The organism is Pseudoxanthomonas sp. LjRoot143, assembly GCF_964252945.1.
Classification (GTDB): Bacteria; Pseudomonadota; Gammaproteobacteria; order Xanthomonadales; family Xanthomonadaceae; genus Pseudoxanthomonas_A.
In genome coordinates, this window is sequence record NZ_CAXUPM020000001.1 from 115344 (window position 1) to 562412 (window position 447069).

At 67.3% G+C, this 447069-nt stretch carries 424 protein-coding genes, 3 tRNA genes, 3 pseudogenes and 3 riboswitches (2 of these 433 running past the window's edge); of the genes and pseudogenes, 237 read left to right on the plus strand and 193 right to left on the minus strand.

Going from position 1 to position 447069, the window contains the following annotated elements:
* Nucleotides 1-1180, plus strand: partial view of a bifunctional [glutamate--ammonia ligase]-adenylyl-L-tyrosine phosphorylase/[glutamate--ammonia-ligase] adenylyltransferase gene (gene glnE, locus ACSQ1W_RS00520; protein ID WP_436041245.1) — the 3' portion only. It extends 1637 nt beyond the left edge of the window; only the last 1180 of its 2817 coding nucleotides appear in the window; the start codon falls outside the window, past its left edge; its stop codon occupies nucleotides 1178-1180.
* Between the two features lie 48 nt (nucleotides 1181-1228).
* Here glnE and ACSQ1W_RS00525 read toward each other — a convergent pair whose 3' ends face one another.
* Together ACSQ1W_RS00525 and ACSQ1W_RS00530 are read right to left on the minus strand one after the other, a co-directional pair.
* Nucleotides 1229-1789, minus strand: coding sequence for a hypothetical protein (locus ACSQ1W_RS00525; protein WP_436041246.1), 561 nt, complete (start codon nucleotides 1787-1789; stop codon nucleotides 1229-1231).
* Nucleotides 1786-2760, minus strand: coding sequence for a mitochondrial fission ELM1 family protein (locus ACSQ1W_RS00530; RefSeq protein ID WP_436041247.1), 975 nt, complete (start codon nucleotides 2758-2760; stop codon nucleotides 1786-1788). The genes ACSQ1W_RS00525 and ACSQ1W_RS00530 overlap by 4 nt, the downstream gene beginning before the upstream one ends.
* Before the next feature lie 123 nt (nucleotides 2761-2883).
* Here ACSQ1W_RS00530 and ACSQ1W_RS00535 point away from each other — a divergent pair, with 123 nt between their 5' ends.
* The 6 genes from ACSQ1W_RS00535 (at nucleotide 2884) to ACSQ1W_RS00560 (ending at nucleotide 7801) form a co-directional block, all read left to right on the plus strand.
* Nucleotides 2884-3471 (plus strand): malonic semialdehyde reductase, encoded by a 588-nt coding sequence (locus ACSQ1W_RS00535; protein ID WP_192270843.1) that lies wholly within the window; start codon nucleotides 2884-2886, stop codon nucleotides 3469-3471.
* A gap of 25 nt (nucleotides 3472-3496) precedes the next feature.
* Nucleotides 3497-4075, plus strand: a complete 579-nt coding sequence (locus ACSQ1W_RS00540; RefSeq protein ID WP_436041248.1) for a YceI family protein — start codon at nucleotides 3497-3499, stop codon at nucleotides 4073-4075.
* 163 nt (nucleotides 4076-4238) lie between these two features.
* Nucleotides 4239-4436: a zinc-finger domain-containing protein gene (locus ACSQ1W_RS00545; protein ID WP_062357310.1), complete on the plus strand. Its 198-nt coding sequence runs from the start codon at nucleotides 4239-4241 to the stop codon at nucleotides 4434-4436.
* 36 nt (nucleotides 4437-4472) lie between these two features.
* On the plus strand, nucleotides 4473-5612 hold the full coding sequence (locus tag ACSQ1W_RS00550) for a glycosyltransferase (RefSeq protein WP_436041249.1): 1140 nt from the start codon (nucleotides 4473-4475) through the stop codon (nucleotides 5610-5612).
* Complete coding sequence (locus ACSQ1W_RS00555) at nucleotides 5584-6906, plus strand: O-antigen ligase family protein (protein WP_436041250.1); 1323 nt, start codon at nucleotides 5584-5586, stop codon at nucleotides 6904-6906. The genes ACSQ1W_RS00550 and ACSQ1W_RS00555 overlap by 29 nt, the downstream gene beginning before the upstream one ends.
* Nucleotides 6896-7801, plus strand: coding sequence for a lysophospholipid acyltransferase family protein (locus tag ACSQ1W_RS00560; RefSeq protein ID WP_436041251.1), 906 nt, complete (start codon nucleotides 6896-6898; stop codon nucleotides 7799-7801). The genes ACSQ1W_RS00555 and ACSQ1W_RS00560 overlap by 11 nt, the downstream gene beginning before the upstream one ends.
* On the opposite strand, the gene lpxL is transcribed toward ACSQ1W_RS00560, so the two are convergent.
* A complete protein-coding gene (gene lpxL / locus ACSQ1W_RS00565; RefSeq protein ID WP_436041252.1) occupies nucleotides 7792-8721 on the minus strand; it encodes an LpxL/LpxP family Kdo(2)-lipid IV(A) lauroyl/palmitoleoyl acyltransferase in 930 nt (309 codons plus the stop codon). The genes ACSQ1W_RS00560 and lpxL overlap by 10 nt on opposite strands.
* 39 nt (nucleotides 8722-8760) lie before the next feature.
* Between lpxL and waaA the strand changes: the two genes are divergently transcribed.
* Entirely contained in the window at nucleotides 8761-10062 is a 1302-nt protein-coding gene (gene waaA / locus ACSQ1W_RS00570; RefSeq protein ID WP_436041253.1) for a lipid IV(A) 3-deoxy-D-manno-octulosonic acid transferase, read from the plus strand.
* Complete coding sequence (locus tag ACSQ1W_RS00575) at nucleotides 10059-11279, plus strand: CaiB/BaiF CoA transferase family protein (RefSeq protein WP_436041254.1); 1221 nt, start codon at nucleotides 10059-10061, stop codon at nucleotides 11277-11279. The genes waaA and ACSQ1W_RS00575 overlap by 4 nt, the downstream gene beginning before the upstream one ends.
* Nucleotides 11280-11454: 175 nt before the next feature.
* On the opposite strand, the gene ACSQ1W_RS00580 is transcribed toward ACSQ1W_RS00575, so the two are convergent.
* The 3 genes from ACSQ1W_RS00580 to ACSQ1W_RS00590 form a co-directional block, all read right to left on the minus strand.
* Complete coding sequence (locus tag ACSQ1W_RS00580; RefSeq protein WP_192270827.1) at nucleotides 11455-12801, minus strand: TolC family outer membrane protein; 1347 nt, start codon at nucleotides 12799-12801, stop codon at nucleotides 11455-11457.
* Nucleotides 12802-12823: 22 nt separating this feature from the next.
* Nucleotides 12824-13480 (minus strand): protein-L-isoaspartate O-methyltransferase family protein, encoded by a 657-nt coding sequence (locus ACSQ1W_RS00585; protein ID WP_436041255.1) that lies wholly within the window; start codon nucleotides 13478-13480, stop codon nucleotides 12824-12826.
* A gap of 147 nt (nucleotides 13481-13627) precedes the next feature.
* The gene (locus tag ACSQ1W_RS00590) at nucleotides 13628-14299 is read right to left on the minus strand and encodes a TetR/AcrR family transcriptional regulator (protein ID WP_436041256.1); all 672 of its coding nucleotides are present in this window, start codon (nucleotides 14297-14299) and stop codon (nucleotides 13628-13630) included.
* A gap of 78 nt (nucleotides 14300-14377) precedes the next feature.
* Here ACSQ1W_RS00590 and ACSQ1W_RS00595 point away from each other — a divergent pair, with 78 nt between their 5' ends.
* From ACSQ1W_RS00595 to ACSQ1W_RS00605, 3 genes are all read left to right on the plus strand, one after another.
* Nucleotides 14378-15517 (plus strand): efflux RND transporter periplasmic adaptor subunit, encoded by a 1140-nt coding sequence (locus ACSQ1W_RS00595; protein ID WP_436041257.1) that lies wholly within the window; start codon nucleotides 14378-14380, stop codon nucleotides 15515-15517.
* A gap of 4 nt (nucleotides 15518-15521) precedes the next feature.
* Nucleotides 15522-18692, plus strand: coding sequence for an efflux RND transporter permease subunit (locus tag ACSQ1W_RS00600; protein ID WP_436041258.1), 3171 nt, complete (start codon nucleotides 15522-15524; stop codon nucleotides 18690-18692).
* An 84-nt stretch (nucleotides 18693-18776) separates the two neighbouring features.
* A complete protein-coding gene (locus tag ACSQ1W_RS00605) occupies nucleotides 18777-21743 on the plus strand; it encodes a two-component regulator propeller domain-containing protein (RefSeq protein WP_436041259.1) in 2967 nt (988 codons plus the stop codon).
* Between the two features lie 28 nt (nucleotides 21744-21771).
* Here ACSQ1W_RS00605 and ACSQ1W_RS00610 read toward each other — a convergent pair whose 3' ends face one another.
* The 9 genes from ACSQ1W_RS00610 to ilvC form a co-directional block, all read right to left on the minus strand.
* Nucleotides 21772-22104 carry a hypothetical protein gene (locus ACSQ1W_RS00610; protein ID WP_436041260.1) on the minus strand — a complete coding sequence of 111 codons (333 nt, stop codon included), beginning with the start codon at nucleotides 22102-22104 and terminating at the stop codon, nucleotides 21772-21774.
* Between the two features lie 73 nt (nucleotides 22105-22177).
* Nucleotides 22178-23266 carry a 3-isopropylmalate dehydrogenase gene (leuB, locus tag ACSQ1W_RS00615; protein ID WP_436041261.1) on the minus strand — a complete coding sequence of 363 codons (1089 nt, stop codon included), beginning with the start codon at nucleotides 23264-23266 and terminating at the stop codon, nucleotides 22178-22180.
* Nucleotides 23256-23837, minus strand: coding sequence for a 3-isopropylmalate dehydratase small subunit (gene leuD / locus ACSQ1W_RS00620; protein ID WP_192270806.1), 582 nt, complete (start codon nucleotides 23835-23837; stop codon nucleotides 23256-23258). The genes leuB and leuD overlap by 11 nt, the downstream gene beginning before the upstream one ends.
* Nucleotides 23837-25258: a 3-isopropylmalate dehydratase large subunit gene (gene leuC / locus ACSQ1W_RS00625; protein WP_436041262.1), complete on the minus strand. Its 1422-nt coding sequence runs from the start codon at nucleotides 25256-25258 to the stop codon at nucleotides 23837-23839. Before leuC ends, leuD begins: the two co-directional genes overlap by 1 nt.
* 42 nt (nucleotides 25259-25300) lie before the next feature.
* Nucleotides 25301-26851 carry a 2-isopropylmalate synthase gene (locus ACSQ1W_RS00630; RefSeq protein WP_436041263.1) on the minus strand — a complete coding sequence of 517 codons (1551 nt, stop codon included), beginning with the start codon at nucleotides 26849-26851 and terminating at the stop codon, nucleotides 25301-25303.
* The gene (locus ACSQ1W_RS00635) at nucleotides 26848-27984 is read right to left on the minus strand and encodes a threonine dehydratase (RefSeq protein WP_436046034.1); all 1137 of its coding nucleotides are present in this window, start codon (nucleotides 27982-27984) and stop codon (nucleotides 26848-26850) included. The genes ACSQ1W_RS00630 and ACSQ1W_RS00635 overlap by 4 nt, the downstream gene beginning before the upstream one ends.
* Before the next feature lie 72 nt (nucleotides 27985-28056).
* The gene (locus ACSQ1W_RS00640) at nucleotides 28057-28329 is read right to left on the minus strand and encodes an ACT domain-containing protein (protein WP_192270800.1); all 273 of its coding nucleotides are present in this window, start codon (nucleotides 28327-28329) and stop codon (nucleotides 28057-28059) included.
* Complete coding sequence (gene ilvG / locus ACSQ1W_RS00645; protein WP_436041264.1) at nucleotides 28313-30061, minus strand: acetolactate synthase 2 catalytic subunit; 1749 nt, start codon at nucleotides 30059-30061, stop codon at nucleotides 28313-28315. The genes ACSQ1W_RS00640 and ilvG overlap by 17 nt, the downstream gene beginning before the upstream one ends.
* Complete coding sequence (ilvC, locus tag ACSQ1W_RS00650; protein ID WP_192270796.1) at nucleotides 30058-31065, minus strand: ketol-acid reductoisomerase; 1008 nt, start codon at nucleotides 31063-31065, stop codon at nucleotides 30058-30060. Before ilvC ends, ilvG begins: the two co-directional genes overlap by 4 nt.
* A gap of 367 nt (nucleotides 31066-31432) precedes the next feature.
* Between ilvC and ilvD the strand changes: the two genes are divergently transcribed.
* The 11 genes from ilvD to ACSQ1W_RS00705 all read left to right on the plus strand — a co-directional run bounded on the left by ilvD (nucleotide 31433) and on the right by ACSQ1W_RS00705 (nucleotide 48288).
* Nucleotides 31433-33274: a dihydroxy-acid dehydratase gene (gene ilvD / locus ACSQ1W_RS00655; protein ID WP_436041265.1), complete on the plus strand. Its 1842-nt coding sequence runs from the start codon at nucleotides 31433-31435 to the stop codon at nucleotides 33272-33274.
* A gap of 7 nt (nucleotides 33275-33281) precedes the next feature.
* On the plus strand, nucleotides 33282-34127 hold the full coding sequence (locus tag ACSQ1W_RS00660; protein WP_436041266.1) for a phosphate/phosphite/phosphonate ABC transporter substrate-binding protein: 846 nt from the start codon (nucleotides 33282-33284) through the stop codon (nucleotides 34125-34127).
* 73 nt (nucleotides 34128-34200) lie between these two features.
* Nucleotides 34201-36039, plus strand: coding sequence for a methyl-accepting chemotaxis protein (locus ACSQ1W_RS00665; RefSeq protein ID WP_436041267.1), 1839 nt, complete (start codon nucleotides 34201-34203; stop codon nucleotides 36037-36039).
* A gap of 30 nt (nucleotides 36040-36069) precedes the next feature.
* Nucleotides 36070-36170: riboswitch (TPP riboswitch) on the plus strand.
* A gap of 121 nt (nucleotides 36171-36291) precedes the next feature.
* The gene (gene thiC / locus ACSQ1W_RS00670; RefSeq protein ID WP_436041268.1) at nucleotides 36292-38178 is read left to right on the plus strand and encodes a phosphomethylpyrimidine synthase ThiC; all 1887 of its coding nucleotides are present in this window, start codon (nucleotides 36292-36294) and stop codon (nucleotides 38176-38178) included.
* A gap of 94 nt (nucleotides 38179-38272) precedes the next feature.
* A complete protein-coding gene (locus ACSQ1W_RS00675; RefSeq protein WP_436041269.1) occupies nucleotides 38273-38872 on the plus strand; it encodes a DUF4136 domain-containing protein in 600 nt (199 codons plus the stop codon).
* Nucleotides 38869-39036, plus strand: coding sequence for a hypothetical protein (locus ACSQ1W_RS00680; protein WP_436041270.1), 168 nt, complete (start codon nucleotides 38869-38871; stop codon nucleotides 39034-39036). The genes ACSQ1W_RS00675 and ACSQ1W_RS00680 overlap by 4 nt, the downstream gene beginning before the upstream one ends.
* Nucleotides 39037-39046: 10 nt before the next feature.
* Nucleotides 39047-39739 carry an ion channel gene (locus ACSQ1W_RS00685; RefSeq protein ID WP_343227272.1) on the plus strand — a complete coding sequence of 231 codons (693 nt, stop codon included), beginning with the start codon at nucleotides 39047-39049 and terminating at the stop codon, nucleotides 39737-39739.
* A gap of 261 nt (nucleotides 39740-40000) precedes the next feature.
* On the plus strand, nucleotides 40001-42316 hold the full coding sequence (locus tag ACSQ1W_RS00690; protein ID WP_436041271.1) for a winged helix-turn-helix domain-containing protein: 2316 nt from the start codon (nucleotides 40001-40003) through the stop codon (nucleotides 42314-42316).
* A 148-nt stretch (nucleotides 42317-42464) separates the two neighbouring features.
* A complete protein-coding gene (locus ACSQ1W_RS00695; RefSeq protein WP_436041272.1) occupies nucleotides 42465-43373 on the plus strand; it encodes a helix-turn-helix domain-containing protein in 909 nt (302 codons plus the stop codon).
* A 58-nt stretch (nucleotides 43374-43431) separates the two neighbouring features.
* The gene (locus ACSQ1W_RS00700) at nucleotides 43432-46290 is read left to right on the plus strand and encodes a TonB-dependent receptor plug domain-containing protein (RefSeq protein ID WP_436041273.1); all 2859 of its coding nucleotides are present in this window, start codon (nucleotides 43432-43434) and stop codon (nucleotides 46288-46290) included.
* A gap of 147 nt (nucleotides 46291-46437) precedes the next feature.
* The gene (locus tag ACSQ1W_RS00705; RefSeq protein ID WP_436041274.1) at nucleotides 46438-48288 is read left to right on the plus strand and encodes a sulfotransferase; all 1851 of its coding nucleotides are present in this window, start codon (nucleotides 46438-46440) and stop codon (nucleotides 48286-48288) included.
* Between the two features lie 66 nt (nucleotides 48289-48354).
* On the opposite strand, the gene ppa is transcribed toward ACSQ1W_RS00705, so the two are convergent.
* Nucleotides 48355-48909: an inorganic diphosphatase gene (ppa, locus tag ACSQ1W_RS00710; protein ID WP_162337113.1), complete on the minus strand. Its 555-nt coding sequence runs from the start codon at nucleotides 48907-48909 to the stop codon at nucleotides 48355-48357.
* A 152-nt stretch (nucleotides 48910-49061) separates the two neighbouring features.
* On the opposite strand from ppa, the gene ACSQ1W_RS00715 reads away from it, so the two are divergent.
* From ACSQ1W_RS00715 to ACSQ1W_RS00725, 3 genes are all read left to right on the plus strand, one after another.
* Entirely contained in the window at nucleotides 49062-49847 is a 786-nt protein-coding gene (locus ACSQ1W_RS00715) for a lytic transglycosylase domain-containing protein (RefSeq protein ID WP_436041275.1), read from the plus strand.
* Between the two features lie 112 nt (nucleotides 49848-49959).
* On the plus strand, nucleotides 49960-50466 hold the full coding sequence (locus tag ACSQ1W_RS00720) for a hypothetical protein (RefSeq protein ID WP_436041276.1): 507 nt from the start codon (nucleotides 49960-49962) through the stop codon (nucleotides 50464-50466).
* Between the two features lie 82 nt (nucleotides 50467-50548).
* Nucleotides 50549-50965 carry a DUF4920 domain-containing protein gene (locus ACSQ1W_RS00725; protein ID WP_436041277.1) on the plus strand — a complete coding sequence of 139 codons (417 nt, stop codon included), beginning with the start codon at nucleotides 50549-50551 and terminating at the stop codon, nucleotides 50963-50965.
* 9 nt (nucleotides 50966-50974) lie between these two features.
* On the opposite strand, the gene ACSQ1W_RS00730 is transcribed toward ACSQ1W_RS00725, so the two are convergent.
* Nucleotides 50975-51610 (minus strand): NAD-dependent dehydratase, encoded by a 636-nt coding sequence (locus ACSQ1W_RS00730; RefSeq protein WP_436046036.1) that lies wholly within the window; start codon nucleotides 51608-51610, stop codon nucleotides 50975-50977.
* A 166-nt stretch (nucleotides 51611-51776) separates the two neighbouring features.
* Between ACSQ1W_RS00730 and ACSQ1W_RS00735 the strand changes: the two genes are divergently transcribed.
* From ACSQ1W_RS00735 to ACSQ1W_RS00760, 6 genes are all read left to right on the plus strand, one after another.
* Entirely contained in the window at nucleotides 51777-52172 is a 396-nt protein-coding gene (locus ACSQ1W_RS00735) for a hypothetical protein (protein WP_436041278.1), read from the plus strand.
* Between the two features lie 205 nt (nucleotides 52173-52377).
* Nucleotides 52378-52749: an EF-hand domain-containing protein gene (locus tag ACSQ1W_RS00740; RefSeq protein WP_436041279.1), complete on the plus strand. Its 372-nt coding sequence runs from the start codon at nucleotides 52378-52380 to the stop codon at nucleotides 52747-52749.
* Between the two features lie 118 nt (nucleotides 52750-52867).
* Nucleotides 52868-53194, plus strand: a complete 327-nt coding sequence (locus ACSQ1W_RS00745) for an EF-hand domain-containing protein (RefSeq protein ID WP_436041280.1) — start codon at nucleotides 52868-52870, stop codon at nucleotides 53192-53194.
* Between the two features lie 39 nt (nucleotides 53195-53233).
* Nucleotides 53234-53521, plus strand: a complete 288-nt coding sequence (locus ACSQ1W_RS00750) for a hypothetical protein (protein WP_192270768.1) — start codon at nucleotides 53234-53236, stop codon at nucleotides 53519-53521.
* 127 nt (nucleotides 53522-53648) lie between these two features.
* Nucleotides 53649-54371: an HAD family hydrolase gene (locus ACSQ1W_RS00755; RefSeq protein ID WP_192270766.1), complete on the plus strand. Its 723-nt coding sequence runs from the start codon at nucleotides 53649-53651 to the stop codon at nucleotides 54369-54371.
* Between the two features lie 17 nt (nucleotides 54372-54388).
* A complete protein-coding gene (locus tag ACSQ1W_RS00760) occupies nucleotides 54389-54847 on the plus strand; it encodes a hypothetical protein (protein ID WP_343227271.1) in 459 nt (152 codons plus the stop codon).
* A 21-nt stretch (nucleotides 54848-54868) separates the two neighbouring features.
* On the opposite strand, the gene ACSQ1W_RS00765 is transcribed toward ACSQ1W_RS00760, so the two are convergent.
* The 10 genes from ACSQ1W_RS00765 to ACSQ1W_RS00810 all read right to left on the minus strand — a co-directional run bounded on the left by ACSQ1W_RS00765 (nucleotide 54869) and on the right by ACSQ1W_RS00810 (nucleotide 65357).
* Nucleotides 54869-55993, minus strand: coding sequence for a cupin domain-containing protein (locus ACSQ1W_RS00765; protein ID WP_436041281.1), 1125 nt, complete (start codon nucleotides 55991-55993; stop codon nucleotides 54869-54871).
* Between the two features lie 85 nt (nucleotides 55994-56078).
* Nucleotides 56079-56837 (minus strand): 2-dehydro-3-deoxy-D-gluconate 5-dehydrogenase KduD, encoded by a 759-nt coding sequence (gene kduD, locus ACSQ1W_RS00770; RefSeq protein WP_192270762.1) that lies wholly within the window; start codon nucleotides 56835-56837, stop codon nucleotides 56079-56081.
* Nucleotides 56838-56871: 34 nt separating this feature from the next.
* A complete protein-coding gene (gene kduI, locus ACSQ1W_RS00775) occupies nucleotides 56872-57720 on the minus strand; it encodes a 5-dehydro-4-deoxy-D-glucuronate isomerase (RefSeq protein ID WP_192270760.1) in 849 nt (282 codons plus the stop codon).
* Between the two features lie 136 nt (nucleotides 57721-57856).
* Nucleotides 57857-58912, minus strand: coding sequence for a LacI family DNA-binding transcriptional regulator (locus tag ACSQ1W_RS00780; RefSeq protein WP_192270758.1), 1056 nt, complete (start codon nucleotides 58910-58912; stop codon nucleotides 57857-57859).
* Between the two features lie 50 nt (nucleotides 58913-58962).
* Nucleotides 58963-60549 (minus strand): family 43 glycosylhydrolase, encoded by a 1587-nt coding sequence (locus ACSQ1W_RS00785; protein ID WP_436041282.1) that lies wholly within the window; start codon nucleotides 60547-60549, stop codon nucleotides 58963-58965.
* 10 nt (nucleotides 60550-60559) lie between these two features.
* Nucleotides 60560-61696 carry a pectate lyase gene (gene pelA, locus ACSQ1W_RS00790; RefSeq protein WP_436041283.1) on the minus strand — a complete coding sequence of 379 codons (1137 nt, stop codon included), beginning with the start codon at nucleotides 61694-61696 and terminating at the stop codon, nucleotides 60560-60562.
* Nucleotides 61693-62976: a TRAP transporter large permease gene (locus tag ACSQ1W_RS00795; protein WP_436041284.1), complete on the minus strand. Its 1284-nt coding sequence runs from the start codon at nucleotides 62974-62976 to the stop codon at nucleotides 61693-61695. The genes pelA and ACSQ1W_RS00795 overlap by 4 nt, the downstream gene beginning before the upstream one ends.
* 3 nt (nucleotides 62977-62979) lie before the next feature.
* A complete protein-coding gene (locus tag ACSQ1W_RS00800; protein WP_436041285.1) occupies nucleotides 62980-63498 on the minus strand; it encodes a TRAP transporter small permease in 519 nt (172 codons plus the stop codon).
* Nucleotides 63499-63507: 9 nt separating this feature from the next.
* Nucleotides 63508-64503, minus strand: a complete 996-nt coding sequence (locus ACSQ1W_RS00805) for a TRAP transporter substrate-binding protein (RefSeq protein WP_436041286.1) — start codon at nucleotides 64501-64503, stop codon at nucleotides 63508-63510.
* Entirely contained in the window at nucleotides 64500-65357 is an 858-nt protein-coding gene (locus ACSQ1W_RS00810) for a 2-keto-4-pentenoate hydratase (protein WP_436041287.1), read from the minus strand. The genes ACSQ1W_RS00805 and ACSQ1W_RS00810 overlap by 4 nt, the downstream gene beginning before the upstream one ends.
* A 151-nt stretch (nucleotides 65358-65508) precedes the next feature.
* On the opposite strand from ACSQ1W_RS00810, the gene ACSQ1W_RS00815 reads away from it, so the two are divergent.
* Nucleotides 65509-66855: a pectate lyase family protein gene (locus ACSQ1W_RS00815; protein WP_436041288.1), complete on the plus strand. Its 1347-nt coding sequence runs from the start codon at nucleotides 65509-65511 to the stop codon at nucleotides 66853-66855.
* A gap of 228 nt (nucleotides 66856-67083) precedes the next feature.
* Here ACSQ1W_RS00815 and ACSQ1W_RS00820 read toward each other — a convergent pair whose 3' ends face one another.
* A complete protein-coding gene (locus ACSQ1W_RS00820; RefSeq protein WP_436041289.1) occupies nucleotides 67084-69999 on the minus strand; it encodes a TonB-dependent receptor in 2916 nt (971 codons plus the stop codon).
* A gap of 301 nt (nucleotides 70000-70300) precedes the next feature.
* On the minus strand, nucleotides 70301-73108 hold the full coding sequence (locus ACSQ1W_RS00825) for a TonB-dependent receptor (protein ID WP_436041290.1): 2808 nt from the start codon (nucleotides 73106-73108) through the stop codon (nucleotides 70301-70303).
* A 238-nt stretch (nucleotides 73109-73346) separates the two neighbouring features.
* Here ACSQ1W_RS00825 and ACSQ1W_RS00830 point away from each other — a divergent pair, with 238 nt between their 5' ends.
* From ACSQ1W_RS00830 to ACSQ1W_RS00935, 22 genes are all read left to right on the plus strand, one after another.
* On the plus strand, nucleotides 73347-74363 hold the full coding sequence (locus tag ACSQ1W_RS00830) for a sugar kinase (RefSeq protein WP_436041291.1): 1017 nt from the start codon (nucleotides 73347-73349) through the stop codon (nucleotides 74361-74363).
* A gap of 135 nt (nucleotides 74364-74498) precedes the next feature.
* Nucleotides 74499-75344, plus strand: a complete 846-nt coding sequence (locus ACSQ1W_RS00835) for an HpcH/HpaI aldolase/citrate lyase family protein (RefSeq protein WP_436041292.1) — start codon at nucleotides 74499-74501, stop codon at nucleotides 75342-75344.
* A complete protein-coding gene (locus tag ACSQ1W_RS00840; protein WP_436041293.1) occupies nucleotides 75341-77767 on the plus strand; it encodes a sodium:solute symporter family transporter in 2427 nt (808 codons plus the stop codon). The genes ACSQ1W_RS00835 and ACSQ1W_RS00840 overlap by 4 nt, the downstream gene beginning before the upstream one ends.
* 73 nt (nucleotides 77768-77840) lie before the next feature.
* On the plus strand, nucleotides 77841-78716 hold the full coding sequence (locus ACSQ1W_RS00845; protein ID WP_192270732.1) for a LysR substrate-binding domain-containing protein: 876 nt from the start codon (nucleotides 77841-77843) through the stop codon (nucleotides 78714-78716).
* A gap of 228 nt (nucleotides 78717-78944) precedes the next feature.
* Complete coding sequence (locus tag ACSQ1W_RS00850; protein WP_436041294.1) at nucleotides 78945-81233, plus strand: TonB-dependent receptor; 2289 nt, start codon at nucleotides 78945-78947, stop codon at nucleotides 81231-81233.
* An 89-nt stretch (nucleotides 81234-81322) separates the two neighbouring features.
* Complete coding sequence (locus ACSQ1W_RS00855) at nucleotides 81323-82525, plus strand: serine hydrolase domain-containing protein (RefSeq protein ID WP_436041295.1); 1203 nt, start codon at nucleotides 81323-81325, stop codon at nucleotides 82523-82525.
* Complete coding sequence (locus ACSQ1W_RS00860) at nucleotides 82522-83469, plus strand: ribokinase (RefSeq protein ID WP_436041296.1); 948 nt, start codon at nucleotides 82522-82524, stop codon at nucleotides 83467-83469. Before ACSQ1W_RS00855 ends, ACSQ1W_RS00860 begins: the two co-directional genes overlap by 4 nt.
* 13 nt (nucleotides 83470-83482) lie before the next feature.
* A complete protein-coding gene (locus ACSQ1W_RS00865; RefSeq protein WP_436041297.1) occupies nucleotides 83483-85675 on the plus strand; it encodes an SUMF1/EgtB/PvdO family nonheme iron enzyme in 2193 nt (730 codons plus the stop codon).
* Between the two features lie 5 nt (nucleotides 85676-85680).
* Nucleotides 85681-87498, plus strand: a complete 1818-nt coding sequence (locus ACSQ1W_RS00870; protein WP_436041298.1) for a glycoside hydrolase family 127 protein — start codon at nucleotides 85681-85683, stop codon at nucleotides 87496-87498.
* Between the two features lie 121 nt (nucleotides 87499-87619).
* Nucleotides 87620-88804 carry a CaiB/BaiF CoA transferase family protein gene (locus ACSQ1W_RS00875; RefSeq protein WP_436041299.1) on the plus strand — a complete coding sequence of 395 codons (1185 nt, stop codon included), beginning with the start codon at nucleotides 87620-87622 and terminating at the stop codon, nucleotides 88802-88804.
* A 119-nt stretch (nucleotides 88805-88923) separates the two neighbouring features.
* The gene (locus ACSQ1W_RS00880) at nucleotides 88924-89646 is read left to right on the plus strand and encodes a TorF family putative porin (RefSeq protein WP_436041300.1); all 723 of its coding nucleotides are present in this window, start codon (nucleotides 88924-88926) and stop codon (nucleotides 89644-89646) included.
* Between the two features lie 120 nt (nucleotides 89647-89766).
* A complete protein-coding gene (gene kdpA, locus ACSQ1W_RS00885) occupies nucleotides 89767-91470 on the plus strand; it encodes a potassium-transporting ATPase subunit KdpA (RefSeq protein ID WP_436041301.1) in 1704 nt (567 codons plus the stop codon).
* Nucleotides 91471-91480: 10 nt separating this feature from the next.
* On the plus strand, nucleotides 91481-93538 hold the full coding sequence (kdpB, locus tag ACSQ1W_RS00890; RefSeq protein WP_436041302.1) for a potassium-transporting ATPase subunit KdpB: 2058 nt from the start codon (nucleotides 91481-91483) through the stop codon (nucleotides 93536-93538).
* Between the two features lie 9 nt (nucleotides 93539-93547).
* Nucleotides 93548-94141 carry a potassium-transporting ATPase subunit KdpC gene (gene kdpC, locus ACSQ1W_RS00895; RefSeq protein ID WP_436041303.1) on the plus strand — a complete coding sequence of 198 codons (594 nt, stop codon included), beginning with the start codon at nucleotides 93548-93550 and terminating at the stop codon, nucleotides 94139-94141.
* A gap of 207 nt (nucleotides 94142-94348) precedes the next feature.
* On the plus strand, nucleotides 94349-94768 hold the full coding sequence (locus tag ACSQ1W_RS00900) for a hypothetical protein (protein WP_436041304.1): 420 nt from the start codon (nucleotides 94349-94351) through the stop codon (nucleotides 94766-94768).
* A gap of 24 nt (nucleotides 94769-94792) precedes the next feature.
* Nucleotides 94793-97426, plus strand: coding sequence for an ATP-binding protein (locus tag ACSQ1W_RS00905; protein WP_436041305.1), 2634 nt, complete (start codon nucleotides 94793-94795; stop codon nucleotides 97424-97426).
* Between the two features lie 8 nt (nucleotides 97427-97434).
* Nucleotides 97435-98157, plus strand: coding sequence for a response regulator (locus ACSQ1W_RS00910; RefSeq protein ID WP_436041306.1), 723 nt, complete (start codon nucleotides 97435-97437; stop codon nucleotides 98155-98157).
* Between the two features lie 441 nt (nucleotides 98158-98598).
* Nucleotides 98599-99597 (plus strand): tRNA dihydrouridine(20/20a) synthase DusA, encoded by a 999-nt coding sequence (dusA, locus tag ACSQ1W_RS00915; protein ID WP_436041307.1) that lies wholly within the window; start codon nucleotides 98599-98601, stop codon nucleotides 99595-99597.
* Nucleotides 99598-99599: 2 nt separating this feature from the next.
* Nucleotides 99600-100523 (plus strand): arginine deiminase-related protein, encoded by a 924-nt coding sequence (locus tag ACSQ1W_RS00920; protein WP_436041308.1) that lies wholly within the window; start codon nucleotides 99600-99602, stop codon nucleotides 100521-100523.
* A 147-nt stretch (nucleotides 100524-100670) separates the two neighbouring features.
* Nucleotides 100671-101075 (plus strand): hypothetical protein, encoded by a 405-nt coding sequence (locus ACSQ1W_RS00925; RefSeq protein ID WP_436041309.1) that lies wholly within the window; start codon nucleotides 100671-100673, stop codon nucleotides 101073-101075.
* 77 nt (nucleotides 101076-101152) lie between these two features.
* Nucleotides 101153-101839: a response regulator transcription factor gene (locus tag ACSQ1W_RS00930; protein WP_055937106.1), complete on the plus strand. Its 687-nt coding sequence runs from the start codon at nucleotides 101153-101155 to the stop codon at nucleotides 101837-101839.
* Nucleotides 101840-101867: 28 nt separating this feature from the next.
* The gene (locus ACSQ1W_RS00935; RefSeq protein ID WP_192270696.1) at nucleotides 101868-103322 is read left to right on the plus strand and encodes an ATP-binding protein; all 1455 of its coding nucleotides are present in this window, start codon (nucleotides 101868-101870) and stop codon (nucleotides 103320-103322) included.
* 1 nt (nucleotide 103323) lies between these two features.
* On the opposite strand, the gene ACSQ1W_RS00940 is transcribed toward ACSQ1W_RS00935, so the two are convergent.
* Both ACSQ1W_RS00940 and ACSQ1W_RS00945 read right to left on the minus strand, forming a co-directional pair.
* Entirely contained in the window at nucleotides 103324-104019 is a 696-nt protein-coding gene (locus ACSQ1W_RS00940; RefSeq protein ID WP_436041310.1) for a zinc-dependent peptidase, read from the minus strand.
* Nucleotides 104020-104103: 84 nt separating this feature from the next.
* Nucleotides 104104-104424, minus strand: a complete 321-nt coding sequence (locus ACSQ1W_RS00945; RefSeq protein WP_192270694.1) for a hypothetical protein — start codon at nucleotides 104422-104424, stop codon at nucleotides 104104-104106.
* 192 nt (nucleotides 104425-104616) lie between these two features.
* Between ACSQ1W_RS00945 and ACSQ1W_RS00950 the strand changes: the two genes are divergently transcribed.
* From ACSQ1W_RS00950 to ACSQ1W_RS00995, 10 genes are all read left to right on the plus strand, one after another.
* On the plus strand, nucleotides 104617-106431 hold the full coding sequence (locus tag ACSQ1W_RS00950) for a DegV family protein (protein ID WP_436041311.1): 1815 nt from the start codon (nucleotides 104617-104619) through the stop codon (nucleotides 106429-106431).
* Between the two features lie 30 nt (nucleotides 106432-106461).
* Nucleotides 106462-107085: a glycerol-3-phosphate 1-O-acyltransferase PlsY gene (gene plsY / locus ACSQ1W_RS00955; protein ID WP_436041312.1), complete on the plus strand. Its 624-nt coding sequence runs from the start codon at nucleotides 106462-106464 to the stop codon at nucleotides 107083-107085.
* A complete protein-coding gene (gene birA, locus ACSQ1W_RS00960; RefSeq protein ID WP_436041313.1) occupies nucleotides 107082-108050 on the plus strand; it encodes a bifunctional biotin--[acetyl-CoA-carboxylase] ligase/biotin operon repressor BirA in 969 nt (322 codons plus the stop codon). Before plsY ends, birA begins: the two co-directional genes overlap by 4 nt.
* The gene (locus tag ACSQ1W_RS00965) at nucleotides 108047-108796 is read left to right on the plus strand and encodes a type III pantothenate kinase (protein WP_436041314.1); all 750 of its coding nucleotides are present in this window, start codon (nucleotides 108047-108049) and stop codon (nucleotides 108794-108796) included. The genes birA and ACSQ1W_RS00965 overlap by 4 nt, the downstream gene beginning before the upstream one ends.
* Before the next feature lie 19 nt (nucleotides 108797-108815).
* A complete protein-coding gene (locus ACSQ1W_RS00970; RefSeq protein WP_436041315.1) occupies nucleotides 108816-109484 on the plus strand; it encodes an SPOR domain-containing protein in 669 nt (222 codons plus the stop codon).
* Between the two features lie 13 nt (nucleotides 109485-109497).
* Nucleotides 109498-109573: transfer RNA gene (locus tag ACSQ1W_RS00975), tRNA-Thr, on the plus strand.
* Between the two features lie 96 nt (nucleotides 109574-109669).
* The gene (gene rocF / locus ACSQ1W_RS00980; RefSeq protein WP_436041316.1) at nucleotides 109670-110593 is read left to right on the plus strand and encodes an arginase; all 924 of its coding nucleotides are present in this window, start codon (nucleotides 109670-109672) and stop codon (nucleotides 110591-110593) included.
* 149 nt (nucleotides 110594-110742) lie between these two features.
* A complete protein-coding gene (locus ACSQ1W_RS00985; RefSeq protein ID WP_436041317.1) occupies nucleotides 110743-110895 on the plus strand; it encodes an entericidin A/B family lipoprotein in 153 nt (50 codons plus the stop codon).
* 191 nt (nucleotides 110896-111086) lie between these two features.
* A complete protein-coding gene (locus ACSQ1W_RS00990) occupies nucleotides 111087-111221 on the plus strand; it encodes an entericidin A/B family lipoprotein (protein ID WP_192270678.1) in 135 nt (44 codons plus the stop codon).
* 225 nt (nucleotides 111222-111446) lie between these two features.
* Nucleotides 111447-111668, plus strand: coding sequence for a CsbD family protein (locus tag ACSQ1W_RS00995; protein WP_062358006.1), 222 nt, complete (start codon nucleotides 111447-111449; stop codon nucleotides 111666-111668).
* A gap of 73 nt (nucleotides 111669-111741) precedes the next feature.
* On the opposite strand, the gene ACSQ1W_RS01000 is transcribed toward ACSQ1W_RS00995, so the two are convergent.
* Nucleotides 111742-112542: a hypothetical protein gene (locus ACSQ1W_RS01000; RefSeq protein WP_436041318.1), complete on the minus strand. Its 801-nt coding sequence runs from the start codon at nucleotides 112540-112542 to the stop codon at nucleotides 111742-111744.
* Between the two features lie 192 nt (nucleotides 112543-112734).
* Here ACSQ1W_RS01000 and ACSQ1W_RS01005 point away from each other — a divergent pair, with 192 nt between their 5' ends.
* The 5 genes from ACSQ1W_RS01005 to ACSQ1W_RS01025 all read left to right on the plus strand — a co-directional run bounded on the left by ACSQ1W_RS01005 (nucleotide 112735) and on the right by ACSQ1W_RS01025 (nucleotide 117652).
* Nucleotides 112735-114030 (plus strand): tryptophan--tRNA ligase, encoded by a 1296-nt coding sequence (locus ACSQ1W_RS01005; protein WP_436041319.1) that lies wholly within the window; start codon nucleotides 112735-112737, stop codon nucleotides 114028-114030.
* Between the two features lie 2 nt (nucleotides 114031-114032).
* Nucleotides 114033-114332, plus strand: coding sequence for a hypothetical protein (locus ACSQ1W_RS01010; protein WP_334179276.1), 300 nt, complete (start codon nucleotides 114033-114035; stop codon nucleotides 114330-114332).
* 95 nt (nucleotides 114333-114427) lie between these two features.
* Nucleotides 114428-115357 (plus strand): MBL fold metallo-hydrolase, encoded by a 930-nt coding sequence (locus ACSQ1W_RS01015; protein WP_436041320.1) that lies wholly within the window; start codon nucleotides 114428-114430, stop codon nucleotides 115355-115357.
* Between the two features lie 140 nt (nucleotides 115358-115497).
* Complete coding sequence (locus ACSQ1W_RS01020; protein ID WP_436041321.1) at nucleotides 115498-117144, plus strand: M28 family metallopeptidase; 1647 nt, start codon at nucleotides 115498-115500, stop codon at nucleotides 117142-117144.
* Nucleotides 117145-117217: 73 nt separating this feature from the next.
* A complete protein-coding gene (locus tag ACSQ1W_RS01025; RefSeq protein ID WP_436041322.1) occupies nucleotides 117218-117652 on the plus strand; it encodes a BLUF domain-containing protein in 435 nt (144 codons plus the stop codon).
* A 4-nt stretch (nucleotides 117653-117656) separates the two neighbouring features.
* Here the strand turns inward: ACSQ1W_RS01025 and ACSQ1W_RS01030 are convergent, their stop codons facing one another.
* The 7 genes from ACSQ1W_RS01030 to ACSQ1W_RS01060 form a co-directional block, all read right to left on the minus strand.
* The gene (locus tag ACSQ1W_RS01030; RefSeq protein WP_436041323.1) at nucleotides 117657-118043 is read right to left on the minus strand and encodes a VOC family protein; all 387 of its coding nucleotides are present in this window, start codon (nucleotides 118041-118043) and stop codon (nucleotides 117657-117659) included.
* Between the two features lie 47 nt (nucleotides 118044-118090).
* A complete protein-coding gene (locus tag ACSQ1W_RS01035) occupies nucleotides 118091-118462 on the minus strand; it encodes a bleomycin resistance protein (RefSeq protein ID WP_436041324.1) in 372 nt (123 codons plus the stop codon).
* Complete coding sequence (locus ACSQ1W_RS01040; protein ID WP_436041325.1) at nucleotides 118459-119811, minus strand: dihydrolipoamide acetyltransferase family protein; 1353 nt, start codon at nucleotides 119809-119811, stop codon at nucleotides 118459-118461. The genes ACSQ1W_RS01035 and ACSQ1W_RS01040 overlap by 4 nt, the downstream gene beginning before the upstream one ends.
* On the minus strand, nucleotides 119808-120176 hold the full coding sequence (locus ACSQ1W_RS01045; RefSeq protein ID WP_436041326.1) for an SH3 domain-containing protein: 369 nt from the start codon (nucleotides 120174-120176) through the stop codon (nucleotides 119808-119810). The genes ACSQ1W_RS01040 and ACSQ1W_RS01045 overlap by 4 nt, the downstream gene beginning before the upstream one ends.
* Entirely contained in the window at nucleotides 120176-121207 is a 1032-nt protein-coding gene (locus tag ACSQ1W_RS01050) for an alpha-ketoacid dehydrogenase subunit beta (RefSeq protein ID WP_436046038.1), read from the minus strand. Before ACSQ1W_RS01050 ends, ACSQ1W_RS01045 begins: the two co-directional genes overlap by 1 nt.
* An 8-nt stretch (nucleotides 121208-121215) precedes the next feature.
* Nucleotides 121216-122301 carry a pyruvate dehydrogenase (acetyl-transferring) E1 component subunit alpha gene (gene pdhA, locus ACSQ1W_RS01055; protein WP_192311067.1) on the minus strand — a complete coding sequence of 362 codons (1086 nt, stop codon included), beginning with the start codon at nucleotides 122299-122301 and terminating at the stop codon, nucleotides 121216-121218.
* 286 nt (nucleotides 122302-122587) lie between these two features.
* A complete protein-coding gene (locus tag ACSQ1W_RS01060; RefSeq protein ID WP_436041327.1) occupies nucleotides 122588-125833 on the minus strand; it encodes a lamin tail domain-containing protein in 3246 nt (1081 codons plus the stop codon).
* Between the two features lie 209 nt (nucleotides 125834-126042).
* Here ACSQ1W_RS01060 and ACSQ1W_RS01065 point away from each other — a divergent pair, with 209 nt between their 5' ends.
* From ACSQ1W_RS01065 to ACSQ1W_RS01075, 3 genes are all read left to right on the plus strand, one after another.
* Nucleotides 126043-126903, plus strand: a complete 861-nt coding sequence (locus ACSQ1W_RS01065) for a tryptophan 2,3-dioxygenase (protein WP_192270656.1) — start codon at nucleotides 126043-126045, stop codon at nucleotides 126901-126903.
* Nucleotides 126904-127025: 122 nt separating this feature from the next.
* Nucleotides 127026-128609: an AbgT family transporter gene (locus ACSQ1W_RS01070; RefSeq protein ID WP_436041328.1), complete on the plus strand. Its 1584-nt coding sequence runs from the start codon at nucleotides 127026-127028 to the stop codon at nucleotides 128607-128609.
* A gap of 183 nt (nucleotides 128610-128792) precedes the next feature.
* Entirely contained in the window at nucleotides 128793-130295 is a 1503-nt protein-coding gene (locus ACSQ1W_RS01075; protein ID WP_192270653.1) for a peptide MFS transporter, read from the plus strand.
* A 181-nt stretch (nucleotides 130296-130476) separates the two neighbouring features.
* Here ACSQ1W_RS01075 and ACSQ1W_RS01080 read toward each other — a convergent pair whose 3' ends face one another.
* Entirely contained in the window at nucleotides 130477-130950 is a 474-nt protein-coding gene (locus ACSQ1W_RS01080; protein ID WP_192270651.1) for a MarR family winged helix-turn-helix transcriptional regulator, read from the minus strand.
* 78 nt (nucleotides 130951-131028) lie between these two features.
* Between ACSQ1W_RS01080 and hppD the strand changes: the two genes are divergently transcribed.
* From hppD to hmgA, 3 genes are all read left to right on the plus strand, one after another.
* Nucleotides 131029-132126 carry a 4-hydroxyphenylpyruvate dioxygenase gene (gene hppD, locus ACSQ1W_RS01085; protein WP_436041329.1) on the plus strand — a complete coding sequence of 366 codons (1098 nt, stop codon included), beginning with the start codon at nucleotides 131029-131031 and terminating at the stop codon, nucleotides 132124-132126.
* A 104-nt stretch (nucleotides 132127-132230) separates the two neighbouring features.
* Nucleotides 132231-132638, plus strand: a complete 408-nt coding sequence (locus tag ACSQ1W_RS01090) for an endonuclease domain-containing protein (RefSeq protein WP_436041330.1) — start codon at nucleotides 132231-132233, stop codon at nucleotides 132636-132638.
* A complete protein-coding gene (gene hmgA, locus ACSQ1W_RS01095; protein ID WP_436041331.1) occupies nucleotides 132635-133936 on the plus strand; it encodes a homogentisate 1,2-dioxygenase in 1302 nt (433 codons plus the stop codon). Before ACSQ1W_RS01090 ends, hmgA begins: the two co-directional genes overlap by 4 nt.
* A 9-nt stretch (nucleotides 133937-133945) precedes the next feature.
* Here the strand turns inward: hmgA and ACSQ1W_RS01100 are convergent, their stop codons facing one another.
* On the minus strand, nucleotides 133946-134488 hold the full coding sequence (locus ACSQ1W_RS01100) for a hypothetical protein (RefSeq protein ID WP_436041332.1): 543 nt from the start codon (nucleotides 134486-134488) through the stop codon (nucleotides 133946-133948).
* A 127-nt stretch (nucleotides 134489-134615) separates the two neighbouring features.
* Between ACSQ1W_RS01100 and ACSQ1W_RS01105 the strand changes: the two genes are divergently transcribed.
* The 9 genes from ACSQ1W_RS01105 to ACSQ1W_RS01145 all read left to right on the plus strand — a co-directional run bounded on the left by ACSQ1W_RS01105 (nucleotide 134616) and on the right by ACSQ1W_RS01145 (nucleotide 143219).
* On the plus strand, nucleotides 134616-135236 hold the full coding sequence (locus ACSQ1W_RS01105; RefSeq protein ID WP_225589251.1) for a lectin: 621 nt from the start codon (nucleotides 134616-134618) through the stop codon (nucleotides 135234-135236).
* A 72-nt stretch (nucleotides 135237-135308) separates the two neighbouring features.
* Nucleotides 135309-136259, plus strand: a complete 951-nt coding sequence (locus tag ACSQ1W_RS01110; RefSeq protein ID WP_436041333.1) for a calcium/sodium antiporter — start codon at nucleotides 135309-135311, stop codon at nucleotides 136257-136259.
* 87 nt (nucleotides 136260-136346) lie between these two features.
* Complete coding sequence (locus ACSQ1W_RS01115) at nucleotides 136347-139178, plus strand: monovalent cation/H+ antiporter subunit A (protein WP_436041334.1); 2832 nt, start codon at nucleotides 136347-136349, stop codon at nucleotides 139176-139178.
* A 16-nt stretch (nucleotides 139179-139194) separates the two neighbouring features.
* A complete protein-coding gene (locus ACSQ1W_RS01120) occupies nucleotides 139195-139617 on the plus strand; it encodes a Na+/H+ antiporter subunit C (RefSeq protein WP_192270630.1) in 423 nt (140 codons plus the stop codon).
* Nucleotides 139614-141179: a monovalent cation/H+ antiporter subunit D gene (locus tag ACSQ1W_RS01125; protein WP_436041335.1), complete on the plus strand. Its 1566-nt coding sequence runs from the start codon at nucleotides 139614-139616 to the stop codon at nucleotides 141177-141179. The genes ACSQ1W_RS01120 and ACSQ1W_RS01125 overlap by 4 nt, the downstream gene beginning before the upstream one ends.
* Before the next feature lie 2 nt (nucleotides 141180-141181).
* Nucleotides 141182-141682, plus strand: coding sequence for a Na+/H+ antiporter subunit E (locus tag ACSQ1W_RS01130; protein WP_436041336.1), 501 nt, complete (start codon nucleotides 141182-141184; stop codon nucleotides 141680-141682).
* A 38-nt stretch (nucleotides 141683-141720) separates the two neighbouring features.
* The gene (locus tag ACSQ1W_RS01135; protein ID WP_255430486.1) at nucleotides 141721-141963 is read left to right on the plus strand and encodes a K+/H+ antiporter subunit F; all 243 of its coding nucleotides are present in this window, start codon (nucleotides 141721-141723) and stop codon (nucleotides 141961-141963) included.
* Nucleotides 141960-142331, plus strand: a complete 372-nt coding sequence (locus tag ACSQ1W_RS01140; protein ID WP_192270622.1) for a Na+/H+ antiporter subunit G — start codon at nucleotides 141960-141962, stop codon at nucleotides 142329-142331. The genes ACSQ1W_RS01135 and ACSQ1W_RS01140 overlap by 4 nt, the downstream gene beginning before the upstream one ends.
* 6 nt (nucleotides 142332-142337) lie before the next feature.
* The gene (locus ACSQ1W_RS01145; protein WP_436041337.1) at nucleotides 142338-143219 is read left to right on the plus strand and encodes an NAD-dependent epimerase/dehydratase family protein; all 882 of its coding nucleotides are present in this window, start codon (nucleotides 142338-142340) and stop codon (nucleotides 143217-143219) included.
* An 8-nt stretch (nucleotides 143220-143227) separates the two neighbouring features.
* Here the strand turns inward: ACSQ1W_RS01145 and ACSQ1W_RS01150 are convergent, their stop codons facing one another.
* The 4 genes from ACSQ1W_RS01150 to ACSQ1W_RS01165 form a co-directional block, all read right to left on the minus strand.
* Entirely contained in the window at nucleotides 143228-143623 is a 396-nt protein-coding gene (locus tag ACSQ1W_RS01150) for a hypothetical protein (protein ID WP_436041338.1), read from the minus strand.
* An 11-nt stretch (nucleotides 143624-143634) separates the two neighbouring features.
* The gene (locus ACSQ1W_RS01155; RefSeq protein WP_436041339.1) at nucleotides 143635-144114 is read right to left on the minus strand and encodes a DUF962 domain-containing protein; all 480 of its coding nucleotides are present in this window, start codon (nucleotides 144112-144114) and stop codon (nucleotides 143635-143637) included.
* 89 nt (nucleotides 144115-144203) lie between these two features.
* Entirely contained in the window at nucleotides 144204-144536 is a 333-nt protein-coding gene (locus ACSQ1W_RS01160) for a DMT family transporter (protein ID WP_436041340.1), read from the minus strand.
* Between the two features lie 94 nt (nucleotides 144537-144630).
* Nucleotides 144631-145557, minus strand: coding sequence for a phosphoribosylaminoimidazolesuccinocarboxamide synthase (locus tag ACSQ1W_RS01165; RefSeq protein WP_436041341.1), 927 nt, complete (start codon nucleotides 145555-145557; stop codon nucleotides 144631-144633).
* A gap of 198 nt (nucleotides 145558-145755) precedes the next feature.
* Between ACSQ1W_RS01165 and ACSQ1W_RS01170 the strand changes: the two genes are divergently transcribed.
* The 11 genes from ACSQ1W_RS01170 (at nucleotide 145756) to ACSQ1W_RS01220 (ending at nucleotide 155076) form a co-directional block, all read left to right on the plus strand.
* Entirely contained in the window at nucleotides 145756-146085 is a 330-nt protein-coding gene (locus ACSQ1W_RS01170; protein WP_436041342.1) for a J domain-containing protein, read from the plus strand.
* Nucleotides 146086-146093: 8 nt separating this feature from the next.
* Nucleotides 146094-146768, plus strand: a complete 675-nt coding sequence (gene rpe, locus ACSQ1W_RS01175; RefSeq protein WP_436041343.1) for a ribulose-phosphate 3-epimerase — start codon at nucleotides 146094-146096, stop codon at nucleotides 146766-146768.
* 280 nt (nucleotides 146769-147048) lie between these two features.
* On the plus strand, nucleotides 147049-147987 hold the full coding sequence (yegS, locus tag ACSQ1W_RS01180) for a lipid kinase YegS (protein WP_436041344.1): 939 nt from the start codon (nucleotides 147049-147051) through the stop codon (nucleotides 147985-147987).
* A gap of 145 nt (nucleotides 147988-148132) precedes the next feature.
* Nucleotides 148133-149605 carry an anthranilate synthase component I gene (gene trpE / locus ACSQ1W_RS01185; RefSeq protein WP_436041345.1) on the plus strand — a complete coding sequence of 491 codons (1473 nt, stop codon included), beginning with the start codon at nucleotides 148133-148135 and terminating at the stop codon, nucleotides 149603-149605.
* Nucleotides 149605-150678 carry a threonine aldolase family protein gene (locus ACSQ1W_RS01190; RefSeq protein WP_436041346.1) on the plus strand — a complete coding sequence of 358 codons (1074 nt, stop codon included), beginning with the start codon at nucleotides 149605-149607 and terminating at the stop codon, nucleotides 150676-150678. The genes trpE and ACSQ1W_RS01190 overlap by 1 nt, the downstream gene beginning before the upstream one ends.
* Nucleotides 150665-151513, plus strand: coding sequence for an SIMPL domain-containing protein (locus tag ACSQ1W_RS01195; RefSeq protein WP_436041347.1), 849 nt, complete (start codon nucleotides 150665-150667; stop codon nucleotides 151511-151513). Before ACSQ1W_RS01190 ends, ACSQ1W_RS01195 begins: the two co-directional genes overlap by 14 nt.
* 3 nt (nucleotides 151514-151516) lie before the next feature.
* Nucleotides 151517-152095, plus strand: coding sequence for an anthranilate synthase component II (locus ACSQ1W_RS01200; RefSeq protein WP_436041348.1), 579 nt, complete (start codon nucleotides 151517-151519; stop codon nucleotides 152093-152095).
* Nucleotides 152096-152098: 3 nt separating this feature from the next.
* On the plus strand, nucleotides 152099-153142 hold the full coding sequence (trpD, locus tag ACSQ1W_RS01205; protein ID WP_436041349.1) for an anthranilate phosphoribosyltransferase: 1044 nt from the start codon (nucleotides 152099-152101) through the stop codon (nucleotides 153140-153142).
* A gap of 1 nt (nucleotide 153143) precedes the next feature.
* Nucleotides 153144-153515: an antibiotic biosynthesis monooxygenase family protein gene (locus tag ACSQ1W_RS01210; RefSeq protein WP_436041350.1), complete on the plus strand. Its 372-nt coding sequence runs from the start codon at nucleotides 153144-153146 to the stop codon at nucleotides 153513-153515.
* A 47-nt stretch (nucleotides 153516-153562) separates the two neighbouring features.
* Nucleotides 153563-154357, plus strand: a complete 795-nt coding sequence (gene trpC / locus ACSQ1W_RS01215; RefSeq protein ID WP_436041351.1) for an indole-3-glycerol phosphate synthase TrpC — start codon at nucleotides 153563-153565, stop codon at nucleotides 154355-154357.
* Nucleotides 154354-155076 carry a haloacid dehalogenase-like hydrolase gene (locus tag ACSQ1W_RS01220; RefSeq protein ID WP_436041352.1) on the plus strand — a complete coding sequence of 241 codons (723 nt, stop codon included), beginning with the start codon at nucleotides 154354-154356 and terminating at the stop codon, nucleotides 155074-155076. Before trpC ends, ACSQ1W_RS01220 begins: the two co-directional genes overlap by 4 nt.
* Nucleotides 155077-155091: 15 nt before the next feature.
* On the opposite strand, the gene ACSQ1W_RS01225 is transcribed toward ACSQ1W_RS01220, so the two are convergent.
* The 3 genes from ACSQ1W_RS01225 to ACSQ1W_RS01235 form a co-directional block, all read right to left on the minus strand.
* The gene (locus ACSQ1W_RS01225; protein WP_436041353.1) at nucleotides 155092-155466 is read right to left on the minus strand and encodes a zf-TFIIB domain-containing protein; all 375 of its coding nucleotides are present in this window, start codon (nucleotides 155464-155466) and stop codon (nucleotides 155092-155094) included.
* A gap of 68 nt (nucleotides 155467-155534) precedes the next feature.
* Entirely contained in the window at nucleotides 155535-157184 is a 1650-nt protein-coding gene (locus ACSQ1W_RS01230; protein ID WP_436046040.1) for a type IV secretory system conjugative DNA transfer family protein, read from the minus strand.
* A gap of 63 nt (nucleotides 157185-157247) precedes the next feature.
* Complete coding sequence (locus tag ACSQ1W_RS01235; RefSeq protein WP_436041354.1) at nucleotides 157248-157838, minus strand: hypothetical protein; 591 nt, start codon at nucleotides 157836-157838, stop codon at nucleotides 157248-157250.
* A 44-nt stretch (nucleotides 157839-157882) separates the two neighbouring features.
* On the opposite strand from ACSQ1W_RS01235, the gene ACSQ1W_RS01240 reads away from it, so the two are divergent.
* The 22 genes from ACSQ1W_RS01240 to ACSQ1W_RS01345 all read left to right on the plus strand — a co-directional run bounded on the left by ACSQ1W_RS01240 (nucleotide 157883) and on the right by ACSQ1W_RS01345 (nucleotide 177936).
* Nucleotides 157883-158074 (plus strand): hypothetical protein, encoded by a 192-nt coding sequence (locus ACSQ1W_RS01240; protein WP_436041355.1) that lies wholly within the window; start codon nucleotides 157883-157885, stop codon nucleotides 158072-158074.
* Nucleotides 158075-158516: 442 nt separating this feature from the next.
* Nucleotides 158517-158939, plus strand: a complete 423-nt coding sequence (locus ACSQ1W_RS01245; protein WP_192271381.1) for a TcpQ domain-containing protein — start codon at nucleotides 158517-158519, stop codon at nucleotides 158937-158939.
* Between the two features lie 15 nt (nucleotides 158940-158954).
* Complete coding sequence (locus tag ACSQ1W_RS01250; protein ID WP_436041356.1) at nucleotides 158955-159863, plus strand: virB8 family protein; 909 nt, start codon at nucleotides 158955-158957, stop codon at nucleotides 159861-159863.
* Entirely contained in the window at nucleotides 159860-160621 is a 762-nt protein-coding gene (locus ACSQ1W_RS01255; protein ID WP_192270577.1) for a TrbG/VirB9 family P-type conjugative transfer protein, read from the plus strand. Before ACSQ1W_RS01250 ends, ACSQ1W_RS01255 begins: the two co-directional genes overlap by 4 nt.
* A complete protein-coding gene (locus ACSQ1W_RS01260) occupies nucleotides 160618-161826 on the plus strand; it encodes a TrbI/VirB10 family protein (protein WP_436041357.1) in 1209 nt (402 codons plus the stop codon). Before ACSQ1W_RS01255 ends, ACSQ1W_RS01260 begins: the two co-directional genes overlap by 4 nt.
* A gap of 9 nt (nucleotides 161827-161835) precedes the next feature.
* Complete coding sequence (gene virB11, locus ACSQ1W_RS01265) at nucleotides 161836-162876, plus strand: P-type DNA transfer ATPase VirB11 (protein WP_436041358.1); 1041 nt, start codon at nucleotides 161836-161838, stop codon at nucleotides 162874-162876.
* Nucleotides 162877-162952: 76 nt separating this feature from the next.
* The gene (locus tag ACSQ1W_RS01270; protein ID WP_436041359.1) at nucleotides 162953-163747 is read left to right on the plus strand and encodes a lytic transglycosylase domain-containing protein; all 795 of its coding nucleotides are present in this window, start codon (nucleotides 162953-162955) and stop codon (nucleotides 163745-163747) included.
* A 73-nt stretch (nucleotides 163748-163820) separates the two neighbouring features.
* Entirely contained in the window at nucleotides 163821-164198 is a 378-nt protein-coding gene (locus ACSQ1W_RS01275; RefSeq protein ID WP_192270569.1) for a TrbC/VirB2 family protein, read from the plus strand.
* The gene (locus ACSQ1W_RS01280; protein ID WP_192270567.1) at nucleotides 164191-164505 is read left to right on the plus strand and encodes a type IV secretion system protein VirB3; all 315 of its coding nucleotides are present in this window, start codon (nucleotides 164191-164193) and stop codon (nucleotides 164503-164505) included. Before ACSQ1W_RS01275 ends, ACSQ1W_RS01280 begins: the two co-directional genes overlap by 8 nt.
* 4 nt (nucleotides 164506-164509) lie before the next feature.
* The gene (locus tag ACSQ1W_RS01285) at nucleotides 164510-167017 is read left to right on the plus strand and encodes a VirB4 family type IV secretion/conjugal transfer ATPase (protein WP_436041360.1); all 2508 of its coding nucleotides are present in this window, start codon (nucleotides 164510-164512) and stop codon (nucleotides 167015-167017) included.
* 21 nt (nucleotides 167018-167038) lie between these two features.
* Nucleotides 167039-167812: a hypothetical protein gene (locus ACSQ1W_RS01290; RefSeq protein ID WP_436041361.1), complete on the plus strand. Its 774-nt coding sequence runs from the start codon at nucleotides 167039-167041 to the stop codon at nucleotides 167810-167812.
* Nucleotides 167813-167871: 59 nt separating this feature from the next.
* A complete protein-coding gene (locus ACSQ1W_RS01295) occupies nucleotides 167872-168942 on the plus strand; it encodes a type IV secretion system protein (RefSeq protein ID WP_436041362.1) in 1071 nt (356 codons plus the stop codon).
* A gap of 50 nt (nucleotides 168943-168992) precedes the next feature.
* Complete coding sequence (locus ACSQ1W_RS01300) at nucleotides 168993-169454, plus strand: DUF4189 domain-containing protein (protein ID WP_436041363.1); 462 nt, start codon at nucleotides 168993-168995, stop codon at nucleotides 169452-169454.
* Between the two features lie 331 nt (nucleotides 169455-169785).
* Nucleotides 169786-170247 carry a DUF4189 domain-containing protein gene (locus ACSQ1W_RS01305; RefSeq protein WP_436046042.1) on the plus strand — a complete coding sequence of 154 codons (462 nt, stop codon included), beginning with the start codon at nucleotides 169786-169788 and terminating at the stop codon, nucleotides 170245-170247.
* 188 nt (nucleotides 170248-170435) lie between these two features.
* Nucleotides 170436-170750 (plus strand): DUF4189 domain-containing protein, encoded by a 315-nt coding sequence (locus ACSQ1W_RS01310; RefSeq protein ID WP_436041364.1) that lies wholly within the window; start codon nucleotides 170436-170438, stop codon nucleotides 170748-170750.
* A gap of 183 nt (nucleotides 170751-170933) precedes the next feature.
* A complete protein-coding gene (locus ACSQ1W_RS01315) occupies nucleotides 170934-171494 on the plus strand; it encodes a hypothetical protein (RefSeq protein ID WP_436041365.1) in 561 nt (186 codons plus the stop codon).
* Nucleotides 171491-172756 (plus strand): XVIPCD domain-containing protein, encoded by a 1266-nt coding sequence (locus tag ACSQ1W_RS01320; RefSeq protein WP_436041366.1) that lies wholly within the window; start codon nucleotides 171491-171493, stop codon nucleotides 172754-172756. The genes ACSQ1W_RS01315 and ACSQ1W_RS01320 overlap by 4 nt, the downstream gene beginning before the upstream one ends.
* 94 nt (nucleotides 172757-172850) lie before the next feature.
* Entirely contained in the window at nucleotides 172851-173405 is a 555-nt protein-coding gene (locus ACSQ1W_RS01325) for a hypothetical protein (RefSeq protein WP_436041367.1), read from the plus strand.
* 2 nt (nucleotides 173406-173407) lie between these two features.
* Nucleotides 173408-174640 (plus strand): XVIPCD domain-containing protein, encoded by a 1233-nt coding sequence (locus tag ACSQ1W_RS01330; protein ID WP_436041368.1) that lies wholly within the window; start codon nucleotides 173408-173410, stop codon nucleotides 174638-174640.
* 54 nt (nucleotides 174641-174694) lie between these two features.
* Nucleotides 174695-175063: a hypothetical protein gene (locus tag ACSQ1W_RS01335; RefSeq protein WP_436041369.1), complete on the plus strand. Its 369-nt coding sequence runs from the start codon at nucleotides 174695-174697 to the stop codon at nucleotides 175061-175063.
* A 67-nt stretch (nucleotides 175064-175130) separates the two neighbouring features.
* Complete coding sequence (locus ACSQ1W_RS01340; protein WP_436041370.1) at nucleotides 175131-175997, plus strand: hypothetical protein; 867 nt, start codon at nucleotides 175131-175133, stop codon at nucleotides 175995-175997.
* Between the two features lie 97 nt (nucleotides 175998-176094).
* Complete coding sequence (locus ACSQ1W_RS01345) at nucleotides 176095-177936, plus strand: peptidoglycan-binding protein (RefSeq protein WP_436041371.1); 1842 nt, start codon at nucleotides 176095-176097, stop codon at nucleotides 177934-177936.
* A gap of 72 nt (nucleotides 177937-178008) precedes the next feature.
* Here ACSQ1W_RS01345 and ACSQ1W_RS01350 read toward each other — a convergent pair whose 3' ends face one another.
* Both ACSQ1W_RS01350 and crp read right to left on the minus strand, forming a co-directional pair.
* On the minus strand, nucleotides 178009-178758 hold the full coding sequence (locus tag ACSQ1W_RS01350) for a sulfite exporter TauE/SafE family protein (RefSeq protein WP_436041372.1): 750 nt from the start codon (nucleotides 178756-178758) through the stop codon (nucleotides 178009-178011).
* 488 nt (nucleotides 178759-179246) lie between these two features.
* Nucleotides 179247-179933 carry a cAMP-activated global transcriptional regulator CRP gene (gene crp, locus ACSQ1W_RS01355; RefSeq protein ID WP_225583680.1) on the minus strand — a complete coding sequence of 229 codons (687 nt, stop codon included), beginning with the start codon at nucleotides 179931-179933 and terminating at the stop codon, nucleotides 179247-179249.
* Between the two features lie 186 nt (nucleotides 179934-180119).
* On the opposite strand from crp, the gene speD reads away from it, so the two are divergent.
* Both speD and sugE read left to right on the plus strand, forming a co-directional pair.
* Nucleotides 180120-180914: an adenosylmethionine decarboxylase gene (speD, locus tag ACSQ1W_RS01360; protein WP_055936923.1), complete on the plus strand. Its 795-nt coding sequence runs from the start codon at nucleotides 180120-180122 to the stop codon at nucleotides 180912-180914.
* A 180-nt stretch (nucleotides 180915-181094) separates the two neighbouring features.
* Nucleotides 181095-181415 carry a quaternary ammonium compound efflux SMR transporter SugE gene (sugE, locus tag ACSQ1W_RS01365; protein WP_436041373.1) on the plus strand — a complete coding sequence of 107 codons (321 nt, stop codon included), beginning with the start codon at nucleotides 181095-181097 and terminating at the stop codon, nucleotides 181413-181415.
* Between the two features lie 23 nt (nucleotides 181416-181438).
* Here sugE and coq7 read toward each other — a convergent pair whose 3' ends face one another.
* Nucleotides 181439-182080 carry a 2-polyprenyl-3-methyl-6-methoxy-1,4-benzoquinone monooxygenase gene (coq7, locus tag ACSQ1W_RS01370; protein ID WP_436041374.1) on the minus strand — a complete coding sequence of 214 codons (642 nt, stop codon included), beginning with the start codon at nucleotides 182078-182080 and terminating at the stop codon, nucleotides 181439-181441.
* Nucleotides 182081-182271: 191 nt separating this feature from the next.
* Between coq7 and rplM the strand changes: the two genes are divergently transcribed.
* The 6 genes from rplM (at nucleotide 182272) to maiA (ending at nucleotide 185830) form a co-directional block, all read left to right on the plus strand.
* Nucleotides 182272-182700 (plus strand): 50S ribosomal protein L13, encoded by a 429-nt coding sequence (gene rplM, locus ACSQ1W_RS01375; protein WP_055936916.1) that lies wholly within the window; start codon nucleotides 182272-182274, stop codon nucleotides 182698-182700.
* 2 nt (nucleotides 182701-182702) lie between these two features.
* Nucleotides 182703-183095 carry a 30S ribosomal protein S9 gene (gene rpsI, locus ACSQ1W_RS01380; RefSeq protein WP_192270534.1) on the plus strand — a complete coding sequence of 131 codons (393 nt, stop codon included), beginning with the start codon at nucleotides 182703-182705 and terminating at the stop codon, nucleotides 183093-183095.
* A gap of 33 nt (nucleotides 183096-183128) precedes the next feature.
* Nucleotides 183129-183203 (plus strand) — tRNA-Gln (locus tag ACSQ1W_RS01385).
* 78 nt (nucleotides 183204-183281) lie between these two features.
* Nucleotides 183282-184019 (plus strand): 2OG-Fe dioxygenase family protein, encoded by a 738-nt coding sequence (locus tag ACSQ1W_RS01390; RefSeq protein WP_436041375.1) that lies wholly within the window; start codon nucleotides 183282-183284, stop codon nucleotides 184017-184019.
* 63 nt (nucleotides 184020-184082) lie between these two features.
* Complete coding sequence (locus tag ACSQ1W_RS01395; RefSeq protein WP_192270532.1) at nucleotides 184083-185072, plus strand: fumarylacetoacetate hydrolase family protein; 990 nt, start codon at nucleotides 184083-184085, stop codon at nucleotides 185070-185072.
* A gap of 98 nt (nucleotides 185073-185170) precedes the next feature.
* On the plus strand, nucleotides 185171-185830 hold the full coding sequence (gene maiA, locus ACSQ1W_RS01400; RefSeq protein ID WP_436041376.1) for a maleylacetoacetate isomerase: 660 nt from the start codon (nucleotides 185171-185173) through the stop codon (nucleotides 185828-185830).
* Nucleotides 185831-185897: 67 nt separating this feature from the next.
* Here the strand turns inward: maiA and ACSQ1W_RS01405 are convergent, their stop codons facing one another.
* The gene (locus ACSQ1W_RS01405) at nucleotides 185898-187034 is read right to left on the minus strand and encodes a PilT/PilU family type 4a pilus ATPase (RefSeq protein ID WP_192270528.1); all 1137 of its coding nucleotides are present in this window, start codon (nucleotides 187032-187034) and stop codon (nucleotides 185898-185900) included.
* Between the two features lie 93 nt (nucleotides 187035-187127).
* On the opposite strand from ACSQ1W_RS01405, the gene ACSQ1W_RS01410 reads away from it, so the two are divergent.
* The 14 genes from ACSQ1W_RS01410 (at nucleotide 187128) to ACSQ1W_RS01475 (ending at nucleotide 202240) form a co-directional block, all read left to right on the plus strand.
* Nucleotides 187128-187523 (plus strand): DUF4398 domain-containing protein, encoded by a 396-nt coding sequence (locus ACSQ1W_RS01410; RefSeq protein WP_192271373.1) that lies wholly within the window; start codon nucleotides 187128-187130, stop codon nucleotides 187521-187523.
* A gap of 11 nt (nucleotides 187524-187534) precedes the next feature.
* Complete coding sequence (locus tag ACSQ1W_RS01415; protein ID WP_436041377.1) at nucleotides 187535-188416, plus strand: hypothetical protein; 882 nt, start codon at nucleotides 187535-187537, stop codon at nucleotides 188414-188416.
* Nucleotides 188417-188772: 356 nt separating this feature from the next.
* Nucleotides 188773-188991, plus strand: coding sequence for a YdcH family protein (locus ACSQ1W_RS01420; protein ID WP_192270526.1), 219 nt, complete (start codon nucleotides 188773-188775; stop codon nucleotides 188989-188991).
* Nucleotides 188992-189101: 110 nt separating this feature from the next.
* Complete coding sequence (locus tag ACSQ1W_RS01425) at nucleotides 189102-190472, plus strand: pyridoxal-phosphate dependent enzyme (protein WP_436041378.1); 1371 nt, start codon at nucleotides 189102-189104, stop codon at nucleotides 190470-190472.
* A 93-nt stretch (nucleotides 190473-190565) separates the two neighbouring features.
* Nucleotides 190566-191783: a cystathionine gamma-synthase gene (locus ACSQ1W_RS01430; RefSeq protein WP_436041379.1), complete on the plus strand. Its 1218-nt coding sequence runs from the start codon at nucleotides 190566-190568 to the stop codon at nucleotides 191781-191783.
* 11 nt (nucleotides 191784-191794) lie between these two features.
* Nucleotides 191795-192577, plus strand: a complete 783-nt coding sequence (locus ACSQ1W_RS01435) for an ABC transporter permease (protein ID WP_436041380.1) — start codon at nucleotides 191795-191797, stop codon at nucleotides 192575-192577.
* On the plus strand, nucleotides 192574-193866 hold the full coding sequence (locus ACSQ1W_RS01440) for an ABC transporter ATP-binding protein (protein ID WP_436041381.1): 1293 nt from the start codon (nucleotides 192574-192576) through the stop codon (nucleotides 193864-193866). The genes ACSQ1W_RS01435 and ACSQ1W_RS01440 overlap by 4 nt, the downstream gene beginning before the upstream one ends.
* Nucleotides 193863-195758 (plus strand): methyltransferase domain-containing protein, encoded by a 1896-nt coding sequence (locus ACSQ1W_RS01445; protein WP_436041382.1) that lies wholly within the window; start codon nucleotides 193863-193865, stop codon nucleotides 195756-195758. The genes ACSQ1W_RS01440 and ACSQ1W_RS01445 overlap by 4 nt, the downstream gene beginning before the upstream one ends.
* Nucleotides 195759-195807: 49 nt before the next feature.
* Nucleotides 195808-196884 carry an NAD-dependent epimerase/dehydratase family protein gene (locus ACSQ1W_RS01450; protein ID WP_436041383.1) on the plus strand — a complete coding sequence of 359 codons (1077 nt, stop codon included), beginning with the start codon at nucleotides 195808-195810 and terminating at the stop codon, nucleotides 196882-196884.
* Nucleotides 196884-198842 carry a glycosyltransferase gene (locus ACSQ1W_RS01455; protein ID WP_436041384.1) on the plus strand — a complete coding sequence of 653 codons (1959 nt, stop codon included), beginning with the start codon at nucleotides 196884-196886 and terminating at the stop codon, nucleotides 198840-198842. Before ACSQ1W_RS01450 ends, ACSQ1W_RS01455 begins: the two co-directional genes overlap by 1 nt.
* Complete coding sequence (locus ACSQ1W_RS01460) at nucleotides 198842-199108, plus strand: hypothetical protein (protein WP_436041385.1); 267 nt, start codon at nucleotides 198842-198844, stop codon at nucleotides 199106-199108. Before ACSQ1W_RS01455 ends, ACSQ1W_RS01460 begins: the two co-directional genes overlap by 1 nt.
* Nucleotides 199105-200262, plus strand: a complete 1158-nt coding sequence (locus ACSQ1W_RS01465; protein ID WP_436041386.1) for a glycosyltransferase family 2 protein — start codon at nucleotides 199105-199107, stop codon at nucleotides 200260-200262. The genes ACSQ1W_RS01460 and ACSQ1W_RS01465 overlap by 4 nt, the downstream gene beginning before the upstream one ends.
* A 40-nt stretch (nucleotides 200263-200302) precedes the next feature.
* Nucleotides 200303-200785 (plus strand): copper resistance protein NlpE N-terminal domain-containing protein, encoded by a 483-nt coding sequence (locus ACSQ1W_RS01470; RefSeq protein WP_436041387.1) that lies wholly within the window; start codon nucleotides 200303-200305, stop codon nucleotides 200783-200785.
* A 177-nt stretch (nucleotides 200786-200962) separates the two neighbouring features.
* A complete protein-coding gene (locus ACSQ1W_RS01475; RefSeq protein WP_436041388.1) occupies nucleotides 200963-202240 on the plus strand; it encodes an acyltransferase family protein in 1278 nt (425 codons plus the stop codon).
* A gap of 109 nt (nucleotides 202241-202349) precedes the next feature.
* Here the strand turns inward: ACSQ1W_RS01475 and ACSQ1W_RS01480 are convergent.
* From ACSQ1W_RS01480 to ACSQ1W_RS01495, 4 genes and pseudogenes are all read right to left on the minus strand, one after another.
* Nucleotides 202350-203480 (minus strand): annotated as a pseudogene (locus tag ACSQ1W_RS01480) (IS3 family transposase).
* Nucleotides 203481-203660: 180 nt separating this feature from the next.
* Complete coding sequence (locus ACSQ1W_RS01485; protein ID WP_436041389.1) at nucleotides 203661-206021, minus strand: reprolysin-like metallopeptidase; 2361 nt, start codon at nucleotides 206019-206021, stop codon at nucleotides 203661-203663.
* Between the two features lie 178 nt (nucleotides 206022-206199).
* Nucleotides 206200-206832, minus strand: a complete 633-nt coding sequence (locus tag ACSQ1W_RS01490; RefSeq protein ID WP_436041390.1) for a CoA transferase subunit B — start codon at nucleotides 206830-206832, stop codon at nucleotides 206200-206202.
* Entirely contained in the window at nucleotides 206832-207563 is a 732-nt protein-coding gene (locus tag ACSQ1W_RS01495; RefSeq protein WP_436041391.1) for a CoA transferase subunit A, read from the minus strand. Before ACSQ1W_RS01495 ends, ACSQ1W_RS01490 begins: the two co-directional genes overlap by 1 nt.
* A gap of 120 nt (nucleotides 207564-207683) precedes the next feature.
* Between ACSQ1W_RS01495 and ACSQ1W_RS01500 the strand changes: the two genes are divergently transcribed.
* From ACSQ1W_RS01500 to ACSQ1W_RS01515, 4 genes are all read left to right on the plus strand, one after another.
* Nucleotides 207684-208616, plus strand: a complete 933-nt coding sequence (locus ACSQ1W_RS01500; RefSeq protein ID WP_436041392.1) for an ATP-grasp domain-containing protein — start codon at nucleotides 207684-207686, stop codon at nucleotides 208614-208616.
* A gap of 75 nt (nucleotides 208617-208691) precedes the next feature.
* Complete coding sequence (locus ACSQ1W_RS01505; RefSeq protein WP_436041393.1) at nucleotides 208692-209438, plus strand: electron transfer flavoprotein subunit beta/FixA family protein; 747 nt, start codon at nucleotides 208692-208694, stop codon at nucleotides 209436-209438.
* A complete protein-coding gene (locus ACSQ1W_RS01510) occupies nucleotides 209438-210379 on the plus strand; it encodes an electron transfer flavoprotein subunit alpha/FixB family protein (RefSeq protein ID WP_436041394.1) in 942 nt (313 codons plus the stop codon). The genes ACSQ1W_RS01505 and ACSQ1W_RS01510 overlap by 1 nt, the downstream gene beginning before the upstream one ends.
* Before the next feature lie 22 nt (nucleotides 210380-210401).
* On the plus strand, nucleotides 210402-211763 hold the full coding sequence (locus tag ACSQ1W_RS01515) for a phosphomannomutase (protein ID WP_436041395.1): 1362 nt from the start codon (nucleotides 210402-210404) through the stop codon (nucleotides 211761-211763).
* Nucleotides 211764-211863: 100 nt separating this feature from the next.
* Here the strand turns inward: ACSQ1W_RS01515 and ACSQ1W_RS01520 are convergent, their stop codons facing one another.
* Both ACSQ1W_RS01520 and ACSQ1W_RS01525 read right to left on the minus strand, forming a co-directional pair.
* The gene (locus tag ACSQ1W_RS01520) at nucleotides 211864-213927 is read right to left on the minus strand and encodes a glycoside hydrolase family 99-like domain-containing protein (RefSeq protein WP_436041396.1); all 2064 of its coding nucleotides are present in this window, start codon (nucleotides 213925-213927) and stop codon (nucleotides 211864-211866) included.
* Nucleotides 213928-213934: 7 nt separating this feature from the next.
* Nucleotides 213935-215563, minus strand: coding sequence for an electron transfer flavoprotein-ubiquinone oxidoreductase (locus tag ACSQ1W_RS01525; RefSeq protein ID WP_436041397.1), 1629 nt, complete (start codon nucleotides 215561-215563; stop codon nucleotides 213935-213937).
* Nucleotides 215564-215628: 65 nt separating this feature from the next.
* On the opposite strand from ACSQ1W_RS01525, the gene ACSQ1W_RS01530 reads away from it, so the two are divergent.
* The gene (locus ACSQ1W_RS01530) at nucleotides 215629-216252 is read left to right on the plus strand and encodes an alpha-ketoglutarate-dependent dioxygenase AlkB family protein (protein WP_436041398.1); all 624 of its coding nucleotides are present in this window, start codon (nucleotides 215629-215631) and stop codon (nucleotides 216250-216252) included.
* A 6-nt stretch (nucleotides 216253-216258) separates the two neighbouring features.
* Here the strand turns inward: ACSQ1W_RS01530 and ACSQ1W_RS01535 are convergent, their stop codons facing one another.
* Genes ACSQ1W_RS01535 through ACSQ1W_RS01555 form a run of 5 tightly spaced genes read right to left on the minus strand, consistent with a single transcriptional unit; the run spans nucleotide 216259 to nucleotide 220611 of the window.
* On the minus strand, nucleotides 216259-216888 hold the full coding sequence (locus ACSQ1W_RS01535; protein WP_436041399.1) for an ABC-type transport auxiliary lipoprotein family protein: 630 nt from the start codon (nucleotides 216886-216888) through the stop codon (nucleotides 216259-216261).
* Complete coding sequence (locus ACSQ1W_RS01540; protein ID WP_436041400.1) at nucleotides 216885-217811, minus strand: MlaD family protein; 927 nt, start codon at nucleotides 217809-217811, stop codon at nucleotides 216885-216887. Before ACSQ1W_RS01540 ends, ACSQ1W_RS01535 begins: the two co-directional genes overlap by 4 nt.
* 3 nt (nucleotides 217812-217814) lie before the next feature.
* Nucleotides 217815-218624 carry an ABC transporter ATP-binding protein gene (locus ACSQ1W_RS01545; RefSeq protein ID WP_192270466.1) on the minus strand — a complete coding sequence of 270 codons (810 nt, stop codon included), beginning with the start codon at nucleotides 218622-218624 and terminating at the stop codon, nucleotides 217815-217817.
* Nucleotides 218625-218626: 2 nt separating this feature from the next.
* The gene (locus ACSQ1W_RS01550) at nucleotides 218627-219742 is read right to left on the minus strand and encodes an ABC transporter permease (RefSeq protein ID WP_436041401.1); all 1116 of its coding nucleotides are present in this window, start codon (nucleotides 219740-219742) and stop codon (nucleotides 218627-218629) included.
* The gene (locus ACSQ1W_RS01555) at nucleotides 219739-220611 is read right to left on the minus strand and encodes a DMT family transporter (RefSeq protein ID WP_192270461.1); all 873 of its coding nucleotides are present in this window, start codon (nucleotides 220609-220611) and stop codon (nucleotides 219739-219741) included. Before ACSQ1W_RS01555 ends, ACSQ1W_RS01550 begins: the two co-directional genes overlap by 4 nt.
* A gap of 103 nt (nucleotides 220612-220714) precedes the next feature.
* On the opposite strand from ACSQ1W_RS01555, the gene ACSQ1W_RS01560 reads away from it, so the two are divergent.
* Nucleotides 220715-221962 (plus strand): threonine/serine ThrE exporter family protein, encoded by a 1248-nt coding sequence (locus ACSQ1W_RS01560; protein WP_192271365.1) that lies wholly within the window; start codon nucleotides 220715-220717, stop codon nucleotides 221960-221962.
* Between the two features lie 66 nt (nucleotides 221963-222028).
* Here the strand turns inward: ACSQ1W_RS01560 and ACSQ1W_RS01565 are convergent.
* The 4 genes and pseudogenes from ACSQ1W_RS01565 to ACSQ1W_RS01580 form a co-directional block, all read right to left on the minus strand.
* Nucleotides 222029-222394, minus strand: a pseudogene (locus tag ACSQ1W_RS01565) (H-NS histone family protein); the annotation flags it as partial.
* A gap of 139 nt (nucleotides 222395-222533) precedes the next feature.
* Complete coding sequence (locus ACSQ1W_RS01570) at nucleotides 222534-224228, minus strand: proline--tRNA ligase (protein WP_436046044.1); 1695 nt, start codon at nucleotides 224226-224228, stop codon at nucleotides 222534-222536.
* Nucleotides 224229-224298: 70 nt separating this feature from the next.
* On the minus strand, nucleotides 224299-224589 hold the full coding sequence (locus ACSQ1W_RS01575; protein ID WP_436041402.1) for a DUF4124 domain-containing protein: 291 nt from the start codon (nucleotides 224587-224589) through the stop codon (nucleotides 224299-224301).
* A gap of 9 nt (nucleotides 224590-224598) precedes the next feature.
* The gene (locus ACSQ1W_RS01580; protein ID WP_436041403.1) at nucleotides 224599-224994 is read right to left on the minus strand and encodes a DUF4124 domain-containing protein; all 396 of its coding nucleotides are present in this window, start codon (nucleotides 224992-224994) and stop codon (nucleotides 224599-224601) included.
* A gap of 91 nt (nucleotides 224995-225085) precedes the next feature.
* Here ACSQ1W_RS01580 and pssA point away from each other — a divergent pair, with 91 nt between their 5' ends.
* Genes pssA through rimI form a run of 3 tightly spaced genes read left to right on the plus strand, consistent with a single transcriptional unit; the run spans nucleotide 225086 to nucleotide 226814 of the window.
* Complete coding sequence (pssA, locus tag ACSQ1W_RS01585; protein ID WP_436041404.1) at nucleotides 225086-225865, plus strand: CDP-diacylglycerol--serine O-phosphatidyltransferase; 780 nt, start codon at nucleotides 225086-225088, stop codon at nucleotides 225863-225865.
* 2 nt (nucleotides 225866-225867) lie between these two features.
* Nucleotides 225868-226308, plus strand: a complete 441-nt coding sequence (locus ACSQ1W_RS01590; RefSeq protein ID WP_192271361.1) for an alanine acetyltransferase — start codon at nucleotides 225868-225870, stop codon at nucleotides 226306-226308.
* Nucleotides 226305-226814 carry a ribosomal protein S18-alanine N-acetyltransferase gene (rimI, locus tag ACSQ1W_RS01595; protein WP_192270451.1) on the plus strand — a complete coding sequence of 170 codons (510 nt, stop codon included), beginning with the start codon at nucleotides 226305-226307 and terminating at the stop codon, nucleotides 226812-226814. The genes ACSQ1W_RS01590 and rimI overlap by 4 nt, the downstream gene beginning before the upstream one ends.
* Before the next feature lie 73 nt (nucleotides 226815-226887).
* Here rimI and ACSQ1W_RS01600 read toward each other — a convergent pair whose 3' ends face one another.
* The 3 genes from ACSQ1W_RS01600 to ACSQ1W_RS01610 all read right to left on the minus strand — a co-directional run bounded on the left by ACSQ1W_RS01600 (nucleotide 226888) and on the right by ACSQ1W_RS01610 (nucleotide 231692).
* A complete protein-coding gene (locus tag ACSQ1W_RS01600) occupies nucleotides 226888-229659 on the minus strand; it encodes a valine--tRNA ligase (protein WP_436041405.1) in 2772 nt (923 codons plus the stop codon).
* Nucleotides 229660-229771: 112 nt separating this feature from the next.
* Nucleotides 229772-230194 carry a DNA polymerase III subunit chi gene (locus tag ACSQ1W_RS01605; protein WP_192270442.1) on the minus strand — a complete coding sequence of 141 codons (423 nt, stop codon included), beginning with the start codon at nucleotides 230192-230194 and terminating at the stop codon, nucleotides 229772-229774.
* 22 nt (nucleotides 230195-230216) lie between these two features.
* Nucleotides 230217-231692, minus strand: a complete 1476-nt coding sequence (locus ACSQ1W_RS01610; RefSeq protein WP_436041406.1) for a leucyl aminopeptidase — start codon at nucleotides 231690-231692, stop codon at nucleotides 230217-230219.
* Between the two features lie 130 nt (nucleotides 231693-231822).
* Between ACSQ1W_RS01610 and lptF the strand changes: the two genes are divergently transcribed.
* Both lptF and lptG read left to right on the plus strand, forming a co-directional pair.
* Nucleotides 231823-232902, plus strand: a complete 1080-nt coding sequence (gene lptF, locus ACSQ1W_RS01615; RefSeq protein WP_436041407.1) for an LPS export ABC transporter permease LptF — start codon at nucleotides 231823-231825, stop codon at nucleotides 232900-232902.
* Complete coding sequence (gene lptG / locus ACSQ1W_RS01620; RefSeq protein ID WP_192270436.1) at nucleotides 232899-234002, plus strand: LPS export ABC transporter permease LptG; 1104 nt, start codon at nucleotides 232899-232901, stop codon at nucleotides 234000-234002. The genes lptF and lptG overlap by 4 nt, the downstream gene beginning before the upstream one ends.
* Before the next feature lie 7 nt (nucleotides 234003-234009).
* On the opposite strand, the gene ACSQ1W_RS01625 is transcribed toward lptG, so the two are convergent.
* Nucleotides 234010-234480 (minus strand): RDD family protein, encoded by a 471-nt coding sequence (locus ACSQ1W_RS01625; protein WP_436041408.1) that lies wholly within the window; start codon nucleotides 234478-234480, stop codon nucleotides 234010-234012.
* A gap of 161 nt (nucleotides 234481-234641) precedes the next feature.
* On the opposite strand from ACSQ1W_RS01625, the gene xerD reads away from it, so the two are divergent.
* The 5 genes from xerD to ACSQ1W_RS01650 all read left to right on the plus strand — a co-directional run bounded on the left by xerD (nucleotide 234642) and on the right by ACSQ1W_RS01650 (nucleotide 242759).
* Nucleotides 234642-235595, plus strand: a complete 954-nt coding sequence (xerD, locus tag ACSQ1W_RS01630; RefSeq protein ID WP_436041409.1) for a site-specific tyrosine recombinase XerD — start codon at nucleotides 234642-234644, stop codon at nucleotides 235593-235595.
* Nucleotides 235596-235703: 108 nt separating this feature from the next.
* Nucleotides 235704-236534, plus strand: a complete 831-nt coding sequence (locus tag ACSQ1W_RS01635; RefSeq protein ID WP_436041410.1) for a DsbC family protein — start codon at nucleotides 235704-235706, stop codon at nucleotides 236532-236534.
* A gap of 79 nt (nucleotides 236535-236613) precedes the next feature.
* Nucleotides 236614-240510 (plus strand): phosphoribosylformylglycinamidine synthase, encoded by a 3897-nt coding sequence (purL, locus tag ACSQ1W_RS01640; RefSeq protein ID WP_436041411.1) that lies wholly within the window; start codon nucleotides 236614-236616, stop codon nucleotides 240508-240510.
* An 82-nt stretch (nucleotides 240511-240592) separates the two neighbouring features.
* Entirely contained in the window at nucleotides 240593-242305 is a 1713-nt protein-coding gene (gspE, locus tag ACSQ1W_RS01645; RefSeq protein WP_436041412.1) for a type II secretion system ATPase GspE, read from the plus strand.
* Between the two features lie 4 nt (nucleotides 242306-242309).
* On the plus strand, nucleotides 242310-242759 hold the full coding sequence (locus ACSQ1W_RS01650) for a hypothetical protein (RefSeq protein ID WP_436041413.1): 450 nt from the start codon (nucleotides 242310-242312) through the stop codon (nucleotides 242757-242759).
* Nucleotides 242760-242825: 66 nt separating this feature from the next.
* Here the strand turns inward: ACSQ1W_RS01650 and ACSQ1W_RS01655 are convergent.
* A pseudogene (locus ACSQ1W_RS01655) lies at nucleotides 242826-249602 on the minus strand (ESPR-type extended signal peptide-containing protein); the annotation flags it as partial.
* Between the two features lie 614 nt (nucleotides 249603-250216).
* Here ACSQ1W_RS01655 and ACSQ1W_RS01660 point away from each other — a divergent pair.
* The 13 genes from ACSQ1W_RS01660 (at nucleotide 250217) to ACSQ1W_RS01720 (ending at nucleotide 262745) form a co-directional block, all read left to right on the plus strand.
* Complete coding sequence (locus tag ACSQ1W_RS01660; protein ID WP_436041414.1) at nucleotides 250217-252016, plus strand: S8 family peptidase; 1800 nt, start codon at nucleotides 250217-250219, stop codon at nucleotides 252014-252016.
* Nucleotides 252017-252141: 125 nt separating this feature from the next.
* Complete coding sequence (xpsF, locus tag ACSQ1W_RS01665) at nucleotides 252142-253356, plus strand: type II secretion system protein XpsF (RefSeq protein WP_192270417.1); 1215 nt, start codon at nucleotides 252142-252144, stop codon at nucleotides 253354-253356.
* 32 nt (nucleotides 253357-253388) lie between these two features.
* Complete coding sequence (gene gspG, locus ACSQ1W_RS01670) at nucleotides 253389-253814, plus strand: type II secretion system major pseudopilin GspG (protein ID WP_436046047.1); 426 nt, start codon at nucleotides 253389-253391, stop codon at nucleotides 253812-253814.
* Nucleotides 253815-253831: 17 nt separating this feature from the next.
* Nucleotides 253832-254338 (plus strand): type II secretion system protein XpsH, encoded by a 507-nt coding sequence (gene xpsH / locus ACSQ1W_RS01675; protein ID WP_436041415.1) that lies wholly within the window; start codon nucleotides 253832-253834, stop codon nucleotides 254336-254338.
* The gene (gene xpsI / locus ACSQ1W_RS01680) at nucleotides 254335-254763 is read left to right on the plus strand and encodes a type II secretion system protein XpsI (protein WP_436041416.1); all 429 of its coding nucleotides are present in this window, start codon (nucleotides 254335-254337) and stop codon (nucleotides 254761-254763) included. The genes xpsH and xpsI overlap by 4 nt, the downstream gene beginning before the upstream one ends.
* The gene (locus ACSQ1W_RS01685; RefSeq protein WP_436041417.1) at nucleotides 254760-255431 is read left to right on the plus strand and encodes a prepilin-type N-terminal cleavage/methylation domain-containing protein; all 672 of its coding nucleotides are present in this window, start codon (nucleotides 254760-254762) and stop codon (nucleotides 255429-255431) included. Before xpsI ends, ACSQ1W_RS01685 begins: the two co-directional genes overlap by 4 nt.
* Nucleotides 255428-256279, plus strand: coding sequence for a general secretion pathway protein GspK (locus tag ACSQ1W_RS01690; protein WP_436041418.1), 852 nt, complete (start codon nucleotides 255428-255430; stop codon nucleotides 256277-256279). Before ACSQ1W_RS01685 ends, ACSQ1W_RS01690 begins: the two co-directional genes overlap by 4 nt.
* Entirely contained in the window at nucleotides 256276-257415 is a 1140-nt protein-coding gene (locus tag ACSQ1W_RS01695) for a PilN domain-containing protein (protein ID WP_436041419.1), read from the plus strand. Before ACSQ1W_RS01690 ends, ACSQ1W_RS01695 begins: the two co-directional genes overlap by 4 nt.
* On the plus strand, nucleotides 257396-258016 hold the full coding sequence (gspM, locus tag ACSQ1W_RS01700; RefSeq protein ID WP_192270403.1) for a type II secretion system protein GspM: 621 nt from the start codon (nucleotides 257396-257398) through the stop codon (nucleotides 258014-258016). Before ACSQ1W_RS01695 ends, gspM begins: the two co-directional genes overlap by 20 nt.
* Nucleotides 258006-258836: a type II secretion system protein XpsN gene (locus ACSQ1W_RS01705; RefSeq protein WP_436041420.1), complete on the plus strand. Its 831-nt coding sequence runs from the start codon at nucleotides 258006-258008 to the stop codon at nucleotides 258834-258836. Before gspM ends, ACSQ1W_RS01705 begins: the two co-directional genes overlap by 11 nt.
* A gap of 9 nt (nucleotides 258837-258845) precedes the next feature.
* Nucleotides 258846-261059: a type II secretion system secretin GspD gene (gene gspD / locus ACSQ1W_RS01710; RefSeq protein WP_436041421.1), complete on the plus strand. Its 2214-nt coding sequence runs from the start codon at nucleotides 258846-258848 to the stop codon at nucleotides 261057-261059.
* The gene (locus tag ACSQ1W_RS01715; protein WP_436041422.1) at nucleotides 261056-261904 is read left to right on the plus strand and encodes a glycosyltransferase family 2 protein; all 849 of its coding nucleotides are present in this window, start codon (nucleotides 261056-261058) and stop codon (nucleotides 261902-261904) included. The genes gspD and ACSQ1W_RS01715 overlap by 4 nt, the downstream gene beginning before the upstream one ends.
* Nucleotide 261905: 1 nt before the next feature.
* Entirely contained in the window at nucleotides 261906-262745 is an 840-nt protein-coding gene (locus ACSQ1W_RS01720) for a glycosyltransferase family 2 protein (protein WP_436046049.1), read from the plus strand.
* Between the two features lie 6 nt (nucleotides 262746-262751).
* Here the strand turns inward: ACSQ1W_RS01720 and ACSQ1W_RS01725 are convergent, their stop codons facing one another.
* Genes ACSQ1W_RS01725 through thiS form a run of 5 tightly spaced genes read right to left on the minus strand, consistent with a single transcriptional unit; the run spans nucleotide 262752 to nucleotide 266828 of the window.
* On the minus strand, nucleotides 262752-263144 hold the full coding sequence (locus ACSQ1W_RS01725; protein WP_436041423.1) for an ACT domain-containing protein: 393 nt from the start codon (nucleotides 263142-263144) through the stop codon (nucleotides 262752-262754).
* Complete coding sequence (locus ACSQ1W_RS01730; RefSeq protein WP_436041424.1) at nucleotides 263141-265009, minus strand: SLC13 family permease; 1869 nt, start codon at nucleotides 265007-265009, stop codon at nucleotides 263141-263143. The genes ACSQ1W_RS01725 and ACSQ1W_RS01730 overlap by 4 nt, the downstream gene beginning before the upstream one ends.
* Before the next feature lie 33 nt (nucleotides 265010-265042).
* Complete coding sequence (gene trmB / locus ACSQ1W_RS01735; RefSeq protein WP_436041425.1) at nucleotides 265043-265777, minus strand: tRNA (guanosine(46)-N7)-methyltransferase TrmB; 735 nt, start codon at nucleotides 265775-265777, stop codon at nucleotides 265043-265045.
* Entirely contained in the window at nucleotides 265777-266571 is a 795-nt protein-coding gene (locus ACSQ1W_RS01740) for a thiazole synthase (RefSeq protein ID WP_436041426.1), read from the minus strand. Before ACSQ1W_RS01740 ends, trmB begins: the two co-directional genes overlap by 1 nt.
* Before the next feature lie 56 nt (nucleotides 266572-266627).
* Nucleotides 266628-266828, minus strand: coding sequence for a sulfur carrier protein ThiS (gene thiS / locus ACSQ1W_RS01745; protein WP_436041427.1), 201 nt, complete (start codon nucleotides 266826-266828; stop codon nucleotides 266628-266630).
* 173 nt (nucleotides 266829-267001) lie between these two features.
* Here thiS and ACSQ1W_RS01750 point away from each other — a divergent pair, with 173 nt between their 5' ends.
* From ACSQ1W_RS01750 to ACSQ1W_RS01775, 6 genes are all read left to right on the plus strand, one after another.
* Nucleotides 267002-268801 (plus strand): autotransporter domain-containing protein, encoded by a 1800-nt coding sequence (locus ACSQ1W_RS01750; protein ID WP_436046051.1) that lies wholly within the window; start codon nucleotides 267002-267004, stop codon nucleotides 268799-268801.
* 79 nt (nucleotides 268802-268880) lie between these two features.
* Nucleotides 268881-268954, plus strand: a tRNA-Gly gene (locus ACSQ1W_RS01755).
* A 76-nt stretch (nucleotides 268955-269030) separates the two neighbouring features.
* Nucleotides 269031-269906, plus strand: a complete 876-nt coding sequence (gene rimK, locus ACSQ1W_RS01760; RefSeq protein ID WP_436041428.1) for a 30S ribosomal protein S6--L-glutamate ligase — start codon at nucleotides 269031-269033, stop codon at nucleotides 269904-269906.
* Between the two features lie 291 nt (nucleotides 269907-270197).
* Nucleotides 270198-270677, plus strand: a complete 480-nt coding sequence (locus ACSQ1W_RS01765) for a hypothetical protein (protein WP_436041429.1) — start codon at nucleotides 270198-270200, stop codon at nucleotides 270675-270677.
* A gap of 5 nt (nucleotides 270678-270682) precedes the next feature.
* Entirely contained in the window at nucleotides 270683-271366 is a 684-nt protein-coding gene (locus ACSQ1W_RS01770; protein WP_192270384.1) for a response regulator, read from the plus strand.
* Complete coding sequence (locus tag ACSQ1W_RS01775; protein WP_436041430.1) at nucleotides 271353-272717, plus strand: sensor histidine kinase; 1365 nt, start codon at nucleotides 271353-271355, stop codon at nucleotides 272715-272717. The genes ACSQ1W_RS01770 and ACSQ1W_RS01775 overlap by 14 nt, the downstream gene beginning before the upstream one ends.
* Before the next feature lie 12 nt (nucleotides 272718-272729).
* Here ACSQ1W_RS01775 and ACSQ1W_RS01780 read toward each other — a convergent pair whose 3' ends face one another.
* From ACSQ1W_RS01780 to ahcY, 3 genes are all read right to left on the minus strand, one after another.
* Nucleotides 272730-273323 (minus strand): hypothetical protein, encoded by a 594-nt coding sequence (locus ACSQ1W_RS01780; protein WP_192270380.1) that lies wholly within the window; start codon nucleotides 273321-273323, stop codon nucleotides 272730-272732.
* 93 nt (nucleotides 273324-273416) lie between these two features.
* Nucleotides 273417-274253, minus strand: a complete 837-nt coding sequence (gene metF / locus ACSQ1W_RS01785) for a methylenetetrahydrofolate reductase [NAD(P)H] (RefSeq protein ID WP_192270378.1) — start codon at nucleotides 274251-274253, stop codon at nucleotides 273417-273419.
* An 85-nt stretch (nucleotides 274254-274338) separates the two neighbouring features.
* Nucleotides 274339-275781: an adenosylhomocysteinase gene (ahcY, locus tag ACSQ1W_RS01790; RefSeq protein WP_436041431.1), complete on the minus strand. Its 1443-nt coding sequence runs from the start codon at nucleotides 275779-275781 to the stop codon at nucleotides 274339-274341.
* Between the two features lie 34 nt (nucleotides 275782-275815).
* Nucleotides 275816-275941, minus strand: a riboswitch (S-adenosyl-L-homocysteine riboswitch).
* Between the two features lie 153 nt (nucleotides 275942-276094).
* Here ahcY and ppc point away from each other — a divergent pair.
* Nucleotides 276095-278818: a phosphoenolpyruvate carboxylase gene (gene ppc / locus ACSQ1W_RS01795; RefSeq protein ID WP_436041432.1), complete on the plus strand. Its 2724-nt coding sequence runs from the start codon at nucleotides 276095-276097 to the stop codon at nucleotides 278816-278818.
* 111 nt (nucleotides 278819-278929) lie between these two features.
* Here ppc and ACSQ1W_RS01800 read toward each other — a convergent pair whose 3' ends face one another.
* The 7 genes from ACSQ1W_RS01800 to metK form a co-directional block, all read right to left on the minus strand.
* On the minus strand, nucleotides 278930-280795 hold the full coding sequence (locus tag ACSQ1W_RS01800) for an ATP-binding cassette domain-containing protein (protein ID WP_436041433.1): 1866 nt from the start codon (nucleotides 280793-280795) through the stop codon (nucleotides 278930-278932).
* 48 nt (nucleotides 280796-280843) lie between these two features.
* Nucleotides 280844-281815: a phosphatidate cytidylyltransferase gene (locus tag ACSQ1W_RS01805; RefSeq protein ID WP_436041434.1), complete on the minus strand. Its 972-nt coding sequence runs from the start codon at nucleotides 281813-281815 to the stop codon at nucleotides 280844-280846.
* Nucleotides 281816-281836: 21 nt separating this feature from the next.
* Nucleotides 281837-282436 carry a lysophospholipid acyltransferase family protein gene (locus ACSQ1W_RS01810; protein ID WP_436041435.1) on the minus strand — a complete coding sequence of 200 codons (600 nt, stop codon included), beginning with the start codon at nucleotides 282434-282436 and terminating at the stop codon, nucleotides 281837-281839.
* Nucleotides 282433-283062 (minus strand): CDP-alcohol phosphatidyltransferase family protein, encoded by a 630-nt coding sequence (locus tag ACSQ1W_RS01815; RefSeq protein WP_436041436.1) that lies wholly within the window; start codon nucleotides 283060-283062, stop codon nucleotides 282433-282435. The genes ACSQ1W_RS01810 and ACSQ1W_RS01815 overlap by 4 nt, the downstream gene beginning before the upstream one ends.
* A gap of 68 nt (nucleotides 283063-283130) precedes the next feature.
* Nucleotides 283131-283601 carry an acyl-CoA thioesterase gene (locus ACSQ1W_RS01820; RefSeq protein WP_436041437.1) on the minus strand — a complete coding sequence of 157 codons (471 nt, stop codon included), beginning with the start codon at nucleotides 283599-283601 and terminating at the stop codon, nucleotides 283131-283133.
* Between the two features lie 131 nt (nucleotides 283602-283732).
* The gene (locus ACSQ1W_RS01825) at nucleotides 283733-285277 is read right to left on the minus strand and encodes an SDR family NAD(P)-dependent oxidoreductase (protein WP_436046053.1); all 1545 of its coding nucleotides are present in this window, start codon (nucleotides 285275-285277) and stop codon (nucleotides 283733-283735) included.
* 134 nt (nucleotides 285278-285411) lie between these two features.
* The gene (gene metK / locus ACSQ1W_RS01830) at nucleotides 285412-286623 is read right to left on the minus strand and encodes a methionine adenosyltransferase (protein ID WP_192270356.1); all 1212 of its coding nucleotides are present in this window, start codon (nucleotides 286621-286623) and stop codon (nucleotides 285412-285414) included.
* A 204-nt stretch (nucleotides 286624-286827) separates the two neighbouring features.
* On the opposite strand from metK, the gene ACSQ1W_RS01835 reads away from it, so the two are divergent.
* The 3 genes from ACSQ1W_RS01835 to ACSQ1W_RS01845 are packed head-to-tail and all read left to right on the plus strand — an operon-like array spanning nucleotide 286828 to nucleotide 290476.
* Nucleotides 286828-288564, plus strand: a complete 1737-nt coding sequence (locus tag ACSQ1W_RS01835; RefSeq protein ID WP_436041438.1) for a lysophospholipid acyltransferase family protein — start codon at nucleotides 286828-286830, stop codon at nucleotides 288562-288564.
* Entirely contained in the window at nucleotides 288561-289379 is an 819-nt protein-coding gene (locus ACSQ1W_RS01840; protein WP_436041439.1) for a UDP-2,3-diacylglucosamine diphosphatase, read from the plus strand. The genes ACSQ1W_RS01835 and ACSQ1W_RS01840 overlap by 4 nt, the downstream gene beginning before the upstream one ends.
* Before the next feature lie 32 nt (nucleotides 289380-289411).
* Entirely contained in the window at nucleotides 289412-290476 is a 1065-nt protein-coding gene (locus tag ACSQ1W_RS01845; protein ID WP_436041440.1) for a metal-dependent hydrolase, read from the plus strand.
* Here the strand turns inward: ACSQ1W_RS01845 and ACSQ1W_RS01850 are convergent.
* From ACSQ1W_RS01850 to ACSQ1W_RS01870, 5 genes are all read right to left on the minus strand, one after another.
* Nucleotides 290470-291297: a class I SAM-dependent methyltransferase gene (locus ACSQ1W_RS01850; protein WP_192270350.1), complete on the minus strand. Its 828-nt coding sequence runs from the start codon at nucleotides 291295-291297 to the stop codon at nucleotides 290470-290472. The two genes, ACSQ1W_RS01845 and ACSQ1W_RS01850, sit on opposite strands and share 7 nt — an antisense overlap.
* A gap of 10 nt (nucleotides 291298-291307) precedes the next feature.
* Nucleotides 291308-292306: a tRNA dihydrouridine synthase DusB gene (gene dusB / locus ACSQ1W_RS01855; RefSeq protein WP_436041441.1), complete on the minus strand. Its 999-nt coding sequence runs from the start codon at nucleotides 292304-292306 to the stop codon at nucleotides 291308-291310.
* A 45-nt stretch (nucleotides 292307-292351) separates the two neighbouring features.
* Nucleotides 292352-293317: a ribokinase gene (locus tag ACSQ1W_RS01860; RefSeq protein ID WP_436046055.1), complete on the minus strand. Its 966-nt coding sequence runs from the start codon at nucleotides 293315-293317 to the stop codon at nucleotides 292352-292354.
* Nucleotides 293318-293434: 117 nt separating this feature from the next.
* Nucleotides 293435-294733 (minus strand): NupC/NupG family nucleoside CNT transporter, encoded by a 1299-nt coding sequence (locus ACSQ1W_RS01865; RefSeq protein WP_192270347.1) that lies wholly within the window; start codon nucleotides 294731-294733, stop codon nucleotides 293435-293437.
* 69 nt (nucleotides 294734-294802) lie between these two features.
* Nucleotides 294803-295372 carry a TMEM165/GDT1 family protein gene (locus ACSQ1W_RS01870; RefSeq protein ID WP_436041442.1) on the minus strand — a complete coding sequence of 190 codons (570 nt, stop codon included), beginning with the start codon at nucleotides 295370-295372 and terminating at the stop codon, nucleotides 294803-294805.
* 335 nt (nucleotides 295373-295707) lie between these two features.
* Here ACSQ1W_RS01870 and hemP point away from each other — a divergent pair, with 335 nt between their 5' ends.
* The 4 genes from hemP (at nucleotide 295708) to ACSQ1W_RS01890 (ending at nucleotide 299916) form a co-directional block, all read left to right on the plus strand.
* Nucleotides 295708-295914, plus strand: coding sequence for a hemin uptake protein HemP (gene hemP, locus ACSQ1W_RS01875; RefSeq protein ID WP_192270343.1), 207 nt, complete (start codon nucleotides 295708-295710; stop codon nucleotides 295912-295914).
* 142 nt (nucleotides 295915-296056) lie between these two features.
* Nucleotides 296057-298306, plus strand: coding sequence for a TonB-dependent hemoglobin/transferrin/lactoferrin family receptor (locus ACSQ1W_RS01880; protein WP_436041443.1), 2250 nt, complete (start codon nucleotides 296057-296059; stop codon nucleotides 298304-298306).
* Nucleotides 298307-298310: 4 nt separating this feature from the next.
* Entirely contained in the window at nucleotides 298311-298937 is a 627-nt protein-coding gene (locus ACSQ1W_RS01885) for a Hemin transport protein (protein ID WP_436041444.1), read from the plus strand.
* A gap of 13 nt (nucleotides 298938-298950) precedes the next feature.
* Nucleotides 298951-299916 (plus strand): DUF6607 family protein, encoded by a 966-nt coding sequence (locus ACSQ1W_RS01890; RefSeq protein WP_436041445.1) that lies wholly within the window; start codon nucleotides 298951-298953, stop codon nucleotides 299914-299916.
* Between the two features lie 99 nt (nucleotides 299917-300015).
* On the opposite strand, the gene ACSQ1W_RS01895 is transcribed toward ACSQ1W_RS01890, so the two are convergent.
* The 3 genes from ACSQ1W_RS01895 to ACSQ1W_RS01905 are packed head-to-tail and all read right to left on the minus strand — an operon-like array spanning nucleotide 300016 to nucleotide 302492.
* Nucleotides 300016-301197 carry a PDZ domain-containing protein gene (locus ACSQ1W_RS01895; RefSeq protein WP_436041446.1) on the minus strand — a complete coding sequence of 394 codons (1182 nt, stop codon included), beginning with the start codon at nucleotides 301195-301197 and terminating at the stop codon, nucleotides 300016-300018.
* A 28-nt stretch (nucleotides 301198-301225) separates the two neighbouring features.
* Nucleotides 301226-301936 carry a hypothetical protein gene (locus ACSQ1W_RS01900; RefSeq protein ID WP_436041447.1) on the minus strand — a complete coding sequence of 237 codons (711 nt, stop codon included), beginning with the start codon at nucleotides 301934-301936 and terminating at the stop codon, nucleotides 301226-301228.
* Entirely contained in the window at nucleotides 301929-302492 is a 564-nt protein-coding gene (locus ACSQ1W_RS01905) for an RNA polymerase sigma factor (protein ID WP_225589233.1), read from the minus strand. Before ACSQ1W_RS01905 ends, ACSQ1W_RS01900 begins: the two co-directional genes overlap by 8 nt.
* Before the next feature lie 133 nt (nucleotides 302493-302625).
* Here ACSQ1W_RS01905 and ACSQ1W_RS01910 point away from each other — a divergent pair, with 133 nt between their 5' ends.
* From ACSQ1W_RS01910 to ACSQ1W_RS01945, 8 genes are all read left to right on the plus strand, one after another.
* Nucleotides 302626-303591 (plus strand): SPFH domain-containing protein, encoded by a 966-nt coding sequence (locus tag ACSQ1W_RS01910; RefSeq protein ID WP_192270331.1) that lies wholly within the window; start codon nucleotides 302626-302628, stop codon nucleotides 303589-303591.
* 1 nt (nucleotide 303592) lies between these two features.
* The gene (locus ACSQ1W_RS01915) at nucleotides 303593-304024 is read left to right on the plus strand and encodes an NfeD family protein (protein WP_192270329.1); all 432 of its coding nucleotides are present in this window, start codon (nucleotides 303593-303595) and stop codon (nucleotides 304022-304024) included.
* Nucleotides 304025-304540 carry a hypothetical protein gene (locus ACSQ1W_RS01920; protein ID WP_192270327.1) on the plus strand — a complete coding sequence of 172 codons (516 nt, stop codon included), beginning with the start codon at nucleotides 304025-304027 and terminating at the stop codon, nucleotides 304538-304540.
* 64 nt (nucleotides 304541-304604) lie between these two features.
* Entirely contained in the window at nucleotides 304605-305726 is a 1122-nt protein-coding gene (gcvT, locus tag ACSQ1W_RS01925; RefSeq protein WP_192270325.1) for a glycine cleavage system aminomethyltransferase GcvT, read from the plus strand.
* 85 nt (nucleotides 305727-305811) lie between these two features.
* Complete coding sequence (gene gcvH / locus ACSQ1W_RS01930; protein ID WP_162339279.1) at nucleotides 305812-306207, plus strand: glycine cleavage system protein GcvH; 396 nt, start codon at nucleotides 305812-305814, stop codon at nucleotides 306205-306207.
* 203 nt (nucleotides 306208-306410) lie between these two features.
* A complete protein-coding gene (locus tag ACSQ1W_RS01935; protein WP_436041448.1) occupies nucleotides 306411-306821 on the plus strand; it encodes a hypothetical protein in 411 nt (136 codons plus the stop codon).
* Between the two features lie 381 nt (nucleotides 306822-307202).
* Nucleotides 307203-307649: a hypothetical protein gene (locus ACSQ1W_RS01940; RefSeq protein ID WP_192270321.1), complete on the plus strand. Its 447-nt coding sequence runs from the start codon at nucleotides 307203-307205 to the stop codon at nucleotides 307647-307649.
* Between the two features lie 115 nt (nucleotides 307650-307764).
* Complete coding sequence (locus tag ACSQ1W_RS01945; protein ID WP_436041449.1) at nucleotides 307765-308301, plus strand: SRPBCC family protein; 537 nt, start codon at nucleotides 307765-307767, stop codon at nucleotides 308299-308301.
* A 39-nt stretch (nucleotides 308302-308340) separates the two neighbouring features.
* Here ACSQ1W_RS01945 and ACSQ1W_RS01950 read toward each other — a convergent pair whose 3' ends face one another.
* A complete protein-coding gene (locus tag ACSQ1W_RS01950; RefSeq protein ID WP_436041450.1) occupies nucleotides 308341-309753 on the minus strand; it encodes a serine hydrolase domain-containing protein in 1413 nt (470 codons plus the stop codon).
* 367 nt (nucleotides 309754-310120) lie between these two features.
* Complete coding sequence (locus tag ACSQ1W_RS01955) at nucleotides 310121-311764, minus strand: GMC family oxidoreductase (RefSeq protein WP_436041451.1); 1644 nt, start codon at nucleotides 311762-311764, stop codon at nucleotides 310121-310123.
* A gap of 219 nt (nucleotides 311765-311983) precedes the next feature.
* Here ACSQ1W_RS01955 and ACSQ1W_RS01960 point away from each other — a divergent pair, with 219 nt between their 5' ends.
* Together ACSQ1W_RS01960 and ACSQ1W_RS01965 are read left to right on the plus strand one after the other, a co-directional pair.
* On the plus strand, nucleotides 311984-313333 hold the full coding sequence (locus ACSQ1W_RS01960) for an NTP/NDP exchange transporter (RefSeq protein WP_436046058.1): 1350 nt from the start codon (nucleotides 311984-311986) through the stop codon (nucleotides 313331-313333).
* Between the two features lie 66 nt (nucleotides 313334-313399).
* Nucleotides 313400-313774 (plus strand): DUF1304 domain-containing protein, encoded by a 375-nt coding sequence (locus ACSQ1W_RS01965; RefSeq protein ID WP_192270311.1) that lies wholly within the window; start codon nucleotides 313400-313402, stop codon nucleotides 313772-313774.
* A 24-nt stretch (nucleotides 313775-313798) separates the two neighbouring features.
* Here ACSQ1W_RS01965 and ACSQ1W_RS01970 read toward each other — a convergent pair whose 3' ends face one another.
* From ACSQ1W_RS01970 to ACSQ1W_RS01985, 4 genes are all read right to left on the minus strand, one after another.
* Nucleotides 313799-314167 carry a hypothetical protein gene (locus ACSQ1W_RS01970; RefSeq protein ID WP_436041452.1) on the minus strand — a complete coding sequence of 123 codons (369 nt, stop codon included), beginning with the start codon at nucleotides 314165-314167 and terminating at the stop codon, nucleotides 313799-313801.
* Nucleotide 314168: 1 nt separating this feature from the next.
* Nucleotides 314169-314648: a hotdog fold domain-containing protein gene (locus tag ACSQ1W_RS01975; RefSeq protein ID WP_436041453.1), complete on the minus strand. Its 480-nt coding sequence runs from the start codon at nucleotides 314646-314648 to the stop codon at nucleotides 314169-314171.
* A gap of 63 nt (nucleotides 314649-314711) precedes the next feature.
* Complete coding sequence (locus ACSQ1W_RS01980; protein WP_436041454.1) at nucleotides 314712-317189, minus strand: acyl-CoA dehydrogenase; 2478 nt, start codon at nucleotides 317187-317189, stop codon at nucleotides 314712-314714.
* Nucleotides 317186-318145, minus strand: coding sequence for an alpha/beta fold hydrolase (locus ACSQ1W_RS01985; protein ID WP_436041455.1), 960 nt, complete (start codon nucleotides 318143-318145; stop codon nucleotides 317186-317188). The genes ACSQ1W_RS01980 and ACSQ1W_RS01985 overlap by 4 nt, the downstream gene beginning before the upstream one ends.
* Before the next feature lie 146 nt (nucleotides 318146-318291).
* Here ACSQ1W_RS01985 and ACSQ1W_RS01990 point away from each other — a divergent pair, with 146 nt between their 5' ends.
* On the plus strand, nucleotides 318292-318891 hold the full coding sequence (locus tag ACSQ1W_RS01990) for a TetR/AcrR family transcriptional regulator (RefSeq protein WP_225589231.1): 600 nt from the start codon (nucleotides 318292-318294) through the stop codon (nucleotides 318889-318891).
* A gap of 90 nt (nucleotides 318892-318981) precedes the next feature.
* Here the strand turns inward: ACSQ1W_RS01990 and ACSQ1W_RS01995 are convergent, their stop codons facing one another.
* From ACSQ1W_RS01995 to ACSQ1W_RS02010, 4 genes are all read right to left on the minus strand, one after another.
* Nucleotides 318982-319434: a hypothetical protein gene (locus tag ACSQ1W_RS01995; protein ID WP_436041456.1), complete on the minus strand. Its 453-nt coding sequence runs from the start codon at nucleotides 319432-319434 to the stop codon at nucleotides 318982-318984.
* Nucleotides 319435-319524: 90 nt separating this feature from the next.
* Nucleotides 319525-319878, minus strand: coding sequence for a hypothetical protein (locus tag ACSQ1W_RS02000; protein WP_436041457.1), 354 nt, complete (start codon nucleotides 319876-319878; stop codon nucleotides 319525-319527).
* Between the two features lie 34 nt (nucleotides 319879-319912).
* A complete protein-coding gene (locus ACSQ1W_RS02005; RefSeq protein WP_436041458.1) occupies nucleotides 319913-320728 on the minus strand; it encodes a DUF2145 domain-containing protein in 816 nt (271 codons plus the stop codon).
* A 5-nt stretch (nucleotides 320729-320733) separates the two neighbouring features.
* Entirely contained in the window at nucleotides 320734-321180 is a 447-nt protein-coding gene (locus tag ACSQ1W_RS02010) for a hypothetical protein (protein WP_192270291.1), read from the minus strand.
* 110 nt (nucleotides 321181-321290) lie between these two features.
* Between ACSQ1W_RS02010 and ACSQ1W_RS02015 the strand changes: the two genes are divergently transcribed.
* The 6 genes from ACSQ1W_RS02015 (at nucleotide 321291) to ACSQ1W_RS02040 (ending at nucleotide 327990) form a co-directional block, all read left to right on the plus strand.
* Nucleotides 321291-322034 (plus strand): helix-turn-helix domain-containing protein, encoded by a 744-nt coding sequence (locus ACSQ1W_RS02015; RefSeq protein ID WP_436041459.1) that lies wholly within the window; start codon nucleotides 321291-321293, stop codon nucleotides 322032-322034.
* A 606-nt stretch (nucleotides 322035-322640) separates the two neighbouring features.
* Nucleotides 322641-324431, plus strand: coding sequence for a phosphoenolpyruvate carboxykinase (GTP) (locus ACSQ1W_RS02020; RefSeq protein ID WP_436041460.1), 1791 nt, complete (start codon nucleotides 322641-322643; stop codon nucleotides 324429-324431).
* A 208-nt stretch (nucleotides 324432-324639) separates the two neighbouring features.
* On the plus strand, nucleotides 324640-325230 hold the full coding sequence (locus tag ACSQ1W_RS02025) for an RNA polymerase sigma factor (RefSeq protein ID WP_436041461.1): 591 nt from the start codon (nucleotides 324640-324642) through the stop codon (nucleotides 325228-325230).
* Nucleotides 325227-325712, plus strand: a complete 486-nt coding sequence (locus ACSQ1W_RS02030; protein WP_192270287.1) for a hypothetical protein — start codon at nucleotides 325227-325229, stop codon at nucleotides 325710-325712. Before ACSQ1W_RS02025 ends, ACSQ1W_RS02030 begins: the two co-directional genes overlap by 4 nt.
* Before the next feature lie 11 nt (nucleotides 325713-325723).
* Nucleotides 325724-326620: a DUF4097 family beta strand repeat-containing protein gene (locus ACSQ1W_RS02035; protein WP_436041462.1), complete on the plus strand. Its 897-nt coding sequence runs from the start codon at nucleotides 325724-325726 to the stop codon at nucleotides 326618-326620.
* 71 nt (nucleotides 326621-326691) lie between these two features.
* Nucleotides 326692-327990 (plus strand): aspartyl/asparaginyl beta-hydroxylase domain-containing protein, encoded by a 1299-nt coding sequence (locus ACSQ1W_RS02040; protein WP_436041463.1) that lies wholly within the window; start codon nucleotides 326692-326694, stop codon nucleotides 327988-327990.
* A gap of 8 nt (nucleotides 327991-327998) precedes the next feature.
* On the opposite strand, the gene ACSQ1W_RS02045 is transcribed toward ACSQ1W_RS02040, so the two are convergent.
* The 6 genes from ACSQ1W_RS02045 to ACSQ1W_RS02070 all read right to left on the minus strand — a co-directional run bounded on the left by ACSQ1W_RS02045 (nucleotide 327999) and on the right by ACSQ1W_RS02070 (nucleotide 338937).
* Nucleotides 327999-328583 carry a 2OG-Fe(II) oxygenase gene (locus ACSQ1W_RS02045; protein ID WP_436041464.1) on the minus strand — a complete coding sequence of 195 codons (585 nt, stop codon included), beginning with the start codon at nucleotides 328581-328583 and terminating at the stop codon, nucleotides 327999-328001.
* A 4-nt stretch (nucleotides 328584-328587) separates the two neighbouring features.
* Nucleotides 328588-330417: a sulfotransferase gene (locus ACSQ1W_RS02050; protein WP_436041465.1), complete on the minus strand. Its 1830-nt coding sequence runs from the start codon at nucleotides 330415-330417 to the stop codon at nucleotides 328588-328590.
* Between the two features lie 81 nt (nucleotides 330418-330498).
* Nucleotides 330499-333393 (minus strand): TonB-dependent receptor domain-containing protein, encoded by a 2895-nt coding sequence (locus tag ACSQ1W_RS02055; protein WP_436041466.1) that lies wholly within the window; start codon nucleotides 333391-333393, stop codon nucleotides 330499-330501.
* Between the two features lie 411 nt (nucleotides 333394-333804).
* Nucleotides 333805-336759: a TonB-dependent receptor domain-containing protein gene (locus ACSQ1W_RS02060; protein WP_436041467.1), complete on the minus strand. Its 2955-nt coding sequence runs from the start codon at nucleotides 336757-336759 to the stop codon at nucleotides 333805-333807.
* 299 nt (nucleotides 336760-337058) lie between these two features.
* Nucleotides 337059-337892: a hypothetical protein gene (locus ACSQ1W_RS02065; RefSeq protein WP_436046060.1), complete on the minus strand. Its 834-nt coding sequence runs from the start codon at nucleotides 337890-337892 to the stop codon at nucleotides 337059-337061.
* A gap of 148 nt (nucleotides 337893-338040) precedes the next feature.
* The gene (locus ACSQ1W_RS02070) at nucleotides 338041-338937 is read right to left on the minus strand and encodes an Hsp33 family molecular chaperone HslO (protein ID WP_436041468.1); all 897 of its coding nucleotides are present in this window, start codon (nucleotides 338935-338937) and stop codon (nucleotides 338041-338043) included.
* A 123-nt stretch (nucleotides 338938-339060) separates the two neighbouring features.
* On the opposite strand from ACSQ1W_RS02070, the gene mtgA reads away from it, so the two are divergent.
* Genes mtgA through ACSQ1W_RS02085 form a run of 3 tightly spaced genes read left to right on the plus strand, consistent with a single transcriptional unit; the run spans nucleotide 339061 to nucleotide 341259 of the window.
* Nucleotides 339061-339834: a monofunctional biosynthetic peptidoglycan transglycosylase gene (gene mtgA / locus ACSQ1W_RS02075; protein ID WP_436041469.1), complete on the plus strand. Its 774-nt coding sequence runs from the start codon at nucleotides 339061-339063 to the stop codon at nucleotides 339832-339834.
* The gene (locus tag ACSQ1W_RS02080) at nucleotides 339831-340871 is read left to right on the plus strand and encodes a glycosyltransferase family 2 protein (RefSeq protein ID WP_436041470.1); all 1041 of its coding nucleotides are present in this window, start codon (nucleotides 339831-339833) and stop codon (nucleotides 340869-340871) included. The genes mtgA and ACSQ1W_RS02080 overlap by 4 nt, the downstream gene beginning before the upstream one ends.
* On the plus strand, nucleotides 340831-341259 hold the full coding sequence (locus ACSQ1W_RS02085) for a CBS domain-containing protein (protein WP_192270268.1): 429 nt from the start codon (nucleotides 340831-340833) through the stop codon (nucleotides 341257-341259). The genes ACSQ1W_RS02080 and ACSQ1W_RS02085 overlap by 41 nt, the downstream gene beginning before the upstream one ends.
* A gap of 6 nt (nucleotides 341260-341265) precedes the next feature.
* On the opposite strand, the gene ACSQ1W_RS02090 is transcribed toward ACSQ1W_RS02085, so the two are convergent.
* The 5 genes from ACSQ1W_RS02090 to ACSQ1W_RS02110 all read right to left on the minus strand — a co-directional run bounded on the left by ACSQ1W_RS02090 (nucleotide 341266) and on the right by ACSQ1W_RS02110 (nucleotide 347788).
* Nucleotides 341266-343215, minus strand: coding sequence for an AsmA family protein (locus tag ACSQ1W_RS02090; protein ID WP_436041471.1), 1950 nt, complete (start codon nucleotides 343213-343215; stop codon nucleotides 341266-341268).
* An 86-nt stretch (nucleotides 343216-343301) separates the two neighbouring features.
* Nucleotides 343302-343994, minus strand: coding sequence for a PAQR family membrane homeostasis protein TrhA (gene trhA / locus ACSQ1W_RS02095; RefSeq protein WP_192270264.1), 693 nt, complete (start codon nucleotides 343992-343994; stop codon nucleotides 343302-343304).
* A 79-nt stretch (nucleotides 343995-344073) separates the two neighbouring features.
* A complete protein-coding gene (locus ACSQ1W_RS02100; RefSeq protein WP_436041472.1) occupies nucleotides 344074-345690 on the minus strand; it encodes a peptide chain release factor 3 in 1617 nt (538 codons plus the stop codon).
* Nucleotides 345691-345770: 80 nt separating this feature from the next.
* Entirely contained in the window at nucleotides 345771-346697 is a 927-nt protein-coding gene (locus ACSQ1W_RS02105; protein WP_436041473.1) for a peptidoglycan DD-metalloendopeptidase family protein, read from the minus strand.
* A complete protein-coding gene (locus tag ACSQ1W_RS02110; RefSeq protein ID WP_436041474.1) occupies nucleotides 346694-347788 on the minus strand; it encodes a phytase in 1095 nt (364 codons plus the stop codon). The genes ACSQ1W_RS02105 and ACSQ1W_RS02110 overlap by 4 nt, the downstream gene beginning before the upstream one ends.
* Before the next feature lie 114 nt (nucleotides 347789-347902).
* Nucleotides 347903-348019: riboswitch (SAM riboswitch) on the plus strand.
* Between the two features lie 91 nt (nucleotides 348020-348110).
* On the opposite strand from ACSQ1W_RS02110, the gene metX reads away from it, so the two are divergent.
* From metX to ACSQ1W_RS02130, 4 genes are all read left to right on the plus strand, one after another.
* Nucleotides 348111-349157, plus strand: a complete 1047-nt coding sequence (gene metX, locus ACSQ1W_RS02115) for a homoserine O-succinyltransferase MetX (protein WP_192270256.1) — start codon at nucleotides 348111-348113, stop codon at nucleotides 349155-349157.
* Entirely contained in the window at nucleotides 349154-350377 is a 1224-nt protein-coding gene (locus tag ACSQ1W_RS02120; RefSeq protein ID WP_192270254.1) for an O-succinylhomoserine (thiol)-lyase, read from the plus strand. The genes metX and ACSQ1W_RS02120 overlap by 4 nt, the downstream gene beginning before the upstream one ends.
* The gene (locus ACSQ1W_RS02125; RefSeq protein WP_436041475.1) at nucleotides 350374-351447 is read left to right on the plus strand and encodes a homoserine dehydrogenase; all 1074 of its coding nucleotides are present in this window, start codon (nucleotides 350374-350376) and stop codon (nucleotides 351445-351447) included. Before ACSQ1W_RS02120 ends, ACSQ1W_RS02125 begins: the two co-directional genes overlap by 4 nt.
* A 76-nt stretch (nucleotides 351448-351523) precedes the next feature.
* Nucleotides 351524-352861, plus strand: a complete 1338-nt coding sequence (locus ACSQ1W_RS02130; protein ID WP_436041476.1) for a c-type cytochrome — start codon at nucleotides 351524-351526, stop codon at nucleotides 352859-352861.
* A gap of 9 nt (nucleotides 352862-352870) precedes the next feature.
* Here ACSQ1W_RS02130 and ACSQ1W_RS02135 read toward each other — a convergent pair whose 3' ends face one another.
* Nucleotides 352871-353806 (minus strand): alpha/beta fold hydrolase, encoded by a 936-nt coding sequence (locus ACSQ1W_RS02135; RefSeq protein WP_436046062.1) that lies wholly within the window; start codon nucleotides 353804-353806, stop codon nucleotides 352871-352873.
* Between the two features lie 120 nt (nucleotides 353807-353926).
* A complete protein-coding gene (locus ACSQ1W_RS02140) occupies nucleotides 353927-357055 on the minus strand; it encodes a two-component regulator propeller domain-containing protein (RefSeq protein ID WP_436041477.1) in 3129 nt (1042 codons plus the stop codon).
* Between the two features lie 190 nt (nucleotides 357056-357245).
* Between ACSQ1W_RS02140 and ACSQ1W_RS02145 the strand changes: the two genes are divergently transcribed.
* Entirely contained in the window at nucleotides 357246-357656 is a 411-nt protein-coding gene (locus tag ACSQ1W_RS02145) for a helix-turn-helix domain-containing protein (protein WP_436041478.1), read from the plus strand.
* 102 nt (nucleotides 357657-357758) lie between these two features.
* Here ACSQ1W_RS02145 and ACSQ1W_RS02150 read toward each other — a convergent pair whose 3' ends face one another.
* Complete coding sequence (locus ACSQ1W_RS02150) at nucleotides 357759-358184, minus strand: hypothetical protein (protein WP_436041479.1); 426 nt, start codon at nucleotides 358182-358184, stop codon at nucleotides 357759-357761.
* 5 nt (nucleotides 358185-358189) lie between these two features.
* Nucleotides 358190-359572 carry an L-serine ammonia-lyase gene (locus tag ACSQ1W_RS02155; protein ID WP_436041480.1) on the minus strand — a complete coding sequence of 461 codons (1383 nt, stop codon included), beginning with the start codon at nucleotides 359570-359572 and terminating at the stop codon, nucleotides 358190-358192.
* Between the two features lie 77 nt (nucleotides 359573-359649).
* Between ACSQ1W_RS02155 and ACSQ1W_RS02160 the strand changes: the two genes are divergently transcribed.
* Nucleotides 359650-359877 carry a glutaredoxin family protein gene (locus ACSQ1W_RS02160; RefSeq protein ID WP_192270231.1) on the plus strand — a complete coding sequence of 76 codons (228 nt, stop codon included), beginning with the start codon at nucleotides 359650-359652 and terminating at the stop codon, nucleotides 359875-359877.
* A gap of 87 nt (nucleotides 359878-359964) precedes the next feature.
* Nucleotides 359965-360573 (plus strand): hypothetical protein, encoded by a 609-nt coding sequence (locus ACSQ1W_RS02165; protein ID WP_436041481.1) that lies wholly within the window; start codon nucleotides 359965-359967, stop codon nucleotides 360571-360573.
* Here the strand turns inward: ACSQ1W_RS02165 and ACSQ1W_RS02170 are convergent.
* Genes ACSQ1W_RS02170 through ACSQ1W_RS02185 form a run of 4 tightly spaced genes read right to left on the minus strand, consistent with a single transcriptional unit; the run spans nucleotide 360489 to nucleotide 363300 of the window.
* On the minus strand, nucleotides 360489-361463 hold the full coding sequence (locus ACSQ1W_RS02170) for an alpha/beta hydrolase (RefSeq protein WP_436041482.1): 975 nt from the start codon (nucleotides 361461-361463) through the stop codon (nucleotides 360489-360491). The two genes, ACSQ1W_RS02165 and ACSQ1W_RS02170, sit on opposite strands and share 85 nt — an antisense overlap.
* 7 nt (nucleotides 361464-361470) lie before the next feature.
* Nucleotides 361471-362031, minus strand: a complete 561-nt coding sequence (locus ACSQ1W_RS02175) for a YceI family protein (protein WP_436041483.1) — start codon at nucleotides 362029-362031, stop codon at nucleotides 361471-361473.
* The gene (locus ACSQ1W_RS02180) at nucleotides 362018-362644 is read right to left on the minus strand and encodes a cytochrome b (RefSeq protein ID WP_436041484.1); all 627 of its coding nucleotides are present in this window, start codon (nucleotides 362642-362644) and stop codon (nucleotides 362018-362020) included. Before ACSQ1W_RS02180 ends, ACSQ1W_RS02175 begins: the two co-directional genes overlap by 14 nt.
* Entirely contained in the window at nucleotides 362641-363300 is a 660-nt protein-coding gene (locus ACSQ1W_RS02185) for a YceI family protein (RefSeq protein ID WP_436041485.1), read from the minus strand. The genes ACSQ1W_RS02180 and ACSQ1W_RS02185 overlap by 4 nt, the downstream gene beginning before the upstream one ends.
* A 114-nt stretch (nucleotides 363301-363414) precedes the next feature.
* On the opposite strand from ACSQ1W_RS02185, the gene ACSQ1W_RS02190 reads away from it, so the two are divergent.
* Together ACSQ1W_RS02190 and ACSQ1W_RS02195 are read left to right on the plus strand one after the other, a co-directional pair.
* Nucleotides 363415-366981: an ATP-binding protein gene (locus ACSQ1W_RS02190; RefSeq protein ID WP_436041486.1), complete on the plus strand. Its 3567-nt coding sequence runs from the start codon at nucleotides 363415-363417 to the stop codon at nucleotides 366979-366981.
* A complete protein-coding gene (locus ACSQ1W_RS02195) occupies nucleotides 366978-367949 on the plus strand; it encodes a hypothetical protein (protein ID WP_436041487.1) in 972 nt (323 codons plus the stop codon). Before ACSQ1W_RS02190 ends, ACSQ1W_RS02195 begins: the two co-directional genes overlap by 4 nt.
* Nucleotides 367950-367954: 5 nt before the next feature.
* Here ACSQ1W_RS02195 and ACSQ1W_RS02200 read toward each other — a convergent pair whose 3' ends face one another.
* The 6 genes from ACSQ1W_RS02200 to ACSQ1W_RS02225 are packed head-to-tail and all read right to left on the minus strand — an operon-like array spanning nucleotide 367955 to nucleotide 372118.
* Nucleotides 367955-368437, minus strand: coding sequence for a hypothetical protein (locus ACSQ1W_RS02200; RefSeq protein WP_436041488.1), 483 nt, complete (start codon nucleotides 368435-368437; stop codon nucleotides 367955-367957).
* A gap of 4 nt (nucleotides 368438-368441) precedes the next feature.
* Entirely contained in the window at nucleotides 368442-369077 is a 636-nt protein-coding gene (locus ACSQ1W_RS02205; protein WP_436041489.1) for a hypothetical protein, read from the minus strand.
* Between the two features lie 28 nt (nucleotides 369078-369105).
* A complete protein-coding gene (gene hemE, locus ACSQ1W_RS02210) occupies nucleotides 369106-370176 on the minus strand; it encodes a uroporphyrinogen decarboxylase (protein WP_436041490.1) in 1071 nt (356 codons plus the stop codon).
* Between the two features lie 19 nt (nucleotides 370177-370195).
* Complete coding sequence (locus tag ACSQ1W_RS02215) at nucleotides 370196-370450, minus strand: WGR domain-containing protein (protein WP_192270211.1); 255 nt, start codon at nucleotides 370448-370450, stop codon at nucleotides 370196-370198.
* 25 nt (nucleotides 370451-370475) lie between these two features.
* A complete protein-coding gene (aroB, locus tag ACSQ1W_RS02220; protein ID WP_436041491.1) occupies nucleotides 370476-371579 on the minus strand; it encodes a 3-dehydroquinate synthase in 1104 nt (367 codons plus the stop codon).
* The gene (locus tag ACSQ1W_RS02225) at nucleotides 371576-372118 is read right to left on the minus strand and encodes a shikimate kinase (protein ID WP_192270207.1); all 543 of its coding nucleotides are present in this window, start codon (nucleotides 372116-372118) and stop codon (nucleotides 371576-371578) included. The genes aroB and ACSQ1W_RS02225 overlap by 4 nt, the downstream gene beginning before the upstream one ends.
* A gap of 109 nt (nucleotides 372119-372227) precedes the next feature.
* Here ACSQ1W_RS02225 and ACSQ1W_RS02230 point away from each other — a divergent pair, with 109 nt between their 5' ends.
* The gene (locus ACSQ1W_RS02230; RefSeq protein ID WP_062352254.1) at nucleotides 372228-372431 is read left to right on the plus strand and encodes a dodecin family protein; all 204 of its coding nucleotides are present in this window, start codon (nucleotides 372228-372230) and stop codon (nucleotides 372429-372431) included.
* A 129-nt stretch (nucleotides 372432-372560) separates the two neighbouring features.
* Here the strand turns inward: ACSQ1W_RS02230 and ACSQ1W_RS02235 are convergent, their stop codons facing one another.
* On the minus strand, nucleotides 372561-373394 hold the full coding sequence (locus ACSQ1W_RS02235) for a kinase (protein ID WP_436041492.1): 834 nt from the start codon (nucleotides 373392-373394) through the stop codon (nucleotides 372561-372563).
* A gap of 31 nt (nucleotides 373395-373425) precedes the next feature.
* On the opposite strand from ACSQ1W_RS02235, the gene pdxH reads away from it, so the two are divergent.
* The 3 genes from pdxH to ACSQ1W_RS02250 are packed head-to-tail and all read left to right on the plus strand — an operon-like array spanning nucleotide 373426 to nucleotide 375271.
* Nucleotides 373426-374028: a pyridoxamine 5'-phosphate oxidase gene (gene pdxH / locus ACSQ1W_RS02240; RefSeq protein ID WP_436041493.1), complete on the plus strand. Its 603-nt coding sequence runs from the start codon at nucleotides 373426-373428 to the stop codon at nucleotides 374026-374028.
* Nucleotides 374029-374078: 50 nt separating this feature from the next.
* Nucleotides 374079-374474 (plus strand): aminoglycoside 6'-N-acetyltransferase, encoded by a 396-nt coding sequence (gene aac(6'), locus ACSQ1W_RS02245; protein WP_436046064.1) that lies wholly within the window; start codon nucleotides 374079-374081, stop codon nucleotides 374472-374474.
* Nucleotides 374471-375271, plus strand: a complete 801-nt coding sequence (locus tag ACSQ1W_RS02250; protein WP_436041494.1) for a cobalamin-binding protein — start codon at nucleotides 374471-374473, stop codon at nucleotides 375269-375271. Before aac(6') ends, ACSQ1W_RS02250 begins: the two co-directional genes overlap by 4 nt.
* 150 nt (nucleotides 375272-375421) lie before the next feature.
* Here the strand turns inward: ACSQ1W_RS02250 and ACSQ1W_RS02255 are convergent, their stop codons facing one another.
* Genes ACSQ1W_RS02255 through ACSQ1W_RS02270 form a run of 4 tightly spaced genes read right to left on the minus strand, consistent with a single transcriptional unit; the run spans nucleotide 375422 to nucleotide 378027 of the window.
* Nucleotides 375422-375874 carry a DUF4426 domain-containing protein gene (locus tag ACSQ1W_RS02255; RefSeq protein ID WP_436041495.1) on the minus strand — a complete coding sequence of 151 codons (453 nt, stop codon included), beginning with the start codon at nucleotides 375872-375874 and terminating at the stop codon, nucleotides 375422-375424.
* 37 nt (nucleotides 375875-375911) lie between these two features.
* On the minus strand, nucleotides 375912-376754 hold the full coding sequence (gene proC, locus ACSQ1W_RS02260; protein ID WP_436041496.1) for a pyrroline-5-carboxylate reductase: 843 nt from the start codon (nucleotides 376752-376754) through the stop codon (nucleotides 375912-375914).
* Nucleotides 376755-376764: 10 nt separating this feature from the next.
* Nucleotides 376765-377346, minus strand: coding sequence for a hypothetical protein (locus tag ACSQ1W_RS02265; RefSeq protein ID WP_436041497.1), 582 nt, complete (start codon nucleotides 377344-377346; stop codon nucleotides 376765-376767).
* Between the two features lie 3 nt (nucleotides 377347-377349).
* On the minus strand, nucleotides 377350-378027 hold the full coding sequence (locus ACSQ1W_RS02270; RefSeq protein WP_436041498.1) for a YggS family pyridoxal phosphate-dependent enzyme: 678 nt from the start codon (nucleotides 378025-378027) through the stop codon (nucleotides 377350-377352).
* A 93-nt stretch (nucleotides 378028-378120) separates the two neighbouring features.
* On the opposite strand from ACSQ1W_RS02270, the gene ACSQ1W_RS02275 reads away from it, so the two are divergent.
* From ACSQ1W_RS02275 to ACSQ1W_RS02300, 6 genes are all read left to right on the plus strand, one after another.
* Complete coding sequence (locus ACSQ1W_RS02275; protein WP_062352229.1) at nucleotides 378121-379158, plus strand: type IV pilus twitching motility protein PilT; 1038 nt, start codon at nucleotides 378121-378123, stop codon at nucleotides 379156-379158.
* A 66-nt stretch (nucleotides 379159-379224) separates the two neighbouring features.
* Nucleotides 379225-380355, plus strand: coding sequence for a PilT/PilU family type 4a pilus ATPase (locus ACSQ1W_RS02280; RefSeq protein ID WP_192270189.1), 1131 nt, complete (start codon nucleotides 379225-379227; stop codon nucleotides 380353-380355).
* A 113-nt stretch (nucleotides 380356-380468) separates the two neighbouring features.
* On the plus strand, nucleotides 380469-380855 hold the full coding sequence (locus ACSQ1W_RS02285) for a glutaredoxin family protein (protein WP_192270187.1): 387 nt from the start codon (nucleotides 380469-380471) through the stop codon (nucleotides 380853-380855).
* Nucleotides 380856-380969: 114 nt separating this feature from the next.
* On the plus strand, nucleotides 380970-381437 hold the full coding sequence (locus ACSQ1W_RS02290; protein WP_436041499.1) for a DUF805 domain-containing protein: 468 nt from the start codon (nucleotides 380970-380972) through the stop codon (nucleotides 381435-381437).
* Nucleotides 381438-381569: 132 nt separating this feature from the next.
* Complete coding sequence (locus ACSQ1W_RS02295) at nucleotides 381570-382286, plus strand: YitT family protein (protein ID WP_436046066.1); 717 nt, start codon at nucleotides 381570-381572, stop codon at nucleotides 382284-382286.
* A gap of 109 nt (nucleotides 382287-382395) precedes the next feature.
* The gene (locus tag ACSQ1W_RS02300; RefSeq protein WP_436041500.1) at nucleotides 382396-382953 is read left to right on the plus strand and encodes a DUF6622 family protein; all 558 of its coding nucleotides are present in this window, start codon (nucleotides 382396-382398) and stop codon (nucleotides 382951-382953) included.
* Nucleotides 382954-382989: 36 nt separating this feature from the next.
* Here the strand turns inward: ACSQ1W_RS02300 and ACSQ1W_RS02305 are convergent, their stop codons facing one another.
* Both ACSQ1W_RS02305 and ACSQ1W_RS02310 read right to left on the minus strand, forming a co-directional pair.
* Complete coding sequence (locus ACSQ1W_RS02305; protein WP_436041501.1) at nucleotides 382990-384516, minus strand: acetyl-CoA hydrolase/transferase family protein; 1527 nt, start codon at nucleotides 384514-384516, stop codon at nucleotides 382990-382992.
* 93 nt (nucleotides 384517-384609) lie between these two features.
* Nucleotides 384610-385155 (minus strand): DNA-3-methyladenine glycosylase I, encoded by a 546-nt coding sequence (locus tag ACSQ1W_RS02310; protein WP_436041502.1) that lies wholly within the window; start codon nucleotides 385153-385155, stop codon nucleotides 384610-384612.
* A gap of 101 nt (nucleotides 385156-385256) precedes the next feature.
* On the opposite strand from ACSQ1W_RS02310, the gene ACSQ1W_RS02315 reads away from it, so the two are divergent.
* From ACSQ1W_RS02315 to ACSQ1W_RS02325, 3 genes are all read left to right on the plus strand, one after another.
* Complete coding sequence (locus ACSQ1W_RS02315) at nucleotides 385257-385823, plus strand: YqgE/AlgH family protein (RefSeq protein ID WP_192270177.1); 567 nt, start codon at nucleotides 385257-385259, stop codon at nucleotides 385821-385823.
* A gap of 76 nt (nucleotides 385824-385899) precedes the next feature.
* Complete coding sequence (gene ruvX / locus ACSQ1W_RS02320) at nucleotides 385900-386349, plus strand: Holliday junction resolvase RuvX (RefSeq protein ID WP_436041503.1); 450 nt, start codon at nucleotides 385900-385902, stop codon at nucleotides 386347-386349.
* A gap of 19 nt (nucleotides 386350-386368) precedes the next feature.
* Complete coding sequence (locus tag ACSQ1W_RS02325) at nucleotides 386369-387313, plus strand: aspartate carbamoyltransferase catalytic subunit (protein ID WP_436041504.1); 945 nt, start codon at nucleotides 386369-386371, stop codon at nucleotides 387311-387313.
* Between the two features lie 199 nt (nucleotides 387314-387512).
* On the opposite strand, the gene ACSQ1W_RS02330 is transcribed toward ACSQ1W_RS02325, so the two are convergent.
* The 18 genes from ACSQ1W_RS02330 to ACSQ1W_RS02415 all read right to left on the minus strand — a co-directional run bounded on the left by ACSQ1W_RS02330 (nucleotide 387513) and on the right by ACSQ1W_RS02415 (nucleotide 403561).
* Entirely contained in the window at nucleotides 387513-389072 is a 1560-nt protein-coding gene (locus tag ACSQ1W_RS02330; RefSeq protein ID WP_436046068.1) for a GGDEF domain-containing protein, read from the minus strand.
* Nucleotides 389073-389220: 148 nt separating this feature from the next.
* Nucleotides 389221-389445 carry a hypothetical protein gene (locus ACSQ1W_RS02335; RefSeq protein WP_436041505.1) on the minus strand — a complete coding sequence of 75 codons (225 nt, stop codon included), beginning with the start codon at nucleotides 389443-389445 and terminating at the stop codon, nucleotides 389221-389223.
* Between the two features lie 59 nt (nucleotides 389446-389504).
* Nucleotides 389505-390308, minus strand: coding sequence for a prolyl oligopeptidase family serine peptidase (locus ACSQ1W_RS02340; protein ID WP_436041506.1), 804 nt, complete (start codon nucleotides 390306-390308; stop codon nucleotides 389505-389507).
* Between the two features lie 64 nt (nucleotides 390309-390372).
* Nucleotides 390373-391224, minus strand: coding sequence for a DNA ligase (locus tag ACSQ1W_RS02345; RefSeq protein WP_436041507.1), 852 nt, complete (start codon nucleotides 391222-391224; stop codon nucleotides 390373-390375).
* 141 nt (nucleotides 391225-391365) lie between these two features.
* Nucleotides 391366-391977 carry a DUF1294 domain-containing protein gene (locus ACSQ1W_RS02350; RefSeq protein ID WP_192270165.1) on the minus strand — a complete coding sequence of 204 codons (612 nt, stop codon included), beginning with the start codon at nucleotides 391975-391977 and terminating at the stop codon, nucleotides 391366-391368.
* 9 nt (nucleotides 391978-391986) lie between these two features.
* Complete coding sequence (gene mgtE / locus ACSQ1W_RS02355; protein ID WP_436041508.1) at nucleotides 391987-393348, minus strand: magnesium transporter; 1362 nt, start codon at nucleotides 393346-393348, stop codon at nucleotides 391987-391989.
* A gap of 204 nt (nucleotides 393349-393552) precedes the next feature.
* Nucleotides 393553-395274 carry a phosphoenolpyruvate--protein phosphotransferase gene (gene ptsP, locus ACSQ1W_RS02360; RefSeq protein ID WP_436041509.1) on the minus strand — a complete coding sequence of 574 codons (1722 nt, stop codon included), beginning with the start codon at nucleotides 395272-395274 and terminating at the stop codon, nucleotides 393553-393555.
* 1 nt (nucleotide 395275) lies between these two features.
* The gene (locus ACSQ1W_RS02365; RefSeq protein WP_436041510.1) at nucleotides 395276-395545 is read right to left on the minus strand and encodes an HPr family phosphocarrier protein; all 270 of its coding nucleotides are present in this window, start codon (nucleotides 395543-395545) and stop codon (nucleotides 395276-395278) included.
* On the minus strand, nucleotides 395538-395930 hold the full coding sequence (locus tag ACSQ1W_RS02370; RefSeq protein WP_192270158.1) for a PTS sugar transporter subunit IIA: 393 nt from the start codon (nucleotides 395928-395930) through the stop codon (nucleotides 395538-395540). The genes ACSQ1W_RS02365 and ACSQ1W_RS02370 overlap by 8 nt, the downstream gene beginning before the upstream one ends.
* Nucleotides 395931-396052: 122 nt before the next feature.
* Nucleotides 396053-396940: an RNase adapter RapZ gene (gene rapZ / locus ACSQ1W_RS02375; protein WP_436046070.1), complete on the minus strand. Its 888-nt coding sequence runs from the start codon at nucleotides 396938-396940 to the stop codon at nucleotides 396053-396055.
* Nucleotides 396941-396966: 26 nt separating this feature from the next.
* Nucleotides 396967-397917, minus strand: coding sequence for an HPr(Ser) kinase/phosphatase (gene hprK / locus ACSQ1W_RS02380; RefSeq protein WP_192271330.1), 951 nt, complete (start codon nucleotides 397915-397917; stop codon nucleotides 396967-396969).
* A gap of 218 nt (nucleotides 397918-398135) precedes the next feature.
* Nucleotides 398136-398456 carry a ribosome hibernation-promoting factor, HPF/YfiA family gene (hpf, locus tag ACSQ1W_RS02385; RefSeq protein WP_162339176.1) on the minus strand — a complete coding sequence of 107 codons (321 nt, stop codon included), beginning with the start codon at nucleotides 398454-398456 and terminating at the stop codon, nucleotides 398136-398138.
* Nucleotides 398457-398713: 257 nt separating this feature from the next.
* Nucleotides 398714-400291, minus strand: coding sequence for an RNA polymerase factor sigma-54 (locus tag ACSQ1W_RS02390; protein ID WP_436041511.1), 1578 nt, complete (start codon nucleotides 400289-400291; stop codon nucleotides 398714-398716).
* Nucleotides 400197-400916, minus strand: coding sequence for an LPS export ABC transporter ATP-binding protein (lptB, locus tag ACSQ1W_RS02395; RefSeq protein WP_436041512.1), 720 nt, complete (start codon nucleotides 400914-400916; stop codon nucleotides 400197-400199). Before lptB ends, ACSQ1W_RS02390 begins: the two co-directional genes overlap by 95 nt.
* Nucleotides 400916-401425 carry a lipopolysaccharide transport periplasmic protein LptA gene (gene lptA / locus ACSQ1W_RS02400; RefSeq protein ID WP_436041513.1) on the minus strand — a complete coding sequence of 170 codons (510 nt, stop codon included), beginning with the start codon at nucleotides 401423-401425 and terminating at the stop codon, nucleotides 400916-400918. Before lptA ends, lptB begins: the two co-directional genes overlap by 1 nt.
* Nucleotides 401403-401966 carry an LPS export ABC transporter periplasmic protein LptC gene (lptC, locus tag ACSQ1W_RS02405; RefSeq protein ID WP_192270150.1) on the minus strand — a complete coding sequence of 188 codons (564 nt, stop codon included), beginning with the start codon at nucleotides 401964-401966 and terminating at the stop codon, nucleotides 401403-401405. Before lptC ends, lptA begins: the two co-directional genes overlap by 23 nt.
* A complete protein-coding gene (locus tag ACSQ1W_RS02410) occupies nucleotides 401963-402508 on the minus strand; it encodes a KdsC family phosphatase (protein WP_192270148.1) in 546 nt (181 codons plus the stop codon). The genes lptC and ACSQ1W_RS02410 overlap by 4 nt, the downstream gene beginning before the upstream one ends.
* A 48-nt stretch (nucleotides 402509-402556) precedes the next feature.
* Complete coding sequence (locus ACSQ1W_RS02415; RefSeq protein ID WP_436041514.1) at nucleotides 402557-403561, minus strand: KpsF/GutQ family sugar-phosphate isomerase; 1005 nt, start codon at nucleotides 403559-403561, stop codon at nucleotides 402557-402559.
* Between the two features lie 53 nt (nucleotides 403562-403614).
* Between ACSQ1W_RS02415 and ACSQ1W_RS02420 the strand changes: the two genes are divergently transcribed.
* Genes ACSQ1W_RS02420 through ACSQ1W_RS02430 form a run of 3 tightly spaced genes read left to right on the plus strand, consistent with a single transcriptional unit; the run spans nucleotide 403615 to nucleotide 405501 of the window.
* Nucleotides 403615-403854 (plus strand): BolA family protein, encoded by a 240-nt coding sequence (locus ACSQ1W_RS02420; protein WP_192270144.1) that lies wholly within the window; start codon nucleotides 403615-403617, stop codon nucleotides 403852-403854.
* A gap of 49 nt (nucleotides 403855-403903) precedes the next feature.
* On the plus strand, nucleotides 403904-405175 hold the full coding sequence (gene murA, locus ACSQ1W_RS02425) for a UDP-N-acetylglucosamine 1-carboxyvinyltransferase (RefSeq protein WP_436041515.1): 1272 nt from the start codon (nucleotides 403904-403906) through the stop codon (nucleotides 405173-405175).
* Nucleotides 405172-405501, plus strand: a complete 330-nt coding sequence (locus ACSQ1W_RS02430) for an EF-hand domain-containing protein (protein ID WP_436041516.1) — start codon at nucleotides 405172-405174, stop codon at nucleotides 405499-405501. The genes murA and ACSQ1W_RS02430 overlap by 4 nt, the downstream gene beginning before the upstream one ends.
* A gap of 42 nt (nucleotides 405502-405543) precedes the next feature.
* On the opposite strand, the gene ACSQ1W_RS02435 is transcribed toward ACSQ1W_RS02430, so the two are convergent.
* Genes ACSQ1W_RS02435 through purM form a run of 6 tightly spaced genes read right to left on the minus strand, consistent with a single transcriptional unit; the run spans nucleotide 405544 to nucleotide 409961 of the window.
* Nucleotides 405544-406212 (minus strand): DUF3108 domain-containing protein, encoded by a 669-nt coding sequence (locus tag ACSQ1W_RS02435; RefSeq protein ID WP_436041517.1) that lies wholly within the window; start codon nucleotides 406210-406212, stop codon nucleotides 405544-405546.
* 29 nt (nucleotides 406213-406241) lie between these two features.
* Nucleotides 406242-406928 carry a DUF3108 domain-containing protein gene (locus tag ACSQ1W_RS02440; protein ID WP_436046072.1) on the minus strand — a complete coding sequence of 229 codons (687 nt, stop codon included), beginning with the start codon at nucleotides 406926-406928 and terminating at the stop codon, nucleotides 406242-406244.
* A 5-nt stretch (nucleotides 406929-406933) separates the two neighbouring features.
* Nucleotides 406934-407614 (minus strand): DUF3108 domain-containing protein, encoded by a 681-nt coding sequence (locus ACSQ1W_RS02445; protein WP_436046074.1) that lies wholly within the window; start codon nucleotides 407612-407614, stop codon nucleotides 406934-406936.
* A 52-nt stretch (nucleotides 407615-407666) separates the two neighbouring features.
* Nucleotides 407667-408320 (minus strand): phosphoribosylglycinamide formyltransferase, encoded by a 654-nt coding sequence (purN, locus tag ACSQ1W_RS02450; protein WP_436041518.1) that lies wholly within the window; start codon nucleotides 408318-408320, stop codon nucleotides 407667-407669.
* Nucleotides 408317-408937, minus strand: a complete 621-nt coding sequence (locus ACSQ1W_RS02455) for a DUF2238 domain-containing protein (protein WP_436041519.1) — start codon at nucleotides 408935-408937, stop codon at nucleotides 408317-408319. The genes purN and ACSQ1W_RS02455 overlap by 4 nt, the downstream gene beginning before the upstream one ends.
* Nucleotides 408938-408944: 7 nt before the next feature.
* Nucleotides 408945-409961 (minus strand): phosphoribosylformylglycinamidine cyclo-ligase, encoded by a 1017-nt coding sequence (purM, locus tag ACSQ1W_RS02460; RefSeq protein WP_436041520.1) that lies wholly within the window; start codon nucleotides 409959-409961, stop codon nucleotides 408945-408947.
* A 170-nt stretch (nucleotides 409962-410131) separates the two neighbouring features.
* Between purM and ACSQ1W_RS02465 the strand changes: the two genes are divergently transcribed.
* The 3 genes from ACSQ1W_RS02465 to hda are packed head-to-tail and all read left to right on the plus strand — an operon-like array spanning nucleotide 410132 to nucleotide 413105.
* Nucleotides 410132-411217: a DUF2066 domain-containing protein gene (locus ACSQ1W_RS02465; protein ID WP_436041521.1), complete on the plus strand. Its 1086-nt coding sequence runs from the start codon at nucleotides 410132-410134 to the stop codon at nucleotides 411215-411217.
* A gap of 14 nt (nucleotides 411218-411231) precedes the next feature.
* On the plus strand, nucleotides 411232-412398 hold the full coding sequence (locus ACSQ1W_RS02470) for an AI-2E family transporter (protein ID WP_436041522.1): 1167 nt from the start codon (nucleotides 411232-411234) through the stop codon (nucleotides 412396-412398).
* Complete coding sequence (hda, locus tag ACSQ1W_RS02475; protein WP_436041523.1) at nucleotides 412395-413105, plus strand: DnaA regulatory inactivator Hda; 711 nt, start codon at nucleotides 412395-412397, stop codon at nucleotides 413103-413105. The genes ACSQ1W_RS02470 and hda overlap by 4 nt, the downstream gene beginning before the upstream one ends.
* 4 nt (nucleotides 413106-413109) lie before the next feature.
* Here hda and murU read toward each other — a convergent pair whose 3' ends face one another.
* A complete protein-coding gene (gene murU / locus ACSQ1W_RS02480; RefSeq protein ID WP_436041524.1) occupies nucleotides 413110-413817 on the minus strand; it encodes an N-acetylmuramate alpha-1-phosphate uridylyltransferase MurU in 708 nt (235 codons plus the stop codon).
* The gene (locus ACSQ1W_RS02485) at nucleotides 413814-414830 is read right to left on the minus strand and encodes an aminoglycoside phosphotransferase family protein (protein ID WP_436041525.1); all 1017 of its coding nucleotides are present in this window, start codon (nucleotides 414828-414830) and stop codon (nucleotides 413814-413816) included. Before ACSQ1W_RS02485 ends, murU begins: the two co-directional genes overlap by 4 nt.
* Before the next feature lie 71 nt (nucleotides 414831-414901).
* On the opposite strand from ACSQ1W_RS02485, the gene ACSQ1W_RS02490 reads away from it, so the two are divergent.
* Nucleotides 414902-416308 carry a mannose-1-phosphate guanylyltransferase/mannose-6-phosphate isomerase gene (locus ACSQ1W_RS02490; protein WP_436041526.1) on the plus strand — a complete coding sequence of 469 codons (1407 nt, stop codon included), beginning with the start codon at nucleotides 414902-414904 and terminating at the stop codon, nucleotides 416306-416308.
* A gap of 12 nt (nucleotides 416309-416320) precedes the next feature.
* Here the strand turns inward: ACSQ1W_RS02490 and ACSQ1W_RS02495 are convergent, their stop codons facing one another.
* From ACSQ1W_RS02495 to ACSQ1W_RS02505, 3 genes are all read right to left on the minus strand, one after another.
* Complete coding sequence (locus ACSQ1W_RS02495) at nucleotides 416321-416749, minus strand: hypothetical protein (protein WP_436041527.1); 429 nt, start codon at nucleotides 416747-416749, stop codon at nucleotides 416321-416323.
* Between the two features lie 71 nt (nucleotides 416750-416820).
* Complete coding sequence (locus ACSQ1W_RS02500; RefSeq protein ID WP_192270122.1) at nucleotides 416821-417087, minus strand: GlsB/YeaQ/YmgE family stress response membrane protein; 267 nt, start codon at nucleotides 417085-417087, stop codon at nucleotides 416821-416823.
* 130 nt (nucleotides 417088-417217) lie between these two features.
* Nucleotides 417218-418708 (minus strand): M20 family metallopeptidase, encoded by a 1491-nt coding sequence (locus tag ACSQ1W_RS02505; protein ID WP_436041528.1) that lies wholly within the window; start codon nucleotides 418706-418708, stop codon nucleotides 417218-417220.
* Between the two features lie 240 nt (nucleotides 418709-418948).
* On the opposite strand from ACSQ1W_RS02505, the gene ACSQ1W_RS02510 reads away from it, so the two are divergent.
* Nucleotides 418949-419290 carry a ComEA family DNA-binding protein gene (locus ACSQ1W_RS02510; protein ID WP_436041529.1) on the plus strand — a complete coding sequence of 114 codons (342 nt, stop codon included), beginning with the start codon at nucleotides 418949-418951 and terminating at the stop codon, nucleotides 419288-419290.
* Between the two features lie 287 nt (nucleotides 419291-419577).
* A complete protein-coding gene (locus tag ACSQ1W_RS02515) occupies nucleotides 419578-420168 on the plus strand; it encodes a HutD/Ves family protein (protein ID WP_436041530.1) in 591 nt (196 codons plus the stop codon).
* A gap of 12 nt (nucleotides 420169-420180) precedes the next feature.
* Here ACSQ1W_RS02515 and ACSQ1W_RS02520 read toward each other — a convergent pair whose 3' ends face one another.
* From ACSQ1W_RS02520 to ACSQ1W_RS02605, 18 genes are all read right to left on the minus strand, one after another.
* Nucleotides 420181-421821 (minus strand): sulfite reductase subunit alpha, encoded by a 1641-nt coding sequence (locus tag ACSQ1W_RS02520; RefSeq protein WP_436046076.1) that lies wholly within the window; start codon nucleotides 421819-421821, stop codon nucleotides 420181-420183.
* 2 nt (nucleotides 421822-421823) lie between these two features.
* The gene (locus ACSQ1W_RS02525) at nucleotides 421824-422816 is read right to left on the minus strand and encodes an FAD:protein FMN transferase (RefSeq protein WP_436041531.1); all 993 of its coding nucleotides are present in this window, start codon (nucleotides 422814-422816) and stop codon (nucleotides 421824-421826) included.
* A gap of 45 nt (nucleotides 422817-422861) precedes the next feature.
* Nucleotides 422862-423674: a DUF4198 domain-containing protein gene (locus ACSQ1W_RS02530; RefSeq protein ID WP_192270115.1), complete on the minus strand. Its 813-nt coding sequence runs from the start codon at nucleotides 423672-423674 to the stop codon at nucleotides 422862-422864.
* A gap of 31 nt (nucleotides 423675-423705) precedes the next feature.
* Nucleotides 423706-424236 carry a DUF2271 domain-containing protein gene (locus ACSQ1W_RS02535; RefSeq protein WP_436041532.1) on the minus strand — a complete coding sequence of 177 codons (531 nt, stop codon included), beginning with the start codon at nucleotides 424234-424236 and terminating at the stop codon, nucleotides 423706-423708.
* A gap of 28 nt (nucleotides 424237-424264) precedes the next feature.
* Nucleotides 424265-424900, minus strand: coding sequence for a PepSY-associated TM helix domain-containing protein (locus tag ACSQ1W_RS02540; protein ID WP_436041533.1), 636 nt, complete (start codon nucleotides 424898-424900; stop codon nucleotides 424265-424267).
* Between the two features lie 108 nt (nucleotides 424901-425008).
* Nucleotides 425009-427408, minus strand: coding sequence for a TonB-dependent receptor domain-containing protein (locus ACSQ1W_RS02545; protein WP_436041534.1), 2400 nt, complete (start codon nucleotides 427406-427408; stop codon nucleotides 425009-425011).
* A gap of 100 nt (nucleotides 427409-427508) precedes the next feature.
* Complete coding sequence (locus ACSQ1W_RS02550) at nucleotides 427509-427970, minus strand: hypothetical protein (protein ID WP_436041535.1); 462 nt, start codon at nucleotides 427968-427970, stop codon at nucleotides 427509-427511.
* A 101-nt stretch (nucleotides 427971-428071) separates the two neighbouring features.
* A complete protein-coding gene (locus ACSQ1W_RS02555) occupies nucleotides 428072-428758 on the minus strand; it encodes a Fe2+-dependent dioxygenase (RefSeq protein WP_436041536.1) in 687 nt (228 codons plus the stop codon).
* Between the two features lie 74 nt (nucleotides 428759-428832).
* Nucleotides 428833-431166 (minus strand): TonB-dependent receptor, encoded by a 2334-nt coding sequence (locus ACSQ1W_RS02560; protein WP_436046078.1) that lies wholly within the window; start codon nucleotides 431164-431166, stop codon nucleotides 428833-428835.
* A gap of 159 nt (nucleotides 431167-431325) precedes the next feature.
* On the minus strand, nucleotides 431326-431712 hold the full coding sequence (locus tag ACSQ1W_RS02565) for a hypothetical protein (protein WP_436041537.1): 387 nt from the start codon (nucleotides 431710-431712) through the stop codon (nucleotides 431326-431328).
* Between the two features lie 118 nt (nucleotides 431713-431830).
* A complete protein-coding gene (locus tag ACSQ1W_RS02570; RefSeq protein WP_436041538.1) occupies nucleotides 431831-432163 on the minus strand; it encodes a non-heme iron oxygenase ferredoxin subunit in 333 nt (110 codons plus the stop codon).
* On the minus strand, nucleotides 432160-432699 hold the full coding sequence (locus tag ACSQ1W_RS02575) for a GNAT family N-acetyltransferase (RefSeq protein ID WP_436041539.1): 540 nt from the start codon (nucleotides 432697-432699) through the stop codon (nucleotides 432160-432162). Before ACSQ1W_RS02575 ends, ACSQ1W_RS02570 begins: the two co-directional genes overlap by 4 nt.
* Nucleotides 432700-432738: 39 nt before the next feature.
* The gene (locus ACSQ1W_RS02580) at nucleotides 432739-433989 is read right to left on the minus strand and encodes a cysteine desulfurase (RefSeq protein WP_436041540.1); all 1251 of its coding nucleotides are present in this window, start codon (nucleotides 433987-433989) and stop codon (nucleotides 432739-432741) included.
* Complete coding sequence (gene sufD / locus ACSQ1W_RS02585) at nucleotides 433986-435248, minus strand: Fe-S cluster assembly protein SufD (protein ID WP_436041541.1); 1263 nt, start codon at nucleotides 435246-435248, stop codon at nucleotides 433986-433988. The genes ACSQ1W_RS02580 and sufD overlap by 4 nt, the downstream gene beginning before the upstream one ends.
* Nucleotides 435248-436012 carry a Fe-S cluster assembly ATPase SufC gene (gene sufC, locus ACSQ1W_RS02590; RefSeq protein WP_436041542.1) on the minus strand — a complete coding sequence of 255 codons (765 nt, stop codon included), beginning with the start codon at nucleotides 436010-436012 and terminating at the stop codon, nucleotides 435248-435250. Before sufC ends, sufD begins: the two co-directional genes overlap by 1 nt.
* 17 nt (nucleotides 436013-436029) lie before the next feature.
* Nucleotides 436030-436425, minus strand: coding sequence for an energy transducer TonB family protein (locus ACSQ1W_RS02595; protein ID WP_436041543.1), 396 nt, complete (start codon nucleotides 436423-436425; stop codon nucleotides 436030-436032).
* Nucleotides 436422-437861 (minus strand): Fe-S cluster assembly protein SufB, encoded by a 1440-nt coding sequence (gene sufB / locus ACSQ1W_RS02600; protein ID WP_436041544.1) that lies wholly within the window; start codon nucleotides 437859-437861, stop codon nucleotides 436422-436424. Before sufB ends, ACSQ1W_RS02595 begins: the two co-directional genes overlap by 4 nt.
* 15 nt (nucleotides 437862-437876) lie before the next feature.
* A complete protein-coding gene (locus tag ACSQ1W_RS02605) occupies nucleotides 437877-438338 on the minus strand; it encodes an SUF system Fe-S cluster assembly regulator (RefSeq protein ID WP_436041545.1) in 462 nt (153 codons plus the stop codon).
* A gap of 206 nt (nucleotides 438339-438544) precedes the next feature.
* Between ACSQ1W_RS02605 and ACSQ1W_RS02610 the strand changes: the two genes are divergently transcribed.
* Nucleotides 438545-438751, plus strand: coding sequence for a hypothetical protein (locus ACSQ1W_RS02610; RefSeq protein ID WP_436041546.1), 207 nt, complete (start codon nucleotides 438545-438547; stop codon nucleotides 438749-438751).
* Between the two features lie 15 nt (nucleotides 438752-438766).
* Here the strand turns inward: ACSQ1W_RS02610 and ACSQ1W_RS02615 are convergent, their stop codons facing one another.
* Nucleotides 438767-439291 carry a cytochrome C gene (locus ACSQ1W_RS02615; RefSeq protein ID WP_436041547.1) on the minus strand — a complete coding sequence of 175 codons (525 nt, stop codon included), beginning with the start codon at nucleotides 439289-439291 and terminating at the stop codon, nucleotides 438767-438769.
* Nucleotides 439292-439459: 168 nt separating this feature from the next.
* On the opposite strand from ACSQ1W_RS02615, the gene ACSQ1W_RS02620 reads away from it, so the two are divergent.
* Together ACSQ1W_RS02620 and ACSQ1W_RS02625 are read left to right on the plus strand one after the other, a co-directional pair.
* Nucleotides 439460-439933, plus strand: a complete 474-nt coding sequence (locus ACSQ1W_RS02620) for an SET domain-containing protein (RefSeq protein ID WP_192270096.1) — start codon at nucleotides 439460-439462, stop codon at nucleotides 439931-439933.
* 122 nt (nucleotides 439934-440055) lie between these two features.
* The gene (locus ACSQ1W_RS02625; RefSeq protein WP_436041548.1) at nucleotides 440056-442275 is read left to right on the plus strand and encodes a DUF5916 domain-containing protein; all 2220 of its coding nucleotides are present in this window, start codon (nucleotides 440056-440058) and stop codon (nucleotides 442273-442275) included.
* Between the two features lie 30 nt (nucleotides 442276-442305).
* Here ACSQ1W_RS02625 and ACSQ1W_RS02630 read toward each other — a convergent pair whose 3' ends face one another.
* The 8 genes from ACSQ1W_RS02630 to fusA form a co-directional block, all read right to left on the minus strand.
* Entirely contained in the window at nucleotides 442306-442893 is a 588-nt protein-coding gene (locus ACSQ1W_RS02630) for a hypothetical protein (RefSeq protein ID WP_436041549.1), read from the minus strand.
* 11 nt (nucleotides 442894-442904) lie between these two features.
* Complete coding sequence (locus tag ACSQ1W_RS02635) at nucleotides 442905-443474, minus strand: DUF1439 domain-containing protein (protein ID WP_436041550.1); 570 nt, start codon at nucleotides 443472-443474, stop codon at nucleotides 442905-442907.
* Between the two features lie 53 nt (nucleotides 443475-443527).
* Entirely contained in the window at nucleotides 443528-443821 is a 294-nt protein-coding gene (locus tag ACSQ1W_RS02640; RefSeq protein WP_436041551.1) for a helix-hairpin-helix domain-containing protein, read from the minus strand.
* 31 nt (nucleotides 443822-443852) lie between these two features.
* Entirely contained in the window at nucleotides 443853-444164 is a 312-nt protein-coding gene (locus tag ACSQ1W_RS02645) for a DUF3861 domain-containing protein (RefSeq protein WP_436041552.1), read from the minus strand.
* 106 nt (nucleotides 444165-444270) lie between these two features.
* Nucleotides 444271-444840 (minus strand): M23 family metallopeptidase, encoded by a 570-nt coding sequence (locus tag ACSQ1W_RS02650; protein ID WP_436041553.1) that lies wholly within the window; start codon nucleotides 444838-444840, stop codon nucleotides 444271-444273.
* 8 nt (nucleotides 444841-444848) lie between these two features.
* A complete protein-coding gene (locus ACSQ1W_RS02655; RefSeq protein WP_436041554.1) occupies nucleotides 444849-445481 on the minus strand; it encodes a tellurite resistance TerB family protein in 633 nt (210 codons plus the stop codon).
* Between the two features lie 135 nt (nucleotides 445482-445616).
* Nucleotides 445617-446015 (minus strand): HU family DNA-binding protein, encoded by a 399-nt coding sequence (locus ACSQ1W_RS02660; protein ID WP_062351169.1) that lies wholly within the window; start codon nucleotides 446013-446015, stop codon nucleotides 445617-445619.
* 251 nt (nucleotides 446016-446266) lie between these two features.
* On the minus strand, nucleotides 446267-447069 hold the end of the coding sequence (fusA, locus tag ACSQ1W_RS02665; RefSeq protein ID WP_436041555.1) for an elongation factor G. 1243 nt of this gene lie beyond the right edge of the window; only the last 803 of its 2046 coding nucleotides appear in the window; the start codon falls outside the window, past its right edge; it ends in the stop codon at nucleotides 446267-446269.

Genomic DNA, 447069 nt, shown 5'->3' on the forward strand with positions numbered 1-447069 from the left:
CGCATTGGGCCGCCTGGTCGACGTGCTGGCGCGGAGTGCGCTGCTGTCCGAACGCCTGGCGCACTATCCGCTGCTGCTGGACGAGCTGCTCGACACGCGCGTCTCCGGGCCGATGCCGGATCGCGACGAATTGCGGACCGAGTGCGAGGCCGCACTGGTCGAGGAAGATCCGGAGACCTGCCTGCGCGTGCTCAACGAGCGCCGTCTGGCGCTGAGTTTCCGCGTCGCGTTGGCCGCGCTCGATGGCCGTCAGTCCGCGCGCGACAGCGTGCGCCAGCTGGCGTGGCTGGCGGACGAGGTCGTCCGCGTGGTCGTGCAGGTCGCCACACGCGACGTCGCCGCCTCGCACGGCATCGTTGCCGCAGGACGGTTCGCGGTGATCGGTTATGGCAGCCTGGGGGGCGAGGAGCTCGGCTTCGGTTCGGATCTCGACCTGGTGTTCCTGTTCGACGCGCCGGCCGAGGCGGAATCGGATGGCAAGCGGCCGATGGAAGCCGGTCGCTGGTACGCCAGGCTGGCGCAGAAGATCGTCGCCCTGCTTGGTGCGGTGACGGCGGCGGGACGGCTCTACGATGTGGACGTGCGGCTACGCCCGGACGGCGCGAAAGGCCTGCTGGTGTCGTCGCTGGGCAGCTTCACCGAGTACCAGCGCGAGCGCGCCTGGACCTGGGAACACCAGGCGTTGGTGCGTGCGCGTGGCATCGCCGGCGATGCCTCGCTGCTTCAGGCGTTCGAAGACGTCCGGGCCGCGACGCTGGCGCGGTCGCGCGATGTCGACGTCCTGCGCGGCGACGTGGTGAAGATGCGCGGACGCATGCGTTCCGAACTCGACCGCAGCGACGTCGCGCGTTTCGATTTGAAGCAAGGTGCTGGTGGCCTGGTCGACCTGGAATTCCTGATCCAGTACCTGGTCCTGCGCGATGCCATGGCACAGCCCGCCTTGTTGTTGCCGCGGGATACGCCGCGACTGATCGCGTCGCTGGCGGCCGGGGGCGCACTGACTCCGGAGGAAGCCAGTGCGCTCGATGCGGTGCATGCCACCTTCGTCGCCGAAGGCCTGGCCTGTACGCTGGACCGGCGTCCGAGGCTGGTCGTCGAGCACGCTGGACTGGCGATGGCGCGTGCGGTGGTGATGCGGACGACGGCCGCGCACGGATTGGACGTCGCGTCGTCGCCCTGACCCCAGCGTGGCCAGCCGCGTGCTTTCGCGCGCCTTGGACATCGCGGTTCAGTGGACGCCGGTCGGGCCCCGCAACGCCCCCATCCCCGCATCGATCAGTCCACGCAGACCGTGTGCGAGCGCCACGGCGTCGTCATGGCTCCAGAACAGGTCGGGACTGACGATATCGGGATCGTCCTTGCCCGTGCCGAGACTGGCCTGGAAGATCATGTCGTAGACGTCCCATAGCACCGCGTCGCACTTCATCGCCTTGGATGTGTCGAGTGCGGGGCCCCGCACCGTGGCCGCGATGTCATCGAGCATGTTCCATGCGCGCAGGAACGCAGTGCAGTCCTGGCGCAGCACGTCACGCCCACTGAGGCCATTGAGTCGTCCATCGACATCATCCAGGTCCACCCGGTGCTCCTCGCTCCAGGCAACACGATTGGCCATGGCGTCCGTTGCCAGCGTGGTGGGGTCGAAGATCGAGATGCGTCGATGGCCATCGCATACCAGGTGGTCGATCGCATCCAAGCCGGAAGCGCCTTCGATGCCGGTAACCCACAACAACAGGTACTCGTGGCCTGCCCAGCGGAGACGGACCGGATAAAGGGAGGCGTCGGCGCTCATGCCGGCATGGCCAGGCGCTTTCGAACCTCTGCTGCCACGCGTGCCGTCTCCCGCAATGGCTCTCCATCGAACAGCGTCGGGGCTCCAGCCAGGTCGTGGATGCGTCCGCGATCTCTCAGTGCATCGAGGAAACGACGCGGACGCCCGCTGACGCGATCCGGCTCGAACACCTGCACCGGCACGCGCGTGCCGCAGGCCTCCGACACCATGTTGACCGACTCCGGTGTGCAGACGATGCGCTCTGCCCAACCCAGCAGGCCGGCATAAGGATTCGGGCCGTCGGACGGATCGCACCACAGGAGCGTATGCGGCCGTTGTGCCCAGCGCCGGCGCACGGCGTCGATCACTGCGGGTGGCGTGCGTCGTGAGGTGGTGACCAGCAGGCTGCCATCCGCCGTCATGTCATCGAGCAGGATCGCGAGTCGTGCGAACGCGTCCGTATCGAACCGGTAGTGCGCACTGTCGCCGCCGAGCAGCACTGCCGTGCGAGGCGAGGGCAGGGCGGCGAATGCGGGGAATGCGGTGCGCGCGTCGGCCAGCCACGCATCGTCGACCGGATTCAGGCTGCCGAGCAGGGTGAGGATGTTCGGACCGGTGAGCCCGTCGTGCTCCGGCGCGATGACCAGGTCCCAATGCGATGGATCGATGCGCGGGTCGAGGATCTGCACGACGCGGCTGCCACGCGCGCGCAACAGCCGCGTGGCCAGCGCCGCCTGGCGACCACAGCCGATGGCCAGGGTGGGTGGCCGCCGCTGCAGTTGATCGAAGGCCGGTCCGAAACCCTGTGTCGCGCCCGGCAGCAGGCGCGGTGCCAACCAGCGCCAGGGCGCACGCGGTGGGAGCACCAGGTCGCGTGCTTCGCCGCCCAGTACACGCGCCAACGACTGCGCCTGGCGTACGTTCCCGGCGTTGCCATCGGTCAGCGTGCAGAGGCCGCGGGAATCGGACGGGAGGGGGCTGGTTTGTTCCACCGGTTAAAACAATCCGTTCCGGGTCGATTGGATATTGCCATGGTCAGGACACTCTACACTGCCCGTCCGATGCGCCGGCCCTTGCCGCCGCGACGTGCTTCCCTTCCTCGCGACAGGTAACCCATGTCCCACGCCCTCGATGCCGCCTCGCTCGACCAGTTGTTCCGCACCGCCCGCACCTACAACGCTTTTACCGGCGAGGTCAGCGACGACACCCTGCGCCAGCTGTACGACCTGCTCAAGTTCGGTCCGACCCAGGCCAACACCACGCCGGCACGCTTCGTGTTCGTGAAGTCGGCCGAGGCCAAGGCCAAGCTGGGCCCGGCGCTGTCCGAAGGCAATTACAAGAAGACGATGGAAGCCCCGGTTACCGTCATCATCGCCCGTGACGAGGACTTCCACGAGAAGCTGCCGTTCCTGTTCCCGCATACCGATGCCAAGGCCTGGTTCGACGGCCCGCGCGACAACCGCTTCAAGCCCGCGCTGCGCAACGCCAGCCTGCAGGCGGCTTACCTGATCGTCGCCGCACGTGCGCTGGGCCTGGATGCCGGCCCGATGACCGGTTTCGACGCCGAGAAGGTCGACGAAGCGTTCTTCGCAGGCACCGCCATCAAGTCCGACATCCTGGTCAACCTGGGCCATGGCGATCCGTCCAGCATTTTCCCGCGTTCCCCGCGCCTGGGCTTCGACGAAGCCGCACGCATCCTCTGACACCCCACCACCCGGAGACTTCCCCATGCGCAAGACCCTGCTCGTTGCCGCCCTGTTCGCATTCGCCGGTTCGGCCTTCGCGGCGCCGGTGACCTACAAGCTCGACCCCGGCCACACCAACGTGCTGGCCAGCTGGAACCATTTCGGCTTCTCCAACCCGAGCGCCAACTTCGGCCAGGCCGATGGCACGCTGGTGTACGACGCCGCCGACGTGTCCAAGTCCAGCGTGCAGGTCACGCTGCCGCTGACCGGCCTGAGCGCGCTGGCCGACCAGTTCTACGACCACCTCACCGGCGACAAGTGGTTCGACGCCGCCAAGTACCCGGCCGCGACCTTCAAGAGCACCAAGGTGGAAGCCGCGGGCGAAGGCAAGCTGAAGGTCACCGGCGACCTGACCATCAAGGGCATCACCAAGCCGGTGGTGCTGGACGTCACCCTGAACAAGGCCGGCGAGCACCCGATGAAGAAGGTGCCGGCGATCGGCTTCGATGCCACCGCCACCGTGAAGCGCAGCGATTTCGGCGTGGGCGCGTACGCCCCGATGGTCAGCGACGAGGTCGCGCTGAAGATCACCACCGAAGCCACGGCCGACGCGAAGAAGTAATCCGCTGCGATCCGGCGCTCCTCCCCCCGCCGGATCTCGCCAGCAAGGACTCGCCGCCCCGCTTGCGCCGGGCGGCGTTTTTCTTGGTGGGAGGCCCGTTCCTTGGGCACCCCGGCGCCGGCTGGTAGACTGGTCGCCTCGTTCGACGACTGCCCGCACCGCCATGAGCCAGACCGCCACCGCGCCCGCCAATGCCGAGAAGCGCTACACCGTGTCGCGCGCCGACCTGCCGCTGAGCTGTCCGCTGCCGTCGATGGCGTTGTGGAACTCGCACCCGCGGGTGTACCTGGCCATCGAGGACGCGGCGGGCGGGGAAGTGCAGTGCCCGTACTGCGGTTCGCACTTCGTCCTGGCCGACTGACCGGCTGATGCGGGCCCCGCGCGCGGCCCATCGCCCATGCGCCGCCTGACCGTCGTCCAGCTGCTGCCGGCGCTGGAATCCGGCGGTGTCGAACGCTCCACGCTTGAGATCGCCGATGCGCTGGTGCGTGCCGGGCATCGTGCCGTGGTCGTGTCCGCAGGTGGCCGGCTGGAGCCCGCGCTGCGCGCCACGGGCGCGGAGCACGTCACCCTCGACATCGGCCGGAAATCGCTGCTGACGTTGCGCCATGCCGGTGCGTTGCGGCAGCTGTTCGCCGATGTCGGCGCCGATATCGTGCACGCGCGTTCGCGCCTGCCGGCCTGGATCGGCCTGTGGGCGGTGCGTAGCATGCCGCCGGCATCGCGGCCTCGCTTCGTCACCACCATGCACGGGTTGAATTCGCCGGGCCGCTACAGCGCGGTGATGACCTACGGCGAACGCGTGATCTGCGTGTCGGACACCGTGCGCCGCTACCTGCTTCAGCATTACCTGCGTACGGATCCCGGCAAGCTGGTGGTGATTCCGCGCGGCATCGATCCGGCGCAATTCCCGCGTGCCGCACACCCGGACGTAGGCGCACGCGCCTGGGCAGCGGCGCAGCACCCCGCGCTGGAGGGCGACGGCCCGATGTTGTTGTTGCCGGGACGCGGCACGCGCCTGAAGGGGCATCGCGAGGCGCTCGCGCTGCTCGGCAACCTGCGCAACCGGGGCGTGGATGCGCGCCTGTGGATGCCGGGCACGCGTGAGCGCGGGCGTGAGCAGTACGTGGCCGATCTTGAAGCGGAAGCGCAGCGGGGCCGGTTCGCCGATGCGCTCGCGATTACGCCTCCGACGACGGAGATCGCCCGTGCCTACGCCGCCAGTGACCTGGTGCTGCAGCTGTCGCGCAAGCCCGAAGCCTTCGGCCGCACGGTGATCGAGGCGCTCTCGGTGGGACGTCCGGTCGTCGGCTGGGCGCATGGCGGCGTCGGCGAACTGCTGGCCGAACTGCAGCCGCGCGGCGCCGTGCCGGCATTCGACGAAGGCGCGCTGCTCGACACGGTGCAGGACGTTCTCGCCCATCCGCCTTCGCCATTGGCTACGATGGCGGCCTACACCCTGCGCGCGATGCAGGACGCCACGCTCGCCCTCTACCACGACCTCGCCGATGACCGCCGACTCGCCATCGATCCCTGATACGCCGCATCCACGCGACGCGCACGGCTGGCGCTGGGCGCCGGCGTGGGTGCTCACGTTCGTGGCGTTGTGGCCCGCGCCCGGCTATGCCGAGGCGGTGATGGTGCTGGGCGCGTTGGCGGCGGTCGTCCGCCTGCTGCTCGGCCGCTTCCGCGGAGGCACGCGCCTGTTGAGCGGTGGCGCATGGGCGCTGACGAGCGCGCTGTTCGCCGCGTACTGGCTGCCGCAGGCGATCTCGGCGATCGATGCGGTCGACACGCCACGCGCGCTGCGCGAGGCGGCGGTGGATCTGCGCTACCTGCCATTCCTGTGGCTGGTGGCGGCATCGGTGGCGAACGCTTCCGCCAGGCGCACGACCTTCAACGGGCTTGCGGTCATCGTGGCGATCTGGACGCTGGATGCGATAGCGCAGGTGGTCTTCGGCAGCAGTCCGCTGTTCTGGGGGCTCGACCAGCTGAAGCAGCTCATCAGCGGACGGCCGATGTGCACGCTGGAGCAGGTGGCGGGAATCGACCGGCTCAGCGGCTTCCTTGGCCCATGCAATCGCAAGCTCGGCGTGGTGATGGCCAGCCTGTCGCCGTTCCTGCTGTTCGCCGCCGCGAAGCGCCTGGAGACGCTGGGCTGGCTGCTCGCCGCGGGTGCGATCGGCATCGTCGTCCTGCTCGCAGGCGCACGGGCCGCATGGATCACGTACGCGCTGGTGCTGGTGGCCTCCGGCTGGCGACTGCTCGGGCTGCGCCGTATGCTGGGCGTGATGGCGGCCGGCCTGCTGGTGTTGACCCTGCTTTCGGTGTCGTCCGTGCAGGTACGCGACCGCATCATGCTGACGACCCAGGCCCTGGCCGCCGATGAGTCGGGCGTGGATACGGCCCTGTCGGGGCGTGCGCAGATCTGGTCTGCCGCAGTCTGCATGGTGGTCCATCATCCGATCAATGGCGTCGGTGCCCGTGGCTTCCGCGAGGCCTATCCCGCCTGCACCACGGATACCGGCCAGCGTCCGGAGTGGGGCCAGGGCCCGGCATTCCACGCCCACCAGATCGTGCTCGAGGTGCTCAGCGAAACCGGCGTCATCGGTCTATTGCTGTGGCTGGCCGGCACGGCGCTGGCGTGGCGCGCATGGCGCTATGCCACGCCCCAGGCCAAGGATCGCGCGCGGCCGGCGATGCTGGCGCTGGCGGTGACGGTGTTCCCGTTGAACACGCATCTGGCCTTCTATTCGACGTTCTGGGGCGGCCTTACCCTGATGCTGGCGGCGCTGTACGCGGGCAGCCTGCTGGCGCGCGATGACGAGTGAGCGCGCGTCGGGTGTGCGCTGCTGGTTCGTAGCGCCGGCCAACCTGGTGGCAGCGTGCATCGCGCGCCTGCCGCAGTCCTGGCTGCTGGCCCTGGGGAATGCTGCGACCTCGTTGCTGTGGCCGCTGCTCGCCAAACGTCGTCGCCATGCGGCGATCAATCTGGCGCTCTGTTTTCCGGAACTGGACGAGCACGCGCGTGCACGCTTGCTCCTCGGTACCGTGCGCGCGACCGTGACCGCCGCGTTCGAACTCGTCCGTGGCTGGTACGCACCCTCGCGCGTACTGCGCGGGCTGGCCGACGTGCAGGGGTTGGAACACGTGCGCGCCGCGCGCGCGCAGGATCGCGGCATTCTGCTGTTCGGCGGACACATCCCGAATTCCGAGCTGTGCGCGCGCCTGCTCGGTGACGCACTGGGCGAGCGCGTGAACATCGTCGCGCGACGCAACAACGATCCCTGCATCGAGCGCTTGATGGACGGTGCGCGTCGTCGCGTGTTCGCCGACGTCATCGGCAAGAAGGACGTGCGCGGCCTGCTGCGCACGCTGTCGCGCGGCGGCATCGTGGCGTACTCGGCCGATCAGGACTTCAACTACCAGAACGCGTTCGTGCCGTTCTTCGGCGTGGCGGCCGCGACGCTGACCGCCACGCCCGACCTCGCACGTCGCGGCAATGCGGTGGTGCTGCCGTTCTGGTTCCACCGCGATGCAGATGGGCGCTACCAGCTGCGCGTCGAGCCGACGTGGAGCGGATGGCCGAGCGGTGATCCCGTGAAGGACGCGGCGCGCTACATGTCCGAACTGGAGGCCGTGGTCCGCCAGCATCCCGAGCAGTACCTGTGGGTGCACCGCCGTTTCAAGACGCGGCCTCCGGGCGAGCCGGACCTTTACCGGTAGAGTTCACCGCGTCCGTCGGGTTGCCGCTTGAAGCGCCGATGGATCCACAGATACTGCGTGGGCGCTTGCCTCACCATCGCCTCGATCGCGGCGATCACGCGCGCGGTATCGCCGGTGGCATCGGACGAGGGGAAGTCCTCGAACGCAGGCGACAGTTTGAGCGTATATCCACCATCTTCGCGACGCACGTGCGCAAAGGCGATCACCGCCGCACCGGACAGTCGCGCCAACTGGTGCGTCGACGTCAGGCTGTAGGCGGGGTGGCCGAAAAACGGTACGAACACGCTGTCGCCGCGACGCGTGTCCTGGTCGGGCGCGAACCACAGCAGGCCGCCCTGCTTGAGGTGTTTCAACGCGGGACGCAGTTCCTCACGGGTGAACATCGCGCTGGCGTAACGCAGTCGGCCACGCTTGACCGCCCACTCCATCGCGCCCTGGTTGTGCGGGCGGTACATGCCCGCCAGGGGTGCGTAATCGCACATGAGGCGTGCCGAGATCTCCAGCGTGGTGAAGTGGCCCGACACCACGATCACGCCGCGTCCACCCGCGCGCGCAGCGGCCAGGTGCTCCAGTCCCTCCACCTGCAGTCCCTTCCGCATCGGGTCGACGCTGCCCCACCAGGCGCGCGCGAACTCGAACAGTCCGATGCCGAGCTCACCGAAGCTGGCGCGCGCCAGGGCGTCCTGGCGTTGCGCATCCAGTTCCGGAAAGCACAGGGCGATGTTGCGTCGGGCCACGTGCCGGCGGTCGCGCAGCACGCGGTACAGCAGCGCGCCCACGGCGCGGCCGATCGGGCGCTGCAGGACCCACGGCACGCGTGCTGCCAGCCAGGCCAGTCCGATGCCCAGCCAGGACGGCCACTGCCGCGGGCCCATCGGTGGACGCTCGCCGGCGTCGGAGGATCGCTTGGATTCGGCCATGGCCCATTGTAACGGCGGCCCCGGGTATCCTTGTCGCCCATGTCGAACCGTACCGCCGAACGCCTGCTGCGCGCCCTGTACTCGGTGGTGCTGTACGTGCTGACGCCGGTCACCCTCTACCACCTGATCTGGCGCGGCTTCCGCTATCCGGAGTATTTCCAGCGCTGGAACGAGCGCTACGGCAACTACGATGTCCCGGGGGGCACGGTCGACGTGTGGCTGCATGCGGTGTCGGTGGGTGAGGTCAACGCCGCCGCACCAGTGGTCGATGCGCTGCTGAAACGGCATCGCGGCCTGCGCCTGCTCATCACCACCATCACGCCGACCGGATCGCAGCGCGTGCAGACGCTGTGGGGCGAGCGCGTGCTGCACGTGTATTCCCCCTACGACCTGCCGGGCGCCGTGTCGCGCTTCCTGCGGCATTTTCCGCCGCGCCTGGCGCTGATCATGGAAACCGAACTCTGGCCCAGCCTGCTGTTCGGTTGCCATGATCGCAAGGTGCCGCTGTACATCCTCAACGCGCGGCTGTCCGCGCGCTCGCTGCGTGGCTACAGCGTGCTGCGGCCGCTGATCGCGCGCACGCTGCGAACGGTGCGCAAGGTAGCAGCGCAGTCCGGCGATGACGCTGCGCGTTTCGTGCAGTTGGGTGCACTGCCGGGACAGGTGCGCGACGTCGGCAATCTCAAGTTCGACATCCCCGTGCCGGCCAACGTGGGCGAGGTGGTCGACGGCTTCCGGCAGCATCTGTCGAGCGGCCGACCGGTCTGGATCGCCGCCAGCACGCATGAGGACGAGGAGGCCCCCGTCCTCGCCATCCACGCGCGTCTGCGCCAGCGCTGGCCGGACCTGCTGCTGCTGTGGGCACCGCGGCATCCGGAACGCTTTCCGCGCGTGGCGGAGGCGGCGAGCGAGGCCGGCTGGAAGGTCGGCACGCGGCGCGAGGATCGCTGGCCGTCCGCCGGCGATGACGTCTTCGTGCTGGACACGCTGGGCGAGCTGATGGCGTTCTACGCGTGCGCCGACGTGGCCTTCATCGGCGGCAGCCTGCAGGCCATCGGGGGCCACAACATGCTGGAGCCTGCGGCGGTGGGAACACCGGCCGTTACCGGGCCGCACCTGCACAACTTCAGCGAGATTTCGCGCCGGCTCAAGGAGGCCGATGCGCTGGTGATCGTGCCCGACGCAGCGGGCGTGGCGGAGGCGATCGACGCCCTGCTCGCCGACGACGCCCGCCGACGCGGCATGGCGGAACGGGGACGGGCGCTGGTCGAGCACGGACGCGGCGCGCTGGCGCGTACGCTGGTGATGATCGCGCCACACTTGCCGGCGCCCGTGGCATGAGCACGGGCGCGCCACGCGCGCTGGCCGGCGTGCGCGTGCTGGATCTGACCCGCGTGCTCGCCGGACCCTGGTGCACGCAGACGCTGGCCGACCTGGGTGCCGAGGTCATCAAGATCGAGCGCCCGGGCAGCGGCGACGATACGCGTGGCTGGGGGCCGCCGTTCCTGCGCGATGCGGAAGGAAACGAGACGGCGGAATCCGCGTACTACCTGTGCGCGAACCGCAACAAGCGTTCGCTGACGGTCGACATCGCCACCGGGGAGGGACAGGCCGTCATTCGTCGGCTCGCGCTGCAGAGCGACGTGCTCGTGGAGAACTTCAAGGTCGACGACATGGCACGCTACGGCCTGGATGCCGAAACGCTGCGCGCGTCCAACCCACGACTGGTCTACTGCTCGATCACCGGTTTCGGCCAGGAAGGGCCGTATGCCCGGCGTGCCGGTTACGACTTCGCCGTGCAGGGACTTGGCGGCCTGATGAGCGTCACCGGTGCGGCCGATGGCGAACCGCAGAAGGTCGGCGTCGCCGTCGCGGACCTGTTCACCGGCATGTACGCGACCGTTGCGATCCTCGCCGCGCTCCGTCACCGCGATGCGACCGGCGAGGGGCAGGTGGTCGACATGGCCCTGCTGGATGCGCAGGTCGCGATGCTCGCCAACCTGGGCAGCCACTACCTGATCGGTGGCGAGGTGTCGCCGCGACAGGGCAATGCGCATGCCAACATCGTGCCGTACCAGGTCTTTGCCGTTGCCGACGGCCACCTCATCGTGGCGGTCGGCAACGACCGGCAGTTCGCGCGCTTGTGCGACGTACTGGAGGTTCCCACGTTGGCTGGCGACGTGCGTTTCGCGACAAACGCGGGACGCGTGCGCCATCGCGATGTGCTGGTGCCGATGCTGCAGTCGGCCTTCCGCGCGCGCGACCGGCACGCATGGCTGGCTTTGCTGGAGGCGGCTGGCATTCCATGCGGACCGGTCAACGACATCGCCGACGTGTTCGCCGATCCGCAGGTCCGGGCGCGCGGCATGGTCGTCGAGGCTCCGCACCCGTTGGCCGGCGTCGTGGCGCTGGTCGACAGTCCGATGAAGCTGTCCGCTACGCCGGTCGATCTGCGGCATGCGCCGCCGCTGCTCGGACAGCATACCGACGAGGTGTTGCTCGAGGCAGGCTACGACGATGCGGAGATCGTCGCGCTGCGTGCGCGAGGCGCGATCTGAGGGGCGGGTGCAGGAGCGACGCGAGTCGCGACCGCGGGGCTTCCACTTGCTTCGACGTATCCGGGTTACCGAAACGTGCGGTCGCGACTCGCGTCGCTCCTGCAGGGAATCCCGGGTCCTGGAACGACAACGGCGGGCCGAAGCCCGCCGTTGTGATCGCGAAGAACGCGAGGTGTTACTGCGAAACGGGCTGCGACGAGAGGCGCGCCTCGGCGTCGGCGGTCAGCAGGCGGTTGACGTCCTGCACATCGGTGCCGTCCAGCGTGCCGGCCGCCTGTTCCAGCAGCAGTCGGTTCTGCAGGAAGTTGTAGCGCGCGCGCGCGTATTCGACCTGCGCTTGGAACAGCGTGCGCTGGTTCTGCAGCACGTCCAGCACGGTGCGGGTACCGACTTCCAGGCCGACCTGCGAGGCATCCAGCGCGCTCTGCGCGGACACGACGGCCAGGCGACGCGCTTCCACTTCGGTCACGCCGGCGACCAGTGCCTGGTAGGCATTGCTGGTGTTGCGCACCAGCGCGCGACGGGTCTGCTCCAGGCCATCGGTGGCGCGATCGCGCTGGGCCAGTGCCTGGCGCACGCCAGACTGGGTGGCGCCGCCGGAGAAGATCGGCACGGTCAGCGTCACGCCCCAGTTGTAGCCCTCGCCATCACGCGACAGCGTGCCGGGCACGCTGTCCCAGTCGGTGCCGTTGGAATAGCCGCCGCGGAAATTCAGCGTGGGATAGTGGCCTGCACGCGCGCTGGCCACGCCATGCTGCGCCGATTCCAGCACATATTCGGCCGACTTCAGGTTCGGATTCTGCTCCAGCGCACGGTCCACCCACGACTGCGCGTTCTGTTCCACCGGCAGTTCCGGGCGGAAATCGTCCGGCAGGCCCTTCAGGCCGCTGATCGGCTGGCCGGTGATCTCGGCCAGGGCGCGGTAGCTGTCGTCCAGCGCGTTGCGGGCCAGGATGGTGTTGGCGCGCGCGCTGTCGTACTGGGCGCGGGCTTCATGCACGTCGGTGATGGGAGCCAGGCCCACGTCCAGTCGCTTCTGCGCGTAGTCGAACTGCTTCTTCGACGCGGCCTCGTTGGTTTCGGCGGCGGCCAGCGATTCGATGCCGATGAGCACGTTGAAATAGGCGGCCGACGTGCGGGTGATCAGTTCGTTGTTCGCCGAGGCCAGATCGAAATCAGCGGCGCGGCTGATGGCGCGCTGGCCGCGCAGGTTGGCGATGCGGCTCCAGTCGAAGATCGTCTGGTTGACCTGGGCGCCGTAGGTGCGGCTCTTGCCGTCGCCGGTCGGATCGCCCGGACGGCTGCTGTGGGTCAGTTCGTATCCTGCGCTGCCGGTGATCTGCGGCAGCAGCGCCGCTCGCGCCTGCACCGCGCCTTCCTTGTCGATCAGGCGCGTCGATTCCGCGATCGACAGGGTCGGGTCGCCGGTGCGCGCCAGTTCATAGGTCTGCATCAGGTCGGCGGCGTTGGCCGCAGACGGCAGGGCCAGGGCGAGCGCGAGTACGAGGGGGCGACGGCTCATGCGGGTTCCTTTTTGTATTTCTTCAGAAGACGAACTGGGGCGCCGGTGCGGCGCCGACCAGATAGGGGAGGTCGGTTTCGAACAACGACTCGACGCGTGCACCGTTGACATCGGCGACGTGCAGCACGGCTTCCATCACCGGCGATGCTCCGCGCACGACGAACAGGCGACCGCCCGGACGCAGCCATTGCAGGAAACGTGCGGGCACGGTGGCGACGGCCCCGGTCACGCAGATGACGTCGAAGCGGCGGTCCGTTTCCCACGAAAGCGCGTCGACGGTGTCGATGCGCACGTTGCTGCCCAGGCCGGCGGCATCGAGGCGCGCGCGCGCGGCGTCGGCGAGTTCGGGCTGGATCTCCAGGCTGACCACTTCGCGTGCCAGGTGCGCCAGGCAGGCGGTCAGGTAGCCGCTGCCGGTGCCGATCTCCAGCACATCCTCGTCCGCCTGCGGCTTGAGCGCCTGCAAGGTGCGGCCTTCGATGACGGGCTTGGCCATCGACTGGCCATGGCCGAGCGGCAGTTCCAGGTCCGCATAGGCGAGCGCGCGGTGCGATTCGGCAACGAAGGCCTCGCGCGGCAGCGTGGCCAGCGTTTCCAGCACGCGCGCATCCAGCACGTCCCAGGGACGTACCTGCTGCTCGACCATGTTTTCGCGGGCCTGGGTGTAGTTGATCGTCATGGGGGTGGTCATCCGACGCGGAGGGCTGGGCCGGGCATTTTACCGGGCTGGCTCGGTCCGCGCTGGGCAAGGATCGGGGCACCCGCGGCGGCAGGCGCAGTGCCGGAAGTCACCGCAACCTCCGTCGCCCGGGGCTGCGCTTCAGTTTCAGCGGCGGCCATACGCCCTCAGGAACATGTCCACCGTGGCATCGACGTGCTGGCGGGCGTCGACCGGGCCGGGCCGGCTGCACAGGCCGCAGGTCATGCGCGCGTGCACCTCGCCCTTGATCAGGGTGAAGAACTGCACGGACGCCGTCGCCACGTCGGGGATATCCAGCTCGCCCTTGGCCACCAGCGCCTGCAGCATGGCGGCGAAGGCATCGTGCGTGCGTTGCGGGCCAGCTTCCCAGAAGGTCCGTTTGAGCTTGTCGTCGATGTTGCCCGGGACCATCATCATGCGATGCGTGCTGATGGCCTCCTCGCTGGTGACCAGCGCGAAGAACGCCTGCGCGATGGCCTTCAACTGGTCGCGCAGGCTGCCCTTGAGCTCGATCTCGAACAGCGCGTCCGGCAGCATTTCCTCGCACTTGGCCTGCACGGCCGCGGCGAACAGGGCGTCCTTGTCGCCGAAGTGGCTGTACACCGTCAGCTTGGACACGCCGGCCTCGGCGGCAATCTGGTCCATGCTGACGCCGTTGAAACCCTCGCGCGCGAACAACTGCTTGGCGGCTTCGAGGATGGCGGCGCGCTTGCCCAGGTCCTTGGGGCGGCCGGGACCGCTGGAGGCGGGCTTGGCGGGCGGCTTGGGACGGCTGGCGGAGGGGCGTGGGCTGACCATGGCTTAATACTAGACTACTCGGTTCGATATTTATACTATACCGCCAAGTCCACTAATTGAAGCCTCAACGGAGCAGTCATGCGCCAGACGCGCTGGAACGGAGTGTTCGCAATCGTGCTGGTCGGCCTGGCCGCCTGCAGTGCGGAGCAGCCGGCGGAAACGCCGCAGCCGGCACTCGTCGTGCAGCCCGGTGGTGGCGCCGACGCTGCGCTGTCGGCGTATGCTGGCGAAGTGCGCGCCCAGGAGGAAAGCCCGCTGTCGTTCCGCGTCGGCGGCAATCTCGTCCGCCGCAACGTCGATGCCGGTGCCCGCGTGCAGAAGGGCGAAGTGCTCGCGGTGCTGGATCCCGGTGACTTCGCACTGCAGGCCCAAGCGGCGCAGGCGCAACTGGCTGCGGCCGAGGCGGACCTGGTCCGCGCCCGCGGCGATCGCGACCGTTACGCGAAGCTCGTCGGCGACAAATTGATCAGCCAGTCCGCGTACGACGCGCAGGTCGCGGCCTACAAGGCGGCCGAGGGGCAGGCGCGCGCGGCGCGCGCGCAGATGGACGTGATGCGCAACCAGGAAGGCTATTCGCAGTTGCGCGCACCGCGCGACGGCGTCATCGCCAGCCGTCAGGCCGAAGCCGGGCAGGTGGTGGCCGCGGGCCAGACCGTCTTCACGCTCGCCGCCGATGGCGGTCGCGAGGTGGCCATCGGGCTGCCGGAAAACCGCATCCGCGACTTCAGCGTCGGCCAGCCGGTGGTGATCGAACTGTGGAATGCGCCTGGCCAGCGCCTGCCGGGTGCCATCCGCGAGATCGCGCCTGCGGCCGATGCGCAGACGCGCACCTACGCCGCGCGCGTCAGCCTGGTGGGCGAGGCGCAGCAGCAGGTGGAACTGGGCCAGAGCGCCCGCGTCTACGTGCAGGAGAACGGCAGCAAGGCGTCGTTGAAGTTGCCGCTGTCGGCGATCCAGCGCGGCGACGACGGCAAGACGACCGTCTGGGTCGTCGATCCTGCGAGCGGCAAGGTGCGTGCGCAGGCCGTGCAGCTCGGCCCCTATGGCGAAGCGTCCGTACCGGTGCAGAGCGGCGTGAAGGCCGGCGACTGGGTGGTGGCGGCAGGCGGCCACCTGTTGCGCGAAGGCCAAGTGGTCGCGCCGGTGGACCGCAACAACCGGCCCCTGAAGCCGACCGCCGCCGGCGGTACCTCCAACGTCGCCTCGCGCTCGGAGTAACCGCATGCGCCGCTTCAACCTTTCCGAGTGGGCGCTGACCAACCGCAGCCTCGTGCTGTTCATGATGATCCTGCTGGGCATCATCGGCGCGTGGTCGTACAAGCATCTGGGCCAGTCCGAGGACCCTCCCTTCACCTTCAAGGCGATGGTGGTGCGCACGGTGTGGCCGGGCGCGACCGCCGAAGAAGTCTCGCAGCAGGTCACCGAGCGCATCGAGAAGGCGCTGATGACGACGGGCGAGTACGAATTCATCCGCTCGTACTCGCGTCCTGGCGAGTCGCAGGTGATCTTCATGGCGCGCGACTCCATGAAGTCCAAGGACGTGCCCGAGTTGTGGTACCAGGTGCGCAAGAAGGTCGGCGACGTGCGCGCCACGCTGCCCAGTGGTGTGATCGGCCCGTTCTTCAACGACGAATTCGGCGACACCTTCGGCAACATCTATGCGTTGACCGGCGAAGGGTTCGACTACGCGGTGATGAAGGACTACGCCGACCGCATCCAGCTGGAGCTGCAGCGGGTGGACGATGTCGGCAAGGTCGAACTGGTCGGCCTGCAGGACGAGAAGATCTGGGTCGAGCTCTCCAACACCAAGCTGGCCACGCTGGGCATTCCGCTGAGCGCGGTGCAGCAGGCGCTGGAAGAACAGAACGCGATGACGCCGGCGGGCTTCTTCGAGACGCCCAGCGATCGCGTGCAGTTGCGCGTCAGCGGCGAGTTCGGCTCGGTCGACGAGATCCGCGAGTTCCCGATCCGCGCCGGCGACCGCACCGTCAAGCTGGGCGACATCGCCGAGATCAAGCGCGGCTTCGCCGATCCGGCGGCGCCGCGGATGCGCTTCATGGGCCAGCCCGGCATCGGCATCGCGGTCGCGATGAAGGACGGCGGCGACATCCTCAAGCTGGGCGGGACGCTGGAAAGCGAGTTCAAGCGCCTGCAAAAGACGCTGCCGCTGGGCATGGAGCTGCGCAAGGTGTCCGACCAGCCGGCAGCGGTCGAGGACTCGGTGGGCGAGTTCGTGCGGGTGCTCGCCGAAGCCGTGGTCATCGTGCTGCTGGTGAGCTTCTTCTCGCTGGGCATGCGCACCGGCCTGGTGGTAGCGGTGTCGATCCCGCTGGTGCTGGCGATGACGTTCGCAGTGATGCACTACTTCGGCATCGGCCTGCACAAGATCTCGCTGGGCGCGCTGGTGCTGGCGCTGGGTCTGCTGGTCGACGACGCGATCATCGCGGTGGAGATGATGGCCATCAAGATGGAGCAGGGCTTCGACCGGCTGAAGGCGGCGAGCTTCGCCTACGAGTCGACGGCGTTCCCGATGCTCACCGGCACGCTGGTCACCGCGGCCGGCTTCCTGCCGATCGCGACCGCCGCCTCCAGTACCGGCGAATACACGCGCTCGCTGTTCCAGGTGGTGACCATCGCGCTGGTGGTGTCGTGGGTCGCGGCGGTGCTGTTCATCCCCTACCTGGGCGACAAGATGCTGCCGGACCTGGGCAACCCGCAGCCGCCGAAGCCGGGTTCGCTCGCCGCGCGCTGGCATGGGTTCCGTGCAGGACTCGCCGATCGCTGGCCGCAGTACGCCGGCATGCTGGCGCCCAAGGCGCATGACGCCCACGACCACAACCCCTATCACACGCCGTTCTACCAGCGCTTCCGTGGCTGGCTGGCCTTCTGCCTGCGCCATCGTTGGCTGGTGATCGGCGTGACGGTGGCGGCGTTCGTCGCGTCGATCGCGCTGTTTCGCTTCGTGCCGCAGCAGTTCTTCCCGGACTCGGTGCGTCCCGAACTGATGGTCGACCTGGAACTGGCCGAAGGCAGCTCGCTGAAGTCGACCGATGCGCAGGCGAAGAAGCTGGAGGCCCTGCTGGCCAAGCGCGAGGGCGTGCAGAACTACGTGGCCTATGTCGGTACCGGCTCTCCGCGCTTCTATCTGCCGCTTGACCAGCAGTTGCCGCAGGCGAACTTCTCGCAGTTCGTGGTACTGACGAACGACATCGAAGCGCGCGAAGCCACGCGCCGCTGGCTGATCGACGAGGTCGCGCCACAGTTCCCCGAACTGCAGTTCCGCGTGACCCGGCTGGAGAACGGCCCGCCGGTCGGCTATCCGATCCAGTTCCGCGTCTCGGGCGAGCACGTCGACCGCGTGCAGGCGATCGCGCGGCAGATGGCCGAGAAGGTGCGCGCCAACCCGCACGTCACCAACGTCAACCTGGACTGGAGCGAGCCGAGCAAGATCGTGCGGTTGCAGATCGACCAGGATCGGGCGCGCGCGCTCGGCGTCAGCACCGCGCAGGTGTCGCACTTCCTGTCCGGTTCGCTGTCGGGCCTGAGCGTCAGCACCTACCGCGAAGGCAACGAGCTGGTCGAGATCCTGCTGCGCGGACCGGAAGAGGAACGCACGCGGCTCGACCTGCTGGGCAGCCTGGCAGTGCCGACCAGCCATGGCGGCAGCGTGCCGCTGTCGCAGATCGCCAACCTGGAATACGCCTTCGAGGACGGCATCATCTGGCACCGCGACCGCCTGCCGACCGTCACCGTGCGCGCCGACCTCAACAGCGACGCGGTGACCGCACCGACGGTGGTGGCGCAGATCTCGCCGACGCTGGACGGGATCCGCGCCACGCTGCCACAGGGCTACCTGCTGGAGACCGGTGGCACGGTCGAGGATTCGGGGCGCGGACAGAAGTCCATCGCCGCCGGCATGCCGTTGTTCCTGCTCGCGGTGACCACGCTGCTGATGCTGCAATTGCGCAGCTTCTCCAGGATGGCGCTGGTGCTGCTGACCGCGCCGCTGGGCCTGATCGGCGTGACGCTCGCGCTGCTGGTGTTCCGTGTTCCGTTCGGTTTCGTCGCGATGCTCGGCACCATCGCGCTGGCAGGCATGATCATGCGCAACTCGGTGATCCTGGTGGACCAGATCGATCAGGACATCCTCGCAGGCCACGACCGCTGGCACGCGATCATCGATGCGACCGTGCGGCGCTTCCGTCCCATCGTGCTGACGGCACTGGCAGCGGTGCTGGCGATGATCCCGCTCTCGCGCAGCGCCTTCTTCGGCCCGATGGCGGTGGCCATCATGGGTGGCCTGACGGTCGCGACCGCGCTGACGCTGTTCTTCCTGCCGGCGCTGTACGCGGCATGGTTCAAGGTCAGGCCCGAAGAGCGCACCGCGTCATAGTTCATCGTGCGGCAGGGGGTTCAAGAACCCCCCCTTCACCGCCGATACTTGGGGGGTCGTAGCCCTCCGGACTCCGTGCCCGCCGTGCGCCGCCTGTTCACCACCAGCCTGTGCCTGCTGGTCCTGCTCGTCGGCGCGCCCGCGTGGGCGCTGGACCCTGCACGCAAGGTGGACGAATACACCATCGCGCGCTGGACGATGGAAGACGGGCTGCCGCACAACCTGGTGCACACCATCAGCCAGGACGCCGACGGTTACCTCTGGGCAGGCACCTGGGAGGGCGCGGCGCGTTTCGATGGCCGCCGTTTCACGCCCTACGATGCCGGCACGGTGCCGGGGGTGGAAATCGAAGGCGTACGCGCCATCACGCCGCATCCGCAGGGCGGCATGGTGCTGAGTTTGGGCCGCGTCGGACCGGGCGTGCTGCGCTTCCATGAAGGCCGCTGGCAGCGCCTGCCAGGCAAGGCCGGGACGCTGGCGGACGTGTCGGTGCTGCGTTACGGGCCGGACGGTGCCTTGTGGATCGGCACCGACCACACCCTGTTCCGGCTGGGACGCGATGGCGAGCTCCAGGATATCGGCACCACCCATGCGCGGCTTGCCAACGAACGCGTGCTGGCGATCCTGCCCCTGCCGGATGGGAAGGCGCTGGTCGGCAACCGGCACGGGCTGTTCCGGATCGAAGGCGGCCGTGCCAGCGAATGGGGCCGCGAGACGGGACTGCCGGAGACCTCGGTGCTGGCGATCCAGGCTTCACGCTGGGGCGGCATCTTGGTCGGCGGCAGCGCCGGCGCGTGGCGGCTGGAATACGGCCGCGCCGAGCAGATCACCAGCGAGCGCGCCGAGGCCATGCTCGAAGACCGCCATGGCAATCTGTGGATCTCCACGCTCGATGGCCTGCGCCGCTACGCGCAAGGGCGGCACGAAACCCTGGGTGAGCGCAACGGGTTGATGGGGCGGCTGGCACCGTCGCTGTTCGAGGATCGGGACGGGCTGCTGTGGGTCGGCACCACCAACGGGCTGTACCGCATTTCCGACGGACCGGTGTTCGGACTGGCGCGCAGCAGCGGCCTGCGCGACATCTACGTGCGCGCGATCATCGAGCGGCCCGGGCAGGGCGTGTGGATCGGCCATCCGATGGGCGTGGACGTCTGGCAGGCCGGGCAGGCCCGCGCCGTGCCGCTGGCCTTCGATGGCAAGGCCGATCCCTCCGTCCTGTCGATGGCGAATGCGCGCGATGGGGGGCTCTGGATCGGCACCTACGACCAGGGCGTCATCCATCTGCCCGTGGCGGGCGCCGACGGGCAGTTCCGGCCGTGGCGCATCGACGAAACGGATGGCCTGCCTTCCAATCACGTGCGCGCCCTGCTCGAGCGCGCGGACGGTTCGTTGTGGATCGGCAGCAACGAAGGCGTAAGCGTCTATCGCGACGGCCGCATCGTGCGCAATTTCGGCGTGGAAGACGGACTGCCGGACGGCAACGTCTACATGCTGTACGAAACGGCGCAGGGCGTGCTGTGGATCGGCACCAGCAACGGCATGGCGATGATGCGTCGCGACGGCACGGTGCGGACCTGGTTGCCGATGTCCGATTTTCCGGCGGTCGCCGCGTTCGATTTCCTCGCCGACCCTGACGGCAGCCTGTGGATCGCGTCCGATCGCGGACTGCTGCACTGGCACGACGACCGATTCATCCAGTTCGACCATCGCCAGGGCCTGCCGAACAACCGCCTGTTCCGGCTGCTGGAGGACGACAACGGCGACTTCTGGACGTCGAGCAACCGCGGCGTGTTCCGCATCTCGCGCGCCGCGCTGACCGCCATGGAGAACCGCCACCTGGCGCGGTTGCCGGTGGAAGCGTTCACCCATGCCGACGGCCTGCCGAGCAGCCAGGCCAATGGCGCGACCTCGCCCGCGGGATGGCCGATGCGCGACGGCAAGCTGTGGTTCGCCACGGCGAACGGCATCGGCGTGATCGATCCCGACGATGCGCGTCGGCAGCGCGCGCAAGGCATCACGCTGGTGGTGGAATCGGTGGAGGCGGATGGCCGGGTGCTGCCGCCGCAGGAACGCCATGCGCTGTCGGCGGACACACGGCGCGTGGTGATCCGGTTCACTGGCCTGAACCAGCGCGCGCCCGAGCGCTTGCGGTACCGCTACCGGATGGTCGGCTTCGACCGTTACTGGATCGAGACCGACAACGGCATCGCACACGACGCGGTCTACACCAACCTGCCCTCGGGAAAACTCCGCTTCGAAGTCCAGGTGATGAACGCACCAGCGGACTGGAGCAAGCCTGACGAGGCGGTAACGCAGGCGGTGGAACTGGACAAGGCATCGCCCTGGTGGCTGCGGGCGTGGGCGGTCGCCGCGTACGCCATCCTGCTGTTGCTGCTCGGTTGGGGCCTGCTGCTGCTGGCGATGCGTCGCCAGCGGCACCGCCAGCGCCGGCTGGAAGCACTGGTGGACGCGCGCACGTCGGAGCTGAGCGAGAAGAACGGGCAACTCGAACAGGCGGGCGCTGCGAACGCGCGCCTGCTCGAGCAGCTCGCCCACCAGGCGCGCCACGATCCACTGACGGGGCTCGCCAACCGCCGAGCGGGCGACGCGTTCCTCGCCGAGGCCCTGGAGGTCAGCCGCCGTGAAGGACGTCCGCTGTCCGTCGCGCTGATCGACATCGACCACTTCAAGGCCGTCAATGACCGCCATGGCCATGCCTTCGGCGACGAGGTGCTGTCGCAGATCGCCGCGCTGGCGGAGCAGCAGGCAGGCGGCCACGAGGATGTCTTGATCGCGCGCTACGGCGGCGAGGAGTTCCTCGTTTGCCAGCAGTTGCCGTGGTCGACGGCGCGCGCGCGCCTGGAACGGCTGCGCGAGGGCATCGCACAAGCCAGCATCGCTGCGCCCGATGGCGGCGTCCTGCATTGCACGGTCAGCATCGGCGTGGCGGAGCTTGAGGCAGGTCAGGACGTGCGCGACCTGCTGCGGGTCGCCGACGAGCGCCTGTACAAGGCCAAGCAGCAGGGGCGCAATCGACTGGTATCGGGGTGAGCCGTCGTCCGCCGGCGACGGTGCGCCGTCAGCGAACCGCGAAACGCAGCCCGTTGCCTTCGCCTTCGCCCACGGTTTCGGGATCGGTCGTCAGCGCATTCTCGAAGCCGCCACCGCTGCCGCTGTAGAGCAGATAGACCGGCTTCTCGTTGCGCAGCAGGTCGATGCAGTTCTGGAAGTCGTCCAGATGGTAGTTCAGCTGCGGCTGCGTGCCGTTGAGGCCATCGGCGGGCAGCGCCGCGCCGTTGGCATGGAACACCAGCTGGCCGATGTAGGCGCCGCCGGCCATCAGGCCGATGCGGCGGCGGAACGTGTTGGCGGAATAGATGACGCGGTACTTCTCGATCTGCGTCGTGGGCATCGTGCCTGTCCTGTGCGTGCATCCCCTGCATCCGAGTCAACGCAGGGGATGCCGCGATCAGGTCACGCGCCGTTCAATCGCGCAGTTCGGCCACGTAGCAGCGTGCCTGCATCTGCTCCAGCACGGCCTGCGTCGCGACCTGCGTGGACACGCCGCGGCCGGCGGTCGCCAGATCGTTGGTGAACACCTGCGCGTTGAGGGCGCCATCGACGGCGCGCTCGATGCAGTCCGCTTCTTCGTGCAGGCCCAGCGAATGACGCAGCAGCAGCGCGCAGCTGAGGATGGTCGCGTAGGGATTGGCGACACCCTTGCCGGCGATGTCCGGCGCCGAGCCGTGGATCGGTTCGTACAGGCCGACCTTGCCGTCGCCCAGCGAGGCCGACGGCAGCAGGCCCAGCGAGCCTGCCAGCATTGAGGCTTCGTCGGTCAGGATGTCGCCGAACATGTTCTCGGTGACGATGACGTCGTACTCGCGCGGCTTGGCCAGCAGGTGCATCGCCATCGAGTCGACCAGCTGGTGCTCCAGCGCGACGTCGAGGAACTCCTCGCGGCCAATGCGCGTGGCGACATCGCGCCACAGGCGCGAGGTTTCCAGCACGTTGGCCTTGTCTACCGATACCAGCTGGCTGCGGCGTTGGCGCGCCAGCTTGAACGCGCTGCGTACCACGCGTTCGATCTCGGTCACGCTGTAGCTGCACAGGTCGCTGGCGCCGCGCGCATCGCGGGTCTTCTCGCCGAAGTAGATGCCGCCGGTGAGTTCGCGCACGACCACGATGTCCACGCCGGTCAGCAGGTGCGGCTTGATCGGCGACGCGTTCAGCGCGGCAGGATGCGGGCGCACCGGGCGCAGATTGGCGAACAGGCCCAGGCCCTTGCGCAGCGCCAGCAGGCCCTGTTCCGGACGCACTTTCGCGTTAGGGTCCGACCACTTCGGGCCACCCACCGCGCCCAGCAGCACCGCGTTCGCCTGCTGGCAGCCCTGCAGCGTGGCTTGCGGCAGCGGTTCGCCGTGCCGGTCGATGGCGATGCCGCCGATGTCGTACTCGTGGAAATCGAAGGTGTGGCCGTGGCGGCGTGCCAGGGTGCGCAGCACGGTGACGGCGGCGGCGGTGACTTCGGGACCGATGCCGTCCCCGGGCAGTACGGCGATATCAGCGTGCATGGCGGGTGGCCTCGTAGCGTTCGATGTCGGTGTGGCGGGCCAGCAGGTAGCCCAGTTCGTCGACGCCCTGCAACAGGCAGGTCTGCGCGAAGGCGTCGAGCGGGAAGGAGAAGACGGCGCCGCCCGGCGTGCGCAGTTCCTTGGCAGCGACGTCGACGACCAGTTCGTCGTCCGGCCGCTGCATCAGCGACTGCACCGCCTCTTCCGGCAGCACGACGGGCACCAGCCCGTTCTTCAGGCTGTTGTTGCGGAAGATGTCGGCGATCTCGCTGCTGACGATGGCGCGCAGGCCCAGATCGGTCAGCGCCCACGGCGCGTGCTCGCGGGAGGAGCCGCAGCCGAAGTTGCGGCCGGCCAACAGGATCTTGCGGCCGGCGTTCTCCGGCTGGTTGAACGGGAACGCCGGGTTCGGCGCGCCGTCGGCCTGCCAGCGCCAGTCGTTGAACGCGTTCTTGCCCAGGCCGGCGCGTTCGGTCGTGGACAGGAAACGCGCGGGGATGATCTGGTCGGTGTCGATGTTGGTCTGCGCCAGCACCACGCTCTTCGAGCGCACTTCGTTGAACCCGGCCATCACGCCACCGCCTTCTGTGTATCGAACAGGTCGCGCGGATCGCTGACGCGTCCGTTCACCGCCGCCCATGCCGCCGTGAGCGGCGAGGCGAGCAGCGTGCGCGCACCGGGGCCCTGGCGACCCTCGAAATTGCGATTGCTGGTACTGACGGCCAACTGGCCCGGCGCCACCAGATCGCCGTTCATCGCGATGCACATCGAGCAGCCCGGCTCGCGCCACTCGGCACCGGCGTCGCGCACGACCTGGTCGATGCCTTCGGCTTCGGCCTCGCGTTTGACGATCTCCGAGCCCGGCACCACCAGCATGCGCACGCCGGCGGCGACCTTGCGGCCGCGCAGCACCTGCGCTACTTCGCGCATGTCGCGCAGGCGGCCGTTGGTGCAGGAACCGACGAACACCACGTCGACCGGGGTGCCTTCCAGCGTGTGGCCGGCGCTCAGGTGCATGTAGTCCAGACCCTTCTGCGCGGCGGCATCGGCCGGCGCCGGAATCGGTGCGTCCACCGCGATCGCGGTGCCAGGATGCGTGCCCCAGGTCAGCGTCGGGCGGATGTCGGCGGCATCGATGCGTACCTCGGCGTCGAATGTCGCGCCGTCCTCGCTGCGCAGGGTCTTCCAGTAGGCGATGGCAGTTTCGAAGGCCTCGCCTTTCGGTCCGCGTGGCGTGTTGGCGACCCAGTCGAACGTGGTCTGGTCGGGCGCCACCATGCCGGCGCGTGCGCCGGCTTCGATCGACATGTTGCACAGGGTCATGCGCTGCTCCATGTCGAGCGCCTCGATGGCGCTGCCCCGGAACTCGATGACATGGCCGGTGCCGCCGTTCACGCCGATCACCCCGATCACGTGCAGCACGATGTCCTTGGCGCCGACGCCCGGCGCGACCGCACCGTCGACGGTGATCGCCATGGTCTTCGGCTTGCGCTGCAGCAGGCACTGCGTGGCGAGCACGTGGCCGACCTCGCTGGTGCCGATGCCGAACGCCAGCGAACCGAACGCGCCATGCGTGCTGGTGTGGCTGTCGCCGCACACGATGGTCATGCCGGGCAGGGTGAAGCCCTGTTCCGGTGCGATGACGTGGACGATGCCGCGGTTCGGCGAGGCCATGTCGAACAGCTCGATGCCGTGCGCGGCGCAGTTGCGCGCCAGCGTCTCGACCTGCGTTTCCGCAGCCTGGGTGTAGTACGGCAGCTTGCCGTCGGGACCGGCGGGCAGGGTCGGCGTGGAGTGGTCCATCGTCGCCTTGGTGCGGTCCGGGCGGCGTGGCGACAGCCCGCGCGCGACGAGCTCGGTGAAGGCCTGCGGCGAAGTGACCTCGTGGATCAGGTGCAGGTCGATATACAGCACGGCGGGAGCGGTGTCGGTCTCGGGGACGACGACGTGGGCATCCCACAGTTTGTCGAACAGGGTGCGTGGCGCGGTCATGCGGAATCCGGAGCTGCGTGGGAAAGGGATGTGGCACGCGGCTCAAGCCGCGGCCGCTTCCTGTTGTTCGATGCGGCGCTGACGCAGCAGGCGGTTGGCCACGTCCAGCCAAGCCAGCGCGCTGGCCTCGATGATGTCCTTGCTGGTGCCGGTGCCTTCGTATTCCTCGCCGTCGCAGCGCACCGACAGGCTGGCTTCGCCGCGCGCGTCGGCGCCGATGCCCACGCTGTGCACCTGGTAGCTCTCCAGTTGCAGCTGCACGCCGGTAGCGGCGGCCAGTGCACTGAACAGCGCATCGACCGGGCCGTTGCCCTGCGCGGTCTCGGAGACGCGGTTGCCGTCGGGATCGGACAGCTCGACCAGTGCGTTCGCGCGGCTGCCGACGTCGCTGATGGTCATCGACGCCAGGCGGTAGCCGTCGCTCACCGCGGCGTCCTGCATCAGTTCCTGCAGGTCGGCGTCGCCGACCACGCGCTGCTTCTCGCACAGGGCCTTGAACTGCTCGAACACCAGTTTCAACTCGTCCTCTTCCAGCCAGTAGCCCAACGCGCGGAGGCGCTGCTCGACGGCGGCGCGACCGCTGTGGCGGCCCAGCACCATCTGCGACGACGGCCAGCCCACGTCCTGCGGCTGCATGATTTCGTAAGTGCCGCGGTGGCGCAGCATGCCGTGCTGGTGGATGCCGGATTCGTGCGCGAAGGCGTTGGCGCCGACGATGGCCTTGTTGCGCTGCACCGGCATGCCGACCAGGCGCGACAGCAGCTGCGACGTCGGTACGATGCGGCGCGTATCGATGCGCGTATCCAGGTTGTAGAAGGCATTGCGTACCTTCAACGCCATCACCAGCTCTTCGATGGCGCAATTGCCCGCACGCTCGCCGATGCCGTTGATCGAACCTTCGACCTGTCGTGCGCCACCCTCGATCGCGGCCAGCGAGTTGGCGACGGCCAGGCCCAGGTCGTTGTGGCAGTGCGCGCTGAACACCACCTTGTCCGCACCTGGTACCTTGGCGATCGCGCGTTCGAACATGGCGCGGATCTCCTCGGGCGTGGTGAAGCCGACGGTGTCCGGCAGGTTGATGGTGGTGGCCCCGGCGGCGATGGCCGTGGCGATGGCCTGGTGCAGGAAGTCCTCTTCGGTGCGGGTCGCGTCTTCGGCCGAAAACTCGATCTCGTCGACATGGCCGCGCGCCAACCGCACGTGCGTGTCGATCGACTGCAGCACCTGCTCGCGGCTCATGCGCAGCTTGTGCTCGCGGTGCAGCGGGCTGGTCGACAAGAACAGGTGCAGGCGCGGCTTCGCGGAGGCCGACAGCGTGCGCAGCGAGGTCTCGATGTCGCCGGGCAGGCAGCGCGACAGCACCGCCAGCGTGGTGTCGCGCAGGTCGCGGGCGATCAGCGCGTGCGCTTCGCGGTCGGACTGCGAGCTGGCCGGGAAGCCGGTCTCGATGATGTCCACGCCCAGGTCGGCGAGGCCGCGGGCCATCACCAGCTTCTGCTGCGGCGTCATGCTGCAGCCGGGGGACTGTTCGCCATCGCGCAGCGTGGTGTCGAAAATTCGGATCTGCGCGGGGGTGGGAATGGTCGTGTTCACCAGATGGATTCCTCGTGTACTTCTGTTTCCGGGGCGGCGACCGCGATACGGCGCGCGCCGGTCTTGATGGGGGATTTCGGGGTGGCCGCGCGCGTACTGCCGCGGCCGGTGGCAAGCGCAGGCTCGCCCTCGGCGGCGCGCCTGCGCGGCTTGCGCGGCGGCCGGGGGCGCACGTCGGACAGCAGCTGCGCCAGGACGGTGGCGTCAATGTTACCGCCTGACACCACCGCGCACTTGCGCTTGCCCGCCACGCGGCGGCCGGCGGCCAGCGCCAGTGCGCCCGCGCCCTCGGCGATCAGGTTCTCTTCCAGCGCCAGCCGCACCAGCGTTTCGCGCAGTTCGGCCTCGCGCACGGTGACCACGTCGTCCAGCAGTTGCGTGCACAGGCGGCGGGTGATGAAACCGGGCACCTTCACGCGCACGCCATCGGCCAGCGACGCGACGGGATCGACGGGCGAGACGTCGCCCTTCATCGCGCGGATCATCGAATCGACGCCTTCCACCTGGGCGCCGACCACGCGGACACCTTGCGACTTCAGCGCCAGCGCGACGCCGGAGGCCAGGCCGCCGCCGCCGATCGGCACGATCACCACGTCCGGCGCGTGCGGGGCGATCTCGATGCCGACGGTGCCCTGGCCTGCGATCACGTCCGGATCGTCGAAGGCGGACAGGAAACGGTAGCCGTTCTGTTCGGCCAGTTCCTTCGCGAAGGCGAACGCCTCGTCGTAGCTGTTGCCGTGCTGGCGCACCGTGGCGCCCCAGTGGGCAACACCGGCGATCTTCGTCTCCGGCGCACCATGCGGCATCACCGTGATGGCTTGCACGCCCAGGCGGTAGGCGGCCCAGGCCAGGCCCTGCGCGTGGTTGCCGGCGGAAGCCGCGATGACCGGGCGATGGTCGCCGCGCTCACGCGCCGCCAGCAGGGCGTTCAGTGCGCCGCGGACCTTGTACGATCCGGTGCGCTGCAGGTTTTCCAGCTTCAGCATCACGCCGAAGCGCTCGGCGTGGTGCAACGGCGTCGGCGGCAGATAACGACGCAGCCGCGCCTGCGCCGCCAGCACGTCGGCCACGGTGACGACGACGTCGCCTACGTCGGGCTCGTTGATGGCGGAGGCGCGGCCGGCATCAGGCATCGCGGCACGCGAACGGCTGATCTCGAAGAAGACGCCTCCGGACCGCAACATCCGCGTTGGCGGGTGCGGTCTTCATGCGGCGCGGTCCTGGTGGCGGCTATCCCGGCTCAGCTCCTGCACGGCGCTGAAGGACAGTTCCTCCACATCGTAGATCTTCAGCAACTGCTGGCGCAGGGTCTCCGGCGCGCGGGTGCTGTCGATCACCAGCGCCAGCGCCCAGTGGCCTTCGCTGTCATGGGTGGCGTGCACCGCATGGGGTGGGAAGCCACGGCGCTCGATCATGCCCAGCACGCGCACCAATGCGCCCTCGGCAGGTTTGAGCTTGAGTTCAAGCCGGTAACGCATTCTTGTTCTCCGGGCCGTCGGCGGCGACGGCCGGCTCGGCGGATGGTTTCGCGGGATTGGCATCCAGCATCGAACTGTTGGCGTGGTTCGGCGGCACCAGCGGCCAGACATTCGCCTTGATGTCGATGGTGACGTGCAGCAGGGCAGGCCCGGGTTGGGCCAGCAGGTCGGCCAAGGCGCCCTCGACTTCATCGCGCAGGCTGATGTGGTGGGCCGGAATACCGAACACGCGCGCCAGCGCCGCGAAGTCCGGGTTGTCGGACAGATCGATCTCGCTGTAGCGCTCGGCGAAGAACAGTTCCTGCCACTGCCGCACCATGCCCAGCGCGCTGTTGTCGATCAGCACGATCTTCACCGGCAGCTTGCAGCGGGCGATGGTCGCCAACTCCTGCACGTTCATCATGAAGCCGCCGTCGCCATTGACCAGGACGACGGTGCGGTCGGGACAGGCGAATTGCGCGCCCATCGCGGCCGGCAGGCCGAAGCCCATCGTGCCCAGCGCGCCGCTGGTCAGGTGGTTGCGCGGATGGGTGAACTTGCAGTGCTGCGCCACCCACATCTGATGCTGACCCACGTCGCAGGCGATGATCGTGTCGGCCGGTGCCACTTCGCTCAGCCGCTTCAGCAGGCCGGGCGCGTAGATGTCGGTGCCGGGTGCGTCGTAACGGAAGCCGAAACGCTCGCGGTTGGCCACGCAGCGCTTGCGCCATTCGTCGCAGGTGCTGCGTGCGGCGCCCAGCGCCTTCAGACTGGCGGCGACGTCGCCCGGGACCGCGATGTCGGCGGTGCGCAGCTTGCCGATCTCGTAGGCATCGGCGTCGATGTGCAGCACGCGCGCGAACGGGGCGAATTCCGCCAGCTTGCCGGTGGCGCGGTCGTCGAACCGTGCACCCACCACGATCAGCAGGTCGCACTCCTGCACCGCCATGTTGGCCGCGCGCGTGCCGTGCATGCCCAGCATGCCCAGGTAGTGCGGATGGGCGGCGGGCAGGGCGCCCAGGCCGCGCAGGGTCAGCACGGTGGGAATCCTGGTGGCGTCGACGAACTGGCGGAACGCGTCCACCGCATCGGCCAGGCCGATGCCGCCGCCGCCGTAGATCACCGGCTTCTCCGCGCCGGCGATGGCGGCCAGCGCGTCCGCCAGCTTCGCCTCCTCCGGAGCGGGCACCGGATCGACGCTGGCCGGCACGTGATCGGGGAGATGCGAGGCATCCGACATCTGCACGTCCTTCGGCAGGTCGATCAGCACGGGACCCGGACGGCCTTCGCGCGCGATGCGGAACGCTTCGCGGACCATCTCCGGCAGATCGTCCACACGCCGCGCAACGAAGCTGTGCTTCACGATCGGCAGGGTCAGGCCGAACACGTCCAGTTCCTGGAACGCGTCGGTGCCCATCAGCGTGGTGGCGACCTGGCCGGTCAGGCAGACCATCGGCACCGAGTCCAGCATCGCGTCGGCGATGCCGGTCACCAGGTTGGATGCGCCCGGGCCGGAGGTCGCGACGCACACGCCGACCTTGCCGCTGGCGCGGGCGTACCCGTTCGCGGCCAGTGCAGCGCCCTGCTCATGCCGCACCAGGATGTGCTTCAGGTTGGAATCCACCAGCGCGTCGTAGAACGGCATGATGGTGCCGCCGGGGTAGCCGAAGAGCGTGTCCACGCCCTCGGCTTCCAGGGCGCGGGTCAGCCAGCGGGCGCCATTGCGTGGGGCAGTGGCCGCGGCGGCGTTCATGCGGCGGCCTGCTCGTCTGTCTTCGCTTGCGGGGCGTTGGCCTGCAGCCACACCATCTTGGCGCGCAGTTCCTTGCCGACCTTCTCGATCGGGTGATCCTTGTCGGCCTGCTGGAACTTCTTGTAGTTCGGCAGGCCGGCGTCGTACTCCGCCTGCCAGTTGCGGGTGAAGGTGCCGTTCTGGATGTCGGTCAGCACGTCCTTCATGCGCGCCTTGACCGAGGCGTCGATGACGCGCGGACCGCTGACGAAGTCGCCGTACTGCGCGGTCTCGGAGATGAACTCCAGCATGCGGGTGATGCCGCCTTCGTAGAACAGGTCGACGATCAGCTTCAGTTCGTGCAGCACTTCGTAATAGGCGATTTCCGGCTGATAACCGGCTTCCACCAGCGTCTCGAAGCCGGCCTGCACCAGCGACGAAGCGCCGCCGCACAGCACGGCCTGCTCGCCGAACAGGTCGGTCTCGGTCTCTTCCTTGAAGGTGGTCTTGATGATGTTGGCGCGGGCGCCGCCCAGGCCGCCGGCGTAGGCCAGCGCGAACTGCTCGGCCTTGCCGCTCTTGTCCTGGTGCACGGCGTAGATGCAGGGCACGCCGCGGCCGATCTCGTACTCGCGGCGCACCAGCGCGCCCGGGCCCTTCGGCGCCACCAGCACCACGTCCAGGTCGGCGCGCGGTTCGATCATGCCGAAGTGGACGTTGAGGCCGTGCGCGAACAGCAGCACCGCGCCCTGCTTCATGTTCGGGGCCAGCACGTCGTTGTAGAGCTTCTTCTGCACCATGTCCGGGGTCAGCACGGCGACCAGGTCGGCGTCCTTCACCGCGTCGGCCACCGCCTTCACCACGAAGCCGTCGGCCTGTGCCTTCGCTTCGGTCGGGCCGCCCGGGCGCAGACCGACGGTGACGTCGAAACCGGAGTCGCGCAGGTTCAGCGCATGCGCGCGGCCCTGGCTGCCGTAGCCGACGACGGCGATCTTGGGTTGCGGGAGAGCGTTGGCGGTGGTCATGGTGCGGAGTTCCTGAGGGTTGAGGTGAGAAGAAAGGCTCTTAAACAAAAAACCCCGCACTTCTCAGTGCGGGGTTTTGCGAATCTGGCGTTGCTTGCTTGTTACACGCCGGTCCGTCCCGCAGTTGTGGGCGAGGTAATAAGGACGAGTACAAGGACGGACGCCGCAGCGGGTGCGGTGGGGTCGGTCATCGTGGGCGTGTGGCGTTGCAACATGCGGCAAGAGAAACATGCCGCTCCGAAGCATGTCAAGCGCTTCCGTACGCTTTTCGACGATCGGATGATTTCACTCGATATGGTTGCAACTGAAACCGTGGAAAGCCAGCAGAATCAAGGCTTCCCACGTCGTCGCAGCACCGCTGGTTTTCATGCCCGAGTACCGTTCCAAGACTTCCACCCACGGCCGCAACATGGCCGGCGCCCGCGCGCTGTGGCGCGCCACCGGCATGAAGGACGAGGACTTCCACAAGCCCATCGTCGCCGTCGCCAATTCGTTCACCCAGTTCGTCCCGGGCCATGTGCACCTGAAGGACCTCGGCCAACTGGTCGCACGCGAGATCGAGCGCGTCGGCGGTGTGGCGAAGGAGTTCGACACCATCGCCGTCGATGACGGCATCGCGATGGGCCATGACGGCATGCTGTATTCGCTGCCGTCGCGCGAAGTCATCGCCGACTCGGTCGAGTACATGGTCAATGCGCACTGCGCCGATGCGCTGGTGTGCATTTCCAACTGCGACAAGATCACGCCCGGCATGCTGATGGCCGCGCTGCGCCTGAATATCCCAACGGTGTTCGTATCGGGTGGGCCGATGGAGGCAGGCAAGACCAAGCTGGCCGACCACAAGCTGGACCTGATCGACGCGATGGTGATGGCGGCCGATCCGAATGCGTCCGACGAACAGGTCGCCGCGGTCGAACGCAGCGCCTGCCCGACCTGCGGTTCGTGCAGCGGCATGTTCACCGCCAACTCGATGAACTGCCTGACCGAGGCGTTGGGCCTGTCATTGCCGGGCAACGGCACCGTTGTGGCCACGCATGCCGACCGCGAACAGCTGTTCAAGCGCGCCGGCGTGGTGGCGGTGGAGCTGTGCCATCGCTGGTACGGCGGCGAGGATGCGACGGCGCTGCCGCGCGGCATCGCCACGTTCGAGGCGTTCGAGAATGCGATGACGCTGGACATCGCGATGGGCGGCTCCACCAACACCATCCTGCACCTGCTCGCCGCGGCGCAGGAGGGCGAGGTGCCGTTCGACATGCGCGACATCGACCGCCTGTCGCGGCGCGTGCCGCAGCTGTGCAAAGTGGCGCCGAACACGCAGAAGTACCACATCGAAGACGTGCACCGCGCCGGCGGCATCATGGCGATCCTCGGCGAACTGGCGCGCGGCGGCCTGCTGCATACCGATGTCGCCACCGTGCATGCGAAGACGCTGGGCGATGCCATCGCGAAGTGGGACGTCACCCAGACCGACGACGATGCCGTGGCCACGTTCTACAAGGCCGGGCCCGCCGGCATTCCCACCCAGGTCGCCTTCAGCCAGGCGACGCGCTGGCCATCGCTGGACACCGACCGCGCCGAAGGCTGCATCCGCAGCGTGGAGCACGCGTTCTCGCAGGAAGGCGGGCTGGCGGTGCTGTACGGCAACATCGCCGTCGATGGCTGCGTGGTGAAGACGGCCGGTGTCGACGAGTCGATCCACGTCTTCGAAGGCAACGCGCGCGTCTACGAGAGCCAGGATGCGGCGGTGGCCGGGATCCTGGGCGACGAGGTGAAGGCGGGCGACGTGGTGGTGATCCGCTACGAAGGACCCAAGGGCGGGCCGGGTATGCAGGAGATGCTGTACCCGACGAGCTACCTGAAGTCGAAAGGCCTCGGCAAGCAATGCGCGTTGCTGACGGACGGACGGTTTTCCGGCGGCACCTCCGGGCTTTCCATCGGCCATGCCTCACCGGAAGGGGCGGCGGGCGGCGCGATCGGACTGGTGCAGGACGGCGATCGCATCCGCATCGATATCCCGCAGCGTTCCATCAGCCTGCTGGTGTCCGACGCGGACCTGGCCTCGCGTCGGGCTGCCCAGGATGCGAAGGGCTGGAAGCCCGCGCAGCCCCGCACGCGCAAGGTCAGCACCGCGTTGAAGGCGTACGCGCTGCTTGCCACCAGTGCCGACAAGGGCGCCGTGCGTGACAATGCGCTGCTGGATGCCGTCTGATACGCGGATGCGCCTTCGCTCCGCTCTTGTCCTGCTGTTCGCACTCGTCTTCCTTCCCGTCTCCGCGAAGGAAGACCGGCGCACGCCGTGGGTGGTCGCCACCTATGCCTATCCCGAACGCGACCGCCTTGATGCGATCCAGCCGCTCGCCAACTACCTGGCAAAGCGCGGCCGCCATCCGGTACAGGTGAAGCTCTTCCCATCGCCCACGGCGCTGGTGCAGGCGATGCGTGACGGCCACGTCGATGTCGCGGTACCCAACCTGCATGGCTACCTGCAGGCGCGGCGCGACATCGCACAGGTCACCACGCTGCCGGTACCGCAGGTACCCGCGTTGCAGGCGGATCGCTATCGGGCGGTGCTGGTGGCGCGCGATGTCGCATCGTTCGCCGGCATGAAGGCGAATGCCGGCAGGCTGCGGCTGGCGCTGGTCGGTCGCGACTCCGCATCCGGCGGTTTCGTGCCGGCGCAGTACCTGCGCAGCCAGGGACTGGATCCTGCGACGGCTTTCGCGTCGGTCATCTATTCGGGTTCGCATGCTGCCGCATTGCAGGCTGTGATCGAGGAGCGTGCCGATGTGGCGGCGTTGGCGATCGATGTCTACGACGCGTCGCGTCCCGACGATGTCCACGAACTTTGGCGCTCCGATCCGATCCCGCCGGGCCCCCTGCTGTGCCGTGCGACGACCGAGGTGCCGTGCCAGGCCATCGCGGCCTGGTTGCTGGAAGCGCACCGGGAAGAGCCGGCCGTGATGGCGGCCCTGCGCGTCGGCTGGCCCGAGTTCGGCGACGCCACCGTCTTCGTCCCTGCCGATGTCGCACGGCTGTCCGAGGCGGCTCTGCCCCGGGACTGAGCGCCGGTCCAGCCTGAACAGGCCCCTCAACTCACTTCTTCTCCGGCCGCTACCGATAGACGGAGGAGGGGTCATGGCAGCGATCGAAGACAGGCAGGCCGACAACGCGGCAAGCGCGGGCGTACTGCCGGACGCGCCGGTGGGACTGGTACGACTGGATGCGTCCGCGCGCGTCGTGGCGGCCAACCGTGCCGCGTGGGACTTGCTGGCGTTGTCGCCCGAGGCGCTGCTGGGCCAGCCGTGCGACCGGCTGTGGGGCCTGCCTGCCAGCGTGCTGAACGACGAAGAAGGTAACTGGTGCGCGCCCGGCAACGATCCTGCCCGCCGCATCCGTTACCACGCCGACCGCGATGGCGGAGGCTGGCTGCTGTCGTTGCCGCATCCGGAAACCGCGGCCCTGCTGCGCGACGCCGCACGGCTGGCGCAGGGCGAGATTCCCGCGGCGGTCACGCCTGCGCTGCGCGACGTCGCGCAACGCCTGACGGATGCCGCCACCGAACGCGCCCTGCTGGAACGCATCGGCGGCCTGCTCGGGGGGTGCGACCTCGATCTCGCGTTGCCGGACGCGCAGGCCGCGCATCCGCTGTCGCGGCAGATCGCTGCCGGCTTCGGCAACCTGGCCGAGGCGATCCGCCAGGCTGTAGCGCTGTCGGTGCAGGTGGCGGCCGAAGTGCCGCACCTGGTCGGCGACAACGACGAACTGCTGACCCAGTCGCAGGCGCAGGTCACCGCGCTGGACACCGTACTCGACGCCACCCGGCGCCTGCTGCAGGGGCTCAAGGGCGCGGGCGAAGAACTGCAGGCGGTGATCAGCGTCGCCGCCAACGCCGATGCCAGTGCCCGCCAGGGCGTCGCGGCCGCGCGCCAGCTGGGCGATGCGATGCGCGAAGTCGAACGCCGTTCCGCGCGCGCCGGCGAAGTCATCGAGGTCATCGACGCCGTCGCGTTCCAGACCAACATCCTGTCGATCAACGCCAGCATCGAAGCCGCGCGTGCGGGACCGGCCGGGCGCGGCTTCGCCGTCGTCGCCACCGAGATCCGCCGCCTCGCCGAACAGGCGGCGACGGCGGCGCGCGATGTGCGCGTGATCCTGGACGAAAGCGGGCGTGCCCTGACCGAGAGCGCGGCTTCGGCCGAGGCCACGGGGCAGGTGCTGGTCGGCATCGGCGACCTGCTGGCGCGCGCCAGCCAGGCGATGGAGTCGGTGGTCGAGCGCGTCTCCGCGCAGGATCAGGAGGTCATTGCGATCGATGCCGCTGTTGATCGCGTCGCCGCGCTCAGCCGCAGCAATCTGGAGCACGCTGACCAGGTGGCCGCACGCGGTACGGCGCTGGCGCAGGGCACGGACACGCTGCGGGACTGCGTCGGCCTGTTCCGGTTGCCCGCCGATCCGCTCGGACATCGCCGTCATGCGCGCGTCCGCGATCTGGCACAGGCGGCGGCGCTGCGCATTGGCGATACCCTGGCGCAGGCACTGGTGCAGGGGCGCATCGATGACGATGCTCTGTTCTCGCGCGACTACACGCCGATGCCGGGCATCGAGCCGGCCAAGTTCACCACCCCGTTCGACGCGCTCTGCGACGAACTGCTGCCGCCCCTGCAGGAACCGGTGATCGCGCGCCACCCGTGGATCGTGTTCGCCATCTGCGCCAACCCGGACGGCTACGTGCCCACGCACAACCTGCGCTTCACCCAGCCGCTGACGGGCGACCGCGCCAGGGACCTGGTGGGCAACCGCACCAAGCGCCTGTTCGCCGACCGCGTCGGCCGCAGCGTGGGCGCGCACACCGACCCTTACCGCCTGCAGGTCTATCGCCGCGATACCGGGCAGATCATGTTCGACCTGTCGGTGCCGGTGTTCGTCGGCGACCGCCACTGGGGCGGCTTCCGCGTGGGCTACACGCTGGAGTGACTTGCCGGGGCGGCGTTTGTGGTCTAATTCGCCCCGAAGCGGGGGTATCGCCGGCCGGGCCGGCGATTGAGACAGTCCCTTCGAACCTGATCCGGTTGAGACCGGCGTAGGGAAGCTTCGCAGGATGCGCCGTATTGCCGTGCCCCGTGCCCGCAGTCCGTCCGCCGCCGCGCCGCCGCTTCGTCCGTGATGCGAACCCTCGCATCCCACTATGCGAATCTCCCTGTGCGGGGATTCAAAAGGACGAAGCCGATGAATGCCATCCCCAAGCCCGCCATCGACCTGCTGCAGCAGACCGGGCAACTTTCCGAATCCGTCACCCGGCCGATCCCGGGCTCGCGCAAGATCTTCGTGCAGGGCTCGCGCCCCGACCTGCAGGTGCCGATGCGCGAGATCGCGCTGACCCAGACGCCGACCATCTTCGGTGGCGAAGAGAATCCGCCGGTCACCGTCTACGACCCTTCCGGCCCGTACACCGATCCTGATGCGCGCATCGACCTGGCATCCGGCCTTGCGGCACTGCGCACGAAGTGGATCGAAGAGCGCGGCGACACCGAGCAGCTCGATGCGCTCAGCTCCACCTTCGGCCGGGCACGGGAGCACGACCCCAAGCTGGATGCGGTGCGCTTCCCCAACCGCGTGCTGCCGCGCCGCGCCAAGGCCGGTGCCAACGTCAGCCAGATGCACTACGCCCGCCGCGGCATCATCACGCCGGAGATGGAGTACGTCGCCATCCGCGAGAACCAGCGGCTCGATGCCGTGCGCGAGGCGCATCTTCTGGCCCAGCATCCGGGCGAAAGCTTCGGTGCCAGCATCCAGAAATTCATCACGCCGGAATTCGTGCGCGACGAGATCGCGCGCGGCCGCGCCATCCTGCCGAACAACATCAACCATCCCGAAAGCGAACCGATGATCATCGGCCGCAACTTCCTGACCAAGATCAACGCCAACATCGGCAACAGCGCGGTGTCGTCGGGCATCGCCGAGGAAGTCGAGAAGCTGGTGTGGTCGATCCGCTGGGGCGGCGACACGGTGATGGACCTGTCCACCGGCAAGCACATCCACGAGACGCGCGAGTGGATCATCCGCAATTCGCCGGTGCCGATCGGCACGGTGCCGATCTACCAGGCGCTGGAGAAGGTCGACGGCCGCGCCGAAGCGCTGACTTGGGAGATCTTCCGCGACACCCTGATCGAACAGGCCGAGCAGGGCGTGGACTACTTCACCATCCACGCCGGCGTACTGCTGCGACACGTGCCGCTGACCGCCAAGCGCGTGACCGGCATCGTCTCGCGCGGCGGTTCGATCATGGCCAAGTGGTGCCTGGCGCACCACAAGGAGAACTTCCTCTACACGCACTTCGAGGACATCTGTGAAATCATGAAGGCCTACGACGTGGCCTTCTCGCTGGGCGACGGCCTGCGTCCCGGCTGCATCGCCGACGCCAACGACGCCGCGCAGTTCGGCGAGCTGGAAGCGCTGGGCGAGCTGACCAAGATCGCGTGGAAGCACGATGTGCAATGCATGATCGAAGGCCCCGGCCACGTGCCGATGCAGCTGATCAAGGAGAACATGGACAAGCAGCTGCGCGAGTGCGGCGAAGCGCCGTTCTACACGCTCGGCCCGCTGACCACCGACATCGCGCCGGGTTACGACCACATCACCAGCGCCATCGGTGCGGCGATGATCGGCTGGTACGGCACCGCGATGCTCTGCTACGTCACGCCGAAGGAACACCTGGGCCTGCCGAACCGGCAGGACGTGCGCGACGGCATCATGGCGTACAAGATCGCCGCGCATGCCGCCGACCTGGCCAAGGGCCATCCCGGCGCGCAGGTGCGCGACAACGCGCTGAGCAAGGCGCGCTTCGAGTTCCGCTGGGAGGACCAGTTCCACCTGGGCCTGGATCCGGAGAAGGCCAAGGAATTCCACGACGAAACCCTGCCGAAGGATGCGCACAAGCTGGCGCACTTCTGCTCGATGTGCGGCCCGCACTTCTGCTCGATGAAGATCACCCAGGACGTGCGCGACTATGCCGCCGAGCACGGCGTGGAGGAGCAGGCGGCGCTGGAGGCCGGCATGGCGGAGAAGTCCGCGGAGTTCCTGGCCCAGGGAGCGCAGGTGTATCGTCAGGGCTGACCCGGCCGGGCGGGGTGCTTCCGTCCGGCGCTCTCAGGCGCAGTGTTCACGGGACGTCCGCCATCATGGTGGCGTCCCCGACAGGAGAACCACCATGCTCGGATTCGCCCGTACCACCGCCCGCTGGATGATGGCGGCCAGTGTCCTGCTGCTGGCGGCCTGCGCCACCGGTCCGCGCATCACCAGCGACGTCGACCCGTCCGCCAACTTCGGCCAGTACCGCACGTTCGCCTTCTACTCGCCGCTGGCGATCGAAGGGCAGGGCTACGCCACGCTGACGAGTGGCCGCATCAAGAGCGCCGCCCGCGCGCAGATGGAGTCGCGCGGCTACGCCTACGACGAGACGTCGCCGGATCTGTGGGTGAACCTCAATGCCTACATGCAGGAAAAGACGGATGTCGTGAACACGCCGGAAGTCGACTACGACTACTACTACAGCTATCGCGCGCGCCGCTATGTGGCCGTGCCGACCTGGCGGGACCGCACCGACGTCTACAAGTACACCGAGGGCACCTTGAACGTCGATCTGGTGGACGCGAAGCAGAACCGGCTGGTCTGGACCGGCGTGGCGGTCGGACGTGCGGGCCGCGACAAGCCTGAAGAGCGGAATGCGAAGATCGACGGCGCGGTCGCCGACATCTTCCTGCGCTACCCGTACCGCGCGGGCAGTGGCACGCCGGCAGCGACGCCATGAAGGGCAGCGGTCCCGTCATCGCCAAGGCCGGCATCGGCTTCGGTACGGCGCTCGCCATCACCATCTCGTGGAGCGCCAACAAGTCGCTGCTGTGGGCGGTGATCCACGGTCTGCTGTCGTGGATCTACGTGGTCTATTACGCGCTGGTCTACCACTTCAAGTGAGGCCCGCCGCGTGACGACGCCCTGGCTCTGGTTGCGCTGGCTGGTGACGGCGCGGCGGCATCCCTGCGCCTTCCTGCTGATCGTGCAGCTGGCCGGCATCCTGCTGTACCCGATCATGGAAGACACGCAGGCCGGGCGCGCGCTGTTCGGCGCGTTCGGCATCCTGGTGCTCGCGCTCGCCCTGTGGGTGGTCAACCGCAGCGCCGCGGTGAACTGGGTCGCGTGGTCGCTGGCGGTGCCGTCGGTGCTGTTGTCGGTGTCCGCGGCCGTCTTCGATCTTCCGTCGTTGGGCATCTACGCTCACCTGCTGGAGAGCGGCCTGTATTTCTACACGGCCGGCAGCCTGATCGCCTACATGCTGCAGGACCACTCGGTGAGCAGCGACGAACTGTTCGCCGCCGGCGCCACCTTCACGCTGCTGGCGTGGGCGTTCGCGTTTTCGTTCTCGGTCTGCCAGCAATGGTATCCCGGCAGCTTCACCGCCGCCGTCGATCCGCAATCGCCGCGCAGCTGGATGGAGCTGCTGTTCCTGAGCTTCAGCCTGCTGTCGGGCGTGGGCCTGAGCGACGTGGTGCCGATCCTGCCGCAGGCCCGCGCGCTGGTGATGCTGGAGCAGTTCGCCGGCGTGATGTACATCGCCGTGGTGGTGTCGCGACTGATAGGACTGACCATCCTGAAATCGCCTGCGCGCAAGGCGGACTGAGCATCGCCAGCACATAAAAAATTCGCGCCTTTCGGCGCGAATGCTGGAGCTGATGTAGTAGGACGTCGGCGGAGAGAGAGATTGCCTGTGCTGCTCCCGTTCAGGGGGAGCATGACGGCCACTGTAAAATGCACCGCGACGGTGCGCTTTCCCCGTGCTGCCTTTGAACTTTGCCGAATCTGCCGGATCACTTGGCCCTACGGGCGGCAGGCATTAAGGCACATGACGGACCCCCGGAAGACAGCGCAGCATTCGCCCCCGATGAGACCCCCCGATTCCGCCGCCCTCCCTACAGGCGATCGCCTGAAGGTGGGGGAATGCCTCGTTGATGTGCCGCTGCGCGAAGTCCATGCGCCGGGCGCACGCAGGGCGGCGCGCATCACGCCCAAGTCGATGGGGGTATTGCGCGTACTGGTGGACAACCCGGGCCGTGTGGTCACGCGCGAAGCACTGTTGGCCGCGGTCTGGCCGGATACGCTGCCGACCAACGACGTCGTGACCCAGGCCATCACGCAACTGCGCAAGGCCTTCGGTGAGCACGCCGACGGTCCGCGCTACATCGAAACCATCGCCAAGAGCGGATACCGGCTGCTGGTGGCGGTGGAGTGGTTGCCGAATGCGTCGGTTGGCGACGAGGCAGCCGCTGTGCCGGCTGCACTCCCCGCCGCAACCGGGGAGCTTGGTGCACCCGTGGCCGCGGACGCCACGTCCGGACCCGCCGGCATCGCGGTGCCGGCGACCCGGCAGGCGTTGCTGTTCCGCCGATGGATGTGGGGCCTGGCGCTGGGCGTGGTGGCGATCGCCTGTGCGATCACGGCGGTCTGGTGGGGCGCCGACAAGCGGGCGCAAGGCGGTGTGCGGGACGAGGTCACCGGCCTGCTGCCTGCACCGAGGCCGTACCGGCTGATCACGTCCGCGCCAGGGTTCGAGCTGACGCCCACGCTGTCGCCGGATGGCTCGCAGGTGGCTTACCTGTCCAGCATGACCGAGGAGTTGGCCGGGACGGCGGTCCTCGTGCAGACCACGGAACCCGCCCAGCCCCGCAAACTGACGTTCCCGCCCGACGGGGCATGGGACAGCAACCCCGAGTGGTCGCCCAACGGTCGCGAGATCGCGTTCCTCCGGCGCTCGCCCGGCGAGGACTGCCGCATCATGGCCGTGCAGGCCAGTGGCGGCGAGCCCCGTGTGCTGGGAGGCTGCGATCCGCACAACCGGCCCTCGTTCGACTGGATGCCCGACGGCAGCGGTCTGGTGTTCAGCAGCCCGTTGAGCGGTGGCGGCGAACCCGGCCTGCGCCTGCTGGACCTGGCGACGGGCCGTTGGCGCGCGCTGGAGTACGGGGCCAGCGCAGAGGACGTCGACACCGCCCCGCGCTTTTCGCCGGACGGCAAGTGGATCGCCTTCATCCGCAACACGCCGTTGGGCGACCTGTGGCGCATTCCTGCCGGCGGCGGTCGCGCGGAACGGTTGACCCACCAGCGCGCCGAGTTCCGGGGCTGGGACTGGACACCCGACGGCAACGCGATCGTGTTCGGCCGTCGCGTGGACAGCCACACCCGCCTGTACCGGCTCGAGCTCTCCGGCCGGAACATCAGCGACCTGGGCATCGAGGACGCGCAGGCGCCCGCCATCGCCGCACACGCGAACCTGTTGGCCTTCGTGCAACGGAAGCCGGAGTTCGGCCTGTACCGCGTCGGTGATCCGGCGGGCGCGGAGACGGCGCCCCAGATGCAGCGGCTGTTTCCGTCCACGGGGCGTGATTCGTTGCCTTCGGTGGCGCCGGATGGCCGCCAGATCGCCTTCACATCCGACCGTTCCGGTGAGTTCTCGCTCTGGTGGGCCGACATGGAGCGGCCCGCATCGCTGCGCCCGCTGGAAGGCATCCGCCCGGAGTCCCGTCACCTGCCGGCCTGGTCGCCGGACAGCAAGCGGTTGCTGGTGATCGGTACGAACGCGCGTGGCTTCTACGGCCTGCACGAGCTGGAGCCGTCCAGCGGCCAGCTGATTCCCCTGCCGGTGCCCGTGCCGCGGGAGGATCTGCTGTTCGCCGCCTACCTGCCGGATCCGGCGCACCTTCTGGTGGTGGCCGGACGCGGCGACGGCCAGCAGCTGGTGCTGTTCGATCGCCACAGTACGCCCTGGCGTCGGCTGGGAAGCATCGACGGTGTCTCGTTCGCGCTCCCGGACCTGGCGCAGGGCCGCGTGCTGTTCACCCGCCTGGGGCGCGACGGACTCTGGCAATCGGACCTCGGCCTGTCGGAAGCCAGCATCCGCCAAGTCGACGGCAATCGCCCGGCCAGCCAGCGCTACCGCACCTGGACGGTGACCGGGGATGGCCAGGTGGAATACCTGGAGCAGCTGCCAGACTGTTACGTCAGCGTGCGCCATATCGGTGCCGGCCGTTCTCACGCACCCGCGAGATGTCTGGAGCCGACCCACCTCGCCACCATCAATGGATTCAGTGCGCACGCGCGCACTCGCGTGACGTATGTCGCCATGGCGGTGGTCGATGGTTCCGACATCGGGTTCCTTTCGCTCGACCCCGCACCGCCCTCTGGAGCCGGAGGCTTCTGGTAACCGACTGACACGAAAGGGAAAGTTTCTTTCGTAACTTTGTCGGATGGGCGTTCGGCAAGATTTCGTCGACTTTTACGACAAACTTCCTGCGGCCTGCCAGCCAAACCCGGCACATCGCTTCCACACGTCTTGCAAAGTGGAATGACCGATGGAGCAAACATGGTGGGCGGACCGGGGCCAGATGGTCCGGCTGGAGACGGCGGAAAGCTTGCCGTCAAGCGGCTGCGTCGCAGTCTCGCGACTGGGTGGGGCACAGGCCGGCGGTGAGCTGTTCACCCTGTGGGTGCAATTGCGGGGGGCATCCTGGGTCGAGGCCAAGGAAGGGCGCTTCCGCTTGCGGCGAGGCCAGTGGATCGCGCTCGAGCGCGACTCCAAGCCCGTCGTGCAGACCGACCGCTATGGCCTGTGCATCGGTGTCGCGCTGAATGGCGACGGCATGAAGGCGATGGCACGCTTCGCCGACGGTCCGCTCTATGCGGGGCGTGGCCGCCTGGGCCGGCGCGATGCGCTGATCCTGCTCCGCCTGTGGCGTGCGGCGTCCGAACGTGGCGCGGAAAGTGTCGATGCCCAGGCGCTGCGGCCGCTGCTGCTGCACTTCGCGGCCGTCCAGCAGGAGCTGGATGGGTTCGTCCAGCGTTGTCCGGGCCGGTCCCGCACGCGCAAGCGACAGGTGTTCGGTCGTCTCCAGCGCGCGCGGCTCTACCTGGAAGGCAATTGCGACCGTGTGGTCCGCATCAGCGAACTGGCGGAGCTGACCAGCTTCTCCAGCTGGTACTTCTCGCGCACCTTCTACAGCCTGTATGACGAGAGTCCGCAGGCCGCTGCCGCGCGCATGCGGCTCGAACATGCGGCCGATCTGCTGCGCAGTACGTCGATGATGGTCGGCGAGGTCGCAGCCGCGTCCGGCTTCGACAACTGCTGCAGTTTCGCGCGCGCTTTCCGCGCACGCTTCGGCACGTCGGCCAGCCGCTACCGCTCCGCCATCATGACGTCGAGGACAGACTCGGCAAAGTCATCGGGCGTCGGCCGCAAAGCGGCGCTGAAGACTGGAACGTAAGTTTGCAAGGCGTTTTAACACGCCCATAACGCAACACGTTCCTCTGAGGAGAGATTGAATGAACCACCGCAATTCGCGTCGTGCGATGCGGGTCGGCATGCTGCCGGCCGGTATCGCCATCGCATTGATCCCGGCGTTCGCCAGTGCGCAGGAGGCCACGACCGAGGCCACCACGACGACGACCCTGGATCGCCTTGAAGTGACCGGCTCGCGCATCCGCGGCGCCGACATGGAAACGCAGCAGCCGATCATCACGATCGGGCGTGAAGACATCGAGAAGCAGGGCTTCACCTCGGTCGCCGACGTGCTGCAGAACCTGACGTCCGCCGGCTCCCCGGCGATCGCGCGTTCGGAAGCGCTGGCCTCGGGCGAGAACGTGGGCGGCTACTACGTCGACATCCGCAACCTGGGCGCCACCCGCACGCTGGTGCTGGTCAACGGCCGTCGCCTGGGCGCCACCACCGGTGGTTACCAGGATCTCAGCCAGATCCCGATGTCGGCGATCGACCGCATCGAAGTGCTGAAGGACGGCGCCTCCGCCATCTACGGCTCCGACGCGATCGCCGGCGTGGTCAACGTGATCACCCGCAAGCGCTTCGAAGGCGCCGAAGCGTCGGCCTACCTCGGCCAGAGCGGCGAGGGTGATGGCGACGTCAAGCAGTACTCCTTCACCGTGGGCTCGGCCAGCGACCGTGGCGGCGTCACGCTGTCGGTCGAGTACTCGAAGGAAGACCCGATCTCGGCCGCCGACCGCTGGTTCTCCAAGGACGGCAACGCCGGTCCGGATTACCCGGGTTCGGGCTGGAGCCCGATCAGCCAGAACGGCTCGTTCTGCGACCCGTGCTCGCCGGCCGCTTCGGCCGTGTGGTGGACGCTGCGCGACGGCGGCAACCCGACCAACCGCGCCGACTATGTCGTGCACTCCGCCGACTACAACGCCAATGCCAACCAGCAGATGTTCCTGTCGACGGGCATCGAGCGCCGTTCGGTGTTCGTCAACGCCAACTACGACGTGACGGACAACATCTCGTTCAACGCTGACGTGCTGTACAACCACCGCTCCACCCAGCAGCAGATCGCCGGTTATCCGTACCAGTCGGCCGCCTTCGGCACGCCGCTGTCCGCCGACAGCGCGTTCAACCCGATGGCGGGCGACACCACCTTCCGCCGCCGCCTGTGGGAAGTGCCGCGCACCACCGAAAGCGAGATGGAGACCTACCGCTTCGCGGGCGGCTTCTCCGGCTTCTTCGACGTGGCCGGCAAGACCTGGGACTGGGACGTCGGTGCGCTGATCAACCGCAACCAGTCGACCAAGCGTTCGCACGGCGACATGAGCCTGATCGCCTCGGAGCAGGCGCTGGGCGCATCGTTCATCAACGCCGACGGCATCGCGCAGTGCGGCAGCGCCGCCAGCCCGATCCCGCTGTCGGACTGCCGTCCGTGGAACCCGCTGCTGCCGTACGGCGTGGCAGGCCAGGGTTCGCTGGCCGATCCGGACGTGCAGCGCTTCCTGTTCCCGTGGTTCACCGACACCGGTCTGACCCGCACCACCAGCTACACCGCCAACCTGTCCGGTTCGCTGTTCGAACTGCCGGCCGGTGACCTGGGCATCGCGGTAGGCGTCGAGCATCGCAAGGAGCAGGGCCGCTTCGTGCCGGACGCGTTCGCGCAGTCGGGCCAGAGCACCGGCTTGGGTGCGACCACCACCGAGGGCGACTACTCGGTCGACGAGTTCTACGTCGAGCTGAGCATCCCGGTGCTGGCCGACATGGCGTTCGCGAAGGAGCTGACCATCAACATGGCCAGCCGTTACTCCGACTACAGCAACTTCGGCGACACGATCAACAGCAAGTTCGGCTTCACCTGGCGTCCGATCGACGAGCTGCTGGTCCGCGGCACCTACGCCGAGGGCTTCCGCGCCCCGACGATCGACAACCTGTACGGCGGCATCGGCACGAGCTTCGAGAACTACACCGATCCGTGCGGTACCGGTGCGGTGAACAGCGTCAACGGCAATGCCGCATGTACGGCCGCCGGCGTGCCGCTGGGCTACGTGCAGCTGGGCCAGGGCCTGGTGCCCTGCACGACCTATCCGTGCGCCACGCCTGACCAGTTCATCACCGGCTCCAACCCGGCGCTGATCCCGGAAACGTCCAAGAGCAAGACCATGGGCGTCGTCTGGTCGCCGCGTTGGGTGCAGGGCCTGGACATCTCGCTGGACTGGTACCGCTACGAGCTGACCAACATGATCATCTCGGACAGCGTCGACCGCATCCTGCGCGACTGCTACGTGCTGGGCAACAGCGCCCGTTGCGAAGGCATCACGCGCGCGGACGATGGCCACATCACCAACCTGTTCTACGGCCTGGCCAACCTGGGCGCGATGGAGACCGAAGGCTTCGACCTGGGCGTGAAGTACGCCCTGCCGGAGCAGTCGTTCGGCAAGATCGCGTTCGACTGGACCTCGTCCTACACCAGCGTGTATGACGAAGAAGCCGAGAACTCCGCCGGTGAGAAGATCATCGTCGGCAACGTGGGCAACTCGGGCATCTTCCGCCTGCGCTCGAACCTGGGCGTGGACTGGTCGCTGGGTCCCGTCGCCGTCAACTGGACGGCCCGTTACTACTCGGGCATGAAGGAAAGCTGCGTGACGGCGCGTCCCTGCACGGAACCCGACCACATCGCCAACGGCGAGCCGGATGCGATCCGCAAGGTCGGCTCCAACACGTTCCACGACATGCAGGTCAGCTACAGCGCGCCGTGGAATGCCACGATTGCGGTGGGCGCCAACAACGTGTTCAACCATCAGGGTCCACTGATGTTCTCGAACTCGTCGTACCGCCACAGCGACTTCGCCTACTACGGTGGTTTCGACTTCGACCGCTTCCTGTACGTGAAGTACACCCAGCGCTTCTGATCGACCGATCCGTCGCCTGACGCTTGACCACTACGGCCCCGAAAGGGGCCGTAGTGCTTTCCGGCGGGTCCGGAGGCGGACGCTCGGCGCCATGCGTGGCCGTTGTTATGATCGGTCCGCCCGCCTCCGGACCGCCTCCCTTCTTCGATGAAACTCCCTGCGCCCTTCATCCAGTTGCCCGTGAGCTTCGATGCCGGCGCGCTCGCGCGCGAGATCGCGGCCATCGACGAGGCCAGCTGGCGCTCGCATCCCGGCGGCATCCCCGGCAACAGCGCACTGCCGCTGATCACCACCGAAGGCGATCCCGACAGCGATCAGGTGACGGGTGCGATGCGGCCGACGCCGTGGCTGGAGCGGCTGCCGTACCTGATGCAGGTGATGGAAACCCTGGGCGCCACCTGGGGACGTTCGCGCCTGATGCGGTTGTCCGGCCAGTCTGAAGTCGTCGGGCATGTGGACATCAACTATTACTGGCGTGAGCACATGCGTGTGCACGTACCCATCGTCACGACACCCTCGGTGCGGTTCCAGTGCGGCGAGCACGAGGTCAACATGGCCGCCGGCGAGTGCTGGATCTTCGATACCTGGCGCCACCACCGGGTTCTCAATCAAGGTGACGAGACGCGCATCCACCTGGTGGCGGACACGGTCGGTGGCCCCGGGTTTTGGAACCTGCTGGAGCAGGGCAGGACGCCGGAGCGACGTGAGCCGGGCTGGGCGCCACGCAGGATCGGTCCGGCCGCCGGGCATCAGGCGACGCTGGACTATGAGTCGTTCAACGCGCCCGAGGTCATGACGCCCTGGGAGTTGCGGGAGAGCATCGGTTTTCTGATGGGCGAAGCCGAGCGGGGTCCACAGATGCCCGCCATCCATGCCGCGTTGACGCGGTTCGCCAGGCACTGGCACGGCATATGGGCTTGCCATGGCGACCGCACGTCAGGGCTGCCACACTACCGAGGGTTGTTGGCGGACATCCAGCAGGTGCTCGCACAAGCCGGTGTCGCGCAGGTCAAGCTGCAGAATGGCCTCGGTTTGCTGCCGGCACTTAAAGCGCACATTTTCAGCATGGCCTTGGCCGTCGATGTCGATGCATCGGCGCGCCGCGATCCGCACGGTGCGCGCCCGGCTGGCGAGCAGGGAAGTCAGGGCGGACGCGCGACGGCGCGGGCCTCCTCATTCGATCGACCGGTCTTCATCGTCAGTCCACCGCGCTCCGGATCCACGTTGCTGTTCGAGACGCTGACGGGTGCGCCCGGCGTCTACACGATCGGCGACGAGAGCCACCAGTTGATCGAAGGCATGGAGGCGCTCGCGCCGGCGCATCGGCAATTCCACTCCAACCAGCTGGGACGTGCCGACGCCACGCCAGACGTGGCGCAGACGCTGCGCGAACGTTTCTTCGATGCTTTGCGCGATCGCGAGGGCAAGGCAGCGGCGGCAGGAGCCGTCGTCCGCATGTTGGAGAAGACGCCGAAGAATGCGTTGCGCATCCCGTTCCTGAAAGCGGTCTTCCCCGATGCGAAGTTCATCTACCTGCATCGCGACCCGCGGCAGGTCTGGGGCAGCATGATCGACGGCTGGCAGTCCGGCCGCTTCCGCATGTACAACCTGCCCGGATGGGAGGGGCCGATGTGGTCCTTCCTGCTGACGCCAGGCTGGCAGTCGCTGATCGGCCAGGACCTCGGCGAGATCGTCGCCCGTCAGTGGGAGACGGCGACGCGTCTCATGCTGGACGACCTGGAGGCGTTGCCGCCAGAGGATTGGACGGGCGTGGACTACGGGCGCTTCCTGCAGGAGCCACAGGGCGAGGCATTGCGCCTGAGCAAGTTCGCCGGCTGGTCCTGGGACCGCGAACTCGGCCCGCAGCTGCCTTTGTCGCGCTACACGCTGTCGAAACCCGACCCCGACAAATGGCACCGGCATGCGGCGGCGATCGAGCCGCGCCTGCTGCAGTGGAACGACACGATCGAGCGCGCGGCGCGCGCTGCCGGCGTCTGATGCCTGGAAAAAAGAAGGCCGCCCAGGGCGGCCTTCTCGTCCACGAGCGCGTCGCCGCGCCGGGGCTCAGAACTTGTGTTTCTCGTCGTCCGGCTGCGCGGCCTGGCGGGCGATGGCGTCGACCAGAACGGCCTTGGCTTCTGCGGCGTTGCCCCAGCCGTCGAGCTTGACCCACTTGCCCTTCTCCAGGTCCTTGTAGTGCTCGAAGAAGTGGCCGATGCGCTCCAGCCAGTGCGGGCTGACCTGGTCGATGTCGCTGATGTGGCTGTAGCCGGCGAACACCTTGTCGACCGGCACGGCCAGCAGCTTCTCGTCGCTGCCGGCTTCATCGCTCATGCGCAGCACGCCGACGGGGCGGCAGCGGATCACCGAGCCGGGGATCAGCGGCAGCGGCAGCACGACCAGCACGTCGGCCGGATCGCCGTCGCCGCACAGGGTGTGCGGGACGTAGCCGTAGTTGCAGGGGTAGCGCATCGGGGTGGAGAGGATGCGGTCGACGAAGATCGCGCCGCTGGCCTTGTCCACCTCGTACTTCACCGGCTCGGCGTCCTTGGGGATCTCGATGATGACGTTGATTTCGTCCGGCGGGTTCTTGCCGGCGCTGACCAGATCCAGGCCCATTGCGTGCTCCGAGGGGTGCGGTGATTGAGGGCCGGCATTTTACGCGGTTGGCTGCTGCGGCGCAGCAGGACCTTCGGCGCACTGGCCGACCGTCGGCAGGGGCCACGTGGTTCAGGTTGTCCTTCAAGGCCCGGGCCTAGAATCCGCCGCCCATGCTCCTCCCACGCTCCGCCGCCGGCCTGTTGCTGACGGTGCTGGCCCTCGCCAGCACCGAAGCGGGCGCGCGGACGGTCTACCGCTGCGTGCAGGGCGGGACCGTCAGCCTGGCCACGGCGCCCGAGCCGGGCTCGAAGTGCGTGGCCAAGGAGATCGACGACAACGCCGTCAGCACGCCCAACCTGTGGGGCTCGATGGGCGTCTTCAGCGGCACGCTCTACGAGCGCGAGCAGGACGGGCAGAAGGTCTATTCCACCCGCAACCTGCCGGGGTCCACGCCCTACCTGAAGTTCACCGTACAGACCCCGCCCGGCGAACCCGCGCATCCCGGGCTGGGTCGGGTCGGCAAGCCACGACTGGACCGCTATCCCACCGAGTTCAAGGCGGCCGCGCGGCAGACCGGCGTCGACGACGCCTGGCTGCGTGCCGTGGCGCATGCTGAAAGCGACTTCGATGCCAAGGCGGTGTCGCCCAAGGGCGCGATGGGCGTGATGCAGCTGATGCCGGACGTCGCCAAGGAGTACGGCGTGGCGGACCCGTTCTCCTCCACCGAATCCATCCACGCGGGCGCACGCCACCTTCGCCAGTTGATGAAACGGTACAAAGGCGACCTGACCCTGGTCGCTGCCGCCTACAACGCCGGCATCGGCACGGTGACGCGGTATGGCGGGGTGCCCCCCTATGCGGAGACGCAGGAGTACGTTTCCAAGGTCACGGCGCTGTATGAGCTCTACCTGCGCGCGCTGGGCAAGAAGGCCGCGCCGGAGCGTCCTGCGCTTTGAGCGCGGGGTTGCGGGGCATTCAGTCAACGCCTGCGGTCTTCACCCGATGTGTGCGGTTGCGCGCCTAGCGTGTGCGATGGCCCGGTCGTTCCGCGCCGGGCAGGAGACCGCCATGAAGAACCGTCGTGTATTCAGCGCTCCCTCCGTCGCCGTCGCCGAGGCGGCGCTGCACCGGGCTGTCGCCGCCGGCATCGATCCTGCCCACGCCGCCCTGGTCGGGCGGTCGGAGATCGAGGTCGAGCAGGTCCCCGACGACGAGAAGGAAGCCGCGCCGACCGATTTCAAGCCCGCCGCCCTGCGGGGGCTGGTGGGAGGCGCCGGATTGGGCCTGGTGCTGGGACTGGTCGCCATGCTGGTGCCGGCGGTCGGCATCCATTGGGCGGGCGTGGCGGTCTGCACGGCGATCGGTGGCTGCGTCGGCATGTGGGCGGCCTCGCTCGCCGGCTCCGCCGTGCCCAGCGAAGTGCGCCGCGACTACCGGCGGGAGATCGAAGCGGGCGAGGTGCTGCTGGTGATCGAGGATCCGGATGACGCGCGGCTGGAGCGGGCCACCGCCGCCGTGCTGGCCACGGCCGGCGTCCACCGCCTGCAGGTGCTGCCGCACGGACTGCTGCAGTAGCGCTGCCCGGCGACGTATCATCCAGGCGACTTCATTTGAGGACGCGCGCATGCGACGTTGGGCGATCACGGGAATGATGTTCTTGGCAGGCGCTGCCCTGGCCTCGGAAACGTCGCAGTGGGAGAAGTTCGGTGCCGACCTGCCGCAGGACGGCAAGGCGGTGCCGCTGGCCACCGCGCTGGCCGATCCCGCCATGCACGTCGGGCAGGCGAAGGTGTTCAGCGGCCGCGTTGTCGACGTCTGCCAGAAAAAGGGTTGCTGGGTGATGCTCGAAGACGAGGGGCAGGGTGCCCGCGTGTTGCTGGGCGACCATGACTTCTACGTACCCAAGGACGTACGCGGTCCGGCGCAGGTGCATGGCGTGCTGTCGCGCGTCGAACTGTCGCCGGATGCCCAACGGCACACCGCACAGGAAACCTCCGGCGCGGCCGTGCCGAAGGTGGAGTACCGCATCGTCGCCGACGGCGTGCAGGTGCTGGCCGACGATCCTGGCGCCTGATCGGCGCCGTCAGCCGAGCAAGCGCTCGGAGGGGATGATGTGTCGGCCCGGCGGCGCATCCAGCGCCGCTTTCAGCAGCGCCTCGGCCACCCGTTCCGCCGGTACGACGCGATAGCGCGCCGGCAGCACCGCATCCAGTGCGCCCATGACGCGCAGCGCGATGCGCTCGCCGCCACGGTGTTGCGTGCGCACGCCGCCCAGTAGCCCGGGGCGAAGCAGGCTGAGCGATGTGAAGCCGATGCCCGCCAGGTTCTCTTCCACGTCGCCCTTCGTGCGCGAATAGAAGATGCGCGAGCGTGCGTCCGCGCCCATGGCCGAGACCAATGCGAACGTCGTCGCGCCGTGTGCATGGGCGTGGCGGGCGATCGCGAGGGGATAGTCGTGGTCCACGCGCCGGAACGCTTCCTGCGAGCCGGCATCGCGAATCGTGGTTCCCAGGGCGCATGCCACCGCATCCACCCGCCACCACTCCGCGTCGGCGGGCAGTGCGTCGAAGTCCACGACAGGGTTCAGAAGCTTCGGATGTGGCGTGAGTGGTCGTCGCGTCGGCGCGACAACCTGCTGCACGCGCGGCGATGCGAGTGCGCGCCGCAGCGTCGCCTCACCGACGAGGCCGGTGGCACCGGCCAGCAATACACGCGTCATGGGAATACCCGACAGGAGGAGTGCCTCATCTTGCCAGTCCTGCGGCCGGGTGGCGTACGGCATCGGTTACCCTTCCGCAGCGACGGGCGCGGCCCGATGACCTGGAATCCCGTATGCCCCGCCCCGCCAATCCCTGCGATCTCTTCTCTCCGTGGGGTCCGCTGCGATGAACCTGCCGCTCCACTACGGCCTGCTGGGTGCACTGGAAGCGGGATTGATCGCGCTACTTGCTGGTGTGCTGTGCTTCCTGTTCTGGCATTGGCTGAGCGGAAGGATGCGCTGGTCGACCGGGCATGCGATCGGCTGGGCCTGCGTCTCGGCAGTGGTCATCGGTGCGGGCGTGGACACATGGAACATGTTCTATCTGGGCATCGCGCGGCTTGAGTCGCCGCTGTACGCCCGTATCGCGCTGCAAGGCATCCACGATCCCGATGGCCTCGGCTCGCGCGTGGTGCTGGAAATCGCGGGTGCATTGACGGGCGTGGTACTGGGTTGGCAATGGTTCAGCAAGAAAACCACGGATGCCGACGCCGCGAACAGCACCGGAAAAACGGATGCGTAACGTCAAACGCGGTGCAACGTCACGCATTGGACGCGTCGCTGACACCGCGCTCACGGCCGCCTAACACCGGTTTAATCGATAGCGCAGGCGGCGTGGTTAAGCATGCGTGCACGTTCATATCGCGCCGCAAATTTCGTTCAGATGCGCGGGGGCAAGGTGGGGCCGTGCGCAATCGGACGCACTCCCTACAGAACGGAGCACTGACATGACGAATAACAACCGCAAGCCGCTGATCGCCCTGGTCGCCCTGAGCGCCGCGCTGGCCATGCCGCTGGCGTTCGCGCAGGAGAAGGCTGAGGACGTCGCGCAGGCGCAGCAGACCGAGCAGGCGGCCGAGCAGGCCACGGGCTCGGCGACCACGCCGACGCAGAGCAGCGATGCAGCCGGTACCCAGGCCAAGCAGGGTTGGGCCGACGTCGACACCAACGGTGACGGCAACATCAGCAAGGAAGAAGCCGCGGCCAATCCGGGCCTGAGCCAGGTGTTCGACCAGGCCGATGCCAATGCTGATGGCTCGCTGACCGCCGACGAATACAAGGCGTTCGTGAGCAAGAATTACGGCGACCAGCAGAAGTAAGCGGCGCCGTCATGAGGGCGACGCCGTGCGCGACGAGGAGCCGGCGTCGTCCTAGCAAAGGGCGGCCGTCAGCGCCGCCCTTTCCTTTCCCGGCGTATCGCGGTCACAGGAGGGACGCATGAAGACGAAGACGGGAACGAAGGAGTTTCCCCGGCTGGGCATGGCGCTCGCCGTGATGCTGCTCGCCGCGACGCCGTTGGCCGGCGCACAGACCCGCGCGCAGGACGCTGCCGAGCGCGCGGAAGCGCCCGCAGCGGCGACGTCGAAACCAACGACCGCGCCGCGCCCGTTCGAAGAACTCGACCAGAACGCGGATGGCGCGATCAGCAAGGACGAGGCGGCCGTCGATCCACCGCTGGCACAGGTGTTCGGCACGCTGGACAAGGATGCGGATGGCCGTCTGACCCCCGAAGAATATGCGGTGCATATGCAGGGCACGCCCTGACGCCATCGCCTCTCCCACGAACGAAGCATGGAGGAACCCATGAAGCATTCCACTCACCGACTGACGATGGGTCTTGGCCTGGCGCTGTTGAGCGCGGGCCTGATGACGGCCTGCGGACCCAAGCCGGAAGACACGCCGCCGCCGAGCGCTCCCGAGCCGGTGGAGACGGTGCCGCCGGCCGACGACATGACGCCGCCGCCCGCCCCGACGGATCCGGCGACACCGCCTACCGACTCGACCCTGCCGCCGCCCGCCAACCCGAACGCGCCGGAGACCACGCCGCCGCCGACGGAGGGCAGCGCGCCGCCACCGAGCTCCGGTGGCTGACCGCGGACATCGCTTGCCGTGATCATCCACAGGCGGCCGCCCCCTGAAGGGGCGGCCGCTTTCTTTTGCGTGGCCGGACGGCTGCTATCCTTCGCGGCCCTCGTACGGATTGAAGAGCGGACATTCCATGGCACGCATCAGGTGGGTCGGTTTCGATGGCGACGATACGCTGTGGAAGAGCGAGGACTACTACCGCCAGGCGGAAGCGGACTTCGAGGAGATCCTGGGAAGCTACGTCGATCTTGCCGATGCGCGCACGCACCAGCATCTGCTGGAGGTCGAGCGCCGCAACCTGAAGATTTTCGGCTACGGCGTGAAGGGCATGACGCTGTCGATGCTGGAAACGGCCATCCAGGTGACCGGCGAGCGCATCAGCGCCCGCGACCTGCATCGCGTGATCGAGATCGGGCGCGCCACGCTGCAGCATCCGGTGGACCTGCTGCCCGGCATCCGCGAAGCGGTCGAACGGATCGCCGCCGACCACGAGATCGTACTGATCACCAAGGGCGACCTGTTCCACCAGGAGGCCAAGATCGCGCAATCGGGCCTGACCGACCTGTTCCACCGCATCGAAGTGGTGTCCGAGAAGGACGAGGCCACCTACGCGCGCGTATTGCGCGAGTTGGATGTCGCGCCTTCGGAATTCGCGATGGTCGGCAATTCGCTGCGGTCGGACATCGAGCCGGTGCTGGCGCTGGGTGGCTGGGGCATCCACATGCCGTACCACGTCACCTGGGCGCTGGAGACCGAGCATGGGGTCGAGGCCGATGCGCCGCGCCTGCACGTGGTGGAGAACGCCGGCCAGCTGGCGGATGCACTGGCGGCCATCGAGGCCACGCCGGCCACCTGACGGGGCACAATGTGCCGGTGAAGCGCGCGACCATTCCCACCTTCGTGTTGTCCTGCTGCCTGGCCCTGGCCGGGCCTGCGTTCGCGCAGGAGCGGGCGGATGCCTACGTTCCCGCCAGCGGCGACGCCTCGATCGACCGCCATCTCGCCGATATCAACGAGTACGCGAGCCGCTACCCGGCGGCGTTCGCGGACGAGATGGGACGCTACTACGCGGTGCCGCGCGCCTACGTGGAAGCGATGCAGCAACAACCCGACTGGACGGCTGGCGACATCTTCATGGCCTGCGCACTGGCGCAGATCGTGGGCCAACCCTGCCGCGCGGTCGTCCGCGAATGGTCACGCGACCATGAGGGTGGCTGGAAGGCCGTGGCAGGCCGCCTGCAGGCGGAACCGGGCACCGCGCAGTATCGCCGCCTGCGCAGCGCCATCGAGGCGAGCTATGCGCGTTGGGGGCGGCCCTCGCCGCGCGACTGAGCGGGCGGATGGCCGAGCGGTCTAGGGTGCCTTGCGGGCGTACATGATCAGTAGCACCAGCGCTTCCTCGCCATCCTGTCGAATCGCATGCGTGCTGCCGGGCCGCGTCAGCAGGGCGTCGCCGGCGCGAACCGTCCGCGTCTCGCCATCCAGCTCGTAGATGCCACGTCCGCCGAGCACGTAATAGATCTCGTCCTTGTGGTGCTGGTGCAGGCCGATACCGGCGCCCGCATGCAGCACGCGCTTGCGGAACTCGAAGCCCAGCCCGGGCGCATCCTTGAAGAACGGGTAGGCGGTGGTGGTTCCCGCGCCACCGTGCGGACCGGGCTGGTCGATGGCGATGTCGCGCTCATGCACGACGAGCGAGGGGTTCGCCTGGGTCTTACGATCGGTCAGTGCGGTGTCCGGCGCACCGCAATCGGTATCGCGCTTCACGTGCACGCCGAGCGACGGGTCGATCCGCTTCCAGCCCGCGACGACCAGGCACGCGGCCATCACGGCGCCGCGTTGCTGGAAATGGGTGTCGTCCTGCTGGTCCTGTGCCGGGACGTGCATGAAGTACGCCTTGCTCGCCTCGTCTCCGGCGGCGCGCAGCCAGTCCATGCTGAGGGCGGTCAGGTCGACCAGTCCTACCTGTTCGCGCTGGGCGAGATCGCGCACCGCCTGTGCATACAAGCCATGGGTGTCGAGCAACTGGCCGCGGTCGAACTTTCGGCGTGCCACCGGCGTCACCAGAATCGGTGTGGCGCCCTTGTCGCGCGCCAGCGCGACGTAGCGCATAAGCCATTCTGGAAACGCGCGCTGCGGCTCGTTGTAACGGGTGGGGTCTTCGATTTTCTCGTCGTTGTGGCCGAACTGGATCAGCAGTACATCGCCGCGACGCATTTCCTTCGCCATGCCGTCGAACCAGCCTTCGGCGACGAAGCTGCGCGAGCTTCTGCCGCTCTGTGCGTGGTTGCGGACCACAAAGGCCTTCCCGTCGAGAAACCCCTGCAGCTGCTGGCCCCAGCCTTCGCGTGGCGCCCGCTCCGGGCCGTAGTGGCTGGCGGTGGAATCGCCGGCGATGAAGACCTGTCGCGGCGGGGTGGCCTGCGCAAGATCGGGCAGGGCGGCGAGCAGAAGCAGCGAAGCGAGCGGACGGATCATGGCGACACCGTATCGGAGAGTAGAAACGACACGGGCCGCGTCTGAAAGCAGCGCGGCCCGTGTTGTTGAAGCAGGAAGCGGACGCTCAGCGTGCCAGCCAACCGCCATCGACCGGAATGACGGCGCCGTTGACATAGTCGGACGCACGCGAGGACAGGAACACCGCAGTACCCCCCAGATCCGACGGCTCGCCCCAGCGGCCGGCCGGGATACGGTCCAGGATCGCCTTGTTGCGGTCTTCGTCCGCGCGCAGCTGCGCGGTGTTGTCGGTGGCCATGTAGCCGGGTGCGATGGCGTTGATGTTCACCCCCTTCGCGCCCCACTCGTTGGCCAGCAGGCGGGTGATGCCGGCGATGCCCGACTTGCTGGCGGTATAGGAAGGCACACGGATGCCGCCCTGGAACGACAGCATCGAGGCGATGTTGATGATCTTGCCGCGGCCCTGCGCGATGAAGTGCCGGCCCGCTGCCTGCGACATGAAGAATGCGGACTTGATGTTGACGTTCATCACGTCGTCCCAGTCCTTCTCGCTGAAATCGACCGCGTCCGCGCGGCGGATCAGGCCGGCGTTGTTGACCAGGATGTCCAGTCCACCCAGGCCGTCCACGGTTTCCTTCACCAGACGCTCGACCGGCTCGATGCTGATGAGGTTCGCTTCCAGGTTGAGGAAGCGGCGACCGAGCGCACGCACCTTCTCGCCGGTGTCGGCGGCTTCGACGATGCCGGCGGCGGCGATGTCGGCACCGGCTTCGGCCAGCGCCAGCGCGATGCCCTGACCCAGGCCGGTGTTGGCGCCGGTCACCAGCGCGACCTTGCCTTCGAGACTGAACGGATTGCTTGCCATCGTGGATTCCCTCGGATGTTGGGTGGCGCCGCGGTTACTTGAGCTGGCAGATGTCCAGCACGTGCATGTCGGTGTAGTCCAGGTTCTCGCCGCCCATCGCCCAGATGAAGGCGTAGTTGCTGGTGCCCGAACCCATGTGGATCGACCACGGCGGAGACACCACCGCCTCGTCGTTCTGCACGACGATATGGCGCTGCGCTTCCGGCTCGCCCATGAAGTGGTAGACGCGGTCGTTGTCGGCCAGGTCGAAGTAGAAGTAGACCTCGCTGCGGCGGTCGTGCAGGTGCGGCGGCATGGTGTTCCACACGCTGCCCGTCTTGAGTACGGTCAGGCCGAGCAGCAGCTGCGAGGACTGGCAGGTGGCCGGCACGATGAACTGGTAGATCGTGCGTTCGTTGCTGGTCTCCAGCGCACCGCGCTCCAGCGCCACCGCGTCCTTGATCGACAGCTGCTTGGTTTCGAAGCGCGCGTGCGCCGGCGTCGAGGTCAGGTAGAACTTGGCGGGATTGGCGGCATCGTCGGATTCGAACGCCACGTCGGCGCTGCCCATCGCCACGTACAGGCCATCCTTCGGACCCAGCGCATAGCTCGTGCCGTCGACGGTGACCTTGCCCGAGCCGCCACCGACGTTGATCACGCCCAGTTCGCGACGCTCCAGGAACGGCTTGCCGGCGGCCGATGCGGGCTCGGTCTGGCGCGGCAGGTCGACCTTCTTCGACACCGGTGCGGCGCCACCGATCACGAAGCGCTCGTTGTGCGAGTAGTTCAGCTGCACCGTATCCGCAGCGAACAGGTTGCCGATCAGGTAGCGGTCGCGCAGCTGGTCGTTGCTGGCGCCGTCCATCATGTCCGGATGGGTGGCGTGGTAGGTCTTGCAGAACATGGGCGGGCTCCGTTTGGTGCGGACGCCCTTGGAGAGGGCATCGGGAAGGTCGTGGGAGGGGAGTCTAAAGGCTTTGGTAACCGGTGTCATTTTGCGTTGCGGCACCGGGACGGCCGCAGGCGCGCCGGGCGTGGCCTTACTCGGGGGGCTGTGAGGAGTCGCGGATGACCAGGTGCGGGCGGATGCTGGCGGCGGCGAGCATCGGCGTGCCTTCCGGCTGGATCAGCATCGCGGCAGCGGTACGGCCAGTGTCGCGGGTGTTGCGGCGGACCGAGGTCAGCGAGGGCCACAGTCGCGAGGCGAGCGGACTGTCGTCGAATCCGACCACCGACAACTGGCGCGGGATGCTGATGCCGGCGCGCATGGCGACCTTGTAGACGCCGGCCGCCATCTCGTCGTTGCCGGTGAAGATGGCGGTAGGCCGGTTCTTGCCGGACAGCAGCTTCTCGGCGGCGACCACACCGGACTCGAAAGTGTAGCCGGCTTCGATGATGCGCGACTTCGGCAGTTCGAGCCCGCGTTTGGCGAGGGCCTGCACGAAGCCGTCGGTGCGCTCGATCGACGACCGGTACGCGGCCGGGCCGGTGATCAGCGCGATATCGGTGTGGCCCAGCGACAGCAGGTATTCCGCTGCTTCGGCGGCGCCGTCGCGGTCGTGCGTGACCACCATGCGCGAAGGTTCGTCCATCGATACCGAGGCGATGCGCGTGTAGCGGCAGCCGATCTCGGCCAGCATGTCGGCCAGCGCCTGGTCTTCCGAGGCGCGCGGCACCAGCATCACGCCGTGCAACTTCTGCTGCTGGACGAAGCGTCGCACGCCGTCGATGTAGCCCGGGCTGCGGCTGTCGCAGGGATGCACGACCAGCTCGAAGCCCGAGTCCCGCAGCGCGTCCAGCGCGCCGTACTGCATGTTCACGATGTACTGCGCAGTCGGGTTGTCGTAGACCATGCCGATCAGGAACGAGCGGCGGAACGCGAGGCCGCGCGCCATCGGGTCGGGCACGTAGCCCACGTCCCGCATCAGCGCCTCGACCTTCTCGCGGGTGTCCTTACGGACCAGTGGCGAGTGGTTGATGATGCGCGAGACGGTCTTCTTGGAGACGCCGGACAGCCGTGCGATGTCGTTGATGGTCGCGGCCTTGCCACCGGTGGGCAGGGCAGCGGGGGTTTCTGGCTTCTTGCGCGCGGGCATGGGGCAGGGCGGGTCCGTTCGTCTGTCGGAAGGATTCTAGCGGCTGGGGGTCAGTCCAGCGCGCGGTAGCGGAAATTACGGAAGTGCACCTTGCCCTGGCCGGCGGCGTACAGGGACGGCTTGAGGGCAAGGAAGCCGCCGGCGACGTTGTGGTGGTAGCCGGAGACTTCCATCTGCACGGGATACTTGGTCCAGGCCTTGCCGTCCGTGCTCGTATGGATCGTAAGGATGTGGCGGTTGTGGGTGACCCGCAGCCAGAGCTTCCCGCCTTTCGTGCTGGGAGCGAGTTTTCCGGGGCGCTCCAGGCCGTAGCGGTGCATGACGAACTGCTCGCCGTTGCTGCCCACGCCGGCGTACAGCCGATCGTTGTAGAACAGCACCGCGCCGCCCTGTGCACCGGGTTCGACGTCCATCTCGACCTCGAACTGGTAGGCCAGGTCGCCGGCAATGACGCCCAGCGGCGAGCTGTCGCGGGGCGAAGTGCCCTTGCCTTGCAGCGTCATCACGCCATCGCCGAACGTGAGTCGACGCGACTCCTCAGGCGCCGGATCGTAGAACGCCCACTGCGGACCCAGCCCGCCGCTGCGGAAATCGTCCGACAGCGCCATGCCATGCGGCGACAGCGCCTTGCCGGCGGGCTTGCGCAAGGGGCGGCTCAGGTCGCCACCCTTGGCGACGAACCAGCCGTCGTCCGTCCATTCGATCGGGTCGAGCAGGGCCTGCCGGCCCAGCGTCCAGAAATCGCGCTCGTAGCCGTGGTAGATCATCCACCACTGGCCCGCCGCGTCCTCGACCAGCGTCGCGTGGCCGCGGGACCACCAGTACTGCTCGCGCGAGGTCGTCCGGACCACCGGATTGTTGGGCGCGTTCTGCCACGGTCCATGGATCGAGCGTGAACGCGCGACGATCACCATGTGCCCGGTCGGCGGGCCGGCCGTGCCACCGACGGCGGTGATCATGTAATACCAGCCGTTGCGGAAAGTGATCTTCGGACCTTCCTGCGCATACCCCTCGACATCCCACGACTCTGGATAGCGCCAGCCGTCGTAGACATGCTTCACCTCGCCGACCGTGCTCAGGCCATCGTCGGCCAGTTGCACGTAGTCGCCGGCACTGAGGAACAGGTAGCGCTTGCCGTCCTCGCCGACCGCGTGGCCGGGATCGATGTGGCCGGGCAGGCCGATGTCGATCGGCTCGCTCCACGGACCGCGGATATCGTCGGCCCACACCACGAAATTGCTGCGCCGTGGCGATTCCGTCCCGCCCACGCGGGCAGGGAAATAGATGTAGTAGCGCCCCTGGTGCTTGACCAGGTCGGGTGCCCAGATCGAACCGACGTTCTTCGTGATCGCATGCCCGACCGGCTGCCAGTTGATCAGGTCGCGCGAGTGCCAGACCGGCAGGCCCGGGTAGGCGGTGAAGGACGATAGGGTGAGGTAGTAGTCGTCCCCATCCTTCAGCACGGACGGGTCGGGGCGGTCTCCCGCCAGCACCGGATTGAGGAAGGTGCCGTCGCCCAGATCGGCCTGGCGCTGGTGTTCGACGCCGCGCTTCCACGCGAGTTCGTTCGCACCCTTGGCGTAGGCCGCCAGCGGCGCCAGCAGGCATAACGCGACCATCCACGATGTCATTCGCATGCGGAATCCTCTAGTTCGGTGGCGTGTGACGCGCCTTCCATTGCGGGTAGTCTTTCGCCAGCAGAGACGCCGGCCAGCCGCCATACCATTCGTAGCCGGTGCGGCGTTCACGCGGAATGTCGTCGTAGCGCGCCACGCGCACGCTGTCGCGCGTCGCCAGCACGACGCTGTTGTCCCGCACGTCGTAGAAGCGCGCCCAGAGCCCCGTCGCGGCCGGGTCGGCCACCAGCCGCCTGTCCTTGGCGCTGCTGTGGTACTGGAACTGCTCCGCGGGCGCGTCGAAGGTCTCGATCCGCCAGCCGGTGATCTCGACGCGTTGCAGCCATGCGACGCCGCCCTGCACGGCGGCCACGATGTCGGGCGACGGATCGGAAATCGACATCAGGTAGCGCAATACGCCGACCGTTTCCTGGCCGGTGATCGATGGCAGTTCGAACTTCCGCCCCTGTGCGGGCTGCAGGGACGTGGCGTCGTACTGGCCCGCCCACCCCGCGAGCGCGTCGCCCTGGCGCACCTGCAGCCGCAGCAGGCACGCATCTCCCTTGGCGATGGCTTCGTGCACGCGCGTGCGCAGTGCGGTATCGACGAACGCATAGCGGCGCGTGTCGGTCACCACCTTGCGCAGCGTGCCGAGCACGCCGGCCGTCACGTCGTCGGCGATGGTGATGTGCGGATGATAGGACTGCGTGGCCGGCACCGTATGTGGCCAGCCGCCACAGGAAGGAATCTGGTGCGCGAGCGTGAACGCAATGCCCTCCAGGCTGCCGTCGCGATAGCGCGCATCGCCGGTGATCGCGTACGCCGTGGCCAGGTAATCCATCTGCGTGTAGATATTGCGGTTGTCGAAGCTGCCGCCGAACTTGCGCGCTTCCGCGTCGAAGCGCGCCTTCTCCGCATCGTCCAGGATCCGCGCAGGATCCTGATTCTCGATCCAGCCGCCGTCCGAACGCTGGTAGCGCAGGATGTTGTCGGCGATCTGCGCGACCTGGTCCGGTGCGTAGCGCGGATACTTGTCGCCATGCACGTTGCGCCAGTGGTGGATGGCGTCCTCGAAGCCGGTCAGTGATGGCGGCGCGCCGGCCTGCGCGCATGCCGCCGATGTCGGCATCAGCAGCAGCGCAGCAATGAAGGCGTGCGTGGTCGTCATCCCTTCAATGCCCGCGGCAGCCACAGCGACAGTTCGGGGAACAGGGTCACCACCAGCAGGACAGCCAAGCCGGCCAGCCAGAACGGCCAGATCGTGCGCATGCTCTGCGCGATGGTGATCTTGCCGATCGCCGTGCCGATGAACAGCACCGAGCCCACCGGTGGTGTCACCAGTCCCAGACCGCCGGTCAGTACCAGCACCAGGCCGAAATGGATCGGATCGATGCCGTAGGCGCGCGCCACCGGCAGGAAGATCGGCGTGCAGATCAGGATCATCGGCGCCAGGTCCATGAAGGTGCCCAGCAACAGCAGTATCAGTACGATCAGCAGCAATACCGTGTACTTGCTGTGGGCGATGGACTGCAACGCCTCGACCGCCGCTGCCGGCACCTGCAGGTAGGCCAGCAGCCAGCCGAACACCGCGGCGGTGGCGATCACGAACAGGATCACGCCGGTCGTGCGTGCCGCATGCGTCACCGTGGCGAAGAACTCCTTCAGCGACAGCTGGCGGTAGAGGACGCTCGTCACCAGCAGCGCATACACCACGGCGATCGCGGCACTCTCGACGGCGGTGAAGATGCCGGCCCGGATACCGAAGAAGATCAGGCCGACCAGACCCAGTCCCGGCAGCGCGGCCACCAGGCGCAGCATCACCGCCCGCATGCCCGGGAACGGCTCGGTGCCGTAACCGCGCCTGCGAGCCACTGCCCAGCCCGTGACCATCAGCACGGCCGTCATCAGCAGTGCGGGCACGATGCCGGCGGCGAACAGGTCGGCGATGGAGAGACCACCGCCGGCGGCGGCGGAGAACAGGATCAGGTTGTGGGAGGGCGGCACCAGCAACGCCACCAGCGCTGCGGTGATGCTGACGTTGACGGCGAAGTCGCGGTCGTAACCCCGCTTGACCATCTGCGGGATCATCGTGCCACCCACCGCCGAGACGTCAGCGATGGCCGAACCCGACACGCCGCCGAAGAACAGCGACGACAGGATGCTGACCTGGCCCAGGCCGCCACGCAGCCGACCCACCAGCGAGGCCGCCAGGCTGATCAGCCGCTCGGAGATGCCACCGCGCAGCATGATCTCGCCGGCGAAGATGAAGAGCGGGATGGCGATCAGCGACGCCGAGCCGGTGCCCGACGAGATCTGCTGCACCAGGACGATGCTGGGCAGATCGAGATAGAGCAGGGTCGCCAGCGACGCGGCGGCCAACGCATACGCGACGGGCACGCCGACCAGCAGCAGGATGGCGAAGACGGAGAAGAGCAGGGTGATCGCCATGGGTCAGCGGGCCTCGTCGGTCAGCGGCGCGCGCAGCACCAGGAGCAGTCGATACAGGGCGAACACGACCATCAGTACGCCGCCGATCGACAGCGGCAGGTAGCCGATGCTCTGCGGCATGGGCGCGCCTGCGATGCGGATATCCAGGCCATCCAGCAGCAGCACCGCGCCCCAGTAGGCCATCACCGCGCCGATGGCGGCGATCACCAGCGGCGACAGGGCATGCAGCAGCGTCCTGACGCGCGGACCCACGGCGTCTGCCAGCAGGAAGAAACCGAAGTGCCGGTTCGTGTGCACGCCGGCCGCTGCGCCCAGGCTCATGGCGGTGGTCAGCAGCAGCACGGTGACCGGTTCGGTCCAGCTCGGTGAGTCGTTGATGACGTAGCGGGCGATCACCTGCCAGCCCTGCACGACCACCAGGCCAAGCAGGGCGATGACGGCGACGGCGATGGCCGTATTGGAGAGCAGGTCCATGGCCCGCTGCAGGGGCGTGGCGGGAGGCGGCGTGGATTCTTCGGACATCGTCGGTTCTCAGGCCAGGTCGCGGATGCGGCGGTACAGCGTGTCGATCGCCGGGTCTTTGCGGTATTCGGACAGCAGTGGCTGCGATGCATGCGCGAACGCAGCGAGGTCCGCTTCGTTGTGCTTCACCCCCGCGGCGAACACGGCTTCCCTTGCCTTGGCTTCGGAAGCGTCCCACAGCGTCCGCATCACGCCGACCGATTGCTTCGCGGTCTCGATCAGCAGTTCGCGGTCGCGAGCCTGCAGGCCGTCCAGCGTGCGCTGCGACACCAGCAGGACATCCGGCGCATACGAATGGTTGGTCTGCGACCAGTAATGGGCCGCCTCGAAGTGGCGGCTGGAATGGAAGCTGCGGATGTTGTTCTCGGCACCATCGATCATGCGGGTCTCCAGGCCGGAGAACACTTCGCCCAGCGACAGTGGCGTGGGATTGGCGCCGAACAGGCGCAGCATGCGGATGAAGATGTCGGACACCGGCACGCGGATCTTCAGGCCGTGCAGGTCGGCGGGCGTGCGGATGGCATGCTTGGTGTTGTAGAAGCAACGCGCGCCGGAATCATAGATGGCCAGGCCGACCAGGCCACGCCGCGCGAAGCCGTCGAGCACCACCTGGCCGACACCGCCGTCCATCGCGCGCCGCATGTGCGGCACGGAATCGAAGACGTAGGGCAGGCAGAGCGCCTGGGTCAGCGGGAACGCATTGTTCAGTGCGCCGGCGTAGACGCGGGTGATGTCGATGGCGCCGAAGCGCGCCATGTCGATGGCTTCGGATTCGCGACCCAGCTGGCCGGAGTGGTACTGGCGCAGCGTCACGCGACCGCCGGTTTCGCGCGCCAGGGTGTCGCCGATCCATTGCACGGCTTCGACGGTCGGGTAGTCCTTCACGTGCACGTCGGTCGCGGTGAGCACGTGCCGGCCTTCGTCGGCCAGGACACGGCCGCCCAGCAACGGCAGGGTAGCGGCGGCACCCAGACCGGTGCCGAGAAAACGACGACGGTTCATCATGCGCGCCAATCCCCCTCGTCCTTCGGTGTCGCGGCGGTGGCCACGCATTCGATGCTGCCATGTCCGTCGAAATCGATACGGGCCTGCTGGCCGGGCAGGATGTCGTGGATACCGGTCGCATTGCCGGTCGCGATCAGATCACCGGCCTTGAGCGGCCGACCGCGCCGCGCCGACCGCGACAGGGCGAACGCAAAGGCTGCACGCAGGCCGCCGGGCAACGTGGTGGCGCCGCCCTGACCGACCTGACGGCCGTCGATCCAGGTGGAGCACGTCAGCGAGGCATCGCTGCGCTCGGCCCAGACGGGAATTTCGGGTCCCACGACCAACCCGTTGTTGTTGCCGAAGTCCGACACCACGACGCGGGGGCCCAACTGGTTGATCGTGGCCAGCGGACTGCTCGCCACCTCCATGCCGATGAACAGCGTGGACGGGACGGCAGCGGCTTCCTCGGGGGTCCAGTCGGTCTTGTCGGCTGGCGCATCCGCGTCCAGGCGCAGTACGTACTCCGCTTCCACCGCACCGAAGCCGCCGTCGAAGACCTGGAAAGCCGATTGACCACCGGTGGTCATCTGGAGCTGGCGGGCGAAGATCGGGCCCAGCAGCCGCTCGTCGCCGGACGCGTCGCGCCGCTCGGGTGCGATGAAGCCGACCTTCCAGCCCACCACCTGGTCCGGCCACTTGGCGATGGCCATGTCCTGCACGCGGTAGGCGGTGACCAGGTCGTCCGGAATCTCGCCGGGAAAACCCGGCAAAGCCCGGCCCTGGCGGCGCGCACCGACAAAGCTGTCCGCGATGGCGGCCAACGTGGGGGCCGCCGCACGTGCGGCGTCGAGGGTGCTTTGGTCGTTACTCAAGTGGGTTCTCCCCGCTGGGTTTTGTTGCACCGCCGAGTGACAGTGCAGGCTGATGGCCTGTATATGGTAAACCGGTGTCATTGACAATGTGCACTGCCGCAAAATCCATCCCGATGCCACGATGCATCGATCCACTCCTGGGAGGGAGCCAATGCTTCATATCCGTTTCCCCGCGCGAATCGGCGGGCTGACCCGCGGCCTGGCCGCCCTGATGCTGGCGTTTGCCACGATTCCAGCAATCGCGGCCGACGCGCAGACACTGGCGTTCCCCGGTGCGCAGGGCGCGGCCGCGCATACCCCCGGCGGTCGTGGCGGCAAGATCGTCCGCGTGACCAGTCTGGCGGCCGACGGCCCCGGCTCGTTCAAGGAAGCGGTGACGGGCAAGGGACCGCGCATCGTGGTGTTCGAAGTCGGTGGTGTGATCGACCTCGGGATGAAGGAGCTGCGCATCACCGAGCCGTTCCTGACCATTGCCGGACAGACCGCGCCGCATCCCGGCGTCACCATCATCAAGGGCGGGTTGACGATCGCCACGCATGACGTGGTGATCCGCCACATCCGCATCCGTCCGGGCGACGGCGGCATGCCGAAGCGTTCCGGCGACATCGATGCCATCACGACGGTACGGGGTGCACACGACGTCATCGTCGACCACTGCTCCCTCACCTGGGCGACCGACGAGAACCTCAGCGCGTCCAGCACACGCTTCCACGGCGAGAACGAAGCCGAGTGGATGGCCAATGCGTCGCGTCGGATCACCTACAGCAGCAACATCGTCAGCGAAGGCCTGGCGCACTCCACCCACCCCAAGGGCGAGCATTCCAAAGGCTCGCTGATCCACGATCACGTCAACGAGGTGCTGATCGTCGGCAACCTCTACGCACACAACTACGAGCGCAGCCCACTGTTCAAGGGCGGCGCGCGCGGCCAGGTGATCAACAACCTGATCTACAACCCCGGCCAGCGTGCCATCCACTACAACCTGATCGCCGAAGAATGGCTGGGCCATCCGTATTCGAAGGGCGAGATGGTGGTGCGCGGCAACGTCATGCGTGCCGGCAAGTCGACCGAGCCGCTGGCGTTCGTGATGATCGGCGGATCCGGCGACGTCGACCTGTTTGCACAGGACAACCTCGTCGTCGATCGCATGGGCAACAAGAGCATCCAGGAGACGGGAAGCTACACCACGGCACCCGCCAGGCTTAACCGCGTGAAGACGGCGCCCGCGCTGCCGTTCGGCGTGACGCTGCTGCCGTCGGCCAAGGTGCAGGATGCGGTCATCGAGAACGTGGGTGCCACACCCTGGAACCGCGACCTGGTCGATCGTCGCATTGTGGCGGACGTCATCGAAGGGCGCGGCGAGATCATCGACAGCCAGGAGCAGGTCGGCGGCTATCCCCAGTACAAGGAAGCACGCAAGCCGTTCGTCGAAAGCGAATGGAATCTCGACGTGATGGAGCCGCTGGCCGGCTATCCGCGCGGTGAACCGCTGCGCTGACCTGCGCTGCGTCGGCACGGCCGACGATGACGCATGACATGAGGGGCCCGCCGTGAGGTGGGCCCTTCGTCTGTCGGGCTGTCGATGCAGTCGATACGTGGTCAAGGGATGACCAGCAAGGTGGAGTGGCGGGGTGCATCCATGAGTCGCGAACGGGCCTGGATGCCGCGTCCCGGGCTGCGGCAGGAAACAGGTCGGACGCACCGAGCGTGCGTCCGACCTGTGCGGTCAAAAGTTGAACCGCGCCCCTACGTAGTACTGCCGTCCCGTGTGGTGGTAGACCGATGCGCGATCGCCGGCCGAGTCCACGTACTGGTCATTGAACTCGTCGGTCAGGTTCAGCCCCTCGAACGTGAGGGTAAGGTGCTTGTCCCACTTGTAGGACATGGAGAAATCCACGCTGCGGGCGCTGCGCTTGCCTTCCACGTCGTTGTTGTTCTGCCCGGGCACGCGTTGCAGGTAGTCGTCGCGGAACGAGGTGGACACGCGCGCGCTGAACTTGTTGTTGTCGTAGTACAGCGTCGCGTTGTAGGAGTCGGGCGACAGGTTGACCAGGTCGTTGGCGATGTAGGTCACCGGGAAGCTGCCCGGAACCGCATAGTCGATATCCGACTCCACGTGTGTGTAGTTCAGCAGCACGCCGAAATGGCGGAATCCGCCGGGCAGGAACGAGAACGGCTGCTGGTAGTTCAGCTCGAAGCCCTTCAGCGGACCACCGGGCGTATTGATCGGCGTGCGCACGTCGAACTCCACGTCCCAGAAGGTCGACGGTACCCAGTCCAGCGGCAGGCCGGTGTCGCGGTAGGCGATGTTCTCGCGCAGTTCCTGGATGTAGGTCTCGATGTCCTTGTAGAACAGAGCCAGCGACAGTACCGAGTCCTCCGCGAAGTACCACTCGGCGCTGACGTCGTAGGTCTTGGCACGGAACGGGTCCAGATAGGGGTTGCCCACACGGATGTTCGGCGTGCCGGTGGTGGTGACGCCTGCACCGGGCGACAGATTGCCCAGTTGCGGCCGCGCCATGACCTTGGCCGCGCCGAAGCGCAGCACCAGTTCGTCGGTGACTTCCCACGCGAGGTTCAGTGACGGCAGCCAGTCCTTGTAGTCGTTCGTCACGGTCACCGGACTGCCGCCGCCCACCGAGGTGTAGCCGCTGGCGTCGATGTCGGTAGTGGCGTAGCGCACGCCGACATTGCCGCGCAACGGGCGGCCCGCGAGGTCCGCGTTGAAGTCCAGCTGCAGGTAGCCGCCCCAGTCCTCTTCGCCGATGCTGCGGTTGTTGCCGCGGGCATTGCCGTTGGTGATGCTGCTCAGGGTGAAGTCGCCGCCCGGTACGCCGGTATTGCAGTTGCAGTAGATGTCGAACAGGCTCGCGATCGCGCCGAGGTCCGGGATCAGCCATGCGCTCGGCCCGCGGCCATCGAGGCCGCGGCCGAAGCCGGTGACCAGCGTGGACAGATCGGCCAGCGTCGTCCCGGCAGGCAGTGCGGGGACAGAGGTTTCGCTGGCGCGGCGGAACTCCCAGGTGTCCATCTGGAACTTCTTGTACGACAGGCCGCCCCGCAGCGTGAAGGTCTCGTTGATGGCGAAATCGAGGTCCAGCTTGCCGGTGTCGAAGGTGTTGTCGACGCCCTGCGGGCGGATGCGGATCTCGGAGCCCGTGGTGTTGGCGGCGGGGCTGCTGATCCAGCCCCAGCCTGCCGGACTGGTCACATCCAGGCTGCCGTAGTTGATCACCGGCAGCCGGCTGTTGCCCCGGTAGTCCCAGCTGTAGCCGTCGAGGTTCTGGATATCGAAGGTCACCGTGGTCTGCACGGGGTTCTTGAACTCCGATGTCGACGTGCCGACCATCGCGTTGAGCGTCAGTCGGTCGGTGATGTCCTGTTCGAGACTCAGGCTGTACTGGCTGAACTCCGTGGACAGTTCGTCGAAGCGCGATTCGGAGCGGACATCGACGTTGTCGAACACGCCGTAGACCAGATTGCCGCGCGCATCCACCTCGGCCTGGCGTACGTGCGTCTCGTACTTGCCACCCTGCGCATTGGAGCGACTGAACGAGATCGTCTCGAGGAAATCCTCCTGGCGCGTCGCATCCAGTTTGGAATACATCGCATCGAAGTTCAGCAACGTGCGATCCGTCGGCTTGAACTGCAGGGCGGCGGTCACGCCCAGCCGCTCCTGCTGGTGCGTCAGGCGGCCGTAGCGCGGCAGTCGCGGATGGAAGGTCGTCGCGGCCGACGCCAGCCGGTAGGCGTCGTTGTTGGCCTGCGTGTTGGCGGGACGCGGGTTGCCGGTCGAGCAGTTGAGTGCCGTCGTACCGCGGCCGCTGTTGTTCGCGTTGTTCTGCGGGGTGTAGCCAACGGGACTGCAGAAGCCGTTCGACGAGGGGCCGTTGTCCCAGCGCACCGCGCTGTAGCCCTCTTCCAGCAGGTTGCGCTCGCTGTAGGCTGCCGAGAGCAGGGCGCCGAACCTGCCGTCCGCCCACGTGTTGCTGATCAATGCGGAGAAGCGCGGGTCCCACTGCTTCGACAGGTCGTTGTAGCCCATCTGCGCGGTGGCGGTGCTGGTGAAGCCGTCATAGTCGAACGGACGCGCGCCGCGCAGGTCGACGGTGGCGCCCAACGAGCCTTCGTCCACCTGGGCCGACTGCGTCTTGCGCACCGTCAGCTTGCTGAAGAGCTCGGAGGCGAACACGTTGAAGTCGAAGCCGCGTCCGCGGTTGGCGCCGCCTGAGCTGTCCGTGCCGCCCGTGGTGGCGAGCGCCTCCAACCCGTTGATGCGCACGCGGGTGAAGTCCTGGCCCAGGCCGCGCACGGTGATCGAGCGCCCTTCGCCGGCATCGCGGTCGATCGCGACACCGGGAATGCGCTGCAACGCTTCGGCGAGGTTGAGATCGGGGAACTTGCCGATGTCCTCCGCGACGACGGCATCGATCTGTTCGGCGCTGTAGCGCTTTTCCTCCAGCGCTTTCTCCAGGCTGGCACGGAAGGTCCCGACCACTTCGATGCGATCGAGCTCGGTGGTGGTGGGCGCTGTGGCAGGCTCGTCCTGAGACTGGGCAAACGCAGGCGCGTGCAACGCGGCGGCGATCGAGAACGCGAGTACGGTAACCGGTGTCGTCCGGCGATTCGGATAACGGTTCATGACTTCCCCCTCCCAAGGGCGGCCAGTGGCTTTGGTAGGCCGCCGTGTGCCGGCGGCGTGGAATTCCCCGACGATTCCAAGGCGGCGCACGTTGAATGACACCGCTGGTCAAAGACGCTAACAGAGAGTGCGCTGCAACAACAAGCTATTGATTCGAATGGAGAAAATGTCCCGGGACAAGCCGCTGCATGAAATCGTTTTCGCGTTGCGCCCGGTGCGCTGCGCGCACAAAAAAGCCCGGCCGGGAGAGGCGGCCGGGCTTCGGATGCACCTCGCAGGGAGGTGCATGACGGTCAACCGATCAGAACTTGTAGCGCAGCCCCAGCAGGTACTGGCGGCCGGTCTCGCTGTAGTCGAGCGGCAGGGTGACGCTGGGGTTCGACACCCACGATTCCTGCGGTTCGTCGGTCAGGTTGATGCCTTCCAGGCTCAGCTCCAGGTGGTCGTTGATCTTCCAGCGCACCGAGGCATCGACCGTGGTCGTGCCCGTCTGGCCATGCACGCCATCCAGATGGAAGCCCTGTTCCGCACCCGGCGCCTGGATCAGGTAGTCGTCGCGATTGGTCGCCGAGACGCGGCCCGAGAAACGCTCGCCCTCGTAGAACAGGGTGGCGTTCCAGGCGGTCTTCGACAGGCCCAGCAGGTCCGTCTTCAGCACGTTGGTGCCTGCGCTGTTGACGTACTGGATCTTCGAGTCGACGTAGGTGTAGTTCAACTGCACGCCGAGATTGGCCCACTTGCCCGGCAGGAAGGTGAACGGCTGGACGTAGTTGGCTTCGAAGCCGGTCAGTTCACCGCCCGGCGTGTTGAGCGGAATGGTGAAGGTGAAGTCGTCGGTGACCGAAGCGCCCGTGCCTTCCAGCAGGCTGGCCGGCAGTCCGCTGGATTCATAGCTGCGAATCTCGCGCGTGGTCTGCACGAAGCTGTCGATGTCCTTGTAGAACACGCCCAGTCCGAGCATCGCGCCTTCGTTGAAGTACCACTCCAGCCCCAGGTCGACGGTCTTGGCGCGGATCGGGTCGAGGTTCGGGTTGCCGCCCGAGACCGTGCGTGCACCGCCGGCGACGGCAACCGTCACGCCCGGCGTCAGCGAGCCGAGGCCCGGACGCGACATCACCTTGGCGGCACCCAGGCGCAGCAGCAGGTCGGGGCTGAGTTCCGCCACCAGGTTCATCGAGGGCAGGGTGTCGCTGTACTCGCGCGTCACCGTGGCCGCGACCGGCGTGCCGCTGGTGGTGGCGATGCCCGTGGATGTCTGCTTGGTGCGCACGTAGCGCACGCCGACGTTGCCCGACAGCGGGATCGGGCCGAGGTCGGTCGAGAACTCGCCCATCAGGTAGACGCCACGGTCTTCTTCCTCGACGCTGCGCGTGTTGACCGCGCGCTCGGTGACCGCGAACGTGCCGCTGTTGCTGTAGATGTCGAACAGGTCCGCGACGGCCTGGTAGTCGGGCACGACCCAGGTACCGGGCGATCCGCTCACGCCACTGAGGCGGGCCAGCTCGGTGAGGTCGGCGGGCACGAAGCGCGTTCCGTCGGAGAACGTCGGCACCGAAAGCTCATTGCCACGACGCAGCTCGCGGGTGTCGAACGAGTAGTCCTTGGCCTGCACGCCGCCCTTCAGGCGAAAGCCGGGGCTGATGTTCCAGTTGAACTCCAGCTGCGCGTTGTCGAACTCGTTGGTCACGTACTGCGGACGGATACGGATCTCGGCGAGCGTCCAGCCGTTCGGATCCAGAGGATCGATGCCGTAGTTCAGCACCGGCTTGTACCAGTTGCCCCGATAGTCGTAGCTGTAATTGTCGACGTTGTACTTGTCCATGATGATCGTCGTCTGGATCGGATTCTCATGCTCCGATTTGGACGTGCCGATCTTGCCGCTGATCTTGAAGTTGTCGGTGAACTCGTGCTCACCCTCGAAGTTCAGCTGGGTGTAGACCGTGTTCCATTCGTCGTGACGGCTCTCGGAGCGGATGTCGACATCATCGAACAGGCCGTAGACGAGTGCGCCGTTCTGGATCACGCCATCGCGCACGATGGTGTGCGGCTTGCCCGACAGGGGATTGGTGGCCGGATTCGGATTGGCGACGTTGCGGCTGAACGAGATTGCTTCGATGTACTTCTCGTCGCGCGTGGCATCGATCTTCGAGTACAGCGCATCCAGTGCGAACTGGGTGCGATCGCTTGGCTTGAACTGGAACGAGGCGGTCACGCCCGTGCGCTTCTGGTCGTGTTCCATCAGCGTGTAGCGTGGGAAACGGGGATGGTAGACATCGGCCGCGCGCGCGGCTGCGAACGGCGACGCGGCGCTGAAACCACCGTTGCTGGGTCCGTTCGCCCAACGGCCGGTGCCGCTGCCTTCCTCGAGCAACTGGCGTTCGGAGTAGGCGACGGACAGCAGGGCGCCGAACTTGCCGTCGGCCCAGGAATTGGCGATCAATGCCGCCGCACGCGGATCGGTCTCGCTGGCCATGTCGTTGTGGCTGAGCTGGCCGCTGGCGACGAAGGTGAAGCCGTCGTAGTCGAACGGGCGTGCGGTGCGCAGGTCGACGGTGGCACCCAGAGAGCCTTCCTCGACATCCGCCTGTGCGGTCTTGCGCACGATCAGCTGCGAGAACAGGTCGGAGGCGAACACGTTGAAGTCGAAGCCGCGGCCGCGGTTCGAACCGCCGGACTGGTCCGTCGCGCCCACCGTGGTCAGCGCTTCCATGCCGTTGATGCGCACGCGGGTGAAGTCGGGGCCCAGGCCGCGCACCGAGATGTTGCGTCCCTCGCCGGCGTCGCGGGTGATCGCCACGCCGGGAATGCGCTGCAGCGATTCCGCGAGGTTGAGGTCGGGGAACTTGCCGATGTCCTCGGCCACGATGGCATCGACCACGCCGGCTTCGCCGCGCTTGATGTCGAGGGCTTTCTCCACGCTGGCGCGGTAGCCGGTGACGCTGACGGTGTCGAGCGTGCCGAGATCCGCCTGCGGGGACGCGGACTGGCCGGAATCGGCCGGTTGGGCTGCCTCCTGGGCCTGGGCGGCTGCACCCATCTGCAGCGCGAGACCGATCGAAACGGCAAGCAAGGTAACCGGTGTCTTCCGGTTCTGGTGACTGACTGGCATGTTCTCCCCTCCTCAAGGGACCATGGCCGCGTGTTGCGACTGTTTTATTGGCGAAAAAGCGCTGTTTCTTCCCTTCCAGATCGTGCCAGCTGATAAAATGACACCGCTGGTCAAAAACAACGCTAACAGAGTGTGCGCTGCAACAACAACTGTCGGTCGGGCCGGTTTATCTTGTCCCATGGACAAGCTGGAGCGGCCCGCACGGCGCGCGATGCCAACGTCACGGGAGAAGAACTGGATGGGGAAGATCGTCTGTTTCGGTGAGCTGCTGCTGCGCCTTGGCGCGCCCGGCCGCCAGGTGCTGCTGCAGTCGCCACTGTTCGATGTGCATGTCGGTGGTGCGGAAGCGAACGTCGCCGTCTCGCTGGCGCGCTTCGGCCATGATGCGCGCATGGTGGGACTGGCCGCAGACAACGCATTGGGCGAGGCCGCCGTGGGCGAACTGCGCCGGCATCGTGTCGATACGCGCGCGGTGCAGCAGGTGCCGGGACGCATGGGGCTCTACTTCCTGACGCCGGGAGCCATCCAGCGACCCAGCGAAGTCCTTTACGACCGTGCGGACTCCGCGTTCGCGCGCGCCGGTGGCGGCACGCACGACTGGCCGGCCCTGCTGGCCGGTGCCGATTGGCTGCATGTGTCGGGCGTGACGCCGGCGCTCGGGCAACAGGCGGCGGACGGTGTACTGGTGGCCGTGAAAGCGGCGCGCGCAGCGGGCGTGAAGGTGTCTTTCGACGGCAACTTCAGGCCCAAACTTTGGGAAGCCTGGGGAGGCGATGCACCGACGATCCTGCGGGGGCTGATGGCGGAAGCGGACATCCTCTTCGCCAGCCATCGCGACCTGCAGGTGGTGCTCGGCCTGGAGTTCCCCCAGGCGACGCCGCAGGAGCGGTTCGCGGCGGGTGCGGCGGCGGCGTTCAAGGCGTTCCCGCATCTTCGGCAGATGGCGGCCACGGTGCGCGTGCAGCGCAGCGTCGACCATCACGCCCTGTCGGGCATCACGGCACTGGCGGACGGCAGCCTGCTGACCACGCCGTCCTACGAGGTGTCCCCGATCGTCGACCGCATCGGTACCGGCGACGCGTTCGCGGCAGGCGTACTGCATGGCGGCCTCGTCGGCATGGGAAGTGCGGATGCGCTGCACTTCGGCGTGGCCGCGGCCTGTCTCAAGCATTCGCTGCCGGGGGATTTCAATCTGGTCGGGGCCTCCGACGTGCAGGCGTTCCTGGGCGAGAACAGTCTGGACGTGAAGCGCTGAGCACGCGTCGGGAAGCAGGCGGTTGTTGCGTTGCAGTATCCTGGAACGCAGCAAAAACTATCGTTTGAAGATGCCGGGCAGGGCTTTGCCGGTCTCGTGAATCCCGCAGACTGCGCGCCATGATGAGCGCCGTCCATGCGTAGCAAACTGTTCGTGCCCGGGGATCGGCCAGCCCTCTTCGCCAAGGCGATGGCAAGCGAGGCCGACATCCTGTCCTTCGATCTGGAGGACGCGGTGGCCGTGGCGGCAAAGGCCGATGCAAGAACGCAGGTGGCTGCCTTCCTGCATGCCGCGCCGCACCGCAGCGCCGGCAAGCAGGTGATCGTCCGCACGAACGCATGGCATTCGCATGCCTGGGAGGATGATCTTCGCGCGGTCCTGCCGCTCGACATCGACCTGATCAACCTGCCCAAGATCGAATCCACGGAACAACTCAGGCAGGCGATGGCGGAGATCGAGGCCATCGAGGCCCGGTTGCAGGTCCGCCAGAGGACCGGCCTGCTGGTCAATATCGAAACCCCGCGTGCGCTGCGCAACGCCGTGGCCATCGCAACGGCGCATCCGCGCGTGCGCGGCCTGCAACTCGGCCTCGGCGATCTGTTCGAACCCCACGGCATCCGGCGTACCGACCTGCGCAACGTGCACGCCGCGCAGTACGCGTTGCGCATGGCGGCCGCCGAGGCGGGTGTGTTCGCCTATGACGCCGCGTTCCCCGGGCTCGACGACGAGACGGGCTTCCGGGCCGAGGCCGCGTCCGCGCGTGCGCTGGGCTACGTCGGCAAGAGTTGCGTGCATCCACGCCAGTTGGCGTGGGCGAACAGCGTGTTCGCGTCGACGGATGAGGAAATCGAGATGGCACGGCGGATCGTCGATGCCGCCGAAGACGGTGTGTATGCGGTGGATGGGCGAATGGTCGATGCGCCGTTCCTGGCGCGTGCGCGCGCCGTCCTGGCCACGGTGCGGCATGAGGAGAAGCAATGAAGCAGGGGGGAGTGCGGTCGTGGACCGCCGGTGTGCGACGTTTCCTGACGATGGGCTGGCTGTTGCTGCTATGCGGCCTGTCGTCCGCCGTGCAGGCGGAGAGCCTGACGACCGTCCGCGAAGACCGTCTGCCCGCTGTGCCTGGTGGTGTACAGGCACTGCACGCCGTCGACACCGCGCTGCTGGCCTTCAACAGCCAAGGCGCCTGGCAGCTGCCCTCCGGCGCCAAGGCCTGGCAGACGCTGGCCTTGCCTGAGGGAGCGCCATCCGGACTGCAGTGGATCACCGCGACGAGAGGAAAGCTCTACGCGTTGCCGATGACGCAAGACGCCGGTGGCGCCGCAACGCTGTCCGCGGTGGTCGTGCATCAGGGCCGGCTCGAACTGCGCGCTCTTCCGGTATTGCCTCAGCCGCTGCGTGACGTGCGGCTGGCGGAAGGCGACGGCACGCTCTATGTCGTCGGCACGGGTGCCGACAACGCCACTTCGCTCTATCGCCTCGTGGTGAGCGCGCCGCAGGGAGGCTGGACGAAGCTGGATGCCTGGCCGGGCGGCGGTGTCGCAGGCAGTCTGCTCGCGCAACGTGGCGAACTGTTCGCCACCGTGCCCGGCACTGGCGTCGATGCCCTGTGGCGCTGGCATCGCGAAACGGGCTGGTCGGCGATGCCGGCCTTGCCGGGACATCTGGTGCCCGGTGCCGAACGCGCCATCGGCCAGGCGCACCTGCTGTTCGCTGTGGACGGCAACGGCCAGACCGCTCCGGCGCGCCGGTTGATGACGTTCCATGTCATCACCAAGGCGTGGGCGGACGTGCCGGCCGCAGTGCCCGCCGGCGCCGACACGTTCGCACCCTGGGGTGATGGCCTGGCGTGGTCCACGGCTACCGGCGATGCCGGCGCGCTGCAGCTGCAGTCCGGCAAGCACCTGCTGACGTGGCTCGACTGGCTGGTGATCGTGGTCTACCTGGCCGCGATGATCGGCATCGGCCTGTACTTCTATCTGCGCGAGAAGCGCAACTCGACGGAGAACTTCTTCGTCGGCAGCCGCACCATCCCGTTCTGGGCGGCGGGCTTGAGCCTCTATGCGGTCAACACCAGCTCGATCAGCTTCATCGCCATTCCCGCCAAGGCGTTCGAGACCAACTGGCAGTACCTGACCAACAACCTGATCGCGGTGCTCGGCCTGATGTTCGTCGCGATCTGGATCGTGCCGCTGCTGCGCCGGCTCAACCTGATGTCGACGTTCTCCTATCTGGAGACGCGTTTCCATCCGAGCATCCGCATGCTGGCCAGTGCCCTGGCGATCCTCATGCAGATCGGCAGTCGCATGAGCGTGATCCTGTTCCTGCCCGCGCTGGCCATCTCCACCATCACCGGCATCGACGTGGTGTGGAGTGTCTGGCTGATGGGTGGTTTTACCATCATCTACACCGCGATGGGCGGCATGAAGGCGGTCATCTGGACCGACGTGGTGCAGGTCATCGTGAAGATGGGCGGCGCGATCTTCGCCATTCTCTTCATCGTCTGGACATTGAAGGGCGGCTTCGGCGAGTTCACCCAGATCGCGATGGCCGAGGACAAGACCAAGCTGTTCGACTTCAGCTTCGACCTGACCAAGGCCACCGTCTGGGGCTTCATCTTCCTGGTGCTGTTCGAGGTCGTGCTGACCTTCCCCAAGGACCAGGTGCTGATGCAGCGCGTGCTCTCCACCAAGTCCGACAAGGAAGCCGGCCGCTCGGTGTGGGCGTTCGCCGCCATCATGATTCCCGGCGGCTTCATCTTCTACGGCATCGGCACGGCGCTGTTCGTCTACTACAAGAACAACCCCGAGCGCATGAATCCGCTGCTGCCGGTGGACGCGACGTTCCCGCTGTTCATCGCGGCGGAACTGCCGATGGGCGTCACCGGCCTGATCATCGCCGGCATCTTCGCCGCCGCGATGGCCACGCTGTCGGGCATCATGAACTCGGTCGCCACGCTGATCACGGTCGACTTCTACGAGCGTTTCGCCAAGGACAAGTCGCAGAAGAAGGGCGTGTTCTTCGCCGAGATCATGACCGTGGTCGTGGGTCTGGTGGGCATAGGCGCGGCGTTGGTGCTGTCGCGCTTCGACATCGGCTCGCTGTTCGATGTGTCCATCGAACTGGCCGGCCTGCTCGGTGGCGGTTTCGCCGGCGCCTACACGCTGGGCATGTTCACCCGCCGTGCGAACTCGCAGGGCGTGGCCATCGGCATCGGGGCCGCCATCGTGCTGACGTTCGTGGCCTGGTGGTACGACCTGGTGCACCCGTACTTCTATCTCGCCATCTCGATCCTGGTCTGCGTGGTGGTGGGCTATCTCGCCAGCCTGTGCTTCCCCGCGCCGACCCGTTCGCTGGAGGGCTTGACGATCCACCGCAAGGATGCGGCGGCAGGTGCGGACTGATCGCGCATGCGCCATAGGTCCCATCGCTGGCGCATCCGGGCTCGTGTAGCCTGACGCGAAGAGGGGAGCGCACGTGGATACCCAGTTCCTGAATACGTTCGTGGTAGTGGCCGACCGCGGCTCGATGGCGGCGGCGGCACGCGTGCTCAACATCACCCCCGCGGCGGTGGCACAGCAGATCCGCACGCTCGAACGCGAGCTCGGCGCGCCGCTGATCGCGCGCGCCGGCCGTACCGTCAGCCTGACCGAAGAAGGCTCGCGCATCCTGCAGCGTGCGCGCGACCTACTGCGCGACGTCGCCGACATGCGCAGCATCGCCAACGACAGCGAGGTGTCCGGCGAGCTTCGCCTCGGTGCCTGTCCGACCGCGCTGGCGGGCATGCTGCCGGACATCCTGGCGCGGATGGTCGACAAGTTCCCGCAGATCAACGTCTTCATCCGTCCCGGCTATTCGGCCGAGCTCTATCGCGCGGTGGAAGCCGGGGAGCTCGATGCCGCGCTGGTGCTGCAGGCGCCGTACATCCTGCCCAAGACCTGCGACTGGCAACTGCTGCGCGAGGAACCGCTGGTGATGATCGCGCCGGCGAGGATGGCGGGCCGCGATCCGCACGACCTGCTGCGCACCGAACCGCTGATCCGCTACGACCGCAACCAGTGGGGCGGCCGCGTGGCGGACGAGTACCTGCGCGCCGCCGGCATCGTGCCGCGCGAGCGGTTCGAGTTGAACGGCCTCAATGCCATCGCGGTGATGGTGGATCGGGGGCTCGGTGTGTCGCTGGTGCCGGACTGGGCGCGGCCGTGGCCCGAAGGCCTGGACCTGGTCCGCATCCCGCTGCCGCTGCCCAGCGAACCGCGGCGGATCGGCATGGTGTGGTCGCGCTCGTCGGTGCGCATCCGCCTGGTCACCGTGCTGTTGCAGGAGAGCCGTGCCGCCACCGGCCACGCCTGAGCGTCGCCATGTTGCAGTGCACGCTACAAAAACTAGCCTGTGAACATATCCGCGGGCGATTTTTCCGTGACGGGCGTCGACCTAGGCTTTGACCATCGTCGGGTTCGAGCGTCTGGGAGGAACGCTGGGCACGCCGGCCGCCGGGGCGGCCTTTCTCGCATACCCACCTAGCCACGCGCCGATGCGCACGCGCGCTCGCCGTCCACCGAAGCATTCCGAGAACAGACCATGAAACAGGTACCCGCCGCGTTCGGCGTTTTCCTGCTGGCCGCCGCCGTCAGCGCCAGCGTCCAAGCCCAACAGAACACCCCGTTGCCGCAGGATGCGGCCTCCGAACAGGAGCGCGCAAAGGATGCCGTCGATCTGGATCAGGTGATCGTCACCGGCGTCCGGTCGGCAAAATCGGTCGACAAGATCCCGGGTGCCGTGTCCCTGGTGACGAAGGAGGAGATCGCCCACACGCTGCTGATGACGGACGACGCGACCGCGGTGCTCGCGCGCACGGTTCCCGGCTATGCCGAGGCATCGCAGGCGATGAGCAACAGCGGCGAAACCCTGCGCGGTCGCGTAGCGCTGCGCCTGTTCGACGGCGTGCCGCAAGGTTCGCCGCTTCGCGATGGTAGTCGCAACGCAACGTTCACCGACATGGGCATCGTCGGTCGGGTGGAGGTCATCAATGGCCCTTCGGCATCCGAAGGCATCGGCGCGTCGGGCGGCATCATCAACTACATCTCCGCGGTTCCGACCAAGGAAGGCAATGAATTCCGCCTGCTGACCCGCTATTCCACGCAGTTCAAAGACGACAGCGCCGGCTGGAAGGTCGGCATGAACTTCGCGCGCAAGCAGGACAACTACGACATGATTGTTGGCGTGTCGCGTATCGATCGCGGCATGGGCTACGACGCCAACGGTCTTCGCCTCGGCATGAATACCAGCGGTTCGGTCAGCGATTCGGAAGCGCGCAACCTGTTCGTCAAGGGCGGCATCAACTTCGGCGAGGATCTCGAGAAGCGCCTGCAGGTGAGCTACAGCGATTTCAAGATCGAGGGCAACGGCAACTACGTCCAGGTCGATGGTTGCAGGTACGAGCCGGGCTGGTGCGAGAACCCCAGCCCCAACACGTCGGAGCGCGGACACCTGTTCGGCACCAAGGCGGAGTTCAACGACTTCACCCAGGTCAACGTCATCTACACCGATGCCGACTTCTTCGGCGGCACCCTGAGCCTTAACGCCTACTGGGCGGACCAGGCCATGCGCTATCCGGCGGAGAACGGCAGCGATCGCCAGGACCCGCTGATACCGCCGAACGGTCCTGATGGATTGATCTGGGACCAGTCGGAAATCAACTCCGACAAGGTCGGCTTCCGTCCCTCGTGGACGCGCGGCGAGCTGTTCGGCGTGGAAGGGCTGGAGCTGCGGACCGGCGTCGACTGGGTGCGCGACAAGGCCGACCAGCGCCTCGCGTTGACCAACCGCCTGTGGGTGCCGCCGATGGAGTACGAAAGCATCGCGCCTTACATGCAGTTGAGCTACGACATCGGGCCGGTCACGTTGAGCGGCGGCTTCCGGCGCGAAGACGGCGAGATGAAGGTGGGTGACTACACCACGACCTGGTTCCGGGATCGTCGGTTCGTGCAGGGCGGCAAGCTGAGCTACCAGGAGAATCTGGTGAACTTCGGCGCGATCTGGCGCATCACCGACCAGTGGTCGGTGTTCGGTGCCTATGGCGAAGGCTTCGGGCTGCCGAATGTCGGTATCCCGCTGCGTAACATCTCCTGTCCGAACGATCCGGACGACACCAAACCCGACGGCTGCCCGGGCGATCCGCCGGCGACCGTCGACTCGACCTTCCAGGAACTGAAGGCCGTGGTCGTCGACAACCGTGAGATCGGCGTCAACTGGCGCGGACAGCGCACGTCGTTCAGCGCGTCGCATTACGACTCGCGCTCCAAGCTCGGGTCCTCCTATGTGATCGATCCGATCACCGAGGACTACACGCTGTTCCGCGCGCCGACCCGCATCAAGGGCTTCGAGTTCTCCGGCGACTGGAACATCAACGACGCGTGGAAGCTGAGTGGCGTCTATTCGCGGATCCGTGGCAAGACGTCCTTCTGGACCCAGGATCCCGAGGGTCGTTGGGATGCAGGCCCGCTCAACAAGCCCATCGGTGCGCTGGACGTGAATCCGGACAAGATCGCACTGTCGGTGCGCTGGAAGTTCTCCGAAGCAGGCGACGCGACGCTGGGCTCGACCACGCTGCTGTCGCGTGATCTGTCCGGCAGCGACGTGAGGCCATACGACAATCGCGAGTTCAGCTACGAAGAGCACACCACGGGTTACACGCTGTTCGATCTGGGCATGAACTACCGCGTGGAGAATGTTGGCCGCTTCTCGCTGGGCATCGAAAACCTGACCAACAAGCAGTACATCCTCACCTGGTCGCAGGTACCGGGCTGGCGGAACTACTGGGCTGGCCGTGGCCGCATGTACTCGTTCACCTACGAATACACGTTCTGATCCACGATCCACGGATGCCTGCTTCTTCCCACGCAGTGTCCACCCGCGCCGCCCCCTCTCCAGGGTGGCGCGGGGCCTGGATGTTCCTGATGTTCGCGCTCGCTGCGGTCACCGCGACCGCAGTGTCGCCCTCTCCCACCCCGCTGGACGCCTGGCTGGCCAAGGCGGTCGGCGATGACGGCTATCTGGGTGCCACTGCCGTGGTGTCGGAGCAAGGACAGCTGACCTATCACGGCGCCTTTGGCCACGCCGACCTGCAGGGTGCCCCCTTGCGCGAGGACGCGATCTTCCGCATCTACTCCATGACCAAACCGGTCACTTCGGTGGCTGCGCTGATACTGGTGGAGGAAGGCAGGCTGGGCCTGGACGATCCGGTGGCGAAGTACATGCCGTCCTTCGCGCACCTGGAGCGCGTGACGGGGGGAGATGCCGAAGCGCCACGGCTCGTGCCGGTGGTGCGTGCCCTGACCGTCCGTCATCTGTTGACCCATACCGCTGGCTTCGCGACCGGTGGCGACGACATCCGCGTCGCTTCCACGCTGCTGCAACGGCAGGCGCCGGAGGACGCGCAGGACCTTGCCGATTACGCCGAACGTGTTGCGCATGCACCGCTGGCCGATGAACCGGGAACACGTTTCCGCTACGACGGCGTCAATACCGAGGTGCTGGCGCGCGTCATCGAAGTGGCGAGTGGCGAGCCGTTCGATCGTTTCCTGCAATCACGCATCCTGTCGCCGCTCGGCATGCGCGATACCGGCTTCCAGGTACCTGCACTGCAGCGCGGCCGCGTGATGGCGTTGACCTCGCGCGATGCCCGAGGGCACCGCGTCCTGGCGGATACGCCATCGGCCCGGACACCGGGTGTGCCGCTGCGCGCCTACACCAGCGGGGCTGGCGGGCTTTATTCCACTGCGGCCGACTATCTCCGTTTCGCCCGCATGTTGGCCGAGGGGGGCGCATTGGACGGCACGCGCCTGCTGAAGAAGGACACTGTGGCGTCGATGATGAGCGACCAACTGGCTGCGTTCGAGCCCGCCGTCGCCGCGCCTGAGCCGGGTGAAGGTTTCGGCCTGGGTGGATACGTCGTCACCGATCCGGCGAAGAGCACACGTCCGGGCTCGCTCGGGCAGTTCGGCTGGTCCGGCGCCGCGTCGACCTACTTCACCATCGATCCGGCGCGCCGCCTCGTCATCGTGCTGATGTCGCAGCACCTGCCCGTGGACGGCGCGCCTGCGTTGCCCAAGCTGGCCGGGCCGTTCTACCGGCAGGTGTACACGGCGGTATCGCCATGACCGCACCCACCGCCGTGCTGGTGGCCGGCTCGGCCAACCTCGACTTCGTCGTCCGCGCGGGGCATGTACCTGCACCCGGCGAAACCGTGCTCGGGCGCGACTTCGCCACGTTCCCGGGCGGCAAGGGCGCCAACCAGGCGGTGGCCTGTGCGCGCGCCGGCGGCGCCTACACACGCATGCTGCTGGCGCTGGGCGATGACCCGTATGCGGGCGTGCTCGACCGGGCGCTCGCCGAGGCGGGCGTCGAACGGCACGTCATCCGCGCGCCGGACGTCGCCAGCGGCACGGCCTTCATCTGCCTGTCCGACGACGCCGAGAACGCCATCACTGTCGCACCCGGCGCGAACGCCGCGTTGCGACCGCATCACCTGCCGTCGTTGCGCGGGGTCAGCCATCTGCTGCTGCAGCTGGAAACCCCGCTGGACACGGTCGCCAGCTTCGCGCACGTCGCGCGCGCGGCCGGCGTCCGCGTCATGCTCAATGCGGCGCCCGCCACCGCGCTGCCCGCGGGCCTGCTGGACGACGTCGACCTGCTGGTCGTCAACGAGGGCGAACTCGCCACGTTGGCTGGCCCCGGGACGCTGGCCGAACAGCTCGCGCGCCTGCCTGTGCCCTGCGTGGTGGTCACGCTGGGCGCCCGCGGCTGCATTGCGCGACGCGGTGGCGAACTCTTCCTGCAACCGGCCTTTCCGGTGGACGCCGTCGACACCACGGCGGCCGGCGACACCTTCTGCGGCGCCCTGGCCGCGCGCCTGGCGCAGCATGCCCCGCTGGCGGACGCGCTACGCTTCGCCAGTGCCGCGTCCGCGCTGGCCTGCACGCGCCTGGGTGCGCAGACCAGCGTGCCGACGCGCGCCGAGGTCGATGCCTGGCTTGCAGGGCAAACCAACGAAACCCCGCGCCGCGAGGCGCTCGCCGCGTACAGCGGCCTTTCCGGTTCCTGATCCGATATCCCCCATGAACACCCCCACGTCCCCCGATGCTTCGCCCGCCAACCCGCACGACGACGATCGCGCGCCGCCGGTGAAGACCGAATACAAGTTCTCCCACGTCACCACGCAGCGCTACCTGCCCACGCCGGGCAAGGCACCGGGCTGGCCGTTCGCCGATATCGGCCAGTGGAAGATCGATGCCAACGCCTCGGCCGACGACTGGGTCGCCGAGCTGAAGGACTGGCGCCGCGAACACCTCACCCGCATCGGCTACGACGATGCCAACTACCGCCGGCCGGAACTGCAGTGGGCGCAGCGCAACTTCGTCCACGCGCAGGTGATGGTCGAGGACCGCTATCTCTACGATCCCGTCGCCGGCCGCTACACCGTCGACCGTTACCTCGATGATCTGGAAGCCCGCTTCGGTGGCCTCGACAGCGTGCTGCTGTGGTGCGTGTATCCGAACATCGGCGTGGATGACCGCAACCAGTTCGACCTGGCGCGCAGCCTGCCGGGCGGGCTGGAAGGCCTGCGCGCTGCCGTCGACGACTTCCATCGCCGCGGCGTGCGCGTCTTCCTCACCACCATGCCGTGGGACAACGGCACCCGCGACGAAGGCGAGCCCGACTGGCAGGCCATCGCGAAGATCGTCAAGGCGGTGGGTGCGGACGGCATCAATGGCGACACCTACAATGGCGTGCCGCGCGCGTTCTTCGATGCCTGCGATGCGCTCGGCCATCCGGTGGTGGTGCAGCCTGAATCGACGATCAGCGCCGAGGAACACCTGATCTGGAACGTGCAGAGCTGGGGCAAGAAGGCGCCGAACGAGGTCGTGCCGCCGGTGGCGAAGTTCAAGTGGCTGGAACCGCGCCACATGATCAACTACGAGAACCGCTGGGGCCGCGACCGCAACCACGACCTGCAGTACATCTTCTTCAACGGCGTCGGCTACAACGCGTGGGAGAACGTGTGGGGCCTGTGGAACCAGCTGACTCCGCGCGATGCCGCCTCGTTGCGCCGCATCGCCACGATTTACCGGCGCTTCCCCTCGCTGTTCGTCAGCATGGATTGGCGCCCGTACGAGCGCACGCTGCAGGCCGGCATCTTCGCCAGCCGGTTCCCGGGCGAGGGCGTCACCGCCTGGACGCTGGTCAACCGCCACGAGTACCCGATCGAAGGCGAGCAGCTCGCCGTGCCGCATGTCGAGGGCACACGTTATCTCGACCTGTGGAACGGTACGATGCTGCAGCCGCGCATCATCGATGGCCAGGCCATCCTCGAGACGACGCTGGAAGGTCGTGGCTTCGGCGCGTTGCTGGCCTTGCGCGAAGGCGTACAGGCAGAAGGACTTGATGACTTCCTCGCGGAGATGGCGAAGGAAGCGGCGACACCGCTCGCCGCGCTATCCGCGAAATGGACCGCATTGCCGCAGACCCTGCAGGCCGTCGCACCGACTGCACCGCAGGCCGCTGCGCCGGACGGCATGGTGACCATCCCCGCCGGCGAGTTCCTGTTCGCCGTGCAGGGCATCGAGATCGAAGGGCAGGTGTGGGAGGGCGTCGACGTGCAGTTCCCGTGGGAACCCACGGCGCGTCGCCATCACCGTCGCCGCATGCAGGTCGCGTCATTCCATATCGACCGCCATCCGGTGACGAACGCACAGTACAAGGCCTTCGTCGATGCGACCGGTTATGCGCCGCAGGACACGGGCAACTACCTGCGCGACTGGCGCGAAGGCGCACCGCAGCCGGGCTGGGAGAACAGGCCGGTGACGTGGGTGTCGATCGAGGATGCGCGTGCCTACGCCGCGTGGGCCGGCAAGCGCCTGCCGCACGGCTGGGAATGGCAGTACGCCGCGCAGGGCACCGACGGTCGCCTGTATCCGTGGGGCGACGCCTGGCGCGACGATGCGGCACCGCCGGTATTCCGCGGTCGTGTGCTGCCGCCGCCGGCCGAGGTCGGCGCGTATCCCGCAGGCGCCAGCCCGTTCGGCGTGATGGACCTCGTCGGTAACGTGTGGCAATGGACGGACGAGTTCCACGACGAGCACACCCGCGCCGCCATCGTGCGCGGTGGCAGCGACTACGAGCCGCGCACCTCGCACTGGTACTTCCCGCAGGCCAAGCGCCTGGACCAGCACGGCAAGCTGTTGCTGATGGCGCCGTCGAAGGATCGTTCCGGCCGCATCGGCTTCCGCTGCGTGGTGGATGCGGCGTGAGTGCCATGAAAGTCACCCTCGGCGGCCTGCTGGGCGATGCCCTCGATGCGAACCGGCGCGGCCGTCTCTCGCACTTCATCACCGGTCCCGACAGTCCGGCCATCGCGCTGTTCGCGCCCGCGCACCGCGCGCAGAACACCGAAGGCGACTGGTACGGCGAGCACGCCGGCAAATGGCTGTCCGCCGCTGCGCGCGCCTACGCCCGCAGTGGCGATGCGCAGCTCGGCGCGCACCTGCGCGAGGTCGCCGACTACCTGCTGTCCGTGCAGGAAGACGACGGCTACCTCGGCACCTACGCGCCCGAGCGCCGCTTCATGCAGCCGCAACCGCCCAAGCCGCCCAGCTGGGACGGCGCGCCCGCGCTGCGCACCTGGGACATGTGGGTGCATGCCTACCTGATCCTCGGCTTCATCGAGACCGCACGCGCGCTCGACGATGCGCGCTACACGCAGGCCGCCGCGCGCATCGCCGACCTGTGCGCGAAGGCGCTGGCCGACGGCATCGACATCACCACGCTCGGCAACCACCACGGCATGTCGGCCACGGTGCTGATGGACGCCGCGCTGGAGCTGCACGAGGAAACTGGCGAGCCGCGCTTCCTCGCGCTGGCGCAGCAGGTGCTGGCCCAGGCCAATGCGCATCCCGCACTGCGCCTGCTGCCCGCGATCGAAGCGGGCGCCGATGCATCCGAGATCGCCACCGGCAAGGCCTACCAGCTGCTGTGGAACCTGGTCGGCCTGGTCAAGCTGTGCCGCGCCACCGGCGATGCGGCGCTGCGCCACGCCGTCGAGGCGATGTGGGAGAACATCCACCAGTATCACCTGACGCTGGGCGGCGGTCCGTGGGGCGGCGTGGCGCACCGGTCGCGCGAGGTGTTCAACGCGCGCGGTACCTTCAGTCCGCTGGCCTATGTCGAAACCTGTTCGCTGCTGTCGTGGATCCAGTTCAACCGCGAGCTGCTGCGCCTGACCGGCGAGGCGCGCTATGCGGAAGAGATCGAACGCACCGCGTACAACGACCTGCTCGGTGCATTCGCGCCCGACGGCGAGGACTGGTGCTACTACTCGTTCCCGAACGGCCGCCGCGTGCACACCACCTACTGGCGCTGCTGCAAGTCCAGCGGCGCGATGGCGCTGGAGGAGCTGCCATCGCTCGCCTACGCGGTGCAGGGTGATGTCGTCCGCGTGCAGATCTACGGTCCGGGCGACGCCAGCCTGGCGCATCCCGCCGCCGGCACGCTGGTACTGCGCCAGCACACCGGTTACCCGTTCGAAGGCGACATCTCGCTGGAAGTGCAGCCCGAACGCGAGGCCACGTTCGAGCTGCGCCTGCGCATCCCGTCGTGGGCGGAGGGTGCGACCGTCGCCGTCAACGGCGAAGCGGTACGTGGACCGGTGGTGCCGGGTACGTTCGCTGCCGTGCGTCGCCATTGGCGTGCCGGCGACCAGGTGCAGCTGCTGTTCCCGCTGCGGCCGGCGCTGCACCGGCAGGTGCTGCGCAACGTGCAGGAATCGCGCGCGCCCGACGGCTCGGACGTGCGCCAGCAGGTGCTGGACCTGCACTACGTCGGGCTGACGCGCGGGCCGCTGGTCTACGCCACCGAACTGGTCGACGGCTTCAAGACCGAAGAGACGATCCGTCTGCCCGATGGCCCGCAGGACGACTGGCTGCAGGTATTGCCGGTGGCCGACGACAGCGACGGTCCGGGCATCGCACTGCAACTCGGTTACCGGCCGCCGTTGCTGTTCTGGCCGTACTACCGTACCGGCGGTCGCGTCGACGGCGCCTGGCGCCTGACCTGGCTGTCGCTGCCGCCGGCATGAACGCGCACGCGCTCGCAAGAATTTGTGGCCGCAGAAACTACGGCGGCCGACTGTATCCGCTGCACCGCCTGCACCAGACTGGTCCCCGACCAGCAGGTGGCGGTTGAAGGAGCCTCTTCCCATGGACACTGCCTCTCCCTTCCGCGCCCCGCGGCGCCACGGCCCCGCCGGGCCGCTGAGCGGCGTCAAGGTGCTCGACCTGAGCGCCTACATCGCCGGTCCCTACGGCTGCACGCTGCTGGCCGACCAGGGCGCCGACGTGGTCAAGGTCGAACCGCCGGATGGCGACAACCTGCGCCAGTACCCGTCCACGCTGGAGAAGGAAAGCCGCGCCTTCCTCGGCGTGAACCGCAGCAAGCAGGGCGTCGTGCTGGACCTGAAGCAGCCGGCCGACCACGCCGCGCTGTTGCGGCTGGTGCGCGAGGCCGACGTGCTGGTGCACAACTTCCGTCCCAGCGTGCCGAAGCGGCTGGGCATCGATTTCGACAGCCTGTCGGTGATCAACCCGCGGCTGATCTACTGCGCCGTGACCGGCTACGGCGAGTCCGGACCGATGAAGGACAAGGCCGGCTACGACCAGGTGCTGCAGACCATGACCGGCATGTGCACGCTGCAGGGCAAGCGCGGCGGCGCGCCGGAAATCATCTACGGCTCGGTGGTGGACTACTACGCCGCCGCGTTGCTCGCCGGCGGCGTGTCGTCGGCGCTGTACGAACGCGAGCGCAGCGGGCTGGGCCAGTTCGTCGGCGTGTCGTTGCTGCGCAGCGCGCTGACCATGCAGTCGGCGCGGATGATCTGGGCCGAAGGCGAGGCGCTCGATATCGGCCGCGACATGCGCTCCGGCGGCGTCACCGGCATCCATCCGGCGCGCGAGGGCTATCTCTACCTGTCGGCCAACACCGCGCGCTTCTGGAAGGCGCTCTGCCGGCTGACCGGGCTGGACGCACTGGCCGATGACCCGCGCTACGACACCGTGCGCAAGCGTGCCGAACACGCCGCCGAGATCGTTCCGCAACTGCACGACGCGCTTCTCGCGCGCACCGCGCAGGAATGGGAAGCGCATTTCGGCGACGAAGTGCCGTGCGCAGCGGCGCGCCGCGTGGAGGACATGTTCGAGCACCCGCAGGTGCTGGCCGAAGACATGGTGGCGGAGATCGCGCATCCCGTGGTCGGCAGCTACCGCGGCGTGACGCGCCCGATCGCCTTCGGCCGCACGCCGGGACCGGCACCGTTCGCCGCGCCCACGTTCGACCAGGACGCCGACCACGTGCTCGGCCGCCACAGCAGGACGCGCGCGTCCGGTTGAACCCGGTCGCGCGTTTTACGCCGAATTTACGGCGCGCCCGCCGCGGCGCATAGCGGCTTTACGCGACCCGGGACCAGACTTTCGCGGTCGGCGGAACTCCTCCGCCCCGGATCGCACTCATGTCTCCCATCTCCTCCATATCCCGCAGGCACAGGCCTGCGTTCGTCGTTTCTTCCCTCGCCGCCGGCCTGCTGCTGGGCGCCGCCTCGTCCGCCAGCGCCGCCACCTTCAACGGTTCCGGCGCCATCACCACCGATTACGTCTGGCGCGGCACCACCCAGACCCAGGGCGATCCGGCCGTGCAGGCCGGTTTCAAGGTCGCGGCCGATAACGGCCTCTACGGTGCCGTGTGGGGTTCGAACGTCGAGTTCGCGCCGGACACGAAAGCCAGCAGCGAGCTGGACGTCACCGTCGGCTGGAGCGGCAACGTCGCCGAGGACTGGGCGCTCGACGTCAACCTGACCCACTACCGCTATCCGTCCACTACGGCCGACCTCGACTGGACCGAGGCGATCGGCACGCTGACCTGGAAGGAGAACTATTGGGCGCAGCTGGGCTATTCCAACGACGCGCTGGCGACCGATGAAGCCGGCACCTACGCCCAGCTCGGCGCGAAGTTCCCGGTAGGCGAACAGCTCCGCCTGGAAGCCGCCGCCGGCTACTACTGGCTCGACGACGCCTACGACGCCAGCTACGCGCACGCGCAACTCGGCATGGTGTGGGCGTTCAAGGCGCCGTTCGAGATCCGCGTCACCGCGCACGCCACCGACCGCAGCGCCAGGACGCTGTTCCCGGGCCTGGCGGGCTCCCGCGTGGAAGCCGCCCTGCAGACTTCGTTCTGAGCGCCGCCATGTTCACCGACTTCCTGCATCTGTCGTTGTCGCTCGGCAGCCTGCTCGCCGGCGCCGTCCTGATGTTCCTGCTGATCACGCGGCGCGCCCGTGCGCCGAGGGACGATTCCCATGACTGAGTTCCTCCTCGTCTTCGCACTGGCGATCGCGCTGGGCTGGCCGCTGGGCCGCTACCTGGCCGCGGTGATGCGCGGTGCCCCGATGCGCGGCGACCGGCTGTTCGGCGTCATCGAACGCCCCCTGTACCGCCTGCTCGGCGTCGATCCTGCGCTGGGCATGGGCTGGAAGGGCTACGCCATCGCCTTCCTCGCCAGCAACCTCGTCGTCGGCGTGCTGGCCTGGATCGTCTTCATGACCCAGGCGTGGCTGCCGCTCAATCCCAACGGCGCGCCCAACATGCGCTGGGACCTGGCGCTGCACATCATGGTGTCGTTCCTCACCAACACCAACCAGCAGCACTACTCGGGTCAGGCGCAGCTGTCGCATCTGGCGCAGATGACCGGCATCGTCGGCTTGCAGGTGGTGACGCCGATGATGGGCCTGGCGCTGGTTGCGGCGACGCTGCGCGGCCTGTTCGGCGGACGCAAGCGCGACACGGCATCCAGCACCGCTAACGGCGACGCCGATGTCGGCAACTACTGGGCCGACATCATCCGTCCCACCGTGCGCTTCCTGCTGCCGCTGTGCCTGGCGTGGTCGCTGGCGCTGACCTGGCAGGGCGTGCCGTCGACGCTGCAGGGCGGCCCTGTTGCCACGCCCATCGACGCCGCTGCGGACATGACGGAGCAGAAGATCGCGGTCGGCCCGGTCGCGCCGATGGTGGCGGTGAAGCAGCTCGGCACCAACGGCGGTGGCTGGTACGGCCCCAACAGTGCGGTGCCACTGGAAAACCCCACGCCGCTGTCCAACCTGCTGGAAATGCTGGCGATCATCCTGATCCCGATCAGCATCGCCTTCATGGTCGGCAGCTTCACCGGGCGCCGGAAGTTCACCGCGCTGGTGTTCGGCACCATGCTGACGATATCGGCGATCTCGACCGGCGCGGCACTATGGTCGGAGAGCTACTCCGACACCGCCCGCGACATCGCGCTGATGGAAGGCAAGGAAGTCCGCTTCGGCGATGCGCCGTCCGCACTGTGGGCCGCGGTGACCACGCAGACGTCGAACGGCTCGGTCAACGCGATGCACGACTCGCTGGCGCCGCTGACCGGCCTGGTGACCATCGGCAACATGCTGGTCAACTCTATCTGGGGCGGCATCGGCTGCGGCCTGCAGCAGTTCCTGGTCTACCTGCTGCTCAGCGTCTTCCTCGCCGGCCTGATGACCGGCCGCACGCCGGAACTGTTCGGCCGCAAGATCGAAGCGCATGAAGTGAAGCTGCTCGCGGCGCTGGTGCTGTTGCAGCCGCTGGCGCTGCTGAGCTTCACCGCCATCACGCTGGCCGTGCCGTCGATCACCGGCAATTCGAATCCGTCGTTCCATGGCATCAGCCGGGTGTTCTACGAGTACACCTCGGCCTTCGCCAACAACGGCTCCGGATTCGAAGGCCTGGGCGATGCGACCATCTGGTGGAACCTCAGTACCACGCTGATGCTGATGCTCGGTCGCTACCCCGCGCTGATCATCCCGCTGGCCATCGCCGCCTCGCTCGCACGCAAGCGCGCCACGCCCGAGGGCCCTGGCACGCTGCAGGTGGAAACCCCCACCTTCGCGCTCACCCTGATCGCCGTGGTCGTCATCCTGACCCTGCTGCAGTTCATGCCCGTGCTGGTCCTCGGCCCGATCGCCGACCACCTGGCACTGGGCGCGCCCTGAGAACACCGACATGACTTCCTCCTCACGCTCCGCCGGCCGTGCGCCGGTCCTGCTCGACAGCGCGGGCCTGCGCGCCGCCGTGTTCAGTTCGTTCACCAAGCTCGCGCCGCAGCACGCGTTCAAGAATCCGGTCATGGCCGTGGTCTGGCTGGGCACGCTGCTCACCGCCGGCCTCACGCTGGCCGGCGCCACCCCGCCGGGCATCGGCTGGGCGGTGACCGCGCTGCTGTTCGTCACCGTGCTGTTCGCCAACTTCGCCGAAGCCGTCGCCGAAGCGCGCGGCCGCGGCCAGGCGGCATCGCTGCGCCGCGCCCGCAAGGACCTCGTCGCGCGTCGCATCGACACGCCACTGGGTGGCACCGAGCGCCGGATTCCTGCCGCCGAACTGAAACCCGGTGACTACGTCATCGTCTCCGCCGGCGAACAGATCCCGGCCGACGGCGAGATCGTCAAGGGCCTGGCCACCATCAACGAGTCCGCCGTCACCGGCGAATCGGCGCCCGTGCTGCGCGAAGCCGGCACCGACCGCAGCGGCGTGATCGGCGGCACCAAGGTGCTGTCTGACGAGATCGTGGTGAAGGTCACTGCCGAGCCCGGCCACAGCTTCCTCGACCGCATGATCGCGCTCGTCGAGGGCGCCAACCGGCAGAAGACGCCGAACGAGATCGCACTCGGCCTGCTGCTGCTGACGATGACGCTGACCTTCCTCATCGTCGTCATCTCGCTGCCCTTCATCGCCGGCTTCGTCGGCGCGAAACTCGATCCGCTGCTGCTGGTCGCGCTGCTGGTCTGCCTGATCCCGACCACCATCGGCGGCCTGCTGCCGGCCATCGGCATCGCCGGCATGAACCGTGCGCTGGCCGCCAACGTGCTGGCCAAGTCGGGCAAGGCGGTCGAAGTCGCCGGCGACGTCGACGTGCTGCTGCTCGACAAGACCGGCACAATCACCCATGGCGACCGCCAGGCCACGCTGTTCCATGCGCTGGCCGGCGTCGACCGCGAACAGCTGCGCGATGCGGCGATGCTCGGCTCGCTGGCCGACCCCACGCCGGAAGGCAAGTCGATCGTGACGCTGGCGCGCGAGCAGGGCGGCGTACTGGTCGATCCGGACCATGCGCAGTTCGTCGCCTTCACCGCGCAGACGCGCATGTCCGGCGTGGATCTGCCCGACGATGGCCGTGGCCATGTCCGGGTGATCCGAAAGGGCGCGATGGACGCGATCCTGAAGCATGTGCAGGCGCTCGGTGGCAACGTCCCCGCCGAACTCACCGCGCGCGTCGAACAGGTCGCGCGCAACGGCGCCACCCCGCTGGTCGTCAGCGACGGCAACCACGTGCTCGGCGTGGTCGAGCTCTCCGACGTGGTCAAGCACGGCATCAAGGAGAAGTTCGCCCATATGCGCGCCATGGGCATCCGCACGGTGATGATCACCGGCGACAACCCGCTGACCGCCGCCGCCATCGCCGCCGAAGCCGGCGTCGACGACTACATCGCCGAGGCGCGCCCCGAGGACAAGCTGGCACGCATCCGCCAGGAGCAGGCCGGCGGTCGTCTCGTCGCGATGGTCGGCGACGGCACCAACGACGCGCCCGCGCTGGCGCAGGCCGACGTGGGCCTGGCGATGAACTCCGGCACGCAGGCGGCGAAGGAGGCCGGCAACATGGTCGACCTCGATTCCGACCCGGCCAAGCTGCTGGAGGTCGTCGAAGTCGGCAAGCAGCAGCTGATCACCCGCGGCGCGCTGACCACCTTCTCGCTGGCCAACGACGTGTCGAAGTACTTCGCCATCCTGCCGGCGCTGTTCGCCGCCGCCATCCCGTCGATGGGCGCGTTGAACGTGATGCAGCTGTCCAGCCCCACCAACGCGGTGCTGGCGGCGCTGATCTTCAACGCGATCATCATCCCGCTGCTGATCCCGCTGGCGTTGCGCGGAGTGCGCTTCCGACCGGCCGGCGCCACTGCGCTGTTGCGCCGGAACATGCTGGTCTACGGCGTCGGCGGCGTGCTGCTGCCGTTCGCCGCGATCAAGCTCATCGACCTGTTGCTGGCCGCCGTCACCGGCGCCTGAGGAGTTGCCATGAACGTTTCCCCGCTGTCTTCCCCGCCGGTGTGGCGCGCCTCGCTGATGCTGGCGCTGATCACGCTGTTCGGCTTCGGCCTGTTGTATTCGCTGGCCGGCGCCGGCCTGGGCCGCGTGCTGTTTCCGCACCAGGCCACCGGCAGCCTGATCGAGCGCGACGGCCAGGTGATCGGTTCGTCGCTGGTTGCGCAGCCGTTCGCGGACGACCGCTACGTCCAGTCGCGTCCATCCGCGGCCGGCTACGACGTGATGGCGCTCGCCGGCAGCAACCAGGCGCGTACGAATCCCGATCTGCGCGCGCGCATCGATGAAGCACGCACCGCCGTCGTTACCCGTGAAGGTGTCGCTCCCGCCGATGTGCCCGGCGATCTGGTCACGCAGTCCGGAGGCGGCATCGACCCGCACCTGTCGCCGGCGTCGGTGCAGATCCAGGTCGCCCGTGTCGCGCGTGTCCGAGGTCTGCCGGTCAGCGACGTCGAGCAGTTGGTCGCCGAACATACCGAAGGACGCCAGTTCGGCCTGCTGGGTGCGCCGCGCGTCAACGTGCTGGAACTGAATCTGGCGCTGGATGCGCGTGGAAAGCCCGAGTAAGGCGACATGGATCTAGCTGGGCAGAGCGAGGATTGGCTTTCTCTTCTCCCCCGCTTGCGGGGGAGAGGATGCCGAAGGCAGGTGAGGGGGCGAACGAAGCCGGCGTCGCGTCCGTGCCTGGCGCTGCTGCCGCGTCTGGCCCCCTCACCCCAGCCCTCTCCCCCGCCTGCGGGGGAGAGGGGGCGAGAAGCGAGGTTGCCAGTCAGGATGGTCAACAACCCACCATCGCCAGCGAACCAGAAAGGTGCGCCGCCGAAGAAAGTTTCCTCGCGCGCAGGGTTCAAACGTGCGCTGACGAAGAAAATTCATTCGCTTCGCAAGGAAGAAAGGTGCGACGACGACGTCCATCGCCTCGCGCACGAGGTCCTACACCTCGACGACGAGGAAAACTTCCTCGCTGCCGAACCTGAAAGATTCAGGGGGTCGAGGTTTTCAGGTGAGACGACAACGAAACCGGCATCGCGGCCAAACCAGAACGGTGCGCAGCCGAGGAAATTCGCTTCGCGGACAAGGCATTCCTGCTTCTCCATCGAGGAAAACTTCCTTGAAAACGCACCTCGCGCATATGCAGGTCACCACGACGGTATCGCCGGTCCCCCATGCCGCCGCGCCACCTGCTCGCTGTGACACGACTACAGGCACACTATCGCCATGACCGACGCCCGCGACCGCCAGGCCGATGCCCTGATCGACCACCTGCAGCGCGAGCAGGGCGGGCGGCTGACCATCTTCCTGGGCGCAGCGCCCGGGGTCGGCAAGACCTACACCATGCTGTCGCGGGCGCGCGAACTGCGCCGGCAGGGCAAGGACGTCGTGGTCGGCATCGTCGAGACGCACGGGCGCGGCGAGACCGCCGCGCAGACCGAGGGGCTGGAGATCCTGCCGCGCCGGCGCGTGTCCTACCAGAGCCGCTGGCTGGACGAAATGGACCTGGACGCGTTGCTGGCGCGGCGCCCGCAGATCGCGCTGGTCGACGAACTCGCCCACCGCAACGCGCCGGGCAGCCGGCATGAGCGCCGCTGGCAGGACGTGATCGAACTGCTGGACGCCGGCATCGACGTCCACACCACCATCAACATCCAGCATCTGGAAAGCCTCAACGACGTCGTCCACCGCATCACCGGTGTGCGCGTCAGTGAGACCGTGCCGGACATCGTGTTCGACCGCCTGCGCGACATCGTGCTTGTCGACCTGCCGCCGCGCGAGCTGATCGAGCGGCTGCACCAGGGCAAGGTCTACCTGCCCGAACAGGCGGCGCAGGCGCTGCAGGCGTTCTTCTCGCCGTCGAACCTGATCGCGCTGCGCGAGCTGGCGATGCAGACCGCGGCCGACCGCGTCGACAGCGACCTGCGCGAAGATCAGGCCGCGCGCGGCTTGCCCGGCCTGCCGTTGCGGCGGCGCGTGCTGGTCGCCATTGACGGCTGCGGCCAGTCCGACTATCTGGTGCGCGCCGCGCGCCGCATCGCCGAGCGCCGCGATGCACCGTGGAGCGTGGTGACGGTGCAGCCGTCGGAGGCGGTGGAAGCGGCCAAGCAGCACGAGATCGACCAGGCGTTCGCGCTGGCGCGCCGCCTCGGTGCGGACACCGAGGTGCTGCGCGGCGCGCGCATCGCCGATGCGCTGCTGGATCACGCCACGCAAAGCGGCGCCTCGACGCTGGTGCTGGGGCGGACGCGCGAGCGGCCGGTGGCGCGCATGTTCAACCGCACGCTGACCCAGCAGATCCTGCAGCGCGGTGCGCACTACGAACTGGTCATCATCAGCACGCCGGAAGCGCGCGCACGTGCGCGTCGCGGCGACACCGGCATCGGTAGCTGGCTGACGCGGCATGAGCTCGCGTTCGCCGCCGTGGCCTCGTTGCTCTCCATTGGCGTGGCCTGGCTGGCCGAGCGCTGGATGGGGCTGGAAGACGTCTCGATGGTCTTCATCGTGGCGGTCGTGCTGGTCGCATCGCGCACGCGGATGACCGCCGCGGTGCTGGCCGCGCTGCTGGGGTTCTTTGCCTACAACTTCTTCTTCATCGAACCGCGCTTCACCTTCAACATCACCGCCCGCCAAGGCGTGACCACGGTGTTCCTGTTCCTGATCGCTGCGCTGGTAGCAGGGCGACTGGCCTCGCGCCTGCGCATGCAGGTGGTGGCGCTGCGCGCCGCCAACACGCAGGCGACCGCCTTGCAGGCGCTGGGGCGCGAACTGGCCGTCGCCGCCGACCTGGGGCAGGTGCTGGCCGCCGGGCGCAAGGCGCTGGAACGCGCGCTGTCGGCGGAGGCGTGGCTGCGCGTGCAGGGCCGCGAGGAGCCGGCGACGACGACGCTCGCCGGCACCGACCTGGCCGCCGCCGACTGGGCGCAACAGCATGGGCAGGCGACCGGGCGCCACACCGATACCCTGGCAGGTGCAGGCCGCTGGTTCCTGCCGCTGCGCGGCGACCGCGGGACGCTGGGCGTGCTGGGATTGCGCTTCGACGACAGCGCGCCCCGATTGCTGCCGGAACAGCGGCGGCTGGCCGAGGCGATGGCTGAGGACATCGCGCAGGCCGTGGTGCGCACGCGGCTGGTGGCGGAACTGGAAGACGCGCGCGTCGGCGGCGAGACCGAGCGCCTGCGTTCGGCATTGCTGTCGTCGGTGTCCCACGACCTGCGCTCGCCGCTGGCCTCGATGATCGGCTCGGCCAGCAGCCTGGCCAGTTACTGGAACGCGATGGGCGAGGACGATCGCCGCAGCCTGCTCGAGACGATCCAGCAGGAAGGCGAGCGGCTGGATCGCTACATCCAGAACCTGCTCGACATGACGCGCCTCGGCCACAGCGGACTGACGCTCAACCGCGACTGGATCGGGGTGGACGAACTGCTCGGTTCGGCGGTCACGCGCCTGCAGCGTTACCAGCCCGGGGTGCGCGTGCAGACCACGGTGGCCGCGGACGTGCCGGCCATCTGGGTGCATCCGGCGCTGATCGAGCAGGCGGTGTTCAACGTGCTGGAGAACGCGGGCAAATTCTCGCCGCCCGACGAGCCGGTGCAGGTGGAGGCGAAGCTTGTCGACGGCGCACTGCGCATCGACGTGCGCGATCGCGGCCCCGGCATTCCGGAAGACGAGCGCAGCCGCATCTTCGACATGTTCTACAGCGTGGAGCGCGGCGACCGCGGTCGCCACGGCACCGGCCTGGGGCTGGCGATCTGCCAGGGCATGGTGGGTGCGCACGGCGGCAGCGTGGAAGCGCTGCCGGGGCCGGATGGTCGCGGCACGGTGATCCGGATTACCCTGCCGCTGCTCACTCCCGCCTAGGATCTGGTTTGACCTATACCGCGCCACCACCCGCGTCCGCCCCGCCGGCGCGCATCCTGGTGATCGACGACGAGCCGCAGATCCGGCGCTTCCTCGACATCAGCCTGCGCGCGCAGGGCTACGTGGTGGCGATGGCGGAGGGCGGCCGTGCCGGGCTGGCGGAACTGGCGGCGCATGGTGCCGACCTGGTGGTGCTGGATATCGGTCTGCCGGACATGGAGGGCCACGACGTGCTGCGCGAGCTGCGGCAGTGGTCGCAGGTGCCGGTGATCATGCTGACCGTGCGCGACGGCGAGATGGAGAAGGTCGCCGCGCTCGATGGCGGCGCCAACGACTACGTCACCAAGCCGTTCGGTGTGCAGGAACTGATGGCCCGCATCCGCGGCCTGCTGCGCACCCGCGCCGCCACCAGCGACGACGCGATGCCGGTGTTCGACGACGGCCACCTGCACGTGGACCTCGGCCGCCGCGAGGTAACGCTGGACGGTGAAGCCGTCGCGCTGAGCCGCAAGGAATTCGCCCTGCTCGCCCTGCTGCTGCAACACCCCGGCCGCGTGGTCACGCAACCGCAACTGCTGCGCGAACTGTGGGGCCCCAACCATCAGGACGACACCCACTACCTGCGCATCCTGGTGGGCAAGCTACGGCAGAAACTGCACGACGATGCGACCGCGCCGCGGTACATCGCGACGGAGCCGGGGGTGGGGTTGCGGTTTGTGGGGGTGGGATGAGGGTAGTGAAGCGGGTGTGCGAATCCGTTTTACCTTGGGGTGGTAGGGGGCTGACAGTCAGCAATGGACTCCGGAACAACGACCAACTCTGACGCAGGCCGTTCGGCCCACCTTCCGTGGTGGCCCATTCCCTTCGTATTCCTTGCCTACTTCGTGCTCTTCCTCTACTTCGTGGAGTCCGGGCAGACGATTCCGGCCATGGTGTTCGGAATCTTGGCATTGCCGGTCCTCATCGCTGCTTCGTTGTTTTCTGTGGCGGTGTTCGTCCGCTTGGTATTCGGTGTGTACAGAGGACGTCTCTCCTGGCTGGGCCTGTTGGCGTGGTTGGCCGTTGGAACAGCCTGCGCAGTGATGGCCGCACAGATTCTTCGGTAGTTCCCCAGAGGTGGCGGACCTTGCCCTGTGGGCTGGGCCGTGCAGGGGCCAAGGTACAATGACGCCATGACGTCCCCCCGCATTCCCCACGAAGCCCTGCGCCTCTCGGTCGCCCCGATGATGGACTGGACGGATACGCACTGCCGCGTGTTCCACCGGTTGTTGGCGCCGAACGCGCGCCTGTACACCGAAATGGTGCACGCGCAGGCGGTGATCCACGGCGACCGTGATCGCCTGCTGGGGTTCGACACCGTGGAGCATCCCGTCGCCGTGCAACTCGGCGGCAGCGAGCCCGAAGACCTGGCGCAGGCCGCGCGCATCGCGCAGGACTGGGGTTACGACGAAGTGAACCTCAACGTCGGTTGCCCGTCGGATCGCGTGCAGGCCGGGCGCTTCGGCGCCTGCCTGATGAAGGAGCCTGCGCTGGTGTCCGAGTGCGTCGCGGCGATGATCGAGGCGGTGGGCATTCCCGTTTCGGTGAAATGCCGCCTGGGCGTGGACGAACAGGAAGACTACGACCTGTTCCGCGCCTTCATCGACACGGTGGCCGCGACCGGCTGCAATACGTTCTTCGTGCATGCGCGCAAGGCCTGGCTGCAGGGCCTGTCGCCGAAGGAGAACCGCGAGATCCCGCCGCTGCGCTACGACTGGGCCTATCGCCTGAAGCGCGAGCGCCCGGAGCTGACCATCGCGCTCAACGGCGGCATCACCACGACCGCGCAGGTGCACGAACACCTGCAGCACAGCGACGGCGTGATGATCGGTCGCGCTGCCTACCACGAGCCTTATGCGTTGCATGAAATGCAGGTGGCGCTGTTCGGTGGCGAGATGCGGTCGCGCGTGGATCTGCTGCGCGCTTGGCGCCCCTACGTGGAGACGCAGTTGGCCAAAGGCGTGGCACTGAAGCACCTGACCCGGCACGTGCTGGGCCTGTTCCATGCCCAGGTCGGCGGACGCGCGTTCCGCCAGATCCTCAGCGAAGGCGCGCACAAGCCTGGCGCGGACTGGTCGCTGGTGGAGCAGGCGCTGGCCGCGACCACGCGCGAACTGCGCCCGGCGGCCTGAGCATGATCACGCGCGATATCGCCGCCTTCACCGCGTTCGCGCGCGCGCTGGCGACCGACTTCGGTCCGGCGACCGCGCGCGCGGCCTTCGTGGTGTCGCCGGATGGCTTCATGCGGGCCGAGCAATCGGCGCAGGACAACCGCTACATGGCGGAGGCCGGCGCGTTCGACACCGGTGCCGCATTGCGCGAGCACCATGCGTTGCAACGCGCACTGGGGCAGGACGTGCCGGTGGTCTGCTTCCCTGGCGACGAGGCGACGCCGGATGCGGTGTTCCCGAACAACGTGTTCGCCACAGCCCGCGTCGATGGCGAACCGAGGTTGATCGTCGGCCGCATGCGCCACGAGGTGCGGCAACGCGAGGCGGGCAGGGCGGACATCCGCGGATTCTTCCGCGACACCCTCGGTTACGCCGAGATCGATCTTTCCAGCCAGCCGCATCCCTGCGAGCTGACGGGGGCACTGGTTATCGACCGTGCGCGCGGCATCGGCTTCTGCGGCCTGTCGGAACGCTGCGACGAGGCTGGCGCGGCCCGGATGCATGAGGCCTTCGGCCTGCGCGCCACGCTGATGTTCGATCTCGCGCCCGGCGAGTACCACACCAATGTGCTGCTGGCGGTGCTGGCCGGCCGCGCGGCCCTGGTGTATCCGGGTGGCTTCGCCACGCCGGATCTGCTGCCGGCCCTTGAGGCGCTGTACCCCGGCGGGGTCGTAGCGCTGATCGCCGATGAACAGGCGGCCTTCGCTGGCAACGCCATCGCGTTGGCGGCAGGGAAGGTATGGATGAGCCGGCGTGCCCACGAAGCGCTGCGGCCCGCCACCGTGGCCGGGCTGGCGGCGTCGGACTTTGCGGTGCACAGCGTGGCGCTGGACGCGATCGAAGCCGGCGGCGGATCGCTAAGATGTTGTGTTGCCGAGGTTTTCTGACGGTTCAGCTGGCTGAATGCGGGGCACGACCCTGTGGATAAATTCAGAACGGATTCACCGCCGCGGTCCAAGACTTCACTTCCATTCTCCAGAGGCGGTTTCGGGTTCCGTTCAGTTTCGCGACCCCAGTTCCGTTACGATTCCGTTATGCGTTTTCGTACCCCGACCCTAGCCGCCCTTGCCTTGGCGGTGCTCGCCGCCATCACCGGTACTGCTGCGGTGCACGCACAGGACGACCGTGGTCGCGGGGACGCGCCGCCGTCGCGGGAGCGCGGCGCACCGCGCAGCGACGACCGTGGTCACCGCAACTCCATGTCCGACTCGGTGCGCCGCGTGCGCAGCGATTCGGGCAACCAGGTATTGAGTGTCGAACGCATGCAGTACGACGGCCGCGATGTCACGCGCGTCAAGTACATCGACGACCGTGGCCGCGTGCGCACGCAGACGCAGGACGACATGGGGCCGTCGCGCCGCGACGCCGATTCGCCGGTCCGGCCGCGCCGCGACATCGCTCCGCCGCCTGCACGCGGCGATAACCCCTCGCGCCCGTAGTCTTACGTAGAATCCACGCTCATCATGAGCACGTCCGTGGCCGGTTCCGCGCCACGCGCAATACCTAAGGAGAGTCCATGCGTATCCTGCTGGTCGAAGACGAAGCCCCCCTGCGTGAAACCCTGGCAGCGCGCCTGAAGCGCGAAGGCTTTGCGGTCGACGCCGCCCAGGACGGCGAGGAAGGTCTCTACATGGGCCGCGAAGTGCCGTTCGACGTGGGCATCATCGATCTCGGCCTGCCGAAGATGTCGGGCATGGAGCTGATCAAGGCGCTGCGCGACGAGGGCAAGAAGTTTCCCGTGCTGATCCTGACCGCGCGCAGCAGCTGGCAGGACAAGGTCGAAGGCCTGAAGCAGGGCGCCGACGACTATCTGGTCAAGCCCTTCCACGTGGAAGAACTGCTGGCCCGCGTCAACGCGCTGTTGCGCCGCGCGGCGGGCTGGAGCAAGCCGACGCTGGAATGCGGTCCGGTCGCGCTGGATCTGGCGGCCCAGACCGTCAGCGTCAACGGCAGCAACGTCGACCTGACCAGCTACGAGTACAAAGTGCTCGAATACCTAATGATGCACGCGGGCGAACTGGTCTCGAAGGCAGACCTGACCGAGCACATCTACCAGCAGGACTTCGACCGCGACTCCAACGTGCTGGAAGTCTTCATCGGCCGCTTGCGCAAGAAGCTGGACCCGGACGGCGAGCTGAAGCCGATCGAGACCGTGCGCGGCCGCGGCTACCGCTTCGCGATCCCGCGCAGCGGCGAAGGCTGATGCCCCGCGCCGGCATCGCCTGCATTTGATGCCCGCGCCACCCTCCGGCGCCGCGCCATCCGCGCCCGTCGGCCGTGACCGGTTCGACGGGTGGCGGCCGCGTTCGTTGCGTGCCCGCCAGCTGCTGGCCGCCAGCCTTGCGCTGCTCGCCTTCCTCGCCCTGGCTGGGTATGCGTTGGACCGTGCGTTCGTCGACACCGCCGAGGACAACCTGCGCCAGCGGTTGAAGAGCTACGCGCTCTACTACACCGACAAGGTGGAGTTTGGGCGCAACGGCACGCTGATCCCTCCCTACAACACGCCAGATCCCCGCTTCGACATGCCCGACAGCGGGATGTACGCGCAGGTGGTGCTGCAGGGTGTGCCGCCGTGGGGTTCCAACTCCACGCTGGGTCCCGAGCTCCCGGTGCCGCGGATGCTGGGTGCGCTGGAAGAATCGTTCGAGGGGCCGTTGCCGATCCGTCGCGCCGACGGCAGCGACAGCGAGGCGTACCGCTATGGCGTGGGCTATGCCTGGCCGGCGACGCACCAGCATGCGGAGATTCCATACAGCATCTACATCTTCGAGGATGCGCAGGCACTGAGCGCGCAGATCCGCGTGTTCCGCGGCTCGCTGTGGGTCTACCTCGGCGGCGCAGGGGTGATCCTGCTGCTGCTACAGATGCTGGTGCTGCGCTGGAGCCTGCGCCCGCTGCGACGGGTGATCTTCGAGCTCAGTCGCGTGCAGCGCGGTGAGCTGTCCGGCATGACCGAGAGTCATCCGCGCGAACTCGAGCCGCTCACCGACAGCATCAACGCCTTCATCGAGAGCGAGCGCGAAAACCTGGAGCGCCAGCGCAACACGTTGGCCGACCTCGCGCACAGCTTGAAGACACCGATCGCCGTGCTGCGGACGCAGCTGGACAGCGGCGGGGGCGATCCGCAGGCCTTGCGCGAAGAATTGGACGTGCAGCTCAAGCGGATGAACAACCTGGTGTCCTACCAATTGGCACGCGCGGCCTCCAGCGGCCACAAGCTGTTCTCCGCCGCCGTGGCCATCGAGCCGCATGCCGAGGAAATCGTGCGCGGGCTGGAGAAGGTGTACGCCGCCAAGGGCGTGATCTGCGAGTTCGAGATCGATCCGCGTGCGCGTTTCCACGGCGAGACCGGCGACCTGCAGGAACTGATGGGCAATCTGCTGGAGAACGCCTTCAAGTGGGCGCGTTCCCGTGTCCTGTTGACAGTGACCGTGGGTGCGACAGCGCCGCAGCGGCGTGCCGGCCTGTTCATGGCCGTCGACGACGACGGACCGGGCATCGCCGAGGAGGATGTGGCGAAGGTCCTGCAACGCGGTGTGCGCGGCGATGAGCGCGTGCAGGGGCATGGCATCGGGCTGTCGATCGTGCAGGACCTGATCCGCGACTATCGCGGCGAGTTGCAGGTGCGGCGATCGGAGGAACTGGGTGGCGCGCGCTTCGAGGTGAGGTTGCCGCCGGGCCTGTGATTCAGGCCGCCGCGCCGGCCATCGGCGAGGGGCCGTAGAAACGCGCCAGATGCGCCGCCACGTCCGGCATGGCCTCGGCCAGCACGTCGGGCGCCGAGAAGTGGTACTCGGTGGTCACCGCAAAGAACTCTTCGGGCGCTTCCGCGGCGTACGGGTCGATGGCGGTGTCATGGCCCAGGTCGACCTGCATGCAGAAGTCGTCGTAAGCGCGTTGGAAGTCGCGCGCCCAGCGACCGTGCCACGCGTCCGGCAACGGCGGCGTGCCATCGAGCTCGCCATCCAGCACGTCCAACTTGTGCGCCATCTCGTGGACGGCCACGCAGAAGCCGGCGTCGGGTTCGGCGATGTCGGCCTGCACGTCGGCCCAGGACAGGATCAGCGGTCCCTGGTCCCACGCTTCACCGGCCAGATCGTCTTCCCACTCGTGCAGCACGCCGGCCGCGTCGGTGTGCGTGCGCTGCACGCGGAATGCGTCCGGGTAGACGATCAGTTGCGACCAGCCGCGCAGGCCGGCCTCGCCGTACTCGAGCAGGGGCAGGCAGCACAGCGCGGCCAGCTGCGCGCGATGCGCCTCGTCGAGGATCAGTCCGGCCAGCGGCGTGATGGTCTTCTGGTGCAGGAAGCGCGCCGTCAGTGCGCGCAGGCGCTCCGAGCGCTCGTCGTCCAGCGCCGATACCCATGGGGTAGCGGTGCGCACGCGGTGCCAGAGAGTGTCGTCAATCGACGGGGAAGGGCGCCGCAGGCGGCGCAACAGTCCGATCACCGGGTGCCGCCGTCCGCGTCAGCGGAACATGCCCGGCAGGAAGCTGTGCCACTTCGAGCCGCGGCTGCGCGGCAGTGGAGTGTCGTCGTCATCGCCACCGCCACGCGAGGTGGCAGGCGTCAGCGAGGTCGGCGCACCGTACTTGCTGCGCACGGCGGTGGCGCGCGCGCGGCGCGCATCCGATGCGGTCGGCACGGCATCGACCGGACGTTCGGCGACCGCACGGTCGGCGACGTCCTGGCAGGTACCGGTGGTGCCGTTGGCGATGCCGCGACCGTTCTGGGCGAATACCGCCGCCGAGGCAACGAGAAGCAGCAGGGCAAGGCTGGCGCGAAGCATCGGAGGGACTCCTGTCGGTCGGTTACAGCGGCCAGATGACGCCGCCGACTATAGCCGGATTGGCGGCGGCCGGCACGGATCCGTCCCCTCCGTGCGACGAAACGGCGGTCCGTGGCGACGGATCGAGGAAAACGGGCGATGGGCTGCTGCGTCGCAGCAGGCGGCTGGCCCGGCTTCCGGCAGACTCGCGCCATGCCGAGCCCTCCCGACCGCCCGCTGACCGCCCCCGCCCTGCGCCTGGCGCTGATTGCCGGCGCTCGCCGGGTCATCGCGGCCCGGGATGGGTTGAACCGGATCAACGTGTTCCCGGTGGCCGATGGCGATACCGGTAACAACCTCGCTTCCACCCTCGGCAGCGTGCTGCACGGCGCGCTGAGCCAGCCCAGCCAGCATGCCGGCGACCTGCTCAGCCGGGTCGGCAACGACGCGATCGACGGCGCGCGCGGCAATTCGGGCGCCATCTTGGCGCAGTTCCTGCACGGGGTAGCCGAACGCGTCCGCCCCCTGCCCGAACTGGACGTCCGCTCGCTTGCCGCCGCCGTGCGCCAGGGAGCGCAGAGCGCGCGGCAGGCGCTGGCCCAGCCGGTCGAGGGCACCATCCTGAGCGTTATCACCGCATTCGCCGACGAACTGGATGCGGCGGCGGACAGTGCGCAGCCCGATACGCGCAGCGGATTCACCCGGGCACTGGTGCGGGCGCGTCGCGCGCTGGCCGATACCCCGCGGCAGATGGCGCTGCTGCAGAAGGCCGGTGTGGTGGATGCGGGCGCGCAGGGCTTCGTCGATCTGCTGGAAGGCATCGCCGAGTTCGTCGAAGGCGGTCCGCGGGCGGTCCGCATGCGCACGGGTGCGCCGGTGGCGGCCAACGATGCCGGCGTGCCCTTGGCGCACGACCACGAGATCGATCCCGGCCGCCGCTGGTGCACCGAATGCCTGCTGCTGGGCGAGGCGTTGGATCGCGAGCGGCTGCGCTCGGCCCTGGAAGCGCTTGGCGCCGACTCCATCGTCATCGCGGGCGGTGTGTCCCGACTGCGCGTACACGCCCACACCGGCTCGCCGCAGGCGCTGTTCGATGCCTGTGCAGCGCAGGGACGCGTGGAAGGCATGAAGGCCGACGACATGATCCGGCAGCAGGCGATCGCTGCCGCGCCGCAACCGCTGATAGTGGTCACCGACAGCGCCGCCGACCTGCCGGACGACATCGCCGAGCGCCATGCGATCGGGGTGGTGCCGGCGCGCGTGGATCTGGACGGTCGCGATTATCTGGACAAGATCGGGCTGTCGACCGCCGAGTTTTATCGGCGCATGGCGTCGTCGCGCCAGCTGCCGCGCACCAGCCAGCCGCCGCCTGGCGATTTCCGCCGGCAGTTCGAATTGTCGCTCGCGCACCATGCGCGCGTGCTGTACGTGGGTCTGTCGCGCGCACTGTCGGGCACGCTGCAGTCCGGCGAGCATGCGGCGGCGCGCGATCCGGGGCGGCGGGTGCGCGTGTTCGACACGATCAACGCAGCCTGCGGGCAGGCCCTGCTGGTATGGCGTGCCGCCGAACTGGCGGCCGAAGGGCGGGACGAGGCCGAGGTGGTCGACGAACTGGAGCGCCTGCGCCCGCTCACGCGGATGTGGGCCATCGCGCCGGACATTTCCCATGCCGTGCGCGGCGGACGCATCCCGCGCTGGGCGGCGCCGATCGCCCGGCTCAGCGCGCTGACGCCGATGGCGAAGATGAGCGTCGATGGCCGCATGGTCGTCGCCGGCTTGCTGCTGACGCGCGCGCGCGCGCCCGAGGCGTTCGCGCAGCGGGTCGTGCGCCAGTTGGATGCGGGGCAGCGCTGGCGCCTGATCGTCGGGCACTGCGATGCGCGTGCCGAAGGCGAGCGTCTGCTCGCGGCGTTGCGCACCCGGTTGTCGATCAGCGAGGACCGACTGGTAGAAACCGGGGCCGCCATCGGCGCGCACGCCGGGCAGGGCGCCTTGATCGTGGCGGTGCAGCCGGCGCCCGATGCCTGAGCCGGTGAGGGCGTGGCCCATAATGGCGTCATGCTGACCGCCTGCCTGTTGCTGTTCGCCTACCTGATCGGCTCTGTGTCGGGCAGCCTGATGCTCGGCCGCCTGCGTGGCGTGGACATCCGCACGCAGGGCAGCGGCAATGCCGGCGGCACGAATGCCTTCCGCACGCAGGGCGCGAAGTTCGCACTGGGCGTGGTGCTGATCGATATCGGCAAGGGAGCGCTGGCGGCGTGGCTGGCACTGCGGTTCGCGCCGGGCGAAGGACCACTGTCGCCGCGCGCACTGGGATTCCTGGCGGTGTTCGTCGCGGCGATGGGCCATGTCTGGCCGGTCTGGCATGGGTTCCGCGGCGGCAAGGGCGTCGGCACGCTGCTGGGTGGCATGGCGGTGCTGTGGCCGATGGTGCTGCTGCCGTTGTTCGCGGCGTGGTTGGGCGTGCTGGTGACGACGGGTTACGTCGGCCTGGCATCGATCATCGCCACCGCCTGCCTGGTGCCGCTGGCGTGGTGGATGCCGGTCGATCGTGCCGCCCAGGTGTTCGCGGTGACCGCGGCGTTGCTGGTGCTGTTCACCCATCGGGTGAATGTCCGCCGCCTGCGCGAAGGCACCGAGTCGCGCTTCGAGCGTGCGCGCATCTGGCGACGACGCGCATGACCGGCGAGCGCGAACTGCTGCAGCGCCTGATCGAAGGCCCGGTGTCCGGTGATGCACTGGCGCGCGATGCCGGCCTGACGCGTGCCGCGATGTGGAAGCGCATCGAGGCGCTGCGCGAAGGCGGTGTACGCATCGATGCGCAGGCCGGGCGTGGCTATGCGCTCGCCGAACCGGTCGAATTGCTGGACGCCGACCGCATCCGTGCGCAACTGCAGGCCGCGACCGTCGGTGCCCTGTCGTCACTCGAGGTGGCGTGGTCGCTGGACTCGACCAACAGCGAGTTGCTCCGGCGCAAGGCACCCGAGCGCGGTCTCGACGCCTTGCTCGCCGAGCAGCAGACGGGCGGCCGCGGCCGTCGCGGGCGACAGTGGGCGTCGCCGATCGCATCGAATCTCTATCTGTCGCTGTCGCGGCAATTCTCCGGTGGCCTCGCGCGCTTGGGCGGCCTCAGCCTGGTGGTCGGCGTGGCGGTCGCCGAGGCGTTGAAACAGGCCGGCTACGATGCCGTGGGCGTGAAGTGGCCGAACGACCTGCTCGCGCACGGCCGCAAGCTTGGCGGCATCCTGGTCGAAGGCGGTGGCGAACACGGGGGTCCGGTACGCGCGGTGATCGGCATCGGCGTGAACGTACGCATGCCGGCACCCATGGCCACCAGCATTGATCAGGCGTGGACGGATCTCGCCCGGCTGGCCGATGGTGCGCCGTCGCGCAACACGCTGGCGGCGCAGTTGCTGGATGCCCTGCTGCCGGCGCTGGAGCAGTTCGATCACGACGGCCTTCCGCCCTTCCTCGCGCGTTACGCCGCACTGGATGTGCTGGCGGGGCGCGCCGTCACCGTGCATGGTCCTCAGGGCGACGAGCAGGGCGTGGCCGATGGTATCGGCGATGACGGCGCGCTGAGGGTGAACATGGGGCAGGCTGTGCGGCTGGTGCATGCAGGCGAGGTCAGCGTGAGGGCGACATGACGCAGTGGGTGTTCGACCTGGGGAACTCGAGGGTGAAGTGCGCGGCGCTGCATGCCGATGGCACGCTCGGCCATGTGCAGGCCATCGCGTACGACGAAGGCTTCGTCGCATCGCTCGACGCGATGCTGCCGCCGACCATGGCGAAGGAAGCCTCGATGGCCGTCGTCGCCAGCGTGGCATCGCCGGCGCGCACGGCGGCCGTCATCGACTGGCTGACCCTACGATTCGGCGTCATTTCCCTCCCGCGCACGCAGCCTGTGCTGGCCGGCGTGCGCATCGCGTACGACGAGCCCGCGCGGCTGGGCGTGGATCGGTTCCTCGCGCTGCTGGCCGCGCGTCGCCGCGCGGCCCGGAGCTGGCTGGTGGCAGGCGTGGGCACGGCACTGACCGTCGACCTGCTGGATGCGCAGGGTCTTCACCGAGGCGGTCGCATCGCGCCTTCGCCCCACCTGATGCGCGAGGCTCTCCACGCCGCGGCCGGACAACTGCCGGTGACGGGAGGCCACTACGTCGAGTTCGCTACCGACACGCTCGACGCGCTGGCGTCCGGCTGCGACGGCGCCGCGCTGGGTCTCATCGAGCGCAGCCTGCTGCAGGCGGAGGACAGGCTGGGCGAACGGCCGGCATTGCTGTTGCATGGCGGTGGCGCCGCCGGCTTGATGCCCTGGTTGCAGGGCGCAGTGCTGGCGCCATCCCTCGTGCTGGAGGGATTGGCTGTCTGGGCGCGCCTCGATGGCGATGCGTGAGCGCGGCTAGAATCACGGCATGCTGATCCGCGCCCTGATCGTCCTGCTGGTCGTCCTGAATCTGGGCGCCGCCGCCTGGTGGCTGACACGCCCCGTGGCGCCGCCTGCGCCGCCACTCGCTCTGCCGTCGGGCGTGGCCCGCCTGCAATTGGTGGACGAGCCCGCTTCGCCGGCGAGTGCGCCGACGGCATCGGCCGCGACCTTGCCCGCCGCCGAAGCTTCCATCGCGGCCTGTTTCAGCCTGGGGCCTTACACGAGCCAGGCGGCGGCCACTCAAGCGCAGGCGGCGACCGCGGGGCGACTGTTGCGCACGCGTCTTCGTGAAATCCCTGGCACGAGCGCCAGTGGCTATCAGGTGGTGATCCCGCCGTCCGCGACGCTGGAAGATGCGCAGGCCATCGCGGCGCGTATCGGTGCAGCGGGCTTCGACGATTTCCTGGTGGTGCGCCAGGGCGATCAGGCGAACGGGATTGCCCTGGGGCGCTATCGCAGCCGTGAAGCCGCGGACCGTCGCCTTGCGCAACTGCAGGCCGCGGGTTTCGGGGCAGCACTGCAACCGGTGGGTCGCGCCGGTCCCAGCCTGTGGTGGCTGGATGCGGGTGTGGCGGACGGTGTGGACGCGGCCGAAGTGGCGCGTACCGCATCCAGCGGTGTCCCCCAGCCCCTCGAATGCACCGCGCTGCGCTAGAATTGCGACCCGCGCCGCTTTAGCTCAGCTGGTAGAGCAACCGCCTTGTAAGCGGTAGGTCATCCGTTCGATTCGGATAAGCGGCACCATGTTCCTGCGGCCGATGGCGCGACCGTGCTGCGATGCCACAGTCCCGTCATTGCCGACCACTTAGACTGTGCGCCTGTTTTCCACAGGACGTACCCATGAGTCGAGCCTTTCCCCCGGTCTCCCTGATCGGCGTGCCCACCGACATCGGCGCTGGACATCGCGGTGCACGGATGGGGCCGGATGCGCTCCGCATCGCGGGTCTGGGCGAAGCGCTGGCGGCGCGCGGTGTGGACGTGATCGATACCGGCAATGTGCAGGGACCGTCCAATCCATGGACCGGGCCCGTCGCGGGCTATCGCCACCTCGATGAGGTCGTGGCGTGGAACCGCGCCGTGATGGACGCCACCGCGGCGGAACTGGACCGTGGACGCCTGCCGATCATGCTGGGCGGCGATCATTGCCTGGCGATGGGATCCATCACCGCGGTCGCGCAGCATTGCCGCCGGGCCGGCAAGAAGCTGCGCGTGCTCTGGCTTGACGCGCATTCCGATTTCAACACCAGCGAGGTCACACCGTCGGGCAACATCCATGGCATGCCGGTGGCGTGCCTGTGCGGGATAGGTCCCGATGCGCTGACGAAGCTTGGTGGCGATTCCCCTGCGATCACGCCCGCGATGGTGCGGCAGATCGGCATCCGTTCGGTCGATCCGGAAGAGAAGAAGCTGATCAAGGACCACAGGGTCGATGTGTACGACATGCGCTACATCGACGAGGTCGGCATGAAGCGCACGATCGAGGCCGCACTGGAGGGCGTCGACGGCGATACTCACCTGCACGTCAGCTTCGACGTGGACTTTCTCGACCCCAGCATCGCGCCGGGCGTCGGCACCACGGTACCGGGCGGTCCCAACTACCGCGAGGCGCAGCTGGTCATGGAGATGATCGCCGATACGCGACTGATGGGGTCTTTGGATATCGTCGAGTTGAACCCGGTGCTGGACCGTCGCAACCGCACCGCCAAGTTGACCGTGGATCTGGTGGAAAGCCTGTTCGGCAAGTCCACGCTGATGCGCGACTGACGCCGGCCGCGATTGGGAAAACTGCGACTGAACAGGCCATAGGCGGCTTCACGTGGCCTATACGCTACGCCGCTGAAGGTGGCTGCACACGCCACCGCGGCGTCGGACGCACCTGCGGTGGCTCCCTGTCCAATCCAAGGAGGCGACTCATGAAGCGTGCAATGGCCCTGTTGCTGATGGCGATGTTCTCGATGGCGGTCCTGTCCGGTTGCAACACCGTGGCCGGCGCCGGCAAGGACGTCCAGAAGGTGGGCGAAAAGGTCGAAGACAAGGCCCAGGACTGCAAGGACGGCCGCTGCTGATCGCACCGGTCCCGCGCGCCTGAAAGCGGGGTCGCGGGGCGATGACGGGGCTGGGGCGACCCGGCCCCCGTCGTTCCGGCCGGCCCGTTGGTCAGGCGCCAGCCAGTGTGGTTGAATCAGACTCGCCGCACGCGACGACAGGGCACGCCGCCCGCATCGCACCCTTTCCACCTATGTCGAGGAGTTCTGCCATGAAGCGTTTTTCCGCACTGATCGTACTGGCCCTGTTGTCGATTGCCGTGCTGTCCGGCTGCAACACCGTGAAAGGCGTGGGCAAGGATGTGCAGAAGGTCGGCGAGAAGGTCGAGGACGCGTCCGGCAAGTGACGCGATTCCGTCGCAAGAAGAAGGCCGCCTCCGGGCGGCCTTCTTCGTTTCCGGCGGCCTGGAAGCGACCCGCGCGTATTCACGGTTGAGAATGCGGGCTCATGCCGGTGAACGGTTCAGCGATTCCTAATGGCGTGTTGACGTCGGGTTGATCGTCGCGCAACGGAGGCGTTGCGATGCTGTCCGCGCGGCGCCCCCTGCCGCTCAATCAAGTGAGGCAACACCATGAATCAGGACATCATCGCCGGTAACTGGAAGCAGCTGAAAGGCAAGATCCAGGCGAAGTGGGGCGACCTGACCGATGACGACTTCAAGGTCGCGGAAGGCAATGCCGAGTACCTGACCGGCAAGCTGCAGGAGCGTTACGGGTACGACCGTGACCGTGCCAACACCGAAGTCGAGGATTTCCAGCGCACGCTGCGTTCGGACAGCACGTTCAAGCACTGACGCGCGCAATCATGCTGACGGACAGTACAAGACGGGCCGCGCAATGCGGCCCGTCTTCTTTCGTGCGCCAGGATCAGCGGTAGCGCGGCGGGTCGGCGACAAATCCGCCGGGGAATGCGCGCGGGCTTTCATCGCGCCACGTCGGTCCATGACGACGGGGAACCACGCCCAGCGCGACCAGTCGGCGGTACTCGTCGTAGCGCACTTCGCTCACCTGCTCCGGCTGGCGGGTCGCGCGGTCGAACCCCGTTCGCGACGTCGGTGACCACTCGCGACCGCCGTGACCGGTACCGATGCTCTGCTGCCTGGCTGCGTCGTTGGCGGCGATGCCACGGGAGGAGCCCGCTGGCGCGGCGGCTTCGGCTTCTGCCCGCTTCTCCATCGATCCGCGCGCGATCGGCGGTGGCGTGTACTGCGGATAGCGGTAGGCACGGGCCTCTCGGAACGCGGCAACGCCGATCACGCCGACGTTGCGCGGCCGTCCCGTCCGTGCGGCGTAGCTGTCGCCGAGGTCGGTGAATACGAACTGCGCCACGTCATTCATCGACTTGCGCCAGCCGGTGACCTCCGTGGTCTGCCACGGCTCCAGCACGTAGCCGGCCTGCGAGGGGTTGGCGGTCTGGCCGGTGATGGCGTTGATCCCGTCCACGGACAGCACCACCAGCACGCGCTCGCCCGTCGTGTTGGTCAGCCGGACGCTGTAGCGGTTGCCGGGCGTGCCGGCGACCCAGAGATCGCCCCGGTGCGGATGCTGTGCCAGCCATTCGCCGGTGTCGCGGTCGACCACGCTGACGTCGACCAGCGGACCGGCATGGGCGGGTGCGCAGGCAAGCAGGGCCAGCGTGGCGAGGGATGCGAGGATGCGGTGCAGCATGTCCGTTCTCCTGGTGGGGACGTTGCTGCGAACGGCCGGCCGGAGGCAACGGGGTTGTCCGGGTGGACGATGCCGGTGCCGGTTAAGCCGCGGGCAGGGTGCGCCTGCGACGCCGTGTCGCAGGCCTTGGGTCCGCATGCCCTGGCCCCAGCCGGTAAACTGGCCGCTTTCCCGCATTCCCCCGCACTGCACATGACCACCCGCGTCCTTACCGGCATCACCACCTCGGGCACGCCGCACCTGGGCAACTACGTCGGCGCCGTGCGCCCTGCCGTGGCGGCCAGCCGCGCCGCGGATACGGAAAGCTTCTATTTCCTGGCCGACCTGCACAGCCTCATCAAGGCGCAGGACCCGGGGCGCACGCAGCGTTCCACGCTGGAGATCGCGGCGACCTGGCTTGCCTGTGGCCTGGAGCCGGACAAGGTGTGGTTCTACCGCCAGAGCGACGTGCCGGAGATCACCGAGCTGACCTGGTTCCTGACCTGCGTGGCGGGCAAGGGCATCCTCAACCGCGCGCATGCCTACAAGGCGGCGGTGGACAAGAACAACGCCGACGGCGAAGACCCCGATGCGGGGGTCAGCGCCGGCCTCTTCATGTATCCGGTGTTGATGGCCGCGGACATCCTGATCTTCAACGCGCACCAGGTGCCGGTGGGGCGCGACCAGATCCAGCACATCGAGATGGCGCGCGATTTCGGCCAGCGCTTCAACCATGTGTACGGCAAGGAGTACTTCACCCTGCCCGAGGCGCTGATCGACGACAACGTGGCCACGCTGCCCGGTCTCGACGGCCGCAAGATGAGCAAGAGCTACCACAACACCATTCCGCTGTTCGCGCCGCGCGACGAGCTGAAGAAGCTCGTGTTCTCGATCCTGACCGATTCGCGCGGTCCGGGCGAGCCGAAGGACACCGAGGGCTCGGCGCTGTTCCAGTTGTATCAGGCGTTCGCCAGCCCGGATGAAACGCGCGTGTTCGCGCAGAAGTTCGCCGACGGCATCGGCTGGGGCGACGCCAAGCAGCAATTGTTCGAACGCATCGATGCCGAGATCGCGCCGCTGCGCGAGAAGTACGAAGCGCTGATGGCGAAACCCGGCGACATCGAAGCGATCCTGCGCGACGGTGCGCGCCGCCTGCGCGAGCGTTACGCCACGCCGTTGCTGGCGGAGCTTCGCCATGCCGTGGGCCTGCGCGACCTGTCGCAGGTGCCGGTGGTGGAAGCGAAGGTCGCGCCGTCCAAGGTCGCGCTGCCGGCATTCAAGCAGTACCGCGATACCGATGGCCGGTTCTACTTCAAGCTGGCGGATGCGGACGGCAACGTGCTGATACAGAGCAACGGCTTCGACTCGCCCAAGGACGCCGGCAAGCTGATCGGCGTGCTGAAGCAGGCCGAGCAGGCCGATGCGATGCAGACGCCGGCGATCGTGCTGCAGGTGCCGGTCGACGAAGCACTGGCGGCACTGGCGGCGTTGCGCGCCGCGGAGGCCTGAGCATGCCGTATCTCGCGGTGATCCTGTTCCTGCCGTGGTTCCTGCTGCTCGGCTCGCTGTTCTGGCTGTTCCCGCGCCAACCGCGCAATGCGCGTCGCAAGGGCTTCGACCTGGCGGTGCTGGCGGTGGCGTTCGTGCTGAGCTTCATTGGCATGCAGTGGGGCTATGCGCTGGGCGCTGCCGATGTCGGCACCGGCGCGATCTGGAAGCAGGTGCTGGCCACGCTCGTGGCGTACGGCGCGTTCCTGTTCGTGCTGACGCTGGCGGTGCCGCTGCGAGGCTGGTGGTTGTCGCGAGGCTGATGCCGTCAGCGGATGGACCGTTCCACCAAAGGCGGGTCGTAAGGCCGCGATACCGGGACTAGAATCGGATCATCCGTCCCCACACAGGTACGCGGATGAGCCTGCACGGCATCCATACCATCGACACCGCGTTCCAGCGCGATCATTTCGACGCGGCGTATCTCGTCGTCGAAGACGGTCGCGCTGCTTTCATCGATTGCGGCACCAACCATTCCGTGCCCCACCTGCTCGCTGCGTTGCAGCGGGCTGGCGTGACGCCCGAGGACGTCGACTTCCTCATCGTCACCCACGTGCACCTGGACCATGCCGGTGGCGCCGGCCTGCTGATGCAGCACCTGCCCAATGCCACACTGATCGCACACCCGCGCGCGGCGCCGCACCTGGTCGATCCGACCAAGCTGATCGCCGGCGCCACGGCCGTTTATGGCGAAGAAGAGATCCAGCGAAGCTACGGCGCGATCCAGCCGGTGCCGGAATCCCGCGTGCGCGTCGTGGGGGATGGCGAGGTCGTGATGCTGGGCGAACGTCCGCTGCTCTGCATCGACACGCCGGGCCACGCGCGCCACCACCATTGCGTGTGGGACGAACGCAGCCGTTGCTGGTTCACCGGCGATACGTTCGGGCTGTCCTACCGCGAACTGGACGGCCCGCAGGGTGCCTTCATCCTGCCGACCAGCACGCCCGTGCAGTTCGAGCCGGTGGCGCTGAAGGCCAGCATCGCACGCATGGTCGCGCATGCGCCGGAGGGCATGTACCTGACCCACTATGGCCGTGTCGGCGATGTCTTGCGACTGGCACACGCGCTGTACGAACAGATCGATGCGATGGTGGCGATCGCCGACAGTTGCGACGGGCGCGCCGATCGGCATCGCTGCCTGACCGCGGGCTTGACCGCGTTGTATCTGGAGCGCGCGCATGCGATGCAGGTGCCGCTGGCGGACGAGGATGTCGCGCGCATTCTGGCGATGGACATCGAACTGAATGCGCAGGGCCTGGGCGTCTGGCTGGACCGCGGGCGTCCGTGAAGCCCGCAGGTCTATGAATTCTCGTTTGTGGGAGCGACGTCAGTCGCGATGACGGACCTTGCGCTCTTCATCGCGACTGACGTCGCTCCCACGTCCATCCTTTAGACTCGCGACGTCCATCGCATCAGATCGAGACTCCCATGAAGCGCTCACTCCCGTTGCTGTTGTTGTCGTTGGGCATGGCCCCCGCTTTCGCCGCGGACATTCCCGGCGGCGGCATCAGCGCCGACAACCTGTCGAAGCACGTGGAAGTGCTGGCTTCGGATGAGTTCGAGGGCCGCGCGCCGGCGACACCGGGCGAGACGAAGACGATCGCCTACATCGTCGACGCCTTGAAGAAGGCCGGTGTCCAACCCGGTGGCGAACAAGGTGGATGGACGCAGGCCGTGCCGCTGGTGCGGGCGCAGGTCGACGGCCCGGTGACGGCGACCCTGCGTGCACAGGGTCGGTCGCGCACGCTGGCCAACGGCGAGGACCTCGTCCTGCAGAGCCTCAGTCCGGTGTCGGAGGTCGCGCTGGAGAAAGCGCCGCTGGTGTTCGTCGGGTATGGCGTGCATGCGCCTGAGCGGCAATGGGACGATTACAAGGGCGTCGATCTCAAGGGCAAGGTCGCGGTGGTGCTGATCAACGATCCGGACTACGAGACCCCGCAACCGGGTGCCTTCGATGGTCGCGCGGTGACCTATTACGGCCGCTGGACGTACAAGTACGAGGAACTCGCGCGCCAGGGTGCGGTGGGCGTGCTGATCGTGCACGAGACGGCGCCCGCCGCGTACGGCTGGTCTACGGTGCGGGCGTCGGGCCTGTCGCCGGTGTTCGATATCCCGCGCGAGGACGCCGCGCGCTACCACACGCGCGTACGCGGCTGGATGCAGCGCAGTCTGGCCGAGTCGCTGTTTGCCGGCGCGGGCCTGGATTTCGATGCAGAGAAGCGGCGCGCGCAGACTGCGGCGTTCGTGCCGGTCCCGCTGGGCGACGCGACGCTGTCCGCCGCATTCAAGGTCAAGCGCGATGAAGTGGTCTCGCACAACGTCATCGGCCGCATCGAGGGCGCGCAGCGTCCGGACGAAACCGTCATCTACTCCGCGCACTGGGATGCGTACGGCATCGGCGCGCCGGATGCGCAGGGCGATGGCATCCGCCACGGCGCCATCGACAACGCCACGGGCGTGGCGGCGGTGATCGAACTGGCGCGCGTGTTCGCCGCCGGCCCCCGCCCGCAGCGCACGCTGCTGTTCATGGCGCTGACCGCGGAAGAGAAGGGCCTGCAGGGCGCGACCTACTACGCCGCGAATCCGCTGGCGCCGCTGGAGAAGACGGCTGCCGTGCTCAATATCGAGATGCTCAGCCCGGATGGCCCCAACCACGACATTGCGTCATGGGGCAACGGCCGCGTGTCGCTGGAGGGCGACCTGAAGCGTGTGGCGGAGGCGAACGGGCGCCGCTACTCGCCCGATCCCAATCTGGAAGCGGGCTTCTTCTACCGCGCCGATCATTTCGCGTTCGCGCGTGCCGGCGTGCCCGCCATCACCGTCGGTGCGGGATTGGACCGTGTCGAAGGCGGCATCGACAGCGGCAAGGCGCTGCGCGATGCGTACTTCGCCAAGTGCTACCACCAGCCCTGCGATGCGTGGACGAAGGCATGGGACGCGACGGGCCAGGCGCAGGACGTGGGATTGCTCTACTTCCTGGGCCGCGAGATCGCGGATGGTGCCGCATGGCCGAGCTGGCGGGAAGGATCGGAGTTCAAGGCCGTGCGCGAGCGCAGCGAGACTGAACGCAAATAGCGGCGCTGGCGCACGCCGTTCACGGTCGTGCCCGCGCTATGCTGCCGCTTCCTTCTGCAATACCGGTCATTCCGTGGCGCCTCTTCATGCACTGGTCTACCAGAGCCACGCGACGCGCCCGATGGACGCGTCGGACCTCGATGTCCTGTTGCTGGATGCGCGCGTCAACAACGAACTCGCGAACGTCACCGGCGCGCTGGTCTACGGCAACCAGCAGTTCGTGCAGTACCTTGAAGGCACGCGCGCGGATGTCGAGCAGATCTATGCGCGGATCACCCGCGCCAGCCAGCACCATCGGCTGGAGATCCTGGAGCAGGGCAGGGCGGACGCCCGGCGCTTCCAGCGCTGGCACATGGGCTTCTCGGAAGCGCCCCAGAGCGTGGTGCAGCAACTGAGCCAGGCGCAATGGCAGCGCGACGCGCCCTGGCTGGAAGACGACATCGCGTCGTCGGTGGGGCTGGCACGCCTGCTGGCGTTCTGGAAAGAGGACGCGGTACTCGCGCGCTGAGCCCTCAGGGCCAGCGGTTCGGCTTCGCCCGTTTGCTGTCTTCGTTCATCGGCACCACGCAGAAGCGGTGTCCCGTCGGGGCTTCCATCACCCACCAGCGGTTGCGCACATGCTGCACGCGCTTCGCGCCGAGTGCTTCCAGCCGCGCGACTTCGGCGTCGATGTCGTCGGTTTCGATGTCCAGGTGTACACGGGCTTCGTGCGTCACCTTCTGCACTTCGATGTGCAGGCCGCCTGGACCGGGCTCGAACTTGTCGTAGATGCCCAGGCCCCCGTCGTCGGGGTCGGTGACCTTCAGCCCGAGCGCGGCGCTCCAGAACGCGGACGCGGCGGGCAGGTCATCGACCTGGCTGTCGATGATGAAACCGGCGAGGCGGCTGCGGTGGCTCATGGCGGATTCCCGGGTGGAGGACGGCGCCATCCTGCCACTGTTCGCGGTCAGGTGTCGTCCGCAACCGGGGTGCCGAACTGCAGCAGGTAGCCGTTGTTGTCGTAGACGGCGAACTCGCGCATGCCGTAGGCGAAGGTTTCCGGTGCGTAGCAGATGCGGGCGTGGTCGCGTACGGCGTCCCACAGCGCGTCGACGTCGGCCACTTCCAGGTACAGCGAGCCGGTGAATCCCGGCGCGGTGTCGCCCTCGTGGTCGTTCAGTCCGGACAGCATCAGTCCGGCGCCGTCGCGGCGCAGGGCCAGCCAGCCGTGTTCCGGCGCGCCCGAAGCAACTTCGAAGCCCAGCGCGTCGCGATAGAACGCGAGCGTGCCGGGCAGGTCCGGCGTCCGCAGCATCGGCGTCAGCCGGCGGAAGCTCATGCCGGCAGGGCGAGGTCGTCGATCAGGGCCTTGAGGAAGCGCGCCGCCTCGCCGCCAGTGCAGGCGCGGTGGTCGAAGGTCACCGACAGCGGGATGATCTTGTGCGACTCGAAGCCGCCCATCACCGGCGTGACCTGGTGACGCGCGCGGCCCGCGGCGACGATGGCGACGCACGGCGGCACCACCACGGGCGTGGCGTAGCGGCCGGCGAACATGCCGAAGTTCGACAGCGAGATCGTGTAGCCGGTCAGTTCCGATGGCGGGATGCTGCGGTCTTCCACCTGCGCACGCAGGCGGTTGATGCTTTCGCGCACACCGCCGGCTTCCAGCAGGTCGGCGTTGCGCAGCGCCGGCACGAACAGACCATCGTCGGTATCCACGGCAATGCCGATGTCCACATGCGGGTGCAGCGTGCGGGTCAGCTTGTCGCCGTCGAACCACGCGTTCATCGCCGGCACCGCCTTGCAGGCGCGGACGATGGCGCGGACGAGGCGGCCAGTAACGTCGTTGCCGGGCGTCCAGGCATGGATATCCGCGTCGTCGCTCAGCGTGGTCGGCACGACCTTCGCATGCGCGTCGGCCATCACGCGCGCCATGTTCCGGCGCACGCCCTTCAGTTGTTCGGGCTGGCCGCTGACGGAGACGCCCGGCGGCTGCGTACGCATCGGCTTGCCGCTGGCGGACAGCGTGGTGCGCTGCGCAGTCGCGATCGGCGCAGGCGCGGGAGCGGGAGCGGAGACGCTGCGCGCGGCCGGCGGCGCAGCGCTGCTGCCGCCACGCGCGGAGCCGTCCGCGGCGGCCTGCTTCACGTCCTGCATCGTCACCGCGCCGTCGGCGCCGGTGGCGCGAACGCGTGCCAGGTCGACACCCAGTTTCTTCGCCATCGCGCGCACGGCCGGCATCGCCTTGACGCCGCCGACGGCGACCGCCTGCTCGGTGTGGATCGCATTGGAGGACTGCATCGCGCCGACCACGGTGCCGGCGTCTGCGTCGTCGGCTGCTTCGATGGCAGGTGTTGCGGCGGACGTCGCGACCACGGCCTCCGTCTTCGGCGGGCCATGGTGGTGGCCGGTGTCCTGGCCTTCCGCGCGCTGCGGCAGGCTGGCGTCGGGTTCGAACACTGCCAGCATGCTGCCGGTGACGACGACATCACCCGCGGCGCCGGCCAGTTTCACGACCTTGCCGGAGACGGGCGAGGGTACTTCGACGACGGCTTTCGCCGTTTCCATCGACACCAGCGGCTCGTCCAGCCGGATCACGTCGCCTTCCTTGACGAACCACTCGACGATGGTGGCGTCCGGGAGGCCTTCGCCCAGGTCGGGAAGGTGGAAGGTCTTGCTCTCGCTCATACGGATGTCTCTTCGGAAGTCGTTTCGTTGATCGGTTGCAGGTCGCGCGCCGGCAGCCAGCCGCTGCGGCCGTCCGCATGCGTGCACCACCACCAGTCGCCCAGTTCGTGGAGCAGGGCGACGGTCTCGCCGGCCTGCACGTCGAGTTCCTGCGCGGAATAGTCGCGCAGGGCGATGGCGCGGCCGTCGTCCTGCGGTTGCAGCCAGTCCACCGGGGCCCAGCCGGCGTTGCCGTCGGCGGTGGTGGTCCAGGCGAATGCCGGCCACTCGGTGTCGCGTGCGCCGAGCGCGACCACGTCGCCGCGCGCGAACCGGATCGGGTTCGCGTACTGCGTGCGGTAGTCGCGGACGGCGTGGGCGTGCATCAGCCGGCCGCCATCGCCCGCTTCGCCGCCGCGACGATCTTGTCGACGCTGGGCAGGTACTTCATTTCCAGGCGGAACAGCGGGATGTGGGTGTCGTAGCCGGTGACGCGCTCGACCGGGGACAGCAGGTCGTACATCGAGTGCTCGGCCAGGCGCGCGGCGATCTCGGCACCAAAGCCGGCGGTGCGCGGCGCTTCGTGCACGATCACGCAGCGGCCGGTCTTGGCGACCGATTCGGCGATGGTGTCGAAGTCGAGCGGGCGCAGCGTGGCGACGTCGATGACTTCCGCGCTGATGCCTTCGCCGGCCAGCTTGTCGGCGGCCTCCAGCGCTTCCTTCACCTGCGCGCCCCAAGTCACCAGGGTCACGTCGGTGCCGTCGCGCAGCACGAAGCACACGTCCAGCGGCAGCGCTTCGCCGTCGTCGGCGACCACTTCCTTGTACTGGCGGTAGATGCGCTTGGGTTCCATGTAGATGACCGGGTCCGGATCGCGGATCGCGGCCAACAGCAGACCGTAGGCGCGCTGCGGCGAGGACGGCATCACCACGCGCAGGCCGGGCACGTTGGTGAAAATGGCCTCATTCGCTTCGCTGTGGTGTTCCGGCGCACGGATGCCGCCGCCCCACGGCACGCGCAGCACCATCGGGCAGTGCAGGCGCCCGCGTGTGCGAGTACGCAGGCGGGCCGCGTGACAGATGATGTGGTCTACCATCGGGTAGACGAAGCCGTCGAACTGCGCTTCGGCGACCGGCTTCATGCCCTGTGCGGCCAGGCCGATGGTCAGGCCGGCGATGGTGGTCTCGTCCAGCGGCGTGTCGAGCACGCGTTCGGGGCCGAACTTCTGCTGCAGGCCGGCGGTGGCGCGGAACACGCCGCCGTTGACGCCCACGTCCTCGCCCAGCACCAGCACGGACTCGTCGTGCGCGATCTCCCAGGCCAGCGCCTGGGTGATGGCCTCGATCAGGGTGATGGCCGTCGGGGTGGCCACGGTCCCGGCGTTCTGTGTCTTCGCCACGGTCTTGTTCTCCATCACGGCGCTCATGCCCGGCCCTCCGCGGCGATCGCGGCGGCGCGTTGCTGCAGCAGTTCCGGCGGCGGATCGGCATACAGGTAGTCGAACATCGCTTCGACCGGCTGTACCGGCGTATTGAGGTAGGCGTTGACCTCCTCGTCGACCAGCGCGCCGCATTCTTCCTTCCACGCGGCTTCATCGGCCTCGCTCCACGCGCCCTGCGCGGTCAGCCAGGTACGCAGGCGGGTCATCGGTTCGCGTTCCCAACCGGCCTTCACTTCGGCGTCGTCGCGGTAGCGGCGCGCGTCGTCGGCGGTGGTGTGGTCGGACAGGCGGTAGGTGACGAACTCGATCACCGTGCCGCCCTGGCCCTTGCGGGCGCGCTCGCTGGCGCGGCGCATGCCTTCCAGCACGGCGATCAGGTCGTTGCCGTCCACCTGCAGGCAATGCAGGCCGCCGGCCAGACCTTTCTGCGCCAGCGTCTGCGCGCCGGTCTGCGCGCTGCGCGGCACCGAGATCGCCCAGCCGTTGTTGATTACGCCCAGTACCAGCGGCAGCTCGTAGGCGCCGGCGGAATTCAGCGCGGCGTAGAAGTCGGTCTTCGACGATCCACCGTCGCCGCAGGTGCTCACCGCAATATGCGACTGCTTGCGCAGCTTGAACGACAACGCGGCGCCGGCCGCGTGCAGGCACTGCGTCGAGATCGGCACGCAGAACGGGAAGTCGTTGCGGGCATCGCTGGCGCGGTCGTAGTCGCTGCCGCGTTCGTCGCCGCCCCAGTACATCAGCACGTCGCGCGGCTTCACGCCGCGCATGAACATGGCGCCGTATTCGCGGTAGCTGGGGGCGTAGACGTCGCCGGTGCGCATCGACGCGCCGATGCCGACGTGAGTCGCCTCGTGGCCCAGACAGCTGGCGTAGGTGCCCAGCTTGCCGGTGCGCTGCAGGGCGATGGCCTTGGTGTCGAAGGTGCGGACGAACAGCATCTGCTTGAACAGCTCGCGCAGGCGGGCGACATCGCGCCCGGCCTCGGGCAGGTCGTCGCGCACCAGGGTGCCGTCGGGGCCCAGGTACTGGAGGTATTCGATTTCGAAGCTTGCGGCGGTGGTCATCTGGACGGTGTTCTCGTCGGCCGGCGGAATTGGTTTCAAATGTAATTTTAGGGACTGCGTCCCCGACTGCCGTCGTGCATTGCAGCAAGACGAGAGCGCATGGCGCGCGTCGTCGGGCGAAAACGGTGCGGAAACAGGCGGTTGCCGCGTGTCGTTCGGTGTCAGTCCGCCTGCCGCTCGGGGTGGGCTGGACGTGTCGTGCGTCCCATCATGCGCGAACGGCGCCCCGGAACGACAAGGGGCGCGGTTGCCCGCGCCCCTGTCGACCCCACGATGTCGCGAAAGTTCAGCGGATGCGCTGGACCAGGCGGTCGTGGTTGTTGCCGGTGTTCGGGTCCGGCGTGTCGCTGCTGACCGTCGCTTCGAACTCGAACGAGGTGCCCCGCTTCGGCTTGCCGGGCACGACCATCGCGAAGGCCAGCGTCTGCACGCTCTTGGGCATGGCGCCACGGCGGGTGCACTCGGCCTTCGAGCCGTCGGCGGTGTCCTGCACGCGGGTGCACGACCAGCCGCTCGGCGCGGCGACGGCGGCGTAGCGGGCGTCCACGTTGCTGGTCAGCACCACTTTGACCTGCTCGGCGGTGTCCGGGCCCGCGTTGCGGACCGGCACCAGCAGGGTGGCGATGGTGTTGCGCAGCAGCGGCAGCGCACCGCCGGCCAGCTTCACCGACAGGTCGGCCTTGCGGGTCGGCAGGGCGGCTACGGCCACGGAGACCGACGCGGCGTTGTCGCCGTTCGCCGGGTCGAGCACGGTGGAGTTGGCCGAGACGCCGAGGCCCAGCGTGGTGCCGGAGGCACTGGCCGGGACGACCGCGTCGATGGCGAACGTCGCCTCGCTGCCCACTGCCAGCGATGGCACGGTGCAAGCCACGCGGGTGGTGCCGCCGGTGACCTCGGGCGCCGCGCAGCTCCAGCCGGCGGGCAGCGTCGTCAGCGACGGCGACAGTTCCGCCGAGAACACGAAGGCGAACGCTGCCGGCGAGGCCGCGCCCGGACCGGCGTTGTGGACCGTCGCGGTGTAGCGCACGGTCTCGCCGACATTGGCGGTGGCACGGTCGGCCGACACGGTCGCCGACAGGTCGGCGCGGGCGAACGACGGCACGCGGATGGTCAGGCGCACCGGGTCGTGGTCGGACGAACGCACCGCCAGCGAGGCATCACCGAAGTTGTCGACGCCGAAGTCCGCGTTGATGCGCGCATGGTCCACGCGTAGCGTCGCGTCCATTACCAGCGCTTCGTTGACCAGCACGTGGTCCAGCGTCTGCGCATTGCCCTCGAACGAATACGAGTAGCGCTGCGCCGGGTCGGCGATCAGCTGCGAACCGTCGACCAGCGGCGTGGTGAGCGGGCTGGCCATGTATGTCAGCACCTGGTCTTCCGCCGCCGCGTCGCCCTTGATGATGCCCAGCACGTCGACGTAGCCGTCGTTGAACTCGAACGCATTGAAGTCGCCGACCAGCACGATCTTCTCGTCCGGGTTCGCCTGCTGCATCTCCTGCACCAGCTGGGCCAGGTAGACCGCCTGGGCACCGCGTTTGACCCGCACGCGCTCGCCGCCGGTGGCCCAGCCGCTGCTGCCCGGCAGGGTGTCGTTGATGTCGTTGAGCGAACGCAGGTGGTTGACGATCACCGTCAGCGGATAGCTCGACGTCGCATCCTGGTGCACGCGGGCGCGCAGGCGCAGCGGCGGACGGTCGTTGAGCAGGCTGGTGGTGCCGTTCGGGTTGGCGATGGTGGTTTCCTTGCCGAACTGCGCGACATCCAGCACTTCGACGCGGGCCGCACCACCGGCGATCTGGCGCGAGCTGACCAGGAAGCCGACGTTGATGCCGCCGACATCGTTACCGGATTGCAGGTACGGCACGTAGCCCGGACGCGCGGCGCAGGTGGCGTCGATGCGTTCGGACAGCAGTTGCAGCACGCGCAGGTTCTCCACTTCCACCGCGCCCACGATGTCCGGCGCCTTCAGGTAGTCGCAGATCGCCAGCGCCGCCTTCGACAGGCGCTTGTCCAGGGCTTCCGCCGTCAACGTCACTGCGCCGTTGCTGTCGTTGACCTCGTCGAACAGGCGCAGCAGGTTGAAGCTGCCGATGGTGACTTCGTCGTAGCTGGCGTCGTTGACGGCTTCCGGCAGGCGGCCGCCGGTGACGGTCGGCGGCGTGCCCACGTCGGGCAGTACGGCCCAGGTGCCGGCGAAGTAGTCGAGCACGCCGATCAGGCCCGCGACCTCCGCACCGGCGTCGACCGAGAGCGGCACGGCGCCGACCTGGCCACGGCTGCGCACCATCAGGCGTTCCTGGTTGGTGTCGAAGCGCGGCGGGTTCTTGCCGGCCGGCAGGGTGATGGCATCCATCACGGCGATGCCGGGTTCGCGGAACGGACGCGCCACGCCGGGCAGGGCGACATGGAATACGCCATCGCTGCTGGAGGTGGCGTTGGCCTCGCTGAGGCTGCCGCCGGACGGCGCGATGACCACGGACTGCGCCACGCTGACGCGCATGCCTTCGAAGCGTTCCAGCGTGCCGGGCAGGGCGTCGGGGCCCAGTTCGGCGGCGGTCAGTTCGATCGCGGCGGGCAGGGCGACGCCGGTTTCCAGCACTTCGACGGTCGGGGTGACGATCTCGGTGATCGCCAGCTGGTGTGGATTCGACGACGGCGTGTACTCCTCGACCGTGCCGGTCACGCGCACGCGGGTGCCGACCGCGGCGGTCGCCGGCGGGGCGCTGCTGGTGAACACGAACACGGCGTCGGACGTGGCCGGGTCGCCGTCATCGTTGGCGGCCTGCAGGAAGAAGCCGTTGTTGAACTTGATGGCGGTGACGATGCCTTCGGTCACCACGCGCTTGCCGTTGTGCGGCGACAGCAGGCCGTTGCCCTGGATCTGCGCGATGGTCAGGGCCACCGGCGGATCGGGCGGTTCCGGCGGCTCGGCGCCGCTGTTGCGTGGATTCGGCGCACCGACCGCGAAGTCGGCGCCGTTGTTGTTGGTGTCGATGCTGCCGTCGCCGCCGCGCAGCGCGGCGGTGGTGTTGCTGAGCGTGCCGGTCGGCGCGCTGCCTTCGAAGCAGTTGGCGGCGCTGCCGAAGCCGACGAAGTCGACCACGTTCGCATCGGTCAGCGGGCAGGCGCCGGTCAGGGCCGTGGTGCTGCGGCTCAGGGCGACCTTGCCGGCGGTACCCGCCATGGCGATGGTGCCGACCGCGTCCGGCGTGGGCAGGTCGACCGTGCCGCCGGCGCCCTGCGCCTGCTGGATCAGGTAGAAGCCGCCGGCCGGGATGCTGCCGCTGAGATTGGTGCGTCCGCCCCAGGTGGTGCCGGTCGACGAGGCGTACTGGACGCTCCAGCCGGTCAGGTCGACCGCGGTGGGTCCGTTGTTGCGCAGCTCGATGAAGTCATGTCGCAGCGTGGCGCCGCTGTTGCCGCCGCCGCCGTAGACCTGGCTGATGACCACCTGCGCCTGCGCCGACGAAGCGGCGAAGAGCAGGGCGAAAGACGCAAGCACGGCCGCAACGCGGCCCCGTGGCATTTCCATGTAACGGGTTCTCCCTCAGTGGAATGGACGCCGCCCCCCGTCGGAGGCGATGCCGCCCCCGGCCGACGCAATGTAACCAAAGCGTGGGCTACACGCATTTCATCGGGATGACATAAGTGCCCGATTTCATTCGGCTTGTCCGGGGCGCCGGCCGCCATCGGTTACGCTGGCGCCCCCGCTGCCCCCGTGGCGCACCGGTTGACCGACGGATGACCGTAGAGAAGAACGAACGCCCGCTGGAAGCCGGCATCCATACCGACCTGTCGGGCCGCCTGAGCTACGGCGGCTACCTGCAGCTGGACCGGCTGCTGTCGGCGCAGCACCCGGTGTCGGACCCGCCGCACCACGACGAGATGCTGTTCATCGTGCAGCACCAGGTCTCGGAGCTGTGGATGAAGCTGATGATCCACGAGCTGCGTGCGGCCACGGGCTTCCTGCAGCGCGACCAGGTCTGGCAGTGCCGCAAGGTGCTGGCGCGTGCCAAGCAGGTGCTGCGCCAGCTGACCGAGCAGTGGTCGGTGCTGGAGACGCTGACGCCGTCCGAGTACATGGGCTTCCGCGACCTGCTGGGACCGTCGTCCGGCTTCCAGTCGCTGCAATACCGCACCATCGAGTTCCTGCTGGGCAACAAGAACGCCGCGATGCTGAAGGTGTTCTCGCACGATCCGGAAGGCCATGCCGGCCTGGAAGCCGTGCTCGATGCGCCCAGCCTCTACGACGAGTTCCTGATGTACCTCGCGCGCTGGGGCCATGCGATCCCGGCCCAGCACCTGCAGCGCGACTGGCGGCAGTCGCATGCCGCAGATGCCGCGCTGCTGCCGGTGTTCGAGGCGATCTACGAAGACACGGACCGCTACTGGCGCGAGTACTCGCTGTGCGAGGACCTGGTGGACCTGGAAAGCCAGTTCCAGCTGTGGCGCTTCCGCCACATGCGCACGGTGATGCGCATCATCGGCTTCAAGCGCGGAACCGGCGGTTCCAGCGGCGTGGGCTTCCTGCGGCAGGCGCTGGAGCTGACGTTCTTCCCGGAACTGTTCGACGTACGCACCTCGATCGGTCCCGGTCGCTGAAGACCCTCGCATCGTCATCGCATCGCGACGACGATGCGGGTGCGATATCGCCATCGTCGGACCGTCTGGCGGCCGCACGCTGTTAGCATGCGGGAACCGCCACGACAGGAAACGACCGCACGATGACCGACGTCCGTCCGGAGCACGCCCCACGCAGCCTCGCCACCCGCCTGCTTGACCTGGTCGAACGGACCGGCAACCGCTTACCCGATCCCGCCGCGCTGTTCCTGCTACTGATGCTGTCGGTCTGGGGCCTGTCGTGGCTGCTGTCGGGCGTGGAGTTCGAGGCGATCAACCCGACCACGGGTGAGCCCATCCGGATCGTCAACCTGCTGGCGGGCGACTCGCTGACCGCCTTCATGGCCAACATGTACAAGGTGTTCATGGCGTTCGCGCCACTGGGCGTGGTGCTGACGGCGATGCTGGGTCTCGGTGTGGCCGAGCACACCGGCTACATCAACGCGGCGCTGCGGCGCATGTTATCGGTCACGCCGAAATCGCTGCTGACGCCGGCGCTGGTCGCCGTGGCGGTGCTGAGCCACGTCGCCGTCGATGCGGGCTACGTGCTGGTGATTCCGCTCGGCGGCGTGATCTTCTACGCGGCGGGCCGGCATCCACTGGCCGGCATCGCCGCCGCGTTCTGTGGCGTGTCCGGCGGGTTCTCGGCAACGCTGCTGGTGCCGTCCTCGCTCGATCCGCTGCTGGCGAGCTTCACCCAGGAAGCCGGACGCATCATCGATCCGGCGCTGGTGGTGAACCCGCTCAACAACTGGATCTTCACCACGGTCTCCAGTGCGCTGATCATCGCGATCGGCTGGTTCGTCACCGACCGCATCATCGAGCCGCGCCTGGCGCGGACGATGGTGGATGGCGATACGAAGGACCTGCCGAAGATGGAGCCGCTGACCGCCGGCGAACGCCGCGGCCTGCTGTGGGCGACGTTGTCCATGCTGGCTGCGCTGGCGCTGTTCGCGCTCAGCCTGTGGCCGGAGACCTCGCCGTGGCGCGCGCCGGCGGACACGCCCGCGGTGCTGGCCGGCGGCAACACGCTGCTGGTCGCGCAGGCGCCGGTGATGCAGTCGATCGTGGCGCTGATCTTCATCCTGTTCCTGATCCCGGGCGTGGTCTATGGCTATGTCGCCGGCACGGTGAAGACGCATCGTGATGTCATCGCGGCGATGACCAAAGCGATGGGCGGCATGGCGTACTACATCGTCATCGCCTTCTTCATCGCGCAGTTCCTGGCCGGCTTCAACGGCTCTGGCTTGGGCACGCTGATGGCGGTGGAGGGGGCGGATCTGCTGAAGGCGCTGGGCCTGCCGATGTGGCTGACGTTGATCGGCCTGATCGCGATGACCGGCATCGTCAACCTGTTCATCGGGTCGGCGTCGGCCAAGTGGGCGCTGCTGGCGCCGATCATGGTGCCGCTGATGATGCAGTTGGGCGTGTCCCCGGACCTGACCCAGGCGGCCTACCGCGTGGGCGATTCGATGACCACGATCATCACGCCGCTGATGCCGTACTTCCCGCTGATCGTGGTGTTCTGCCAGCGCTACGTGAAAGCGGCCGGCATCGGCACGCTGGCGTCGCTGATGCTCCCGTACTCGGTCGCCCTGTCGCTCCTGTGGACCCTGCTGCTGCTCGCGTTCTGGGGCCTGGGCATCCCGCTGGGCATCGGTGCGCGCTACGACTACGTGCCGGCCTGAGGGTCCGGGCTGCCGGGAAAACCTTTTCCCGGCAAGGGCTTGCGCGTCTGAACAGGGCGTGCGGGCCCGGTGGTGGCGTGAAGGCTCGGATTGACGCGCCCGGGCCGGTCGGTAATCCTCGCCCGTCCCCTGCGGTTGCAGGGGAAACCGAAATCCTGAACTACTTTTTTAGGGGGAGCCCGCATGAGCGGAGCCGTCGAGTCACCAACGCCGGAACGGATACCGGAATTCAAGCAGGTCCTGGGTCATCCGCGTCCGCTGTGGATGCTCTTCATGTCGGAGTTCTGGGAGCGCTTCGCGTTCTACGGCATCCGCTGGGCGATGGTGCTGTACATCGTCGCGCAGTTCCACGGTGGCGATGCGGCCGGCGAGAAGCCCGCCAGCGAGATGTACGGTGCCTACCTGGCGCTGGTGTATGCCGGTGCCATTTTCGGCGGTTACGTGGCCGACAAGCTGATCGGCTTCCAGCGTTCGATCCTGCTCGGCGCGGTGTTCATGGCGCTGGGCCTGTTCCTGCTGGCCTCGCCGACCGAGCCGCTGTTCAAGCTGGGCCTGGCCACGATCATCGTGGGCAACGGCCTGTTCAAGCCGATCATCTCCACGATGGTGGGCAAGCTGTACTTCCAGGGCGATGCCCGTCGCGATGCCGGTTTCACCATCTTCTACATGGGCATCAATATCGGCGCGATGATCGCCCCGGTGATCACCGGCTGGCTGGCGCGCAAGATCTTCGGCACCAATGAGGACCCGCATTACCAGTGGGTGTTCATCTCGGCCGGCATCGGCATGATCGTCAGCCTGGTGTGGTTCTGGATGGGTCGCGGCCAGCTGAAGGGCATCGGCCTGCCGGCACCGGGACAGGAAGGCCTGGGCCGTGTCGGCCTGGTCGCGCTGCTCGGCCTGGTGGTCGGCATTCCGCTGTTCTACTTCCTGCTGACCATCGATGCCAGCGCGCTGCAGGCGATCCTGATGGCGCTGTTCGTCGTGCCTGCGGTGATGCTGCTGATCGAGGGCGCGCGCAACGGCAAGGTCGCGCGCGACATGGTCGTGGCGATGCTGATCATCTTCGTGTTCAACGTGCTGTTCTGGATGTTCTTCGAGCAGGCCGGCAGCTCGTTCACCTTCCTCGCCGACAAGATCGTCAACCGCGACTTCGGCGACTGGGTGTTCCCGCTGGAGTGGTTCCAGTCGGTGAACTCGATCGCCATCATCACGCTGGCGCCGATCATGGCGTGGATGTGGGTGCGGATGGGCAAGAACAATCCGTCGATCCCGCGCAAGTTCGGCCTCGGCCTGATCTTCAACGGCCTGGCCTTCCTGCTGCTGATGATCGCGCTGAACAGCATGGTCGACGGCAGCGGCAAGATCCCGTTCTGGACGCTGTTCATGGTCTACGTCATCCAGTCCGTCGGTGAGCTCTGCCTGTCGCCGATCGGCCTGTCCATGACGACCAAGCTGGCGCCGGCCCGTCTGGCCGGCATGGCGATGGGTTGCTGGTTCCTGTCGATCGCGATCGGCAACAACCTGGCCGGCATCTTCGCCGGACACGTCAGCGGTACCGGTGGCATGACCGTGCAGTCCGCGCATTCGGGCTACACCTTCGGCTTCTGGGCGCTGGTCGGCTCGGGCGTGCTGTTGTTCCTGATCGCGCCGCTGGTCAACCGCCTGATGCACGGCGTTAAGTGACGCATTGGCCCGTGCGCCCTGCGCACGGCTTTGCCAATGCGTCATCCCCGCGCAAGCGGGGATCCACACAAGAACGGCGGCCATCGGCCGCCGTTCTTCGTAAAGCGGAGCTTGCTCCGCTGCTTTTGGGTTCGTACGCATCGCGCAGCCGAGCAAGCTCGGCGCTACGGGAACGGGCCGCTCAGCCTTCGATGCGCTTGACGCCTTCCCCGGCCAGCTTGTCGATCAGCTGATCGAGCATGGTGCGCTCTTCCTCGGTCAACGGCTCCAGCATGCGCTGGTGGTACTCGATGACCATCGGGGCGACCTCGTCGTAGACCCGGAAGCCCTCATCGGTCAGCGCCAGCACCGAGCGGCGGCGGTCGTCGCCGTGGATTTCGCGCTGGATCAGGGCCCGCTCAAGCAGACGGGCCACCGCCCGGCTGACTGCCACCTTGTCCATCGCGGTGCGGTTGGCGACCTCGCCCGCCGACAGGCCCGGGAAGCGGCCCAGCACCGCCATGACCCGCCATTCGGTGATGGCCAGGCCGAAACGGCGGTGGTATTCGCGGGAAATCGCGCTGCTGATACGGTTGGACAGCACGCTCAACCGGTAGGAAAACAGGCGGTCGAGGTCGAAATCGGCGTGGACGGCGGGGCTGGCTGGCTGGCTCATGCTGCACTGCTGCTTGTAGTTGGTTTCGGCTGAAACTATAAAATGGGGCAAATCCCGGCAAGCCTAGCGAGGCGCCCCATGACCGCACAACCCAATTTGGGCATGCAGCCCACGACATTCGACAATCCCATGGGCATCGACGGGTTCGAATTCGTCGAGTTCGCCGCCCCGCAGGGCCAGGCGCACCTGCTGCACGACTACTTCCGCAAGCTGGGCTTCGTGCAGGTCGCGCGCCACAAGACGCGCGCGATCAGCACCTACCGCCAGGGCGACTGCACCTTCCTGATCAACGAGGATCCGGATTCGTTCGCCGCCCGCTTCGCCGCCCAACACGGCCCCAGCGCCTGCGGTTTCGCGATTCGAGTAAAGAAGCTGGCCGAATGGGCGCGCGTGCAGGCGCTGAAGAACGGTGCCGAATCTTTCGACGCCGCCGACGAACTGACCAAGGCGGTCGCCGCGCCGGTCATCAAGGGCATCGGCGACTGCATGCTGTACATCGTCGACCGCTACGACGGCGAGGGCACGATCCACGATCCGGATTACGAATACCAGCCCGGCGTGGACCTGATGCCGACCGGCTTCGGCCTGACCTTCATCGACCACCTGACCCACAACCTCTACCACGGCAACATGGCCAAGTGGGCGGACTACTACGAGCGGCTGTTCAACTTCCGCGAGATCCGCTACTTCGACATCAAGGGCGCCAAGACCGGCCTGCTGTCGAAGGCGATGACCGCACCGGACGGCATGGTGCGCATCCCGCTCAACGAGTCGAGCGACCCGAAGAGCCAGATCAACGAATACCTCGATGCCTACAAGGGCGAGGGCATCCAGCACATCGCCTGCTTCACCGACGACATCTACTCGACGGTGGAGAAGATGCGCGAGGCGGGCGTGGAATTCCTGGATACGCCGGAGACCTATTTCGACGTGATCGACCAGCGCATTCCCAACCACGGCGAGGATGTCGCGCGCCTGGCCCGCAACAAGATCCTGATCGATGCCGACGTGGAGACCAAGGAGCGCAAGCTGCTGCAGATCTTCACCCAGAACGCGCTGGGCCCGATCTTCTTCGAGATCATCCAGCGCAAGGGCAACGAAGGCTTCGGCGAAGGCAACTTCCAGGCGCTGTTCGAGAGCATCGAGCGCGACCAGATGAAGCGCGGCGTGCTGTGACGCCTTGAGCCCCTCTCCCGCCGGGAGAGGGGTTGGGGAGAGGGTTGGAAGGAATAGTTATGCTTGCGTGGCAGTAGCCGTGACACATGCGGACAGGAGGTCCCATGACCAATCCCCCTCTTCCGACGCGCACGAGGAACAATGCCAAGCAGTTGCGCAAGGGAATGACGGATGCGGAGCGCAAGTTGTGGAAGTACCTGCGTGCCGGGCGATTGGACGGATTCAAGTTCCGGCGGCAGCACCCTGTTCCGCCTTACGTACTTGATTTCTGCTGCATGGAATGTGGGTTGGCAGTCGAGCTGGACGGCTCGCAGCATTCCGAGTCCGGGGATGCGTCGAGAAGTCGCTACCTCGAATCCCAAGGCTGGCGAATCGTCCGCTTCTGGGACAACGATGTACTGAACAAGACGGATGCGGTGGTCGAGACGATCTGGAATCTCCTGTCGCGACCGACCCTCTCCCCAACCCCTCTCCCGGTGGGAGAGGGGCTCAAGCAGCGAGACGAGCGATGAGCCAGACCTACGACGGATACCAGACCGGCTTCGGCAACCACTTCGCTAGCGAGGCGATCCCCGGCACGCTGCCGGAGGGCCGCAACTCGCCGCAGCGCGTCGCGCACGGGCTGTATGCGGAACAGCTGAGCGGCACGGCGTTCACCGCGCCGCGCGCGGAGAACCGGCGCAGCTGGCTGTACCGCATCCGCCCGGCGGCGATGCACGGGCCGTTCGCGCCGTACGCGCAGCATCGGCTGCACAGCGACTTCAGTGCGGGGCCGGTGTCGCCGGACCAGATGCGCTGGTCGCCGCTGCCGATGCCGGAAACGCCGACGGACTTCGTCGACGGCCTGTACACGATGGCCGGCAATGGCTCGCCCGATGCGATGCACGGCGTGGGCATTCACCTGTACGCCGCCAACCGGCCGATGCAAGGGCGCTACTTCTACGATGCCGATGGTGAGCTGCTGATCGTGCCGCAGCAGGGCGGCCTGCGCATCGCCACCGAGTTCGGTGTGATCGAGGTCGAGCCGCAGCAGATTGCGGTCATCCCGCGCGGTGTGCGCTTCCAGGTCGAACTGCCGGACGGCGAGGCGCGCGGCTATGTCTGCGAGAACTTCGGCGCCGCGCTGCGGCTGCCGGACCTGGGGCCGATCGGCTCCAACGGCCTGGCCAACCCGCGTGATTTCGAGACGCCCGTGGCAGCGTACGAAGATGTCGAGGGCGAGTTCGAGCTGATCGCCAAGTTCCAGAGCCACCTGTGGCGCGCCGACATCGGCCATTCGCCGCTGGACGTGGTGGGCTGGCACGGCAACTACGCGCCGTACCGCTACGACCTGCGCCGCTTCAATACGATCGGCTCGATCAGCTTCGACCATCCCGATCCGTCGATCTTCCTGGTGCTCACCTCGCCCAGCGACACGCCGGGCGTGGGCAACATGGATTTCGTGATCTTCCCGCCGCGCTGGCTGGTGGCGCAGGACACGTTCCGCCCACCGTGGTTCCACCGCAACATCGCCAGCGAGTTCATGGGCCTGATCCATGGCGTGTACGACGCCAAGGCCGAAGGCTTCGCGCCCGGTGGCGCGTCGCTGCACAACTGCATGACCGGGCACGGGCCGGATGCGGCGACGTTCGAGAAGGCGTCGAACGCGGACCTGTCCAAACCCGATGTCATCACCGGCACGATGGCCTTCATGTTCGAGACGCGCGCGGTGATCCGGCCGACGCGGCAGGCCGCCGAGGCGGCCCATCGCCAGCGCGATTACCAGGCGTGCTGGGCGGGCCTGCGCAAGCACTTCGCGCCGAACGGCTGAGCCGGCACTTCAGGGCAGCGCGCTTTCCATGCGCGCGTCGAGCATGCGTTGCAGGTCGTCGGGCGGCAGTGCCTCGAACAGGCGCTCGCGGATGCGTCCGGCGAGCGTGGGGGCGACGCGTCCTTCCAGGAATCGCAGCGCATCGGCGAGCGCATCAAGCATCGTGTCGTCGTCCAGCCGCGCCTGCAGTCGCTCGCGGTGCTTGCGCGCGCGTTCATCCCGCTGCAACTCCAGCATGCCGGACAGATAGACCTTGGCGGCCACCCGCGATCGTCGCGGTCCGGCCGGCGCCGCATTCGTGGAAGTAGGGGACATCGACGAGGCTACTGCCGCCGCCGTGGAAGATGCCGGCGCGCTACCCGCGATGATCAGGTAGCCCGCCTTCACCAGGCCCTGCACCAGAATGGGGGCATCCTGGCCCAGCAGGCGTACCAGCTCCGCGAAGTCGCGCTGCCCGTCGCAGAGGATCAGCGCGCGCCGCTCGCGCATGCCGAGCACGCCCGTGTGGGCTTGCAGGGTCTGGCGGGCAAGGTCGGTCTTCGACGGGCGCATGGGGAAGGGCGGTGACGGCCGCGCGCAGGCTAGCGGCGCGCGATGAAGTGCCGATGACAGCGCTTCATCGCGGTGACTTAACGCGCCGCCGCTACGATTCACGTTTGTGCACTGGAGAGAGCCCCCCATGAAGTCGATGTTGCCGATCGTGATGGTCGTCACCCTGTTGTCCGCGTGCCAGCGCGAAGAAGCCGCTGCGCCGCCTGCGGAGCCGCAGACCACGGCGACCAGCACGCCCATGGCGGAAGCGCCCGCGCCCGCACCTGCGGTCGACGACACGGCCGCACCCGCCGGACCGGTCAGCCAGGCCAGCTTCCTCGGCTACGGCGACATGAAGCTGGGCAGCACGGTCGACGAAGCGCGGGCCGCGTGGGGCGGCGAGCTCAATGGCGCGCCGATGGAAGGCACCACGTGCCACTACCTGTGGCCGAAGTGGATCAGCCGCCCCGCCGACTTCGCCTTCATGATGGAAGAGGGCAAGTTCGTTCGTTACGACGTCGGCACCGACAAGGAAACCGCACCCGGCGGCGGCAAGGTCGGCATGAGCGTGGACGAAGTGCAGAAGCTCTACGGTGGCGCGCTGAAGGCGTCGCCGCACAAGTACACGCAGGGCGGGCAGTACCTGTCCATCGACGCCGGCGACGTGGCGCCGACCAAGCTCATCTTCGAGGCCGATGCCGGCGGCAAGGTGACCTCGTGGCGCGTGGGCTTGGCGCCGCAGGTCGAGTACGTCGAGGGCTGCTCCTGATCGACGACGCCCGGCTGGCCGCGTCGGCGGGCCGGGCATAGAATCGCCGCAGACTCGACGGGGAGCGTGGCGATGGCGGATGCCTGGGGTTACTTCGCATTGGGCCTGGTGCTGCTGGCGCTGGGCGGGGATTCCATCGTCAAGGGCGCGTCCGGCCTGGCCCAGCGCATCGGCGCGTCGCCATTCGTGGCCGGCCTGTTGCTGATCGCGTTCGGGACCTCGCTGCCGGAACTGGCGGTCAATGCGCGTGCGGTGTGGGTGGGTTCGCAGGAACTCGCGCTGGGCAATGCGGTGGGCAGCAACATCGTCAACCTCGGCCTGGCGCTCGGCGTCGCCGCGCTGGTCGCGCCGGTCCTCGTGCGGATGCGCGTGCTGTCGTCCTTGCTGGTGCTGCTGGCGCTCGCCACGCTGGCGCTGATCGTGTTCGGCCTGGATGGCGTGGTCAGCCGCATCGAAGGCGGCGTGCTGCTGCTGGGCTTCGTGGCGTCGCTGGCGTTCCTGCTGGCACGTGCGCCGCGCGAGGATGTCGCGGTGCGTGCCGACATCGAGGCCTACGCCAATACCAATACCGTGCTGTGGTTGAACCTGCTGCGCTTCGTCGTGGCCGCCGCGCTGCTGTATTACGGCGCGCGTTTCGTGGTGCAGGGCGCACCGGTGATCGGCGCGCACTGGGGCCTGTCGCCGCTGCTGACCGGCCTGCTGCCGGTGGCGATCGGCACCGCGCTGCCGGAAATCGCCGCCGCCGCGATGGCCGCACGACGCCGGCAAGGCGACATGGTCGCCGGGCACGTCATCGGTTCCAGCCTGTTCAACCTGCTGGTGGTGGTGGGCGGCATGGCGGCGTTCCGTCCGCTGGCGCTGCCGGAATCGTTCGTGCGGCTCGAATTGCCGGCCGCCATCGCCTTCGTGCTGGTGCTGTACCCCATGCTGCGTGGCGATCTGCGCATCAGCCGCATCGAGGGCGGCATCCTGCTCGCGGCGTTCCTCGGCTGGGTGGTCCTGGAGATCGCATTGCTCGCCTGACCTGAACAGTGGGTCAGGCTTATGTGAACGAGTTTGTTAAACTCGGGCCGATTGCTCGCGAATCCCGCATTCCCTGCAAGGCCGTTGATGATCCCTTTTCTTGAAATCCTGCTGGCGCTGCCGTTCGTGCTTGCGCTGGTGGTGGCGCTGGCGCGCGGCCTTCCGCGCGGCGCGACCGCATGGCTGGCCGGCCTGGCGCCGCTGCTGGGCCTAGTATTGCTGGCCTGGATGACACCCAGCGTGCTGCAGGGCTGGAACCTGCGCGCGGACCACGCCTGGATCCCGCAGATCGGCCTGGCCTTCACGCTGCGGCTGGACGGGCTGGCATGGATGTTCGCGGGCATGGTGCTGGCGATCGGCGCGCTGGTGGTGATGTATGCGCGCTACTACCTCAGCGAGAAGGACAGCGCGCCGCGTTTCTTCGCCTGCCTGCTGCTGTTCATGGGCTCGATGCTCGGCGTGGTACTGGCCGGCAACCTGTTGCTGCTGGTGGTGTTCTGGGAACTGACCAGCATCAGCTCGTTCCTGCTGATCGGTTTCTGGTCGCACCGGCAGGACGCGCGCGAAGGCGCGCGGATGGCGCTGGCGATCACCGGTGCCGGCGGCCTCGCGTTGCTGGGCGGCGTGCTGCTGATCGGCCGCATCGTCGGCAGCTACGACCTGGACATCGTGCTGGCCTCGGGCGACCTGATCCGCGGCAGTGCGCTCTATCCGTGGGCGCTGGCGCTGGTGCTGGCGGGCGTGTTCACCAAGAGCGCGCAGTTCCCGCTGCATTTCTGGCTGCCGCACGCGATGGCGGCGCCGACGCCGGTGTCTGCCTACCTGCATTCGGCGACGATGGTGAAGGCCGGTGTGTTCCTGCTGGCGCGGTTGCATCCGGCGCTGGCCGGCACCGACCTGTTCTTCTACGTGGTCACCACGGTGGGCGCACTGACGCTGCTGGTGGGCGCCTGGTTCGCGATCTTCCAGCACGACCTGAAGGGCCTGCTGGCCTATTCGACCATCTCGCACCTCGGCCTGATCACGCTGCTGTTCGGCATCTCCACACCGATGGCGGTGGTGGCCGGCGTGTTCCACATCCTCAACCACGCCACCTTCAAGGCCTCGCTGTTCATGGCGGCGGGCATCATCGACCATGAGACCGGCACGCGCGACATGCGGCGGCTCGGCAATCTGCGACGGCTGATGCCGTGGACCAGCGCGTTGGCGATCATCGCGTCGCTGGCGATGGCGGGCATCCCGCTGCTCAACGGCTTCCTTTCGAAGGAGATGTTCTTCGCCGAGGCGCTGGACATCCCGGGCCATCGCGGCATGCGCAACGCCATCGCGGTGGCGGCGCTGCTCTACGGCATGTTCGGCGTCGCCTACAGCCTGCGCTTCGTCTACGAGACGTTCTTCGGCAAAGGTCCGCGCAACCTCGACGTGGTGCCGCACGAACCGCCGCGCTGGATGAAGATCCCGGTGGAAGTGCTGGTGGTGCTGTGCGTGGCTGTCGGCATGTTCCCCGCGTGGACGGTGGCGCCGGTGCTGCATGCGGGCGCCGGTGCGATCCTCGGCGACGCCATGCCGGAGTACAGCCTGGCGGTGTGGCACGGCATCAACACGCCGCTGCTGATGAGCCTGGCCGGCATCGCCGGCGGCATCGCACTGTATTTCGGCCTGCGCCGGCTGTTCGACCTGCACACCATCGTGCGCCGCTCGCTGGGGCGCAACGTCTTCCGCTGGAACATGGAAGCCCTGTACGCGCTGGCGGGCCGCTTCATCGGCAAGCTCGTCAATGGCAGCCTGCAGCGCAGTCTGATGCTGATGGTGCTGGCCGCCGTGGCGGCCGGTGCCGCGCCGTTCGTCATGGGTGTCTCGGACCCGCTGCCGTGGCGCACCCCGCAACCGATGCCACTGCTGGGCTGGCTGCTGTGGCTGGTGCTGGTGACCTGCACGGTGTTCACCATCCGCCTGTACCGGCAGCGCCTGCTGGCGGTGATCGTGCTGGGAGGTGCAGGCCTGGTGGTCAGCCTGACCTTCGTGTTCCTGTCCGCGCCGGACCTCGCGCTGACGCAGCTGATGGTGGAAATGGTCAGCCTGGCGTTGCTGCTGCTCGGCCTGCACTACCTGCCGCCACGCTCGCCGCCGGAACGCACGCCGCTTCGTCGCCTGCGCGATATCGCCATCGCGCTGGTCGCCGGCGTCGGCGTGTCGCTGCTGGCCTATGGGGTGATGACGCGCACCGGCGATCCGATCAGCGGCGAACTGCTCGCGCGCGCGTTGCCGGAAGGATACGGCCGCAACGTGGTCAACGTGATCCTGGTGGACTTCCGCGGCTTCGATACGTTCGGCGAGATCACCGTGTTCGGCGTCGCCGCGCTGATCGTGCACGCGCTGCTGCGGCGCGCGCGCATGGCACCGGAGAAGGTGGTCTCCGGTCCACCGGTGCAGCTGCCGGTACCGGCCGATCTGGCGCAGCTGATGTTCCCGTTGACGCTGACCGTGTCGGTGTTCCTGTTCCTGCGCGGCCACAACGCACCGGGCGGTGGCTTCATCGCCGGGCTGGTGCTGGCGGTGCCGCTGCTGATCCAGTACGTCATCCAGGGCGCGGCGTCGGTGGAATCGCGCTTCGGCTTCGACTACATCAAGTGCATCGGCGTCGGCTTGATCGTCGCCGGCGTGAGTGGCGCGGCGTCGATGGGGTTCGGCGTGCCGTTCCTGACCAGCGGGCACCTGGATCTCGACCTGCCGGTGATCGGCACGGTGCCGCTGGCCAGCGCGATCGGATTCGACACCGGCGTGTATCTGGTCGTGTTCGGCGGCGCGATGCTGATCCTGTCGATGATGGGCACGATCCGTCCGTCGCGCACGCGCGTGTCGCACCTGGGTGTGATGGAACCGGGCGACCGATCCACCCGCACGGGAGAACTGCGCTGATGGGAGGTGCACCGTAATGGAACTCGCGATGGCCAGCGCGATCGGCATCCTCACCGCCGCGGGGGTGTACCTGCTGCTGCGCGCGCGCAGCTTCGACGTCATCCTCGGGCTGACGCTGCTGTCGTATGCGACCAACCTGCTGATCTTCGCTGCCGGCGGCCTGGTGGCCGGCAAGCCGCCGGTGCTGCGCGACGACGTGGCGGCGACGCTGGCGAACCACACCGATCCGCTGCCGCAGGCGCTGGTGCTGACCGCGATCGTGATCGCGTTCGCGATGACCGCGGTGACGGTGGTGCTGGCGATCCGCAGCCGCGGAGACAACGACAGCGACCACGTCGATGGCAGCAAGGCCGAACGCGAGTTCCTCGCCAGCGAACAGCGCCGGCACGAGGAAGCGCGCGACGCCGCCAAGGCCGATGAGCCGGAGGCGCGGGCATGAGCCACCTGCCGATCCTGCCCATCCTGATCCCGCTGTTCGCTGCATCGATCGCGCTGTTCTTCGAGCATCGCCGCTTCGGCATGCTGCCGCAGCGCATCGTGGCCTGGACGTCGGTCGCGGCGATGCTGGGTGTGGCGGGCGTGCTGGTCGCGCAGGCGGCCGCTGGCGACGTGTCGGTCTATCTGCTGGGCGACTGGCCGGCGCGGCTGGGCATCGTGCTGATGGTGGACCGGCTGTCGGCGCTGATGCTGCTGGTGGGGCTGCTGCTGGGTGCGGCCTGCCTGCTGCATGCGGGCGCCGGCTGGGACCGGCGCGCGCCGCACTTCCATGCGTTCTTCCAGTTCCAGTTGATGGGACTGAACGGCGCGTTCCTCACCGGCGACATCTTCAATCTGTTCGTGTTCTTCGAAGTGCTGCTCATCTCGTCCTACGGCCTGATGCTCAGCGGCGGCCGCGGCGAACGCCTGCGTGCGGGCCTGCACTACGTGACCTTCAACATCGCAGCGTCGACGCTGTTCCTGATCGCCTTGGGCCTGCTGTACGGCCTGCTGGGCTCGTTGAACATGGCCGAGCTGTCGGTGCGTGTGGCGCAGCTCCCGGCCGGCGACGTGGCGCTGGTGCAGGCGGCGGCCGGCCTGCTGTTCGTGGTGTTCTGTGCGAAGGCCGCGGTGCTGCCACTGTCGTTCTGGCTGCCGGACACCTACACGCATGCACCGGCGGCGGTAGCCGGTCTGTTCGCGATCATGACCAAGGTCGGCCTGTACGCCGTGCTGCGACTGGGCACGTTGAGCTTCGGTGCGCTGGGGCCGCTGGACGGGTTCGCCTGGACACCGTTGCTGGTGCTCGGCGCCGCCACGCTGGTGCTGGCCGCGTTGGGCGTGCTCGCGGCCAACCGCCTGCGCGCGCTGGCGGCCTACCTGGTGCTGGGGTCGGCGGCGACCCTGTTCGTCGCGTTCTCGCTGGGCACGGCCGGCACCATCGGCGCCGGACTGTACTACCTGGTGCACAGCAGTTTCGCGGGTGCGGCGCTGTTCCTGCTTGCCGACCTGATCCGCCGCCGGCGGGGCCGCGCCGGCGACCGCAAGGACCTGATCGCCGCGCTGCCGGACAAGACCGTGCCCGGCCTGCTGTTCCTGTTCGCCGCGGTATCGCTGTCCGGGCTGCCGCCGTTGTCGGGCTTCATCGGCAAGTTGCTGGTGCTCGAAGCGGTACCGGAAGGCGCGCGCACGTTCTGGATCTGGCTGCTGGTGCTGGGCACCAGCTTCCTGATGCTGGTGGGCCTGGCGCGTGCCGGCACACGGCTGTTCTGGCGCACCGAGCCGTGGCCGGACGCCAGCGCCGAGAAGCAGGCCGCCTTTACGCCGGCGAACGAGTTGGTGGACGCGCCGTCGCGCCCGCTGGAGTCGGCGGCCATCGTGCTGCTGCTGGGCTACGGCGTGGCAATGGTGCTGGCCGCCGCGCCGCTGCTGGACTACACCCGGGCGACTGCGCGGCAGTTGCTGTCGCCGGCTGATTACGTCGAACAGGTGCGCGCCGCCACGCCGCAGCTGAGGGAGCCCTGAGCATGGTCGCGAAATGGCGCAAGCGTCTGCTGCCGTCGTTGCCGTTGAGCCTGACGGTGTTCTGCTTCTGGCTGCTGATGAACGACGACATCAGCGTCGGCCAGATCGTCCTGGCGCTGGTGCTGGCGCTGACGATCCCGCTGTTTGCCGCGCGGCTCGACCGCGAGTTCGCCCGTATCGGCCGCCTGAGCAGCATCCCACGCATGCTGTGCGTGCTGGCGCTGGACATCGTGCGCTCCAACATCACCGTGGCGCTGCAGGTGCTGGGGCCGGAACGCAACATCCATCCCGGTTTCATCTGGGTGCCGCTGGACATCGGCAACATCCACGGCATCGCCGCGCTGACCAGCATCATCACGCTGACGCCGGGCACGGTATCGTCGGCGCTCTCGGACGACCGCCGCTACCTGTTGGTGCACGTACTGAACCTCGACGATGCCGACGAGGTGATCCGCCAGATCAAGACGCGCTACGAAGCGCCGCTCATGGAGATTTTCCCGTGACCCCGCAGACCCTGGTGATCTACGCCGTTGTCGCGTCGATGCATGTCGTCGCCGTGGCGATGCTGCTGGCCCTGTTCCGGCTGGTACGCGGGCCGACCGTGCCCGACCGCATCCTGGCGCTGGACACGCTGTTCGTCGCCACCATTGCGCAGCTGATGCTGTTCGGTATCTACGTGGGTACGGCGGTCTACTTCGAGGCGGCGCTGATCATCGCCATGCTTGGCTTCGTCGGCACGGTGGTGCTGAGCAAGTACGTGCTGCGCCGGGACATCGTCGAATGAGCTGGGTCTTCGCCATCCTGCTGGTGCTGCTGCTGGCGGTGGGCAGCTTCTTCATCCTGGTCGGTTCCTTCAGCCTGGTGAAGCTGTCGGAGTTCTTCAAGCGCCTGCACGGGCCGACCAAGGCCAGCACGATGGGCGTGGGCTGCGTGCTGCTGGCATCGGTGGGCTACCACGCGCTCACCGGCACCGACCCGCAGCCGCGCGAACTGCTGATCACCGCCTTCCTCTTCATCACCACGCCGATCAGCGCGCACCTGATGGCCAAGGCGGCGCTGTCGCTGCACATGGCGGAGCGTCCGCCGATGCCGGCGGGCGAGCCCGAGAAGCCCATCGACGCGGTCAACGAAGACGCGCGACCGGACGCCTGATCCGTCATGCGTATCGCCCTCGTCTTCGGTGCCAGCGGCCAGATCGGCGAGGCGCTGCTGGCCCGGCTTGATGCGCGCGACTGGCAGGTGTTCGCCGTCTCGCGGATGCCGCGTCCCGATGCGTCGAATGTGCGCTGGCTGCGGGGCGAGTTCGCCGGCATCGAAGGGCTCCCCGACAGCGTCGATGCGATCTTCAGCACGGGTCCGCTGGACGGATTCGCGCAGTGGTATGAGCGAGGACTCGTCGCGACGCCTCGCGTGGTCGCATTCGGGTCCACCAGCCTGGATACGAAGCAGGCGTCGGGTGACGCCTACGAGCGCGACATCGTCGCGCGGTTGCAGGCTGCCGAGAGCCGGGTCTTCGATACGGCGGCCGCGAACGGCGCATCCGCCACGCTGTTGCGCCCGACCCTGGTCTATGGGGCGGGGCGCGACCAGACGCTGGCGCGGATCGCGTCGATGGCACGGCGCACGCGGTTCTTCGTGCTTCCGCGCGGTGCGGACGGAAAACGCCAGCCCGTGCATGTCGACGACCTGGCGGCGGCGGCGCTGGCTGTGGTGGATGCACCTGCTACGCACGGACAGGCGTACGCGCTGCCGGGCGGCGAAACGCTGGCGTACCGCGAGATGGTGGCGCGGACGCTCGCGGCGCTCGATCCGCCGTCGACCCTGTGGCAGGTGCCGATGCCGATGTTCCGGATGGCATTGTCGCTGGCCCGCCTCGCCGGCGTGATGCGCGGCCTCACCGACGATGCCGTGGCCCGCATGCGCGAGGACCTGGTGTTCGATGCGACGCCAGCGCGTCGTGATTTCGGCTATGCGCCGCGCGCCTTCATCGTGGATGTGTGGGCGGTAAGTACTGCAAGGCCAACGAGTCCATCCAGTTAGTAATCAGATCAGTGCTTCCCTGCATGATCGTATGCAAGCAGTTTTACCTGCACACTGGAAACGATCCCCCCCGTCTCGGGGTCCGCAAAGCCGTTCGCCAGTGAGCGGGTAAACACGACTCTGTCGCCTACAGCAGGTTGGTCATGGTGCGGCAGGACGAGTGTCAGTTCGACCGGATTGCCGACGTATTGCTCGCAATCCGTGTAGCTCTCAAGCGCAGCCGTTTCGTCCCGCCTCGCTGCCGATACCGCCACCCTGAAATCGAACGAGCGTTGAGTGCCATCAATGGTTGGCATGACGGACTCGACCACGCCTTCCATACGACAGAACTCGAACCAGGAGGCGTCGGCACGCCATGGCAGCATGAGGACCGACAGAAGAACGACTGTCGCGACGACCTTCATGCGGGAAAGCTTCAGTACCGCCAGCCCATCTTCCGGTAGAACTTGCTGAGCACCCATACCGGGCCGATCAGCAGATAGGTGAGGTCGGTCAGGAAGCTCGGCTTCTTGCCTTCGATCTTGTGGCCGATGAACTGCGCGATCCAGGCCACCACGAAAACGGTGATGGCGAGGTAGAGCAGTTTCTCCAGGCCCAGCAGCGCTTCCAGCCAGCGCGTCAGCCACGCCATCGCGATGAAGATCGCCAGCATGCCGAAGCCCAGCGGGCGCGACAGCTTGTAGTAGTACATCCACGCGCCGAACATCGCCAGCGCTGCCCACATGCCGGATTTCACCCACGTGCCGAACACCGGGATGCACCACAGCAGCGCCACCACCGTCCACAGGATCGCCGGCACCGCGAACACGTGGATCAGCTGGTTGGTCTCGTTGACGTGGTCGCCGGAATAGCTGGCGAACCAGCGGTCCACCGGACGTTGCGCGGTCGCGTTCATTCATCCCTCCCGAGGATGGCAATGCGGCAGGGTATGGAGCATACCCCAGCCCGGCCGGGGCTGCCGTGCCGGCGGTCAGGGCAGGGAGATCAGTGCGCGGCAGCCTTCGAGAACAGCTGGATCACCGCCACGCCGGCCACGATCAGCCCCATGCCCAGCATCGCCGGCAGGTCCAGCGGCTGCTTCAGCACCACCCGGCCGATCAGGGCGATCAGCACGATGCCGGCGCCGGACCAGATGGCGTAGGCCACGCCGACCGGGACGGTCTTCAGCGTCAGCGACAGGAAGTAGAACGCGATGCCATAGCCCGCGGCGACCAGCAGCGAGGGGCCGAGCCGGGTGAAGCCTTCGGAGGCTTTCAAGGCACTGGTGGCGATGACCTCGGCGGCGATGGCCAGGGCGAGGTAGAGGTAGGCGTTCATGCGCATGCACCCGAGAACGGGGTGGCAAGCCTACTGCACGGAACGCTGAACCCCGGCTTGCCCTGCATCGCCTGGATGCAGGGCAGGGATGCCGTCAGTCGACGAGGATGCCGGCCAGTTTCTGCAGCGCTTCGGCGTACTTGGCGCGCGTGCGCTCGATGACTTCCGCCGGCAACGACGGGCCCGGCGCGGTCTTGTTCCAGTCCAGCGTTTCCAGGTAGTCGCGCACGAACTGCTTGTCGTAGCTGGGCGGGCTGGTGCCGACCTCGTACTGGTCCGCGGGCCAGTAGCGCGAGGAGTCCGGCGTCAGCATCTCGTCCATGATGTAGAGGCGGCCGTCTTCGTCCGTGCCGAACTCGAACTTGGTGTCGGCCAGCAGGATGCCGCGCTCGGCGGCGACGTCGGCGGCGTAGCGGTAGATGCGCAGCGTGGCGTCGCGCACGCGTTCGGCCAGTTCGGCACCGACGGTCTTCACCATCGCGTCGAAGTCGATGTTCTCGTCGTGGTCGCCGACGGCGGCCTTCGTCGACGGGGTGAAGATCGGTTCGGCGAGTTTTTCGGCCTGGCGCAGGCCGTCGGGCAGCTCGATGCCGCTGACCTTGCCGGTGCGTTGGTAGTCCTTCCAGCCGCTGCCGATCAGGTAGCCGCGGGCGATCGCTTCGACCGGCACGGGCTTGAGCTTCTTCGTCACCACCGCGCGCTTGGCGTACAGCGACGCGTCGACGCCGGCCGGCAGCACGCTGGCGACGTCGATGCCGGTCAGGTGGTTGGGCATCAGGTGCGCGGTCTTGGCGAACCAGAAGTTGGAGATCTGGCAGAGCATCTCGCCCTTGCCGGGAATCGGGTCGGGCAGCACCACGTCGAATGCGCTGAGGCGATCGGTGGCCACCATCAGCAGATAGTCGCCCGCAGGCGCATCGGCAGGCAGGCGGTCGCGGGGGATGTCGAACACGTCGCGGACCTTGCCGCGGTGGCGCAGGGTGAGGCCGGGCAGATCGGATTGAAGCAACGTCGTGGGCACAAACACTCCTTCGGGAGTCCGGAAACCATCGAGGCAGACAGCGTCGTGGGGGCGTGCGGCAGGCCGTGCGCCCGTGCCCCGGGGCGGCCGTCCATCCGCTGCTGCGGAGCCAGGTACCGGACCGGGCCGCGTAGTGTACGGCGCTTGGGGCCGTCGTGTGCCGTAAAATGCCGGTCTTGCTGGAGAAGGCGGGTCCGGATGAAGCGCTGGTACGGGAAATTGCTGGGATTCGTGGCCGGTTGGCTGCTGATGCGCCATCCGCTGGGTGGCCTGGTGGGCCTGATCATCGGCCATGCCTTCGACGAGGACTGGTTCAAGCTCAGCCGCGACAACCCGTATCGCGTGCTCGACCTGACCAGCGACGCCAGCGATGCCGAGATCGACCAGGCCTATCGCCGGCTGATGTCCCAGTACCACCCCGACAAGATGGCCGGCGCCGCGGAAGACCTGCGCCGCCAGGCCGAACAGAAGGCCGGCGAGATCAACGCCGCCTACGACCGCATCAAGACCCTGCGCAAGCGCAAGTGAGCCCTTCCATGTCGAACTGCATCATCGCCCCGTCCATCCTGTCCGCCGACTTCGCCCGCCTGGGCGAGGAGGTCGACAACGTGCTGAAGGCCGGCGCCGACTGGGTGCACTTCGACGTGATGGACAACCACTACGTGCCCAACCTGACCATCGGTCCGCTGGTCTGCAGCGCGCTGCGCAAGCATGGCGTCACCGCGCCGATCGACGTGCACCTGATGGTCGAACCGGTGGACCGCATCATCCCGGACTTCGCCGAGGCGGGCGCCAGCATCATCAGCTTCCATCCGGAAGCCTCGAAGCACGTGCACCGCACGATCCAGCTGATCAGGTCGCTGGGCTGCAAGGCGGGCCTGGTGCTCAACCCGGGCACGCCGGTGGAAGTGCTGGATTGGGTGCTGCCGGAACTGGACCTGGTGCTGCTGATGTCGGTGAACCCGGGCTTCGGCGGGCAGGCCTTCATCCCGTCGGCGCTGGACAAGCTGCGCGCGGTGCGCGCGATGATCGACAAGACCGGCAAGGATATCCGCCTGGAGATCGACGGCGGCGTGAAAGCGGACAACATCGGCCAGATCGCAGCGGCGGGCGCGGACGCGTTCGTCGCGGGCTCGGCGATCTTCAATGCCCCGGACTACGCCGACGTCATCGCGCGCATGCGCCAGGCCGTGGCTGACGCGCGCGCCTGAAAAAGCAGAAGGGCGATGGCCTTCGCCACCGCCCCGGAAGAATTGGAGGCTGATCCTGCCTCCGCCCGTCGTCCCTGCTATGGCCTTCCACGTTACGGATCGTCTGTGACGGGAAGATGACGGCGGGCCCGGCGCCGGATCTTGTGGGAGCGACGTAAGTCGCGAGCTCTCCCGCCAGCCAGCGCGATCCCAATGTCCGTTCGGGAGGGAAGAGGTTCGCGACTCACGTCGCTCCCACACCTGGACCCGCTATCCTCGCGCGTCCCCTAAGGAACCTCCCATGACCGCATCCCGCTGGCGCCTGATCCTCAACGGCAAATCCGCCGGTGATGACGGCCTGCGTACGGCCGTGGGGGCGATACGCGACGCCGGCATCGCGCTGGACGTACGGGTCACCTGGGAAGACGGCGACGCCGAGCGCTACGTCGCCGAGGCGATCACCGACGGGGTGGATACCGTGATCGCCGCGGGTGGCGACGGCACGCTGAGCGAAGTGGCGACCACGCTCGCCCATCGCGACGAGACCGCCGGCGCCCTCCCATCGCTCGGGCTGGTGCCGATGGGCACGGCGAATGATTTCGCCACCGCGGCCAGGATTCCGGACGACGCGCTGCCCGCCTTGCAGCTGGTCCGCGATGTCGCACCGGCTCCCGTGGATCTTCTGCGCATCGATGCCGAAGACGGTCCGCACTGGTGCGCGAACCTCGCCAGCGGCGGCTTCGGCACCGACGTCACCGTGGAGACCGATGAGGGGCTGAAGAAGATGCTCGGCGGCCTGGCGTATCTCATCACCGGCATCGCCAAGCTGGGACGCATCGAGCCGGTCACTGCATGCGTGCGCGGCCCGGATTTCGACTGGCAGGGCGACTTCATCGCGCTGGGCATCGGCAACGGGCGGCAGGCGGGCGGTGGACAGGCGCTGTGCCCGGATGCGTTGGTGGACGACGGCCTGCTGGACCTGACCATCGTTCCGGAACTGTCCGGCGAGGTCGCCGCCACCGTCGGTACGCTGGTCAAGGACGGCAAGCACGCCGCGCTGGATCGCGTGGCGACCCGCGCGCGCCTGCCATGGGTCGAGCTGGAGGCCGACCAGCCGATGACCCTCAACCTGGACGGCGAACCGGTGAAGTCACGGCGCTTCCGCATCGAATGCGTCCCCGGCCGTGTCCGCATGCATCTGCCGGTGGCCTGTCCGTTGCGTCTGCAACCAGACGCCTAGTGGCCGGCGGGCCGATGCGTCGGGTAAAGTAGGCCCGTGTCCCATCCCGCGCTCCCGCTTTCCAAAGATTCCGCACGCCCTGGCTGGCGATGGTGGCCCGTAGCCGTCGCCCGTACCGCCACCGTGTCCCGGAAGGAAAGCCCGCTTGATCTCGCACGCCCAGTTCCAGCAGTACGCTGCTGAAGGTTTCAATCGCATTCCCGTCGTCCGTGAAGTGCTGTCCGACCTGGACACGCCGCTTTCGGTCTACCTGAAACTCGCCGACGCGCCGCACACCTACCTGTTCGAATCGGTGGAAGGCGGCGAGCGTTTCGGCCGTTACTCGATCATCGGCCTGCCGGTGCGCCGCGTGGCGACGTTCCGCGGCCACACGCTGCAGATCCACGACCACGGCCAGCTGGTCGAGGCGCGCGACGTCGCCGATCCGTTCGCTGAGGTCGAAGCCCTGCGCGCCGCTTACGCCGTGCCGAAACTGCAGGGCCTGCCCGGTTTCACCGGCGGCCTGGTGGGCTGGTTCGGCTTCGAGTGCATCGGTTACATCGAGCCGCGGCTCGCGACCGGCGACAAGCCGGACGAATTGGGTACGCCGGACATCCTGTTGATGCTGTCGGAGGAAGTTGCCGTCTTCGACAATCTCAAGGGCCGTCTCTATCTGATCGTTCACGCTGATCCGCGCGAAGCGGATGCATGGGATCAGGCGCAGGCGCGACTCGATGCATTGACGACCAAGCTGCGCCAGCCCGGCGCGTATCCCACGCCGATCACCCGCGACGTGCTGGACGAAAGCCACTTCGTTTCCGGCTTCACCCATGACGGCTTCATCGCGGCAGTGGAGCAGTCGAAGGAATACATTCGCGCGGGCGACATCTTCCAGGTGGTGCTGAGCCAGCGCCTCAGCGTGCCGTTCAATGCACGCCCGGTCGATGTCTATCGCGCGCTGCGTGCGTTGAATCCGTCGCCGTACATGTACTTCCTCGATGTCGGCGACGTGCAGGTGGTCGGCTCGTCGCCGGAGATCCTGGTGCGCCTGGAGCAGGGTGAAGTCACCGTGCGTCCGATCGCCGGTACGCGTCCGCGCGGGAGGACGCACGACGAGGACGTCGCGCTGGAAGCCGAACTGCTGGCCGATCCGAAGGAGCGCGCCGAACACCTGATGCTGATCGACCTCGGCCGCAACGACACCGGCCGCGTGTCGGAAGCCGGCACCGTGCAGGTGGGCGAACAGTTCGTCATCGAGCGCTACAGCCACGTCATGCACATCGTCAGCGAGGTGACCGGCAAGCTGTTGCCGGGACTGAGCTATGCGGACGTGCTGCGGGCGACATTCCCGGCCGGCACGGTCAGCGGCGCGCCGAAGATCCGCGCGCTGGAAGTGATCCGCGAGCTGGAACCGATCAAGCGCAACGTCTACGCCGGCAGCATCGGCTACATCGGCTGGCACGGTGATGCCGATACCGCCATCGCGATCCGTACCGCGGTCATCAAGGACGGTCGCCTGCACGTGCAGGCAGGCGCGGGCATCGTCTACGACTCCGATCCCGAGAAGGAATGGGACGAGACGATGAACAAGGGTCGCGCGCTGTTCCGCGCCGTGGCCGAAGCGGCGAAGGGGCTGTGATGGACGTCGCCATCGACAACGCCAGGATCAGCCTGCGCAACGACTACAGCGAGGGCGCACATCCGCGACTGCTGCAGGCGCTGGCCGTGGCGAGTGCGGAGATCAATCGCGGCTACGGCCTGGACGTCCACAGCGCCCGTGCCGCGGCGCTGATCCGCGACCGTCTCGCCCGCGATGCCGACGTGCATTTCCTCGCCGGCGGTACGCAGACCAACCTGGTCGCGCTGGCTGCCTTCCTGCGTCCGCACGAAGCGGTGATTGCGCCTGCCAGTGGCCACATCGCGACGCACGAGACCGGCGCCATCGAGGCCAGCGGGCACAAGGTACTGACGGTCGCCACGCCCGACGGCAAGCTGAGTCCCGAACTGATCCAGCCCTGTGTCGACGGTCACAGCGGCGAGCACATGGTGAAGCCGCGGCTGGTCTACATCTCCAACACCACCGAGTGGGGCACGCTCTACAGTGCCGTTGAGCTGCAGGCGCTGGGCGCGTTCTGCCGCAACCGCGGGCTGCTGCTCTACGTGGACGGTGCACGCCTCGCGTCGGCGCTGACCACGCCGGGCAACGACGTCGATCTGGCGCTGCTGTCCACGGAGGCCGACGCCTTCTACATCGGCGGCACCAAGAACGGTGCGCTGCTGGGCGAGGCGCTGGTCATCGTCAATCCGGCCTTGCGGACCGACTTCCGCCACGTCATCAAGCAGCGCGGCGCGATGCTGGCCAAGGGCATGGTGGTCGGCGCGCAGTTCGAGGCCTTGTTCGAGGACGGCTTGTACTTCGTGCTGGCGACGCACGCGAACGTCATGGCCGAACGTTTGCGCGAGATCCTGCAGCAGGCCGGCGTGCCGCTGGCGGTCGATTCGCCGAGCAACCAGATCTTCCCGGTGTTGCCGGATGCGGTCGTCGAACGCCTCCAGCAGCACGTCGAGTTCGAGACGTGGGAACGCCGCAGCGATGGCACCACCGTGATCCGGCTGATGACGTCGTGGGCGACGCCGGAGTCCGCCATCGAGGCGTTCGCTGCGGTGCTGGCGCGAATCCTGGGAAAAGGTGACGTCCATGGGCACGCTTGAAACCCCGCTTCGCGGATTGGCGCGTTCTCAAGAAGGGTTCACCTACCGGAGAAACCCCATGAACGTGCGCTACCTGTTGTTTGTCGTCGCGATGCTGGTGTCGCCCCATCTGGCGGCCCAGGTCAATGCGCTGCCACCGACGCGCCACATCCTGGTCTATGGAGATGCGGAGGCGCGCGCGATTCCGGATCGTTTCAAGATCTCGTTGAATTTCGAAGCCGTCGATCCGAGTGCGGATGTCGCGCGGCGTCGCGTCGAGGACAACCTGAAGGATGTACTGGCCAAGTTGAAGGCCGCAGGTGTCGCCGAGAACGAGATCGTCGCGACCTCGATGGAGGTGGGCACGCGCGAACGGTACGACGAAAGGAAGCGGGAGCAGGTCTTCATCGGGACAGGCGTCAAGCGTACGGTCACCGCCCGGTTCGACAGCCAGTCCGCGCTCGGCACGTTCCTCGCTTCCCTGCAGACATCCAAGGAACTGAATGTCTCCAGTGTGGATACCGAACTTGCGGACGAGACCGAGTTGCGCAAGGCGCTCCGCGAGAAGGCGATCGAATCCTCGCGCGAGAAGGCCGAAACCATCGCAAGGGCCTACGGGGCCAGGCTGGGTGGCCTGTACAGCGTGTCCGACGTGGCGCCCCAGTTCCAGTACGGCGTCCGCGAGGGCAGCTGGCCGTCGACGTACCAGTGGAACCGGACTCGGTCCGGTGATGCATACACCCTCGACCGTATCCAGGTGACGGGCTCGCGGCTGGCGCGAAACGCGGAATCGTTCCAGACCGGCTACGTCACCTTCACAGACAAAATCTATGCCGTATTCCTACTGGCGGACTGACCCATGCTGTTGATGATCGACAACTACGACAGCTTCACCTACAACCTCGTGCAGTACCTGCAGTCGCTGGGGGCCGAGGTGAAGGTGGTGCGCAACGATGCGATGACCGTGGACGAGATCGCGAAGCTCGCGCCCGAGCGTATCGTCATCTCCCCTGGTCCGTGCACGCCGAACGAGGCGGGCGTCTCGCTGGAGATCATCGAGCGGCTGGGGGCGAGCACACCGATCCTTGGCGTCTGCCTGGGGCACCAGAGCCTCGGCCAGGCCTATGGCGGCAACGTCATCCGTGCGGGCCGCATCATGCACGGCAAGACCTCGCGCATCCGGCATGAAGGCAAGGGCGTGTTCGCCGGCCTGCCGGACGCCTACGAGGCCACGCGCTACCACTCGCTGGTGGTCGAGCGCAGCAGCCTGCCGGACGCGCTGGAAGTCACGGCGTGGACCGAGAACGACGACGGCAGCTTCGAGGAGATCATGGGGCTGCGGCATCGCGCGTTCCCGGTCGAAGGCGTGCAGTTCCACCCGGAATCGATCCTCACCGAGCATGGCCACGCCCTGCTGAAGAACTTCCTGGAGCGCTGAGTCATGCCACTGACCCCGCAAGAAGCCCTGCAGCGCACGATCGAGCACCGCGAGATCTTCCACGACGAGATGGTCGACCTGATGCGCCAGATCATGCGCGGCGACGTGTCGCCGACCATGACGTCCGCCATCCTGACCGGTTTGCGGGTGAAGAAGGAAACCGTCGGTGAGATCGCCGGCGCGGCCACCGTTATGCGCGAATTCTCTCGGATGGTGGACGTCGCCGATCGCACGCACCTTGTCGACATCGTCGGCACCGGCGGCGACGGCTCGCACACGTTCAATATATCCACCTGCTCGATGTTCGTCGCAGCGGCCGCAGGTGCGCGCATCGCCAAGCACGGCAACCGCAGCGTGTCGTCGAAGTCGGGCAGTGCGGACGTGCTGGAGGCGCTGGGCGTCAACATCGAACTGCAGCCGGACCAGGTGGCGCAGTCGATCGCGCAGGCCGGCATCGGCTTCATGTACGCGCCGGTCCACCACCCGGCGATGAAGGTCGTCGCACCGGTGCGGCGCGAAATGGGGGTGCGCACGATCTTCAACATCCTCGGGCCGCTGACCAATCCGGCCGGCGCGCCGAGCATCCTGATGGGGGTGTTCCATCCCGACCTGGTCGGCATCCAGGCGCGTGTGCTGCAGGAACTCGGCGCCGAGCGCGCGCTGGTGGTCTGGGGGCGCGACGGTATGGACGAACTCTCGCTGGGCGCCGGCACCCTGGTCGGTGAATTGCGCGATGGCGAGGTCCGCGAGTACGAACTGCACCCCGAGGACTTCGGCATCGCGATGGCGGCCAGCCGCAACCTGCGCGTTGGCGATGCGGCCGAGTCGAAGGCGATGCTGCTGGGCGTGCTGGACAACCGGCCCGGCCCGGCGCGCGAGATCGTGGTGTTGAATGCCGGCGCCGCGCTCTACGTGGCCGGCGTGGCGGAGAGCATCGAGGACGGCATCGCACGTTCGCGCGATGCGATCACAAGCGGCAAGGCGCTGGAGCGGCTGCAGCAGTTCGTCGCCACCACCCAGGCACTGGGAAAACAGGGCGCGCACTGACATGGCCGCCAGCGGATTCGCCAGCCTGCCCAAGCCTCCTTATTACGCGGTGGTCTTCTCCTCGCAGCGCAACGGCCAGGACGATGCCGGTTACGGTGCCATGGCCGAGCGCATGGTCGAGCGCATGGTCGAGCTGGCGCAGCAGCAGCCCGGCTTCCTCGGCATGGAGTCCACCCGCGGCGCGGATGGCTTCGGCATCACGGTGGCGTACTGGGAGAGCGAGGCCGCTATCCTCGCGTGGCGCCAGCATGCCGAACACACGGCGGCGCGTGAGCAGGGACGTCGGGACTGGTACGACCATTTCGAGCTGCGGGTCGCCAGGGTCGAGCGTGCCTATGGCTGGGACCGCGAGGCCGCCGGGCGCCGCGGATAGTGCGAAAATAGGGGTCCCGCACAGGCGGGTGCCCGCCTGAGGACTGCATGAGCGACATCCTGACCACCATCCTCGCCCGCAAGGCGGACGAGATCGCCGAGCGCAGTACCCGCGTCTCGCTGGACGACCTGCGCGCACGCGTCGCCGACGCATCGCCGACGCGCGGTTTCGCCGATGCACTCAACGCGATGATCGCGCAGGGCGATCCGGCAGTCATCGCCGAGGTCAAGAAGGCCAGCCCGTCGAAGGGCGTGATCCGTCCGGACTTCCGTCCGGCCGATATCGCGGTGAGCTACGAGTTCGGCGGCGCGGCCTGCCTGTCGGTGCTGACCGATGTCGATTTCTTCCAGGGCGCGGACGACTATCTGAAGCAGGCGCGCGACGCCTGCACGCTGCCGGTGCTGCGCAAGGACTTCACCGTCGATCCGTACCAGGTCTACGAAGCGCGCGTGCTCGGCGCGGACTGCATCCTGCTGATCGTCGCTGCACTGGACGACGGGCAACTGGTCGATCTGTCGGGGCTGGCGATGCAGCTCGGCATGGACGTGCTGGTCGAGGTGCACGACATCGACGAACTGGAGCGCGCCCTGCAGGTGCCGGTGCCGCTGGTGGGCATCAACAACCGCAACCTGCGCACGTTCGACGTGTCGTTGCAGACCACCCTGGACATGAAGAACGCGGTGCCGAAGGATCGCCTGCTGGTGACCGAGAGCGGCATCCTGGTGCCGGAGGACGTGGCCACGATGCGGGACGCCGGCGTCAGTGCGTTCCTGGTCGGCGAGACCTTCATGCGTGCCGAAGAACCCGGTGAGGCGCTGCGTCAGCTATTCTTTGCGGCATGACGGACGCTCCCTATCCGACGCCGCGCACCGATGCCCCGGTCGTCGTCTTCGATTTCGACCACACGCTGTACGACGGCGATTCCGGTGGCCACCTGGTCAAATGGCTGATCCAGCGCAATCCGCTGCGCGCGGCGGTCGCGCTGGCCGCGTCGATCGTGCTGGGGCCGATGGTGGCGTTCCTGCCGACACGCCGTCGCGGGATCTCAGGCTATATCTGGATCGGCACGTTCGGCCTGCACGGGCGCCGCAGCTTCGATGCGCTGATCGACCAGTATGTGGCGACGCATCGTGACGAAGTGCAGCAGCGTCTGCTGCCCCACGCGCTCGAGGTGTTCCGTGAGCACCGCGCCGGGGGCGACAACGTGGTGGTGGCCACCGGCGCGCCGCCGGAACTGGCGCGCGCGATCCTGAGCTTCGTCGCCCACGAGGACGTGCCCGTCATCGGCACGGCCGTCGGCCCGCGTTTCGGCGCGGTCGTGGCCACGCGCCACTGCCATAACGAAGAGAAGATGCGCATGCTGCGCGAACGCGGCTATGGCGAGATCGCGGTGGCCTATTCCGACAGCAGCGCCGACCTGCCGCTGCTGAAGGCGGCGCGTGCACCGGTCGTGGTGAATCCGAAGGCCGCGCGGGTGGCGATGTTCCGTCGGGTGCTGCCGCCCGGGACCCCCATCCTCAACTGGGGCTGCAAGGACCGCGGCGGGGCAGGGGTGGCCTGACCGCCTGGCACCGGCTCAGAGGCGTTCCGGTGCGTTCCAGTCCCTGATCAGATCCGCGAGCTCGATCTCCGCGAAGTCCTGGTACTCGCCGGCGTCGTAGAAGCGGCCGTAACAGTTCTTGCAGCTCTCGAACCAGATGTGCGGCTGCTGCGGGTCGACCATCCGGATCAGGTCCCAGCGGCCGATGCAGACCGGGCACTTGATCCGGTCCACCTTGTTGCATTCCTCGCCCTGCGCCGGATCGCCCGTATCGATCTCCTCGGCCCGGTGCTTGAGCGTTTCGTGCGCCATCATCTCGAACCACAGCCCCTTGCAGCGGGTGCAGCGATGCGCGCTGGCTTCGGGTTCGACGATGAGTTCCATCGTGCCTTGGCACTTGGGGCATTGCATGGCGGCATCTCTCCGGGACGGTCGGCGGATTCTACCCCGGACGCCGGCCGTCGCCAGGCACGGCCGTGCTACACGCGCAGCGGTTCGATATCGACCTTGGGAAGCAGGCGTTTGGTGAAGTACGCGTCCTTGTAATAGCGCACCTTGCGGCACAGGATGGGGTGGGCGAGGCCCTCGTACAGCACAATCTCCTTCTCCGGCCCCATCGCCTTCAGCTCCTGCGGCAGCATCAGCGCCCGCTTCTCCAGCACCTCGTTGTCGGACACGTTGCTTCCCCTGCCATGCGAGCGCGTGCGCGCGCGGCGCTTGATGGTGGTGTAACCCAGCATCTCCGAGTAGTCGTTGGCGTCCTGCTGTTCGCGCGGGGCGTAGATGATCTGCAGCGCATGGTTGGTGATGATGGTGCGCGACAGCTCCTTGCCGTAGACCGCGTCCAGCTGCGCCATCGACTGGATGATCGGCAGCAGGCGCAGGTTGTAGCCTGCCATGTAGGCGACCGCCTTGGCGATGATGTCGACGCGGCCGATGGCGGTGAACTCGTCCATCAGCAGCAGGCACTGGTGCTTGAGCGTGGGGTCGTTCTGCGGCAGGACCTTGGTGTTGACGTTGATCAGCTGGCTGAAGAACAGGTTTACGATCAGGCGGCTCTCCGCCAGCTTGTTCGGCTGGATGCCGACATAGATCGTCATCCGCCGGCGTCGGACGTCGTCCAGACGGAAATCATCGGCACTGGTCGCTGCATCCAGCACCGGATTCAGCCAGGGATTCAGCGGTTCGCGGAAGGAACCGATGATGGATGCGAAGGTCACGTCCGCCTGCGACAGCAGGCCGGCGAACGCGGTGCGCGCCTGTCCGCTCAGGAAGGGTGCCTCCACCAGCTTCTGCAGGTACGGCTTCATCTCGCCGCCATCGCCTGACGACAGGCGCAGTACGGCGCCCAGCGTGGGCTGTTCCGCGGTGCTGTCGTGGTCGCGCCGTTCGAACAGATACAGTGCGAAGGCGAGGAAGGCGTTGCGTGCCTGGCTGACCCAGAACTTGTCCTTGTCGTCGCCATCCGGATACAGCATCGCGGCGATGCTCTGCAGGTCCGATACGCGGAACGCCGGATCCGGCGAGACGTAGGTCATCGGATTCCAGCGATGGCTGCGCCGGTCTTCGGCGAACGGGTTGAACAGGTACACCTCGTGCCCGATGGACTGCCGCCAGCCCGATGTCAGATCGAAGTTCTCCTGCTTGATGTCCAGCACCACCGCGGATTCGCGGTAATCCAGCAGGTTGGGAATCACGACGCCGACGCCCTTGCCGGAGCGCGTGGGCGCGGCGAGGACGACGAACTGTTGGCCGGACAGGCGCAGCAGCTTGCCGTTCATCTGGCCGACCACGATGCCGGTGTCCTTGCCCGACAGGAAACCCTTGTTCGCCAGGTCGATCATGCCGGCGAAGCGCGCACGTCCGTGCAGGTTCCGGTAACTGCGCAGCTTGTAGACCATCACCGACAGTGCGGCCCAGACGAGCAGCATCAGTCCGCCACCCACGGCACCTGCGGTCTTGATGCGCCATGCATACGGCTGCACACGCGGGTGATCGAGATGCTTCAGGTAGTCGATGTAGGTGCCTATGCCGACGAGGCCGCCGTCCAGACCCAGGAACAGCAGCGCCAGATAACCGGAGAGATACAGGGCGCCCAGCGTCGCGAGGACCGCGAGCACCCCGATGATCAGAATACGTGTACTGCCCAAGCGACCCCCTGTCGTCGTTCCATGATGAATGCGGTAGCGGTTTCAGCGTCCGCCGCCCGCGGCTCCTTCCCGCTTTCCTGATGTATCGATCAGCACGTACTGGTCGTTCTTCTGCCAGCGCGGAAGACCATCCTGCAGCCTGATACAGGGTTGCCCGCCGCAGGACGTGATGGTGACGTGTTGCAACGCTTCCAGTACCTCCGCGTCCACCTTCGCGCGCTCCGAGCGCTGCACGTTGTGCCATGCCGCGTAACCGCTGCCTGCCACCAGCAGCAGGCAGGCGACCGACAGCACGCCCAGCGATTTCCAGCCGAGGAAGCGCGCACGCTGCGACAGTTGCGCCTGTTCGCGTTGCAGATGATCAGCGACATGCCGGAGTCGCGCGGCCGTCTCGCCGATGCTGTGGGTGGCGGCCGGAATTTCCTGCGCCAGCGCATCGTGCACGGCACCCCGTGCCTGCTCGCTCATTTCGCGCTTGCCTTCCTCGATGGTCTTCCTGACCACGATGGCGGAGGCCTGCAGTTCCTGTGCGGAGGTCTGCTGCGCGGCCGCCGCCTTGTTGCACTGTTCTGTCAGGTGCGCCGCGAGCAACGCCGCGTTGGCGACGAACTCTTCCATCTTCGACGGTTCCATATCGCTCCTTGTCGCGCGAGGAATTTCGCAAGCCTGCTGACAGCATGATGCCAGACGTGTTTTCCATTCAAGCGGAAGTGATGCGCGAAGAAACCCGGGTAGGAAATTTCCTACATAACGGCATCGTTGCTGATGCATCCATTTGTTCAACGTCATTTTCATTCATCGCAGTGAAGAGTGTTTTCACATTCGATGTGACGCTGTTCGACTTTTTACGCGCTTCTTCACATACATGATCGAACTTCATCATCAGCTTTCATCTGATTGCAACGCGCGCTCTGTTTTATGTGGTTTCGTGAAGTAAGTGAATGCAGAAAAAATTTTCTACACATGTTTACTTCTGCATTTGGGTTGACGACACAAAAATGCGTGGCTATGTTCGGCGCGACTGTCGTGATGCAGTACCGGATTGATCGTGCGGTGTGAGTTAAGTGCCGCGTGATTGTCGAAGGAGCGTGAACGCATGGATGCGAATACAGGGGGTAATGCGCAGGCGTGTGCCCTGTGCAACGCGTCAGCCACGGGACGTTTCCACATCCCGTCGCGCGCAGGCATGCATTGCCACCCGGAGACATTCATCAGTGCCGTAGCGCATCCGCATCCGGATGCGTATCGGGTGTGTGTTGCCGACGATTGCCAAATGGTGGATCCGTGAGCCGGAACGTCGTTCTTCGCAATATGGTGGTGTTGGGTCTCGTGATGCTGCCGCTGGCGGTCGCAGGGTGCGCCACGCCGAAGGCCGCCGATGTCAATGGGCGGTGGCGGCCCGTCAATCGCTTCGCGGAAGCTCCGCAGGCCATTCCGTTGCAGCAGGCGTACACCTATCAGGCGTCGCCCGCGGACGGCACGCTCAGGACCATGCTGGGCCGCTGGGCCAAGGACGCGCGCCTCACGCTGGCGTATCTGCATCCGAACGACTACACGCTGCACGCACCGGTCGCGCACATCCGCACCAACAGTCTGGAGGATGCCGCCACATCGCTGTCGGCCGCGTATGCGGAACAGGGTGTGCAGGTCGTTATCGAACGTCCCCGGATCATCGTGAGCCAGGCGGTGCCGCCGCCGGCAGATGTCGCGCCTGCCGCGGCGCTGGGCGACTGAGGCGACGGCGGACGCATGTTCAAGAAGAAGACGTCCTCTCCCGACATCGACCGCGCCGTCGCGCAAGGTGCGAGTTTCGAGCTCACGCTCGCCGAGCGCGCGCGCAAGAGCGAGCGGCGTGCCTGGATGGTGGCGTGGTCGGCGATCCTGATGTCGCTGATCCTGGCCGGCGGCTACTTCCTGTTCCTGCCACTGAAGGAGAAGGTGCCGTATCTGGTCATGGCCGACCCTTATACGGGCACCGCCAGCGTGGCGCGGCTGTCGGGAAATTTCCAGGACCGCGATGTCACCACGGAAGAAGCGATCAACAAGAGCAACGTCGCGCAGTTCGTGCTGGCGCGGGAGTCCTACGACTCCGGTCTGATCGGCCAACGCAACTGGCGCACGACGCTGTCCATGGCGGGCCCGGCCGTCTCGCCGGCCTACACCGCACTGCACTCGGAGAACAATCCCGAGCGGCCGTTCCGGCTGTATGGCGGATCGAGTTCGGTGCGCGTGCGCATCCTCAGCATCGTGCTGATCGGGGGTGGTTCGGGCACGCGACCGACTGGCGCGACCGTGAGGTTCCAGCGCAGCGTCTACGAAAAGGGGAGCGGTCGTTCGCGTCCGCTGGACAGCCGCATCGCGACGCTCGAGTTCACCTACAACGCGGATCTCCGCCTGAGCGAAGAGGACAGGCTGCTGAATCCGCTCGGCTTCCGCGTCGTGAACTACCGCGTGGATGATGATTTCGCCGCCGCCGCGGTACCCGAGAGAGAGTTCCCGGCACCGCCACCGATGGTGCCCGCGCCGCCCGCCGCGCCGACCGCCGCTCCCCCTGCGGAAGGTGCGGTCGTGGCTCCCAACGAGAACGACGTATCGACGGCCCCGCAACCTGCGGAGCAATCGGAAGCCCAGACTGGACCTGGAGTGCCCCAACGATGAGGTTGAAGGACGCCCTGATGCGGTTGGCCGCGATGGCCTTGCTGCTCACGACATTGCCGGCCATGGCGCAGGTGATCGAGGAGTACACCTATGCGCCTGACAAGGTGTACCCGGTGCGCACTGGCCTGGGCATCACCACGCAGATCGAGCTGTCGCCGCACGAGGAAATCCTGGATTTCAGTACCGGCTTCAGCGGCGGATGGGACATCAGCCGTCGCGGCAACGTGTTCTACCTGAAGCCCAGGAACGTCGACGTCGACACCAATCTGCTGGTGCGCACCGCGGCCCACTCGTACATCTTCGAGTTGCGGGTGGTCGCCACCGACTGGCGCGTGCTGGACCAGGCCCGCGCGGCAGGCGTGCAATACCGCATCAAGTTCGCGTATCCGGGCGACACCAGCTTCGCCGGCACCGCGAACCGGCCGCAGGAGGTCGCAGCCGAGCTGAGCACATCGGTCGAACCCGATCGCGCGTACCACTTCAATTACGAGTACGCGCAGCGCAAGCGCGGTCCGACCTGGCTGGTGCCCACCACGGTCTATGACGACCGTCGATTCACCTACATCCGAATGGGTGATCGCACACGTTTCCCGAGCGGCAACTTCCCGGCGGTGTTCGCCCGTGACAGCCAGGACGGCGACGAGTTCGTCGTCAACTCGACCGTGCAGGACGACACGATCGTCGTGCATGGCACCTATCCCTACTTGGTCATCCGCCACGGCGACAACGTGGTGGGTCTGCGCAGGAGCCCGGAATGACGACCCAGACCCCGCACGACCACCCGGATGCCGGCCCCGAGCGGGTGGATCCGCAGAATCCCTACCAGAGGGCCCGCATGGCGCCGGACCCGGACCTGGATGCCAACGCGCCCTACCTGCGCTCGACCGATGTGCAGCGGCTGAACCGCAAGGCGCTGCTGTTCCTGGCCGGCATCGTCGTGCTGATGCTGCTGGTGGTGTTCTGGATCTTCAGTGGCGGCCTGTCGTCCAAGGGTGACCGGGACCCGGCGCCCACCAAGGGCGAACGGGTGGTGATTCCCGCTGCACCGCGCGACCTGCCCGAGCTGCCGCCCGAGGCGCCGCCGGTGCCGATGGAGCCCAGCCTGCCGCCCCTCCCGGTTATCGATGATGCGGCGCCGTCCACGGCGTCGATGATGGCGATGCCTCCCGGTCTGCCGGGACGCCAGGAGCCTTCGCTGCGCGAACGGCGCATGCTCGATATGGCCAGCACGTTCGGCGAGGGCGGTCCGGGTGCCGAAGGCGCGCCGCAGGAGCCGGGCATGGCCGAGTACGCGGCCATGATGGCGGGTCCGCCCGGGCAGGGCCCCGCCGCGCCGCGCGAGCCACCGGACGGCATGACCAGCGCCAAGCCGCTCTACAACCCGAACACCTTGCTGCTGCGGGGTACCTACATCCGCTGCGTGCTCGAGTCCCGCGTGATCACCGATGTCCCGGGCTACACGTCCTGCGTGGTGACGGAGCCTGTGTATTCGGTCAACGGCAAGCGCCTGCTGTTGCCGCGCGGCTCCAAGGTCATGGGCAGCTACACGTCGGACGCCATCATCGGCGAGCGCGCCGCCATCGTCTGGGACCGCATCACCACACCCACCGGCATGGACGTCAACATGCAGAGCCCGGGCACCGACATGCTCGGTTCGGCGGGCAATCCCGGGCACTACTCGGCGCACTGGGCGCAACGCATCTCGTCCGCCCTGCTGATCAGCATGCTGAGCGATGCGTTCAAGTATGCGGGCGCCAAGCATGGGCCGCAGGAGACGGCCGTCGTCAACGGCGCGATCTACCAGAATCCCTACGAGAGCAATACCGCCAGGACCATGGAGCGGTTGGCGAACATGGCGCTCGACCGCAACATGGCCCGCCCGCCGACAGTCACCATCAACCAGGGCACCATCGTCAACGTCTATGTCGCACGCGACGTGGACTTCTCCGCGGTGATGCGCTGAGACGGCCGCATGGATACGCAGAACGAGCCCCTGGCGCGCGTCTCCAACGAGTTCCTGGACTACCAGTACCAGGTGCTCGGAATAGGCGAGCACATGCATTCCTCGGACGTGACCGAGATCTGCATCAACCGCCCCGGTGAGCTCTATCTCGAGACGGCGAAGGAAGGCTGGCTGAAGGCGGACGTGCCTACGCTGACGTTCGAGCGGGCACGCCAGTTCTGCACGTCCGTGGTCAACGAGAGCAATACCGGCCAGCGCATCACCGACATCGATCCGATGGTGTCGCTGACTTTCCCGACTGGCCAGCGCGCCCAGTTCGTGATCCCGCCTGCGTGCGACGCGGGCAGGGTATCGATCACCATCCGCCTGCCGGCCAAGTTCAGCAAGACGCTGGAGCAGTACGAGCAGGACGGGTTCTTCGACGAGATCCTCGAGCAGCAGCAGGTGCTCGGCGACCACGACCAGGAACTGCTGGAGCTGCGCCGCAGCCGCAACTACGCCGAGTTCTTCCGCAAGGCGGTGCACTACCACAAGAACATCGTGGTGGCCGGTGCGACCGGCAGCGGCAAGACCACCTTCATGAAGTCGCTGGTCAATCATATCCCCGACCAGGAGCGGCTGGTGACCATCGAGGATGCGCGCGAGCTGTTCATCCGGCAGCCGAACGTCGTGCACCTGCTGTATTCCAAGGGCGGCCAGAGCGCGAGCAACGTCACCGCGAAGAACTGCATGGAGGCCTGCCTGCGCATGAAGCCGGATCGCATCATCTTGGCCGAGCTGCGCGGCGATGAGTCGTTCTACTTCATCCGCAACTGCGCGTCAGGCCACCCGGGATCGATCACCAGCTGCCATGCGGGCAGCACCGCGCAGACGTGGGACCAGTTGGCGCTCATGGTGAAGGCATCCGCCGAAGGTGCGGGACTGGAGTTCGAGGTGATCAAGCGCCTGCTGAAGATGACCATCGACATCGTCGTGCACATCAAGGCGCATGCGGGCCGTCGCTACATCACCGGTATCGATTTCGATCCCGCACGCGCATTGGCGTCCTGAAGGGAAGGAAGCACATGAACGTCACGAACACATCGCGAGTCAGCCGGCTACCTTCCGCCGTTGGGAGGGTCTGCTGATGCTGCCTGGCATGGAGCTGATGGGCTGCACCGGGCTGGCGGTCCCGCCGACGGTGATGGAACACGTCGTGAAGGTCGAGTCCTCGTTCAATCCCTACGCGATCGGCGTGGTGGGGGGGCGGCTGGCGCGGCAGCCGCGCAACCTGCCCGAGGCGCTGTCGACCGCGCGCATGCTGGAAGACCGCGGTTACAACTTCTCGCTCGGGCTGGCACAGGTCAACCGCTACAACCTGACGCGGCAGGGCCTGGACAGCTACGAAAAGGCATTCGACGTCTGCCCCAACCTGCAGGCGGGCTCGCGCATCCTGGCCGAGTGCTACGCGCGTTCCGGCAAGGACTGGGGCAAGGCCTTCAGTTGTTACTACTCCGGCAACTTCACGACCGGCTATCGCCATGGCTACGTACAGAAGGTGTTCGCATCGTGGCAGCGGACGGCCGGCAACGATGCCGCACCCGCCATCGCGGTCATCGATCGCCGTACCGCACCGAAGCCCGGGGGCACCACCCGCCGGCCGGCCGCAGCCGCCGTTTCGTCGCGCGTCGCGCGGCGCGTCGAAGAGGCGCGGCCGGACCGGGTCGTCGCATCCGCTGCTGTTGCGGCGACACGGCCAGCTCCCGTGCCGACACCGCTCCCCGCCGCGGCGCCCGCATCGCCGGCAGCCTCACCAACTGTCGCGAAGGCTTCGGCCGATGCACCCGTCCTGGTGCAGGCGTATCACCAGAACACCACCGTGGCGCCCTCAGCGCCACCGGTCGTGCAGACATCCGGGAGGGATGACGCTTTCGTCTTCTAGCAACACCCGCCAGGGATGGCTTAACGGCACGCGAAAGTGCCACCCACCGTTGCAACCACCAATGGGGTCTACCATGAACAACACGCATGTGATGCAAGCCAAGCAAGTCTCCGCCGCCCTCGTCATGGCACTGGTCGCTGTCGCGGCCCTGGCCATGCCCGAACTGGCGTTCGCCCAGGATGGCGAAGCCGCCGCAGGACGTGTCACTACGTTCTTCACCAACATCAACAACCTGCTCAATGTGGCCTCGATCGCTGTCGTGACGATCGCGGTGATCTTCGCGGGCTACCAGATCGCCTTCAACCACAAGCGGATCGGCGATGTGGCGCCGGTGCTCATCGGAGGGTTCCTGATCGGCGCCGCGGCGCAGATATCCCGGATGCTGGTGCCCGAAGACGTCACCTCCGGCACGACGATGCTGGTGGTCCAGATGCTGGCCAACCATGCATAAGAACGTGCTGTTCAGAGGGTGCACGCGCCCGCCGATGTTCATGGGGGTTCCCTACATACCCTTCACGATCGCGGCGGGTGGCTGCCTGCTGCTCACGTTCTACTTCAACATGTTCTGGCTGGCCCTGTTGCCGGTGGTCATTTTCATCATGCGGCAGATGGCGCGCCGCGACGAGATGATCTTCCGGCTGATCGGCCTGCGCTTGCAGTTCCGGACCAGGGTCCGGAACGTGCGCCATCACGAAGGCATGTGGGTGTTCACGCCCAATGCCTACCGCCAGCGTTTCGACGATTCGATTCCGGACTGATCCCATGCTCGCGCCCGACCTGTCCATCGCCGAGTTCATTCCGCTGTCCGCCCATGTGTCGCCGCACGTGGTCAAGACGACGGGCGGCGACTTCCTGTTGACGTGGCGGCTGGATGGCCTGCCTTTCGTCGGGCGCGAGGAGTGGGAGCTGGAGCATCGCCACAACACGTTCAATCGCATGCTGCAGACCTTGCGCGCGCCGGACTTCGTCAACGTGGCGTTCTGGGTGCACGATCTGCGGCGGCGTGGACGTGTCCGCCAAGGGGCGCGCTACGGTCAGGCGTTCAACCAGGAACTCTCGGACGGGTACTTCGACGCGCTGTCATCGCAGAAGATCATGCAGAACGAGTTGTACCTCACGATGATTTACCGGCCCATCGTGATGGGAAAGAAGTTCGTCGAGAAGTCGGCCAGCATCCCGCGACTGCAGGCCGAGCAGGAACAGGCGGTGGGCAAGCTCTTGGAACTTGCCGGCAACGTGGAAGCGGTGCTCAAGGATTACGCGCCGGTCCGGCTGGGCATGTACGAGTCCGACGCCGGCGGCGTGTTCTCCGAGACGCTCGAGTTCTTCGGCTTCCTGCTCAACCGCATCTCGGAGCCGGTCCCGGTGCTGCGCGCGCCGCTGTACGACTACCTCGCCGTCAGCCGGCATATGTTCTCGTCGAAGACGGGCGACTTCGTCGTCAATACGCCCGACGGACAGAACCACTTCGGTGCCATCCTCAACATCAAGGAGTACACGGACGGCACCTGGCCCGGCATCCTCAACGGGCTGAAGTACCTGGACTTCGAGTACGTCATCACCCACTCGTTCAGCCCGATGGGGCGGCAGGATGCGCTGAAGGTGCTGGATCGCACCAAGGGCATGATGATCTCGTCAGGCGACAAGGCGGTCAGTCAGATCGCCGAGCTGGACCATGCGATGGACCAGGTGGCGTCCGGCAATTTCGTCCTGGGTGAATACCACTTCATCATGGCGCTGTACGCCGAAGACCAGCAGCGCCTGTCGCAGAATCTGGCGGTCGCCCGTGCCGAGCTTTCCAACGCCGGCTTCGTCTCGGCCAAGGAAGACCTGGCCGTCTGCTCGTCGTTCTACTCCCAGTTGCCAGGGAACTGGCGCTACCGGACACGGCTTGCGAACGTCAGTTCCCTGAACTTCCTGGGCCTGTCGCCCCTGCACAACTTCGCGACCGGCAAGCGCGACAACAATCCGTGGGGCGACAGCGTCACCGTGCTGCAGACCACCAACGGGCAGCCGTACTACTTCAACTTCCACGCCACCCATCCGGCCGAGAACTCGCTGGGCGAGAAGGCGATCGCCAATACGATGGTCATCGGCAAGTCGGGCACCGGCAAGACGGCGCTGATTAACTTCCTGCTCAGCCAGGTGCAGAAGTTCGACCCGGTGCCGACGATCTTCTTCTTCGACAAGGATCGCGGCGCGGAGATCTTCGTGCGCGCCTGCGGCGGCAACTACCTGGCGTTGGAGAACGGACAGCCGACCGGGTTCAATCCGTTCCAGTGCGAGCGCACCGACGCCAACGTGCAGTTCCTCGCCGGCCTGGTCAAGGTCCTGGCGGGCAAGGCCCATTACACCGCGCGCGAGGACGAGGACGTCTTCCGCGCGGTGGAGGCCATGCTGGACATGCCGCTGCACCTACGCTCGATGACCAACTTCCAGAAGAGCCTGCCCAACATGGGCGACGATGGCCTGTACGCACGCCTGCGGAAGTGGACGGCGGGGAATGCACTGGGTTGGGTCTTCGACAACCCCGTGGACACCATCGACCTCAGTCGCGCCAGCATCATCGGGTTCGATTACACCGACGTCATCGAGAATGCCGAGATCCGCGTGCCGGTGATCAATTACCTGCTGCACCGGCTGGAGGAACTGATCGACGGCCGGCCACTGATCTATGTGATGGACGAGTTCTGGAAGATCCTCGACGGCGGCGGCGCGCTGAAGGACTTCGCGAAAAACAAGCAGAAGACGATCCGGAAGCAGAACGGCCTCGGTATCTTCGCCACCCAGAGCCCGGAGGATGCGCTGGCCAGCGACATCTCGGCTGCCCTCATCGAACAGACGGCCACGCTGATCCTGCTGCCCAATCCGAACGCGGCACGCGAGGACTACATCGACGGCCTGAAGCTGACCGATGCGGAGTTCGAGGTGATCAAGAGCCTGGACGAGCGCTCCCGTTGCTTCCTGGTCAAGCAGGGTCACGCGTCGACGGTCTGCCAGCTCAACCTGCGCGGCATGGACGATGCGCTGGCGGTGATCTCGGCCAGCACCGACAACATCGAGATCATGCACAGGATCGTCGACGACGAGGCGCTTCGCCTCGGCATCGACAAGGCCGACCTGCTGCCCGAGCAGTGGCTGCCGCGCTTCCAGCAGGAGCGCAAAGGATCGCGCACCCGCCGGGAAGCGCCTGTTCCATCGTCTCCACGGGAAGACCGCTCCACCGGCCCGCGCGCCACGCGGCCCACCTACTCCAGCATCCAGCGCTGACGGATAGCCGAGGACACCACCATGAACCAGCCGACATCGCATACCGCCACCTGCATCGCCATCGCCCTGCTCATCCTGGGGCTCGGCACCGCTGCCAGCGCACAGGCGCAATGGCGGGTGGTGGACAACGCCGCCAACACCAAGCTGCAGGACATGAACGGCCGCATCGGCACGACGAGTGCGAACGGCAATGGCAACGGTACGGTGAACGGAAACCTGCGTGAGTTGTACCAGCAGCAGGTCTTCGAATCGTTCAACGGCAACAACGATGACAGCAAGGCCGCGCCAGAGCCGGAGGAGAAGCTTCAGCACGCGCAGCCGACCCAGAGCGGCGTCAACATGAATGCGGACAACCGCTGCAAGCAGGCCAGCAGCGGCATCGCCCAGCAGCAGTACCAGCTGTGCCGCGAGATCGTGAACACGGAACTGGCGAAGTACAACTACTCGCTGAAGATGTACGACGTCACCACGCAACGCCAGCGCTACCTGGACGAGCTCAAGCGGCAGCGCGGCAACATCCGCAGCCATGAGGTCGGCAAACTGCAGGACAACACGAACCGCATCCTGCTGCTCATGTCGCAGATGGAGATCGATCGCCAGCAGCAGCAGACCTACATGGATGCCTACGTCGCGCGCATCGGCTACCTGCAGGAAGCCAGCAAGACGCTTGCGCAGCAGGCACTGGACGGAAAGGGAGACACGTCAGGCGGACTCGGCGGCATCATCGGCGGCGCAGTCGGCATCGGCACGTTGAAGCTAGCGCTGGATGCCGTGCAGTCCACGCGCCGCAACTGACCTGATCGGGACACGGGCAGCGACGCAGGATGCGTCGCCGCCATACGAAGGAATGAAACATGGTGCACTTGCCTTCATTGGACAACGGGCTCGCCTTCCTGCTGAGGAGCATGGAGGCGGCGATAGGCGCCGTCGAGCGCTGGGCGTTCTTCCGCCTCATCTTCGATTGGGTGGACGAGGAGATCAGCGTCTTCCGCGACAACCTGCTCGGTGCGATGGCCGAGTGGGTGGGCGGCGTGGCCTTCGTCCTGCTGACGCTCTGGGTGCTGTTGCAGGGGTATCGCATCGTCACCGGCCAGTCGCGGCAGTTCATGATGGAGCTGGTAGTCAAGTCGCTGAAGTGGGTGTTGATCATCACGGTGGCTACGACCTTCGCGCTGGGCAGCAGCAGCATCCATCAGCTGCTGACCGACGACATGCCGCGCACCATCAACCAGCTGGTGACCAACGAGGACGAAGGCCCGGAAGACACCATCGACGACAACCTGCAGCAGATGGAAGCCGCGATGGTGGCCATCGATGCGCTGTACACCAGCTTCGATGAAACGCTGCAGGCAGCCAAGACCCGGACCATGTGGTTCACCGGCGTGGGCGTCGCAGGGCCGTCATTGATGGGTGGCGCGATCCTGTTGATGTACAAGATGGCCATGGCGCTGTTCGTCGGCTTCGGGCCGTTCTTCATTCTGTGCCTTGGATTCGAACAGACGAAGGGCATGTTCCAGAAATGGGTCTGGTACGGCATCGGCACGATGTTCTCGCTGGCGGTACTCAGTTTCACGGTGTCGATGATCTCCAAACTGCTTGGCGCGGTCGCGGGCGCCTACGTGGCCCAGTACCTGGTGGCGCTCGCGGCGCAAGCATCGCCGCAGGGTGTGAGCAGCATGGCCATGCAGCAGGGCGGACTCGGTCTGTTGATGACGCTGTTCCTGGTCACGGTGCCACCCATGGCCGCCGCGTTCTTCCAAGGGACGGTGGGTCAGTTCATGGCGTACAACGCGTTTGGGCAGGGGCAGGCGATGCAGCCGACGCGACCGGGCGGTGGGTATGTGCCGGCGTCGGCTGAGCCCGCCGCGAATGCCTCAACGGCCATTAATGATCCTGCGCGTAGCCACAGACCGGCCGTCGGGTAGGGAGTCCAACAATGAGAAGCGCAATAATTGTGTCAGTCATGCTGGCTTGTATGCCGGCAACGCTGAAGGGCCAAACAGCGTGCCCTCAGGGTGTTACGCCAGGCAGTCAGCAATGTCTACCGACCAATCAGGGCGCCCCGTCCGCGCCCGCTCCTGCGCGACAGCCTCGCTGGAAGCTCACATGGGGGGCGTTCGCATCGGATAATGCAGCTGCCGTGGTGGGGACATCCAGTGGTGAGTACAGCAGTCGCTCAGCACGTAGCGCAGCGATGAGAAAGTGTTCAGGGATGGGCGGCAAGAACTGCGCAGTCACTCTTGTCTACCAGAATCAGTGCGCCGTTATCGCTGATCCAATCGATAGGGATATTCAACCGAGGTTCGGATCCGACGTGAGTGGTCCGACGATCGAAGAGGCCTCAAAGTTGGCTCTCGATAGTTGCTACAAGAAGAATGGTGGGCGCAGGTGCGAAGTGATCTACTCAAACTGCACTCGTCCTGTACTTGTCGACTGAGCCTGACGCAGGGAATCAGATACGGGTGTTGGATGAAGCGAGAGAGCGAGTTTCTGATGAGCCGCATTGAGCACCCCCTTTTTCTGGTTGCCGTGCCGCCGATGACCACTGCGTTCTTCCATGGCGCCGTCGGTCGGCTCATGGCGTACAGCGCGTTTTGGCAAGGCCAGGCGATGCGGGCCACGCGATCAGGGAGCGGATATGTTCCCGCGGCCTGCGGAGAATCGAGTGATCCGACAAGCGCTGTGACGCACAGCCATCGAGGAAATCTCGCGTGAGCAGAGAGGCGTTGGGGATTCTTTCGACGACCGCCATTCTGGTTGTTGTTAGCATGCTGTCATTGCATGTAGTAGTCGCGCAGACCGCATGCCCCCATGGCGTGACACCGGGAAGTTCGCAGTGCCTGCCCAGTTCGCAAGGAGGGAACCAGGCAGTTCAGGAGGTCGCTCCTCGTTGGAAGCTGACATGGGGTGCCATTGCTCTCGATGACAAGACTGTCTCGATTGGCACTGCTACTGGGCAGTCGTCGCGTCGAGCTGCGCTTAAGGAGGCGACAAGAAAGTGCGAATCCATCGGCGGGAGAGAGTGCAGGGTAATTCTCTCTTACGAGAATCAGTGCGCTGCGATCGCAGAACCCGTGGCAGACATCCGGCCGATGATCGCTTCGTACAAAGTGGGCCTTTCTTCTCAGGAAGCGGTGGACATGGCGGTGCAGGAGTGTGAAAGGAAGAACAATGCAGGTGGTTGCAAGCCAATCTACTCAAACTGCACAAGCCCAATAAGGATCAGGTAGTTTCGAGAAGAGTCATGAAGCCACTTTGTTCATTGATACTCCTGTCTCTGTTGGGGCCGTTTTCGGGCGTGCAAGCCCAGACGGCGTGTCCACAAAGCGTGACGCCGGGGAGCTCGCAGTGCTTGCCAACTGGCGTGTCGGGGGGGCAGGCCGCGCCACCGCCCTGCTGGCGAACAACCTGGGGCGCTATGGCGGAAGACGATGAGAAGGGATATGTCGGTACGTCGGTAGGCCAGTTGACCAAGGCGGCGGCAAGACGCGAAGCGAAGAGGAAATGCGTCGCGATGGGCGGGATCAACTGCAAACCTGCCTACGAGTACAAGAACAGCTGTGCGGTCGTGGCAGAGCCCATCGATGCCGCAAGCAAGTCTACCGCCTACTATCAGAATGGTAAGGACGTCGAGGAGGCTTCCCATCTTGCAATTTCGAGGTGCTCCGCGGTGAACGGAAGAGCCTGTAAGGTCAACTACTCGAATTGCTCCCATCCAGTGTTGGTCAAGTAGAGCGCGGGACATGCCTCACCATCGCGCATGCCACACCCTGATCTTGATGGCCGGTTCCGCTCTTTCTGCCAGAACATTGAGGGCGGGTAAATGAGTGCGCATTTCATGTCTGGAAGGAGGTTCCCATGGACGTCACTGTTTCTTGGAGTCGCCCTGTTCTCCGCAACTGCGTGCAATGACGCCGTGGACACTAAACAGCGACCACACTACAAAGAGAAACCCAACCCGGTGCGTGCGTACCGGTTGCGCATGCACATCCACGATGCGCCCGGCCCCCTCAAGGTGACGGTCAGCGCGACGCAGCACGACGTCGTCACCCCGGCATGCCTGCCTGTGCCGAACGACAACCCGGGAGGCCACCTTTCCCCGGTGCCAACGAATGACATCCCGTTTCAGCTGGAGCGCGTCTCGGATACCGAGTACACGGGCATTTTCCATGCGGATGGGATGATCGATGAGGACTACCACGGTCGCGGTATCTGCCGTTGGGAAATGATCCAAATGCAGGTGCAGTTACGCGCAACCGGCGCGGATAAGGAAACCCGATTCATCGCCAGTCTGGATCGTGAGCAGGTGGAGCGTGAGGCAGGAAAGCGGACCTACTTCTGGAAGGCGCGTTATCCCCGCGTAGACGACATCGACGATTTTCCAGACCTCGGTGAGAGTGACGTCAATGCCATCCCCGAAGGGAGCGGCGCTGAGTTCTTCAGCGTCAGCCTTGAAACCGAGGAGTTGTCCGAGTGAAACTCGCATCCCAAAAGTACGCGAATCTGGTCGAGCACAGCTACGATCGTGGCGGCGAGATGCGGGATCTCGTGAACAAGGAGATTGTTCTCGAGGGCGTGAAGTACAAGATTCTCCGCTTCACCGACAATCTGGAGACCGGCTATCAGGGCACGGTCTATCAGCACTTGGACAGTGGTGACATCGTCGTGGCGCACCGGGGCACCGAGTTTGAAAGGCAGCGTTGGGACGATTTGATAAAGACGGACGGCGCGATGGTGTTGACCCGCGTCAATTTGCAGGCGGACGATGCGGTCGCCTTGACGCGTTGGGCACGCGACTACGCCGAGAAGCAAGGGGAACTTCCGGGTAAGCGCACGCCCGAAGTTACGGTGGCCGGCCACTCGTTGGGTGGCACGCTTGCCCAAGTGAGCGCGCACTACTACGACCTGCGCGGCGAGACGTTCAATGCCTACGGTGCAGTCAGCCTGGATCGACGGATCCCGGAAGGTGGCGATCGCGTCGTGAACCACGTGATGGCAGCGGATACCGTCAGTTCGGCCAGCCCGCACTACGGACAGATGCGCATCTATGCGCAGCCCGGCGAGATCGACATGCTGCGCGGCGCAGGGTATGCCAACAACGACGCCAGGTTGCTGGATCCTCGTGCAAGCCTGGTGGCGGGCATCAAGGGGTTCGGCTCCCATGACATGCATCGCTTCCTCAATGTGGACGGTGAACAGCGCCCGGACCGCTCGGTGCTTGATGACCCGCAGACGCAGTCGCTTGCGCGCGAGTACGCGCCCATGATCGGCAAGTACCGCGAGGATGTGGAGGCCATGCGTGGCGCCGTCACGGCCGCCGCACGCGGTCCGTATGGCGCGATGCGTGATGGGTTCGATGCGTTGCGTGGTCCTGTCCCGCCGAGTGAGCCGGGCGCGCGCGCCGATCGGGCGCACGAGACGAGGTCCTTGCCGGAATGGGGTGCTTTTGCGGCGACCGCGCGCGAACGGGCTGGCGGCGGGAACGGGGGTGGTGTGGAGCCTGTGGAGTCGTTCCATCCCCCCCTCAGGCTGGACGCACGCTTTGCGGCATCGGAAGTTGACCGTCTGCTCTCCAGCGCCAAAGCCAACGATGGCGACGGGCTGCGCACTGCCCTGCGGGATCTGCAGGATTCACCGTACGGGCAGGAGTGGCAAAAGCAATTGCAGTTGCATCGCCTGAAGCTCACCGAGCCTGCGACGCGGCACGAGTCGCAGGCGCCCGCGGAGCTGACGCGGTGAGGAGCCCGTCATGACAACGTCCCCATGTCCCGTGCGCAGGCCGAAGTACCTGCTCGCGATGTCCCTTCTTTTCCCTACCGCATGCAGTGGTGCCATGAACAGCCAGACCAGCCCCCCATTCACCGAGAATCCCGCCCCGCGTCAGGCCTATCGGCTGACGCTGCGCATCGAAGGCGCACCCGGCCCACTGGAGGTGGTGTCCAGCGCCGCCCAGTACGATGTCGTCAACAAGGAGTGCCTGCCGCCGCCGAAGGACAATCCCGGCGGGCATACCTCGCCCGTGCCGACGCACGACATCCCGTTCCGTCTCGAGCGCGTGTCCGACAGCGAGTACAGCGGCACGTTCTACACCGACGGCATGGTCGACGCCGAGTACCACGGGCGCGGGGCGTGCCGATGGGCGCTGATCCAGGCGCAGGTGCAGCTGCGCGCGCCGGGCGACCAGGGCGATACCCATTTCATCGCCAAGCTCAATGGAGACGAACTGCCGCAGGGCGCGCCGAAAGCGTTCCATTACTGGAAGGCACGCTATCCGAGGGAAGCCGGCGCGGAAGGCTTCCGTGATTTCGGTCAGCCGGACCTGCAGAAGGTGCCGGCAGACCAGCGCGGTGAGTTCTTCGGCATCGTGCTGACCGCCAGGGAGGCCTGATCATGGGACTCACCCCGCAGCAGTACGCCCATCTGGCGGACCACAGCTACGATCGCGGCGGGCAGATGCACGATCTGCTCAACAAGGACGTGGTGGTCGGCGGCGAGCGCTATCGCGTGGTGGACTACGTCGACAATCCGCGCACGGGTTACCAGGGCACCATCTACCAGCATGAAGGCAGTGGCGCGGTGGTTGTGGCCCATCGCGGCACCGAGTTCGGTCGCGAGGCGTTCCGGGATGGCGTGATCGCCGATGCCGGCATGGTGTTCACGCGCACCAACAGTCAGGCGGGCGATGCGGTCGAACTGACGCGTCGTGCCGTCGAGTACGCCGAACGACTAGGGCGCGAGCCTGGCAGGACCGCTCCGGAAGTGACGGTCACGGGGCATTCGCTTGGCGGCACGCTGGCGCAGGTATCAGCGCACCACTTCGATCTGCGCGGAGAAACATTCAATGCCTACGGCGCGGCCAGTCTGGACCGGCGGATCCCGGAGGGAGGCGATCGCGTCATCAATCACGTGATGGCCGTGGACGCCGTCAGTTCCGCCAGTCCCCACTATGGCCAGGTGCGAACCTACGCGACGGCGCAGGAGATCGAGACCCTGCACCGGACGGGATACCACGACAACATCGTCCGCGATCTCCTGCAGCGGGATATGCCGCTGACCGCATCCGTGATGTCCGGCGGCTCGCACAGCATGCACAACTTCCTGCGGGTGGACGGGGATGGCCGGCCGGATCGTTCCGCGCTGGAGGATCCGAATGCACGACGACTCGCCGAGGAACATCGTCGGATCATCGCGGACTACCGCGACGATGTCGGCGACCTGCGTCGTGGCGTCACCGTGACGGCACGCGGTCCCGTCGGTCTGGTGCTGGATGGAATCGATCGCATCCGTGGCCCGCTGCCCGCAGGCGAGCCGGCGGCGCGCGATGAGCGTCAGCGCACCGGTCGCACGTCACAGGTTGACACGCCACGCCAGGGCGGTGGAACCGATGACGCATCACGCAACGCGTGGCGAGCGAATCCCGACGTGGAGCGACTGCTGACGGCGGCACGCGATCACGATCCCGCGGCGCTGCAGTTGGCGCAGGGCGATCTTCAGGCGTCACCTGCAGGCCAGGCGTGGCGGGAGCGGATGGAAACGCATCAGCGCGAACTGGCGTCGCAGGAGCGCGCACCGAACCTCCAGGCGGAGCCGCGGACGCCGACGCCGATGGACGTCGCACGCTGATGCTCCCGACGGAACGCAGGAAAAGAGTGTCCATGCACTACGAGGAACGTAGCCATGAAACGAGGAATGAAGTTCGTCATCCCGCTGGGCCTGCTGGTGCTGTTCGACCTCAGTGCGCAGTCCGGTGCGCAATCCAGCGGCTACTACCAGCGGCTGTACTACCGCATGGATGATCCCTTCGTGTTCTGCACGCAGGGGCAGGACATAAAGCGCAACCCGGCACCGTGTTGGAAGCCGATGCCACCGTTCACCGGTGCCTACATGCTGATGCCGTATTGCGATCCGCCGAATCCTTACGGAAAGCCGTGGACGCAGGACGACACCCTGTCCTTCGCGCAATACAAGGCGGTATGTCCGAAGGCCGACACGTCCGGGCGCTGGGAAGGCGCGGGACGGCCCGAATACTCGCCGATCAGTCACTGATGCAGAGATCCGTCGCGTGCCGATGGATGCCCGTTCTCACGGAATCGACCACACGAGGTTTCAGCACATGAAACAGCTTTCCTCCCTGCTACTGGTTTCGATGGCGGTGCTCGCCGGTGGCTGCGATGCGCAGGCGCCGCGACCCGCTGATGCGACGACCCAGGATGCAGCCCCCCAGAAGAAGGATCAGGACATGTCAGAGCTGAAGCCGCCCTCCGCGGACAGCGTGTTGTATTTCATCTACCAGCGAGACGGCGACGGTGCGGTCAGCTACAAGATCGATGGCGGTGCCACGGTCAGCTACTGGTATGGCCATGCGTTCGACCTGAAAGGGAAGCACTACTTCACCGGCTTCGGCAGCAAGAGCCAGGGCGAAGGTCCGGAGGGCGACAACGGCATGATGGATCCGGAGCACGTCGCCATTTCCCAGGCGACTTTCACGCGCGTCGAGAAGGACGGCACGGCCGAGTGGTCCAAGCCTGATACGGACGGGTATGTCGGCGAGTTCGGCAGGATGGGGCGGCCAGAGCAGGTCGATGATTCGCGCAAGGCGCAGTCGTTCACCACCGGCGACGGTCGCTACCTGCTGGCGGTGCCGACCCTGGATTTCGTGAATGGTACCGATGTCCGCATGTTCAGCCTGCTCCTCTTCGATCCCGACAGTGTGGACAAGCTGGGCTTCAGGCAGTGGGGGTATCTCGGCAGCATTCCTGTCGGCGACGACAACAGTGACGCATGCGATGGCGGGGAGGTCATGCCATGTGTCGCCAGCGCCGGGACGCTGACGTTCGAGCGCGCGGGTGAGGGCCTGCCAACCCTGAAGGTGTCTTCCAAGGGCACCACCATCGCCTCGCCCGGGAAGGTCCGCGACATGACCAGCGCGGATGACGTGGTCTACACCTTCGACGAGACGAGCGAGCGCTACAAAAAGTAGTCCGATTTCCAGTTGACCGACTTGCATCAGGCCCACGGAGGGGCCCGGTTGACGTCCTGCGACCGCCCGGTCGCGCACATCAGCAAAGGAGCCAACGATGGCCAGTCAGTACACACGTGAGCAGATCCTCGACATCATCGAGAGGCAAGCGCAGGAGAGCGGAATTCCCCGCGACGATTTCCTGCGGTTCGCCTATATCGAGACGGGAGGTCGTTTCAACCCGGACGCGAACAATCCCAGCGGAGCCAAGGGACTGTTCCAGTTCATGCCGGATACCGCCGAACAGTATGGGATATCGGGTCGGGAGTTCGATCCTGTGGTGAATACGCGCGCGGCAGCGGCGTTGTATTCGGACAATCTCGGCGATATCACGCGCCGCCAGGCACGAAGCGGACACGATTTCCTGTCCGGAAACGAGACGCCGAGTGGGCTGGACCTCTACCTGGCGCACCAGCAGGGCGCCGCCGGCTACGCGTCCATCCAGAATGCCATCGAGGCGGGCGAGTTCACGCGCACCAATACGCGCAGGAACATCCTCAACAACATCAGCGACCTCGACGTCGAGCGGCTGACCGGTCGCGCACCTTCCGAACTGCGCGGCCTCAGCGATCGCGATCTGGCGACGACGTACTCGCAATACTGGAATGGCAAGTATGCCGCCATCAACATCCCCGACCGCGGCGTCCAGGCCGGTCAGCCCGATGCGGCCATCCGCGAACGCACGTCACCGTTGGCGGACGGTGTGCTGCAAAGCGGTGAGCGCGGCGAAGAAGTCCGCGCCCTGCAGACCTCGTTGAACCAGCTTGGCTTCCGGGATGGCCAGGGTGCGGAACTGGAAACGCGCTCGGGGGTCTACGGCGGCAAGACACAGGAAGCTGTCCGTGCTTTCCAGACGGCAAACCAGCTTGAAGCGACCGGCACTGCCGATGCACGCACGCGCGAAGCGATCGCCCAACAGCTTGCGTTGCCCGAACAGGAGCGCAACCGCGCGCAGGCCGTGGAAGCGCAACAGCGCGATGGTGGGCTGGTGTGGCCGACGCCGGGCAACCGCGACATCAACGAAGCCGACAAGCCGCGTGAGGGCCGGGGCGAGTTCGGTACGCCACGCAGTGGTGGCCGCCGCCATGGCGGCATCGACATCCAGGGCGATGTCGGCGACCCGGTGGTAGCCGTCGCCGCGGGAACGGTGGTGGTGAAGCCGAACAACGACGCCGCCGGCAACACCGTGCACGTGCGGCACGACGACGGCACGCTGACCAAGTACTTCCATCTCGACGAGTTCAGCGTGCGCAACGGGCAGCGCGTGGAAGCCGGGCAGCAGATCGGCACGATGGGCAGGACCGGCAACACGCCCGCGCAGGGCGATACGCATCTGCACTTCGAGATGTGGCGCGATGGCCGGCAGGTGGATCCGCTCCCGCACCTGCGCGGCGCCGAACGCGATGCCGCCGTCCCTGCGCGGACCGCCTCGCCCGACGTGCTTCGCGACGGCTCATCGGGCGCCTCCGTGCGCGAGCTGCAGCAGCAGCTCAACCAGCTGGGTTACCGCGGCGCCGATGGTCAGCCGCTGGAGACCGCATCAGGCAAGTTCGGTCCCCAGACCGAGCACGCGCTGCGCGCGTTCCAGGCCGACCGCGGGCTCAAGGTGGATGGCGAATACGGTGACCGCTCACGCGAGGCGCTGGCGGCGGCCACGCGCGATGCGGCGCGCGAGACGACGCCCGTGGAGGTCTCGCCCCAGAATGCACGGGGCGAGGATGCGCAGCGCTCGTTCGTGGACCGCATGTTTGCCGCGATGCACGGGGGCGATGATCGCGCCATGCGGCAGGCGCTGGATGATTATCTGAAGACGCCGGGCGGGCAGGGATGGCAGAAGGAGCAGCCTATCGCCGACCAGCAGGTCGTACAGCCACGTGATCAGACAGGGGCTGCGCGCTGACGGAGCGATCATGCGCATGGGCCGGGACACCGGCCCATGCGTCCCGGCACCATGCACGTCGGGCGCCCGTGCTCAGGCCAGCCAGGCGCGTCCGATCTGGTACAGGCTGATGCACAGCACCAGCAGTCCGACCACTTTCAGCACGACCCGTTCGGGGACATGCCGCACGAACCACGCTGCGAAGGGTGCGGCGATGGCGCCACCGACCAGCAGACCCAGCACGATCTCCAGATGATCCAGGCCGATGGTCAGGATGAAGGTGATCGACACCACCAGCGTCACCACGAATTCCGAGGCGCTGACGGTGCCGATGGTCGTGCGCGCCTGGCCGCCGCGGGCGAGCAGGGTGGACGTGGCCAGGGGCCCCCAGCCGCCACCGCCGGTGGCATCAAGCAGGCCGGCGAAAAAGCCGAGCACCGGCACGCGCTTGACCTGTTCGCGCGGCATCCAGCGACCGAACGAGCGCACCAGAATCAGCACCGCCAACGCCAGCAGGTAGAGATAGACGAACGGGCGGATGGCATCGCCGGGCAACTTGGTCAGTACGTAGGCGCCGATCGCACCACCGATGGAGCCGGCGATCGTCAGTCGCCAGAACAGACGCTTGTCGATGTTGCGGAAGTAGGCATGCGAGGCGCCCGAGACCCCGGTGGTGACCACTTCGGCGGCGTGCACGCTGGCGCTCACGGCGGCCGGCGGCAGGCCCATGCTGAGCAGGATCGACGAGCAGATCAGGCCGAACGCCATGCCGAGCGCGCCATCGACGAGTTGCGCGCCAAGACCGATGAGGACGAACCAGAAGAACTCGCTGCCGAACTCCATCCCGATGTTTCCAGTCGGCGTGGGGTGCCGTGGGTATCCGTTCCGAAGGATACAGGGTGCGGCGGATCTCCCTGCGCTGAGTGCGCAAGTTAAGCGCAGCGAGGCGTTGGCGAACCTGCAGGGATGAGCGCATGCGCCTCGATGCGGTGCAGAGCCTGCCTCTGCATGAGCGCGTACGAAGCCTGCGCGGCACGCGTGGCGCATGGTCCCGTCAAGCAACTGCTGTTCGATGCCCGCAGTGGCGGTTGTCGGATCCACGATCAGGCAGTGATGCCGCAGGTCGTGGCACGCGGCGCAAGGTGCTGGAAGAATCGAAGCCAGGCCAACTCAAACAGGGCCCTGCCGAGGCTTACGGACAACCTGGATGGGCAGTCAGCGCGTCGACATCGCCTGCACCACCACGTCGGGCGCGACGGATGTCGGGAAGCGGAGTGCTGGATGCGTCGACGCTGGCTGGCCTGGACGGACCAGCCTCACGCCTTGTGCGATCAGCGGGTGCCGTACAGCACGACGGTCTTGCCGCGTGCGTGGAGGGCGCCGTCCGCCTGGAGCTTCTTCAGCACGCGGCCGGCCATCTCGCGCGAGCAGCCGACCAGGCGTGCCAGCTCTTGGCGGGAGACGCGCAGTTGGGTGCCCTGGGGATGGCTCATGGCTTCCGGTTCGCGGGCCAGGTCGTGCAGGGTGCGGATGATGCGGTCGGTGACGTCCAGGAACGCCAGGCGGCTGGCCTTCCTGCTGGTGTCCAGTAAACGCCGCGAGAGCTGCGCGCCGATGGCGTACAGCAGCTTGGGGGCGTCGGCCGACAGCGTGCCCAGGAACAGCTGGTGCAGGCGCTCGTAGCTCACTTCCGCCAGTTCGCACTGGGTGCGGGTGCGGAGGATGACCTCGCGCCGGTCGGATTCGATGAACAGGCCCATCTCGCCGACGAATTCGCCGGACCCGAAGTAGCCGAGGACCAGTTCGCGGTCGTCATCTTCCTCGGTAATGATGCTGACCGAGCCGCTGACCACGTAATAGAGCGTGCCGGCCGGGTCACCCGGGCGGAAGACATCCGCGCGTGCCGGGTAGCGGCGCCGGTGGCTGTGGGCCAGGAAGCGCTCAAGCGTGGCGTTGTCCGGCGTCAGGGGGCTGGCGGCGGGGCGAGCGGGGGCTGAAAGGGGGATGCCTGGGCTCATGGTGGTCACGGCTTGTAATTCAGGAAGCTTAGTCCGAATACGTAGCCGACGGCAAACGCAGGCCATGCAAGGGCTGGGCCAGTATGTGACGGTGTACCGACGGGCGGGCCATGGACATTTCACTGTCACCCGCTATGGCGCATAATCCGCCCCCTTATCCGACACCCCCTGAGAGGGACCACCGCCGTGGTAAAACCCCTGCCTCGCCTGCGGCTGCAAGGCTTCAACAACCTCACCAAGGCGCTGAGCTTCAACATCTACGACGTGTGCTACGCCTCGTCCGAGGACGAGCGCCGTCGTTACATCGAGTACATCGACGAGGAGTACAACGCCGATCGCCTGACCCAGATCCTGACGGATGTGGCGGAGATCATCGGCGCCAACATCCTGAACGTGGCCCGCCAGGACTACGACCCGCAGGGTGCGTCGGTGACGATCCTCATCTCCGAGGAGCCGGTGATCGACAAGAAGGATGCGGGCAAGGAGATCATCTCCGACGCGGTGGTGGCGCACATGGACAAGTCGCACATCACGGTGCACACGTATCCGGAAACCCACCCGGACAACGGCATCGCGACGTTCCGTGCCGACATCGACGTGGCGACCTGCGGCGTGATTTCGCCGCTGAAGGCGCTGAACTACCTGATCGAGAGCCTCGAATCCGACATTGTCATCATGGATTACCGCGTGCGCGGTTTCACCCGTGACGTGAAGGGCAAGAAGCACTACATCGACCACAAGATCAATTCGATCCAGGATTTCCTGGCCAAGAACATCAAGTCGCGCTACGAGATGCTCGACGTGAACGTCTACCAGGAAAACATCTTCCACACGAAGATGCACCTGAAGGAGTTCGACCTCGACAATTACTTGTTCGAGGAGAAGGCCAAGAACCTGTCGTTCAAGGAGCGCATGAAGATCGAGGCGCGCCTGAAGCGGGAGATCGAAGAGCTGTACCACGGGCGCAACCTGCCGGAATGACGGGTTGGCGGCGGGCGCGGGTTACATCCGGTTCGGGTGGCCCGCGCTAGTCTGCCCACACAGAACGGCGGGACGACCCGCCCGCGGCGCAAGCCGCGCATCAGGACCGACGGCGGTCCGGAACGTGAGTTCCGGGCCGTTTCGCGTTATGGCCCGGGCAAAAACCTGAGGAGGTGACGTATGGCGTGGGTCTATCTGGTGGTGGCGGGATTGCTGGAAGTGGTGTGGGCGGTGGGCCTGAAGTATTCGGAGGGGTTCACTCGTCTGGTACCCAGTGTGATCACCGCGGTGGCGGCGGCGGCCAGCTTCTGGCTGCTGGCGGTCGCGCTCAAGCACATCCCGTTGGGCACGGGCTATGTCATATGGGTGGGCATCGGCGCGGTGGGCACGGCCTTCGTCGGCATGTGGCTGTTCCAGGAGCCCGCGACCGCCGCGCGACTGGCCTGCATCGGCCTGATCGTGGCCGGCATCGTGGGCCTCAAGCTGGCGTCTGCCTCGTAGGGCGGGATGGGCTGTCGCGTGCCTCAAAGGCGGTACGCGACGGCCTTCATCAGGTTCGATGCGCCGGCCATCAGCGTCGGGATCGGCTGAGGCAGGATGCGTGCGCCGGCCTGTTCCGCGTGATCGGCATGGCGGGCCTCGTCGGCCTTCATGACCTTGAGGATCTCGCGGCTGCGCAGATCGGCGGGCGGCAGAGATTCCAGGTGCTCGTCCAGATGGGCTTCCACCTGATGCTCGGTCTCGACGACGAAACCGAGGCTCCAGCCATCGCCGCGCAGGCCGGCGAGGGCGCCGAGCGCATAGCTGCCGGCGTACCACAGCGGGTTGAACAGGCTGGGACGGCTGTCCAGCTCGCGCAGGCGGTCGGCGCACCAGGCCAGGTGGTCGGTTTCCTCCTGGGCGGCTTCAAGCAGGTGGGCGCGGGTGGTCTCGTCCCGGGCCACGGCGGCCTGGCCGAAGTACAGGCCCTGGGCGCAGACCTCGCCGACATGATTGATGCGCATCAGGCCGGCGGCATGGCGCTGCTCGTCCGGCTCCAGGGCGATCTCGGGGGTGTCCCCGGCCGGGTTGGTGCGCTGGGCGGGCGGGTTGCCAAAGACGGTGTCCAGGCCGCGCTGGGCCTCCACCAGCCAGTGGTCCAGGGGCGAGAAGGTCCGCGTGTTCATGCGGTCATTGTGCCGCCTCCGTGGATCCCGCGTCTGCCCCGGAGGACATGGCGGACCGGGGCTTTCCTGGGGTTGCGCACTGCGGCAAGGCCCCGTACAATCCCGCCTCTTCCGTTCCACCCTTCACAACGCGTGGCAAAGTTCCGCCCGGGAAACCGCGGAATCCGCCCGACCAGACACACGAGATCCACATGAGCACCTTTACCGCCAAGTCCGAGACCGTCCAGCGCGACTGGTACGTCGTCGACGCAGCAGGCAAGACCCTCGGTCGCCTGTCCACCGAGCTGGCACGCCGCCTCCGCGGCAAGCACAAGCCCGTCTACACCCCTCACGTTGACACCGGCGACTACCTCGTCGTGATCAACGCCGAGAAGATCCACGTCACCGGCAACAAGCTGGCCGACAAGAAGTACCACCGCTTCACCGGCTACATCGGCAACCTGAAGACCGAGACCCTGGCGCAGGCGCTGGAGCGCCACCCGGAACGCGTCATCGAGACCGCCGTGAAGGGCATGCTGCCGAAGGGTCCGCTGGGCCGCGACATGTATCGCAAGCTCAAGGTCTACGCCGGCCCGAATCATCCGCACGCCGCTCAGCAGCCGCAGGTCCTGGACATCTAATCATGGCTATCACTCAGAACTACGGCACCGGCCGTCGCAAGTCCTCCACCGCCCGCGTGTTCCTGCGCAAGGGTTCCGGCAACATCACGGTCAACGGTCGTCCGCTGGACGAGTTCTTCGGCCGCGAAACCGGCCGCATGATCGTGCGCCAGCCGCTGGAGCTGACCAAGAACGTCGAAAACTTCGACATCACCGTGACCACCACCGGTGGCGGCATCACCGGCCAGGCCGGCGCCATCCGCCTCGGCATCGCCCGCGCGCTGGTGGAGTACGATGAAACGCTGAAGTCGGAACTGCGCAAGGCAGGCTTCATGACCCGCGACGCCCGCGAAGTCGAGCGCAAGAAGGTCGGTCTGCACAAGGCGCGTCGCGCCACGCAGTTCTCCAAGCGCTAACAGACGCGCTACACTACGCGTCACTGGTTACACAGCCCCGTCGCCAAGCGGTAAGGCACCTGACTCTGACTCAGGCATTCGGTGGTTCGAATCCATCCGGGGCTGCCAATTCGACGTCCAACCGGACATCCGCAAAAGCCCGCCTCTGGCGGGTTTTTGCGTTGTGGGGTCATGCCGATGGTCGCGATGTTCCAACCTCCGTTCTGTCCCGCCGACGAGGCCGTACGCCGTGTGCAGGAGCGTGGCTACGCCGTGCTCGAGCCGCGTGCGATGGCCGAGGCTATCTGCTCGGATCTCGATGCGCTGGCCCCTTTGCTGCCGAGCTGGGACCGGCTGGAAGTGGACGGGTACCTCAAGGACGGTGGCCGCTACCGGCGGCGACGGCATTCGTGCTTTGTCGTCGAGGCGGGCGACATGCGACAGGTGCCACATCGCGCGCACTGGCAGTCGCTGGACTACAACGCTTTGCACGGGGGGATGCAGCGCTGGTTCGAACCGATCGAACCTGCCGTTGCCGGCGCACCTGCCTGGCGCCAACTGCTGATGGGCTTGGGGCGCTGGTGTTCCGTACTGAAAGGCGAGCGCCCGTGGTATGTCGAGGCGCACCAGTTCCGCATCGACACCACCGACGGCATCGGCCGACCGACCCCGGAAGGTGCGCACCGGGACGGCGTTGATTTCGTCGCAGTGCTGCTGCTGGACCGGCAGGGCATCAAGGGCGGCGAAACCCGGGTGTTCGCCGCGGCCGGACCGGATGGGCAGCGCTTCACGCTCGACGCGCCGTGGTCCCTGTTGTTCCTCGACGACGAACGCGTGATCCACGAATCCACCCCGATCCAGCCTTTGGGCGACCACGGCCACCGCGATACGCTGGTGCTGACCTTCCGCCGGGAAGGGTTCCAGGGTGATTCGGCGACAGGCTGATCGCGCCGACTATTTGATTACAATTGAAACCATGGCGCGTGGGCGCCGGCATCTGGAGTGGCGATGAAGCTGGGTTCCCTGAAGGAAGGTGGTCGCGACGGTACGCTGATCGTGGTGTCGCGTGATCTGGCCCGCGGCGTGCGCGCCACCGGCATCGCGCCGACCCTGCAGCGCGCGCTGGAGGACTGGAGCAACACCGCACCGCGCCTCAACGCACTGTACGAATCGTTGAACGCCGGCGACGCCGACGGCGCGTTCGACATCGATCTGCAGGCACTGGCCGCGCCGTTGCCGCGCGCGTACGAGTTCGTTGACGGCAGTGCCTACCTGCCGCACGTGGAGCGTGTCCGCCGCGCCCGCAATGCCGAGGTTCCCGCGAGCTTCTACACCGATCCGCTGATGTACCAGGGCACCAGTGCCGCGTTCTACGGCCCGCGCGATCCGGTGAAGGTGGTCAGCGAAGACCATGGCATCGACCTGGAAGCCGAGATTGTCGTCATCACCGATGACGTACCCATGGCGGTGACGCCGGCGCAGGCGGCCGGCCACATCCAGCTGGTCGGTCTGGTCAATGACGTGTCGCTGCGCAACCTGATCCCGGGCGAGCTGGCCAAGGGCTTCGGCTTCCTGCAGTCCAAGCCGCGCTCGGCGCTGTCGCCGGTGTTCGTGACGCCGGACGAACTGGACGACGCCTGGCGCGACAACAAGGTGCACCTGCCGCTGGTGACGCACATCAATGGTGAATGGTTCGGGGCACCGGAAGCGGGCGTGGACATGCAGTTCGATTTCTCCCAACTGGTCGCGCACGCGGCCAAGACGCGGCCGCTGTCGGCCGGCACCATCGTCGGTTCGGGCACCATCGCCAACGAGGACACCTCCAAAGGCGCCTCCTGCTTCGCCGAAAAGCGCACCGTGGAGACGCTACGCGACGGCAAGCCGTCCACGCCGTTCATGCGCTTCGGCGACGTGGTCCGTATCGAAATGACGGACCGTGACGGCCGTTCCATTTTTGGCGCGATCGAGCAGCGGATCGAACCGCAACCCTTGCCTTGAAGCCGCGCCCGGGCCCAGTGTGAACCCTCAACGGAGCGGGGCAGGCATGGACGTGGAATCCGGGCATTCGAAGGCGCAAACCGCGGGGAGCGGCTTGCATGGCTGAGCAACTCAGGCTGTATTCCTACTGGCGCTCCAGCGCTGCCTATCGCGTACGCATCGGCCTGAACCTCAAGGGCCTGGCCTACGAGACCGTGCCAGTGCATCTGGTCCGCGACGGCGGCCAGCAGCACGCGCCGGACTACGTCGCAAAGAATCCCCAGCACATGGTGCCCACCCTGCAGCACGGCGTGCGGGTGATCCGGCAGTCGCTGGCCATCCTGGAATACCTCGACGAGGCCTGGCCCTCACCGCGCCTGCTGCCGATGACGGCCCGCGACCGCGCCCGGGTGCGGGCACTGGCCCTGATGGTGGCGTGCGACATCCATCCGCTCAACAACCTGCGGGTGCTGCAGCATTTCGAAGGCACCTGGAACGTGCCCCAGCCCGAGCGCGACGACTGGGTGAAGCATTGGATCGTGGAAGGATTCGCGCCGATGGAAGCCCTGCTGGCAGGCGATGCCGCGACGGGCGCCTTCTGCCACGGGCAGACGCCGGGGCTGGCGGACTGCTGTCTGGTGCCGCAGGTATTCAACGCACGCCGGTTCGGCGTCGACATGAGCGCCTTCCCGACCATCGTCCGCATCGAGCAGGCCTGCCTGGCCCTGCCGGCGTTCGATCAGGCGCGACCCGAGAACCAGCCCGACGCCAACGGCTGATCGGGCCCCCGAATGAAAACGGGCAGGTTTCCCTGCCCGTTCCTCTCCGCCGTGTCGCGACCCTTCGTCAGCCGAAGCCGTGAGTGATGCGCGGGGAGCTGCTGCCGGTGTCGTAATCCGCGTAGGGGTCGTGCTCGCCCTTGCTGCCTTCGGACAGGCGGAACTTGAGCGCCAGGCCGTCGCGCGAATCGGCGGCGCGCAGCGCTTCCTCCTGCTCGATCTGGCCTTCCTTGACCATGCGGAACAGGCACTGGTCGAAGGTCTCCATGCCTTCCTCCAGCGACTCCTCCATCGCCGCCTTGATCTCGTGCACCTGACCGCGACGCAACAGGTCGCGGATCATCGGCGTGTTGATCAGCACTTCGGCTGCCGGCATGCGGCGACCGTCGGCGCCCTTCACTAGGCGCTGGGACACCACGGCGCGCAGGTTCAGCGCCAGGTTCATCAGCACGTTCTTGTGCGCGCTCTCGGGGAAGAAGTTGAGGATGCGCTCGATGGTCTGGTCCGCGTTGTTGGAGTGCAGCGTCGCGAGGCACAGATGGCCGGTCTCGGCGAAGGCGATGGCGGCCTCCATCGTGGTGGCGTCCAGAATCTCGCCGATCAGGATGACGTCCGGTGCCTCGCGCATCGCGTTCTTCAGCGCGTTGTGGAAGGCATGCGTATCCAGGCCGACTTCGCGCTGGTTGACGATCGACTGCTTGTGCTTGTGCAGGTACTCGATCGGATCCTCGATGGTGAGGATATGGCCGGTGCTGGTGGTGTTCCGGTAGTCGATCATCGACGCCAGCGAGGTCGACTTGCCCGAGCCGGTGGAGCCGACGATCAGCACCAGCCCGCGCGGGGTCATGATGATGTCCTTCAGCACCGGCGGCAGGTTCAACTCCTCGATGGTCGGGATCACGCTGCGGATGGCACGGATGACCATGCCCACTTCGCCGCGCTGCTTGAACACGTTGACGCGGAAACGGCCGGCGTCCTGCAGGGCGATGGCCATGTTGAGCTCGAGCTCGCGCTCGAACACGGGCACCTGACCCTCGTCCATCAGCGAATAGGCGATCTTCTTGACCATGCCGGGCGGCAACCCGGTGTTGCCCAGCGGATAGAGCTTGCCCTCGATCTTGATGTAGACCGGCGCCCCGGTCGTGAGGAACATGTCCGAGGCGTTCTTCTCGGTCATCAGCTTCAGGAAATAGCCGATGTCCATATGCAAAGCTCCCCACGATGCGCGGCGACGTTGCAACGGCGCCAAAGGCTTCCGACAATGGCCGCGCGCACCCCTCAACGTCACGGCACCCCAATGATCGTTAGCTTCGCACACTTCCGCAGGCCCCTGCATGTGATGGCCGCCGCAGTAGCGGCACTGGCCCTGTCGGGCGCACCCGCTTTCGCACAGAGCGCTTTGACCCCGGAGCTCGAAGCCGCCGTGCAGGCGGTTCAGCGCGCCGACCAGGCCGACGCCGACCAGTACGCGCCCGAGCCGCTGGCCGCCGCACGGCAGACACTGGCGCAGGCCCAGGCGGCGCATGCCGCACGCGACAAGAAAAAGACGCTGGACCTCGCGCAGCGGGCCGCTGTCGAGGCCGATCTTGCCCGCGCACGCAGCCAGGAGGCCGTGGCGCTGGCCGAGGTGGCGCAGCGTCAGGCGGAGATCGCCGACCTGCAACGGCAGATCGGCGGGGAGAACAAGCGATGAGCGCCTTCCGCATGAGCATGCATTCGACCGTGCTGGGGCTCGCTCTTGCCATGGCATCGCCGGGCGCGGTGGCGGCCGACAATCCGGTGGTCGTGCAGTTGAACCAGCGGCTCGCGGCTCTGCAGGCCGATCCGGTGCTTGCCGAGATGGCCGCCTACGAAAAGCTGCAGGCCCAGCACGCCATCGCAGCCTTCGATAAAGCACGTCGCAGCCAGCGCGAGACGGCGCAGTACATCGCCGAGCGTCGCATCGAGATCGCCGAGATCGCCGCGCGTACGCAGGCGGCTCGCCGTGACGTGGATCGGCTGGACCGCACCCGCAGCGAACTGCTGGTGGAAGCCAGCCGCCGCGAAGCCGAGAAGGCGCGTCGCGAGGCCGAACGCCTGCGCGTGCAGGCGCAGATCCAGGCCGAGGAAACCGAACGCCTGCGCCTGGCCGCCGAAGCCGAAGCCCTTGCGCGACAGGAAGCCGAAACCACACTGGACACGGTGGCTGGCCAGCAGGCCAACCGGCTGAGCGCGGCACGCCAGCGCGAGTTGAAGTTGGCGCGCGAAGAGGCCGAACTGGTCTCCGGCACCAAGCTGCCCGCGTCGAAGTTCGAGGCGCGCGGCGAGGTCTTCACCCTGGGAGCCGATGCGTTCGGCAACGGTTCTGCCAAGCTGTCCTCAGGCGGCACTGCCAGCGCCAAGGCCCTGGCCGCCTACCTGCAGGCCAACCCGAAGGCCCGTGCCCGGCTGGAGGGGTATGGCGACAGCCAGACGCCCGGTCAGCGCCGTGCGGATGCACTGCGCGACGCACTGGTCGCGGCAGGCATTCCGAAAGCGCGCCTGCAGAGCGCCGCCAAGGGCACCGGCAGCAAGGCTCGCGCGCTGGAAGTCGTGGTCACGCACTGATTTCGTCATGTAAATCAGTCGGTTGAACGAACTCCGGTGGCTTACGGGCGAATTGCCTGAATGTTCACCACTGGATGTCTTTCCTTGTAAATCAAATATTTAAGCCAGCCCTTGCCGGGCTGGAAGTCGAGGAGTAGGGTCGTATACCCAAGCGGCTCCCGTCGCTTGGCTCACCGGAGAATCGACCCGATGACGCCCGTACCGATCCCCCAGGAGACCGCCGCCGGCAAGCAGGCCGGAGCGGGTATTCCCAAGGGAAGTGCCCGCGCTGCCGGCCAGATGCTCCGCTCCCAAGCCAACGCCCCGTGCCTGTGAAGGCCGGGGCGTTCGTATTTCCGCTGAAGGAGGTAACGATCATGTTCGAAGGTCAACCGCAGTCCGACATCGATGCGCTCATCAAGGCCGATCCGGAATTCAAGCAGCTGTACCAGCGCCACCGCGAGCTGGACAAGAAGGTCACCGACGCCGAACTCGGCGTGCTGCCCATCGACGACACCCTGCTCGGCCAGATGAAGCGCGAGAAGCTGCACGCCAAGGAGCGATTGCTCCGGATCTACGACGCCAAGCCCCACTGACCCTCCCCGCTTTCTCGTCGCGGGCGGCGACGGCCTCCTCGTCGGCCGTCGCCGTCCGCGTCACCCTAGTGCGATAATCCGGTCCCGTACCGCACCGGATGCACGGCCGCATGGCGATCCACTCTTCCGTACTCGAGCTGATCGGCGACACGCCGATCGTCCAGGCCAGGCGCCTCGACACTGGGCTCTGCACCCTTTACCTGAAGCTCGAAAGCGCCAATCCGGGCGGGTCCATCAAGGACCGCATCGGCATGTCGATGATCGAGGCTGCGGAGAAGCGCGGCGATCTGAAGCCGGGCGCGACACTGGTGGAAGGTACCGCCGGCAACACCGGCATCGGTCTGGCCCTGGTGGCCCAGCAGAAGGGTTACAAGCTGATGCTGGTGGTCCCGGACAAGATGAGCCGGGAAAAGATCTTCAACCTGAAGGCCATGGGCGCTGAGGTCATCCTGACGCGCTCCGACGTGGCGAAGGGCCACCCGGAGTATTACCAGGACCTCGCCGAGCGCATTGCCCGCGAGACACCGGGCGCCTACTTCATCAACCAGTTCGGCAACCCCGACAACCCGGCGGCACACGAGTTCGGCACCGGCCCGGAAATCCTGCGCCAGATGGATGGGCAGCTGGACGCGATCGTCTTCGGCTGCGGCAGCTCCGGCACCATGAGCGGCCTGTCGCGCTGCTTCGCCGAGCATTCGCCGCAGACCGAGATGGTGCTGGCCGATCCGGTCGGCTCGATCCTGACCCAGTACATCAACGAGGGCATCCTCAGCACCAAGTCCGGCAGCTGGCTGGTGGAGGGGATCGGCGAGGATTTCCTGCCGCAGATTTCGGATTTCAGCCGGGTGAAGAAGGCCTACGCGATCAGCGATGGTGAAAGCTTCCACACCGCGCGCGACCTGCTGGCGAAAGAGGGCATCCTGGGCGGCTCGTCGACCGGCACCCTGCTGGCGGCCGCGCTGAAGTACTGCCGGGAACAGACCACGCCCAAGAAGGTGCTGGTGTTCGTCTGCGACACCGGCAACAAGTACCTGTCCAAGATGTACAACGATTACTGGATGCTGGACAACGGTTTCATCGAGCGGACCCAGTACGGCGATCTGCGCGACCTGATCCTGCGTCCCTACAGCCAGCGCGACACGGTCGTGGTCAGCCCGACGGACCTGCTCACCACCGCCTACCAGCGGATGAAGCTGTACGACGTCTCGCAGTTGCCCGTGATGGATGGCGACCGTCTGGCCGGCATCGTGGACGAGAGTGACGTGCTGCTGCATGTCTACGGCGACGAGGCCCGTTTCCGCGATCCGGTCTCCACCGCCATGGTCAGCAAGCTGGACCGGCTGGATGTCCGCTCGCCGATCGAGGCACTGCTGCCGGTGTTCGATCGCGGACAAGTAGCCATCATTACGGATGGGGAGGCCTTCCTCGGCCTGATCACCCGCATCGACCTGCTCAACTACCTGCGTCGGCGCGCGCAGTAAACGACGCGGTCTGCCATCCACGGGTGGGCGGCGCATGGACGATACGTTAAGACTCGGCCAGTAGAATGGCCGGCTGATTCAAGGAACCCGAACATGACGCACCACTCATCCCCTTCCGATGGGGGCGCTGGCGAGCCCGCCCTGGGAACGCTGGCCATCCACGGCGGCCAGTCGCCCGACCCCAGCACTGGCGCCGTCATGCCGCCGATCTATGCGACCTCGACGTACGCGCAGAGCAGTCCGGGCGTCCATCAGGGGTTCGAGTATTCGCGGACCCACAATCCTACCCGGTTCGCCTACGAGCGCTGCGTCGCCGCGCTGGAGGGGGGCTCGCGTGGCTTCGCGTTCGCGTCCGGCATGGCGGCGACCTCGACCGTGCTGGAGTTGCTGGACAGCGGCAGCCATGTGATTGCAATGGATGACCTGTACGGTGGCAGCTACCGGCTGTTCGAGCGCGTGCGCAGGCGCACTGCGGCACTGGATTTCAGCTTCGTCGACCTGACGGACCTGGAAGCCTTCGAGGCCGCCATCCGACCGGAAACGCGAATGGTGTGGGTTGAAACCCCGACCAACCCCATGCTGAAGATCGTCGACATTGCCGCCATCTGTGGTGTCGCCCACAAGCATGGCCTGCACGTGGTGGTCGACAACACGTTCGCTTCTCCGATCCTGCAGCGTCCGCTGCGACTCGGCGCGGACATCGTGATGCACTCGGCCACCAAGTACCTCAATGGCCACTCCGACATGGTCGGTGGCATGGTGGTGGTGGGAGACGACGCTGAACTGGCGGAGCAGATGGCGTTCCTGCAGAACTCCATCGGTGCCGTGCAGGGGCCATTCGACAGCTTCCTTGCGTTGCGCGGGCTGAAGACGCTGCACCTGCGTATGAAAGCCCATTGCGAGAATGCACTCGCGCTGGCGACATGGCTGGAGACGCACCCCGCCATCGAGAAGGTCATCTATCCCGGACTCGCCTCGCACCCGCAGCACACGCTCGCTGCCAAGCAGATGCAGGGCTATGGCGGCATCATTTCGATCGTGCTCAAAGGTGGCTTCGACGCGGCCAGGAAGTTCTGCGAGAACAGCCGCTTGTTCACGCTCGCCGAATCGCTTGGCGGCGTGGAGAGCCTGGTGAATCACCCCGCGGTGATGACGCATGCGTCGGTGCCGGTGGAGCGTCGGGAAAAGCTGGGCATCAGTGACGGGCTGGTGCGCTTGAGTGTTGGCGTGGAAGAGTGCGGTGATCTTGTGGCCGATATCTCGAATGCGCTGGCGTCACTTGAGGAGAGTGACGGGCGGAGCGACGGCTGATGATAGGCCAGGTGTCCCGGCTGTACAGCTACAGGTTCTTTGTCTTCTCGTCGATCCGCAACGAGTTCAAGTCAAAGTTCTCGCGTAGCAAGTTGGGTGCGTTGTGGATGATCATAAATCCCATCGTCCAGTCGGTCGTCTACGCGACGGTGCTTTCTTCGATCATCGCTTCAAAGCTCCCAGGAATTGAAAGCAAGTATGCGTACGCGTTGTACCTGCTTGCCGGAATGCTGGCGTGGGCGCTTTTCCATGAAGTGGTGATGAGTTGCGTCAACGTATTCGTGGACAAGGCCGACCTGATGAAGAAGGTGGCGTTTCCCCGCGTATGTCTGCCGGTCATCGCCGCCGGCATGGCGCTGGTCAATAATTTTTTTCTGTTGCTGGCCATCCTGTTGGTTTTCATGCTGCTGGGGCACACCTTCTCTGCGGCGGCATTGCTGCTACCCGCGATCATCGGGATCAACTTCGTCTTCGCGCTGTCGCTGGGCACTATCCTGGGAATTCTGAATGTGGTGGTCAGGGACGTGGCGCAGGCGGTGCAGGTCGTGTTGCAGGCATTGTTCTGGCTCACCCCCATCGTCTACACGCCGAACATCCTTCCTGAAAGGGTGAAGGATGTGCTGCTTATGAGTCCCGTCTACAAGCTCGTGAGTGCCTACCATGCAACATTGGTCTACGGCGAACTGCCAGATCCGGCCTATCTGTCGCAGGTGGCCGCGCTCGCGCTCGCGCTGGCAGTTTTCGCGGTCGTGCTGTTCCGTCGAGCCTCCTCTGACATGTCCGACGCGCTATGAGCGACGACGTCCTGCAAGTCCACGATCTCGGAAAGTCCTACTTCGAGTGGGACAGTGAATGGCTGCGCTTTGGGAAGTGGTTGGGTTTTCCGCTGTCGGCCCAGCGCGAAACCATCGTGCTCGAAGGTGTGACGTTCTCGGTTGCCAAGGGTGAATCAATCGGCATCGTCGGCAAGAATGGTGCAGGCAAGAGTACGCTCCTCAAGATCATCACGGGGACGCTGTCGGCGTCCAGCGGCTGGATCGCCAAGCAGGGGTCCATCGCCTCGATACTCGAGTTAGGCATGGGTTTCCAGCCCGAGTTGAGCGGGCGTGACAACGCCTATCAGATCGCCGGCCTGATGGGCCGCTCGCGGAGCGAGATCGACTCTGTGATCTCGGGTATCGCCGAGTTCTCGGGAATCGGAAGTGCGTTCGATCATCCGGTACGGACCTATTCGAGCGGCATGCAAGCGCGCGTGGCGTTCTCCATCGCGACCGCATTCCGCCCGGACCTGTTGATCGTCGACGAGGCCCTGGCGGTGGGAGATGCATTCTTCCAGGCCAAGTGCTACGAACGCATCCGGCGCTATCAAGCCGAAGGCATGTCCGTGCTCCTGGTGAGCCACTCGGTTGCAGACATCGTTCGAAACTGCGACAGGGCCATACTGCTCAGCGGAGGAAGACTGAAACTGGACGGCCATCCTCGCGATGTCACCAATGCCTACCTCGATGAGATATTCGGCCGTGGGTCTGACGGCGGTGCGGGCGGTTTTACCGTGGCGGACATGATCGCGAGTGTTCCCGCTGCAGATGCATTGCGTGGGCACTACGAGGACAGGCCGTTCTACAGGAAGGAGGAATACCGATGGGGGAGTGGTGAAGCCGCCATCACCGACTATCTGGTGGTGGGGCCGCAAGGCGAGTATCCAGCCAGCATCGAGTGCGGCGATCAGCTCCGGCTTTCTTTCCGTTGCAGCTTCAAGCGCGATTTCGATAACGTGGTGCCCGGACTCATGATCAAGACCCTGGATGGCGTTTTCATCTATGGAACCAACTCACTCATTTTGAACGACGGTTGGCAGCGGATTCCCGCCCAGGCGGGAGGAGAAAAGGTGTTCGAGTTTTCATTGCCTTTCTCGCTGAACAGTGGCGACTATCTGGTATCGCTTGGTGTTGCTGCCGGCGATGATCTCGATGGTCTGTCGCCCCTCGACAGACGCTATGACTCCATCATCATTACCAGCACGCGCAAGTCGCCGTTCACCGGCCTGGTCGATCTCGGTGCAAAACTGACGGTGCACCCATGAATCGGCAAATTGAGGCGGTACAAGCACTGGTGGCCCGATTGCCCGAGGTTTATCAGCCCGTTTACGGCTACCCGGAGCTGTCGGGCCAGGCATCGCGTGCCACCCAGGATCGCCTTGAAGATATCAGGCAGGTGTATCGCGCGTTGTCGAACCAGTTGGGTCGCCCTCTGCGCGTGCTGGATCTGGGGTGCGCGCAGGGCTATCTGAGCTTCTCGCTTGCCGAGCTCGGCGCGAGCGTGGTCGGTGTGGAGATGCTGACCGAGAACGCAGAGCTCTGTCGCAAGCTGGCGTCGCTGAATCCTCATCTGGACGTGAACTTCGTCGAGGGGCGGATCGAGGACTATGTAGCCTCCCTGGAGGGCGGCCGTTTCGACATCGTGCTGTTGCTCAGCGTCATTCACCACGTCGCGTTCCACGTCTCTCCTGAGGCCGCCAGCGAGACCGTCACTCGCCTGCGCTCCTGCGCTCCCGTGCTGCTGGCGGAGCTGGCAGTGGCTGAGGAGCCGCTCTATTGGGCTGCGGCCCTTCCTGCCGATCCGGCATCGATGTTCGGTGACGCGCTTTTCCTGCGTGAGATCAGGCACACCGGTACGCATCTGTCGGACGTCACGCGGCCGCTGTTTTTCGTCAGTGACGCCTACTGGTTCGTCGCCGGCGAGGTTGGCGAAATCCAGCATGCCAGGCGGGGCGGACATCGCTTTGCGAAACGGTCATTCCGACACAGTCGCACGTATCTGCTCTCCGATGACCGGGTGCTGAAAGTACTTTCCATCCAGGGCGAAGATGCGGATGTCAATCGCAAGGAGCTGGAGGGTGAAGTCGCTTTCCTGCGCGACGTCGAGGGCGATGGCGCCTATCCGAGGATCATCGCAGTCGACGAGGACAGCAGGAGTCTGTTCCTCGTACGCGAGAAGATCGACGGGCAGTTGTTGATCGACGCAATCGATGCAGGCCAGCCATTCGATTCCTATCTGGTGGTCAAAGACATACTCGCCGAGTGCATCGCACTCGAACGCCGGGGTCTTTACCACCAGGACATCCGTGTCTGGAACGTACTCGCACGCGGCGAAGGGCGGTTCTGCCTGATCGATTATGGCGCCATATCGCCGATCAAAAGCGATTGTTTCTGGCCGCAGAACATCTACATCGCCTTCCTGATATTTGTGCGGGAACTGCTGAGTGCACCGCAGATCCTGGTCGGGCCGATTCGGGAAATCGGGGTTACGCCCCATGGCTTCCCGGGGAACTGGTCGCATTGGGTGGCCGGGCTGGCGAAGCGTCCCTTGCCAGACTGGAACTTCGAGCAGATGCTGGAGGTGCTCCAGACTGCGTTCGAGGATCGGGGGGGCGCGGCCATCGAGCCGCAGAGTGCGCACGAGGCGCTGCTCAAGATGCTGGAAGAGTCGGTTACCGTGGTCGCTAGGACCCAGAACGAAGCGGCATGTCGCGCATCGGAAGATAATGCGCATACCGCTGGACTCGTCCGTGTCGAGACAGAGAGAGTTTCCAATCTACATAATGATCTCTTGGGGCTTTTGCGCGAGCATGGCAGCCTGAAGGACGAACAAGGGGCGTTGCGGCAGGCTGTCACCGACCAACAGGCCCTGTTTGCCCAGGTTGGGCAGCGGATCGGTCATGTCGACGAACAGCTTGAGGCGTTGCGGGGTCTGGCGGCTGCGGGCAGAACGGACGCGCACTCGCTGCAGGCTCAGCTGAGCCAGGCCGTCGGCCAGCTGCGATCGATTGAGGAACGTCTTGGTCAACTCGAAGCCAGGACGGAAGAGAATTTTTCGACGATGCTCGCCTCGCACCAACAGATGGCGCGAGAGCTTTCCGAAGTCAGGGCAAGGGTTTTCCGGAGAGGATTCTGGGATCGCCTTTTCACCAAGTGAATCGGCGAAGCAGCCATCGTCAATATCGGATCATTCAGGGAATTTTGTCATGGATCAGAAAGAAAAGGTCTTGATCACCGGTGGTGCGGGTTTCATAGGATGCGCCGTCGCGGGCCTGCTGGTGGATGCCGGGCATTCGGTCGTGGCGCTCGACAATCTGCACCCGCAGATCCACGAGCGCCAGGAGCGGCCAGCGGCACTGCATCCCTCCGTGGAGCTTGTCGTTGGAGACGTCACCGATGCAGAGGCCTGGGATAGGGTGTTGGCGCAGTTCGATCCCACGGTCGTCTTCCACTTCGCGGCCGAAACGGGTACCGGGCAATCGCTGCTCGAAGCGACGCGTCATGGCAATGTCAACGTGGTGGGAACGACGCGCATGACCGATGCGCTTTCACGGCACCAGCGGGTTCCCAAGTCGATCGTACTGTCGTCAAGCCGTGCGGTCTATGGTGAGGGTGCATGGCAGGGGACAGATGGTGGCATCACCTATCCCGGTATCCGCACGCACGCGATGCTGGCGAGCGGCCAGTGGGAGCCGACGACCAGCGCGGGGGAGCGTTGCCATGCATTGCCGCATGCCGCCGACGATGTCCGCCCGAGTCCCACCAGCGTGTACGGCGCGACCAAGCTCGCTCAGGAGCACATTCTGTCGGCGTGGTGCTCGGCCATGGGCGTGGATCTGAAGATCCTGCGCCTCCAGAACGTATACGGAGCAGGGCAATCGCCGATCAATCCCTACACCGGAATCATCACATTGTTCCATCGGATGGCGCGCAAAGGGCAAGCCATCCCGGTGTACGAAGATGGAGAAATCGTGCGGGATTTCGTTTACATCGATGATGTCGCACGTGTACTCGTGCGCGTCGCGGACAGTGGCGGAAACAATAACGTCGTGGACGTGGGGACGGGCCAGCGTGTTTCGATCCTGGAGGCCGCCCGTACGATCGCTGCGCTGCATGATGCGCCGGCCCCCTATGTCACGGGCCAGTTTCGCGACGGGGATGTCCGTAGCGCCGTGGCGGACACGCGAGTGCTGTCGCGCTATGCGGACGTCGATGCCATGATTCCGTTCCAGCGCGGTGCGAAGCTGGTCGGCGACTGGCTGGTCGAGAAGGGCTACGCGTGATGTCCACTCCTGTTTCGTCGATGGATGAGGATCCCGGCCTTCCCATCGGTGTCCTGCTCATGATGCTGGATGCTCCGCTGGAGTGGATCGACTGCGTCCGCACGTGCCTGTCCTTGGAGGGTGCGGCTGGCGTGCATATCGCCACCAGCGCGCCGGAGGCGGCGCGCAAGCTTTATGCCGAACTCGCCAACGTCCATGTATTCGAAGCCTGGACCCTGGCCGACGCCATCGCGCGCGTCGACAGTATCGCGCCTGAGCTGGGCGCGGTTCTGATCGTCGACCAGCCAACTTCCATGCCTCCCGACGCGCTGTCCAACGCAGCGCACAAGCTCGCGCAGGACGGGCGCGTGGCGACCGTTTCCTTCCTGTCGAATGCGGCGGGTTACCTCAGCTTCCCGTACCGCAACACGCCTGTTCCCTACGGCATCGGGGGCATGGACGAGGCGGCCGTGACCGAGCGGTTGCGTACCCTGGAGCCGGCCAGTACGCAGGTGCCGATTCCGATGCCGGCAGGAAGCGCGATCCTGCTGGCACTGTCGCCTTACAGGCTGTGCGGGACTTCGAGCGGAAGCGGGGGCGGGCTCAAGCATGAGATCGCACAGTTCGCCTTGCGTGCCTCGCGCCGGGGATTCTCCCACCTTCTGGACGCATCGACATATCTCATGGTTCCTTGGCGCCATGACCACGTGCCCACCGAGCTCCTCGATGACGAGCACGGGCGGCACAGATTGCACCTCGAGTTCCATGAATTCCCTGCGCTTTACGATCAGGAACGTAATTCCATTGCGTCGCCCATGGCCATCGCGCTGGACGTCGCGCGCGCGAAAGTACAGGGGTTGCGGCTTCTCGTTGATGGCTCGTGCCTTGGTTCGATGGAGATGGGTACGCAAGTCCAGACCGTGTGCCTGCTCGATGCACTGGCCCGGCGGAAGGACGTCGCGTCGATCATGGTGGGTGTCCCGGGCGGTACGGTGCCTGGGTACGCCACCAAGCTGATGAGGCATGGAAAGATTTCGTTCTGCCCCGAAGACGGGCTCCAGTTCAGCGGGGCACCCCAGGTCGATATCGTGCATCGCCCGTTCCAGCCGGACGCAACGATTCCTTGGGGTCGTTGGCGCGGTTTGGGCAAGCGCATCGTCATCACCATCCAGGACTTGATCGCCTACAAGATCGGCAGCTATCACCGTGACGGCCAAGCCTGGCTCGGTTATCGCGACAACATGAAAATCGCGGCGGCGACCGCGGACGGGGTCGTCGCGATCTCGAACGATACCCTCAACGTCATCGGTGAAGAACAGCTCAGTGTCGGCTCGGACCGCACCTGCGTCGCCAAGAACGGCAGCGACCATCTCGATCCGGACGATGAGGAGTCGGTGCCTGGCGGCGTGATTAAGGCTGGACTGGCAGCCCGGCGTTTCGTTCTTGTGCTCGGTGCGAACTACACCCACAAGAATCGCGATCTGGCCATCAAGGTCTGGGATCTGCTGGTAAAGCGGGGTCACGACCTTGTGCTCGTCATGGCGGGAGCACAGGTTCCCAGGGGCTCTTCACGACTCGAGGAGGCAGCGCTCAGGCTGCATGCGGGCGGCGATCTTCTGTCGCTGCCGGATGTGTCGAGCCTTGAGCGCAACTGGCTGATGCGTCACGCCGAGCTCGTACTTTATCCGACATCGTCCGAGGGATTCGGCCTGGTGCCCTTCGAAGCTGCGAGCATGGGCGTGCCGACAGTGCATGTGAGTTTTGGTCCACTCAAGGAACTGATCGAGGATGCGTCGATCCCGCAGACGTGGTCGGCAGAGGGACTTGCGGACTACGCGCACCAGATCCTGGTGAATCCAGACAAGGCGGCACAGGTGGTGAAAGCGATCCTGCGCAATGCCGAGAGCCTCACCTGGGACGATACGGCGGCACGCCTGGTGGATTTCTACCGAACCATTCTTTCTAAGACGCCACGATAATGAACAAACACGACATCGATAAGATATCTCTGGAACAGGCGTTGATCGACGTCGAGATCGCCAACCGGCGCGTGCTCGACCTTACTGCCCGGCTGACAAAACTAAGTCGCGAACTCCTTGAAGCGCGCGGTCGAATCAATGGGAGCGCAGTGCAGTCCATCGACTATGGGCTGACGAGCGGCGATGAAAAACTGCGCCAGATCGCCGCGTCCCGGGTGTATCGACTGGCGAGGCTTTTCAGCCCGAGGCTGAGGAGGCTTCTGTGAAGAAGCAGAGGGTCCTCCACTGCATCACGGTCTATAACGGGCGCCAGTTCGTTCCGCGAGCCATCACGAGTGCGTTGCGTATGGCGGAAGCCAGCGATGCCGAGGTCAATGTCCTGATCCTCGATGACGCCAGTCCGGAACCGGGCTGGAGCGAGGAGTTGGAGCAGTTCTGCCAGAAGGCGGGCGCCATCTACTACCGTACGCCCCGCAACCTCGGTATCCCCCGCAATGTCAGCTTGGGTCTATTGACGGCTGTGGAGCATGGATACGATTTCGTGACGATCAACAATTCGGATGTCATTTTTCCGAAGAACCTTGTGAACACGATGCTCCCGATAGCGGCACAGCCGAAGATGGGGTCGGTGACGGCATGGTCGAACAACGTTTCCATTTATTCCGTTCCCAACGATGATCCTGACGAGCACCTGGCATCGCAGGAGGTGGTGGATCGGGTCAGCGAGATCTGCACCGCCACCTTCACGCATGATGCCGTCGACATACCCGCGGGCATCAGCTTCTGCATCATGATGCCCACGGCGGTGGTACGCGACGTAGGTGTGATGGATCCCTGCTTCGGCCGCGGCTACTGCGAGGAGACGGATTGGAGCCTGCGCAGCCTGGCGGCGGGCTATCGGCTCTGTCTTGCCCCGGCAGCGTTCGTCTACCACCAGGGGCGAGGTTCGAATCAGGCGGCGGGGCTCGTCTCGGCGGGCGCCACGACGGTTCCGGCGAACGAGGCGATCATCGATATGCGTTATCCGAACTTCCGGCGGGATGTGGATGCGTTCATTAGTTCGAAGAAAATGGAAGGCCTGTGGGCGCGCGTGCAAGATGCTATTGTCAGCGACGTCGCTCGCAGCGAAGGCTACGATATCAACGTCGGCTGGATGGATTCGTTGGCGAAGTCGGCGGGAGCTTCGGTCAGCATTCGCGCTGACGCCTCAGGGCTGCATGGAACTGTTAGCGCGCTTGGTTTCGCCACGCGCATCGACCTGCCAGGCATGGATCCCATTCAACACCTCCAGTCCAAGCTCGGCGGTAGTCCCCGGCTTGTGAGAGTCAGTGATAGGCGAGCTGTACCCGAAAGTATCGAGGCCGCCATCCTTGGAAGCGCCGAGAAGGTTGTGCCCTATCGCTACCCGAGTCGCGTTTAGTGAAAATCCCAACAGTAGTTTTCAGTGAGGGAAACAAGTTATGTCTATGCTCAGTAAATTGGTGGTGATGGGTTTTACAGCCGTTGCTCTGGCCGCTTGCGACGGCACGACTCCTGCTCCGGAGAGTCAGGAGTCGGCTCCCGCAAGCGCGCCAGTTACGGCGGAACAAGTAACGGCTACGGTGGCGGTGGAGCCTACGCAGCAGAATATGCTTGGAAGCTACGTCGGCACCCTGCCTTGTGGTGACTGCAAGGGAGTGAACACCAAGCTGGAGCTTTTGGGGGATGGTACGTATACGCTCAGCGAGGTTTATGACGGAAAAGTCGGTGATGGTAGTGTGCTGGATAGCACTGGCCGATGGAGTGCAGACTTCGCAAGTAGGCGTCTCACTCTGGATCCGGCGGCACAAGCTTGGGAGGATCGGTACTTCGAGGTTCTTTCGGCAGGTCACATCAGACCGCTGGACGCCACAGGGAAAGCATACTCGATAGATGGCACCAATGATCTTCGGGTTGGCAACTGACTGACGGCGCAGCTTTTCATGCTGGGGTTGCAAAAGCGGCCTCTACTAAGCTAGTCGACGAGCACAGGTGCGTGCTGGGCGACAGCAAACTATTGTAAGACCGGCGATCGACGGTAGGACCAGTTGCGCATTACTTGGCTGGGGTACTTTTACTGCTTTGGTGCAATGAATATGGCGTTGGCGCAGAAACTCTTACCTTTCCAAGACAAGAACGTTCCATATCTCGACGCGATCCGGGGCGTCGCGGTGCTTTTCATTCTCATCAGGCATGCGTGGGGACTTTCGGGCTCTCCGCCACTGTCGCTTGGCGTTGCTGATTTGACGCCGTACATGGTGATGATGTCCTCCGGTGTAGATCTGTTCTTCGTGCTTAGCGGCATGTTGCTTTCTGCGCGCTTTCTCAAGAACGACGCGATTGGTCGGCCTGCACCCAGCGTTACCCACTACATGCGTGCACGAATCCTTCGCATCGGCCCACCATACTGGGTCGTGCTCTTTCTCGTCGTACTGCTATACACCCCGAACTACATAGACAATGCGCGCGTTTGGAGCGAGTGGGGTGCGGCAAACTTTGTGGCGCACGCCACTTTCATGCAGACCGCATTCATTTGGTCCTTTGGCACCTACGGTGTGGCCTCGCCGTTCTGGACCTTGACGATTGAAATGATGTTCTACATGGCACTGCCCTTCGTGATACCAGCGTTCTATAAGGGGCGCTGGTGGCAGGGGCTAGTAATCGCTGTCGCGATAAGTTTTTCTTGGCTTTATTTGGCCAGAAACAGCATGGCCGGCCTGGTTGGATTTATCGGCGAGCACGACTTTGGCCTTCCTTTCAATCACGAGGTCATCAGGTTCAATCTCAGCCATCAAATCCTTAGTTATCTTCCTCATTTTGCCGTCGGCTGCTCCATCAGCGTCATTCTTCAGCATTACAAAGGGTGCGCCATGTCCTCGGAGCGTTTCGGGTTGGTGTACTTCGCGGTAGGAGTTGCCATCGTTGTTGCGACGATGAAGTTCCTTGGAGATATCTCGCTGCGAAACGGGTTCGCAAACCCGCTACAGTACATATTGAACACGTCGCGCGACGCTCGTGCCTACTACTACCTCGAATCCATACCTTTTGCGTTCGGATACGGATTGATTCTATTGGGCGCATCCCTGGCCTCAGCGAGGCTTAAAGAACGGCTGTCCGCGCTTCCTCTGCTTTGTATGGCGGGAGTGCTGGGTTACTCGATCTATCTAATCCATATGCCGTTGCTGTATACGATAAGGGAGCACGCGTGGTTGGCGGCCGATCCGAGGCCGTACTGGAAGTTCCTGAAGATGCTCTTCTTCGGAGGAGGGGTGATCTTCATGTGTTCCCTTGGTTTGTTTTACGCGATAGAACGGCCATCCATGCTGCTAGCCAACCGTGCCAGTTCCATCAGGGATGCGGTTAAGGATGAAGTGTCCTAGTTGGACCTGCCTGCATCCTGCGGGCAAGATCTAGCATCCGCACGATCAGCAGGATGTCAATGCGATGGCTTCGAAGAAGGTTGGGAGTCGGCCAGAGTTCAGTAGATACTCAGTCATCGCTTTGCCCATGGTGCCTTTCAAACTCTACCGGTGGTAGTCCGCCAGCGGAGCTATGCGGCCGCATGAGGTTGTAGGGCATTTCGATGTAGTCGACATGTCCGATGGTGCTGTGGCTCGTGTCGAGTAGATCCGCCGCTTGATCCGCTCCTCCTTCAATACGCTGAAGAAACTCTCGGCCACTGTGTTGTCGTGACAGTTTCCTCGACGACTCACGCTCTGCACCATACGATGCGCTCTCCGGGGCGGCGGCCAGAGTCGCTGCTGGTGAATCGGCAGCCTTGGTGGGAATCCGCCATTACGCCAGGACCGGGCTTACGCCGCCGGGCGGCTGCCGCCAACGCCTGCAGCACCAGATCGTTGGTCATTTTCGGCGCGGTGACCAAGCCGGCGATCTGGCGCCAGTACAGATCTATCGGCGCCGTCAGAAACAGCCGGCCCTCATAGATCCGAACCTAGTGATGTCCGTGACCTAGTCCTTCTGGCGCCTCTGGCGCGGTGCCCCGGTTGAGCGCGTTGGCTATCGTGCCCCCAGGGTCTCGGGGTGACGTGGCTTGCGGCAGTAGCCGACCTGGGCTCACAGGCCTTCGGCTTTCATCCGCCGCAAGACGCAGTGTCTGCTACGATGCTCGCCGGCCTCGCGCAAGTCTAAACTGAGCTTGTGATAACCGTGCATCGTACCGTTGGCCAGCCAGTGGTGCTTGCTCAGTGCCGGCAACGTTGGTCCTCGCGCTTGCAGGTGCTGGCGCCATCGCGCCACCGCACGCAGTGGCCGCTACGTGTGCACGCCCAGCAGCCGATACATTGCCACCGGCCGGAACTGACGTGCGTATTCGCGCATGAACGCGTGCTTTGCCCGGACCTCTCGGCAAGGTGCGTGGCGGCTTTCTTAGGGTGTCGCGATCCTCGGTCGGTCGCCGCAGCTCTGCTTTGAGCCGGCGGATCTCGACCGAGTCACTCGGCACAGCCGTCGCGTCGGGGAGGGTGCCTCCTGGCCAACCGTACGACGTGTGCTTGGGGGGCTGATTCGACCGAACGCATTCACCACCGTGAAGCCGCGTTCGATCACCTGCTTTACCGCTTCGGTTAGGTTCTCACCCCTGTACTGCTTATTGTTGCCCAGCAACACCTAAGTCGTTGTCATGAACTGTGGCGCCCAAATGTTTACTAAGGGCGGGCTGTTCCAGCGAGAAAACCCCACTTCTGATGGCGGCTGATGGGCGCGGGATCATCCTGGTAGCTCGATCCAAAAAAAAGCCCCAGCATCAGGCTGGGGCTTTTGTGGCGAGTAAGACGGGCGGAGTTAGCGAACCATAGTCCAGCCGCTCGCGTACCCCCCCGCCGTAAAGCGGTTGTAGTTGCCACCCGTACTAAACAGGATCTGTGCACTCTGATTCGAAGAACACATCAGGCCAATGTCGCCGAAACCATCCCCATTGTAGTCACCAAAGGATTTTGGGGTGCAATCGACGGGGATCAGGTGCAGGAAGCTACTCGTGACCAACGTGCCATTCATTACCCAAGTATTAATTAGGCCAGTCGAAGGCTGATGCCAAACAAGATCATACTTTCCATCATTGTTTGCATCGATAGTTCCTACCAGATTCCAGCCCGCATTGGCGGTGCCTACCTTGTACTGCGCGAAACCGTTTGTCACGCCAAACAAAACATAGACGCTGCTGTCTGTGCAGCTTAGGGCAACATCGTCTTTCGCGTCGCCATTGATATCGCCCATTCCGCTCACGCTACAAGAACCTTGAACGGCTCTGTTGAAGCTCGAAAGCACGGTGGAGTCGCGCATGTGCCAAACGTTTACATTCGTGACGCCGCCGGAGCTTTGCCTCCAGATGATGTCGTCGTAACCGTCGCCATTAATATCTGCAGTACCTACGATCTCCCATCCGGCGACAAAGGCTCCCGCAACTTGCCGGCTGTATCCAGAAGGCGTGCTCAACCATACGTGTACGCGTGAATCTCCTGAGCACGTTAGGACAACATCGGAGAGCGAATCAGCATTGAAATCTCCAAATGCGCGCGGCGTGCAGGTGGAAGAAGCGGAATCTATGGTGGACCCGGTCACCATGTTGCCGTTCATCAGCCACGCATTTAATGTGCCGGAGGATTGATTAAACCAGTGAATGTCGCTGCGGCCATCGCCGTTGCGGTCAGCTCGTACCTTGTCGAAGCCAACCACCGTGGCCCGGAACGTTGCAACCACCGGGATCGTCTGGTTCAGGCTGCGCGCATTGTCCTCGCTGTTGGCGACGCCGCACGGCAGATTCGACGAGGCGCCGCAGGTGCTCTTCAGCGGCGTCGAGAAGATGCGGTGCGCGATCTGACCCGTGTCGCCGTACGCCATCACGGTGTAGAAATTGCCGGCCGCCGCCGCCGTCTTGTAACCGAAGGAGTAGGCGTAGCGACCATACTGCAGTGCGCCGCCCGTCGTCGTCGAGTTGGCGCGGTCGTGCGCCGAGCCCATCAGGTGCGCGGCTTCGTGCACCAGCGTTTCGTCGGCGCAGTAGTAGGTCTTGCCGTCGGTACCGGTGTCGAAACCATCGCTGATCACCGCGTAACCCCATGCCGCGTCCGCGGCGGTGATGGCAGTCTGGTTCGCACCGTTCAGCCATGCGATGCCGCAACCTTCGTTCTCCGGCGTGTTGAACTTGCGCACCAGCACGGCGATATCGGCACCGTACTGGTCACGCGCCGCGCGGAGAGGCGCCAGGCTTGCGGGAACGGTGACGGGGGAGCTGCCCGTACTACCGGTCAGCTCCTGGAGGGCCGTCTGATTGGTATTGGTATTGGTGTAACTGACCTGCAGGGCATTCACGATGCGCAGGTAGCCGTTGATGTCACTGTTTGCGAAGGCCTGGTTGCCCACCTGCACCAGAAAGACCAGTCGCGTCGCGGCACCGGAAGCGCCGCCATTGGCGGTGGCGAACTCGGGCGTGTAGCCGACCGCGACATCGATCGTATTGGCTGCGCTCGGCGGCGCGGCCTGTGCGACGGCCGTCGCACCCTGGCTCACCTGAGCGGACTGGCTGACAGCGGCCGCCATGGACGAGCGCAGGGTGGCGGCCTCGGGAATCATCACGTCTTCGTGGCCCTTCGTCGCCGACACCACTTTGGAGGGGTCGGTCTGGACGGCGAACACGGTGCCGTTGCGGGTCTGCAGGCTCAGGGCCGGCTTGCCGTTGGCTTGGGGAATCGAGCCGAACACGGCTTTCTCGCCGAACGTGATGATGGCCTCCTGCATCTGATCGCCGCCAACCACACGGCCGATCCACGTCCAGTTGCCGTCGATCTCCTCGACGTGGCGCTCGTAACGCAACTTGACTTGGCTGCCGTCCGGCGATGGCACGGTCATTTCACCGGTGGCGATGCCCTTGAAAGCATGGGCCTCGCTGATGGCGGTCGGGAACCAGGTGTAGGCACCCTCCTGCTTGGTAGGTACCGCCTTGTTGGGATACGCCAGCAGCGCACCGCGATCAGGTGCATTCGCGATGGACGCGCCGATGGCGCGGGCCAGCGGGAGCGTCGACAGGCTGCCGACCGGCTTGCTGGCGGCAACGCCGCGCATTCCTGCCACGCCGGATTCGGAACCTTCCCCGCTGCACCCGGCCAAAACCAACATCAAGGCGCAAGCGCCAACCCGGAGTTTCATACGTACGCCTCTGAGAAAAAACGGATAGAGCCCCTGAACCGACACTATAGCCCAGCCGCTGGACTACAAATAGCCAACAGGTTCCCCTCTCCGCCTTATCGGCCGGGAAACGTACAGCTGAAAGTCAGGCGTGCGGCACGGCGCACGGCAAGCGGACTTGCGTCACGACCTGCAGTGCTCAGGCGGCCTTGAACGGGACGCCCGTCTTGGTTGCCAGCTCCGCTTCGGTCACGCCATCGGCCATTTCCACGAGTACGAGCCCCGCCGAAGTGACATCGAAGATGGCCAGGTCCGTGATGATCCTGTCAACGACGCCCACACCGGTCAGCGGCAGATCGCATTGGGGCAGGATCTTGTGGCTGCCGTCCTTCGCCACGTGCTCCATCAGCACGACGATGCGCTTGACGCCCGCCACCAGGTCCATGGCGCCGCCCATGCCCTTGACCATCTTGCCGGGCACCATCCAGTTCGCCAGGTCGCCCTGGTCGGTCACCTGCATGGCACCCAGTACGGCCAGGTCGATATGCCCGCCGCGGATCATGGCGAAGGAGTCGTGGCTGCCGAAGTAGCTGGCGCCTGCGCGGGCGGTGACGGTCTGCTTGCCGGCATTGATCAGGTCGGCGTCGACCTCGTCTTCGGTCGGGAACGGGCCGATGCCGAGCAGGCCGTTCTCCGACTGCAGCCAAACGTCGACGCCGGCGGGAATGTGGTTGGCCACCAGGGTCGGCAGGCCGATGCCCAGGTTGACGTAGGCGCCATCGGTCAGTTCGCGGGCGGCGCGTTGCGCCATCTCATCGCGGGTCCAGGGCATCACTTGTCTCCTTGGCGGACGGTGCGCTGCTCGATGCGCTTCTCGGGGGTCGGGTTGTGGACGATGCGGTCCACATAGATGCCGGGCAGGTGCACATGGTCGGGATCGATCTCGCCGACTTCCACGACCTCCTCGACTTCCGCGATGCAGACCTTGCCGGCCATGGCGCAGGCCGGGTTGAAGTTGCGCGCCGTCTTGCGGAAGACCAGGTTGCCGGCCCTGTCGGCCTTCCAAGCCTTCACCAGCGACACATCGGCGCTGAGGGCGGTTTCCATGACGTACCAGTGCTCGCCGAACTGGCGGGTCTCCTTGCCATCGGCGACGACGGTGCCGTAGCCCGTACGGGTGAAGAAGGCCGGGATCCCGGCACCGCCAGCGCGCAGGCGTTCGGCCAGCGTGCCCTGCGGATTGAACTCCAGTTCCAGCTCGCCGGACAGGAATTGCCGTTCGAACTCCTTGTTCTCGCCCACATAGGACGAAATCATCTTCTTGATCTGCCGGGTCTCCAGCAGCAGACCCAAGCCGAAGCCATCCACGCCGGCATTGTTGGAAATGGCGGTCAGGCCCTTGGCGCCGCCGTCGCGCAAGGCGCCGATCAACGCTTCCGGGATGCCGCACAGGCCGAAACCGCCGACCGCCAGCGTCTGGCCATCCGCCACGACGCCCTTCAGCGCATCCGCCGCGCTGGGATAGAGCTTCTGCTTGCCTCCGGAGCCGGGGTTACCCGCCATGGCGCGATCCATCCTGATGAGGAAAGGCAGCATTCTAACCAGCGCTCTCGGACGGACACAGGTACTTTCGGGCAATGGGAATCGCGTGCGGGGCGTGCGCGCCCACGTACACTTGCCGGCATGAAGACCCTTGCCCTCGTCACGGCCGTGGCCGCTTCCGGCCACGATGACGATCTCGCGCCGCTGCTCGACACCTGTGCCGAGGCCGGCCTGCATGCCCGTGCCGTGGCCTGGGACGACCCGACGGTCAGCTGGGGACGGTTCGATGCGGCGCTGCTGCGTTCGCCCTGGGACTACACGGAACGACTGCCGGAGTTCCTGGCCTGGTGCACCCAGGTCGACCGGGTGACCGAACTGCTGAACCCCCTCAACGTGGTGCGCTGGAATACCGACAAGCACTACCTGGCGGATCTCGCCACCGTCGGCATCCCGGTGGTACCCACGCATTTCGTGGAGCCGGATGCCGAGCCGATGGAAGCGCTGGCCGCGTTCCTGGCCGCTTTCGACACGGCCGAGTTCGTGGTCAAGCCGACAGTCAGTGCCGGCGCTCGCGACACCCAGAGGTACGGTCGCGACCAGCAGTTCGCCGCCGGCAACCATGTCGCCCGGCTGCTCGACCGGGAACGCAGCGTGATGCTGCAACCCTATCTCGCCTCGGTCGATCGATATGGCGAGACCGCACTGCTTTACTTCGATGGACAGTTCAGCCATGCCATCCGCAAGTCCGCCCAACTCGCGCCGGGCGAAGGTGCGCGGCAGGCGCCGATGGCGTCAGGTGGCATCGCGACCGGCAGTGCCACCTCCGCCGAACAGGCGCTGGCGGAGCGGGTGCTGGCCGCCACCGCGCGCTTGAGGCAGCTGGAAGCTCCGTTGGCGTACGCCCGCATCGACCTGCTGGCGGGGGCGGAAGGCGAGCCTCGCCTGCTGGAACTCGAACTCACCGAGCCCTCCCTGTTCTTCGCCCAGGCGCCCGGCAGCGCCACGCGGTTTGCCGGCCTGCTGGCGGCACGCCTGGCAGACGGTACCGTACGGGCTCGCATGGACCCGGCCTGAGGGCTAAAATCGGCGTTCTGCCCTCGGTCTGCCGCCGCGACCGGGCCTCACCGCTCCTACAGGAATTCCCGCAGGATGAAGATTCTCGTCGCCTACAAGCGCGTGGTGGACTACAACGTCCGCATCCAGGTCAAGCCGGACGGGTCCGGCGTGGTCACCGACGGCGTCAAGCTGTCGCCCAATCCCTTCGACGAAATCGCATTGGAAGAAGCCCTGCGCCTGCGCGACAAGGGCATCGCCACCGAGGTCGTGGTCGCCACCATCGCACCGGCCGATGCCCAGGCCCACCTGCGCAACGGATTGGCCATGGGCGCCAATCGCGCCGTCCATGTGGTCACCGACCAGGCCATCCAGCCGCTGACCGCCGCCCGCACCCTGCTCAAACTGGTCGAAAAGGAATCGCCCGACCTGGTGATTCTCGGCAAGCAGGCCATCGACGACGACGCCAACCAGACCGGCCAGATGCTGGCCACGCTGTGGGGCCGCCCGCAGGCCACCTTCGCCAGCAAGCTCGAGGTGGCCGACGGCAAGGCCACGGTGACGCGCGAAGTCGACGCCGGTCTGGAAACGCTGGAAGTCGACCTGCCGGCCGTGGTCACCACCGACCTGCGCCTCAACGAGCCGCGCTTCATCAAGCTGCCGGACATCATGAAGGCCAAGAGCAAGCCGCTGGAAACGCTGCAGCTGGCCGACCTGGGCGTCGATGCCGCCGACACCCACAAGACCACCCACTATGCCCCGCCTGCCAAGCGCAGCAAGGGCGTCATGGTGAAGGACGCGGCCGAACTGGTCGCCGCACTCAAGCAGAAGGGGTTGCTGTAATGGCCAAGGTTCTCGTCATCGCTGAACACCTGGACGGCAAGCTCAACGCCTCCACCGCCAAGACCGTCAGTGCCGCCGCTGCTGTCGGCGCGGAAGCCATCGATGTGGTCGTGCTGGCCGCCGATCCGGCGACCGTCGCTGCTGACGCCGCACAGATCGCAGGCGTCACGAAGGTGCTGGCCGTTGCGAATGCGGCCAACGCGAATGCCATCGCGCAAGTGCTGGCGCCGCAGATCGCGGCGCTGGCCGCCGGCTACACGCACGTGTTCGCCCCGTCGACCACCTTCGGCAAGGACCTGCTGCCGTGCGTCGCCGCCCTGCTCGGCGTCAACCAGGTCTCCGACCTGATGGCCGTGGACGGCCCGCATACCTTCAAGCGCCCGATCTACGCCGGCAACGCGATCATCACGGTCGACGTCCCTGCCGACCAGACCGTAGTCGCCACCGTGCGTACTGCGTCCTGGCAGGAAGCCGCCAAGGGCGGCAGCGCGACCGTCGAAGCCGCGAACGTGGACGCGACGCTGCCGACGCACACCCGCTACGTGGGCCTGGCCGCCGGCAAGTCCGATCGCCCCGACCTGCAGAGCGCCAAGCGCGTCGTTTCCGGCGGCCGCGGCGTTGGGTCGGCCGAGAACTTCAAGGTCATCTACGCCCTGGCCGACAAGCTGGGCGCCGCCGTCGGTGCTTCGCGTGCCGCGGTAGACGCCGGCTACGTGCCGAACGAGCTGCAGGTCGGCCAGACCGGCAAGATCATCGCCCCCGAGCTGTACGTCGCCGTCGGCATCTCTGGCGCCATCCAGCACCTGACCGGCATCAAGGACGCCGGCACGATCGTCGCCATCAACAAGGACGGCGAAGCACCGATCTTCGAGATCGCGGATATCGGGCTGGTAGGCGATTTGTTCGCCTTGCTGCCGGAACTCGAAGCGGCTATCGGCTGAAGGAATACCGGAAAGGATTCGCATGGCACTCGCCTGTTTCAAAGCCTACGACATCCGCGGCCGAGTGCCGGATGAGCTGAACGCTGCGCTCGCACGGAGAATCGGCATGGGCATGTCGATGCTTGTCGGACCAGGTCCGGTGGTGCTCGGACGCGATGTGCGCCTGAGCAGCCCCGAGCTGCAATCGGCATTGGCCGAAGGCTTCATGCATGCGGGCCGTGACGTCATCGACATCGGGCTGTGTGGTACCGAGGAGGTCTACTTCCAGACCTTCCATCGCGGAGCCGCCGGCGGAGTGATGGTGACCGCCAGCCACAACCCCATGGATTACAACGGCATGAAGCTGGTGCGGGAGGGTGCTCGCCCGATCAGTGGCGACAGCGGTCTGTTCGGAATCCGTGATTTCGCGGCCAGCGGGGAAGAGTTGGCGGAAGTGCAGGGCGGTAGTTGCATCCATGCGCCGGACAAATCGGCTTTCATCCAGCATCTGCTGGGCTATGTCGACCGGAATGGATTGAAGCCGCTGAAGATTGTCGTCAACGCCGGGAACGGCGGAGCCGGCATGATCGTCGATCTTCTCGCGCCGCACCTCCCGTTCGAGTTCATCCGGATACAGCATGAGCCCGACGGAACCTTCCCTCACGGAATCCCGAATCCGCTGCTTCCCGGAAAACGCGCGGCGACCGCCGATGCGGTACGCGAGCACAGTGCGGACTTCGGCTTGGCGTGGGATGGCGACTTCGATCGTTGCTTCTTTTTCGACGACCGGGGCGACTTCATCGAGGGCTATTACTTGGTGGGCTTGCTGGCGCAGTGCCTGCTCGCCCGCGAACCTGCGGGACGCGTGATCCACGACCCCAGGCTGACCTGGAACACCGTGGACATGGTCCAGGCCGCCGGCGGCGTACCGGTCATGAGCAAGACGGGGCACGCCTTCATCAAGGAGCGCATGCGCGCCGAGGATGCGATCTACGGCGGAGAGATGAGCGCTCATCACTATTTCCGCGACTTCGCATACTGCGATTCGGGGATGATTCCATGGCTGCTCGTAGCCGCGCTCGTCTCCTCCAGTGGAAGGCCGCTCTCGGCGCTTGTCGCAGACCGGATACGTAGCTTCCCGTGCAGCGGTGAGATCAATTTCCGCGTCAGCGATGCGGGCGCGGTGACGAAGGAGGTCCTGGCGCACTACACGTCCTCTTCTTCGACCATCGATCACACAGATGGCGTCAGCGCCGATTTCGGTACCTGGCGGTTCAATCTGAGAAGCTCCAATACCGAACCGTTGATGCGATTGAATGTGGAAGCCCGGGGGGACGCGGACCTTCTCGCCAGGCGCACCGATGAGCTCACGACCTTGATCGGCGGTCAGCGTTTGTCGGACTGAGGGCGCGGGGTGTCAGGTTTTTGAGTGGTCGTCCGCGGCGCGTGATCGTGTGTCGCCAGGCCGGCCACTGCATGCGGTGCCGGTAGGGCGGTGCGCTGGTTCAGCCTCGTTCGGCAAAGCGATAGGGAGCGGACGACATCGAGGGAGGCGCCGACTCTTCCGTGGTGTACCCGCTATCGCGGACGCACAGCCCGAAAACGCGTTCGATCGCATGGGCCAGGGTGCCGTCCAACTGACCGCGTTCATCCTCGAAGTCGCTTGGCGACAGGTCCGCATCGAGCAGGGGGCGCAGGCTCTCGAGCCGGACCCAGAACATGCTTCCTGAAACGAATGTCTCTTCCATGAGGTCGGGAGTCGCCACTCCGATCCGCTGCAAGAGCCGCCGCACCCTGTCCTCGTTCGCGCCCCAGTAATAGCTCATCGGCTGGGTGTGGCCGACTGGAGCGACGAGTCCGAGTCCCGGCCGCGCATCGAACGTCGCGCCGAGCCGGGAGCCGTTGCCATCGGCAACGAGTGCGTTCAACAGGTCATTGCGCCAGATGTCGCCATCCTGGCGATGAGGAGATCGCTTGGTGTGCAGTTTCAACACCACCTCGACGCCCTCGCTGAGCAGGTGATGGGCGGCGGTCAGGAACGGCAGGATGTCCCTGCCCCGGTTCTCCACGACGAGAAGGCGGTGCTCCATGCCACGTGCTTCCAGCGTCGAACGGACACTTTCGGCCAGTTCCCGCGTGGTCGTCACCGTCAGCCTCCAGTGACTGTCCTGAGCGGATAGGCGTTCCAGCATGTCCTCGAACACATCCACGTACCACACATGCAGCACGACATCGCGCCATTTCTCTGCATTGACCGCGCGATCCGGGGCGGCAGCGGCCTTGATGGCGTCGCGGGTTGCCTGCAGGTAGGCGAAGCCATGCCGCGCCGTGGGCTCCAGTACCGCGCCTTCGGCCCATTCGTTCCAGGCATTCACGAAAACGAAGCCCATGTCGCACGCGTTGGCCTGTTGAATGGACTGGATGAGGGCATCGCGATAACGACGGGGTGCCGAATGGATGAAGGTACGTCCGGCGCCCGGTCGACGTGCCTCGTTGTCCCAGCAGGGATTGACCGCAATGTGCAGCGGATACTCCGCGGTACGCTGACGTTCGAAATGCGATGCCCACATCTCGCGCCAATCCAGTACTTTTCCCTCGTAGGCGGGGTTGATGAGTCCGACGTCGGCCGTGATCTCCCTGGGCTGGCTCTGATTGGGCGGAAATGCAACGGCGGAATCCAACCCGAAGTCACGAGGCTTTGCCGAATCGAAACTCTGGGCGTAAGCAAGGTGGATTTCGCCGACGCCGTTCTGGAGGCACCACGCGCGCCAGCGCGATGCGCTGGCACGCATGTCGGGCAGAAGTCCCGGCCTGTAGACCATCAGCACCGGCTTGCCGTCGATGCGCAGATAGCGGGGGTCACGCATGTACTCGGCAACATGCGCGATGAATGCGAAATCATCGTCGTCGCTGTGGGCTTGATCCAGGAGCAACTCACCACCACGGCCATCCCAGGTGCGGGTCCACTTCTCGTTGGCCCAGCACAGGCAGAACTTGAGGTCGATCGTCTTGTCGTTGAGCCAGTTGCGCAACGGGGTTTCGAGCAGGGTCTTGCCGCCGAACCAGTAGAAATAAAAGCAGAACGCGCTGATGCCGTACTCGCGGGCGAGTCGTGCCTGTTCGTGCATGACCTCGACGTTGCGCAGATCGTAGAAGCCGAGTTCGCCGGGCAGTTTCGGCTGGTCGTGGCCCTCGAACTGCGGGAGAGCGCGGGTGACGTTTCGCCACTCGGTGAAGCCCTTGCCCCACCAGGCGTCGTTCTCGGGAATCGTGTGGAACTGCGGCAGGTAGAACGCGACCAGCGTGGCGGGTAGCGGGTCCGGGAGTTCACCCTTTTCGTAGGGCACGTAGCCGATAGCGCGCTCGTCAGAGCGCACGTAAGGACGACGGGGCAGGTCGCCAGTCGGCGCCTGTCCTTTCGGCCCTTCCGGAACCCAGTGTCCCTTCGTATCCAGAAATCGTTCGCGCAACCGGTCACGCGTGCCCTGCGGCATCGGCGTCAGGCGGAAAGCGGTCCGCAACGCGTAGAACAGCGAGGTGCGCAGGCGGCGGGACAGGGGATTCGCCACGGAACTCCTACAGGTTCTGGTAGTTCGGCCCCGAACCGCCTTCCGGCGTCACCCAGTCGATGATCTGGTAGGGGTCCTTGATGTCGCAGGTCTTGCAGTGCACGCAGTTGGCGGCATTGATCTGCAGGCGCTTGCCATCGCCGTCGTCGACGATCTCGTAGACACCGGCCGGGCAGAAGCGCGTGCAGGGATTGTCGTACTCGTCGGCGCAGCGGCTGACGCAGACGGAGGTGTCGTGCACGCGCAGGTGCACGGGCTGGTCTTCGTCGTGCTCGGTGGCGGCGAAGTAGACGCCCTGCAGGCGGTCGCGCGGGGCCAGCGTGCGGTCCACGTAATCGCGCTTGGGCGCTTCCTGCTCGCCGACCTTGTCGATCGACGACCAGTCCGGCTTCACTTTCAGTGTCCACGGCGAGAGGCCGCCGGTGACGGTTTCCCAGGCGGCATTGGCCATGCCGAACCACAGGCCCTTCTTGAAGCCGGGCTTGATGTTGCGCACGGACTTCAGTTCGGCCATCGCGTCTGAGGCGCGAAGCTTCGCATCGAAACCTTCGGGCGCGAGCTGCGACGACACCAGGTGCTCGGCGGCCAGCATGCCACTGCGGATCGCCTGGTGGGTGCCCTTGATCTTCGGCACGTTGAGCAGACCGGCGGTATCGCCGATCAGCAGGGCGCCTGGCATTTCGACCTTCGGCAGCGACTGCCAGCCGCCGGTGACGATGGCGCGCGCGCCGGCGGACAGGATGTTGCCGCCTTCCAGGACCGGCTTGATCAGCGGGTGGTTCTTCCATTGCTGGAAGGCTTCCCACGGTTTGTACTCCGGATCCTTGTAATCCAGGCCGCTGACGTAGCCCAGCGCGATCTGGTTGTTCTCCAGGTGGTACAGGAAGCTGCCGCCGTAGATGTCGTTGCTGGCCGGCCAGCCGAGAGTGTGCACGATCTTGCCGGGTGTTACGCGGCCTTCCGGCACCTGCCACAGTTCCTTGATACCGATCGAATACGCTTGCGGGTCGCTGTCCTTGTCCAGTGCGAAGCGCTTCACCAGCCGCTTGGTCAGGTGGCCGCGCGCACCCTCGGCGAGCACGGTGACCTTGGCGCGGATGTCAATGCCTTGCGTGTAACCAGGCTTGTGGCTGCCGTCCTTCGCGATGCCCATGTCGCCGATGCGCACGCCGATGACCGTGCCGTCGTCGTCGTGCAGGGTCTCGGAGGCGGCGAAACCCGGATAGATCTCCACACCCAGCGCTTCGGCCTGCGGCGCCAGCCAGGCGCACATCGCACCGAGCGACACGATGAAGTTGCCGTGGTTGCGCATGCCGGGCGGCACAATCGGGAACTTGTGGCCGCCGTCCCTGCTGAAGAACCAGAACTCATCGTCCCTGGCCGGGACGCAGATGGGCGGCGGATTGTCGCGCCAGCCGGGCAGCAGCGCGTCGAGCGGCTGCGGCTCGATCACCGCGCCGGACAGGATGTGCGCACCGATGGTGCTCGCCTTCTCGATCACGCAGACCGAGATCTCTGGGTTCAGCTGCTTGAGCCGGATCGCGAACGCGAGGCCCGACGGCCCCGCGCCGACGGTCACGACGTCGTACTCCATCACATCGCGTTCGACATCGGACATCGGGCTCGGCTCCAGCATGGCGTTAGGCTCCCGGTATTTTCGGGGTTTGCGCGGGGCGGGGCAAATCCGCGAGCATCACCGGGATGACCATACCGTTGCCGTTCACCGGGGATGGAGCTGATGCCGCGCTTCCCGGTGCAACGCTGCTCTATCGGCCCGCCTGGCTACCGCTCGCGCAGGCGGACGCACTGTTCGAGGATCTCGGGCAGGCGCTTCCCTGGAGCGTGCATCGCATCCGGATGTTCGGCCGACACGTCGATTCGCCGAGATTGAGCGCGTGGATCGGCGATGCGGCTGCGGTGTACCGCTACTCGGGCACCGATTTCCTGCCGCACCCGTGGAATGATCCTTTGTCGTCCCTGCGCGAGCGCCTGCAGAACGAACTGGGAGTGCCGTTCAACAGCGTGCTGGCGAACCTCTATCGCCATGGTCGCGATGCGATGGGGTGGCACAGCGACGATGAGCCGGAGCTCGGTCCGCAGCCCGTGATCGCCTCGATCAGTCTGGGCGGCGTGCGCCGTTTCGTGCTCAGGCACCGGCAGGACCCGGCGCTGCGCTCTGCGCTCGAACTGCCGCATGGCAGCCTGCTGGTGATGGCGGGCGACACACAGCGGTGTTACCGCCACGCGTTGCCGCGCACGGCGAAACCCGTGGCGCCGCGGATCAACCTGACGTTCCGCTGGATCGATCCGTCGCGCCGGCGCTGAAGTGCGTCAGCGAACCGCTTTCGGATCGCTGTTGCCGGACAGCAGCGTCCAGCCGACGATGTCGCCGGTGGCCGCTTCCAGCGCCTGTTCGAATGCTGCCGCCACCTGCGCCACGTCGACGCCGGTCGCGGGCTTCTGCTGCAGGAACGTCCGCGATGCGACCACGCGCTGGTCGCGGTTGTTGACCAGCTTGGCGTTCACTTCGACCACGGCGGACGGCAAGGCATTGCCGGCGTAGTCGGCCTCGAACCGGCGCAGGTCCATGACCAGCTTGTAGTCGCCCAGGATGCCGGCGTCCGCACTGGCGACGGCGGGGATGCGCGCCGAGTCTTCCAGCGTGCGCTGCACGGCATCCTGCAGGATGTCGGTGGCCGGTTGCGCCCACGACACACCGCGGTAGACCTGCAATTCGCCTGGCGTCGGGCGCACCGAAATGCGCGGACTGTCGATCACGCGCGCGGCGGTGGGCTTGGCGATGACCAGCGTCCAGCCGACGGCAGGCCAGTCGGTGCGCGCGGGCACGCGCACATCGGGCGCGTAGATGGTCACCGGATCGCGCTGTTCGCTGCCGAGGATCGAGCAGCCAGCCAGCATGAGGACGAAGGGAAGGGCGAAGGAGAGGCGCAGCGGCTTCATTTCGGATCGAACTCCTTGGGTGCGTCGCGGCCGAGCAGGTAACGCGCGGGATTGCCTTCGAGGCGGTCGCTGACCCGGCGCAGGTCCCGCACCAGGCCGCGCAGTTCGGTCAGCGTGGGGCCCAACTGGCCCAGGCCATCGTTGGCGAAGCTGCTGATCGCGGCGCGGTTCTCGCCGAGGATCGCATCGGCGTTGCCGGCCGCGGAATCCAGCTTCGACAGTGTCCTGTCCAGCTTGTCGAGGATGCCCGGCAGTTCGCGTACCAGGTTCTGGTCGAGCCGCTCGATGGTGCCGTTCGTGGTGGTGAGGGTCTTGTCCAGATTCTGCGCGGCGTCGCGCGCGCTGGTGATCAGCGATTCCAGCCCGTCCTCACGACTGGCCAGCGAGGTGCTCATCGACTCCAGGTTCTCGAGCGTGGCGGTGATGCTGGCGACGTTCTTGTCGCTGAGCACCTGGTCCAGCCGCTCGACGATGCGGTTGGCGGTGTCGGTGATGTTCTGCAGCGCCGAAGGTGCGGTCTGGATCACCGGGGCGTCGCGCCTGTCCACGCTGGTGAGCGTGGGCGCTTGGGGCGTGCCGCCGCTCAGCTGGATGATGGTGGGGCCGGTCAGGCTGGTGATCGCCAGCTTCGCACGGGTATCGGTCTTCACCGGCGTGTACGACTCCACGCGGATGCGTGCGATCACCTGGCGCGGATCGTTCGGGGCCAGCGACAGCTTGGTGATGGAGCCCACCGCGATGCCGTTGTACTGCACCGGGCTGCCGACCGACAGGCCGGTGACCGCTTCGCGGAACACCACCTGGTACTCCTGCCAGGTGCGTTCGGAGGAGTACTTCGCCGCCCACAGGCCGAACAGCAGGAGCGCCGCGGCGATGATGAGGGTGAAGGCCCCGATGAGGACGTAGTTGGCGCGTGTTTCCATGGATCAGACCGCCGTTTGCGAAGAGAGGGGCCCGGAGGCCTGCGGGTCGTTGCGCGCGGCGCGCGCGCGGGGACCGTGGAAATACTCCTGTACCCACGGGTGGTCGAAACGCTCCACCTCCTGCAGCGGCGCCACCGTGATCACCCGCTGGTCGGCCAGCACGGCGACGCGGTCGCAGATCGCGTAGAGCGTGTCCAGGTCGTGGGTGATCAGGAACACGGTAAGTCCGAGCGCTTCCTGCAGCGTCTTGATCAGCCGGTCGAACGCGGCCGCGCCGATCGGATCGAGGCCGGCCGTGGGCTCGTCGAGGAACAGCAGCGGCGGATCCAGCGCCAGTGCCCGTGCCAGGCCCGCGCGCTTGCGCATGCCGCCGGACAGTTGCGATGGCAGCTTGTTGATCGCATCGGCAGGCAGGCCCGCCAGCTTGACCTTCAGCAGGGCAAGTTCGTAGCGCCAGCTGTCGGGCAGTTCCGGATGGTGTTCCTTCAGGGGGACCTGCACGTTCTCGCCGACGGTCAACGATGAGAACAGGGCGCCGTCCTGGAACAGCACGCCGGTGTTGCGCTCGATGTGCTGGCGCGCGGCGGGATCTTCCGAGCGCGCGTCCTCGCCGAGCACGGTGATCTGACCTTCGTTCGGCTGGCGCAGGCCGAGGATCGAACGCATCAGCACCGATTTTCCGGTGCCCGAGCCGCCGACCACGCCGATGATCTCGCCACGGCGGACGTCCAGGTCGAGATCTTCGTGCACCGTCTGTTCGCCGAAGCGGTTGACGAGTCCGCGCACCTGGATGATGGGAGTGTCGTCGGCCATGCTCACCAGTCCATGTGCATGAACCACAACGCGGCCAGCGCGTCGAGGATGATGACCAGCGAGATCGTCTGCACCACGCTGGAGGTGGTGCGCTCGCCAACGGACTGCGCCGTGCCTTCCACCTGCAGACCCTCCAGGCAACCGATCAGGCCGATCACCAGCGCGAATATCGGCGCCTTCGACATGCCCACCAGGAAGTGCGTCACCTCGATGGTGTCATGCATGCGCGCGATGTACATCTGCGGCGGAATGCCCAGGTCGAACGCGCCGACGGTGACGCCACCGGCCAGGCCGGCCATCATCGAGATGAAGGTCAGCAGCGGCAGCATCACCAGCAGCGCAAGCAGGCGCGGGATCACCAGCAGGTCGATCGGGTCCAGGCCCAGCGTGCGGATGGCATCGATCTCCTCGCGGCTCTTCATCGCGCCGATCTGCGCGGTGAACGCGGAGGCGGTGCGGCCGGCCAGCACGATGGCGGTCATCAGCACCGCGAACTCGCGCAGGAAGGCGATGCTGACCAGTTCCACCACGTAGATCTCCGCGCCGAAGTCGCGCAGCACGGTGGAACCGAGGAAGGCGATCACCGCACCCACCATGTACGACAGCAGGATCACCAGCGGCACGGCATCCAGGCCCACGGCCTCCATGTGCGCCACGGTGGCCGTGGCGCGGAAGCGGCGCGGTTCCTTCACCATGCGCACCAGTTTCACCAGGTTCTCGCCGGTGAAACTCAGCAGCGCGACGATCTCCTGCCCGTTCTCGTGCACGCGATAGCCGAGGCGCGACAGCGCGGCGAGCACGCCATAGTCGCGCTTGCGCGGCGGACGGTCGTCGGCGACGTCTTCGATGGTGCTGACCAGGGCCTGGTGGTCCTGGCGGAGTTCGATATCGGACGGGTCCATGCCGCGACGCTTGGCGAAGCGCAGCAACTGCAGCACGCCGGCAGAATCGATACGGTTGATCGCGGTCGCGTCGAGCCGGTTCACGGCGTCGGGCAAGGACTTCAACTGGTCGGCCACGGTCAGCGCGCTGGCGAGCGTCCAGTCGCCCGCCAGCCGCACCCGCTGAGGGTCGGAAGGATCTGCTTCGTACTGCGGGCGGGCAGGGGTGGGGGTCATGGCGTCGCTCGGCCAAGGAGCATACAGGCTATCCCGCTGAACGTTAGCAGCACGCCGACAAAGGCACGGCGACCCAGCGGCTCGCGCAGCCAGAGCGCGGCCAGCACCACCAGGAACACCGAAGCGCACTCGTTGAGGATCGCCGCCACCGACGCGCTGGTGTACTTGTAGCCACCCAGCCACAGCACCATGGACAGGCCCTGTCCGACCAGTGCGGCGAACACCAGCCGATGCCAGGGCACATCCCGGGCGATGAAATGCATGCGCTTGCGCATGGCCGGCAGGGTGGCCAGCAGCAACAGGCCGGCGACCGCGCCGACCAGGCGCAGCAGCGTCACCCACAGCAGCGGCTGCGTTTCCAGCGTGCGCTTGACCATGACGATGGCCACGGCCATCAATGCGATCGCGAGCAGGCCGAGCAGCACGCCGCGTGCGGTGTGTTGCGGATGCGTGCGCCATTCGCCGGGCGGGCGGCTGACCAGCAGCACGCCCATCGCCACCAGCGCGAAGCCCACCCACTGCGCCCCGCCCAGGCGCTCATCGAGGAAAACGAAGCCCAGCAGCAGCACCAGCGGGCTGTACAGATTGCCGATGATGCCCATGCGACCCGCGCCGAGCTCGTTGAGCGCGCGGAAGTACAGCGTGTCCGCCAGCGCGATACCGATGACGCCGCTGGCCAGCACGATCGCGACATCGCGCGCGGGCAGCACCGGCCATTCGCCGGCGTAGACGAGCAGTGCCGCTGGAGCGAGCACGGCCAGCACCAGCCCGTTCTTCAACAGGTTGAGCGCCAGTGGCGGCAGGTACGCGCCGAGCTGGCGCGCCAGGATCACGCCGACCGCCCACGCGGCCGCGCTGCCCAGTGCCATGGCTTCGCCGATCCCCACCGTGCCCCCTGCCCGCATCGTCCGCGCACAGTGTAAGCGGGCCGGCATGAAGCCACCGTGCGCCACCTTGGGCGATACTGTGCCGATGGCCGACGACATGCTGACCACTGCCACCTATGCCCAGCGCATCGCTTTCGTCTGCGAGATCGCCGGCCGCCTGCACAGCTACGGCACCACCGCGCAGCGACTGGAAGGCACAGTGGTGGGCCTGTCCCAGCGCCTGGGGCTGGACTGCGAGCCGTGGTCGAACCCGACGGGGCTGATCCTCAGTTTCAGCGATCCGGCGCGACCGCTGGGTGCGAGCGACAGCACGCGCGTGATCCGGCTGGCGCCGGGCGAGACCGACCTGCACAAGCTCAGCGAAGCCGACCGCATCGCCGATGCCGTCTCGGCCGGCCAGATGAGCATCGCCCAGGGACACACGGCCTTGCGCGCGCTGGACCGCACACCGAGCGTGCGCTGGCGCGCGATGCAGATCTTCGCGTCGGGCCTGGCCGCCGCCGCGGTAGCCGGCCTGTGGCGGCTGCCGTGGCTGGACATGGCGACGGCGGGCCTGATCGGCGTGATCATCGGCGTGCTGGGCGAGCTGATCGCGCGTCGGCCGAAGATGAAGGAGGCCAGCGACGCGATCTCCGCGCTGGTCGCCGGTTTCGTGGCGATCCTGGTGGCGAACTTCATCGCACCGCTGAACCTCAACACGGTGATCATCGCCTCGCTGATCGTGCTGCTGCCCGGCATGGCGCTGACCAACGCGGTGAACGAACTGACCAGCCAGCATCTGGTATCCGGCGTTGCGCGCTTCGCCGGCGCGCTGGCGACGGTGCTGAAGCTGACGGTGGGCAGCATGATCGCGGTGACGCTGGCGCAGCTGATGGGGCTGTACCCGGACGTGCGTGCGTCGCGGCCGCAGCCGGAATGGGTGGAGTGGAGCGCGATGATCGTGGCGGCCTATGCGTTCGCCGTGCTGTTCAAGGCGCATCGCCGCGACTATTTCTGGGTGATGGCCGCGGCGATCGCCGGCTACAGCATTTCGCGTTACGCGGGGCAGGCCTGGGGCAGCCCCGTGGGTATCTTCCTGTCGGCGCTGACACTGACCGCAGCGGGCAATGCGTTCGCGCGCTGGGCCAACCGACCGGGTGCGCTGATCCGCGTTCCCGGCATCCTGATGCTGGTGCCCGGCAGTACCAGCCTGCGCGGGCTGCTGACCCTGGTGCAGCAGCAGGACGTGGGTGTAGGCCAATCCGCGTTGCTCGCGGTCACCAACGTGGTGATGGCGCTGGTCGCCGGCCTGCTGTTCGGCAACCTGCTGATCTCCTCGCGCAAGAATCTCTGAGCCGCGCAAAACGAAACGGGAGGCCGAGGCCTCCCGTTCCTTCGCTCATGCCGACGGCGATTACTTCTTCTTGATCAGGAAGTCTTCCGCCTTCTTGCCCTTGGCGACCAGGGCGGCCATCCAGCGCGGATGCTTGCCGCGGCCGGTCCAGGTTTCCTTCGGATTGGCCGGATTGCGGTACTTCGGCGCGACCTTGCCGAGTTTCTTGCCGGCGCGCGGGCCGGGCTTTGCGGCGGTCTTGGCGGTCGTGCGCGTCCCCGGCGTGCCGAACAGTTCCTCCAGCGTATAACCCTCGGCCTTCGCGAACTTGGTGATCTTGCCGCGGACCGTGGCGATGGGGGTGCGCTTGGCCAGCTTGGTCTGCTGTTCCTTGGCCTTGGCGATCAGGGTGCCAAGCTGTTTGGCGGACAGGTTACGCAGGTCGATCGACATCAGTATCTCCAGTCAGGAAGGGAAACGCCCGTCCATGGCAGAGACACGATGATAATGACGACTTAATCGCGGCACAAACCAGCAGGAGGCGTGGACACGTGACCGCGCCCACGCATTTGCGCACGGATCGACGATCGCGTCAGCCGCGCAGGCGTGCCAGCAGTTCGTCGCGACCGATGTTCTCGGCCTCGTCCGCACGTCGCGCGCGATACTCGAACGTGCCGGCGGCCAGGCCGCGCTCGGATACCACGACGCGATGCGGAATGCCGATGAGTTCGATGTCGGCGAACATCGCGCCCGGACGCAGGCCGCGGTCATCGAGCACCGCTTCGATGCCCGCGGACTGCAGTTCCTGCAGCAGTTGCTCGGCGGCCGCGCTTACGGCGCCGTCGTTCTTGGGGTTGATCACGCAGACGGCCACGGTCCACGGCGCCATCGGGACGGGCCAGATGATGCCGTTGGCATCGTGGTTCTGTTCGATGGCGGCGGCGACGATGCGCGACACGCCGATGCCATAGCAGCCCATCGCCGGCGTGGTGGCCTTGCCGCTGTCGTCCAGCACGGTGAACTTCATCGCCTCGCTGTACTTGCGGCCGAGCTGGAACACGTGGCCCACCTCGATGCCGCGGACCAGGCGGATCTCGCCGCCATCGGCCGCCCTGTCGCCTTCCACCACGTTGCGGATGTCGGCAATGGTCTCGGGCTCGGGCAGGTCGCGGCCCCAATTGACGCCGGCAAGGTGGAAACCGGCCTCGTTGGCGCCGACGACGAAGTCCGCCATCGCCGCGACGTCGCGGTCGGCGATCACGCGGATCGCCTGCTTCGCGCCGATCGGGCCGAGGAAGCCCGGTTCGCTGCCGAGATGGGCGAGGATTTCCGCTTCCGTCGCCAAGCGGTACTCGGCCATGCCGGCGATCTTGCCCAGCTTGATTTCATTGACGGCATGGTCGCCGCGCACCAGCGCCAGCACGAAGCCGCCGTCGGTCATCACCGCGATCGACTTCACCGTACGTTGCAGCGGGATGCCGAGCAGGGCGGCGACGTCTTCGCACGTCTTCTGCGTGGGCGTGGCGACCTTGTTCACCGTCTCCGACGCCGCCGGACGCGGACCGGGCTCGCCGGCCTGCGCCTTCTCGACGTTGGCGGCGTAGTCCGAGCCGGTGGAGAACGCGATGGAGTCCTCGCCGGACTCGGCCAGCACGTGGAATTCCTGCGAAGCATCGCCACCGATGGCGCCGCTGTCGGCCTGCACGGCACGGAAGTCCAGGCCCAGGCGGGTGAAGATGCGCGTGTACGCCGCATGCATGTTGCGGTACTCGCGTGCCAGGTCCTCGTCGGTGATGTGGAAGGAGTAGGCATCCTTCATCACGAATTCGCGCGCGCGCATCACGCCGAAGCGCGGACGGATCTCGTCGCGGAACTTGGTCTGGATCTGGTAGAAATTGACCGGCAGCTGCTTGTAGCTGGCCAGCTCCTGGCGCGCGAAGTCGGTGACGGCTTCCTCCGCGGTCGGGCTGTAGCAGAACTGCTGCTCCTTGCGGTCGGTGATCTTGAGCAGCTGGCCGCCGAACTTCTCCCAGCGCCCGGTTTCGTCCCAGAGCTCGCGCGGCTGGATGGTGGGCATGATCATTTCGATCGCGCCCGCGTTGTCCATCTCCTCGCGCACCACCGTTTCCACCTTGCGCAGCACGCGCAGGCCCAGCGGCGACCAGGTGTACAGGCCGGCGGCCAGCTTGCGGATCATGCCGGCGCGCAGCATCAGCTGGTGGCTGACGAGTTCGGCGTCGGCCGGGGTTTCCTTGGTGGTGCGGAGGTGGAACTGCGACAGACGCATCGGCATGGGGATCCGGGAGGGACGAATCGACTATTTTGCCAGCCTTGGCCGCGGGCGGGGCGGTGGGCGATCAATCCGCGTCGTTCGCCGCGGCGTCACCGCTGACGCGGATGCCGGCCGGGGTGTCCCGGTCGATGCGCTCATAGCGTCGGTCCGCAGGAGGCTGCTCGGTGATCTGCAGGACGCCGGCGTCGTCGCGCCATCGGTACAGCGACGGGCGCGCATCACGAACCTGCGCGGCGGCGGCCTGTTCGGCGCGGGCCTGCTTGCGTGCGGTGGTGTCGGGCGATTCGCGGGACAGCCACCAGGCGGTACCGACACCCAGTGCGACGCCTGCCGCGATCGCCAGCCAGGCGCGCATCCGCTGCGATCAGGTGCCGGCGGACGTGCAGTAGGCCCTCACCGCGGCCTCGGCGAGGTTGCGCTGGTTTTCGCGACCGGCGTCGTCGAGGGTCGTATCCGGCTTGCCGTCGCCGTCGGTGTCCTGCTGGATCGTGCCCTTGTTGGCCGCCAGGATCTGCAGGTTGCCGCGTGCCGCCGTGCACTGCGCGTTCTCGACGGCCTTGCCGGCCGGCTGGGACGTTTCCGCGGCCGCAGCCCCGTACTGGTTGATGCGCCGGTTCTGCACGGGCTGGTTGGGCGGCGGGCTGTCCGAGTAGTGGGTCACGCCGTTCTTGTCCTTCCACTGGTAGACCTGCTGGGCCTGCACGGTGGTGGCGGTCGCCAGGCAAAGCGCCAGCACGGTGAGGCAGGGCAGGAGGCGCATGGGAAGCTCCGGATCGCGGGAGGCCTGATTGCAGCACCCCCGGGGCGCGCAGGCAAGCCGACCGGCGGACCGCTGGGCTAAACTGCGACCCATGAACGAAATCAAGCCGCCCCCGCGCTCGCGAGGGATCTACCTGTTGCCCAACCTGTTCACCACCGCCGGCCTGTTCGCGGGGTTCTTCGCGATCATCGCCGCGGCCAACGGCCAGTTCGTCAATGCCGCCATCGCGGTGTTCGTGGCGGGCCTGATGGACGGCATCGATGGACGCGTGGCGCGGCTGACCGGCACCAGCAGCGAATTCGGCGTGCAGTACGACTCGCTGGCGGACCTGGTCAGTTTCGGCCTGGCCCCGTCGCTGGTGATGTACCACTGGTCGCTGTCGGCGCTGAAGTTCGACGGCACGGTGATGGGCCGGGTCGGCTGGGTGGTGGCGTTCCTTTACGCGGCCTGCGCGGCGCTGCGGCTGGCCCGCTTCAATACCCAGGTCGGCACCGTGGACAAGCGCTGGTTCGTCGGCCTCGCCAGCCCGGCGGCGGCGGGCCTGATGATGTCCTTCGTCTGGGCCTTCGCGGATGGCGAACTGGGCTGGACCGGCGAGGAGCTGCGCTACGTGGCGCTGGCGGTCACGCTGGTGGCGGCCCTGCTGATGGTCAGCCGCATCCGCTTCTGGAGCTTCAAGGGCACGGGCGAGGGCGGGGCCAAGGCCGACCGCATCCCGTTCGTGGTGCTGGCGCTGGTGCCGCTGGTGCTGGCGATCCTCTTCATCGACCTGCCGCGCACGCTGTTCGCCGTGGGCGTGGTGTACGCGCTGTCCGGTCCCGGTTTCTGGCTGTGGCAGCGCCTGCGCCGGCAGAAGGACGCCGCGGCGTGACCCTGGCGGCGGACCGCCTGTGGTCGGCCGAGCAGCAGGGCTGGCTGCGCGCGCTCGGCCATGCCGTCTACCTGCCGGCCGACTGGCCGACCGAGGCGGGTGCACCGGTGGTCGCGGAGGCGCCTGTCGCGCGTACCGAAGCCGTCGATCCGGCACCTACCGCACCTGCCGCACTCGCGCCTCGCGCCCGCCCGCCGGCCCGTGAGGCCATGGATACGCCGGCGCCCGTGCGCCCGCCGCCCGCGCCACGGGCCGGTGGCGCGAAGCTTCCCGACCGGCTGCATTTCGCGCTGATCCGCGCGTCCGGCTGCAATCCCAATGCGCCGGGCGCAGCGGCGCTGTTCTCGCAATGGCCCAGTTCGGCGGACCTGCGTGGCAACCCGGCAGCCAAGCGCGCGCTGTGGCCGACCTTGCGCAGGTTGCGGCGGGATTCGCCGGCATGAGCGCGCTGGGCGTCGAGGCCTCACCGGTGTCCACGTCCAGCCTGCGGCCGATGCGCGAGGGCGACCTCGACGCGGTGATGGCGATCGAACAGCGCGCCTATCCGTTCCCGTGGACGCGCGGCATCTTCAAGGACTGCCTCAAGGCCGGCTACCCGTCGTGGGTGCTGACCGAGCACGGCCTGGTGATCGGCTACGGGCTGCTGAGCATCGCCGCCGACGAGGCGCACGTACTGAACATCTGCATCGCACCCGAGCGGCAGGGCCGTGGCCTCGGTCGTCACCTGCTACGGGCGCTGGTGAAGATCGCCCGCGATCACCGCGTGCAGCGCGTGTTCCTGGAAGTGCGCCCGTCCAACCCGGGTGCGATCGTCCTGTACCACAGCGAAGGCTTCAACGAGATCGGCCGCCGCCCGCGCTATTACCCGGCGAAGGACGGTCGCGAGGACGCGCTGGTGATGGCGATCGAACTGGTCGCGGACGACATCACCACGATGCCGCCGCTGTAGGGCGGGCCCGGGCCCGCCATCGCATGCTGTGACGATCTCAGCGTCATCCCGGCCTTCGCCGGGATGACGAGGCTCAGAGCTTCGCGCGCTGGCCGTGCAGGGCGGCGAGCTGGTTGCTCCAGTCGACCAGGCGCTGGCGCTCCTGTTCGACCACCGCCGCCGGCACCTTGTCGGTGAACTTGGCCAGCTTGGCTTCGCTCTTGTCCTTCTCGCCGGCGACGCGGGCGATTTCCTTGTCCAGGCGCGCGCGCTCGGCGTCCAGGTCGACCAGGCCTTCCAGCGGCACCAGCAGCTTCAGCTCGCCGACCACGGCGGCCGCGGAGGCGGGCGCATCGGCACCGGCATCGAGCCACGCGATGTCGTCGAGCTTCAGCAGGAACGACAGCGACGACGCGAAGCGCGCGATGCGGGCGCGATCGTTGCCGGTGCCGTCCTGCAGCAGCAGGCGCACGGTCTTGCCCGGCGAGACGTTGAGCTCGCTGCGCACGCGGCGCAGCGTGGAGACCATCGTCTTCAGCCATTCCACATCGGCGTCGGCCTGCGCGTAGTCCTGGCCGGCGAAGTCGTCCGCCGTCGGGTAGGGACGCAGCGAAACGGTACCGCCGTCGATGCCGAGCTTCGGCGCGACCTGCTGCCACAGTTCCTCGGTGACGAACGGGGTCAGCGGATGCAGCAGGCGCAGCAGCGATTCCAGCACGTACAGCAGCGTGTGGCGCGTGCTGTCGGCCGCGTCCTTGTCGTCGCCGTTGAGCGCCGGCTTGGCCAGTTCGACGAACCAGTCGCAGAACTCGTTCCACGCGAACTCGTACAGCGCCTGCGACAGCAGGTCGAAGCGGTAGCCGGCGAACTGCGTGCCGGCCTCGGCGGTGACCTTGGCCAGGCGCGACAGGATCCACTTCTCGGCATCGGTCTTCGGCTGCGGCGCACCGGCGGCGGTGAAGCCATCGGTGTTCATCAGCACGAAGCGGGTGGCGTTCCACAGCTTGTTGCAGAAGTTCTTGTAACCCTCGGCGCGACCCATGTCGAACTTGATGTCGCGGCCGTGCGTCGCCAGTGCGGCGATGGTGAAGCGCAGCGCATCGGCGCCGTGCGGCACGATGCCGTCCGGGAACTCCTTGCGCGTGGCCTTCTCGATCTTCTCGGCCATCTTCGGCTGCATCAGGCCACCGGTGCGCTTGGCCACCAGGTCCTCCAGCGAGATGCCGTCGATGATGTCGAGCGGGTCCAGCACGTTGCCCTTCGACTTGGACATCTTCTGGCCGTCCTTGTCGCGGATCAGGCCGGTCATGTAGACGTCGCGGAACGGCACCTTGCCGACGAAGCTGTCGGTGGCCATGACCATGCGCGCCACCCAGAAGAAGATGATGTCGAAGCCGGTGACCAGCACCGACGACGGCAGGTAGCGGTCGAAGCCACGTTCGGCCATCGCCTGCTCGTTGGGCCAGCCCATCGTGCTGAACGGCCACAGCTGCGAGGAGAACCAGGTCTCCAGCACGTCGCTGTCCTGCGTCAGTGCGACGTCGGCGGACAGGCCGGCGTTCGCGCGCGCTTCTGCTTCGTCGCGGCCGACGTAGCAGGTGCCGTCGGCGTCGAACCACGCGGGAATGCGGTGGCCCCACCAGAGCTGGCGGCTGATGCACCAGTCCTGGATGTTCTCCATCCAGTGGCGGTAGGTGTTGATCCAGTTCGGCGGGACGAACTTCACTTCGCCGGACTCGACGAGTTCGAGGCCGCGCTTGGCCAGCGCGTCCATCTTCACGAACCACTGGTCGGTCAGGTACGGCTCGATCACCTGGTTGGTGCGGTCACCGCGCGGCACCTGCAGCTTGTGCGGCTTGGTCTCGACCAGCAGGCCGAGGTCTTCGAGATCCGCCAGCACGACCTTGCGCGCTTCGTAGCGATCCAGGCCACGGTATTTTTCCGGCGCGTTGTCGTTGATCGCCGCGGTCGGCGTCAACAGGTTGATCAGCGGCAGGTCGTGGCGCAGGCCCACCTGGTAGTCGTTGAAGTCGTGCGCAGGCGTGACCTTGACCACGCCGGTGCCGAACTCGCGGTCGACGTAGTCGTCGGCGATCACCGGGATCTCGCGGTCGGTCAGCGGCAGCTTCACCGTCTTGCCGATCAGGTGGGCGTAACGCTCGTCTTCCGGATGCACCATCACGGCGGTGTCGCCGAGCATCGTCTCCGGGCGCGTCGTCGCGACGACCAGCGTTCCGCTGCCGTCGGCGAGCGGGTACTCGATCGACCACAGGAAGCCGTCTTCCTCGACGTTCTCCACTTCCAGGTCGGAGATCGCGGTCTTCAGCACCGGGTCCCAGTTGACCAGGCGCTGGCCGCGGTAGATCAGGCCCTGCTGGTGCCAGCGCACGAAGGCCTCGATGACGGCTTTCGAGGCGTCCTCGTCCATCGTGAACGTGCTGCGCGACCAGTCGCCGGATGCGCCCATGCGGCGCATCTGACGCTCGATGGTGTCGCCGGACTGCGCCTTCCACTCCCACACCTTGGCGATGAAGCCATCACGGCCGAGCGAATCGCGGGTCTCGCCCTTGCCTTCCTGCGCCAGGTTGCGGCTGACCACCATCTCGGTGGCGATGCCCGCGTGGTCGGTGCCCATCTGCCACAGCGTGTCGTAGCCGCGCATGCGGTGGTAGCGCACCAGCGCGTCCATCAGCGTGTGCTGGAACGCATGACCCATGTGCAGCGTGCCGGTGACGTTCGGCGGCGGCAGCAGCACGGTGTACGGCTCACCCTTGCCACTGGGCTTGAAGTAACCGGCGGCTTCCCACTGCGCGTACAGGCGGGATTCGAAGGATTTTGGGTCGTAGCTGGAGGCGAGGTCGGTCATCTTGTTCGTCGTTCCCGCGAAGGCGGGAATCCAGTGTCTTGGAGTGTCATCGATTGAGGTACTGCAGTGCTGGACGTCGCTGGGTTCTCGCCTTCGCGGGAATGACGATTCACTACATGTCGTGCTTGTTCACTTCAAAGCCGCGTGCCTTGTACTGCTTCCAGCGCTCGCGCAGCGGTTCGCGTGCGGACGGATCGGCCGGGACCACTTCCAGCACGCGTTCGCAGGCGCCGGTGAAGGCGTCGTCGCGCAGGTTGATCACCAGTGCACGCGCAGGCACGTCGACATCGGGCGTGGCGATCAGCACGGGCGTCAGCTCGTCCTCTTCGTCGCCGGCGATCTGGTGCGGGATGTAGGCGTCCGGATCGAACTCCCACAGCAGTTCGTCCAGTTCCTCCGCCTGCGCAGCGTCGCGCGCCAGCACCAGCGTCCACTGGTTGCTGTCGTAGGCCTTGCGGGCCAACTCGCAGACCAGCTTGAGCGGTTCTTCGAGGAAGCGCGGCTTGGCGATCAGGTAGAAATCGGCACGGGCCATGGCGTGGGGGCAGCGTCGCCGATCAGGCGACGCGGTCCAGCAGCCACTGGCTCAGCAGGCCGACCGGGCGACCGGTGGCCATGCCGCGCTTGCCTTCGTCGTTCGATACACCGGCAATGTCCAGGTGCGCCCAGCGCTGGCCTTCGGTGAAGCGGGCCAGGAAGCAGCCGGCGGTGATCGCGCCGGCCCAGCGGCCGCCGATGTTGTAGACGTCGGCGAAGCTGGATTCCAGCTGGGTCTGGTACTCGTCCCACAGCGGCAGGCGCCAGGCGCGGTCGAACACAGTTTCGCCCGCACCCAGCAGTTCGTTGCTGAGGTCGTCGTGCTTGCTCATCAGGCCGCTGGCGTAGCGGCCCAGCGCCACGATGCAGGCGCCGGTGAGCGTGGCGACGTCGACCAGTGCGGCCGGCTTGAAGCGCTCGGCGTAGGTCAGCGCGTCGCACAGGATCAGACGACCCTCGGCATCGGTGTTGCCCACTTCGATCGTCTTGCCGGACATGCTGGTGATGACGTCGGACGGGCGGTAGGCGTTGCCGTCGATGGCGTTCTCCACCGCCGGCACCACGACCACCAGGTTCAGCGGCAGCTTCATCTTCACGGCCGCCACGAAGGTGCCGATGACGCTGCCGGCACCCAGCATGTCGTACTTCATTTCCTCGATGCCGCCCTGCGTCTTCAGGTTGACGCCGCCGGTGTCGAAGGTGATGCCCTTGCCGACCAGCACGTACGGCTTGGCGTCGGCGTCGGCCGCGCCGTTCCACTTCAGCACGATCAGGCGGGGGCGGTTGGCCGAGCCGCGGGCGACGGCCAGCAGCGAGCCCATGCCGAGCGCTTCCATCTGCGTCTCGTCGAGGATCTCGGCTTCGGCGCCGTTCTCCGAGGCGAACTGCTGTGCCTGCTCGGCCAGGTAGGCCGGGTTGCAGATGTTCGGCGGCAGGTTGCCCAGCTCGCGGGTCACCTGGACGCCGGCGGCGATCGCGATGCCCTGAGCCAGCGCCTGCGCGTCGTCGCCGCTGATGGCGAACTGGGTCAGGCCCGGATCGTCGTTCTTCTTCTTGCCCAGCGTGGCGGTGTAGCGGTAGCAGGCGTGGTCGGCGGCGATCACGGCCTGGCGGATCTTCCACGCTGCGTCGCGGTCCTTCACGGCCACTTCGGACAGGGTGAACAGCGTGCTGCGCACCGGGCCGAGCTTGAGTGCACGGGCGGCGTCGCCGACGGCCTTCAGGTACTGGGCCACGCCGAACTTGGCGGCCTCGCCGAGGCCCACCACCAGCACGCGCGGCGCGGTCACGCCGGGCAGGTCGTGCAGCAGGGTGGTCTTGCCGGTCTTGCCGCCGATGTCGCCCCGCTGGACCAGTGCCGACAGCTTGCCGCCGCTGGCCGCGTCCACGGCCTGGGCCGCCGGTGTCAGGCTCTTGTCGGCGTAGGCGCCTACCACGACGCAATCGACGCCGGCCTGGGCGGGGGCTTCGTGGTTCAGGGTGAATTCCAGCGTCATTGATCAGATTCCCGGTTCAGTTACGTACAATCGCGGGCCGGATGAAAGGTGGCTGACGCCATCCCGGACCGCAGAGACCGCCGCCGCAGGCGCGGCGCACAAGCCCGAGATTGTAAATCAAGCCCCCCTGATGCCGAAGCTGGACCGCTACCTCTTCCGGGAATTCACCCAGAGCTTCCTGGCCACCCTGATCATCCTGCTGATGGTCAGCGTGGGCGGCGTGATGGCGGACCTGCTGGGCGACGTGGCCGACGGCAAAGTGCCGGCGCGGCTGCTGCTGTCGCAGCTGGGCCTGCAGTTCATCAATTACATGCCCTACATCATCCCGCTGGCGTTGATGCTGGGTCTGTTGCTGGCGTTCTCCCGCCTGTACCGGGACTCCGAAATGGCGGTCCTCACCGCGGCCGGCATCGGCCCGCGCCGGCTGCTGCGGCCGCTGATGATGCTGGTGGTGCCGGTCGTGATCGTGGTCGGCATGTGCTCACTGTGGCTGGGCCCGTGGGCCCTGCGCACCGCGCAGCACATGCTGGAGCACGCCAACCGCAGCCTGGTGGTGTCCGGGCTGGATGCCGGCAAGTTCACCGTGCTGTCCAGCGGTGCGGTGGTCTATGTCAGTGCGCTGTCGCCCGACGGCACCGGCCTCAGCAAGGTGTTCATGCATCGTGCGAACGAGGGCCGCATCGACGTGGTGACGGCGAAGTCCGGGCAGATGTTCTTCGAGGGCGAGCGCAACCGTTACCTGCGCCTGGACGATGGCTTCCGGGTCGAAGGTCCGGATGGCGCGGGTCTGGATTACCGCCTGATCCGCTACAAATCCAACGAAGTCGCGCTGCCCGACCGCGCCGACACCCTGGACAAGGACGATCCCGAACTGCTGCCGACCCCGCAGCTGCTGTCCGACCCGCGCCCGGACGCGAACGCCCAGGTGCACGCGCGGCTGACGCCGCCGCTGCTGGCGCTCGCGTTCGCGCTGCTGACCCTGCCGCTGTCGCGCAGTTCGCCGCGGCAGACGCGCTACGGGCGGGTGATGCTGGGCTTCCTGGCCTATCTGGTCGGCATCAGCCTGATGTTCAACGGTACCCAGTTGCTGGCCGACGGCAAGCTGCCCGGCATGGCGGGCCTGTGGTGGCTGACCCTGCCGCTGCTGGCCGCGGGCCTGTGGTTCTATCTGCGTGACGGCCAGCTGTCGCGGCCGCGGAGGCGCGCATGAGGCTGTTGCCGCGCCTGCACGACACCTATGTGGGCCAGGTGGTCCTGGTCACCGTGCTGCTGACCTGGGCGGTGCTGGTGGGGCTGGACGTGGTGATGGCGCTGTCCGGCGAGATCGGCGACCTAGGCACCGGCAACTACACCTTCGGCCATGCCGTCGCGTGGGTGCTGTACACCGTGCCGCGCCGCGCCTACACGATGTTCCCCACCGCGGCCGTGATCGGCTCGCTGATGGGCCTGGGCCAGCTGGCGGCCAGTTCCGAACTGACCGCGCTGCGTGCGCTCGGCCTGTCGCGCCTGCGCCTGAGCGTGTCGGTCGCGGCGGCCCTGGCGATCCTGACCGTGCTGATGGTGTTCAGCGGCGAGACGCTGGGTCCGTGGGGCCAGCGCCAGGCCGACGTGCTGAAGATGAGCGCGCGCACCGGCAATGTCGCGATGGACCGCTACTCGGGCCTGTGGGCGCGCGAAGGCAACACCTTCCTGTACGCGCAGAGCGGCGAGGAGAAGCAGCAGGCCGGCGGCAAGGTCGCGCTGCAGCTGCGCGACGTGCGCATGTACGAACTGGCCGACGACGGCCGGCTGGCGTCGATCGCCCATGCCGCCACCGCCGAGCACCAGGACGGCTTCTGGTTGCTGAAGAACGTGCGCCGCACCACCTTCAAGGAGCGCTCCGCCGTGCAGACGACGGTGCTGGGCGAACGTTGGGAGTCGGAGCTGGACGCGGCGGTGCTGTCGTCGAGCTTGGTGCGTGCGCGCAACATGCCGAGCAGCGAGTTGAGCCAGAACATCGACTATCGCAAGCGCAACGGACTGGATGCGCGCGACTACGAAGACCAGTACTGGGCCCGCTGGTTCTATCCGCTCAATGTGCTGGCGCTGTGCCTGGCCGCCATCCCGTTCGCGTTCGGCAGCCTGCGCAGTGGCGGCATGGGCAAGCGGCTGTTCCTCGGTATCGTGTTCGCCGTGGGCTTCTACGTGCTGCAGACCATGTTCGTGCGGCTGGCCGGCGCCTTCCGGCTGGACTACCGCGTCGCCTACGCGATTCCGCCGTTCGCCCTGCTGGGCATTTCCTGGTTGATGTTCCGGCGCAGAAGCCGCTGACGCGGCGTCAGCGACGTTTCGGCAGACGCACGATGCGCGTGCCGCTGAAACGATCGTGGAAGGCCAGGCGGTCGCGGTCCAGCCATGCCCACCAGAAGCCCAGGCCCGCCGCGAGCAACGACACCGTCGCCAGCGCGTAGCGACGCCATAGCGTGGCCAGCGTCGGCGCGCTGCCGTCGGACGCGATCACTTTCAGCCGCCACGGCCGCATGCCCAGGGTCTGTCCGCCGCGCAGCCAGCTGAAGGTGGCGTACAGCCCCGCGACGCCCCAGCAGCAGGTCCACAGCAGCCACCACATCGGGCTGTACGGCTCGATGTTGTGGCGGACGTTGTCGCTGATCACCACGTCGACGAGCACGAACGGGATGGCCGCGGCGATCCACATCGCCAGCACCGGCCAGAAATCGTAGAGCAGGGCGAGCAGGCGCCAGCCGATCAGGGCGCGGGGTTTGTCGGGGGCAGGGGCGGGATCCGTCATCGCGACAGGATACCGGCTAACCCCGGGCAACCTCCCCCTGGTGGTGTGGGAGCGACGTCAGTCGCGATGGACGACGCGGCGGAGGTTCCTTTCGCGACTGATGTCGCTCCCACAGGAAGCCGCTGCATCCAAGCAGCGGGTGCATCGCCTAAGCTGGCGGCATGTCTTCCCGCACGCCCGCCGATCGCCGCCAGCAGGCGAACGCCCTGCCGCCCGTTCCCGACGCCGATGCGGCCGACATCGCGGCCTTCCTCGATGCGATCTGGGCCGAAAGCGGCCTTGCCCGGCCGTCGCTCGACAGCTACCGGCGCGACCTGGAGGGCTTCGCACGCTGGCGCAACGGCCGCGAGGGCGGCCTGGCGGCGGCGGATCGCGCCGGCCTGTTCGACTACCTGGCCTGGCGCACGCGTGGGGGCTATTCGCCACGCAGCAATGCGCGTCTGCTGTCCGCCCTGCGTGCCTTCTTCGCCCATCGGCTGCGCCGCGGCCTGCGCCGCGACGACCCGACCGCGCTGCTCGAACCGCCGCGCCTGCCGCGCTCGCTGCCCAAGGCGCTGGCGGAGACCGAGATCGACGCGTTGCTGGCCGCGCCGGATATCGGCACGCCGCTGGGCCTGCGCGACCGCGCCATGCTGGAGCTGATGTACGCGGCCGGCCTGCGCGTCAGCGAACTGGTCACGCTGCCGGCGACGGCGGTCAACCTGCGGCAGGGCGTATTGCGGGTCACCGGCAAGGGCAGCAAGGACCGGCTGGTGCCGCTGGGGGAGGAGTCCCAGCACTGGCTGGAGACCTATCTGGCGCATTCGCGGCCGGTTCTGGCGGGCAAGCGCAGCGTGCCGTTCCTGTTCGTCGGCGCCACCGCCGAGCCGCCGACCCGGCAGCAGTTCTGGGCCCTGGTGAAGCGCTATGCCGCCGTGGCCGGGATCGACCCGGTCCGCATCAGCCCGCACGGGCTGCGGCACAGTTTCGCCACCCACCTGCTCAACCGCGGGGCTGACCTGCGCGCGCTGCAACTGCTGCTGGGGCACAGCTCGCTGTCGACCACCCAGATCTACACGCTGGTGGCGCGCGAGCACCTGGAACAGCTGCACGGGCGCCATCATCCGCGCGCGTGAACCATGTCACGCTGGCGGATGGTTAAGCCGCCCCGCCGCCGCCCTGTGCCAGAATCTCGGCCTGTTCCTGCCAGCCAGCCGCCCTGCGGCCCCTCCCGGATGCCCTTGATGCCCCGCCTGATCGTCGCCGCCCTGCTGGGCGCCCTGAGCCTGACCGCCTGCGCCCAGGCCCCGCAGCCGCCCGCCAAACAAGAGGCCGCCGCGCCGGCCCAGCCCCCCGCGTTCAAGCCGGGTCAGGGTGCCACGCCCGACGAGCGCGCGCGCTCCGCGGTGGCGCAGCTGAACCCGCGTGCCCAGGTCGACTACGTCGGTGCCGCCCCGCTGCCGGGCTTCCGCGAGGTGATCGCCGGCGGGCAGCTGCTGTACGTCAGCGACGACGGCCGTTACCTGATGCAGGGCGCGGTGATCGACCTGCAGCAGCAGGAAGACGTGATGCAGAACAGCGCCGCGCTGGCGCAGTACCGCACCAAGCTCATCGGCACCATCCCGCATGGCGAGAAGATCGTGTTTGCGCCGCCGAACGCCAAGTACACGGTCACCGTGTTCACCGACATCGAGTGCGGCTACTGCCGCAAGCTCCACGAGGAGATCGCCGAGATCAACCGCCAGGGCATCGCGGTGGAGTACCTCGCGTTCCCGCGCATGGGCCTGGGCAGCAAGGACCACAAGGACATGATCTCGGTCTGGTGCGCGCCGGACCGCAAGCGCGCGCTGACCGACGCCAAGGCCGGCAAGTCGATCCCGTCGCGCGACTGCAAGAACCCGGTGACCATGGAGTTCGATGTCGGCCAGCGCGTCGGCGTGAGCGGCACCCCGGCCATCTTCTCCGCCGAGGGTATCCAGCTGGGCGGTTACCTGCCGCCGGCCGCCCTGCGCGCCAAACTGGACGAACTGGCGGCCAAAACGGCGCCGCCTGCCGCCGCAGGCGCCGCTCCCTGACCCGAACGAAGCCGGCCCCGCGCCGGCTTCGCTACAATAGCGGGCCCCGTCCTGACGGCACGCCCCCACGGTTCCGGACATGATCGTCCTCGAAGGCCAACCGGCCTTGTCGCACTTCCGCCGCGCGCGGCTCGAATCCAAGCTCCAGACCATCGCTCCCGCTGTCCGCATCCGCGGGGCCTGGCATGTCTACTTCATCGAACCCGAGGCCGGCGCCACGCCGGACCTGGCCACGCTGCGCCGCATCCTGCAGGCGGGCGACCAGGCCGAGGGGCTGGCCGACGGCGCCGTCTCGCGCTTCGTCACCCCGCGCCTGGGCACGTTGTCGCCGTGGGCGAGCAAGGCCACCGAACTGCTGCGCGGTGCCGGCCAGCCGGTGAAGCGCGTCGAGCGCGGCCTGCGCATCGACCTGCAGGGCTGGGACGACGTCTCGCCGGCACTGGCGAAGGCGCTGCACGACCCGATGACGCAATCGCTGTTGACGACGCGCGAGCAGGCCTCGGCCCTGTTCACCGCGCCGGCGCGTGGCGAACTGGAACGCATCCCGCTGGCGCAGCTCGAAGCCGCCAACGGACGCCTCGGCCTGGCGCTGGCCGACGACGAGATCGATTACCTGCGCACGCGCTACACCGAGCTGGGCCGCGATCCGTCCGATGTCGAACTGATGATGTTCGCGCAGGCGAACTCGGAGCATTGCCGCCACAAGATCTTCAACGCCAGCTGGACCATCGACGGCAAGGACCAGGACCGTTCCCTGTTCCGGATGATCAAGCACACCCATGCGCAGACGCCGGAGCACACGCTCAGCGCGTACAGCGACAACGCCGCCGTGGTGGAAGGCTATCCGGCGGCACGATTCCGTCCGGACGGCAGCGGCCAGTACCGCATCGAGGCGACGCTGGATTCGGCGTTCTGCATCAAGGTGGAAACGCACAACCACCCGACCGCGATCGCGCCGTTCCCCGGTGCCAGCACCGGTGCCGGCGGCGAGATCCGCGACGAGGGCGCGACGGGTCGCGGCGGCAAGCCGAAGGCCGGCCTGACCGGTTTCTCGGTCTCGCACCTGCGCATCCCGACGCTGCCGCAGCCGTGGGAAGCGCCGCGCGCGCTGAACCCGCGCATGGCGCCCGCGCTGGAGATCATGCTCGACGGCCCGCTCGGCGGCGCCGCGTTCAACAACGAATTCGGCCGGCCGAACCTGCTCGGCTATTTCCGCAGCTTCGAACTGCCGGAAGGTACGGGCCTGACCCGCGCCTACGACAAGCCGATCATGCTGGCCGGCGGCCTGGGCGCGATCGACCGCATCCAGGTGGAGAAGAGGACGTTGTCGGCCGGCGACGCCGTGATCGTGCTCGGCGGCCCGGCGATGCTGATCGGCCTGGGCGGCGGCGCGGCCAGTTCGGTCGCCTCCGGCGAAAGCGCCGAGGAGCTCGATTTCGCCAGCGTGCAGCGCGACAACCCCGAGATGGAGCGCCGCTGCCAGGAAGTCATCGACCGCTGCGTGGCGATGGGCGACGACAATCCGATCCTGTGGTTCCACGATGTCGGCGCGGGCGGCCTGTCCAACGCGATTCCCGAACTGCTGCACGACTCCGGCGTCGGTGGCGTGATCGACCTGGGCAAGGTGCCGAGCGACGATCCGTCGCTGTCGCCGATGCAGCTGTGGTGCAACGAATCGCAGGAACGCTACGTGCTGGGCGTGCCGCAGGCGCGGTTGGCCGAGTTCGCCGCCCTGTGCGAACGCGAGCGCTGCCCGTTCGCCGCTGTCGGCGTGGCGACCAAGGAAGAGCATCTGGTGGTTGCCTACGGCGCCACGCCGGGCAACATCCCGGCCGATGCACCGATCGACCTGCCGATGGACGTGCTGTTCGGCAAGGCGCCGAAGATGCACCGCGACACCGGCTATCCGGAAGCGCCCAAGTGGCCTGCGCTGCAGACCGCCGCGCTCGACCTGCGCGAGGCCGGCCTGCGCGTGCTCGCGCATCCGACGGTCGCGTCCAAGCAGTTCCTGATCACCATCGGCGACCGCAGCGTCGGCGGCCTGACCGCACGCGACCAGCTGGTCGGCCCGTGGCAGATGCCGGTCGCCGACTGTGCGATCACGCTGAGCGGTTACGAAGGCTTCGTCGGCGAAGCGATGGCGATCGGCGAACGCACGCCGCTGGCCTTGCTGGACGCCGCTGCCGCCGCCCGCATGGCGGTCGGTGAAGCGATCACCAACCTGTGCGCCGCACCGGTCGAATCGCTGCACCGCGTGAAGCTGTCGGCCAACTGGATGGCCGCCGCCGGCCATCCGGGCGAGGACGCGCTGCTGTTCGATGCGGTGAAGGCCGTGGGCATGGAGCTGTGCCCGGACCTGGACATCAGCATCCCGGTCGGCAAGGACTCGCTGTCGATGCAGGCGCAGTGGCATAGCGACGGCCAAGCGCAGAAGTCGGTGTCGCCGGTGTCGCTGATCATCAGTGCGTTCGCGCCGGTGACCGATGTGCGCCAGCAACTGACGCCGCTGCTGTCGCGCGACGACGACAGCGAGCTGTGGCTGATCGGCCTGGGCGCCGGCAAGAAGCGCCTGGGTGGTTCCGTGCTGGCGCAGGTCTATCCGCAGTCCGGCGGCGACGGCGCCTGGCCTGCATTCGCTGGCGACGGCCGCGACGAAAGCGTGCCGGATCTGGACGACCCGCAGCGCCTGCGCGACTTCTTCCACCTGATCGCCGATGCGCGCGAGGCCGGCCTGCTGCTGGCCTACCACGACCGCAGCGACGGCGGTGCCTTCGCCGCGCTGTGCGAAATGGCCTTCGCCTCGCACCGCGGCCTGGACATCAATCTCGACGGTTGGGGCGACGACGCGTTCCGCACGCTGTTCGCCGAGGAACTCGGTGCGGTGGTGCAGGTCGCCGACGAGGACCGCGCCGCGTTCGCCGACCTGGTCGAGCGCCACGCGCTGACCGAATGCGCGCAGCGCATCGCACGCCCGACCACCGCGTCCACCATCCGCGTACAGCAGGATGGCGACGTGCTGGCCGAGTGGCGCTGGGAAGAGCTGTTCGATGCCTGGTGGTCGGTCACGCACGCCATGCAGAAGCTGCGCGACAACCCCGAGGCCGCCGACCAGGAGCGCGAAACCGCGCGCCAGTTCGGCCGCACCGGACTGAAGCCGAAACTCTCCTTCGATGCGGGCGACGACATCGCCGCACCGTTCATCGCCACCGGCAAGCGACCGAAGGTGGCGATCCTGCGCGAGCAGGGTGTCAACGGGCAGATCGAGATGGCATCGGCGTTCGCGCGTGCCGGCTTCGATGCGTTCGACGTGCACATGAGCGACCTGATCAGCGGTCGCGTCGCGCTGGACGGCTTCAGCGGCTTCGCCGCCTGCGGCGGCTTCAGCTACGGCGACGTGCTGGGCGCGGGCCGCGGCTGGGCGACCTCGATCCTCGAGCGGGCCGCGCTGCGCGACGCCTTCGCCGCGTTCTTCGCACGCCAGGACACGTTTTCGCTGGGTGTGTGCAACGGCTGCCAGATGATGAGCCAGCTGAAGGACATCATCCCCGGTGCGCAGCATTGGCCGCAGTTCCTGCGCAACCAGAGCGAGCAGTTCGAGGCGCGCGTGGCGCTGCTGGAGGTGCAGGAATCGCCGTCGGTGTTCTTCCGCGGCATGGCCGGTTCGCGCATTCCGGTGGCGGTGGCGCACGGCGAAGGCCGCGCGTCGTTCGCCAGTGCCGTCGACCAGGCTGCCGCGCAGGTGTCGCTGCGCTACGTGGACGGCGATGGTGCGATCGCCAGCACCTATCCGCTCAACCCGAACGGTTCGCCCGATGGCATCACCGGCCTGACCAGCGACGATGGCCGCGCGACGATCCTGATGCCGCATCCGGAGCGCACCCCGCGCAGTGCCAACCACAGCTGGTATCCGGCAGGCTGGCCGGACGACTCGCCGTGGCTGCGCATGTTCCGCAACGCACGCGTGTGGGTGGGATGAACCCGCGGGCCCGCCGGCGACGGCGGGCCACGCCGGGCCAACGCCTCACCTGATAAAGTCCGGGCCTTCAAGGAGGCCTTCCGTGGACGCAGCTGCGCTCGACAACCCGCTTTCCGACGACGAGCGCATCGTCGCGGCCCTGCTGTCGCGCGGGCGGCTGAAGGAAGCCGACCTGGCGCGCGCGCGGCGGCTGCAGGAGGAAGCGGGCGGCGGCCTGCTGGCGCTGCTGTCGCGGCTGGGCCTGGTGTCCGAGCGCGATCACGCCGAGACCGTGGCCGACGTACTCGGGTTGCCGCTGGTCAACGCCAAGGATGCACCGGACACGCCGCCGGAATCGGTGACGCTGTCGCAGCGCTTCCTCAAGCAGTTCCATGTCTGCCCGGTGGGCGAGGACGAGACCCACATCGACCTGCTGATGGCCGATCCGCAGGACCGCTACGCACTGGACGCCGTGCGGCTGGCCACCGGCCGCGCCATCCGGCCGCAGGTCGCGTTGCGTTCGGAAATCAGCGACCTGATCGAGCGTTACTACGGCCAGGGCCGCAGCGCGATGGGCGCCATCGTGGAGAACGCGGATGGCGAAACCACCGCCGACCTGGACGACGTCGAGCACCTGCGCGACCTGGCGTCCGAGGCACCGGTCATCCGCCTGGTCAATCTGGTCATCCAGCGTGCGGTCGAGCTGCGGGCGTCCGACATCCACATCGAGCCGTTCGAGAACCGGCTGAAGGTGCGCTATCGCATCGATGGCGTGCTGGAAGAAGGCGAAAGCCCGCCGGCCAATCTCACCGCGGCGGTGATCAGTCGCGTCAAGATCATGGCCAAGCTCAACATCGCCGAGCGTCGCCTGCCGCAGGACGGCCGCATCATGCTGCGCGTGCAGGGCAAGGAACTGGACCTGCGCGTCAGCACCGTGCCCACGGCGCACGGCGAGAGCGTGGTGATGCGCCTGCTCGACCGCGAGACGGTGGTGTTCGATTTCAAGAAGCTCGGCTTCACCGATGCGTTCCTGCCGCAGTTCCAGAAAGTGCTGGAACAGCCGCACGGCATCCTGCTGGTGACCGGCCCGACCGGCTCGGGCAAGACCACCACGCTGTACACCGCGCTGAGCAAGCTCAACACGCCGGACGTCAAGATCATCACGGTCGAGGATCCGGTCGAGTACCAGATCGAGGGCATCAACCAGATCCAGGCCAAGCCGCAGATCGGACTGGACTTCGCCCAAGCACTGCGCAGCATCGTCCGCCAGGATCCGGACATCATCATGATCGGTGAAATGCGCGACCTCGAGACCGCGCGCATCGCCATCCAGTCCGCGCTGACCGGCCACCTGGTGCTGTCCACGCTGCACACCAACAACGCGGCCGGCGGCATCACCCGCATGCTCGACATGGGGGTGGAGGACTACCTGATGACCTCCACCATCAACGGCATCCTCGCCCAGCGCCTGGTGCGCCGGCTGGAGCCGACGCATGCGGAGAAGTACGCCGCTTCGCCCGAGGAAATCGAGAAGTTCGGCCTGCGCCGCTTCCAGCCGCAGGGCGAGATCTTCCTGTACCGTCCGCGCGGTTCGGCGATCGCGCCGACCGGCTACCTGGGCCGCACCACCATCGTCGAGTTCCTGGTGATGAACGACGCGATCCGCCGCGCGATCATGCGCCACGCCGGCATGGGCGAGATCGAGCAGCTCGCGCGCGAGAACGGCATGCGCACGATGTACGAGGACGGCATCGTCAAGGCGCTGTCCGGTGAGACCACCATCGAGGAAGTGCTGCGGGTCACCGAGGAGGGTTGAGGCGATGAACAGGATGCTGGCGGGATGCCTGATGGCGGCGATGTGTGCGATGCCGGCCATCGCGTCGGCGGCCAAGCCCGCGCCGAAGACGCTGGCGCGTGGCGAACTGCCTGCTGGGTTCGCGATCGGCACGGCCTCGCCGTCGCTCGCGCTGCAGGTCGAGGTCGTGGACGGCAAGGTCTCCGCATCCGCGCCCGCGGGCGACGGACCGGGCAACCTGCGGGCGGCGCGCAGTGGCGACGCCACCCAGACCACGCTGATGGTCAGCAGCACGCTGCCGGTGTCGATCAAGTTCGACCTGTACGTGTCGACGGACGGCGGGACCTTCACCTACACCAGCAGTTGCGGCGTCACGCCGGGCATCTCGTCGTTCGAGATGTGGGAGCGGCCGGTGACGCATTTCGCGATGGGCAATCCGCGCGTGCTGCCCGCGGGCCGCATGGCCTGCGACTGACGACCGGCGTTCCAAAAAAAGAAAGGGCCCGGCATTGCCGGGCCCTTCTTCATTGCGACAGATGACTTACAGATCGATACCGAAGCCGACGCCGGCCGACTTCTCGTCACCGCTGAACGCACCGCCGATGCTGAACGAGGCACGCTCCCCGATAGGCTTCGAGTAGCCGACCGACAGCGCGTTCTCGCCGTTCTGCCAACCCGCACCCACGGCGACCCGTCCACGCGGACTGCGGCTGCCGGCGGCGTTGATCGCCATGTTCAACATCGCCGAACTCATCGCGCCCATCCGATCCAGACGACGGTCCTGCTCGGAGAAGCGACGGTCGACGTCACCGCGGAAGGCGTTGAAGTCGTCCTCCAGCGCCTTGACCTGGAAGTCCGCGTAGGCCTTCGCGCTGGCCAGCGTGCTCGCCGAGGACTGGTCGGTGTAGGACTGTGCGCTGCTGAGCGTGTTGGCGTCGCCCGCATCGGCGTAGGACGCGGCCGCGGCGGGAACGTCGGTGGCTGCGGTGGCATCGGTCGGTGCCGCGACCGCGGGCTGGCCACTGGCCACGGCACCGCTGCCGGCGGCCTCCGTGGTGGTCGTGGCCGTGCCACGTGTCGGCGACGATGCGTTGCCGCCGCTGCTCGTGCCCGATGCCGTCTCGCCGGCGACCTGGCCCTGGCTGGCCTGTGCAGGTGGCGCGGTGTCGGCGGACGCGGTCGATGTCGTCGTGCTGCTGCCCGATCCGCTGTACATGCCGTACAGCTCGTTGAGCTTGGCATCGACGGCGGTGAACGCCGCGCCCACGTTGTTGTACGACGTGCCCTGGATCGTGTAGCTCGGCGCGATGAACACGCCGCCCGAGAAGCCGGCGCCGCCGCCCAGTGCACTGGCGACGGAGCTCAGCTGCGACAGGTTCACCGCGTCGGTGGCCTGGGTGCCGGCGGCGACGTTGGTGACCTGGCGCTCGCTGCCGGCGCTGCCCACCGAGACGGTGTCCTCGCGGTCGGCGACCGAGTCGCCGCCGATGGCGACGCTGTTGTCGGCTTCGGCGGTGGCGAGGTTGCCGACCGCGACCGAGTTGACGCCCGGCGTATACGCGCCACCACCGACCGCAACCGAGTAGTCGCCGGAGGCTTCGGTCGGGAGGAAACCGAAGAACGCACCACCGACCGCCACGCTGTTGTCGCCGCTGGCGATGGCATTCGAGCCCAGCGCCGTGCTGTCGTAGTTGCTCGCCACGGCACCGAAGCCCAGTGCCGTCGCGCTCTCCTGCGACGCTTCCGCGCCGTAGCCGAACGCCGACGCCGCGAAGGCGGATGCGTTGCTGTAGCTGCCGATCGCCGCCGAGCCGTCGCCGGAGGCGTCGCTGCGGAAGCCGGTGGCGGTGGCCTGCAATCCGGACGCCGAACTCTCGGTGCCGGCGGCGGTGGCGTAGGCACCGGATGCCGTGGCACCCGCACCCGTCGCCGTCGCACCGGTATCGCTGGCGACGGCACCGGCACCGAGCGCGGTGGCGTCGTCGGCCGTCGCTTCGGTACTGGCGTAGACCGGGTTGCCGTCGGCATCCAGCAGCGGATTGCCGTCCTCGTCGAACAGCTGCCGCTGCCCGCCGACCGCGACCGATCCTGCGCCGCCCGCCTGCGCGCCGCTGCCGCTGGCGACGCTGTTGGTGCCGCTCGCGGTGGCGTTGAAGCCGCTCGCCGTCGCGCCATCCGCCAGCGCGAACGCTCCGGAGCCGGTGGCGGTGGCGCCGACGCCGTCGGCGAGGGCGGCCGAACCGGAGGCCGTCGCATAGTCGCCGTTGGCGGTGGCATCGTCGCTGCCGTCGCCTTCACCGTTCGCCTTGAAGTAGCGCGTGGCGTTTTCCGAGGCGTTGGCGATCGCATTCAACTGGTCGAGGTTCACCGCATCCGTGCCTTCGGTGCCGGCCGCGACGTTGGTGATCTGCCGTTCCGCCCCCACGTCGCCGACCGACACGGTGTCATCGCGGTCGTTCCACGAGTTCGCACCGATCGCGACGCTGTTCGTCGCCCCCGCCACCGAATTCACGCCCACCGCCACGCTGTCGTCGCCATCGGCGTAGCTGTTGTGGCCGAGCGCGGTGCTGTACTCGCCGGTGGCCCACGCGCCGTTGCCGAACGCCGAGCCGCCCGTGCCGCTGGCGCGCGTGTTGATCAGGCCGAAGAACGTGGTGCCGCCGACGGCCGTGCTTTCGTCGCCGCCGGCACTCGCGCCTTCGCCCACCGCGGTCGCACCGCCACCGGCCGCATCGGCGCCATAGCCGAACGCCGAAGCGAAGTCGCCGCCGGCGCTGCTGTAGCCGCCGACCGTGGTGGACGCCAGCCCACCCGCACTGCTGCGGAAGCCGACCGCGGTGGATTGCGTCTCCGATGCGGAGGCTTCGGTACCCAACGCGGTGGCGTAGGCGCCGGACGCATTCGCGCCCGCACCGACGGCACTCGCACCGACCTCGCCGGCGATGGCGCCAGCGCCGAGCGCAGTGGCGTCGTCCGCCGTCGCCTCGGTGCTCGCGTAGACCGGGTTGCCGTCGGCATCGAGCAACGGATCGCCGTTCTCGTCGAAGAGCTGGCGCTGCCCGCCTACCGCGACCGAGCCTGCGCCGACCGCCTGCGCTCCTGCGCCGTTGGCCACACTGTTGCTGCCGGTGGCCGTGGCATTGAAGCCGGTGGCGGTCGCGCCATCCGCGAGAGCGAACGCGCCGGAACCGGTCGCCGTCGCACCGACGCCATCGGCGAGTGCGGCAGAGCCGGAAGCCGTGGCGTAGTCGCCATTGGCGGCGGCGTCGTCACTGCCATCGCCCGCGCCATTCGCCTTGAAGTAACGCGTGGCGTTCTCCGATGCTTCCGCCACGGCATTGAGCTGGCCCAGGTTCACCGCATCGGTGTCCTCGGTGCCGGCGGCCACGTTGGTGATCTGGCGTTCGCTGCCTGAGCTGCCAACCGAGACGGTGTCTTCGCGATCGGCAACGGAGTCGCCACCGATGGCCACGCTGTTGTCGGCTTCGGCCGTGGCGAGGTTGCCGAGTGCGACCGAATTGACACCGGGCGTGTAGGCACCGCCACCGACCGCGACCGAGTAGTCGCCGGAGGCTTCGGTCGGCAGGAAGCCGAAGAACGCACCACCGACCGCCACGCTGTTGTCGCCGCTGGCGATCGCGTTCGAACCCAGCGCGGTGCTGTCGTAGTTGCTGGCGACCGCGCCGAAGCCCAAGGCCGTGGCACTGTTGCCGCTGGCCTCGGCACCATAGCCGAACGCCGATGCGCCGAAGTTCGATGCGCTGCTGTAGCCGCCGATGGCGGTGGCGGCATCGTCGGACGCATCGCTGCGGAAGCCGACCGCGGTGGACTGGATGCCGGACGCGCTGGCTTCGGTACCGAGTGCGGACGAATAGGCGCCGGATGCCGTCGCACCTGCGCCTACTGCGCTTGCACCGACCTCGCCGGCGACAGCACCTGCACCGACCGCTGTCGCGTCGTCTGCCGTCGCTTCCGTGCTGGCATAGACCGGATTGCCGTCGGCATCGAGGATGGGCTCACCGTCTTCGTCGAGCAGCTGGCGCTGCCCGCCCACGGCAACCGCGCCTGCACCAGAGGCCTGCGCGCCTGCGCCATTGGCGACGCTGTTAGCACCGGTGGCGGTGGCGTTGAAGCCGGTCGCGGTCGCACCGTTAGCGATCGCGAACGCGCCGGAACCGGTCGCCGTCGCACCGACGCCGTCGGCCACCGCCGCCGAGCCGGACGCCGTGGCGTAGTCACCGTTGGCGGTGGCGTCGTCCGTACCGTCGTTGGCGCCGTTGGCCTTGAAGTAGCGCGTGGCGTTCTCCGAGGCTTCGGCGACCGCGTTGAGCTGGTCCAGGTTCACCGCGTCGGTGCCTTCGGTACCGGCGGCGACGTTCGTGATCTGCCGCTCGCTGCCCACGTCGCCGACCGAGACGGTGTTGTCGCGGTCGGCGGTGGAGTTGGCGCCCAGCGCCACGCTGTTGTCGCCCAGCGCGGTGCTGTAGAAACCGACCGCGGTGCTGTTGTCGCCGCTGGCCCAGGATTCCGCGCCGAGTGCCGTGGCATAGTCGCCGGGTGCGTAGGAGAAGAAGCCTGCCGCGGTGCTTTCGAGTCCCGAGGCTTCCGACAGGCTGCCTGCCGCAAGGCTGTAGTCGCCTGCGGCGATCGCACCGGAACCGAAGGCCGCCGCACTGAATCCGCTGGCCTGCGTATAGACGAGCAGGCCGAAGCCGGGGATCAGGTCCGCCGGTCCGCCGACCGCCACGCTGTAGTCGCCGGTGGCGCCGCTGGCGTGGCCGAAGCTGGATGCGTACGAACCGGTCGCCGAGCTGCCGTAACCGAACGCGGAACTCGCTTCGCCGCTCGCTTCGCTGAGGACGCCGAACGAGGAACTGCCGAGTCCCGAGGCGAGGCTGCCGGAGCCGACCGCCGTGGCGCCGAGGCCCGAGGCGACGGTGCTGACCGTGATCGGATTGCCGTCGGCATCGAACGCATCCACCGAACCGCCGATGGCGATGCTGGAATCGCCGCTGGCCTGTGCGCTGCTGCCGTTGGCGACGCTGTTCGCGCCGGTGGCGGTGGCATTGAAGCCGGTCGCGGTGGCGCCATCGGCCATGGCGAACGCGCCGGAGCCGGTGGCCGTCGCACCGACACCATCGGCGAGTGCGGCAGAGCCGGACGCCGTGGCGTAGTCGCCATTGGCCGTGGCGTCATCGGTGCCATCCTCTTCGCCATTGGCCTTGAAGTAGCGCGTGGCGTTCTCCGAGGCTTCGGCAACGGCGTTGAGCTGATCCAGGTTCACCGCATCCGTGCCCTCGGTGCCCGCGGCGACGTTGGTGATCTGGCGTTCGCTGCCTGAGCTGCCAACCGAGACGGTGTCTTCGCGATCGGCAACGGAGTCGCCACCGATGGCCACGCTGTTGTCGGCTTCGGCCGTGGCGAGGTTGCCGAGTGCGACCGAATTGACACCGGGCGTGTAGGCACCGCCACCGACCGCGACCGAGTAGTCGCCGGAGGCTTCGGTCGGCAGGAAGCCGAAGAATGCGCCGCCGACCGCCACGCTGTTGTCGCCGCTGGCGATCGCGTTCGAACCCAGCGCGGTGCTGTCGTAGTTGCTGGCGACGGCGCCGAAACCCAGGGCCGTGGCGCTGTTGCCGCTGGCCTCGGCACCATAGCCGAACGCCGATGCGCCGAAGTTCGACGCACTGCTGTAGCCACCGATGGCGGTGGCGGCATCGTCGGACGCATCGCTGCGGAAGCCGACAGCGGTGGCCTGCGTGCCCGACGCCGATGCTTCGGTGCCGATGGCAGAGGAGTAGGCACCGGAGGCATTCGCACCCGCGCCCACCGCACTGGCGCCGACTTCGCCGGCGACGGCGCCCGCGCCTACGGCTGTCGCATCATCCGCCGTGGCCTCCGTGCTGGCGTAGACCGGATTGCCGTCGGCATCGAGGACTGGATCGCCGTTTTCATCGAGCAACTGGCGCTGCCCGCCCACGGCAACCGCGCCTGCACCAGAGGCCTGCGCGCCTGCGCCGTTGGCGACGCTGTTCGCACCGGTGGCGGTGGCGTTGAAGCCGGTCGCGGTCGCGCCATCGGCCACGGCGAACGCGCCGGAGCCGGTGGCCGTCGCGCCGACGCCATCGGCGAGTGCCGCAGAACCGGACGCGGTGGCGTAGTCGCCATTGGCGGTGGCGTCATCCGTGCCGTCGTTGGCACCGTTGGCCTTGAAGTAGCGCGTCGCGTTCTCCGAAGCTTCCGCCACGGCATTCAACTGATCCAGGTTCACCGCGTCGGTGCCTTCGGTGCCGGCGGCGACATTGGTGATCTGCCGTTCGCTGCCGGCACTGCCGACGGAAACGGTGTCCTCGCGGTCGGCAACCGAATCACCGCCGAGGGCGACGCTGTTGTCGGCCGTCGCCGACGCGAGATTGCCGATCGCCGTGGCATTCGTGCCGGGCGCCCAGGCGCCGCCACCGACCGCGGTCGAGAAGTCGCCGGACGCTTCGGTCGGCAGCAGGCCCAGCAGCGAACCGCCCACTGCCACGCTGTTGTATCCCGTCGCGATGGAACCGGAACCCAGTGCGGTGCTGTCGCCGCCGCTCGCATCCGCGCCGTAGCCCACCGCCGTATCGAAGCTGCCCGAGGCATTGGCGAATCCGCCGACCGCCACGGTCGCGATGCCGGTGGCCGTGCTGGTGTGACCCGCCGCCAGCGACTGCGTACCGGACGCCGAGGACGAACTGCCGAAGGCGCCGGCATAGGCGCCCGTCGCACTGCTGCCCGTTCCCACGGCGCTGGCACCGGCGCCGGTCGCATTCGCCTGCGTGCCGACCGCGGTCGCATTCGCGCCGGTGGCATTGCTCTGGCTACCCAGCGCTGTCGCGCCCTGCGCGGTCGCGCTGCTGTCGTAGCCCACGGCAGTCGCGTTCACGCCCTTGGCTTCCGCGTAACCACCGACCGCGGTAGCGCCCGCCTTGTTGGCGATACTCTTGTAGCCGACCGCGACGGCGTGGCGGCCGGACGCGTCGACGTTGTCGCCGCACGACACGGCGTTCTCGCCGGGACGTCCGTCGATGATGGGGTTGCCGCGCGCGTCCACGCAGTAAGCGGGGCCCGTTCCGATCTGCGGCTTGTCGTTCTGCGGCTGGCCTTTCTGCTTGTCATGCGCCAGGGCCGCGCCGAACGGCGCGCCGGCGAGCAGGGCCGAGACCAGCAGCGTCACGCCGAGCCGCGCGCGCACGCGCGCACCGGACGACATCACGCCGTGCGCGCGACGCGCGAACTCCGAGGCCACCACCAGCATGCCAAGGGAAGGGTTCCACACCTTGCTGTAAATCCTGTTCATGGATCACGTCCTTCATTCTGTGTTTTCGGGGGAATACGACAGCGCCCGGGCCGGTCGGCACGGGAATTCGAGGCGGACTACGTCAGGGGAAATGACAACCAGGCATGCGACAGGGGAGACGCATGGCCACGTTGCACGAAGCGGTGGTCGTGACGAGGAAGCGAGGGGCGGTGTGCTGCGGCCGGCCGCGAATGTGACGCGATGTGCGCGATGAAAGTGACGCAGGCGTGATGCCAATGGAAGCGCGTGCAAGTGAAACAGCGAAACAAGAAATCGCGTTGGCGAAAGATCTCCGCATTCCCCTTCCCCTCATCCCGAGATGACGCTCAACAACTCCGTGTGATCGAACACTACAACCGCGTTGTGCAATTTGCGAGAGATTTGCTACGTTCGGATCAACGCGACGAAACAGCTGAAAACAAGGCGTTAATGCCACGTGTAGGCCGTGTGTAGAGGATGTATTCGCTGCGTGAAGAGTGTCGTGGCAGGTAAACAGGGGTACGTGCACGACACGCTTGAAAGGGAAGTCGCAAGTCGTTGAGTAGTCACGTCGTAAACGGGTTACCCAGTTCGTTCATCCTTGTAGACATGGAGCAGGTCAAGTGAATCAGAAATCCTCTTTCCGCCTTTCGCGTCGTCATCCCCTCGTCGCTGCACTCGCCGCAATAGTCACATTCGGAGCCTTCACGGCGACCGCGTCGGCGGGCGATGTCAGCACTGCCGGCCTGCGTGACGGCGAGACCTACGACCGGTTCATCGTGAAGTACCGCGATGGCAGCACTGCGCGCGCCAACAGCGCCACGTTGCAGCGCTCGCTGGTGGGCGCGGTATCGCGCGCCGCGCTCGGGCCGTCCAACGGCAGGGTGGTGAGCGCATCGAAGCTGCGTCGCCTCGGCATCGGTGCCGAACTGGTGCAGACCTCGCGCAAGCTGGATCGCGTGGAGGCGGAGAGCCTGCTGCGGCAGCTGGCCAGCGATCCGGAAGTCGAGTTCGTCGAAGTGGATGCGAAGCGTTATGCGCGCCTGGTGCCCAACGACACCTATTACAACCAGTATCAGTGGCACTTCAAGGATCCGGTCGGCGGCATCAACCTGCCGGCGGCGTGGGACGATGCGACCGGCGCGGGCGTGGTCGTCGCCGTGCTGGACACCGGCATCACCGCACACAGCGACATGGATGCCAACATCCTGCCGGGCTACGACTTCATCAGCGACACGTTCGTGTCGCGCGATGGCGACGGGCGCGATGCGAACCCGCGCGACGAGGGCGACTGGAATCCGGTCGCGGGTGAGTGCTATGCCGGCTCGCCGGTTCAGGACAGCAGCTGGCATGGCACGCATGTGGCGGGTACCGTCGCCGAAGTCAGCAACAATGCGAAGGGCATGGCGGGTGGTGCGTTCAACGCCAAGGTCGTGCCGGCGCGCGTGCTGGGCCGCTGCGGCGGTTACACCTCCGATATTTCCGACGCGGTGATCTGGGCGTCCGGCGGTACCGTGGCGGGCGTGCCGGCCAACGCCAATCCGGCCGAGGTCATCAACCTCAGCCTCGGCGGTTCCGGCGCCTGCAGCGCGGTCGAACAGAACGCGTTCAACATCGCCATCGCCAACGGCAGCACCGTGGTCGTCGCCGCCGGCAACGACGCCGGCAACGTCAACGGCTATTCGCCGGGCAACTGCACGGGGGTGATCACCGTCGGTGCCACGCGCATCACCGGCGGCATCGCCTCGTATTCCAACTACGGTACGCGCATCGACATCTCAGCACCGGGCGGTGGCGGCAGCGTCGACGGCAACCCGGGCGGCTACGTCTGGTCTGCGGGTAATGCCGGCACCACCGTGCCCACCACCGAGACCTACTTCGGCATGGGCGGCACATCGATGGCGGCGCCGCACGTGGCCGCAGTCGTCGCGCTGATGCAGAGCGTGGCGGAGACGCCGCTGACGCCGGCGCAGGTGCTGGCCACACTGAAGGCGACGGCGCGTCCGTTCCCCGTGGCGCCGCCGGCGAACCGTCCGATCGGCGCAGGCATCGTCAATGCCGCGGCCGCCGTGCAGGCTGTGATTGGTGGTGGCGAACCGCCGACGGCGACGCCGCTGGCGAACAACGTCGCGGTGGGTGGCAATAACGGCGCCAAGGACGCGGTCGTGCAGTATGCGCTGGTAGTGCCGGCAGGCGCGAAGAACCTGTCCTTCATCAGCTTCGGTGGCAGTGGCAATGCCGATGCCTATGTGAAGTTCGGTAGCGCCGCGACCGCGACGAGCTATGACGTCCGTTCGGTGCGGCCGGGCAACAACGAGGTGATCAACATCGCCAACCCGCAGGCCGGCACGTACTACGTGTCGCTGGTCGGCAAGACGGCGTTCTCCAATGTCAGTGTGCGGGGCAGCTTCACCGCCCCCTGAGTCTCGGTTCGGAAGACCCGCGGCCCCGGCATGCCGGGGCCGTTCCGTTCCGGAGCGTGATGCCCGCGCATGACGATGCACGGGGGAATACGGTAAGTTGGCGCATTCCCCCGTCCCCCGACCGCATGCCGCTCTACCGCTACAAGGCCCTCAACGCGCACGGTGAAATGCTGGACGGCCAGATGGAGGCCGCCAGCGATGCCGAGGTCGTGGCGCGCCTGCAGGAGCAGGGACATCTGCCGGTCGAAGCGGCACTCGCGTCGGCGGGGGGCGGCGGCAGCTGGACGCAGTTGTGGCGGCCGAATGCGTTCGCCGGCGACCGGCTGGTGCAGTTCACCCAGCAACTGGCCACGCTGCTGGGCGCCGGCCAGCCGCTGGATCGTGCGCTGGGCATCCTGCTCGACCTGCCGGAAGACGAGAAGGCGCGGCGCGTCATCACCGACATCCGCGATGCCGTGCGCGGTGGTGCGCCGCTGTCGACCGCGCTGGATCGCCAGCACGGCCTGTTCTCGCGGCTCTACATCAACATGGTGCGCGCCGGTGAAGCCGGCGGTAGCCTGCACGACACGCTGCAGCGACTCGGCGATTACCTGGAGCGCAGCCGCGCGCTGAAGGGCCGCGTGGTCAACGCGCTGGTGTATCCGGCCATCCTGCTGGTCGTCGTCGGTTTCGCGCTGCTGTTCCTGCTGGGCTACGTGGTGCCGCAATTCGCGGTGATGTACGAGAGCCTGGACGTGGCGCTGCCCTGGTTCACGCGCGGCGTGCTGTGGGTGGGTGCGTTCGTGCGCGACTACTGGTTCGTGCTCATCGCGGTGCCTGCACTGGGCCTGCTGTGGTTCGATCGCCGCCGCCGCGATCCCGTGTTCCGTGCCCGGCTGGATACCTGGCTGCTGGGACGACCGCTGGCGGGTCCCTTGCTGGCGCGGCTGGAAACGGCGCGGCTGGCGCGCACGCTGGGCACGCTGCTGAAGAACGGCGTGCCGCTGCTGACGGCCCTGGGCATTGCCCGCAACGTGCTCGGCAACCGGGCACTGGCGGCCGACGTGGATGCTGCCGCCGAGGACGTGAAGAATGGCCATGGCCTGTCCGCCTCGCTCGGCAAGGGCAAGCGGTTCCCGCGGCTGGCCCTGCAGATGATCCAGGTGGGCGAGGAGTCGGGCGCGCTGGACGGCATGCTGCTGAAGACTGCCGAAACCTTCGAGCAGGAAACCGCTCAGGTGCTGGACCGTATGCTGGCCGCCCTCGTTCCCGCCATCACGCTGGTCCTGGCCGCGGTGGTCGGCGTCGTCATCATCGCCGTGCTGGTCCCGCTGTACGATCTGACCGGCGCCATCAACTGAGAACCACCGGAGAGTCCACCGCCATGTCCCGCATGCGTCCGACGATAGCCTTCCGCGCCCCGCGCTCGCAACAGGGTTTCAGCCTGCTCGAGATCATCATCGTGCTGGTGCTGATCGGCGGCATCCTGGTCCTGGTCGGCAGCCGGGTGATGGGCGGTGCGGATAGCGGCAAGGTGAAGCTGGCGCAATCGCAGGTGCAGACGCTGGCCGGCAAGATCGAAAACTACCAGCTCGACACCGGCCGCTATCCGGCGCAGCTGTCCGACCTGGTGGTCAACCCGGGCAACGCCGCTGGCTGGCTGGGGCCGTACGCCAAGGAGAGCGAGTTGCAGGATCCCTGGAAGACACCGATCGAGTACCGCATCCCCGGCGAGACGCAGCGCTTCGACCTGATCAGCCTGGGCGCCGACGGCAAGGCCGGCGGCGACAGCGTCAACGCGGACATCAAGAACGAGTAAGCGCGGCGTCCGCCGTCGTGGCATTCCTTGCCGGTCCCGCGCAGCCAGCCGTCGTCGGACGCTTTCCGCGCGCCCGGGCGGATGGCTTCACGTTGCTCGAGACGTTGCTGGTACTCGCGCTGATCGCGGCGGCGGGCATCCTCGCGGCCATGGTCTTCACGGGCGGCATGGACGGCATGCGGCTGCGCTCCGAATCCAAGGAGATCGCCGCGCAGCTCCGTTACACGCGGGCGCGCGCCATCGCGACCGGGCAACCGCAGCGCTTCCGCATCGACCCGCGTGCGCATGCCTGGGAAGCGGCGGGTGACCGTCGCGGTGACATCGACGACAGCCTGTCGGTGCGCTTCACCGGCGCGCGCGAGGCGCAGGCGCGTGCCGGGGAAGGGGGCGTACTGTTCTTCCCCGATGGCGGTTCCACCGGAGGCCGCATCACCCTGTCGGCCGGCACGGCGGCATGGAGCGTCGACGTGGGCTGGTTGACCGGAGAGACCCGGTTGTTGCGCGACGAAGTGCCGGCTCCATGATCGCGTCCCGCCGTCGCCAGCAAGGTTTTACCCTGCTCGAGGTGATCGTCGCGTTCGCCCTGTTGGCGCTCGCGCTGAGCCTGCTGCTCGGCTCGCTGTCCGGCGCGAGCCGGCAGGTGCGCGAATCGGCGGACAGCAGTCGCGCGACCCTGCATGCGCAGTCGCTGCTGGCGCAACTGGGCGCGGGAGAGGCGCTGCAGCCCGGACGGCAGCAGGGCAGTTTCGAAGGCGACCGTTACCGCTGGCAGCTCGACGTCGCGCCGTTCGCCGATCCGCTGGCGGCACGCGCGCAACTCGATCCGAGTGCCCCGCAACTGCTCGACGTGCGGCTGGCGGTGCGTTGGGGCAGCGAGCGTGGACAGGCGATGGAGTGGCGCACGCTGCGGTTGGCGCCGCGCGACATCAACCAGGCGGTGTCGCCGTGATGCGCGCGCGGACGCAGGGCTTCACGCTGATCGAGGTGCTGGTCGCGCTGGTGCTGATGGCCGCGGGCCTGGCGCTGGCCTTCGCGACGCTGCGCTCGTCCACTGCCGTGGTCACGCGCGGCGAGGACATGGCACAGGCGAGCGAACGCATGCGCGCGGTGCATGGTTACCTGCGCGGGCGGCTGGCGTCGGCGCAGCCGATCGTCTTCGCCACCGACCGGGGCACCCTGCGGCAGGCACGCTTCATCGGGACGCCGCAGCGCATGCGCTTCGTGGCCGACCTGCCGGATTACCTCGGCTACGGTGGCCCCTACCTGCACGAGCTGGTGGTCGACGACGCGGGGCGCCTGCAGGTGGCGTTCTCCGTCGCGCGCCCGGATGCGTCGCTGGAGGACATCGACCTTGCCGCGCGCGGGTTGCGCGCCGAACGGCTCGCCGATGGCCTGAAGGCGGTGCGTTTCCGCTATCGCGGCCTCGATGCGGACAACCGGCTCGGTCCCTGGCAGGACCGCTGGGAAACATCCGACATGCTGCCCCTGCAGGTGAAGGTGGAAATGGAGGCTGTACGTGGCGGTCGCTGGCCTGACCTGGTGGTGACGCTCGCGCGCAGCGAGGGCGGCGCGGGCGGCGGCCTGCTGCCGGGCGGCAACCCGTCGGTGCTTCCATGAAGCGCGTGCGCGGTGCGGCGTTGCTGCTCGTGCTGTGGCTGGTGGCGCTGCTCACCGCGCTGGTCGGCGCCTACGCCCTGACAGCGCGCATGGAGGCCTTGCAGGCGCGCGTGGGCAGCCGCGGTGCCCAGGCGCAGGAGATCGCGCGCGCCGGCATCGAGTACGCATTGGTGCGCGTGTCCGACCGCAATCCTGAAACGCACTGGCAACCCAATGGACGGGCGTACACCTGGACCTTCGATGGCCAGCAGGTACAGGTAAGCATCGTGGACGAGACCGGCAAGGTCGACCTGAACCAGGCCGACGTGCCCTTGCTGTCACGCCTGATGCAGGCGCTCGGCGAGCCGCCCGAGGTGGGCGATGCGCTCGCGGCGGCCATCGTCGACTGGCGCGACGGCGACAACCTGACCCAGCCGGTGGGCGGTGCGGAAGATGGCGACTACGCCGCGGCCGGACGCGACTACGGCGCCAAGGACGCGCCGTTCGAAACCATCGCGGAAGTCGAGCAGGTCCTCGGCATGACGCCGGCGCTCTATGCACGGCTGGCCCCGTTCCTGACCCTCTACTCGGGGCGCGCGCAACCGGATGCGATGTACGCGCAGGGCCCGGTGCTGGAGGCGATGGGCGTGGATTCGGTGGCGTGGCTGGCGCAACGCAATGCGGCGGGTGCCACGGTGAATCCCCAACTCGTCGGCACCGGCAGCGGCACGTATAGTATCGAGAGCCGCGCGCGGCTGGTCGATGGCCGCGAAGCGTCGTTGCGGACGGTGGTGCGCGCGGGTGCCAGCCCGGTACCGGGTTCGGCCTACACCTTGTTGCGCTGGGAGGAGGGAGCGTCACCACAATGAGCGGCGTACGCGACACCTTGCAGCGGCTCCGGGCACGGCTCGGGCCGGGCCCCCGCAGTTTCCTCGCGTGGTGGGGGCAGGCGCTGGCGACCTGGTTGCCGGCGCGCTGGCGCGTGCTGCTGGGGCTGACCGGCGACCGCCTGCTGTTCCAGCGCCAGGACGACCAGATCGAGATGACGTGGCTGGAAGGGTCGCAGCGGCACATGCTGGCGCGCTTGCCCGCCACCGTGACGCCGGACGAGTTGCGTGCGGTGCTGGGCACGCGGCTGACCGACCTCCCGCGCTGGTGGCTGGTTCCCTCGGGCATGGCGCTGCGTCGCCGCCTGCTGATGCCGGCCGCGGCGGCCGAGCGCTTGCAGGACGTGCTGAAATTCGAACTCGACCGGCAGACGCCGTTCACCGCCAACGAGGCGTGTTTCGATGCGCGCGTCATCGGCGTGCGCACGGACGGACAGCTCGATGTCGAACTGGCCGCCGTACCGATGGCGGCATTCGCCGGTGGCTTGGCGCAACTCGGCGCCCTTGCGGACGGGATGGCGGGCGCTGACGTGGAGGACGCCGACGGCGTGCCGCTGGGCGTGAACCTGCTGCCGGAATCCGCACGCGTGACGGCGCAGGCCCCGCAGCGTGGGCTGCATCGGGCGCTGGCGGCGGTGGCCGTGGTCGCGATCGTGTTCGCCGCCTGGGCGATGCTGGACAACCGGCGGGCCGCGGCCGATGCCTTCGCCGCACAGGTCGACGGCCGTGCCGACGCGGCACGCCAGGTAGCGGCGCAGCGGCAGCAGCTCGTCGATCTGGTCGCCGGTACGACGGTGTTGAACCAGACCAGCGCACGGCGCCCGACCGCCCTGGAAGTGATGGATGACGTCACCCGGCGCCTGCCCGACAACACCTATCTGGAGAAGCTCGCCATCGAGGGTGACCGGCTGACGTTGATCGGCTTCAGTCCGGAAGCCTCGGGCCTGGTGGCTCGCCTGCAAGGCTCGTCGCTGTGGCGCAACCCTGCGCTGAGCGGTGCGCTGCAGCCGGATCCGCGCACGCGGATGGACCGCTTCACCCTGACGGCCGAACTGCTGGGCAAGCAGGATCCGTCGGCCGCCACGGCAGGAGGTGCGAATGCCGCTGGCCGTGACTGACCGCGACCGCTGGCTGGCGCTGGCGCTGCTGCTGGTGGCGCTGCTGCTCGGCTATGCCCTGCTGGTGCACCCGTGGTGGACCGTGCCGATGCAGGAAGTGGGCGCCCGTGTGGACGAACTGCGTGACCGCGAGTTGCGCATCCGCACCCAGCTGCAGCAGGCGCCGGCGGTGCGGCGCGAACTCGACGCCGCGCTGGCGCAGCAGGCGCAGCGCCCGGGCTTCCTGCCGGAGGCGACGGTGGAACTGGCCACGGCGGGTCTCGTGCAGCGCCTGGAGGCCGTGGTCAAGCAGGCCAGCCCGGGCAACCGCAGTTGCGCGATCGCCAACCAGTCGCCCCTGGCGGTGGCCGGCCGCGAGGTCTACCCGCGCGTGGTGGTGCAGGTCCGTCTGCGTTGCGGTGCTCCCGAACTGGCCTCGGTGCTGCACCAGATCGAGTCCGGCAGCCCGCGACTGTTCGTCGAGAACCTCAACATCCTCGCGCAGCGCTACGCGTTCCAGGCCAGCGAAAGCGGTACCGGCGGACTGGACGTGAACTTCGACCTGTACGGCTATCTCAAGCCTTCCCCGGTCGTGGCCCAGGAGACGCCCGGTGCGCGCTGATACCTGGAACCTACGTACCGGGCTGCTCGCCGTCGTGGCGGGGTGGGCCGTGCTGGTGGCCGTGCTGGCCCTGTTCGGCCTGGGCGGCCGCATCACGCCGCTGCCTGCCGATCCGGCCCTGTTGCAGGCCTTGCCGCGCCTGCCCCCCAGTCCCCCTGAACGCCTGCAGGCGCTGGACCAGTACGCCGATGTCGGCGCGCGCCCGCTGTTTTCCGAAGATCGTCGCCCCAAGCCGTTCTTCCTGTCGGGCGACGAGGCGGCCGCCCCTGCGTTCGACCTGGTGCTGACCAGCGTGCTGATCACGCCGGCGCTGGAGCTGGCCATCGTGCAGCCCTCGCAGGGCGGGGAAGGCCTGCGGGTGAAGGTCGGTGAATCGCCGGCGGGGTTCCCCGGCTGGCAGTTGAGCGAACTGGGGCCGCGCCGGGCGGTGTTCGATGGGCCTGAAGGCCGCCGGGAGCTGGAACTGCGCGTCTTCGACGGCGCCGGCGGCCAGCCGCCGACGCAGATCCTCAGCCAGCCTCCTGTCGTGCCGCCTGCGGGTGTCGCACTACCGTCTGCGCCGGGGGGTGGCCGGCCCACCGGCGGCAACAACGCGCCCGCGGCGATGCCTGCCGCGCCCCCGTCCCCGATGCAGGTACCCGCCCCGGTCGCGATGACGCCCACCCTGCCGTCGCCATCCGCGACGGCGACCGCGCCCACGTCGACCACCGACGAGCAGATGGAAGCCATCCGCCAGCGCATCGAACAGCGCCGCGCGCAGCTGCGCCAGCAGCAGGCGCAACCCACCACGCCGCCGGCAACGCCCGGCAAGACACAGTAGAGTGCCGGCATGACGTTACGTGTGATCCTGTTTTCCCTCTGCCTGGGCCTGCTGGCCGGGTGCGCCAGCGCGCCCGTCGCGGAGATGCGCCGTGGGGCGACGACGCCGACGGGTGTCATGCCGGGCACTGCGCAGACCACGCCGCTGTCCGAGGCCGATGCACCGGAGACGGGTCCGCAGGCGCAGGTCCGGCGCGGCAACGGGCAGATGATCAACCGCAGCGCGGCCTCCGCGCCGCTGCCCTCGCTGGGCGGCGCGAGCAGCGGATCGGCCACCTTCAACTTCGAAGGCGAATCCGTGCACGCGGTGGTCAAGGCGATCCTCGGCGACATGCTGGGGCAGAACTACGTGATCGCGCCGGGCGTGCAGGGCACGGTCACGCTGGGCACGCCGAAGCCGGTATCGCCGGCCGAGGCGCTGAACCTGCTGGAGATGGTGCTCGGCTGGAACAACGCACGGCTGGTCTACAGCGGCGGGCGGTACAACATCATCCCGGCCGACCAGGCGCTCGCAGGCAGCGTGGCGCCGCGTACCGGCCCGGCCTCCAGCGCGCGCGGTTATGAAGTACGCGTGGTGCCGCTGCGCTTCATTTCCGCCAGCGAGATGAAGAAGGTGCTGGAGCCGTACGCGCGTCCGAACGCCATCGTCAGCATCGACGGCACCCGTAACGTCATTACCCTCGCGGGCACGCGGACCGAGCTGGAGAACTACCTGCGTACCGTCGAGATCTTCGACGTGGACTGGCTGTCCGGCATGTCGGTCGGCGTGTTCCCGCTGCAGTCGGGACGCGCGACCCGCGTGGTCGCCGACCTGGAAAAGGTGTTCGGCAACGACAGCAAGACGCCGAGCGCCGGCATGTTCCGCTTCATGCCGCTGGAAGGCGCCAATGCGGTGCTGGTGATCACCCCGCAGCCCGCCTACCTGGACCAGATCCAGCAGTGGCTGGAACGCATCGACGGCGCGGGCGAGGGCAGCCGGCTGTTCTCCTACGAACTGAAGTACATCAAGGCGCGCGAACTCGCGCAGCGGCTGTCGGAAGTGTTCGGATCCTCGGGCGGCAGCGGATCCGGCGACGAACGGTCGACTGGCGGCGCGGGCAACGTCTCGCTGATGCCGGGCACCGAACCCGTGCAGATCAACGACGGTGGCCTCAACGGCAACGGCGGCAGCGTGGACTTCGGCAGCAGCGGAAGCAGCGGCGGTACCGGGGGGCTGGGCAGTGGTTCGCTGTCGCTCAACCAGCGGGACAGCGGCAGCGGCGCGGTCACGCTGGAAGTCGACGGCAACCGCGTAGGCGTGGCGGCCGTCGAGGAAACCAACACGTTGCTTGTGCGCGCCAGCCCCAGCGCCTGGAACTCGATCCGCGAAGTCGTCGAGAAGCTCGACGTGATGCCGATGCAGGTGCACATCGAAGCGCAGATCGCAGAGGTCTCGCTGACCGGCGACCTGAGCTACGGCGTCAACTGGTACCTCGAGCGGGCGATGACCGACAACGGGCTGCCGAACTTCGCGGCGCCCGGTGGAGTGCCGGGCGTGAGCGGTCCCAGCAAGTGGAGCACGCTCGCCGGCAGCATCGGCGGCGTGAGCGGCGCCGGTGCCGTCTGGACGCTGGTCAAGAACGACGCCGCCGCGGTGATCACCGCGCTGGACGAAGTCAGCGACGTGCGCCTGCTGCAGACGCCCTCCGTGTTCGTCCGCAACAACGCCGAGGCCACCCTGAACGTCGGCAGCCGCATTCCGATCTCGTCGGTGACCGTCAATCCGGGGCTCGGCACGGACAACACCTTCAGCCAGGTGCAGTACCTGGACACCGGCGTGATCCTGAAGGTACGCCCGCGCGTCACCCGCGATGGCATGGTGTTCCTGGACATCGTGCAGGAAGTCAGCTCGCCGGGCAGCGAGCCCGATGCCAACGGCAACGTACGCATCAACACGCGCCGCATGAAGACCGAGGCCGCGGTGGAAGCCGGACAGACGGTGATGCTGGCGGGCCTCATCAGCGACAGCGCCACGGAAGGATCCGCCGGCATTCCCGGCCTCAGTCGCTTGCCGGTGATCGGTGCGCTGTTCGGCAGGAAGTCCACCAGCAGCGAGCGTAGCGAGGTGATCGTGCTGATCACCCCGACGATCGTCCGCAACCCGCAGGAAGCGCGCAACCTGACCGACGAGTACGGCCAGCGTTTCCGTGCCCTGGACCCGCTCTACGCACCGCCCAAGAAGTGACCCCCGGTAGCGCATCGCCCCTGCCTGTCGTCCTGTTGCCGGTCGGCACGGACGACGATGCCCTGGATGCCTGCCTGGGTGCGCTCGATGCCGGCACGCCCGCCGGCACGCGCGTGTGGCTGGCGGACGACGCGCAGGCGGGGCCGCGGGGCTTGGCCATCATCGAACGCTGGCTGGCCCGCACCGCGTTGCAGGCCGATTACACGCGCCGGCCGCGGATGGTCGGCGAGGTGGCGCACGTCGACGAGATGCTGTCCGCCTGTGGCGACGCCGATGTGGTGCTGCTTGCCCCCGATGCCCAGCCGCTGCCGGGCTGGCTGCATCAACTGTCCGCCTGCCTGGCGCGCGATGCCGCCATCGCCACGGCCACGCCGTGGTGCAACGCCGGCGAAACCGCGGCATGGCCGCGGCTCGGCGAGGTGATGCCGCCGCCCGAGGATCGCGAGCGCACGGCGCTGGCTTGCGCGGCGCTTCCGCCCCTGCATCCCGAACTGCCGGCCGCCGTCGCACACGCGGTGGTGCTGCGCGGCAGTGCGCGCAAGCGCGTCGGCGGACTGGACGCCGTGAGTTTCGCTTCGTGGTACGCGGCGCTGGTCGATCTGTCGCTTCGCCTCTCCGGCCTGGGCTGGCGCAACGTGCTGTGCGAGACCGCCTTCGTCGCGCGCGGTGGAGAAGGCGGTCCCGCCGATGGCGACATGGATGCATTGAACGCGCGCTGGCCCACGTTCACGCCGCGGCTGGCGACCTTCCTGATGGAGGATCCCCTGCGAGAGCCGCGCGAACGCCTGCATGCGCTGTATGCCCAAGCGGATTCGCCGGAGCGCCAGCGTGATCTCTTCGGCTGAGATGCCCGGCATCGCTGCGGTGGTGGTGACGCACGAGAGCGCGTCCAGCATCGACGATTGCCTGATGCGTCTGCGCGTCGCGCATGGCGTGCACGAGATCCGCGTGGTCGACAATGCGTCGACCGACGACACCATGGAGATCGTGCAGCGGCACGCATTGCAGGATGCGCGCCTGCGCTTCATCGCCAATCCGGACAATCCCGGCTTCGCGGTCGGCTGCAACCAGGGCGCCCGCGACACGCACGTCCCCTGGCTGGCGTTCGTCAATCCCGACCTGATGGTCGAGGCGGACACGTTGTCGCGGCTGCGCGCCCATGCATGCGCGGTCGCCGGCGAGATCGTGCTCGGCGTCGATCTGGTCGACGAGGACGGCGTGCGCGATGCGGCCGCGCGTCGCCGGGACCCCGTGTTCGCGGCGATGCTGCGTTCGCCCGGCGCGGCGTCGAGGCTGGGCGCACCCGTCGATGAAGGTCGGGCGCTGCAGCCCGTCGACATCATCTCGGGTGCGTTGATGCTGATGCCGCGTGCGCTGTTCGACCGGATCGGCGGGTTCGATGAAGGCTACCGGCTGCACGCCGAGGACATGGACCTGTGCCGGCGCGCGCGGGATGCGGGAGCGGTGGTTGCCGTCGCGAACGACATCCGCGTCCTGCACCTCCGCGGCGTTTCCAGCCGCGCACGCCCGGTGTTCGTGGAGTGGCACAAGCACCGCGGCCTGTGGCGCTACTTCCGCAAGTTCGAGGCGGCGCAGCGCGGTCCGTTCGCGCGCATGGGCGTATTCGCCGCCATCTGGATGCATTTCGGTGCGGTGCTGGCGCGGATCCTGCTGCGCCGGCGCTGACGGACGCTAGTCGCCGGATAGCCGGTGACCGTGTCCACGCAATGCCTGCAGGGCCGTCTCGAGCTGCGGTTCCTGCACGAGCACGTAGTCGGTGTCGAAGGTGGAGATCGCGAAGATGCCCACACCGGTCGCCGCCAGCGGATCCAGCACGGCCTTGAGGATGCCGGTCAGCGCGAAGTCGAACGGCCCCTGCAGCTTGAACATGCGCCAGCCGCGCTGGCAGCGCACGTCCCCGGGCACCTGCGTTTCTTCGCAGACCAGCGACAGTTCGTCGTCGGTCCAGCCGGCGTGGCGCATGCCGGTCGTGGGCCACCAGGGGGGGAGCGGCGCGTCGGCGGGCAGTTGCGCCACCGCGTAGCGACCGGGCACCAGCAGCAGGGTCAGTGAAGGCGTCGTCATCCTGCGCGTCCGTTCCACCAGAACAGCGCGTTGACTGTCAGCACGACGACGACGGTGTAGACCAGCGACAACGGGCCGCCGACACGCCACAGCTGGCGCGAGGTGTAGTTGGCGGGGCCCACGATCATCGAGATCACCGGGTTGGACGCGGTCATCAGGTTGTTGGACGCCGACAACGCCACGATCAGCGCGAAGGCCGTGGGGTTGCCGCCCGCCGCGAGCGCGAGGTTGATCGCCATGGGCACCATCACGATGGTGGCGCCGACATGGCTGATGACCAGCGAGAACGCGGTGGTCAGCAGCGCGATGGCGATCTCCAGCACCCACACGGGGATGCCCTCCGGCAGCCGCTCGACCGTATGCCCGGCCACCCACGCCGCCGCGCCACTGCTGTCCATCGCCCAGCCGAGCGGGATCAGGCCGGCCATCAGGAACACCGTCTTCCAGTTGATCGCGCCGTAGGCTTCGTCCATGCGCAGCACGCCGGTCAGCAGCATGCCGGCCACGCCGGTCATCAGCGTCAGCGCGACCGGCAGCTTGGAGGTCAGCGCGATGATGATGGTGATGGCGAAGATCGTCATGGCGATCTTGAACTTGTGGGGACGCTGTTCGCCCTTCGGATAGTCGGTCACCACCACGAAGTCGCGGCTCTCCGCCGCCAGCCCCAGGTCCTGCCAGATGCTGTGGAACACCAGCATGTCGCCGGCGCGCAGCTTTTCGTCGCGCACGTTCTCGCGGATGACCTTCTTGTCGCGGTTGATCGCCAGCAGGCTGATGCCGTTCTGCTTGCGCAGGCGCAGCTCACGCGCGGTCTTGCCGATGAACTTCGAGGTGGGCGGCACCACCGCCTCGGAGATGCCGGCGCGGCTGGGATTGAACAGGTCGCCGAAGTGGCGCAGGCGCGAGGACATGCGCAGGAACTGGTTCTGCGCGAAGTCGCTGATGTCCTGCCGCGCGCCCATCACGCCCAGCACGCTGCCTACCCAGATGCGCATGTCCGCCGGCGGCGACAGGCGCGTGTCGTTGCCGGTCTGCAGTGCGAGCATCAGCGGCGCATCGTGCAGGGCTTCGGCCTCGCCCAGCGACATGCCGACCAGCGGGCTCTCCGCGCTGACCACCAGTTCGAACACGTCGCCTTCGATGCCGTAGGTGTTGGCGAAGTAGCTCTCGGTGCGCGCCGGCGTCACCGCGCCGTCGCTGTCCTGCGTTTCTTCCTTGAGCTTGCGGTCGCCGTAGTAGCGGAAGTACACCAGCGAGGCGATCACCAGCGCCAGGCCGATCGGCCACGGCGCGAACATGCGCAGCGGCTCCAGCGTGGCCATGCCCGAGGGCAGGTTGTTGTTCGCCGAGACCAGCAGATCGTTGAGCAGGATCAGCGGCGAGTTGCCGACCATGGTGAACGCGCCGCCCATGACGATGGCCGCGGCGATCGGCAGCAGCAGCCGCTGCATCGACAGGCCGGTCCGCGAGGACAGGCGCGAGGCGACCGGCATGAACAGGGCCATCACCGACGGGTTCTGCATGAAGGACGAGTTGAGGCTGGCGATGGCGGTGGTCATCAGCAGCAGGCGCTGCTCGATGCCATGCCCGCGGCGCAGCAGCCACGAGGCCAGCCGGTTCAGCGCGCCGGTACGGTCCAGGCCGGCGCCTAGGATCATCGTGGCGATGATGCTCATCACCGCGTTGCCGGAGAAGCCGCCGAAGATTTCCTCCGGCGCGATCAGGCCGGTGATGCCCAGCACCACCAGCACCACCAGCGCCACCAGGTCGGCGCGGATGCGCTCGAACAGGAACATCGCCATCGTGAAGCCGACCAGCCCGAGGACGAGCTTCATGTCGTTGGTCAGCGTCAGCGCGTTTTCCATGTCGCGGTCGGTTTCCTGGTGCGTGCTGCGGTGTTACTCGCGGTCGTACAGAAGATCCCACACGCCGTGGCCGAGCTTCTGGCCGCGGGTCTCGAAATGCGTCTGGGGTCGCCAGTCGGGGCGCGGCACGCTGCCGCGCAGGCCGGCGCGGTTGCTCAGACCCGGGGTCGCGTCCAGCACGTCCCACATGTGCTCGGCGTAGGCTTCCCAGTCGGTGGCGCAATGCAAGCGGCCGCCGGAGCGCAGCTTGCGCGTGATGAGCGCCGCGAACGCGGGCTGCACCAGGCGGCGCTTGTTGTGGCGCTTCTTGTGCCACGGGTCGGGAAAATAGATGCGCACTTCGTCCAGCGAGCCGTCGGCGACTTCGTGCTGCAGCACTTCCACCGCATCGTGGTGGTAAATGCGCACGTGGTCGCTGCCGTCCTCGGCCAGCGCGTTCAACAGCCGGCCGACGCCGGGCGCATGCACTTCCAGGCCGATGTAGTCGCGCGCCTTGTCGTGGGCGGCGGCGAAGCGCAGCGCCTCGCCGTTGCCGAAGCCGATCTCCAGCACGCGCGGCGCGGAACGTCCGAACGCCGCGTCGTAATCGCGCGGTGCGCCGGTGTACTCCAGCCCGAAGCGTGGCCATTGCGTGTCGAAAGCCCGCTGCTGCGCATCGGTGAAGCGGCCCTGGCGCAGTACGAAGCTGCGGATTTCACGCCGGCCTTCGGTCGGGGTGAAAGGCTTGGGCGGCGTCTTCGCGCCAGGGCTGGAAAACGGATCGGTCATCAGCCGATCAGGCCGTCGATCGGGCTGGAGGCCGAGGCGTTGCGCTTGCGCGGGATGCGGCCGGCCAGGAAGGCTTCGCGGCCGGCTTCGACGGCCTTGCGCATGGCGCTGGCCATCAGCACGGGATGCTTCGCGCCGGCGATGGCGGTGTTCATCAGCACACCGTCACAGCCCAGCTCCATCGCGATGGCGGCATCGGACGCGGTGCCGACGCCGGCATCGACCAGCACGGGTACTTTCGCGTTCTCGATGATTTCCAGCAGGTTGTACTTGTTCTGTACGCCCAGGCCGGAGCCGATCGGCGCGGCCAGCGGCATCACCGCCACGCAGCCGATCTCTTCCAGGCGGCGGGCGACGATGGGGTCGTCGCTGGTGTAGACCATCACCTGGAACCCGTCGGCCACCAGTGTCTCGGCAGCAGCCAGCGTCTGCACGACGTCGGGATAGAGGGTCTTCTCGTCGCCCAGTACTTCCAGCTTCACCAGGGTGTGGCCGTCGAGCAGTTCGCGCGCCAGCCGGCAGGTGCGCACCGCGTCGGCCGCGGTGTAGCAGCCGGCGGTGTTGGGCAGGATCGTGTACTTGTACGGCGGCAGCACGTCGAGCAGGTTGGGCTCGTTGGGCGATTGGCCGAGGTTGGTGCGGCGGATGGCGACGGTGACGATCTCGGCGCCCGCGGCCTCGGTGGCCAGACGGGTTTCCTCGAAGTCCTTGAACTTGCCGGTGCCGGTCAGCAGGCGGGAACGGTAGGTCTTGCCCGCGATCACCAGCGGGTCATGGGGGGCGGTGTTCGACATGCGGCGATTATCGCCCATGTGACGCCGATGCGTCCCGTCGATGGCGACCCTGGCGCTCAGCCGCCGCCGAGCGCGTGCACGATCTCGACGCGGTCGCCGGCCTGCAGCAGGTGCTGCGCGTGCTGTCCGCGCGGGATGATCTCGCCGTTGACCTCGATGGCCACGCGGCGCTCGGCCAGGCCCTGCGACTGGAGAAGGGTGGCGATGGTGCTCTGCTCGGGCAGCGCCTGCGGCTGCCCATTCAACTGGATGTCCATCCCGGCATTGTCGCCGATGGTGCGGCGGCTTGCCGCATTGCAGCGTGTACCCCGGCGGGCTTGGTGGAACGATGCGCGCCATGCGCAGCCGTACGGCAGAGCCGGCGCGCAGCCCATCCATTCCTTGCCCCGGAGATTCCATGAAGCGTTCCTTCTCGCCCGTCCGCTCCCTGCTGGCCGTCGCGCTGGCGGTGGCGGCTGCTCCCGCACTGGCAGGCGACAGCCCGTATTCCCAGACGATCTTCTTCGGCGACAGCCTCACCGACTCGGGCCATTTCCGCCCGGCGCTGATCCAGGCGATCGGCCCGAACGGCGCCATCCTCGGCCGCTTCACCACCAACCCCGGCCAGGTCTGGTCCGAGTACATGGCCGAGTACTACGGCACCGGCGCCGGCAGCGCCAACCAGGGCGGCACCAACTACGCCGTCGGCGGCGCGCGCGTGGGCACCAACACCTCGGGCGCGCTGGGTCCGATCCCGTCGATGACCTCGCAGCTGACCAGCTACCTGTCCGCCAATGGCGGCCGCGCCGATCCGAATGCGCTGTACACCGTCTGGGGTGGCGCCAACGACCTGTTCGCCGTCGTGGGGGGCGCGCCGGCGCAGACCACGATCGGCGGTGCCGTCACCGCGCAGGTCGGCATCATCGGTACGCTGCAGAACGCCGGTGCCCGCTACATCCTGGTGCCGACGATCCCCGACCTCGGCGTGACGCCGCAGTTCCGCGCGGGCGGGCCGACGGCGCAGGCCACCGGCACGCAGCTGGCCACCACCTACAACAGCGCGCTGTTCGGTGCCCTCAACACCGCCGGCCTGCGCATCATTCCGCTGGATACTTTCACGCTGCTGCGCGAGATCGTGGCGAGCCCGGCGGAATACGGCTTCGGCAACGTCACCGGTACCGCCTGCAACCCGCAGATCACCGCCTCGTCGGTCACCTGCAGTCCGCTGAACTACGCCACCCCGAACGCGGCCGATGTCTACGCCTTCGCCGACGGCGTGCACCCGTCGTCCAAGGCGCACGAGATCCTGTCGCAATACGCGGTGTCGGTGCTGGAAGGCCCGCGCCAGATCGCGCTGCTGCCTTACACCGCGTCGGTGCATGGCCGCGCGCGTGCCGATCGCGTGGCATCCCATGTCGCCGGCAAGCCGGAAGCCGATGGCATGCGCTGGTGGGGCGACGTGCGTGGTGATTTCCTGCGCTACGACGATGGCAACCTGTACGACGGTGCGGGCCCAGCGGGTACGTTCGGCGTCGACTGGTCGCGGGGCTCCTGGGTGTATGGCGGCTTCGCCGGCTACGGCCGGGCGAAGTACGACTTCGGCCTGCGCCGCGGCAGCTTCGATGAGTCCGATGCCACGATCGGCGGTTTCGCCGGCTGGTACGGCGACCACCTGTGGGCGAACGCGCAGGTCAGCTACAGCTGGATCTCCTACGACATCGACCGCGAAGTGCAGCTCGGTGGGGTGACGCGTCGCCACAGCGGCTCGCCGGACGGCACCAACCTGACCGTCGGCGCCAGCGCCGGCTACGAGTTCGGCGAAGGCGCGTTCCGCCACGGTCCGGTGGTGAGCGTGGTGTCGCAGACCATCGAGATGGACGGCTACAGCGAGAGCAACGTCAATTCGACCGCGCTGGCGTACCCGGACCAGGACTTCGATTCGCTGATCGGCAGCGCTGGTTGGCAGGTCAGCTATGCGATCAACGATCACCTGCAGCCATACGCCCGCCTCACGGTGGACCGCGAGTTCGAGGATCCGGCCGCGGAAGTGTTCGCCCAGTCGCTGTCGATGCCGGGCACGGCGCCCTACGCGGTGCCGGGCCTGGATACCGACGACAGCTACGGCACGCTGCTGCTGGGTGCGCGCACCAAGCTGTTCGGGTTCGACGCCAACCTGGGCGTCAACACCACGGTCAACCAGGGCGGTGGCACCAACACCACCGCCTTCATGACCTTGAGCGGCGGCTTCTGATGCACGCCGGGCAATGCGGTGCCCACCACGGGCGCCGCATTGCCTTGCCGCGCGCCGCGGCATAGACTCGCGCCATCGTGCGGGTGTAGTTCAATGGTAGAACTGCAGCTTCCCAAGCTGCTAGCGTGGGTTCGATTCCCATCACCCGCTCCATCCCGCCCCCTTCTCCTGTCATCGTCCCCGCTTCCGGGCGTGGCATGCTGTGCGGGACCCACGTGACCGACTCCCCATGAAGCTCGCCATCCTGTCGCGCAACGGCAAGCTGTACTCGACGCGTCGCCTGGTCGAAGCAGCGCGTCAGCGCGGGCACACGGTGCGCGTGCTGGATCCGCTGCGCTGCTACATGCGCATCTCGTCCAGCGGATTCCAGCTGCGTTACAAGGGGCGATCGCTCGCGGGCTACGACGCCGTCATTCCCCGCATCGGTGCGTCGATCACGCGTTACGGCACCGCGGTGCTGCGCCAGTTCGAACTGATGGGCACCTACAGCCCCAATCCTTCCGACGCGATCCTGAGGGCGCGCGACAAGCTGCGCGCCCACCAGTTGCTGGCCGCGCAAGGCATCGATCTGCCGGTCACCGTCTTCGGCGACAACCCGGACGACACGGCCGATCTGCTGTCGATGCTGGGGCCGCCCCCGCACGTGATCAAGTTGAACGAGGGCGCGCAGGGTGCCGGCGTGATGCTGACCGAGAAGCCCTCCGCCTCCCGCAGCGTCGTGGAAGCCCTGCGGGGCCTGTACGCCAGCTTCGTGGTGCAGGAGTTCATCGGCGAGGCCGAAGGCGCCGACCTGCGCTGTTTCGTGGTGGGCGACGAGGTGGTGGCGTCGATGCGCCGGCAGGCGCCGGAGGGCGATTTCCGCTCCAACCTCCATCGCGGCGGGACGGCACTGCTTGCCGAGGCCACGGAGGAGGAGCGTGCGGTGGCCATCCGGGCGGCGAGAGTGCTGGGGCTCGGCGTCGCCGGGGTGGACCTGATCCGCGCCCAGCGAGGGCCGCTGGTGCTGGAGGTGAATTCGACCCCCGGCCTGGAAGGCATCGAGGGGGTCTGCGGCGTGGACGTCGCCGGGCGCATCGTCGATTACCTCGCTGCCCGGGCTGAATAGGGCTCGCGACCGTTTCACGTGACCTCGAGTCGATATTTCACACAGAATTAACGCGCTCTTTAACGGTGGTTTAATCGAAAACCGCGTAGCCTTGTCCGGACCGAAGCTCTGCGTTCCTCCCGGTGGATACATCTGGAAAGCACAGGATTACGGTAATCGGGGCAATTGTTTGGCCCAGGCGGGCGACCACCCGCCTGGGCCTTGTTTTATCCGGGCGCCGTGACGCCGATGCCACTTGCCGCCCCGTCCCGCGCTGGATAAATTCGGTAACTCTCACTACGGAAAGGACGCATGATGCGCCGCTCGATTCTCGCTGCATTGGTGGCACTGGCTTTCGTGGCCGCCGCCCATGCCGCCCCCCGCGACAAACCCCAGAAGGCGCAGGCGCTTGATCTCAACAAGCCGCTGCCCGAGCAGGTCGAACTGATCCAGAAGCAACTCGACGACGGCGAAACCTACGCCGAGATCGCGGCTGCGGATCGCGCCAGCGTCAAGGAGTCGCTCGGCAGGCTCGCGGCGATCGTCAACGAGAACGGCGGTTCGCTCAACCCGCAGCAGAAGACGCAGCTGCTGAACGAGCAAAACACCATCAACCAGATCCTGTCGCAGGCTGCCGCCGACAGCCGGCTCGTGTGCCGTCGTGAAGCGCAGATCGGTTCGCTGCGTACCACCACGCAGTGCAAGACGGTGGCCGAGCGCCGCCGCGACGCCCAGGAAGCGCAGGAAACCATGCGCCGCAATCCGTCGGGCACTTTCAACAAGGGGAGCTGAGCCCGGTGCGCATCCTCGTCATCGAAGACAACAGCGACATCGCCGCCAACCTCGGCGACTACCTGGAGGAGCGGGGGCATACCGTCGACTTCGCGGCCGACGGCGTGACCGGTCTGCACCTGGCGGTGGTGCATGAGTTCGATGCGATCGTCCTCGACCTCAACCTGCCGGGCATGGATGGCCTGGAAGTCTGCCGCAAGCTCCGCAACGAAGCGCGCAAGCAGACGCCCGTGCTGATGCTGACCGCGCGCGATTCGCTGGACAACAAGCTGGCAGGCTTCGATTCCGGTGCCGACGACTACCTGATCAAGCCGTTCGCGCTGCAGGAAGTCGAAGTCCGCCTCAATGCGCTGTCGCGCCGCGGCAAGGGCGTGCAGACGCGCGTGCTGGAGGTCGGCGAGCTGGAGTACAACCTCGACACGCTGGAGGTGCGTCGCCAGGCCAAGCTGCTGCAGCTGAACCCGACGGCGCTGAAAATCCTGCAGGCGCTGATGGAAGCCTCGCCCGCCGTGGTGACGCGCCAGGAACTGGAAACGCGCGTCTGGGGCGAAGAGCTGCCGGATTCGGACTCCCTGCGCGTGCACATCCACGGCCTGCGCGCCGTGGTGGACAAGCCGTTCGACTCGCCCTACATCCAGACGCGCCACGGCATCGGATACCGCATCGCCGCGCCCGATGCCAACAACTGAGTCGTCGAAACCCCGCCGCCACCGCCGCTTCCGGCGGCGGCTGCGCACCCGCATCATCCTGTCGTTCGTGCTGTTGGGCTTCGGCCTGACGGTCCTGTTCGCCTACGCGACGATCCTCGCGCGGCAGCGCGTGGAGGACCAGCTCGTCGAAGACGTGATGAATCGCAACCTCGACGAGTCCTGGCGAAGATTCATCCAGACCAATGGCAGGGTCGTCGGCGCGCCCGTCGAGCAGATCAAGGCGTACTACTACCTCCCGGACAAGTTCGAGAGTGTCCGGGTCAATCGGCCCGAGTGGTATGCGTTGCCGGATGGCATCCACAGCATCACCGCCATGGGCGACGACGGACGGCCGTCGCTGTACAAGCTCGGCGTCCGGAAGACGCCGCAGGTATGGTTCTTCATCGCTTACGACATGGGCCAGACCGCGCGTGCCGAGGTGCAGTTCAAGCGGACGGTGTACGGCTCGATCCTCCTGTTCACGGCGTTCTCGCTGGTCGTGGGGTGGTGGTCGGCCTCCCGCGTGATGAGTCCGGTCTCCGAGCTGGCGGCGCGGCTCCGCGCGTATCGCGGCAGCAGCAACCCGAGGCCGCTCGCGCCGCACTTTCCGCAGGACGAAGTGGGTGAACTGGCGAAGGCGCTGGACGACTATTCCGGGCGCCTGACCGAGGTGGTGCAGCGCGACCGCGAGTTCAACGCCGACGTCAGCCACGAACTGCGCACGCCGCTGGCCATCATCCGTGGCTCGGTCGAGCTGATGCTGTCGCGGCCGGACATGGACGAGAAGACGCGTATCCGCATCCAGCGCATCCAGCGCGCGGAACAGCAATGCACGGACCTGATCAGTGCGCTGCTGCTGCTGTCCCGCAACGAGCGCGGGCATGGCAACACCGATGTCGCGCGCGTCGTCGACCAGTTGCTGGACGCGCATCGCGCGACATTGGGCGGCAAGCCGCTGGTGCTGCGTGTCGAAGGCGAGGGCGGCGTGACTGTCGACTCGCCCGAGGCCGCACTGTCGGTCGCACTGGGCAACCTGATCGGCAACGCGGTGAAGTACACCAAGGAAGGCGAGGTCGTCGTGCGCCTGTTGCCGGATGCCGTGGAAGTCATCGACTCCGGCCCCGGCCTGAGCAAGGAGGATGCGGCGCGCCTGTTTGAGCGCGGGTACCGCGGTACCCACGCCGGCCATTCGCAGGGCGGTGGCATCGGCCTGTCCATCGTCAGTCGCCTGTGCGCGTTGTACGGATGGCAGGTGGGCGTGCGCCCGGGAGAACCGAAGGGCGTGGTGGCCACGTTGCGGTTCTCGCCGGATCGTGGTGCGCCGCCCGACGAACAGCCGCGCGACGCCTGACGGCGGACGTCGTTACAGGGTGATCCAGAAACAGTTGTAGGCGCGTCGCAGCCCGAAGGTCGTGTCGGCAGGCGTCGCGCTGTTCTTCAGCGTCTGCACCACGCGCAGTCCGACAGGACGTTGCCGTTGGGTGGTGGTCTGCGGGTAGTAGCCATCCCGGTTGGCATCGACCACCGCGCCGTCGGTATCGAGCACCGGCGCGGGGGCGGGACGGATGGGGACGATGTCGACCAGCGGGCGTTGCGCGACCACGTCCAGCCGATCGAGGATGCGCAGCGCGCCGGCGTCCGAGGTGCCGGTCCAGTGGTAGATCCCGGCAAGGCGGTTCACGTCCTGCGCCTGGATGGCGGACGACACCTGCATCACCAGATCACTGAGCGTCCGCGAGCAGCCGCCGCGATAAAGCGCGCCAGTGGCGACCGTGCTGGTGGTCGTAGGTAAGCGATCCATGGCGCCGACATCCTCGCAGCGCTTGTCGGTGTAGACCGTCTCGCCGGACATCGTGGTGCAGCGGTGCACACCTTGCTGCTGTGCTTTTGCCCCGGGTGCGCCGAGCCACGCGGGCGCGAGCAGGCAGACCATGGCAAGGAAGGGAACGGAACGCATGGCGCAGACTAATCCGCTACGCGGATCCGGTCATGGCTGGCGCGCACGGATTGGCGTTGTCGTTCACCTGCCGGTCGGATGACCGGCGGGGTGTCAGGCGGACCAGCCCAGTCGCGACAGTACGGTCTGCGTGGGCTTGGCGAGATTGAGCGTGTAGAAATGCAGCGACGGCGCGCCGCCGGCCACAAGCCGTTCGCACAGGTTGGCCACCACGTCGGCACCGAAATCGCGGATCGCGTCGGCGTCGTCGCCCAGCGCCTGCATGCGCTTGCCAACCCAGCGCGGGATTTCCGCACCGCAGGCTTCGGAGAAGCGGCGCAGCTGCGCGAAGTTCGAGATCGGCATGATGCCGGGGATGATCGGGATCTCCACGCCGAGCTTGCGCACCGCCTCGACGAAGTGGAAATACGCGTCGGGGTTGTAGAAATACTGCGTGATCGCGCCATCGGCGCCCGCGTCGACCTTGGCCTTGAAATGGCGCAGGTCGGTGAGTGCGTCTTCCGCTTGCGGATGCGTCTCGGGATAGGCGCCGACTTCGATATGGAACGTGTCGCCGTGTTCGGCGCGGATGAACTCGATCAGTTCCGAGGCATAGCGCAGGTCGCCGGGATGACCCATACCGGACGGCAGGTCGCCGCGCAGCGCGACGATGCGCTTGCAGCCGAGCGCCCGGTACAGCCGCAGCAGTTCGCGGATTTCCTCGCGGCTGCCGCCCACGCATGACAGGTGCGGCGCGGCATCGAAGCCGTGGTGCTGGTTGAGGTGGCGGACCGTCTCGGAGGTGTAGCTGAGCGTGGAGCCGCCGGCGCCGAACGTGCACGACACGTACTCGGGCGCATGCGCCTTCAGCTTGTCCGCGGTGCGGTCGAGCTGCGCGCGCTGCTCATCGGTCTTGGGGGGGTAGAACTCGAACGAAACCGGGATCGGCATGGAGAGGCCCCGAGGGGCAGGCGCATCCCCGCGCCTGCCGTGGATCGAGAGGGCGGCGTGGCGCCGCCCCCGTGCACTGCGTCGATCAGTAGCGGTAGTGGTCCGGCTTGTACGGGCCGTCCTGTGAAACGCCGAGGTAGTCGGCCTGGTCCTTGGTGAGCTTCGTCAGCTTCACGCCGATCTTCTCCAGGTGCAGGCGCGCGACTTCCTCGTCGAGCTGCTTGGGCAGGATGTACACCTTCGATTCGTACGCATCCTTGTTCGCCCACAGGTCGATCTGCGCGAGGGTCTGGTTCGAGAACGAGTTCGACATCACGAAGCTCGGGTGGCCGGTGGCGCAGCCGAGGTTCACCAGGCGGCCTTCGGCGAGCAGGAAGATCGCGTTGCCGTTGCCGAAGGTGAACTTGTCGACCTGCGGCTTGATGTTGGTGCGCGTGGCACCCGACGCGTACAGCGCATCGACCTGGATCTCGTTGTCGAAGTGGCCGATGTTGCAGACGATCGCCTGATCCTTCATCGCCTTCATGTGGGCGAGGGTGATGATGTCCTTGTTGCCGGTGGTGGTGACATAGATGTCGGCGCGGCCGAGGGTGTCCTCTACGGTCGTGACTTCATAGCCTTCCATCGCCGCCTGCAGTGCGCAGATCGGGTCGATCTCCGTGACGATGACGCGGGCGCCGTAGGCGCGCAGCGACGCCGCCGAGCCCTTGCCGACGTCGCCGTAGCCGCAGACCACCGCGACCTTGCCGGCCAGCATCACGTCGAGTGCGCGCTTGAGGCCATCGGCCAGCGATTCGCGGCAGCCGTACAGGTTGTCGAACTTCGACTTGGTGACCGAGTCGTTGACGTTGATCGCCGGGATCAGCAGCTTGCCCTGTTCGGCCAGCTGGTAGAGACGATGCACGCCGGTGGTGGTTTCTTCCGACACGCCCTTCCAGTCCTTGACCACGCGGGTCCAGTAGCCAGGGCGCTCGCTGGCAACGCGCTTGAGCAGGTTCTTGATGACTTGTTCTTCATGCGAACCCGAAGCCGAGTTCACCCAGCTCTCGTCGCCCTGTTCCAGCTCATAACCCTTGTGGATCAGCAGGGTCACGTCACCGCCGTCGTCGACCACCAGCTCCGGGCCGGTCAAGGTGCCGTCGGCCAGGGTGAAGGTCAGCGCGTCGAGCGTGCAGTCCCAGTACTCCTCCAGCGTTTCGCCCTTCCACGCGAACACCGGCGTGCCGGTGGCGGCGATCGCGGCGGCGGCGTGGTCCTGGGTCGAGAAGATGTTGCACGAGGCCCAGCGCACGTCGGCGCCGATGTCCTTCAGCGTCTCGATCAGCACGGCGGTCTGGATGGTCATGTGCAGCGAGCCAGTCACGCGCACGCCCTTCAGCGGCGTGGTGGCGGCATGCTTGCGGCGGATCGACATCAGGCCGGGCATCTCGTGCTCGGCGATGTCGAGCTCCTTGCGGCCCCAGTCGGCCAGCGTGATGTCGGCGACCTTGTAGTCGCCCTCGGTCGAAAACGTGCGTACTGCGTTCATGGCATTGCTCCGGTCTGTGCGATCTGTGTCGCAGGTTAGCCGGGCGCCGTTGCAGGTTCATTCCACCGAGCCTGGCCGGACTATGTGGAAAGTCTGCACAGGGATGTGCAGGCTTGCGGAAGGATCCGCACATGTCACGGTCGCAGCGCCCCTCGGCGAAGGGCGGCCATTATATCTCTTGTTCCGGATGAAACGATGGCGCACGGCTCCATGTGATCGGTTAGGCTTCGGATTGCTGCCTTGCAGCAGACCAGTTGTCCATCGGGACAATACCAATCACGACCAAACGAACGACGGGAACCACGCCGCGCGCATGAACAGCCCCCGCAGTCTCGAATTCGCCCCGCCCGATGTTCCCCTGCGTGAGGACGTGCGCCGGCTGGGCGCGCTGGTCGGCGACATGCTGGCCGAACAGGTATCACCCGAATTCCTGGCCGAGGTGGAACGGGTGCGCACCACCGCGATCGCGCGCCGCCAGGCGGGTGAGCCGCCGCAATCGCTGGCCGGACTGCTTGAGGGCCAGGCGCCGGAGCAGGCGGAGTCGCTGATCCGTGCGTTCAGTACCTACTTCCAGGTGGTGAACATCGCCGAGCGCGTGCACCGCATCCGTCGCCGCCGCGACTACCAGCGCGCCGGCAGCGCACGGCCGCAGCCGGACGGCCTGCACGACACGCTGGCCAAGCTCAAGGCGCAGGGCGTGACCCTGGAGGAACTGGCCGACTGGCTGCCGCGGATCGACGTGGAGCCCGTGTTCACTGCGCATCCGACTGAAGCCGTACGCCGCGCGCTGCTCGAGAAGGAGCAGTTGATGGTCGCCAGCCTGATCAACGGGCTGGATGGCACGCGCACGCCCGGCGAACTGGCCACCGATATCGCGCGTTTCCGCATGGCGCTGACGTCGGCGTGGCAGACCTCGGACTCCTCGCCGGTCCGCCCCGGCGTCGAGGACGAACGCGAACACGTCGGTTTCTACCTGGTCGAAGTGCTCTACCGCGTCATCCCGGTGCTGTACGAGACCTTCGAGAACGCGATCACCGACGTTTACGGTGCGGCGCCGCAGGTCACCGCGCATCTGCCGCGCGTGCTGCGGTTCGGCACCTGGGTCGGCGGCGACATGGACGGCAATCCGAACGTCGATGCCGGCACGATCACCGCCACGCTGGATGCCCAGCGCCGCATGATCCTGACGCGGTACCTGAAGGAACTGCGCCAGCTCACCACGCTGCTCAGCCAGTCCACCTCCGTCATCGGGGTGTCGCCGGAGGTGCTGGCACGGGTGGACGAGTACCGTGCGCTGCTGCCGGAGGCCGCGAAGAAGTCGCGTCCGCGCCACGGCGACATGCCATACCGCCTGCTCAACGACCTGATGCGTGCGCGCCTGCAGGCGACGCTGGAGGACAAGCCGGCGGCCTATGCGTCGCCAGAGGAACTCGCGGGCGACGTCGATCTGATCCTTCATAGTCTCGAAGCGAACCGCGGCATCCACGCGGGCTGGTTCGCGATTCGGCGGCTGGCCTGGCGGGTGCGGACGTTCGGCTTCCATCTGGCGCGGCTGGACGTGCGCCAGGAGTCCAGCGTGCACGCGCGTGCGGTCGCGGCCGCGCTTGGCGATGCCGACTGGGAGGAACGCGATGCCGTCGAGCGTGCGGCGCTGCTCGGCCCCTACGCCAGTGGCGAGACCGCGCTGCCGGCGTCTGACCAGGAGGGCAACGAACGCCTCGATGCAGTCTTCCGCGCGCTGGCCGATGCGCGCGCGCGGCATGGTACCGATGCCCTGGGCACCTACATCATCAGCATGGCGCACAGTCGCGCCGATGTGCTGACGGTGCTGGCGCTCGCGCGGCGCGGTGGCCTGGTCGACGACGCAGGGCAGGTGCCCCTGGATATCGCGCCGCTGTTCGAAACCATCGACGACCTGGGCCATGGCACCGGGGTGCTGCGCGACCTGCTGGCCGACCCGGTCTACCGCGCCCATCTCGCCGCGCGCGGCAACGTCCAGATGGTGATGCTGGGCTATTCCGACAGCGGCAAGGACGGCGGCATCGCGGCCTCGCGCTGGGGGCTGCAGCGGGCGCAGGTGGAACTGGTCGATGCCGCGCAGGAACTGGGCATCAGGCTGACCTTCTTCCACGGCCGCGGCGGTTCGATCATCCGCGGTGGCGGCAAGACCACGCGTGCGCTGGAAGCGGCGCCGCGCGGCAGTGTCGACGGACGCCTGCGGGTGACCGAACAGGGCGAGGTGATCCACCGCAAGTACGGCATCCGTGCGCTCGCGCTGCGTTCGTTGGAGCAGGCGGTCGGCGCCGTGCTGCTGTCCAGCGTGCGCCCGCGTCCGCCGGAACCGCGCGAAGCGCGCTGGCGCGACATCATGGCGCTCGTCGCCGATCAAAGTTCGCAAGCGTACCGCGCCTTCGTGCAGTCGCCGCGCTTCATGGACTACTTCCGCACGGCCACGCCGATCGACGTGATCGAGCGGATGACGCTGGGCTCTCGCCCGTCGCGTCGGCTGGGACAGGACGCGGCGCTGGGCAACCTGCGCGCGATTCCCTGGGTGTTCGCGTGGAGCCAGGCGCGGGCGGTGATTCCGGGCTGGTACGGCGTCGGCACCGGCCTGCAGGCGGCGGTGGACACGTACGGCGAGGACGCGCTGAAGGAAATGGCCCGCGACTGGCCGTTCTTCAAGACCTTCCTCGACGACGTGTCGATGGTGCTGGCGAAAGGCGACCTGAGCATCGCCGAGATGTACTCGAAGATGTCCGGCGATCTGCACGGCGAGTTCTTCCCGCGCGTGCAGCGCGAGCATGCGTCGGTGCTGCGCTGGGTGCTGGCGCTCAATGGCAACGACTGGCTGCTCCAGCACGACCAGCGGCTGGCGCTGTCGATCCGCTTGCGCAATCCTTACATCGACCCGATCAGCGTGATGCAGGCCGACCTGCTGAAGCGCTGGCGCGACAGCGACCGCGAGGACGACGCGCTGCTGCATGCGCTGGTCGCCAGCATCAACGGCGTGTCGCAGGGCGTGCAGAACACCGGGTGAGCACAGGGGTAAGTGGTGTGGGATGTGGGAGCGACGTAAGTCGCGATGGAACATCGGTAATGCTTCATCGCGACTTACGTCGCTCCCACACCTGATTCAAAGCTTCCTGACTTAACCATCCAGCTCCGACCAGCGCTGGTAAGCGTGGTCCAGCTCGGCCTGTTTCGCGGCCAACTCGTCGTTCGCGCGCTGCAGATCGGCGGGCGACTGCTGGTAGTAAGCGGCGCCGTTCATGGCTTCGGTACGCGTGGCGATGTCGCTCTCCAGTGCCTCAATGCGCCCCGGCAGCTGCTCCAGTTCGCGCTGCTCCTTGAAGCCCAGCTTGCGCTTGGCGGCGACCGGTTCGGGCTGCTTCGACAACGCAGGTTTGACCGGCACGGCGGTGCTGGCGGCAACCGAGGGCGCGCGACGCTGGCGCAGCCAGTCCGAATAGCCGCCGACGTAATCGCCCAGCCGGCCTTCGCCTTCCAGCACCAGTGTGCTGGTGACCACGTTGTCGAGGAAGTCGCGGTCGTGGCTGACCAGCAGCAGCGTGCCCTTGTAGTCCAGCAGCAGTTCTTCCAGCAGCTCCAGCGTTTCCACGTCCAGGTCGTTGGTCGGTTCGTCCATCACCAGCAGGTTGGACGCCTGCGCGAACAGCTTGGCCAGCAGCAGGCGGTTGCGCTCGCCGCCGGACAGGCGGGTGATCGGCGCTCGGGCGCGCTCGGGCGAGAACAGGAAGTCCTGCAGGTAGCCGATCACGTGCTTGCGGCTGCCATTGATCTCGACGAAATCGCTGCCTTCGGCGACGTTCTCCAGCGCGGTGCGCGACTCGTCCAGCTGGCTGCGGTGCTGGTCGAAATAGGCGATCTGCAGGCCGGTGCCCAGCTTCACTTCGCCCTGCTGCGGGGCCAGTTCGCCCAGCAGGATCTTCAACAGCGTCGACTTGCCGGCGCCGTTCGGCCCGATGATGCCGACGCGGTCGCCGCGCATGATCGTCGCCGACACATCGTCCAGCAGCGTGCGGCCGTCGTAGGCCTGGGTGACGCCGGTGGCCTCGATGACCTTCTTGCCGGAGGCCTGCGCGGCGGCGGCCTCCATCTTGACGTTCCCGGACAGCTCGCGGCGCTGTGCGCGTTCGCGACGCATCGCCTTCAACGCGGTGACGCGACCTTCATTGCGGGTGCGGCGCGCCTTGATGCCCTGGCGGATCCAGACTTCTTCCTGCGCCAGCAGCTTGTCGAAGCGCGCGTTTTCCTGCGCCTCGGCATGCAGCCGCTCTTCGCGGCGGCGCAGGTAGTTGTCGTAATCGCCCGGCCAACTGGTCAGCTGGCCGCGGTCGATCTCGAGGATGCGCGTGGCCAGCGAGCGCAGGAAGCTGCGGTCGTGGGTGACGAACACGATGCTGCCGCCGAACGACTTCAGAAAACCTTCCAGCCAGGCGATCGCCTCGATGTCGAGGTGGTTGGTCGGTTCGTCCAGCAGCAGGATGTCGGGTTCGCGGACCAGCGCCTGCGCCAGCAGCACGCGCCGCTTCATGCCGCCGGACAGCGCGGCGAAGTCGGTCTCCTCGGGCAGTTCCAGCCGTTCGAGTACCTGCTGCACGCGGCGATCCAGGTCCCAGCCGTTGCGCGCTTCGATCTGCGCCTGCGCCTCGCCCATCGCGTCCATGTCGCCGTCGTGCAGCGCGTGGTGGTAAAGCGCGAGCAGATGACCGAGGTCGCCCAGTCCTTCGGCCACCACATCGAACACCGTGCCCTGGGTGTCCTGCGGGACTTCCTGCGCCATGCGCGCGACGACCACGCCGTTCTGCACGCGGATCTCGCCGTCGTCGGGTTTGAGTTCGCCGGCCATCAGGCGCATCAGCGTGGATTTGCCCATGCCGTTGCGGCCGACGATGCAGACGCGCTCGCCGGGTTCGATGGACAGGTCGACGTGTTCGAGGAGGAGCGGCCCGCCGACGCTGAAGTCGACCCGCTGGAATTGCATCAGGGACATGCGCCCATTGTAGCCGGCGCGGCGGCGTTCCCGCGCTGCCGTGGCGGGCTACTGGAAGTTGTAGCGCACCACGTGGAAGAACACCGGGGCGGCGAACACCACCGAATCCAGCCGGTCGAGGGCGCCACCGTGGCCCTCGATCATCTCGCCCCAGTCCTTGGCGCCCAGGCTGCGCTTGGTCGCCGACAGTGCCAGCCCGCCCAGGAAGCCGCACAGCACGATCAGCAGCGACAGCAGGGCGGACTGCATGGGCGTGAACGGGGTGACCCACCACAGTGCGGCGCCGATGGCCGCCGCGGACAGGCCGCCGCCGACCAGACCTTCGACGGTCTTGGACGGACTGACCTTGGGAGCCAGCAGATGCTTGCCGAACAGCTTGCCGAACACGTACTGCAGGACATCGCTCAACTGCACCACCAGCAAGAGGTAGAACAGCAGCATCAGGTTCTGCCCCTCGTAGCCGGGGATGTCCAGCAGCATCAGCGCCGGCGCGTGGCTCAGGCAGTAGACGGTGAGCATCAGCCCCCACTGCACCTTGGTGTTGCGCTCCAGGAAATTCTCGGTATCGCCCTGCAGGGCGGTGACGGCGGGCAGCAGCAGGAAGCCGTACACCGGAATGCACATGACGAACAGGCCATACCAGTCCACGCCGATCAGCCAGTACTGCAGCGGGATCGCCACGTAGAAGCACAGGCACAGCGCGAGATGGTCACCGCGGCGCGTGGGCGTGAGCGTCAGGAACTCGCGCAGCGCGAAGAACGACAGCAGCGCGTACAGAACCAGCGTGGCGATCTTGCCGATCAGGAAGCAGACCAGCAGCACGCCGACCATCACCCACCACGCGTTGATGCGGGCGTTGAGGTTGTCGATCACCGCCGACGGCTTGCGCCTGCCGAGCACCCAGCCGATGGTCGACGCCAGCACCAGCAACGCGATCACGCCACCGATCACCCACCAGAACTTGCCCGGTGCCTGCGCGATGGCGGTGCGGATGAAGCCGTTGAAGGGCAGGGTGTCCATGCGTCGGATCGCGTCCTTGGGTCAGGGGGCCAGGGCCTGCACCGCATCACGTGCGCGCTGCAGGAAAACGGCCTTGTCTTCACCGGGCAGCGCCACCAGCGGCGCCCCGAAACGGACGGTGCAGATCAGCGGCACCGGCAGCAGGCTGCCCTTGGGCATGCTGCGCCGCGCGTTGTCGAGATAGACCGGGATCAGTTCGACGTGCGGATGGCGCTGCGCCAGGTGAAACAGCCCGGATTTGAACGGCAGCATCGCGGGTTCGGGATTGCGCGTGCCCTCCGGGAACAGGATCAGCGACTCGCCCGCCGCCAGCGCGTCGTACAGCGGCTTCAGCGGGTCGGCATCGGCCTGTTCGCGCTGCCGGTCGATCAGCACCACGTTGAGGCCGGGTCCGGCGATCAGGCCCTTGAGCCCGCCACCGCCCCAGTAGTCGCGCGCGGCCACCGGTCGGGTGCGTCGGCGCAGGAAAGGCGGCAGCGCCGACCACAGCGCGACGGTATCGAGATGGCTGGCGTGGTTGGCGAAGTAGATGCGTTGGCGGGGTTCGGGCTGGCTGCCGATCCAGCGGGGATAGGCGCCGATCAGGGCCTTGCTGAGGGCGGCCAGCAGGCGGCTGATCATGCGCCGTCCCGCGTGTGCAATGCCGTCGCGATCGCGCGGCTGCGGGTGATGCAGGTCAGCAGTGCGCCCACCGCGATCACCCAGGCGGCGATGCGCAATGCCCACTGCGTCTGCGCGAACACCCCTTCGGCCGCGCCCAGCAGGCAGGCGAGGGTCAGCACGGCCATGCGGTGCTGCTTGGCCATCGGGCCGCGGAAATCCTGCGGCAGTCCCAGGCTGCCACCGGCCAGGCGGACGTAGGCGGTGAGCGCGGCCGCCAGTGCGCCCAGCCAGCCCAGCCACGGTGCGCCGCAGGCATGGCCGAGCGCGACGATCAGCAATGAATCGGCAATGCGGTCGGGAAACTCGTTGTAGAGCGCGCCGGTCGGTGTCTTCTTGCCGCCCTCCATCGCCACCATGCCGTCCAGCAGGTTGCAGACCAGGCGCAGCTGGATGCAGACGGCGGCACCGACCAGTGCCCACGGCGTGGCACGCCACAACAGCCAGGCGCCCAGTGCCGCGAAGACGATGCTGAGTACCGAGATCTGGTTGGGAGTGACGGACGAGCGCGCCAGTGCGGCGCTGATCGAACGGGCCCATCCACTGGCACGGGCGGCGATGGGACGACGATTGGAGTCGTTCGACATGCGGTCTTCCTGACGTGTAGGGCGATCCTAGCGGCATGCCGGGCGCGTCGCCAGCAAGGCCGCGGGCGTCAGCGTGCAGTGGGCTCGCGGTTGCCCAGCAGCGCGGCATGGCGCTGCTCCATTTCCTCGCGCAGCTCACGACGCAGGCGCGCGGCGGCGAAGCGCCGGATCTCGTCCGGCGTACCCGGCTCCAGCGCGGGCACCGGGGAAGGGCGACCATCGTCGTCGACGGCCACCATCGTGAAGAAGCAGCTGTTGGCGTGGCGCACGCTCTGCTTGCGGATGTCTTCGGCGACGACCTTGATGCCGATTTCCATCGACGACGTGCCGGTGTGGTTGACCGAGGCCAGGAAGGTCACCAGTTCGCCCACGTTGATCGCCTGGCGGAACATCACCTGGTCCACCGACAGGGTGACCACGTACTTGCCCGCGTAGCGGCTGCCGCAGGCGTAGGCCACCTGGTCGAGCAGTTTGAGGATCGCACCGCCGTGGACCTTGCCGGAGAAGTTGGCCATGTCCGGCGTCATCAGCACCGTCATCGTCAGCTGGTGGCTCTTCAGCGACTCTATGGCACGGCTCCGCAGGGTGAGGGACGCAGGCTACCCGATACCGGACCGGTTGGTCAGCCACCTCTGGCAGAGGCGTGTGCTCCCGGTCCGGGGTATCGAGGTCACCAGTCCGTCGGCTTGTAGTCCTTCAGGAACTGGCCCCACACGTGCTCGCCGGTGTTGAGGCCGTGGATGATCGGGTCGACGATGCGCGCGGCGCCGTCGACGATATCCAGCGGCGGGTGGAAGCGCTCTTCGATGACCTTGCGCGCGGCGATCTCGACGGGATCCTCGTCGGTGACCCAGCCGGTGTCGACACTGTTCATGTGGATGCCGTCGCCGTGGTAATCGGCGGCCGCGGTGCGCGTCATCATGTTGAGCGCGGCCTTGGCCATGTTGGTGTGCGGGTGCTTGGTGGTCTTGAAGTTGCGGTAGAACTGGCCCTCGACCGCGGACACGTTGACGATGTGCTTGTCGCGGTCGGGCGTGCGCAGCATCAGCGGCTTCAGCCGCGCGTTGATGATGAAGGGCGCGATGGCGTTGACCAGTTGCGTCTCCAGCAGCTCCACCGAAGGCACTTCGTGCATCAGCAGGCGCCATGAATTGCGGCCGCGCAGGTCGACCTGCTGCAGATCCTGGTCCAGGCGGCCCTCGGGGAACAGGTGCTTCTGGCCCAGCAGCTCCTCGGGCAGCAACGGCACCTGCGACAGTTCGGCGGAACGGCTCAGCCCGGCGGTGTCGTCGACGCTGCCCATCGCGACCTGCACCGCTGCCGGGTTGGCGCCGGGCAGCATGTTATAGCTGCGCAGGCCTTCGTAACTGCCCAGCAGTTTCCGGATGTGCTGCGGCGTGTCGTGCAGCGCTGCGGTCTCGGCCTCCATCATGTGCGCGTAGAACTCCGGCGGACGGCGCACGGTCTGGCACGCGTTGTTGATGATGAAATCCAGCCGCGGCAGCTTGCCGGCCAGCTCATGGCAGAACGCCTCGACGCTGGGCGTGTGGCGCAGGTCCAGGCCGAACACTTCCAGCCGATGGCCCCAGTCGCCGAAGTCCGGTTCCTGCGCGTAGCGCGCGGCGGAGTCGCGCGGGAAACGGGTGGTGACGATCAGGTGCGCGCCCGCGCGGAGCAGCTTCAAGCCGGCCTGGTAGCCGATCTTGACCCGGCCACCGGTCAACAGGGCAACCCGTCCGGTGAGATCGGCCAGTTCGGTGCGCTTGGCGAAATTGAAGTCCGCGCAGGTCGGGCACATCTGATCGTAGAAGTGGTGGATCAGCGTGTACTTCTGCTTGCACACGTAGCAGTGCAGCAGTTCCGACGACTCGCGCGGCGCGATGTCGGGCGATGGCAATGCCGGGGGGAAGTAGTTCGGCGTGGTGAACACCGGCCTCCGGCGCAGCTCACGGATACCGGTCTGGTCGAGGACGGCCTCGGCGCGGCGGATGGCCTCGACGTTGCGCTCGCGCTCGCGCTGCTTGGATTTCTGCCGGCGCAGCTTGGGATCGGGCAGGTAGATCGCGGCGATCGCCCGGTGCAGGCGTGCGCGCTCGTCCTCCGGACAGCCGTCGAGCAGGGTGCGGTCGGCGGCGATGGACTCGAGCCATTCGAGGGCAGCACGCATGCGCGTGGGATCGTCGGCAGCGTGCGGGGGCGGGGTGTCGGTGGTCATGGCGTCGATCTGTGTCCGTGCGGCGGAGTGCAGCATGCGTGCGATCCGCAAAAAAAACACGGGCCGCATCGCTGCGACCCGTAGTCTTCGCCCCAACCCTCTCCCGCAGGCGGAAGAGGGCGGAGAAAAGCGGCTTACTTCAGCTTGGCGTCCTTGCGCAGCGCCTCGGCGCGGTCGGTCTTCTCCCAGGAGAAGGCGGTCGCGGTGTGCTTCTTGCCGGCGGCGTCGACGTAGGAAATCTCCTTCGGCTTGCGGCCGAAGTGGCCGTAGCTGGCGGTCGGCTGGTAGATCGGGTGCTCCAGATCGAGCATCCGGGTGATGCCGTACGGACGCAGGTCGAAGTGCTTGCGGATCAGCTTCTCGATCACGTCGTCGCCCACCTTGCCGGTGCCGAACGTGGTCACCGAGATCGAGGTCGGCTCGGCCACGCCGATGGCGTAGGAGACCTGCACTTCGCACTTGTCGGCCAGGCCGGCGGCCACGATGTTCTTGGCCACGTAGCGCGCGGCATAGGCGGCCGAACGGTCGACCTTCGACGGATCCTTGCCCGAGAACGCACCGCCGCCATGACGGGCCATGCCGCCGTAGCTGTCGACGATGATCTTGCGGCCGGTCAGGCCGCAGTCGCCCACCGGGCCACCGATGACGAACTTGCCGGTCGGGTTGATGTGCACCTTGTTCTTCGGCAGCGCATCCAGCCACTTCTTCGGCAGCACCGGCACCAGGATCTCGGCGCGCACGGCCTCGATCAGGTCCTTCTGCTTGATGTCCGGGTCGTGCTGGGTCGACAGCACCACGGCGTCGAGGCCCAGGACGGTGTTGCCGTCGTAGCGCAGGGTGACCTGCGACTTGGCGTCCGGGCGCAGCCACTTCAGCTTGCCCTTCTTGCGCACCTTGGCCTGCTGTTCCACCAGGCGGTGGCTGTAGTACAGCGGGGCCGGCATGAATTCCGGCGCCTCGTTGCAGGCGTATCCGAACATCAGGCCCTGGTCGCCGGCGCCCTGTTCTTCCGGCTTCTTGCGGTCGACGCCCTGGTTGATGTCGGGCGACTGCTTGCCGAGCATGTTGATGATGGCGCAGGTGTGGCCGTCGAAACCGACGTCCGAGTTGTCGTAGCCGATGTCATTGATCACCTTGCGGGCCAGCGACTCGATGTCGACCCACGCGGTGGTGGTGACTTCGCCCGCAACGATGGCCGCGCCCGTCTTCACCAGCGTCTCGCAGGCCACGCGCGCGCGCTTGTCCTGGGCCAGGATGGCGTCCAGTACGGCGTCGGAAATCTGGTCGGCGATCTTGTCCGGATGGCCTTCGGAGACCGATTCGGAGGTGAACAGGTAGCTGGACATCAGGCTTATATCCTTTGATTCGGATGAAAAGATGGGCGCGCATGATACACGCCGGGGGCAGGGTGTGCATTCTGCGCCGTTCAGGGTGGGAGGGGGTTAAGCGCGGATCAAGCGCGGCTGTCACCGGATTGCCAGAAAACCGCAACCGGGCTGTCGCTGGCCAGGCGCAGGCTGCGCGGCGACACCCCGTCGCCGGCCCCCGCCATGCATCTGCTGGAACGCCAGATCGCCGAACGCTACCCCCACTGGTTCCGCGGCCGCCGTGCGCGCCTGACCCAGCCGCTGCTGCGCACGCTGGGCCGCTGGTCGAAGCTGGATCTGGCGTATGCCTTCCTGGCCGACCACAGCCACCTGCAGGGCCTCGCCTTCGTCGATGCCGCGATCGACCACCTGAACATGCGGACGAACGCCGATCCTGCGGGGGAGCGGCGCATCCCCGCGCAAGGCCGGCTCTTGATCGTCGCCAACCACCCCTCCGGCGCACTGGATGCGCTGGCGCTGCTGCAGCTCGTGGGACGCGTGAGGCAGGACGTGAGGATCGTCGCGAACGACGTCCTGACGGGCATCGCGCCGCTGGCCGACCTGCTGTTGCCGGTGCGGATCCTGGGCGGCACGCCCAACGCGGACAGCGTGCGTGCGGTCGAGCGGGCGCTGGAGGCCGAGCAGTGCGTGATCGTGTTCCCGGCGGGAGAGGTCTCGCGGCTGGGTCTGCGCGGCGTGCGCGATACCCGCTGGCGGCGCGGCTTCCTCAGGTTCGCCCGTGCGACCGGCGCGCCGGTGCTGCCGATCCGCGTACAGGCGCGCAACTCGACGCTGTTCTACGGCGCATCGGCACTGTTCAAGCCCGCGGGCACCGCGCTGCTCGCGCGCGAGATGTTCCGCCGGAGCCAGCGGCGCCTGCAACTGCATGTCGGGCAGGTGCTGCGCGTTGACGCTGAGGAAGACGCGGCCTCCGTGATTGCACGCGTGCGTGCCGCGCTGTACGCGCTGGGACGCCCCCCCAGGACGGCGTCGCCGGAACCCGCCGAGACCACTGAGACCGTTGAGCCCCTGGTGGAGGCGTTGGCGCCCGAGGCGCTCGAAGCCTGCATCGATGCCCTGGACGTGCTGGGCCAGACCACCGACGGCAAACGCATCTGCGTGGGCAGGCTCGCCGGCGGTTCGCCCCTGCTGCGCGAGATCGGCCGCCTGCGCGAATTGACGTTCCGCGCCGTGGGCGAGGGCACCGGCAAGCGGATGGACGTGGATGCCTTCGATACCTGGTACGAGCACATCGTGCTGTGGGACGCGGCGCAGCGGAGAATCGCCGGCGCCTACCGGATCGCGCGCGGTGCGCCGGTGCTGGCGGCACAGGGACTGAAAGGCCTCTACACCGCGTCGCTGTTCGACTACGCCGACGACGCGCTGCCACGCCTGGCCACCGGCATGGAACTCGGGCGCAGCTTCGTGGTGCCCGAGTACTGGGGCAGCCGCAGCATCGACTATCTGTGGCAGGGCATTGGCGCTTACCTGCGCCGGCATCCGGGGGTGCGCTATCTGTTCGGTGCCGTGTCGATGAGCGCCGCACTGCCTGCGCACGCGCGCGAGCGCATCGTCGCCTACTACACGCACTACTTCGGGGACACGTGCAACAACGCAAGGCCTCGGCATCCGTTCCAGTACGCCGCCACGCCGTTGTCGTTCGAGGCGCTGGATGCGGAAACCGGATTCCGCGTGCTCAAGGCCAACCTCGATACGCTGGGGGCGACCGTGCCGATGCTCTACAAGCAGTACACCGATCTTTGCGAGCCGGGCGGCGCGCGCTTCCTCGCGTTCGGCGTGGATCCGGACTTCAGCGACTCGATCGATGGCCTGATCGAAGTGGACCTGCACCGCATCCGCCCCAAGAAGCGCGAGCGCTACCTGGGCGACCGCCGGCATCCGGTGGAGGCCGCGGCGTGAGCCCGCGGACCGCGCCCTCCCCGATGCGGCGCGCGGTCTTCGTCTCCGACGTCCATCTGGGATCCAAACACTGCCACGCGGCGGAGTTCGCCGACTTCCTGACCGGACTGCAGTGCCGCCGGCTGTACTTGGTCGGCGACATCGTCGACCTGTGGTGGATGGCGCAGCGACGGGCCTCGTGGGACGCGGCCCACAACCGGGTGGTGGAAGCGCTGCACGCGCTGGCGCTCAACGGCACCGAGCTGATCTACGTGCCCGGCAACCACGACCGTCCCATCCGTCGCTTCTGCGGCCTGATGCTGCCTGCCATGCAGGTGCGCCGCCGCGCGATCCACACCACGCTGGACGGCCGACGCCTGCTGGTGACCCACGGCGACGACTACGACGGCGTCACCCATTTCGGCGGGCTGCAGGAAAAGTTCGGCGACTGGCTGTACTACCGCATCCTCACCGGCAACCGCCTGACCAACCGGCTACGCCGTCGGTTCGGCCTGCGCTACTGGTCGCTGGCCGAGTACCTCAAGCGTCAGAGCGACGCCGCCGAGCGCTACATCGCGCGGTTCGTGCAGGCCGGGTTGGATGATGCGCGCAGGCGAGGGTTGGACGGCATCGTCTGCGGCCATATCCACCGCGCCTCGCTGCTCCAGCGCGAGGGCCTGGTCTATGCCAATGACGGCGACTGGGTGGAAAGCCTGACCGCGCTCAGCGAAGAGGCTGATGGCACGCTGTGCCTGCTGTCGCACACCGGCAAGGTGCTGGCCGAAGTGGCGCCGACGTTGCGGCTGGTGCCGCAGGACGTCCCGCGCGCGGCGTGAGGAATGCCGCTGCCGGCTGCTAGGATCGCCGCATGGATTCCCTCAGCCAGATCGTCCTCGGCGGCGCCATCGCCGCCGCCATAGCGCCCGCCTCGCACCGTCGTGCCGCGCTGCTCGCCGGCGCTGCGCTCGGCACGCTGCCCGACCTCGACAGCCTGCCCATCGCGCTCGTCTCGGATGATCCGGTCACGCTGATGACCGTGCACCGCAGCTTCAGCCATTCGCTGTTCGTGCTGCCGCTGGTGGGGTGGCTGATCTGGTGGCTGTTCAAGCGGTTCGGCGACGGGCGCGTCGCGGCATCGCCGGTGCGCTGGTTCTGGGCCATCCAGTTGGCACTGATCACGCATCCGCTGCTGGACGCCTTCACCGTCTACGGCACGCAACTCTGGTGGCCGTTGATGCCGGCGCCGACCATGTGGTCCAGCGTGTTCATCATCGATCCGCTGTACACGGTCTGGCTGCTGGTGGCGTGCGGCGTCGCATGGTTCGCGCGCGAACGCGTGCTGGCGAGGCGCGCGCTGGTGGTGGGCCTTGCATTGAGCACGGCATACCTGGGCTGGTCGCTGGTCGCCAAGGCCATGGTGGACCGTGAAGCCGAGCGCGCGCTGGCTGCGATGGGGCAGGGCGATGCCCGCTACTTCTCGGTGCCGATGCCGTTCAACACGCTGCTGTGGCGCGTGGTGGCGATGACGCCGGACGGATTCCTGGAAGGGCAGCGGTCCGTGGTCGCCGACCATGGCGCCCTGCGCTTCCAGGCGTATGGCTCCGAGGCAGCGGTGCTCCGTGAGGTGCAGGACCTGCCGGCGGTGCGACGGCTTGCCTGGTTCAACCATGGCTTCATGAAGGCCGTGCAGCGTGACGGCCAACTGGTGCTGGTGGATCTGCGCATGGGCGTCGAGCCGGACTACAGTTTCAACTTCGTGGTGGCCGAGGCCACGCCGGACGGCTGGCGCGAGGTGCCGCCGCAACGCAAGGAGTGGCCCTGGTCGCAGCCCGATCAACGGCTGCGCCTGATGTGGCAGCGCATCTGGACCGAACCGCCGCCCGAGGATGTCGCCGGCGCGCGGCTGCCCGCCCCGGCGGGCGCTGCTCAGTAGACGGTGGCGCGGGCCTGCACGAAGGCGTAGAAGAACACGGCGTCCGGATCGTTCTGCACGTCGTGCATTTCGCGGCGCATGCCGTCGACGATGTCCTGCGTGACGCGTCCGGCGTCCACCAGCGAATCGGCTGCCGACAGCAGCAGCTCTTCCCAGAACGCGATCATGTCCTTGCGACGCGCCGGCTCGCGGTTGTCGAAGTGCACGGTCTTGATCTCGGTCACCACGTCGCGGTAGCCGCCCGCCAGCAGCAGGTTGCCGAGCTTGGCGCCGATGAACGGATCGCCGCCACTGTCGTACTGGAAGTCGTTGAACGCCATCCAGTAGCGCCAGGTATTCGGCGAGTACGGATGCAGCAGGAAAGAGGAATTCATCACCTCGGTGATGTAGATCGGCGAGCCAGGCGCCAGCACCCGGCGGACTTCGCTGAGCACGCGCGCGGGACTGGGGACGTGCTCCAGGATCCAGCACAGGAAGGCGGCATCGAAATCGCGTGCGCCGAACGGCAGGCGGCTCGCGTCGGCCTGCTGCAGGCTGTAGCGGTCGCGGCACCACGGCATCGTCGCCAGATTCTGCTTCGCCGCCTGCAGCTGCACCTCGCTCAGATCGACGCAGCTGACATGCACGTCCGGGAAGCGGCGCAGCAGGATCTCGGTCTGCGCGCCGACGCCGCTGCCGACTTCCAGAAGCCGGCGCGTGCCGGTGTAATCGATGTGGTTGAAGATCGTGCTTTCCAGCAGGCGGGCCTGCTTCATCAGCCGCGCCTGCTCAACCGGCGAAAAACCGTGGAGGTAGGCGGGGCTTTCGTTCGTGTCGGACATGGGGTGCGCCTCAGGCAGCAGCGGGCAAGACCGGCGTGACGCCGGCGATCAGGGCATCGAAATAGTCGCGTGTCAGCCGCACCTGTTCGTCCGCACTCTCGGCGCGGTTGACCACGGCGCGGAAGGCGAGATTCTCCGGGCGGTCCTTGGCGTACCAGCCCAGGTGCTTGCGCGCGATGCGCACGCCCTGCAGTTCGCCATAGAACGCATGGAGCGCATGCAGGTGCGCCAGCAGGATGTCGCGCACGTCGGACACGGAGGGCGGCGGCAGGTAGTCGCCGGTGGCGAGGAAGTGCGCGATTTCGCGGAAGATCCACGGTCGACCCTGCGCGGCGCGGCCGATCATCACCGCGTCCGCGCCGGTGCTCGCCAGCACCCGCGCCGCCTTGTCCGGCGAATCGATATCGCCGTTGGCGACCACGGGAATGCGCAGCGCAGCCTTGATCGCGGCGATGGTCTCGTATTCGGCGGTGCCGGTGTAATGCTGGTCGCGCGTGCGGCCGTGCACGGCAAGCGAGGCGATGCCGCTTTCCTGGGCAATGCGCGCGATCACCGGTCCGTTGCGGTGGTCGCAGTCCCAGCCGGTGCGGATCTTCAGCGTGACCGGTACATCCACCGCCTTCACCACCGCTTCCAGGATGCGGCCCACCAGTGCCTCGTCGCGCATCAGCGCCGAGCCGGCCCAGGCATTGCAGACCTTCTTCGCCGGGCAGCCCATGTTGATGTCGATGATCTGCGCGCCGTGGTCGGCGTTGTAGCGCGCCGCGTTCGCCAGTTGCTCGGGCTCGGTGCCGGCGATCTGAACGCTGACCGGGCTGGGTTCGCCCTCGTGATCCATCCGGTGCAGCGACTTGGCCGTGTTCCAGAAGCGCGGATCGCTGATGGTCATCTCCGACACCGCCAGGCCCGCACCCAGCCGCTTGCACAGCAGGCGGAACGGTTTGTCGGTGACGCCGGCCATGGGGGCCAGCATCACCGGCGGGTCGATGCGGTAGGGGCCGATCTGCATGGCGGCATTATCCGCCGCCGGCCCCGGCGGGGAAACCGGCAGCAGCTACTCGCTGAAACGGGCGACGAGCTCCGCGCGCGACGGCATCGCCAGTGCGGCGCCCGGCCGTTCGGTCGACAGCGCGGCGTAGCGGTTGGCGAAGCGCACATGGTCCGCGAAAGCCGGCAGCGTAGCGCCCGCCAGCGACGCGGCGAGCGCACCGTTGAAGGCATCGCCTGCGCCCGTGGTGTCGACGACCGCCGCGGCTTCCGCCGCAACGCGGTAGTGCGGGCGGGCGTCGCCGCGCAAGGCGTCTTCGGGATGCGACACGTAGACGCCGGTGGCGCCCAACGTCACCACGACCGTGCCGTGCGGGAACAGTTGCCGGCAGTGCTGGTGCAGGGTAACGCCGTCGAGCGTGGCGACATCGTCCGCGGTGATCCGTTCGCCCAGATGGCGCGCGAGCAGTGCGGCGAATTCGGTCTCGTTCGGGGTGATGACGTCGGCGTGCGCCAGCAGTTCGGTGGTCGTCGCGGCATTCGCCGGTGCCGGGTTGAGCAGCGTGGTGGCACCGCACTGGCGCCCGGCCTGCAGTGCGGCCAGCACGGTATCGACAGGCGATTCCAGTTGGGCCAGCACCACGCCGGCCGCCGCCAGCACGTCCGCCTGGCCGGTGGCGAAGTCCGCCGACAGGATCGCGTTGGCGCCGGCGCCGATGACGATGGTGTTGCGTCCATGCGCATCCACGTAGATGCCGGCGGTGCCGGTCGGTTCCTCGCTCGCCTGCACGCGCAGGCTCAGGCCGTCGGCGTCCGCCAGGTCGCGTGCCAGCCGGCCACCGGCGTCGTCGCCCAGTGCGCAGACGAAAGTCGTGTCGGCGCCCGCACGCACGGCCGCGATGGCCTGGTTGAAGCCCTTGCCGCCGGGCCCGCTCGCGTAGCGGCCGGCGATGGTCGCGCCGGCGACGGGCAGGGCGTCGCAGCGCCACACGTGGTCGACATTGAAGGAGCCCACGACGACGACGCGGGACAGGGCGGGGGATGGCGTATTCATGCGGTGATACCTGAGGTCCGGACCGCAGCGATGCCGCGGTCACGGGAGGGAAACGTAAACACGGGGAGCAGGGCGGCCGCCGGCCGCCTCGCCCTGTCAGCCGAAGTGCGAGAGCACGCCGGCGATCGTGGCGGTCATCAGCGTGGCGATGGTGCCGCCCAGCACGGCGCGCAGGCCGAAGCGCGCCAGATCCGAGCGCCGTTCGGGCGCCAGGCCGCCGATGCCGCCGATCTGGATCGCGATCGAACTGAAGTTCGCGAAGCCGCACAGGGCGTACGTGGCGATCAGCTTGCCTTCGTCGGACAGCGATACGCCGGCGACCTTGCCGTTGACGATGTCGGCGAGTTGCAGGTAGGCGACGAACTCGTTGATCACCACCTTCTGGCCGATCAGCGAACCGACCGTGGTCGCATCCTGCCACGGCACACCGATCACCCAGGCGATCGGTGCCAGCACGTAGCCGAAGATCGTGGCCAGGTCGGTCGGCTTGCCGAGGACGGCGGCCAGGCCGGTCGCTTCGCCGAGCCACGTCAGCGGCCAGTTCAGCAGCGCGATCAGGGCGATGAAGGCCAGCAGCATCGCGCCGATGTTGAGCGCCAGCCTGAGGCCGTCGCCCGCACCCGCGGCGGCCGCGTCGATGATGTTGCTGGAGGTCTTCTCGACTTCCATCTTCACCGTGCCACGGGTCAGCGGCGTGCCGGTCTCGGGGATCAGCAGCTTGGCCACCACCAGCGTGGCCGGTGCGGCCATGATCGACGCGGCCAGCAGGTGCTTGGCGTAAAAGGCCTGCTGCTCGGCATCGCCGCCGCCCAGCATGCCCACGTAGGCCGCCAGCACGCCGCCGGCGATGTGCGCCATGCCGCCGATCATCATCGTGATCAGCTCGGACTCGGTCATCCTCGGGATGTACGGGCGCACCGTCAGCGGCGCCTCGGTCTGGCCGATGAACACGCTGGCGCAGACACTGGTGGTCTCGGCGCCGGACACCTTCATCACCTTGGTGATCGCCAGCGCCATGATCCGCACGATGAACTGCATCACGCCCAGGTGGTACAGCACGCCCATCAGGGCGGCGAAGAAGATGATGGTGGGCAGCACCTGAAACGCGAAGATGAACCCGTAGGTCTCGATGTTCATCAGGCCGCCGAAGATGAAGTTCGAGCCGGCGTTGACGAAGCTGAGGATCTTCACGAAGCCGTGGCCGAGCGCGTCGAACACTTCACGTCCGCCGGGTACCAGCAGGACCAGCGCAGCGAAGGCGATCTGCAGGGTGATGCCCGTGGCGACCAGCTTCCAGTCGATGGCCTTCCGGTTGTTGGAAAACAGCCAGACGATGCCGATCAGCACCGCCAGACCGAACAGGCCGAAGCCGATCCGCCCCAAGACTTCCAGCATGTATTCCCCCAGACCTTGCATGTTGTTCTGACCGGGCAGTCTAGCAGCGCAGGGCCCCGTCCCGGCCGTTCAGCCAACGCCGCGCCAGGCCACCCACAGGGCGAGGGCGAGGAACACCACGGCAGCCAGGCTGCGAGCCAGCGTCAGTGGCAGCTTGTTGGCGAAGCGGTGGCCCAGCCAGACCACCGGCAGGTTGGCCAGCAGCATGCCGACAGTGGTGCCCGCGATCACCTGCCAGAGCGGCTCGTACTTGGTGGCCAGCAGCACGGTGGCGATCTGTGTCTTGTCGCCGATCTCGGCCAGGAAGAAGGCGATGGTGGTGGCGATGAACGCGCCGTGGGCCGGAAGCTTTTCGTTTTCGTCCAGGGTATCGGGCTTCAGTGTCCACAGCGCCACGGCCAGGAAGCTGGCTGCGACCAGCCAGCGCAACACCTCGGGCGACAGCCAATCGGTCAGTTCCGCACCCAGCCAGGCGGAAATGGCGTGGTTCACGAGCGTGGCGGCCAGGATTCCCCAGGCGATCGGCCATGGCTTGCGATAACGCGCCGCCAGCAACAGGGCCAATAGCTGGGTCTTGTCGCCGATTTCAGCGAGGGTGACGGTGCCGGTGGACACCAGCAGGGCGTGCAGGGACTGCATCTACAACTCCGGGGCCAGGCATTCGCGTCGAGCGCGAAGGCAAACGACGCACTGCCCGGCCCGGGTAAGCGCGACGCCTGCCTTCGGTCTTGCCCGGCGAAGCGGATGGCTTCGTCCCGCGCACCATGGTCGGCGACCAAGTGTGTTGACGCGCGGACCCCGTCAGGACGGGTGGGCTACTCCCCGGAGGAGGAAAGTGCGCGCATTGTACGGACATGAACAGGGTGGCGGCGGAGCCATTCTCATTTGACCGGTCGTCTGGAAGCAGTACCAGGGTGTTGACTCGCAAATAAGAATCATTATCATCAATGGCGTTCCTTACGTGGAGCCCTCCGATGATCTCGAACGTCACTGCATTGCCCCTCGCCGACACGCCGACGCTGCGCGAGCGCCTTTCCCTGCCGACTCCCGCCGCGCGCGACGAGGATGCCCTCGACAGCGACACGCTGCTCAAGGGGCAGCGCGAGGTGCTGATCCGCCATGGCGACCGCATCTACCGCCTGCGCCACACCAGCAACGACAAGCTGATCCTTACCAAGTAATACGCCGCCTCGCCGGTTCCGGCGGGGCGCGCCGCCGGTGTCGGGTACCGGCGGTCGACCATTCCCTCCTCCGGGCGCCAGCCAAGGGTCTTCCGGCCGCCAGCCTTCCGGGTTAACTCCAAGCCACAGGAAAGCTGTAGCCATGATCCGCCCCACGCTGCTCACCGCGGCCGTGTGGCTGGCCCTTGCCGGCCATGCCAACGCCGAAACCTCCGCCGACCCCTCCACGCCTTCATCCGCCGACGCTGCGGCCCACGATTTCGCGCGCATCCAGGTCACCGCCACCCGTACCGAGCGCGAGATCTCCGACGTACCCAATACGGTCGATGTGATCACGCGTGAGCGCATGGATGACCTGATCGTCCGCGACCTGAAGGATCTGTTCCGTTACGAGCCGGGCATCTCGGTGACGTCGGGGGCGGGGCGGTTCAGTGGGCTGGGGAGCATCCGCATCCGCGGCCTCGAGGCGAACCGGGTGCTGATCCTGACCGACGGCATCGCCGTCTCGGACAGCTTCAGTTTCGGCAGCTATCTCAATACGAACCGCAACTTCGTCGATCTCGACACGCTCAAGCGCGTGGAAGTGGTGCGCGGACCTGCCAGCTCGATGTACGGCTCCGATGCCCTCGGCGGCGTGGTGGCCTATGTCACCAAGGATCCTTCCGACTATCTGGTCGACGGGAAGACCACCTATGCCGGTTTCAAGGTGGGTTACGAAGGCGATTGGAACGGCCTGTTCGGTGGCGCGACGCTCGCACTGGGCGGTCAGCGCTGGAGCGGCCTGCTGGCCTACGGCCAGCGGCAGGGTCAGGAGACCGACAACCAGGGCGACAACGCCAGCACCGATATCGATCCCGTGCTGCGCACCCATCTGCGGACCGCACCCAATCCGCAGGAACGCAGTGGCCGCAGCCTGCTCGGAAAGCTGGTCTATGCGCCGGACGACAACCAGCGCTTCCGGCTGGTGGTGGACGCCAACGAAGACTACAGCCGGATCGAGGCCTACACGGCCCGTACGCTGCCCTCCATGTTCGCCACGGGCATCCTCGACATGAAGGGTCGCGACCACCAGACACGCGCACGGGTGTCGTTCGAGCACGAGATCGATGCGCTGCAGGCCGGCTTCGCCGATGCGCTGTCGTGGAAGCTGTATCGCCAGGACAGCGAATCGACGCAACGCACCGACGAGCTGCGCAGCAACAACAGCCGCCGGCAGATGGAGCACAACTTCGACCAGCGCGTTTACGGTCTCCAGGCGGCCTTCCACAAGGGATCCACGACAGGATCGGTGGAGCACGCACTGACCTACGGTATCGACGCCACGGTGAGCGATACCAAGGAGAAGCGCGACGGCGCCTCGACCAACCTCGCGACCGGTGTGGTCAGCAACGTCGTCGGCCAGGATGCGTTCCCGGTGCGCGATTTCCCGATCTCGAAAACGACCAAGGCCGGTCTCTACGTCCAGGATGAAATGACCCTGGCGGACGGTCGCCTGACCCTGGTGCCCGCCCTGCGCGTGGATCACTACGCGATCGATTCCACCGTCGACGCCATCTACGCCGGCGACAACCCGGGCGTGACCTTCGAGGACATGAGCGAGAACAGCATCTCGCCGAAGTTCGGCGCCATCTGGCGTTTCAACGACCGGTGGTCGCTATTCGGCAACTATGCGCGCGGTTTCCGCGCGCCACCCTACGGCGACGTCAATGCCGGTTTCATCAACCTGCAGAGCGGCTACATGGTGATCGCCAACCCGGACCTGAAATCCGAGACCAGCAATGGTTTCGAGCTGGGGCTGCGCTTCGCCGGAGAGGCGGTGTACGCCGGCCTGACCGGTTACTACAACGACTACCGGGACTTCATCGAGTCGCAGGTGCTGGTGAGCCCGCCCGGGCAGATGCCGATGATCTTCCAGTCACGCAACGTGGCGGATGCGCGAATCTATGGCGTCGAACTGAAGGCTGGCGTCGACCTCGGTGCGCTGTCCGACGCGATGGAAGGCTGGTCGTTGCGGGGTGCGGCAGCGTGGTCTCGCGGCGACGACAAGACCGACGACGTACCGTTGAACTCGGTCGACCCGCTGCGTGGATCGCTCGGTATCGCCTACGACAGCGATGGCTGGGGCGTGGAACTGGCGGGCGCGTTCGCGCAGCGCCAGAAGCGCACCGCCTCGGCCACCCAGTACCGTCCCGCGGGCTACGGTGCCCTGGATCTGTTCGCACACTGGGAATTCGCGCCCGGCGCGAAGGTCAATCTCGGCCTGCTCAACCTGACCGACAAGCAGTACACCGACTGGGCAGACGTCAACGGCATCGCAGCGACCAGCTTGGTGCTCGACCGTTACACCCGGCCGGGTCGCACGCTCTCGGCCAGCCTGTCGGTGAACTGGTAGCGCCATGGCGACGCTGCGCGCGCTACCGGGCACGATCACCGGCGCATCCATGGATGCGTTCCCTGCCGCCACCCAGCTGGCAGCTCTGGGGCCGGTGCTGTGCCTCTATCGCACGCAGCAGGGCAGCGAACTGGCCGGCTGGCAGCAGGCGGTGCGGGTGGAAGCCCACACCGGGGTGGACAGCGACGGGCTGGACGAGCGCTTGCTGTTCTTCGACGCGCAGGGGCGCTGCTGCTGGCGCCTGTGCCTGTTGCCGGACAGCGACTTCGTCGCCTGGGACCGCCTGGTTGCCTCGCTGCCCGCAGGTGTCGACGGAGAAGTCGCCGGCCTCGCCGATCGTCTGTGGCAGCGGCTTGCCGGACGTCTGCTCGGTGGCCAGTGGCGCGCATGCGCCCTGCAGTTGCACGCGGTGCCGCGGCCGGCATCGTTGCCGGTGCTCGCCGCCAGCCTGTCGCTGATGTCGCCGCTCGGTGTCGCCACCGCCCAGCGCATTGCCCAGGCGGAGGGCGCCGAACTGGAAAGCGGGTTGCACGACTGCTGCTGCGAGCATGCGTCGCTGCTTGCCGCCGCCAGCCTGGAACAGAACAACGAGGCGGACGACAACGTCGTGCCGCTGATCAGACTCAAGTAAAGAGAGAGCCACCATGAAGAAGCCGGTCGCCATCGCGCTGTCCACCCTCCTCCTGTCCCTGTCCGCATCCGCCCTGGCAGCGGATCCTGTCCGCGATCGCCAGTCCATCCTGGCGATGCAGGGCGACTACACCGTCGATTTCGCGTTCGACGAAACCGTACTGCTGCAGCCGGGTTACGAACGGCAGGCAGCGATGCGCAGCGGCGGCGACGAGACGGTCATCGTCGTCGAGGACACCCCCACGCGCATCGTGCTGCAGCACATCCTGGTGGACGCGAAGAGCGGCCACGTGACCAAGCACTGGCGGCAGGACTGGTTCTACGAAGCGCCGACGCGCTTCGAGTTCACCGCCGACCAGACCTGGCATGTACGGGCGATCCCCGCCGACACCACGCGCGGTGCCTGGACGCAATGCGTCTACGAAGTCAGCGACGCACCGCGCTACTGCGGCACCGGCCGCTGGGACTACACCAATGGCGTGGCCACGTGGACCAGCGACCTGAGCTGGCGTCCGCTGCCGCGTCGCGAGTACACCCGGCGCAGCGACTACAACGCGCTGTCGGTGGTCAATCGGCACACGTTGACGCCGAATGGCTGGACCCACGAGCAGTTCAACACCAAGGTGCTGCGCAAGCCCGACGGCACGCAGGTCGAACTGGCGCGCGAGTTCGGCTTCAACGACTACCTCAAGACCACCGAGGTCGACTTCACGCCCGCGCGCGACTACTGGCAGGCCACCGCCGGCTACTGGGCCAAGGTGCGTGGGCACTGGGGCGGCTTCCTGTCGAAGGCGCCGGGCGTGCGGCTGAAGACCAAGGTCGACGGCATGGCGATGATCATTCCGCTGTTCACCCAGGCCGGCGACGTGCAGGAAGGCAAGCCGATCGCGGATGCCGACATCGCGAAGGTGTTCACGGACTGGGTGGAGGTCGCACCGGCCGAGCCGGCGGCGCCGGCCGCTGCGCGCACGTCCCGCTGAACCATCTCTCCGGCACAGGGATGTGCCAACTTTTTGAAAAAAGACCCCCGCGGAAGCGGGGGCAGGGGATTCACACGGTTTCTCTTCTAATAATAGGAGTCAGAGCAGGGCGCTTCCCTTGCCGGCCGGTGGCGCGGGCGGGGCAGGTGGTACGGGCGGCAACGATCCACCGGTGCCGTCGTCTTCGAACGTTTGCACCTTGCCGTCCTGGTCGATGATCATCACGCGCCGCCGCTCCACGATGGTCGGCGCCTGGCCGGCGGCGACTGCGGGGCGCGGCCTGACCGTCACCCGCGATGTCGCGGGAAACCGGAACGCTGCCGCCTTCGGCACCGTGACGCTGTCGGTCCGCACCTGGCGGTCGCGCAGGTACTCGACCGCGACCTTGGCGTCTTCCGCCTTGTCGCGCAGCGCCTGCGTGACGTCGCGCGGCGTCGTGACCGGTGTGCCATCCACCTTGCGGATCACATCGCCCGCCTGGAGTCCCGCGAGTTCATCGCCGACCGACAGGACCAGCACGCCCGCATCGGTGCCGAAGTAGCGGCCCAGCGTGGCATCGACGGTCGCCAGGTTGAGGTTGCTCCAGCGGAAGGCTTCGGCCAGCGCCGGCAGTCGGCAATCACCGTCCTTGCATTCGCCCAGCTTGCCGAGCTGCCGGAGTTCGCGTTGCACCTCGGGAGAGATGACGTGGGTGATCTCGTCCAGCGGCACCGATACGCCGTCGAGCTGGGGCATGCCGCCTTCGCTGCTGCGGATGAAGACGCTGCGGGGGGCGGTGGCGCTGAAGGCGATGCGGGGCGACACCTGTGTGGGCGTGACGCTGGCGTCGTGTACCTTGCCGTCGCGCTGGTAGGTAACCCGCACGGCCGTATCGACCTTGAGGCCGGCCAGCAGTTGGCGGGCGTGCGCCACGCGCGCCTCGCCGGTCTCGCCGCGGACCGGCTCGCCGGCCACGCGCACCAGGCGGTCGCCCGCCTTCAACCCGGCCTTGGCTGCGCCGCTCTCCGGCGTCACACCGGTGATGCGCACGCCGGCCGCGTCGTCGCCGGACAGCAGGACACCCAGCCGCGGGCGGCTCACGATGAGGTGGTCGATGTCGGCCGGCGTCGGGAGCCCGCCGGCGTTCCGCGACAGTTCGGCCACGCGCTTGGCGGCGCGTTGCAGGTCGGCGCGTGCGTCGTCGAGTGCTTTCTTCGCGGCCGCCTCGTTCTGCTGCGCCAGGACCGGCACGGGCGCAACCAGCGCGAGGACCAGCAGCGGACGGGAAAGGGATTTGAGCATCGGGAATCTCCTCGTTGCGTGTTCGGGATCAGTAGATGGCGGTATCGGCGTTGTCGTTCAGCGCGACCTGCCAGCGCTGGGTGGCTTCCACACCGGTGAGCTGGCGCAACGTGTCGACGCGCTGTTCCCACAGCGCCGTGCGGGCCACATCCGGCAGCGCCGGCTGCGAGAGCGCCAGGTCGATGTGCGCGACCTGGTCCTGCAACTCGGCGCTGACGGCGAGCGCGGCGACGTTGCCCGTACCGCTGTCGGGCAGATGGGCGAGGACGGCTTCGAGTCGCGCGGATTCGGTGTACAGCGCATCGAGTCGGGCGGGTGCCGGGTCGCGCACGGCCCGTGCGGTGGAACGGACCGCCGCCGGTGCCCGCGCGACCGTCGGCGGCGCGGCATCCTCATGCACGGCGGCGGCGGCAGGTATCGCATCGATCGTCTTCTGCACGGGCGCGTCCGCGGATGCGGGCGTCGCGATCGTCGTCACGGGGACGGCGCGTTGCAGCGGCGGCGGGGTGGTCTGCACGGCCCGCCAGTGCATCAGCGGGATCACGGCAGCGAAGAAGGCGGTCGCTGCCAGCGCCAGCGCAGGACGCCGCCAGCGGGCGCGGCGGGCAGAGGCATGAGCGGGCGGCAAAGTCGCGGCGAGACGCTGCCAGCTGCCTTCAGGCGGCGCTTCCAGCGGCAGGGCGCCGAACGCGTCGCGCCAGTCGCGCGGCACCGCATCGCGGACAAGGGAATCAGGCATGGGCGGGTTCCTCGATCTGCAGCAGCGCCCGCAACCGGCGGGTGCCGCGGGAAAGCTGCGACTTGGAGAAGCTGGGCGTGCGGTGCATCAGCGCGGCGATCTCGTCGTGGGTGTAGCCCTCGGCGTGATACAGCCACAGGACGCTGCGGGTGGCGGACGGCAGTCCGTCGAGTGCGCGTTGCAGCAGGGCGGCATCGGCGGCGGCCCAGGGTGGCAGGCCGCGGTCTTCCGGCAGGTCGTCCTCGTCCACCGTGATTTCGCTCACCAGCCGTCTCTGCCTTCGCAGCCGCAGCAGCGCCTCGTTGACCGCGATCTGGCGCAGCCAGCCCCAGAACGGGCAGTCGGCGCGGTAGTCGGGCAGGTGGTGGAAGAGTTTCAGCATGGTGTCCTGCAGCACGTCGCCGGCCTCCTCGCGGTCGCCGCAGATGCGCAGCGCCAGCGTGAACACCGGACGTTCGAAGCGCCGGTAGATCTGCTCGAACGCCTCCCGGCAGCCGCCGCGCGCACGGGCGACCAGGCTGTCGGGGACATCGATGGCGAATTGCGATCGGCTCAAGCGCAGAGATTCGTCGGGCGTTCGAAGGTAGGGATGCAGCCGAAGGCAATACCGTCGCAGTGCCGGTGAAGTTCCCGTCGGCCGCCGTCGGCCCGTGCCTATAATCGGACCCTCATCACGGGGAGGGGTCAGCATGGATTTCGGTATTTCGACACTCGTGGTCGCGGCGGTGGCGCTGTTCATCGTGGTGACCTTCTTCAAGGGCGTCCGCGTCGTCCCGCAGGGGTACGAATTCACCGTCGAGCACTTCGGCAAGTACACCCACACCATGTCGCCGGGACTGCACTTCCTGATCCCGTACATGCAGAGCATCGGCCGCAAGGTCAACATGATGGAGCAGGTGTTCGAAGTGCCCTCGCAGGATGTCATCACCAAGGACAACGCGGTGGTGAAGGTCGACGGCGTGGTGTTCTTCCAGGTGCTCGACGCGGCCAAGGCCGCCTATGAGGTGTCCAGCTTGGACCAGGCGATGATCGCCCTGGTGCAGACCAACATCCGTACCGTGATCGGTTCGATGGACCTGGACGAATCGCTGAGCCAGCGCGAGACCATCAATGCCAAGCTGCTGGGCGTGGTGGACCACGCCACCAGTCCGTGGGGCGTGAAGGTCAACCGCATCGAGATCAAGGACATCCAGCCGCCGCGCGACCTGGTGGACGCGATGGCCCGCCAGATGAAGGCCGAGCGCGACAAGCGCGCGTCGATCCTGGAGGCCGAGGGTGCGCGCCAGTCCGAGATCCTGCGCGCCGAGGGCGACAAGCAGAGCGCCATCCTGGAGGCCGAAGGCAAGCGCGAGGCCGCCTACCGCGAAGCCGAGGCGCGCGAGCGCCTGGCCGAGGCCGAGGCCAAGGCGACCGAACTGGTGTCGAACGCCATCGCGCAGGGCGATGTGCAGGCGATCAACTACTTCATCGCCCAGAAGTATGTGGAGGCGTTCAAGGAACTGGCCACGGCGCCGAACCAGAAGTTCGTGCTGATGCCCATGGAGGCCAGCGGGATCATCGGCTCGATCGCGGGCATCGCCGAACTGGCCAAGGGCGCGCTGGACAAGCAGCAGGCGGTCGCGCCACCGCGTCCGCCACGCGTTCCGGGAGGCTGACATGAGTTTCAAGTTCGCGTTCTGGGCGATCGCGGCGCTGGTGCTGTTCGCCGCCGAGGCGATGGCGCCGGGCGCTTTCATGCTGTGGTTCGGCTTTGCCGCCGTGGCGATGGCCGTGGTGGTGCTGGCCGCACCGGGACTGGGCTGGCTGGCGCAGATCGTGCTGTTCTCCGTGCTCGCGATTATCTCGGTGGCGGTCTACCGCAAGTGGTTCCGCGGCAAGGGCCGCCAGAGCGACAAGCCGCTGCTCAATCGCCGTGCAGAACAACTGGTCGGCACGGTGGCCGTGCTCGACCAGCCCATCGAAGGGGGGCGCGGCCGGGTCAAGATCGACGATGCGTTCTGGACGGTGGAAGGCGTCGACCTGCCGCTGGGTACGCGGGTACGGGTGATCGCGGTGAACGGCATGACCCTGAAGGTGCAGGAGGCGTAGGTGGGCACGACGGTGCTGGCGTGGACGATGTCGATGCTGGCGCCGTTGTCGGTGGCCACGACGGATCTGGTCGGCAAGGTGATGCCGCCGTATCCCGCCGGCCTCGATGAGCTGGGCGGCAGTTGTGTGTCCGACTCCGCAGATCCGGCGCATGTCTGCGACTACTCGATCGGCGTGCTGGCCACGCCGGCACGCGATACGGAGGGCGAACCCGTGCCGCGTTTCGTGGTCGCCGGCCAGCTGGCCGGCCGTGATGGCGCCCGTGCGCAATGGCGCATCACCGATGCGCTGCCTTACCCGACCGACCGCGCGGGCTACTACCTGCAGTTCGGCACCTGCCGCGTGAACGGACGCGACGACCCACGGGTGGCCGCGATCGTGCGCCAGCACGACACCTCGACCGAATGGCTGAAGGACATCGCCTGGGCCGGCCGCCTGCAGCTGCCCGATGGCCGCTTCGATGTGCTGGAGGCGGGTACCGTGGACTGCATCAACGAGGCCTACTACGGGCTGTAGCGTCGGCGCACCGCGCTGGTGCGTTCTGGGATAATGCGCTTCTTTGTCCGTCCCGGAAGCCGCCATGACCCAGAAGACCATCCTCAACGACACCCATCGCGCGCTCGGCGCCAAGATGGTCGACTTCGGCGGCTGGGACATGCCGATCCACTATGGCTCGCAGCTCGAGGAGCACCACCAGGTGCGTCGCGACGCCGGCATGTTCGACGTCAGCCACATGACCGTGGTCGACCTGCGCGGACCGCGCACCCGCGAGTTCCTGCGCCGGCTGGTCGCCAACTCGGTCGACAAGCTGCAGAAGCCGGGCAAGGCCCTGTACACCGCGATGCTCAACGAGACGGGTGGCGTCATCGACGACCTGATCATCTATTTCCTGGGCGAGGATTTCTTCCGCCTGGTGGTGAACGCCGCCACCCGCGAGAAGGACCTGGCATGGATCACCGCGCAGGCGGCCGCCTTCGAGGTGCAGGTCACCGAGCGCCCCGACTTCGCGATGGTCGCGGTGCAGGGTCCGACCGCGCGTGAGCGTGTCCACGGCCTGCTGCGCGAGGAGGACCGCGCGAGGGTCGGCAAGCTGACCCGTTTCGCCGCTGCCGACGCGACCAGTACCGATGGCGTGCCGCTGTTCGTCGCGCGCACCGGCTACACCGGCGAGGACGGCTACGAGATCGTGCTGCCGCAGGATCAGGCGGTGGCGTTCTGGAATGCGTTGCTCGGCGTGGGCGTCAAGCCTGCCGGCCTGGGCGCGCGCGACACGCTGCGCCTGGAGGCCGGCATGAACCTCTACGGCCAGGACATGGACGACACCGTGTCGCCGTACGAAGCGGCGCTCGCCTGGACGGTTGCACTGGATGAAGGCCGCGCGTTCACCGGCCGCGACACGCTGGAAGCGCAGAAGGCCTCCGGTGCGCCGCGCCAGATGATCGGACTGGTGATGGACGAGAAGGGCGTGCTGCGCCACGGCCAGAAGGTGCTCACCGCCCACGGCGACGGCGAGATCCTGTCCGGCACGTTCTCGCCGACGCTGGGCAAGGCCATCGCGTTCGCGCGCGTGCCGGCGGGCGACATTCCGCTGGGCGCCGAGGGTGGCGTGCGCGTGGATATCCGTGGCAAGGAAGTCCCGGTGCGCGTGGTGAAGTTCCCGTTCGTGCGCGATGGCCAGGCGCAGCCCGGTGTTCTGGAATGACCCGGGACGGCATGCCTTCACCTTTGCGTTCCTCCGCTAAACTATCTTTCCCTACCCGACCCCTGACAGCGATACGGAGCACCCCATGAGTGAGATTCCTGGCGATCTGAAGTTCCTCAAGTCCCACGAATGGGCCCGCGTGGAAGCCGGCGGCCGCGTCACCGTCGGCATTTCCGATCACGCGCAGGGTCTGCTGGGCGACCTGGTCTATGTCGAGCTGCCCAACGTCGGCGACCGCATCGAGGCCGGCAACGCCAGCGCGGTGGTGGAGTCCGTCAAGGCCGCGTCCGACGTCTACAGCCCGATCACCGGCAAGATCGTCGAGGTCAACGCGGCACTGGCCGACAAGCCGGAGACCATCAACGAGGACGCCTACGGCGAAGGTTGGATCTTCGTGATCGAAGCCGAGGAGCCGGACCAGCTCAACGAGCTGCTGTCGCCGGACGACTACGCCGAGCTGATCGAAGACGAAGACCACTGAGGCATTCCCACAGGCGGTCCCCTGGCGGGGAACCGGCGACGGCGGAACGAAGATTCCGCCGCTGCCGGTTCCCCGCTTCGTTTCGGGCGTGACGTGACGCGCATCGCCGTATCCCGAAGCGCATCCTCGTGCGGCGGAGGCGCGACCGACGAGCGGCAAAGTGGAATGCGGGACACGCAGCGGACGTCGGCGACGCGTGCGACGTGCCGGTCGAAGTGGAAGGCGAGCACCCGCTTCCGCGTCGACGAAGCGGCATCGAGCCGGGTGATGCAGCGCCCGGCGAGGAAAAAAAGTTTGCGCAAATCGGCGCATTCGGGCTTGTGCGACGCGAAATCCGACGCCCTTCCGGAAAGTTTTTTTTAGGCGCGGTTCAAGCCGTTCGCGTGCGCTTGGTCGGGTGCCGGGCGATCGCGGCGCGATCGTACGCGCGCATGCATCGCGCGATCGCCAAGAAAAAAAAGCACGTTTTACCGATGTTTTTTTTCAGGCGCATGTCTTCCGCTCGCGCCGGATGCTTCAACGGTCGCCATGGCGTTGCAGCCGGCGTCGCCGCCAGCCGCCGGCCGCCGGCGCCTGCCTCGAAAAAAAAGTTGCGCGAAGGTGTTGACACCTAGAAAAACCGTGATTAGGTTTCGCCCCAAGCAGCGTTTGCTGCGGAAGCGAGTGAGTCGAATCAACACGACAGCGCGAGAGACAACACAGCCCATCGTCCGCACCGGGATCACGGTGGACGCAGGCCTCGCTTCCCCCGGAAAAATGCAACGCGCCTCCTTCATCGCACCCGTGTCGCTCCGCGACGCGGGTGTTTTCGTATTTGTAGGGGGCCGGGTTTCGCACGCCCGGACCCCTGGGGAATCCGCATCGCCGCGCGTGTCGCGACGACGGCTGCCGACGGGTCCGACTCCCGCGGCGTTTCTTGCAGCTGGGCCTGCCTCCGGGCAGATGTGCTGTAACCAGACGTAAAAATCCATAGTTCACTGACGAGGAGCCATCACATGGCAACGAAGAAAGCTGCGAAGAAAAAACCGGCCGCCAAGAAGGCCGCCAAGAAGGCCACCAAGAAGGCGGCTGCGAAGAAGACCGTGAAGAAGGCAGTGAAGAAGGCTGCCAAGAAGGTCGCCAAGAAGGTCGCCAAGGCCAAGAAGGCGGTGAAGAAGGTCGCCAAGAAGGCCGCCAAGAAAGTAGCCAAGAAGCCGGCGAAGAAGGCTGCCAAGAAGTCCGTCAAGAAGGCCGCCAAGAAGTCCGTGAAGAAGGCTGCCAAGAAGGTCGCCAAGAAGCCGGCCAAGAAGGCTGCCAAGAAGACCGCGAAGAAGGCTGCCAAGAAAGTAGCCAAGAAGCCGGCCAAGAAGGCCGCGAAGAAGGCCGCCAAGAAGCCTGCCAAGAAGTCCAAGAAGAAAGCGGCCCCCGTCGCGCTGCCGGCCACCCCGGCTCCGCTGATCTAAGCCAACCCCGATTACACGTAACACCATGGACTCTCTCCCTGTGCCCAGCGGGGGGAGAGTTTTTTTATGGGCGAACGGCTAGGCTGCCGTTTCCGGAACGCCGAGGAGGCTGCGCATGAAGTTCATCAGGTGGGTGCTGGCGGCGATCGCCGTGTTGGGCGGGATCTTCGTGGCGGGCGGGCTGCTGCTGCCGTCGACGACCCACGTGGAGCGCAGCATCGTCATCGAGCGCAACCCCGCGCAGGTGTTCGCCACGCTCGACTCGTTCGAGCGCTTCAATGCCTGGTCGCCGTGGGCCGAGTACGATCCGCAGGCGCGGTACACCTTCGAAGGGCCCGGCAGCGGCGTGGGCGCACGCATGCGCTGGGTGGGCAATCGCGCGGTTGGGAGCGGCAGCCAGGAGATCACCGCCAGCGAACCGCACCGTCGCATCGCGGTGGCGCTGAACTTCGACGGCAGCCCATCGCAGGCTACCTACCTGCTGGCGCCGGAGGGTCAGGGTACCCGTGTGACGTGGGCGTTCGACAGCGCGCACGGGCTCAACCCGTTCAAGCGCTGGCTCGGACTGGTGTTCGACCGGATGATCGGCGCGGACTACGAGAAGGGGCTGGCCAAGCTCAAGGCGATGCTCGAACAGGACGCACAGGGCTGATGCGGTGGCAGGCGGCGGATCGATGGTCCGCCGCGAGCCTCAGCGCGGCGAGGCGGTACCGCGCTGCGAGGACGTGCCGCTGTCCTTCCTGCCGTCGACCGGCGTCGCCTCGGGCGACTCGGCCAGCAGCAGGTCGTAATCGGCGGGCGTCTCGACCCACGGCTGGCCGGGCAGGCCCATCGCGCGGTCGAGGATCGTCGGCAGCAGGCCCGAGGGCAGCGAACTGTCGCTGTTCCAGACCAGCGCCACGCCGAAATCCTGCCCGGGCACCAGCGCGACCAGGCCGCGATAGCCCTGCACCGCACCTGCGTGGAAGACGACCTGTTGCCCGGCGTAATCGAACACGCGCCAACCCAGCGCGTAGCTGGCGGAATGGATGCGTTCGCGACGCCAGCCGCCGCGCATTTCGCCCGGCGTGGTCACTACCGGCGCGTGCAGCGTCGCCAGCAGGGGTGCGGGCAGTACGTCGGGGCGATGGCCGGTCTGCGCGATCAGCCATTGCGCCAGATCGCTGGCGCTGGCGTTGACGCCGGCAGCGGGCGGCAGGCGGTAGTAGGTCGGCTTCGGCGTCAGCGACACCCAGCCGTTGCGGCTGCGCACGTGCGGCCGCGCCCAGCGCGTGCTGCCCTGGATGCCGGCCAGGCCCATGCTCGCGTCGTTCATGCCCAGTGGCTTGAAGATGCGGCGATCCACGGCCTGGTCGTAGAAGGTCCCGGTGGCGGCGAACACCACGTCGCCGATCAGGCTGAAAGCGACGTTCTGGTAGGCGTAGCACTCGCCGGGCGCGCACTTGAGCGGCGCGTAGGCGAGCTTGCGGGCGACATCGTAGTACTCGGCGTTCGCCTCGATGTCGCGGTCGAAGGCGTTGTGCGCCTGCAGACCCACGCTGTGGCTCAGTACGTCGGCGACGGTCACGTGCGAGGTCGCGTTGGCGTCGCTCAACTGGAAGCCCGGCACGAACTGGTTGACCTTGCTGTCCCAGCGCAGCGAGCCGTCCTGCACCATCAGGCCGGTGAGCGTGCTGGCGAAGGCCTTCGACAGCGATGCCAGCCGGAACACGGTGTGCGAATCGACCTGCTGCGGATTCACGACGTCGGTCACGCCGTAGCCCCGCGCGCTGAGCACGCGGCCGTTGTGGACGATGGCCATCGCCAGGCCGGGCACGCGCTGGCCGACGGTCAGGTGCTCGGCCATGGTCTCGAACGAGCGCACGTCGAACCCGGCCGCGAGCGGCTGGATGTTCTGTTCCGCCAGCGAAGTGCGGTAAGGGCGCGGCTGCGTCGGCGACACGTAGGGTGCCGCACTGGCGGTTGCGACCGCTTCTGCGCCCTGATTGGCCGCGTTCCACCGCAAGGGCGTCTGCGCCGTGGACGAGAGCGTCAACGGCAGCAGCAGGCCGACCAGGCCGATCCGGAAGACATGCAGCGATCGGCGGCTCTTCTTGTGTTTCATCGTGCGTGACGCCTGCGTGAGTTCGTGCCGTCGGTCGATCATAACGCCGCTTTTTTCCATTGCACAAACAGGGAGAAGTTCGATGCCCATGTTGTTCATCCTGCTGCTGATTACGGGTGTGGCGCACGTCCCATTTCGCGGGATGTCCACCTCGTTCATCGGTCCGTGATCACGTGGAATGCGTTCAGGAATGCATTCGCACAGGAACATGCAAATTCCGCGCCGAAGGGCGCGCTGCGCGCCTTTCGGCGCGAAATGTCGGGGGTGGAAGCAGCGCTGTGGCGTATTCAGGTGGATTGCCTGAACGCGGTCGTACGACGTCATCGCCACCCCGGTGGCGATGCTTGGACGATCGGGGCTCCGCGCGTCAGCCCGCGGTGGCGAGGGCTGGCGTCGTCGCCGTGGTATGCGCGTGGCCACCGGAGAGCGGCGGGATACCGCGGATCAGGTCCGAGGCGCGCTCGGCGATCATGATGGTCGGTGCATTGGTGTTGCCGCCGATCAGCGAGGGCATCACCGACGCGTCGATCACCCGCAAGCCCTCGAGGCCGCGCACACGCAGCTGCGGATCGACCACGGCATCCTCGTCGTCGCCGATGCCGCACGTGCCGACCGGGTGGTAGACGGTTTCCGCCTTGGCGCGGATGAAGGCGACCAGGTCGGCGTCCGACAGGTCGCTGCGCACAGGATGGATGGGCGCACCGCGATAGGCGTCGAAGGCGGCCTGGGCGAACAGCTCGCGCGACAGCTTGGCGCATTCGACCATCATCTTCAGGTCGAAGCCTTCCGGATCGCTCAGGTAGTTCGCCTCGATGCGTGCATCGGCGCGCGGATCCGCGCTGGCGAGCTGGATGCGGCCCCGGCTGCGCGGGCGCAGGAAGCAGGCATGCAAGGTGTAGCCGTCGCCCGGCAGGCGGTTGCGGCCGTGGTCGTCAAGCATGGCCGGCACGAAGTGCATCTGGATATCGGGCCGATCGTCCGGTGCCAGCGGCGAGCGCACGAACGCCCCGGCCTCGGCGATGTTGCTGCTGCCCGGGCCGCTGTGCCCGCGCAGGAAGTAGTCGAATGCGGTCTTCAGCTCGCTGGTACGGTCGTAGGTGACGCGCTGCGTGCTGTGCTGCAGGGTGCAGATGTCCAGGTGATCCTGCAGGTTGCGGCCCACGCCCGGCAGCGCATGACGCACGCTGACGCCGGTCTGCTCCAGGTGCTCCGACGGACCGATACCGGACAGCATCAGCAACTGCGGCGAGTTGATCGCACCGCCGCTCAGCAGCACCTCGCCGCCGCAACGCGCGATCACTTCATGACCACCACGCGCATACGCGACGCCGACCGCGCGTCCTTTCTCCAGCAGGACGCGGCGGACCAGCGCGCCGGTGACGATATCCAGGTTCTGCCGGTCGCGCGCGGGGTCCAGGTAGGCGACCGCCGACGAGCACCGTGCGCCGTCCTTCTGCGTGACCTGGTACAGGCCGAAGCCCGCCTGCGTGGCGCCGTTGAAGTCGCCATTGCGCGTAAAACCCGCCTGCACGCCGGCTTCGATGAAGGCGGCCGACAGCGGATTGGTGTAGCGCAGGTCGGAGACGTACAGTGGGCCGTCGCCGCCGTGCAGCGCATCCGCGCCGCGCGCGTTGCGCTCCGAGCGGCGGAAGTAGGGCAGGGCGCTGGCCCAGTCCCAGCCATCGGCGCCGCCATTCGCCCAGTCGTCGTAGTCCTGCGGCACGCCGCGGATGTAGCACATCGCATTGATCGAACTGGAGCCGCCGAGCACCTTGCCGCGCGGCCACCACAGGCGGCGGTTGTCGAGGTGGGGTTCGGGCGCGGTGTCGTAGTTCCAGTTCACGCCCTTCTGGCCGACCAGCTTGGCCAGGCCGGCGGGCATGTGGATGAAGGGATGCCAGTCGCGCGGGCCGGCCTCCAGCAGCAGGACGCGGCACGCGGGGTCTTCGCTCAGGCGGTGGGCCAGCACGCAGCCGGCGGAACCGGCGCCCACGATGATGTAGTCGTACACATGCTGCCCTGTTGCGAAGTCCGGCCGAACCTAGCGGCGGGGGATAGAGCAAATGCTCTGCGGATGCGGCGGAATGCCGCACCCGCGGGATGCATGCGATTCCTGCGGCTTGCCGACAGGGAAAAGGCTGGCGATGTTGCAGTGCATCGGATACCTTGCGCGCCACAGGCGGGCCTTGTCCGCTGCCGATGAAGCGATCGCAGACCGCGCCCCATGGACCTGTCTTCTCCCGCGACCACCCGGTTCGGCCGACTCCGCGCGGCGATGTCCGAGTCTCCGCCGCTGCTGTGGTCCTTCGTCTATTTCTTCTGCCTGCTCAGCGGCTACTACGTGCTGCGGCCGGTGCGGGACGCGATGGGCGCATCGAGCGACGTCGAAGCGGTGTTCCCGCCGGACATGATCGCCTTCTTCGCCGCGCACGGCATCCCGCTGAAGGAGCTGATCCTGCAGGTGCTGTCGACCTGCTCCTTCATCCTGATCCTGATCGCGCAGCCGATCTACGGCACCCTGGTCAGCCGCTTTCCGCGCCGGGTGTTCCTGCCCGTGCTGTTCGGCTTCTTCATCCTGTGCCTGCTCGGCTTCCACCTGCTGTTCGACAGCCAGGTCGCCGGGCGCGGGCTGGCGTTCTTCCTGTGGGTCACGGTGTTCAACGTGTTCTCGGTGGCCGTGTTCTGGAGCTTCATGGCCGACGTGTTCTCGCATGACGAGGCGAAGAAGTACTACGGCTACATCGGCGCTGCCGGCACCATCGGCGCGTTCACCGGTCCGCTCATCACCCGCACGCTGGCCGAGAAGGTCGGCCTGGCCAACCTGATGCTGGTGTCCGCTGCGTTCCTGGCTGCATGCGTGGTCTGCATCTGGCGCCTGCGCCGCTGGGCAATGCAGCGCGAGGCCAAGATCGGCCGCGACAACGAGAGCGCGATGGGCGGCGATGTGCTGGCAGGCCTGAAGCTGATCGCCAAGGAGCCGCTGCTGCGCTGGCTGGCGGCGCTGGTGTTCCTCGGCGTCGGCATCGGCCAGTTGCTCTACAACCAGCAGGCGGTGATCGCGCGCGAGGGCTTCGCCACCGCCGAAGCGCGCACCGCGTACTACGCTGGCATCGATATCGCGGTGAACGTGCTGACGTTGATCGTGCAGTTGTTCGCCACCCGCTGGCTGCTGTCGCGCTTCGGGCTGGCGCCGGTGCTGCTGATCCCGATGGCGGCCTTGCTGCTCGGCTTCGCGGTGCTGACCGCGTCGCCGCTGCCGATCGTGGTCGGCATCGTCCAGGTGGTCACGCGTTCCAACGAGTTCTCGCTGATGAAGCCGGGACGCGAAACCATCTATACCCGCGTCGACCGGCAGTGGCGCTACAAGGCCGGCGCGGCGATCGACACGGCGTTCTTCCGTGGCGGCGAGATCACGTTCTCGTGGACGTACAAGGCGCTGTCTGCGTTCGGCTCGCAGGTTGTGTTCGGTGCAGGCCTGCTGATCGCCGGTGTGATGACCGCCAGCGCATGGCGCTTGCTGCGCGAAGAGAAGAAGCTGCCGTCCGCGGGCACAAGGGATGTCCCGGTCAGTCAAGACTGATCCGGCCGGGGCAGACCCTGGCGCGTGCCGCCGCTATGCTGCGCACATACAAGGGGAGAGACGGAAATGGACGTGATCGCGGCGGTGTTGGTCGTGCTGGTGGCATTGCTGCACGTGTACTTCCTGGTACTTGAGATGTTCCTCTGGACCAGGCCGCTGGGCCTGAAGACCTTCCGCAACACGCCCGAGAAGGCCGAGACCACGCGCGTGCTGGCTGCCAACCAGGGGCTCTACAACGGTTTCCTCGCCGCCGGCCTGCTGTGGGGCCTCTGCACGGGGCAGTGGAACGTGGTCGTCTTCTTCCTGCTGTGCGTGATCGTCGCGGCGCTGTACGGCGCATGGAGCGTCAACAAGCGCATCTTCTTCGTGCAGGGGCTGCCGGCGATCGCCGCGCTGGCGGCAGTGCTGTTCGTGTCGATGATGGGCGCGATTTCGCGCTGATGCCCGCGGGCAGGGGGTGCTGCGTCAGCGCAGCGCCCAACTGAGCACCAGCACGCCTGCCGCAAACAGCACCACCCACGCCAAATGGCGACCACGGGTGAACAGCAACGGCAGCAGGCCCGACAGGAACAGCGTGATCGCGAGCGTGATGGCGATGCCACGGCCCGCCGCGTCGGGTAGACGATCCAACTGCAGCAACATGGCGGCCAGGCCCCAGGCGATCACCGTGGTCAGGTGCCACGCGAAACGCAGCGTGCGCACGGTGAACCAGGTGCCGCCGAACAGCGCCGGCAGGTCGGGTCGCCGGAACAGGCGGACAAGGATGTAACGCTCGCCCAGGACCGAGTGCGCCAGCCCCACCAGGAAGATCAGCGCGGCGGCGGCGAGCAGCATGTCAGCCACCCTTCGCCGGTTTCGGCGACACCCACATGCTGATGCGGGCGCGGAACGCGGGTTCGCCCTGCGGATCGCTGACCACCACGTCCATCGGCAGTTCGTAGCCGTCGGCGGACTCGCGCGGCTCGAACGCCGGCGTCGCGACCGCGGTCATGGTGCCGACGGCTTTTTTCAGGTACTCGACGGTCATGCCCTTGGGAATCCAGCGCATCGACCGCGGGATGCTGACGTCGGTGGTCAGCCCGCCGACGAACTCCGCCAGGTTGCACAGCGCGATCGCGTGCACGGTGCCGAGGTGATTGGTGACCGACCGGCGATGCCGGATGGTCGCCTCGCCGCGGCCCGGTTCCAGCCGCGTCATGCGCGGGCCGATGCTGCCGAAGTAGGGCGCCTTGAAGCAGATCAGGCGCGAGAACAGCCAGTGCCCCAACGGCTTGCGGCTCAGGCTGCGGTAGATCTTCAGGACATCGGCGCTCATCGGAACTCCTCTCGCGACGACGGCGGGACATGCCCGCCGTCGTGATCGTTGCTGGGGTGCGCGTCAGGCCGCTTCGCGCGGCTGGCGCTTGTGCTGCGGCAGGTCGTAGTAGCTGGCTGCGCGCAACTCGTGGGTTTCGAACTCGTCCACGGTGATCGTGTCCAGCGTGATCGCACGCAGCTCTTCCAGCTGCTTGCGCTCGTCGGCGGTGATCCAGCCTTCGCGCACGCCCTCGTCCAACTGCGCGCTGTAGTCCAGCGCCTCGATGTCCTTGGTCTTCAGCGCCTTCAGGAACTTGCGCTCCACCGGTTCGGCCGCCACGGCCGCGGCCAGGTAGCTGTCGATGCGGCCACCGGGGTTGTTCTCGCACGGGGTGAGGAACACGCCCTGGCCGATACGGTCGCGCGCTTCATTCGGCGCCATCAGCAGCATGGCGACGCGATGGCTCAGGCGGTCGCCCGGGGCCACGGCACGTCGGCCGAACGGGAACACGATCGGCCACAGCAGCCAACCCAGCGGCTTGATCGGGAAGTTGCGCAGCGCCTGCGACAGCGCCAGCTCGATCTCGTAGGCGCTGTTGTGGAAGGCCCAGGCCAGCAGCGGCTTGTCGGCTTCCGGCGCGCCTTCGTCGTGGTGGCGCTTCAGCACCGCCCCCATCATGTACAGGTGGCTCAGCACGTCGCCCAGGCGGCCGGACAGCGATTCCTTGAACTTCAGCTTGCCGCCCAGCGCGCCCAGCGAGATGTCGGTCAGCAGCGCCAGGTTGGCCGCGTAGCGGTCGAGCTTGCGGAAGAACTTCTTCGTGTACGCATCGCCCGGCACCGAACCGATCTTGGAACCGGTGATGCCGAACCAGAACGAGCGCACGGCGTTGGAGATCGCGCCGCCGATGTGCGGGTACAGCGCGGCATCCAGCGCGTTGACGCCGGCCTTGGTGTCCGGATCCGTCGCCGCGCGCATCTCCTTCATGATGTACGGATGGCACAGGATCGAGCCCTGACCGAAGATCAGCAGGCTGCGCGTCATGATGTTCGCGCCTTCCACCGTGATGGCGATCGGCGAGGCCTGCCAGGCGCGACCGGCGAAGTTGCGCGGGCCCAGGATGATGCCCTTGCCGCCGACGATGTCCATCACGTCCTTGGCGACGTCGCGGCCCATGTTCGTGCAGTGGTACTTGGCGATCGCCGACGGCACCGACGGCACGTCGCCGCGGTCGACCGCCGCCGCGGTCGCCTGCGACAGCGCGCTGATCGCGTAGGCCTTGCCGCCGATGCGGGCCAGCGCTTCTTCCACGCCTTCGAAGCGACCGACCGACAGGCCGAACTGCTTGCGGATGCGCGCGTAGGCGCCGGTGACGCGCGCACCGGCCTTCGCGCCGCCGCTGGCGGTGGAGGGCAGGGTGATCGAGCGGCCCACGGCCAGACATTCGTTGAGCATGTTCCAGCCCTTGCCGGCCATCTCCACGCCACCGATCAGCTGGCTGAGCGGGATGAAGACGTCCTTGCCGCGCACCGGGCCGTTCTGGAACGGCGAGTTGAGCGGGAAGTGGCGCGGGCCGACCTCGACACCGTCGGTGTCGCGCGGCAGCAGCGCCAGGGTGATGCCGATGTCGCGCGTGTCGCCGATCAGGCCGTCCGGGTCGTACATGCGGAAGGCGAGGCCGATGATCGTGGCGACCGGCGCCAGCGTGATGTAGCGCTTGTCGAAGGTCAGGCGGATGCCCAGCACGTTGGCGCCGTTCCACTCGCCCTTGCAGACGATGCCGTAGTCCGGGATCGAGGTGGCGTCGGAGCCGGCGAACGGGCCGGTCAGGCCGAAGCAGGGGACTTCCTGGCCGATCGCCAGGCGCGGCAGGTAGTAGTCCTTCTGCTCCTGCGTGCCGTAGTGGTTGAGCAGTTCACCCGGGCCCAGCGAGTTGGGCACGCCGACGGTGGAGCTGACCACGCTGCTGACCGAGGCGATCTTCTGGATCACCTTGTGGTGCGCCAGCGCGGAGAAGCCGAGACCACCGTACTGCTTCGGGATGATCATGCCGAAGAACTTGTTCTTCTTGATGTAGTCCCACAGCTCCGGCGGCAGGTCGGCGTGGACGTGGGTGATCTCCCAGTCGTTGGTCATCCTGCACAGCTCTTCCACCGGGCCGTCGAGGAAGGCCTGTTCCTCGGCGCTGAGCTGCGGCTTCGGATAGGCCAGCAGCTTGTTCCAGTCCGGGTCGCCGGTGAACAGGTCGCCTTCGAAACCCACCGAGCCGGTTTCCAGCGCAATGCGCTCGGTCTGCGACAGCGGCGGCAGCGCGCGGCGCAGGAAGCCCAGCGCCGGCGCGGTGATCAGCGGCTTGCGGATCGCCGGGATCAGCAGCGGCACCGCGATGGCCACGACGATCAGCGCCGCGACGAGGGTCGCGGTGGGATTGGCGCCCAGCAGCCAGCACGCCACCAGCAGGCTGGCGGTGATCGCCGCCCAGTAGGCGAGCCTCAGCCGGTGGTAGGCGGCGAATGCGCCCGCCAGCAGGAAGGCGAGGAAGGGGATGGCAATGCTCATGGGGTTGCTCCGGACACGGATTCGGTTACATCGGATTCGGCACTACCCGGCGCGGCCGACAGGCCTGCCAGGTATTCCAGCACGGTGGCGGTAAATGCATCGTTGTCGTCGCCGGCCACCATGTGGGTGGCCTGCGGCAGGTGCACGTGGCGCGCGTGCGGCACCAGTTGCTTGAACTCTTCGACCGTCTTCTCCGAGACGAGATCGCTGCGGCCGCCGCTGATCAGCAGCACGGGGCACTGCACGCGGCGCGCGGCCTCGGCGATCGCGTCCTGGTGCTGGGCGCTGTCGCGCGCCAGTTCGTCGACCAGGCGCGGATCCCAGTGCCAGCGCCAACGTCCGTCAGCGCCTTCGCGCAGCAGTTCGCGCAGGTCGTCGGCGGTTTTGCGGGTGCGGCGCTGCGGCTGGTAGGCGGCGATGCTGTCGGCTGCGTGATCGAGCGAGGCGAAGCCGTCCGGGAACGCGGTCATGAAGGCGAGGATGCGCTGCAGGCCAGCGTGCTCCCAGCGCGGGGTGATGTCGACCAGCACCATCGCGCGGAACAGGCCGGGCCAGCGCGATTCGGCGATCAGGCCGAACAGTCCGCCCATCGACGCGCCGACCAGTACGGGCGGTTCGGGCTGTTCGCCGGCTACGACGATCAGGTCGTCGGCGAACTGGTCGCCGGTATAGGGAATGTCGGCGGCGTTGCGATCCGAGCCGCCGTGGCCACGCGCGTCATACGCCAGGCCGGCGTAGCCCTGCGCAGCCATCAGCTCGCCGGTGCGGTTCCAGGCGCCGCCGGTCTGGCCGAAGCCGTGCGCATAGATAAGGGCGGGGTACCCCTGCAGGGCGCCCGGCGACGCGAAGCGGCGGATCGCCAGCGCGACGTCTCCCTGTCCCTTCAGTGCACGATCCGATCCCGCGCCGATGACGCTGGATGAGGTCGTGAAGGCAGAAGAGGCATGTGTCACCATACGGGCTAGTATGGGTTGTCGCATTTAGAGCAGTCAATCGGTTTGGGCATTCGCGTTTCACATGCAACCGATTGATTTGTCTTTATTTGTTGTGCGGCGCAACATACATACCGCTACACACCTCGGCGTATGGTTAAATGCGGAACATGAGTACACCCAGCCCGGAAACACCCGCCAGCACGCCCACCCGCAACGCCCGCCTGAGTGCGGACGACTGGGCACAGGCGGCCCTCGACCTGATCGCGGAGCAGGGTGTGTCGGCGGTGGCGGTGGAACCGCTGGCGCGCCGGTTGGGTGTCACCAAGGGCAGTTTCTACTGGCACTTCCCGTCACGCGACGCGCTGCTGCAGGCGGCGCTGGAGCGCTGGGAAGTCGGCGAGCAGGAAAACATCTTCGGCAGCCTGGAGAAGGTCGCCGACCCGCGCGAGCGTCTGCGTGCGCTGTTCCAGCTGGTTGGCCATGAGGTCAAACCGCACATCATCTACAGCGAACTGCTGAAGGCGCTGGACCATCCCGCCGTGCAGCCGGTGATCGACCGCATCTCCCAGCGCCGCCTCGATTATCTGGTGGCGATGTTCCGTCAGGCGGGCCTGCAGCGCACCGACGCCACGCATCGTGCGCGCCTGGCCTATGCGGCCTACGTGGGCTTCCTGCAGCTCTCGCTGCAGTTGCAGCAGCCACGCATGACCTCGGAAGAGTTCGAGACCTACCTCGAACACGTCATCTCGACGCTGATTCCGACCTGAGTGTCGTGGGGTTGGGCTTTGGCCCACCGCGCGTGATCTTCGTATCGACGGCAGGCTGAGGACCTCCGTGCGTCGAGACCGGGGTACTGACTACTGAGATGGCGATGTGCTGCCCGGATCGGCCCTCCGCATGGCCTGCATGTGCGAAGACAGCAGGCCCAGGTCAGCACGTACTTCCAGATCATCGAACTGCGTCGTCGAGGTGACACGCACCGTCGCGTGGACTCTTGGCTCGGTATCCAGAAAGCAATCCGTGCATCGCTGGATCGTCAGGATCTTTACGGTGGATCCTTCCGGGAAGCGTGCGGTGGAGATGACCTCCGGTCCATCGAAGCCGGGTGGTGGAACGATCATGTAGACGCTCGGCGACGGACCATAGTTCTGATCCATGCTTACGCGATAGACCGTCATATCGGCCGTCGTCCTGTATTCGGCACCTACATAGCTCGCGTACTTCGGATCGCGGCTGACATCTTCGTAGCTGACCATGTAGCAGCCGGCCAGCAGGAACATTGCGAGAAGGGCCGCGAGTCGAATCTTCATCGTTAGTGTCCTTTGTTCGCAGCCTGTGGAGCGAGATCTCGCGTTGTTCGCTTTCGCAAGTCGATGGATCGTCGACCTGCCGCGCGTTCATCACTCGGGTAGTCCAGGCACGAATGCCCAAAGCGCGACCGCAACGAGGCAACTGGCGAGAAGCGTGGTCGCGGGTGCACGTGATGCGCCAGGTCGGCGCATGGAGAAGACCACGCGTCCGGCAAACAGGATGGGCACGGCGTAGCCGAGATAGATCAGCTCGACCAGGTTCGACATGGTCTTGCCGTTGTTGTCGATCATCAGGCAGGAAAACCAGCAAAGGCACGGCGCGATCAATAGCAGGCCATCGCTGAAAGTCAGTCGGACGCGCTTGCGTGCGAGCAGCCAGACGATCGAGCAGCCGATCAATGCAGGCATGCCAAACAAAAGATAGAGGCGAGCCAATTCGATCATGGTGGCGACTGCTCCTCAATGCAGATGAAGATCCTCACGCCGGCCCCATCGCTCGCTGCCGCACACCACCCCGCCATTCCCGCTGCTCGCGCACATACCCGCTGCGCTCCAGCCAGCGGAAGATCGAGCGCACGGTGACGACCGGATAGTCGCCGGACAGTCGCGTGCCGACGGAATGGTCGGTGAAGTCGGTGTTGGCGGAGAACAGGCCGCCGAGCACACGCTTGGAGTACGCGATATGCACCGTGTCCGGCACGAAGCCAGCACCGCGCGCGAACGCATACGCGCTGCGGCGGTCGTAGATGCCGCGGTCGGCGAGGGCGGCGGCCATCACTTCCACCAGCCATGCGGTGGAGTTCTGGTAGTCCTCACTGCCCGGACGCGCGATCAGGTTGTAGCGCGGGTGATGCAGGCTGTGGCGCGGCATCTGCTGCAGGCGTGCGGCCAGCCGATCGGCGACCTCCGGCGGGAACCACACGATGCGCAAGTCCTGGTTCACCAGGTCGTCGGCGAAGAAGTTCACCAGTCCCTGCGCGTACAGGCCCGAGCGGTCGCTGCCGCACTCATTGAGCAGGTGCACCACGGTCCAGCGTCCGTGCGCGTGATCGCGCACGGCGAAACCGGCATGGCTGTAGACCAGGCCCTGCTTCGACAGATCCGTGCCGACGCGCGCGATCAGCGCGACCGGCGCATCCACCTCATCCAACTGCTGCGCGGCCAGCAACGCGGTACGCGCAGCCTCGGCGACCTTGTACGGCGGCATCTCCATCTGCCGGCAGGCATCGCCCCCGCGTGCCGTCCCTGGCAGCGCGAGGGCGAAGACAAGACACAGCGCCGCGAGCGTACGCATCGCGCTCACCCGCCGTAGCGATGGCTGTGGATGTGTGGGCGCGCGGCATCGTTGGCGATGAAGCACAGCGCCTCGCCGGCCGCGCTGAGGATCCAGCCCGTCGACACCGCGGCCACGCTGATCGCCGTGCCCACCGCGATGCCGAGGCGCTTGATCGCTTCCGCACTCAGGTAGACCACGAACGACGCACCCGCCACCACGCCCGCCGCCGCGACGGATACCGTCACTGCCACGCTGCCGGCGACGACCGCCACGCCGGTCACCACCGCCGAGGCGCCGTGGCCCAGCGCGTGGATTACCGCGACGGGTACCTCGATGGAGGCTTCCAGGCTGGCCTGCGACATCCGGCTGGCGCCATCGGATTGCGGTGCGGCCTGGGCGGGCAGGGTGAGGCCGCCGGACAGCGCGGTGGTCAGGGCAAGCGTCAGCGAGCGGGCGATCAGGCGGGTCATGGCAGGTGTCTCCGGCATGGGCCGGACCATGGGCGCGGCGGCGACCGGTGTTCAACCCGCATCGACGAGGTAAGCTCCGGCGCAACAACCGGTATAGGAATCCGCTACCGATGGCCGTCTCGGTCGACCTGGTCGATGCCCTGAAGCGCTGCCTGCGCGCGCAGAACCTGACCTACCGTGAGCTCGCCGCGCGCATCCGCATGAGCGAGGCGGCGGTGAAGCGCATGTTCTCCCGCCGGGCCATGAGCCTGCAGCGGCTGGAACAGATCTGCGACGTGCTCGACGTCGGCCTGGCCGAACTCAGTGCAGAGGCCTCGCGCGGGCGCAAGGCGATGGCGCTGCTCAGTGAGGCGCAGGAACAGGCGCTGGTCGACGAGCCCACGCTGCTGCTGGCGCTGTTCCTCACCCTCAACCGCTGGCGGCAGGACGATGTGCTGGGCCACTTCGGCTTCACCCCGGCGCAGTGGACCGGGCTGCTGGTGAAGCTGGACCGGCTGGGCATCATCGAGCTGATGCCGGGCAACCGCGGCCGCGCGCTGACAGCACGCAATTTTCGCTGGCGCGCCGACGGGCCGATGGAGCGCTATTTCCGCCACACCCTGCTGACCGACTACTTCGCCGATCCCTTCGATGGCGAACAGGATGCGTTGCTGCTGCTCAGCGGCAGCCTGAGCATCGACGGGGTGAAGCAGCTGCGGCAGCGGCTGGAAGAAGTCGCGCGCGAGTTCGACGCGCTGCTCGCCCGCGACGCCACGTTGCCGGCGGAAGACCGCGTAGGCGTCAGCCTGGTGCTGGCGCAGAAGCCGTGGCTGCTGCAGCTGTTCAACCCGTACCGGCGCTCGCGCGAGGCGTAGGCACGACGGCGGAGATCGAGCCCGGAGTACCGACGATGGCGCTCCGAAAGCCATCGTCGGGGCTCGTAAAGCCATCGATGGCGCTGGGAAAGCCAGCGATGGGGCTCCGAGCCCCATTGATCGCCCTCCGAGCTCCATCTCCTTGGCACTTTGAGCCCCATCGATGGGCCTTCGAGCTCCATCGATGGCCTCCCAAGCCCGATCAATGAGGATCGGCGCTCGATCGATGGCGCCCGGAAAGCCACCGATGGCACGAAAAGCCCCGGCGGTTGGCATTCTGGACCCCATTGATGGCCCTCCGAGCCCGAGCCATGGCGCTCAAAGGCCCGTCGATGGCTTTCCGGGCCCGATCCTTGGAGCTCAGAGCCCCATGGATGGCCTTCGGAGCCCGAGCCATGGCGCTCAGAGGCCCATCCATGGCCTTCCGGGTGCGATCTCCCGGTGTTTCTCTCCCACTCTTGAGACGCCGGCCCTCCCATCGCGCGCCAACAGGCCTGCCGCCGTCCGTCGCCTTCCGGCTGACCGCCAGCCGACCCCGTGCGCGTTCTCCTCGTCTGAAGGACAAGACATTGGTATCATTTTGGTCTCACTTTTCGAGGGTGGCGCATGAACGCAGCGGTCGATGTTTTCAAACGCAACGATTTTCCGGGCAGTTCGCTGGACGCGTTGAATGCCTGGGTTGCGGAGGTCGCCGCGCTCACCCAGCCCGACCACATCCACTGGTGCGATGGCAGCGATGCCGAAAACGCGCTGCTGACCAGGCAGATGTTGGCCGACGGCACCCTGCTGCCGCTGAACCCTGAAACCCACCCGCACAGCTGGCTGCACCGTTCCAGCCCCAGCGACGTGGCGCGCGTCGAGCACCTGACCTTCGTCTGCACCGCGCAGCCCGAAGACGCCGGCCCCAACAACCACTGGATGGCCCCGGCCGAGGCGCACGCGAAGATGGACGCGCTGTTCGCTGGCTGCATGCGCGGACGCACGCTGTACGTGATTCCCTACTGCATGGGCCCGATCGATTCGCCGCTGTCGCGTTGCGGCGTGGAGATCACCGATTCGCCGTACGTGGTGGCGAACATGCGCATCATGACCCGCATGGGCGCGCCGGCGCTGGCGCGCATCGAGCGCGAAGGGACGTTCGTACGTGGCCTGCACTCGACCGGTGAGCTCGACCCCGACCGCCGCTTCATCATGCATTTCCCCGACGAGCTGACCATCAAGAGCTTCGGCTCCGGCTATGGCGGCAACGCGCTGCTGGGCAAGAAGTGCCACGCGCTGCGCATCGCCTCGCACCAGGCGCGCAGCGAAGGCTGGCTGGCCGAGCACATGCTGATCGTCGGCATCGAGAACCCGCAGGGCGAGACGCACTACATCGCCGCCGCGTTCCCCTCGGCCTGCGGCAAGACCAACCTGGCCATGCTGATTCCGCCGGAAGGCTACCGCCAGGCTGGCTGGAAGGTGTGGACGGTCGGCGACGACATCTGCTGGATGCGCCCCGGCGCGGATGGCCGCCTGTATGCGATCAACCCGGAAGCCGGCTTCTTCGGTGTGGCGCCCGGCACCTCCGACAGCTCCAACCCGAACGCACTGGCGACGATCAGCCACCACACCATCTTCACCAACGTCGCCGTCACCGACGAGCAGGAACCGTGGTGGGAAGGCCTGGATTCGCGCACGCCGTCGCTGGACTGGCAGGGCCGTCCGTACGACGCCGCCAACGGCCCGGCCGCGCATCCCAACTCGCGCTTCACCGTGTCTGCGCGCCAGTGCCCCAGCTACTCGACCAGGGCCGAGGATCCGCAGGGTGTGCCGATCAGCGCCATCGTCTTCGGCGGCCGCCGCGCCTCGCTGGTGCCGCTGGTGTTCGAAGCGCGCGACTGGACGCACGGCGTGCTCATCGGTGCCGCGATGGGGTCGGAAACCACTGCCGCCGCCACCGGTGCGGTCGGCGTGATGCGCCGCGATCCGATGGCGATGAAGCCGTTCTGCGGCTACAACTTCGCCGACTACTTCGCGCACTGGCTCTCGTTCGACGGCGCCAACGCGAAGCTGCCGAAAATCTTCCACGTGAACTGGTTCCGCAAGGGCGGCGACGGCAAGTTCCTGTGGCCCGGCTTCGGCGAGAACCTGCGCGTGCTGGAGTGGATGATCCAGCGCGTCGAGGGCAAGGCGGATGCGGTCGAAACGCCGATCGGCCACCTGCCGCGCGCCGAGGACCTCAACCTGGACGGCGTGGCGCTGAGCGATGAAGCGCACGAGCTGCTGTTCGGCTTCGACCGCGCCGGCTGGCAGGCCGAATTCGCCAGCATCGGCGAGTACCTGCAGGAGTTCGGCGACCGCACCCCGCAGGCGCTGAAGGACGAGCAGCAGCGCATCGCGGCCCGCCTGGCCCCCTGATTCCCCGCCTCGCGCATCCCTTTCCTGCGCAAGCCCCGCCGCCTCCACCCCGGAGGCCGCGGGGCTTTTTCTTTGGAGGGGCGTCGAGCGCTTCAAAGCCTCTCTCCCGCAGGGAGAGAGGCTTTGTCGGTGCGCGATCAGGGCGCCCGCTTCAAAAAACACCGCCGACGCTCTAAACCTTTGCCCACCCGGTCGCATCGTAGTCAGTATGCTGAATGCCGTGATCGAACCTTTTGCCGACAGCCTCTCGCCCGAGGACGCCGCCGCCCAGGACACCGCCCTGGCGCGCACGGCCGCCACCGGCGACATGCGGGCCTTCGAGGCGCTGTACCGGCGCCATGCCGGCCGCGTCCATGGCGTGATCCAGCGCCTGGTCGGCCAGCAGGGTGTGCGGGCCGAGGACCTGACGCAGGAAGCCTTCGTGCGGGCCTGGCAGGCGTTGCCGGCGTTCCGCTTCGAGAGCGCCTTCGGCACCTGGCTGCACCGGCTGGCGGTGAACACCGCGCTGATGGAACTGCGCAGCCGTCGCACTGGCCCGCGCCTCGACGACGACGAGGACGCGCTGGACGGGCTGGGCCTGGCCGACAGCGCGGGGCAGGGCACGGCCCTGTCGATGGACCTGGAACGCGCCGTCGCCACCCTGCCGCCGCGTGCGCGCGCCGTGCTGGTGCTGTACGACGTCGAAGGCTGGAAGCATGAAGAGATCGCCGCCGAGCTGGGCATGGCGGTCGGCAGTTCGAAAGCCCAGTTGCACCGCGCGCGGCACCTGCTGCGCGAGCGTCTAGGAGCACACGCATGACCCCCCACGATCCCACTCCGTTGTCCGACGACGCGCTGCGCTGGCAGCTGCGTGCCCTGAAGCAGGACGTGCCGCTTTCGCGTGACCTGTGGCCGGACATCGCCGCGAAGCTGGCGGCAGTGCCCGCGCCGGTCGCGGCCACGGAGCAACGCCGCCGCCGCGTGGCCCCGTTCGCGCTGGCGGCCTCGGTGCTGCTCGCGGTCACGGTGACCTGGCAGCTGCAGCGTGCGCCCGAAGGCGATGCGCTGATCCAGCGCGAGGCTGCCGCGATGACCCGCGACTACACCGGTGCCCTGGCGCAGATGGATACGCAGGCCAAGGCCTCGCCCGACTACGCCCCGGCGCTGCACGCGCTGGACCAGAGCGCGGCGGAGATCCGCCACGCCATCGCCACCGATCCGCAGGCGCGTTTCCTGCTGGAACAGCTGCGCCGCACCTACGCCCGACGCCTGGCTCTGACCCAGCGCGCGGTCATGACCTGAGGAGTATCCCCATGCGTACCTACTATTCCTTCTCCCTGCTGCTGGCCGCCGCGTTGCTGGCTCCGCCCGTCCTGGCGCAGACCGCCATCAACGATACGCGTCCGCTGGATGCGCGCGGCCGCGTCGACATCAGCAACGTCAGCGGTCGCATCGAGGTGCGCGGCTGGGAGCGCAATGAAGTACAGATCACCGGCACGCTGGGCAAGGGTGTCGAGCGCCTGGATATCGACGGCTCGCGCGAGCAGCTCAACATCGAGGTGCGCTATCCCAAGAGCAACTGGGGCGGAAACAAGGCCGGTCCCACCCACCTGGTGGTAATGGTGCCGGTGCGCGCGGACCTGGATATCGAGTCCGTCGCCGCCAGCGTGGATGTCAGCGGCGTGGCGCCCAGCGAGCTGTCGATCAGCAGCGTCAGCGGTAGCGTCGTCGCCGCGGCCGCGCCGCGCAAGGCCGACGTGGAGACGGTGAGCGGCAGCGCCACGCTCACGCTCAACAGCGAGGACGTGGATGTCAGCACGGTCAGCGGCTCCATCGTGCTGCGTGGTCGCCTCAATGGCGACATCGATGCCGAAACCGTCTCCGGCCGTATCGAGGTGACCGTCAACGGCGAACGCATCCGCGACCTCAGCGCGACCACCGTCAGCGGCCGCGCCGAAGTGAGCACGGCGCTGGCGCCGGCCGGCGAGATCAGCATGGAATCCGTCAGTGGCAGCCTGCTGCTGCGCCTGCCGAAGGACGTGTCCGCGCAGGTCACCGGCGAGAGCTTCAGTGGCGGCCTCAAGGCCACCGGCGTGACCATCGAGAAGCGTCGCGGCCCCGGCGCCAGCTTCTCCACCACCTACGGCAGCGGCAGCGGCCGCGTGAGCCTGGAGACGTTCTCGGGCAGTGCGGAAGTGCGGGTGGAGTAAGCGCCTCGGCGGCGCCGCGATGTCCCGTATCATCGACGCGTTCCCGATGATTCCGACCGAGGCTCCGCCGCATGACCAGCGCCGCATTCCATGTCCAGCAGGCGCGTCATCATCTGGAGACCGGCAACGTGGCGCAGGCGCTCGCGGATGCCGAGCAGGGACTGGCGGCGCATCCGCGCGACGATGGCCTGCAGCTGGTCGCATCGCAAGGATTGATGGCACTGGGGCGCTTCGCAGAGGCCGCCGGGAGGCTGGAGGCGCTGACGGTCGCGTCCCCGGGCGTCGGGGAAGCCTGGATGCGACTGGGTGCCTGCCGCCTGCATCTGGGTGATACGGCGGGGGCGGCGGCCGCACTCGAACGCGGTCTTGAGCACGCACCGGACTCTTTCATCGCCCGCCTGCAGCTCGCCGAAAGCCTGCAGGTGTTGGGGCGGAGCGACGAAGCGCTGGTGCAGTTCTTCCGCGCGGTGACCACGGCGCAGGCGAAGGGCCGCTGGCTCAACGACCAGACCACCGCGCCCGACCTGCGCGAGCCTGTGCGCCGTGCGATGGCGATCATCGACGCCGGCCGGCAGGCGCTGTTCTCCGATGCGATCTCGCCCCTGATCCAACAGCATGGTGCCGAGGCGCTGCGGCGCGTCACGCAGGCGTTGCAGGGCTATCTGGGGCTGCGGCCTGCAGGCAGCCCCGATCCCCGCCAGAAGCCGACCTTCCTCTACGTACCGGACCTGCAGCCCGAGCCGTACTTCGATCGCGCGCTGTTTCCGTGGTACGCCGCGCTCGAGCAGGCGGCAGACGCGATCCGCGCCGACCTGCAACGGGTGCTTGCGGCGCGGGAGGGATTGCAGCCGTTCCTCGACTTCAGCGGTGGCGCGCGCAAGAGCGACTTCCTCGACAACGCGCGCGACCTGGATGCCGCCGCGTGGGACGGCTACTTCTTCTACCGGCACGGCGAGGCCTATGCCGAGCACCTGGCCGCCTGTCCTGCGACGTCGGCCGCGCTGGCGCAGGTCCCGCTGACGCGCATCGACGGGCATGCGCCGGAGGTGCTGTTCTCGCTGCTGTCGCCCGGCACGGTGATCAAGCCGCACCACGGGGTGACCAACAGCCGCGTGGTCACGCACCTGCCGCTGATCGTGCCGACGGACTGCGCGCTTGAAGTCGGCGGCGTGGAGCATGCGTGGACGGAAGGCCGCTGCGTGACGTTCGACGACTCCTTCCTGCACGCCGCCTGGAACCGCAGCGATCACCTGCGCGTGGTGATGATCCTCGACACCTGGCATCCACGCCTGCGCGAGGTGGAAGTGCAGGCGCTGACGCGGCTGGTGGAGACCATAGGCGACTTCAACGTGCGCGCCGGCGTGGCTTGAGAGCGGCGCTACTCGTGCTCGTGTTCGGGTGCGTCGAAGCGCATGTAAGTGGACAGGATGTACTTGTCGTTGGAGACGGCCGGTGAGCCGATGTGCTGGAACATCCAGTACGGAGGGAACACCAGCAGGCGTCCCATACGCGGCTGGACTTCCACGCCAAGGTCCATGAATCGCGTGGTGCCGCCCGCGTGCACATCGTTGAGATACCACAGGAACACGAGATAACGCCCGGCTACTTCGTCCACCGAGTCGAAGTGCGGCTGGAAGCCATCCCCACTTCCGGCGCGGTACTTCTTCATCATCAGCTTGTCGATGCGGGGGCGGTAAGGCACCGGCAGGCTCAGACCCAGGTCGGCGTTGTAGCGCGCCAGCGCGTGCTCGATGCGGGTCATGAAAAAGCCGAGGAAAGCGGGATCCGCGAGCCTGGTCAGGTTGAGCTCCGTCCAACGGCTTGCATCGAGCGCCGGCCGATAACCTTTGCCATTGGGCATCTGGAACTGCGAAGACGATTCGAAGCCATCGATCAGCTGTCGGCAGAACGCCTCGGGCAGCGCGTCGTCGTATGTCCGGATGTAATCGGCGAGGGCTTTCATGGGCTCATCGTACCGTGAGGTCGTAGCCCCAGTGGTCGGCCACCGGTTGCAGGATCGGCAGCGCGGGTGCCAGCCATCGCGCATACGGTTGCCAGCGGCCGACGGCGCGTGTATTCACCGGCTCCACCACCTGCGAGTAGCTGGGCGTACTGATGTAACCCTTGCGCGCGGCGTGCTGGCTGAACTGCGCCAGGAAGTCGCGGTCGTCGATGCTGAGGAACGCGCCGATGCGGTCGACCTGTGCCGGAAAGTCGCCGACAGTGTCCTCGTAGCGCAGGACCAGCGTGTCGGGCGACAGCAGCGCCTGATGGTGGATCCAGAAGCGCATCGCATTGACGTAGCTCTTCGCCAACCGCTCCAGGCTGGAGCACAGCACCATGAAGGCGGGCGAGCGGAAGTTCTGCATGTAGCAGCTCAGCAGCACGTCGCAGGGATGGCGCAGGGCCAGGATGATTTTCGCGTTGGGGAACAGGCGCAGGATCATCGGCAAACGCAGCATGTTGAGCGGGTTCTTGTCGACCAGTTGCTGTCCGGGTGTCAGTCTGATCACCTTCGCGACTTCGGCCCAGTACACCGCACGCAGGTCGTCGGCCGCGCCCGCATTCAGTCGGTCCAGCCCCTGCGGGTACTCGAGGCCGCGCTTCTCCATGTGCTCGATGCAGCGCTGTAGTGTGGCCCGCTCGTCCATCGAGGCGTAGCCGGGGTGTGCGTCCAGCATCTGTTCCAGCATGGTGGTGCCGGAGCGCGGGAACCCGACGATGAAGACCGGTGAGGCCTTCTCGTCTGGCGCGCTCGGGTCGTGGCGGAAGCCGCATTCGTTCTCGACGAGCCACTTGCTGGAGACCTTCAGCGGTTCGGCATCGGAGTGCGCGATTTCGGGGACGACGTCTTCCGCAAGCCTGAAGTGGATCGCGTGCGCCTTCTCGAGGTGCGCCATGGCGGTCTGCGGGTCCTTCAGCTTGTCGGCGATGCTCGCCAAGGTGAAGTGCGCATTGGCTTCGGCCTGCACATGGGGCTGCAGAGCGATGATCTCCGAGGCCGCACTGCGGGCGGCGTCGTAGTCCTTGCGGCGCATCGCCAGCGAGGATTCCAGGTGCAGCAGGTCGATCTTTTCCTGGCGGCCTGCGGTATCCAGTGCCGCGCGTGCGCGTACCAGCAACGCCTCTGCCTGTTCGATCCGGTTGGTGCGCTCGTTGAGCTGCGCGAGCCGGATGATGCCGGAGGCCGATTGCTGCATGCCGGGACCGAGAAGCAGCGCTTCGGCTTCCTCGGTACGGCCGACCTGCATCAATGCCGTGGCGAGTTCTTCGCGCAGATGGGGTGGCAGGCCCTGCCATCCGCTGGCGCCAGGAATCAGTGCGGCGGCGCGCTGGGCATCGCCGCATTCGAAACAGGCCAGCGAGGCGTAGATGCGCGCCTCGGGAACGTCGGGTTCCAGTTCCACGGCGTCGAGAAAACGATGCCGCGCTTCGGCGATGCGGCCCATGTCCATCAACAGGAGGCCGTAGTCGACCAGAAAGCCGGTGTTGCGCGGCTCCAGCGCCAGCGCTCGCCGATAGGCGTCGTCCGACTCGCCGTACTCTCCGATCCGGCGAAGCACCAAGCCAAGATTGGCCCAGTGCGCCGAAACCCCGGGACGAGCCTGGGCCAGTTGCCGGTAGACAGGCATGGCATCCTGGTCGCGGCCAAGATTCTGCAAGCTCATCGCCCACAGTGTCGCCAAGCTCTCATCTCCCGGCTGGCGGGCCAACGAGAGCTGGCAGAACTGTGCTGCTTCCTGGAAACGGCCGCTCTGAAACAGCGCGATGGCTTGCTGGATCGTGGATGGATTCATCGTTCGATTCTAGCGTGGCAACAAAAAGGCCGCGCGGCTTGCGCCGCGCGGCCCCAAGGTACAGCGATTACGGCGTTCCGATTAGAAGTTCATCGTGTAGCGCGCCCACAGGTAACGGCCGACCGTATCGAAGGTCTGCACGTCGGTGTTGGCATTCAGCACGTTGTTCTGGAACAGGAGCTGCGGCTGCTTGTCGAACGCGTTGTCCAGGCCCACTTCCACCTTCGAGTTGAACCACGGCAGCGAGTACGAGGCGCTGAAGCTGTGGATCAGGTAGTCGTCGAAGCGCATCGAATAGCACTGCTCGGGACGCAGCAGCGCATTGCAGCGCATATCGACGCTGGTGCCCTGCGCCAGGTCGTTGCTGCCGATGTCGAAACCGCTGACATAGCGAGCGCGCCAGCTCAGGCCCAGGTCACCCTTGCTCCAGTTGGCGAACACGCGGGCGCGGGTGCGGGCGTACATGCCGTACGACGGGTTGTAGGTGCCCGCGATGTGCTGGACAGCATCTTCTTCGCTGAGCGGGTTGGTGTCATTGTCGTAGCGATCGATGTACGTCGCGTCCAGGCCGAAACCCCAACTGCCCCACGCAGTGTCAGGCAGGCGATAGCGGATGGCCAGGTCGTAGCCTTGGGTATCCAGACGGCCCAAGTTGACGATCGGTTCGCGGATGAAGTCCACCTGGCCATCGGGGCGACGGTTGATGAACTCGCAGAACGGGTGGCTGTCATCTGCGTAGCAGGTGTTGACCACGGTCTGCGCGTCGGCGCGGGTGATCGTGTCATTCAGATACAGGCGCCAGTAGTCCAGGCTGACCGACAGACCTGGAGCGAACTGCGGGTCGTACACGACGCCCCACGAGAACGACTTGCCCGACTCCGGCTTCAGGTCGAAACCGGCGGCGACCGCACCGGACCACACGCCATTGGACTGGCTGGTGGGTGCCTGCGCGATACCGGTGGAGGGGATGTTGGTCGCGCCCGCACCCGCACCGCAAGCATTTTCGTGGTTGCGGGGAGCACCCGCGGCGCCATAGCCCGTGCACTTGTCATTGAGCTGCGGGGCGTTGCCCTGAGGGCCGTCGTACAGATTGGCGATGGTCGGTGCGCGGAAGACTTCCGCCACCGTGCCGCGGAACAGCAGGTTCTCGATGGGACGCCATTCCACCTGCAGCTTGCTGTTGGTGGTGTCGCCGAAGGTGGAGTAGTCGGAGTAGCGGCTACCAAGCGTCACTGACAGCAGGTGCGCGAAGGGCAGGTCGGCCAGGATCGGCACGTACAGCTCGCCGTAGACTTCCGTCACGTCGTACTTGCCGCCGACCGGAGACGAACAGGCTTCCTGCGAGATCATGCAGCGGCCGGCTTCGTCCGCGATCGCGATGTAGTCGACTTCGCTGCGCTGATACTCCTCGCGCCAAGCGCCGCCGAACGCCAGCTGCACGGCACCGGCCGGCAGGCTGAACAGTTCGCCCGAGGCGTTGGCCTCGAAGCTGCGCGTCTGGTACATGGTGGAGTAGACCGGACGGGCTTCGGCGGCCTGCATCGTGGCAACCGACTGCGGGTCGAAGATGTTGAAGATGTTCAGCGGTGTGCAACCGGCGATGATCGCGCCCGGCGCACCGCACTTCACCACGCCGTCGGTGTCCATGAAGGACGGGCCGAGCGCGTCGCCGAGGCTGGCGTAGTCCACGTAGCCGTAGCTGGTGTTCTCGCTGAAGTAGTGACCGTAGTTGAACGCGGCGTCCCACTTCCAGCTTTCGCCCACGAAGCCTTCCAGACCGGCGACGACCTGCGAGGTAGTGGTGTCGTAGTACGAGCGGCGCTGGCCCAGAGACGTCCAGCGGGTCAGGAACAGGTTCTGACTACCGTCGGCGGCCGGACCGAAGTTCTGGTCGAACGGGTTGTAGTAGTTGTCGGCCGAGATGACCACGCCGTCCGAGCCCGAGTCGAAGGGCAGAGCGGCAATGGCGAAGTTGGACGAGGTCTTGTTGTGGTAGACCTCGGCAAACGCGTTGAGGTTGTCGGTGATCTGGTAGTTCGCCAGGAAGAACGCATTGGTGCGCTCCTGCGGCGTCATGATCAGGTTGGTGGACTGGTAGTTGTACGAGTCCCGTGCGCTGCTGTAGCAACGATAGTCAGCTTGCGATTGGCCACTGGCGCCGGGCGTCAGGGTGACCGAACCGCAGCCGTACTGGTCGATGAGCGGGCTGCCTTCGGGGAAGAAGATGCGGCCGTTCGGATTGCGGCTGGAGCCGAAGACCGTGACGTAGCCGGAGTACAGATACGTGGCGTCCTTCGAGAAGTCGCGATCGGCCGACGAGATACCGTCGAACTTGTTGTAGCTCAGGCCGGCGATGATGTTGCCCTTGTCGCCCACCTGGCCGAACGTGAGCGAACCACCGCTGCGCTGGCCGTCCTGATGGCTTGGCGTGATGCCGAAGTCGACCGAGGCGGTCATGCCGTCGAAGTCGCGGCGCAGGATGAAGTTGACCACGCCCGCGACGGCGTCCGAACCGTACACGGCGGAAGCGCCGCTGGTCAGGATTTCGATGCGTTCCACGGCCGCGGCCGGGATGGAGTTGACGTCGCTGTTGACGACGCGGCGGCCGTTCACCAGCAGCAGGGTGCGGGCCGAACCCAGACCACGCAGGTCGATCGTGGACGCGCCGTCACCACCGCCGTTGTTTACCTGCGGATTGGTCGGAGCGCCCGACATGGACGGCATTTCCTGGAGCAGATCGCCCAGGGTCAGCTTGCCGGTCTGTTCGATGGCGGCGCGGTCGAGCACGACGACGGGGCTGGCGGTTTCGGTTTCGACGCGGGCCACGCGGGAGCCGGTCACCTGGATCGCATCCAGGGTCTTGGCGCCTTCGTTGGATTCCTGCGCGAACGCGAAGCCGGTGCCGGCGGCGCTGGTCGCACCCACTGCCAAGGCGAAGCCGATGGCTTCGCGCAGCTTGGTGGTCTTGTGGTTCATTCTCTCTCCGGGTGAGGTCGTTTAAGCCCTAGGGAAGCCCCGCCGGCCGGGCAAGAAGCGGCGGCCAAAAAACGGGGGTGGCCCGATCATAGTCGGCCCCCGGGAAGAATTAAAGTGTTGTTAAGCGGCCAAAATGAGGCAAAACCCGACGCCCGGACAGGCAAAGTCCCCTTCAGGTGCAAGGCGCAGCAACCTGAACAGGCGGGCGCCCTCATGTGGTGCGAGGCCGTCCTGTGGCCTACGGCAACACCGCCCCGTTCGTGATCAGTGACGACTCTCTCCGATAGTCGGCGTTCTCACGGCCACATGCCCGGTGGCGTGCGCCCTGCCTGTTCGCCAGATCATCACTGTCGAAACAAAAAACACGGCCCCTTTCGGGGCCGTGTCTGTACTTCATCGCATCAACCGCGATCAGAACTTCTGCTGGTACTTCATGTAAACGAAGCGACCGATGTCGTACTGACCGTGGTAGGACACGTTGGCGCTGGGCTGGCTGTAGAACTGCGGGCCTTCGCGGTCGAACACGTTGTTCGCACCGACGGCGATGGTCGCATTCCACGGGGCGCTCCAACGGACCTCGAGGTCGTTGAAGGTTACCGAGCCCATCTCGTTGATCGCACGCGTCTGTGCCGGGTTGGCGGCAATGAAGCCCGGATCCGTGCACTCGTCCGGGAACAGCGCGGCCGAGAGGCAGGTTTCCTTCTGCGACGAGTAGTAACGCGCACCCCAGGTGGCACCGAAGCTGCCCATGTTCCACGTCACGTTCGCGTTGGAGCGGATGCGGTGCGTGCCGGTGAAGCCGGGCGACGTGGCGTAACCCACCAGCTGCTGCGGCAGGGTGGTCGGGCTGGTGTCGGTCTTGATTTCATCCTTGCTGGTGTAGGTGGTCTGCCAGGTCAGGTTGAAGGTACCGAAACCTTCCGTCGCCAGACGGTAGCTCAGGTCCAGGTCGAAGCCTTCCGTCTCGCGGAAGCCGGCGTTGATGCCGGTGAACGTCAGGCTGTTGACGTAACCCAGCGTCGCGTCACGCGTGAAGTCCGTGCAGCGCGAAGCCACGCCCAGGATGTAGCAGTCGTTCAGCATCTGCGTCGGGCTGTCGGCCACGATCGTGTCTTCGATGCGGATGTTCCACCAGTCCAGGCTGATGTTCAGGCCTTCTGCGAAGCCCGGGCTCCACACCACGCCGAAGGTCTTGGACTCCGAGGTTTCCGGAATCAGGTTCGGGTTGGCGCCGGAGAAGAAGGCGACGGGCGTCTGCGCATTGCCCGAGCCGACCGGGGTCAGGCCCTGGCCCAGCTGGCGGTACGTGTTGGCGAGGGCACCCATCGCGGCCACGCAGTTCGCACGCGTGGTCGTGTTGGTCCGCGAGCTGCCGAAGTTGGTGTCGCAGGGATCGGTGAAGAACGAGAACGTCTGCGAACCACCGCCGTACAGGTCGGCGATCGTCGGGGCGCGGAAGCCCTCGGCGTAGGTGCCGCGGAACAGCAGCGAGTCGATCGGCTTCCACTTGAAGCCGAACTTGCTGTTCAGCGTGTCGCCGAAGGTGTCGTAGTCCGAATAACGCGTGGCGATGCTGAAGCTCAGCTCCTGCGCACCCGGCAGGTCGGCCAGCAGCGGAATCGCCAACTCGGCGTAGATTTCATCGACCTTGTAGCTGCCGTCGGTCGGGCCGGCGGACAGGGTGGTCGAGTTGCCGGTGACCGCCATGGCGTCGGGGATGAACTCGCCCGATTCCTTGCGGCTTTCCACGCCGACCGCGAAGCCGAGGTCGCCGCCCGGCAGGGCGAACAGCGAGCCGGCCAGGTTGGCGGTGAAGACTTCGGTTTCGGTCTCGCCCGAGGAGTTCAGCGTCTGGAACAGGAAGTCGATCAGCGCCTGGTTGCCGGTCAGGCCACCATCACCCACGCGACCGTAGGGGATGAACGGATTCCACGGCACGCAGCTGGCCAGCGGAATCGGGGCAGCGGCGGTGCCGCACTGCACGACGCCCTGGGCGTTCAGGAACGAAGGACCGACGGCCTGGCCGACGCGCGCGACGTTCAGGTTGCCGTAGTTTTCCTGGGTGACCTTGTTGTTGTTGTACAGGTAGCCGACATCCCAGTCGAAGATACGCTCACCGATGTCGAAGCTGCCTTCCAGGCCGCCCGAGAAACGCCAGTTGGTCGTGGTCGGACGATCGACGCGCGGGATTTCCCACGTGCGGCGAGAGTAGTTCACGGCCGTCGGCGCAGCGTAGCCGTGGTGCGTGCCAACCGGGTTGTAGTAGCTGTTGATCGCCATGGTGGTGCCGGCGAACGAGGTGCTCTGGAACGGATAGCCGGCGACCTGGCGTTCGGCGTCGCGCTGGCTGTACATCATGTTGCCGCGGAAGCGTACGGAATCATTGATGTCGAACACGCCATCGACGAACAGCGAACGGCTTTCCAGCGGGGTGCGCAGGTGCGTCTGCAGGTTGGTGTTGCTCTTGTCGACCGTCGAACCGTTCGGATCGGCGGCGGAGGTGCCGGTGTTGGTGTTCAGCGCGTGGAAGTTGTTGATGCTGCGCCAGTCGGCGCCGGTGTTCAGCACGCGGTTGCCGCCCAGCGCGGCGGGCAGGTTGATCACGCCCCACTGGCTGACGGTGGTCCAGCCACGGGTCGGGTGCCACTGGCCCTGCGGGTACGCGGAGTACTCGCGATCGGCCGACATCACCTCTTCTTCCTTGCGGTATTCCACGGCCGCCGTCAGCGAGCCGCGATCACCGGTGAAGCCCATGACGAAGTCGGCACGCGTGGTTTCGCCGTCGCCTTCGCTGTACTGACCGTAATAGGTCTGTGCGGTGGCGCCTTCGAAGTTCGAGCGGGTGATGATGTTCACCACGCCGGCGATGGCGTCGGAACCGTAGATCGACGACGCGCCATCCTTCAGCACTTCGATGCGCTCGACCGCCGCGGTCGGGATCAGCGAGATGTCCTGCAGGCCGCTGGTGCTGATGCCCAGACGCTTGCCGTTGACGAGGATCAGGGTGCGGGTGGCACCCAGGTTGCGCATGCTGATGAACTGGCCACCGACGTTCTCGCCGGCCGACAGCGGCTGTGCGCGGCTGATGGCGGGTGCACCGACGGCGGAAATGTTCTGCAGGATGTCGGCGACCGACTGGAAGCCCTGCTTTTCGATGTCCGCGCGGCTGATGGTCAGCACGGGAGCGGCGTTCTCGACGTCGACCTGGCGGATGCGCGAGCCGGTGACTTCGATACGGTCCAAGGTGGTGGTTTCGGTCGTGCCGGACTCTTGCGCGAACACCGTACCGGTGCCCACCGCCGACACTGCGCCTACCGTGAGCGCGAACGAGATCGCGTCACGGAGCTTCGTGGTTTTGCAGTTCATTCTCTCTCTCTCCCGTAAGGGGGTATCCCAAGGTGTCCCTCGAGGCGGTCAAAAAGGGCGACCACGAAACGAGGGGGTGATCGGATACTAGTCGGCTTTTAACAAGAATTAAACCCGCGTGAAGACCGAAGGGAGCTGGATGTAAGTCGAGTTACGTAATTGTGATGTTGCGCACGCGACGCCTGATCGCGCGCATTCGAAAGCACGATGCCGATGATGTTTTTTGGCAGAGACGAATCTGCACGATTGCCGCGACGCGGCAATGCGGGAGCGTATTGCAAGCAGGGAGCAGTGGGGACTTAGAGGTCCTGCTCGTACCGCACGTAGGGCACGGTGCCTTCGTCGGCGTTCTCGTTGGTCAACGAGAAGGGATTCTTGCCACGGGTTATGACGTTCTCTGCGCCGACGGTGAGCTGTCCGCTCCACGGAGTGCGCCAGGTAAGACCCAGGCCAAGGCCTTCGAACTTGCCGGGCTGGCCGGGTACGTCGATGACGCGTCCGATGATGTTGGCGCTGAAAGGACCGTAGCCGCCACCGACGGACAGGCTGCGGCTGTTCCAGCGGTCGGCGAGCGCGGGCAGGTCCGAAGCGGGTACCAAGGTGGCCTTCGCCACGGCGCCGCCGATCGATACGAAACCTTCGCGCCCGATGTTCTTCTGGCCGAACACGGTCAAGTCGTTCTGCTCAACGCGACCGGTGCCACGGCCGGACGACAGCCAGGCAGGCAGCGTGTCGCGGCCCGTACCGGCGGAGAGCCCGAGCTTGCCACCCGGGCGGCTCAGGACGGCAGACGCGCTGACACGCTGACTGGTCGTAGCGTCATCGTCGTCGCCGAGCGTCGCCAGCATGCAGTGGCTGGCCAGATTGCCTATGTTGCCAACCACGCCGGCCTTGCGGTTGCAGACCAAGCCCAGTTCGTCGCCGCTTTCCAGCCCGAAGGCGGTGGTGAGGGAGTTGCGGCCCAGGCGCCAGCGTGCGCCGGCTTCAGCTTGGCCGGTGGGTTCGAGCAGTAATACTGCCTCGACCTTGCCGTCGTTGTTCCATATCGGCAGGGCAGTGGGACGGGGGTCCGAGGCGGGCTTGCGTGTGGCCTTCTGCGCATGCGCGTCCATCGCCGCGCCGGAGGCGAGCAACAGGGCAAGCGACAGTGAAAGGCTACGCAGATTCATGGCTCGCTTCAGACTCCTGGGTCTACCCGGAGTTCCCCTCCCGAAGGGGAACCGATGCTATGCCGTTTATGTTTCTTTAACAAGTCCCCGCGGCGGCCAACCGACCGCCGGATCACTGCAGGCGGCTGGGCGCGTCTACCTCGACCCTGGGCTGGCTGAAAAGTTCCGCGATCTGCACGGGGGAGAACCGGTACTCCTGCCCACAGAACTCGCAACGGACTTCAGCCGCCCCGTCGGCCAGCGCGGCCGTCGCCTCTTCCTCTCCCAGCGACTGCAGCATGCTCTCGACCCGCTCACGTGAACAAGAGCAGCCGAAGCGAACTGGGCGCTGGGTCAGGATTTGCAGCGACTCTTCGTGGAACAGGCGGTGCAGGAGGTCGGGGATGCCAGTGGCCAGCAGTTCCGTTTCGCCCAGGGTGTCGAACAGTGCACCGGCGCGGTTCCAGCCGTCGTCATCGCCCTCGTCCCCCGGGAGTTTCTGGAGCATCAGGCCGCAGGCGCGGTCGCCGTCCGCCGCCAGCAGCAGGCGAGTAGGCAGTTGCTCGGACTGGCGGAAGTAGTCCTCGAACGCCTCCGCCAGGCGGCTGGCTTCCAGGCCGACCAGGCTCTGGTATCGCTGCGGCTCGCGCGGGTCCAGGCCCGGGTTCTCGATGGTGATGGCCAGCAGGGCGCCGTCGCCCAGGTCGCGCAGGTCGCGCGGCGCGTCCTGGTCCGGGGCTACCTGAGCAATGCCGCGAACGGTGCCGGCCGCCGTGCACTCGGCGAACAGGCTGCGAAGGCCACCCTGGCTGCGCAACTGGATCGACAGGCGACCGTCCACCTTGGTGTGGCCGGTGAACAGCACGGCTGCCACGCTCGCTTCCCCGAGCAGTTCGCGTGCTGCTGACGGATACTCGGCGCGGCCCGCCACTGTCTGCCACGTGTCCCCCAGCCGTACGGCCACGCCGCGGACACCGGCGGCGGGAAGCAGGAAGCGGGTCAGGGCGTCGATGGTGGGGGCGGCAGTCATGGAAATCCGGGCAGGGAATGCGGGGTGGGCTGACGTCTCGGCATAATGCCGATGATCCGACAGTCCTGGGGGAAACATCACGATGGGGACGACCCATACCATCCGCAAGCTCCGGCAGGTCCGATGAGCGCAGTGCCGGTCGCAAAGGCGTCACGGGGACGCCGCTGGTTCCGCTGGTTGCTCGCACTGCCTTTCCTGTTCGCGGCGGCCAGCGTCGTGCAGGTGGTCGTGCTGCGTTTCGTGGATCCGCCGTTTACGGCCTTCATGGCGGCGCGTGTGGTCGAGGCGTGGGGCAAGGGCGAGTTCGGCTTCCGGGTGGCTTATGAATGGCGTGACCTGGACCGCATGGCGGCGAGCCTGCCGCTGTCGATGGTCGCCGCGGAGGACCAGAACTTCGCGAGCCATCATGGGTTCGACCTGGGCGCGATCGAGAAGGCGCGCTTGCACAACCGCAAGATGGTCGAGCGCGCCGAGAAGCGCGGCCGGCCGGTGACGCGTCTTCGTGGCGCCAGCACCATCAGCCAGCAGGTGGCGAAGAACCTGTTCCTCTGGCAGGGCAGCAACCGCGTCACGCGCTGGGCGCGCAAGGGACTGGAGGCCTGGTACACCGTGCTGATCGAGGCGTTGTGGCCGAAGACGCGCATCCTGGAGGTCTACGCGAACGTCGCCGAGTTCGGCGATGGGGTGTATGGCGGGCAGGCGGCGGCACGACGGTACTGGGGGAAGGATGCCGCGGGCCTCACCGCCAACGAGAGCGCCCGACTCGCCGCGGTGCTGCCGTCGCCACGCCGCTACAGCGCGCATCGGCCGGGGCCTTACGTGCAGCGCCGCGCCACGAGTATCCAGCGGCAGGTCCGACAGATCGGTGGCACCGCGTATCTCGAGACACTGCAATGAGCAACGATGGATCTTGGCAGGTCACCGTGGTGGTGGCCGCCTACAACGAAGCGCAATCGCTGCCGCTGCTGCACCCGCGTGTCATGGCGGCGCTGGATGCGCTGGAAGGCGTCCACGGCCGCGTCCTGTATGTCGATGACGGCAGCCGTGATGCCACCTGGGCGGTGATGCGGGCGTTCGCGGCGGAGGATCCGCGCGTGTCCGTGCTGCGCTTGTCGCGGAACTTCGGCAAGGAGGCGGCGCTCACCGCGGGCCTGGACCGCGTCGATACGGGCGCGGCGCTGATCCTGGATGCCGATGGGCAGGATCCGCCGGAACTGATCGGCGACTTCGTGCGCGAGTGGCAGGCCGGCTACGACAACGTGCACGGCACGCGCATCGAGCGCGATGGGGACGGCTGGTTGAAGCGGGCCACCGCGCATGCGTTCTACCGCGTCATCGGTCGCCTGTCGAAGACGCCCATTCCGGCCGATACCGGCGACTTCCGCCTGTTGTCGCCGCGCGCGCTTGCTGCCCTGCGCGAACTTCGCGAACGCCACCGTTTCATGAAGGGTCTGTTCGGCTGGGTGGGCTTCAGCCAGAAGGCGCTGCCCTACCATCGCGAGGCGCGTGTGGCGGGCAGCAGCAGTTTCGGGTTCTGGAAACTCTGGAACTTCGCGCTGGAAGGCATCACCAGTTTCACCACCGCGCCGTTGCGTGTGGCGACCTACCTGGGCGTGCTGACCGCGTTGCTGGCCTTCGCCTTCGCCATCTATATCGTCGGCAAGGCCTTGCTGTTCGGAGACCCCGTCGCCGGCTGGCCGACGATGATGACGGTGATCCTGTTCCTCGGCGGCGTGCAACTGGTGGCATTGGGCCTGATCGGCGAATACCTCGGGCGCCTGTACGAGGAATCCAAGCAGCGGCCGCTCTACCTGGTGGATGCATGGCAACCCGCGTCGGCAGGAGTATCCTTGGCCGGACCAGATCGACCCGCTCCCCACCCAGGAGATCGCCATGCGCACGGTTCGTCAGTTGCTGGGGGCCAAGACCCCTGAAGTCTTCGCGGTGTCGCCCGATGCCTCGGTGCTCGATGCCATCAGGCTGATGGCGGAGAAAGGCGTCGGCGCGGTGCTCGCGATGCAGGGGCCGCGACTGTGCGGGATCGTGTCCGAGCGCGATTACGCACGCAAGGTCGTGTTGCAGGGCCGCTCTTCATCCAACACGCCGGTGCGCGACATCATGACGTCGAAGGTGGTGACCGTGCGCCCGGACGACAGCGTCGACCATTGCATGCAGGTCGTCACCGAGCATCGTATCCGTCACCTGCCGGTGGCCGACGGCGAGGCCATCGTCGGCGTCATTTCCATCGGCGATCTGGTCAAGGCGGTCATCGAGGACCAGAAGGTCGAACTGGACCAGTTGCAGCGCTACATCGCCAGCTGAGCTGCTTTACTTCGCGTACTGCCCGCCGCAGGCGCTGTCCTCGCCCGGACCCACCTCGATGGTGGCCAGCAGCGCGGCTGGCGGGGTGATGGTGCCCAGTGCCACGGCGACGGCACCACGCAGGCCCAGTCGCTTGAAGTCCGGGCGGAACGAGGGATCCTTGAACGTGCCGCCAACCACCAGCGGCGAGCGCAACGCCAGGATGCTGCGGTCCTTCGGGCGCGGGCGCATCTCCAGGTCCAGCGTTTCGTCCTTCAGGCTGATCTGGCCCTTGCCGACGATGATCGTGTCGGCCGTGTCGAAGGCGAGGGTGCGCGTCTGCATCACGCCGTCCTTCACCGCGAAGTCGCCGAACGCGCAGCGTACGGGCACGGTCTTGTCCTTGGTGATGAGGAACTTCAGCGCTTCGGCGATATCCAGGCCCGCGAGCTCCATCAGCAGGTTGCTGATCTGGCCACGGCCCATGCCGACGGCGATGTCGCCATCGGCCGTGCCCAGGATGCTGGCGATCGAATTGCCGGTGCCCGCGATTGCCATGTCGCCGCCGATGCGGCCGATCGCGCTCTTCGTCAGTTCGGCCTGCGGGAACAACTCGCCCAGGTCCAGCCCGCGGATGGCGATCTTTGCGTCCGTGCGGATGGTGTCGCTGCGCGCGTCCATGCGGATCTGCGAACGGATGTCGCCCTGCGCGACGCCGAAGTTCAGCGGTTCCAGGCGCAACAGGCCGGCATCCAGCAGCAGGTGTGCATCCATGTCGTCGATGGGCAGGCTGGGCGCGTTGATGCGGTGCGCTTTCCAGCGCACATCGGCATCCATCGCGCGCAGCTTCGTCAGGTTGTAGGGCGTATCCGGCAGCAGTCGCGTGTCCGCCGCCAACGCCGCCGCTTCGGCACGCTGCTCAGGGTTGCTGGCTTCACTGCCGCCGGTCTGTGGCGGCGCGCCGATGAAGCCGGCTAGGTCGTCGAAGTCGAGCCGCTTCGAGATTAGGTTCGCCTTCAGCAGCGGCCGTTCGCGGCCGACGGTCACTGCGGCCGAGCCACCCAGATCGCTGTCGCCGACCACACCGGCGAAATCGTCGTAGTGCCAGGTGTTGCCGTCGCGGGTGAAGCGTCCGTCCAGCTTGTAAGGCGGCGTCGGCGGCGTGGCGACGCCAATCAGGGGGAACAGGTCTTCCAGGTTCTGCCCGGCCAGCATCAGCTTCAGATCGAAGTCGCGCAGGCGGAACGGATCGAGCAGGGTGCCGCGTGCGTGGGCACGGGTCGGTCCAGCCGTGGCGCGCAGATCGATGCGGTAGGGCTTGTCGGTGTCGCGCAACGCGAGCGGCGAGGCGACCTGGCCGGCCAGGGTGAAGCGGTTGCCGGCCCAGCGGCCCTTGCCCTCCACGTTGACGGCCGATGCCTCGCCCGATGCGGGCGCCTTGGCGCTGTCCAGCGCGATGTCGACGTCGGTCTTCGTCTTCGGGTCGAGGAACAGCAGGCGGCCGTCGTCAATCCACAGGTCGCGGAAGGTCGTCCGGCTTTCGCCGCTGGTATCGCCGAACACCCAGTTGCCGGTGCCGTCGGGCCCGCTTTCCAACCGCAGCTGCGGACGCGTCAGGTGGATGCGCGGAATGCGTGTCTCGCGCTTGAAGATCAGCGGGAACACTTCCACGCTCAACTCTGCGCGGTCGGCCGCCGCCATCGTCGGCACCTTGGACCACGTGGCATTGCCGAAGGTCAGTGCATCGCCGCGCACAGTCGTCACCCGTCCCAGGTCGACATCCAGATCGCCCGCGATATGGAAGCTGCGACCGGTTTGCCGTTCGACGACCCATTCGATGGGCCGCCGCAGCCAGTTCCATTCGAACAGGATCGCCACCACCACGATGACCGCCGCCAGCACGCCCAGGGCGATCGCACCGGTGCGCGAGAGCGGGCGCAGAGCGAAGCGACGGCGTGGGGAGCGTGCAGCGTTCATGGCCCCATGGTTGGGGACCGCGTGTTCACGTACCGCGAAACGCGGCGTGCTGGTTCATGTGCGGGACACGAACGTCGATGCGTGGTTCACGCCAGGCGGGGCAACAACACCTGCTGGGTGACTGCGACGAAATGGCAGACGCTGCCGCCGATGACGAACAGGTGCCAGATCGCATGCGAATAGCGGATCGATTCGCGGTGGTAGAAGAAGGTGCCCAACGTGTAGAACAGGCCGCCGGCCAGCAGCCAGCCCAGCGTCCACGGATCCACCGAGGTCAGCAGCGGCTTGATCGCCACGACCACCAGCCACCCCATGGCGATATAGATGAGGGTCGACAGCAATTTGAAGCGCCCGGTGTAGAACAGTTTGAAGATCACACCGGCGATGGCGATCGTCCAGATCGCGATGAACAGTCCCCAGCCCCAGGGGCCGCGCAGGCCGATCAGGGTGAACGGCGTATAGGTGCCGGCGATCAGCAGGTAGATCGCGCAGTGGTCGAAGACCTTCAGCCGGCCCTTGGCCACGGGGTGCTGGATGGCGTGATACAGCGTGGACGCCGTGTACAGCAGCAGCAGGGTGACGCCGAACACGATGGACGCGCCGAGTTGCCAGCCGTCGCCGTGGACCGCGGCCAGGGTGATCAGCACCGCACCGCCGGCCAGCGCGAGGACGGCGCCCAGACCGTGCGTCAGCGCGCTGGCGATCTCGTCCCGCAGGTCGACCAGATGATCGGCCCGCTTGCGCGCGCGCAGGGTCTGGAAGGAGGTCGGTTCGCTCATGACGTCACGTTACCGCAATGCAGCACGGGTTGCATGGACCGACCATCGCCGGGGCGGCGGTCGGCCGACGGACGCGCGTTCAGCCTAGGTCGACGCTGTGCGCGTGTTCGCGCGTGGCGAGGAACTGCACGTCCGGCGCGCGTTCCTGCGCCAGTTGCAGGTTCACCCGCGTCGGGGCGAGGTAGACCAGCTGCCCGGCGGCATCCAGCGCCAGGTTCATCGCGTTCTTGTCGCGGAACTCTTCCAGCTTCTTCGCGTTGTCGCAGCGGATCCAGCGCGCCGTGGCCACGCTGACGTTCTCGAACGACGCGTCCACGCCGTACTCGTCCTTCAGGCGGTAGGCGACCACGTCGAACTGCAGCACGCCGACCGCGCCGAGGATCAGGTCGTTGCTCATCAGCGGACGGAAGAACTGGGTGGCGCCTTCTTCGGACAGCTGCGCCAGGCCCTTCTGCAGCTGCTTGAGCTTGAGCGGGTCGCGCAGGCGCGCACGACGGAACAGTTCCGGCGCGAAATTCGGGATGCCGGTGAACGACAGCGCCTCGCCCTCGGTGAAGGTGTCGCCGATCGAGATGGTGCCGTGGTTGTGGATGCCGATGACGTCGCCGGGGAACGCTTCGGCGGCGATCTCGCGGTCGCTGGCCATGAAGGTCAGCGCATTGGCCAGCTTCATCTCCTTGCCGCTACGCACGTGGAAGGTCTTCATGCCCGCTTCGAAACGGCCCGAGCACACGCGCATGAACGCCACGCGGTCGCGGTGCTGCGGATCCATGTTGGCCTGGATCTTGAAGACGAAGCCGGTCAGCTTGTTCTCGTCCGGCTGCACCTTGCGGTCGGTGGTCTCGCGCGCCTGCGGCGACGGCGCATGCTCGACGAAGAAGTCCAGCAGCGGCTGCACGCCGAAGTTGTTGACGCCCGAGCCGAAGAACACCGGCGTCTGCTTGCCGTCCAGATAGGCCTGCTTGTCGAACGGATGGCTGGCGCCCTGCACCAGTTCCAGTTCGTCGCGCAGCTGGGCCAGCATTTCCTCGCCGATCTTTTCCGCCAGCCCGGGGGCATCCAGCGACGGGAAGATCGTCGAGTCCTGACGGGTGAAGTTGCGGCCGGGTTCGTACAGGTGCACTTCGCCGGTCAGCAGGTGGACCACGCCCTTCAGCCGCTGACCCATGCCGATCGGCCACGTCACCGGCGCGCACTGGATGCCCAGCACGCTTTCCACTTCATCCAGCAGGTCGATCGGATCCTTGCCCTCGCGGTCCAGCTTGTTGATGAAGGTCATGATGGGCGTGTCGCGCAGGCGGCAGACTTCCATCAGCTTGATCGTGCGTTCCTCGACGCCCTTGGCCACGTCGATGACCATCAGCGCGCTGTCCACCGCAGTGAGCACGCGGTAGGTGTCTTCGCCGAAGTCGGCGTGGCCCGGCGTATCCAACAGGTTGACGATCTTGCCTTCGTACGGGAACTGCATCACCGACGAGGTGACCGAGATGCCGCGCTCCTTTTCCAGCGCCATCCAGTCGGACGTCGCATGGCGCGCGGCCTTGCGGCCCTTCACCGAGCCGGCCATCTGGATGGCGCCGCCGAACAGCAGCAGCTTTTCCGTCAGCGTGGTCTTGCCGGCGTCGGGGTGGGAAATGATGGCGAAGGTGCGGCGGCGCGTGGCTTCGTTGGCCACGGCGCTGGTCGGATTGGACATGGGGCGGGCGCCCGGGCGGGCGCTGAAGGAGCGGGAAGGCGGCGATTATACCGGCCGCGACGGGGCCGGGCCCCGCCGGCTCAGCGGCCGGACGGGAACTGCAGCTGGCCCAGCGGACCGAACATGCGGAACGCCACCGATTCCAGCCGCATGCCGCGATTGGCCTGCACCACGAAGTGCAGGTGCGGCGCCGTCGAGAAGCCGGTGTTGCCGGACAGGCCGATGTACTGGCCCTTGCTGACGTACTGGCCGACACGCACCTGCACGCCCTCGGCCTTCAGGTGCGCATACAGGGCCATGGTGCCGTCGCTGTGCAGGATGCGGATGAAGTTGGCGCGGCCGCCGTACTTCTCGCGGTTCAGCCCGGCCTTGTCGAAGTCCGACTCGACCTGCATCACCAGGCCTTCGCGTGCCGCCACGATTCGCGTGCCTTCGGGGACGGCGAAGTCGACGGCGTGCAGGTTCTGCGCGTCACTGTGGCTGAAGCGCCCGCCCGGCCCCTGGTCCACGCGTACGCGGCCGTAGTCGAACGGCAGGCGGTACTCGTAGTCCTGCGGCTTGCTGGCAGGATCGCCCGGCATGCCGTCCAGGGTCAGCTCGAAATCGCCTCCCCGCAGCGGGTCGGTCACGTTGATGTCGGCGACCAGCACGCTGCTGCGCGCGGGGACCAGGGCGCGGGCGGGCAGGGCGGGGGCACTGCGGACGTCGCGCTGGCGGCGGAAGTCGAGCTGCACCTCCACCGGCCCATGCATCAGGTTGTCGGCCCAGGCCTGGTAGCGCAGACCCTGCTTTTCCAGCCGCAGCCGCACCAGCGCGCTGGGCGGATTGCGGAAGCGCATGACGTCCACGCCGCTGCCGGCCAGTTGCTCGGGCGGAGGTGGCTGGTCGCCGTACTGCGTGTAGCCCTGCTTGTCCTTCCAGCGGTACAGGCGGGCCGCGCCCGCCTCGCCGAGGCTGCCGACCAGCACGGCGATGCCGCAGGCCAGGGCCAGCAGGCGCGCGCTCACCGCGGGCAATCGCCTTGCAGATCGAGCGCACGGGCGATGTCGCGCAGGTCGAACGCCGCGAGCGATTCATCGTTGTGCAGCGCGAACAGCGCGCCGGAAGGGAAACGCTTGGTCGGCATCGCGTAGACCGTCTCGCCGTCGGTATTGGAGGTCGCTTTGCCCGAGAACACGCCGGACGGTGCCAGCGTGGCGCGGTCGAACAGGCGGAAGCGGGTCGGTGTCAGCTGGTCCACTGCGACCCAGTAGCCGCTGTCCGCGCTGCACGACCACAGGGCGATGCCTTCGGCATCGGCGTCGAACGTGGGCAGGCTGTGTCCGTTGTAGGTGCCGGTCGCCAGGCGGTAGTCGCGCAGCGTGGAGCCCACGCGACGGTCTTCCTCCGCGATCAGCAGGCGATCGTGTGCAGGATCGCCGGCGATGGACTCGACCATGCGTAGCGCGCCGGCGGCACCGGTGTCGCCGAACTGGCCCAGCAACCTCGCCTCCAGCTTGCCGCCGTCCTCGACGCGCACCTGGAACCGCTTCACGCGGCCATCCAGTTCGGCCATCGGGGGCAGGGTCATGGTGCGGAAGTCCGACATGAAGCTGTCGGTGACGAACAGTTCCACTTCGCCCGGGGCAGTCTCGTGCGCCCACAGGCCGTACGGGGAGCGCAGCACGTCGGCGCCGAACGCGCCCAGCGGGGCGAATTCCGGCAGCCGGAACGCCTGCACGCGGTGGTTGTCGCGCTCGGCCACGAACAGCAGGTCGCCGAACACGGCAATGCCGTTGGGACGGTTGAACTGGCCCACTGCGCTGCCGGGGGTACCGACCGTGCGGAGCCGTTCGCCGCTGTCGGCGTCGTAGACGGCCAGGTGATGGGTGGCTTTGGCCGTGGCGATCAGCCAGACCTGCCCGTCTTCCGTCGGCCAGGCGACCAGCGAATCAAGTTCGTCGCCGGCCACCGGCGCTGACACCCAGGTTTCGGCGATGACGGCGTCGGCCGCGGTCTTCGGCGGCGGGGCGGGAGGGGTGGAGGTATGCAGCGGGGCGGTGGAACAGGCGGCCAGCAAGGCTGCGCACAGGCCGCCCAGGAGGAGATTCCGGGTCATGTCATGAATTATGCGGCATCCACCCGGTCGGCCGGCAGGGCGACCGGCGTCAAACTTCATCGCTTCATCCGAATAAAGCGATTGACATCGTTCCCCGGGGTGGGCAAAGTACGTCCACCATCGAGACCGGCAGAGGGACAGGCCCGAAGAAGCCGGGGCAGCCAGCGACGCGCAAGCGCCGTGGTGGTGCCAAATCCTGCGGGGACCTCAGCGTCTGCCGGAAGATGGTTCGTACCGTGTCCTCGGCACGGCGAACGCGAGCTCCGCGAAGCTCGGTGGTGCAGTCCCCGTCCCGTCAGGGACACCGCCACCGGATGTCGCCATGAGTTACGCCAGTCCCGCCCTGAACCGCCTGCCCGAGCCGTCGTTGACCGAGGGTTTCCCGTTGTCGTCCACGCAGGACGACGGTCCGCGCGCGCTGCGCGGCGAGGTGGTGGTGGAACTGGCGATGCGCCACGCCGGCACCCGTGCGGTGACGCTGCGCTATGAGCTGCAGGGACCGGCGGGTGCGCCGGTGGTGTTCGTCGCCGGCGGTATCTCCGCGCATCGCCACCTGACCGCGAGCGACGTGTTTCCCGAAAGCGGCTGGTTGAACGAGCTGGTCGGCGCCGGTCGCGCACTGGACCCGGCGCAGCGCCAGTTGCTTGCGTTCGACTTCGTCGGTGCCGACGGCCGCCTCGACGCCCCCATCGACACCGCCGACCAGGCCGATGCCATCGCCAAACTGCTGTCGGCGCTGGGCATCGCGCGGCTGGAGGCCTTCGTCGGCTATTCGTATGGCGCGCTGGTCGGCCTGCAGTTCGCCGTGCGCCATGCCGAGCGGCTGAAGAAGCTGGTCGCGGTCAGTGGCGCCCACCGTGCGCATCCCTATGCCGCGGCCTGGCGCGCGCTGCAGCGCCGTGCGGTGACGCTCGGCCAGCTGCAGTGCGCCGATGCGCAGGGCCTGTCGCTGGCCCGCCAGTTCGCCATGCTCAGCTACCGTACGCCGGAGGAGTTCGGCGAGCGCTTCGACAGCGCGCCGGAGATCGTCAACGGCCGCGTGCGCGTGGCTGCCGAGGACTACCTGGACGCCGCCGGTGCGCAGTACGTCGCGCGCACGCCGGTCACCGCCTACGTGCGGCTGTCCGAATCCATCGACCTGCACCGTGTCGATCCCGCCGATGTCCGCGTGCCCACGCTGGTGGTCGCCGTGGAAGGCGATCGCCTGGTGCCGCTGTCCGATTCCGTCTCACTGGTCGAAGGCCTCGCCACGCTGGGCCAGCTGCGCGTGCTGCGCTCGCCCTACGGCCACGACGCCTTCCTGAAAGAAACCGACCGCATCGATTCCATCCTCACCTCGGCCCTGCGCGCCGCCGGAGACCTCGCATGAGCAGCTATATCCCCACCGACGCCGACGCGCCCTGTCGTCCCGCCACCGCCGCCGTGCGCGCCGGCATCGATCGCGACACCGCCTACGGCGCGGTGACGCCGCCGATCGTGCTGTCGTCGAACTTCAGCTTCGCCGGGTTCGCGCAGAAGCGCGAATATGACTACACCCGCAGCGGCAATCCCACGCGCGACCTGCTGGCTGAAGCATTGGCCGAATTGGAAGTCGGCGCCGGCGCCGTCATCACCGCCACCGGCATGGGCGCGATAACGCTGGTGCTGAACGCGCTGCTGGAGCCGGGCGACCGCCTGGTGGTGCCGCACGATGCGTACGGTGGCAGCTGGCGCCTGTTCAACGCGCTGGCGAAGAAGGGTCACTTCGAACTGATCACGGCCGACCTGACCGATCCGCGCTCGCTGGCCGATGCGCTGGCGCAGTCGCCGAAGCTGGTGCTGATCGAAACGCCGTCCAACCCGCTGCTGCGCATCACCGACCTGCGCTTCGTCATCGAGGCGGCGCACAAGGCTGGCGCACGCACCGTGGTGGACAACACCTTCCTGTCGCCGGCGCTGCAGACGCCGATCGCCTTCGGCGCCGACATCGTGCTGCATTCGACCACCAAGTACATCAACGGCCACAGCGACGTGGTCGGTGGTGCGGTGATCGCGCGCGATGCCGACACCCACCAGCAGCTGGTGTGGTGGGCGAACGCGCTGGGCCTGACCGGTTCGCCGTTCGACAGCTTCCTGACCCTGCGCGGCCTGCGCACGCTGGATGCGCGCCTGCGCGCGCACCAGGAGAACGCGAATGCCATCGCCGCACTGCTGGATGCGCATCCGGTGGTGTCGAAGGTCTATTTCCCAGGCTTGGCCTCCCATCCCGGCCACGCCCTGGCCGCGCGCCAGCAGAAGGGCTTTGGCGCCATGCTGAGCGTCGAGCTGGATGGCGGCGAAGAAGCGGTGCGCGCGTTCGTCGAAGGCCTGCGTTACTTCACTCTGGCCGAGTCGCTGGGCGGCGTGGAAAGCCTGGTCGCGCATCCGGCCACCATGACGCACGCCGCGATGACGCCGGAAGCGCGCGCGAAGGCCGGCATCACCGACGGCCTGCTGCGCCTGTCGGTCGGCATCGAGGCCACCGACGACCTGCTGGCCGACCTCACCGCCGCGCTGGCGCGCGCCGAGGCCGTGGCCGCGGAATCCAAACGCAAGCTCGCCGACGCATGAGCACCGTCGTCCGCCTGGCGACCGCGCCGCGCACCGCGCCGAAGCTGGCGCTGCTGGGTACCGGCGTGGTGGGCAGCGCCTTCGTCGCGCGCTACCAGCGCCTGCAGGAACGCGACCTGCCCGTGCCCACGCTCGCCTGGCTCGCGAACTCGCGCGCGCTGCACGCCTGCGGGAATGCCGCGCAGCAGGCGCTGGACGACGCCAACCAGGCGTCGCCGCGCGACGGCGACCTGCCGCCCTGGGCGGAAGGCGAGGCGCTGCGGGCTGGCGATATCGTGGTCGATGCGACCGCGAGCGACAGCGTGGCCGACTGGCATGCGGAATGGCTGTCGCGCGGCGTGCACGTGGTGACGGCGAACAAGCTCGGCATCGGCGGTGCATTGCCGCGTGCGCAGGCGATCGGCCGCGCACGCGCGGATTCCGGCGCCCGCTACGGCGATGCAGCCACCGTCGGTGCAGGCCTGCCGCTGCTGCGCAGCCTGCGCGCGCTGGTGGCCGGTGGCGACCGCATCCACCGCGTCGAAGGCGTGCTGTCCGGCTCGCTGGCGTGGCTGTTCAACCACTACGACGGCATGCGCCCGTTCTCGGGCTTCGTGCGGCAGGCGCGCCAGGCCGGCTATACCGAACCGGATCCGCGCCTGGACCTGTCCGGCGAGGACGTGCGCCGCAAGCTGCTGATCCTCGCGCGTGCCGCCGGCTTGCCGTTGCAGGCGGAAGACGTGCGCGTCGACTCGCTGGTCCCGGCGGACCTTGCGGCGCTGTCGTTGCCCGCCTTCGACGCCGCGCTGCCGCAACTGGACGCGCCGCTCGCGGCCCGCTTCAAGGAGGCCTACCGCAACGGCGCGCGACTGCGCTTCCTCGGCCGCTTCGACCACGAGCGGGCCAGTGTCGGCCTGCAGGCGTTACCGCTGGACCATCCGCTGTGCGGGGGAGGCGGCACCGACAACCGCGTGGCGATCTACAGCGACCGCTACCCCGAGCAGCCGCTGGTCGTGCAAGGGCCGGGCGCGGGCGCCGAAGTCACCGCCGCCGCCCTGCTCGACGACGTGCTGGCGATCGCCGCCGCCTGACCTTTCCCGAAGGTGTCCGTGTCTGGGCGCCCGCCGCGTTGGCTTCGTTCGGACACGCCACCGACGGAGCCGTCCGATGCGCTTTGCTCTTCGTGTACGGACCGCGTTGCTGGCGGCTTGCGTGGTCGTGGTCGCCGCCTGCGGTGAGCGTGCGGCGCCCGTGCCCCCGAAGGCCGCGCTGACGGCCATCGCCCAGCAACCGCCGCTGCCCGGCCTGCGTATCCGTCCGCTGACCGATCGCACGTTCGAGCGCACCCAGGCGCGGCGCGAACGCGGGCGCTATCTCGCTGAAGGCATCCTGCAGTGCGCGCTGTGCCATTCCGACCGCGACTGGGGACAGCCGGGCGCGCCGCCGGTGCAGAGCCGCACGATGGCCGGCCATGTGTGGAAGGACGAGGGCGCAACGCGGCTGGTCGCGCCGAACCTGACGTCCGACGTGGAAACCGGCGTCGGCGGCTGGAGCGACGACATGCTGGCGCGTGCGATCCGCGAAGGCATCAGCCATGACGGGCGGCCGCTGCATCCGCAGATGTGGTACCCCTCGTTCTCGCAGCTGTCGGACGAAGACCTCGCCTCGGTCATCGTCTACCTGCGTTCGCTGCCGGCCATCCGCAATCCGCTGCCACGCACGCAGCTCTCCGAGGAGCAGGTGCAGCGCATCGTCGGTCGCCCCATGCCGATCACCGCGCCCGTGTCCGGCCCCGCCGACGACAGTCCGCTCGAGCGCGGGCGCTATCTGGCGGCGATCGGCGATTGCGGCGGGTGCCACACGCTGTGGGAAGCGGAGCGGCTGCCCGGTGCGTTCGCCGGGGGCAACGCGATCTCGCGCGATGGCAAGAACATCTACAGCACCAACCTCACCCCGCATGCCACCGGGATCGACTACGACGCGGACGCGTTCGTCCAGCTGATGCGCACGGGCAAGCAAGGGCTGACGCATCCGATGATGCCGTGGGCCGCCTTCCGCCATCTGACCGACGAGGATCTCCGCGCACTGCATGCGTTCCTGCAGACCCGGCATCCCGTGGCGCACGCCATCAGCAACCTGGCGCCACCGACGATGTGTGCCGTCTGCGGGCAGGCGCATGGCCTGGGCAACATCAACCAGCGGGTGAAGCCGAAGGGCGTCGCCGTGCCGGAGGCGACGCTGCGCGACTATGTCGGCACCTACCGTGTCGAACGCTACGACTGGACGCTGCGCATCACGCTCGCGCACGGTCGCCTGCACGCGGAGTCGGCGGACGAACCGCCCGCCGAACTCGTCCCGCTGGACGACACCCTGTTCGCCATGGAGGGTGGCCTGGGTCCGCTGCGCTTCCGCCGTGCTGCGGACGGCAGGGTGGATGCGGTCGTGTCGGAAGACGTCGATGATGTCGTGCTGGCCCGCCTCGACGCCATCACGTCTGCCCCGTGACGCCGGCGGTCAGGGCGCGCTGACCGCCTTCAGCAGTTCGGCGTTGAAGCGCGCCGGGTCCTCGACCTGCGGCGAATGGCCCAACTCGGCGAACTCCACGAGCGTCGCGCCTGGAATCGCGGCGGCCGCGCGCCTGCCCAGCGCCGGGTAATCGCCGAGCCGTTTCGCCACCTCCGGCGGCGCCAGATCCTTGCCGATGGCCGTGCGGTCCTTCAGGCCGACGAACAGCGTGGTCGGCGCCGCGATGCGGGGGAACTCGTACACGACGGGCTGGTTGAACACCATGTCCGACGTCAGCGCCTGGCTCCAGGCGACGGCCTTGCGTCCATCGCCAGCGTACATGCCGCCCAGCATCCGCACCCAGGGTTCGTACGCCGGCTTCCAGTCGCCGCTGTAGTACACGGTGCGCTGGTAGTCGCGGATGCTGTCGAAGGAGGTCTTCATTTCGCGCTCGTTCCAGGCATCGATGCTCCGCCACGGCACGCCCTCGGCCTTCCAGTCCTCCAGTCCGATCGGATTGACCAGTACCAACCGCTCGGTCGCCTCCGGATACTGCAGCGCATAGCGCGCGGCGAGCATGCCGCCCATGGAGTGGCCGACGATCACCGCGCGCTCGATGCCCAGCATGTCGAGCAGGGCATGCGTGTTGGCGGCCAACTGTCCGAACGAATACTGGTAACCGGAAGGCTTGCTCGATTTGCAGAAGCCGACCTGGTCCGGCGCGATCACGCGGAAGCCGGCCGCGGTGAGTGCATCGATCGTGGATACCCAGGTCGCGGCGCAGAAGTTCTTGCCGTGCAGCAGCACGGCGGTGCGGCCGTTCGGTCGGGCGGGTGCGACGTCGAGATACGCCATTTCCAGCGGCTGGGACTGCGAGGTGAAAGCGAAGGTCTGTACCGGTCGCGGGTACTCGAAGCCTTCGAGTCGCGGCCCATAGCGGGGCATGGGCTCTGCCTGCGCAACGGCATGGACGGCGAGCAGGGCGACCAGCGCGGAAGCGGGAATCTTCATGGGGGATCTCGGCGACGTGGCAGGCGAGCGTATCGCGGACACGTTGCAGGGATGTCAATCCGCGCGTGCGGACACGGATGCGGAGGGGGGCGTCGAGGCTGACGGATGATGCGGCCCACGCAACACCAGATGGCCGCTGCGGACCAGTTCACCCGGGTCGCGTCGCAGGTGGTCCACATCCAGTACGGGCAACGGCAACGGCGTGGCTTCGTAGAGCGCCCAGCCGTTGCGGCCATGCGCCTTCACCTCGTAGAGCGCGCGGTCGGCCAGGGAGACCAGCTGCTCCCAGCCGAGCAGGTCGGGCGCGGCGGGGAAGGGCGGATAGCCGATCAGTCCCAGCGATGCCGTCACCTGCAGGCGTGTGCCGGCCACGTCCACCGGTTCCGTGGAGATCGCCGTGCAGATGCGGCGTCCCAGCGCATGCAGCTCGTGGCGCGGCATCGGCCGGAACACCATCAGGAATTCCTCGCCGCCCCAACGGATCACGTAGTCGCCGTCGCGCGACAGCGTGCGCAGGCGGTGCGCGACGGTCTGCAGCACGTGGTCGCCCGCCTGGTGGCCGTGGCCGTCGTTGATCGACTTGAAGTGGTCGATGTCGAGCAGGGCGAACGCGAGCACGTCCACGCCGGCGGTGAAGCCGGGCATGCGCTGGTAGTAGGCGATGTCGGCGGGCAGTTGGCGGGTCAGGTACCGGCGGTTGTGCAGGCCGGTCAGGGGGTCGGTGAGGCTGATGGCTTCCAGTTGCCGGTTGGCCTGCTGCAGGTCGCGCGTGCGTTGCTCCACCAGTCGCTCCAGCGCGACGCGACGGTTGTGGTGGCGGCGCAGCACCCACCGGTTGGACAGCAGCACCAGGATCGCCAGCGCGAACGCCAGCAGCAGGTAGAACCACGGGCTCTCGTAGAAGTACGGCGCGATGGCGAATGCCTGGGTGGCGGCGGCGCGTCCGGAGACGCCGCTGTTGTTGGTGCCGAGCACCTCGAACACGTAGCGCCCGGCCGGCAGGTTGGTGTACGTGGCACTGCGCTGATGGGGATCGTCGAGCAGTTTCCACTCGTCGTCGTAACCGCGCAGGCGATAGCGGATGTCGATGTGGTCGGACGCCTGGAAGCTGAGCGTGGTGAACTCGAAGCGCAGGTCGCGCGCCGCGCTCGGCAGCGACCATTCCGTCGCGCGCTCGGCCGGCCGCCATTGGCCCTGCACCTGGACGCGTTCGACCACCGATTCGGGCAGGTAGTCGTTGGCCAGCGACTGGTCGGTCGCCATGACCACGACGCCATCGCGGGTCGGCAGCCACAGCGCGTTGTCGGCCAGGAAGCCACGGCTGTTGCCGGCGCCGTTGCAGCAGTCGCCCTTCTGGCCGCCATGGCGATCGCCGCGCTCGTTGAGCAGGGTCCGCGCGTTGACGCGCAGGGACGGATCGTCGGCGGCGTCGAGCAGGTCGGCCACCGGTACCCGGTAGATCCCGCGCAGGCCACCCGCCCACAGGAAGCCGCTGGCGTCCTCGGCGAAGAAGAACGGCGCGTTCGCCGGGATGCCGCGCGACTTGTCCAGGCGCGTCCAGCGATGGCCGTCGAACAGCAGCATCAGTTCTTCCGACAGCGCGCCGGCCAGCCACTGGCCGCCGGCGAGCTCGTGCAGGGAGACGATGTGCGGCGCATCCAGGCCCGTACCGGTCAGGGGAAGCGCGACCAGATGCTCATCGACGAATTCGTAAAGGCCGCTCTGCGTGCCCACCAGCATCCGTCCGTCGCGCGTCTCCATAAGCACGCGCACGCGGATGTCGCGCAGGCCCTCCCGTTCGCCGTAGTGGCGCGCGTGTGCGTCGCCTTCCCGCCAACGGTAGAGGCCATTGCTGGTGGCGAACCACAGTCGTCCCTGGCGATCGCGGACGATGCCGTTCACCTGTGCGGCATCCAGCGCCGCCAGCATGCGCGGTCGTTGCACGCGGCCATCGCGGTACAGGGCGGCGCCGTCGCGCGTGCCGATCCAGGTCTGCCCGTTCTCGGGCAGCAGGCTGTACGCGGCGGGATGCGGCAGATCGCGCCCCGCGACCAGGGTGCGGAACCGGCCGCCGTCCAGCACGCTGACGCCATCGTCGCTGCCGACCCACACGCGGCCGTCGGGCGCCTGCGCGATCGACCACAGCAAGGGCTGGTGCAGACCTTCGGCGCGGCTGTAGCGCCGCGTCCAGCCGTTCCAGGCGCGGCTGACACCTTCGTTGTTGCTTCCGAGCCACAGGTTCGACTCGCGGTCTTCGTAGAACGCGCGGATCTCCGCGAGCGGTCCGTCCGCGGCGATCCGTTCCAGCAGGCGGCCGTCCTGCAGCCGGTAGAGGGTGTCGCGGGTGCTTGCCCACAGGATGCCGTCGCGGTCCTCATGCAGCGCCTGCACGCCGCCGCTGACGGTGGCGACGTCGCGGTCGCGCTGCCAATGCTGGCCGTCGAGCACGAACAGGCCGGCATCGCAGCCGGCCCAGAGGCGGCCGTGGTGGCGTGCCAGCGAGGTGACCGTCGCCAGCGATGCACCGGCGGGCAGTTTCAGGACGCGCTCGCCGGTTCCGTCGAAGGCGTGCACGCGTCCGCGGCCACCGGCCCAGAGCGTGCCGTCGTCGTCGGCATGCAGTGCCAGCGCGCCGCCGTCGTCGATCGGATGCAGCGTCTGCAGGCGGTCGGCCACCACCATCATGACGCCGCGGTGGGTGGCTACCAGCAGGCGTCCGCGGACATCGCGCGTCAGCGCCCGCACGTCGACGACGCCGGTGGCCTCGCCCGGGGCGAGCGGGATGGCCTTGATGCGGTTGCCGTCACGGACGGCCAGTCCCTGCGGGGTGCCGATCCACAGTCGGCCTTCGCGATCGGTGTGCAGGGCCTGGATCCAGGTGCTGGGCAGGTCCGGGGTGTTGTCGAGGTCGAAGTTGGTGAAGCGCACGCCGTCGAAGCGGCTCAGGCCAGCCTGCGTGCCGAACCAGAGGTAGCCGGGCCGGTCCTGGGCGATGGCGAGCACGCTCAGCTGGGGCAGGCCCTGTTCCAGGCTCCAGTGGTTGCGCACGTAGTGGTGGAACGACTTGGAGGGATCCAGTGCGTGCGCGGTCGGGCAAAGCGTCGCCATCCCGCCCAGCAGGGGCAGGCACCAGGTCGCCAGTCGGCGCCGCCAGGACGGCCGGCCGCGGCGGATCTTGTCCACGGGCTGGGACAGGACGCGTCTCCGGTAAGTCGGTTTACCAAAGTACGGTATCGGCGCAGGTGCGCGTGCCTAAAGGGCGCCGGAGCCCGTGTCGTGCTGCTGTCGCGTCTCTGTCGTGGCGATCGGGCCGGCACGGGGGGAGGCTGGGACCGAACGTACACTGGCCGGGACAAGACCGACAACGATGGACATGAAACTGAACGCCGAACGGATCCGGACCCTGAGGGAACAGCGGGCCTGGTCGCAGGAGCACCTGGCGACGGTCGCCGGGGTGAGTACGCGGACGCTGCAGCGGATCGAAGCGGGCTCAGCCGCGTCCAAGGAGACCTGCCTTGCACTGGCGGCGGCGTTGGAGGTGCAGATGAGCGCGATTGTCGGAGAGTCGACTGCGACAGATGTTCACGTGAGGCCGACTCTCGCCAAGTCGGCGAACGTCGCCGCTTCCTGGCTGACGCCGGTCGTGTTGCTTGTGTGCCTGATGGTCTGGTTCGGATACAACATTGGCAAGGACATGGCCGACCGCGACAACAGAGCGACCGCCGAGTGTCTTCAAGGCGATGAGGTATGCGATCCGTCCCGTCGCGATATCGACGGTCGATGACGCTTGCTAGGCGTGTAGAGCCAAGTAATCCGGATGGGGCCGTAAGCCGCGCCCAAGGAGCGCGCAGGCATATCGAACTCCGGATACGCCGAGATTATCGGTCTAAGCTGGTTTGAATGAACTGCCGAGTGCCATGGCCGAGATCACGGAGCGAAGATCCTCCACGGCACGCTGTCGAACTTTCGGGGACTTGATGTGTCCGGGCAGTCGGCTCAGCCAATGACTGTTGGGGCCGTGGCCACCGCCGCGAATCAAGGACAGCCGACGGGATGTCGGGAGTGGCTTGCGTCCGAGGATGTCGATGCATTCGGCGAGTTGCGCTGCGGAGGAGAAGCGGAAGACAAAGCCCTGCGACTCGATGCAGAGCACTGGATAGCCGTTGCGTCCTTCGGCATGGGGCGCCGGAGGATCGTAAGACGCTGCCGCGCGCCAAGCTCTGCCTTCGCTTTCTATGTGAACCCAGTAAGCCATGGGTTCGGTGCGCCAATCCGGGGTGTGCTCGATCCAGTGGCGGGCGACCTTCCCCATGACATCTAGCACTCGATGACGTTGACGGCCAGTCCGCCGCGGCTGGTTTCCTTGTACTTGTCCTGCATGTCGCGGCCGGTGTCGCGCATGGTCTTGATCACCTTGTCCAGGCTGACCTTGTGCTTGCCATCGCCGCGCATGGCCATGCGGCTGGCGTTGATCGCCTTCACCGCGCCCATCGCATTGCGCTCGATGCACGGGATCTGCACCAGCCCGCCGATCGGATCGCAGGTCAGGCCCAGGTTGTGCTCCATGCCGATCTCGGCCGCGTTCTCCACCTGGCTCGGGCTGCCGCCGAGTGCGGCGACCAGCCCGCCGGCGGCCATCGAACAGGCCACGCCCACCTCACCCTGGCAACCGACCTCGGCGCCGCTGATGCTGGCGTTCTCCTTGTAGAGGATGCCGATGGCCGCCGCGGTCAGCAGGAAGTCGAATACCCGCTGCTCGCTGTTGCCCGGGCAGAACCGGTCGAAGTAGTGCAGCACTGCCGGGATGATGCCGGCCGCACCATTGGTCGGTGCGGTGACCACGCGTCCGCCGGCGGCGTTCTCCTCGTTCACCGCCAGGGCATACAGGTTGACCCAGTCCAGCACGGTCAGCGGATCGCGCATCGCCGCCTCGGGCTTGCTTGAGAGTTCGCGGTGCAGCGTGGGTGCTCGTCTTGAGACATGCAGGCCGCCGGGAAGGGTGCCTTCCTCGCGGATGCCACGGGCCATGCACGACTGCATGGCACCCCAGATCGCCCGCAAGCCCTCGCGGATCCCGTCCTCGCTGCGCCAGGCCTTCTCGTTCTCGAACATCAGCGCGGCGATGCTCAGCCCGCTGCGCTGGCACTGGGCCAGCAACTCGTCGCCGCTCTTGAACGGATACGGCAGCGGGGTCTCGTCGGCGACGATGCGATCCGAGGCCGCATCGTCCTGGTTGACCACGAAGCCGCCGCCGACGGAGTAGTAGTCGCGCGTGGCGATGACCTCATCGTTCGCGTCAAACGCGGTGAAGCGCATGCCGTTGGTGTGGTAGGGAAGCTTCTGCCGCTTGTTCATCAGCAGGTCGCGCTTCTCGTCGAAGGCGAGCTCATGCGTGCCGCCGAGCAGGATGCGCTTGCCAGTGCGGATGCGTTCCAGCGCCGGCGGGATGAGGTCCGGATCGATCTCGTTGGGGTAGTGGCCTTCCAGGCCCATCAGCACGGCCTTGTCGGTGCCGTGGCCGCGGCCGGTCAGGGCCAGCGAGCCGAACACCTCGGCGCGGATGCGCGCCACGTCCTGCAGGCGCCCGGCATCGACCAGCCAGCGGCCCACGAAACGCGCCGCCGCCCGCATCGGCCCCACCGTATGCGAGGAGCTCGGACCGATGCCGATCTTGAACAGGTCGAACGTGCTGACTGCCATGCTGCAAAAACCGCCGTCGAAAAAAGGCCGCTATTCTAAGCACGTAGACGCCACATGCCCTTCACCCCTCAGCCGCGATGCCCCTGATCCTCTACCAGCGCGACGACTGCCACCTGTGCGACCTGGCGCTCGACATACTCGCGCATGCACGCATTCCCGAGTTCGAAAGCGTTTTCATCGATGAAGACGACGCTTTGGAAGCGCGTTACGGCATCCGTGTCCCTGTGCTGCATCGCAGCGATACCGGTGCGGAACTGGACTGGCCCTTCGATGCCGGTGCGGTGGGGGCGTTCCTGCACCCGTAAGCTGTCCGTTGACAGAACGGACGCACGACGGTGCGCCAGTGCACGGGACGGCCGCGCTAGGCTGGGTCCCTCCAGGCAGGGTTACCCATGGCATCGATACGCGGAGTGTGGCTGACGCTCGTGGTCGCAGGTGCCTGCGTGCCGCTCGCGACCGTCGGCGGTGTCCACGACGACGATCCTGCACTGCGCCGGATGCACGGCGAGTTCGTCGATGCCTTCGTGGATAGCCGGGGCTTCGGCAGGATGCGCGTCACGCCGATGATGGCGCGCATGCGCGACGCCCGGTTCGAGGCCGTGGACGAGCACGGGCGCTGCGTGCTCGAGGTGGAACTGGTCGGTGTCGCCCGGCACGACCCGCCGGTGGTCCATGCCGCCAGTTTCATGGGCTTCCAGCACACGGACGGCGATTCCGGCCTGCGCGCACCTCCCGCCTCCACGCGCGGCCTGCACGCGTGGGAGCGCGAGGCGCTGGCCGCGCTGGCGTCGGGCAGGGAGCTGGTCGTGCAGGACACGCCGCGAGGCGAACGCGCGATGGGTGCGATCCGCGCGCGCCCGGCGTGTCTGTCATGCCACGGAGATCATCGCGAGGGCGACGTCCTGGGCGCCCTTGCCTACGGACTGGGACGCTTCTCGATATCCGCGCAGGCAGCGGAGCGGCGTTCCTGCGAGCCCGCGCGCGTCGCGTCGTCGCGCTGATGGAGGCAGCGCGCGGGATCGTCCAGCTGCCGATCCAGGAAACCGATCACATGGTCGGCATAACCGGCAGGATCGTGCGCAAGGAAGTCCACATGGGCGGCGTCGGGCAGCAACCAGAATGATTTCGGCGCGCGTGCGCGCCCGTACATCGCACGCGACTCGGCCGGCAGCGTATGCCGGTCCTGTCCGCCCGCGACCACCAGCACCGGTGCGCCGAGGCCTGCGATGCGGTCGATGGGGGAAAGTTCTCGAACGGGAATGCCGAGCCGCCACTCGGCCTGCATCGCCAGCAGTGGCGAGAGCGCGGCGGCGGTGTCGCCCAGCCGCATCGCGATGCGGTTGCGGATGGCCTGGCGCGCATCGGAATACACGGCTTCCAGCACCACCACGTCGAAGCCGCTGGGCTGCGGCCCCAGCACCACCGATGCCCCGCCCAGCGACACGCCGATCACGGCACGTTTCTCGCCGGGACGTTGTTCGTGCATCCAGTCGCGCGCCGCTGTCACGGCGGCGGCTTCACGCCAGCCCAGCGTGATCGCCTCGCCGGGACTTTCGCCATGCGCTGGAAGGTCGATCAGCAGCACCGCGTACCCATGCCGCGACAACAGCCGGGCGCGCTCCAGCATCGCGCGACGGTCCGAACGGATGCCATGCAACAGCAGCACGCTGGCACGGCCTGGTTCTCCGGCGATCCACCAGCCCGCAACAGGGGGCGCCTGCGGGACGGCGATCCTTACCTCGCGTGCGTGGAGATCCGCCGGAGGCGGACCGATCACCGCGGGCCGCGGCGCGACGAGCGTGCCGCCAAGCCACCACAGGCCGGCGGCACCGGCCGCGCACAGCAGCACGGCGGCGATGCCGAGACGAAGCAGCAAGCGTCGCCCGCGCATCGGGTTTTTACTTGGCTGGTTTCAACACGACCCTGGTACTGATCGCCACGTCATTCGGAATCGTCGAGGTGTCGGCCCAGTCGCCGCCGCCGACGCCGAAGTCCAAGCGCTTCACCGTCGCCTTGCCGGCGAGCACGGGCTGCGCGCCCGGGGTCCAGGTGAAGGTCAGCGTGACCGGCTTGCTGACGCCGCGCAGCGACAGCGTGCCGTCGGCCGCGTACTGGTTGCCGCCCAGCGAACGGAACTTCGTCGCGGTGTAACGGGCCTGCGCGAACTTGGCGACGTTGAAGAAGTCGCTGGACGTCAGCGTGCCGTCGCGGTCGCCGTTGCCGGTCTGCGTGCCGGCCAGCTGGATGGTGACGTCGAGCTTGCTGGTCGCGAGCTGCGCCGGATCGAAGCTCAGCGTGGTGGCGAAACCGCCGAACTTGCCGGTGAAGGTTTCACCCTGGTAGTTGCTGGCGAACACCAGCGTGGAGCCGGGCGCCTGCACGTAGTCGGCCGCCATGGCCGGTGCGGCGGCCAGCAGCAGGGAGGCGAGCGCCAGGCGCGCGCGTTCACGGGTTTTCATCGGAGGAATCCTGCGGGGTGGGGGAAGGGGGAAGGGGCGAAGCGGCGGCCGGCGCGGCGACGGCAGCGCGCCGGCCCGGCAGCATGCGGCGCAGCGTGGCGTCGCCCTGGAACAGATGGTGGTACAGCGCGGCGCCGGCATGCGCCAGCACCAGTACCACCAGCACCCAGAACAGCAACTCGTGCGCGCCTTCCGCGGCTTCATGCACGCTGTCGCTGCGTCCGGTGATGGCGGGCAGGTTGAACAGCTTGAACCACTGCAGCGGATAGCCGGCGGACGAGTTCAGCACCCAGCCCGACAGCGGAATGGCGAACAGCAGCGCATACAGGAAGAAGTGCGTCACCGAGGCGATGCGCTGTTGCCAGCTCGGCGTGCCGGCGACCGGTGCAGGCGCCCCGGCGTAGACACGCCACAGCACGCGCAGCACGACCAGCGCCAGGATGGTGAGGCCGATCGACTTGTGCAGCGCGTAGATGTTGATCTTGCGCGGCCCGTTGGGCAGGTCGCCCATCGTCAGGCCCAGGTAGGCCATGACCAGGATCAGCACGACGATGGTCCAGTGGAACAGCTGGCTGACGGCGCCCCAGCGCTCGTCGGTGTTCTTCAGGGTCATGGCGTCGGCTCCTGAGTGGAAGGGGAAAGCGGGGTAGCCGTGTCGTCGCCGGCCTTGCCGTCGTAGGTGGCTTCGGCTTCGATGCGAAGTTCCACTTCGTCGCCGATCACCGACTTCCACGCGGTGATGCCGAAATCGGCACGGCTGAGCTGGGTGGTGGCGGAGAAGCCCACCGTGCGCCGGAACGGCGGCATGGGATGGCGTTTGATGGCGTTGAGGGTCACGTCGAGGACGACTTCGCGCGTCACCCCGCGCAGGCTGAGGTCGCCGACCACGCGGGCATGCGTGGCATCGACCGGTTCCACCCGCGTGGACACGAAGCGCGCTTCCGGATGTCCTTCGGCGTCGAGCAGCGACTTCGCCAGGGTGGCCTTGTTCCAGTCGCCATCGCCCAGGTCGATGCGTGCGATCGGCACGCGGACGTCGACGCGTGCGCGCGTCCAGTCGTCCGGATCGAACACCAGCGTGCCGGTGCTGCCGGAGACGGTGCCGAGTGCGTTGGAGAAACCGGCATGCGAGATCGCGAACATCACGCGCGTGTGTACGGGGTCCAGCGTGTACCCCGCCAGCGTGTCGCGCGCGAACGACGCGGCAGGCACCAGCGCCAGCAGGCAGAGGCTGCGCATCAGCAGGCGGCGGGCGGTCGATCCGGGCATGGGGACGGATTCTAGGGGCCGGTCCATGAAGATACCCCGCTTGCGCGTGCAACGGTCCGTTGCGACGATGCCGGGCGGGGGACGACAGGGAAAGAGGGGCGGTCAGGAATGGTGATGCGTGCGTGGTGGTTGCTGCTGTTCTGCCTGGTGTGCGCACCAGCGCCCGCGACGGTGCCGGAGATTCCGCGCTTCCGCCTGCTGGGCGCCGGCGACGGCCTGCCCTCCACGACGATTCCCGCGCTGGCGCGCGATCGTGCCGGCCACCTGTGGATCGCGACCTGGGACGGCCTGGCCCGCTACGACGGCGTCGGCTTCAAGGTCTGGCGGCACGATCCTGCCGATCCCGCCTCGTTGCCCGGCAACGTCGTGCAGGCGCTGCACGTCGATGCGGCGGACCGCGTGTGGGTAGCGACCGAGAACGGCGGTCTCAGCGTGATGGACGTGGACCGTCGCGGCTTCCGTCACTACCGGAAGTCCGATCATCCGCAGATGGGCAGCGACGAGGTGTTCGCCATCGCCAGCCGTGGCGGCGACGTGTGGTTCGGTACCTTCGGTGGCGGATTGCACAAGCTGGCAGCGGACGGCCGCATCACCCGCTATGCGGCGTCACCCGACGGCGGCGAAGGCCTGCCGTCGGACAACGTACTGTCGCTGGCCTTCGATACGAAGGGTGCGCTGTGGATCGGCACCATGGGCGGCCTGGCGCGATTCGACGGCACGCGGGTCGAGCGTCTCGCGCTGCCTGCGGGAGACGGTCAGATCGTCTACTCGGTGACCGCCGACAACGAGGCGATCTGGGTGGGCGCGTCGGACGGCGTGCATCGCTGGTCGCGGGAGGGCGGATGGGTGTCGCCGCCGTGGTCGCCGATGTTCGCGCGCCCCAACGCACTCATCGCGATGACCAGCGATGGCGAGGGCGAGTACTGGCTGGCCAGCCAGGGCGGGTTGTGGCGCACGGAGGGCGACCGCGCCCCGGCGCCGGTGAACTACGACGCGCAGAGTGTGGGCATCGGCCGCGTGCTGCAGACCGTACTCGTGTTGCCGGACGGTGGCCTGTGGGTGCCGGTGCCGACACGGGGCCTGGCGTACCTGCGGTCGGACTGGCGGCGCATCGCCGCGTTCTCGCCGGCGCAGGGGCTCGGCGGCGGACTCTATCGCGGGCTGTCGCAGGCCGGTGACGGCGGTGTCTGGATCGCCAGCAGTACCGGCAAGGTGGAACGTCTGGATACGCGCAGCGGCCATGTCACGCCCTTGCCGCAGCACGCCGCCCTGCTCGGAGAACTGCGGCTGACATCGTTGCGGCAGGATCGCCATGGCAACCTGTGGATCGGCCACCGCAACGGGCTGATCCGCGTCGACCCGCGGACCGGTGCACTCCGGCAATGGTCGCAGCAAGGCCAGGACGCGGTGCCGGACGGCACGTCGATCGACTGGCTGGTCGAAGCGAACGACGACACGCTGTGGCTGGTCACGCAGATGGGCAGCGTGCAGCAACGCGACATCACCGATGGACGCGTATTGCGCACCATCGTCAAGCAGGAGGACGGCAGCGGCCTGCCCGACATCGAGGGCCTGGCGGTCGCGCCCGACGGACGCGCCTGGCTGGGTGGCGCTGCCGGCATGATGGTGTGGGACGAGGCGGCGGGCCGCTTCGCCGCGGTGGGCGCGATGGGCGGCGAGCGCGTGTATGCGTTCGCCTTCGAGCATGCCGACCGCCTCTGGCTGCATCGCATGTCGGGCGTGGAGGCCTGGCGCCGCGACGGTAACCGCTGGGTGCGCGAACGCAGGATCGGTGCGGCGGAAGGACTGCCCGCCGTCGAGTCGACCGGCCTGGCGGTCGACCTGCAGCGACGGGTCTGGCTGGGCACGCGCCGCGGCCTGTTCCGCATCGACCCCAACCTGCACGGCTCGCGTGCCCTGCTGCGCAACTTCGGCGTGCGCGAGGGACTGCTCAGCCAGGAGCTCAACGATCGCGGGCTGCTGCTGACGCGGGACGGCCTGCTGGTGTCGACCGCCGCCGACGGATCGGTCGCGCTGCTGGACACGCAGCTGCCGGACCCCAGGCCGGTGACGCCGAACCTGGTGCTCGACAGCCTCCAGGTCAGCCGCGGCGACGACGTGCTTGCGCTGCGGATCGACCAGCCCCTCGTCCTGCAGCCCGAGGATCACGAACTGCTCGTCGGCACGCGCCTGCTGAGCTACGAGAATCCGCTGGGCAATCGCTACCGCTCGCTGCTGGAGGGGTTCGACAGCGGTTGGGTGGACCAGGGCGCCAGCGGCGAGCGTGTGTTCTCCGCGCTCACCCCTGGCCGTTACCGGCTGCGGGTGCAGTCCTTCGACGCTGCGGGCAATGCCTCGCGCGAACTGCAGGTGCCGGTGCACGTGCTCCCGCCGTGGTGGCGGAGCGCATGGGGGCTGGCCCTGTTCACCGTCTTGGGGGTGCTGCTGCTGCTCGCCGCCGCCGCGGCGTACCGACGGCGCGTGCGCCGCAGGAGTGCGTGGCAGCTGGCCGAACACAAGCGCGAAGTGGCCGAACAGGCATCGCTGGCGAAGACCCGCTTCCTGGCCACGCTCGGCCACGAGATCCGCACACCGATGACCGGCGTGCTCGGCATGACGGAACTGCTGCAGGCCACGGCGTTGGACGAGCGGCAGACGGGCTACACCGACGCCATCCAGCGTGCCGGCACGCACCTGCTGAGGCTGGTCAACGATGCACTGGACCTGGCGAAGATCGAAGCGGGCAAGCTCGAACTCCAGCAGGTCGAGTTCGACCTGCACGCGCTGGTCTCCGACGTCGTCGCGCTGATGGGGCCGGTCGCGGGCAAGCGTGGCCTCGCCTTCCACGATGGCATCGCCGCCGGTGTGCCGCGCGTGGTGCGCGGCGATCCGCTGCGGTTGCGGCAGATCCTGCTCAACCTGCTGGGCAATGCGATCAAGTTCACCGAGTCCGGCCATGTGTCGCTGCATGCGCTGCCGCTGGCGCCGCAAGGCGTGCGGCTGGTGGTCGGCGATACCGGCCCCGGCATCAATGCCGAGCAGCAGGCCCGGCTGTTCCGCCGCTTCGAGCAGGCCGAAGGCGCCCAGACGACGGCGCGCTACGGCGGCAGCGGCCTGGGCCTGGCGATCTGCCAGGAACTGGCGGTGGCGATGGGCGGGCGGATCGACGTCGACAGCGCACCGGGCAAGGGCACGCGTTTTTCCGTCGACCTGCCGTCCCTGCAGGTCGTGGCCGCAGGCGACGAGTACCCGGTGCCCGCGGCGGACGCCGAGCAGGCGACGCCTGTCGGACCGCTGCACATCCTGCTGGTCGAGGACGATGCGACGGTCGCCGATGTCGTGGCCGGACTGCTCCGCGCGCGCGGCCATCGCGTGACCCACGCGCCTCACGGACTGGCGGCGTTGACCGAAGTGGTGACGACGGCGTTCGACATGGCTTTCCTCGATCTCGATCTTCCGGGCCTGGACGGCATGGCGCTGGCGCGCCAGTTGCGCTTGCATGGCGTGACCACGCCGTTGATCGCCCTGACCGCGCGCACCGACGCCGAAGCCGAGCCGCTGGCGCGGCAGGCGGGGTTCGACGACTTCGTCCGCAAGCCGGTCACCGGCGACATGCTGGCGGCGGTGATCGCGACGCAGATCGAGCGGGGCGCAGCGCCGGCACAGGAGGACACGCCTTGAGGATGATGGCCCGTTGGCTCTGCGCGGCCGCACTGGCGATGGTCGGCCCGGTGGCGGCAGAGGGGTCGGCGGAGGCGCCGGAACCGCCGTTGCTGGGCGACTACATCACCGACTCGCGCGCGCTGTATCCGTTGCGCGTGGGCGACTGGGAAGCGATGGGCGAGAAGCGTTACGAGCGGCAGGAACTGGGCGTGTCGGTGCGCTACCAGGACACGCGCAAGCCGGACCGCTGGATGGACCTGTACCTGTATCCGGCCGGCGTGATGTTCGACCCGGCGTTCGAACGGGTGTTCCAGTACAGCATCGACGAGATCGTGCAGATCGCGCGCGACCGGAACGCGGGTGATGTCCGCCTGGCCCACGCGCGCACGTTCGCCACGGCGCCGGTCGCGGGCGAAGGCATGCTTGGCGAGCTGGCGGTGAAGGCGCGTTCCTTCGCGATGGAAGTGCCGATGCGCGACAAGCGCTACTTGTCCGTGCTCGCGATGACCGTGCGTGATCTCTACTTCATCAAGGTGCGCTACAGCGTGGAGGCCGGCAGCGTGTCCGACGAAGACGTGCAGCGCCAGGCGGAAACCTTCCTCGCCGGTTTCGCGGCGGACATCCGGGTACTCAATACCGGCAGCTGCCGGCAGGAACTGCAGGTGCGGCCGATGCCCGTCGGCAGCGCGCGTCCCGACACGGTGCTGGCCAGCACCAACGAAGGGCAGGGCGACGAGATGTGGATCGCCGACGACGCGGTCTACCTGCGCCCGGCCATCATCGGGAACGCCACCACGGCCGACAGGCTGAAGGCCGAGGCCCAGTCCATCCGCAACGCGCTGCGCGGGCGTTGCGTATCGCCGGAAGCCATGGAGATCCTGGTGCCCGATGGCATGCGCGAGATCCGGTTCGAGTATCGCCTGCCTGCAGGCGGCAGCGACGGTACGGTGCCGCGCCTGAGAAGTCCGCGCTCGGGCCTGGGCTGACGCGCTCAGCGCAGCCGGCGCGCTTCCATCACGCCCGCGATGGGGTCGTAGTAGAACCAGTCGCTGCCGTTGTCGTCGAGCCAGTCGATGCGCGCACGCGCGGTCGGTGGCACATGGCAGAGCACACCTTCACCGTAGTCGTCACCGGGCGGGGAAGGCGCAGGCGGTGCGTCCGCGAACAGGTCGTCCAGCGACGCCGGCTTCCTGCCCCAGGTCAGGCAATCGGCGTCGCGGCTGCTGTCGTCAGGCCAGTCCATGCGGTCCCAGAACGCCGCCCGCCCCCGTTCGCCCAACCGATGCGCCTCGACGGCCTCGCCGTCGCCGGTCGAGGTGAGGCGCCATCCCGTGCCTACGTCCTGCACGCGCCATACGACCTCGTCGGCGTCATGGGTCGCGCCGTGGCCGTACTCGCCGGCGAACGACGTCGGTTCGCCGGCGAATGCGCTGAAGGACAAACCGACCAAGCCAATCAGACAGAGCAGGCGCATCGCATCAGTCCGCCCAGGCTTCGACATACAACGTGCGGGCGGCATCGTCGGGATCGGGGTGGACCCAGATGCCGCCAGCCTCCGAGGTCGACAGGTGAAAGCCATCGCCGGTCGCCAGCATCTGGCAGGCAGCAGCGGGAGATTCTTCCGCCAGCGTCCGTGCCAGGCAGGCGTCCTCGATGAAGTCCCGGACCTTCGGGCCCGCGGCAGCGAACGGTACGGCCAGCACGTACTGGTGGTCGCCCCAGCGCTGCGAATCCATCAGTCGCACCTCGGTCACCGGCTGGCCGGCGAGCTGGACGCGATCGGGATGCAGCACCGCGCGCGCGGTCACCGCGGTCAGGGTCCGCTGGTCGTCGTCGGCCAGGGTGTCTTCGCAATCCAGTTCGACGCGCGCCACGCGCGTGCGCCACCCGGGTGGCAGCTCGTCCAGGCGACGGGCACGGATGCGGTCGCAGCCGGGCGTCGCATCCAGACCGGGCGCGGCGTGCTCGCCGGGCACCACCATCACCAGTGCGGGAAAATCGCCGCCGGCGACCCGCAGGACATGCGCGGGACCGGCCTCCTCGGCACGGACGCGCGCGCCGGCCACCAGCAACAGGCCGGCGGCGGCGGGGGCAAGCAGGTGGCGGCATTCCATTGCGTCACTCCGGCGGGGAACGGCAGCGTCAGCGTGCGCTGTAGGCGTGGACTTCGTCCACCAGCACGGCGACGTGGTCGGGATTCATGTCCGGCGACATGCCGTGGCCGAGGTTGAACACGTGGCCGTCGCGCGAACCGCCGTTGCCGTCGCGGTAGCTGTCCAGTGCGCGGCGCACCTCGCGGCGGATCGCGTCCGGCGAGCCGTACAGCGTGGCCGGATCCAGATTGCCCTGCAGCGCGACCTTGCCCTGCGTGCGGCGCGCGGCCTCGCCCAGTTCGATCAGCCAGTCCACACCAACGCCGTCGGTGCCGCTGGCGGCCAGCTCTTCCAGATAGGCGGCCGTGCCCTTGCCGAACAGGATCAGCGGGGTGCGCTCCGCGCCTTCGCCGCGGTCGAGCTCCTGCGCGATGCGCTGCAGGTACGGTAGCGAGAATTCGCGGTACATCGCCGGGCTCAGCACGCCGCCCCAGGTGTCGAACACCTGCAACGCCTGCGCGCCAGCCGCGCGCTGCGCGGCGAGGTAGGCGATCACCGCATCGGTGTTGACCGACAGCAGGCGGTGCAGCGTGTCCGGGTCGTTGAGCGCCATCGCCTTGATGCGGGCGAAGTCCTTGCTGCCGCCGCCTTCGACCATGTAGCAGGCCAGCGTCCACGGACTGCCGGAGAAGCCGATCAGCGGCACCTTGCCGTCCAGTTCGCGGCGGATCACGCGCACGGCGTCCATCACGTAGCGCAGTTCGGTCTCCATGTCCGGCACGCCGAGCTTCGCCGCGTCGGCGGCGCTGCGTACGGTGCGTTCGAACTTCGGGCCTTCGCCTTCGACGAAGTACAGGCCCAGGCCCATCGCGTCGGGGATGGTCAGGATGTCGGAGAACAGGATCGCCGCGTCCAGGTCGAAACGGCGCAGCGGCTGCAGGGTCACTTCGCAGGCGACCTCCGGGTTCTTCGCCATGCCGAGGAAGCTGCCGGCCTCCTTGCGCGTGGCGCGGTACTCCGGCAGGTAGCGGCCGGCCTGGCGCATCAGCCACACAGGCGTGCGGTCCACGGGTTCGCGGCGCAGGGCGCGCAGGAAGCGGTCGTTCTTCAAATCGGTCATCGGGGGATCCGGGGGGAAGTTACTTGGGCGCGTCGGCGCCGCGGGCGAACATCAGTTGGAAGCCGCGCTTGAGGTGGCTGTCTCGGGCCTTCTCGAACGCGGCGTTGGCCTCGTCCTGCAGCAGGTACTGCTCGCGCTTCAGCGACGCGCGGCCGCCGATCTGTCCGGTTTCGCGCAGCAGCTCCCAGCCGCCGAACAGGTCGGGCTGCAGGGTCAGCTGGACGTAGCGGGGGGCTTCGCCCGCGTCGGGGCGCTGCTGGAGGAAGACGCGCATGGCGATATTTTAGCCGGACGGCTTGTCAGGCGGACAGCACGGCCAGTACGCGGGTCTCGTCCACGTCCGGCACCACCTCGGCCTGTCCCAGCCCCCGCCACAGCACCAGGCGCAGGCGGCCGGCCAGGTTCTTCTTGTCCAGCCGCATGCGGGCCAGCAGCGCCTCGGGCGCCAGGCCGGCGGGAATGCGGGTCGGCAGGCCGTACGCGGTCAGCAGCGTCTCCAGCCGGTCGGCGTCGCTGGCCGGGGCCATGCCCAGGTCGGCCGACAGCCGCGCGGCCAGCACCATGCCCACGGCCACCGCCTCGCCGTGATTGAGGTTGTCGTTGCCCAGGCCGCCGTAACCCTGTTCGGTCTCGATGGCATGGCCGAAGGTGTGGCCCAGGTTGAGCAGGGCGCGTTCGCCCTTCTCCAGCGGATCGCGGGCGACGATCTCGGCCTTGTGCTCGCAACTGGCGGCGATGGCGAGCGCCAGCGCTTCGCCGTCCATCGCCAGCAGCGCTTCGCGCTCCTGTTCCAGCCACTGGAAGAAGCGGGCGTCGCGGATGGCGCCGTACTTGATCACCTCGGCCAGCCCCGCACGCAGTTCGCGTGGCGGCAGCGTCGCCAGTACCGAGGTGTCGGCGAACACCGCGCGCGGCGGATGGAACGCGCCGACCAGGTTCTTGCCCTGCGGGATGTCGACCGCGGTTTTGCCGCCGACCGACGAGTCCACCATCGACAGCAGTGTCGTGGGCACCTGCACGCAGTCCACGCCGCGCATCCAGCATGCTGCCGCGAACCCGGCCAGGTCGCCGACCACGCCGCCGCCCAGCGCGACCACGCAGGCATCGCGGGTGGCACCGAGCGTCGCCAGCGCGTCGATGGCATGGCCGAAGTGGGCCAGCGTCTTCGATTCCTCGCCGGCCGGCAGGATGAAGGTGCCGATGGCGAGATCCGGCCGTGCGGCGTGCAGCGCTTCGCGCACGGTGCCGGCATACAGCGGCGCGACGATGGAGTCGCTGACCAGCAGCACGTGGCGACCGCGGACGTGCTGCGCCAGCGCGGTGCCGTCCGACAGCAGGCCGGGACCGATCGCGATGGTGTAGGGAATCTCGCCGCCGACGTCGACGGTGCGGAGCTGGCTCATGCGTTCTCTTCGATGGGTTGCCAGCGGTGCGCCAGCAACTGGGTCAGGCGGGCCGTCGCCTCGGGGGGCGTCAGTCCATCGGTATCCAGGGTCAGGTCGGCGACCTCGCGGTAGAGCGGCTCGCGCGCCACCGCCATGTCATGCAGCACCTGTTCGCGGTCCGGTCGCTGCAGCAGCGGGCGGTTGGTGCAGCGGCCGAGGCGCTTCAGCTGGGCGTCCACACTGACTTGCAGGTAGACCACGTAGCCGCGTTGTTTCATCTGTATCCGATTGTCGGCGTCCAGCACGGCACCGCCGCCGGTCGAGATGAGCTGGCCGTGGCCGGCCAGCAGCTCCTGCAGGGTGGCCTTCTCTCGCTCACGGAAGCCGGCCTCGCCCACGTGTTCGAACAGCGTGGCGATGCTGGCGCCAGTGCGGTCGACGATGGCCTGGTCCGCGTCCACGAACACCAGCCCGAAGCGCTCGGCCACGCGCTTGCCGATGGAGGTCTTGCCGGCCCCCGTGGGGCCGACCAGGATCAGGTTGGGGGCCGGATTCATGATGGGCAGATGCTAGCACCGCGCACCCGCGCGCGTGGCGTGGCGTTAACACCGGCGGGACTACGGTGGCCCTCCGGCGCTGTGCCGGGTGAACGAACGGGAGTGCGCCATGTCCGTCGCCAAGATCATCGAAGTCAACGCTTCGTCGAAAACCAGCATGGAAGATGCCGTCAAGGTCGGCCTGAAGAAGACCTCCGAGACGGTGAAGAACATCAAGGGCGCTTGGGTCAACGAGATCAAGGTGGTCACCGACGATGGAGGCAACGTGCAGGAGTGGCGCGTCAACCTGCGCATCACGTTCGTGGTGGCGTGAGGCGAGGGACAGGCGTGGGGTAGGCAGGTGTGGGATAGACAGGTGTGGGAGCGACGTAAGTCGCGATGACGACACCCGGACCGTTCATCGCGACTTACGTCGCTCCCACAACCAGCCCGCAACCCACACCTAGGTGGTGATGGGTTTGCGATCCTCATCCAGCCTGATGACCCGGTCCGCCGTCGTCGGCAGCGTCGTCAGCAGATGGCGGCTGGTACGCTCATAGTGCTGGATGAAGCGGTCCAGCTGCGCGCGGTCCATCCCCCCGCGCGCGGGATCGCGCGCCACCATCGCCTGTTCCTGCTGCCAGCGCCACGTACGCACGATGTCGAAGCTGGGCGGTTGCAGGAACCAGAGGGCATCGACCCGTGACCACAGCGCGGGATAGTCGCGCTGCAGGGCCTCGTTGCAATAGCGTCGCCAGCGGCCGTCGGCATCCTCGTCGCGCTCCAATGCGTTGCAGGGCGAGACCAATGCCGCTTCGTCCTCGGCGACGGCGCCCAGGCACCAGCCTTCGAACAGGACCAGATCGACGCGTCCCTCTACGCGTATCCAGGCGGCATCCGCCACGCGATCGTCGGCCAGCTTGTCGAAGCGGGGCAGGGCGATGTCCTCGCCTTCGCGCAGCGCGTCCAGCACGCGGCAGCCGAGGGCCACATCGTGCGTGCCGGGCGGTCCGCGCGTGGCCAGCAGCGGCTGGACATCGTGGGCCAGCTGCCGGCGCTGGTCGCGGGTCAGGTACAGGTCGTCCAGCGACAGGACGGCTACGCGCAGGCCGTCGGCCTCGGCGCGCGTGGCGATCTGGTCGGCCAGCGTCGATTTGCCACTTCCCTGCAGCCCGCTGATGGCGAAGACCGGCGTGCGTGGCGCCAGGCCGCGGGCAGAGGCGAATGCCTCGGCCACGATGGCATCGGGAAAACCGTCGGGATGCGTTGCCTGCGTCATCGCGCGACAATAGCGCATGCCCGATGCGCGGGCGCTGCCTGACGACGCCATGACCGATCTGTACGCCGAAGCCCTGTCCACGTTCGCTACGCTGTTCGGCGAAGCGAAGGCCGCGGGCACCGAAGTAGAGCCGAACGCGATGACCGTCGCCACCGCCACGCCGGACGGTCGTCCGTCCGCACGCACGGTGCTGCTCAAGGCCTTCGATGCGCGCGGCTTCGTCTTCTACACGCATACGCACAGCCAGAAGGGTCGCGAGCTGCACGACAACCCGCATGCCGCGCTGCTCTTCCTGTGGCGCAGCCTGCGCGATGCGGGCATCCAGGTGCGCGTGGAAGGGGCGGTGAGCCCGGTCGAGGATGCCGAGGCCGATGCGTACTTCGCCTCGCGTCCGCGCCAGAGCCAACTCGGCGCCTGGGCGTCGATCCAGTCGGAGACGCTGGATTCGCGCGAGGCGTTCGATGCGCGCATGGGCGAGGTCGAGGCACGCTTTGCGGGCGTCGACGTGCCGCGTCCGGAGGGCTGGAGCGGTTACCGCGTGGCACCGGAGGCGATCGAGTTCTGGTACGGCGCGCGGTTCCGCCTGCACGAGCGCTGGCGCTACGAACGCGATTCCGCGGGTGCCTGGAGCAAGCGGATGCTGTTCCCTTGAGCATTCGTGTGCGCGCTGCGTCCGCGACCGACATCGATGCGTGGGCCGCGATGCGCGTGGCACTCTGGCCCGATGCCGATCCCGGTGAACTCCGCACCGAGGCGCTGGCCTGGGACAGCGGCAACGGCATCGCGTTCATCGCCTTCGACGACAACCACCAGGCCATCGGCATGGCGGAGGCCAGCCTGCGCCACGATTACGTCAATGGCACCGACAACTCGCCGGTCGGCTTCCTGGAGGCCTGGTACGTCGATGCCGACCATCGCGGGCGCGGCGTCGGTCGCGCACTGATCGCTGCCGTGGAAGCGTGGACGCGCGCGCGAGGCTGCAACGAGCTGGCGTCCGACGCCCTGCTCGACAACACGGCCAGCCATGCGGCACACGCGGCCTGCGGCTTCGAGGAAACCGAGCGTGTGGTGTACTTCCGCAAGGCGCTGGACGCATGAGCATCGGTCCGCAGCGCATCGTCTGCCTGACCGAGGAGCCGACCGAGACGCTGTACGCTCTGGGGGAGCAGGACCGCATCGTCGGCATCAGCGGCTTCACCGTGCGACCGCCGCAGGCGCGCAAGGAGAAGCCGAAGGTCAGCGCGTTCACCAGCGCCAAGATCGGCGAGATCCTGGCGCTGCAGCCGGATCTGGCCATCGGCTTCTCCGACATCCAGGCGGACATCGCCGCGGAGCTGGTCCGGCAGGGCGTGGAAGTGTGGATCAGCAACCATCGGAGCGTGGACGGCATCGTCGACTATGTGCGGCGGCTGGGCGCGCTGGTCGGTGCGGCCGAACGGGCCAACGCCTACGCCGACATGCTGCAGCGCGGGCTTGACGAGGCGCGTGCGCAGGCGGCGCGCCTGCCGCGCCGGCCGACGGTCTACTTCGAGGAATGGGACGAGCCGCAGATCACCGGCATCCGCTGGGTATCGGAACTGATCGGCATCGCCGGAGGAGACGACGTCTTTCCGGAGATGGCGAAGGAATCGCTGGCCAAGCACCGCATCCTCGCCGACGGCAGCGAGGTCGTGCGCCGCGCACCGGACATCATCCTCGGTTCGTGGTGCGGCAAGAAATTCCGCCCCGACCGCGTCGCCGCGCGACCGGGCTGGGACGTCATCCCCGCGGTGCGCGACGGTGAGCTGCACGAAATCAAGTCGCCGCTGATCCTGCAACCGGGCCCGGCGGCGCTGACCGATGGGGTGCAGGCGATCGCGGGGATCATCCGGCGGTGGTCGGAGCGGCACGCCTGAATCGGCGGCGCTTCTGTAGGGTACGGGATGGTGGGCGTGGGAGCGACGTAAGTCGCGATGAGCCACCGCGGTACTTCATCGCGACTTACGTCGCTCCCACAGGAAGGACCTCTCCGGCGGGTTATCCCCGCGGACAGTGCCTGTTTCGCCTCAGAAGTTCCGTTGGAACTTCACCGTCTCGCTGCGTCCGCCCGACGTCACCACCACTTCGAAGCGGTAGGAATCGCGTGGCGAGATGCGCGCGGTACCGATGTGGTCCAGGTAGCCGCCAGCATCCACCTTGCGCAGCGTGATGGTTTGCCGTGCGCCGGACAGGTCATGTGCGGTGACGCTGACTTCGCCGTCTGCATCGACCTCTTCGCCGCCGGCTACCTTGCGCAGGGCGACCAGCACCAGTGCGGTCGCCGCGTCACGGGGAACGCCGTACTGTTTGGCGACCGCTTCACTCAGCGACAGGGTGGGCAAGGCGTTGTAGCGCACGCGCAGGTCGCCGAAGTCGGCTTCGGCCGGTGCGGCCTGCACGAACTCCGCGGTGCGCGGCGCTTCGCCGCCGGAGCACGACGCCAGCAGGATGGCAGCCAACAGCAGGATGATCCGATTCATGGTCATGCCTCCGCGTGAAAGGGTAAGTGAGGGCGCGTCAGTCGTTCGCCGCCGACAACTCGGCGCCACGCACGGTCGCCGCATGCACGGCCTTCGCCACCAGGGCTTCGAAGCCGCCGCCCTGGAACGTCTCGATGGCCGCCTGGGTGGTGCCGTTCGGCGAGGTGACGCGGCGGCGCAGCTCCGCTGGGGTCTCGCCGCTCTCGGTCAGCATGCGCGCGGCGCCGAGTACGGTCTGCAACACCAGCGTGCGCGACGCTTCCGGGGACAGGCCTTCCGAGACGGCGGCCGCTTCCATCGCCTCGGCCAGCAGGAACACGTAGGCGGGACCGCTACCGGAGACGCCGGTCACCGCATCCATCTTCGCCTCGCTGTCGATCCACACCGTCGGGCCTGCGGCCGACAGCAGCAGTTCCGCGCGCTGGCGGCCGGCGTCGTCGACCTCGTCGCTGGCGTGCAGGCCGGTGACGCCGGCGCCCAGCATGGCCGGCGTGTTCGGCATGCTGCGCACCACCGGCACGCCGCCGCCCAGCCAGCGTTGCATCTGCGCGCCGGTGATGCCGGCGGCGATGGACACCGACAGCGGGCGCTGTGCCTGCGCGCGCGCCGCGAGGTCCTCGCACACCGTGCGCATCACCTGTGGCTTCACCGCGAACAGCCAGGTGTCAGCGCCGTAGACCGCTTCACCAGCCTCGGCGAAGACCTGCACGCCGAAATCCGCGGCCAGCGCGGCACGCAGCGGTTCGGCCGGCTCGGCCACGCGGATGCGCGAAGGATCGGCGCCGCGCTTGAGCAGGCCACCAATCAGGCTGCGCGCCATGTTGCCGCCGCCGATGAAGGCCAAGGGGTGCGTCAGGAGCGAGGAATGCGAGGCGGTCATGGCGTCAGGCTCAGGCTGAAAGCGGGGGGAGCGGCACGGCGTGGATGCGTGCCTCGAACCGGTGGGCGAGGTCGTCGTCGCCGGCATAGGTCAGGGCGATGTCGCCGGTCCAGGTGATGTCGAAGCAGTCGCTGTCGCCGACGCGCTGGAAGGCGATGCGGTGGTTGGCCACGCTGTCGTGGCCGAGCAGGTAGATATGGAACGAGAGATCGTCCAGTTCGACGCCGGCCAGCGTGCCATCGGCGATCGCATCGACCTCGAACGTCCGGCCGTCCAACCAGTCTGGGGCGAAGTCGCCGGTCGCGCAGAGGGGGAAGCCGCGGTCGTTGCCCCAGTACGTCGACGACAGCGTGCAGCGATGGTAGTTGCCCCAGACGATCGGGGATTCCCAGTCGGTGCGCTCGTCTTCGATGGTCTCGCCGTCCTCTTCGTCCTCGATGTCGCGCTCGGCGTAGTAGTCCGCGCTGCGAAGATGCAGGTCGCACCACACTACGCTGTCGAGCACGCGTACCGTCCAGGCGAACTCCGTCACCGCGTGGCCTTCGGGCCACGGGTTGCCGGGAAAATGGATACGGTCCAGGACGGGGTCCATACGCTACTTCGCCGGCCGCGCGCCGAACAGCGCGGTACCGATGCGGACCATCGTGGCGCCATATGCGATGGCCTGGGCGAAGTCGTCGCTCATTCCCATCGACAAGGTATCCACGTCCGTGTGGCGTGCGGCCAGTGCGGTGTAGAGCGCCTGCATGCGGACGAACGCCGCCACGCGCAGGGCGGGGTCGGCATGCGGGGCGGGGATCGCCATCAGCCCGCGCAGGCGCAGCGCCGGCTCCGCGGCGATGGCGTCGGCCAGCGCGTCGATTTCGTCCGGCCGACAGCCATGCTTGCTGGCCTCGTCGTCGATGTTCACCTGGATCAGCACGTTCAGTGGCGGCCGGTCCGTGGGGCGATTCCGTGACAGGGCGCCGATCAATTTGTGACGGTCTACCGTCTGCACCCAATCGAACACGCGCGCGGCAACGTCCGCCTTGTTGGACTGCAGATGGCCGATGAGGTGCCATTCCAGGTCCATGTCCGCCAGTTCGGCGATCTTGCCCTGCGCCTCCTGCACGTAGTTCTCGCCGAACGCGCGCTGCCCGGCGCGGGCCAGTTCGGCCACGGCGGAGGCCGGTTTCAGCTTGGACACGGCCAGCAGCGCTGGCGGTGGCCGATGCGCGTCTTTGGCTGCGTTTTCAAGACGTTGCAGGGTCTCGCTGAGGGTGTCGGCGAGCATGTTGGTCCAACCATTGGCGGGGACGGCGAGGGCGCTATACTGCCCTCCGGGGAATCAAGGTTCCAGTTCGCAGCAACTTGGGGAAGCAGCGTCATGGATATCGCCGAGCTCTTGGCGTTTTCGGTAAAGAACAAAGCATCCGACCTCCACCTCTCGGCCGGCCTGCCGCCGATGATCCGCGTGGATGGCGACGTACGCCGCATCAATATCCCGGCGCTCGACCACAAGCAGGTGCACGCGCTGGTCTACGACATCATGTCGGACAAGCAGCGCCGCGACTTCGAAGAATTCCTCGAGGTCGACTTCTCGTTCGAGATTCCCTCGCTGGCGCGCTTCCGCGTCAACGCGTTCAACCAGAACCGTGGCGCCGGTGCGGTGTTCCGTACCATTCCCTCGGAAGTGCTGACGCTGGAAGACCTCGGCTGCCCGCCGCTGTTCCGCGAACTGATCCAGCAGCCGCAGGGCCTGATCCTGGTGACCGGCCCGACCGGCTCGGGCAAGTCGACCACGCTGGCGGCGATGATCGACCACATCAACAAGAACGAATACGGCCACATCCTCAGCGTCGAGGATCCGATCGAATTCGTGCACACCTCGCAGAAGTGCTTGATCAACCAGCGCGAAGTGCACCGCGACACGCACGGCTTCAACGAAGCGCTGCGTTCGGCGCTCCGTGAGGATCCCGACTACATCCTGGTCGGCGAGTTGCGCGACCTGGAAACCATCCGCCTGGCGCTGACCGCCGCGGAAACCGGCCACCTGGTGTTCGCCACCCTGCACACCAGCTCGGCGGCCAAGACCATCGACCGCATCATCGACGTGTTCCCTGCCGGCGAGAAGCCGATGGTGCGTTCGATGTTGTCCGAGTCGCTGCGTGCCGTCATTTCGCAGGCACTGCTGAAGAAGATCGGCGGTGGGCGTACCGCGGCCTGGGAAATCATGGTGGGCACTCCGGCCATCCGCAACCTGATCCGCGAGGACAAGGTGGCGCAGATGTACTCGGCCATCCAGACCGGCCAGAACTACGGGATGATGACGCTGGACCAGCATCTGCAGGACCTGGTGAAGCGCAGCCTGATCACGCGCCAGCAGGCCAAGGAATACGCGAAAGAAAAGCGCCTGTTCGAGTAACGGCCGTGCGGCGCCGCCACCGGCGGCCGCCGTCCCGCGGCTTCTTCCGTCTCACGGAGCATCGCCATGAGCACCATCGACTTCACCTCCTTCCTCAAGCTGATGGCGCACCAGAAGGCGTCGGACCTGTTCATCACGTCCGGCATGCCGCCGTCCATCAAAGTCCACGGCAAGATCTCGCCGATCACGCAGACGCCGCTGACCTCGCAGCAATCGCGCGACCTGGTGCTGAACGTGATGACGCCGGCGCAGCGCGAGGAGTTCGAGAAGACCCACGAGTGCAACTTCGCCATCGGCGTGGCCGGCGTGGGACGCTTCCGCGTCAGCTGCTTCTATCAGCGCAACCAGGTCGGCATGGTGCTGCGTCGCATCGAGACGCGCATCCCGACCATCGAAGAGCTGAATCTGCCGCCGGTCATCAAGACGCTGGCGATGACCAAGCGCGGCATCATCCTGTTCGTCGGCGCGACCGGCACCGGCAAGTCCACTTCGCTGGCGGCGATGATCGGTTACCGCAACCAGAATTCGACCGGCCACATCATCACGATCGAGGACCCGATCGAGTTCGTGCACAAGCACGAGGGCTGCATCATCACCCAGCGCGAGGTCGGCATCGACACCGACAGCTGGGAGGCCGCACTGAAGAACACGCTGCGCCAGGCGCCGGACGTGATCATGATCGGCGAGGTGCGTACCCGCGAGGGCATGGACCACGCCATCGCCTTCGCCGAAACCGGCCACCTGGTGCTGTGCACGCTGCATGCCAACAACGCCAACCAGGCGATGGACCGCATCATCAACTTCTTTCCGGAAGACCGCCGCCAGCAGCTGCTGATGGACCTGTCGCTGAATCTCAAGGGCGTCGTCGCGCAACAGCTGATCCCGACGCCGGACGGCAAGGGCCGCCGCGTGGCGATGGAAATCCTGCTGGGTACGCCGCTGGTGCAGGACTACATCCGCGATGGCGAGGTGCACAAGCTGAAGGAGATCATGAAGGAGTCGACCAACCTCGGCATGAAGACCTTCGACCAGGCCCTGTTCGAGCTTTACCAGGCCGGCGAGATCAGCTACGAGGACGCGCTGCGCTTCGCGGATTCGCAGAACGAAGTGCGCCTGCGCATCAAACTGGCCCAGGGCGGCGACGCCCGCACGCTGGCGCAGGGTCTGGACGGCGTGGAGATCGCGGAAGTCCGCTGATCCGGCCGGGGGATTCGAAGATTCGAAGGGGCGAGCGATCGCCCCTTTTCTTCAAGTAGTGAACCGCGTGCCCAAGGTGTGGGCCGGATGCAGCAACACTTCACGGAGGAAGCATGTCGCGTACTTTCCTGATCCTGGTTTCCATCCTGGTGGCCCTGGGTGCCGGGCATCACGCCTGGAAGCGCATCAAGGCGCACCTGGAGGCGTCGATGATGGACGCCGCGATCGTCGAATCCTCCCGCAACTCGGTCCTGGTCTACGGCCGCGACGGCTGTGGCTACACCCGGCAGATGCTTGCCTCCCTGCAGAGCCGCAACATCCCGGTCACTTACGTCGATCTCGATCTTCCCCGTGCAAGCAGCGCGTTCCATGAGCGGTTCGACGGCACGGGCCTGGCGGGTCCTCGCGGCTATGCGCTGCCTGTCGTTGAAGTGGACGGGGAGGTCAGCATGCGGCCGACGCCCGATGTCGTGGCGTACCACTTCCAGACCCGGGATTGATCCGGCAACCGGCGCACAAGTCGCTCCGGAGGCCTGATCCAGCACGGAACCGGCCGGGGCTGCGCTACCATCCTTGCCAGCGGCGTGGACGCCGGTAGAGCCGGATGGGGAGCCATGACACGAATTTCCGAGGAGGCGGCGCCAACGCGCCATGACGCGACGGCCACCCGTCCGTCGTATGGAAGGATCGGACGGCTGCGTTACCTGATCTGGCTCTGCGCCATCTACCTGGTCATCCAGGTGATGAGCGTCGTGTGGCCGCTGTGGATCGCACTGTGGATCGCCTCCCTCCTGGGCGGGCTCGGGTGCTATGCGGTGGCGACGGTACGCCGGGTCCGCGACCTGGGCCTGTCGAGCTGGTTCGCACTGCTGCTCGGATTGCCGCTCGTCAGCCTCGTCCTGCTGGTGCTGCCGGGCACGCGCGCGTCCAACCGCCATGGGGAAGCGCCGGCGCCCGCCTCCCGCAAGGAGTGGGCACTCGCACTTGTCCTGCTGATCACGACGCTCGCACTGCTGGTCGTCACGTGGATCGTCGTGATCGGTCCGGCATGGGCGCACTACAGCGCGGCGACGGCCGCCTGAGCGGGTCGCTCCGCGTCCTTTTCTCTGTTTGCACCGCTGCGTTTTTGCGGCCGCAACCCGCCTGGTGAGTAGCAACCCCGGCGCCGGGCGAAATGCATGGACACTTCGTCCATGCCAGTTGGCGCGGCCTTCATGGGAAAATCCTGGCGTCCCCGGTCCTGTCCGGGTGTGGACTCTGCCGTGCCCCCACAAACCCCCTCCCGTTCCGAACCGGAAGTGATGTCGCCGCGCGACGGTGACCGTGCCGTCATCCGGCGTCCGCGCCACAGCCTGGCCGAAGACATCCAGGGCCTGACGATTGCGGCGGCGGTCAGTGCGTTGGGCATGAGCATCTTCGCCGCGGGCGGGATGATGCTGGGTGGCATGGCCGGCGTGTCGTTGCTGTTGCACTACGCCACGGGCTGGCCGTTCGGCGTGCTGTTCGTGCTGGTCAACCTGCCGTTCTACCTGCTGTCGATGCGCAGGATGGGATGGGAGTTCACGCTCAAGACCTTCATCGCCGTCGGCATCACCGGTTTCGTCGCGGACATGCTGCCGCGGCTGGCGGAGTTCGCCTTCATTACTCCGGTCTACTCGGCCGTGTTCGGCGGCGCACTGGTCGGCATGGGCATCCTGTCCTTCATCCGCCATCGCGCCAGCCTCGGCGGGCTGGGCATCCTGGCGGTTTACCTGCAACAGCGCAGGGGATGGAGCGCGGGCAAGGTCCAGATGGCGTTCGATACGTGCATCATGCTGGCCGCCCTGAGCGTGCTGGAGCCATCGAAGGTCGCGTGGTCGGCGCTGGGTGCGCTGGTGCTCAACCTAGTGCTGTACTTCAATCATCGCCCCGGCCGTTACATGGGCGTGTGAGGCGGAGCGCGCGGGCAAGCAGCCGCACGACCTCCGGCACCCCGAACAAGTGACTTCCAGCACCTCATTCGTCCGCGAACGGATCCGATGATGTGCCTGAGCCGGCGCGGTGCCGGAAAGCCAGGAACCTCACTCCGTGATCACGCAGATTCTCACGCACACCCCTCTCTGGGTCTTCGGCCTGTTCTTCGGTCTGGTCTATCTGGGTTATCTGCAGAGCAGGACACGGCTCGTCTCGCGTCATCGGCTGATCGTGTTGCCGGTCGCCATGACGGGCTGGTCGCTGTTCGCTGTCTGGTCGGCGTTCGGGGCTCACCCCATCGCGCTTGTCGCGTGGGCGGGCGCGTGGCTGGCGGTCGTGGGCATCAGTCTCGCTCGCGGACCGTCGCGCGGCGCGTCCTACTCGCCGGTATCGAAGCGGTTCATGGTGACGGGCAGCTGGTTGCCGCTGGCGCTGATGATGGGCATCTTCTTCGCGAAGTACGCGGTAGCCGTGGTGCACGCCATCGCCCCCTCCGTGCTGGAGTTCGGCACGGCCATCGCCACGGTCTGCGGCGTGTACGGATTCTTCAGCGGCATGTTCATGGCGCGCGCCGTGCGGGTGCTGCGGACGATGATGTCGTCCCCCGATGATGAGCAGGGCGAGACCGTGGCCGCTCGTGTGTAAACCGTAGGATGGGTATCGCCTTCGGCTCCACCCATCCTACAAAAGCGACCAGGACTTCATGCTGCCCGTATCCAGCCAGCGCTGGTGCCACGACAGCGCTTCAGGCAGCAGGTGCGGGGTGTGCTTGCCGTAGCTGTGGTGCAGGGCGCGGTCGAAGTAGTCCTGCAGCGCGTCGCGGTAGTCCGGATGCGCGCAGCGGTCGATCAGCAGGCGGGCACGCTGCTTGGGCGTGAGGCCGCGCAGGTCGGCCAGTCCCTGTTCGGTGACGATGACGGAGACATCGTGCTCGGTGTGGTCCACATGGCTGACCATCGGCACCAGCGCCGAGATGCTGCCGCCCTTGGCGGTGCTGGGGCTCAGGAATACCGACATGAAACCGTTGCGGGCGAAGTCGCCCGAACCGCCGATGCCGTTCTGGATGCGGCTGCCCATCACGTGGGTGGAATTGACGTTGCCGTAGAGGTCGGCCTCGATCATCCCGTTCATGCCGATGCAGCCCAGGCGGCGCACCAGCTCCGGATGGTTCGACATTTCCTGCGTGCGCATGATGATGCGCTCGCGGTAGAACGCGATGTCGCGCTTGAACGCTTCGTTCGCCTCCGGGCTGAGCGCGAAACCAGTGCACGAGGCGACGTCCAGCACGCCTTCGCGCAGCAGGTCGAGCATGCCGTCCTGGATGACCTCGGTGAACGCGGTCAGGCCGCGGAAGCCGCTCTTCGCCAGGCCGGCGAGTACGGCGTTGGGAATGTTGCCGACGCCCGACTGCAGCGGCAGCAGGTTGGCAGGCAGGCGGCCCAACGCGACTTCGTGTTTCAGGAAGTCGATCAGGTGTTCGGCGATGCGTTCGCTGGTGCTGTCGATCGGGGTGAACGGGCTGTTGCGGTCGGGGCCGTTCGTCCGCACCACCGCGACGATCTTGGCGGGGTCGCAGTGCAGGGCGGTGTCGCCGATGCGGTCGTGCACGTGTTCCAGCGGGATCGGCTTACGATGCGGTGGCAGCGCAGTGCCGTAGTAGATGTCGTGCATGCCCTCGACGTCGGCGGGCTGCCAGTCGTTGACCTCGACGATGACCTTCTTCGCCAGGTCCAGCCAGGTCTTGTTGTTGCCGACCGAGGTGGAGGGCACCAGCGTGCCGTCTTCGCGGATCGCTGACACCTCGATGACGGCAGTGTCGATGGGGCCGTAGAAGCCGAACCACACGTGCTGTGCGACGTGACTGAGGTGGATGTCGATGTAGTCCAGCGTGCCCTCGTTGATGCGCTTGCGCGCGTCCGGATCGCTCTGGAACGGCATGCGCAGGGCGATGGCGTCGGCTTTGGCGAGGGCGCCATCCAGTTCCGGCGCGGTCGACGCACCGGTCATCAGCTTGATCTGGAACGGCATGCCGGCCGCGTGGGCCTGTTCGATGCGCATGGCCAGCGCCAGCGGTACCGCCTTGGGATAGCCGGAGCCGGTGAAGCCGCTCATGGCGACGGTCTCGCCGGGCTGGATGAGGCTGGCGGCGTGCTCGGCGCTGATCACGCGGTCGCGCAGGCCGGCGTGGCGGATACGGTCTTCGTGCATCGGAGGGGTCATCGGCGGGCGAAACTGCGATTATCGCGCGGGGGCGTGCAGTCGCAGGATACGACCATCGGCGCGTAGGCGGGTTGCGCCGGATCAATGCCCCGCTGCGGTCATCCAGGGAGGCCGCTGCTTCGCGGCGCGGCGGAAGGCAGGGCAGTCCTCGCGGTGCGCGCCGGACAGATAGCCCAGGCTCATCAGGAACTCGTTGGTGATCTCGCCGCCGGTGAAGCGGAAGGTCTTCTTGAACAGCTTGATCCACTCGGCTTTCGGCAGCGGGTGGTGCGTATCCAGCCAGGCGGCGAAGCTGCCATGGCTCTTCCTCAGGCGCTGGATCACCTGCGCGTTGTGGATGGCGGCATCGACCTTCAGGCGGTTGCGGATGATGCCGGGGTCGGCCAGCAGGCGGGCACGATCCTTGTCGCCGTAGCGCGCCACCTTGTCCACGTCGAAGCCGCTGTAGGCGGCCCGGAAGCCGTCGCGCTTCCTCAGCATGGTCTCCCAGCTGAGGCCGGCCTGGTTGATCTCCAGCAGCAGGCGCTCGAACAGTACCGCTTCCTCTCGCTGCGGAAAGCCGTATTCACGGTCGTGATAGGGGCCATGCAGCGGATGGCCGGGGGCGATGTCGCAATAGCCTGACATGAGCACGCGCCTGGAAAGGGACGGACGATTCTAGGGCGTGTTGCGGACAGTCCGTGTCCGCGCAGGCGCGGTGGGCGCGGCGGCGGGCTAGAATGGTCGCCATGCAAGACGCCGCCACGCCCCTGGCCAACCAGCTGCTGATCGCCTCACCGGCGCTGTCCGATCCGAATTTCGCGCGCGCCGTCACCCTGATCTGCCAGCACGACGACGACGGCGCCATGGGCGTGGTCGTCAACCGCCCTTCGGAATACACGCTGGGCGAAGTACTGCGACAGATGAACCTCGCCTCGCACGATCCCCGCCTGGACGAGCAGATCGTACTGGCCGGCGGTCCTGTGCATCCCGAGCGTGGCTTCGTGCTGCACGACGGTGCGCGCGCCTGGGAATCGACGCTGGAAGTCGCCAGCGGCCTGTACCTGACCACCTCGCGCGACATCCTCGAAGCGATGGCGGAAGGCGAGGGGCCGGCGCATGCCGTGGTGGCGCTGGGCTGTGCGGGGTGGGGCGCGGGGCAACTGGAATACGAACTGGGCGAGAACAGCTGGCTGACTGCGCCCGCCGACGCCGAACTGCTGTTCGCTGTGCCGCTGGAGCAGCGCTGGCAGGCGGCGGGCCAGCGGATCGGCGTGGACATGACCCGCCTGACGGACTACAGCGGCCACGCATGAACCCGCGCGTGCCGACGTCGTGTCCACGCACGCCGCTGCAGGATGGCGCAGACCGTATCGAACGGAGGCACTGGGCATGAAGCTGGATGGCACCGTACTGGGATTCGACGTGGGCTCGCGCCGCATCGGCGTGGCCGTGGGCAGCGCCTTCGGTACCGGCGCCCGTGCGCTGGCGGTGATCGACGTGCATGGCCACGGGCCCGACTGGCCGGCGATCGACAGGCTGCACGCCGAGTGGAAGCCCGACGGCATGGTGGTGGGCGACCCGATGACGCTGGAAGGCGGCGACCAGCCGATCCGCAAGCGCGCCCATGCCTTCGCCCGCGAACTGCGCACGCGCTACCAGTTGCCGGTGGTGCTGGTGGACGAACGCACCAGCTCGTTCGAGGCCGCGGAGCGCTTCGCGCTGGACCGGGCCGAGGGCCGCAAGCGCCGCCGCGATGCCGCCGCGCTCGACGCCGTTGCCGCCGCCGTCATCATCGAACGCTGGCTGGCCGCGCCCCAGGACGCGACCCAGCTGACCTGACCCTCCACGACCACGCCCCATGACCCCACAACTCGATTCCGACGGACGCCTGCGCCACCTGCTCACCCTCGACGGCCTGCCGCGCGACACCCTGTGCCGCCTGATAGACCGTGCCGGCCAGATCCGCGATGCCGCGCTCGGCCGCACGCCGCGCCGGCAGGTGCTCGACGGCACCACGATCTGCACGCTGTTCTTCGAACCGTCCACGCGCACGCGCAGCTCGTTCCACATCGCCGCGCAGCGGCTGGGCGCGGACGTGCTGAACTTCGATGCGTCCACCTCGTCGACCCGCAAGGGCGAGACCGCGCGCGACACGCTGCGCAACCTGGAAGCGATGGGCGTGCGCGGCTTCATCGTCCGCCATGCCGAAGACGGCGCGGTCGCCGCGCTGGCCGCCGAGGCGGGCGAGGGCACCGCGCTGATCAACGCCGGCGACGGCCGCAGTGCACATCCTACCCAGGGCCTGCTGGACGTGCTGACGATCCGCCAGGCAAAGGGCGCCGATTTCTCGCGACTGAAGATCCTGATGGTCGGCGACGTGAACCACTCGCGCGTGGCGCGCTCGGACCTGCATGCGCTGCGCACGCTCGGCGCGGGTGAGATCCGCGTGTGCGGCCCGCAGTCGCTGCTGCCGGACGATGGCACGCTGGCCGGCTGCGAAACCGGGCAGGATTTCGATGCGATGCTCGATGGGGCCGACGTGGTGATGATGCTGCGCCTGCAGCGCGAACGCATGGAAGAAGGCCTGGTGTCTTCGCTCGAGGACTACCACCGCGACTACGGCCTGACCACGACGCGCCTGAAGCGCGCGGCGAAGGATGCGGTGGTGCTGCACCCCGGCCCGATCAATCGCGGCGTGGAGATCACTGACGAGGTCGCGGACGGTCCGCAGTCGCTGGTGCTGCGCCAGGTCAGCAACGGCGTTGCCATCCGCATGGCGGTGCTGGAGATGCTGCTGGGCTGAGGCGGTGTGGCCCGCGTCGGGCATGCGTGGGTCGCCGCTGTTGGGCTGACCTCCAGATTCCGTCATCCCGGCGAAAGCCGGGACCCAGCGACTTCATGCATCAGGCTCAGAGACACTGGGTCCCGGCTTTCGCCGGGATGACGGCTTCGAGCATCGCGGGGCAAGAGAAGTCGACGTCGCGTCGATCTCTTTCGCGGAGTCACTCCGGCGCGGCGACCACGCGGTTCTTGCCGGCCTGCTTGGCCTGGTACATGGCGCGGTCGGCGCGGGCCAGCAGTTCGTCCTGCGACTCGCCCGGCTGCCAGCGCGCCACGCCGGCGCTGAAGGTCACCAGGATGCCGCGTCCTTCGTAGACCAGCGGCTTGTGCGCCAGCCTGTCGCGCAGGCGTTCCAGCGTGCCCATCGCTTCCAGGAAGCTGGTCTCGGGCAGCAGCAGCACGAACTCCTCGCCGCCGAAGCGCGCGACGGCATCGCTGGCGCGCAGCGTGGCGCGGGCCAGGGTCACCACATGGCACAACGCAGCGTCGCCGCCGAGGTGGCCGTGCGCCGCGTTGATGTGGCGGAAATCGTCGAGGTCCAGGAGTGCCAGCGTCAGGGTCTGGCCGCTGCGCAGGGCGCGGACGGATTCGCGCTTGAACAGCTCGTCGAAGCCACGGCGGTTCAGCGCTTCGGTCAGCTGGTCCACGCGCACCAGTTCGGAGACCGACTGCAACTCCTGCTCCAGGTTCATCACGCGGCGCTCGGCTTCTTCCACCTCGCGTCGCGCCTCCAGCAGGCTGTCGCGCGCGCGCAGCGCCTGTGCCTGCACCTGGGCGGTATCTTCCAGGATGTCTTCCATCCGCTTGCCCAGCTCGGCGATGCTGCGGCTGTCGCGCACGGCCTGCGCGTGGAAGCTGATGCGGTCGTGGTACTCGCCGGTACTGCTGGCCATGCCGTCCAGCCGTTCGACGAAGGTCACCATCATGTCCTTCATCGAGGCCTTGGATTCGGCCAGCCCCTGTTTCAGCAGGCCCTGCTTGTAGATGACCTCGCGCAGGCCTGCGCGGGTCTGTTCCAGCGCGGTGCGGTCGAGCGGGCCGGCGAGCAACTGGCGCACGGCGCCGATCTGGTCCTGCAGCCAGCTGCCATCCTCGATCAGTTCGCCGACGTTCTCCAGCAGCAGGTCGAACAGGCTGCGCATCAGTTCCTGCGCGTCGTTCACCTCGTGCGTGCGTTGCCCCACCTGCTGGCAGAGGTCGCGCAGGTCGGTGCCGAGCTCGCCGATGGGCTGGTTGGCCTGCCACTGACGCACGCGGTCCGCCAACGCATGCGCCTGCGGCAGCAGGGCGCCGTCGTCGCGCAGCAGCTGTTCCATGCCACCGACGAGCAGGTGGTGCAGCAGATCGCGCAACTGTTCGGCTTCGCCGGCCAGCGGCTCGTCCTGGATCGTGCGGATGTACTTGTCGACCAGTTGGCGCAGCGCGCGTCCGTAACGCGGCCAGTCGCTGTCGGCGTGTGCGGATTGCAGGCGCTCACCCATGCCGTGCAGTTCGCCGGGCAGGCCGGCGACGCCGTCGGCGAACGCGGACAGCAGGGCACCGGGTTCCTCGGCGTGCGCGAACAACGCCTGCAGATGCGCGCTGCTGATCGCCGGATGCGGGCCGGCCGCGCGGGTCGTGGCGAGCTCGCGCGAAGCGGACGCGCCGGCCTCGCGGCGACGCGACCACAGCCGGCGGAAGCCGCCAGTAACACCGGAGTTGTCGTCGGCCACGTCAGCCATTCGGGTCGCTCTCACGGCCATGGGCGGATGCCCGTCAGCCACCAGGGGATGCCGGGTTATCGGCAGCGTTGGGCACAGGTTGAGGGGCAGGTGGCCCGGCGTTCGGCGACGACGCCGGAAGCGTGATGCAGGACGCGGCGGTGCCGGGTCAGTCGGCGCCCGGGGGGAAGCGGGCCAGGGCTTCGTCGATGATGGCCAGCTGGGCCAGGGCTTCCCCGTTGCCTGCCGTGGCGGCGGCGCGCACCTGGTCCAGCGAGGGATGCGACACGATCAGCAGCAGGTTGCCGCACGCCGGGCAGGCGTAATCGGTGACGGCGTCGTGCAACTCCATCGCCATCGCGCGGGGCTGTCGCCCTGCCAGTTGCAAGGGCATGCCAGTGCACGCTCGCGCCAGCCGGCGGTGAAGTAGTCGGGGACGAGCTCGGCCATCGATCAGCGCCCACGACGCTGGGCGAACAGCCAGTCCCACATCGGGGCATACGCGTAGGTGGCGTCCCAACTGTTGTGGTTGGCGTCCGGGAATTCGGTGTAGCGCGCGTCGCGCGCACCCGCGGCCTTCAGCGCAGCCTCCATGCGGCGCGACTGCGACGGCGGCACCACGTTGTCCTGGCCGCCGTGGAAGATCCACACCGGAATGTCCTTCAGGCGCTGCGCAGCGGCGGCGAACGGGTCGGCAGCGTTGCCCACGCTGTGCGCACGCAGGCCGGGACGCGCATCGGTCCAGTCGACGGTGATGCCGCCGCAGACCGGCACCAGAGCGGCAAAGCGGGCGGGCCGCTGCATCGCTAGTTCCCAGGTGCCGTAGCCGCCCATCGACATGCCGGTCAGCGAGACGCGGTCAGGATCGCCGTTGAACTCCCTCAATGCTGCATCGAGCGTGGCGAAGGCGATGGGACCGGCGACCTCGGTCCATTCCGTCTCGTCCGGTGCCTGCGGAAACACCACCACGGCAGGGAACGTATCGGCATGCTGGCGCAGGTACGGCCCCAGGCCGGCCATCGTCTGCTTCACCCCATCGCTGCCGCGCTCGCCCGAGCCGTTGAGGAACAGCACCACCGGCGGCTTGCCGCTGCGGAAGCGCGCGGCGGGAACGAACACCTGGTAGCGGTAGGTCTTGCCGTCGACGGCGACCTCGCGCGCGACGAACTCGCCGGTGGGATTCATGGGGGCAGTGGTGGTGCAGGCGGTCATCAGGATCAGCAGCAGGCCCAGGCAGGCGGTGGCGAGAGAGCGCATGGCGGTCGCGGTCCAAGGGTAACGGGCGGCAGCATACCTCGTGGTGCGAGGCGTAGCGCCCACGTCAGCGCTTCGGGTCTGGCGGAGGCCGGTCTTCGCGTACACGCACGAAACGGGCGAAGCGTGGCAGTCCGGTGGAGGTGAGGCCGTTGTAACGATACGTCAGCCACGTGCCGATCGGGGGTGGCGCGGAACGCTGGGCATCGGTGAAGCCGGTGCCGATACGGAAGTTGCGACCTTCGGGAGTGCGCACCTGCAACGCGCCCATCATGCCGGTGTACTTGCCCTTGCCGGGCAGGTGCGCGATCACTTGGGCCTCGGCGTCCTCGTGCGGCTTGTACTTGAGCAGGTCCTCGCTGCGCCCGGTACGGTAGCGTGCGGAGCGCCGATGCAGCATCAGACCCTCGCCACCGGCAGCGACCACGCGCGCCAGTTCCTCATCCAGCGCGGTACGCGTATCGAAGCGTCGCTGCGGAATCATCGCCAGGTGCATGCTGCTCGCCGCCGTGATCAGGGCACGCATGCGCACGACCCGGTCAGTGAACGGACCGGGGTGGGCGGGCAGATCGAAGGCCATGAAACGCACGTGCCGCCAGGCCTGGGGATCGGATCCGGCGCGGCGGACCAGGGCGCTGATCTCATCGAAGCGGCCGCGCGCGATCCACAGTTCGCCGTCCATGGGTTCGATGGGCCAGCCGCGCGTGAACGTGGACGGTGCTGCGATCCGCGCGCCGCCGCGCGTCCACAGGGCGTGGCCGTCCCAGCGGGCGCGTACGCCATCCAGTTTCTCGCTGATCAGGAAATCGGGGAGTGCCACCCCGCCGCGGTATGTCGTCGCCAGCATCGGTTCGGGAGATGGCGCAGCCAGCGCGGACCAGGTCAGCAGGCACAGCAGGGCGGAGAGCAGCAGGCGCATGGCGGCGAACCGGGCCGAGGGGACGTCAGCGTCGCGCGTCCGATCCAGCGTGGGGATCGGCACATGCCGCCGCCGTGCGTAGGAAGTGCCCGACCCGGGGCGGCGCTCGAAGATCCTGCAAGGGCCGTGACGACGCCCTGCTTACGCCCGCGTCCACAACCACGCACCGACGGTGGCGACATGAAGCACCACCATCGTCCAGAACACGATGCGGTAGCCGGGCTTGCGCGACTTGTGCCGCAGCGTGTGCTGCGCGATCCACGCGCCAGGCCAGCCGCCCAGCAGTTCCAGCAGGTGCAGCGTGGTTTCCTGCGTGCGCCAGCGGCCTGTTTGCGCGGCATGCTTGTCCAGCGCATAGACCACGTAGGTGATCGCCGACAGGATCATCGGCAGGAACATCGCCTCGAACGGCAGTCGGCCCCCGCGGATCGCCCACGCGATCAGCAGCGCGTACGCGAGGACGGCCACCGCGCCCGGGATGACCGATGACGGCCGTGATGGCCCGCGTGCAGACGTCGCAGGACTGGCGCGACGCACTGCAGGGGCCGTCCGGTGCACGGCCTGCGCCCGCCACTTGCCATCGGGCTGGCGCTGCGCCTTGAACTTCACCAACTCGCCGACTTCAGGCCGACGGCTGTCCAGCCGGTAGTCACGGATATGGAAAAACACACGGACGGGTTCGCCGTCGATCGGGGCGATGAAGCCGAAGCCGCGGTCGTCGTTCCATTCGCTGACCTTGCCGAGTCGTTCCATGGTCCGGTCTCAGTGCAGCAGGATCAGCGTTGCCAGACCCAGGAAGCAGAAGAAGCCCATCACGTCGGTGACCGCCGTGACGACGACGGTGCCGGCGACGGCGGGATCGATGTTCATGCGCTTGAGCAGCAGCGGCAGCAGCACGCCGGCCGTGGCCGCGGCGCAGAAGTTCAGCACCAGCGCCATCGCGATGACCAGCGACAGCATCGGACTGCGGAACCACACGAAGGCGATCACGCCGACGATGCTTCCGATCAGCACGCCGTTGATCAGCGCCACGCGGATTTCCTTCCACAGCAGGATACGCGCGTTGCTGGCGCCCACCTGGCCCAGGGCCAGGCCGCGCACCATCAGCGTCAGGACCTGCACGGCCGCATTACCGCCGATGCCGGCGACGATGGGCATCAGCACGGCCAGCGCGACGATCTTCTCCAGCGTCACCTCGAACTGGCCGATGACGCTGGCGGCCATGAACGCGGTGAACAGGTTGATGCCCAGCCACACCACGCGGCCGCGCACGGCGCGCTTGACCGGCGAGAACAGGTCTTCGTCCTCGTCCAGACCGGCGGCGCCCAGCGCCTGGTGCTCGGCCTGCTCGCGGATGATGTCGACCACGTCGTCGATGGTGATGCGGCCAAGCAGGATGTTGTTGTCGTCCACGACCGGTGCCGACACCCAGTCATGGTCGGAGAACTGGCGCGCGACTTCCTGCGCGCTCTCGCCGACGTCGATGGCGGGCTGCTCGTCGTCGATCAGGCGGTTGATCGGCGTGGTGTCTTCGTGCGTCACCAGCGCGGCCAGCGGAACACGGCCGAGGTACTGGTGGCGGCGGCTGACCACGTACAGATGGTCGGTGTGGTCGGGCAGTTCGCCGCGCAGGCGCAGATAGCGCAGCACCACGTCGACATTCACGTCGGCGCGCACGGTGACCACGTCGGGGTTCATCAGGCGGCCGGCGGTGTCCTCGGCGTACGACAGCACCTGTTCCAGGCGCTCGCGGTTCTCGCGATCCATCGACTTGAGGACTTCGTCGATGACGGTGTCGGGCAGGTCTTCGACCAGGTCGGCGAGGTCGTCGATGTCGAGGTCCTCGACCGCGGCGACGATCTCGTCGGTGTCCATGTCCGCCAGCAGGCTCTCGCGCACCTCGTCGCCGACGTGCACCAGCACTTCGCCGTCGTCCTCGGGATCGACCAGGCCCCACACGACTTCGCGCTTGCCGGGCGGCAGCGATTCCAGCAGGTTGCCGATTTCCGCGGGCGACAAGGTGTTGACCAGCCGGCGCACGGGACCCAGCCGACCGCTGTCGAGCGCGTCGGAGAGCAGGCGCAACTGGCGTGCGGTCTTGTCGTGGCGGATGGTCTCGACCATTCGGTACTCCGGAATGGGGCCGATCCGTCAGGCGGATGCGACCGGGGCATCAAGCGTTCATTCCGCCATTATCGCCCGGCCTGCGATTTATGGACACCCTTGGCAAGCGCAGTGAGGAGGTCCTGTGGGAGCGACGCAAGTCGCGATGGGCCAGCGGGATAGCCTCATCGCGACTGACGTCGCTCCCACAAACTCCATGGGACTTCAGGCAGAGGTCGCCGCCTTCAACCAGCGCTCGATGCCGGCGCGGTCGCGTGCCTGCAGCAGCTTCTCGGTGCGCGCCTGCAGGTCGCCGAGGTCGGCGTCGCGGATCGCGCGGCGCACTTCCAGCAAGGTGGCCGGGTGCAGGCTGAATTCGCGCAGGCCCAGCGCCAGCAGCATTGGCGCCAGCGTAGCGTCGCCAGCGATCTCGCCGCACATCGCCACCGGGATGTCGTGTTCGGCGCCGGTGCGGATCACGTGGCGCAGCAGGCGCAGCACGCCGGGATGCAGGGGTGAATACAGTTCGCCCAAGGCGTCGTTGTTGCGGTCCGCCGCGAGCAGGTACTGCACCAGGTCGTTGGTGCCGATGGAAACGAAGTCGACGACGTCGGCGAAGCCGTGCAGCGCGATGGCGGCAGCGGGCACTTCGATCATGGCGCCCAACTCGAGCTGGACCGCGATTTCGTGGCCCTGCTTGCGCAGTTGCAGCGCCGCGCGCTGCAGGCGACGGCGGACCTCCAGCATTTCCTCGCGGCCGCTGACCATCGGCACCAGCACGCGGACCGGTCCGTAGTTCGACGCACGCAGGATGGCGCGCAGCTGGGTGTCGAACACGCCCGGATGCGCCAGCGACAGGCGCACGCCGCGCACCCCGAGGGCGGGGTTCTCCTCGTCGCCGGCGACCAGGCCGGCACGGTCCGCCTTGTCGGCGCCCAGGTCGAGCGTGCGGATGGTCACCGGACGGCCGCCCATGCCGAGCACGAGGTCGCGGTAGACCTGGAACTGCTGCTCTTCGCTCGGCAGTTCGCGCTGCTGCAGGAACAGGAATTCGGTGCGGTACAGGCCAACGCCTGCCGCGCCGAGCGTGTGCGCCTTGGCCACGTCCTCCAGCGATTCGGCATTTGCCCACAGGGCGATGTCGATACCGTCGCGGGTGCGGCTGGGCTTGGAGCGCAGGCGGCCGAGTTCGCGTGCCTCCCGCGCGGCCTCGCGCAGGCGCTCGCGATAGCGGCGCAGGTCTTCGGGGTCGGGATCGACCACCACTTCGCCGGTGGCGCCGTCGACCAGCAGCACATCGCCATCGTTGATCTTCTGCAGTGCCTGCGCATTGCCCACCACCAGCGGCAGGTGCAGGCTGCGCGCGAGGATGGCGCTGTGCGAAAGCGTGCTGCCGGCGGCAGTCACCACGGCGACGACGCCCTGCGACTGCAATTGCGCCAGCTCGGACGGCGCCACGTTGTCGCTGACCAGGATCTCGCCGGCCACCGCGGGCGCATCGGGCGCGCGCTGGTGCAGGTGTGCGTGGATGCGCCCGATCACATGGTCGAGGTCGTCCATGCGACTCTTGAGGTAGGCATCGTCCATGCCGTCGAACACGGCGGCCAGCCGGTCGCGCTGCAGGCGCAGGGCGTAGTCGGCGGTGTAACGGCCGGTACGGATCAGTTCGTCCAGGCCATGCAGCAGTTCGGGATCGTCCAGCAGCAGGGCATGGAGGTCGAGGAACTCGCCGACCTCCTTGGCCAGCGCGCCATGCAGCCGGGTGCGCAGGCTGTGCATCTCGCGACGGGTGGCGTCGACCGCCTCGTGCAGCCGGGCGACCTCGTCATCGATCTGGTCGGCGCGGATGTGCTGCTCGGCGACCTCCAGCACATGGGGCAGCCGGACCCGGGCGCGTCCCAGCGCACTGCCGCGCGAAGCCCCATGGCCCGGCAGCAGTGCCCTCACGTCAGGATTCCTCGTCGAATCGTCGCTCGAACAGCGAGACGACTTCCTGCATGGCGGCGGCTTCGTCCTCGCCTTCGATGCGGACAGTCACGGGGGTGCCCTGGCCGGCGGCCAGCAGCATGACACCCATGATGCTCTTGGCGTTCACCTCGCGGCCCTTGGCCGCCAGCGTGGCGTTGCAGCGGAAACCGGACAGCGTCTGCACCAGCTTGGCGGTGGCGCGCGCATGCAGCCCGAGGCGGTTGGAAATGATGAGTTCGCGTTCAAGCATCGTCGTGAATGACTCCATTGCGTGCGCCTGCCGCGGCCGTGGCAGGCAGGTCGTCCAGTCCCTGTTCCGGATAATTCATCACCCTCAGCAGCATGGGCAGACTGAGCGCCGACACGCGGCGCACCGGTGTGCCCAGGCGGGCCAGCTTGCCGGCCAGGTTGCTGGGGCTGGCCCCGTACAGGTCGGTCAGCACCAGCACGCCTTCGCCGCCGTCGACGCGCCGCAACGCAGCCGATGCCTGCGGGAGCAGGGCATCGAGGTCGGCGTCCAGCGGCACCTCGAAGGCTTCCGCCTTCAGGGGCAGCTGTCGCAGCAGCGCGGTGGCGACCGTCAGGATCGCCGCGCCCACGCCAGGATGAGTCACAAGAAGAATGCCACAGGCCATGCCGGAACGTTAACAGACGGGCATGACGCGCTGGAAGTCGCGCGAGTGGAACGGAGCGGACGTCGTTCGGTGGATTGATCCGACGGTGGCCGTCAGCTCACGTTGCGACGGTGCTGCCCCGATCAGTCCAACTCGCGGTGGAACGTGGCGACCTCTTCCCAGCCCTGTTCGCGGGCATGCCGCGCCAGGGTTTCCGCCAGGTACACGGAGCGGTGCTTGCCGCCGGTGCAGCCGAAGGCGATGGTCACGTAGCTGCGGGTCTCGCCGCGCAGGCGGGGCAGCCAGGTGTCGAGGAACCCACTGACCTGGCCGACGTACTCGGCCACGTCGGGCTGCGAGTCGAGGAACGCCCGGACCTTGGGGTCGCGGCCGGCGTAGGGGCGAAGTTCCGGATTCCAGTGCGGGTTGGGCAGCACCCGGGCATCGAACACGAAGTCCGCGTCGGCCGGTACGCCGCGCTTGTAGGCGAAGGACTCGAACAGCAGCGAGAGCTGCGTTCCCCGGCTGAGGGCGAACTCGGCGATGATCCGGCGGCGCAGCTGGTGCACGTTGAGCTGACTGGTGTCGATGACCACGTCCGCTTCGTCACGCAGCGGCTGGACGATCCCGCGCTCCTGACGGATCGCTTCCTGCAGCGACAGGCCGCCATGGCCCAGCGGATGGCGGCGGCGCGTGTCGGAGTAGCGGCGCAACAGTACGTCGTCGCCGGCATCGAAGAACACCAGGCGGCCTTCCAGTCCCAGTTGCGCCAGCGCGGCGCGCCACTGGGCGAGTTTCGACAGGTCACTGTGGCGGCTGCGGACGTCGATGCCCACCGCGATCTTGGGCGGCAGTTCGTCCTCGCGCATCAGGCTGCGCACGAACGACGGCAGCAGGTCCACCGGCAGGTTGTCGACGCAGTAGTAGTCGAGGTCTTCGAAGGTCTTCAGCGCCACCGACTTGCCCGAGCCGGACAGCCCGCTGACGATCACCACGGTGGGTGTCGCGGCGGGCGCGCCTTCTTCGTGCATGGACGCCGCGTCGTCGCCTGCCTGGATCATGGCGTGCTGCGCTCGAGCAGGTTGCTGTGGCGGGCGATGAACATCGCCGCCGGGTCGATGCCCTTGGTGCGCAGGATATGCAGGCGCGTGGCGGCTTCGGTCAGCACGGCCAGGTTGCGGCCGGGCATCACGGGCAGGGTGATCAGGGGAACATCCAGATCCAGCACGTGGCGCGTCCCCGAATCGCCGGTCAGCCGTTCGTAGCCGTGGGGGTTGGGCTCGGTCATGGGACGGGTGAGGTGCACGATCAGGCGCAGGTACTTGTTTTTCTTGACCGCGGTATCGCCGAACATCTCGCGGACGTTCAGTACGCCCAGCCCACGGACCTCCAGCAGGTCCTGCAGCAGCTCCGGGCAGGTGCCATCCAGCACGTCAGGTGCGATCTGCGTGAATTCGGGCGCATCGTCGGCGACCAGGCGATGGCCGCGGCTCAGCAGTTCCAGCGCCAGTTCGCTCTTGCCGGACCCGGCCTCACCGGTGATCAGCACGCCGATGGAGTAGATCTCCATGAAGACGCCGTGCAGCGTGACCCGTGGCGCCAGCGTGCGCGCCAGGTGGTAGGAAATGTGGTTGAGCAGTTCATGCCCGCGCTTGGGCGACACCCACAATGGCGTGTCGTTTTCGTTGGCCGCTTCGCGCAGGTCTTCCGGGCAGGACTGGCTCTTGCTGATCACCAGCGCCAACGGCCTGGCCTGCACGATCTTCTCGATGGTCTCCCAGCGCTGGCGCGAGTCGAGCGAATCCAGCCAGGTCAGCTCCTCGGTGCCGAGGATCTGCACCTTGTTGGGGTAGACCGCATTGAGGTACCCGGCCAGCGACGGGCGCCGGGACACGGTGTCGCCGGATTCCAGCACGCGCTTCTCGCCCTTCTGCCCGGCCAGCCAGCGCAGGGCCAGCTTGTCCTTCTGCTGATCGAACAGTTCACGGGCGGTGATGCTGGTATTCATCATGCGAAGGCAGCCGGAGGGAAGGGGGTGCTTCTCCGGTCAGTGCGCGGATCGACGACACGGTGTCGGCACGATCCGCCCGGAGCGCATTGAGGGCCAGTGTAATGTCCCTTCCGGAAGCGTGCGACCACGAATGCGCAGCGAGGAGGCTGGGCGCGTGGAGACTCGTGCAGTGCGAGGGCCGCTCCGCGGCGCGAAGCGGCCCGTGAGGCGATGCGTCAGCCGATCAGTTCGCCGCGCATGCTGTGGCGCTGGACGTCGGTGCGCTTTTCCTTGTGCTTGACCAGCAGGCGGTCGAGCTTGTCGGCCAGGATGTCGATGGCCGCATACATCGTCTGCGCGCCGGCATCGGCATGCAGGGTGCGCCCGGACACGTTGACCGTGGCCTCGGCGAGATAATCGGGCTTGCGGGTTCCCAGTTGCGTACGGACTTCGCAGGGTTGCTCGAAGTGGCGCTCCAACCGCTTCAGTTTGGTTTCAACGTATTCGCGCAAGGCGGGAGTGACTTCGATTTCATGGCCGTAAGTCTCGATACGCATGTGTGCCTCCTTCTGGTCGGTAGAACCGCGCGCGTGGCGCGGAGAGCGTGTCATGTGACAACGCGGCAGGGGTCTGGGTTCCGGTGATCTCCTATGTGGTGGCAAGGGAAGGACGAAGCCTTCGAGGACAAGATGGACCCGTCGGCGACAACTATCAACTGTTGTGGCGCAGAAATTTTCGTGGCGCGGCGCAGTGTTAGAAAAGCGTTTCGCGCGTGCGGAACGGAGTCACGGAACCGGTGCGACGCAGAGGGCGTTCAGCCGATGCGCACGCGCTCGTGGGACGACAGGATGTTGAGGGCTTCGCGGTACTTGGCGACGGTGCGGCGCGCCACCGGGATGCCAGAAGACTTGAGCAGGTCGGCCAGCTTGGCGTCGGACAGCGGCTTGCGCGGATTCTCGCCGTCGACCAGCCGGCGGATCATGGCCTGGATCGCCGTGCTGGAGGCTTCGCCGCCGCCTTCGGTATCGATGCCGGAGGCGAAGAAGGCACGCATCGGCAGCGTGCCGCGTGGTGTCCTCACGTATTTGCGGGCGATCGCGCGCGACACGGTCGACTCGTGCAGCCCCACCTCTTCGGCGACGTCACGCAGGGTCAGTGGCCGCAGCGCCTGTTCGCCGAACTCGAGAAACCCGGCCTGCTGGTGCAGCAGGCAGCGCATGACCTTCAACAGCGTGTCGCCGCGGGCCTCCACGCTCTTCAGCAGCCAGCGTGCTTCCTGCAGTTGCGCCTTCAGGTAGCCGGCATCGCTGTCGCCGCACTGCCGGATCATCTGTTCGTAGCCGCGATGGATGCTGATGCGCGGCAAGGTGTTGCCCGACAGCGCGGCGCGCCAGACGCCACGCTGGCGCCAGACCACGCAGTCGGGCACCACGTAGGTGTCGTGCGAGAGATCGCCGACCTGCGCGCCGGGTTTGGGATCGAGCGTGCGCAGCAACTGCACGGCTTCCTCCATCTCGGCCAGCGGGCGCTTCATTTCCTGCGCCAGTCCTGCCACGCCACTGCGCGGGAGGCGCTCCAATGCGGTATCGGCAATCTGCAGCGCCAGCGTCTTGCCCGGCGTGTCGTCGCTCAGCACCGCCAGTTGCAGGTGCAGGCATTCGCCGAGCGTACGCGCGGCGACCCCGACCGGATCGAAGCGCTGGACCTGCCGCAGCACGACCAGTACCTCGTCCTCGCGTGCTTCGATGTCCGGGCGCAACGCCTGCACGATGCCCGACAGGGGTTCGCGCAGATAGCCATCGTCTTCGAGCGCATCGATCAGCGTAGCGCCGATGCGCCGGTCGCGCGCGGACAGATGCGAGAGGTGGAGCTGCCACAGAAGATGGCCGTGCAGCGTGTCGGCTTCCGCCACGCGCTCGGCGGGACTGCCGTTCTCGTCATCGTCGAAGGAGCCACCGCTACCGGAAGTCGTCCACGGGCCTTCGTCCGGCGACCAGTCGTCGCGGTCGTCATCGGTATCGCGCGCGATCTCCTGCGCGGGTTCGGCGGGAGGCTGGTCGTCGTCGCTGCCGCGGACCTGTACCTGCTCTTCCTCGGGCTCGCTCCAGTCGAGCAGGGGATTCGTCTCGACCGCTTCGGTCAGCTCGATTTCGAGCTCGGCGGTGGACATCTGCAGCAGCCGGATGGCCTGACGCAACTGCGGCGTCATGACCAACTGCTGTCCCAGCGATGTCTGCAGGCGTGGCTTCATTCCCGACCTTGGAAACCCGTGTGGCGGCCTGGGCCGCCGACGGGGATCACAGGCGGAAAGCTTCGCCCAGATAGACCCGGCGTACGTCCGGATTGGCCAGCAACGCGTCCGGGGCCCCCTGCGCCAGAACGCTACCGGCATTGAGGATATACGCCCGGTCGCAGATTCCCAAGGTTTCGCGCACGTTGTGGTCGGTGATCAGCACGCCGATGCCGCGATCCTTGAGGTGCTTCACGATGCGCTGGATCTCGCCCACGGAGATCGGATCGACGCCGGCGAAGGGTTCGTCCAGCAGCATCAGGCGCGGGCGAGCGGCGAGGGCGCGCGCGATCTCCACGCGCCGGCGCTCGCCGCCGGACAGGCTGGCGCCGAGCTGGTCGGCCACGTGGGTGACCTGCAGTTCGTCCAGCAGCGAATTCAGTTCACGCTCGATGCCGGCGCTGTCCAGGTCGTCGCGCAGTTCCAGCACCAGGCGGATGTTGTCGGCCACGCTGAGCTTGCGGAACACCGACGGTTCCTGCGGCAGGTAGCCCACGCCGAGCTTGGCACGCTGGTACATCGGCTGGGCAGTGATGTCCTGGCCGTCCAGTTCGATGCTGCCGGCATCGGCGGCCACCAGGCCGACGATCATGTAGAAGCAGGTGGTCTTGCCGGCGCCGTTCGGGCCCAGCAGGCCGACGACTTCGCCCGGCTGCAGGGTCAGGCCGAAGTCGGCGACGACTTCGCGCTGCTTGTAACGTTTGCGCAGTCCCTCCGCGGTCAGCATCAGTTCTTGCCCTGTGCCGGTGTGGCGGACTTGGGCTGGATCACCGTGCGGACCCGGGTGCCGTCGCCGCCGCTCTGCATGTTGCCGCTCTTGGTGTTGTAGACCATGCGCTGGCCGCTGTTCGAACCGCGGTCGGACTTCACCGTGTAGTTGCCGATGAAGGTGATGGTCTCGGTCTTCATGTCGTACTCGACGCGGTCGGCCTGTGCGTCCATCCAGGTGCCGTCGTCCATCTGCTGCTTCATCTTCACCTGCTTGCCGGTGAAGATGGAGCGCGAGATCTCGCCGTCGGCCATGTAGATCTCGGCCGCGGACGACCTGATCTCCAGCGAGCCCTGGGTGACCACCACGCCGCCGCCCAGCGTGGTCTTGCCGTTGCCTTCCATGTTGCCGGACTGGCTGCCGGCGTCGATCGTCATGGCCTGGTTGCGGTCGGTGGTCTTCGCTACCGCGCCTGCGGCGGGCAGCAGGAGCACCAGCGCAGCGCTAGCGAGCAGAACGCGGTTCATAGATCGATCTCACCTGGGATTTGAATGTGTATTCCTTGGTCTTGAGGTTGGTCTCAAAACCGCGTCCGCTCAGTCTAGAGCCGGGCTGGGTCACCGTCACCTCGTCGTCGGTCTGGGCGAGGTCGCGGTCCGGGAACACGTTGAGCGTCTCGGAACGGAACTCCGCCTGGCGGGCGCTGCCGGCCGGAGACGTGCCATGCACGTCGCCCTTCAGGCGCAACTCCTCGCCCTTTGCGCTGAGCCAGCCGGTCTTCGCACGCAGCTCCCACGAGCGCCCTTCCTCCTCCGGGAGCAGGAACAGCGGCGTGGTGATGGTGTAGGTCTCGTCCTGCGGATTGCGCGCCATCTCGGGAGCACGTACCGCCACGGCTTCGTGGCCCTCTCCGTTCAACGCGATCATCTCGAAGTCGCGCATCACGTAATCCGACCGGTCGGCGAGCACCTGGTTGGGCGCGGGAATGTCGCGGTTCTTCCAGGCCGACCACCCGCTGACGATGGCCGCCAGCAGAAGGACCAGTCCCAGCGTGGTACGCCAGCTCATGCCGTGCCGCCTTCGAACGTGGGGGCGTGGCCCTGCGTGCCGAGCAACAGGTCACAGGCTTCGCGTGCTGCGCCCTGGCCACCCGCACGACGCGTACGCCAGTGCGCATGTTGCGCGGTCCACGGGTGCGCGTCGGCCGGGGCGATCGCCAGGCCCACGGCAAGGAACGGAGGCACGTCCGGCAGATCGTCGCCCATGAAGGCGACCTCGTCCTGCCCGATGCCCAGGCCGGCTGCGAGTTCCTGCACCTTGGCCAGCTTGTCCTTGACGCCGGTGAAGACCTGCACGCCCAGTTCCCGGCCCCGCGCCACGGCGACGGTGCCGCCCCGCGCGGTGATGAAGGCCACCTCGATGCCGGCGCGCTTCAGCAGCACCAGGCCCTGCCCATCCTGCACATGGAACGCCTTCTGTTCGCGCCCTTCGCCGTCGAGGAACAGGCGGCCATCGGTCAGGGTGCCGTCCACGTCGAAGCACGCCAGACGGATGCGCGCGGCGCGGGCCAGCACGTCTTCGGTCAGGTCATGGAGATGGCGCAGGGGCATGGTCAAGAGGGGCGGTAGGAAAAGAAGGGATGAGAAACGCTCCGGGGTTTACACCACGCGGGCACGCAACAGGTCGTGAATGTTGAGCGCGCCGACCGGGCGCCGTTCCGCATCCACCACGATCAGGCCGCTGATCTTGTGTGTTTCCATCAGGCGCGCCGCTTCCACCGCCAACTGGTCGGCACCGATGGTCTTGGGCGCATGCGTCATCACTTCGGCGATGCGGGCGGTGCGGACGTCCAGCGCGGGATTGTCCAGGGTCCTGCGCAGGTCGCCGTCGGTGAACAGGCCGGCCAGGCGACCATCGGGTGCTACCACGGCGGTCATGCCCAGGCGCTTGCGGCTCATCTCCACCAGCGCTTCGCTCAGCGTTGCGCCCACGTCTACGCGCGGCACGTCGTCGCCCGCATGCATCACGTCGGTGATGTGCAGCAGCAGGCGGCGGCCCAGGCTGCCGGCAGGATGGGAGCGGGCGAAATCGTCGGCGGTGAAGCCTCGCGCGTCCAGCAATGCCACGGCCAGCGCGTCGCCCATTGCCAGCGAGGCGGTGGTGCTGCTGGTCGGTGCGAGGTCCAGCGGGCAGGCTTCGGCCGGGACGCTGACGTCGAGGTGGATATCGCTCTCGCGTGCCAGCGTCGACTGTGGCCGGCCGGTCATGCCGATGACGGTATTGCCTTGGCGCTTGAGCACCGGCAACAGCATCAGCACTTCGTCGGACTCGCCCGAGTACGACAGCGCCAGTACCACGTCGGCATCGGTGATCATGCCCAGGTCGCCATGGCCGGCTTCGCCCGGGTGCACGTAGAACGCCGGCGTGCCGGTCGACGCCAGCGTCGCGGCGATCTTGCGGGCCACATGCCCCGACTTGCCCATGCCGGTGCATACCACGCGGCCGTTGCCGGCCAGGATGGCTTGGCAGGCGGCGGCGAAGGTGGCATCGATGCGGGCGGCCAGTGCAGCCAGTGCCCGCGCCTCGATCTCGATGACCCGACGGCCGCTGGCCGCCAGGCTGGCAGGCGAGACGGACGGGGTCAGGGGGTGCGGCTGGGACATGCGGACGGGGCGCCGGCAGGTAGAATGGCCGGGTATTTTATTAGGAAAGCCCGTTGGACGCTGAAACCATCCGTAAACTGATCGAATCCGGCCTGCCGGGCGCCCGCGCCGACGTGCAGGGCGACGATGGCGTCCATTTCGAGGCGACCGTGGTGTCGGACGCCTTCCGCGGCAAACTTCCGCTGGCCCGACATCGCATGGTCTACGCCACGCTGGGCGAGCTGATGGGGGGCGCGATCCATGCGCTGCAGCTCAAGACCATCACCCCTGACGAAGCCGGCACCGCGCGCTGACCTGCCACGCGGTACCGCCCTCCACCCGCATTCCCCATCCCGGATTTCCATGCAGAAGATCATCGTCACCGGTGGCAACACGCTCAACGGCGAAGTCACCATCTCGGGCGCGAAGAACGCCGTGCTTCCCATCCTGTGCGCGACCCTGCTGGCCGATGCGCCGGTGGAGATCACCAACGTGCCGCACCTGCATGACGTGGTGACCACGGTGAAGCTGCTGGGCGAACTGGGCGCCGGCATCACCATCGACGAGGGCACGCTGGCGAAGGGGCGCGGCATCACCGTCGATCCCACCACCGTCAGCCGCTTTGTGGCGCCGTATGAGCTGGTGAAGACCATGCGCGCCTCGATCCTCGTGCTCGGCCCACTGGTCGCGCGCCACGGCGCCGCCGTGGTCTCGCTGCCCGGTGGCTGTGCGATCGGTTCTCGCCCGGTCGACCAGCACATCAAGGGCCTGCAGGCGCTGGGTGCGGAAATCACCGTCGAGAACGGTTACATCAAGGCGCGTGCGGCGCGACTGAAAGGCGCCCGCTTCGTGTTCGACATGGTCACCGTGACGGGCACCGAGAACGTCATGGCGGCGGCCACGCTGGCTGAGGGCACCACGGTGCTGGAGAACGCCGCGATGGAGCCGGAGGTCACCGACCTGGCCGAATGCCTCAACGCGCTGGGTGCGAAGATCGAAGGTGCGGGCACGTCGCGCATCGTCATCCATGGCGTCGAACGCCTGGGCGGCGGGCGCCACTCGGTGGTGCCGGACCGCATCGAGACCGGTACCTTCCTGGTGGCGGCGGCGATGACCGGCGGCAAGGTCACCGCGCGCAACGCTCGCCCCGACACGCTGGAAGCCGTGCTCGACAAGCTCACCGAAGCAGGCGCGAAGATCGAGACCACCGCCGACAGCATCACCCTGGACATGCAGGGCAAGCGCCCGAAGGCCGTGAGCCTGACCACCGCGCCGTACCCGGCCTTCCCCACCGACATGCAGGCGCAGTTCATGGCGCTGAACTGCGTGGCCGACGGCGTGGGCGTGATCAACGAGACGATCTTCGAAAACCGCTTCATGCACGTCAATGAACTGCTGCGACTCGGCGCGGACATCCGCGTAGAAGGACACACCGCCATCGTGCGCGGCGTGGAGACCTTGGGCGGCGCGCCGGTGATGGCGACCGACCTGCGGGCATCGGCCTCGCTGATCCTCGCTGGCTTGGTGGCCAACGAGGAAACCACCATCGACCGCATCTACCACTTGGATCGCGGCTACGAGAACATCGAGGAGAAGCTGGGCGGGCTGGGCGCGAAGATCAGGCGCGTGTCGTGAGCCGGCACGATCCCAAGCTCTCCGGGATCCGCCCGCGCTTCCCGCTGCGCCGGAAGATCCTGCTGGGTGTCGTGGCGGCACTGTTGGCGCTGGTGGCCTGGCTGCATTACACCGGTTCCGCCGCCACCCACGGCATCACCACCGAAGACATGGACTGGAACGGCGATGGCACGGTGACGCAGGGGGAGATCGCGCAAGCGGTGTTCTCGGTGGTCGTCGAGCAGAAGCAGGAAGGCAACCGGCATTGCAATGCCTTTGCGTGGCGAAGTGGAGCCGGCACCATCCGGATGGACTGCAAGACGATCTTCCAGTCCGACGCGAAATGAAAAAAGCCCGGCATCCGCCGGGCTTTTCCGTTCGACCCTGGCTTAGCGCCAGGAGGTCAGCTGCAGACGGAATACCTCGCTGCCGTCCTCGCGTTGCACGATCCGCACCGGTGCAGGCACGCCGGCCGCGATCCACGCGGTGGTCTGCTTGCCGCCTGCGCTCTGCACCACTTTGGTCGTGTCGAGCGCACGCCCGCCCACAGTGATTTTTTCGCGGCCGGCGACGCGGTAGGCCATCGGTTTGGCCTTGCCGTTCTCCAGCAGGCGGTAGCTCATCGATGTGCGGCCGAAGCCGACATCACGGACGAGCGCCAGGTTCACCAGCAGCGCATCCATGTCGCCGACCTGCATCGCCACCGGACCTGCCCGCTGTGGTTTCACGTCGCCGGTCCAGCGCGCCTGCATGCCTTTCCAGTTGTAGTGCGTGATGACCGACCGCGTCTTCATCAGATAGGTCGAGCGGTCGCTGCCGCCCAAAGGCCGGTAGCGGCCGGCCGCGTCCTCAAACACGGTGGCCTGACTCAGGTTGGCCATCGCGTTGCGGATACCCATCGAGTAGGTCCAGCGATTGCCTTGCTGCGAGAGCGACATTGAGCCGCCCGCCGAGATGCCCTTGAAGGACGCGTCGTACTGGGCAGTGAAAGGCTTGAGTGCATGCGCCGGTACGGCCGCTGCCATGAACAGGGCGGAGGCGGACAGTAGCGTGGACATCCGTGTCATTGTCGGGTCTCCTGGGGTAATCAGCGCCAGGACTTGAGCGTCAGGTCGATGGTGTCCTGGCCCTTCTCGCGCTGCAGGATGCGGGCGGGCACCGGTGCGTCCGCGACGACCCAGACGATCGTCTGCTTGTCACCGTCGGTACGCACCACCTTGGTGGCCTCCTGCGGCTTGCCACCGATGGTGATGTGCTCCTTGCCGGCGATCTGATAGGTCATCGGCTTGGCGCGGCCGTTCTCCACCATGCGATAGGTCAACGGTTTGCCGGCGGCGACGTCGCGCACGATGGCCAGGTTGACCAGCAGCGCATCCATGTCGCCCGCCACCAGCTTCACCGGGCCGGCGCGGTCGGGCTTGACGTCGCCGCTCCACGTGGCCTGCGCCTTCGACCAGTCGTAGACGGTGTCGACGCTCTTCCGCTTGATCAGCAGGCGCGAGCTGTCGCTGCTGCTGAGCGGGCGCATGCGACCGTCCTGCACATCGAAGACGGTCTTCTGGCTCAGGTCCACGGCCTGGTTGCGCACGCTCAGCGAGTACTGCCAGCGGTTGCCCGGCTGTGGCGCGACCGACATCTGGCCTTCGCCGACCATGCCCAGCGCGCTGGCGTTGTACTGCGCCGTGAAGGCCTCGACCGCCAGCGCGGGTGCGATGGCGCCGACCAGCAGCGAAGCGGCGAGCAGGATGCGCGAGGGAGCGAGGGGGGTCTTCATCATGTTCAAGGGGCTCCTTGGTATTCGACCAGGCGGAGGTCCACGCCGTCCTGACCGTTTTCCCGCTGCAGGATGCGCACGGGGGTGGGCACGCCATCGGCGACCCAGAAGATGGTTTCGTCGTTGCCGCCGTTGGCCCGGCTCACGCGCAGGGCGCTGTAGCTCAGGTCTTCGACGGTCACGGTTTCCGGCTCGGGCGATACCACGTACTGGTACTCGCGGATACGTCCGTTGTCCACCACACGGTAGTCGAGCTGTTTGCCCGGCGCGGCATCGCGGATCACCGCCAGATTCATCAGCAGGGCACTCATGTCGCCGGGCTGCAGGGGCAGCGGTGCACGCCGGTTCTTCTTGATGTCGCCTTGCCACTGGGCAGTGCGGGCCTCCCAGTCGTAGGTGCCGACCATCTTCTTGCCCATGAACAGGGCGTGGCGCACGGTGGCCTGGCTCAGCGGACGGAACTGGTCGCCGGCGACGTCGAAGACGGTGCTCTGTTCGATGTTCAAGCCTGCCAGGCGGGCGAAACCCCGTGTTCCCTTCACGTTGAGGTCTATCTGCCACTGGCTGCCGGCCTTGGGCGCCACTTTCATGCTTGCGCTGCCGGCCAGCTTGCCCTCGTTGTAAGCCTGGTAACTGGCCACGAACGGCTCCAGCGCCCGGGCGGGCGCCGCCGATCCGGCCAACATCAGGCCCAGCAGCAGGGAGCGGAACAGAAAGGTCATCGGGCGGAGAGCGGCGTCAGGAAACCAAACGGTCGGCTGAATCTAGGGAGAGGGGATTTAATAACGGCTGACCGTGACAGCGTGTGACGTCTCCCTGTTCAGCTAACTGCCCCGCTGCCGCCAAACGCAGTACCGCCAGCAGCAGGGCGTGCTCCCGCGGCAGCAGCCGTGCGGCCAGCGTTTCCGGAGTGTCGCCGGCAAGGGTCGGTACCCGCACCTGGGCGATCACACTGCCGGCGTCCAGTTCAGGAATGACGAAGTGGACGCTGGCGCCATGTTCGGCGTCGCCGGCCTCGAGGGCGCGGGCATGGGTGTGCAGGCCGCGGTACTTCGGCAGCAGCGAAGGGTGGATGTTCAGCAGGCGGCCACGGAAGCGGGCGATGAAGGCGTCGCCGAGGATGCGCATGTAGCCGGCGCAGACGATCCAGTCCGGACTGGCAGCGGCGACCGCGTCCGACAGGACGGTTTCGTAGGCTGCGCGATCCGGAAATGCGGAGGGACGTGCGCTCCAGCGGCGCTCCGGCGTGACCTGCTTAAGCGCAGGTGCGTTGGGCTTGTCGGAAAAGACGCCGACGACCTCGGCATCCAGCGTGCCGTCGGCAATGGCCTGCAGGATGGCCTGCAGGTTGCTGCCACGACCGGAGGCGAGCACGGCGATGCGGGTCGTCACGCCACGGCTCCCGTGCGTTCGGCGCGCGCCAGCGGCCAGACAAGCAAGGTGCCGAGGGTGGCCAGCAGCATGTCGGCATGGGCATCCCACACATCGCCCTGTTGGCCGTTGTAGGACTCGGCGGCTTCAGGCGACATCGTCAGTGCGATGCCCCATTCCAGCCATTCGTACACCAGGCTCGTGCACATGATCAGCATCACCGCGAGGGTGAACGCCTGCCCGATGGACAGCTGCGGCCAGCGCTGGCGCAACCAATGCCAGACGGCAGGCGTGAAGCACACCCCGTACATCAGGTGGATGAAGCGGTCGAAGTGGTTGCGCTGCCAGCCGAAGGCCTCCGCAGGCGACCAGCCCGTCGCGGCCTGCAGCCAGGCGTCGTAGGGCACGTAGGAATACAGCCAGCGTGCACCAACGCAGTGCGCCACGATGAAGGCGCAGATCAGCGCGAAGTGCGCCGGCCGCAGCGGCCAGCGGCGGTCATGCCACCAGAGCCAAGCCAGTCCAAGCACGGTCAGGCTGCTGTGCATGGCCTGTTCGACCGGCCAGCGCGGCGCGATCCAGCTGGCGGCGAACACCGCCAGCGTCAGCCCGAGGGCGGTCGCCTTGCTGCGCGGCATGCCGCGCTCAGCCGATGCGGACGCGTTCGCCGCCGCTGGCGGTGACGACTTCGCCGATCTGCCAGTGGTTCAGGTGCAGGCGGGCCAGGTCCGCCTGCACGGCGGCGAGCTGGTCCGGCGCCACCACCAGCACGAAGCCGATGCCGCAGTTGAAGGTGCGCCACATCTCGCTGTTCTCGACCGCGCCTTCGCGCTGCAGCCAGTCGAACACCGGCGGCAGCGCCCAGGCGCTGGCGTCGATCTGCAGGCCCAGGCCGTCGGGGACCACGCGGATGATGTTCTCGGTCAGGCCGCCGCCGGTGATATGCGCCATGCCATGCAGGTCGTGCGCCTGCAGCAGTTCCAGGATCGGCTTCACGTACAGCGTGGTCGGCGCCATCAGCGCGTCGGCCAGCGGCACGCCGCCCACGTCGAGGTCGGCCGGACGGCCGGCACGGTCGTAGATGCGGCGGACCAGCGAATAGCCGTTGGAATGCGGGCCGCTGGAGGCGATGCCGACCAGCACATCGCCGGCGCGCACCTTGTTGCCGTCCAGCAGGCGCGACTTCTCGACCGCGGCCACGCAGAAGCCGGCCAGGTCGTATTCGCCCGGGCCGTACATGTCGGGCATCTCGGCGGTCTCGCCGCCGATCAGCGCGCAACCGGACAGTTCGCAGCCCTTGGCGATGCCGCCGACCACGGCGACCGTGGTGTCGACATCCAGCTTGCCGGTGGCGAAGTAGTCGAGGAAGAACAGCGGTTCGGCCCCCTGTACCAGCACGTCGTTGACGCACATGGCGACCAGGTCGATGCCGATGGTGTCGTGGCGGCCCAGCTGCTGGGCCAGCTTCAGCTTGGTGCCGACGCCGTCGGTGCCGGACACCAGCACCGGCTCGCGGTACTTGCCGGACAGGTCGAACAGCGCGCCAAAGCCGCCCAGTCCGCCCATCACTTCCGGCCGGAAGCTGCGCTTGACCAGCGGTTTGATGCGTTCGACCAGCTCGTTGCCGGCGTCGATGTCGACACCCGCGTCGCGATAGGTCATCGGGGTGGGGGCGGAAGGCGTCGGCTGGGTCACGGGCGGTCGTCGGTGGGGCAAGAAGCGTGATTTTAAAGGAATCGGTGGTCCAAGCGGCCGTCCTGAACGGGTGCCGTTGGCGGTATCGGGTCATTCGGGCAACAATTCGCCGGGTCTGTAGAGCTCAAGGACGCTCGATGCGCCGGATCCCAGGTATCGCACTCGCCACGGCATTGCTGGTGGCGGCACTGACCACGACGCCCGCCGTGCAGGCGCAGTCCGGCCTGCGCACGGAAGGCGATGCGGTCTCCGCGCGCGGGCTGTACCAGGCGGAAGTGCCGGTCAGCGGGCAGGGCGAGGCGGAGCGCCAGGGCGGCTTCGCGCGCGCGCTGGGCAGCGTGCTGTCCAAGCTGTCCGGCGACCGCGGGGCGATGTCGCGCCCAGGCGTCGGTGCGGAACTGCGCAACGCCAAGGACTATGTGGACGGCTACGACTATCGTCAGGACCAGGGCACCTCGGCGACCGGTGCGCCGACCTTCCGCACTACGCTGGTGGTGCGTTTCGACGAAGACCAGGTGAACGGCCTCGCCGGCGCGCTCGGCCTGCCGGTATGGCCGCAGCCGCGGCCGAAGCCGGTGGTCTGGCTGGCGATCAACGACGGCAGCGGTCCGCGGCTGGTCGGCCTGCCGCAATCCAATGCCGCACGACCGCTTCTCAACCGGGCGATCGAGCGCGGTTACGGCCTCGGCCTGCCGGCCGGTGGTGCGGCGGAGCAGGCGCTCGTCGGCGCGATCTGGCGTCAGGACACGGCCGCTGTCGCCCGTGCATCGGCACGCTACAGCCCGCCGATGCAGCTGATCGGCAAGCTCTACCGCAACGCCAAGGGCGGCTGGACCGCCGACTGGGTGTTCGTCGACGCGGGCAAGGTGCTGGCGAACTGGTCGGTAACCGACGCCGATGCGCGCCGCGCGATGGCCTCCGGTGCCGACGGTACCGCCGATGCGCTGGTGAAGCGCTACGGCAAGCGCGGCAGTGCGGGACCCGCCGGCACCTACCGCGTGCTGTTCACCGGCATCCGCACCACCGACGACTACCTGCGCCTGACCGGCCACCTGCAGAAGATGGCCGTGGTCCGCCGCATCACCCCGGTGCGCGCCAGCGGAGACGTGCTGGAGCTCGACCTGGAACTGGTCTCGGGCCTGGCCGGCTTCCGCCGCACCATGGGCGACGAGGCTCCCTTCACCGGCGGCGAAGGTGAGCCGCCCGCCTACCAGATGCGCTGACACAAGGACGCTGCATGGATCTTTCCACCACGCCGGCCGGTACGCTGGCCCGTCGCTGGCAATGGCTGCTGATCGCCCTGATCGTCGGCTGGCTGATCTGGCTGCTGGCGCCGGTGCTCACCCCGTTCGTGTGCGCCGCGTTGCTCGGCTGGCTGGGCGATCCGTGGGTGGACCGGCTGGAACGCAGCGGTCGCTCACGCACCACGGCGGTGGTGCTGGTATTCACGCTGATGCTGCTGTTGCTGACGCTCGCGCTGGTGCTGCTCGTGCCGATGATCGAACGCCAGGTGGTGACGGTGATCGAGTCGCTGCCGGCATACCGCGACTGGTTCGTGCAGACGGCGTTGCCGTGGGTCGAACGCCGCACCGGGCTGGAACTGGTGGCCTGGCTCGATCCGGATCGCGTGACCGAATGGATCCGTGGCCACTGGCAGCAGGCGGGTGGCGTCGCGGCCACGCTGTTCGGCTATTTCTCCCGTTCCGGTTTCGCCGTGATGGCGTGGGTCGCCAACCTGGTGCTGCTGCCGATCCTGACGTTCTACTTCCTGCGCGACTGGGACACGCTGGTCGAACGCATCGCGGCACTGGTGCCGCGTGATCACATCGCGACTGTGACGCGACTGGCGCTGGAGTCGAACGAGGTGCTGGGCGCGTTCCTGCGTGGGCAGTTCCTGGTGATGCTGGCGCTGGGCGCGATCTACGCGATCGGCCTGTCGGTCGTCGGGCTGAAGGTCGGCCTGCTGGTCGGCATCATCGCGGGCCTGATCAGCTTCGTGCCGTACCTGGGTACGGCGACGGGCATCGTGCTCGGCGTGATCGCGGCACTCGTGCAGTCGGGTGGCGACTGGTCGCTGGTGGCGATGGTGATGGGCGTGTTCGTGGCCGGCCAGATGCTGGAAGGCTACGTGCTGACGCCGCGCATCGTCGGTGATCGCATCGGCCTGCACCCGGTGGCGGTGATCTTCGCGATCATGGCCGGTGGCCAGCTGTTCGGTTTCCTCGGCATGCTGCTGGCATTGCCGATCGCCGCAATCGCCAACGTGCTGCTGCGCTTTGCGCACGAGCGCTACACACAGAGCCGTCTGTATGCCGGCGACCGGCCGTCCATCCTGCTGGATTCCTATATCGACACCGGCAGCGTGGAACAGGCGGCAGGCCGCGGCGACACCGACAAGCCGTGAGCCGGGACGTGCAGGGTGAAAACCTCGGGCCGCAGCTCCCGCTGGCGCTGCGTTATCCCCCGGACCAGCGTTTCGACAGTTTCATCGCACCCCCCGTGGGCGCCATCCCTGCGCTTTCTGCGCTGGCAACGGCAGCCGGTGCAGACTGGGTGTACCTGGCCGGCGCGTCGAGGACCGGCAAGACCCATCTGGCGTTGGCGGTCTGTGCGGCGGCCGAACAGTCGGGACGGCGGGCGGTGTATCTCCCGCTGGCCGCCGCTGCGGGACGCCTGCGCGATGCGCTTGACGCGCTCGAGGGCAACGACGTCATGGCGCTGGACGGGCTGGACGCCATTGCGGGTACGCGCGCAGACGAAGTCGCGCTGTTCGATTTCCACAATCGCGCGCGTGCCTCAGGCGTGAACGTGCTGTACACCGCGCGCGGTATCCCGGATGACATCGGACTGGTGTTGCCGGACCTGCGCTCACGCCTGCAGCAATGCCTGCGCGTGATGCTGGATCCGCTCAGTGATGAAGATCGTCGCGAAGTGCTGCGTGATCGTGCGCAGCGACGCGGACTGGTGCTCGAAGATGCCGCGCTCGACTGGCTGCTCACGCGCACGGACCGCGATCTTGGCGCGCTGGTCGCCTTGCTGGACAAGCTGGATCGCGCTTCGCTCGCCGCGCAGCGCCGGATCACCGTGCCGTTCCTGCGGCAGGTGCTCTGAGGGATCAGCGCTCAGCGAGCGCCCGTTCCAGTTCCGCAAGGCGGTCGGGAGTGCCTACATCGGTCCATCGGCCCGCGTGGCGTTCGCCACAGATGCTGTCCTTGTCCATGTGGGCGCGCAGGATCGGAGCCAAGCGGAAGCGCGACTTGCCGTTGGCAGCAGTGCTGGCGTGCTCGTCGACATGGTGCTGCCAATCGTCGAGCAAAGCCGCCCGATAGATGCCGATGCCAGCGTAGGTAAGGCGGCTTTCTCCGTCTTCGCGGACGTAACCTGCTTCATCCAGCGCGAAGTCGCCGTGTGTGGCGTAGCCGGGCGGATCTATCATCACGAGGTGCGCTAACCCATCCGGCTCGCGCGGCAGGCGGGCGAAGTCGAAGTCGGTCCAGATGTCGCCATTCACCAGCAGGAAGGGTGCTTCACCCAGTAGGGGGCGCGCATTGAGCATGCCGCCGCCGGTCTCCAGCGGCGTGTCGCCTTCATGCAGGTAGTGCAGCCGCAGGCCCCAGCGCGCACCGTCGCCCAGCACGGACGGGAAGCGGTCGGCCAGCCAACTGGTGTTGACCACCACATCCTCCACGCCCATCGCCGCGAGTTTTTCCAGGTGCCAGACGATCAGCGGCTTGCCACCGGCTTCGATCAGGGGCTTAGGCGTATGGTCGGTGAGTGGCCGCATCCGTTCGCCGAGGCCTGCTGCGAATACCAGGGCCTTCATGCGATTTCACCGCGGGCATGCAGCACGGGCTTGATCCGTGTGTCGAGCAGGGTCCGCAGGCCGGACAGCTCCGGATAACGCGGCAGCACCTCGTCGAGGTAGCGGATGAAGCGCGGCACATCCGGCAGATAGCGGGTCTTCCCATCACGGTAATGCAGACGCGAGAAGATGCCGAGGATCTTCAGGTGCCGTTGGATGCCCATCCAGTCCGCGTCGCGCAGGAAGACCTTGAGTTCGGGCACCGGCACGCCGGCACGGCTCGCACGGGCGTGGTAGCGCGCGAGCCAGCCATCGACGCGTTCGATCGGCCAGCTCAGGAACGCATCCTTGAACAGGCTCATCGCGTCGTAGGCCACCGGTCCGCGCACGCAATCCTGGAAGTCCAGCACCGCGGGACCGGGCGTGATCGGCATCAGGTTGCGCGGCATGAAATCGCGGTGGGTCAGTACGCGCGCCTGGTTCAGCGCGTTGTCCATCAGGCGGCGCTGCGCCAGTTCCAATCCTTCGGATTCGCCGCAGTCCAGCGTCAGGCCCAGGTGGCGGCGCAGGAACCATTCGTCGAACAGCCCGGCATCACGCTGCAGCAGCGCTTCGCCGAACTCGCCCATGCCGTCCGGTGGCGTGATGGCCTGCAGGCGCAGCAGCTGTTCGATGGCGGCATCGAACCAGGTGTCGGCGTTGTCGTCGCTGATCACGTGCGCCAGCGTGGGGCCACCAAGGTCTTCGAGCAGCAGGAAGCCGAGATCGGTGTCGATGGCCAGCACGTCCGGCACGCGGACATCGCCGCTGACCAGCAGGTCGCGCATCGCCAGCCAGGGCCGCACGTCCTCGAGTCCGGGCGGGGAATCCATCACGATCCGTCCGGGACCGTCGCCCAGGCTGCGCCAGTAGCTGCGGTAGCCGGCGTCCATGGAGGCGCGTTCGAGCTGCGCGTAGGGGTCGCCGAGTGCGCCGCGCGCCCACTCCAGGCGCTGGGCGCCTCGCCCGGAAGGGTCCTGAATCGTTGGGTTCATGAAGTTGCGGCCGAGCAAAGACAATCAGGATCACAGGGTAAACTGGCGCCCTACCGACTTGCGAGGCTTGCATGGCCAAAATCCAACCTGTGCTGCTGTCCGGCGGCTCTGGCACGCGTCTGTGGCCGCTCTCGCGAGAGGCCTATCCCAAGCAGTTCCTGCCGCTGGCCGGTGACGACACCATGGTGCAGGCGACCTGGCGGCGCGTGGAGGCCATCGCCGAACTCGCGCCCATCGTGGTGGCGAACGAGGAGCACCGTTTCCTGGTCGCCGAGCAGTTGCGCCAGATCGGCGCGCCGGTGCCGGCGATCCTGCTGGAGCCGGTCGGCCGCAACACCGCGCCGGCGATCGCCGCCGCGGCGCTGCAGGCGATGACGAACGGCGATGATCCGCTGCTGCTGGTGCTGCCGTCGGATCATGTGGTCCGCGACGTGGCCGGCTTCCAGCGCGCCGTGCGCGCGGCGTCCGCTGCCGCGGAAGCCGGCGCGCTGGTGACCTTCGGCATCGTCCCCGACGCACCGGAGACGGGCTTCGGCTACATCCAGGCCGAGGCCGGCGACGGGCTGCGAAAGGTATCGCGCTTCGTCGAGAAACCCGATGCCGCGACTGCGCAGTCCTACCTCGATGCCGGCGGGTACTACTGGAACAGCGGCATGTTCCTGTTTCGCGCCAGCCGCTACCTGGAAGAACTTGCGCGCTTCCGTGCGGACATCGTCGAGGCTACGCGCGCGGCGCATGCGGCCGCGCGGCACGACGGCGACTTCGTCCGCCTGGACAAGGACGCCTTTGCGGCCTGCCCGTCCGATTCCATCGACTACGCGGTGTTCGAGAAGACGGACCATGCGATGGTGCTGCCGGTCGACATCGGCTGGAACGATGTCGGCAGCTGGTCGGCGCTGTGGGACGTCGCCGAGCGTGATGCCGACGGCAATGCGCACCACGGCGACGTGATCGCCGTGGACAGCCGTAACAGCTATGCCTACGCGCAACGGCTGGTCGCGTTGGTGGGTGTCGACGACATCGTGGTGGTCGAAACCGACGACGCCGTGCTGGTCGCCCGCAAGGATCGCGTACAGGAGGTCAAACAGGTCGTTGCGCAGCTGAAGAAGGAGCAGCGCAGCCAGGCCGTGCTGCATCGCGAAGTGCACCGTCCATGGGGCAGCTACGACTCCGTCGACAACGGCGGACGCCACCAGGTGAAGCGCATCAAGGTCAAGCCGGGCGCTTCACTCAGCCTGCAGATGCACCATCACCGCGCCGAGCACTGGATCGTGGTCAGCGGTACCGCGAAGGTGACGCGTGGCGAGGAGACACTGCTGCTGTCGGAGAACGAGAGTACCTACATTCCGCTGGGCGTGAAGCATCGCCTGGAGAATCCCGGCAAGGTGCCGCTGGAGCTGATCGAAGTGCAGTCCGGCAGCTACCTGGGCGAAGACGACATTGTCCGTTTCGAGGACGTTTACGGCCGCAGCCAGTAAGCCGGTTTGCGGTCAGGGCCTCGAGGTTGCGCGTCGCCAGACCTCGCGTTCGACGCGCTTGCCATCCTCGAAGCGCTCCAGCGTCCAAGTGTCGCCTTCAAGCGTGTAGCTGAAACGGTAGCTGCCGCCGTCGACCACCGGGTAGGACGCCATGCGTGGCGTCTCTACATAGGTCTCGGCATCGGCGGTGAAGGAGCCGGAGCCGCCCGCCCAGAAGCGACCGTCCTGCGCGGTGGTGAAAGAAAAATGGCCGTCGGCCAGCAGCTTGATGCCGCGCAGCTTCAGGCTGCTGTAGTCCTGCTCCCGGCCTTCGTTGTCGAGGTAGCTGCCGGACTCCAATTGCCACGCGCCGTCGAGGGGTGAGGCGGCGAGCGCGGTGCAGGAGGACAGGCAGGCTGTCGCCGCGAGCAGGTGGAACAGGATCGGCAGGATCTTGCGCATCGGAGCTCCTGGGCAGCCTGGAAAAAAGAATGCTCCCGGGCGGGAGCATTCGATCGTAGCGCGCGCGATGGTCAGCGCTTCTTCTTCACCATCGCGTAGATGACCAGCAGCACGATGGCGCCGATCACGGAGGCGATGAAGCCGGTCGGCTCGCCAGGCGCGTACCAGCCGAGCGCACCCCCGATGAAGCGGGCGAGCAGCGCGCCGAGGATGCCCAGCACGATGGTCATGAAGAAGCCGAGCTTGTCGTTGCCGGGCTTGAGCGCCCGTGCGAGCAGGCCGGCGAGAAAGCCGATCAGCAGGGTCCAGAGAATACCGCCACCAAAGATCTGTTCCATCGAAACACTCCGGTTGGGAAGGTGTGGGGCGTTGCGAGCCTAGCAGGGCAGAGGCCCGGACAGCCATCCCCGGCACCGGAGAAGAAAACGCCGGGTTTCCCCGGCGTTCCTTTCAACCCGTGGCTTCGGATCAGCAGCAGCCGTGGTCGCCGTGTTGTTCGCCGCCCGCTACCGCGGCGACGCCCGTGGTCTCGCCACGCACGCTGGCGGCATGGTGCTCGGCGATGACCCGCGCCACGCAGGCGGTGACCTTCTTGCCCATCGGGATGTGCAGGAACTCGTTCGGGCCATGCGCGTTGGAGTGCGGCCCCAGCACGCCGGTGATCATGAACTGCGCACCGGGGAATTTCTCGCCCAGCATGCCCATGAAAGGAATGGTGCCGCCTTCGCCCATGTACATCGCGGGCTTGCCGAAGAACTCGCGGCTGGACGCGTCGATGGCGCTCTCCAACCAGGGCGACATCGCAGGCGCGTTCCAGCCGGTGCTGGCTTTCTCAAGGTCCAGGCTCACTTGCGCACCGTTCGGCGGGTCCTTCTCCAACAGGTCCTTCAACAACTGGCCGGCCTGTTTGCCGTCCAGCGTCGGCGGCAAGCGCAGCGACAGCTTCACCGAGGTGTAGGGGCGCAGCACGTTGCCCGCCGACGACAGCGGCGGCATGCCGTCCACGCCGGTGACCGACAGGGCCGGGCGCCAGGTGCGGTTGAGCACCAGCTCGGCCAGGTCTTCGGCCATCGGCGTCATGCCGGGCAGGAACGGAAACTTGTCGAACACCGCCGTATCCAGCACGCGCGCCGCTTCCTGCGCCTGCGCCAAGCGGGCGTCAGGAATCTCGACCTGCAGGCCCTCCGGCAGGATGCGGCCGGTCTGTTCGTCCTCCAGCCGCGACAGCAACTGGCGCAGCAGGCGGAAGCTGGAAGGCACGACACCCGACGCATCACCGGAGTGCACGCCTTCCTCCAGCACCTTGACGGTGAAGTTGCCGCCGGCCAGGCCACGCAGCGAGGTGGTGCACCACAGTTGCTCGTAGTTGCCGCAGCCCGAATCCAGGCAGACGACCAGCGACGGCTTGCCGATGCGGTCGGCCAAGTGGTCCACGTAGGCGGGCAGGTCGTAGCTGCCGGATTCCTCGCAGGCTTCGATCAGCACCACGCAGCGCGCATGCGGCACGCCCTGCTGCTGCAAAGCCTGGATCGCGGCCAGCGACCCGAAGATCGCATAGCCGTCGTCAGCGCCGCCGCGACCATACAGCTTGTCGCCCTTGATGACCGGAACCCAGGGTCCGAGGTCGTCGTCCCAGCCGGTCATTTCCGGCTGCTTGTCCAGATGGCCGTACAGCAACACGGTATCGGCCCCGGTTTCCGGACCGCTGGCGGGAATCTCGATGAGGATCAGCGGGGTGCGACCCTCAAGGCGCACCACCTCCACCTGCATGCCGGGCACCGACTGCGCCTTCGCCCAGCGCTCCATCAGCTGTACGGCCTGCTCCATGTAGCCGTTGGCCACCCAGTCCTTGTCGAACATCGGCGACTTGTTGGGGATGCGGATGTACTCGACCAGCTGCGGGACGATGTCGTCATCCCATTTCTCGGCAACGTAACGGTCGACTTTGGCGGTATCCATGGCTACTCCGGGCACTGAAAGACTGGGTGCCATTCTACGCCTTGGCCAAGGGTAGGACTTTTCCTACATCCGGCCGCGGCGTTTACGGGCAGATTCCACCGCGCAAGGGCGATACCTTGGCTCCCGTCGGAGTTGGACACTTTCCCTACCGCCAAGGCCAATGGCCCATAGGCGGAAACATGACGGATGCCGCGACGCGTCCGTCATGCCAAGGAGTCCAACACCACAAGGAGAGTCGTCATGAAGTCGTTCATCCACATCGTGTTCGCCACCGCGCTGTCGCTACTGTTCGCCGTGCAGGCGATGGCGGCGGAGAAGGTCAACATCAACACCGCCGATGCGGCCGCGCTGGATCGTGTGCTGATCGGCGTGGGGCCGGCCAAGGCCGCCGCCATCATCGAGTACCGCAAGGCCAACGGACCGTTCAAGAGCGCCGAGGAACTGGCGATGGTGAAGGGCATCGGTCTGAGCACCATCGAGCAGAACCGCGACCGCATCGAACTGCGCACCGGCACGACGCCGGCAAGCAAGCCGGCCGCTGCCGCAGCGAAGCCCGCCAACAAGCCGGTGGCGCGCCGCTGATCGAATCCCGCGTCGGGTGTCTCCACAGGAGGTGGAACGCCGGGCGCAGGGGCAGGATGCCAGGGGGAGACAGGCAGGACGCCGACAAGGACGTATCCATACCGCGCTGGACGCGCAAGGGTCAGGAGCAGGCAGGAGCCTGATACTGGCAGGATGCCGACACGGAGGTGGACATCGCCCGGGCGCGCAGGATGCGCGTCCGGGCGATGTCGTTTCGGCCTCAGGCGCTTCGCATCACCGACCAATGGACGGGCTAGAATCGCGCCGCGCCCCGACGCGGAGACACCATGCCGACATCGTCACGCCTCATCCCTGCAAACGAATACCGGCGGGAGCGCTGGAAGAACGGCCTGGGCTGGACGCGTGAGATCGTGCGGATGCCGGACAGCGATGCGTGGGACTGGCGACTATCGATTGCCGAGATCGAGCGCGACGCGGCGTTCTCCTCGTTTCCAGGCGTTGACCGCGAACTGGTACTGCTTCGCGGCAACGGGCTGCGCCTCAGGTTCGATGATGGGCGCGCAGTCGATCTGATGCCGCCGCACGACCGGTTGCGCTTCGCCGGCGAAGACACGGTGACCGGTGAATTGATCGACGGAGTGACGCACGACTTCAATCTGATGTGGCGGCGTGATCGTGTCCGCACGCAGCTGCTGCATCGCCCGCTGGTGGGGCCGATGCTGTTCTTCACCGAGCCTGGCGTGCACTGGGTCATCCACCTGATCGCCGGGCAGGCGACCTTCGACGCCGACAGCGGCCTCGATCATCTCTGGAGTGGTGACACCGCGATCCTGATGCCAGGCAAGGAGCGGACGCGCCATGCGCTACAGGGTGGAGGCGAGCTTCTGGCCATCCGTATCGAGGACATCGACGGCTGACGAAGCGGCCGCTCAGTAAACGTCCCGGCGATAGCGGCCGGCGCCGCGAAGCTCCTCGATCCGCTCGTCACCTAGCATGCTGCGCAGCGCCGCATCCACCTCGGGTGCCATGCCGGCCAGACTGCCGCAGACGTACACCGTGGCGCCCTCGTCGATCCACTGCCGCAAGCGGTCGCCATGCGCGAGCAACGCGTGCTGGACATAGCGGTGTTCGCCACCGTCGCGGGAGAACGCCAGATCGAGGTGCTCGAGCTGTCCCTGCGACTGCCACGCAAGCAGTTCACCGGCGTGGAAGAAGTCATGCGTACGCTGGCGCTCACCGAACAGCAGCCAGTTGCGCGTCGCGCCCGACTGGATGCGCGCTTTCAGATGGGCGCGCAGTCCCGCAAGACCCGTGCCGTTCCCGATCAGGATCATCGGTACCTGGGGGGTGGGAGGGTGGAAATTCGGGTTGCGCCGGACCCGCAGTGCGATGGCGTCGCCGGCACGCGCGTACCGGCATAGCCAACCACTGCCCAAACCCGGCGTTCCATCCGCGCGCTGCATCAGGCGTACGAGCAGGTGCATGGCGCCGTCGGCGGGTACCGATGCGATCGAGTACTCGCGGTGGGGGAGGGGTGTGCAGCCATCCGCCAATGTTTGTGCATCCCGGGATGCCAGGGTCGATGCCTGGTCGGGCCAATGGCTGCGTGCCAGCACGGCCGCAAGCGGTTGCGTTTCTTCCTGCCAGCGCACCTGGATGTCGCCGGCCATGTCGAGGCGCTGCAGGAAGGCCTCGACCTCCGCGGCGGCGTGCCGGGGTCCGATCTCGGCGATATCGCCGGCCGTCCAGTCCGGCAGCGCACCGGCGTCCGGTGCAAGTGCGAGATGGAAGGCGGGCCCACCCAGGCTGCCGGGATTGAGTTCGATGCGTTCGCGCAGTCGCCACGACTCGTAACGGGGTGATGCCCAGTCCGGCGCCGCGTCGCCATTGCCGAGCTGGCCGATGTGGTGCTGCCAGTGACGCAGCGCGCTGTCGTCGGCGTTGTCGACCTCGACCAGGTCGAACAGCGGCTGCGCGTGTTGGCGCCGCAGCCAGTCGTCCAACTGATGGCCGAAGGCGCAGAACTGCTCGTACTCGCGATCGCCCAAGGCCAGTACGGCGTACTGCAGCCCATGCAGCCTTAGCGATTGCGACATGATCCGGCGGACGAAGCCCAGTGCAGGATCCGGCGGATCGCCTTCGCCGGTGGTGCTGACCACGAAGAGAGCCTTCGTGATGCCTTGCAGACGTAACACATCCAGATGCTCGAGCCCCGCGCGCTGCACTGTCGCGCCTCCGTGGCGCAGCGAAGCGGCCGTCATGTCGGCCAGTTCCATGGCAAAGCCCGTCTGGCTGGCATGCACCACCCATACGGCGTCCTGCGTGGCGGCGGCGGTTGGCTGGGTGGCCCGATCACGTGCATGCGCGCGATACAGGAACCAAGCGACCAGGCCGGCGTAAGCCAGTACGGAACCCGCCGCAGCGTAGCTGCGCGTCGCAGAAGGCACGGCTTGCCACCAGTCGCCCTCATGCAGGCTTGCGAGCAGCCAGGCGCACGCGGCCAGCAACAGCATGACCAGTGTGTTGCCGACGATTGCGGCGAATCCACGTGATGCGGTGGCGGTGGGCATGCTCATGCAGCGAGATGGCGCTCGAAGTCGGGTGTCATCGTTTCCCGCAGCCCATCGGCGGTGCGTTGCAGGAAGCGTGCGGCCAGGCCGTGGCCACGGGCGAACGCGTATCCCTCGGTGGCACCCATCACGGTCAGGGCGGTGGCCCAGGCGTCGGCATGCATCGCATCCGTCGCGACCACGGTGACGGCCGCCGCGGCATCGGTCACCGGTTCACCGCTACGGGGATCGATCGTATGCGAATAGCGCCGGCCGTCCTGCGAATAGGCGTGCCAGCGGTCACCGGAGGTGGCGACGGCCATGCCGTCGAGTGCCAGCACGCGCGGCTCCAGTCCTTCCGTGTCGGCTTCCTCGTCGGGCGAGGATTCCACCAGCACGCGCCAGGGCGTGCCGTCCGCTTTGCGGCCGTAGCCGTACAGCTCGCCGCCGACCTCGATCAGCGCTGCCTCGAAGCCTCGTCCGCGCAGCAGGCTGGCGACGATATCCACACCGTAACCCTTGGCAATGGCCGATAGATCGAGCATCACGCCGCCCGGCTGGCTGACGCGGCGTTGGTCCGGATCAAACCGTAGTTGCTGCCAGCCAACGCGCCCGCGCGCCATCACAAGATCCGCTTCGGCGGGCCTGCCCAGTGCACCGGCATGGGCACCGAAACCCCAGACGCCGACCAGCGGGGAGATGGTGGGATCGAAGGCACCGCCGCTGGTAGCCGCGACGTCCAGGGCGGTTCCCAGCACCCGCAGGAAATCATCCTGCAGGGCGAACCATTCCCCTCCGGACATGCGGTTGAAACGCATTATGTCCGCGTCCGCTTCCCACGTGCTCATCTGTGCGACCACCCGATCGAGGCGTGCCTGGATGGCGTCATGCAGGGCATGCAGATCGACGCGCGATGCGCTGACGCAGTGCACGGACCAGGTGGTGCCCATGGTCTGCCCACGCAGGGCATGCACGGGCGCCGCAGGCGCGGAGGCGGGGGGGAGGGAGATGTTCATTCCTGCGTGCGCCGCCGGAAGTGCGTCCGGCGGCGCGGTGTGGCCTTACTGCGGCAGCACTTCCAGCGTGGCGACGTAGCTCAGGCGACGCTGCTTGGCCTGCGGAATCGTGGTCTTGTCGTCCTGCGTACCGGTTTCCAGCCAGTACATGCCGGCTTCCGGCCACGTCACGCTGAACTGGCCGTTGGCATCGGTGGTGACCTTGATCTCTTCCTGCGCGTTGCGATAGCGCGTGCCGCCGCGAGTGATCTCGAACTCGAGACCGGCGGCCGGCTTGCCGTCGACCAGCAGCTTGAACGTGGCGGCTTCGCCTGCGAACAGATCGTTCGGGTGCGTGACCGGCAGCAGTTCGATGCCTTCGCCCGTCGCCTTCAGGGCGGTGTCGTTCGGCGAACCGTTGGTCACGAAGGTTTCGATACGGCCGATCGACTGCGACACCTGCAGGTTCTTCGCATCCTTCGGCACCTTGGTCGCCAGGTCTTCCGGCTTGGCGCCGCGCAGGCCGCCCGGCTTGCCGTCGGCACCTTCCCAGCGAACCATCAGGTTCTTGTTGACCGTGGCGATGCGGTACGTGCCCTGCTGCTTCAGTTCGACGTCGAACACCGTGCGGTACTTGCCCGTTGCCAGGTTCTGCGCTTCCGCGGTGCTGCCATCCGGCGCGGTGATGACCAGGCCTTCGGTGCGCAGCGGCACGTGGTTGAAGTAGAACAGGTCGTTGGATACCGCAGCATCCACCGTGATCCACGGATTGGTGCCGGCGATGACGGTCTGCGACGGCTGCAGCCAGGCCTTGTGTGCGAGGGCGGTGGCCGGAATGACGGACGCCAGGGCGATGGCCACGGCAAGGGAACGCTTCATCGGAATCTCCATCGGGATGCGTGGAAAGGGATCAGGGCTTGAGGGTCAGCGTGACGGCGCCGAGTTCGGAGGTGCCTTGCGCCTTCCCCGACTGCGACGCGCCCTTGGCGGGCCAGGTGAAGGGAATCTTCAGCAGTTCGCGGCCACCGACTTCGCGTGCGGCTTCGACGACCAGCGTGTACTGGCCAGGCGCCAGCTTCGCCAGATGCTGCTTGTCGCTGAAGCTCAGCGCGTGCTTGCCGACCGGCTTGGTGGGACCGGTCACGCCATCCACCGGCACCTGCAGCGAGCGTCCGGACTTGCGCCACCACTGGCGCATGTCGGGCAGCCACTTCGTACCGTGGCCTTCCGAGTTGCTGGTCTGCTGGTACCAGACGGACAGGTTGGCGGCGACCTTCTGGTCGGTACCCTCGATCCAGACCGCAACATAGGGGCGGTGGTACTCGGCGACGTTGAGCTTGGGGATCTCGACGTTGACGTCCAGCGTGGCGGCGTAAGCCGGGGTGGCCAGCAGGCCGCTGAGCGCAATGGTCAGCGTGGTGTGGACGGCGATCTTCGACATGCGGTCACTCGCGGTTCGTGGGGGGGAATCAGTGGATGAAGAGCAGGGCGATCAACAGCGGTACCAGCAGGCCCAGGCCGACCATCGGCCAGGTCATGCGGCGCTGGCGCCCATGCAGATAAAGGAGGAACAGGCCGGTGATGCAGAACACCAGGCAGGCCACGGCGAAGATGTCGAGGAACCATCCCCATGCCGGGCCGGCGTTGCGGCCCTTGTGCAGATCGTTGAAGTAGGAGACCCAGCCTCGGTTGGTCCGTTCGTACTCCACGGCACCGGTTTCGCGGTCGATGCTCAACCAGGCGTCGGCTCCGGGGCCAGGCATGGAGAGGTAGAGCTCCAGGTCGGACCATTCCGCCTGTCGCTTGCCGATCGATACCGACAATTCCTGCTCCAGCCAACCGGCGACGGCGGCGGGCAGGGGAGCGTTCCCTTCCTGCCGGTCGCCCAGTGACGCCAGCACCGGTGCCGGCATCGTGGCGGTCAGGTTGGTCACGTCGGGTGTGGCCTCGATCTTCGAGGCGTGGTTCAGCGTGATGCCGGTGACCGCGAACAGCAACATCCCGATCAGGCAGACCGCCGAACTGATCCAGTGCCACTGATGCAACGTGCGCAGCCAGAAGCCGCGGCGTTGTTGCTGGAGGGCAGGGGAAGCGGAAGGGGACAACGGCGGTCTCGACGCGGGGTGGAGCGGTTCGCCATTACATCACAGATGAGAATGGCTCTCAATTGGGGGGGTTCCCACCCCGGTGCGGAGTGGGAACGCCTGTGAGCCTCAGAAGTTGACGTTGAAGCTCACCCAGAGGCTGCGCGCCTTGTCCTTGTTGTTGTAGTGATCGAAGAACAACGCCTCGTTGCGACCACTGCCCCCGATGTTGGTATCGATGTAGTCGCCGTCTCCGTTGAGATCACGGAACTCGGCGTCATAGGTGGTGAAGTCGCGGTCGAGCAGGTTGTTGATGCGTGCGTTGATGGTCAGCCAGTCGGTTGCCTTGAACGAGGCGCCGAGGTGCAGGACCTCGTAGTCCTTGTAGTAGAGCTGTTCGCGGGTGATGGCATGCAGGCCGCGGTAGCGCTTGGAGCGTGCTTCGACCGACAGGAACACGTTGAACCGTTCTGCCGCCTGCCAGTCCAGCGTAGCGTTGGCCATGTGGCGTGCGCTGTTGCCCAGCGGCAACCCTGCTTCGGAGCCGCTCTTCTGCTCGCTGTCGGTGTACGTGTAGTTGGCGCGGAAACCGAAGGTCGATGAGATCTTCCAGCGCCCGGCCAGTTCGGCACCCTTGATCACCACCTCATCGATGTTGACCGTCTTGCTGCTGGTCGCGTAGCCGAGGTCAGCATAGTCACCGGTGCTCGAGCACTCGAGTGTCGTGCCCGGACCGCAAGGCTGACTGGCGATCTTGTCGTCGAACGTGTTGTGGAACAGGGTGGCGTTGAAGCCATGCCCCGCCGGATGCTGCCAGTACACCGCCAGCTCGTTGCTGGTGCTGGTTTCCGGCTGCAGGTCGGGGTTGCCGAACATCGGCGACACGCCCTGGCCACCGAAGCCGGTGACACCGTCGTACAGCTGGGTGGTCTTCGGGGTCTTGAAGCCCGTGCTCACGCCGCCTTTGACCGTCCACTGCTCGTTGATGGTGTACACACCGTACAGGCGCGGGCTGACTTCGTTGCCGAACACCTTGTGGTCGTCGTAACGCAGGCCGGCCGTGATGGCCAGGGGCTTGATGACATACCAGGTGTCCTCGGCGAACAGCGAGTACATGTCGTGCTTCTGCACGGCGCTGGGGGTACCGCTTTCCATGCCGAACACGCCATCGGTCAGTTCACCACGGATAACCTGCGCGCCGACCACGGCGGTATGGTCTCCGGCCAGTTCGTACGGAATGTCCAGCTTCGCATCCAGCGTGTACTGCGCGCTCTCCAGCGTGCGCTTGGGACGCGGCAGGAAGGTCTGCGCGGCGATGTCGCGGCGCTGGGCGGTGGTCAGGCCCGCATAGGGACCGGTGCCATCCCACATCTGCTGCAGGTGGTTGCGCTCGGCGACGGTGAAGGGCAGAGTGCGGCCGTCGTTGTTGGTGGCCACGTGCGACAGCGAGACGAAACTGTTGCCGAACCCCCACTTGCCTTCATGCGTCAGCGACCAGGCGTCGCGGGTGAACTCCTGGGTGGGGCTGTAGCCGACCTGCGGCGCCACGCGCGTGACGCCATTGACGTTGGCGGTACGCCAGATCGAATTGATGTTGTCGACCGTGCCGACCGGATACTCCTGACCGCCGGAATCGTTGGTCTTGATCGCGTTGTCGTACTCCTGACGCGACGTGTCGTAATCCAGGGTCACCGTCTGCGCGTCGGTCGGCGTCCACGTCAGGCTGATGCCGCCGGCCTTGTTGGTGTTGTCGACGGTCTTGCCGCCGCCACCGAAGCCCAGCGGGCGCGGATGTTCCCGGCCGCTCGGATCCGTCAGAGTTTCGTAGGTCGGGTTGGACGCCTTGCGGTCATACCAGCTGCCGCGTGCGCTGAGGTCGAGCTTACCTGCGATCAGCGGGCCGGTGACGAAGAAGTCGAACGTGGTGTCGTCGCCGAACTCGCTGGCTTCGAACGTGCGCGCCACACTGGCCGAGCCATGCCAGCTGTCCAGCGAACGCTTAGTGATGATGTTGATCACGCCGCCCATGGCGTCGGCGCCGTAGAGCGTGGATGCGGGGCCGCGGATGACCTCGATACGCTCGATCGCGTCCAGCGGCGGGATGTGGTTGAACTGGTTGCCACCGAAGTTGTTCGGATAGATGTCGCCGTGGTTGTTCTGGCGCTTGCCGTTGACCAGGATCAGCGTGTAGTCGGAGCCCATGCCGCGCATGGAGATCGTGCCCTGGCCCGTCTTGTCGCGGGTTTCGCCCACGTCGACGCCCTCGATGTCGCGCACGGCATCCAGCAGCGTCATGTACGGCCGCTGGCTCAGGTCCTCGCGGGTGATCACGCTGATGCTGGCGGGGGCGTCGGTGATCTTCTGTTCGAAACCGGCCGCCGTGACGACGACGGTGTCGAAATCGGTGGCATCGGCCGCGCCGTTGGGGGCGACCTGTGCGAACACGGGCGCCGAGGTGACGGCGAGCAGGGCAACGGCGAGGCGATGGCGGCGCAAGCGGGTGCGCCCGGTGAGACGGGTGTGGTTCATGGCATTCACAGAGGTAGGGAAACGAAAGGCAGGGCGCTGGTGTCAGCGCTCGCGCGAGGAGGTTCTGAAGGAGGTGGCCGGCATCGCGCCGGCACGCGCGTCAGGCGACGCGGTGAGGAGGCGCTTGGCCGGGATGCAGGCGAAGGACGGGATCTTCGCGGCGCGAACGCGGCTCGGGCTCAGTGTGCAGAAGAGCAGGACGTGGCGTCGGAACCGCGTCGCCGGAGCACAGGTAGAAAGCCAGCGCCTGCTTGGGATCCGTGGCCGGCGGCGTCTGCACCAGCAAGGCCTTCAGGCGGGGCTTCTTGGCCGGCGACTCCTGATGCTTCGGTTCCCGCGGAGGGTCGTCTTCACTCAGTTCGTGATGGACGAAGCTGGGCTCGGCAAACGTTGCGGTCGATTGGCGCTCGCTGCTGTCACGACGAGGTGCGGACGCCAACGACGCCACCACGGCCAGCACGAACATGGCGAGTACCCACTTGGCCGTCAGCCGCCACGCAAAGCGCCCGCGCTGTGATGGCGCGCGCTCAGGATGGCTGGAACTGGACAGCAGGTGGATCAAGCGGGTCCCCGGAGCCTGCCTTGGCGGCAAGCTGAACGGGACTATAGTAATTGAGAATACTTATCAAATGCAAACAAGGATGAATCCCATTCGCCCAAAGTCTAGACCTCGGTCCATTGCCTCAGGAGGTTGTGGTACACGCCGGTGAGCTGGACCAAGGTGGGATGCTCCGGCACATCCTGGGTCAGTCGGCGGATCGAGACATCCAGCTCGAACATCAGTCGGCGGTGGCCGTCATCCCGCACCATGCTCTGCAGCCAGAAGAACGAAGCAACGCGTGCCCCGCGCGTGACCGGTGTAACCCTGTGCAGGCTGGTGCCGGGGTAGAGCACCATGTGGCCGGCCGGCAGCTTCACGCTCTGGGTGCCGAACGTGTCCTCGATGATCAGTTCACCGCCGTCGTACTCGTCGGGGGCGCTGAGGAACAGCGTGGCCGAAAGATCCGTGCGGACCGGATCGACGCCGCCGCGGCTGCGGTCGTAGCGGATGGCATTGTCGACGTGGTAACCGAACGACTGGCCTCCACCGTACCGGTTGAACAGGGGCGGATAGATGCGCCTCGGCAACGCAGCCGAGAAGAAGGTGCTGTTGCGGGACAGAGCATCGAGGATCAGCGCGCCGATCTCGCGCGCCGCCGGTGCGTCCTCCGGCAACTGCGCATTGTCCTTGGCCTTCGCCGACTGGTAGCCGGCCGTGATACGGCCGTCGGCCCAATCCGACGCATCGAGCTTGGCCCGTGCCTGCGCGACCTGGGAGGGAGTCAGGACATCGGGAATCGCCAGCAGCATGTCGGTTCACCTCAAGAAAACGCCCCGCCCATTGTGCATGGGCGGGGCGGGAAGGAACTACGGCATCGCGCGTATCAGAACTTGAACGTCGCGGTCAGCACAGCCGAGCGGCCCTCGCCCGGATTTGCCCAGCCGTTACCTGCGGTCACGATACCGTTGGTAACCGTGAGGTTGTTGCGGATACCGGTGTAGTACTCCTCGTCGAACACGTTGTTGATGTTCAGTTGCAGGCCGACACGCGGACTCACCTGATAGCCGATCATCGCGCGGTGGACCCAATAGGCATCAGTCTTGAGGTAGGCGATCGGAGAAGAGTTGTTGGGGTAGAACTCGCCCTGGTAGGTGGCGCCGTAACCGAATGTCCAGTCGCCGAGTGCATACGTGCTCCAAAGACTTGCCGAATGACGGGGCGTCTGGGTGAGCTCGCGGCCCTTCAGCGGATCCGAACTGGCTTCATCGGCAACGCTCTGCAGGACCTCGCTGTCGAGGAACGTATAGTTGGCGAAGACAGACCATTCGCGGGTGATGTTGCCTGCGATACCCAGCGCGATGCCATCGACGCGGGCCTTGCCATCCAGCACCTGTTCCGGCTGCAATGGGTCGGCGCTGGCCACCTTGTAGTTCTGTCGCTCGTTTCGGAACAAGGCTGCGGTAAGCGCAAGACGCTGGTCGATCACATCCCACTTCGTTCCGAGTTCGATGTTGACGGCGGTCTCCGGCCCCACATTGCAGTTGTTCGCAGACGGCGGCAGGTTGGGATTGGCATTCGGAATGGCGGGCGAGCAGGAGCCATTGACGGAGGCCTTCGACGGCGTCTTGCTGTTGGCGTACGACAAATACACGCTCGCGTTATCCACCGGCTTGTAGACCACGCCCGCTCGGTAGGAGAACAGGTCGTCTTCGTTCCGTGCAGGGTAGCCTGCCGCGATGCCGGTGACTGCGCCCGCTGCGTTGACGGTGTAGTTCACCGAATCGCCTTCATTGTGCTCGTAGCGAGCACCGAGGTTGAGCAGCCATTGTTCGCCGAACTTCAGGGTGTCGAAGACATACAGCGCCTGGTTGTTGAGGCTGCCCTCCGTCCGGCCTGTGCGGAAGTAATTCTGTGGGCCAGTCCAGATGTTGTAGGGATTGTCGAAGTTCTGGATCGGGTACGTAATGCCCGTTGTGGAGCCGTCCGGATTGCGGAACGTCGTTCCGGAATTCAGCTCGAAGTCCTCCTTGCTGAAGGAAACACCGATGACCGCATCGTGTTGGACCGAACCCGTCCTGAAGCTGGCGGTCAGGTCGGTCTGGCTGTGAGCGATGAAATTCTCGGTATCGCGAACCAGACCGCGCGGGCCACCGTTCGGGTTCCACGTGCCTGCTGGCTGGCCGACGCAGGCCTGCCCCGTGTAGGGGTTCGTGTTGTTGGGCAGGCACCAACTGCCTTGAAGCGCCGTCGCGTTGGTGTACTGATCGACCCGTTGGAGGCGACCCACGCTGCGCACCTTCACCGACTCGTTGAAGTCCATTTCGAGGACGCCGGTCAGCATGTCCACCGTGCTTTCCTGGCGTGACGTGTTGCGGTAGCCGAAGTACGTTTCGCGATCCACGCCGGGCAGCGGGCCTCCGTTGAACGGGCTGAGCGCGAACGGCACGCCGTACTGCGGCATGTTGTTGTCCTCCTGATGCAGGTAGCTCAGGGTGAAGCGGGTGTCGGAACCCAGACCAATCGCGATCGACGGAGCGAAGCCCCAACGGTGTTTGAACTCTTCGTCGCGTCCCGGGACATCCTGGGTATGGCCCATGGCGTTCAGACGGACCGCAATGCCGTTCTCAAGGTCGAAGTTGCTGTCCGCCGTCACGCGGCCGTACTTGTCGCTACCGGCGCCCACGGTGACGGTATTGAAGTCGCCCTCGCGGGCCACCTTGCTGACCAGGTTGATGTTGCCACCGACGGACCCCGCACCGGACATCGCCGAGTTGGCGCCATTGACCAGTTCGATGGACTCCAGGTTGAACGTGTCGCTGCGTACGTACTGCGCGCTGTCGCGCACACCATCGGTCGTGATGTCGCTGCTGGCGGTGAAGCCACGCAAATTGATGCTGTCGCCGTAGCCGCCGCCGCCTTCGCCCGCGCCGAAGGTGATGCCCGGCAGGGTGCTCAGCACATCGCGCAGGCCCAGCAGATTCTGCTGCGCCATTACTTCGCTGGTGACCACGGTGATGGTCTGCGGCGTATCGACCAGTTCTTCGGTGTACTTCGGTGAGCTGGCCTTGCGGACGCGCTCGCCATGGACCTCTACCGTGTCGAGCTGTTTGGCCTGGCCGGAGGCATCGGCCGGGGTGTCGCCGGTGGGGGCGGCCAGGGCCGGGGTGGTGATCGCCAGCAGCAGGGCGGCGGCAAGGGGGGAGTGACGAAGGTTCATGAGCATCCTCAAGGTGATGGAAGCACCCGGTGGCGAAGGCTGGCGGGGGAAGGGAGACATCGCGGACGCGGCCGCGATCGGACAGCGACCTCGGCAAGCGCAAGACGGATCAGGAGAAACGCGGGAGCGGAAGCGCACGCCGGCGGCGCGCGTAGAGCGTCAGGACAGCGCTGGGGGGCCGCGTCCCAGGGGCGTGTGGCGACGCAGGACGCAGGACGCGTCGCGCAGGTTCCTGGGACGGCAGGGCGTCAGGCGGGACCGCTGCGCACGAGCGCTGTCGAAGGAGAGGTCGGGTTCTGACTCGCTCTTCGCGATGTCGGATTCGAGGGCCTGCAGGACCGGCGGGGCCTTCAGGCAGGACGCATCATCGCGGTCGGCATGGCCGGACTCGGCGAGCACCAGCAGCGGCACGGCAGTCAGTGTCGCGTGCCGCGCCGCGGAGGGCGCCTTGTCCGCGGCCATCGCCATGCCGGCCATGACCAGCAGCACCCAGCCCAGCAGCAGGCGGGTGACGATCCGGGCGGCAGCGGCGGGCGGATGGGACAAGTGGGTCCGGGCGCAAGGCTGCGACGACCGGTCGCAGGCGGGGCGCGCCAGAATAATGAGAATTATTCGCGATTACAACAGAATTTTTACAAGTCGCTGGCAACCAGCAACCAGATACTCAATCCCGGTCGTCGCGGGTCCAGACCCCGCCGTGTTCCAGCTTTGTCGGGAACTTCACCACCGGGGAATAGGCCGGCGCACACAGGGCCCGGCCGTCACGGACATCGAAGCGAGCCCCATGCAGCACGCACTCGATGCTGGCTTCCGCCGGGTCGTAGCTGCCGGAGGAAAGCTCAAAGTCTTCGTGGCTGCATTTGTCTTCCAGCGCATACACCTCGCCGTCGTGGTTGACGACGACGATGGGCGTACCGGTAACCTCGTCGAAGACGGTCTTCATTTCCCCGGGCAGCAGCTCGCCCGTGGCGCAGACGAAGGTCCAGTTCTCGCTCATGCGCGCGCTCCCGTCAGCGGTTTCTCCAGCACCTCGAAGCGCAGGTCGTCGCGTTTGGGGATGCCGTAGCGCTCATCGCCGTAGGGGAACGGCTTCTTGATGCCGGTGCGCACATAGCCGCGGCGCTCGTAGAACGCGATCAGCTCGTCACGGATATCGATCACGGTCATCCGCATGGCAGGCAGTTCCCACTCTTCGCCCGCAACACGCTCGGCTTCCGCCAGCAGCGCCTTGCCCACGCCGCCGCCCTGCAGAGTGGGGCGGACCGAGAACATGCCGAAGTAACCCGCGCCGTCCTCCTCCGCCACATGCGCGCACGCGAGCAACAGGCCGTCCCGCTCGGCGACGATGATCCGGCTATGGGGCCGTTCGATGTCCCGGAGGAGCACGTCGGGATCGATGCGCTGACCGTCCAGCATGTCGGCTTCGGTAGTCCAGCCCTGCTTGCTGACATCGCCGCGATAGGCGGAGGTGACCAGGGCCACGAGGGCCGGAACGTCGGTGTGGGTGGCGGGTCGGAAGGTCAGGGTATCCATGCCGCCCATTGTAGGGCGGCAGACCGTTCTGCCGCAGCGTCAGGCCAGCAGGCTGCGTGCCTTCTTCAGCGCGGCGATGAAGTGTTCGACTTCCTCGTGCGTGTTGTAGAACGCGAACGAGGCCCGCAGCGTCGCGGCCACGCCGTAGAACTGCAGCAGTGGGTGAGCGCAGTGCTGGCCGGAGCGGACGGCGACGCCTTCCAGGTCCAGCAGGGTGGCCAGGTCGTGCGCGTGCGCGCCTTCCACCAGGAACGAAATCACCGCCGCCTTTTCGGGCGCCCGACCGAAGATGCGTACACCCTCGATCCGGTCCAGTTCCTCGGTGGCATGCGCCAGCAACGCGGCTTCGCGGGCATCGACATTCGCCATGCCCAGCGCATCCAGGTACTCCACCGCTGCGCCCAGACCGATGAAGCCGGCGATGTTCGGCGTGCCGGCTTCGAACTTGTGCGGCGCGTCGTTGAACACGGTGCCGTCGAAGCTGACCTCCTTGATCATCTCGCCGCCACCGATGAACGGCGGCATCGCCTGCAGGTGCTCCTTGCGCGCCCAGAGCGCACCGGTGCCCGTGGGGCCGCACATCTTGTGGCCGGTCAGCGCATAGAAATCGCAGCCGATCGCCGCAACGTCGACCGCGCGGTGCGGCACGGCCTGCGAGCCGTCCACCACGGTGACGATGCCGCGCTTGCGGGCTTCGCGGCAGATCTCGCGCACCGGGTTCACCGTGCCGAGCACGTTGGAGGTGTGGGTGACGGCGAGCAGCTTCACGTCCCCGGTCATCGCGGCGTACAGCGCGTCCAGGTCGAACGTGCCGTCCGGGCGGATCTCGGCGACCTTGACCGCGGCACCCGTGCGCTGCGCGACGAGCTGCCACGGCACGATGTTGGCGTGGTGCTCCATCCGCGAGACGAGGATCGTGTCGCCGGCCTTCAGGCGCGGCAGCGCCCACGAGTACGCCACCAGGTTGATCGCGAATGTCGTGCCGCTGCACAGCACCAGTTCGTCGGGCCGCACGTTGAGGAAGCGGGCCAGCGTCCTGCGCGCGCCTTCGTAGGCCTCGGTCGCCTCGGTGCCCAGCGTGTGCACGGCACGGCTGACGTTGGCGTTGTGCTGGCGATAGAAGTCGTCGACCGTCTGGATGACCGACGCCGGCTTCTGCCCGGTATTGGCGCTGTCCAGATACACCAGCGGTTTGCCGTTGACCTGGCGCGTCAGCAGCGGGAAATCGGCGCGGACGCGCGCCCAATCGATGGCGTTTCCGGCAGGTGCTTGGGCGGCCTCGTGATTCATGCCGCGCCCAGTGACGCCAGTGCGGCATCGACGCGGGAGACCAGCAGGTCGCGCAGCTGCGGCGCTTCGATCGCCGACAACGGCTCGCGGCAGAACGCGGCGGTCAGCAGCTGCTGTGCTTCCGCCTGCGGCAGGCCGCGCGAACGCAGGTAGAACATCGCCGTTGCGTCGAGCTGGCCAACGGTGGCGCCGTGCGCGGCCTTTACTTCATCCGCGTGGATCTCGAGCACGGGCTGGGTGTCGATCTCGGCATTGGCCGACAGCAGCAGGTTCTTGTTCGACAGTGCCGCGTCGGTGCCGTCCGCGCCTTCGCGGATCAGGATGCCGCCGTGGAAGACGGCGCGGCCCCGGTCCGCGCCCAGTCCGCGCCAGGTCAGCTCGCAGGCGGTATCGCGACCGATGTGATCGATGCCAAGCCGCGTGTCGACATGACGACGACCGTGCGCCAGCAGCACGCCATTGGCGGTCAGCCGCGCGTTGTCGCCTTCCAGGCGGACATTCAGTTCGTGCCGCGACAGGGCGCCGCCCAGTTCCAGGTCCACGCGACGGTATTCGGCATCGCGGGCGATGACGGCGTCGGTGCGCAGCAGGGTGGTGGCGCGCTCGCTGTCGGACTCGATGCGGGCGTGCGTCAGGCGTGCGTCCTTGGCCAGGTGCACGTGGCTCAGCGCATTGATGAAGTGCGCGTGGGCATAGACGGCGATGTGGTGCTCGACCACGGTCAATGCAGCGCCTGCGCGCAGCTCGATCAGGTTGCGCAGATGCCATGCGCGGTCGGTGCCGTCGCCGGTGCCGATGAAGACCAGGTGCAGCGGTTGCTCGCTGCGGGTGTCGGGCTCGGCGCGCAGCAGCACGCCTTCGGTCGCCAGCGCGGCGTTGAGGCGCGCGAAGATTTCATCGCTGCGCTCGAACCTGCGCTGCAGGAAACGCGCGGCATCGCCGCCTTCGGCCAGCGCCTCGGACAGCAGTTGCAGGCTGACGCCGTCCGGCAGGTCGGTGGTCAGCGACAGCGCCACCGAGTAGCGGCCATTGACGAACACCGCGCGCGGCGCCGGGATGTCGGCCAGCAGCATCGGGTCCAGCGCCGGCAGCACGTCGACCGGCTGGAAGCTGCGACGCTCCAACTGGCGCAGCGAGGTGTACTTCCAGGCTTCGGTACGCGGGCCGGGCAGGCCGTCGCGCAGCGCCTCGTCCAGCACGGCACGGCGTGCGGCGTCGCCGCTGAAGCCTGCCGACAGGGAATCCAGCAACGCGCTCATCAGGCTGCCTGCTCCGGCGCCACGCGATCCTTGATCCACGCATAGCCATGCTGTTCCAGTTCCAGCGCCAGCTCGGGACCGCCGGTCTCGACGATGCGGCCGCCGGCCAACACGTGCACCACGTCCGGCTTGATGTAGTCGAGCAGGCGCTGGTAGTGGGTGATGACCAGGAAGGCACGGTCCGGCGAACGCAGCGCGTTGACACCGTCGGCGACGTTCTTCAGCGCGTCGATGTCCAGGCCGCTGTCGGTCTCGTCGAGGATCGCCAGCTTCGGTTCCAGCACGGCCAGCTGGAAGATCTCGTTGCGCTTCTTCTCGCCGCCGCTGAAGCCTTCGTTGACGCCGCGATGCAGCAGCTCGTCCTTCAGGTGCAGCACGGCCAGCTTGTCGCGCACCAGCTTGAGGAACTGCATCGAGTCTAGCTCCGCCTCGCCGCGCGCCTTGCGCTGCGCATTGAGCGCCGCGCGCAGGAAGTAGGTGTTGTTCACGCCCGGGATCTCGACCGGGTACTGGAACGCCAGGAACATGCCGGCGGCGGCGCGCTCTTCCGGTTCCAGCTCTAACAGCGGCTTGCCGTCAAATTCGATGCTGCCGGCAGTGACCTCATAACCATCGCGCCCGGCCAGGATGTTGCCCAGCGTGGACTTGCCGGCGCCGTTCGGGCCCATGATGGCGTGCACTTCGCCCGGCTTCACTTCCAGCGTGAGGCCCTTGAGGATGTCCTTGCCGGCGACGCTGGCGTGGAGGTTGTCGATCTTCAACATGATGCTTTTACCTATTTTTATTCGGATGTGGTGCGCCAGAGGCGGGTAATGCCATCTGGGTCCACGCCATTCGGGGTAAGGCTGACGTTGTAGTGCACGTGCAACGGTCCGGAGGACGCTCGCAAACAGGAGCCGGTCAACCTGGTCTTCTTTATCGACTCGATTGCAGCGCGATCAATCTCACGGAGTCGAGATGAGGCCGAGACATTGACTCTCTCGTAAGCGCCATCGTTGCCGACATCAATCGTCAGCGTGACCTCGGCGCTCTTGTCGCGAAGATAAGTGTCCGGTGGGATGCGAAATGCCTGAAGACCTTCCAGATCACCTTTCGAACACGCGATCTCAGCCGAACTTGCGGCCCAGGGCGCGAGTACGCCGGCAATCAGGAGCGGGAGGAGGATGAGCCCCCTCATCCCACACTGCCTTCCAGCGACACTTCCAGCAGCTTCTTCGCCTCGACCGCGAACTCCATCGGAAGCTCGCGGAAGACCTGCTTGCAGAAGCCGTCGACGATCATCGAGACCGCATCTTCCTGGCTGATGCCACGCGCGCGGCAATAGAACATCTGGTCGTCGCTGATCTTCGAGGTGGTGGCCTCGTGTTCCAGCGTCGCCGTGGGGTTCTTCACCTCGATGTAGGGGAAGGTGTGGGCGCCGCACTTCTTGCCGATCAGCAGGCTGTCGCACTGGGTGTGGTTGCGCGCGCCGTCGGCGTTGCGGTCCACCTTCACCAGACCGCGGTAGGTGTTCTGGCCGCGGCCGGCGCTGATGCCCTTGCTGACGATCTTGCTCTTGGTGCGCTTGCCGATGTGGATCATCTTGGTGCCGGTATCGGCCTGCTGGCGGTGGTGGGTCAGTGCGACCGAGTGGAATTCGCCCACCGAGTCGTCACCCAGCAGCACGCAGGACGGATACTTCCAGGTGATCGCCGAGCCGGTTTCCACCTGCGTCCACGTCACCTTGCTGCGCGCACCGCGGCATTCGGCGCGCTTGGTGACGAAGTTGTAGATGCCGCCACGGCCCTCTTCATCGCCCGGGTACCAGTTCTGCACCGTGCTGTACTTGATCTCGGCGTCTTCCAGCGCGACCAGCTCGACGACCGCCGCGTGCAGCTGGTTTTCGTCGCGCATCGGCGCGGTGCAGCCTTCCAGGTACGAGACGTAGGCCTTGTCCTCGCAGATGATCAGCGTGCGTTCGAACTGGCCGGTGTGGCCGGCGTTGATGCGGAAGTAGGTGCTCAGCTCCATCGGGCAACGCACGCCCTTGGGGATGAACACGAAGCTGCCGTCGGAGAACACCGCCGAGTTCAGCGCGGCGAAGTAGTTGTCGCCGACCGGTACCACGCTGCCCAGATACTGTTTCACCAGTTCCGGATACTCCTTGATGGCCTCGCTCATCGAGCAGAAGATCACGCCCTTCTCGGCCAGTTCCTTGCGGAACGTGGTGCCGACGGACACGGAATCGAACACGGCATCCACCGCCACGCCGGCGAGCTTGGCGCGCTCGTGCAGCGGCACGCCCAGCTTGTCGTAGGTGTCCAGCAGTTCCTGCGGCACCTCATCCAGCGAGGCGTACTTGGCCTTCGGCGCGGAGTAGTAGCTGACGGCCTGGAAGTCGATCGGCGCGATCTTCAGCTTGGCCCAGTGCGGCACCGGCATGGTCAGCCAGTGGCGGTAGGCCGCCAGGCGCCATTCGGTCATCCACTCCGGCTCGTCCTTCTTGGCGGACAGGGCGCGCACCACGTCCTCGTCGAGGCCGGGCGGCAGCGAGTCGGATTCGATGTCGGTGATGAAGCCGGCGTCGTAGCGACGTCCCAGCTGTTCCAGGATTTCAGCGTTCTCGGTGGCCATCGGGCTGCCTACGGTTCAACGGGTCGCGACCTGCACGGCGATGGGTCGCCTGCGCACGTCGTCGGAAGAGGAGGGGGGAGGGGCGATCATCTGGGCGAGGGTGAAGCCGCGCAGCGCATCGGCCACCACGTCGTTGATCAGCCGCCAGTTGGCGCGGGCGCCGCACTGGTGGGCGATGCCGCACTGGCTCTCGCTCTGGCTGCACTCGGTCATCGCCAGCGGACCTTCCATCGCCTCGACGATCTCGACCAGGTTGATGTCGGAGGCATCGCGGCTCAGGCGGTAGCCGCCGTGCGCCCCACGCAGGCCTTCGACCAGCCCGGCCTGGGCCAGCGGCTTGAGCACCTTGCTGACGGTGGGCGTCTCCAGGCCGGAGTGTTCGGCCAGGTCGGACGCGCTTAACACCTCGCCCGGACGCGCGGCGAGCACGGTCAGGACCACGGTGGCGTAGTCGGTGAGCTTGGTGACACGGAGCATCGGGAGGGGGAGGTCCAGAAAACGTACCGAAATTGTACGCTTTAAGCGCGCCGGGCTCAAACCCCTGAATTTTCCCCATTCAGTCAGGGGGCCGGCTGACGAATGTCACCCGCGATGGCTGACGGCTGCGACTGATGGCGGGTACGCCGGATGGGGAACATGGGCCCTGTCCACTCCCGGACAGCCCCGACACCAGGATGCCCGCCATGAACACGACCCACGCTCCTTCCGACTCCGCTCCGTCCGCGGGCGGCTTCGACCAGCGCTTCCTGTGGCGCGTGCTGCTGGCCATCGGCGGCGTCTACCTGGCGGTGAAGCTGTTCCGCGGCATGGGCCAGCTGTTCTGGACCGTGTTCGGCCTGGCGATGGGCCTGGTCTGGATGTTCAACGGTCGCCTGTTCCCGTGGGGCTGAGGCGGGGCCGACCGCTTACTTCGCGACCGGCGCTTCCGGCAGCACCGTACCGAAGTACGGCAGCGGCGGCGCCTTGCCTGGCGGCAGGGCTTCCGGAGCGGGCTGGCCGGCGCCGCCCAGTGCGTGCACGAACCGGTAGATCGCGCGACGGTCGTCCTCCGTCATGGCGCGGACGGCGAAGTCGGGCATCATCGGTCGCGTGCGGAGATTGGCGCTGTATTCCATCCACTGCGCCTCGCTGAGCTCCTGCATCCGCAGTCGCAGGTTGGTGGCGTAGGTGGTGCCCCATGGACCGTTGAACCCCATCGGCGACCCCACCAGCCAGGTGTCCTTGGCGACCTCGCCACCCGCCTGGGCATAGCCCGGCGTGTGGCAGTCGTTGCAGCCGGCGATGCGCACCAGGTATTCGCCGCGGGCGAGCAGATCGGCCTCGGATGGCGCCTGCGCCGGCAATGAAGCCATTGCACGTGGCGCCTCGGGCTGGCAGGCGACCATCGCCATCAGCAACACGGGCAGGGGCAGGAAGCGGAGGGTGCGCATGGCGAAGGCTCTGCTGGGGGAATGCGGCTTCCAACGCGCCGTCCCTGCAGGACCGGCCACATTGATCCACGGCGCGATTCAGCCTGCGAACACCGCCCCCGACTTGGGAATCCCGCGGGCATGGGCGAGAATCCCCCTTTCGCACCCATCGTCCCCACTGGATACCGCATGCCCCGCAAGATCGAAGCCCGCCAATCCGACATCCACGGTAACGGCGTGTTCGCCATCGCCTCCATTGAGAAAGGTGAGCGGGTGGTGGAGTACAAGGGCAAGCGCCGCACGCACGATGAAGTGGACGAGGACGACACCGGTGACGTCGATTCGGGCCATACCTTCCTGTTCACGCTCAACGACGAGTACGTCATCGACGCGAACCACAAGGGCAACAAGGCGCGCTGGATCAACCACAGCTGCGATCCGAACTGCGAAGCCGTCATCGAGGAACACGACGGCAAGAATCGCAAGAAGGACAAGGTGTTCATCGAGGCGATCCGCGCGATCAAGCCCGGCGAGGAGCTGACCTACAACTACGGCATCACCCTGGCCGAGCCGCACACCGCCCGCCTGAAAAAGATCTGGGCCTGCCGTTGCGGCAGCAAGAAGTGCACGGGTACGATGCTGCAACCCAAGAAGGGCCGCTGATCCAGACGGCCCCTTCCAGGCACGGATGCCGCAGGAAGCCCGAAGGTTGAAATGACCGAAGGCAGGTGTGGTCCGTCTTTCCCGTCGCTACCTTGCGCGCACCGGACCACCACCCGACTGCCATGACTCTCCTCCGTATTGCCGGCGCGCTCGCGCTGCTGCTGCCCTGCACCTTGGCCCAGGCCGTCGAGATCGATGGCCGCATCGATCCCGCCGAATGGCAGGACGCGCGCCACGTTACCGACTTCCGCAAGACCCAGCCGCTGACCGGCGAGCCCGGCTCGCTGCCCACCGAAGCCTGGATCCTGGCCACGCCGGACGGCCTGGCCATCGCCTTCCGCGCCACCCATCCGGCCAGCGTGCCGCGTACGCGTCAGAAGGTGCAGCGCGATTTCGACGCACAGGTCGATCGCGTCAACGCCTTCATCGATTTCGATGGCGACGGTCGCACCGGTTACGCCTTCACGGTCAGCTCCACCGGCGGCATCGCCGACGAGATCATCACCAACGAAAACCAGTTCAGCGACGACTGGGATGGCCAGTGGCGCCATGCCGTGACCGAGGACGAGGAGGGCTGGTCGGTCGAACTGCTGATTCCCTGGCATACCGCGCCGATGCGCGATGGCACCGACGGCCAGCGCACGTTGAAGGTGTTTCTGGCGCGCGTGATCGGCGCGACCGGCGAGCGCATGGCGTGGCCGTCGGCCAGCTTCGAACGGCCGCGCTTCCTGTCCGACTTCGCGCCGGTCACCGTCGCCCAGTACGACCAGTCCTTGCTGGCCATCACGCCCTACGTGTCCGGGATGTATGACAACGTCGGCGGACGCAGCGACTTCAACGGCGGCGCCGACCTGTTCTGGAAGCCGAACGGCCGCTTCCAGCTGACCGCCACCGTCAACCCGGATTTCGGCCAGGTCGAGGCCGATGACCTGGTGGTCAACTTCAGCGCCACCGAGACCTTCATCAGCGACAAGCGCCCCTTCTTCACCGAGAACCAGGGCATCTTCGAACTGACCACGCCCTCGGACGACAGCCAGCAGCTGTATACGCGACGCGTGGGCAGCACCGGCGACATCACCGCCGCGGTGAAGTTGAACGGCAGCCTGGGCAAGGTGAACTACGGCCTGTTCTCTGCCGACGAGGACGGCGCCACCGGGCGCAGCTACCAAGCACTGCGGTTGGTGCGCGATTTCGACACGCAGAACCTCGGTGCGATGCTGACCCGCGTCGACGACCCCTGGCGCGACCGCGAGGCCACCGTACTGGGCGTGGACCACAACTGGCGGCCGACCGCGCGCTGGAACATCCGCACCCGCCTGCTAGGCAGTCGCATAGACCAGGGCGGCACCGAGACCGACGATGTCGGCGCGACCGTGTGGGCCGACTACGAGATGGACGATGGTTGGCGGCAGCAGTGGATCGCCATGCATTTCGGCAACGACCTGCAGCTCAACGATTTCGGCTACCTGTCGCGCAACAGCAGCAACTACCTGCACTGGGAGGCGCGCAAGCGGTTCACTGGGCTGGCAGAGGATTCGCGCTATTCCTCCAAGGACTGGCGCTGGCGCGTCAGCAGCAGCCACAACAACCATGGCGAAAAGCTCAACGACCAGTTCCGCATGAGTCGCGAAGGCCAGCTGCGCAACGGTAGCTACGAGTACGCGCAGATCAACGTCAACAGCGCGGGGATCAATGACACGCTGCTGCGCGGCAACGGCATCGTGCGGATGCCGGCCAACTTCAACACCTATTTCGAGTACGAGCGCCCGCGCAAGGGCAACTGGGGCCATACGTTCGAGCTGGAAACGTTCGGCGGCGGGTTGGCCGGCAACCGCAAGATCGGCACGGCCGTGTGGTACGGCACCACCTACTTCATCAGCGATGCGTTCAGCCTCAATGCCGGCCTGCTGGCCGTACACCGGCCGGACTGGCTGATCTGGCAGGGGGCGGCGCAGGGCGATCTGGTCGGCGCGTTCGAGGGGCGCGAAACCAAGCTGCGCGCTGGCCTGGACTGGAACATCAACGACCGTCAGGAACTGCGCGTGAAGATGGAGGCCATCGGCATCAGCGCACGCGCCCACAATGCGTGGCGCTTCGATCCGTCCGGCCATGCCATTGCCACCGCCGAGCCGATCGACGACTTCCGCGTGCACAACCTGGGCTTCCAGGTGCGCTATCGCTACGAGCTGGCGCCGCTGTCCTACCTGTACGTGGTCTACGCCCGCGGCGGCTACGAGCAGCTGGCAGGCACGGAGGGCGTCGACGATGCGGTGCGCGACACGTTCAGTCTGCGCAATGACGAGCAGCTGGTGGTCAAGTTGAGCTACCGCTTCGAACTCTGAAGCCGTGGCCTTTGCACGGTCGCAGCAGACTCAGGGTGAGGCGGTCGCCGCCAGTTGCAGTTCCACCTGGCCATCGCGGATGCGCAGCGACTCGGCGGTCAGCGTGCCCGGCACCCGGGCGAGGTCGTCGTCGGTCAGCTGGTAGAGCGGACGGGTGTTGGCGTACTCGCGGATCAGGTCCTGCAGCACCTCGCGCGAACCGCCCGGCAAGCCGCGTCCGGCAGCGCCCGTGCCGAGGTGTTCCAGCACCGCGTCCACCAGATGCAGGCCGCGCGTGCCCGGGTCGTAGCGCAGGCCGCTGCTGATCACCACGTTGCCGTTCTCAAGCCGGTCGCCGGTGGTCAGCACGATGTCGTAGTTCATCTGCAGCTGAAGCCGTTCGCCCGGTGCGGGAATGCGCACCTGCGGATCGGTCAGTGTCAGCGCGGCGAAACCTTCCAGCAGCGCATGCTCCACCGGGAAACCACTGCGTGCCGCAGTCTGCAGCTGGGCGGCGTTGAGGCGGAGCACGTTGCTGCTGTCCTCCACGGGGAGGAGCAGGTTGCCCCTTTCCGCCATCGCAACGGGCGGCAACAGCAACGTAGTGAGCAGGGCGACGCGGGCGAGCAGTGTCTTCATCATCATCGTCCTCATTGCAGGTGGATGACCACGCGGCCGTCCTCGATCTGTGTGCTGCCGATCCGCTTGCTGGCCGGCAGCCGCTGCAGGATGTCGTTGTCGATGCGGTAGACCGGTTCGCTGCGGGCGTACTCGGCCAGCACGGTGTTGACCAGCTGGCGCGTGCCGCCCGACATCAGTGAGCCGCTGCCAGGCACGTCGACCGACAGGATTTCCGGATTGTCCAGATGCAGGCCGCGCGTAGCGGGGTCATAGCGCAGGCGGCTGGCGAGCGCGAAATGGCCGCGGCTCACGTCGCGCGCGCCCAGCGCGCTGACGCCGATGTCGAAATCCAGGCGCAGGCGGTCGTCGTTGGACGGCATGCTCAGGCGTGGGTTGGTCAGCGTGGCCGACACCAGGCCGCCGAGCTTGTCGAACTCGCGCGGGAAACTCTGGTTGAGGTAGCGCTGCAGCTGCGGCTGGGTGAAGTTGATCTGGTTGCCGAACAGGCCGGTGACCGTGTTGAGCGTTTCGCAGCCGGCGAGGGCGAGCGTGGCAGTGCCGGCGAGGCCGGCGACCAGGAAGCGGCGGCGGGTGCGCATGGAGGGCTCCGTGACGGGTCGCCGCACCTTAGCCGGCGGCGCCTGTCCGGCGCCTAACCGGCAGGGCGTTGCAGGAAATGTAGCTTCCGTTCGGACGTGTAGTGCCACCAGGGCACCGGACCGCTGCCTTCCATGAAGCGTACGGCGGCGATGAAGCAGTCGCAGAGGCAGGGATCGTGGCGCTGGCCGGTGCTGTCGTTGACGCGGCGGTAGAGCGCGTAGGGGTCCTGGCCGACCAGGTCGCGCGGTTGCGTGATGCCGATACCCCGCAGGTCGCCCGCGATCGATGGCCCGATGTTGGGGATCTGTTCCAGCGAGTGCGCGTCGGTGGCGTGCCGTGCCTTCATGCGGGCAGGCTACGCGGACCGTTGCCGGATGTCAGCCGACGTTGTGGGTGCGCTCCTTCAGCGAGGCGACGAAGGTGCCCATGTGCGGACGCAACGGCGCGAACAGGTCATCGGTGTCCTTGCGGTGGTCCAGCATCAGGCCGCTGAGCAGCTTCGTGCCGACCACCAGCGCGGCGCGCTCGTCGCCGCTGAGGCCTCGCTGGCGCTGGATGTTCTCGAGGATCCGCATCCAGTCGTCGTGGCAGGTGTGCTCGAACTCGATGGTGCAGCGGCCGTTGCATTGCAGGCCATCGTCCTCGATTGGCGTGACGGTGATGCGGTAACGGTGGGTGTTGTTGGGCATGGCGATGGGGCAGGCGCGGTGGGGGACAGGGCCAAGATAGGCCCGTGCACCCGGAGGAACGAGCGCCTTCACCGCGATGGACTGTTCCGCCCGGCGCCGTCGCGGTTCAGTCGGCGGTCGTGGTCGCCGTGCCGGCCTTGAACAGGGGTAGCGGGTCGTAGGCGCCCGCCGCGCCGTAGATGCCGTAGTGCAGGTGCGGCGGCGTGCCCCGCGCGTTGCCGGTGGTGCCGACGAAGCCCAGCGGGTCGCCGGGCTGCACGACCTGTCCGCTGGACAGCTCGGCCGCCCAGTCGTCCAGGTGCGCGTAGTAGTGGCGCTCGCGGCCGGGTCCGATCACCCACACCTGCTTGCCACCAAGGCCGCCATCGCGCACCGAGGCCACGACGCCTCGCGTCGCGCTGAACACCGGGGTGCCACGCTTGGCGAAGATGTCCACGCCCTGGTGCGTGCGGTCGCTGCCGCGCGGCGCGCCGAAGGTATCCGCGATCTGCCGCGCACGCACGCCCTGCACGGGGACCGGCAGGGCGCGCGGCGGAGGCGCGCGAGAGATGTCCCACAGCATGCGGGCGGATGCCATGAACGGCTGGCCCCATGCCCAGACGAGCAGCGCGGTGAACGCCGCCAGCCACAGCAGCGACCACGCCAGGCGTCGCAGGCGGCGGGCAGCCGGTCGCATCGCGTGGATCAGGCCTGCGGCTGTGCGAGTTGGCGTTCGAGCTGTGCTTTCAGCGCGGGGTCCAGCTTCAGTTGCTTCGCCAGTTCGTCCAGGTAGGCACGTTCCATGAAGTTCTGCTCGTCGGCCACCATCAGGCTGGCGAGGTACATCTCGGAGGCGATCTCCGGCGTGCTGCCGGCGCGCGCGACTTCGGCCGGATCCAGCGGCTTCTCCAGTTCGGCATGCATCCATTGCTGGAGATCGGCATCGGTGCCTACGCGTGAGAACTCGCCTTCGATCACCTCACGCTCGCGCGCGTCGATGTGGCCGTCGGCCTTTGCGGCGGCGACCAACGCCTTGAGAATAGCTTGGCTGTGCAGTTCCACCTGGGGTGGTGGCAGGCGGTCGACTGTCTGCGGCGCAGTGCCGGCGGCGAAGCCGCCCTGCTGCTGCTGCTTGTAGTCACCGTAGGCGCGGTAGGCCATCACGCCGATCGCGGCCAGGCCGCCGTAGGTCGCCAGCTTGCGCGTGGTCTTGTTCTTGCCCAGCAGCAGGCCGAGCGCGCCGCCGCTGATCGCCCCCTTGCCGAAGTCGGCATTGAGCACGCTGCCGCTCCCGCTGGACGATTTCAGCAGATGGTCGAGGAAACCCTGGATCTTCATGGGGGCGCACCTTGCGTTGGGGGTAGGTGGATTATCTGCGGGCAGCATGACCGGTTCGCAACCGTGACCGATGGCATGCCAAAAAAAACGGGACGGCATGGCCGTCCCGTTTTCATCACGCAAGATGCGCAGCGATCAGGCTGCGGCGTCCTTCAGCTTCTTCAGCGGACGGACCTTGACCTTCACCGTGGCGGGCTTGGCGGCGAACCACTGCTCTTCCTTGGTGAACGGGTTGATGCCCTTGCGCTTCGGCTTGGCCGGCACGTTGACGGCCGTGATCTTCAGCAGGCCCGGCAGCGTGAAGGCGCCAGCGCCCTTCTTGTTGACGGAAGCGTGCACGGCGCTTTCCAGCGAGGCCAGCACAGCGCGGACGTCCTTGGCGGCGACGGCGGTGGCTTCGGCGATGTGGGCGACGAGGCCCGACTTGCTCAGCGCTTCCTTGATCGGCTTCGGCGCGGCCGGCTTGGCGGCGGCCTTCGGTGCAGCTTTCTTGGCGGCCTTCTTCGGCGCGGCCTTCTTGGTGCTCTTTGCCATGTGTCCTGTCTCTACGGTCGAGTGGTTGGGTAATCGGGCCGATCGCATCGGCAAGCGAAATGTAGGGCAAAGAACTGGCGACGCCAAGAGCAGATCGGCCCTGAAACGCCTTTTTTTTCGCTTTTTTTCCGTTTTTCCGTCGCCGCGCGTCGGAAATCGCCTGTCGGCATGACGAAATCACCTTAGCCACATGCACCGCAAGCGGCATCCGTCGCATGCCGCCGCGACCGGATGCCGCACCCCTGCGACGCTCAATCGTCGTCGTGCCTCGGCTTGTAGGCGTCCACCAGTTTCTGCTGGACGCCCGGCGGCACCGGTTCGTAGTGGCTGAAATCCAGGCTGTAGCGTCCTTGGCCGGCGGTCATGGATTTCAGTTCGGCCGCATAGCCTTCGAGTTCCGCCAGCGGCACCTGCGCCTTTACCACGATCTCGCCGCGCACCGCATCGGTGCCGTTGATGCGGGCACGCTTGCCCGCCAGGCTGCCCGTGATGTCGCCGACCTGCGCTTCGGGCACGGCGACTTCCAGGTCGACCACCGGTTCCAGCACTTGCGGCCGTGCCTTGGCGATGGCGTCGAGGAAGGCCTTCTTGCCGGCCGCGACGAACGCGACCTCCTTGCTGTCCACGGCATGGTGCTTGCCGTCATGGACGACGACGCGGATGTCCTGCAGTGGATAGCCGGCCACAGCGCCGCTGCCCAGCACCTGGCGCACGCCTTTTTCCACGGCCGGCAGGAACTGGCCGGGAATGGTGCCGCCCTTCACTTCGTCGACGAATTCGAAGCCGCCACCGCGCGGCAGCGGCTCGATGCGCAGGGCGACCTCGCCGAACTGCCCGGCGCCACCGGTCTGTTTCTTGTGGCGGTGGTGGCCTTCGGCCTTCGCGCCGATGGTCTCGCGGTAGGCGATGCGCGGCGGTCGCGTCTTCACGTCCACTCCGTGCCGTTCCTTCAGCCGCTCCAGCATCACCCGCAGGTGCAGGTCGGACAGGCCGCGGATGACGGTCTCGTTCAACTCGGGCTGGTGTTCGACGATGAAGGCGGGATCCTCTTCGG

Coding starts and splice junctions, on each gene's coding strand:
- rpsI (WP_192270534.1), top strand. CDS start 182,703: ATGGCTATCACTCAGAACTACGGCACCGGCCGTCGCAAGTCCTCCACC.
- ACSQ1W_RS01885 (WP_436041444.1), top strand. CDS start 298,311: ATGGCGACGCTGCGCGCGCTACCGGGCACGATCACCGGCGCATCCATG.
- ACSQ1W_RS01940 (WP_192270321.1), top strand. CDS start 307,203: ATGGCAACGAAGAAAGCTGCGAAGAAAAAACCGGCCGCCAAGAAGGCC.
- ACSQ1W_RS02080 (WP_436041470.1), top strand. CDS start 339,831: ATGAGCAACGATGGATCTTGGCAGGTCACCGTGGTGGTGGCCGCCTAC.
- ACSQ1W_RS02165 (WP_436041481.1), top strand. CDS start 359,965: ATGGCATCGATACGCGGAGTGTGGCTGACGCTCGTGGTCGCAGGTGCC.
- ACSQ1W_RS01635 (WP_436041410.1), top strand. CDS start 235,704: ATGCCCCGCCTGATCGTCGCCGCCCTGCTGGGCGCCCTGAGCCTGACC.
- ACSQ1W_RS00660 (WP_436041266.1), top strand. CDS start 33,282: ATGCGCCTTCGCTCCGCTCTTGTCCTGCTGTTCGCACTCGTCTTCCTT.
- ACSQ1W_RS00880 (WP_436041300.1), top strand. CDS start 88,924: ATGTCTCCCATCTCCTCCATATCCCGCAGGCACAGGCCTGCGTTCGTC.
- ACSQ1W_RS02265 (WP_436041497.1), bottom strand. CDS start 377,346: ATGGACCCCGTCCTGGACCGTATCCATTTTCCCGGCAACCCGTGGCCC.
- ACSQ1W_RS01690 (WP_436041418.1), top strand. CDS start 255,428: ATGAAGCGCGTGCGCGGTGCGGCGTTGCTGCTCGTGCTGTGGCTGGTG.
- ACSQ1W_RS01950 (WP_436041450.1), bottom strand. CDS start 309,753: ATGAAACACAAGAAGAGCCGCCGATCGCTGCATGTCTTCCGGATCGGC.
- ACSQ1W_RS01975 (WP_436041453.1), bottom strand. CDS start 314,648: ATGAGCGCCGATGTCCTGAAGATCTACCGCAGCCTGAGCCGCAAGCCG.
- ACSQ1W_RS02630 (WP_436041549.1), bottom strand. CDS start 442,893: ATGAAGACACTGCTCGCCCGCGTCGCCCTGCTCACTACGTTGCTGTTG.
- ACSQ1W_RS02645 (WP_436041552.1), bottom strand. CDS start 444,164: ATGCCCAACAACACCCACCGTTACCGCATCACCGTCACGCCAATCGAG.
- ACSQ1W_RS02130 (WP_436041476.1), top strand. CDS start 351,524: ATGCGCTTTGCTCTTCGTGTACGGACCGCGTTGCTGGCGGCTTGCGTG.
- ACSQ1W_RS02500 (WP_192270122.1), bottom strand. CDS start 417,087: ATGGAACAGATCTTTGGTGGCGGTATTCTCTGGACCCTGCTGATCGGC.
- ACSQ1W_RS02325 (WP_436041504.1), top strand. CDS start 386,369: ATGACCCCACAACTCGATTCCGACGGACGCCTGCGCCACCTGCTCACC.
- crp (WP_225583680.1), bottom strand. CDS start 179,933: ATGAGCCCAGGCATCCCCCTTTCAGCCCCCGCTCGCCCCGCCGCCAGC.
- ACSQ1W_RS00665 (WP_436041267.1), top strand. CDS start 34,201: ATGGCAGCGATCGAAGACAGGCAGGCCGACAACGCGGCAAGCGCGGGC.
- ACSQ1W_RS01550 (WP_436041401.1), bottom strand. CDS start 219,742: ATGACCCCCACCCCTGCCCGCCCGCAGTACGAAGCAGATCCTTCCGAC.
- ruvX (WP_436041503.1), top strand. CDS start 385,900: ATGAAGCTGGATGGCACCGTACTGGGATTCGACGTGGGCTCGCGCCGC.
- coq7 (WP_436041374.1), bottom strand. CDS start 182,080: ATGAACACGCGGACCTTCTCGCCCCTGGACCACTGGCTGGTGGAGGCC.
- ACSQ1W_RS01105 (WP_225589251.1), top strand. CDS start 134,616: ATGAAGTCGATGTTGCCGATCGTGATGGTCGTCACCCTGTTGTCCGCG.
- ACSQ1W_RS00820 (WP_436041289.1), bottom strand. CDS start 69,999: ATGAACCGTTATCCGAATCGCCGGACGACACCGGTTACCGTACTCGCG.
- ACSQ1W_RS01340 (WP_436041370.1), top strand. CDS start 175,131: ATGAAACAGCTTTCCTCCCTGCTACTGGTTTCGATGGCGGTGCTCGCC.
- ACSQ1W_RS02655 (WP_436041554.1), bottom strand. CDS start 445,481: ATGAAGATCCAGGGTTTCCTCGACCATCTGCTGAAATCGTCCAGCGGG.
- maiA (WP_436041376.1), top strand. CDS start 185,171: ATGGCTGAGCAACTCAGGCTGTATTCCTACTGGCGCTCCAGCGCTGCC.
- ACSQ1W_RS01610 (WP_436041406.1), bottom strand. CDS start 231,692: ATGACGCTGGAATTCACCCTGAACCACGAAGCCCCCGCCCAGGCCGGC.
- ACSQ1W_RS02570 (WP_436041538.1), bottom strand. CDS start 432,163: ATGAGCGAGAACTGGACCTTCGTCTGCGCCACGGGCGAGCTGCTGCCC.
- ACSQ1W_RS01820 (WP_436041437.1), bottom strand. CDS start 283,601: ATGACGGTGCTGATGACGCCGGACATGGCCAACTTCTCCGGCAAGGTC.
- ACSQ1W_RS01535 (WP_436041399.1), bottom strand. CDS start 216,888: ATGAAGCCGCTGCGCCTCTCCTTCGCCCTTCCCTTCGTCCTCATGCTG.
- ACSQ1W_RS02060 (WP_436041467.1), bottom strand. CDS start 336,759: ATGAACTGCAAAACCACGAAGCTCCGTGACGCGATCTCGTTCGCGCTC.
- dusB (WP_436041441.1), bottom strand. CDS start 292,306: ATGCAGATCGGCCCCTACCGCATCGACCCGCCGGTGATGCTGGCCCCC.
- sufD (WP_436041541.1), bottom strand. CDS start 435,248: ATGAGCGCGTTGCTGGATTCCCTGTCGGCAGGCTTCAGCGGCGACGCC.
- kduD (WP_192270762.1), bottom strand. CDS start 56,837: ATGGCAAGCAATCCGTTCAGTCTCGAAGGCAAGGTCGCGCTGGTGACC.
- ACSQ1W_RS01080 (WP_192270651.1), bottom strand. CDS start 130,950: ATGAGCCAGCCAGCCAGCCCCGCCGTCCACGCCGATTTCGACCTCGAC.
- ACSQ1W_RS02305 (WP_436041501.1), bottom strand. CDS start 384,516: ATGCACGAAGACCGTATCCGCCACGCCGGCCTGCGCGACCGCGTGATC.
- ACSQ1W_RS02025 (WP_436041461.1), top strand. CDS start 324,640: ATGCTGAATGCCGTGATCGAACCTTTTGCCGACAGCCTCTCGCCCGAG.
- ppa (WP_162337113.1), bottom strand. CDS start 48,909: ATGGGCCTGGATCTGGTCAGCGCCGGCAAGAACCCGCCGGACGAAATC.
- ACSQ1W_RS00860 (WP_436041296.1), top strand. CDS start 82,522: ATGACCGCACCCACCGCCGTGCTGGTGGCCGGCTCGGCCAACCTCGAC.
- ACSQ1W_RS00720 (WP_436041276.1), top strand. CDS start 49,960: ATGAAGAACCGTCGTGTATTCAGCGCTCCCTCCGTCGCCGTCGCCGAG.
- sufB (WP_436041544.1), bottom strand. CDS start 437,861: ATGGCCACCGAGAACGCTGAAATCCTGGAACAGCTGGGACGTCGCTAC.
- ACSQ1W_RS02005 (WP_436041458.1), bottom strand. CDS start 320,728: ATGCGTACGCTCGCGGCGCTGTGTCTTGTCTTCGCCCTCGCGCTGCCA.
- gspG (WP_436046047.1), top strand. CDS start 253,389: ATGCGTCCGACGATAGCCTTCCGCGCCCCGCGCTCGCAACAGGGTTTC.
- ACSQ1W_RS01965 (WP_192270311.1), top strand. CDS start 313,400: ATGGACGTGATCGCGGCGGTGTTGGTCGTGCTGGTGGCATTGCTGCAC.
- ACSQ1W_RS01455 (WP_436041384.1), top strand. CDS start 196,884: ATGTCCACTCCTGTTTCGTCGATGGATGAGGATCCCGGCCTTCCCATC.
- ACSQ1W_RS01780 (WP_192270380.1), bottom strand. CDS start 273,323: ATGCGTTCCGTTCCCTTCCTTGCCATGGTCTGCCTGCTCGCGCCCGCG.
- ACSQ1W_RS00780 (WP_192270758.1), bottom strand. CDS start 58,912: ATGCCCGCGCGCAAGAAGCCAGAAACCCCCGCTGCCCTGCCCACCGGT.
- ACSQ1W_RS00900 (WP_436041304.1), top strand. CDS start 94,349: ATGGTCAACAACCCACCATCGCCAGCGAACCAGAAAGGTGCGCCGCCG.
- ACSQ1W_RS01030 (WP_436041323.1), bottom strand. CDS start 118,043: ATGAGCCACCGCAGCCGCCTCGCCGGTTTCATCATCGACAGCCAGGTC.
- ACSQ1W_RS00610 (WP_436041260.1), bottom strand. CDS start 22,104: ATGCCCACGACGCAGATCGAGAAGTACCGCGTCATCTATTCCGCCAAC.
- ACSQ1W_RS02410 (WP_192270148.1), bottom strand. CDS start 402,508: ATGCCCCTGCGCCATCTCCATGACCTGACCGAAGACGTGCTGGCCCGC.
- ACSQ1W_RS02110 (WP_436041474.1), bottom strand. CDS start 347,788: ATGACCCGGAATCTCCTCCTGGGCGGCCTGTGCGCAGCCTTGCTGGCC.
- ACSQ1W_RS00575 (WP_436041254.1), top strand. CDS start 10,059: ATGAGCACGGGCGCGCCACGCGCGCTGGCCGGCGTGCGCGTGCTGGAT.
- ACSQ1W_RS00675 (WP_436041269.1), top strand. CDS start 38,273: ATGCTCGGATTCGCCCGTACCACCGCCCGCTGGATGATGGCGGCCAGT.
- ACSQ1W_RS01110 (WP_436041333.1), top strand. CDS start 135,309: ATGGCGGATGCCTGGGGTTACTTCGCATTGGGCCTGGTGCTGCTGGCG.
- ACSQ1W_RS00815 (WP_436041288.1), top strand. CDS start 65,509: ATGCTTCATATCCGTTTCCCCGCGCGAATCGGCGGGCTGACCCGCGGC.
- ACSQ1W_RS02230 (WP_062352254.1), top strand. CDS start 372,228: ATGTCCGTCGCCAAGATCATCGAAGTCAACGCTTCGTCGAAAACCAGC.
- ACSQ1W_RS02470 (WP_436041522.1), top strand. CDS start 411,232: ATGGATCTTTCCACCACGCCGGCCGGTACGCTGGCCCGTCGCTGGCAA.
- rimI (WP_192270451.1), top strand. CDS start 226,305: ATGAGCGCGCTGGGCGTCGAGGCCTCACCGGTGTCCACGTCCAGCCTG.
- ACSQ1W_RS01570 (WP_436046044.1), bottom strand. CDS start 224,228: ATGCGTCTGTCGCAGTTCCACCTCCGCACCACCAAGGAAACCCCGGCC.
- ACSQ1W_RS02310 (WP_436041502.1), bottom strand. CDS start 385,155: ATGTCAGGCTATTGCGACATCGCCCCCGGCCATCCGCTGCATGGCCCC.
- ACSQ1W_RS01250 (WP_436041356.1), top strand. CDS start 158,955: ATGTTCAAGAAGAAGACGTCCTCTCCCGACATCGACCGCGCCGTCGCG.
- ACSQ1W_RS01870 (WP_436041442.1), bottom strand. CDS start 295,372: ATGCAGTCCCTGCACGCCCTGCTGGTGTCCACCGGCACCGTCACCCTC.
- ACSQ1W_RS01295 (WP_436041362.1), top strand. CDS start 167,872: ATGGTGCACTTGCCTTCATTGGACAACGGGCTCGCCTTCCTGCTGAGG.
- ACSQ1W_RS00635 (WP_436046034.1), bottom strand. CDS start 27,984: ATGCCTGATGCCGGCCGCGCCTCCGCCATCAACGAGCCCGACGTAGGC.
- ACSQ1W_RS00930 (WP_055937106.1), top strand. CDS start 101,153: ATGCGTATCCTGCTGGTCGAAGACGAAGCCCCCCTGCGTGAAACCCTG.
- ACSQ1W_RS01200 (WP_436041348.1), top strand. CDS start 151,517: ATGCTGTTGATGATCGACAACTACGACAGCTTCACCTACAACCTCGTG.
- gcvT (WP_192270325.1), top strand. CDS start 304,605: ATGACCCAGAAGACCATCCTCAACGACACCCATCGCGCGCTCGGCGCC.
- ACSQ1W_RS00765 (WP_436041281.1), bottom strand. CDS start 55,993: ATGATCCGTCCGCTCGCTTCGCTGCTTCTGCTCGCCGCCCTGCCCGAT.
- ACSQ1W_RS00695 (WP_436041272.1), top strand. CDS start 42,465: ATGGAGCAAACATGGTGGGCGGACCGGGGCCAGATGGTCCGGCTGGAG.
- ACSQ1W_RS01310 (WP_436041364.1), top strand. CDS start 170,436: ATGGCGGAAGACGATGAGAAGGGATATGTCGGTACGTCGGTAGGCCAG.
- ACSQ1W_RS00640 (WP_192270800.1), bottom strand. CDS start 28,329: ATGCGTTACCGGCTTGAACTCAAGCTCAAACCTGCCGAGGGCGCATTG.
- lptF (WP_436041407.1), top strand. CDS start 231,823: ATGCCGAAGCTGGACCGCTACCTCTTCCGGGAATTCACCCAGAGCTTC.
- ACSQ1W_RS02455 (WP_436041519.1), bottom strand. CDS start 408,937: ATGCCGCGCAGCAAGGCGACCGCCCTCGGGCTGACGCTGGCGGTGTTC.
- hmgA (WP_436041331.1), top strand. CDS start 132,635: ATGAGCCAGACCTACGACGGATACCAGACCGGCTTCGGCAACCACTTC.
- ACSQ1W_RS02615 (WP_436041547.1), bottom strand. CDS start 439,291: ATGCGCACCCTCCGCTTCCTGCCCCTGCCCGTGTTGCTGATGGCGATG.
- ACSQ1W_RS01430 (WP_436041379.1), top strand. CDS start 190,566: ATGACGCACCACTCATCCCCTTCCGATGGGGGCGCTGGCGAGCCCGCC.
- ACSQ1W_RS02255 (WP_436041495.1), bottom strand. CDS start 375,874: ATGAATCGGATCATCCTGCTGTTGGCTGCCATCCTGCTGGCGTCGTGC.
- ACSQ1W_RS01260 (WP_436041357.1), top strand. CDS start 160,618: ATGACGACCCAGACCCCGCACGACCACCCGGATGCCGGCCCCGAGCGG.
- ACSQ1W_RS01010 (WP_334179276.1), top strand. CDS start 114,033: ATGCCGTATCTCGCGGTGATCCTGTTCCTGCCGTGGTTCCTGCTGCTC.
- ACSQ1W_RS01845 (WP_436041440.1), top strand. CDS start 289,412: ATGGATTCCCTCAGCCAGATCGTCCTCGGCGGCGCCATCGCCGCCGCC.
- ACSQ1W_RS00985 (WP_436041317.1), top strand. CDS start 110,743: ATGAAGCGTGCAATGGCCCTGTTGCTGATGGCGATGTTCTCGATGGCG.
- ACSQ1W_RS01015 (WP_436041320.1), top strand. CDS start 114,428: ATGAGCCTGCACGGCATCCATACCATCGACACCGCGTTCCAGCGCGAT.
- ACSQ1W_RS00825 (WP_436041290.1), bottom strand. CDS start 73,108: ATGCCAGTCAGTCACCAGAACCGGAAGACACCGGTTACCTTGCTTGCC.
- ACSQ1W_RS02605 (WP_436041545.1), bottom strand. CDS start 438,338: ATGCTCCGTGTCACCAAGCTCACCGACTACGCCACCGTGGTCCTGACC.
- waaA (WP_436041253.1), top strand. CDS start 8,761: ATGTCGAACCGTACCGCCGAACGCCTGCTGCGCGCCCTGTACTCGGTG.
- ACSQ1W_RS02640 (WP_436041551.1), bottom strand. CDS start 443,821: ATGAAGGCACGGCACGCCACCGACGCGCACTCGCTGGAACAGATCCCC.
- ACSQ1W_RS00715 (WP_436041275.1), top strand. CDS start 49,062: ATGCTCCTCCCACGCTCCGCCGCCGGCCTGTTGCTGACGGTGCTGGCC.
- ACSQ1W_RS01035 (WP_436041324.1), bottom strand. CDS start 118,462: ATGAGCTTCCGCCGGCTGACGCCGATGCTGCGGACGCCGGACCTGCCC.
- pssA (WP_436041404.1), top strand. CDS start 225,086: ATGAACGAAATCAAGCCGCCCCCGCGCTCGCGAGGGATCTACCTGTTG.
- ACSQ1W_RS01580 (WP_436041403.1), bottom strand. CDS start 224,994: ATGCGCCTCCTGCCCTGCCTCACCGTGCTGGCGCTTTGCCTGGCGACC.
- ACSQ1W_RS01135 (WP_255430486.1), top strand. CDS start 141,721: ATGCATGTCGTCGCCGTGGCGATGCTGCTGGCCCTGTTCCGGCTGGTA.
- thiC (WP_436041268.1), top strand. CDS start 36,292: ATGAATGCCATCCCCAAGCCCGCCATCGACCTGCTGCAGCAGACCGGG.
- hprK (WP_192271330.1), bottom strand. CDS start 397,917: ATGAATACCAGCATCACCGCCCGTGAACTGTTCGATCAGCAGAAGGAC.
- ACSQ1W_RS00745 (WP_436041280.1), top strand. CDS start 52,868: ATGAAGACGAAGACGGGAACGAAGGAGTTTCCCCGGCTGGGCATGGCG.
- ACSQ1W_RS01510 (WP_436041394.1), top strand. CDS start 209,438: ATGGCCAAGGTTCTCGTCATCGCTGAACACCTGGACGGCAAGCTCAAC.
- ACSQ1W_RS01765 (WP_436041429.1), top strand. CDS start 270,198: ATGATGCGCCGCTCGATTCTCGCTGCATTGGTGGCACTGGCTTTCGTG.
- ACSQ1W_RS01835 (WP_436041438.1), top strand. CDS start 286,828: ATGCATCTGCTGGAACGCCAGATCGCCGAACGCTACCCCCACTGGTTC.
- mtgA (WP_436041469.1), top strand. CDS start 339,061: ATGAGCGCAGTGCCGGTCGCAAAGGCGTCACGGGGACGCCGCTGGTTC.
- trpC (WP_436041351.1), top strand. CDS start 153,563: ATGAGCGACATCCTGACCACCATCCTCGCCCGCAAGGCGGACGAGATC.
- ACSQ1W_RS02345 (WP_436041507.1), bottom strand. CDS start 391,224: ATGCGCCTGCTGCTCTCCGCCCTGCTGTGCCTGCTGACCTGGTCCGCG.
- ACSQ1W_RS01245 (WP_192271381.1), top strand. CDS start 158,517: ATGGTGGTGTTGGGTCTCGTGATGCTGCCGCTGGCGGTCGCAGGGTGC.
- ACSQ1W_RS01350 (WP_436041372.1), bottom strand. CDS start 178,758: ATGGAGTTCGGCAGCGAGTTCTTCTGGTTCGTCCTCATCGGTCTTGGC.
- ACSQ1W_RS02315 (WP_192270177.1), top strand. CDS start 385,257: ATGCAAGACGCCGCCACGCCCCTGGCCAACCAGCTGCTGATCGCCTCA.
- ACSQ1W_RS01445 (WP_436041382.1), top strand. CDS start 193,863: ATGAATCGGCAAATTGAGGCGGTACAAGCACTGGTGGCCCGATTGCCC.
- thiS (WP_436041427.1), bottom strand. CDS start 266,828: ATGGACATCCAGTTGAATGGGCAGCCGCAGGCGCTGCCCGAGCAGAGC.
- ACSQ1W_RS01970 (WP_436041452.1), bottom strand. CDS start 314,167: ATGCTGCTCGCCGCCGCCGCGCTGATCTTCCTGGTGGGGCTGGCGCAC.
- ACSQ1W_RS00945 (WP_192270694.1), bottom strand. CDS start 104,424: ATGCTTCGCGCCAGCCTTGCCCTGCTGCTTCTCGTTGCCTCGGCGGCG.
- ACSQ1W_RS01345 (WP_436041371.1), top strand. CDS start 176,095: ATGGCCAGTCAGTACACACGTGAGCAGATCCTCGACATCATCGAGAGG.
- ACSQ1W_RS00590 (WP_436041256.1), bottom strand. CDS start 14,299: ATGGTCAGCCCACGCCCCTCCGCCAGCCGTCCCAAGCCGCCCGCCAAG.
- trhA (WP_192270264.1), bottom strand. CDS start 343,994: ATGAGCGAACCGACCTCCTTCCAGACCCTGCGCGCGCGCAAGCGGGCC.
- ACSQ1W_RS02365 (WP_436041510.1), bottom strand. CDS start 395,545: ATGCTTGAACGCGAACTCATCATTTCCAACCGCCTCGGGCTGCATGCG.
- ACSQ1W_RS01190 (WP_436041346.1), top strand. CDS start 149,605: ATGGACGTCGCCATCGACAACGCCAGGATCAGCCTGCGCAACGACTAC.
- ACSQ1W_RS01020 (WP_436041321.1), top strand. CDS start 115,498: ATGAAGCGCTCACTCCCGTTGCTGTTGTTGTCGTTGGGCATGGCCCCC.
- ACSQ1W_RS01050 (WP_436046038.1), bottom strand. CDS start 121,207: ATGGAGAACAAGACCGTGGCGAAGACACAGAACGCCGGGACCGTGGCC.
- ACSQ1W_RS02015 (WP_436041459.1), top strand. CDS start 321,291: ATGGCCGTCTCGGTCGACCTGGTCGATGCCCTGAAGCGCTGCCTGCGC.
- ACSQ1W_RS01145 (WP_436041337.1), top strand. CDS start 142,338: ATGCGTATCGCCCTCGTCTTCGGTGCCAGCGGCCAGATCGGCGAGGCG.
- xpsI (WP_436041416.1), top strand. CDS start 254,335: ATGATCGCGTCCCGCCGTCGCCAGCAAGGTTTTACCCTGCTCGAGGTG.
- ACSQ1W_RS01070 (WP_436041328.1), top strand. CDS start 127,026: ATGACCGACGTCCGTCCGGAGCACGCCCCACGCAGCCTCGCCACCCGC.
- leuC (WP_436041262.1), bottom strand. CDS start 25,258: ATGACCGCGCCACGCACCCTGTTCGACAAACTGTGGGATGCCCACGTC.
- hpf (WP_162339176.1), bottom strand. CDS start 398,456: ATGCGTATCGAGACTTACGGCCATGAAATCGAAGTCACTCCCGCCTTG.
- ACSQ1W_RS01450 (WP_436041383.1), top strand. CDS start 195,808: ATGGATCAGAAAGAAAAGGTCTTGATCACCGGTGGTGCGGGTTTCATA.
- ACSQ1W_RS01695 (WP_436041419.1), top strand. CDS start 256,276: ATGAGCGGCGTACGCGACACCTTGCAGCGGCTCCGGGCACGGCTCGGG.
- hemP (WP_192270343.1), top strand. CDS start 295,708: ATGATCTCGAACGTCACTGCATTGCCCCTCGCCGACACGCCGACGCTG.
- ACSQ1W_RS02010 (WP_192270291.1), bottom strand. CDS start 321,180: ATGACCCGCCTGATCGCCCGCTCGCTGACGCTTGCCCTGACCACCGCG.
- ACSQ1W_RS00560 (WP_436041251.1), top strand. CDS start 6,896: ATGACGAGTGAGCGCGCGTCGGGTGTGCGCTGCTGGTTCGTAGCGCCG.
- gcvH (WP_162339279.1), top strand. CDS start 305,812: ATGAGTGAGATTCCTGGCGATCTGAAGTTCCTCAAGTCCCACGAATGG.
- ACSQ1W_RS02290 (WP_436041499.1), top strand. CDS start 380,970: ATGACACGAATTTCCGAGGAGGCGGCGCCAACGCGCCATGACGCGACG.
- ACSQ1W_RS02000 (WP_436041457.1), bottom strand. CDS start 319,878: ATGATCGAATTGGCTCGCCTCTATCTTTTGTTTGGCATGCCTGCATTG.
- ACSQ1W_RS01440 (WP_436041381.1), top strand. CDS start 192,574: ATGAGCGACGACGTCCTGCAAGTCCACGATCTCGGAAAGTCCTACTTC.
- ACSQ1W_RS02050 (WP_436041465.1), bottom strand. CDS start 330,417: ATGAATCCATCCACGATCCAGCAAGCCATCGCGCTGTTTCAGAGCGGC.
- ACSQ1W_RS02595 (WP_436041543.1), bottom strand. CDS start 436,425: ATGAGGGGGCTCATCCTCCTCCCGCTCCTGATTGCCGGCGTACTCGCG.
- rapZ (WP_436046070.1), bottom strand. CDS start 396,940: ATGCACGAAGAAGGCGCGCCCGCCGCGACACCCACCGTGGTGATCGTC.
- ACSQ1W_RS00755 (WP_192270766.1), top strand. CDS start 53,649: ATGGCACGCATCAGGTGGGTCGGTTTCGATGGCGACGATACGCTGTGG.
- ACSQ1W_RS02445 (WP_436046074.1), bottom strand. CDS start 407,614: ATGTTGGCCGGATCGGCGGCGCCCGCCCGGGCGCTGGAGCCGTTCGTG.
- ACSQ1W_RS02200 (WP_436041488.1), bottom strand. CDS start 368,437: ATGCGCCTGCTCTGTCTGATTGGCTTGGTCGGTTTGTCCTTCAGCGCA.
- rocF (WP_436041316.1), top strand. CDS start 109,670: ATGAGTCGAGCCTTTCCCCCGGTCTCCCTGATCGGCGTGCCCACCGAC.
- ACSQ1W_RS02175 (WP_436041483.1), bottom strand. CDS start 362,031: ATGAAAACCCGTGAACGCGCGCGCCTGGCGCTCGCCTCCCTGCTGCTG.
- ACSQ1W_RS01555 (WP_192270461.1), bottom strand. CDS start 220,611: ATGGCACTGGGCAGCGCGGCCGCGTGGGCGGTCGGCGTGATCCTGGCG.
- ACSQ1W_RS01500 (WP_436041392.1), top strand. CDS start 207,684: ATGAAGACCCTTGCCCTCGTCACGGCCGTGGCCGCTTCCGGCCACGAT.
- ACSQ1W_RS01240 (WP_436041355.1), top strand. CDS start 157,883: ATGATGCCAGACGTGTTTTCCATTCAAGCGGAAGTGATGCGCGAAGAA.
- metF (WP_192270378.1), bottom strand. CDS start 274,253: ATGCCGATCCCGGTTTCGTTCGAGTTCTACCCCCCCAAGACCGATGAG.
- ACSQ1W_RS02040 (WP_436041463.1), top strand. CDS start 326,692: ATGACCAGCGCCGCATTCCATGTCCAGCAGGCGCGTCATCATCTGGAG.
- ACSQ1W_RS02055 (WP_436041466.1), bottom strand. CDS start 333,393: ATGAACCACAAGACCACCAAGCTGCGCGAAGCCATCGGCTTCGCCTTG.
- ACSQ1W_RS01300 (WP_436041363.1), top strand. CDS start 168,993: ATGCCGGCAACGCTGAAGGGCCAAACAGCGTGCCCTCAGGGTGTTACG.
- ACSQ1W_RS01210 (WP_436041350.1), top strand. CDS start 153,144: ATGGCCGCCAGCGGATTCGCCAGCCTGCCCAAGCCTCCTTATTACGCG.
- ACSQ1W_RS01495 (WP_436041391.1), bottom strand. CDS start 207,563: ATGGCGGGTAACCCCGGCTCCGGAGGCAAGCAGAAGCTCTATCCCAGC.
- ACSQ1W_RS01235 (WP_436041354.1), bottom strand. CDS start 157,838: ATGGAACCGTCGAAGATGGAAGAGTTCGTCGCCAACGCGGCGTTGCTC.
- ACSQ1W_RS01415 (WP_436041377.1), top strand. CDS start 187,535: ATGAGCATGCATTCGACCGTGCTGGGGCTCGCTCTTGCCATGGCATCG.
- ACSQ1W_RS01470 (WP_436041387.1), top strand. CDS start 200,303: ATGTCTATGCTCAGTAAATTGGTGGTGATGGGTTTTACAGCCGTTGCT.
- rplM (WP_055936916.1), top strand. CDS start 182,272: ATGAGCACCTTTACCGCCAAGTCCGAGACCGTCCAGCGCGACTGGTAC.
- ACSQ1W_RS02335 (WP_436041505.1), bottom strand. CDS start 389,445: ATGCCCTTGCAACTGGCAGGGCGACAGCCCCGCGCGATGGCGATGGAG.
- ACSQ1W_RS00735 (WP_436041278.1), top strand. CDS start 51,777: ATGAACCTGCCGCTCCACTACGGCCTGCTGGGTGCACTGGAAGCGGGA.
- ACSQ1W_RS01560 (WP_192271365.1), top strand. CDS start 220,715: ATGGCCGACGACATGCTGACCACTGCCACCTATGCCCAGCGCATCGCT.
- ACSQ1W_RS00700 (WP_436041273.1), top strand. CDS start 43,432: ATGAACCACCGCAATTCGCGTCGTGCGATGCGGGTCGGCATGCTGCCG.
- ACSQ1W_RS00835 (WP_436041292.1), top strand. CDS start 74,499: ATGCGTAGCAAACTGTTCGTGCCCGGGGATCGGCCAGCCCTCTTCGCC.
- ACSQ1W_RS01170 (WP_436041342.1), top strand. CDS start 145,756: ATGAAGCGCTGGTACGGGAAATTGCTGGGATTCGTGGCCGGTTGGCTG.
- ilvC (WP_192270796.1), bottom strand. CDS start 31,065: ATGACCACCGCCAACGCTCTCCCGCAACCCAAGATCGCCGTCGTCGGC.
- gspD (WP_436041421.1), top strand. CDS start 258,846: ATGACGTTACGTGTGATCCTGTTTTCCCTCTGCCTGGGCCTGCTGGCC.
- ACSQ1W_RS00785 (WP_436041282.1), bottom strand. CDS start 60,549: ATGCGAATGACATCGTGGATGGTCGCGTTATGCCTGCTGGCGCCGCTG.
- ACSQ1W_RS02135 (WP_436046062.1), bottom strand. CDS start 353,806: ATGCCCCGCTATGGGCCGCGACTCGAAGGCTTCGAGTACCCGCGACCG.
- ACSQ1W_RS02635 (WP_436041550.1), bottom strand. CDS start 443,474: ATGCGCACCCGCCGCCGCTTCCTGGTCGCCGGCCTCGCCGGCACTGCC.
- ACSQ1W_RS01575 (WP_436041402.1), bottom strand. CDS start 224,589: ATGCGCGCCTGGCTGGCGATCGCGGCAGGCGTCGCACTGGGTGTCGGT.
- ACSQ1W_RS00925 (WP_436041309.1), top strand. CDS start 100,671: ATGCGTTTTCGTACCCCGACCCTAGCCGCCCTTGCCTTGGCGGTGCTC.
- ACSQ1W_RS01290 (WP_436041361.1), top strand. CDS start 167,039: ATGAACCAGCCGACATCGCATACCGCCACCTGCATCGCCATCGCCCTG.
- ACSQ1W_RS02190 (WP_436041486.1), top strand. CDS start 363,415: ATGCGTGCGTGGTGGTTGCTGCTGTTCTGCCTGGTGTGCGCACCAGCG.
- ACSQ1W_RS02150 (WP_436041479.1), bottom strand. CDS start 358,184: ATGGGGAAGGTCGCCCGCCACTGGATCGAGCACACCCCGGATTGGCGC.
- ACSQ1W_RS02575 (WP_436041539.1), bottom strand. CDS start 432,699: ATGGATACCCTGACCTTCCGACCCGCCACCCACACCGACGTTCCGGCC.
- ACSQ1W_RS02285 (WP_192270187.1), top strand. CDS start 380,469: ATGTCGCGTACTTTCCTGATCCTGGTTTCCATCCTGGTGGCCCTGGGT.
- ACSQ1W_RS01130 (WP_436041336.1), top strand. CDS start 141,182: ATGGTCGCGAAATGGCGCAAGCGTCTGCTGCCGTCGTTGCCGTTGAGC.
- ACSQ1W_RS01395 (WP_192270532.1), top strand. CDS start 184,083: ATGAAGCTGGGTTCCCTGAAGGAAGGTGGTCGCGACGGTACGCTGATC.
- ACSQ1W_RS01270 (WP_436041359.1), top strand. CDS start 162,953: ATGCTGCCTGGCATGGAGCTGATGGGCTGCACCGGGCTGGCGGTCCCG.
- proC (WP_436041496.1), bottom strand. CDS start 376,754: ATGACCGCCTCGCATTCCTCGCTCCTGACGCACCCCTTGGCCTTCATC.
- ACSQ1W_RS01335 (WP_436041369.1), top strand. CDS start 174,695: ATGAAACGAGGAATGAAGTTCGTCATCCCGCTGGGCCTGCTGGTGCTG.
- ACSQ1W_RS01890 (WP_436041445.1), top strand. CDS start 298,951: ATGAAGAAGCCGGTCGCCATCGCGCTGTCCACCCTCCTCCTGTCCCTG.
- ACSQ1W_RS02495 (WP_436041527.1), bottom strand. CDS start 416,749: ATGCGCAAGATCCTGCCGATCCTGTTCCACCTGCTCGCGGCGACAGCC.
- metK (WP_192270356.1), bottom strand. CDS start 286,623: ATGTCCAGCTACCTGTTCACCTCCGAATCGGTCTCCGAAGGCCATCCG.
- ACSQ1W_RS00535 (WP_192270843.1), top strand. CDS start 2,884: ATGTCCCACGCCCTCGATGCCGCCTCGCTCGACCAGTTGTTCCGCACC.
- ACSQ1W_RS01815 (WP_436041436.1), bottom strand. CDS start 283,062: ATGTCGAACGACTCCAATCGTCGTCCCATCGCCGCCCGTGCCAGTGGA.
- ACSQ1W_RS02340 (WP_436041506.1), bottom strand. CDS start 390,308: ATGCGCTCTCTCGCCACCGCCTGCCTGGGCCTGCTGCTGATCCTGATG.
- ACSQ1W_RS01000 (WP_436041318.1), bottom strand. CDS start 112,542: ATGCTGCACCGCATCCTCGCATCCCTCGCCACGCTGGCCCTGCTTGCC.
- ACSQ1W_RS02625 (WP_436041548.1), top strand. CDS start 440,056: ATGACTCTCCTCCGTATTGCCGGCGCGCTCGCGCTGCTGCTGCCCTGC.
- ACSQ1W_RS01900 (WP_436041447.1), bottom strand. CDS start 301,936: ATGCCTGATTCCCTTGTCCGCGATGCGGTGCCGCGCGACTGGCGCGAC.
- ACSQ1W_RS01865 (WP_192270347.1), bottom strand. CDS start 294,733: ATGCTGGAAGTCTTGGGGCGGATCGGCTTCGGCCTGTTCGGTCTGGCG.
- ACSQ1W_RS02440 (WP_436046072.1), bottom strand. CDS start 406,928: ATGAAGACCCCCCTCGCTCCCTCGCGCATCCTGCTCGCCGCTTCGCTG.
- ACSQ1W_RS00550 (WP_436041249.1), top strand. CDS start 4,473: ATGCGCCGCCTGACCGTCGTCCAGCTGCTGCCGGCGCTGGAATCCGGC.
- lptG (WP_192270436.1), top strand. CDS start 232,899: ATGAGGCTGTTGCCGCGCCTGCACGACACCTATGTGGGCCAGGTGGTC.
- ACSQ1W_RS01075 (WP_192270653.1), top strand. CDS start 128,793: ATGAGCGGAGCCGTCGAGTCACCAACGCCGGAACGGATACCGGAATTC.
- ACSQ1W_RS01985 (WP_436041455.1), bottom strand. CDS start 318,145: ATGGTGACACATGCCTCTTCTGCCTTCACGACCTCATCCAGCGTCATC.
- virB11 (WP_436041358.1), top strand. CDS start 161,836: ATGGATACGCAGAACGAGCCCCTGGCGCGCGTCTCCAACGAGTTCCTG.
- ACSQ1W_RS02180 (WP_436041484.1), bottom strand. CDS start 362,644: ATGACCCTGAAGAACACCGACGAGCGCTGGGGCGCCGTCAGCCAGCTG.
- ACSQ1W_RS02170 (WP_436041482.1), bottom strand. CDS start 361,463: ATGCGCGGGCGACGCTTGCTGCTTCGTCTCGGCATCGCCGCCGTGCTG.
- ACSQ1W_RS01945 (WP_436041449.1), top strand. CDS start 307,765: ATGAAGTTCATCAGGTGGGTGCTGGCGGCGATCGCCGTGTTGGGCGGG.
- ACSQ1W_RS01125 (WP_436041335.1), top strand. CDS start 139,614: ATGAGCCACCTGCCGATCCTGCCCATCCTGATCCCGCTGTTCGCTGCA.
- ACSQ1W_RS02225 (WP_192270207.1), bottom strand. CDS start 372,118: ATGAATCCGGCCCCCAACCTGATCCTGGTCGGCCCCACGGGGGCCGGC.
- ACSQ1W_RS00750 (WP_192270768.1), top strand. CDS start 53,234: ATGAAGCATTCCACTCACCGACTGACGATGGGTCTTGGCCTGGCGCTG.
- ACSQ1W_RS01650 (WP_436041413.1), top strand. CDS start 242,310: ATGAACAGGATGCTGGCGGGATGCCTGATGGCGGCGATGTGTGCGATG.
- ACSQ1W_RS00740 (WP_436041279.1), top strand. CDS start 52,378: ATGACGAATAACAACCGCAAGCCGCTGATCGCCCTGGTCGCCCTGAGC.
- gspM (WP_192270403.1), top strand. CDS start 257,396: ATGCCGCTGGCCGTGACTGACCGCGACCGCTGGCTGGCGCTGGCGCTG.
- ACSQ1W_RS01515 (WP_436041395.1), top strand. CDS start 210,402: ATGGCACTCGCCTGTTTCAAAGCCTACGACATCCGCGGCCGAGTGCCG.
- kduI (WP_192270760.1), bottom strand. CDS start 57,720: ATGTTCTGCAAGACCTACCACGCCACCCATCCGGACATGATGGACGGC.
- pdhA (WP_192311067.1), bottom strand. CDS start 122,301: ATGACCACCGCCGCAAGCTTCGAAATCGAATACCTCCAGTACCTGGGC.
- ACSQ1W_RS00595 (WP_436041257.1), top strand. CDS start 14,378: ATGCGCCAGACGCGCTGGAACGGAGTGTTCGCAATCGTGCTGGTCGGC.
- ACSQ1W_RS00525 (WP_436041246.1), bottom strand. CDS start 1,789: ATGAGCGCCGACGCCTCCCTTTATCCGGTCCGTCTCCGCTGGGCAGGC.
- ACSQ1W_RS02560 (WP_436046078.1), bottom strand. CDS start 431,166: ATGAACCTTCGTCACTCCCCCCTTGCCGCCGCCCTGCTGCTGGCGATC.
- sugE (WP_436041373.1), top strand. CDS start 181,095: ATGGCGTGGGTCTATCTGGTGGTGGCGGGATTGCTGGAAGTGGTGTGG.
- ACSQ1W_RS00830 (WP_436041291.1), top strand. CDS start 73,347: ATGGGGAAGATCGTCTGTTTCGGTGAGCTGCTGCTGCGCCTTGGCGCG.
- ACSQ1W_RS01625 (WP_436041408.1), bottom strand. CDS start 234,480: ATGACGGATCCCGCCCCTGCCCCCGACAAACCCCGCGCCCTGATCGGC.
- ACSQ1W_RS01775 (WP_436041430.1), top strand. CDS start 271,353: ATGCCAACAACTGAGTCGTCGAAACCCCGCCGCCACCGCCGCTTCCGG.
- ACSQ1W_RS01800 (WP_436041433.1), bottom strand. CDS start 280,795: ATGTCCCTGATGCAATTCCAGCGGGTCGACTTCAGCGTCGGCGGGCCG.
- hemE (WP_436041490.1), bottom strand. CDS start 370,176: ATGACCGATTTGAAGAACGACCGCTTCCTGCGCGCCCTGCGCCGCGAA.
- ACSQ1W_RS01850 (WP_192270350.1), bottom strand. CDS start 291,297: ATGTCCGACACGAACGAAAGCCCCGCCTACCTCCACGGTTTTTCGCCG.
- ACSQ1W_RS01490 (WP_436041390.1), bottom strand. CDS start 206,832: ATGCCCTGGACCCGCGATGAGATGGCGCAACGCGCCGCCCGCGAACTG.
- ACSQ1W_RS02125 (WP_436041475.1), top strand. CDS start 350,374: ATGAGCACCGTCGTCCGCCTGGCGACCGCGCCGCGCACCGCGCCGAAG.
- ACSQ1W_RS02350 (WP_192270165.1), bottom strand. CDS start 391,977: ATGGAACGACTCGGCAAGGTCAGCGAATGGAACGACGACCGCGGCTTC.
- ACSQ1W_RS02545 (WP_436041534.1), bottom strand. CDS start 427,408: ATGAACCACACCCGTCTCACCGGGCGCACCCGCTTGCGCCGCCATCGC.
- ACSQ1W_RS01990 (WP_225589231.1), top strand. CDS start 318,292: ATGAGTACACCCAGCCCGGAAACACCCGCCAGCACGCCCACCCGCAAC.
- rimK (WP_436041428.1), top strand. CDS start 269,031: ATGAAGCTCGCCATCCTGTCGCGCAACGGCAAGCTGTACTCGACGCGT.
- ACSQ1W_RS02235 (WP_436041492.1), bottom strand. CDS start 373,394: ATGCGCTATTGTCGCGCGATGACGCAGGCAACGCATCCCGACGGTTTT.
- ACSQ1W_RS02215 (WP_192270211.1), bottom strand. CDS start 370,450: ATGCGCGTCTTCCTCCAGCAGCGCCCCGACGCGGGCGAAGCCCCCCGC.
- ACSQ1W_RS02250 (WP_436041494.1), top strand. CDS start 374,471: ATGAGCATCGGTCCGCAGCGCATCGTCTGCCTGACCGAGGAGCCGACC.
- ACSQ1W_RS01065 (WP_192270656.1), top strand. CDS start 126,043: ATGACCGTAGAGAAGAACGAACGCCCGCTGGAAGCCGGCATCCATACC.
- ACSQ1W_RS02155 (WP_436041480.1), bottom strand. CDS start 359,572: ATGGCAGTCAGCACGTTCGACCTGTTCAAGATCGGCATCGGTCCGAGC.
- xpsF (WP_192270417.1), top strand. CDS start 252,142: ATGCCGCTCTACCGCTACAAGGCCCTCAACGCGCACGGTGAAATGCTG.
- ACSQ1W_RS01275 (WP_192270569.1), top strand. CDS start 163,821: ATGAACAACACGCATGTGATGCAAGCCAAGCAAGTCTCCGCCGCCCTC.
- ACSQ1W_RS02515 (WP_436041530.1), top strand. CDS start 419,578: ATGCCGACATCGTCACGCCTCATCCCTGCAAACGAATACCGGCGGGAG.
- ACSQ1W_RS02120 (WP_192270254.1), top strand. CDS start 349,154: ATGAGCAGCTATATCCCCACCGACGCCGACGCGCCCTGTCGTCCCGCC.
- ACSQ1W_RS01485 (WP_436041389.1), bottom strand. CDS start 206,021: ATGAAACTCCGGGTTGGCGCTTGCGCCTTGATGTTGGTTTTGGCCGGG.
- ACSQ1W_RS02390 (WP_436041511.1), bottom strand. CDS start 400,291: ATGCCGGTAGCGTTCTGGCGCAGGGGGCCCCGGACGCGTTGCTGGCCA.
- ACSQ1W_RS00680 (WP_436041270.1), top strand. CDS start 38,869: ATGAAGGGCAGCGGTCCCGTCATCGCCAAGGCCGGCATCGGCTTCGGT.
- ACSQ1W_RS02370 (WP_192270158.1), bottom strand. CDS start 395,930: ATGGCCTGTGGCATTCTTCTTGTGACTCATCCTGGCGTGGGCGCGGCG.
- ACSQ1W_RS01160 (WP_436041340.1), bottom strand. CDS start 144,536: ATGAACGCCTACCTCTACCTCGCCCTGGCCATCGCCGCCGAGGTCATC.
- leuD (WP_192270806.1), bottom strand. CDS start 23,837: ATGGCCGGGTTCAACGAAGTGCGCTCGAAGAGCGTGGTGCTGGCGCAG.
- ACSQ1W_RS01045 (WP_436041326.1), bottom strand. CDS start 120,176: ATGCACGCCCACGCCGTCCGCGACTACCGCACGCAGTACGCGAACCCG.
- ACSQ1W_RS02465 (WP_436041521.1), top strand. CDS start 410,132: ATGCGCCGGATCCCAGGTATCGCACTCGCCACGGCATTGCTGGTGGCG.
- ACSQ1W_RS01150 (WP_436041338.1), bottom strand. CDS start 143,623: ATGAAGGTCGTCGCGACAGTCGTTCTTCTGTCGGTCCTCATGCTGCCA.
- ACSQ1W_RS00540 (WP_436041248.1), top strand. CDS start 3,497: ATGCGCAAGACCCTGCTCGTTGCCGCCCTGTTCGCATTCGCCGGTTCG.
- ACSQ1W_RS00690 (WP_436041271.1), top strand. CDS start 40,001: ATGAGACCCCCCGATTCCGCCGCCCTCCCTACAGGCGATCGCCTGAAG.
- ahcY (WP_436041431.1), bottom strand. CDS start 275,781: ATGAACGCAGTACGCACGTTTTCGACCGAGGGCGACTACAAGGTCGCC.
- birA (WP_436041313.1), top strand. CDS start 107,082: ATGACCGGCGAGCGCGAACTGCTGCAGCGCCTGATCGAAGGCCCGGTG.
- mgtE (WP_436041508.1), bottom strand. CDS start 393,348: ATGGTCGAGACCATCCGCCACGACAAGACCGCACGCCAGTTGCGCCTG.
- ACSQ1W_RS00705 (WP_436041274.1), top strand. CDS start 46,438: ATGAAACTCCCTGCGCCCTTCATCCAGTTGCCCGTGAGCTTCGATGCC.
- ACSQ1W_RS01740 (WP_436041426.1), bottom strand. CDS start 266,571: ATGTCGAACACCGCCCCCCATGACCCGCTGGTGATCGCGGGCAAGACC.
- ACSQ1W_RS02660 (WP_062351169.1), bottom strand. CDS start 446,015: ATGGCAAAGAGCACCAAGAAGGCCGCGCCGAAGAAGGCCGCCAAGAAA.
- ACSQ1W_RS01390 (WP_436041375.1), top strand. CDS start 183,282: ATGTTCCAACCTCCGTTCTGTCCCGCCGACGAGGCCGTACGCCGTGTG.
- ACSQ1W_RS00875 (WP_436041299.1), top strand. CDS start 87,620: ATGGACACTGCCTCTCCCTTCCGCGCCCCGCGGCGCCACGGCCCCGCC.
- ACSQ1W_RS02555 (WP_436041536.1), bottom strand. CDS start 428,758: ATGCTGCTGGCGATTCCCGATGTCCTGACTCCCTCCCAGGTCGCGCAG.
- ACSQ1W_RS00990 (WP_192270678.1), top strand. CDS start 111,087: ATGAAGCGTTTTTCCGCACTGATCGTACTGGCCCTGTTGTCGATTGCC.
- dusA (WP_436041307.1), top strand. CDS start 98,599: ATGACGTCCCCCCGCATTCCCCACGAAGCCCTGCGCCTCTCGGTCGCC.
- ACSQ1W_RS01505 (WP_436041393.1), top strand. CDS start 208,692: ATGAAGATTCTCGTCGCCTACAAGCGCGTGGTGGACTACAACGTCCGC.
- ACSQ1W_RS01140 (WP_192270622.1), top strand. CDS start 141,960: ATGAGCTGGGTCTTCGCCATCCTGCTGGTGCTGCTGCTGGCGGTGGGC.
- ACSQ1W_RS01915 (WP_192270329.1), top strand. CDS start 303,593: ATGAGTTTCAAGTTCGCGTTCTGGGCGATCGCGGCGCTGGTGCTGTTC.
- ACSQ1W_RS02535 (WP_436041532.1), bottom strand. CDS start 424,236: ATGTCGAAGATCGCCGTCCACACCACGCTGACCATTGCGCTCAGCGGC.
- ACSQ1W_RS01805 (WP_436041434.1), bottom strand. CDS start 281,815: ATGGACACCCTGCCCTTCAACGGCTTCATCCGCACCGCCATCGCGCAG.
- ACSQ1W_RS01540 (WP_436041400.1), bottom strand. CDS start 217,811: ATGGAAACACGCGCCAACTACGTCCTCATCGGGGCCTTCACCCTCATC.
- murA (WP_436041515.1), top strand. CDS start 403,904: ATGCAGAAGATCATCGTCACCGGTGGCAACACGCTCAACGGCGAAGTC.
- ACSQ1W_RS01225 (WP_436041353.1), bottom strand. CDS start 155,466: ATGCAATGCCCCAAGTGCCAAGGCACGATGGAACTCATCGTCGAACCC.
- ACSQ1W_RS01195 (WP_436041347.1), top strand. CDS start 150,665: ATGGGCACGCTTGAAACCCCGCTTCGCGGATTGGCGCGTTCTCAAGAA.
- ACSQ1W_RS00730 (WP_436046036.1), bottom strand. CDS start 51,610: ATGACGCGTGTATTGCTGGCCGGTGCCACCGGCCTCGTCGGTGAGGCG.
- ACSQ1W_RS00795 (WP_436041284.1), bottom strand. CDS start 62,976: ATGGCGATCACCCTGCTCTTCTCCGTCTTCGCCATCCTGCTGCTGGTC.
- ACSQ1W_RS00585 (WP_436041255.1), bottom strand. CDS start 13,480: ATGACGATCAACTACACCCAGGCCCGCGAAAACATGGTCGAGCAGCAG.
- ACSQ1W_RS02070 (WP_436041468.1), bottom strand. CDS start 338,937: ATGACTGCCGCCCCCACCATCGACGCCCTGACCCGCTTCCTGCTTCCC.
- ACSQ1W_RS01325 (WP_436041367.1), top strand. CDS start 172,851: ATGAACAGCCAGACCAGCCCCCCATTCACCGAGAATCCCGCCCCGCGT.
- rpe (WP_436041343.1), top strand. CDS start 146,094: ATGTCGAACTGCATCATCGCCCCGTCCATCCTGTCCGCCGACTTCGCC.
- ACSQ1W_RS01115 (WP_436041334.1), top strand. CDS start 136,347: ATGATCCCTTTTCTTGAAATCCTGCTGGCGCTGCCGTTCGTGCTTGCG.
- ACSQ1W_RS01530 (WP_436041398.1), top strand. CDS start 215,629: ATGACCATACCGTTGCCGTTCACCGGGGATGGAGCTGATGCCGCGCTT.
- ACSQ1W_RS02275 (WP_062352229.1), top strand. CDS start 378,121: ATGGATATCGCCGAGCTCTTGGCGTTTTCGGTAAAGAACAAAGCATCC.
- trpD (WP_436041349.1), top strand. CDS start 152,099: ATGCCACTGACCCCGCAAGAAGCCCTGCAGCGCACGATCGAGCACCGC.
- ACSQ1W_RS01060 (WP_436041327.1), bottom strand. CDS start 125,833: ATGGAAATGCCACGGGGCCGCGTTGCGGCCGTGCTTGCGTCTTTCGCC.
- ACSQ1W_RS01005 (WP_436041319.1), top strand. CDS start 112,735: ATGACCACCCGCGTCCTTACCGGCATCACCACCTCGGGCACGCCGCAC.
- pelA (WP_436041283.1), bottom strand. CDS start 61,696: ATGACGACCACGCACGCCTTCATTGCTGCGCTGCTGCTGATGCCGACA.
- ACSQ1W_RS02090 (WP_436041471.1), bottom strand. CDS start 343,215: ATGAACGCTGCACGCTCCCCACGCCGTCGCTTCGCTCTGCGCCCGCTC.
- xerD (WP_436041409.1), top strand. CDS start 234,642: ATGTCTTCCCGCACGCCCGCCGATCGCCGCCAGCAGGCGAACGCCCTG.
- ppc (WP_436041432.1), top strand. CDS start 276,095: ATGAACAGCCCCCGCAGTCTCGAATTCGCCCCGCCCGATGTTCCCCTG.
- ACSQ1W_RS02185 (WP_436041485.1), bottom strand. CDS start 363,300: ATGCCCGGATCGACCGCCCGCCGCCTGCTGATGCGCAGCCTCTGCCTG.
- leuB (WP_436041261.1), bottom strand. CDS start 23,266: ATGCACGCTGATATCGCCGTACTGCCCGGGGACGGCATCGGTCCCGAA.
- ACSQ1W_RS02505 (WP_436041528.1), bottom strand. CDS start 418,708: ATGGATACCGCCAAAGTCGACCGTTACGTTGCCGAGAAATGGGATGAC.
- ACSQ1W_RS01090 (WP_436041330.1), top strand. CDS start 132,231: ATGACCAATCCCCCTCTTCCGACGCGCACGAGGAACAATGCCAAGCAG.
- ACSQ1W_RS01895 (WP_436041446.1), bottom strand. CDS start 301,197: ATGCTCAAATCCCTTTCCCGTCCGCTGCTGGTCCTCGCGCTGGTTGCG.
- lpxL (WP_436041252.1), bottom strand. CDS start 8,721: ATGGCCGAATCCAAGCGATCCTCCGACGCCGGCGAGCGTCCACCGATG.
- ACSQ1W_RS01730 (WP_436041424.1), bottom strand. CDS start 265,009: ATGGAAAACGCGCTGACGCTGACCAACGACATGAAGCTCGTCCTCGGG.
- ACSQ1W_RS00905 (WP_436041305.1), top strand. CDS start 94,793: ATGACCGACGCCCGCGACCGCCAGGCCGATGCCCTGATCGACCACCTG.
- ACSQ1W_RS00805 (WP_436041286.1), bottom strand. CDS start 64,503: ATGATGAACCGTCGTCGTTTTCTCGGCACCGGTCTGGGTGCCGCCGCT.
- ACSQ1W_RS02145 (WP_436041478.1), top strand. CDS start 357,246: ATGAAACTGAACGCCGAACGGATCCGGACCCTGAGGGAACAGCGGGCC.
- ACSQ1W_RS00600 (WP_436041258.1), top strand. CDS start 15,522: ATGCGCCGCTTCAACCTTTCCGAGTGGGCGCTGACCAACCGCAGCCTC.
- ACSQ1W_RS02485 (WP_436041525.1), bottom strand. CDS start 414,830: ATGAACCCAACGATTCAGGACCCTTCCGGGCGAGGCGCCCAGCGCCTG.
- ACSQ1W_RS02020 (WP_436041460.1), top strand. CDS start 322,641: ATGAACGCAGCGGTCGATGTTTTCAAACGCAACGATTTTCCGGGCAGT.
- ACSQ1W_RS02620 (WP_192270096.1), top strand. CDS start 439,460: ATGCCCCGCAAGATCGAAGCCCGCCAATCCGACATCCACGGTAACGGC.
- ACSQ1W_RS01220 (WP_436041352.1), top strand. CDS start 154,354: ATGACGGACGCTCCCTATCCGACGCCGCGCACCGATGCCCCGGTCGTC.
- ACSQ1W_RS02330 (WP_436046068.1), bottom strand. CDS start 389,072: ATGGCTGACGTGGCCGACGACAACTCCGGTGTTACTGGCGGCTTCCGC.
- ACSQ1W_RS02415 (WP_436041514.1), bottom strand. CDS start 403,561: ATGTCCCAGCCGCACCCCCTGACCCCGTCCGTCTCGCCTGCCAGCCTG.
- purL (WP_436041411.1), top strand. CDS start 236,614: ATGATCGTCCTCGAAGGCCAACCGGCCTTGTCGCACTTCCGCCGCGCG.
- ACSQ1W_RS02035 (WP_436041462.1), top strand. CDS start 325,724: ATGCGTACCTACTATTCCTTCTCCCTGCTGCTGGCCGCCGCGTTGCTG.
- ilvG (WP_436041264.1), bottom strand. CDS start 30,061: ATGAACGCCGCCGCGGCCACTGCCCCACGCAATGGCGCCCGCTGGCTG.
- ACSQ1W_RS02510 (WP_436041529.1), top strand. CDS start 418,949: ATGAAGTCGTTCATCCACATCGTGTTCGCCACCGCGCTGTCGCTACTG.
- hppD (WP_436041329.1), top strand. CDS start 131,029: ATGACCGCACAACCCAATTTGGGCATGCAGCCCACGACATTCGACAAT.
- ACSQ1W_RS01980 (WP_436041454.1), bottom strand. CDS start 317,189: ATGAGCATTGCCATCCCCTTCCTCGCCTTCCTGCTGGCGGGCGCATTC.
- ACSQ1W_RS02530 (WP_192270115.1), bottom strand. CDS start 423,674: ATGAAGCGTTCCCTTGCCGTGGCCATCGCCCTGGCGTCCGTCATTCCG.
- ACSQ1W_RS01605 (WP_192270442.1), bottom strand. CDS start 230,194: ATGGCCCGTGCCGATTTCTACCTGATCGCCAAGCCGCGCTTCCTCGAA.
- ACSQ1W_RS00855 (WP_436041295.1), top strand. CDS start 81,323: ATGTTCGCGCTCGCTGCGGTCACCGCGACCGCAGTGTCGCCCTCTCCC.
- ACSQ1W_RS01600 (WP_436041405.1), bottom strand. CDS start 229,659: ATGACCGACCTCGCCTCCAGCTACGACCCAAAATCCTTCGAATCCCGC.
- ACSQ1W_RS00545 (WP_062357310.1), top strand. CDS start 4,239: ATGAGCCAGACCGCCACCGCGCCCGCCAATGCCGAGAAGCGCTACACC.
- ACSQ1W_RS00920 (WP_436041308.1), top strand. CDS start 99,600: ATGATCACGCGCGATATCGCCGCCTTCACCGCGTTCGCGCGCGCGCTG.
- ACSQ1W_RS01120 (WP_192270630.1), top strand. CDS start 139,195: ATGGAACTCGCGATGGCCAGCGCGATCGGCATCCTCACCGCCGCGGGG.
- ACSQ1W_RS00580 (WP_192270827.1), bottom strand. CDS start 12,801: ATGAGCCGTCGCCCCCTCGTACTCGCGCTCGCCCTGGCCCTGCCGTCT.
- ACSQ1W_RS02295 (WP_436046066.1), top strand. CDS start 381,570: ATGGGAAAATCCTGGCGTCCCCGGTCCTGTCCGGGTGTGGACTCTGCC.
- ACSQ1W_RS02435 (WP_436041517.1), bottom strand. CDS start 406,212: ATGTCCACGCTACTGTCCGCCTCCGCCCTGTTCATGGCAGCGGCCGTA.
- ACSQ1W_RS02580 (WP_436041540.1), bottom strand. CDS start 433,989: ATGAATCACGAGGCCGCCCAAGCACCTGCCGGAAACGCCATCGATTGG.
- ACSQ1W_RS00935 (WP_192270696.1), top strand. CDS start 101,868: ATGCCCGCGCCACCCTCCGGCGCCGCGCCATCCGCGCCCGTCGGCCGT.
- ACSQ1W_RS02280 (WP_192270189.1), top strand. CDS start 379,225: ATGAGCACCATCGACTTCACCTCCTTCCTCAAGCTGATGGCGCACCAG.
- plsY (WP_436041312.1), top strand. CDS start 106,462: ATGCTGACCGCCTGCCTGTTGCTGTTCGCCTACCTGATCGGCTCTGTG.
- aroB (WP_436041491.1), bottom strand. CDS start 371,579: ATGAGCCAGCTCCGCACCGTCGACGTCGGCGGCGAGATTCCCTACACC.
- sufC (WP_436041542.1), bottom strand. CDS start 436,012: ATGTTGAAGATCGACAACCTCCACGCCAGCGTCGCCGGCAAGGACATC.
- ACSQ1W_RS02270 (WP_436041498.1), bottom strand. CDS start 378,027: ATGCTCGCCGACACCCTCAGCGAGACCCTGCAACGTCTTGAAAACGCA.
- ACSQ1W_RS01155 (WP_436041339.1), bottom strand. CDS start 144,114: ATGAACGCGACCGCGCAACGTCCGGTGGACCGCTGGTTCGCCAGCTAT.
- ACSQ1W_RS01910 (WP_192270331.1), top strand. CDS start 302,626: ATGGATTTCGGTATTTCGACACTCGTGGTCGCGGCGGTGGCGCTGTTC.
- metX (WP_192270256.1), top strand. CDS start 348,111: ATGAGTTACGCCAGTCCCGCCCTGAACCGCCTGCCCGAGCCGTCGTTG.
- ACSQ1W_RS01545 (WP_192270466.1), bottom strand. CDS start 218,624: ATGGCCGACGACACTCCCATCATCCAGGTGCGCGGACTCGTCAACCGC.
- ACSQ1W_RS01285 (WP_436041360.1), top strand. CDS start 164,510: ATGCTCGCGCCCGACCTGTCCATCGCCGAGTTCATTCCGCTGTCCGCC.
- ACSQ1W_RS01425 (WP_436041378.1), top strand. CDS start 189,102: ATGGCGATCCACTCTTCCGTACTCGAGCTGATCGGCGACACGCCGATC.
- ACSQ1W_RS01810 (WP_436041435.1), bottom strand. CDS start 282,436: ATGATCAGCCGCCTGCTGGCCGCCCTCAGCAAGGCCCTGATCGGCGCC.
- trmB (WP_436041425.1), bottom strand. CDS start 265,777: ATGACCGATCCGTTTTCCAGCCCTGGCGCGAAGACGCCGCCCAAGCCT.
- ACSQ1W_RS01410 (WP_192271373.1), top strand. CDS start 187,128: ATGATCGTTAGCTTCGCACACTTCCGCAGGCCCCTGCATGTGATGGCC.
- ilvD (WP_436041265.1), top strand. CDS start 31,433: ATGCCCGAGTACCGTTCCAAGACTTCCACCCACGGCCGCAACATGGCC.
- ACSQ1W_RS00865 (WP_436041297.1), top strand. CDS start 83,483: ATGAACACCCCCACGTCCCCCGATGCTTCGCCCGCCAACCCGCACGAC.
- ACSQ1W_RS00840 (WP_436041293.1), top strand. CDS start 75,341: ATGAAGCAGGGGGGAGTGCGGTCGTGGACCGCCGGTGTGCGACGTTTC.
- purM (WP_436041520.1), bottom strand. CDS start 409,961: ATGACCTATCGCGACGCGGGTGTCGACATCGACGCCGGCAACGAGCTG.
- ACSQ1W_RS01525 (WP_436041397.1), bottom strand. CDS start 215,563: ATGCTGGAGCCGAGCCCGATGTCCGATGTCGAACGCGATGTGATGGAG.
- ACSQ1W_RS02085 (WP_192270268.1), top strand. CDS start 340,831: ATGCGCACGGTTCGTCAGTTGCTGGGGGCCAAGACCCCTGAAGTCTTC.
- yegS (WP_436041344.1), top strand. CDS start 147,049: ATGACCGCATCCCGCTGGCGCCTGATCCTCAACGGCAAATCCGCCGGT.
- ACSQ1W_RS01995 (WP_436041456.1), bottom strand. CDS start 319,434: ATGAAGATTCGACTCGCGGCCCTTCTCGCAATGTTCCTGCTGGCCGGC.
- ACSQ1W_RS01305 (WP_436046042.1), top strand. CDS start 169,786: ATGCTGTCATTGCATGTAGTAGTCGCGCAGACCGCATGCCCCCATGGC.
- ACSQ1W_RS01255 (WP_192270577.1), top strand. CDS start 159,860: ATGAGGTTGAAGGACGCCCTGATGCGGTTGGCCGCGATGGCCTTGCTG.
- ACSQ1W_RS01725 (WP_436041423.1), bottom strand. CDS start 263,144: ATGACGACGCCTTCACTGACCCTGCTGCTGGTGCCCGGTCGCTACGCG.
- ACSQ1W_RS00995 (WP_062358006.1), top strand. CDS start 111,447: ATGAATCAGGACATCATCGCCGGTAACTGGAAGCAGCTGAAAGGCAAG.
- ACSQ1W_RS02520 (WP_436046076.1), bottom strand. CDS start 421,821: ATGCCCACCGCCACCGCATCACGTGGATTCGCCGCAATCGTCGGCAAC.
- ACSQ1W_RS01720 (WP_436046049.1), top strand. CDS start 261,906: ATGCCCGGCATCGCTGCGGTGGTGGTGACGCACGAGAGCGCGTCCAGC.
- ACSQ1W_RS02610 (WP_436041546.1), top strand. CDS start 438,545: ATGAACACGACCCACGCTCCTTCCGACTCCGCTCCGTCCGCGGGCGGC.
- lptC (WP_192270150.1), bottom strand. CDS start 401,966: ATGAGCTGGCGTACCACGCTGGGACTGGTCCTTCTGCTGGCGGCCATC.
- ACSQ1W_RS02525 (WP_436041531.1), bottom strand. CDS start 422,816: ATGAACATCTCCCTCCCCCCCGCCTCCGCGCCTGCGGCGCCCGTGCAT.
- ACSQ1W_RS00965 (WP_436041314.1), top strand. CDS start 108,047: ATGACGCAGTGGGTGTTCGACCTGGGGAACTCGAGGGTGAAGTGCGCG.
- ACSQ1W_RS02160 (WP_192270231.1), top strand. CDS start 359,650: ATGCCCCTGATCCTCTACCAGCGCGACGACTGCCACCTGTGCGACCTG.
- kdpC (WP_436041303.1), top strand. CDS start 93,548: ATGAACGTTTCCCCGCTGTCTTCCCCGCCGGTGTGGCGCGCCTCGCTG.
- kdpA (WP_436041301.1), top strand. CDS start 89,767: ATGACTGAGTTCCTCCTCGTCTTCGCACTGGCGATCGCGCTGGGCTGG.
- ACSQ1W_RS01460 (WP_436041385.1), top strand. CDS start 198,842: ATGAACAAACACGACATCGATAAGATATCTCTGGAACAGGCGTTGATC.
- ACSQ1W_RS01280 (WP_192270567.1), top strand. CDS start 164,191: ATGCATAAGAACGTGCTGTTCAGAGGGTGCACGCGCCCGCCGATGTTC.
- ACSQ1W_RS02045 (WP_436041464.1), bottom strand. CDS start 328,583: ATGAAAGCCCTCGCCGATTACATCCGGACATACGACGACGCGCTGCCC.
- ACSQ1W_RS00950 (WP_436041311.1), top strand. CDS start 104,617: ATGCCGAGCCCTCCCGACCGCCCGCTGACCGCCCCCGCCCTGCGCCTG.
- ACSQ1W_RS01405 (WP_192270528.1), bottom strand. CDS start 187,034: ATGGACATCGGCTATTTCCTGAAGCTGATGACCGAGAAGAACGCCTCG.
- ACSQ1W_RS01100 (WP_436041332.1), bottom strand. CDS start 134,488: ATGCGCCCGTCGAAGACCGACCTTGCCCGCCAGACCCTGCAAGCCCAC.
- ACSQ1W_RS00850 (WP_436041294.1), top strand. CDS start 78,945: ATGAAACAGGTACCCGCCGCGTTCGGCGTTTTCCTGCTGGCCGCCGCC.
- ACSQ1W_RS02490 (WP_436041526.1), top strand. CDS start 414,902: ATGGCCAAAATCCAACCTGTGCTGCTGTCCGGCGGCTCTGGCACGCGT.
- ACSQ1W_RS02100 (WP_436041472.1), bottom strand. CDS start 345,690: ATGTCCAATCCGACCAGCGCCGTGGCCAACGAAGCCACGCGCCGCCGC.
- lptA (WP_436041513.1), bottom strand. CDS start 401,425: ATGAACCGCGTTCTGCTCGCTAGCGCTGCGCTGGTGCTCCTGCTGCCC.
- ACSQ1W_RS02030 (WP_192270287.1), top strand. CDS start 325,227: ATGACCCCCCACGATCCCACTCCGTTGTCCGACGACGCGCTGCGCTGG.
- ACSQ1W_RS01880 (WP_436041443.1), top strand. CDS start 296,057: ATGATCCGCCCCACGCTGCTCACCGCGGCCGTGTGGCTGGCCCTTGCC.
- ACSQ1W_RS01420 (WP_192270526.1), top strand. CDS start 188,773: ATGTTCGAAGGTCAACCGCAGTCCGACATCGATGCGCTCATCAAGGCC.
- ACSQ1W_RS02205 (WP_436041489.1), bottom strand. CDS start 369,077: ATGGAATGCCGCCACCTGCTTGCCCCCGCCGCCGCCGGCCTGTTGCTG.
- murU (WP_436041524.1), bottom strand. CDS start 413,817: ATGAAGGCCCTGGTATTCGCAGCAGGCCTCGGCGAACGGATGCGGCCA.
- ACSQ1W_RS01040 (WP_436041325.1), bottom strand. CDS start 119,811: ATGAGCGAGAGCAAGACCTTCCACCTTCCCGACCTGGGCGAAGGCCTC.
- ACSQ1W_RS02650 (WP_436041553.1), bottom strand. CDS start 444,840: ATGCGACCGGCTGCCCGCCGCCTGCGACGCCTGGCGTGGTCGCTGCTG.
- kdpB (WP_436041302.1), top strand. CDS start 91,481: ATGACTTCCTCCTCACGCTCCGCCGGCCGTGCGCCGGTCCTGCTCGAC.
- ACSQ1W_RS00870 (WP_436041298.1), top strand. CDS start 85,681: ATGAAAGTCACCCTCGGCGGCCTGCTGGGCGATGCCCTCGATGCGAAC.
- ACSQ1W_RS00970 (WP_436041315.1), top strand. CDS start 108,816: ATGCTGATCCGCGCCCTGATCGTCCTGCTGGTCGTCCTGAATCTGGGC.
- ACSQ1W_RS01825 (WP_436046053.1), bottom strand. CDS start 285,277: ATGACCACCGACACCCCGCCCCCGCACGCTGCCGACGATCCCACGCGC.
- ACSQ1W_RS00800 (WP_436041285.1), bottom strand. CDS start 63,498: ATGTCCGAAGAATCCACGCCGCCTCCCGCCACGCCCCTGCAGCGGGCC.
- ACSQ1W_RS00555 (WP_436041250.1), top strand. CDS start 5,584: ATGACCGCCGACTCGCCATCGATCCCTGATACGCCGCATCCACGCGAC.
- pdxH (WP_436041493.1), top strand. CDS start 373,426: ATGACCGATCTGTACGCCGAAGCCCTGTCCACGTTCGCTACGCTGTTC.
- lptB (WP_436041512.1), bottom strand. CDS start 400,916: ATGCTGACCGCGGAGGGACTGCGCAAACGTTACAAGCAGCGCGAAGTC.
- ACSQ1W_RS01330 (WP_436041368.1), top strand. CDS start 173,408: ATGGGACTCACCCCGCAGCAGTACGCCCATCTGGCGGACCACAGCTAC.